The sequence below is a fragment of the Streptomyces sp. NPDC093085 genome, from assembly GCF_040683935.1.
Classification (GTDB): Bacteria; Actinomycetota; Actinomycetes; order Streptomycetales; family Streptomycetaceae; genus Streptomyces.
The window spans coordinates 1-457,305 of the sequence record NZ_JBFBFB010000003.1; the positions used below are offsets into that span (position 1 = coordinate 1).

A 457,305-nucleotide genomic window follows, 5' to 3' on the forward strand; every position below is an offset into this window, starting at 1 on the left:
AACCCCTAACAAAGGGGGGGTGAGGGTTTTTCAGAGGTGTGCACGACCTTTGGGGGGGTCGGGCCCCGGGGCGCCCCGGGACCGTACCCCCACCCCCCGAAGCGGCTACGCCCTGTCCGGACCTAGTGCCCCTCCCGGCAAGCTTTGCCCCGTCGCGGCACTAGCGGAACGTGTCGCACCGGTCGACGTCGCCCGTCGCGTACCCGGTACGGAACCACTGCTGGCGCTGGTCCGCCGAGCCGTGTGTCCAGGACTCCGGGGCCACCTTGCCCTGGAACTTCTCCTGGATCCGGTCGTCGCCCACGGCCGCCGCCGCGTCCAGGCCGTCCGTGATGTCCTCGTCGGTCAGCTTGGTGAGCAGCGGGCGCCCCGAGGACCCGGCGGGCGTGGTCGTCGCGTGGTGCGCCCATACGCCCGCGTAGCAGTCCGCCTGGAGCTCCACCTTCACCGCGTTGCTGTCCGGGCCCTGCTTGCCGTCGTGCGCCTTGGCCAGGGTGCCCTTCAGGTTCTGCACATGGTGGCCGTACTCGTGCGCCACCACGTACGCCTGCGCGAACGGGCCGCCGCTCGCCCCGAACTTGGTCTTCAGCTCCTCGAAGAAGCCGAGGTCCAGATAGGCCTTCTGGTCGGCCGGGCAGTAGAACGGGCCGACCGCCGAGGTCGCGGAGCCGCACGCCGTGTTCGTACGGGCGGTGAAGAGCTGGGTCCGCGCCTTGGCGTAGCTCTCACCCCGCCGTTTGTACTCCGCCTCCCAGAAGTCCTGCACGCTGTTGACCACCGCGACGATCCGGCAGTCCTCCCGGGTGTTGGCGTCCTGGCCCGTACGGCACTTCTCGGTCACCCCGTCCACCGACGAGGAGTCCGCCGCCGTACCGCCCGAGGATCCCGAGCCGCTCGACGAGAGCCCCAGCTTCCCCGGGTCGACCCCCAGCAGCACGCCGACCACCAGCACGATCACCCCGACCACGCCGCCGCCCACCGCGAGACCGCCCCCCGGGATCCCGCCGCCACGGGCGTCCTGGACCTCCGACGTGTCCAGCTCCGCGTCGTCGTCGAACCGCATGCCCCACCACTCTCCGTCCCGCGCCGGCGAGGTCCGGCGCGGGACGGAGAATACCGACCCGGCCCCCTCCCGAACCGCACCCTCGGGGCAGCGCCCCCGCCCCGTCGGAGCAGTCGCGCCCTCCCGGTAGACTGGGCGCCATGGCATTTCTCCTTGTGCATTAGCCGGCGTCGAAGAACCCCTCCGCCTGCCCTCTTCCGCCGCCCATACCGCCCTGGAGTCTTTCCGTGATCACCGCAACCGGCGTCGAGCTGCGCGCCGGCGCCCGCATCCTCATCGAGTCCGCCTCCTTCCGTATCGCCAAGGGTGACCGCATCGGCCTCGTCGGCCGCAACGGCGCGGGCAAGACCACCCTCACCAAGTGCCTCGCGGGCGAGGGCATCCCCGCCTCCGGCACCATCACCCGCTCCGGCGAGGTCGGTTATCTGCCGCAGGACCCGCGCACCGGCGACCTCGACGTGCTCGCCCGCGACCGGATCCTCTCCGCCCGCGAACTCGACTCCGTGCTGAAGAAGATGCGCGAGAACGAGGACCGGATGGCGAACGGCAAGGGCGCCACCCGCGAGAAGGCGATGAAGCGGTACGAGCGGCTGGAGACCGAGTTCCTCACCAAGGGCGGATACGCCGCCGAGGCCGAGGCCGCCACCATCGCCGCCGCGCTCGGCCTGCCCGACCGGGTGCTCGGCCAGCCGCTGCACACCCTCTCCGGCGGCCAGCGGCGCCGGGTCGAGCTGGCCCGGATCCTCTTCTCCGACGCCGACACCCTCCTCCTCGACGAGCCCACCAACCACCTCGACGCGGACTCCATCGGCTGGCTCCGCGACTACCTCAAGACGTACCGGGGCGGCTTCATCGTCATCTCCCACGATGTCGACCTGGTCGAGACGGTCGTGAACAAGGTCTTCTACCTGGACGCCAACCGCGCCCAGATCGACGTCTACAACATGGGCTGGAAGCTCTACCAGCAGCAGCGCGAGTCGGACGAGAAGCGCCGCAAGCGCGAGCGCGCCAACGCCGAGAAGAAGGCGGCCACCCTCAACGCGCAGGCCGACAAGATGCGCGCCAAGGCCACCAAGACGGTCGCCGCGCAGAACATGGCGCGCCGCGCCGAGCGGCTGCTCTCCGGCCTGGAGCAGGTGCGCCAGTCCGACAAGGTCGCCAAGCTGCGCTTCCCGGAGCCGGCGCCCTGCGGGAAGACCCCGCTCGCCGCCGAGGGCCTCTCGAAGTCGTACGGCTCGCTGGAGATCTTCACCGACGTGGATCTCGCGGTCGACAAGGGCTCCCGGGTCGTCATCCTCGGCCTCAACGGCGCGGGCAAGACCACCCTGCTGCGGCTGCTGGCCGGCGTCGAGCAGCCGGACACCGGCAAGGTCACCCCCGGTCACGGCCTCAAGCTCGGCTACTACGCGCAGGAGCACGAGACCCTGGACCCGGAGCGCACCGTCCTGGAGAACATGCGCTCCTCCGCCCCCGACCTCGACCTGGTCGACGTCCGCAAGACCCTCGGCTCCTTCCTCTTCTCCGGCGACGACGTCGACAAGCCCGCCGGGGTGCTCTCCGGCGGCGAGAAGACCCGGCTGGCGCTGGCCACCCTGGTCGTCTCCTCCGCCAATGTGCTGCTGCTCGACGAGCCGACCAACAACCTCGACCCGGCCAGCCGTGAGGAGATCCTGGGCGCGCTCCGTACGTACCGGGGCGCGGTCATCCTCGTCACCCACGACGAGGGCGCCGTCCACGCGCTGGAACCCGAGAGGATCATCCTGCTGCCGGACGGGGTCGAGGACCTGTGGGGCGCGGACTACGCCGACCTGGTGGCCCTCGCCTGATCCACTGCCTGATCCACTTCGACTGGATCATTCGGCTCAGCGGTGATCCACCATCTGAGTGACCGTGTCTCGTACCCACGGCGTGGTACGGGACGGATCGGCACCCCGCGTACATCATCCGCACCCTCACCCGGCCCCACCGCCCTGACCTGGCACTTCTCCTGGCGTTCCGGGCAAACCCCGCTCCGGGCGGCTCTGGAATGTGACATTCCGTTCGTGCTCGAAGGTTGAAGTCCGAAGAAGCTTGTCGTACGGACCTTGCCGAATGGGTGGCCAGGAGGGCCGTGAGGGGTGATCATGAGAAGTCCAGAGCGCACTTCCCATGAGGAGGCACGGGTGGCCGAGACTCTGAAGAAGGGCAGCCGGGTGACCGGCGCCGCGCGCGACAAGCTCGCGGCAGACCTGAAGAAGAAGTACGACAGTGGTGCGAGTATCCGGGCGCTGGCCGAGGAAACCGGCCGCTCCTATGGATTCGTCCACCGGATGCTCAGCGAGTCCGGAGTCACGCTGCGGGGACGTGGCGGGGCTACGCGAGGCAAGAAGGCCGCATCGGCCTGACGGCCGGGCGGGGCACTCCCCGGGCCGCCGGTTCGGCGGGTGGCCACCCGGGTCGATCGAGCGATCGCCCAGGTGGTTACTGTGCAGTCACTTAGCTCAGTTCGTGAGTCCGACTGCCCGAACCGGAGGCGCCCCATGGTTTCGCTCGCACCAGTGCTCGACACGGACGGCGTACGGCTCACCGTGGAAGACGCGGTGGCCACGGTGACACTGACCCTCCCGGCCAAGCGCAACGCCCAGTCTCCCGCTCTGTGGCGGGCGTTGGCCGAGGCCGGGAGGAGGCTGCCGGGGACCGTACGGGTCGTGGTGGTGCGCGGCGAGGGCACGTCCTTCTCCGCGGGGCTCGACCGGCGCGCGTTCACCCCCGAGGGCTTCGACGGCGAGCCCTCCTTCACCGACCTGGCCCGCTCCACCGATGCCGACCTCGACGCGGCCATCGCCGGGTACCAGGACGGCTTCGTCTGGCTGCGCAGGCCCGACCTGGTGACCATCGCCGCGGTCCAGGGCCATGCGATCGGGGCCGGCTTCCAGCTCGCCCTCGCCTGCGATCTCCGTGTGGTCGCCTCGGACGTCCAGTTCGCCATGCGCGAGACGAGCCTCGGCCTCGTCCCCGACCTCACCGGCACCCACCCCCTGGTCGGCCTGGTCGGCTACGCCCGCGCCCTGGAGATCTGCGCCACCGGCCGCACCGTCCACGCGGACGAGGCCGACCGCACCGGCCTCGCCAACCTGGTCGTCGCCCCCGAAGACCTCGCCGCCGCGGCGAACGACCTCGCGGCGGCGCTCCTGGCCGCCCCCAGGGACGCCCTGATCGAGACCAAGGCCCTCCTCCAGGGCGCCACCGACCGCACCTTCGAAGCCCAACGCACCGCCGAACGCGCGGCCCAGGCGCGGCGCTTGCGGGATCTGGCGGGGGTGGGGGACTGACGGGGCCGGGTGTGGGGCTTCGCACACTGTCCTGGTGCAGGTCAAGGACGAGTTGACGGGTGTTGCGGGGCATGGTGGACTTCCTGGGCCATTGCCGACGGCAGCAGAGGAAGCCGGTGCGAATCCGGCGCGGTCCCGCCACTGTCACTGCGAGCCCCGTCCCGCAGGAGCCAGGAACTCTCGCCGTCGGATACGACGTCGAGCCGGGGCGCGGACCCTGAGTGAGGACACTTCGCCATGCCTGGCCGCGGTCATGCCATCGCGCCCGGGGTACGGGGCCGCTCGGCCGTTCCGGACACCGGGCGCGTCTTCGCGTACGGGGCCGCCCTCGGGCTCCTCGCCGACCGGGTCTTCGGGGATCCCCGCCGGGGGCATCCGGTGGCCGTGTTCGGGCGGGGCGCCTCGGCCGTGGAGCGGGTTCTGTGGCGCGACCACCGGGGGTGGGGCGCGCTGCATACCGTGGTCTGCGCCGGAGCCGCCGCCGGGGGTGCCGTGCTCGCCGCCCGTACGGTACGGAGCAGCGCCGCCGGGGCCGTGGCGCTGACCGCCGCCGCCACCTGGGCCGTGGTCGGCGGGACCTCCCTGGAGCGGGAGGCGCGGGCGATCGGCGCGGCGCTCGCCGCCGGGGATCTGGACGGGGCCCGCGCCCGGCTGCCGCACCTCTGCGGGCGCGACCCGTATGCCCTCGACGAGGCCGGGATAGCGCGGGCCGTCGTGGAGTCCGTCGCCGAGAACACCTCCGACGCGGTCGTGGGCGCCCTGGTGTGGGGGGCGCTCGCGGGGGCCCCGGGGCTGGCCGGGTTCCGGGCGGTGAACACGCTGGACGCGATGGTCGGGCACAAGAGCCCCCGGTACCACAGGTTCGGCTGGGCCTCGGCCCGGCTGGACGACGCCGCCGGGTGGCCGGGGGCCCGGCTCACCGCCGCGCTCGCCGTCCTCGCGGGCCCGGACCGGCGGGGCGCGCTGCGGGCCGTACGCCGCGACGCGCGCCGTCATCCGAGCCCCAACGCGGGCCCCGTGGAAGCCTCGTTCGCCGGGGCGCTGGGGGTGCGGCTGGGCGGGACGCTCGCGTACGGCGGGCGGGTCGAGCACCGGCCCGTGCTCAACGCCCCGGGGCGCCCGGTCGCCGTACCGGACATCGAGCGCGCCGTCCGGCTGGCCCGCCGGGTCGACGCGCTCGCCCTGGCGGTCTGTGTCGCGGGCCGGCTCGGGTACGGAGCGGTGCGGGGCAGGGTGTGGGACGGAGTTCGGGGCAGGGTTCGGGGAAGGAAGGGCTGGGGATGGCCGGGGTGAAGGGGGCTCGCCCGCTCGGCGGGGGGCTGCTGGTCGCGGGGACCACCTCCGACGCGGGGAAGAGCGTGGTCACGGCCGGGATCTGCCGCTGGCTGGCGCGCCAGGGGGTGAAGGTCGCGCCGTTCAAGGGGCAGAACATGTCGCTGAACTCGTTCGTGACGCGCGAGGGCGCGGAGATCGGGCGGGCGCAGGCGATGCAGGCGCAGGCGGCACGGGTGGAGCCGACCGCCCTGATGAACCCCGTCCTGCTCAAGCCGGGCGGCGAGCACAGCAGCCAGGTGGTGCTGATGGGGAAGCCCGTGGGCGAGATGAGCGCCCGGGGGTTCTTCGGCGGGAGCGGAGGGAGCGAGGGGGCTTCTCGCGAGGAGGCGCTGCGCGGCGGGCGCCGGGAGGCGCTGCTCGGGCCCGTCCTGGAGTGTCTGGCGGAGCTGCGCGCCACGTACGACGCGGTGATCTGCGAGGGCGCGGGGAGCCCGGCGGAGATCAATCTGCGCCGTACCGACATCGTCAACATGGGCATCGCACGGGCCGCGCGGCTGCCGGTGATGGTGGTCGGGGACATCGACCGGGGCGGGGTCTTCGCGTCCTTCTTCGGTACGACGGCGCTGCTGAGCCCGGCGGACCAGGCGCTGGTGGCCGGGTATCTGGTCAACAAGTTCCGGGGCGATGTGGCGCTGCTGGAGCCGGGGCTCGCCATGCTGCGCGGGCTGACCGGCCGGGCGACGCTCGGTGTGCTGCCGTTCCGGCACGGTCTCGGCATCGACGAGGAGGACGGGCTGCGGATCTCGCTCCACGGCACCGTGCGCGAGTCGGCGGTGGAGCGGCCGTACGGCGCGGAGGTGCTGCGGGTCGCGGTCTGCGCCGTCCCCCTGATGTCGAACTTCACCGATGTGGACGCGCTGGCCGCCGAACCCGGCGTCGTGGTGCGGTTCGTGGACCGCCCCGAGGAGCTGGCCGACGCCGATCTGGTGATCGTGCCGGGCACCCGGGGGACGGTACGGGCGCTGGCCTGGCTGCGGGAGCGAGGGCTCGCCGAGGCGCTGGCGGCGCGGGCCGCCGAGGGCCGCCCGGTGCTCGGCATCTGCGGCGGCTACCAGCTCCTCGGCGAGCGAATCGAGGACGAGGTGGAGTCCCGGGCGGGCGTGGTGGACGGGCTGGGGCTGCTGCCCGTACGGGTCAGGTTCGCGCCGGAGAAGACCCTGGCGCGGCCCGTCGGGGTGGCGCTCGGCGAGCGGGTCGAGGGGTACGAGATCCACCACGGCGTCGCGGACGTACGCGGCGGGGACGCCTTCGTCGCCGGTCCGGACGGGGCCGCGCTGGACGGCTGCCGGGTGGGCGCCGTCCAGGGCACGCACTGGCACGGGGCGCTGGAGGGCGACGCGTTCCGGCGGCGGTTCCTGGCGGAGGTGGCGCGGGCGGCGGGCCGGCGGTTCGTCCCCGCGCCGGACACCTCCTTCGGCGTGCTGCGCGAGGAACAGCTCGATCTGCTCGGCGACCTGATCGAGGAGTACGCGGACACGGCCGCGCTGCTCCGGCTGATCGAGGAGGGCCCGCCGCCGGAGCTGCCGTTCATTCCGCCGGGGGCGCCGTGAGTCCGCGTCCCCGCCCCGCCGTCCCGCCGTCCCACCCGGCCTCACGACCCCGCCGGTCCCGTCCGTACCGCAGGTCCCGCCGTCCCGAAGGAGCGATCAGCCTATGAGCACCCCCTTTCCGTTCACCGCCGTCGTGGGGATGGACGATCTGCGGCTCGGACTGCTGCTGAACGCGGTCAGTCCGGCGGTCGGCGGTGTCCTCGTACGGGGGGAGAAGGGCACCGCCAAGTCGACCGCCGTGCGGGCGCTCTCCGCCCTGCTGCCGGAGGTGCCGGTGGTGACGGGGTGCCGGTTCAGCTGTGATCCGGGCGCGCCCGACCCGCACTGCCCGGACGGGCCGCACGCGGAGGCGCCGGCCGGGGCCCGGGCGGCGCGGATGGTGGAGCTGCCCGTGGGGGCCTCCGAGGACCGCCTCGTCGGGGCGCTGGACATCGAACGGGCGCTGTCGGAGGGGGTGAAGGCGTTCGAGCCGGGGCTGCTCGCCGACGCGCACCGGGGCGTCCTCTACGTGGACGAGGTCAACCTGCTCCACGACCACCTCGTGGACCTCCTGCTGGACGCGGCGGCCATGGGCGCCTCGTATGTCGAGCGGGAGGGCGTCTCCGTACGGCACGCCGCGCGCTTCCTGCTGGTCGGGACGATGAACCCGGAGGAGGGCGAACTCCGCCCCCAGCTCCTCGACCGCTTCGGGCTGACGGTGGAGGTGGCGGCCTCCCGCGAGCCGGACGTACGGGTGGAGGTGGTGCGGCGGCGGCTCGCGTACGACGCCGACCCGGCCGGGTTCGCGGCGCGCTGGGCCGGGGAGGAGAGCGCGCTGCGGGGACGGATCGCGGGCGCGCGGGCGCTCCTCCCCGAGGTGCGCCTCGGGGACACGGCGCTCCGGCAGATCGCGGCGACCTGTGCCGCGTTCGAGGTGGACGGGATGCGCGCGGACATCGTGATGGCGCGGACCGCGACGGCGCTGGCCGCGTGGGCCGGGCGTACGGAGGTGCTCGCCGAGGATGTCCGGCAGGCGGCGCTGCTGGCGCTGCCGCACCGCAGGCGGCGCAACCCGTTCGACGCGCCGGGGCTCGACGAGGAGAAGCTCGACGAGACGCTGGAGGAGTTCCGGGGGGACGAGGACGGAGAAGCCGAGGGTCCAGGGGACGGGGAGCCCGATCCCGATCCGGACCCGGACCCGGACCCGGATGGGCCTGACGGGCCCGGTGGCGGGGGCGGGCAGCCGCCTCAAGGCGGGCCGGACGCCCCCGAGGCCCCGGAGGCGCCCGCGTCGCAGGACGCCCCGGGTGCACCGGGAAGCCCCGACGTGCCCGAGCCGCGTCCCGAAGGCGGGCAGCCGAAGGCGCCCGCGCCCGGTGAGCACTCCCCCGTCGGGGCCGCCGAGCCGTTCCGTACCAAGGTGCTCAGCGTGCCGGGGCTCGGCGAGGGCGCGGCCGGGCGGCGCTCCCGGGCCCGTACCGAACACGGCAGGACGACCGGCTCCCGGCGGCCCCGGGGCGCGCTGACCAAGCTCCATCTCGCGGCGACCGTGCAGGCGGCCGCCCCGCACCAGCGGGCGCGCGGGCGGGCCGGACGGGGTCTGGTGGTGCGCAGGGACGACTTGCGGCAGGCGACCCGGGAGGGGCGCGAGGGCAATCTCGTGCTCTTCGTGGTCGACGCCTCCGGTTCGATGGCGGCCCGGCGGCGGATGGGCGCGGTGAAGGGCGCGGTGCTCTCGCTGCTGCTCGACGCGTACCAGCGGCGCGACAAGGTCGGTCTGATCACCTTCCGGGGCCGGGAAGCGGAGCTGGCGCTGCCGCCCACCTCGTCGGTGGACGCGGCGGCGGCCCGTCTGGAGTCGCTGCCCACGGGCGGCCGGACGCCGCTCGCCGCCGGGCTGCTCAGGGCCCATGACGTCCTGCGGGTGGAGCGGCTGCGGGACCCCGCGCGCCGGCCGCTGCTGGTGGTGGTGACGGACGGCCGGGCGACCGGCGGCCGGGATCCGGTGGCGCTGGCGGCGCGCGCGGCGCGGCTGCACGCGGCGGAGGGTACGGCGTCGGTCGTCGTGGACTGCGAGACGGGTCCGGTACGGCTCGGGCTCGCCGGGGCGCTCGCCGGCGACCTTGCCGGGACCGCGATCACCCTGGACGAGCTGCGCGCCGACAGCATCGCGGGGCTGGTCAGGGACGTACGGGAGAGGGGCGACGTACGGCGGACTGGCGACGTACGGCGGACGGGCGACGCGCGCCGGGCACCGGGCACCGACGACGGGCAGCAGCAGAGGCACAGGAGGGCCGCGTAATGCCGCAGGGACAGCCGGAGAACGTACCGGACGACGGACTCACCACCCGCCAGCGCCGCAACCGGCCGCTGGTGCTGGTCCACACGGGCACCGGCAAGGGCAAGTCGACGGCGGCGTTCGGGCTCGCGCTGCGCGCCTGGACGCAGGGGTGGCCGGTCGGGGTCTTCCAGTTCGTGAAGTCCGCGAAGTGGAAGGTCGGCGAGGAGCGTGCCCTGAAGGTCCTCGGCGAGAGCGGCGAGGGCGGCACGGTCGCCTGGCACAAGATGGGCGAGGGGTGGTCCTGGGTCCAGCGCGACGCGCAGTTCTCCAACGAGGAGGCGGCGCGCGAGGGGTGGGAGCAGGTCAAGCGCGATCTGGCGGCCGAGACGCACCGGCTGTACGTGCTGGACGAGTTCGCGTACCCGCTGCACTGGGGGTGGGTGGCGACCGACGAGGTGATCGAGGTGCTGCGGAACCGGCCCGGCACCCAGCATGTGGTGATCACCGGCCGTAACGCGCCCCAGGAGCTGATGGACTTCGCGGACCTGGTCACCGAGATGACCAAGGTCAAGCACCCGATGGACGCGGGGCAGAAGGGCCAGAGGGGCATCGAGTGGTGAACATCCCGCGTCTGGTCGTCGCCGCGCCGTCCTCCGGAAGCGGGAAGACGACGGTGGCGACGGGCCTGATGGCGGCGTTCTCCGGGCGCGGTCTCGCCGTCTCCCCGCACAAGGTCGGCCCGGACTACATCGACCCCGGCTACCACGCGCTGGCCGTGGCGTCGGGGCCGGCGGGCCCCGGCAGCGGGTCGTCGCCCGGCTCCGCCTCCGGCCCGGGGCGGGGGCGTCCGGGGCGGAACCTGGACGCGTACATGTGCGGCCCCGGGCTGATCGCGCCGCTCTTCGCGCACGGCGCGCGCGGTGCCGACCTGGCGGTCGTCGAAGGCGTGATGGGGCTCTACGACGGCGCCTCCGACCAGGGCGAACTGGCCTCCACGGCGCAGGTGTCGAAGCTGCTGAAGGCCCCGGTGGTGCTGGTCGTCGACGCCTCCTCGCAGTCGCGTTCGGTGGCGGCGCTGGTGCACGGCTTCGCCTCCTGGGACCGGGAGGTGCGGATCGGCGGGGTGATCCTCAACAAGGTCGCCACCGACCGTCACGAACGGCTGCTGCGGGACGCGCTGGACGGCTCCGGGGTGCCGGTCATGGGCGTGGTGCGCCGTACGGACCGGGTCGGCGCGCCCTCCCGCCACCTCGGCCTGGTGCCGGTCGCCGAGCGGCGCGCCGAGGCGGTGGAGGCGACCCGGGAGCTGGCGGCGCGGGTCGGGGCGGGGTGCGACCTGGAGGCGCTGCTGGCGCTGGCCCGGAGCGCGCCGGAGCTGACGGCGGAGGCGTGGGAGCCCGGGGTGGAGCCGGTCGTCGCGCCGGGGAGCGGACGGCCGGTGATCGCGGTGGCGGGCGGGCCCGCGTTCACGTTCTCGTACGCCGAGCACACCGAGCTGCTGACGGCGGCCGGCGCCGAGGTCGTCCCCTTCGACCCGCTGCGCGACGAGGCGCTGCCCCCGGGCACCGCCGGCCTGGTGATCGGCGGCGGCTTCCCGGAAGTGTACGCGCCGGAGCTCTCCGCCAACGAGCCGCTGCGCGCTGCGGTGGCGGAACTGGCGTACGCGGGCGCGCCGGTGGCCGCCGAGTGCGCCGGGCTGCTCTATCTGGCGCGCTCCCTGGACGGGAAGCCGATGTGCGGGGTGCTCCCCGCCGAGGCCCGGATGTCGGGGCGGCTGACGCTCGGTTACCGGGAGGCGGTGGCGGTCGGCGACAGCGCGCTGGCGCGGGCCGGGACCCGGGTACGGGGCCACGAGTTCCACCGTACGGTGGTGGAACCGGGCGCCGGGGTGGTTCCGGCGTGGGGCATGGTGCACCCGGAGCGCCGGGTCGAGGGGTATGTCAGCGGCGGCGTGCACGCCAGTTACCTGCATACGCACTGGGCGGCGACGCCGGAGCTGGCGACCCGCTTCGTGGCCCGCGCGGCGGCCGGGCCGCACGGGGCGGCCGGGCCGCACGGGGCGGCCGGGGCGGCCGGTACGGCGGAGGCGAGCGGGGCCGGGGTACGGCGGTGACCGTACCGCCACCGGAGGCGTCACCCCGCGACGCCGACCACCAGCCAGATGAAGCCGACGCCCAGCACGGTGCAGAGCAGCGTGGAGCGGGCCGGGTGGTCGTGGTGGGCCTCGGGCAGGATCTCGGCGGCGGCGAGATAGAGCAGCACGCCGCCGAAGAACCCCAGATAGCCGCCGAGGAGTTCCTCCGGGAGCGTGAAGAGCAGCGTGGAGGCGGCGCCGAGGACCGGGGCGAGCGCGTCGGCGACCAGCATGGCGAGGGCGCGGCGCCGGTCGTTCCCGTACAGGCTGGTGATCGTGTACGTGTTGAAGCCGTCCGCGAAGTCGTGGGCGATGACGGCGAGCGCGACGGCGGTGCCCATACCGCCCCCGACCTGGAACGCGGCGCCGAGCGCGACCCCGTCCATGAGGCTGTGCCCCACCATGGCCGCCGCGGCGGTCAGCCCGACCTGGGGGACGCGGCCGTCCTGGTGGGCGGCCTGGCGGACCGCGAGCAGCCGTTCGACCAGATGGGCGGCGAGGAATCCGCCGACGAAGAGCAGCAGCGCCCTCGGCACCCCGAGGAAGTCCTCGCCCGCGGCGTGTATCGCCTCGGGCAGCAGGTCCAGGCCGACCACGCCGAGCATCAGCCCACCGGCGAGCCCCAGTACGAGATGGCGCCGGTCGGTGACGCGCCGGGCGGTCCAGCCGCCGAAGAGCGTCATCAGGAACGCGCCGAGCGCGACGAACACCGCCATGCGCCCCTGCATAGCCGATCGGACCGGGTCCCCGCACATCAGACCGCCGGCCGGGATCTGGTGGTGGGCGTGGGGGCGCGCCCCGGGGCGCCGGTGGCGGAGGTGCTGGGCCTGATCGAGGAGACGCTGCGGGAGGCCGGGCTCGCGCCGTCCCGGGTCTCCGCGCTGGCGACGGTCGAGGCGCGGGCGGACGCGCCCGGCGTCACGGGGGCGGCGGCGGCGCTGGGCGTGCCCGTACGGGGGTATCCGGCGGCCCTGCTGGCCGGGATCCCCGTGCCGCGCCCCTCGGCGGTGGCGCTCGCGGCCGTGGGTACGGCGTCGGTCGCGGAGGCCGCGGCGCTGGCGGGCGGCGGCGCGGGCGCGGACTCGGGCTCGGGCTCGGGCGCGGACTCGGGCGAGGGCGAGGGCGCGGGTTCAGGCTCGGGTTCGGACGCGGGCGGGGGCGGGGGCGGGGGCGGGGGCGGGGGCGGGGACATGGGCGGGCCGCCCGTACCGGAGCTGCTCGTACGGAAACGGAGGTCGCGCCCGCCCGCCGGACCCGCGCAGGTCACCTGTGCGGTGGCGGCCGTGGGGCGGCGGTGGCGTATAGGTGCCAGCCCCGGTCGGAGTGGAACCGGCCCGGAAGGAAATGATGTCGGTGATGTCGGTGCCCTTGAGGACCGTCCTTCCAGCCATCCGTGTCTTCCCCCTCAGACACTCCACCGAGAGCAGAGTGAACCGTGAGCATGGCACTCCCCCCACCCCACAGAGCGTGCCTCCGCCCCCCGGCGGCCGTGCGGGCCATGGCCGCCGGGGCCGCCGGATCCGCCACGGCCGCCGGATCTGCCGGATCCGCCGGATCCGATGTGCGCCCGATATCCGACGATCTCCGGGGCGGCAGCAGCCATGTCTACGCGCGCTGACCGCCACGACCTGCGCCATCACGGCGACGCGGAGGTACGGGACGGGGCCGCCGGCCTGGTCGACCTCGCCGTCAACGTCCGCGCGGAGACGCCCCCGCCCTGGCTGCGGGCCCGGATCGCGGAGTCGCTGACCGGGCTCGCCGCCTACCCCGACGGGCGCGCGGCACGGGCGGCGGTCGCCGCCCGGCACGGGGTGCCGGTGGAGCGGGTGCTGCTGACGGCCGGGGCCGCCGAGGCGTTCGTGCTGCTCGCGCGGGCGGTGCGGGCGCGGACCCCGGTGGTCGTGCACCCGCAGTTCACCGAGCCGGAGGCGGCGCTGCGGGACGCGGGGCACGAGGTGCGCCGGCTGCTGCTCCGTTCCGGCGAGGGGTTCAGGATCGACCCGGCGGAGGTGCCGGACGAGGCGGACCTGGTGGTGATCGGCAACCCGACCAACCCCACCTCCGTGCTCCACCCCGCCGAGGCGATCGTGAAGCTGGCCAGGCCGGGGCGGACCCTGGTGGTGGACGAGGCGTTCATGGACGCGGTGCCGGGCGAGCCGGAGGCGCTGGCGGGGCGTACGGACGTACCGGGCCTGGTGGTGCTGCGCAGCCTGACCAAGACCTGGGGGCTCGCGGGGCTCCGTATCGGCTACGTACTGGCGGAGCCCGGGACGATCGCCGCGCTGGAGCGGGCCCAGCCGCTCTGGCCGGTCTCGACGCCCGCGCTGGCGGCGGCGGAGGCGTGCATGGAGCCGGCCGCGCTGGCGGAGGCCGAGGCGGCCGCGTGCGCGATGGCCCGGGAGCGGGCGCATCTGCTGGCGGGGCTGGCGGAGTTCGAGGAGATCCGGGCGGTGGAACCGGCGGCGGGGCCGTTCGTCCTGATCAGAACGGACCGCGCGGACGCGGTACGGGCCCGCCTCCGCACCCTGGGCTTCGCGGCCCGCCGGGGCGACACCTTCCCGGGGCTCGACGCGCGGTGGCTCCGCCTGGCGGTCCGGGACCGGAGCACGACGAACCGTTTCCTCCAGGCCCTGGACCAGGCGCTGACGGCGGTCGGCGGCTGACCCGGCATCCCCGCAGGGGCGTCCGGGCCGCTGGGCCCGTCCCCTGACCGGGTCGTCCCGTGACCGGGCGGTCCCGGAACCGAGTCGTCCCGTGACCGCGGCCGTACCGTCCGAGCGGCGCCGCGGTCACGGGACGGGAGCGTCAGCGCCGGGCGTCAGCGCCGGGCGCGGAGACGGGTCACGGCGAGGGCGCCGCCGCCGAGTGCGAGGAGCGCCGCAGCGCCGCCCGCCAGATACGGTGTCGCGGAGCTGCCCCCGGTCTCCGCCAGGGCCTGCCGGGGCTCTCCCCCGCTCTGGGTCTTGACGTCGGCCTTCTCCGCCGCCTCAGGGGCCTCCTCGGCAGCCGTACCGGCCTCCGTGGACGGCGCCGCCGCGCTCCCCTCCGGCTTCCCTTCCGGCTTCTCCGGCTCCGGCTGCCCCGGGGCCTCCTGCTCGGGCTCCGCGGGCTCCGTGGCCGCACCGGGCGCCTTCGGCGTGGTGCAGGAGGCCTCGGCGAGGGTGACGGTGCCGGTCACCTCCGCGACGTTCAGCTTGAGCGGGTTCACCGAGACCCTGAGGGCGAGCGCGGTCGCGGCGGCCGTACGGGAGGTGGTGTGCGTCCGCGACAGGTCGAGGGAGACCTCGCCCACCCCCGGCACCTGGACCCGGGTCGGGCCGCCCGCCGTGAGGGTGACCTTCTTGCCGAGGACGGTGACCTGGCCGAGCAGGTTCGAGGTGGCGGCGGGCCGCTCGCCCGCCGCGCAGACCGCGCGGGAGGTGACCTCTTCGACCTCGATGAGCGAGAGCAGCGGCAGCCCGGGGACATGGACCTTGGCATGGGCGAGCCGGCTGTACCCCTCGGCCCCGTGCCGGTCGGCCGTCGCCTTCGCCGTGGCGACCTCGGCCCGCAGCACGTCGACCGGGCGCCCCTGGTCGACCCCGGCGACATCGACGGTCAGCGCGGTCCGCTCCGCGCTCGCCGGGGCCTGCACCGCGTTGAGCGAGGCACGCAGCGGTACGTCGACGGTCTTGTTGACCAGCGAGACATCGAGCCCGGCCCGCAGCACGGCCGCACTCGCCCGCCCCTCGCCCCGGCCCGCGCCCTCACCCGGACCCTCGGTGGCCCCCGCCGGCGCGGCGAGGAGGACCGGGCCCGCCGTCAGCGCGGCGGCGGCCACCAGGGCGGCGCCGCGACGGCGTGCGGGCATGCGGAAGGTGTTGCTGTTCAAGATGGTGGAACCCCCACAAGAGATCTGATGTCGCCGTCCCCGCCGCCTCGGGGACACGAGGCGGCGGTGGCGACCGGGACACCGGAATACTCATACGTACGGAGAGTGAACCGGTAAGCACCAGAAGCGACTTCACCCTAAAGTGGGGTTTTCGGGTCCAAATTCGATTTCTCTGGCACGGACGTTCCCGCCGTTCACCCGAATGGCCGGGGGCACAAGGGCGAAGCGCCGGGGGTGCGGGGGCAGCGACCGGCGCGGGCGCTCAGCCGACCACCCGTCCGTTGAGCACGATGCGCCGGGGCGCCGCCAGGACCCGTACGTCGGCGCGGGGGTCCTCGTCGTAGACCACGAGGTCGGCGGGGGCGCCCTCGTCCAGGGCCGGGCGGCCGAGCCAGGCCCTGGCAGCCCAGGTGGTGGCGGAGAGGGCAGCCAGGGGCGGGATGCCCGCTGCGACCAGTTCCGCCACCTCGCCGGCGACCAGGCCGTGGGCGAGGCCGCCGCCCGCGTCGGTGCCGGTGAAGACCGGGATGCCCGCGTCGTACGCGGCGCGGACGGTGTCGTAGCGGCGTTCGTACAGCCGGTTCATATGCGCGGACCAGCGCGGGAACTTCGCCTCGCCGCCCGCGGCGAGGGCCGGGAACGTCGCGATGTTGACGAGGGTCGGGACGATGGCGACGCCGCGCTCGGCGAAGAGCGGGATGGTCTCCTCGGTGAGCCCGGTCGCGTGCTCGACGCAGTCGATGCCCGCCTCGACCAGGTCGCGCAGCGAACTCTCCGCGAAGCAGTGGGCCGTGACCCGCGCCCCCAGCCGGTGCGCCTCCGCGATGGCCGCCTCGACTTCGGCGCGCGGCCAGCAGGGGGTCAGATCGCCCGCCTCCCGGTCGATCCAGTCGCCGACGAGCTTGACCCAGCCGTCGCCGCGCCGGGCCTCCCTGGCGACATACGCGACCAGGTCGCCGGGTTCGATCTCATGGGCGTAGTTCCGGATGTACCGGCGGGTGCGGGCGATGTGCCGGCCCGCCCTGATGATCTTCGGCAGGTCCTCGCGCCCGTCGATCCAGCGGGTGTCGGCGGCCGATCCGGCGTCCCGGAGCAGCAGGGCGCCCGCGTCGCGGTCGCCGCGCGCCTGGGTCTCGCTGGTGGCCTGGTCCACGGCGCCGTGCCGGTCGAGCCCGACATGGCAGTGCGCGTCGACCAGGCCGGGCAGCGCCCAGCCCCGTACCGTACGGATGTCACGGGCGCCGGCGGGCCGTTCGTAGGTGATCCGGCCGTCCACCACCCACAGGTCGTCCCTGACCTCCTCGGGGCCGACCAGGACCCGCCCCGTGACCCGCAGCACCTCGTGATCGCCGTGATCGCCGTGCTCACCGTGCTCGCCGTGACCCCTGTGATCGCTCATGGCGAGCACTGTACGAGGCCGTGAGTACGCTCGATCCGCGAGGGATTCCCCTCTCCGTATCGACCTCCGTATCCGCCTCCATATCCGCATCCGAAGAGAGCGTCTCCGTGACACACCACCCACTGCTGGACCTGCCCCCGCTGACCGCCGCGCACTTCGCCGCCGTCGAGCGCCGCGTCGCCGCCCTGCTGGCCACCGAGAACGATGTCGTGATCACCCAGGGCGAGGCCCTGCTCCCCCTGGAGGGGTGCATCCGGGGTGCCGCGGGGCCCGGTACGACCGCGCTGAACGTGGTGACCGGGCCGTACGGGCAGACCTTCGGGGACTGGCTGCGGGACTGCGGCGCGACCGTGGTGGACCTGGCGGTGCCGTTCCACACGGCGGTCACCGCCGAGCAGATCGCCCAGGCCCTGGCGGAGCGCCCGGAGATCGGCTTCGTCTCGCTGGTGCACGCGGAGGCGGCGACCGGGAACACCAACCCGGTGGCGGCGATCGGGGAGGTGGTACGGGCCCACGGCGCGCTCTTCATGGTCGACGCGGTCGCCTCGGTGGCCGCCGAGCCGCTGCTGACCGACGCCTGGGGCATCGACCTGTGCGTGATCGGCGCGCAGAAGGCGATGGGCGGCCCGGCGGGGGTCTCGGCGGTCGCGGTGAGCCCGCGCGCCTGGGAGCGGTTCGCGGCCAATCCGGGGGCGCCCCGGCGCTCGTACCTCTCACTGCTCGACTGGAAGGAGCGCTGGATCGACGCGGGCCGCCGGGCGCTGCCGCACGCCCCCGCCCAGTTGGAGACGCTGGCGCTGGAGGCGTGCGTGGAGCGCATCGAGGCGGCGGGGCTCGCGGCGGTCATGGGCCGGCACGCCGCCGCCGCTGCCGCCACCCGGGCGGGCGCGCTGGCGCTCCGGGGCGGTCTGGCGCCGTATGTCACCCGGGCCGAGGAGGCCGCCCCGGTCGCCACGACGCTCCGTACCCCCGCCGGGGTGGACGCCACCGCGCTGGTCGCGAAGGCGCTGGCAGGCGACGGGTCGCTGCCGTTGGTGGCAGGTGGGGGCGCACTGGCCGGGGAGATGGTCCGGGTGAACCATTACGGGGCGGACGCGACGGCCGAGGTGGTGCGCGCCTCGCTCGTGGCGCTGGGGGCCGTGCTGGCGGGCGGCGGGGCCGAGGTGGACCCGGCGGGCGCGGTGCGCGCGGCGGACGCCGCCTGGGCCGCTGCCGAAGCCGCTGCCGAAGCCGGTGCCGGCACGGACGCGGACCGATCCGGGAATTAAGGCGGCGGGACGGCCGCCGCCCCAGGGCACACCAAAAAGCAGATGAATTAATGAAAACGGGAAGCTGCTTTATCCGGCGCAGCTTCCCGTTTTCTTCTGCCCGCTTTCTCCGGGCCTAAACACCCTGATTTTCCGCACGATCCCGGGGGTGATTCCGGAGCGTCGCGCGAGCGTTACGGACATGTGACCGACCCCACAAGTCCCACCGTTTTGCCCGTATTATTCACCTCATACCACCCCATCCCGCTGCCGCTTCCCCGCCGTGTCCGCGCCCGCGCGATAACACAGGACCGCTTATCTCCCAACCCCTGCCGCAGATGCATCTTGCTGATTTGCTCGGTAAATTCAATTCACATGACCGCCGCACAAGCAGACCTTGCAGGCGCCCGAAGCGAATTCGACCGGCCCTTGACGATCGACACCCCGCGAGTGGAGGACGGAGCCGCGATCTGGCGCATCGCCCGCGACTCCGAGGTCCTGGACCTCAACTCCTCGTACAGCTACCTGCTCTGGTGTCGTGACTTCGCCGCGACGTCCGTCGTCGCCCGCGCGGAGGGAGGCGAGCCGATCGCCTTCGCCACCGGGTACGTACGGCCCGAGCGCCCCGAGGCGCTGGTCGTCTGGCAGGTGGCCGTGGACGCGGACCACCGCGGCCGGGGGCTCGCGGGGACGCTGCTCGACGAGCTGACCGTCCGGACCGCCAAGGAGCGGGGCATCACGGCCGTGGAGACGACCGTGACCCCGGACAACACCGCATCGGACCGGCTGTTCACGGCGTACGCCGCCCGCCATGACGCGGAGCTGGAGCGCGAGGTCCTCTTCGACGGCGGGCTCTTCCCCGACGGGGTCCACCAGCCCGAGGTGCTGTACCGCATCGGCCCGCTCGCCCTCTGAGCCCTGGGGCCGCTCCCGGAAGCCCGCGCCGGGCCCGGGACCGGCCGCCGCCTCCCGCGCCGTATCGCGGTACGCACCGCCGTACCGCCGTACGTATCGCTGTACCGCCGTACGTATCGCTGTACCGAACGTGCCGACCGTACCGCCGCCGCATCGCCGCCGAACCGCCGCGCCGTCCGTCACGCCGTCCGACCGCGCCGGCGCCACCCCCGCACCTCCCACCGGCTGGAGAGACCCATGACCATCACCCCGCCCGCCCTCAGCGTCTTCGAGACCCTCGAATCCGAGGTGCGCAGCTACTGCCGCGGCTGGCCCGCCGTCTTCGACCGCGCGCAGGGCGCCCGCCTCACGGACGAGGACGGCCACAGCTACCTGGACTTCTTCGCCGGTGCCGGCTCGCTCAACTACGGCCACAACAACCCGGTGCTGAAACGGGCGCTCATCGACTACATCGAGCGCGACGGCATCACCCACGGTCTCGACATGGCGACCACCGCGAAACGGGCCTTCCTGGAGTCGTTCCAGAACGTCGTCCTCCGGCCGCGCGACCTCCCGTACAAGGTGATGTTCCCGGGACCGACCGGCACCAACGCGGTCGAGGCGGCCCTCAAGCTGGCCCGTAAGGTCAAGGGCCGCGAGTCGATCGTCTCCTTCACCAACGCCTTCCACGGCATGTCGCTGGGGTCGCTCGCCGTCACCGGCAACGCCTTCAAGCGCGCCGGGGCCGGGATCCCGCTGGTGCACGGCACCCCGATGCCGTTCGACAACTACCTGGACGGGCAGACGCCCGACTTCCTCTGGTTCGAGCGGCTGCTGGAGGACCAGGGCTCCGGGCTGAACAAGCCCGCCGCCGTGATCGTCGAGACGATCCAGGGCGAGGGCGGCATCAACGTCGCGCGCCCCGAGTGGCTGCGCGCGCTGGCCGGGCTCTGCGAGCGGCAGGACATGCTGCTGATCGTGGACGACATCCAGATGGGGTGCGGCCGTACCGGTGCCTTCTTCTCCTTCGAGGAGGCGGGCATCACCCCGGACATCGTCACCCTGTCGAAGTCCATCAGCGGGTACGGGCTGCCCATGTCGCTCTGTCTCTTCACCCCCGAGCTGGACGTGTGGGAGCCGGGCGAGCACAACGGCACCTTCCGGGGGAACAACCCGGCCTTCGTCACCGCCGCCGCCGCGCTCACCACGTACTGGGCCGACGGGCAGATGGAGAAGCAGACCCTCGCGCGCGGCGAGCAGATCGAGCGCGCGCTCACCGCGCTCCGCGCCGAGTGCGCCGGTGACGTGCCCGAGATCCGCGGGCGCGGCCTGGTCTGGGGCGTCGAGTTCGCCGACAAGGGGCGCGCCACCGCGGTCTGCGCCCGCGCCTTCGAGCTGGGGCTGCTGCTGGAGACGTCGGGACCGCAGAGCGAGGTCGTGAAGCTGCTGCCGCCGCTCACCGTCACGGCGGACGAGCTGGACGAGGGGCTGCGCACGCTCGCCCGCGCGGTCCGCGAGACCGCCTGACCGCGAGACCGCCTGACCGCCTGGCCGCCTGGCCGCCTGGCCGCCTGACCGGCCGGGTGCCCGACCGCGAGACCGGCCGGCTGCCCGACCGCCTGACCGCAAGAAGAAGACCGAAAGGTTCGGAAGGAACCGGTCAACTCCCGAGAGGGATCCGAGAGAAAGGCGTCAACGCACCGTGATCGTCCGATCGTTCAAGGACATCGAGAACACCGACCGCCATGTCAGGTCAGCCTCGGGCACCTGGGAGAGCAAGCGCATCGTGCTCGCCAAGGAGAAGGTCGGCTTCTCGCTCCACGAGACCGTTCTGTACGCGGGTACGGAGACGTCGATGTGGTACGCCAACCACATCGAGGCCGTCCTGTGCGTGGAGGGCGAGGCCGAGCTCACCGACGAGGAGACCGGGCAGACCCACTGGATCTCCCCGGGCACGATGTATCTGCTCGACGGGCACGAGCGCCACACGCTCCGCCCGAAGACCGACTTCCGCTGTGTCTGCGTCTTCAATCCCCCCGTGACCGGGCGGGAGGACCACGACGAGAACGGCGTCTACCCGCTGCTGACCGAGGAGGGCTGACCATGACCGCCACCCCCGTGCACACCGACCTGTACCCGACGCGCGGTCTCGGCGAGGTGACCACCCCGCGCCAGGACCCGGTGGTGTGGTCCGCGCCCGGCGCCGAGGGCCCGATCGCCCGGGACGCGCTCGGGTCGTACGAACGGGACGGTTTCCTCACCGTCGATCAGCTCATCGGACCGGACGAGGTCGCCCTCTACCGGGCCGAGCTGGACCGGCTGATCGCCGACCCGGAGGTGCGCGCGGACGAGCGCTCGGTCATCGAGCCGAAGTCCCAGGACGTGCGGTCCGTCTTCGAGATCCACCGCATCAGCGAGGTGTTCGCCGGGCTGGTGCGCGACGAGCGGCTGGTGGGGCGGGCCCGCCAGATCCTCGGTTCCGATGTCTATGTCCACCAGTCCCGGATCAACGTCAAGCCGGGCTTCGGCGCCTCCGGCTTCTACTGGCACTCGGACTTCGAGACCTGGCACGCGGAGGACGGGCTCGCGAACATGCGGACCGTCTCGGTGTCGATCGCGCTGACCGAGAATTTCGACACCAATGGCGGTCTGATGATCATGCCGGGGTCGCACCGGACCTTCCTCGGCTGTGCCGGGGAGACACCGAAGGACAACTACCGGCAGTCGCTGCGGATGCAGGACGCGGGCACGCCCTCCCACGAGGCGCTGACCTCGCTGGCCGACCGGCACGGCATCCGGCTCTTCACGGGGAAGGCCGGCTCGGCGACCTGGTTCGACTGCAACTGCATGCACGGCTCCGGCGACAACATCACGCCGTATCCGCGCAGCAATGTCTTCATCGTGTTCAACAGCGTGGAGAACACGGCGGTCGAGCCGTTCGCGGCGCCGGTACGGCGGCCGGAGTTCATCGGGGCGCGGGACTTCACCCCGGTGCGCTGACCTCGTACCGCCGGTACATCCGTACGTACGCGAGGGGCGTGGCCCGGCCGGACAGCACATCCGGCCGGGCCACGCCCTTTCCGCGTACGTACCGGATCAGCCCGGCCCGGGTCAGCCCGCCAGCGCCGGGTAGTCGGTGTACCCCTTGTCGCCGCCGCCGAAGAAGGTCGCGCGGTCCGGGGTGTTGTACGGGCCGCCCGCCTTCAGCCGGGCGGGCAGGTCCGGGTTGGCGAGGAAGAGCCGCCCGAAGGTGACGAGGTCGGCGGTGCCGTCCTCGATCGTCTTCAGCGCCTCGGCGTCGACGCCGTTCTCCGCGCTGACGGTCAGGACGAAGGTGCCGGAGAAGAGCTTGCGCAGGGTCTGGGTGAGCTCCCGGGTGTACTCGATCTGGCTGAGGTAGGCGAGGCCCAGCGGCTCCAGCTCCCGTACGAGCGCGGTGTACGTCGGCTCCGGGTCGGGCTCCTCGGTGCCGAGCTGCCCGTTGGCGGGCGAGATCCGGATCGCGGTGCGCGCGGCGCCGATCTCCGCGACGACCGCGCGGGTCAGCTCGACGGCGAAGCGGATCCGGCCCTCGACGGAACCGCCCCACTCGTCGGTGCGCAGGTTGGTGTTGGGGGCGAGGGACTGGTGGACGAGGTAGCCGTTGGCGCCGTGGATTTCGACGCCGTCGAAGCCCGCGTCGATCGCGTTGCGGGCGGCGGAGACGAAGTCGTCGACGGTGGCGCGTATCTCGTCGGAGGTCAGCTCGCGCGGGACCACGAGGTCCTTGGGGCCGCTGTGCAGATAGACCTGCCCCGGCGCGGCCACCGGGGAGAAGCCGACCGGCTCCCGGCCGTCCGGGTAGAGGTCCGGGTGGCCGATCCGCCCGCCGTGCATGAGCTGGGCGAAGATCCTGCCGCCTGCGGCGTGCACGGCGTCGGTGACCCGGCGCCAGGCCGCGACCTGCTCCGCGCTGTGCAGCCCCGGGGTGTCCGGGTAGCCCTGGCCGACCACGGAGGGCTGGATGGCCTCGGTGATCAGCAGCCCGGCGGAGGCGCGCTGGGTGTAGTACTCCACGGTCGAGTCGGTGGGGGAGTTCCCCGGGCCGAAGGCACGGCTGCGCGTCATCGGGGCGAGTGCGATGCGGTTGGCGAGCTGGACGCCCGCGAGGTCGATCGGGTCGAAGGCGGTGGTCATGGAGGTCTCCAGGCAGAGGGAAAGGGCGGCCAGGGCAGCGCCGCCCGTACGGCCGGGGCAATATGTGGCCGACCAAGTAAGTAACGAGGGACCACCGTAACTCATTCCTTGGCCGGCCAATGATAAATGGATTTAAACTCTCGGCATGACCTTGGAGAGCGCGGGCGATCCCGCGTGTACGTATGAACCGCCCACCGTCGCGAGCGGCGGCCCGCTCAGCCACGCCCTGTACCGGGTCGCGCGGCTGCACCGCACCGTGGCGGCGAAGCTGCTGCGGCGCACCGGCCTCTATCCCGGCCAGGAGCTCCTGATGATGCGGCTCTGGGACGCCCCGGCGGCGCGCCAGGCCGAGCTGATCAAGGCGATGGGGCTCGATCCCTCGACCGTGACCAAGATGCTCCAGCGGCTGGAGAGCGCGGGCCATGTGAAGCGCTTCCCGGATCCGGCCGACCGCCGCGCTTCGCTGGTCGAGGCGACACCGGCGAGCTGCGCGCTCCGTACGGAGGTGGCGGAGACCTGGACGGAGCTGGAGCGGCACACCCTGAAGGGGCTCGACGCGACGGAGCGCGCGGAGCTGGCGCGGCTGCTCGCCAAGGTGGAGCGGAACCTCTGCACGGAGGCGGCCCCGGCCCCCGATGCCGCCCCCGGCGCCCCCTCCCCCGGCTCCGGCTCCGGCCCGGCTCTCGGATCCGGAGCCGGGCCGGCCTGCTGACCCGGGGTCCCGGGCCCGGGGCCCGGGGTCCTGGGGCCCCGCCCTCAGACCCCGTGGTGCGGTACCTGGTGGATGTACGAGGCGCCGCACGCGTGGCAGAGGGGCATCCCGGCCGGGGTGCCCCAGGCGTCGGCCGACTGGGTGGCGGCGCCCGGGTCGAGGGCGCGTCCGCAGAGGGCGGTGACGTCGTCGGCGCGGGTCATGTGCCAGACGTAGAAGCGGGGTTCGGGATCCTCGGGGGGACCGCCCGGCTCGTACTCCGCGCGCATTTCGTAATCCATGGTCTATCTCCCGACCTCCCCGGAAGCCGACACGTCAGGAGAAGACGACGGAGCGCAGCTTCAGCCGCTCGGACCCCAAACCGCCGATGCGGAGCGTGTAGTGGTCGCCCTCGCAGTCGACGTCGGTGAAGACCGTCGCGCTGGAGTTGGTCATGTTGCGCGGGGTGTGGGCCGGGGGCACGAACTCCCAGGCCGCCTCGCGGAGGGTGATGCACTCGCGACTCTCGGGGTCCACGAGCCGGCCGACCCGCTGGTCCCCTTCGAGGTCGTGGTACACGTACGAGAACGTGCCCTCGGCGGCCGAGGCCTGGCCCGGCAGGGCGACGAGCAGGGTGAGGGCGCCGACGGCGGCGGCCAGGGTGGGACGCAGACGCATGGTGGGAGGACTCCTCTGTGGTGCTGGCGGCGGGGGCTGGTGGCGCTGGTGGATCTTGAGCCCCACGAGCCTGCCCCGGCCGGAGCCGCGCCGGGGCACGGAGCCACCCGAAAGGGTGTACAGAAACGTTCCGCCCTCACCTGTCCGGAGCAGCGCCGCCCCACCGCGCACAGGGCACGGCGGGGCGGCGGAAGGGTACGGGAACGGCCGGGGTGTCAGCTCTCCGGGCGGCCGTCCACGCGGCGCGGGAGGTCGAGGGGGTTCTCGTCGCGCAGCTCGGGCGGGAGGAGGGCGGCCGGGGTCGACTGGTACGTGACCGGGCGCAGCCAGCGTTCGATCGCGGTGGCGCCGACCGAGGTGGAGGTGGAGGTCGTCGCCGGGTACGGGCCGCCGTGGTGCTGGGCGGGGGCGACGGCGACCCCGGTGGGCCAGCCGTTGACCAGCACACGGCCGGCGAGCGGGGTCACCTCGGCGAGGAGTCCGGCGGCGCCGGGCGTGGTGCCGTCGGCCTCCTCGGCGGCGAGCTGGAGGGTGGCGGTGAGGTTGCCGGGGAGGCGGGAGAGGACCGTGGTGATCTCGTCCGTCGAGGAGTAGCGGGCGACGACCGTGACCGGGCCGAAGCACTCCTCCAGGAGCAGGTCGTGCGGGCCCTCCTCGGCGAGGAGTCCGGCGGGCAGGGTGAGGAAGCCCGCGCTGACGGTGTGCTCGCCGCCCGCGCCGGGGGTGATGGGGGCCTCGACACCGGGCAGCGCGGCGCGTTCCGCCACACCGGCGACGAAGGCGTCGCGCATCCGGTGGTCGAGCATCACACCGGGCTCGGTCTCGCTGACCGCCGTGGTCAGGGACTTGAGCAGACGGTCGCCGGGCTCGCCGGCCGGGGCGAGCACGAAGCCGGGCTTCACACAGAACTGGCCGACGCCGAGCGTCATCGAGCCCGCGAGACCGGTGCCGATCTCCTCGGCGCGCCCGGCCGCCGCCGCCTCGGTGATCACCACGGGGTTGAGGGAGCCCAGCTCGCCGTGGAAGGGGATGGGCGCCGGCCGGGCCGCCGCCGCGTCGAAGAGGGCGCGTCCGCCCCGTACCGAACCGGTGAAGCCGGCCGCCGCGACCAGCGGGTGCTTGATCAGCTCGACCCCGGCCTCGAAGCCGTGGACGACGGTGACGACCTCCTCGGGCAGCCCGACCTCGGCGGCGGCCCTGCGCAGCACGGAGGCGCAGAGCTCGGAGGTGGCGGGGTGGTCCGGGTGCGCCTTGACGACGACGGGGCAGCCGGCCGCCAGCGCGCTGGCGGTGTCGCCGCCGGGCACGGAGAAGGCGAACGGGAAGTTGCTCGCCGAGTAGACGGCGACGACGCCCAGCGGCACCTTGTAGCGGCGCAGGTCGGGCCAGGGCGGGGTGCGGTCGCCGTCGGCGTGGTCGATGCGTACGTCGAGGAACGCGCCCTCGTCGACGACCTCGGCGAAGGCCCGCAACTGGGCGGTGGCCCTGGCGAGTTCGCCGGTGAGCCGGACCGGCCCGAGCGCGGTCTCGGCGTCGGCCGCCTCGATGACATGCTCCCCGGCCGCGTCGAGCAGGTCGGCGGCGGTACGGAGCAGGGCGGCGCGGGTCGTACGGTCCGCGAGCGCCCCCCGGACGGCGTGCGCGCCGCGTACCGCGCTGTCCACCTCCTCCGGCGTGGCCTCTTGCGCGACCTGCTCGCGCGGCTTCCCCGTTCGGGGGTCGACACTCCAGACTGGTGCTGCTGCCACCGCGGCTTCCTTCCCGACTTACTGGTTACTGGCCTACGGATTACTGCCTACTGGCCTACGGACCGCTCGGCGTTCACCATGCTCTCTGTGTCAGGCACCGTCTCCGTCGCAGGTCCCCTGCCCCGGATTGTTCGGTATTCTGAACAAGATTCCTGATGGTGAATGCTCCCAGGACTCTATTTCCGCGCGTTCCGCGTGGTCAAGGGCGGTCGGGGGCGCCGAGACGAGCGGCCGGAAGAGGCGAGGGTCATGGCGGCGGCGGAAACCGGTGGCACGCAGGTCAAGTCCGCGGTACGGACGGTCGAGCTGCTCGAATACTTCGCCGGCCGGCCCGGCATGCATGCGCTGGCCAGCGTCCAGGAGGCGGTCGGGTACCCCAAGTCGAGCCTCTACATGCTGCTGCGCACGCTGGTGGAGCTGGGGTGGGTGGAGACGGACGCGACGGGGACGCGGTACGGCATCGGCGTACGGGCGCTGCTGGTCGGCACGTCGTACATCGACGGCGACGAGGTGGTGGCCGCCGCCCGTCCGACGCTGGACCGGCTCTCGGACGACACCAGCGAGACCATCCACCTGGCGCGGCTGGACGGCGTGAACGTGGTGTATCTCGCCACCCGCCAGTCCCAGCACTATCTGCGCCCCTTCACCCGCGTCGGCCGCCGGCTGCCCGCGCACTCGACCTCGCTGGGCAAGGCGCTGCTGGCGACGCACAGCGACGAGCAGGTGCGCCAGTTGCTGCCGGAGAAGCTGCCCGCTCTGACCGAGCACACGATCACGGACCGCGAGCGGCTGATCGAGGAGTTGCACGCGGTACGGGAGCAGGGGTACGCGGTGGACCGCGAGGAGAACACCCTGGGGCTGCGCTGCTTCGGTATCGCCATCCCGTACCGGACGCCCGCGCGGGACGCGATCAGTTGCTCGGTGCCGGTGGCGCGGCTGACGCCGGCGCACGAGCAGATGATCCAGGACGCGCTCTTCGACGCGCGCGACCGGCTGACGCTGGCGACGAGAAGGCTGTGACGCCGTGCGGCCATGAGGCCGTGACGACGGCGATCCGCTCGGTCCGTCCGGCGTCCGTCCGGCCCGTCCGTTCCGCCCGCTCGGTTCGTCCCCTTCCGGTGCGCTCAGGATGAAGGCTTCCTGAAACAGGATGAAGACTTCCTGAAAAGGGCCGGTCGGCGGAACACGGCCCCCTCCCCCGCTCGTCTCTCCAGCGGGATGAACAAGACGATCAGGCACACAGCGGTCATCTGCCTCGCCCTGGTGTTCGCGCTGCTGGTGCGGGCGACCTGGGTGCAGGCGTTCGAGGCGAAGGCGCTCGCGGACGACACGTACAACCGTCGTACCGCGATCGCCCGGTACGCGCACCCCTTGGGCGACATCATCGTGGCGGGCTCGCCGGTCACGGGGTCGCGGCGGACCGAGGGCGGCGATCTGGCGTACGAGCGCACCTACAAGGACGGTGCCCTCTACGCGCCCGTCACCGGATACAGCTCGCAGGCCTTCGGCGCGACGCAGTTGGAGGGCATCTACGCGGATGTCCTCGACGGGACGGACAGCCGCCTCCAGAACCCGCTCGACGCGCTCATGGGGAAGGAGGCGGCCCCCGGTGATGTGCTGACCACCATCGACCCGGACGTACAGCGCGCCGGATACGCGGCGCTGGGCTCCGCCAAGGGCGCCGCCGTGGCGATCGACCCGAAGACCGGCCGGGTCCTCGCCGTGGTGAGCACCCCCTCGTACGACCCGGCCCGGATCAGCGGGGCGGGCGACGGCGCCGCCTGGAAGGAGCTCACCGGGGACGCGGAGAAGCCGATGGTGAACCGCGCCCTGCGCCAGCCGCTGCCGCCCGGCTCGACGTTCAAGCTGGTCGTCGCGGCGGCGGCGCTGGAGGACGGGCTCTACGGTTCGGTGGACGAGGCGACGGAGAGCCCCGACCCGTACACCCTGCCGACGACCTCCACGGTGCTCCGCAACGAGTCCGCCTCGGCGCCCTGCGCGAACGCCTCCATCCGTACCGCCCTGCGCTACTCCTGCAACACCGTCTTCGCGAAGATGGCCGACGACCTGGGGCAGCGGAAGGTGCGCGCGATGGCGGAGCGCTTCGGCTTCGACGACTCCGCCCAGGACATGCCGGTACGGGCCTCCGCGAGCGTCTATCCGTCGGGCATGGACCGGGCGCAGACGGCCCTGTCGGGCATCGGCCAGTACGACGTGACGGCGACCCCGCTCCAGATGGCGATGGTCTCGGCGGCGCTGGCGAACGACGGTCTGTCGGCCGCGCCGCACATGGTGTCGAAGGTGGTCGACGCGAACGGCGACACCGTGCAGTCGTACCCGGACGGCGACACCACCCGTATCGTCTCCGCCGACACGGCGCGCCAGTTGCGCAGTGCGATGGTGACGGTGGTCGAGGACGGCACGGGCACGAACGCGAAGATCGACGGCGCGGAGGTGGGCGGCAAGACGGGCACCGCCCAGCACGGCGTCGCCAACAGCCGCACCCCGTACGCCTGGTTCACCTCCTACGCGAAGGATGCTTCCAGCGGTAAGGAGGTCGCGGTGGCGGTCGTCGTGGAGGACTCGGGCGCGGCCCGCTCGGAGGTCAGCGGCAATGGACTGGCCGCGCCGATCGCCCAGAAGATGATGAAGGCCGCGTTGAAGTGACCGCTTCCGCCATGGCAGTGCGCGTGCTCCCCAAGGCATCTGTGAGCCATCCGTCACGGCAGCCACCAAGGCACCCACTAAGGCGTCCACCAAGCCACCCGCTAAGGCGTCCACGCGACAGTAAGTAGGTCCTTCTCCCGATGTGGTGGGCGGCTCCTCAGCGGCCACACTGACGCCCGGTGCCGGTGGAGCGGAGGGACGGGGCGGATGGGTGTGCTGCGGGACCGGAACGCGGCTCTCTGTCTCACCGGGGTCGTCGTCTCCGGGTTCGGTACCTCGGCGATGTGGCTGGTGGCGGGGGTCTGGGTCAAGTCGCTGACGGGGTCGGACAGTCTGGCCGCGCTGACGGTCTTCGCCCTGTGGGCGCCCGTGCTGGCCGGGCCCCTGCTGGGGATGGTGGCGGACCGGGTGCGGCGGCGCCCGCTGCTGATCGGCTCGCACCTGGCGATGGGGGCGCTGCTCAGCACGCTGCCCGTGGTGGACTCGGCGGGGCGGCTGTGGATCCTGTTCTCCGTGCTGTTCCTGTACGGCGTGAGCGGGGTCGTCCAGGACGCGGCGGAGGCGGCGCTGGTCACCGCCGCCGTGGACCGGCGGCTGCTGGGCGACTTCAACGGGCTGCGGATGACCGCCAACGAGGGGATGAAGCTGCTGGCGCCGCCGGCCGGCGCGGCGCTCTACGCGCGGTACGGCGGCGGCCCGGTGGCGCTCCTCGACGCGGGGACGTTCGTGGTGGCCGCCGGGGTCTTCGCGCTGCTGCGGGTCCGGGAGGAGCGGCCGGCTCCGGCGGCGCCGGGCGCCTGGCGGGCCGGGTTCGCGGACGGGGTCGCGCGGCTGCGGGGTTCCCCGGCCGTCCGGCCGCTGGTGGTCGCCGGGGCCGTGACGATGCTGCTCGCCGGGGTCAATGGGGCGTTGATCTACGCGGTGATCGACCGGGGTCTCGGCCACGCCCCCGCGTACGCCGGGGTGCTCTACGCCGCGCAGGGCGCCGGGTCGGTACTGACCGGCGTGGCGGCAGGGCCGCTGCTGCGGCGGCTGCCGGAGCGGGCGTACGCCGCCGCCGGGATCGCCCTGTTCGCGGTCTCCGTGGCGGCGCGGGCGGTGCCGTACGACGCGGCGGCGCTGGCGGGCTCCGTGGGGGTGGGCCTGGGGCTGCCGTGCGTGCTGATCGCCGCGCTGACGGCGGTCCAGCGGGAGACGCCGCCGGAGGCGCTCGGCCGGACGGCGGCGAGCGCCAACACCGTGCTGTACGTGCCGAACGCGGTGGCCCTGGCGCTGGGCGCGGGGCTGGTCGCCGTGGTCGGCCACACCGTACTGCTGCCGCTGGCCGGGGCGGCCGGGGTGCTGACGGCGTGGTGGCTGCTGCGCACCGCGCCGCCCGGCGCGGCCTCCGGGGCGCCGACCGGTGCCCCGCCCGCCGCGCCCGGCTCAGCCGTCGAGCTGTGAGAGTGCCGCCCTGACCGCCGCGAGGTCGGGGCCGGAGGCGAGGCCCGCGTGGTAGAGGCGCAGTTCCGTCGCGCCGAGCCGGGCGGCCCGGGCGGCGTCGGCGGCGAGGGTGGCCGGGGCGCCGCCCATGCCGGTGACGATGGGGAAGTTGGCGGCCAGGACGGAGGCGGGGGTGCGGTGTCCGGCGAAGGGGGTGAGCATCGCCTCGGCCGCGCCGCCGCCGCAGGGGAGCACGACACCGTCCGCGACGCCGAGGATGTGCGCCGGGTCGACACCGGCGTTGGCGCCGACCCGGTACGGGGCCGGGTCGGCGTGGAGCAGCACCTGGAAGCCGGGGGGCGCCTCGGCCCGTACCGCGGCGACGGCCGCCTCCTGGAGGCGCCGGGCGACGCCGTGCCGCCACTCGGCGGTACGGGCGGCCAGGTCGGCGCCGAGCAGTTTCCCGACGGCCGGCCAGCCGCTCTCCTGGGACCCGGTGGCCCATACGGGCTCCAGCGCGCGCCGTACGGTGGCGGCGAGGGCGTCCGGGTCGGCGCCCACGGCCCCGTACCCCTCCCGGCAGACCGCGCAGAAGCAGAGCGACATCAGGTACTGCGCGGCGTCCCCGAGCGCGATGCCCGAGGTCTTGTCGTGGGCGTGCAGATGGGCCAGTCCGTACCAGCCGCAGGACTCCAGTTCGGTGCCGCTCGTCCCCGTGCCGGGGCGTACGGCGGCCTCGGCGGCGAGGCCGGTCAGATACGCGGCGACCTCGGGGCGGGCGATACAGGGCGCCCAGGGGTAGCGGTCGCCGTAGGCGTTGACCACGGAGGTGCCGGGGTGTTCGGCGCCGAGGCGGGAGTTGTGGGCGAGGACGACCCAGCTGTGCACGTCGAGCCCGGCCCCGGCCAGCGCCGCGGCGGCCTCGCCGTAGGCGTCCCCGGGGGCCCAGGGCCCGGCGGGGTGCGGGCGCGGCGTCCGGCCGGCCCAGCGGGCGGGGTCCGGCGGGTAGAGGACGGCGGCGTACTCGGCGGTGACGACCCGGTGGCGCGGGTGGCGCGGGGTGAGGGCGCGGGTGGAGTGGTACGCGGCGGCGAGGGTGACCTGTTCGACGCCGAGGTCCGCGATCCTGGCGGGCGCTTCGGGGTCGCCCAGCACATCCCAGGGGTAGACGAAGACGGATGTCCTCATGGACGTCTTCATGGACTTCATGCGTCCTCCTCGGCCGTCCGGACCCATCCGTGCACCAATGTGTTCGCCGTCCATGTCCCTGAACGGCGTCACGCTAATGCGGCGCTGACACACCGGTCAAGACGCTCCGCCGCAACCAGGGGACGGATCGGCCGCCTTCGGGCGACACTTGACGGTGTACCGCGGCACTCCCTATTTTGTCCGCGCATGTGAATTCCATCCACGTATCTGACTCCGAACCGTCGAGGAGATTCCGCCCATGCGCACACCCCGCACCGTCCTGCTCACCGGCGCCGCCGGCGGCCTCGGCACCCTGATGCGGGGCCTCCTTCCGGCGTACGGATACGAGTTGCGGCTCTTCGACGCCACGCCGATCGAGGGCGAGCCGGGCGCCATCACGGCGGACCTGGCGGACAAGGTGGCGCTGCGCGAGGCGGTGTCGGGTGTGGACGCGGTCATCCACCTGGCGGGCATCTCGCTGGAGGCGTCGTTCGACAAGATCGTGCGCGCCAATATCGAGGGGACGTACAACCTGTACGAGGCGGCGCACGAGGCGGGCGTACAGCGCACGGTGTTCGCCTCCAGCAACCACGCGGTCGGCTTCACCCCCCGCCCCGGGCAGGGCGATCCGCTGATCCCGATCGACACCCCGCGCCGCCCCGACACCTTCTACGGGCTCTCCAAGTGCTTCGGTGAGGACCTGGCGCAGCTCTACTGGGATCTGCACGGCCAGGAGACCGTCTCCGTACGGATCGGATCCTGCTTCCTGGAGCCCACCACCGTACGGATGCTCTCCATCTGGCTGAGCCCCGGGGACTGCGCCCGGCTCTTCCACGCGGCGCTCACCGCCGAGGAGGTGGGCCACACCGTCGTCTACGGCTCGTCGGCCAACACCCGCCTGTGGTGGGACCTGTCGACGGCGCGGGCGCTCGGGTACGAACCGCAGGACGACTCGGAGCAGTACGCGGAGAAGCTCATCGCGGAACAGGGCGAGGCGGATCCGGCCAACCCGGAACACACCCGGCTGGGCGGCGCGTTCACGACGAACCCGCCGCAGTGGCCGTACTGAGCGCGGCGGTTCAGCGGCGGTTCACACGGCCGGGTAAGGGGTGGCCGGGTAAGGGTTGGCCCGTACGCCGTGACCGCGTACGACGGTGACCGGGTGCTGAGTAAGGGAACGGCAAAGCGGGACCGTTCGTTACCCCGGCATGACAGCTATGACCCCAGGCTCGAACATCCCCCTCCCCACCGCCCGTGTCGCGGTGGACGTCGCCGCCCCGGTGCGGCTCGACGTATCGGGCCTGCTGCTCACCGCCGACGGCAAGGTGCGCTCGGACGACGACTTCATCTTCTACAACCAGCCGGCCGGCCCCGGCGTCACGTACCGCTCCGGCGGGGGCGCGGCACCGGACGCGATCGTCGTCGACACCGCGGCCGTCCCCGCCGGTGTCGAGAAGATCGTCGTCACGGCGAGCCCGGACGCCGCCGGCCAGAGCTTCCAGGGCATCGAGCCCACGGCCACGGTCCGCGACGCGGCCACCGGCGCCGAGCTGGCCACGTTCACCCCGCCCCGGCTGGGTACGGAGACGGCGCTGGTGGTCGTGGAGATCTATCTGCGCAACGGGGCGTGGAAGGTCCGCGCGGTGGGTCAGGGGTACGCGAACGGTCTGGCCGGGATCGCCACCGACTTCGGCGTCTCCGTGGAGGAGCCGGCCCCGGCGCCCGCCGCCCCGGCGCCCGCCCCGGTGGCCGCGGTGGCCGACCCCCGGGTCGCCGCTCCCCCGATGCCGGGCACGCCGCCGCCGATGCCCGCCGCGCCCGCTCCCGCGCCCGGCGGCGGGAAGATCAACCTGGACAAGGGCCGGGTCAGCCTCCGGAAGAACGAGACGGTCTCGCTGGTCAAGGGCGGCGCCCCGCTGCTCAGCCGGGTGAAGATGGGCCTGGGCTGGGAGCCCGCGTTCCGGGGCAAGGACATCGACCTGGACGCCTCGGTCATCGCGTACGGCCCGACCCGTAACCACCTGGACAGCTGCTACTTCGGCAAGCTCACCATCCTGAACGGGGCGGTCAAGCACTCGGGTGACAACCTCACCGGTGAGGGCGGGGGCGACGACGAGGTGATCGTCGTGGACCTGGGCAGCGTCCCCGCCGAGGTGAGCGGCCTGGTCTTCACCGTCAACTCCTTCTCCGGGCAGAAGTTCACGGAGGTCGCCAAGGCGTACTGCCGGCTGGTCGACGCGTCGACCGACGAGGAGCTGGTCCGCTTCGACCTGACCGGCGCCGAGCCGCAGACGGGCGTGATGATGGCGAAGCTGATCCGGCAGTTCTCCGGCGAGTGGGAGATGACCGCGCTCGGCGCGTTCGAGAAGTCCCGGACGGTACGGGGGATGGTGAAGCCCGCGGCGAAGATCCTCTGAGGCCGCCGGGACCGCCCGGGACCGCCCGAGGTCAGCCGCGCGGCGGGGACGGCACAAGGCCCCGGGCCCCGCGCCCGGGGCCGGTGGCTCACGGGCAGGGACCCGGGGCCTGGGGCCTGGGCCGGTGCGGGGCCTCAGAGTTTGGTGAGCTTGGCGAAGGGGCTGAGAATCCGCCCCTGCCGGCCCGCGAAATCGATGAGCACGGCGTGTTCGCCCTCGACTCCGATGACTCTTCCCAGCCCGAACTGGTCGTGGGAGACCCGGTCCCCCACATCGAACTGCTCGGGCGGAGGCGAGGCCGGAGCCTGGCGGTTGAAGGGACTGGAGGGCAGGTGGCGCCGGGATCCGGCTGACTTTGTCATCACGTGGAGTATGGGCCCAAGGGGCCCCGCCGCGCCATGCCCGTACCCCCGGGAACCTTCCCCGCCCCCGGGATTCCCCGGCCCGTCGGCGCGGCCTCGCATGCCCGTCGGCGCGCGTTCAGCGGCGCGGCGTGCGCCGCCAGGGCCCGGTGACGGCCACCATGATGCCCGGTTCCTGGATGTTGGCGAAGAGCGTGCGGCCGTCCGGCGAGAAGACGACCCCGGTGAACTCGCTGTCGTTGAGATCGTTACGGGCGATGGGGTACGTACGCCCGCCCTCCGTCGCGCCGAAGAGGTGCTGGAGCCCCGCGCCGTCCTCCGCGATGACCAGTCCGCCGTACGGGGAGACGGTGATGTTGTCGGGCCCGTCGAAGGCGCCGTCCTTCGTGGGATCGGGGTTGACGCCGAGCAGCACCTTGAGGGTGAGGGTGCGCCGCCGGGGGTGGTAGAACCAGACCTGGCCGTCGTGCGGGGTGCCGGGGCTCTCCGCGCGGGCGTACGAGGAGACGAGGTACGCGCCCCCGTCGCCCCACCACATGCCCTCCAGCTTCCTGCCCCGGGTGACGTCGCCCTCGCCGAACTGCTTCCGTACGTCGACGCTCCGCGCGTCCCGTTCGGGCACGTCCACCCAGTCCACGCCGTAGACCGTGCCGATCCGGGTGGCGCGCGAGAGGTCGTCGACGAACGCGCCGCGTACGTCGAAGCAGCGCGCCGCCTGGAGCGCGCCCGCGTCGTCCGCGAGCCGGGCGAGCCGACCATGGCCGTGCCGGAAACCATGCGGCGGAACCCACCGGTACAGCAGACCGTTGGGGCCGGAGGCGTCCTCGGTCAGATACGCGTATCCGGTGCGCGGGTCGATGACGACGGCCTCGTGGTCGTACCGGCCCAGCGCCTTGACGGGGCGCGGGTCGCGGTTGGCGCGCCGGTCGTAGGGGTCGACCTCGAAGACATAGCCGTGGTCCTTGGTCATCCCGTTCTCGCCGGCGCGGTCGGTGTTCTCCTCGCAGGTCAGCCAGGTGCCCCACGGGGTGCGTCCGCCCGCGCAGTTGGTCGATGTGCCGGCGATCCCGACCCATTCGGCGGTCCGGCCGTCGGCGCGGGTCTCCACGACGGTGCAGCCGCCGGCCGCCGCGGGGTCGTAGACCAGGCCCTCGGTGAGCGGAACGGGGTGCTCCCAGTCGGCCCTGGGCCCTTCCAGTTCATGGTTGTTGACGAGGAGGGTGACGCCCCGGGGGCCCTCGAAGCTCGCGGTGCCGTCGTGGTTGGAGGGCGTGAACTCGCCGCTCTCCAGCCGGGTGACGCCGCTGTGGGTGAGGATCCGGTACGTGAACCCGGCGGGGAGGGCGAGCACGCCGCGCGGGTCGGCGACCAGCGGCCCGTACCCCGGCTCGGGCGCGGGTCCCGAGGCGACCTCGGGGGCGTCGTCGGCGGCGAGCGCGCCGGGCGCGGTGGCCAGCGCTCCCACGGAGCCGGTGAGGAGGAGCCCCGCGCCGGTGAGCGCGGAACTGCCGGTGAATTCCCTGCGGGTCAGCGACATGGGGATCCCTGGTGTCGGAGAGGGCGGTGGCGGTGGTACGGATGGAACGACAGAGGCGACGGCGGTACGGACGGGGGCGACGGCGGTACGGACGGGGTCCGGACCGGGGAAGGACGGGGGCCGACCGGGGACGGAGGCCGGCCCGACGGGAAGCCCCCTCCCCAGGAGGCGCGCCCCCAGGTCCTGGCGGCCCAGCCTCCTCCCGAACCTCCCCAGCCTCCCGCCCGCTCCTGAACACGACCTGAACACCGCCCGACATCGAGAGGCCCCACCCCATGAACCTCCCCGCCACCGGACGCTCCGTCCTGGTCAGCGGCGCGTCGCGCGGCCTGGGCCGCGCGGTCTGCCGGGCCTTCGCCGCCCAGGGCGACCGGGTCGCCGTCCACTACGGCAGCCGTGCCGCCGAAGCCGAACGCACCCTGGAGTCGCTGCACGGGAGCGGCCATGTGCTGGTCGGCGGCGACCTCTCCGACCCGGCGGAGGCGGCACGCGTCGCGGACGAGGCGGTGCGGGCGCTGGGCGGGATCGACGTGCTCGTCAACAACGCGGCGGTGAATTCACCCCATCCGCTGCCCACCACGGGGTACGAGGAGTGGACGGCGGCGTGGCAGAGCCACCTCTCCGTCAACCTCCTGGCGACGGCGCTGCTCAGCCACCGCGCCGCGCACGACATGATCGCCCGAGGCGCCCCCGGCCGTATCGTCAACATCGGCTCCCGGGGCGCCTACCGGGGCGAACCGGACCACCCCGCGTACGGCGCGACCAAGGCCGCCGTCCACGCCCTGGGCCAGTCCCTGGCGGTCTCCCTGGCCCCGCACGGCATCGGCGTGGCGTCCGTGGCACCCGGCTTCTTCGACACGGAACGCGTGGCCCACCGCCTCACCGGCAAGGAGGGCGAAGCCATCCGCGCCCAGAGCCCCTTCGCCCGCGTGGCCACCCCGGAGGAGATCGCGGAGGCGGTCCGCTGGCTGGCATCCCCGCGGGCCGAGTGGTCCTCGGGCACGGTCCTGGACCTGAACGGAGCCTCGTACGTGCACTGACATCGGGAACGGGCCGGGCATGCGAGGCGCCGCCGGGCCACGCCGCGCCCGGAACACACCACGCCGGGCGGTGCCGGAACAGCACGGGCCCGGAGCGGACCGCACCACACCCGGCCGCGCCGGGCGGTGCCGGGCCGGAACGGGCCGCGCCGCGCCGGCGTTCTGCCGTACCGGAGCGGCGCTGGTTCGTGTCGGTGTGGTGCCCGGCGGCGGGGTCAGTTGCCCTGGCGGGAGCGTGCCTTGAATGCCGCCTTGCGGGCGTCCTTCGCCACCGTGCGGTCCCGGTGGAGGCGGCCCATCGCCTCCAGGACGTCCGCCGTCGCCGGGTGGTCCACGCGCCACGCCGCCTCGAAGAAGCCGCTGTGCTGTCCCACCAGCCCCTCCACCAGCTCCCGCAGCTCGTCGGGCTCGCCCTCCGCGTCCAGTTGCGCGGCGATCGTGTCGACGGCGAGCCAGAAGATCATGGACTCGGGCGGCGCGGGTACGTTCCCCGCGCCCAGTTCGGCCAGCCAGACCCGGGCCAGGCCGCCCAGTTCCGCGTCGTCCAGGACCTCCCGTACCGCTGGCTCGGCCTCCGCGCCGGCCAGCGAGAGCGCCTGCTGGCACTGGAGGCGGCGCAACGGCGCCCCGGCGTCCGTGCCGCGCGCGGCGGCGAGCAGGTCGCGTACGGCCTCCAGCGGCTCGCGCCGGCCGAGCCACCGCTCCGTCTCGGCGCGGGCGGCCGACTCGGGGAAGCGCGCGATGCCGTCGAGGAGCGCGTGGGCGTCCTTGTCGGCGAGTTCGCCCACCACGGGCGCGGTGATGCCCGCCTCCAGCATCCGGGCCCGGATCCCGTAGAGGCCGAGCGGCGTCAGCCGGACCATGCCGTACCGGGTGACGTCGTCCGCGCCGACCGGCGACGCCTCCGCCCCGGGCCCGCCCCCGGACCCGGCGGCGGGCCCGTCCAGGGGCTCCGCGTCCTCCGCGTCCTCCTCCATCAGGGTCTCGTCCACCGGTACGTAGCTGACCAGCCCGATCGGCTCCAGCACCCGGAACTGCTCGTCCAGCCGCATCATCGCCTCGGAGACCTGCTCCAGGACATCGTCGGTGGGCTCGCCCATGTCGTCGGGGACGATCATGGACGCGGCGAGTACGGGCAGCGGGACGGGCCCGTCCGCGCGCCCGCCGTCCGCGACGGTGAGCAGATAGAGGTTGCCGAGGACGCCTTCGAGGAACTCCGACTCCGCCTCCGGGTCCCAGTCGAGCGCGTCGAAGTCGATCTCGCCGTCGCCGTCGATGGCCGCGGCGAGATCGTCGAAGACCGGCACGCTGGCATCGGCCAGGGCGACATCCAGGGCGTCCAGCCAGAGGGAGAGGATGTCCTGCGGGGAGCCGGAGGTGATCACGGCGAGCTGCTCACCGGGGGTGACCCGCCCGGTGGGCTCGTCCGCCTCACCGGCCACGGAGGACTCCGGGGAACCCCCGGCCCCCGGGGACGACTTCGGGGCTCCCGAGCCCCCCAAGGCTCCCGGGGAACCTTCGACCCCACCGGGCCCGGCGGCCTCGCCCGGCCCGTCGGAACCGTCAGGCCCTCCAGCCCCCTCGGCCCCGGCGGAAGCGGCAGGCTCGTCCGGCCCCTCGGCCTCCACCACCTCCACCAGCCCCGTGTCGACCGCCACGCGCCACGCCTCGCTCGCGTACACCTCGGCGTCGCCCTCCGACAGCCCCTCCCCCAGGTCGAGCCGGCTGGCCGCGGCGGGCAGCAGCTCGTCGACCAGCTCGCCCCCGGCGCCCACCCGTGTCTCCGGGCCCGCCCAGCGGGCGAGGCGCACGGCTCGGGCGAAGAGCGGCGCGGCGAGCGCGTCCCGGGCCAGTTCGGCGTCCGAGAGGAGCCGCACCGGCGGCAGGCTGGGGTGGTCCGCGGGCATCTGGTGGGTCTCCTTAGGGAGGGGGACAAGGCGGTACGGTGGCCGACCGGTTCCCCAGCGTAAACGCTCCGGGCCCTTCCCCACCGGTTCATGTACCCGACAACCACCCACCCCCGCGCGCCCGTTCGCCCCGGCGCGCCCCGGCCCCGCGGCGCCGGGTCACGCCGCGGCGTCGCCCTCCGGGGAGAGGGTGATCGCGGGCGTCCAGCGGGTCACGACGCTGCCTTTCAGCCCCGGGTAGTCGCGGACCGCCTGCCACTGCGCGGTGTCCGAGCCGATGCCCTGTCCGGGCCGCGCGAGGGCGTCGGCATGGGCCCGCGCGCTCTCCCACGCGGCCAGGTTGAGCACCCGCGTCCCGTCCAGAGAGACATGGAAGTACGCGTTGAGCCCGCCCGGCGGCAACGCGGGGTCCGTCGCCAGCGCTTCGAGAACCGTGTCGACCCAGCCACGCGGGCGCGCCGGCGCCGCGGCGTCCGCCGGGCCCGCGCCCTCGGGGCCGGGCGCCTCGAACTCCACGTCGACGGTGACGAAGCACCCCGGCACCGGAGCCTCCGCCGGCGCCGCGCCGGCCGCTTCCGCCGTCGGACCCGTCGCGCGGTAGAGGATGTACTGACTCAGCCCCACCCGCTCGATACCGGGCACGGCGGCGTCGATCTCCGCGACGCGCTCGTCCCGGCCCTGGGCGACGAACGCCCGGTACGCGGCCTGGTCGCGCCACTGCGAGTAGTGGAACAGCGCGTCACCGTCGTCCCCGGTGAGGACGGAGTACGCGAGCGGCCCGTTCTCCGGCCACGGCCTGCTCCGCCAGGCACGGGTGATCGCCTCGACCGCCGCCCGCTGGCGCTCGGGCATGGAGACCCGCCAGGTGCTGGCCATGACGACGCCCACACCGGGACGCATGACATCCGGAAGAGTGCTCAGCCGTACGGACATGGTGGTCCTCCTCCTGTGCGCGCCCCTGTGGCACGCCCCTGACCACCATGGTCGAAGCTGAAGCGCGGTTGAGGTCAACTCACGCGGTCCCGCCGAGGCGGCCTCTTCACCCCGTTCACCCCGTCATCCCCGTTCACCCCGTTCTCCCTGCTCGCCCTCGCTACGCACGCTCTACGCGCGGTGCCACACAACGTCAGACGACGACGTCGAACCACGGGCGGCGCGCGGCGGCCCACTGCGTCACCCACCCGGCGAAGCCCGACCCGGTGACCGGGTGGCCGAAAGCCACCCCATAAGGCGCGGCTCCGACGTCGCTGATGTTCCAGATCCGGCCACGCTCCGCGCCGGTGACGACCAGGTGCCAGTACATGCCGCAGCCGTCCGTGCCCAGCACCACGCTGCCGTGGTTGCTGACCTCGTCGATCAGCGGCTCTATCTCCTCGTACGGCCGGAGGTCGTCCTCCCAGACCCATGCCTCCGTGAGGGGGAACGGCTTCGACAGCACCCGCTGCGTCTGGTCGCACCCCCAGTCCTCGGGGACCGAGGCCACCGGTATCAGCCCGTCGACGTCCGCGGGGCCTTCGGTGAATCCGTCGCATATCTCCGCGACCAGCGTCCGGTACGGCTCGGGCAGGACGATGCCCTGAGCGCGCTCGAAGGCCCGTACCCCGTCCCAGCCCAGCGGCGGCAGCCGCCGCTCCGGCGGGAAGGCCGCGCGCAGCGCGTCGAGTTCGCCCCGGTCGGCTCCGCCCCGGCCGGCGCTCTCGGTGTTTTCGGTATTCATGCTCCCCTTGCCCTCCATGTCCCTCATTGCACCAGCACCCACTGACACTCCGCCCGCTGCTACCCCGAAGCACCCTCCGGCACGCCGGTGGCCGGGGCGGCGTCGTGGTCGGTGAGCCGTACGATAGGACGCCGTTCCGCCCGCGCGTACTCATGCGCATACCTCGGGGCGCGATACCAGGCCACCGCGTCCTGTTCACACCACGGGCGCCCTGTGGCGCCGCGCGCCGGGGCGTCCGGGCAGGTCGGAGGGGTGCCGGGGGCGACGGCCTCGGGCCGCCCGCGCCGGGCCCGCCGGGGATCACCGCCGCGCGGAGCGTCTCCGGTACACACGGCCCGCGATCCTTGGCCAGAACTTCCACGTTCGGCTAACCATTGACGCGATAGGGCCCGTGCTCTGTGATGCGCGCGCACCACGCCATCCCCCTTCCCCCGTTCGACCCCTCGCACGAACCGGCACGCGGGTTTAGGGGCCTTCGCCGATCATGCCAGATCGGCACACCAGGCAACCTTCAGCATTACTTCACTCTCACCCACAGAAGAACTAAGTGGACCTTCATAGTCCGCCGGGCGGAGACTCCCGGCATGACGAGTTCACACCCCTTCGGACGCGCTCTTTGCGCCATGGTCACGCCCTTCACCTCCACCGGGGAGCTGGATCACGCCGGCGCCCGGCGCCTCGCCCGCTCCCTGGTGGCCGGAGGCTGCGACGGCCTGGTCCTGAACGGCACCACCGGGGAGTCCCCCACGACCAGCGACGCCGAGAAGTCCGCCCTGGTCGAGACCGTGTGCGCGGAGGTCGGCGACCGGGCGCACATCCTCGCGGGCATCGGCACCGCGGACACCCGCCACACCCGCGCGCTGGCGCGCGACGCCGAACGCGCCGGAGCGCACGGCCTGCTGGTGGTCGCCCCGTACTACAGCCGCCCCCCGCAGGCGGATGTCGAGGCACACTTCCTGCGCATCGCCGACGCGGCGCGCGTACCGCTGATGCTGTACGACATCCCGGCCCGCACCGGCACCCGGATCGAGCCCGCGACCCTCGTCCGGCTCGCCGCGCACCCGCGCGTCGCGGCCGTCAAGGACTGCGCGTACGACCTGCTGGGCAGCGCGAAGGTGATCGCCCGCACATCGCTCGCGTACTACTCGGGGTGCGAGGAGCTGAACCTGCCGCTCTACGCGGTCGGCGGCGCGGGCTTCGTCAGTACGGTGGCCAATGTCGCGCCGGGTCCGGTGCGCGCCGTACTGGACGCGTACGACCGGAACGACCGGAACGGCCGGGACGCGCGTGCCGCCTCCGTACGGGCGCATCAGCGCGTACTGCCGCTCGCCGAGGCGATGATGGCGGCCGGGCTGCCCGGTGCCGTCACCGCGAAGGCGCTGCTCGCGCGGCTCGGACAGCCGGGCGGACCGGTCCGTGAACCGCTGCGGCCCGCCGGCCGGGGGACGGCCGACGGGCTGCTGAGGCTGTACGACGCCCTCACCGCTCCCCGCGTGAACCCGCAGGGGTGACCCGGCAAGGGTGGTGGGTCAGTTGTGGCTGTGGAGCACGTCGTTGAGGCCGTCCCAGACCGCGTTGTTCGGGCGGGCCTCCACCGCGCCGGTCACCGAGTTGCGGCGGAAGAGGATGTTGCTCGCGCCCGACAGGTCGCGCGCCTTGACGATCTGGCCGTCCGGCAGCGTGATCCGGGTCCCGGCCGTGACGTACAGTCCGGCCTCCACGACGCACTCGTCGCCGAGCGCGATCCCGACCCCCGCCTCCGCGCCGATCAGGCAGCGCTCGCCGATGACGATGCGCTCCTTGCCGCCGCCGGAGAGGGTGCCCATGGTGGACGCGCCGCCCCCGATGTCGGAGCCGTCGCCGACGACGACCCCCGCGGAGATCCGGCCCTCGACCATGGAGGTGCCGAGCGTGCCCGCGTTGAAGTTGACGAAGCCCTCGTGCATGACGGTCGTGCCCTCGGCGAGGTGCGCGCCGAGGCGGACGCGGTCGGCGTCGCCGATCCTGACCCCCTTGGGCGCCACGTAATCCGTCATCCTCGGGAACTTGTCGACCGCGGTGACCTGCAAGTGCATCCCCTCGGCGCGGGCGTTGAGCCGTACGGTCTCCAGCGCGTCCACGGCGACCGGGCCGAGCGAGGTCCAGGCGACGTTGGCGAGCAGCCCGAAGACGCCGTCCAGGTTCTGGCCGTGCGGCTGGACGAGACGGTGGCTCAGCAGGTGCAGCCGCAGGTAGACGTCGTGGGTGTCGAGCGGCTTGTCGTCCAGGGAGGCGATGACCGTACGGACCGCGACGACCTCCACCCCGCGCCGGGCGTCGGCCCCGACGGCCTTCGCGGCGCCCGCGCCGAGCAGTTCGGCGGCGCGCTCGGCGGAGAGCCGCTCGGTGCCGGCGGGCCCGGGCTCGGCGGTCAGCTCGGGGGCGGGGAACCAGGTGTCGAGGACGGTGCCGTCCTCGGTGATCGTCGCCAGGCCGGCGGCGACGGCGCCGGTGGTGCGGGAAGAGCTGGGCGAGGAGCTGGCGGAAGAGCTGGGGGAACCTTGGGAAGTTGCATCGGTCATGCTCAAAACCTAACTAACGTTTCTCGTGTCGGCGTACCACCGGTGCGTCACTCAGCGATGGTAGGTGGCCGTCGCGATCCGCACGAACGAGCGAATCAGCGGATCCGCGTCCCGCTCGCTCCGCCACGCCACCACCACCCGGCTGGCCGCCATGCCGTCCAACGGCACCACGGCCAGCCCCTCCCCCTGCTCATGCCCCAGCGGGGTCAGACCGACCGTCCCGTTCCAGAGCACGGCCTGCCGGCACTCCGGTACGGCGCGCACCACGGGCCCCTCGCGGGGTTCCCCGCCGTTCCAGTACGACCGCCAGAGCGGATCCGTGCCCTCCGGGAACTGGAACCAGCGGCGCCCGGCCAGCTCGGCCAGGCGCAGCCGCTCGCTGCGGGCCAGCGGATCGTCGGCCCGCAGCACCGCCCCGACCGGGTCGGCGCGCAGCTCCCGTACGGTCAGACCGGCCCGGTCGAACGGCGCGCGGGTCAGCGCAACATCGACCAGCCCGGCGCGCACCCCGCAGGCGGGGTCGGTCAGGTCGGTCTCCCGGACGCGGACCTCGACCCGCGGATGCGCGCGCGGTGGGCGGAGGCCAGCCGGACGGCGTCCGGATCGGTACCGTCCCCCAGGATCCCGACGGTGAGAACCGCGCCGCCGACGGCCGCCGCCACCCGGTCCCGTACCCGCTCCGCCCGGTCGAGCAGCGCACGCGCCTCGCCGAGCAGGACGGCCCCGACCGGAGTCAGCACGACGCCGGCGGACGACCGCTCGAAGAGCGCGGCACCGACCTCGTTCTCCAGCCGCCGGATCGCCCGGCTCAGCGGCGGCTGGCTCATGTGCAGCCTGCGGGCTGCCCGCCCGAAGTGGAGTTCTTCGGCGACCGCCACGAAATAGCGCAGGGTACGCAGCTCCATGGTGCGACGATACCCGTACGGTATCGAGGTGCCGGAACGGGTCTTGGACAGTCGCGGCGCCCGGCGGTGGAATCGGGGCATGACAGACGAACACCCCGCCCCACGGGGCCCCGCCGTCTCCGTGGTCGGCCCCGACGACGGCGAGACGATCACGCTGGGCACCACCCGCCTGCGCATCCTCGAAGACGGCGGCAACACCGGCCACCGCCTGGGCATCGCCGAGTCCGTCCTCGCCCCGCACACTCCTGGACCGCCGCAGCACCGCCACGCCCAGCACGACGAGGGCTTCTACGTCATCTCCGGCACGATCCGGTTCACGGTGGGCGAACAGGAGTACGACGCGACCGCCGGCACCCTGGTCATGGTCCCGCCCGGCGCCCCGCACACCTTCGCCAACCTGACCGGCCAACCGGCCGTCATGCTCAGCACGTTCACCCCGGACCTGTACGTCCAGTACTTCCGTGACCTCCAGGACATGATCGCCGCGGGCCAGTCACCGACCCCCGAGGCGACCCTCCGGACCATGGCCCGCTACGCCACCGAACCCGCCACCGGTCTCCCGCCGAAACCGGAACGGGAGCGGTAACGGTGGCGGTGACAGGGACGGCGGCGGCGCCGTACGGGCCGACCGGGCCCGCTCAGCCGCCGTTCACGCGCCGCTCAGCCGGTTGCCCCCGGCGCCGCGCGCCTTGTTGTGGTCGGCATCGTCCTCCGCGCGGGGCAGCGGCCGGTGGCCCTCGGAGTGGTGGTTGACCCAGCCGCAGACCCCGCAGCTGTAGCGGCCGTCCAGCCCCGCGATGAGGGTGCCGCACTGCCGGCACTCGCCGTAGGTGATCTCGGGACCCGGCGGGCGGCCGGCCGGGGAGGGGGAAGGCGCGGACGGGAGGGGAGGCGGCGAGGAGGAAAGTGGCTTGGAGGAGGGCTCCGTGGTCATCCGGTCAATCTACGGGCGCCGGAATCAGCCGCGCCAGCACCTGGCGGGCGTACTCCTCGTCGTACGTCCCGTCCGTCAGCAGCACCTGGAGGCAGATCCCGTCCAGCAGGGCGACGAGCGCCCGCGCGGTGACCGGGTCGGTGTGCCGGACCAGGGTCTCCGTGACGCCATCGGTCCACTCCGCCGCGATCGGACGCAGCACGGGCTTGTGCAGGGCCGCCAGATAGAGCTCGTACTCCAGTTCCACACCCGCACGGTCGCGCGCCAGCCACTCCCCCGTGATCCGGGCGAGTTCGGCCGCGACATCGCACCCCGGGCGCGCGAAGGCGGCGCTCTCCCGCACCGCCCGCGCGAACCCCTCGTTGGTCTGCCGGAGCGCGGCGACCAGCAGTTCGTCCAGCGAGGCGAAGTGGTACGTGGTCGAGCCGAGCGGCACATCGGCCTCGGCGGCGACGGCGCGGTGGCTCAGCCCGGCGATGCCCGCGCGCCCGACGACCCGCAGCGCGGCGTCGATGAGGCGCTGGCGGCGCTCGGGGTCGTAACGGCGGGTCATCGGCGGGCACCTCCGGGGGTGGGCATGCGTACGATCGTACGCATCGCCGCCTGCCGGCAGGGCACCGCGCCGCGCGCCATCCCCGCGGGCCGCGCGGCAACCCCGCAGGTCAGGGGGACCGCGCATACGACGCCATCAGCCCCGCGGCGAGCACCGCGTCCACCACCGGCACCGCCAGCCGCGCCTCCAGCAGCGGGCGGATCCCGATCGTGGTGAGCCCGGTGCAGGCCAGCAGGAGGGTGTCCGCACCGGCCGCGACCAGTTCGGTGGCGGCGGCCAGGACGGCCTCCGGGCCGTGCGGTGCGAGCAGGTCGGTCGTCCGGCGCACGTCGCGCGGGCGCAGGTTGCCGAGGAAGTGCGGGCCCAGTACCGCGCGGATACCGGGCGGTGCCTCGTCGGTGATGCCGAGCACCCCGACCCGGGTCCCCAGGCCGAGCGCGACCGCGGCGGCGGCGGAGCCCGCGCCGATCACGGGGACCGGCAGGGCCGTACGGGTCCGGGCGAGCGCCGGGTCGGCGGCGCAACTGATGATCACGGTACGGGCGCCCTCGTCGGCCAGTTCCCGGGCGAGGGCGACGATCTTGGGCTCGGCGAGGCGTTCGGTCGCGGCGTCGTGGATGCCGTGCGGCTGGTCCGGGATGCAGCGGGAGAGGGTCGGGTAGCCGAACCGCCGCTCCAGGATCCGGCCATGGGCCCCGACCGCCTCGGGGTCGTCGCTGGTGAGGACCCGGACCACACCGATGGGCGCGGAGGGTACGGACGGGGCGGGTCCGGACGGGGCGGGTCGGGACATGCCCCGTCCCGACGAGGCGGGTTCGGACGGAGCGGGGCGTGTCATGACGGTTCGGTCCTCTCCTCGGTCCTCTCCTCTGGCTTCCCTACCGGTCCCGCCCTGAGACCCGCCTCCGGCAGGCTCTCCGGGCGGCCGAACGCGGCGACGACCTCACCGGCCATCCGCACCGCGAGGGCACGGGCCAGCAGCACCGGGCGGTCCGCCGCGCGCGCCGCGGCCCGCCGCATCTCCTCCGTATAGCCGATGCAGTCCAGGAGGAGCCATGCGCTGCCCCGGTCCGCGAGGGTCGCGGCGGCCTCCGCGACCTCGTGCAGGGCGCGTTCGCGCGGTGCGTACGGGTTGGCTCCGGCGGCCTGGATCCGGCCCGGCAGCACCTCGGAGAAGCGCCGGACGACGTCCTCCGCCTGGTCGGGATGGGGGCAGAGGATCCCGACCGGGTCGGTGCCGACGATCGCCGCGACCGCCCGCTGCACCAGCGGCTCGGCGAAGAGCAGCGGCCGGGTCGACCGCAGGGCGGGGAAGTGTCCGGTGCAGAGCACCAGGGTCGCGGCGGCGCCGTCGCGCTCCGCGCGGGCCACCGCCTCCTCCATCCGGGGGACCAGCGCCGCGTGCCCGAGCACCACGGAACCGCCGTCCCGCAGCCGGGAGACCAGCGGCGCCTCACCCGGCTCCGGGGCGAGCAGGCGGCGGGTAGCCTCCGCCGACGCGCCGTCGAACCGGTCGTCGTCGAGCGCGCCGTGCTCGACCAGGCGTACGCCGGGCAGCAGCGGTTCGGCGTCGGGGCGCAGATCGGTCCGCGGGGCCTGGCCGATGGTGACCAGGCCGAGCGCGGACGGGCCTGCGGGCGGGTCCGCGAGCGGACCCGGTGGACGCGGGGCGCTGTCCGGGAACATGCGTCACTCCTTCGGGGAGATCGGAGATCGGAGATCGGGAGGGATTACCGGAAACGGCGGGGTTACGGGGAACGGAGGGGTTAAGGGGAACGGAGGGGTTACGGAGCGCGGAGGGGTTACGGAGAGCCGCAGCGGAGCCGATCTCCGAGCCACGCCCCGCCCTCCTCACAGCGCCTTGGTCAACTGACCCACGTCATTGACCGAGCTGCCCGCGATCAGCCCGGCGCCGACCAGCGACAGGTCGTTCTCGGCCTGCTCGTCGGAGGCCGCCCGCGCCGCGCGGTCCGTCACGCCCCTGCGGCGCCACAGCGTGTACCCGCGCCGGACGACCAGTGCCCCGAGCACCATCCATCCGGCGTTGGGCGTGGCCACCAGCAACCCGGTGGCCAGCAGCACGCCCATCTGCCGGGACGAGCCGCCGACGAACTGGATCAGCGCGCCCGGGACGGCCCAGAGCAGCATCGTGCGCAGCGTGTCGGGGTCGAGGCCGGTCTTGATGGTGGTGACGTACACCTCGGAGACCGGCGGAATGCGCCCGTCCGAGAAGAACGACTTCCAGGCGACGGCGACCACGACGAGCGCGACGCCGAAGCCGACGAGCTGGGCCAGGTACTGCTGGCGCCGGCCGTCCATCTCGAAGGGGAGCCACGGGGTGGCGTCCTTCCGGAGCAGCCAGCCGGCCTTGAAGTCGTACCCGAGGTCGGCGAAGGCCGGCCCCGTGGAGGCGGTGTACCCCACCAGCAGGGCGAGCGGCACGGTGGGAATGTGCAGGACCAGGCCGACGATCAGCACGATCAAGGTGACCGCGAAGGCGGGGAACCAGCCCGAGTGCATCGCCGCCAGCCCCACGATGAGCTGATGGACGAGGGCGGCGGCACCGGCCAGCGCCACCCAGCCGATCAGGGCGGGCAGGGACATCCCGGCCACCACGCCGCCCGCGACCGCGACCACCACCGCGCCGCCGAGGAAGAGCACCATGCCCTCCAGCAGCCCGCGCCGCAGCCGCGCGGTCCCGACGGTGGGCGCGTGCTCACCACCGACACCGCCCTCGCCGCCGCTGCGGTCGCCACCCCTGCGCCCGCGCATCAGCAGCAGCGCCTGCACCAGCGCCACCAGTCCGGCGCCGATCATCAGGCCGTGCGGAACCCGGTCGGCGGTCAGGTTCACGTCGAGGATGCCGGGCGCGTACTGCGCGATGGTCAGCCCGAGGCCGAACATCAGCAGCGCCCAGATGTTGCCGAGGAAGCCGACACCGGCGGCGCTCGTCGGCAGCTTGAACAGGGCGCCGACGAATCCGACCACCGCGCTCACCCCGAGCACGAGCGCCTTCCGCCCGCCGCTGTCACCGGCCTTGATGGTCTCCGCGGCGGCGATCCCCGCGGGCCAGGAGTTGGTGGCCGGGAGCAGCTTGGAGTCGAAGACCCGGTAGAGCACCCAACTGTCGACGGCCAGCCCGATCGCGGCGCCGCCCAGCATCGGCCACACCAGGTCGGTACGGCCCAGCGCGAAGGGCACGGCGATGGGGGTGAGCAGCGAGTTGGCGGCGGCGAACGTGGAGCCGGAGATCGCCGACTGCACCAGGTTCTGGCGGTGCTGCGAGCGCATCCGCATCAGCGCGCCGAGCGGGATACGGCCGATCATCATCGCGATCAGGGCACCGATGACCGCCGTATTGGGGGAGATGCCGAGCGAGGTGATCAGCACGATGCCGATCAGAGCGCCGAGAACCGACATCACGATGGTGATGACGAGGGTGACCGGTTCGAAGGCCCGGGGGTGCCGTTCCGTTGGTGGCGCCGTGGCCGGCGGGGCGGTCGAAGCTCTCGTGTTCAAGGGGACTCCTGGGTGGTGGCGGCGCTACGGGGGACGGACGGTGACGGGGAGCGGAGCGGCGACGCGGGCGCGGGAGCGGTGTCGGACGCGGGAGCGGTATCGGGACCGGGAGCCGTATCGGGACCGGGAGCGGTGTTACGACGGCCGGGCGGCGGAGGGCCCGCCCGGCCGGCTTCCGGAACTCACCCGGCCGAGGCAGGTGCCTGGAGCCGGGTCATGGGGCCGTACAGCTCCACCAGCCGCGCGAACTCCTCCGCGTCGTGGAACCGGGCGACCCCCCGCCCGAACTCCTTCGCGGCCTCGATCGCGAACCGGGCGGCGGCCGCGATGTCGGTCTCGTGGCTGGCGCCGGTCGCGCACCCCGCCACCGGCGTGGCCGCGGTGATCGCCAGGCCGACGACCGGCGCGTCGGTGGCGACGGCGGGCTGGAGGATGGAGTTGATGTGGTGCACCCCGTTGCCGTACGGGGTGATGTCCTGCGTGGTCACCGGCAGGACCCGGGCGGGCTCCCCGGTCACGCTCTCCAGGACCGAGAGCAGGTCCTCGCTGACCCGCAGGATCCAGCCCTGGAGGATGGTCGGCGACAGGGCGATCCCCCGGTGGCTGAGCAGCCGGTTGCCCTTGGTGGTGTCGATGGAGACGACGGCGTCCATCTCGGGGGAGATCTCCTCCCGGTTGCACACCAGGGTGTCCACCGGGGAGTCCATGAACGGTACCGGGTCGTGCGGGCGGGTGGGGGCCCAGCCGCACACATGGGTGGAGAGCATCACGTCGCCGTCCAGCACATCGCCGCGCGCGTGCATGTCCAGCAGCTTCGCCGCCGCCGACAGCGCGGCGACCGCGCCGTCCGCGTCGGAGACCAGCCCGACCCGCTCCGGCCTGGCGCCCACCCCGCCGAGCCGGCCGAGGATCCCGAGGGTCGGCGCGGAGCCTCCGGCGAGCCGACCGTTACGGCCGGGGACGGTCACGGAGACGAAGTCCGTACTGCCCTGGTCGCCCTCGACCGTACGTACCTCGACGCGCGGCGCCGTGGCCGGATCGGCGCCCGCCGCGGCCTGGACCGCCCGCAGATGCGCGGCGAGCAGTTCGCCGCTGGTCCGGGGGCGGTCGAGGAGTTCGATGACCTCAAGGACGTGCTTCAGCAAGGGAGGACCTCTCACGGTGTTCAGGCAGGTGCGGCTCAGAGTCCGCCTCCTGGTTCACAGCGCGCAATGGTTTCTCGATATCCGAGAATGTTTACTATTCAGCCATGACTGAAAGAAAGCCGGTAACAACGCAGGGGGCAACGGCGGCCACAACGCCGGCAGCAGCACCGGCGGCGGAGAAGACGGCGACGGCGACGGACACCCCGGACACCCCGCCGCTCCAGACCGCGGACCGGGTCCTGAGCCTTCTCCTCTCCTTCGACCGGGAGCACGCCGAGTGGGGCGTCACCGAGGTCGCCGCGGAGTTCGGCCTCGACAAGTCGGTGGCCCAGCGGCTGCTGGCCGCGCTGGCGTACCGCGGGTTCCTCGTCTCCGACAAGCGCTCGCGCCGCTACCGGCTCGGCCCCGCCGTGTGGCATCTCGCCCGGGTGTGGGAGCGGGACGGCGGGCTGGCCAGCCTGGTACGGCCGCCGCTCCGCGCGGTGGCCGAGTCGGTCGGGGTCGGCGCGCTGTTCGCGGTGCCGGACGGGGTGCACATGCGCTGTGTCACGGCCGTGGACGGGGCGACGGGTCCGCTGCGCGTCTACGGTCTGGCGGGCGAGCTGTACCCGGCGCACGCCGGGGCCACCTCCCGCGCCTACTTCGGTATGCTCCCGCCGGGCGACCGGGCGGCGCTGCTGTACGGTCGCCCCATGGCGCGGTTCAGCGACCGGACGCTGACCGATCCCGTACGTCTGGAGGAGCTCTTCGCCGAGGTACGGCGGAAGGGTTACGCGTACTCCGAGGGCGAGTACGATCCGGAGACCGCGGCGCTCGCGGCCCCGGTGACGGTGGGCCGGCGCGCGGTGGGCACCCTGTCCCTGGCCGCTCCCCTCGACGTGTTCCGCGCCCGCAAACCGGAACTGGTCGCCCCGCTGCTCCAGTGCGCGGCGGATCTGGGCCGGCTGCTGACGCCGGTACGCCCCCGGCGCACCGGGGCGGCGGGGGCCGCCGGAGCGGCCGGAGCGACCGGCACCCGCTGATCGCTCCTTTCTGTTTTCCGGCCCCCTCAGATCCCCCTCAGACGAATCCCCCTCAGATCCCCACTCCGATCCCCCACCGATCCCCCACCGACGATCCCCCTCCGACCCCTCCGATTCCCAGGAAAGGCCACCATGCGCTTGCTGCTGCTCTCGAACTCCACGGCCCCCGGCCGCGGTTACCTCGACCACGCGCGGGAGGAGATCGGCGCCCTGCTCGACGGCGCCCGGCGGCTGGTCTTCGTGCCGTACGCCCTCGCCGACCACGACGGTTACACCGCCCAGGTCGCCGAGGCCCTCGCCCCGCTGGGGGTGGAGGTGACCGGGGCGCACACGGCGCCGGATCCGGCGGAGCTGGTGCGCGGCGCCGAGGCGGTCTTCATCGGCGGCGGCAACAGCTTCCGGCTCCTCAAGGCGCTGCACGAGCGCGACCTGCTCCGGGCGGTACGCGACCGGGTCGCCGCCGGCGTGCCGTACATGGGGTCGAGCGCGGGCACCAACATGGCCTGCCCGACCCTGCGCACCACCAATGACATGCCCATCGTCCAGCCGCCGTCCTTCGAGGCGCTGGGCCTGCTGCCGTTCCAGATCAACCCGCACTATCTGGACGGCAGCCCGGCCACCGCGCACATGGGCGAGACCCGCGCCGAGCGGCTGGCGCAGTTCCTGGAGGAGAACGACGTGCCCGTGGTCGGGCTCCGCGAGGGCACCTGGCTGCGCCGCGAGGGCGACCGGCTGGCCCTCGGCGGTATCGAGGCCGGGGCCGTGGTCTTCCGGCGGGGCGAGCGGCCGGCCGGGATCCGTCCCGGGCACGACCTGAGCGCGCTGCTCACGGAGCGGCCCCGGTTCGACACGGCGGCGTAGCGGCGGCGCGGTACGTCAGGTACGGCGGTACGTCAGGTACGGCGGTACGTCAGTGGGCGCCCCCGAGGTTGAGCACGATGACGCCCACGATCACCAGGGCGACCCCGGCCAGTTTGAGCACGCTCGCCGACTCGCCCAGGAAGACCATCCCGATCGCGGCGACGATCGCCGTACCGGCCCCGGCCCAGATCGCGTACGCCGTCCCGACGGCGATCGTCCTGAGCGCCTGCGAGAGGAAGGCGAAGGCGAGGACGTACCCCACCCCGGTCATCAGCGAGGGCCAGAGCCGGGTGAATCCCTCGCTGTACTTCATGGCGGTCGTCGCCGCCACCTCGGCGGCGATGGCCGCCGCCAGCAGTCCATATCCCATGCGTACGAGTGTACATATCGTTGCGTACGACCGTACACAAAGGGGTGGGGAGGGGCACGTATACGGTGTGTTGATCAGATAAAGAGAGACACTCGGGGGGTGTACCGGTGACGTACGACGGCACAGGACACGGTGGTACGGGCCAGGGCGGCGGCCAGAACAGCGGCCAGGACGGTCCGGACGGCGGGGGTCTGCACGCCCCCTACGGCGGGCACGACCCGTACGGCGCGTACGGCTGGGGCGGCGGCTGGCACGGCTGGCCGCCGCCACCGCCCAGACCAGGCGTGATCCCGCTCGGCCCGCTCGACCTGGGCTCCATATTCAGCGGTGCCTTCGCCACCGTGGGCCGCTACTGGAAACAGTTGCTCCCCGTCGCCCTCGTCGCGTACGTCCCCGCCGCGCTGCTGGTGGCGGTGACGGCGCTGATCCTGTTCACCGGGGTCGGCACCCACCTGGCCGTCACCTTCACGGAACCGTCGGAACTGGCGGAGTTCTGGGCCTCTCTCCGCCCCCTGCTCCTCGCCTTCCTCGCCCTCTGGGCCCTGAGCATCGTGGCGTCGTCGGCGGCCACCGCGCTGATCCAGGCCGCGTGCCCGGCGATCGTCCAGGAAGCCGTCCTGGGGCGGCCGGTCTCGTTCGGCACGGTCCTCCGCCGGGCCTGGTCCCGGCTCCTCCCGGTGCTGGGCGCCCTCGTCCTGGCCTCCGTCATCGCCCTCGCGCCGCTCGTTCTGACCATGGCGGCCTGCACGGGCGCGGTCTTCGCCTACCTCACCGGCGACGGCACGATCGAACAACTGGTGTGGATGCTCCCCCTCGCGCTCCTCGCCGTCTTCGCCGTCATCCCCCTGACCGTCTGGCTCTGGGTCCGCTTCAGCCTGGCCCCCGCCGCGATCGTCATCGAGTCCCTGGGGCCGGTCGCCGGGCTGCGCCGCTCGGTCGCGCTGGTGCGCGGCGGCTGGTGGCGGATCTTCGGCATCTCCGTGCTGGCCGCGCTCATGGCCGGTGCCGCGGGCATGGTCCTCCAGCAGCTCGGCGGCCGGTCCGGCGTCTTCGGCGGCCTGGGCCTCTACCCCGGCAACGGCGGCGTCCAGGACCCGGCCCAGGTCTTCTCGCACCTCGGCCTCGTGCTGCTGCTCTCCCTGATCACCAGCGTCATCGGCCAGATCGTGACGGCGGTCTTCCCGCAACTCGTGCTGAACCTGCTCTACGTGGACCAGCGCATCCGTGGCGAGAACCTGGCCCCGAGCCTGATCCACGCCGCCGGCCTGTCGTAACGCCACGCACGATCCCACGCACGAGCCCGCGCACGCGGAAGGCCCCACGACCGGTCGCCGGTCGTGGGGCCTTCGGGGACGCCCGTGGAGGCGGGAGCCTCAGACGTTGAAGCCCAGCGCGCGCAACTGCTCGCGGCCATCGTCGGTGATCTTGTCCGGGCCCCACGGGGGCATCCAGACCCAGTTGATCTTCAGCTCGTTGACGATGCCGTCGGTCGCCGCCTTCGCCTGGTCCTCGATCACATCGGTCAGCGGACACGCCGCCGACGTCAGGGTCATGTCCAGGGTGGCGATGTTCGCGTCGTCGATGTGGATGCCGTAGATCAGCCCGAGGTTGACGACGTCGATGCCCAGCTCGGGGTCGACCACGTCGTACAGGGCCTCGCGGACCTCCTCCTCGGAGGCCGGCTTCGCCGTCAGGGTCTCGTTCTCGCTCATGCCGTCTCCTTCGTCGTGCTGTCGCCCAGGGCCTGGGCCGTCGCGTCCTTCCATGCCATCCAGCTCAGCAGGGCGCACTTCACGCGGGCGGGGTACTTCGAGACGCCCGAGAACGCGATCGCGTCCTCCAGCACCTCCTCCATCGCGTCGTCCGGCTCCAGCTGGCCCTTGGACTGCATCAGCTCCAGAAAGGTCTCCTGGATCTTCCGCGCCTCGGCCAGCTCCTTGCCCACGAGCAGGTCGTTGAGCACGGACGCGCTGGCCTGGCTGATGGAGCAGCCCTGGCCCTCGTACGAGACGTCCGCGATCAGCGATCCCTCGTACCGCACCCGCAGTGTGATCTCGTCGCCGCAGGTCGGATTGACATGGTGTACTTCGGCGTCGCCGTCCCGCAGACCACGCCCGTGAGGGTGCTTGTAGTGGTCCAGGATGACGTCCTGGTACATCGAATCCAGCTTCACGGACAGCCAGCCTCTCTCGTCCTCATCCGAAGAAGTTACGGACGTGCTCCAAGCCCGCGACCAGGGCGTCGACCTCGGCCGGGGTGGAGTACAGATAGAAAGACGCTCGCGTCGTCGCGGGAATTCCGTACCGCAGGCAGACCGGCCGCGCGCAGTGGTGCCCGACCCGGACGGCGATGCCCTGCTCGTCCAGGACCTGGCCCACGTCGTGGGGGTGGATGTCACCGAGGGTGAAGGAGATCGTGGCGCCCCGGTCCTCGGCCGTCGTCGGGCCGATGATCCGCAGACCGGGCACGTCCAGCAGCCGTCCGACCGCGTACTCCGTGATCGCGTGCTCATGCGCGGCGATCTTCTCCATGCCGATCGCGGAGAGGTAGTCCACGGCCGCGCCGAGCCCCACGGCCTGCGCGATCGGGGGCGTACCGGCCTCGAACTTGTGCGGCGCGGGGGCGTAGGTCGACGAGTGCATCGAGACGGTCTCGATCATCTCGCCGCCGCCGAGGAACGGGGGCAGGTCCTCCAGCAGCTCCTGGCGGCCCCAGAGCACGCCGATCCCGGTCGGGCCGACCATCTTGTGGCCGGTGAAGGCCACGAAGTCGGCCTGGAGCGCCTGGACGTCCAGCACCTGGTGCGGGGCGGCCTGCGAGGCGTCGATGCAGACCAGCGCGCCGACCTCCTGGGCGCGGCGGACGATCGCCTCGACCGGGTTCTGGGTGCCCAGGATGTTGGAGACCAGCACGAAGGAGACGATCTTCGTCTTCTCCGTGATGAGCTGGTCGATGTTGGAGAGGTCGAGGCGGCCGTCGTCGGTGATGCCGAACCACTTCAGCTTGGCACCGGTGCGCTGGGCGAGGAGCTGCCACGGCACGATGTTGGAGTGGTGCTCCATCTCCGTGATGACGATCTCGGTCTCGTGGTCGACCCGGTAGGGCTCGTCGGCCCAGCCGAGCATGTTGGCCACGAGGTTCAGCGACTCGGAGGCGTTCTTGGTGAAGATCACCTCGTCGCGGCTGGGTGCGTTGATGAAGGCGGCGATCTTGTCGCGGGCGCCTTCGTACAGCGCCGTGGCCTCCTCGGCGACGACGTACACGCCGCGGTGGACATTCGCGTTGTGCCGCTCGTAGTACTGGCTCAGCGCGTCGAGGACCTGCCGCGGTTTCTGGGAACTCGCGGCGGAGTCCAGGTAGACGAGCTTCTTGTCGTCATGGACGACCCGGTCGAGGATCGGGAAGTCTTTACGGATCGCCTCGGTGTCGAGAAGGCCCGGCAACTGTGTCACGCCACATCCTCCTCTGAGTTCACTCCGCTCACGGGGCCACCCTTCACGTACGCCTCGTAGCCCTCGTTCTCCAGCTTGTCGGCGAGCTCGGCGCCGCCGGACTCGGCGATCCGGCCCTGCGCGAAGACATGCACGAAGTCGGGCTTGATGTAGCGGAGAATCCGCGTGTAGTGCGTGATCAGCAGCGTGCCGACCTCGCCGGTCTCCCGGACGCGGTTGACGCCCTCGGAGACGACCCGCAGCGCGTCCACGTCGAGGCCGGAGTCGGTCTCGTCCAGGACGGCGATCTTGGGCTTGAGCAGTTCGAGCTGGAGGATCTCGTGGCGCTTCTTCTCACCGCCGGAGAAGCCCTCGTTCACGTTGCGCTCGGCGAAGGCGGGGTCCATCTGGAGGCGCTCCATGGTCTCCCGGACCTCCTTCACCCAGGTACGGAGCTTGGGCGCCTCGCCGCGCACGGCGGTGGCGGAGGTGCGCAGGAAGTTGGAGACCGAGACGCCGGGGACCTCGACGGGGTACTGCATCGCGAGGAAGAGACCGGCGCGGGCGCGCTCGTCGGCCGTCATCTCCAGCAGGTCCTCGCCGTCCAGCGTGGCGGTGCCCCCGGTGATCGTGTACTTGGGGTGGCCGGCGAGGGAGTAGGCGAGGGTCGACTTGCCGGAGCCGTTGGGGCCCATGATGGCGTGCGTCTCGCCCTGCTTGACGGTCAGGTCGACGCCCTTGAGGATCTCGCGGGAGCCGTTCTCCGCCTCGACGGAGACGTGCAGGTCGTGGATTTCAAGCGTTGCCATGGGTGACTCAGGACTCCTGGGTGACGGAGACGAGCACATCGTCCCCTTGGATCTGTACGGGGTATACGGGGACGGGGCGCGTCGCGGGAAGGCCGGACGGCTTGCCGGTACGGAGGTCGAAGCGGGATCCGTGCAGCCAGCACTCGATCGCGCAGTCGTCCACCTCGCCCTCGGAGAGCGAGACGTTGGCGTGCGAGCAGATGTCGTTGATGGCGAACACCTCGCCCTCGGTGCGCACGAGAGCGACCGGGGTGCCGTCGAGTTCCACCCGCTTGGGGGTGTCCTCCTCCAGCTCACCGAGGGCGCAGACGCGGACGAAGTTCATCAGACGGACGCCTCCAGCTCCGTCTCGATGGTGGCCAGCAGCCGCTCCTCGACGTCGGGCAGCCCGATCTGCTGGACCAGCTCGGCGAAGAAGCCGCGGACGACGAGGCGGCGGGCCTCGGTCTCCGGGATGCCGCGGGCCATCAGGTAGAAGAGCTGCTCGTCGTCGAAGCGGCCGGTGGCGGAGGCGTGACCGGCGCCGGCGATCTCGCCGGTCTCGATCTCCAGGTTCGGTACGGAGTCGACGCGCGCGCCGTCCGTGAGGACCAGGTTGCGGTTGAGCTCGTAGGTGTCGGTGCCCTCGGCCTGGACCCGGATGACGACGTCGCCGATCCAGACGGCGTGCGCGTCGGTGCCCTGGAGCGCGCCCTTGTAGGCGACGTTGGACTTGCAGTGCGGGGCGTTGTGGTCGACCAGGAGGCGGTGCTCCTGGTGCTGGCCCTGGTCGGTGAAGTAGAGGCCGAACAGCTCGGCCTCGCCGCCGGGGCCCCCGTACTGGACGCGCGGGTGGAGCCGTACGAGGTCGCCGCCGAAGGTGACCACGACCGACTTGAAGGAGGCGTCCCGGCCGACCAGCGCGTTCTGCTGGGCGACGTGGACGGCCCGGTCGTCCCAGTCCTGGACGGAGACGACGGTCAGCTTGGCGCCGTCGCCGATCAGGAAGTCGGTGTTGGCGGCGAGCACCGCGTCACCGGTGTGGTCGATGACGACGACGGCCTCCGCGAAGGCGCCCACCTCGACGACCTGGTGGGCGTAGGCGGTGCCGCCGGTGCCGTGGACGGAGATCCGGACCGGCTCGGTGAGGACGGTCTCCTTGGGCACGGAGACGACGGACGCCTTCTCGAACGAGGCGTACGCCTGGGCCGCGACCCGGTCCACCGGGACGCCGGCCGCGCCGATCCGCGCGTCGTCCCGGCCGACGGTCTCGACCGTGACGCCCTCGGGGGCGGTCACCTCGACCGTGACACCGCCGTCAGCGGCGACGGCCGTGCCGTCGTGGAGCCCGCGCAGCCGCTCCAGCGGCGTGAACCGCCACTCCTCCTCGCGGCCGTGCGGAACGGGGAAGTCCGCCACGTCGTAGGACGGGGGCGCGCTCATGCGCGTGGCGACGGTCGACTCGGCGGCCACCGCGATCGAACCGGCGGTCGTGGAGCCCGCCGGAATGTTCTGAGCCTCAGCCATGGCTGTCGTCGTGCTCTCTCTCTGCCTCTGCGTAAGGAAAAACGGTCGCCGCTCCGGTCGTACGAGCCGCGTGGTCCCGGGTCCGCCCGGCCGCGCGGCCCTGCTCGGGCAGGGGAGCGCGTAGGGACGGGCCCGGTTCTGAGGGGCCGGGGTCAGCCGACGGAGCCCTCCATCTGGAGCTCGATCAGCCGGTTCAGCTCCAGCGCGTACTCCATGGGCAGCTCCTTCGCGATCGGCTCGACGAAGCCGCGCACGATCATCGCCATCGCCTCGAACTCGGTGAGGCCCCGGCTCATCAGGTAGAAGAGCTGGTCCTCGGAGACCTTGGAGACGGTCGCCTCGTGGCCCATCGACACGTCGTCCTCGCGGACGTCGACGTACGGGTAGGTGTCGGAGCGCGAGATGGTGTCGGTCAGCAGCGCGTCGCAGAGCACATTGGACTTGGAGCCCGCGGCGCCCTCGCCGATCTCGATCAGACCGCGGTACGAGGTACGGCCGCCGCCCCGGGCCACCGACTTGGAGACGATGTTGGACGAGGTGTTGGGGGCCATGTGGACCATCTTGGCGCCCGCGTCCTGGTGCTGGCCCTCGCCCGCGAAGGCGATGGAGAGCGTCTCGCCCTTGGCGTGCTCGCCCATCAGGTAGACGGCCGGGTACTTCATGGTGACCTTGGAGCCGATGTTGCCGTCGACCCATTCCATGGTCGCGCCCTCGTACGCCACGGCGCGCTTGGTGACCAGGTTGTAGACGTTGTTCGACCAGTTCTGGATCGTCGTGTAGCGGCAGCGGCCGCCCTTCTTGACGATGATCTCGACGACGGCGCTGTGCAGCGAGTCCGAGGAGTAGATCGGGGCGGTACAGCCCTCGACGTAGTGGACGTAGGCGTCCTCGTCCACGATGATCAGCGTCCGCTCGAACTGGCCCATGTTCTCCGTGTTGATGCGGAAGTAGGCCTGGAGCGGGATGTCGACGTGCACGCCCTTCGGCACGTAGATGAACGAGCCGCCGGACCACACCGCCGAGTTGAGCGAGGCGAACTTGTTGTCGCCGACCGGGATGACCGTGCCGAAGTACTCCTGGAAGAGCTCCGGGTGCTCCTTGAGCGCGGTGTCGGTGTCGAGGAAGATGACGCCCTGCTCCTCCAGGTCCTCGCGGATCTGGTGGTAGACGACCTCCGACTCGTACTGGGCGGCGACACCGGCGACGAGGCGCTGCTTCTCCGCCTCCGGGATGCCGAGCTTGTCGTACGTGTTCTTGATGTCCTCCGGCAGTTCCTCCCAGGAAGCGGCCTGCTTCTCGGTGGAGCGCACGAAGTACTTGATGTTGTCGAAGTCGATGCCCGACAGGTCGGAGCCCCAGTTCGGCATGGGCTTCTTGTCGAACAGCCGCAGCCCCTTGAGCCGCAGCTTCAGCATCCACTCCGGCTCGTTCTTCTTCGCCGAGATGTCGCGCACGACCTCCTCGGAGAGGCCGCGCTTGGCGGCGGCACCGGCGGCGTCGGAGTCGGCCCAGCCGAATTCGTACGTACCCAGACCTTCGAGTTCAGGATGGGCAGTCTCTGTGGGGAGCGTCATGCGGGGTTCCTCCCGGCCGTGCTTTCGGATGCGTGATGGGTGGTCTGTGGGGTGGCGTTCGGTGCGGTGGTGGCCTGTACGGCGTCGGCCTGCGGGGCGCCGCCCGGAATGAAGGTCGTGCAGACGCCGTCGCCGTGGGCGATCGTCGCGAGCCGCTGCACATGGGTCCCGAGAAGCTGGGAGAAGAACTCCGTCTCCGCCTCGCAGAGCTGCGGGAACTTCTCGGCGACATGGGCCACCGGGCAGTGGTGCTGGCAGAGCTGCTCGCCCTGCTGGTGGGGGGCGCCACGGGCGGTAGCAGCGTACCCGTCGGCGCTCAGCGCCTTGGCGAGCGCCTCCGTGCGCCGGCCGGGGCCGGCGGCCTCGACCGCCGCGCGGTAGCCGGCGGCCTGGGCGGCGATCCGGGCGCGGGCGAACGCGGCGACGGCCGCCTCGCCCAGCTCCCCGCCGCCGGCCGTGGCGGCGATCCACCGCAGCGCGTCGGCCGCGAGCTGGTCGTACGACTGGTCGAAGGCGTCCCGGCCGCAGTCGGTCAGGGCGAACGCCTTGGCGGGCCTGCCCCGGCCGCGCGATCCGTAGACCCGCTGGTCACGCGGCTCGACCATGGCATCGGCGACCAGTGCGTCGAGGTGCCTGCGGACGGCCGCCTGGGTGAGTCCGAGGCGCCCGGCGAGTTCGGAGACGGTGGACGGGCCGTGGTCCAGGATGGAGCGCGCGACCCGGTTGCGCGTGGAGTGCTCACCGGTCGCGAGTTCCTCCTGCGGAGCCTCGCCCTCGTATTTCACAACGCCATTGTTGCGTAATTCCTTCTGCCCTGACAACCAAGGTGGTGAGCGGCCTGCGGTGCCCTTCGTCACTTAGGGTCACCTAAGAAGGTTCGCGGACGGCCCTCCGGGAAGCGTGCCCGGCCCCGCGGGACGGCCGCCCCGGCGCGCTGCCTAGACTTCCCGGCATGCGCAGCGTCTTCCCGGGTGGTCCGCTGCCCGACCACGGCCCGGCCGCGGGACCGCCCTCAGGAACGCCCCTCGTGGAGGTCCACGGGCTGGTCAAACGGTACGGCACCACCACGGCGGTGGACGGCCTCGACCTGGTGGTCGGCGCCGGCACGGTCACCGCGGTCCTCGGCCCCAACGGCGCCGGCAAGACCACCACCGTCGAGACCTGCGAGGGGTACCGGACACCGGACGCCGGTACGGTACGGGTCCTCGGCCTCGACCCCGTCAAGGACGCCGCCCGGCTCCGCCCGCGCATCGGCGTGATGCTCCAGTCCGGGGGCGTGTACTCCGGCGCGCGCGCCGAGGAGATGCTCCGCCACATGGCGCGCCTGCACGCCCACCCGCTCGATGTGGACGCCCTGATCGAACGGCTCGGCCTCGGCTCCTGCGGCCGTACCACCTACCGGCGGCTCTCCGGCGGCCAGCAGCAGCGCCTCGCGCTGGCCCTCGCGGTCGTCGGCCGCCCCGAGCTGGTCTTCCTGGACGAGCCGACCGCGGGACTCGACCCGCAGGCCCGCCGCGCCACCTGGGAGCTCGTCCGCGAGCTGCGTGCCGACGGCGTCGGGACGGTGCTGACCACGCACTTCATGGACGAGGCCGAGGAGCTGGCCGACGATGTCGTGATCATCGACGCGGGCCGGGTCGTGGTCCAGGGCAGCCCCGACGAGCTCTGCCGGGGCGGCGCCGAGAACACCCTGCGCTTCACCGGACGCCCCGGGCTCGACCTCGGCTCGCTGCTGAAGGCGCTGCCGGACGGCACCGGGGCCACCGAGCTCTCCCCCGGCGCGTACCGGATCACCGGCTCGGTCGACCCGCAACTGCTGGCCACGGTGGCGTCCTGGTGTGCGCAGCACGGCGTCATGGCGGACGGGATCGCCGTCGAGCGGCACACGCTGGAGGACGTCTTCCTCGAACTGACCGGCAAGGAGCTGCGTTCATGAGCACCAGCGCGACGAGCGACACGGGTACGGGGCCGGCTGCGGGTCCGGGCCCGGGCCCGGGTACGTACGCCCCCGCGCCCGGCGCTGCGCCGCTGCTCCGCATGATCGCGGCGCAGACCGCGTTCGAGACGAAGCTGCTGCTCCGCAACGGCGAGCAGCTCCTGCTGACGGTGATCATCCCGTCGCTGCTGCTGGTCCTCTTCTCCACGGTCGACGTGGTGGACACGGGCGACGGCAAGGCCGTCGACTTCCTCGCGCCGGGTGTGCTGGCGCTGGCGGTGATGTCCACGGCGTTCACCGGGCAGGCCATCGCGACCGGGTTCGAGCGGCGGTACGGGGTGCTCAAGCGGCTCGCGGTCTCGCCGCTGCCGCGCTGGGCGCTGATGACCGCGAAGACGCTCTCCGTGCTGGTCACGGAGGTGCTCCAGGTCGTCCTGCTGACGGTGATCGCGCTCGGTCTCGGCTGGTCGCCGCGGGGGAACCCGCTCGCCGTCCTCCTGCTGCTGGTGCTCGGCACCGCGGCGTTCTCCGGGCTCGGGCTGCTGATGGCGGGAACCCTGAAGGCGGAGGCCACGCTGGCCGCCGCCAACCTGGTCTTTCTGCTGCTGCTGGTCGGCGGCGGGGTGGTCGTCCCGCTCGACAAGTTCCCCGAGGCGGCGCGCGCGGTGCTGGAGCTGCTGCCGATCTCGGCGCTCTCCGGCGGGCTGCGCGACATCCTCCAGCACGGCGCCGGGGTGGAGTGGGGCGGCGTCGCCGTGCTGGCGGTCTGGGCGGTGCTCGGGCTCGGCGCGGCGGGCCGGTTCTTCCGCTGGGAGTGAGCGCGGGGGCTTCGGGAGCGGCTGTGACCTGGGCGTACGCGTCCCGGTGCCCTTGCGGCCACCCCTCGTGAATTCCTGCACAAGCTCGGTCCTACGATGGTGGCCGTGTTGAACCCTCTCGCGTATATCGCCCAGCGCTGGACACCCTCCCCCCGTATCCTCCGCCGCGCCGCGCTCAGCGCCGTCGTGATGAGCGTGCTGATCATCGTGACCGGCGGCGCGGTCCGGCTGACCGGCTCCGGGCTGGGCTGCGACACCTGGCCGAAGTGCACGGACGACAGCCTCATCGCCACGCCGGAGCAGGGGCTGCACGGGGCGATCGAGTTCGGCAACCGGATGCTGACGTACGTGCTGAGCGCGGCCGTCGGCTGGGCGATCATCGCGGCCCGCTCCGTCAAGCCCCGCAGGACCGGCCTCTCCCGGCTCGCCTGGTCGCAGTTCTGGCTGGTCATGTCCAACGGTGTCATCGGCGGCATCACCGTCCTCACCGCGCTGAACCCGTGGACGGTGGCGGGCCACTTCCTCGCCGCCAACGCGCTGCTGACGGTCGCCACGCTCACCTGGCTCCGTACCCACGAGGGCGATGGCCCGCCCCGGGTCCGTGTCCCGCGCCCGGTGCGGCGGCTCTGCTGGGCGCTGGTCGGCGCCGCGGTGGTGCTGATCGCCGCGGGGACGGCGGTGACCGGGTCCGGGCGCCACGCGGGCGACAGCAGCGAGGTGCCCCGGATGCCGTTCGACTATGTCACCGCGGCCCATGTGCACGCCGTCTTCGCCTGGCTCGTCTGCGCGCTCGCGGTGGCGATGTGGCTGGTGCTGCGGGTGGTGGACGCCCCTGCCGACACCCGGGCGCGCGCCCGTGACCTGCTGCTGGTCCTGCTCGCGCAGGGCGCCATCGGCTATGTGCAGTTCTTCACGGACACCCCGGAGATCCTGGTGGGCGCCCACATGCTGGGCTCCTCGCTGATGTGGATCGCGGTGCTGCGGCTCGCGGTGAGCATGCGCGAGCGGCCCGGTCCGTCCTCGCCGGAGATCCCGGCCCAGGCGGACGCGGCAGCCGCACGCGTCTGAGCGGGGGGCCGACGGGTCGGCGGGGCGCGGCGGCTCCGTACGACCGAATCAGCCGACCGGGCTGTACGTACGGCCCGGTCTCCCGTACGGTTCAGCCCTCCCCGAGGCCGTGGACGCGGCGCGCGTTGCCCCCGGCGAGCAGTCCCGCCGCCCGCCGGGCCTCCCCCGCCGACCAGGCGCCCTCCCCGACCCAGCCGCCGAGGACCCGCCCGACCGCCGTCCGGAAGACCCGGGCCCCGACGAGATGCAGCTCCGGCAGGGCGCGTGCGCCGGTGGAGAAGAGCAGCTTCCCGAACGGCGCGCTCTCCAGCATCTCGGCGAGCACCCCGGCCGCCCCCGCCCCCGTACGGGTGAGGACCGACCCCAGATCGGCGTGGACCTGCGGAAAGACGGCGGTCAGACAGGCCGCGTCCCGGTGGTACGGGTAGGTGTCGCGCAGGATCAGCGGGGCGCCGGCCCCGGCCGTGGCCGCCGCGAAACCGTAGATGTCGGTGCCGCCGCCCGTCGCGAGGTGCAGCGGCGCCCCGGTGGAGACGGCGGTCCAGTGCAGATGACGGAGGAGTACGGGGTCGAGCCCGCCCCCGTACGGGTCCTCCCCGAGCAGGCCGGGCCCCGTGGCCTCCGGTCTCCAGCGGCTCCGGGCGGCGAGCCAGCGGCCGGCCGCGCCGCGTACCTCGCCGGGGCCCGGCGGTTCCGGGTCGAGGGCCTGGCCCGGCCGGGTGGTGGCGGCGGCGCTCAGCGCGACGGCCGAGGCGGCTGCGGAGTGGACGGCCTCGGCGAGCCCGGCGAGAAAGCCGCCGACGCCGTCGGCGGCGAGGGCGGCCCGGTGGGCAAGTGGTTCGAGCCGGACGATCTCCCGCCCCCGGGCGCCGCCCAGCGCGGCGGTCTCCCCGGCCCCGGTCAGCGCGTCGGACGGGGCCGTGCCGCCGGGCGGGGCCGTGCCCCCGGTCACCGCCGCGCCGCCGGTATCGACCAGATAGGTGGAGATCCCCGTGGCCCGTAAGAGCCGCCGGGAGACCTCCAGCGCGCCGAGTTCCCGGCGGCGGGCCAGATAGCGGGCGGGCGAGCAGTGCGGTTCGAGCCCGAGGAGCGGCGGGCACCAGCGCCGTACCGCGACCCCGGCCTGGGAGTCGAAGAAGGTGGTGCCGGGCGCGGGCAGCGCGGCGGTCCCGCCGAGCCGGGCCTCGAAGGTGCCGAGCCCCAGCTCCGCGGTGTCCACACCGTGGCAGTACTGGTCGACGAGGGACGCTGTTTCGATCATCGGGATTCCCGTCGTGGACCGTGGATCATGGACCGCATGACCGTGAACCGACCGACGCGGTCCTCTCCTACAGTCCTAACGGGTGAACGCGGACGCGGGTGGCGCCTCGGAGATCTCTCCGGGAGCGCTCAGGGAGCATTTCAGGGGCGCACGCCGCACGGGGCGAGCGCGGTCGGCCGGATCCGGGCGGCGCCGGGCGGATCCCGGCGGATCCGGGTCCGCGCCGGCCGGCCGTCAGCCGTCGCGCCGGCCGCCGAGCTGGAGTCCGGCCATCCGGCGCCACTCGTACGGGCCGGTCCGCACCTTGGCCGCCAGGTCGCCGTCGAAGGAGTCGTGCAGGGTGAGCCCGGCCCGCTCGGCGGCGGCGGAGGCGACCGCGTGGGTGGGGGCGACCAGATCGCCCCAGGCGCCGTCCTCGCCGACCAGGACGATCCGGGTGCCCGCCTGCCCGAGGTAGGCGAGCTGGCCCTCGGCGCCGCCGTGTTTCCCGGCGAAGGAGCCGATCCGCTTCGCGAGCCTGGCGGCCGTCCGCGCGGCGCGCGCCTCGCTCCGGCTCCGTACGCCGTCCCCCACGCCGTCCCCGTCACCGCTCTGCCGCACCTGCTCGGTCTCTGCCATGAACGGGATGCTACCGATGGGTAGATCAGATGGGTAGATCAACTGGTGACGGGCGGGTACGTGGCCTTGGCCACGTACCCGCCCGTCACCAGCGGTCCAGCGGCGGTCTAGCGCAGGAAGGGGTCGACCGCGACGGCCACGAAGAGCAGCGACACATAGGTGATGGACCAGTGGAACAGCCGCATCTCCTTGAGCTTGGGGCCCGCCTCGCCGGCCTTGGCGCGCGCCTGGAGCCCGTGCGCCTCCCAGAGCCAGAAGCCGCCGGCCAGCAGGGCCACCACCGTGTAGAACCACCCCGTGTACCCCAGCGGCGTCAGCAGCAGGGAGACGGCGACCATGACCCAGCTGTAGAGGACGATCTGCCGGGCCACCACGCGGTTGGTCGCGACGACCGGCAGCATGGGCACACCCACCCGCTCGTAGTCGGCCTTGACCCGCATGGAGAGCGGCCAGTAGTGCGGCGGCGTCCAGAAGAACATCACCAGGAAGAGGATGACGGCGGCCCAGGACATCGAGTTCGTCACGGCCGACCAGCCGATCAGTACCGGCATGCACCCCGCGATACCGCCCCAGACGATGTTCTGGGAAGTACGGCGCTTCAGGATCATCGTGTAGACGACGACATAAAGAAGGAGCGCGCCCAACGACAGTGCCGAGGAAAGCCAGTTGACGAAGAACCCGAACCAGAGGGTGGACACCACCGTCAACGTGAGGCCGAAGATCAGCCCCTCGCGCGGGGAGACCATTCCCGTCACCAACGGACGCTGCGACGTACGGTCCATCAGGGCGTCGATGTCGCGGTCGATGTACATGTTGAGCGCGTTCGCGCCACCGGCGGAGAGATAGCCGCCGATACACGTAGTGAGCACCAGCAGCAGATCCGGGACCCCCTGCTGGGCCAGGAACATCACCGGCACGGTGGTGATCAGCAGCAGTTCGATGATCCGCGGCTTGGTCAGCATCACGAACGCTTTGACACGGGCACCGAACGGCCGGTGGCCCCCCGAGCTCGGAGTCAAGGCAACCCCTGCGGGTCGGGACTCGACGGCCGTCACGCACACCCCTGACAGAGAAAATCCCAGCAAGCATCCGGGCGTGAAGGCCCCGTAAAGGCTTGCGCTTACCACGCCACTCTAGACGTTGCCGATATCCCGTTTGCCGTGGGGGGTGGGGGTACGGGGTCGTGTTGAACACCGTGTTGAACGCCGTCCCGACGCGCCCCGTACACCATGCCGACAGCCTGCCGAGAGGCGAAGTCACCGCACCCGCCGCACCCTGGAAACACGCTCGGAGGGATGTCGGAGGCTGCGGGTAGGCTCGACAGAGAACCGGTGCGCCCTCAGACACCGGGACATGAACATGTGGAGAGGAGCCCTGACTCAGGGTGAGCACCAAGCCGACCACGACAGACCTTGACTGGACCGCATTGGACCGTCGGGCCGTGGACACCGCCCGCGTCCTGGCCATGGACTCCGTACAGAAGGTCGGCAACGGCCATCCGGGTACGGCCATGAGCCTGGCCCCCGCCGCCTACGTACTCTTCCAGAAGCTGATGCGGCACGACCCCTCCGACGCACAGTGGACCGGCCGCGACCGGTTCGTCCTCTCGGTGGGCCACTCGTCCCTCACGCTCTACATCCAGCTCTACCTGGCCGGGTACGGCCTGGAGCTGAGCGACCTGGAGTCCTTCAGGACCTGGGGTTCCAAGACCCCCGGCCACCCGGAGTACGGACACACGACCGGCGTGGAGACCACCACGGGCCCGCTCGGCCAGGGTGTCGCGAACGCGGTGGGCATGGCGATGGCCGCGCGCTACGAGCGCGGGCTGTACGACCCGGAGGCGGCGGCGGGCACCTCGCCGTTCGACCACACGATCTACGCGCTCTGCGGCGACGGCTGCCTCCAGGAGGGCATCTCCGCCGAGGCCGCCTCGCTCGCCGGACACCAGAAGCTCGGCAACCTGGTGCTGCTGTGGGACGACAACCACATCTCCATCGAGGGCGACACGGAGACCGCGGTCTCCGAGGACACCCTGAAGCGGTTCGAGGCGTACGGCTGGCACGTCCAGCGCGTCGAGCAGTCCCCCGACGGCGACCTCGACCCGCAGGCGCTCTACGCGGCGCTCCAGGCCGCCAAGGCCGAGACGGAGCGCCCCTCGTTCATCGCGGCCCGCTCGATCATCGCCTGGCCCGCGCCGAACGCGCAGAACACCGAGGCGGCCCACGGCTCGGCGCTCGGCGCCGAGGAGGTCGCCGCGACGAAGAAGGTCCTCGGCTTCGACCCCGAGCAGTCCTTCGCCGTCTCGGACGAGGTCATCGCCCACACCCGTGAGGCGCTGGACCGGGGCCGCGAGGCCCGTACGGCGTGGGAGAAGACCTTCGCCGCCTGGCGCACCGCCAACCCGGAGCGCGCCGCGACGTTCGACCGGGTGCGGGCGGGCGAACTCCCCGAGGGGTGGCAGGACAAGCTGCCCTCCTTCGAAACCGGCAAGGCCCTCGCGACGCGCGCCGCGTCCGGCAAGGTCCTCCAGTCGCTCGGCGAGGTCATCCCCGAGCTGTGGGGCGGCTCCGCCGACCTCGCGGGCTCGAACCTGACGACCATCGACAAGACGTCGTCGTTCCTCCCGGTGGGCAACCCGCTGCCGGGCGCCTCGCCGTACGGCCGCACGGTGCACTACGGCATCCGTGAGCACGCCATGGGCGCGACGATGAACGGCATCGCGCTGCACGGCAACACCCGTATCTACGGCGGCACCTTCCTGGTGTTCTCCGACTACATGCGCCCCGCCGTCCGGCTCGCCGCCCTGATGCAGGTCCCCGTCACCTATGTGTGGACCCACGACTCCATCGGTGTGGGCGAGGACGGTCCGACGCACCAGCCGGTCGAGCACCTGGCCGCGCTGCGCGCCATCCCGGGGCTGAACATCGTCCGCCCGGCCGACGCCAACGAGACGGTGACCGTCTGGGCCGAGATCCTCAAGCGCCATGACAAGGGCGCCCCGCACGGCCTGGCGCTCACCCGCCAGGGCGTGCCGACGTACGACGCCGACCCGGACGCGGCCAAGGGCGGTTACGTCCTGTTCGACGCCGAGGACGCCGAGGGCAACGCCACCGAGCCGCAGGTGCTGCTGATCGGAACGGGCTCCGAGGTGCAGCTCGCCGTGGCGGCGCGGGAGCAGCTCCAGGCGGCCGGGGTGCCGGCGCGGGTCGTGTCGATGCCGTCGGTCGAGTGGTTCGACGAGCAGGACCAGGCGTACCAGGACAGCGTCCTGCCGCCGTCCGTGAAGGCGCGCGTGGCGGTCGAGGCCGGGATCGCGCTCACCTGGCACCGTTTCGTCGGCGACGCGGGCCACATCGTGTCGCTGGAGCACTTCGGCGCCTCGGCGGACGCGAAGGTCCTCTTCCGCGAGTTCGGTTTCACCGCCGACGCGGTGACCGCCGCCGCGCGGGCCTCGCTGGAAACGGTGTCGGGGACCGGGTCCTCGGCGCGCTGACGCCCCTCTACACGAACTGTAGGAGATGCAAACCTCATGACAGACGCACTCAAGCGCCTCTCCGACGAAGGCGTCGCGATCTGGCTCGACGACCTGTCCCGGAAGCGCATCACGTCCGGGAACCTGTCCGAACTCCTCGACCAGTCCCACGTGGTGGGCGTCACCACCAACCCGTCGATCTTCCAGAAGGCCATCTCGGGCGGCGACGGCTACGAGGCCCAGCTCACCGACCTGGCGGCCCGCAAGGTCACCGTCGAGGAAGCCATCCGCATGATCACGACGGCGGATGTCCGGGACGCCGCCGACATCCTGCGTCCCGTCTTCGACGCGACGCAGGGCCAGGACGGCCGGGTCTCCATCGAGGTCGACCCGCGGCTGGCGCACAACACCGCGGCGACCATCGCCGAGGCCAAGCAGCTCGCCTGGCTGGTGGACCGGCCGAACACCCTCATCAAGATCCCGGCGACCAAGGCGGGCCTGCCCGCGATCACCGAGACCATCGCGCGGGGCATCAGCGTCAACGTCACGCTGATCTTCTCGCTGGAGCGGTACCGGGAGGTCATGGAGGCGTACGTGGCGGGTCTGGAGAAGGCCCAGGCCGCCGGGCTCGACCTCGCGCAGATCCACTCGGTGGCCTCCTTCTTCGTCTCCCGGGTGGACACCGAGATCGACAAGCGGCTCGACGCGCTGGGCACGCCGGAGGCGAAGGAGGCCCGCGGCAAGGCGGCGCTGGCCAACGCGCGGCTCGCGTACGAGGCGTACGAGGAGGTCTTCGGCTCCGAGCGCTGGGCCGCCCTGGACCGGGCGCAGGCCAACAAGCAGCGTCCGCTGTGGGCCTCGACGGGCGTCAAGGACCCCGCGTACAAGGACACCCTGTACGTGGACGAACTGGTGGCGCCCAACACGGTCAACACCATGCCGGAGGCCACCCTGGAGGCCACCGCGGACCACGGCCGGATCACCGGCGACACGGTGCGCGGCACGTACGAGCAGGCGCGTGCCGAGCTGGCGGCCGTGGCGAAGCTGGGCATCTCGTACGACGAGGTCGTCCAGTTGCTGGAGGACGAGGGCGTCGAGAAGTTCGAGGCGTCCTGGAACGACCTGCTGGCATCGACCGAGGCGGAGCTGAAGCGCCTCGCCCCTTCGGAGGGCTGAAACCTTGACCGCAACCCACGGAGCGAACCCGCTCCGTGACGCCGCGGACCGACGGCTCCCGCGTATCGCGGGGCCGTCGGGCCTGGTCATCTTTGGCGTCACGGGCGATTTGTCCCGCAAAAAGCTGATGCCTGCCGTCTATGACCTCGCCAACCGTGGTCTACTGCCGCCGGGGTTCTCCCTCGTCGGTTTCGCCCGGCGCGAGTGGCAGCACGAGGACTTCGCCAAGGAGGTGCACGACGCGGTCAAGGAGCACGCGCGGACGCCCTTCCGCGAGGAGGTCTGGCAGCAGCTCGTCCAGGGCATGCGTTTCGTCCAGGGCGTCTTCGACGACGACGAGGCGTTCGAGAACCTGAAGGCGACCATCGCCGAGCTGGACAAGGTCCAGGGCACCGGCGGGAACTTCGCGTTCTACCTCTCGGTGCCGCCGAAGTTCTTCCCGCAGGTCGTCCAGCAGCTCAAGAAGCACGGGCTCGCCGACCAGAAGGACGGCTCCTGGCGCCGCGCGGTCATCGAGAAGCCCTTCGGGCACGACCTGGCCTCCGCGAAGGAGCTGAACAAGGTCGTCCACGAGGTGTTCCCCTCGCACGAGGTCTTCCGGATCGACCACTACCTCGGCAAGGAGACCGTCCAGAACATCCTGGCGCTCCGGTTCGCCAACACCCTCTTCGAGCCGATCTGGAACCGGTCGTACGTCGACCATGTGCAGATCACCATGGCCGAGGACATCGGTATCGGCGGCCGGGCCGGCTACTACGACGGCATCGGCGCCGCCCGTGACGTCATCCAGAACCATCTGCTCCAACTGCTCGCGCTGACCGCGATGGAGGAGCCCGCCTCCTTCGACGCGGACGCGCTGGCGGCCGAGAAGACCAAGGTGCTGGGGGCGGTGAGGCTCCCCAAGGACCTCGGCGCCGACACGGTGCGCGGGCAGTACGCGGCGGGGTGGCAGGGCGGCGAGAAGGCCGTCGGCTACCTCCAGGAGGACGGCATCGACCCCCGGTCGAAGACCGACACGTATGCCGCGGTGCGGCTGGGGATCGACAACCGCCGCTGGGCGGGCGTGCCCTTCTACCTCCGTACCGGAAAGCGGCTCGGCCGCCGGGTCACGGAGATCGCGGTGGTCTTCCAGCGCGCGCCGCACTCGCCCTTCGACCACACGGCCACCGAGGAGCTGGGGCAGAACGCCCTGGTCATCCGGGTCCAGCCGGACGAGGGCGTGACGATGCGGTTCGGTTCGAAGGTCCCCGGCACCTCCATGGAGGTCCGGGACGTCTCGATGGACTTCGCGTACGGCGAGTCCTTCACGGAGTCCAGCCCGGAGGCGTACGAGCGGCTCATCCTCGATGTGCTGCTCGGCGACTCGAACCTCTTCCCGCGGGTGGAGGAGGTCGAGCTGTCCTGGAAGATCCTCGACCCGATCGAGGAGCACTGGGAGAAGCACGGCAAGCCCGCGCAGTACGAGTCCGGGACCTGGGGTCCGGTCGAGGCGGACGAGATGCTCGCACGAGACGGACGGAGCTGGCGCCGGCCATGAAGATCGACCTTACGGACACCACGTCCAGCAAGATCAACAAGGCCCTCGTGCAGGGGCGCCGGGCGATCGGCACCCCCGCCGTCGGCATGGTGCTCACCCTGGTCATCGTCACCGACGAGGAGAACGCGTACGACGCGCTCAAGGCCGCCGACGAGGCGTCCCGCGAGCACCCGTCGCGCAAGCTCGTCGTGGTGAAGCGGATCTCGCGCTCGGCGCGCGACCGGGCGCAGGCCCGGCTCGACGCCGAGGTGCGGGTCGGCGCGGACGCGGGCACCGGTGAGACGGTCGTCCTGCGGCTGTACGGCGAGGTGATGGACCACGCCCAGTCGGTGGTGCTGCCGCTGCTGCTGCCGGACGCGCCCGTCGTGGTGTGGTGGCCGGTGGACGCGCCGGTCAACCCGGCCAAGGACGCGCTGGGCAAGCTGGCGCAGCGGCGGGTGACGGACACGTACGCCGCCGTGCACCCGGTGGCGGAGCTGACGGCCCGCGCCGACGCCTACACCCCGGGCGACACCGACCTGTCCTGGACCAGGATCACGCCGTGGCGCTCGATGGTCGCGGCCGCCCTGGACCAGGTGGAGTGCTCGGTCACCTCGGTCGAGGTGGAGGGCGAGGAGCACAACCCGAGCGGTGAGCTGCTCGCGATGTGGCTGGCGAACCGGCTGCGGGTGCCGGTGCGCCGCTCGGTCTCCGGCGGGCCGGGTCTGACGGCCGTACGGATGGAGACGACCTGCGGGCCGATCACGCTGGACCGGGCCGACGGCTCGCTCGCGACGCTCTCCATCCAGGGGCAGCCGAACCGCGCGGTCGCGCTGAAGCGCCGGGAGACCTCGGAGCTGATCGCGGAGGAGCTGCGCCGGCTCGACCCGGACGACACCTATGCGGCGGCCCTGAAGTTCGGGGTGCACCGCCTGGGGGATCCGAAGTCGGACCTGCCGCCGCTGCCGACCCGGGAGGCGGGCTCCTCGGAGCACGCTCCGGCGCAGCCGATCACACCGGCGAGCATGCCGGTGCGGAAGGCGGCGTCGAAGTGAGCACCCCTCAGCTCGTCGTCCACCGGGACAAGGAGCTGATGGCGCAGGCCGCGGCGGCCCGGCTGATCACGAGGATCGTGGACGCCCAGGCCGCTCGCGGCTCCGCCTCGGTGGTGCTGACGGGCGGGCGGAACGGGAACGGGCTGCTCGCCGCGGTGGCGGCGGCGCCCGCCCGGGACGCGATCGACTGGTCCCGCCTCGACCTGTGGTGGGGCGACGAGCGGTTCCTGCCGGAGGGCGACCCGGAGCGCAATGTCACCCAGGCCAGGGAGGCACTGCTCGACAAGGTCGAGGTGGATCCCGCGCGGGTGCACGCGATGGCGGCGTCGGACGGTCCGTACGGCAGCGATGTGGAGGCGGCGGCCGCCGCGTACGCCGCGGAGCTGGCGGCGGCGGCCCGGCCGGAGGATCACGCCCAGGTCCCGTCCTTCGACGTGCTGATGCTGGGTGTCGGCCCGGACACCCATGTCGCCTCGCTCTTCCCTGAGCTGCCGGGCGTGCGGGAGACGGAGCGTACGGTGGTCGCGGTGCACGGCGCGCCCAAGCCGCCGCCGCTGCGGATCTCGCTGACGCTGCCCGCGATCCGCGCGGCGCAGGAGGTCTGGCTGCTCGCCGCGGGCGAGGACAAGGCGAAGGCGGCGGAGATCGCGCTCTCCGGGGCGGGCGAGGTGCAGGCCCCGGCGGCGGGCGCCCAGGGCCGGGCCCGCACCCTCTGGCTCCTGGACGCGGCAGCGGCCTCGGCCCTCCCCCGCGCCCTGTACCCTCCGGCGACCTCCTGAGCTCCCACCCCGGTATCCGCCCACGCGGCCCGGCTCGCCTTCCCGGCGGACCGGGCCGCGCGCGTGTGCGGGACCGGGTGCGGGCGGACGGCCAGGGGCGTACGGCGTGGACGCACGGGAACGGGCGTACGGGCGGCTGTACGGGGCTCGGGGATCAGCCCCGCCCGAGCTCCGGCTCCGGCTTGGGCTCCGGCCCGGTTTTCGGCACCGCGCCCGGCTCCGGCTCCAGGAATGGGGTCAGCAGGCCCGGTACGGCGGCCTCCGCGAAGGACAGGGCCTCGGCCTGGTCCGCGTCGCGGATGGGGTACGCGCCCTCCCCGGCCGCCGTCGTCGCCGTCAGGGTGACGAGCCCGGCCCGGCGCTGGAAGAGGGACTGTTTGACCGTCCAGCCGATCACCCCGGTCCGCTGGAGCGCCACCGTCGAGCGGCGTACGGTGCCCGCGCGGGCCACCAGATAGCCGCCGCTCAGACCATGGCCCAGATTGCGGTACGCGTCGAGCGCCAGCGCCACGGCGACCGGGGCGAGCAGGAGCGCGGACGCGGCGGCGGCCGGGAGGAGCGCGTCGGCCAGCAGGGCGCCGGCCGTCGCGAGCAGCGCCACCGGCGGGACGGTGCCGGCCAGCGCCCAGCGCACCCGGCGGGCGCGGGCGGCGGGCGGGTGCGCGGTGAGCCGGGCCCGCTCGGTCGGGGCGGCGTCCTCGCGGAGCACCCGCGCCGCCACCGCGTGGGCGACCGCGCGCGGGGCGGCGGGGAGCAGCGCCTTGGTGTCAGCGTGCTCGTCCTCCTCGTTCTGGGCGAGGCCGGTGGCGACGGCGTCCAGCCGCGCCGCCCCGGCGAGCCGGATGCCCAGTGGTTCGACCAGCTCGACACCGCGGAGCCGGCGCTCCTCGATGGAGACGGAGCGGGCGGTGAGCAGCCCCCGGCGGACCCGCAGGGTGCCGCCGGGCTCGCGCTCCAGCCGGTAGTTCCACCACATCTCGACCCAGAGGCCGAGCGCGCCGACGACGCCCGCCAGCCCGGCGGCGGAGATCACTAGAAGAATCAGCCAGCCGAGCGGGGTGTCCAGGAAGAGTTCGCGGGCCCAGTCGATCAGCCGGGTCTGCGCCCCGAACCACTCGCTGACCTGGAAGAGTCCGCCGGCCGCCGCGCCGCCGAGCACCGGGGCGACGAAGGAGAGCGGCGCGTACCGGATCCAGCCGGGCGCCAGGGCGGCGAGCGTGCCCTCGGGGTGGGTGACCGGTCCCCGGGGCGCCCGGTCGAGGAGTTCGGTACGGAGCCGTTCGCCCTCGGCGCGGGTGACCGGGTCGAGTTCGAGGGTGGATTCGCCGCCGCTCTGCTCGCCGGTGCCGATCCGGACCTTGACCAGGCCGAGGAGGCGGAGCAGCGGGTGGGCGGTGAGGTCGACGGTACGGATCCGGTCGCGGGCCAGCGAGCGGCGCTTGACCAGGAAGAGCCCGGTGTGGAGTTCGACCCGCTCGGGGCCGGTGCGGTAGCGGGTGCGCCGCCACCGTATGTACTCGCCGCCGGTGCCGAGGGCGACCAGGACCACGGCCCCGGCCACCACCAGGGCGACCGCCCGCCAGAGCGCCATCCGGCCGGTCATCCCGAGCGCGGCGGGCAGCCCGGCGCCGAGCACGACCCCGGCCAGTACGAGGGCGGTGACCAGCAGCGTCCGCCGGTCGAGCCGCTGCCAGGGCGCCTCGGCGGCCACGGACTCCCCCGTACCGGCGGGCTCCGGGCCCGGCGGCTCCGGCGGTACGGTCATGTCGCGTCCCCCGGCGTGGCCCCGGTGAGCTGGGTCAGCCGCTCGGCGAGTTCGGCGGCCACCTCGTGGTCCAGGCCCCGGATATGGACCGCGCCCTTGGACGAGGCGGTCGTGACGATGACCGTGGAGAGCCGGAAGAGCTGCTCCAGCGGGCCGCGTACGGTGTCCACGGTCTGGATCCGGGACATCGGCGCGATCCGCCACTCCTGCCAGAAGAAGCCGGTGCGGACATAGACGGCCTTGTCCGTGACCTCCCAGCGGTGGAGCCGGAACCACCATCCGGGTATCAGCGCCGTGCAGCCGAGGCCGAGCAGCGCGAGGACGGCCGCCGCGCCCAGCAGCCATCCCCGCGCGGGGGCGAGGAGGTCCAGGAGCAGCGCGGGCGTGGCGAGCACGGCGGCCGGCCCCGCGGTCAGCACCAGCCACTGCGCCCGCCACCAGCCGACGGCCCGGCCGTCCAGCGTGTTCCTCGGCGGCCTGAGCCGCCGCGCCCCCTCCTCCCCCATCGGCTCAGCGGCCCCGCAGCGAGCGGTACTTCGCGGCCAGCGTCGCGGTCGAGGCGTCGAGGTGGTCGCCCGCCTCGTCCCCGGTGAGCACGGGCTCGATCTTCTTGGCGAGGACCTTGCCCAGCTCGACGCCCCACTGGTCGAAGGAGTCGATGTTCCAGACGGCGCCCTGGACGAACACCTTGTGCTCGTAGAGCGCGATCAACTGGCCCAGGACGGACGGGGTCAGGTGTTCGGCGAGGATGGTGGTGGTCGGGTGGTTCCCGCGGAACGTCTTGTGCGGCACCAGCTCCTCGGGCACCCCCTCGGCCCGTACCTCCTCGGGCGTCTTGCCGAAGGCCAGCGCCTGCGTCTGGGCGAAGAAGTTCGCCATCAGCAGGTCGTGCTGGGCGACCAGCCCGGGGAGCAGGTCGTCCACGGGCCGGGCGAAGCCGATGAAGTCGGCCGGGATAACCTTGGTGCCCTGGTGGATGAGCTGGTAGTAGGCGTGCTGCCCGTTGGTGCCGGGGGTGCCCCAGACGACAGGCCCGGTCTGCCAGTCGACCGGATTGCCGTCCCGGTCCACGGACTTGCCGTTGGACTCCATGTCGAGCTGCTGGAGGTAGGCGGTGAACCGGGACAGGTAGTGGCTGTACGGCAGGACCGCGTGCGACTGGGCGTCGAAGAACCCTCCGTACCAGACGCCCAGCAGCCCGAGCAGCAGCGGCGCGTTCTCCTCCGGGGGCGCGGTGCGGAAGTGCTCGTCGACGAGGTGGAAGCCGTCGAGCATCTCGCGGAAGCGGCGCGGGCCGATCGCGATCATCAGGGAGAGCCCGATGGCCGAGTCGTACGAGTAGCGCCCGCCGACCCAGTCCCAGAACTCGAACATGTTCGCCGTGTCGATACCGAAGTCGGCGACCTTCTCGGCGTTGGTGGAGAGCGCCACGAAGTGCTTGGCGACCGCCTCGGGGCCGAACCGCCCCTCGGTGAGCAGCCAGTCGCGGGCCGAGGTGGCGTTGGTGATGGTCTCGATGGTGGTGAAGGTCTTGGACGCGACGATGAAGAGGGTCTGCGCCGGGTCCAGGTCCCGTACCGCCTCGTGGAGGTCGGCGCCGTCCACGTTGGAGACGAAGCGGACGGTGAGGTCGCGGTCGGTGAAGGAGCGCAGCACCTCGTAGGCCATCGCGGGGCCGAGGTCGGAGCCGCCGATGCCGATGTTGACGATGTTGGTGATGGGCAGGCCGGTGTGGCCGGTCCACTCGCCGTGCCGGACCTGGTCGGCGAAGGCGGCCATCCGGTCGAGCACCGCGTGGACGGCGGGGACGACGTTCTCCCCGTCGACCTCGATCACCGCGTCGCGGGGGGCGCGCAGCGCGGTGTGCAGGACGGCGCGGTCCTCGGTGGTGTTGATCTTCTCGCCCCGGAACATCGCGTCCCGCAGCCCGGCGACCCCGGTGGCGGCGGCCAGCTCGCGCAGGAGCGCCAGTGTCTCGTCGGTCACCAGGTGCTTGGAGTAGTCCAGGTACAGGTCGCCCACCTGGAGGGTGTAGTTCGTGCCGCGCGCCGGGTCGGCGGCGAACAGCTCCCGCAGTGAGGTCCCGGCCAGTTGCTCCCGGTGCTTGCCCAGGGCGCTCCACTCCGGCGTCCGGTTGAGCCTGGTACGGCTTTCCGCGTTCATCTCGGACATCAGCCCACTTCTTCTCGTGCCTGCGTGCCTGCGTGCCTTGTGCGCCCGCGTGTTTCAGTCCCCACTGTCGCTCCCAACTTAATTGATCAGAGGGCCGAGCGAGGCGAGAGCCAGGACGAAGAGTCCGGCGCCGAGCAGCGCGGGCGCGTTCAGCCCCCACGCGGTGGCGACGGCCCCGGCCAGCAGCGCGCCGAACGGCGCCCCGGCGGTCGAGAGAGTCCGGAAGACCGAGCTGATCCGGCCGAGCATCTCCTGGGGTGCGGACTCCTGCATCAGGGTGGTCTGGCTGACGTTCCACACCATGTTCATGGTGCCGAAGACGGCGAGGAACAGGGCGGGCGCCCAGATCTCCCGTACGGTGCCGAGCGCGACCAGGCAGCCGACCTGGACGGCCCCGGCGAGGAACACGGCCCGCACCCGCCCGATCCGTTCGCCGAGCCGCCCGGCGACCAGCCCTCCGGCGACGCTCCCGGCCCCGAAGGCGGTGAGCGTCAGCGCGTACGCCCGGTCGCCGCCGTCCAGCCAGCCTGTGACATGGAGCACCAGGGTGGCGATCAGCCCGCCCATCGCGATGTTGCAGAGCGTCGTGGCCAGGCAGAGCCCGCGCAGGGTGCGCTCCCGGGCCAGGAACCGGATCCCCTGGGCCATCTCCCCGCGCAGGGTGGAGCCCGCCTTGCGGGGCGGTCGCTCCGGTGCGGCCGTCCGCAGGGAGGCGATCAGCAGGGCGGCCACCCCGTAGGTCACCGCGTTGGCGGCGTGCGGCACGGCCACGCCGACGACGAGCAGCACCGGGACGAGCGGGGCGGCGAGGAAGCCGCCCGCTATCTGCTGTCCGGTCATCACCCGGGCGTTGGCGGCGGCGAGCGCGGGCCGCGCCACGAGGGAGGGCAGCAGGGCCGTGGCCGCGTTGTCGAAGAGCGTCTGGAGGGTGGTGAGGAGGAAGGCGAGCGCGAGGAGCAGCGCGATCGAGGCGTGGCCGAGGGCGACGGCCCCGGCGAAGGCGGCCATGAGCGCGGCGCGCACCAGGTCGACGCCCCACATCGCGCGCCGCTGGTCGACCCGGTCGGCGACGGCCCCGCCGAGGAGCCCGAAGAGCAGCCAGGGCAGATAGCCGCAGGCGGTCACCGAGGCGATCAGCAGCGGGTCGTCGGTGAGCGAGGCGGCGAGCAGCGGCAGGGCCGCCGTCCGCAGCGCGTCACCGAACCGGGAGACCACCGCGGCCGACCAGAGCCGCCCGAACCCGCCGCGCCACGCGGGCGCGCGTACCTCCACCGCCTCGACAGCCGTCATCGCGGCCCCCCTTCACCCGTTCCTCGGTCCGTCCCGATCTCTCCGGATCGGTCTCTCCGGTTCGATCTCTTCAGACGGTAAGGGGTGGCACTGACAATGCCGCCGGCGCGCGAGTGCACGGGAGATGCGGCAGGGGTGAGCGGCAGGGGTGAAGTACCGCGGAAAAACGGTTCGGCCGGACACGTGACACGTGTCCGGCCTGAGAAGGATTCAGAGTTCGCCGCGGAGTTTGGCGAGGGCCTCGGCGAGAATCGCTTCGCCGTCCGCGTCGCTGCGCCGCTCCCGTACATAGGCGAGGTGCGTCTTGTACGGTTCGGTGCGCGGCGGGTCCGGCGGATTGTCCCGGTCCTGTCCGGCCGGGAATCCGCAGCGCGGGCAGTCCCATGTCTCCGGAACCTGCGCGTCGCTGGCGAAGCTCGGCACCGTCTCGTGCCCGTTCGAGCACCAGAAGGAGATGCGCAGGCGGGGCGCGGACTCGCCGCGCTCGGCCTCACCCATCGGGCCAGCTCCGACCCGGCTTCCCCGGATCGCGTTGCCACTTGCCACGGTCGTAACTCCCTGCGTGATGGTGCCGCGAAACTTCGATGGGCAGCTCCGCTGCCGGGCGCCCCAGTCTACGTAAGGCCCAACGCGCGTCCAGTGAAGGGAGTTACCCTCCTGCCGCCGGTCGTGCCACCCATGATAGGCCGCGTTTCCGGCGCCGTACCGCAGTCGTGGCGGCGCCGGCTAGCTGTCCAGCTTGAGGACGAGGCCGAGCACCACGATGCACGCGAACCAGAGCAGACCGACGACCACGGTGATGCGGTCGAGGTTGCGCTCGGCGACCGAGGAGCCACCGACGGAGGACTGCATTCCGCCACCGAACATGTCGGAGAGGCCGCCGCCCTTCCCCTTGTGCATCAGCACCAGCAGCATCAGCAGCAGGCTGAAGACGATGAGGGCGATCGAGAACCCCATAACCACGGCTGGACCAACTTCCTCGGACGGATCAGGATCAACAGGATCAGAAAGACTGATATTCGGCAGTACAGATAAAACGTAATGACCGACGGGGGCCGCAGGGTATCTCCCGCATTACCGCACCGGAAATGCCCACGCGACCCCCGCCAGGGTACGACGGATCCGCGTCACCGCATACTTACTGGTCGCGGAACCTGACGATCTTGACGAACTCGTCGGCGTCCAGCGCGGCGCCGCCCACCAGCGCCCCGTCCACATCGGGCTGCGCCATGATCGCGGCGACATTCCCGGACTTCACCGAGCCGCCGTACTGGATCCGGACCCGGTCGGCGAGCTCCTGGCCGTAGAGCTCGGCCAGCCGGCCGCGGATCGCCCCGCAGACCTCCTGGGCGTCCTCGGGGGTGGCGACCTCGCCGGTGCCGATGGCCCACACCGGCTCGTACGCGATGACCACGGACTCGGCCTGCTCGGCCGGGACGTCCTTCAGCCCGCCGTCGAGCTGGGCGAGGGTGTGCGGGACCTGGCCGCCGGCCTTGCGGACGTCCAGGCCCTCGCCGACACAGAGGATCGGGGTGAGGCCGTGCCGGTACGCGGCCTTCACCTTGGCGTTGCAGACCTCGTCCGTCTCGCCGTGGTACTGGCGGCGCTCGGAGTGGCCGACGGCCACGTACGCACACTTGAGCTTGGCCAGCATGGGCCCGGAGATCTCGCCGGTGTACGCCCCTGAGTCGTGTGCCGAGATGTCCTGGGCGCCGTACTTGATCTTGAGCTTGTCGCCGTCGACCAGCGTCTGCACGGAGCGCAGGTCGGTGAAGGGCGCCAGGACGGCGACCTCGACGGCGTCGTAGTCCTTGTCGGCCAGCGCGAAGGCGAGCTTCTGGACGTGCGCGATGGCCTCAAGGTGGTTGAGGTTCATCTTCCAGTTGCCCGCCATCAGCGGGGTGCGGCCGGTCTGCTCGGTCGTTGCGGTCATGAAGTGTTCAGTCCTCCAGTGCGGCGAGGCCGGGAAGGGTCTTGCCCTCAAGGTATTCGAGGCTGGCTCCGCCACCGGTCGAGATATGACCGAAGGCGGCCTCGTCGAAGCCGAGGATCCGGACGGCGGCGGCGGAGTCGCCGCCGCCGACCACGGTGAAGCCCGGCGCGTCGACGAGCGCCCGGGCGACGGCCCGGGTGCCGTCGGCGAAGTCGGGGTGTTCGAAGACGCCCATGGGACCGTTCCAGAAGACGGTCTCCGCGTCGGCGAGCTTCTCCGCGTAGAGCCGGCCCGTCTCCGGGCCGATGTCCAGGCCCATCTTCCCGGCCGGGATGGCGTCGGCGGGGACCGTCTCGTGGGCGGCGGGCGCCTTGGTCTTCAGGTCGGGGAAGGCGTCGGCGACCACGATGTCGACGGGGAGCACGAACTCCACGCCCCGCTCCTTCGCCCGCTCCAGATACGCCTGTACGGCGGGGATCTGGTCCTCCTGGACCAGCGAGGCGCCGATCTCGTGGCCCTGGGCCTTGAGGAAGGTGAAGACCATGCCGCCGCCGACCAGGATCCGGTCGGCCTTCTCCAGCAGGTGGCCGATGACGGCGAGCTTGTCGGAGACCTTGGAGCCGCCGAGCACGACCGCGTACGGCCGCTCGACGTCGTCGGTGAGCTTCTTGAGGACGCCGACCTCGGTGGCGATCAGATCCCCGGCGGCGTGCGGCAGCCGGGCCGGCAGATCGTAGACGGAGGCGTGCTTGCGGTGCACGGCGCCGAAGCCGTCGCCCACGTACAGGTCGGCCAGTCCGGCGAGCTGGTCCGCGAAGGCGCCGCGCTCGGCGTCGTCCTTGGCGGTCTCCCCGGGGTTGAAGCGGAGGTTCTCGATGACCGCGACCTGGCCGTCGCCGAGGCCGGCGACGGTCTCCCGCGCGGAGTCGCCGACCGTGTCGGTGGCGAAGGCCACCTCGGTGCCGAGGAGTTCACCGAGGCGGCGGGCGGCGGGGGCGAGCGAGAAGGCCGGGTCGGGGGCGCCCTTGGGGCGGCCGAGGTGCGAGGCGACGATCACCTTGGCGTCGGCCGCCGCGAGCTTGGCGATCGTGGGCGCCACGGCACGGATCCGGCCGTCGTCGGTGATGGTCGTACCGTCGAGCGGCACATTGAGGTCGGCGCGGACGAATACGCGCCGCCCCGCGACCCCTTCTGCGAGGAGTTCGTCGATCGTCTTCACGGGTGCTGGGCTCCTTGGGTTCTCTGGACAGACAGAGCAAGAGGGCTCGAACGGCGCCATCACGCGCGCCGACCGAGCCCTGTCGCTCATATCGCGGTGCCTACGCCTTCCGGCGCCGTACGCAGCGGCCCTGGGATCAGAGCCGGCTGCCGACGAAGACCGTCAGGTCGACGAGGCGGTTCGAGTAGCCCCACTCGTTGTCGTACCAGCCGATGATCTTCACGCTCTTGCCCTGGACCATGGTCAGGGAGGAGTCGAAGGTGCAGGACGCCGGCCAGTTGACGATGTCCGAGGAGACGATCGGGTCCTCGGTGTAGTCCAGGTACCCCTTCAGCTCGCCCTCGGCGGCCTTCTGGAACGCGGCGTTGACCTCTTCCTTGGTCACCGCGCGCTCCGTCTCGACCACCAGGTCGGTGACCGACCCGGTCGGGACCGGCACACGCATGGCCATGCCGTTGAGCTTGCCGGACAGCTCCGGGATGACCACGCCGAGCGCCTTGGCGGCACCGGTGGACGCCGGGATGATGTTCTCGGCGGCGGCGCGGGCACGGCGCAGGTCCCGGTGCGGGAAGTCCTGGAGGCGCTGGTCGCTGGTGTAGGCGTGGACCGTGGTCATCAGACCCGAGACGACGCCGAAGTTCTCCAGGAGCACCTTGGCCATCGGCGCCACACAGTTGGTGGTGCAGGAGGCGTTGGAGATGATGTTGTGCTGCGCCGGGTCGTACTTGTCCTCGTTGACGCCGAGCACGATGGTGATGTCCTCGTCGGTGGCCGGGGCCGAGATGAGGACCTTCTTGGCGCCACCCGCGATGTGCTTCTCGGCGTCGGCCTTCTTGGTGAAGATGCCGGTCGACTCGATGACGATGTCGACGCCCAGCTCGCCCCAGGGGAGGTTGGCCGGGTCGCGCTCCGAGAGCACCTTGATGGTGTGACCGTCGACGGTGATGGTGTCGTCGGTGTGGGTGACCTCGGCCTTGAGGCGGCCCAGGATGGTGTCGTACTTCAGCAGATGCGCGGTGGTCGCGGTGTCACCCAGGTCGTTGACAGCCACGATCTCGATGTCAGCACCCTGCTCCAGCAGCGCGCGGAAGTAGTTACGACCGATGCGGCCAAAGCCGTTGATGCCTACGCGGATCGTCACGAACCGATCTCCTCGTTGGTACGCCGGGTTTCGACGCCGGCGAGCTGTATGGGATGTCCCCGACCGCTTACGACCCTACCCCTCCGAGGCCCGGCGGGTGACATCGCCCGGTGCCGGAAAACGCGGCGGCGGGACCCGGTGCCGCGTACGGGCGGCGGCCGGGTCCCGCCGGGGGCCGCCGGTCACATATGAGGCGGCTGGGGCGCATATGAGGAGGGGGCTCCGGGAGGCGTACGGAGCCCGCCCGAGGGGTGCGCCGAGGGGGCGGAAAGGGGTGCTTCGCGCCTTCACTCAGGGGGCGGACAGGGGCGCTGCCAGGGGTGTGCTCATCCGACGAGACCGTCGGCGAGTTCCTCGCTCAGATTGGACTCCGTGCCGGGGATCCCGAGGTCCTGGGCCCGCTTGTCGGCCATCGCCAGCAGCCGCCGGATCCGGCCCGCGACCGCGTCCTTGGTGAGCGGCGGGTCGGCGAGGGCGCCCAGCTCCTCCAGGGACGCCTGCTTGTGTTCCATCCGGAGCCGCCCCGCCGCCGCGAGGTGTTCGGGCACCTCCTCGCCGAGGATCTCCAGCGCGCGCTGGACCCGGGCGCCCGCCGCGACCGCCGCGCGGGCGGAGCGGCGCAGGTTGGCGTCGTCGAAGTTGGCGAGCCGGTTGGCGGTGGCCCGGACCTCGCGCCGCATCCGGCGCTCCTCCCAGGCGAGCACGGACTCATGAGCGCCGAGCCGGGTGAGCAGGGCGCCGATCGCGTCGCCGTCCCGGACGACCACCCGGTCCACCCCGCGCACCTCGCGCGCCTTGGCGGCGATCTGGAGCCTGCGGGCGGCGCCGACCAGGGCGAGGGCGGCCTCCGGGCCCGGGCAGGTGACCTCCAGCGAGGAGGAGCGGCCGGGTTCGGTGAGCGAGCCGTGCGAGAGGAACGCGCCGCGCCAGGCGGCCTCCGCGTCACAGGTGGCCCCCGAGACCACCTGGGGCGGCAGCCCCCGGATCGGGCGTCCCCGGCCGTCGACCAGGCCGGTCTGGCGGGCGAGCTGGTCACCGCCGGTAATCACCCGGACGACGTAACGACTGCCCCGGCGGAGACCGCCGGGCGCCATCACGACGAGCTCGGAGTTGTGGCCGAAGATCTCCAGGATGTCCTTGCGGAGCCGGCGCGCGGCGATGCTGGTGTCCAGCTCCGCCTCGATCACGATGCGTCCGCTCACCAGGTGGAGCCCGCCCGCGAACCGAAGGATCGCCGAGACCTCCGCCTTCCTACAGCACGTCCGGGTGACGGGGAGGCGGGCGATCTCGTCCTTCACCGCTGGCGTCATCGCCATGGGCCGATCCTTCCATGCATCCGAAAAATACGGTCGTACGCGGCTGCCAGCAGCTCCGGGTCGTGCCGGGGGGAGCTGCCGGCCGCGGCCACCGGCGCCAGCTCGACGGCGGCGCCGAACCGCTGGGCGGCATCGGAGAGAGATTCGCTGTCGGGCACGGCGGCCTGGTCGGCCAGGACCACGTCCAAGGCGAGTTTAGGGGCGTGTCGCCCCAAAACCTCCAAATGACGCTGCGGGGAGAAGCCTTCGGTTTCGCCGGGTTGCGGAGCGAGGTTGAGCGAGAGGACGCGGCGGGCCTTGGTCTCGACGAGCGCGTCGAGCAGTTCGGGCACGAGCAGGTGCGGGATGACCGAGGAGAACCAGGAGCCGGGGCCGAGCACCACCCAGTCGGCGTCGAGTACGGCGGCGACGGCCTCGGGGACGGCGGGCGGGTCGTTCGGCACCAGGTGGACGGATTGCACCTCGCCGGGGGTGAGCGCCACGGTCGCCTGGCCGCGTACGGTCTCCACCTCGTCCGGGCGGGCCGGGTCGTGGCCCCGTACCAGGGCCTGGAGCTCCAGCGGTACGGCGGACATGGGCAGCACCCGGCCGTGCGCGCCCAGCAACTTGCCGACCAGGTCGAGCGCCTGGACATGGTCGCCGAGCTGCTCCCAGAGCGCGACGATCAGCAGATTGCCGACCGCGTGTTCGTGCAGCTCGCCCTGGGACTGGAAGCGGTGCTGGATCACCCGGGCCCAGGTCTGGCCCCAGTCGTCGTCGCCGCAGAGCGCGGCGAGGGCCTTGCGCAGGTCGCCCGGGGGCAGCACGCCGAGCTCCTTGCGGAGCCGGCCGCTGGAGCCGCCGTCGTCGGCGACCGTGACGACCGCGGTGAGGTCGCCGGTGATCCGGCGCAGCGCGGCGAGCGAGGCGGAGAGCCCCATGCCGCCGCCGAGCGCGACGACCTTGGGCTGGGCCGCCGGGCCGCGGCCCCCGAGGGCGGGGATGCCCCGGCGGAGCCGGCGCAGACGGAAGGTGCGACCGGTCACTCGCGCCCCATGTCCCGGTGGACGACGACGGTTTCCATGCCTTCGGAGCCGAGCCGGGCGCCGAGCTTCTCGGACATGGCGACGGAGCGGTGCTTGCCGCCCGTGCACCCCACGGCGATGGTCACGTACCGCTTGCCCTCGCGGCGGTATCCGGCGGCGATGAGCTGGAGCAGCTCGGTGTAGCGGTCCAGGAACTCCTTGGCGCCGGGCTGGTTGAAGACGTACGCGGAGACCTCGTCGTTGAGCCCGGTGAAGGGGCGCAGCTCGGGGACCCAGTGCGGGTTGGGGAGGAAGCGGCAGTCCACGACGAGGTCGGCGTCGACCGGCAGGCCGTACTTGTAGCCGAAGGACATGACGGTGGCCCGCAGCTCCGGCTTCTCGTCGCCGGCGAACTGGGCGTCCATCTTGGCGCGGAGTTCGTGGACGTTGAGGCTGGAGGTGTCGATGACGAGGTCGGCGTCGCCGCGCAACTCCCTGAGCAGGTCGCGCTCGGCCTCGATGCCGTCGACGATCCGGCCGTCGCCCTGGAGCGGGTGGGGGCGGCGTACCGACTCGAAGCGGCGGACCAGGGCCTCGTCGGAGGACTCCAGGAAGACGATTCTCCGGGTGACCTGTTTGGCGTCGAGGTCCGCCAGGGATTCGCGGAGGTTGTCGAAGAAGCGCCGGCCGCGCACGTCGACGACGACGGCGATCCGGGCCACGTTCCCCTGCGAGCGGGCGCCCAGCTCCACCATGGTGGGGATGAGCGCGGGCGGCAGGTTGTCCACGACGAACCAGCCGAGGTCCTCCAGGCACTTCGCCGCGGTGGAGCGGCCCGCGCCCGACATGCCGGAGATGATCACCAGCTCGGGGATGGCGGCCTCGCCGGCCTCCCCGTTCTCCTTGGTGGTGCCCGTACTCACGTGCCCTGCTCCGTCCCGGTCGTGCTCAGTCATGCGTGGTGCCCCCGTCGTCTTCCATGATCTCGCCTGTCGCCGTGTTCACGGCGGGTGCGGGCGGGGCCGCCGCGGCCAGTGCCACGGCGACGGATTCGGCCGTCTTGCGGCCGACCCCCGGCACCTCACAGATCTGGTCGATTGTCGCCTGCCGGAGCCGCTTCACCGAGCCGAAATGCTTGATGAGTGCCTGTTTACGGGAGTCTCCGAGGCCCGCGACATCGTCCAGCGGGCTCGTCCTGACCCGTTTGGCCCGCTTCGCGCGCTGATAGGTGATGGCGAAGCGGTGGGCCTCGTCGCGGACCCGCTGGAGGAGGTAGAGGCCCTCGCTGGAGCGGGGGAGCACGACGGGGTCGCTCTCGCCGGGCAGCCAGACCTCTTCGAGGCGCTTGGCGAGGCCGCAGACGGCGATGTCGTCGATGCCCAGCTCGTCCAGGGCCCGCTGGGCGGCGGCGACCTGGGGCTGTCCGCCGTCGACCACGAGGAGCTGCGGCGGGTAGGCGAAGCGCCTGGGCCTGCCGTCGTCGGCGCGCTCGGCTCCTTCCCCGGCGCGCGCCCCGTCCGGTTCGGCCCCTGTCTGCTGCCCGTCCGGTTCGGCCGCCGCCTGCTGTCCGTCCTGTTCCGACCACTCCCCCGTCTTCTCCTTCTCCAGGAGGTAGCGGCGGAAGCGGCGGCTGATCACCTCGTGCATGGAGCGGACGTCGTCCTGGCCCTCGCCGTGCCAGACCTGGGTGTCGCCGACCCGGCCCTTGATCTGGAAGCGGCGGTACTCGCTCTTGCGGGCGAGGCCGTCCTCGAAGACGACCATGGAGGCCACCACGTCGTCGCCCTGGAAGTGGGAGATGTCGTAGCACTCGATACGGAGCGGCGCGCTGTCCAGGCCCAGCGCCTCGGAGATCTCCTCCAGCGCCCGGGAGCGGGTGGTGAGGTCGCCGGCCCGCTTGGTCTTGTGGAGGGCCAGCGACTGCTGGGCGTTCCGCCCGACGGTCGCCATCAGGTCCTTCTTGTCGCCGCGCTGCGGGATCCGCAGCGAGACCTGGGCGCCCCTGCGCTCGCTCAGCCACGCGGTGAGGGCGTCGGTCTCCTCGGGGTCCGACGGCAGCGCGGGGACCAGCACCTCCTTGGGCACGGCGTCGCCGCGCTCCTCCCCGTAGAGCTGCTGGAGGGCGTGCTCGACCAGGCCGGCGGTGTCGACGGCCTCGACCTTGTCGGTGACCCAGCCGCGCTGGCCGCGCACCCGGCCGCCGCGCACGTGGAAGATCTGGACGGCGGCCTCCAGTTCGTCCTCGGCGACCGCGATCAGGTCGGCGTCGGTGGCGTCGGCGAGCACGACGGCGTTCTTCTCCATCGCGCGGCGCAGGGCGGCTATGTCGTCGCGGAGCCGGGCGGCCTTCTCGTACTCCATCTCCTCGGCGGCCTCGGTCATCCGCCGCTCCAGACGGCGGATGTACGTACCGGTCCGTCCGGCCATGAAGTCGCAGAACTCGACGGCCAGTTCGCGGTGGTCCTCGGGGGAGATCCGGCCGACGCAGGGCGCGGAGCATTTGCCGATGTAGCCGAGGAGACAGGGGCGGCCGGTGCGCTCCGCGTTCTTGAACACCCCGGCGGAGCAGGTCCGTACGGGGAAGACCCGCAGCATCAGGTCGACGGTCTCGCGGATGGCCCAGGCGTGTCCGTACGGGCCGAAGTAGCGCACGCCCTTCTTCTTGGCGCCGCGCATCACCTGGACGCGCGGGAATTCCTCGCCGAGGGTGACGGCGAGCGACGGATAGCTCTTGTCGTCGCGGTACTTGACGTTGAACCGGGGGTCGAACTCCTTGATCCAGGAGTATTCGAGCTGGAGCGCCTCGACCTCGGTGGAGACCACGGTCCACTCGACGGAGGTGGCGGTGGTGACCATCGTGCGCGTGCGCGGATGCAGGCTCGCCAGGTCCTGGAAGTAGTTGGCGAGCCGCTGCCGGAGGCTCTTCGCCTTCCCGACGTAGATCACCCGGCGGTGGTCGTCGCGGAATTTGTAGACCCCCGGCGAGTCGGGGATCTGTCCCGGCTTGGGGCGGTAGCTGGAGGGGTCGGCCATGTATCCACCCTACTGTCGGGCACTGACAGCAGAGCCTTCGCGCGCACGGGAATCAGCGGCTCGCGGGGGCCGGCGACCGGCTCGTTCCGGGTCTGGGGCGGCTCGTTCCGGGGGCGGGGGCGGCGCTCACTTCTCGGGGCCCGCGACGAGCTTTCCGCCCTCTTCGCGGACGGGCACGGCGAGGAGCGGGACGGTGGCCGGGCCGTGCAGCACCTCGCCGGTGGTGACGTCGAACTTGGAGCCGTGGCACGGGCAGTCGCCGACCGTGCCCTCCAGCTCGCCGAGGAGGCATCCGGCGTGGGTGCACTGCGCGCTGAACGCCTTGTACTGCCCCTTGGCCGGGCAGCTCACCACGACGCGCTGCTCCTTGTAGAGCCTGGCGCCGCCCACCGGTACGGCGGAGGCCTCGCCCAGGTCGACCGGGGCGGTGGGGGTGGGTGTCTCGGCGTGGCCGAGCTTGGACTCGGTGGAGCAGGCGGCCACCCCCAGCCCGGCCGCGCCGGCGAGCGCGGCGCCCTTCAGCACGGTACGGCGAGGGGCGGACGGGCCGGGCATGGTGTCTCCACTGGTCTGGGGGGTGACTGGTTCGGGGGTGAGCTGGTCGGGGTGATCGAGGCGATCAAAGGGGGCGGTGACATTCGTGACGATACCGGGGCCGTTCCGGCGGCGGGCCGGGGGGCACCTCAGGGGTGGATCAGGGGGCGGGGCAGGGGTGGATCAGGGGCGCCTCAGGGGCTTTCGCCCGCCTCGCCCGCCTCGCCCGTCGCGCCCGCCTCGCCGGCCGGGGTCCCGCGCCGGCCGGCGATCCGGCCCAGCACCTCGACCGTGTGCCGGATCCGCTCCGGGGCGACCCCTTCGAGGCTCCGTGCGAGCAGCGTCTGGGCCGCCCGGTCGAGCCGGGCGAGGGTGTCGAGTCCCTTGCCGGTGGGGGCGACCCGCTGGGCCCTGCGGTCGGCCGCCTCCGCCACTCGTACCACCAGGCCCTGCCGCTCCAACTCCCTGACCTGCCGGGTGACATGCGGGGCGCGGACGCCGAGCTTCTCCGCGATCCGGCCGATGCGCAGGGGTTCGCCCTCGTGCGCCAGGACCCGGAGCAGCGCCACGCCCGCGCGGTCGACCGGGGCGCCGGCCATGCTCACCAGGAGTTCATGGGAGCGGGGGCGGGTGATGTCGTACGCGAGGGCGCTGAGCAGCGCCTGGAGTTCGGCGATACCGGCGGCGGCCGCGCGCTCGCGGGCAGGGGAACCGTCCATCCGCCCCATGATGCCGGTTCCGGATGGCCGAAGAAGCACTTGCCCCATACACGCATCCAGGGGTAAGAATACTTTAGGTAACTAATGGCGAAGGGGTGCCCGCCCCGTCCCGGCGTCCGAGCCGCCCCGGACGCGGTGCGCTCCGTACCTCCGCCGCCCCGCGCGACCAGCACCCACCCCCCTCCGGAGGACGTGTCATGACCGAGACGGCCACCCCCGAGACCCCCACCGCCCCCGGCGTCCCCGCCTTTCCGCTCAGCCGTGCGGCCGGCTGCCCCTTCGACCCGCCGCCGCGCTACGCGGAGCTGCGCGAGGAGGCGCCGGTCTCCCCCGTCCGGCTCTGGAACGGCTCCGTGGCCTGGCTGCTCACCCGGTACGAGGACCAGCGCGCCGTCCTCGCCGACCCCCGGTTCAGCTCGGACACCACCCGTCCGGGGTACCCGGCGCAGAGCGCGGGCGTCCAGGCCCGGCGGGACCCCGCGCATCTGCCCTTCATCGTCCAGGACGGCGCCGACCACCAGCGGCAGCGGCGGATGTTCACCGCCCACTTCACCGTCCGGCGCATCGCGGCGATGCGCCCCCGCATCCAGGAGGTCATCGACCGGCTCCTGGACGCGATGGAGGCGGCGGGGCCGCCGGCCGACCTGGTGAGCGCGTTCGCGCTGCCGATGCCCTCGCTGGTCATCAGCGAACTCCTCGGGGTCCCGCACCGGGACCACGCCCTCTTCCAGCGCGCCGCGCGCACCCTGGTCACGCTCGGCTCCACACCGGAGGAGTCCCGGGCCGCCAGCCGGGAACTCGCCGGGTATCTCGACGATCTGATCACCGTCAAGGACCGTAATCCGGCCGACGACCTGCTCAGCACCCTGATCGTGGAGCGGGTCCGCACCGGGGAGCTGGAGCGGCGGCTGCTGGTCGAGAACGCGATGCTGCTGCTGAGCGCCGGGCACGAGACCACCGCGAACATGACCGCCCTGGGCACGCTGGCCCTGCTCCACCACCCTGGGCAGCTCGCCGCCGTGCGGGACGGCGACGACCCGGCCCGGGTCGCGCACGCCGTGGAGGAGCTGCTGCGCTACCTCACCATCACCCACAGCGGGCGCCGCCGGGTGGCCGTCGAGGATGTCGAGATCGCGGGCACGCTGATCCGCGCGGGCGAGGGCGTCGTCCTGGCCAACGACGCCGCCAACCGCGACGGGGCGGTCTTCCCCGACCCCGACCGGCTCGACATCGACCGCCCGGAGGTACGCCGCCACATGGCCTTCGGCCACGGCGCCCACCAGTGCCTCGGCCAGAACCTGGCCCGCGCCGAGCTGCAACTCGCCTACCCGGCCCTGCTCCGGCGCTTCCCCCGGCTCCGTACCACCGTCCCCGACAGCGAACTCCGCTTCAAGGAGGACATGCTGGTGTACGGCGTCCACGAACTCCCCGTCACCTGGTGACCCCTGGGGGCCGGTGAGCCTCGCGCTCGCGGAGGTACGCGTCCAGTTCAGCGGCCCCGGCCAGCAGCGCCCGCCCCCGGTCGGCGAGCCGGCCGTGCCAGTCGCCCAGGGCGGCCTCCAGCGGCGCCACCCCGCCGGCCGACCGCACCTGGGCGAGGAGCGGGGCGATCCGCTCCAGCGGGTAGCCGCCCCGCCGGAGCTGGTGGGCGAGGCGGGCGTCCCGTACATCCGCCGCGCCGTAGACCCGGTACCCGGTCAGCGGGTCACGGCGCGGGCACACCAGCCCGGCGCGCTCCCAGGCGCGCAGCGTCGCGGGGCGGATACCGAGCCGCTCCGCCAGCGGTCCGATGAACGTACCGCCGGACAGGGAGGCAGAACGGGAGCTGGAGCCGGGTCCGGGGCCAGGGCCGGGGGCGGGGACAGGTCCGGGGTAGGTGTCAGTGCCGGGGTCCGGCTCGGGGGCCAGGTCGCGCAGGGCGTCCCGGACGGCCTCCAGGGTCCGCCGGTCGTCGAGGAGTTGGGCGTGGCTCTCGTCGATGAGCCGGAACGCCTCGTCCGCCGCGCCCTGGTGCACCGCCCGCATGACCGCCGCCGCCGTCCGGTGGCCGTGGCCGGGCAGCAGGGCGAGAAAGGCCCGCAGGGCGCTCGCGTGGAGGGGGGTGTAGGTGCGGTAGCCGTGCGGGGTGCGCGCGGCGGCCGGGAGGATGCCGTCCTCCTCGTAATTCCTCACCGCCTGGGTGGAGAGACCGTGCCCGCGCGCCAGATCGACCGGCCTGAGCCGTTCCCCGCTTTGAAGGTTCTGACTCACGAGGGCCACCGCACCAAGGGGTTGATTCCGAAAAGTCTCCACCGAATGTTCAACGATAGCGTTGATGGGCATGAACACTGACTCCGCCGGCGCATCTGGCACATCCGACACCACTGTTCCTCAGGACCTCGCCCGTCCCGTCGACGCCGCCGCCCTGCTGGGGCTGCTCCCGGCCCGTCCTGAGCTGCTCGCCCTGGGCGAGCCCACACACCGCGAGGAGACCCTGCTCGCCCTGCGGAACGAACTCTTCCGGCAGCTCGTCGGGGAGGGGTACCGGACGATCGCGGTCGAGACCGACTGTCTGGCGGGGCTGCTCGTGGACGACTACGTCGTCTCGGGCAGCGGCTCCCTCGACCAGGTCATGGCGGACGGGTTCAGCCACGATTGGGGCGCCTGCCCGGCCAACCGCGAGCTGGTGCGGTGGATGCGGGCCCACAACGAGGGGCGGCCCCCGTCGGAGCAGGTCCGTTTCGCCGGTTTCGACGGCCCGCTGGAGATCACCCACGCCGCGAGTCCCCGCCGGGCCCTTACCGCGCTCCACGGCTATCTCGCCGCCCGGGTCGGCGCGGAGCCGCTGCCCTGCACCGGGGAGACCCTCGACCGGCTGCTCGGCCCCGACGACCGGTGGAGCGAGCCGGCCGCGATGTGGGAGCCGGCCCGCTCCGTGGGGCGGTCGGCGGAGGCCGGCCGGCTGCGGCTGCTCGCCGACGAACTGGTGGCGCTCCTCGACATACAGGCACCGGCGCTGATCCCTGCGGCGCCTCGGGACGTACAGGAAGCAAGAGAAGAACGAGGAGAGGCCCGGGAGGCCCGGGAGGCGTGGGAGGCGTGGGACCGGGCGTGCCTGTACGGGCGCACCGCCGTCGGGCTGCTCCGCTACCACCACGCGATGGCCGATCCGTCGGCCGCCCGGCTGACCCGGCTGGTGGCGCTGCGGGATCTGATGATGGCCCAGAACCTCCTCGCCCTGGCGGCCCGGGGCCCGGCCCTGGTCCACGCGCACAACGGGCACCTCCAGCGGGAGCGGTCCACGATGCGGATGGGCGGCGCGGAGGTGGCGTGGTGGAGCGCCGGGGCGCTGGTGAGCGCCCGGCTCGGGAGGGGGTACGCCTTCGTGGCGACCGCGCTCGGCACGCTCCGGCACCAGGGGGTGGGCACCCCGCCGCCGGACACCGTCGAGGGGATGCTGTACGCGCTTCCCGGGGAGCGCTCGGTCCTCGACGCCCGGCGGCTGGCCGGCGCGCTCGGCGGGACGCCGCCCGCGCCCCGGGTCTCCCCCTGGTTCGGCTACGCCCCGTTCGACCCGGCCCATCTGCCGGGCGTCGACGGGCTGGTGTTCGTCAGAGATGTCGCGTGAGGGATGTCGCGTAAGGGGTGTCGCGTAAGAGATGTCGCGTGAGGGATGTCGTACGGGACACCGCCCCCTGAACCGCCCCTGCCCCGGAGCCCACCGCTGCCCCGGAGCCGTCATGGCTCCGGGGCAGCGGGCAGCGGCCAGGCGGGGGGCGCTGTCAGGAGCGGCGGGTCCGGGTGGCGGCCTTCTTGGCGGGGGTCTTCGCCGCCGCCTTCTTCGGGGCCGTCTTCCGGGCCGGGGCCTTCTTCGCCGGGGTCGCCGCGTCGCTGATGCGCTCGGCGTCCAGGATGTCGCGGAGGAACTTGCCCGTGTGGCTGGCCGGGACGCCCGCGATCTGCTCCGGGGTGCCCTCGGCGATGACCAGGCCGCCGCCGTTGCCGCCCTCGGGGCCCATGTCGACCACCCAGTCCGCCGTCTTGATGACGTCCAGGTTGTGTTCGATGACGATCACCGTGTTGCCCTTTTCGACCAGCCCGGACAGTACGGTGATCAGCTTGCTGATGTCCTCGAAGTGCAGCCCCGTGGTGGGCTCGTCCAGGACATAGACCGTACGGCCCGTCGAGCGCCGCTGGAGTTCGCTGGCCAGCTTGACGCGCTGGGCCTCGCCGCCGGAGAGGGTGGGCGCGGACTGGCCGAGCCGGACATAGCCGAGGCCGACCTCGTGGAGCGTCTTGAGGTGGCGCGAGATCGTCGGCACGGCCTCGAAGAACTCGAGCGCCTCCTCGATCGGCATGTTGAGCACTTCGGCGATGGACTTGCCCTTGTAGTGGACCTCCAGCGTCTCCCGGTTGTAGCGGTCGCCGTGGCAGACCTCGCAGGGGACGTAGACATCCGGCAGGAAGTTCATCTCGATCTTGATGGTGCCGTCGCCCGAGCAGTTCTCGCACCGCCCGCCCTTGACGTTGAAGGAGAACCGGCCCGGCAGATAGCCGCGCACCTTCGCCTCCATCGTCTCCGCGAAGAGCTTGCGCACATGGTCGAAGACACCGGTGTACGTGGCCGGGTTGGAGCGGGGCGTACGGCCGATGGGCGACTGGTCGACATGGACCACCTTGTCGACCAGGTCGTCCCCGTCGACCCGGGTGTGCCGCCCCGGCACCGACTTGGCGCCGTTCAGCTCGCGGGCGAGGTGCGTGTACAGGATGTCGTTGACCAGCGTCGACTTGCCGGACCCGGAGACCCCGGTGACCGCCGTGAAGACCCCGAGCGGGAAGGAGACGTCGATGTCCTTGAGGTTGTTCTCCTTCGCGCCGTGCACCGTGAGCCGGCGCCCCGGGTCGGCCGGGCGGCGTACATCCGGGGTCGGGATGGCGCGCTTGCCCGCCAGATACTGCCCGGTGACCGAGTCCTTGCTGGCCAGCAGCCCCTTCAGCGGCCCCGAGTGGACGACCTTGCCGCCGTGCTCGCCCGCGCCGGGGCCGATGTCGACCACCCAGTCGGCCACCTTGATGGTGTCCTCGTCGTGCTCGACCACGATCAGGGTGTTGCCCATGTCGCGGAGCCGGACCAGGGTCTCGATCAGCCGGTGGTTGTCCCGCTGGTGGAGCCCGATGGAGGGCTCGTCCAGCACGTACAACACCCCGACCAGGCCGGAGCCGATCTGGGTGGCGAGCCGGATGCGCTGGGCCTCGCCGCCGGAGAGGGTGCCCGCCGCCCGGGAGAGCGAGAGGTAGTCGAGGCCGACGTCGACCAGGAACCGCAGCCGTTCGTTGACCTCCTTGAGGACCCGCTCGGCGATCTGGCGGTCCCGCGCGTTCAGCGTGAGCCTGCCGAGGAAGTCCGCGCAGTCGCTGATCGACATGGCGGCGACCTCGGCGATCGACCGGTCCATGACGGTCACGGCGAGGACGATCGGCTTGAGCCGGGTGCCCTCACAGGTCGGGCAGGGCACCTCGCGCATGTACCCCTCGAAGCGCTCCCTGCTGGCGTCGCTCTCGGCCTCCGAGTGGCGCCGCTTGACGAAGGAGACGGCCCCCTCGAAGGCGGGGGTGGTGTAGGCGCGCTCGCGCCCGTACCGGTTCCGGTAGCGCACCTCGACCTGGGTCTTGTGGCCGTGGAGCAGGGCCTTCCTGGCGCGCAGCGGCAGCCCGGCCCAGGGGATGTCCGTACGGAACCCGAGGGCCTGGGAGAGGCCCCCGATCAGCCGCCCGAAGTACTCCTTGGTGTGGCCGTGGGACCAGGGGTGGATCGCCCCCTCGTCCAGGGACTTCTCCTCGTCGGGGACGACCAGCTCCGGGTCGACCTCCATCCGCGTGCCGATGCCCGTGCAGTCGGGGCAGGCGCCGAAGGGCGAGTTGAAGGAGAAGGAGCGCGGTTCGAGCTCCTCGAAGGAGAGGTCGTCGTACGGGCAGTACAGGTGCTCCGAGTACATCCGCTCGCGCTCGGGGTCGTCCTCGGGGAGGTCGACGAAGTCGAGCACGACCATGCCGCCGGAGAGGCCGAGCGCGGTCTCGACGGAGTCGGTGAGCCGGCGCTTGGCGCTGTCCTTGACCGTGAGGCGGTCGACGACCACCTCGATGGTGTGCTTCTCCTGCTTCTTGAGGGTGGGCGGCTCGGTGAGCTGGACGGTCTGCCCGTCGACCCGGGCCCGGCTGTACCCCTTGGTCTGGAGGTCCGCGAAGAGGTCCACGAACTCGCCCTTGCGCTCGCGCACGAGCGGCGAGAGGACCTGGAAGCGGGAGCCCTCGGGGAGTTCGAGCACCCGGTCCACGATGGCCTGCGGCGACTGGCGGGAGATCGGCCGGCGGCACTCGGGGCAGTGCGGCTTGCCGATCCTCGCGAAGAGCAGCCGGAGGTAGTCGTAGACCTCGGTGATGGTGCCGACCGTCGAGCGCGGGTTGCGCGAGGTCGACTTCTGGTCGATGGAGACGGCCGGGGAGAGACCTTCGATGAAGTCGACATCCGGCTTGTCCATCTGGCCGAGGAACTGCCGGGCGTACGAGGAGAGCGACTCGACGTACCGGCGCTGCCCCTCGGCGAAGATCGTGTCGAACGCGAGGGACGACTTGCCCGACCCCGAGAGCCCGGTGAAGACGATGAGTGAGTCACGGGGCAGGTCGAGCGAGACGTTCTTGAGATTGTGCTCGCGCGCGCCACGGACGATGAGACGGTCGGCCACGCCGGTCCGCACCTTTCTGAGAGAGGCAGGGGCAGAGCCCCCGTCCAGAGTACGGGGGGTCGCCGGAACGGATGAATCTGCGGCAAAAGAGGCGCCGGGCGCGGGCGCGCGCCGGTGGTGCCCCCCTTGGTCAGGATGCCTGAACCGAGCTTATAGCACGCACATTCGATTTACGGCGGGCTGTCGTCGTCTTCACCCGATCGAGTGGCGGCACTATCGTCGGCGGCATGATCGATCACACGCTCGACCTGGCCGCGGTGGAAGAAGCGACCGAACGGCTCCTCGGCGCCGTCGCCGCACTGGACAACGCGGCGGTCGCCGCCCCGTCACGGCTTCCGGGGTGGAGCCGGGGACATGTCCTGGCACATCTCGCCAGAAACGCGGACGCACTGGTCAATGTTCTCGAAGGCCGCCCCATGTACGCGGACGAGGCGACCCGGGACGCGGACATCGAACGGGACGCCGCACGCCCGCTCCCCGTCCACCTCGCCGACGTACGGGACTCCGCGGCGCGCTTCCGGGAGACCGCCGCCACCCCCGCCGACTGGAGCCGGGTGATCACGATGCGGAACGGGGTCACGGACACCGCGGCCCGGCTGCCGTTCCGGCGGCTGGCCGAGGTGGAGCTGCACCATGTCGACCTGGGCATCGGGCGGAGCCTCGAAGACCTCCCCGAGGAGTTCACCGGACGGGAGATCGACTTCCTGGTGGAGCGCTTCGCCGGGCACCCGGCGGTCCCGCCGCTGGAGCTGGCCGCGCCCGACGGGCGGCGGTGGCGGACCGGACGTGCGGCGGGCGCCGGGGAGGGCGCTTCGGAGGGCGGCGGTACGGAGGAGAGCGCGCCGCTGGCCGTCAGCGGGCCCGCGCCGGAGCTGATGGGGTGGCTCGCGGGGCGCCGGGACGGGGCGGGGCTGATCCATCAGGGCGCGGATCTGCCCGTACTGCCGCCGCTCTAGCCGCCTCCTGGACAGAGGCCCGGACAGGGGTCAGCGCAGTACTGTGATCCATATGACTTACAGCGGAACGGTGACGGTCGGCGGGCCCGCGGACGTGCATGAACTGCCCGCCCTGATGATCTCCAAGGTGGCCGTGGGGCCGATGGAGAACAACGCCTATCTGCTGCGCTGCCGGACCACCGGCGAGCAGCTTCTGATCGACGCGGCCGCCGACGCCGCGACCCTGCTGACGCTGATCGGCGACGGGGGCATCGCCTCCGTCGTCACCACCCACCGGCACGGCGACCACTGGCAGGCGCTCGGCGAGGTCGTGGCCGCCACCGGGGCGCGGACCTACGCGGGCCGGTACGACGCGGAGGGCATCCCCGTACCGACCGATGTGCTCGTGGACGACGGGGACACGGTACGGGTCGGGGCGTGCGCCCTCACCGCCGTCCATCTGGTGGGGCACACGCCGGGGTCGATCGCCCTCGTCTACGACGACCCGCACGGCCACGCCCATGTCTTCACCGGCGACTGCCTCTTCCCCGGCGGCCCGGGGAAGACCGCCGGCCCGGTGGCCTTCGCCTCGCTGATGGACGGTCTCGAAACGAAGGTCTTCGGGAAGCTGGCCGACGAGACCTGGATCTACCCGGGCCACGGCGACGACTCCACGCTGGGCGCGGAGCGCCCGCACCTCGCGGAGTGGCGGGCGCGGGGCTGGTAACCGCCCCGGCCCGCCCCGCCCCGGCCCGGGGGCCGGGGCTCCGCCGCTCCCGGCGCGGTCAGCCGCCCACGCTGTCCTTCGCCTTGCCGTCGCCGCCGGGCGCGGCCGTCCCCGCCGCCTCGGCCGCCGCCTCACGGAGCGCCTGCTTCCGGGAGGCGATGAGGCTGGTGACGGTGGTGACGATCAGGACACCGCAGATGACGCCCAGCGAGACCGGGATGGAGATCACGGGGACATGCACCCCGGTCTCGTGGAGCGCGTGCAGCACCAGCTTGACGCCGATGAAGCCCAGGATGACCGAGAGCCCGTAGCTGAGGTGGACCAGCTTCTTCAGCAGTCCGCCGATGAGGAAGTAGAGCTGGCGGAGCCCCATCAGGGCGAAGGCGTTGGCCGTGAAGACGATGTACGGGTCCTGGGTCAGGCCGAAGATCGCGGGGATCGAGTCCAGCGCGAAGAGCACGTCGGTGGTGCCGATGGCGAGCATGACCACCATCAGCGGGGTCAGGACGCGCTTGCCGTTCTGCTGGATGAAGAGCTTCGTGCCGTGGTACCGGTCGGCGACGCCGAAGCGGCGCTCGACGGACTTGAGCAGCCGGTTCTCCTCGAACTCCTCCTCTTCCTCGCCCGAGCGCGCCTCCTGGACGAGCTTCCAGGCGGTGTAGATCAGGAACGCGCCGAAGAGGAAGAAGACCCACGAGAAGCTGGAGATGATCGCGGCGCCCGCGGCGATGAAGACCGCGCGCAGCACCAGTGCTATCAGCACACCGATCAGCAGGACGCGCTGCTGGAGGTGGGAGGGCACCGAGAACTTCGCCATGATCAGGACGAAGACGAAGAGGTTGTCGACGCTGAGCGACTTCTCGGTGATGAACCCGGCGAAGAACTCGCCGGAGGCCTGGGCCGTGCCGAAGAGCAGCAGGCCGACACCGAAGAGCGCGGCGAGGACGATCCAGACGACCGTCCAGATGCCGGCTTCCTTGATCGACACGTCGTGGGGCTTGCGGCCGATGAGGAAATCGACGGCGATGAGGGCGCTGAGACCGAGGATGGTCAGCACCCAGAGATTCAGGGAGACGTCCACAGTTTCTCTGTTCCTCCTGTTGCGTACGAGGCGGGAGTACTCCCCTTCGCTTCCGGGAACAGTACAGGAAACACCAAAGAATGGTAAAGAAATGGGTAAAGGATCTTCAAGTGCTGGGCTCGGGGCGTCTCCGGGGGAGTAAAGGGCGGTGACGGAAGGAGGAGGCGGCGGCAGGGGGTGGGCAGCGGGCGGCGGTGTTCAGCGACCGCCTCGGCGGCGCGCCTCCCCGGCCTGCTCCAGCACCTGGTGGAGCACCCGGCTGCCGGACGGGACCGCCGGGGGCTCGTACGTCCAGGCATGCCCCACCCAGGGGTCGGCCAGATGCTGGTCGGGTACGGGGGTGAGGCGCAGCAGCGAGCGCCAGAGCGGGTCGAGGACCGGCCCGTACCCGGCGGCGTCCTCCCGGTTCGCGACCATCAGCAGATGGACACCGACGGCCGGGCCCTCGTCGGCGAGGTAGCGGAGCTGGGTGACGGCGCGGTCGTCGAAGCCGTGCGGGAAGTCGTGGACGATCAGGAGCTGCTCGGCGGTGTCCAGGTCGGGCGGGAGCGACTGGGCGGCGCCCGCCCCGGCCCGTACGGCCATCTGCACCAGGTCCACCCGGCGGGTGAGCCGGGCGAGGACGGCGGCGACACCCCCGGCGCCCGCGGCGGGCGGCTGGTCGAGGACGCCGGAGCCGGCCAGCGGGGCGAGCCGCGCGGTGGCCGAGCCCGCCGGGTCGATCACCTGGACCGTGAACTCGCCGGGCGGATAGACGGCGAGGAGGCGGGCGGCGAGGGCGACCGCCGTGTCCATGGCCGCCGCGCGGAGCCCGGCGTCGTCCATGGTGAGGGCGGCCTCGGAGGCGGAGCGGCCGTTGTCGATCCACAGCCCGCGCTCCAGCGGCAGCCGTACGAGCATCGGGATCCGCAGGTCCGGGGCCTCGGGGAGGTGGACGTCGCCGAGGCGCAGCGCCATCGGGATCTCCATGGGGACCCGGTGGGCGTGCCAGACGGGGCTGTCCCAGCGGGCGTACGCGGGCGGCAGCGCGGGCTCGACCACCTCGGACTCGGCGCGGAGCTGGGCGAGGTCGCGGTCGAGGGCCTCGCGGGCCTGTGCGGCGAGCGTGTCGTGCTGGGCGCGGGCCGCGGCGCGGGCGGCGTCACCCGCGCCGCCGAGGCGCCGCGCGGGGTCGCCGAGGACCCGGTCCAGCTCCCGTTCGCGCCGGGACTCGGCGAAGTCGAGGGCGCTGCGGTACGCGGCGACGGTGCGGGCCAGGTCCTCGAACATGCCCCAGACCTGGTTGTAGAGGCGTTCGTCCAGGGACCAGCCGGTGGCGTCCCCGGCGACCGGGCGGGGCGGCTCCCCCGGCCCGGCGGACGGCGCGGTGGGCTCGGGGGCGGGGGCCGGGGGCGCGGGCGGCGCCGCGGCGGGGCGGCGGCCGGGGTGCGTGTAGTCGATGGAGCCGCCGGTACGGGCCGTAGCGGCCGACCCTGACGGGGCGGCCGACGGGGCGGGTACGGCGTCGGCGAGGTGCCGGGCGACGGCCTTTTGGACGGTGGCGGCGAACGCGGGGGCGTCCGGCAGGCCCTGGTCGGCGAGGAGCGCGGGGAGGCCGCCCGCGTACCCCTGGCCGACGGCGCGCACCTTCCAGGCGCCCTGGCGGCGGTAGAGCTCCAGGGCGACCACGGCGGACTCGGTGTCCAGGCCGGTCAGGGTGAAGCCGGCGATCCCGGTGCCGTCGGTGGCGGTGACGGCGGCGCGGGGCGCGGTGGTGGCGCCGAACCGGTCGGGGCCTCCGACGCCCTCGGGGAGCGCGAGCAGGACATGGACCAGGTGGATGCCGTCGGGGAGCGCCGCCAGGTCGATGTGGAAGCGGGGCGCCGCGGCGGCCTGGCGGGACACCTCGACGCCGGGGAGGGCGGGGGCGCCGGGGTGGGCGACGCGCTCGGGGTCGCGTACGGCGCCCTGGGCGTCGGCCAGGGTGACGCAGCCCAGTACGGGGGCGCCGGCCGTCACCCGGATCTCCAGTCGGGTATGCGGGAGGGCATGGTTCTGCCCCCGGACCAGCTCGGCCGTCATCGCCTTCGTCCCCTCGTCGTTCAGGCGTCGTTCTTCAGGTGTGGAGGATGCTTCAGTTGCGGAGGATGCGGGCCGGGTGCCGGGCAGCCGTGCGCGGCCCCCGGCGGCCGGGGTTCCGGGGCCGGGGAGCCGCGTGCACAGGTGCCGGTTACAGGTGCGGCAGGATCGACGGCATCAGGTCCTGGAAGGTGCGGCCGTTGGCCGGGGTCCCGAGGGCCGTCATCTGCCAGCCGCCGCCCACCCGGTGGACCTTGGCCATGATCTGGGCGGTGTACTGGCCGCCGCCGTCGAGCGTGTACCGCGCCAGTTCCTGGCCGTTGGTCTCGTCCACGATGCGGCAGAACGCGTTCTGCACTTCCTGGAAGGTCTGGCCGGTGAAGGAGTTCACCGTGAAGACGATCTGGTCGATGTGGACCGGGACCCGGGCGAGGTCGACGAGGATCGACTCGTCGTCACCGCCCTGGCCCGCGCCGCCGACCAGGTTGTCCCCGGTGTGCCGGACCGAGCCGTCGTCGCTGACGAGGTGGCGGAAGAAGACCACGTCGACCGGCTGCTTGTCGGCGAAGAGCACCGCCGAGGCGTCGAGGTCGATCTCCCGGGTGCGGGAGCCGAAGAGGCCCCGGCGCGGCGCGGCCTGCCAGCCGAGGCCCATGCGCACCGCGGTCAGCGAGCCGCCGCCGGTCTTCTCCAGGCTGATGCCCTGGCCCTTGCTCAGATTGACGCCAGGACCGCCGGTCGCGCCGCCCTTGGATACGTCCACCACGCGTTGTCCCCTCTCGAACTGGTTTCCCCCGCAACCGTCCGTATGCGGTTACGCGTACGCGGCACCCTACGCAGTGGCCGGGAAGGCGCAGGAGGCGTGGGCCGCTTTTGTGTCGGTCTTGCAACACGGCGGATGTCCGGATGTGTCAGGCGGTCCCGTCAGGCGAGCCCCGCCTCCTTCATCTGCCGCAGCTCCTTCTTGAGTTCGCCGACCTCGTCGCGGAGCCGGGCGGCGACCTCGAACTGGAGCTCGGCCGCTGCCGCCCGCATCCGCTCGGTCATCTCCTCGATGATCCCGGCGAGTTCCGTGGCGGGCCGGTCGGTGACCAGCGCGCCGGAGGCGCCGGCCCGGCCGCCCTTCGCGGCCTTGGCTGCGAGCGCGGGCACCGGGGTCCTGGTCTTGCCGTCCTTGGACTGCCGGTAGCCGGTGCCGAGCAGGGCCTCGGTGTCGACCTCCTCGCGGGCGATGGTCGCGACGATGTCGTTGATCTTCTTGCGGAGCGGCTGCGGGTCGATGCCCCGCTCGGTGTTGTACGCGGTCTGCTTCTCGCGGCGCCGGTTCGTCTCCTCGATGGCCTGCGCCATCGCCGGGGTGATCTTGTCCGCGTACATATGGACCTGTCCCGAGACGTTGCGCGCGGCGCGGCCGATGGTCTGGATCAGTGAGGTGCCGGAGCGCAGGAAGCCCTGTTTGTCGGCGTCTAGGATCGCCACGAGGGAGACCTCGGGCAGGTCGAGCCCCTCCCTGAGCAGGTTGATGCCGACCAGGACGTCGAACTCCCCGGCGCGCAGCTCGCGCAGGAGCTCGACGCGGCGCAGGGTGTCCACGTCGCTGTGGAGGTAGCGCACCTGGATGCCCAGCTCCAGGAAGTAGTCGGTGAGGTCCTCCGCCATCTTCTTGGTGAGGGTGGTCACCAGGACCCGTTCGTCCTTCTCGGTGCGCTCGCGGATCTCGTGCACCAGGTCGTCGATCTGGCCCTCGGTGGGCTTGACGACGACCTCGGGGTCGACCAGTCCGGTGGGGCGGATGATCTGCTCCACGAACCCGTCGGAGCGGGACATCTCGTAGCTGCCGGGGGTGGCCGAGAGATAGACGGTCTGGCCGATGCGCTCCTGGAACTCCTCCCACTTCAGCGGCCGGTTGTCGAGCGCGGACGGCAGCCGGAAGCCGTGGTCGACCAGGGTCCGCTTCCGGGACGCGTCGCCCTCGTACATCGCGCCGATCTGCGGCACGGTGACATGCGACTCGTCGATGACCAGGAGGAAGTCCTCGGGGAAGTAGTCGAGGAGGGTGTTGGGGGCGGATCCTGGCGCCCGGTCGTCGAAGTGCATCGAGTAGTTCTCGATACCGGAGCAGGAGCCGATCTGGCGCATCATCTCGATGTCGTAGGTCGTGCGCATCCGCAGCCGCTGGGACTCCAGGAGCTTGCCCTGCTTCTCCAGCTCGGCCAGGCGCTCCGCCAGCTCGCGCTCGATCCCGTCGACCGCCTTCTCCATGCGCTCGGGGCCCGCCACGTAGTGGCTGGCGGGGAAGACGTACAGCTCCTGGTCGTCGCTGATGACCTCGCCGGTGAGCGGGTGCAGGGTGGAGAGCGCCTCGATCTCGTCGCCGAACATCTCGATGCGGACGGCCAGCTCCTCGTAGACCGGGAAGATCTCGATGGTGTCGCCGCGGACCCGGAAGGTGCCCCGGGTGAACGCCAGGTCGTTGCGGGTGTACTGGATGTCGACGAAGCGGCGCAGCAGCTCGTCCCGGTCGTACTCGGCGCCGACCTTGAGGGGCACCATGCGGTCCACGTACTCCTGCGGCGTACCGAGGCCGTAGATGCAGGAGACGGAGGCGACCACGACCACGTCCCGGCGGGTGAGCAGGGAGTTGGTGGCGGAGTGGCGGAGCCGCTCGACCTCCTCGTTGATCGAGGAGTCCTTCTCGATGTAGGTGTCCGACTGGGGGACGTACGCCTCGGGCTGGTAGTAGTCGTAGTACGAGACGAAGTACTCGACGGCGTTGTTGGGCAGCAGCTCGCGGAACTCGTTGGCGAGCTGGGCGGCGAGCGTCTTGTTCGGCGCCATGACCAGGGTGGGGCGCTGGAGCCGCTCGATCATCCAGGCGGTCGTCGCCGACTTGCCGGTGCCGGTCGCGCCGAGCAGGACGACGTCCTTCTCGCCCGCGCGCACACGCCGCTCCAGGTCGGCGATGGCCGTGGGCTGGTCGCCGCTGGGCTGGTAGGAGCTGACGACCTCGAAAGGCGCCACCGTACGTTCGATCTTGGAAACGGGCCGCATGAATCCACCGTACGACCCCGCACTGACAGTGGGCCCCCGGCGGGGCTCCGTCACACGTCGTGGAGGTCCGCGGAGCGGCGGAGGGCGGAGCGGGCGGCGGCGGTGTCGACCTGGTCACGCCGGTCGCGGCGGGCCGGGTTCGCGCGCATACGCTGCGTGGGCACCCCGGGGCGGAGCCGCCGCACTCCCCCGGAGCCGGCGTTCCGCGCGCCGCCGCCGGTCACCAGCAGCGGGTCGACCACCACGGCCACACCGGCCAGCAGCAGGAAGACGGCGGGCCCGAGGAGCATGGGGACGAGGAGTTCGGTGGCCGGCTCTCCGCCGGGGCCGCCGGTGGCCTCCAGGTGGACGTGGACGCCGGCCATGGCCGTGTAGTGCATCCCGGTCGACGCCGCGCCCATGACCACACTGGCGGCGAGGCTGGCCAGGAAGCCCCGGCGGGATACGACGACCCACAGGGCCCCGGTCGCGGCGGCGACGGCGATCACCACGGAGAGGGCGACGCTCAGGAGGTCGTAGTCGATACGCCCGCCGTCCAGCCGCATCCCGGCCATGCCGAGGTAGTGCATGGTGGCGATGCCGAGCCCTGTGATGGTGCCGCCGGTGAGCAGGGCCAGCCGGGTGGCGGCGCGGTAGCCGACGATGAAGATCCCGATCCCGACCATGACGATGCCCACCACCAGGCTGGCGAAGGTCGTCGGCCGGTCGTAGCCGACCGGGGCCTCGGCGACGACGAACCCGGTCATCGCGATGAAGTGCATGGTCCATATGCCGGAGCCGATGGAGGCGGCGCCGAGCGCGAGACCGCCCGGCTTCCAGGCGTGCTGGGTGCGCAGGCATCTCATGGTGCAGCGCAGGCCCAGGGCGGCGCCGAGGCAGGCCATGAGAAAGCCCGCCACGGGGGTGACCAGACCGTAGCTGAATCCGTCGATGGTGCCGTGCATAGCGGTGTGCCCTTCGCCCCTTGTGCTGACTGTACGGATGCGCCGGTCCCGGGAGGGTAGGACGATCGGCCTCGGATTCAAACAGGTACTGAACGTTTTATCGACATGAGTCGCCCTGAAACGGCGTATCCACCAACTCCCGACGTTCTTTCACCACTCTTCCCCGGCGTGTCTTCACGGACCGGTCCACGCCATGGCTTCCCATGACTTCACCTTGTGGCCGGGCTTCGCCTGTTCTCCGTTCGCCAAAGGCTGTCACCCTCGGGCGGGCTACCCCCGCGCACCCCCCGAACGGCCACCTCACCGACACGACAGCACCACTTGCTCACCACGCACCGCACGCACGAGCACGACGCACGACGCACGACGCACTCGACGAATGCCCCACCTCACGACGCGAGGAGTCCCCGTGTACGCACGTACCTCAGTCACCACGGCCGCCGCCGCCCTGCTCACCGCCTCGGCGCTGGTCCTCCCGGGCACGGCGGCCGCCGCCACCGCGGACACGGACGCGGCGGGACGGTGCGGCGGCCCGCTGGTGATCGCGCACCGCGGCGCCTCCGCGTACGCGCCGGAGAACACCCTCCCGGCCGTCGACGCGGCCGGCGCGCTGGGCATCGGCTGGGTGGAGAACGACGTCCAGCGGACCAAGGACGGCCGGCTCGTCGTGATCCACGACGACAACCTGCGGCGCACCACCGACGTGGCGGAGGTCTTCCCGGACCGGGCGCCCTGGAAGGTCGCGGACTTCACCGCCGCGGAGATCGCCCGGCTGGACGCGGGGAGCTGGTTCGGCGCGAAGTGGGCGGGCACCCGGGTGCCGACGCTGGAGCAGTATCTGCGCACGGTCGACGCCAACCGGCAGAAGCTGCTGCTGGAGATCAAGTCCCCGGAGCTGTACCCGGGCATCGAGAAGGACATCCTGCGGGTGCTGCGCCAGGAGCGGTGGCTGGACCCGGCGCATGTCAGGAACCGGCTGGTGATCCAGAGCTTCAGCGCGGAGAGCGTCCGCGCGGTGCACCGGCAGCGGCCCGACATCACGACCGGCTTCCTCGGTACGCCGCCGGTGGCCGAACTGCCGTCGTACGCGGCCTTCACGGACCAGATCAACCCGTCGTACACCACGCTGAGCACGGAGTACGTGGCGGCGGTGCACCGGCTGAAGGGCGCGCACGGCAAGCCGCTGACGGTCTCCACCTGGACGGTCAACAGCGCGGCGGACGCGGCGCGGGTCAGGGACATGGGCGTGGACGGGATCATCACCAACTACCCGGACGTGGTCCGCGACACGGTCGGCTGAGCCGAGCCGGGCCACAGCCGGGCGGACCGGCATCGCCGCAGGTCGGGCCGGTTGTCAGTGGCGGGCCTTACGGTGGTTGCCATGAACGGGAACGGGCGGGCACCGGAGTCGTCGGTGGAGTGGACCGTCATGGAGAGCGGCATCGGGCCGCTGCTGCTGGCCGCGACGGGCCAGGGGCTGGTGAGCGTCGTCTTCCACGCGGGTCCTGGCGTGCGGGGGCGGGCGCTCGCCCGGCTCCGGGAGCGGCTGGGCGCCGAGCCGGTGGAGTGCGCCTCGGGTCTGCTCGCCGGGGCGGTAGGCGAGTTGTCGGCGTACTTCGCGGGGGAGCTGCGGGAGTTCGGTCTGCCGCTGGACTGGACGCTCTCCTCGGGGTTCAACCGGCAGGTGCTGCGGGAGCTGGCGACGGGGGTGCCGTACGGCACGGTGGTCGGGTACGGCGATCTGGCGGCGCGGGTGGGGCAGCCGACGGCGGCGCAGGCCGTCGGTGTGGCGATGGGCTCCAATCCGCTGCCGGTGGTCGTGCCCTGCCACCGGGTGGTGGAGAGCCAGGGCGGGCTGGGCGGGTTCGGGGGAGGTCTCGAGACGAAGCGCGCGCTGCTGGCGCTGGAGGGGGTGCTGCCGGAGCCGCTGTTCTGAGACCGTTGCGCCCGCGCTTCCGTGGCCGGTGCCCACGCTCCGGCCGCCGCTGTTCCGGCCCGCCGCCGTCCGGAGGCATCCGGCTGCCGGGGGGGTGTTCCGGGCCACGTCGGGGGGCCGGGGGTTTGCGTACGGCCCGGGTGTGCCAGGGATGGGGACATGCCGGACACCGAAGCCACCGCAGCCCAGCTCTCCCCCGAGGTACGGGAGGCACTGGCCACGGGCCGCCCCGTGGTCGCCCTGGAATCGACGATCATCGCGCATGGCCTGCCACGCCCCCGTAACCTCGCGGTCGCGGAGGAGCTGGAGGGGCTCGTACGGTCCGGGGGCGCCGTCCCCGCGACGGTGGCCGTGCTGGACGGCCGCCCCCATGTGGGCCTGGATCGGGGCCAGTTGGAGCGGGTGGCGCGGGACAACGCGGTACGGAAGCTGGGGCAGCGCGATCTCGCGCCCGCGCTGGCGGCCGGGGCGAGCGGGGCGACGACCGTCTCGGCCACCGCGTTCCTCGCCGCGCGGGCCGGGATCCGGGTCTTCGCGACCGGTGGCCTGGGCGGGGTGCACCGGGGGTGGACCGTGTCGCAGGACGAGTCGGCCGATCTGCGGCTGCTGGCCGGAACGCGGATCACGGTGGTGTGCGCGGGCGTCAAGTCGATCCTGGACGTCCCGGCGACGCTCCAGCGGCTGGAGACGCTGGGCGTCTCGGTGGTCGGTTACCGGACGGAGCGCTTCCCCGGCTTCTACCTCGCCTCGTCGGGCGAACCGGTCGACTGGACGGTGGGGACACCCGAGGAGGTCGCCTCGGTGATGGCGGCGCAGGACGCGCTGGGCGGCCCGGAGGCCGCGCTGATCGTGGCCAACCCGGTGCCGGAGGCGGAGCAGCTCGACCCGGAGCTCCACGACCGGTTGCTCGCCGAGGCGCTGGAGGAGTGCGCGGAGCGGGGGATCACCGGCCAGGCGGTCACCCCGTTCCTGCTCGATCTGCTGATGCGGCGCACCGAGGGCGCCTCGCTGGAGGCGAATCTCGCGGCGGTACGCGGCAATGTCCGCCTCGCTGCCCGGATCGCGGGGGCGCGGGCGGCGGCGCGGGCGGGGGCCGGCGGCTCCCGGGGAGAGGAGCGGGCGTGACGGTCCGGCAGGGGCACGGCCGCCCGGGGGCGGGGCTGCTGGTGATCGGCGATGTGGTGACCGATGTGGTGGCGCGGTACCGTACCCCGCTCGCCCGGGGCACCGACACCGCCGCCGAGATCCGGACGCTGCCGGGCGGCGCCGGGGCGAACGCCGCCTGCTGGGCGGCGCGGAGCGGCTGCGCGGATGTCCGGCTGCTCGCCGGGGTGGGCGCGGACGCCCGCGACTGGCACGCGGAGCGGCTGCGGCGTGCGGGGGTACGGGCCCGGCTCGTCCTCGCCCCGGGGGCGGCGACCGCCACGGTCGTCTCCCTGGTCGACGCCACCGCCGAGCGCACCCTGCTCACCGACAGCGGCGCCGCGCTCCGCCTGCCGCGCTCCGCCTGGTCGCCCGAGCTGCTCGACGGGGTCGGCCGACTGCACCTCTCCGGGTATCTCTTCTACGCCGCCACCAGCCGGGCGGTGGCGCTCGCGGCGCTGGAGCGGGGCGTTCCGGTGAGTGTGGACCCGGCGTCGGCGGGGTTCCTCAGGACCTTCGGGCCGGAGCGTTTCCTCGCGGCCGTCGAGGGCGTCGAGACGGTGCTGCCCAACGCGGACGAGGCCCGTGCGCTCACCGGTCTCGCGGACCCGGCGCGGGCCGCGGCGGCGCTTTCCACCCGGACCCGGGTGGCGGTGGTGACCCGGGGCGGCGACGGCGCCCTGGTGGCCGAGCGGGGCGCGGTGACCGCCCGGATCGCGGCGCTCCCGGCGCGGGCGCTGGACTCGACCGGCGCGGGGGACGCCTTCACCGGGGCGTATCTGGCGGCCCGGCTCCGTGGCGCGAGCCCGGTGCGGGCGGCCGAGGCGGGGTGCCGCGCGGGCGCCCAGGCGGTACGGATCCCCGGCGGCCGTCCCCAGCCGGAGTGACCCCCAGGGGCCCGGGCCAGGCGGGGTCGGGCCAGGTCAGGCGGGGTCGGGCCAGGTCAGGCGGGGTGCAGGCCGCCCCAGGCGGGGTGGCGGGGGTCGTCGGCCCGTACCACCACATCGGCGGTGGCGGCCGGGTCGACCTCCGCCTCGTACCGTGCGAAGGCGGGGAGCGTCCACCGCTCGGCCGGGTCGGTACGGCGCCGGAGCGCGGCCGGCGAGAGCCGCAGGTGGACCGTGAGGTCGAACGGGAACCAGTGCCCCAGCAGCAGCGGACCGTGGAGCAGGAGGACGCCGCCCGGGGCGAGTTCGCGGCGCGGTGAGCGGGTGGCCCGGTCGGTGGCCGGGTCCCAGAGGTCGGGCAGGACCCGGCCGGTGCCGCCGGGGTCCAGCGGGGTCAGCACCTCGCGCCAGAGCGCGCCGGTGTCGAACCAGCCGCTGTAGTACGTGTCCGGGTCCTCGCGCCCGTACTCGTACCGCAGCGAGGCCGGCCGGAGAAAGCCGCCGGCGCCGACCACCAGCACCGAACGCCCGCGCAGCCGCAGCGCCTCGGCGAGCGCGGCGGCGGCCCGCTCCGGCCGCGCGGCCGGAGCCCCGTCGACCCCGACCCGCAGCCAACGGCCGCCGCCCGCCTCCGGCGCGGGGGCCTCGCCCTCCGCCAGCCGGTCGGCAAGGGCCTCGGTCAACCGCTCCCAGGTGATCGCTTCGAGTCGCACGACACCATCATCACCCGCGCCCCCGCGGCCCCGGCCACCCCCTGGACCCCGTCCCCCGGCCCGGCGCGGCACCGTACCTGAGGGACCGGACCGGGACCGTACACCCGGCAAGGGCCCGGCGCCGTACCGCCCGAGGCGAGCCCGGCACCGTACCGCCCCAGGCGAGCCCGGCACCGTACCGCCCCAGGCAAGCCCGGCACCGTACGGCCCCAGGCGGGCCCGGCGCCGTACCCGGGTCACTCGCCGCGCAGGGCCTTCGCGAGTGTGGTCTCGCCGGTGACCTCGATACGTCCGGCCCGTACCCCGTCCGGCACCGTCAGGGTGCCCGTGCTCAGGGCGCGGCAGGTGTCGGAGTCGAGGGTGAGGCGGGCGTCCGGGGAGGCGGCGGGGCCGTCGCCGTACGCGGGGCGGGCGCCGTCCGGGGCCGTCCCGCCGTCGTCGCCGAGCCGCAGGTGGAACACGCCCTCGTCGAGGCGGACCTCCACCGTGCCCGCCGTGCCCCCCGTCGCCTCGTACGGTCCGGAGACCGCCCTGAGCAGCGGCACAGCGAACCAGTGCGCCCGTACCGCGTCGGTCGGCAGCCGTTCCGCCAGCGCCGGAGCTCCCCATTCCGCCAGGGCGGTGAGGACGGGCAGCAACCCCCGGCCCCGTTCCGTCAGTTCGTAGACGTACGCGGCGGACGGCGGCGGCAGCCTGCGCCGGGTGGTGAGTTCGTCGCGCTCCATGTCCTTGAGCCGGGACGCGAGGACGTCCGTGCTCACCCCGGGCAGATCCGCGTGCAGATCGGTGTACCGGCGGGGGCCCGCCAGGAGTTCACGGACGATCAGCAGGGTCCACCGGTCGCCCACGGCGTCCAGGGCGCGGGCGGCGGCACAGTATTGGTCATAGCTTCGGCGGCGTGGCATGCGACGCAGTCTAGACATGTCGTTGGACTTTCCAAGCTCACACTTGGTAAAACCAAGTATCGCACTCAAGGTCGGGGAGGCCACCGCATGGAATTCCGGCAGTCGAGCAAGCTCAGCGAGGTCTGTTACGAGATCCGCGGTCCGGTGATCGAGCACGCCAACGCGCTGGAGGAGGCGGGCCACAGCGTGCTGCGCCTCAACACCGGCAACCCCGCGCTCTTCGGGTTCGAGGCGCCCGACGAGATCCTCCAGGACATGATCCGGATGCTCCCCCAGGCGCACGGCTACACCGACTCGCGCGGCATCCTCTCCGCCCGCCGCGCCGTCGCCCAGCGGTACCAGACGCTCGGGCTGACCGATGTCACGGTCGACGACGTCTTTCTCGGCAACGGCGTCTCCGAGCTGATCTCCATGGCCGTCCAGGGGCTGCTGGAGGACGGCGACGAGGTGCTGATCCCGGCCCCCGACTACCCGCTCTGGACCGCCGTCGTCACGATGGCGGGCGGCCGTCCCGTGCACTACCTGTGCGACGAGTCCGCCGAGTGGTACCCCGATCTGGCCGACATGGCGTCGAAGATCACCGACCGCACCAAGGCCGTGGTGATCATCAACCCCAACAACCCCACGGGCTCGGTCTATCCCCGGGAGATCGTGGAGGGCATGCTCGACCTCGCCCGCCGCCACCACCTCATGGTCTTCGCTGACGAGATCTACGACCAGATCGTCTATGACGACGCGGTCCACCACAGCGCCGCCGCCCTCGCCCCCGACCTGGTGGTGCTCACCTTCTGCGGGCTCTCCAAGACGTACCGCGTGGCGGGTTTCCGCTCGGGGTGGCTCCTGGTGACCGGCCCGAAGCAGCACGCGCGCAGCTATCTGGAGGGGCTCACGATGCTCGCGTCGATGCGCCTGTGCCCCAACGCGCCCGCCCAGTACGCCATTCAGGCCGCGCTCGGCGGCCGGCAGTCCATCGCGGAGCTGACGGCTCCGGGCGGCAGGCTGCACGAGCAGCGCGACCGCGCGTGGGAGAAGCTCAACGAGATCCCGGGGGTGTCGTGCGTGAAGCCGAAGGGCGCGCTGTACGCGTTCCCCCGTCTCGACCCGAAGGTGCACAAGATCCACGACGACGAACAGTTCGTTCTGGACCTGCTGTTGCGCGAGAAGATCCAGGTCGTCCAGGGCACGGGCTTCAACTGGCCGCGCCCCGACCACTTCCGCATCCTGACCCTCCCGCACGCCGACGACCTCGACGCCGCGATCAGCCGGATCGGCCGCTTCCTGAGCGGATACCGCCAGTAGGGGCCGGGAAGCGGGGCGGGGAAACGAGGCGGGAAAGCGCGGCAGGGAGAACAGGACGGGGAAAAGGAGCGGGCCCGGGGGCGTAGCCTGCCTCCCGGGCCCTGGGTGGCCACTCATGGAGCACGCCGGGGCGTTTAAGAACCCAGGTCATTCATGAAGTCGTCGCGTCCTGCCTTTGGACCACCGCGCATCGAGCTGCGCGGGCCGGAGTTGAACCGGCAATTCGACGTCCGGGTCCTGGGCCCGTTCGATCCGACGATCAGTGGCGGATGCTGAGTCTGGAGCAAGAGTCTGAGATTGATCGCGGCGGTCGCCGCTCCATCACGACAAACTTCAGTTTCAGCTTGCGCTCCTCGCGCACCCCGGCACACACCGGACAGGGCTCAAGCCCTGCGCCGACGGCCGGGGATTCTCGATGTCGATACGTGAACGACCTTAGACGAGATCAGCCGAACAGGTAACCGAATATCGCGTCCCCCACGCGCTGGTCGGTCACCTCCGAGCTGTTGGCCTCCTCGCGGGCGAACTTCACCGCCTGCTGGAGCTTCTCGACCCGGTCGAGCAGTTCGTTGACCCGGCGGGCCGGCAGCGCCCCGCTGAATTTCACCGTGGTCCAGGAGCCGACCGGGATGTCCTCGTAGTAGACCTCGACCTGCGCCGGGTGCTTCTCCGTGGCCTCGGCCTTCACATGGTTGCGCGGCACCTTCTTCGTACGGAGCGTACGGACCGGCTCCGTCTTCCAGGCGTCCGTGGAGGGGTCCTGGGTCCAGGACTCCGCCGCGTCCAGCACCGGCAGCCTGCGCATCAGGGCGTTCAACTCGGTGAGCTGCTTCTCCAGGAAGAGGAGGTACGCCACCGGCGCCTCGCTCACCAGCACCCGGCCGTCGACGGTGACATCGGCGCGCGCCGCGCAGTTCGCCCAGTCCTTGGTGGCGGTCACGTCGAACAGCCGCGTCAGCGTCTTCGCGGTCTCCCGCAGCACGTCCTCGGCCTGGACCTGGACCCGGGTGGACTCGGGCGGAAGCTGCTCGCCCTCCTCGTCCTTCGGCTGGTACGTACGGGAGATTCCGGCCAGCAACGCCGGCTTCTGGAGGCCGTGATGGGCCGCCGCCAGGTCCTGGTGCGTCTTCGACTTGACGCCCTTCTCCACCGCGATGATCTGATTCAGTTTCGCCACGTCACCGACGATAAACCGGCAACTGCCCCTGGATCTAACGATTAACCGGTCGCAAAGCGGCGGGCGGGGGGCGAAACCGGGACCGGACGGTGCGCGGGCGGGATCGGAACGACGGTAACCGGCCACGGCGCGGAGCCGTTCGGCCGACCGGAACCGTTGGTATGGACCTGTCATGCATCCTCGGCTACGCTCCCGGCTGGCAACGCCTGAAAGCGCTCTCAGGCTCTGCTGTTCCACCCCCACCTCGCCTGGAACACAGAAGGGCAATCCCCGTGAGACGTAGCACGCTTGTCCGCACCAGCCTCTCCGCTCTCCTCCTGATCGGCACCTGGGCCACCGCCGGTATCGCACCCGCCACCGCCGCCCCCTCCGCCGGCGCCGAGGCCAAGGCTCCCGCCTCCGCCGGCATGCTGACCGCGATGCAGAAGGACTTCGGTCTGACGGAGAGCCAGGCCGTGGCCCGGCTGGCCGCCGAGAAGACCGCGACCGCCGTCGAGGTCAAGGCGAAGCGCGCCGCGGGCGCCGCCTACGCCGGCTCCTGGTTCAACCCGGAGAGCTCCACCCTGACCGTCGCCACCACCAGCGCCGCCAAGGCCGAGGCGATCCGGGCGACCGGCGCGACCGTGAAGCTGGTCGCCCACAGCGAGAAGCAGCTCGACGCCGCGAAGGACCGTATCGACGCGATCGCCGACGACGCGCCGGCGGGGGTCAGCGGCTGGCGCGTGGACGCCAAGGCCAACCAGGTCGTGGTGGATGTCGTCGCCGACCGGAAGAACGACAGCGATGTCCGCGCCTTCGTGGCGCAGGCCCGCGAGGCCGGTCCCGTCACGGTCGAGGAGACCGCCGAGGCCCCGACCACCTTCGCGGCCGGCACGGTCGGCGGCGACCCGTACTACACGGGCAACGTCCGCTGCTCCATCGGCTTCTCGGTGTACGGCGGCTTCGTGACCGCCGGGCACTGCGGCGGCACCGGCTCCGCGGTCTACGGCTGGGACGGCTCGTACATCGGCAACTTCCAGGGCTCGACCTTCCCGGGCAACGACTACGCGTGGGTGAACGTGGGCAGCGGCTGGTGGACCGTGCCCGTCGTCCTCGGCTGGGGCACCGTCTCCGACCAGCTCGTCCGCGGCTCCAACGAGGCCCCGATCGGCGCCTCGATCTGCCGCTCCGGCTCGACGACGCACTGGCACTGCGGCAACATCCAGGCCAAGAACGTCACGGTGAACTACTCGCAGGGCGCGGTCTACTCCATGACGCAGACCAGCGTCTGCGCCGAGGGCGGCGACTCGGGCGGCTCGTACATCAGCGGTGACCAGGCCCAGGGCGTCACCTCGGGCGGCTCGGGCAACTGCACCAGCGGTGGTACGACCTTCTACCAGCCGCTGAACCCGATCCTCAGCCGCTACGGCCTCACGCTCCACACGGCCTGATCACGCTCCACACAGTCTGATACGGCATGGAGCCACCGGTCCGGATCTCTCCGCTCCCCCGGACCCCGCTCGCGGAAGCCTGTCGCCCCGGCGGCGGGCTTTCCGCATGTCATGCGCGGGTCAGCCACCTCGCGGTCAGGCGAGTGCCCCCACCGGGTCGGTGTCCGGGGTGCCCCGTGGCCACCAGTCGTCGCGGCCGGGGTCCGACTCGTACCCGTACCAGATCCCGTCCCGGCCGAACCGCAGTTGCCGGGAGCGGTTGGAGAGCCGGTTGCGCCAGGGGCGGAAGTCCGCGTAGCCCGCGGCGATCAGGGCGGGGCGGGCCCGGTCGAAGGGGCCGGCGGGCGGGTCCCAGAGCTCTTCCAGTATGGCGAGTCCGGCGAAGCCGCCCTGGCGCCAGGCGGCGACGGCCCTGGCCAGCTCGGTGGGGGTACGGCGGAGCGCGCCCGCCAGGTCCCGGTAGAGGGCCCGGCTGGAGGCGGTGAGCCCGGATCCCGGGTGGGCGGCGGCCAGCCGTACCGCGTCCTGCCAGGGGGTGAGCGCGCCGACCGGGTCGAGCCCCGTGGTCAGCAGCGTGTGGGCGCGGGCGGCGGCCTCGGTGGCGAGGAGGTCGAGGGCGAGCGGGTCGGGCCCGCCGGGCGCCTGCGGGTAGGCGGGCGGCCGGCCGGGGCGGGCGGGGACGGGGAACGGCGGCGGGAGCGGCGGGAGTACCCGCGCCGCGAGGGCGGTCCGCGCGTCGGTGGCGGGCATCGGCGGGGCGGCCGTGGTGCGTTCGGCGGCGGTACGGGTGGCGTTGCGCCGGGTCAGGTCGGCGAGGATCTCCTGCTCGCCGCGGCCCCGGAGCAGGAAGAGCACGAAGGGGTCCTCGTCCAGGAGGCGCGCGGTCTGGTAGCAGAGGGCCGCCGCGTGCTTGCACGGGTAGCCGTCGTCCGGGCAGGAGCAGTCCGGGGTGAGGTCGCCCGCCGTGGGGAGCAGGTCGGCGGAGGCGGCGAGGGTGTGCGGCATGGCCTTGTCGAGCAGGGCGGCGATGTGGTCGGGGCGGGCGGCGGCGGCGTCGAGCAGCTCCTCCCAGCCGGTGTCGTCGAGGGTGCGCAGCCGCAGCTCCGTACGGTACGGACGGGGGCGCGACCCGTGGACGTACGCCATGACCCGGCCGGGGGTGACGGTGATCGCGGCGACCTGGCCGCTGCCCGCGTAGGTACGGCCGCGCCGGAGCCGGGCCGGGTCGAGGGCGGCGTCCTCCATCGCCTCCACCCAGGCATTGCCCCACCAGGTCTCGGCGAAGTCGCCCTCCGTGCCGGGGCGGGGCGGCAGGGCGGGGAAGGTGCGGCGCCGGTCGTCGTGGCGGGGCGCGCGGGCGGCGGTCATGACACCCTCCGCAGGGAGACGAGGTCGCTCAGCTCACGGTCGGTCAGCTCGGTGAGCGCGGCCTCGCCGGAGCCGAGGACGGCGTCGGCGAGGGCCTGTTTGGCGGCGAGCATCTCGGCGATCCGGTCCTCGACCGTGCCCTCGGCGACGATCCGGTGGACCTGGACGGGCTGGGTCTGGCCGATGCGGTAGGCGCGGTCGGTGGCCTGTTCCTCGACCGCCGGGTTCCACCAGCGGTCGAAGTGGACGACATGGCCGGCCCGGGTGAGGTTGAGGCCGGTGCCCGCCGCCTTCAGGGAGAGGACGAAGACGGGCACCTCCCCGGACTGGAACCGGTCGACCATCCGCTCGCGCTCGGCGACCGGGGTGGCGCCGTGCAGGAGCTGGGAGGGGATGGCGCGGGCCGCGAGATGGGCGGAGAGCAGCCGGGCCATCGACACGTACTGGGTGAAGACGAGGACCGAGCCGTCCTCCGTGAGGATGGTGTCGAGGAGTTCGTCGAGCAGGGCGAGCTTGCCGGAGCGGCCGGTGAGCCGGGCCGCGTCCTCCTTCAGATACTGCGCGGGGTGGTTGCAGATCTGTTTGAGGGAGGTGAGCAGCTTCATCACGAGCCCCCGGCGGGCGATGCCCTCGGACTCCTCGATGGCGGCCATGGTCTCGCGGACCACCGCCTCGTAGAGGGATGCCTGTTCCCGGGTGAGGGCGACGGGGTGGTCGCTCTCGGTCTTGGGCGGCAGCTCGGGCACGATCCCGGGGTCGGACTTCTTGCGGCGCAGCAGGAACGGCCGTACCAGCCGGGCCAGTCGCTCCACCGCCTGCTCGTTGTCGGCGCCCTTCACCCCGGCGCTCCGGGCGTGCTCGGCGTTCTCGACGCCGCGCGCGTGGCGGGCGCGGAACGCCTTGAGCGGGCCGAGCAGCCCGGGGGTGGTCCAGTCGAGGAGGGCCCACAGCTCGGAGAGGTTGTTCTCCACGGGGGTGCCGGTCAGCGCGACCCTGGCGGGGGCGGGGATGGTGCGGAGCGCCTTCGCCGTGGACGAGAAGGGGTTCTTCACATGCTGGGCCTCGTCGGCGACGACCATGCCCCAGGGGTGCGCGGCCAGTGTCTCGGCGCTGCCGCGCATCGTGCCGTAGGTGGTGAGGACGAAGCCGTCGGTCACCTCGTCCAGGGTGCGTCCGGTGCCGTGGAAGCGGTGCACGGGGACGCCGGGCGCGAAACGGTTGATCTCGCGCTGCCAGTTGCCGAGGAGGGAGGCCGGGCAGACGACGAGCGTCGGGACGGGGCGGGCGCGGCGCAGATGGAGGGCGATGAGGGTGACGGTCTTGCCGAGGCCCATGTCGTCGGCGAGGCAACCGCCGAGCCCGAGGGAGGTCATCAGGTCGAGCCAGGCCAGGCCGCGCAGTTGGTAGTCGCGCAGGGTGGCGGCGAGCCCCGGGGGGTGCGGAACGGTGCCCGGGCCGGTGACCAGCCGGTCGCGGAGGGCCGCGAGCGCCCCGGTGGGGACGGCCTCCACCGTCTCGCCGTCCACGTCGGCGGTGCCGGTCAGGGCGACGGCCAGCGCGTCGGCGGGCTCCAGCAGGCCGAGTTCGCGTTTGCGCGCCTTGCGGACGAGGGCGGGGTCGACGACCACCCACTGGTCGCGCAGCCGGACGATCGGCCGGTGCGCCTCGGCGAGGGCGTCCATCTCCTGCTCGGAGAGCGGGTCGCCGTCGAGCGCCAACTGCCAGTTGAAGGTGAGGAGTTCCGTGCTGTCGAAGAACGGGGTGCCGTCGGTGGCGGAGCCGGGCGCGGGGCGGACGACCGCGGCGGCGGTGAGCGTACGGGCCAGCTCGCGCGGCCAGTGCACGGCGACCCCGGCGTCCGCGAGACGGGCCGCCCCGGGGCCGAGGAGTTCGTACAGTTCGTCCTCGGAGAGCGGCAGCGCGTCGGGGACGTCCCGCTCCAGGAGGCGGCCGAGCGGGTTCCAGACCCGGGCCGCGCGGCGCAGGGCGAGCATGGCGTCGATCCGGGCGCGCGGGCCGAAGCTCTCCCCGTCGCCCGCCCAGAGCCGGGCAGCGTCGATGACCAGGGTCGGATCGGCCAGGCTGTGGATCTGGACGAGCGCGGCCCCGGCGCGGCGGACCGCCCGCCCTTCCGGGGCGCCCTCGCGCGGCCCTGCGGGCTGACGCACCGGCCCTCGTGCCGTCTCCGCCGGGGCCGCCTCGGCCCCGAGGACGCCCGCACGCGGGCCGACGGCCAGGCGCGCCGGGCCGGGGGCGGCGGACGCCGGAACCGCGGTCGCACGCACCGAGCCCGGAGCAGCCCCCGCCGGAGCGGCGAGCGTCGGGGCGCCCTCCGCCGGCGCGCCCTCGCCCGGGGCGGTCTTCCCCGGGGCCGCGAGCGTCGGGGAAGCCTCCGCCGGATCGGCCTCCGCCGCGTCGGCCTCCGTGTGGTCGAAGGCGTCGTAGGCCGAGAGGTCGAGGCGGAGCGAGACCCGCACCCCCGCGTCCATCCCGGCCGCCGCCTCGGCCGCCCAGGGCCGGGCGCGCGGCAGATGCTGCGGGGCGCGGGCGGCGAACGGCGCGCCTGCCGCGTACGCCGCCGCCGGGGTACGCGGCAGGGAGTCGGCCACCGCGTCGAGAAATGCCCTGATGAGCGCTTCCGCCTCGGGGACCTGGAGGGGATCGCTCCCCGGGACGGGTACGGGGTGTGCCTCCGGCGGCATGGCGGCGGCGATGGCGCGCAACTGGGCGATGTCGTCGGCGTCGAGCGGGCCCGCGCGCCAGGCGTCGTGGTCGGAGGCGGTGAGCCCGGGGAGCAGTCGCCCGCGCGCGGCCAACTGGAGCGCGTGCAGCGCGGCGGCGCCCCAGCACGCCGACGCCGGGTGCGCTGCCCGGTCGCTCCGGGCCCGGACCAGCAGCGGGACGGCGTCGGCGACCGGCACGACCACCGCGGGCACGGTGGCCACCCGCAGACCGCCGTCCGTCCCGGCGCCGCCGCCCGCGCCGGCCCCGTCGTCACCGGCGCCGCCATCCCCCCGTACCACCGTCAGCTCGGCCCGCTCGGCCCCCTCCGCGTCCGGCACCTCCGGCGGCTCGCCCGCCGGGGCCGCCGGATCCCAGAAGGCGACCCGGCCCTCGCGCGGCAGCCCCGCGGGCAGGAAAACCGCGGCGTGGCGCACCAGCCCCGCGTTCCCGTACGGCCCGTACGACCCGCTCCCGTACGACGACATGCCTCTCCCCTTCCCGCCTCGAACTGCCAAGGATCCGACGACTCTGCGAGTCTAGGCGGGGGGTCTGACAATCCCTCGGGGCCGGTCGTTTCCGCAGCTCAGCGCCGACGTCCAGGGGGACGAGCGGCGCTGAGGGGGCGTGGCCCAGCGGGTCAGGTGTGCGGCTGGACATGCGGCCTGGCCGGGGGCGGTGCGCCGGGCGTGACCAGCCGCCCGTCCGGCTCGGGAGCGGTGGGGGTCCGGTGCTCCACGGGCTCCGGAACGCCCGGCTCCGGTTCCTCCGCCGGGGCCGGTGCCGGCGCCGGTGCCGGTGCCGGTGCGGTGGCCGACGTGGCCGGTTCCGGCGCTGCGGACACCGACGGCGGTGGTGCGGCGGAACCGGCCACGTCGGCCACCGCCTGGACCGCCTGGGCGGCCTCGGCGGGCGTGGCGCGCTCCAGGAAGCGCAGCAGCTCGACGGGGAAGGGCAGGACGAGGGTGGAGTTCTTCTCCGCGGCGACCGCCACCACCGTCTGCAAGAGCCTGAGCTGGAGCGCGGCGGGCTGCTCGGACATCTGCTTGGCTGCCTCGGCGAGCTTCTTGGACGCCTGGAGCTCCGCGTCCGCGTTGATGACCCGTGCCCGGCGCTCCCGGTCCGCCTCGGCCTGGCGGGCCATCGACCGCTTCATCGTCTCCGGCAGCGAGACGTCCTTGATCTCGACCCGGTCGATCTGGACGCCCCAGCCGATCGCCGGGCTGTCGATCATCAGCTCCAGGCCCTGGTTGAGCTTCTCCCGGTTCGACAGCAGGTCGTCCAGGTCGCTCTTGCCGATGATCGAACGCAGCGAGGTCTGCGCCATCTGCGAGACCGCGAACCGGTAGTCCTCGACGCGGACCAACGCGTCGGCCGCGTCGACGACCTTGAAATAGATCACGGCGTCCACACGCACCGTGACGTTGTCGCGGGTGATGCCGTCCTGTGCGGGCACCGGCATCGTCACGATCTGCATGTTGACCTTGTGCATCCGGTCCACGAACGGGATGACCGTGGTGAATCCGGGACCCCGGACGCCGTCGCGCACCCGGCCGAGGCGGAAGATCACGCCCCGCTCGTACTGCTTGACGACCCGGGCCGCCGCCATGGCGTACACCGCGCACGCGCAGAGGGCGGCTACCACCGCGATGACGAGTTCTTCCATGATCGGCCCCCTGACGACTGACGCCATACCGAGGTGCGCTCACTTCCGCGGGCTCCCTTCCACGGTATGCCCTGGACGACCGGCGGTCGAGAGACGCGGAAGAGGAAGCCCCGCACGGTGTTACCGGCCGTATACCCCGGCCGGCCGCGCTCGCGGTGCCCCGGCGGCCCGGATCCGGCAGGGTGACCAGCACACGCGCTCGCCGTCCGCCGCCCTCCGCTGTCGAGACGAGGACCCGCACATGTCCGTCCCCCCGTACCGGCGCCTGGCCGTCACCGCCGGGACCGCCCTGCTGGCCACCGCCGTCACCTGCGCCGTCACGGGCTGTTCCGGTCTCGGCCGGGCCGCGGTGGGCACGCTCGTGTACAAGACCGAGCAGCAGCACGAGATCCAGGTGACCACGCCGTCGGTCACGGGCTGCCACAAACTCCCGAACGGCGCGGTGGAGATCACCAACCACACCGTGCTCGACCTCGTCGCCTATCCGACGGCCGACTGCACCGGCGGGAACACCACATATATCGCCACCACACTCTCCGACGTGATCGCTCCCGGCGCCGGGCCGTGGCGGAGCTACTCGATCGTGCACTGACCCGATCGTGCACCGACCCGATCACGCACCGAGCCGGGTGGGCACGCGCCGAGCCGGGTGCGGGCGTGCGGCGAGCGGCGCGCGGGCGTGTACTGGGTCGTGTACGGGGGCGGTACGGAGCCGCCCGCCGGGTACGCGTTCCGGGACTCGCGTACCCGGGTACACCAGTGGTGAGCGCCGGAAACGGGAGGTGCGGAAGCCATGCGCACCGGCAATGAACCTGTCACCGCGCGCAGTGCGCTGCGTATGCGGTTCTGGCTGACCCTGTGGGGTCTGATCTGGACGGCGGCCGGCACGGTCGCGTTCGCCGCGGCCGGACTGACCTGGTGGTCGCTCGGCTGCGCCGTCCTGCTGCTCGTGGTCGCGGTCGACATGGCCGTGATCGTGCAGCGGACGCGGCAGGGAGAGAGCTTCCAGCCGGGCCGGGACGTCGGGCCGTACCCGCCGGGCCATGGCCCCAACCCGGTCCTTCGGCAGGACCGGGAGCGCGTCCGCGACCTGGAGCGCCACCGCAGGCGGCGCAGGCCCCACCATCACCGCATGGGGCACCACACCGCCTGAGCGCTGCTCCAAGGGGAGGTGCTTCTCCGGGAGCTGTTACGCCTCCGGAGCGCCGGCGCCCTCGTCGAAGCGCGCCGCCCGCAGATACTCGGGCTTGGGGTCCAGCGCGGCGGCGAGCCTGAAGTGCCGTTGCGCCAGCTCGGGGCGGCCCGAGCGCTCGAACGTACGGGCCAGCGCGAAGTGCGCGAACGCGTTGTCCGGCTCCCGCTCCAGGACGAGTTCGAACTCCAGCTCGGCGGGGCGGAGCTGGGCGGCGGCGAAGAACGCGCGGGCGCGGAGCAGCCGTGCCGCGGTGTTCTCGGGGTGCGAAGCGATCACCGAGTCCAGCAGTTTGACGGCTCCGCGCGGGTCACGCGCCGCGAGAAGCTGCTCCGCCGCGCGGTAGTCGATGACATGGGTCTCGGGGTTCTCTGGCACCTTCGGATCCTTCCCTCACTTCGCCCTGTCAACGCCGGACACAACGGCGCTCTTCCCCAGCCTTTCCGGGGCCTTTCCGGGGCCTTTCCGGGCCTTCCCGGGCCTTTCGGGTCTTCCTCTCGGGGGCGTACGCGCGTACTCCCCGGCTCGGTGGCGTACGCCCCCGGCGCGTACCAGGTCAGCGGTGCGCCGAGGCGCGTTCGGTCGCGGTCCGCCACACCTCGCGGACCTGGGGGGCCAGCCGCTCCAGCGGGCCGTCATTGTCGATGACGACATCGGCGACGGCCCGCCGCGCCTCCCGGGTGGCCTGCGCCGCCATCCGGCTCCGCGCCTCGGACTCGGTCATCCCGCGCAGCCGTACCAGCCGGTCGAGCTGGGTCTCCGGGGCGGCGTCCACGACCACGACCAGGTCGTAGAGGCCCGTCATGGCGTTCTCCACGAGCAGCGGTACGTCATGGACGACGATCGCGTCCGGGCCGGCCGCCGCCTCCAGCTCCGCCGAGCGGGCCCGTACCAGCGGATGGACGATCGCGTTCAGCGCCCGCAGCCGCTCCGGGTCCCCGAAGACGATCCGGCCCAGACCCGGCCGGTCGAGGGCCCCCTCGGCGGTGAGGACGTCCGGGCCGAACTCGGCGACCACGGCCGCGAGCCCCGGGGTGCCCGGTGCCACCACCTCCCGCGCGATCCGGTCGGAGTCGATCAGCACCGCTCCGTACTCGGTCAGCAGCCGGGAGACCTCGCTCTTCCCCGAACCGATTCCGCCGGTGAGTCCCAACCTCAGCATGCGGCCAGCGTAGGCCCTGCCCCCCACCGGACCACGGCAGGGGGCAGGGTCACAGGCGTCGGCGCCAGGGCCGCCGGCCCGGCCGTCACGCGCCGCCCTCGCCCTCCCGCTCAGCGAGGAACTTCTCGAACTCGCGCCCGATCTCGTCGGCCGACGGCAGCTCCGCCGGCTCCGCGACCAGGCTGCCGCGCGTCTCGGCGCCCGCGATCGCGTCGTACTGGTGCTCAAGCCCCCGCACCATCGTGACCAGTTCCTCGTCCCCCTCGCCGAGCTGCCGCTCGATCTCGGTCTGGGTGCGCCGCGCCTCCGTACGCAGGGAGTGCGCGACGCCCGGCAGCACCAGCCCCGTCGCCGCCGTGATCGCCTCCAGCGCGGTCAGCGCCGCGTCCGGGTAGGAGGACCTGGCGACGTAGTGCGGGACATGCGCGGCGACACCGAGTACATCGTGGTCCGACTCCATCAGCCGGTACTCGACCAGCGATTCGGCGCTGCCGGGCACCTGTGCCTCGTCGAAGGGTCCGCGGTGGCCCGGGGTGAGGTCGGTGCGGTTGCCGTGCGGGGTCAGGCCGACGGGGCGCGTGTGCGGGACGCCCATCGGGATGCCGTGGAAGTTGACGGAGAGCCGGACGCCGAGGCGCTCGACGATCTGCCGCACCGCCACCGCGAAGCGCTCCCACTCCACATCGGGTTCGGGACCCGACAGCAGCAGGAAGGGGGCGCCCGTGGCGTCCTGGACCAGCCGTACGTCGAGCGTGGGCGTCTCGTACGCCGTCCAGCGGTCGCGCCGGAAGGTCAGGAGGGGGCGCCGCGCGCGGTAGTCGACCAGCCGGTCGTGGTCGAATCGGGCCACCACCTGGTGGGGCAGCGACTCCAGCAGGTTGTCGACGATCTGGTCGCCGGTCTCCCCCGCGTCGATGTAGCCGTCGAAGTGGTACAGCATGACCAGGCCCGCCGACTCCTGCGCCAGCGCCATGTCGACGACGGCGAGGCCCTTGGGCTCCCACTCGTACAAACCCTGCGGATCAAGCACGGTTACCGCTCCTCCTCGTATTCCATAACGAAGAACGCGTCATGGGGCGCAGGCATTCCCCATGCCCGGCCCGTCTAACCACGGCCAAGTGGACGCGTCCGGTACACCTGTTGACGTCGGCGGACACGCGTAAGGCCCGCTCCCTCAGGGGAACGGGCCTTACGTTCAAGCGGTCCTGCTGCCTACGACGTGTGTCTCACCACCCGCGTACTGCCGGAGCGTCAGCTCTGGCCGCCGGCGAGCTTCTCGCGCAGCGCGGCCAGCGCCTCGTCCGACGCCAGGGCGCCGGAGTTGTCCGCCGACTCCGAGGAGTACGAGCCGCCGCCACCGGAGGCGGCCGGAGCGCTGCCCCCGCCGGCGGGCGCGGCAGCACCCTCGGCAGCGGCGGCCTCGTCGGCCTCGCGGGACTTGATGACCTGGGCCTGGTGCTGCTCGAAGCGCGCCTGCGCCTCGGCGTACTGGCCCTCCCACGCCTCGCGCTGGGACTCGAAGCCCTCCAGCCAGTCGTTGGTCTCCGGGTCGAAGCCCTCGGGGTAGATGTAGTTGCCCTGGTCGTCGTAGGACGCGGCCATGCCGTAGAGCGTCGGGTCGAACTCGACCGAGGCCGGGTCGCTGCCGAAGGACTCGTTGGCCTGCTTCAGCGAGAGGCTGATGCGGCGGCGCTCCAGGTCGATGTCGATGACCTTGACGAAGATCTCGTCGTTGACCTGGACGACCTGCTCCGGGATCTCCACGTGGCGCTCGGCCAGCTCGGAGATGTGGACCAGACCCTCGATGCCCTCGTCGACCCGGACGAACGCGCCGAACGGAACGAGCTTGGTGACCTTGCCGGGGACGACCTGGCCGATCTGGTGCGTCCGGGCGAACTGCTGCCACGGGTCTTCCTGCGTCGCCTTGAGCGACAGGGAGACACGCTCGCGGTCCATGTCCACGTCGAGGACCTCGACGGTGACTTCCTGGCCGACCTCGACAACCTCGGAGGGGTGGTCGATGTGCTTCCAGGACAGCTCGGAGACGTGCACGAGACCGTCGACGCCGCCGAGGTCCACGAACGCACCGAAGTTGACGATCGAGGAGACGACGCCGGAGCGGACCTGGCCCTTCTGGAGGGTCGTGAGGAAGGTCTGGCGGACCTCGCTCTGGGTCTGCTCCAGCCAGGCACGGCGGGACAGGACCACGTTGTTGCGGTTCTTGTCCAGCTCGATGATCTTGGCTTCGAGCTCCTTGCCCACGTAGGGCTGGAGGTCACGGACGCGACGCATCTCGACGAGAGAGGCCGGCAGGAAGCCACGGAGGCCGATGTCGAGGATGAGACCACCCTTGACGACCTCGATGACGGTGCCGGTGACGATCCCGTCCTCTTCCTTGATCTTCTCGATCGTGCCCCAGGCGCGCTCGTACTGCGCACGCTTCTTGGAGAGGATGAGACGGCCTTCCTTGTCCTCCTTCTGGAGAACCAGGGCCTCGATCTCATCGCCCACGGCGACGACCTCGTTGGGGTCGACGTCGTGCTTGATCGAAAGCTCGCGGGAGGGGATGACGCCTTCGGTCTTGTAACCGATGTCGAGCAGGACCTCGTCCCGGTCGACCTTCACGATGACGCCGTCGACGATGTCGCCGTCGTTGAAGTACTTGATCGTCTCGTCGATCGCGGCGAGGAAGGCTTCCTCGTTACCGATGTCGTTGACCGCAACCTGCGGGGTGGTGGCGGTGGTCTCGGTGCTGCTCGTCATGTGGGAAAGGGCTCCGGTGCGGACAGTGAGTCGTAGGTACTGCTACGCCGGGAGCCCGTATCGCCACCTGCAAGAGCCCGGACAGCCAAGGGAGCGCCGCCCCCGATGACCCGGGGAAAGCGCCTCGCCGACCGAGGAACGCGTACGGGAATACGCGCTTACAGAGTGCGAGCGCGGCTGCTACGTCTGAGGCGCGCAAGCCCGCAGCGCAACCTTTAGCATACGGGGGCAGCCGGGCACGGTCAATGCGCGAAGGCGCACACCCGGGGCGGAACCTCCCATACCCGGCACAAACTGCGTTTGATGAGGCCACAAGGCCCTCTGCCCGCACCCTACGACGACGGACACGATGATCCAAGAGCAGCAGGAACAGACCGGCGACACCCTCCGGACCGGCGGCGACGCGCTCCCCGGCACCGGACCCGACGCCGAGCCCGAGGCCACCCGCCGTGACTCCGGCGAGACCGAGAGCAGCCGCGCCAACCGGGGGTGGTGGGACCGGAACGCCGACGAGTACCAGATCGAGCACGGCACCTTCCTCGGCGACGACCGCTTCGTCTGGTGCCCCGAGGGGCTCGACGAGGTGGAGGCCGAGCTGCTGGGCCCCGCGGAGAAGCTGGCGGGCCGGGAGGTGCTGGAGATCGGCGCGGGCGCGGCGCAGTGCTCGCGCTGGCTGGCGGCGCAGGGCGCGCGCCCGGTGGCGCTCGACCTCTCGCACCGCCAGCTCCAGCACGCGCTGCGCATCGCCGATGGGCGCGCCGGCGCCTTCCCGCTGGTGCAGGCGGACGCGGGGGCGCTGCCCTTCCGGGACGGCTCCTTCGACCTGGCCTGCTCGGCGTACGGCGCGATCCCGTTCGTGGCCGATCCGGTGAAGGTGTTCCGCGAGGTACGGCGGGTGCTGCGGCCCGGCGGGCGCTGGGTCTTCTCGGTGACGCACCCGGTGCGCTGGGCGTTCCCCGACGAGCCGGGCCCCGAGGGGCTGACGGCGGCGGCCTCGTACTTCGACCGCACGCCGTACGTGGAGCAGGACGAGGCGGGGCGCGCGGTCTACGTGGAGCACCACAGGACGGTCGGCGACCGGGTGCGGGACGTGGTCGCGGGCGGCTTCCGGCTGGTCGACCTGGTGGAGCCGGAGTGGCCCGCCTGGAACACCCAGGAGTGGGGCGGCTGGTCGCCGCTGCGCGGCGCGCTGATCCCGGGCACGGCGATCTTCGTCTGCGAGCGCGACTGAGGTGGCGCCGCGGTGGCGGTGACGTAGGGGCCGTACGGGTACAGGCGTACGGGTACGGGACGGGTGCAGGCGTACGAGTACGGGTCCGGCCGGGCGAGACTGGGCGGGTGATCCGCGACGACATCCTGGCCGCCCTGCCCGTACGTACCGCCCTCCCCGCCCTGGAGCGCGCCCTCGGCACGCACGGCACGGCGGTCCTGTGCGCACCTCCGGGCACCGGCAAGACGACCCTCGTCCCCCTCGTCCTGGCCGGTCTGGCGGGTCCGGCGGGTCCGCCCGGCGCGGCCGGGGCCGGCGCGGGGCCAGGCCCGGTACGGCGGCGGGTGATCGTCGCCGAGCCCCGCCGGATCGCGGCGCGGGCGGCGGCCCGCCGGATGGCCTGGCTGCTGGGCGAACGCGCCGGGGAGCGGGTCGGGTTCACCGTGCGCGGGGAGCGCGCGGTGGGGCGCGAAACGGTGGTGGAGGTGGTGACCACCGGGGTGCTCCTCCAGCGGCTCCAGCGCGACCAGGAGCTGGCCGGGGTCGACACGGTGATCCTGGACGAGTGCCATGAACGCCATCTGGACGCGGACACGGCGGCGGCGTTCCTGCTGGATGTACGGGCGGCGCTCCGCCCCGGGCTGCGGCTGGTCGCGGCGTCGGCGACCACCGACGCGGCCGGGTGGGCACGGCTGCTCGGCGACGCGCCGGTGGTGACGGCGGACGGCGTGTCGCACCCGGTGGAGGTGGTGTGGGCGCCGCCCCCGTCGCCGGTGCGGCCGCCGCACGGGATGCGGGTCGATCCGGCGCTGCTGACGCATGTCGCCGCGGTGGTGCGGCGGGCGCTGGCGGAGCGCGCGGGCGATGTGCTCTGTTTCCTGCCCGGGGTGGGCGAGATCGGCCGGGTGGCCGGGGCGCTCGCGGGGTGCGGGGCCGAGGTGCTCCAGGTGCACGGCAGGGCGCCCGCCGCCGTGCAGGACGCGGTGCTCGCGGGTGCGGGGGCGGGGCGCCGGGTGGTGCTGGCGACGGCGGTGGCCGAGTCGAGCCTGACGGTGCCGGGGGTACGGGTCGTGGTCGACGCGGGCCTGGCGCGGGAGCCCCGTACGGACCACGCGCGGGGGCTGGGCGCGCTGACGACGGTACGGGTCTCCCGGGCCGCCGCCGCCCAGCGCGCGGGGCGTGCCGGACGCGAGGCGCCCGGCACGGTGTACCGCTGCTGGTCGGAGGGGGAGCACGGCCGGCTGGCCCCTTTCCCCTCCCCCGAGATCAAGGTCGCGGACCTGGCGGCGTTCGCGCTCCAGGCGGCGTGCTGGGGCGACCCGTCGGCGGCGGGCCTCGCGCTGCTGGACGCGCCGCCCGCCGGTGCGCTGGCGGCGGCCCGCTCCGTACTGACCGCGATCGGCGCGGTGGACGGAGCGGGCCGCGCGACCCGGCGGGGCGTGCGCATGGCCGGCCTGGGCGTGCATCCCCGGCTGGCGAGGGCGCTGCTGGACGGCGCCCGTGAGGTGGGTGTCCGCCGGGCGGCGGAGGTGGTGGCCCTGCTCGCCGAGGAGCCGCCGAGGGCGTATGGGGACGATGTGGCGGCGGCGTGGCGCACGGCCCGTGACGGGGCGGCGGGCGGCGGGGGCGGCGACCCGTACGCGGCGCGCTGGCGCCAGGAGGTACGACGCCTCTCCTCGGCGGCGTCGGGTGCGGGCGGGACGGGGGCCGGGCCAGAGGCCGGGGCCGGGCGTCCGCGCTCCGATGACGCCGTCGCCGGGCTCGTCACCGCGCTGGCGTTTCCCGAGCGGGTGGCCAGGGCCCGGGGGGAGGGGGCGTTTCTGATGGTGTCGGGGACGGGGACCGAGGTGGGTCCGGGGTCCGGGGTGCGCGGGGCGCGGTGGCTGGCGGTGGCGGTGGCGGACCGGCCGGCCTCGGCGGCCTCGGCGCGGGTGCGGCTGGCCGCGGTGATCGACGAGGAGACCGCGCGGGAGGCGGCGGGCCACGCCTACGCCGAGCGCGAGGAGGTCTCCTGGGACGGTGGCGATGTGGTGGCCCGGCGGGTGGCCCGGCTGGGGGCGGTGGAACTCTCCGTACGCCCGCTGAAGGGGGCGGACCCGGCTCTCGTACGAGGGGCCCTGCTGGCGGGACTGGGGCGGGAGGGGCTGGAGTTGCTGCACTGGACCCGGGAGGCGCGGGGGCTCCGGGAGCGGCTGGCGTTTCTCCACCGGGAGGTGGGCGGCGGCTGGCCCGATGTCTCGGACGGGGCGCTGCTGGCGCGGCCGGACGAGTGGCTGGAGCCGGAGCTGTCCCGGGCGGCGCGGCGGGCGGATCTGGCGCGGCTCGACGCGGGGCAGGCGCTGCGGCGGCTGCTGCCGTGGGCGACCGGGGAGGCGGCGCGCCTGGACGAGCTGGCGCCGGAGCGGATCGAGGTGCCGAGCGGTTCGCGGGTACGGGTGGAGTACGGCGGGCCCCAGCCGGTGCTGGCGGTGAAGCTCCAGGAACTGTTCGGGCTGCGGGAGACGCCCCGGGTGGCGGGCGAGGCGGCCGTCCCCGTACTGGTGCATCTGCTCTCGCCGGCGGGGCGGCCCGCGGCGGTGACGGCGGACCTGGCGTCGTTCTGGCGGGACGGGTACCGGGCCGTACGGGCGGAGCTGCGCGGCCGGTATCCGCGCCACCCGTGGCCGGAGGACCCGTCGGAGGCGGTCGCGACGCGGCGGACGAATCAGCGGCGCTGACCGGGGAGTCGGGGGCAGTCGGGAGAGGGTCGGGAGGGGCGTCGAGCGGCGGCGGGCCGGGGGCGGTGTCCTCCGCTCCCGGCCCGGCGTCGTCCGCTTACCTCCGTACGCGCCGGGGCGTCTTCCGTACCGGCGGCTCCGTGCCGGCGTTTCCCTACCGGCGTCAGGCTTCGGTGACCGTCACCTCGACGGTCAGGGTCGCGCCGCCCTCCGTCTCGATCCGGAGGAGGAACGTGCCCGCCGTGCCGCCCGCGTGGAGCTTCGGGAGCTGGAGGACTCCGTCGGCGTCGGTGGTGAGGCCGGTGAGGGTGCGCACCGGGTTGCCGTCGGCGTCCTTGAAGTAGGGGCTGTCGGCGGGGACGGTGGCGTCCGTCGCCGAGGTGACGAACGCGGCCGTCGCCGCGACCTTCGGGGCTGCGGCGCCCTGATAAGTGGCCTTGGCCTCGACCTGGGTGGCGAACTCCGCGCCGGCCGCGGCGGTCACCGCGGTGTCGGTGGTCCTGACGAGCGCGTCGGCCTGCCGGGCTGTCACCGTGGCCGTGTACTCGGCGGGGGTGACGCCGTCGACGTCGACGGAGGCGCGGATGGTGAACGTGCCGGTCCGCTCGCCCGCCTGGACGACCGGCGCGGCGGCGAGGCCGTCCGCGCCGGTGACGATGGTGAGCCGGGACTTGCCGGGGGCGAAGCGGGCGTCGGTGTCGCCGACGATCTCGAACCGTACGGAGACCCCGGCGACGGGCTTGCCCGCCGTGTCGGTGGCGCGTACGGCGGCGCGTTCGGCGAACCGGCTGCCCGCGACGGCCTCGGCCGTGGGGCTGCCGGTCTGCACGAGCGTCGCGACGACGGGGGCGGGCGCGGGGGGCTCGCTCTCGCCGGGGTCGGGGGTGGTGCCGTCGCCGGGGGTGGAGGGCGAGGGGCTGGGGGTGCCGGTCGCGGGCGGCTTGGTGGGCGTCCCGCCGGGCGTGGACGGCGTGGCGGGCTTGGTCGGTTCGGCCGCGACCGGGGTGGCGGGGGCGGGCTTCGGCGACGCGGCGGGCGTGGGCCTGACCGTGGGGCCCGGCACGCCGGTGGAGGGGGCGCCGGGTCCGGTGCCGACGGGGAGCACGCCCTGGCCGTCGGGGACCTCGTGGGTGCCCTTCTCGTAGTAACGGAACCAGGTCAGAACGGTGTTCAGGTACTCCTGCGAGTGGTTGTACCCGAGGATCGCCTGGTGGAGGTCGCTCTCGACGGAGAGGTCGCGGTCGCCCGCGCAGAGGTAGAACGCGGCGGCGAGGGCCGCGTCGAAGATGTTGTTGGGGTCCTTCTCGCCGTCGCCGCTGCCGTCCTGGCCCCACTTCTCCCAGGTGGACGGGATGAACTGCATGGGCCCTACGGCGCGGTCGTGCGTGGTGTCCCCGTCGTAACGGCCGTTGTCGGTGTCGGAGATGTTGGCGAAGCCGACACCGTTGAGGACCGGGCCGAGGATGGGCGCGAGGGTGGTGCCGTCGGCGTCGACCTGGCCGCCGCGCGCATGGCCGGACTCGACCTTGCCGATGGCGGCGAGGAGTTGCCAGGGCAGGTTGCAGCCGGGCTTCTCCTCCTTGAGCGTCGCCTCCGCGCGCTGGTACGCGGCGAGGACGGTGGTCGGTATGCCCGCTTCCGCCGGCGCCGTGGCCGGCAGGTCTATCGAGGTGACCGGCTTGTCGGGGGTGGTGAGCGGCGGAAGCTCGGTGTAGTACGGGGAGTTGCCGGTGACCGCCGGGTCGTCGGGGGACGGGGTGACATCGGCGGCCTGGGTGCCGCCGCCCAGGCCGGTGGGGACGGCGCCGGGTGCCTGCGAGGCGGAGAGCGCCGCGATGGCGGCGGCGGCCACGGCGGTGGAGGTCGCTCCTCTGCGCAGGCGGCTGCCGAATAGCGCTGACATAGGTCGGGCCCCTCCCCGTGGACGGCTGTTCGCGCTCCCCGCGCGAGGACACAGGCGACCCTATGTCAACTCCTGGCCCCGGCACACCGGTCGGTCGGCCGTTTTCACCACTCCGCCACCCCGATGTCGCCCGGTTGCCCGTACGACCCGGCCGGCCGGCCGGTGTGCCGGGGCCGTTCTGCCCTTTCCGCCGCCACCGGCCCGCTCCCCCGGGCCCCCGGCGGACCGCCTGAGGACGGCCTTCCGGTGTCCCGGCGTCAGTGCGCCGCCGACTCCCAGTCGGTGCCGACGCCGATCGACACATCGAGCGGGGCCCGGAGTTCGACCGCGCCGGTCATCTCGCGGCGCAGCAGCTCCTCGACCGCCTTCCGTTCGCCGGGGGCGATCTCCAGCACGATTTCGTCGTGGACCTGGAGGAGCATCCGGGAGGTGAGGGCGGCCTCCTCCATCGCCCGGTCGACCTTGAGCATGGCGACCTTCACGATGTCGGCGGCGGTGCCCTGGATGGGCGCGTTGAGCGCCATCCGCTCGGCCATCTCCCGGCGCTGGCGGTTGTCGCTGTTCAGGTCGGGGAGATACCGGCGGCGGCCCAGCATGGTCTCCGTGTAGCCGGTCTCCCTGGCCTCGACGACCGCGCGGTGCAGATAGTCCCGTACGCCGCCGAACCGTTCGAAGAACGTGTCCATCAGACCGCGGGCCTCGGCGGCCTCGATGCTGAGCTGCTGGGAGAGCCCGAACGCGGAGAGCCCGTAGGCGAGTCCGTACGACATCGCCTTGATCTTGCGGCGCATCTCGGGGTCGACGGCGGACTTGGCGACGCCGAAGACCTGGGAGGCGACGGTGGTGTGCAGGTCCTCGCCGGAGGTGAACGCCTCGATCAGCCCCGCGTCCTCGGAGAGGTGGGCCATCACCCGCAGCTCGATCTGGCTGTAGTCGGCCGTCATCAGGGACTCGTACCCCTCGCCGACGACGAAGCCGCGGCGGATGGCCCGGCCCTCGTCGGTGCGGACCGGGATGTTCTGGAGGTTGGGGTCGGTGGAGGAGAGCCGTCCGGTGGCCGCCACGGTCTGGTTGAAGGTGGTGTGGATCCGGCCGTCCGCCGCGATGGTCTTGATCAGCCCCTCGACCGTGACCCGCAGCTTCGCCTGCTCGCGGTGGCGGAGCATGATCACCGGAAGCTCGTGCTCGGTCTGGCCGGCGAGCCAGGCCAGCGCGTCGGCGTCGGTGGTGTAACCGGTCTTGGTCTTCTTCGTCTTCGGCAGGCCCAGCTCGCCGAAGAGGACTTCCTGGAGCTGCTTGGGCGAGCCGAGGTTGAACTCGTGGCCGACCGTGGCGTGGGCCTCCTTGACGGCCTGCTGTACGGCGCCGGCGAACTGCTGCTCCATGGACTCCAGATGGGCCCGGTCCGCCGCGATGCCATGCCGCTCCAGCTTGGCCAGGAGGACGGAGGTGGGCAGTTCGACCTCGTCGAGGAGGGCGGTGGCGCCGACCTCGCCGAGCCGCTCGCTGAAAGCCTCGCCCAGGTCGAGAACGGCGCGGGCCTGCGCCATCAGCGCCTGGGCCTCGGCCTGTTCGTCGGTGCCGAAGGCGAGCTGTCCGTCGGCCGCCGCCGCCGGGCCCAGCTCCCGCCCCAGATACTCGATGGCGAGCGCGTCCAGTGCGAAGGAGCGGCGGCCCGGCTTGACCAGGTAGGCGGCGAGCGCGGTGTCCATGGTGACGCCGCCGACGCGCCAGCCGTGCTCGGGCGCGACCCGCATCACGCCCTTGGCGTTGTGCATCACCTTGGGCCGGTCCGCCGCTTCGAGCCAGGCCGCGAAGGCCCGCTCGTCCGCCTCGTCGAGCCGGGTGGGGTCGAACCAGGCCGCGGGCCCTTCCGCCGCGGCGAGGGCGACCTCGCTCACGCTGCCCGTGCCCAGCGTCCAGGTGTCGACCGTGGCCACCCCGAGCGGCTGCTCGCCGTGGGCCGCCAGCCAGGGGGCCAGCTCGCCGGAGGCCAGCACGGCGCCGTCCACCTCGACCCCGGCGGCGGGCGGCGGTGCCTCGCCCTCGGCCGCCCCCGGGTCGACGGCGAGGAGCCGCTCCCGCAGGCTCGGGTTGCGGATCTCCAGCACGTCGAGGACGCCGATGAGCGCCGTACGGTCGTACGCGGCCCGCGCCAGCTCGGCCGGGCCCTTGGGCAGCTCCACGTCGCGGACCATCTCGGTGAGCCGCCGGTTGAGCTTCACGGACTCCAGGTGGTCCCGGAAGTTCTGCCCGGCCTTGCCCTTGACCTCCTCGGCCCGCTCGACCAGCGCGTCGAACGAACCGAACTGGTTGATCCACTTGGTGGCCGTCTTCTCACCGACCCCGGGGATGCCGGGCAGATTGTCGGACGGGTCGCCGCGCAGGGCCGCGAAGTCCGGGTACTGCGCGGGCGTCAGTCCGTACTTCTCGGCGACCTTCTCCGGGGTGAAGCGGGTCAGCTCCGAGACGCCCTTCGTCGGGTAGAGCACCGTCGTGTGCTCGGTGATGAGCTGGAACGAGTCCCGGTCGCCGGTGACGATCAGCACCTCGAATCCGGCCGCCTCCGCCTGGGTGGCGAGCGTCGCGATCACGTCGTCGGCCTCGAAGCCGTCGATCGCGAACCGGTCGGCGCGCATCGCGTCGAGCAGCTCGCCGATCAGCTCGACCTGTCCCTTGAACTCGTCGGGGGTCTTCGACCGGTTCGCCTTGTACTCCGGGAACTCCTCGGAGCGCCAGGTCTTGCGGGAGACGTCGAACGCCACCGCGAAATGCGTGGGCGACTCGTCACGCAAGGTGTTCGCCAGCATCGACGCGAAGCCGTAGATGGCATTGGTCGGCTGCCCCGCCGAGGTCGTGAAATTCTCCACGGGCAGCGCGAAGAACGCCCGGTACGCCAGGGAGTGCCCGTCCATGAGGAGCAGGCGGGGACGGTTGTCTGCGGTCTTCTTCGATGCTGTCTCGGCCACGGCTCCGATCCTGCCACGCCCCACTGACAATCCCGACCGGCCCGGCCCCGGGCCCGGCCCTCCGGCCCCCGTCCCGCACGGCCCCGGCCCCTTTCCCCGCGTCCCTCACCCGCCTTCCCCGCGCCCCTCACCCGCCGTTTGCCGTTACCCCGTGGAATGATCGGAGGCGTACGCGAAGAACCTGCGCACGAGCGAGAGACCCACGCACGAGGGAGTACGCGATGGCGAGCAAGCCGCCCACCGGCGACCCGGTCCAGGACGCCCCCCAGGTCACCCCGCCCAAACACGCGGCGGCCGGCCTCCCCGCCATCGGCCACACCCTGCGCATCGCCCAGCAGCAGATGGGGGTGCGGCGCACCGCGCAGACGCTGCTCAAGGTCAACCAGAAGAACGGCTTCGACTGCCCCGGCTGCGCCTGGCCCGAGGGCGACCACCGGCACACCGCGGAGTTCTGCGAGAACGGCGCCAAGGCGGTCGCGGAGGAGGCCACCCTGCGCCGGGTGACCCCCGAGTTCTTCGCCGCGCACCCCGTCGCCGACCTCGCCACCCGCAGTGGCTACTGGCTCGGCCAGCAGGGCCGGATCACCGAGCCCATGCTGCTCGACCGGGACCCGGAGGGCCGCGCCGCCGACCACTACACCCCGGTGAGCTGGGAGCGCGCCTTCGCGATCATCGCGGAGGAGCTGACGGCGCTCTCCTCCCCGGACGAGGCGCTCTTCTACACCTCGGGACGGACCAGCAACGAGGCCGCGTTCCTGCTCCAGCTCTTCGCGCGCGAGTTCGGTACGAACAACCTGCCCGACTGCTCCAACATGTGCCACGAGTCCTCCGGCTCCGCGCTCTCGGAGACCATCGGCATCGGCAAGGGCAGTGTCTCCCTCGAAGACATGCACCAGGCCGATCTGATCATCGTGGCGGGGCAGAACCCGGGCACCAACCACCCGCGCATGCTCTCCGCCCTGGAGAAGGCGAAGGCCGCCGGCGCGAAGATCATCGCGGTGAACCCGCTGCCCGAGGCCGGCACCGAGCGCTTCAAGAACCCGCAGACGCCGCAGGGCATGCTCAGGGGCGCGGCGCTCGCGGACCTCTTCCTCCAGATCCGGATCGGCGGCGACCAGGCCCTCTTCCGCCTCCTCAACAAGCTGATCCTCGACACTCCCGGCGCCACCGACGAGGCCTTCATCCGGGAACACACCCACGGGTACGAGGAGTTCGCCGAGGCCGCGGGGAAGGCCGAGTGGGAGCAGACGCTCACCGCGACCGGCCTCCGGCGCGACGAGATCGAGGAGGCGCTGGCGCTCGTCCTCGCCTCGGAGCGCACCATCGTCTGCTGGGCCATGGGGCTCACCCAGCACAAGCACTCCGTGCCGACCATCCGCGAGGTCGTCAACTTCCTTCTGCTGCGCGGAAACATCGGCCGGCCCGGCGCCGGGGTCTGCCCGGTGCGCGGTCACTCCAACGTCCAGGGCGACCGCACCATGGGCATCTTCGAGCGGCCCGCGCCCGCCTTCCTCGACGCCCTCGACCGCGAGTTCGGCATCACCTCGCCGCGCCACCACGGGTACGACGTGGTCCGCTCCATCGAGGCGCTCCGCGACGGCAAGGCGAAGGTCTTCTTCGCGATGGGCGGCAACTTCGTCGGCGCCACGCCCGACACGGAGGTCACCGAGGCCGCCATGCGCCGCGCCACGCTGACCGTCCATGTGTCGACGAAGCTCAACCGCTCCCATGTGGTCACCGGGGCGCGCGCCCTGATCCTGCCCACCCTGGGCCGTACCGACAAGGACATCCAGGCGGGCGGGCGGCAGGTCGTCACCGTCGAGGACTCCATGGGGATGGTGCACGCCTCGCGCGGCAACCTGCCGCCCGCCAGTCCCCATCTCCTCTCGGAACCGGCCATCGTCGCGCGCATGGCCCGCGCCACGCTCGGCCCCCGCTCCCTCACCCCGTGGGAGGAGTTCGAGAAGGACTACGCGGCCATCCGGGACCGGATCGCCCGGGTGATCCCCGGCTTCGAGGACTTCAACGCCCGGGTCGCCCACCCCGGCGGCTTCGCGCTCCCCCACGCGCCCCGCGACGAGCGCCGCTTCCCCACCGCCACCGGCAAGGCGAACTTCACCGCCGCGGCCGTCGAGTACCCGAAGCTCCCCGAGGGCCGGCTGCTGCTCCAGACGCTGCGCTCGCACGACCAGTACAACACCACCATCTACGGTCTCGACGACCGTTACCGCGGTATCAAGGGCGGGCGCCGGGTCGTCCTCGTCCACCCGGACGACGCCGCCGAACTCGGGCTGGCCGACGGCTCGTACACGGATCTGGTCAGCGAGTGGACCGACGGTGTGGAGCGGCGGGCCCCCGGCTTCCGGGTCGTCCACTACCCGACAGCGCGGGGGTGCGCCGCCGCGTACTACCCGGAGACCAATGTGCTGGTCCCGCTCGGCGCGACCGCGGACACCAGCAACACCCCGACCAGCAAGTCCGTGATCGTCCGCTTCGAGTAGGCCCGCGGGCCGCCGCCCCGTCCCCGACCAGGGGCGGGGCGGGCCCTAAGCGTTCGCTCAGCCATCTGGTACACAGGCAGGAGCGTGCACACCGCACGCACCGGCGAACGCCGCAGCCGAACGGAGCCTGGCCCATGGGTGAGCAGACCACCGTGAAGTTCTCGCAGGAGACCCTCGACGAGTACGCGGCGCTCGGCGTCGACCTCGACTCCCTCTTCTCCGCCGGACACCTCGGCGCCCGGATGGGCGTCCGGGTCACCGCGGCCACGCCCGAGCGCGTCGTGGGCACCCTGCCCGTCGAGGGCAACACCCAGCCGTACGGGCTCCTCCACGGCGGCGCCTCCGCCGTGCTCGCCGAGACCCTCGGTTCCGTCGGCGCCATGCTGCACGGCGGGCCCACCAAGCTCGCCGTCGGTGTCGACCTCAACTGCACCCACCACCGCGGCGTCCGCTCGGGCCTGGTCACCGGGGTCGCCACCCCCGTCCACCGGGGCCGCTCCACCGCCACGTACGAGATCGTCCTCACCGACGAGCAGGAGCGCCGGGTCTGCACCGCCCGCCTCACCTGCCTCCTGCGCGACGCCCCCGCCCCGGCCCCCGGGGCCGCGGGACCCGCCGGCACCGACGCGCCGCGCTAGGCCCCATCAGCCCCATCAGGTCCCGGCCCGGACCCGACGGCCCCGGCGTGGTCCTGACGGACCTCTTGCCGGGGCCGTACGTACCGCCTAGCGTGCCCCCATGACCTCGGACGGAGGGCGCGGAGCGGGTACGGCGGACGGAGCGGCGGCCGTACGGATCCCGCCCGCCCCGGTGTCGCCGCCGTCCGCGAGGCTCCCCGCCGGTGCGCCGGCCACCCGTACCGTACGCGCCACCTGCCGCGCCGTACCGGCCACGCACCGCGCCGTACGAGCCACCTGCCGCGCCCGGAACGCCCGTCTCGCCCCGGACCGTGCCCGTTCGCGCGCCCGTTCCCGGTACATACGGCAGCCGTCCGCGCCGTCGGCGGCAACGGCGCCGCAACACCCGCGCCCCTCGCCCGTAACCCCGTCCGCACGCCCGGCACCTCCCGGGCACGGTCCGGTGCCGCCTCGCGGCCGTGCCCCGCACCCGAGTTGGACCTCCCGGCACACACCCCGGCCGCCTTCACGCTGCGTAACATCGGCGTGAACGCGGATCCGCCCGTTGCCCGCTCGGAACACCGCGCTGCCCGTTTCCCTCTCCCCCTCCTGCCCGATCGGCTGTCAGCACCAAAAACGTCCCAAGTCCCTTAGCGGAACTGGGAGTTCTCACGATGCGGTCGATTTTTGTTATGCCTGGAACACCCCGATAAGTCCGGAGTGCACCCACCCACTGTTCGCCTCGGCATAACAAGACAGTCACATCCTCATCCCACCGCTCCCCACCTCCTCTACCTGCGTTTAGAGTCACGCCCAGTTACCGCGCCGCCGATATGAGAATCAGCTCAGATGTACGCATGCGTACGCACCGGCGGCTGCTACGGCACCTCAGCAGAGGAGGCCGCGCCAGGGAGAGGACTCAAAGTGCGACAGCGTTCCTTGCTCATGCTCACCACCGTGATCACCACGGGTGCGCTCACCCTCACCGCATGTGGCTCGCGTGACGCGGGCAAGAGCAACAGCGGCAGCGACAAGACCACCGTGGTCATCGGGGTCGACGCGCCGCTCACCGGATCGCTCTCCGCGCTCGGCCAGGGCATCAAGAACTCCGTCGACCTCGCGATCAAGACCGCGAACAAGAACAACGAGGTCCCCGGCATCGAGTTCAAGATCGAGCCCCTCGACGACCAGGCGGTGCCCGCCTCCGGTCAGGCCAACGCCACCAAGCTCGTCGGCGACAAGAACGTCCTCGGCGTCGTCGGCCCGCTGAACTCCGGTGTCGCCCAGTCCATGCAGGGTGTCTTCAACAGCGCCAAGCTGGTCCAGGTCTCCCCCGCCAACACCAACCCCGCCCTCTCCCAGGGCGACAACTGGGGCAAGGGCGACCTGAAGCGCCCGTTCGCCTCGTACTTCCGCACCGCCGCCACCGACGTCGTCCAGGGCAAGTTCGCCGCCCAGTACTACTACAACGACGCCAAGAAGCGGAAGGTCTTCGTCGTCGACGACAAGCAGACCTACGGCGCGGGCCTCTCCGCGATCTTCACCGAGGAGTTCAAGCGCCTCGGCGGCACGGTCGCCGGCACCGACCACGTCACGGTCAAGGAGACCGACTTCTCCGCCACCGCCGACAAGGTCAAGGCGAGCGGCGCCGACTCCGTCTACTTCGGCGGCCAGTACCCCGAGGGCGGCCTCCTCTCCGACCAGATCAAGAAGGCCGGTGCCGCCATCCCCACCATGGGCGGCGACGGCATCTACGACCCGAACTTCATCTCCGCCTCGGGCGAGTCCAACGACGGTGACCTCGCCACCTCCATCGGCTACCCCGTGGAGAAGCTGGACACCGCCAAGCAGTTCATCACGGACTACAAGGCGGGCGGCTACAAGGACCCGTACGGCGCCTACGGCGGCTACTCCTACGACGCCGCCTGGACCATCATCCAGGCCGTCAAGGCCGTCGTCGCCGACAACGACGGCAAGCTCCCCGACGATGCCCGCGCCAAGATCGTCGACGCCACCGGCAAGGTCTCCTTCGACGGTGTGACCGGCAAGGTCGCCTTCGACGAGTACGGGGACACCACGAACAAGCAGCTCACCGTCTACAAGGTCGTCAACGGCGCCTGGACCGACGTCAAGAGCGCCACGTTCGAGGACTGACCCACCGCCACCGCCCCCATACCGACCTATGACCGCGCGAGGGCGCAACAGCGCCCTCGCGCGGCGTCATATCCGACCACGCTCATCGGAGGCCCTGCGGTGAACGAACTGCCGCAACAGCTCGCCAACGGCCTTGCCCTCGGTGCCCTCTACGGCTTGATCGCCATCGGGTACACCATGGTTTACGGCATCGTGCAGCTCATCAACTTCGCCCACGGCGAGATCTTCATGATCGGGGGGTTCGGCGCCCTCACCACGTACACCGTGCTCCCCGACGGGACCTCTCTGGTGGTGGCGATACCCCTCATGATCATCGGTGGTGCCATCGTCGCGGTGGCCGTCGCCACCGCCGCCGAACGCTTCGCCTACCGTCCGCTGCGCGGCGCGCCCCGGCTGGCACCGCTCATCACCGCGATCGGCCTCTCCATCGCCCTTCAGCAGGTCGTCTGGGCCTTCTACCCGGACGCCAAGAAGGCCATCAGCTTCCCCGAGTTCCCCGGCCCGTCCTTCAAGATCACGGAACATCTCTACATCCAGCGCGCCGACGCCTTCCTCTTCGTCCTCGCCCCGCTCTGCATGATCGCCCTCGGCCTCTTCGTCTCCAAGAGCCGCAGCGGTCGCGCCATGCAGGCCACCTCGCAGGACCGGGACACCGCGAAGCTCATGGGCATCAACACCGACCGCATCATCGTGATGGCCTTCGCCATCGGCGCGGCGTTCGCGGCCGTCGCGGCCGTCGCCTACGGATTCGACAAGGGCCAGATCAACTTCGAGATGGGCTTCATCCTCGGGCTCAAGGCCTTCACCGCCGCCGTCCTCGGCGGCATCGGCAACATCTACGGGGCCATGGTCGGCGGAGTCGTCCTCGGTCTCGCCGAGGCCATGTCCATCGCGTACATCGAAAACATCCCCGGGATGCAACAGCTCGGCGGCGGCGCATGGGCCAACGTCTGGGCGTTCGTCCTCCTCATCGTCGTCCTCCTCGTCAGGCCCCAGGGCCTGCTCGGTGAGCGCGTCGCGGATCGGGCGTGAGAGCCATGACCAACACCACCACGGACACCACGGCCCCCGGCGCCACCGCCCCGGGCGACGCCGCCCGGCGCACCACACAGCTCCGCGTCCTCACCCTCGCCGGTGGCGTCGCCACCGTCGCCAGCACCTTCCTCTCCTGGACCTGGACCCCCGAATTCCCCGGCGACCTCACGGTCTACGCCTACCCCGGCGGCCTCCAGCTCCTCACCCTCGCCGCCGGCCTGCTCACCGCGCTCTTCGCGCTCTCCGCGCTCGGCGTCAAGGGCCTCATCTGGCTGACCCCCGCCGGCTCCACCGCGGCGCTCCGGCTCCTCGCCCTCGGCGGGCTGGCCACCACCTGGTTCACCGGGCTGGCGATCGCCGTCGAACTCGGCGGGCTCGTCAACCTCGACCCCGGCGGCTTCGTCGCCCTGGCCGCCACCGTCGTCCCCGTCGTCGGGGCGTTCCTCCTCCCCGACGACACCCGGAAGGCCAGGCGGCCCAAGGAGCTCCCCTCCTGGGCCGAGATCCTGATCATCGTCGCCGTCTTCGCCCTCGGCCTCTCCGTCTTCACCTACGGGATCGACACCGAGTACGCCGAACTCTTCACCGGCTACCTGCTCACGGTCGGCTTCGCCGCCACCGCGCTCTTCAAGTCCGGTCTGATCGCCCGGATCAACGGCCTCACCGCCAAGTACCGGCTGATCGCCGTCACCGCCGCCTTCGTCGCCGCCGCGGCGTTCCCCTTCACCCAGTCCACCGACCAGTTCACCCTGATCGCGGTCAACATCCTGATCTTCGCGACCGTCGCCCTCGGGCTGAACATCGTCGTCGGCCTCGCCGGGCTCCTCGACCTCGGATACGTGGCCTTCCTCGGCGTCGGCGCCTACACGGCCGCCCTCGTCTCCGGAACCACGGCCTCCGTCTTCGACATCCACTTCCCGTTCTGGGCCGCCGTCCTCACCGGCGCCGTGGTCTCCCTGATCTTCGGCGTCGTCATCGGCGCGCCCACCCTGCGGCTGCGCGGCGACTACCTCGCCATCGTCACCCTCGGCTTCGGGGAGATCTTCCGTATCGCGGTCGGCAACCTCGACGGCGTCTCGGGGCCGCGCATCACCAACGGCCCCAACGGTGTGCCGAACATCCCCGACCTGGAATTCTTCGGGTACAACTTCGGCGAGTCCCACACCGTCCTCGGCTTCGAGCTCGGCGCCTACGCCAACTACTACCTGCTGATGCTGCTCGCCATGATCCTCGTGGTGGTCGTCTTCAGCCGGGCCGGGGACTCCCGTATCGGACGCGCCTGGGTCGCCATCCGCGAGGACGAGACCGCCGCCACCGCCATGGGCATCAACGGCTTCCGCGTCAAGCTCATCGCCTTCGCCCTCGGCGCCACCCTGGCCGGTCTCGCCGGCACCGTACAGGCGCATGTCCAGCACACCGTCGTCCCCGAGATGTACGTGTTCGCCGGGCCCGTGCCGCCCAACTCGGCCTTCCTCCTCGCCGCCGTCATCCTCGGCGGCATGGGCACCATCACCGGGCCCCTCATCGGCGCCTCGCTGCTCTACCTGATCCCCGCCAAGCTCCAGTTCCTCCAGGACTACCAGCTCCTCGGCTTCGGGATCGCGCTCATCCTCCTCATGCGCTTCCGCCCCGAGGGCCTCATCGCCAACCGGCGCGCGCAGCTCGAATTCCACGAGGCCGACGAGGCGGGCGCACCCAACGACACCACTGGCACGCCCACCGGCGTCACCAAGGCGGGGGCGTGAACACCATGACCACCTCGACAGCCACCCGTGTCCTCGACGCCAGCGGCGTCACCATGCGCTTCGGCGGCCTCACCGCCGTACGGAACGTGGACCTCCACGTCGACGCCGGGGAGATCGTCGGGCTCATCGGCCCCAACGGCGCCGGGAAGACCACCTTCTTCAACTGCCTCACCGGGCTGTACGTGCCGACCGAGGGCACCGTCAGCTACAAGGGCACGGTCCTCCCGCCCAAGCCGCACCTCGTCACCAACGCGGGCATCGCCCGTACCTTCCAGAACATCCGGCTCTTCGCCAACATGACCGTCCTGGAGAACGTCCTCGTCGGGCGCCACACCCGCACCAAGGAAGGGCTCTGGTCCGCGCTGCTGCGCGGCCCGGGCTTCAAGCGGGCCGAGGCCGCGTCCCACGAGCGGGCCATGGAACTCCTCGGGTTCATCGGCCTCACCCACAAGGCCGACCACCTCGCCCGTAACCTCCCCTACGGCGAGCAGCGGAAGCTCGAAATCGCCCGCGCCCTCGCCGCCGAGCCCGGGCTCCTCCTGCTGGACGAGCCCACCGCCGGCATGAACCCCCAGGAGACCCGGGTCACCGAAGAACTCATCTTCGCCATCCGGGCCCAGGGCATCGCCGTCCTCGTCATCGAGCACGACATGCGGTTCATCTTCAACCTCTGCGACCGCGTCGCCTGTCTCGTCCAGGGCGAGAAGCTCGTCGAGGGCACCGCCGCCGCCGTCCAGGGCGACGAGCGGGTCGTCGCCGCCTACCTCGGCACGCCCTTCGAGGGCGCCCCCGGGGCGGAGGAGGTCGCGGCCGTCGAGGCGGCGGAGGCCGCCGCCGACGCGGCACACACCCCCGGCGACGCCGGCGGTACGGGCACCACGGGCACCACCGGCACGGAAGGGGACGCGAAGTGACGGCACTTCTGGAGGTCGAAGACCTCACCGTCGCCTACGGCAAGATCGAGGCCGTCAAGGGCATCTCCTTCACCGTCGAAGCCGGTCAGATCGTCACCCTCATCGGCACCAACGGGGCCGGCAAGACCACCACGCTGCGCACCCTCTCCGGGCTCCTCAAGCCCGCCGGCGGGCGCGTCGTCTTCGACGGCAAGCCGCTCAACAGCGTCCCCGCGCACAAGATCGTCGCCCTCGGACTCGCCCACTCCCCCGAGGGCCGGCATATCTTCCCCCGCCTCACCATCACGGAGAACCTCCAGCTCGGAGCCTTCCTCCGGACCGACAAGGCGGGCATCGAGAAGGACATCCAGCGCGCCTACGACCTCTTCCCCATCCTGGGCGAACGGCGGAAGCAGGCGGCGGGCACCCTCTCCGGCGGGGAGCAGCAGATGCTCGCCATGGGCCGCGCCCTGATGTCCCAGCCCAAGCTGCTGATGCTGGACGAGCCGTCGATGGGCCTCTCCCCGATCATGATGCAGAAGATCATGGAGACCATCGTGGAGCTGAAGTCCCAGGGCACCACGATCCTGCTCGTCGAACAGAACGCCCAGGCCGCGCTCTCCCTCGCCGACCAGGGGCATGTCATGGAGATCGGCAAGATCGTCCTCTCCGGGACGGGCGACTCCCTGCTCCACGACGAGTCCGTCCGCAAGGCCTACCTCGGCGAGGACTGACGTCCGGCCGGCCGCACGGCGGTACGTGCGGGAGGGCCCGCCCCCTGGATCTCACCGATCCGGGGGCGGGCCCTCCCGCAGGTCCAGGGTGTCGTACAGGGGTACGGGCTACTGCCCCTTCCCCGACTTCTTCTCCGCCGCGTCCTCGATGACCGCCTCCGCCACCTGCTGCATGGACATCCGGCGGTCCATCGACGTCTTCTGGATCCACCGGAACGCCGCCGGCTCCGTCAGCCCGTACTGCGTCTGGAGCACCGACTTCGCCCGGTCCACCAGCTTCCGGGTCTCCAGCCGTACGGTCAGATCGGCGACCTCGCGCTCCAGCGTCCGCAGCTCCGTGAAGCGCGACACCGCCATCTCGATGGCCGGCACCACATCGCTCTTGCTGAACGGCTTCACCAGATACGCCATCGCCCCGGCGTCCCGCGCCCGCTCCACCAGGTCCCGCTGGGAGAACGCGGTCAGCATCAGCACCGGCGCGATCGACTCCTCCGCGATCCTCTCGGCCGCCGAGATCCCGTCGAGCACCGGCATCTTCACGTCCAGGATCACCAGATCCGGCCGGTGTTCCCGGGCCAGCGCCACCGCCTGCTCCCCGTCCCCGGCCTCACCGACGACGGAGTACCCCTCCTCCTCCAGCATCTCTTTGAGATCGAGCCGGATCAGGGCCTCGTCCTCGGCGATGACGACACGCGTCGTCAACGGCGGAACATGCGACTTGTCGTCATCGTCGACGGGCTGTGGCGTCTCGGGGGCGGTCACGGGGGCTCCTCGTTCCAGACAGGATGCTGCTCCCCATGAGCCTACCGAGCTGGGGTATTGTGGTCATGCAGCGGGTCTGGCAAGACCTTCGATTCTGCGAGCCCCGGTAGCCCAATCGGCAGCAGGCAGTGCTCTCAAACAGCATACAGTGTGGGTTCGAATCCCACCCGGGGCACTTTTCCTTGTATTCCAAGGCCACGGCAGATCTCGCGTCCACCGCTTGATCCCGTGGCCTTCGGCGTTCCCCCGGCGGCCGGCCCGGTCATGTCGGAGGGCTCCCTCCGCGTTCAGGCGGTGAGGTCGGGCGGGGTCATGGTGAAGCGGGCGTTCACCTGTGCGTACACGGTCTGGCGCTGTGGTTCGAGGTCGAGCGCCGGGGCGGCCTCCGCGCCACCGGCGCCGCCGAACGGGACGCTGCGCATGGCTCCCCCGGGCGCGGCGGGCATGCCGTACCCCCCGCTGCCCTCGGCTCCGATGTCGGCCAGCTCGACCAGGGCGTCGAGACGGGCCCCCAGGGCCTCGGCGTACTCACGGGCCCGCTGGACGGCTTCGCGTACGGCCTGCCGGCGTGCGGTGCCCCGGGCCGGGGAGTCGGGGCGCAGGGACCACCAGGGTCCGGAGACGGAGGCGAGGTCGAGGTCGGCGATACGGGTGGTGAGCTCGCCCAGGGCGGTGAAGTCGGCGAGCTCGACGGTGAGATGGACCCGGCCGTAGTACGCCCGGACGCGCTCGCCCCGGCCGTACTTGGTGAGTTCGGGGGTGATGGAGAAGGCCCCGGTCTCCAGCTTCTCGACGGCGTCCCCGTAACTCTTGACCAGGTCGAGGACGTACGCGTTGCGCCGGGTGAGGTCGTCCAGGGCGGTGCGGCGGTCGGTGCCCCGGGCGCCGACGGTGACGGAGATACGGGCGATCTCCGGATCGACTTCGAGCCGGGCTTCGCCCCGGACGGCGACCCGGGGTGTCTCGGGCGTGCCGTAGGGCGGCGTGGGGGCGGAGGTGCCGGGGGTGTCGGCGTCGAAGGTCATGAGGGGCGGCTCCTCGGTCGGTCGGCTGGAGACCACTCTCGCATCCCGGTCCGACAACGGGCCCCAGAAGGGGGCTCGGGAAGGGGCTTCGGGAGAGATCTCCGGCGGGGGACCTCGGCAGGGGGCGCCGGGATGAGGCCCGACTGCCGGTGGTCATCTGATCGCAACCCTCCGGGGGTGTTGCGGTGAGGTGGTTCTGGGCCAGAATCTACGCGCGTTGTGCAATGGATCGAGGGAGTAGAGATGCCGCTGAACCGTAGGACGCTTCTGGGCAGCGCGGCTGTCGCCGGGGCGGGTGCGGCGCTGGCCGCCGCGGGCACGACCCCGGCGGTGGCCGCGGGTCAGGGTGGTCCGGGCCGGGGTGCCACTCATGGACGGCCGCAGAGGCGGTACGCGTTCACGGTGATGGGGACGACGGACCTGCACGGGAACGTCTTCAACTGGGACTACTTCACGGACAAGGAGTTCGACGACGCGGCCCACAACGACGTGGGGCTGGCGAAGATCTCGACGCTGGTCGAGCAGGTCCGCAAGGAGAAGGGCCGCCACAACACGCTGCTGATCGACGCGGGCGACACGATCCAGGGCACGCAGCTTTCGTACTACTACGCGAAGGTCGACCCGATCACGGCGAAGCGCGGCCCGGTCCACCCGATGGCCCAGGCGATGAACGCGATCGGCTATGACGCGGCGGCGCTGGGCAACCACGAGTTCAACTACGGCATCCCGGTGCTCCGGAAGTTCGAGGAGCAGGCGCGCTTCCCCCTCCTCGGCGCCAACGCGCTGGACGCCAAGACGCTCCGGCCGGCCTTCCCCCCGTACGTCATCAAGAAGCTCCGCACCCCGGGCGGCCCCGATGTCCGCGTGGCGGTCCTGGGGCTGACGAACCCGGGCATCGCGATCTGGGACAAGGCCAATGTGCAGGGGAAGATGACCTTCCCGGGCCTGGAGGAGCAGGCGGCGAAGTGGGTGCCCAAGCTCCGTTCGATGGGTGCGGACGTGGTGATCGTCTCGGCCCACTCGGGGTCGGACGGTTCGTCGTCGTACGGGGACCAGCTCCCCTATGTGGAGAACGCGGCCGGTCTGGTGGCGGAGCAGGTGCCGGGGATCGACGCGATCCTGGTCGGCCACGCGCATGTGGAGATCCCGGAGCGCCGGGTCGTCAACAAGAAGACCGGCAAGGACGTGGTGCTCTCCGAGCCGCTGAAGTGGGGGCAGCGGCTGACGCTCTTCGACTTCGAGCTGGTGTGGGAGCGCGGCTCCTGGTCGGTCGAGCGGGTCTCGTCGAAGGTGCTGAACTCCAACACCGTCGAGGAGGACAAGAAGATCACGCGCCTGTTGACGGATGAGCACCGCAAGGTCGTCGCGTACGTCAACGAGGTGATCGGTACGTCGACGGTGGCGATGACCACGGCGGACGCGCCGTGGAAGGACGAGCCGATCATCGACCTGATCAACCATGTGCAGGCGGAGACGGTGAAGGCGGCGCTGGCGGGCGGCGCGTACGCGGCGCTGCCGGTGCTCTCGCAGGCGTCCTGTTTCTCGCGTACGGCGGGGATCCCGGCGGGCAAGGTGACCATCAAGGACGCGGCGGGCCTCTACCCGTTCGAGAACACGCTGGAGGCGCGGCTGGTGACGGGCGCGCAGATCCGGGAGTACCTGGAGTACTCGGCGCGGTACTACGTACAGACGGCCGCGGGCGGCCCGGTGGACACGTCGAAGCTGACGAACGCGGGGAACACCCCGGACTACAACTACGACGTCGTGTCGGGGTTGACGTACGAGATCGACATCGCGAAGCCCGCGGGGTCGCGTATCGCCAACCTCCTCTTCCAGGGCAAGGCGCTGGACCCGGCGGCGCAGTTCGTGCTCGCGGTGAACAACTACCGGGCGAGCGGGGGCGGCAACTTCCCGCATGTGCCCGGGGCGCAGCAGATCTGGTCGAACTCGGAGGAGATCCGGAACACGATCATCACCTGGGTGAAGAGCGCGGGGACGGTGGACCCGGCGGACTTCGCGTCGGTCGACTGGAAGCTGACGCGGGACGGCACCCCGGTGTTCTGATCCGCCGCACCGTGAGGGGGCGGGGCGCCGGGCCGCACGATGCGGTACGGCGCCCCGCCCCCTCTCCGGCTCTTCGCTCTCGGCGGGCCTGGTCTCGGCGGACGTGGCTCAGCGGACGTGGCTCAGCGGACGTCAGCGGACCTCGATGAGCGGGACCATCCCCCTCGGCGCGGGCACCGTGGGCGTCCGGTGGCGGTCGTCGAGGCCGAAGGTGGTGAAGGCGGTGCGCCGGGGCAGCGGATAGGGCTCGGTGCCGGTGTGCTGCCGCATGAGGTGATTGAGGATGGTGGCGCTGCGCCAGGCGGCGAGCCCGAGATCGGGGGCGCCGACGCCGTGCGTGTGGCGTTCCGCGTTCTGCACGTACGCGGAGCCGGTGACGGACGGGTCGAGGACGAGCCGGTGGTGGGCGTCGATCCGGGGCCGCCCGGAGGCGTCGCGGCGCATGTACGGGTCGAGCCCGGCCAGGATGCGGTCGAGCGGCCGTTCGCGGTAGCCGGTGGCGAGGACGATGGCGTCGGTGGTGAGCCGGGAGCGGCTGGCCTGGCGGCTGTGTTCGAGGTGGAGTTCGAGCCGGTTGGTGGAGACGCGCCCGGCGGTGCGGACATGGACGCCGGGGGTGAGGACGGCGTCCGGCCAGCCGCCGTGCAGGGTGCGGCGGTACAACTCGTCGTGGATGGCGGCGATGGTCTCCTGGCCGATGCCCTTGTGGAGCTGCCATTGGGTGGGGAGGAGTTCGTCCCGGGTGCGCTCGGGGAGCGCGTGGAAGTAGCGGGTGTAGTCGGGGGTGAACTGTTCGAGCCCCAGCTTCGAGTACTCCATCGGGGTGAACGCCTCGGTACGGGCGAGCCAGTGGATCTTCTCCGCGCCGGCGGGGCGGTGGCGGAGCAGGTCGAGGAAGACCTCGGCCCCGGACTGCCCCGAGCCGATGACGGTGATGTGCCCGGCGGTGAGGAGGCGTTCCCGCTGGTCGAGGTAGTGGGCCGAGTGCACGACGGGGATGGTGGGGTCCTCGGCGAGCGGCCTCAGGGGGGCGGGGACGTACGGCTCCGTACCGATGCCGAGGGCGATGTTACGGGTGTGGGCACGCCCCAGCGCTTCGGCTTCGCCGTCGGCCCCGAGCTGGGTGAAGTCGACTTCGAAGAGGTCGCGTTCGCTGTTCCAGCGGACGGCGTCGACCTGGTGGCCGAAGTGGAGGGTGGGGAGCTGTTCGCTGACCCAGCGGCAGTAGGCGTCGTATTCGGCGCGCTGGATGTGGAAGCGCTCGGCGAAGTAGAAGGGGAAGAGCCGGTCCCGGTTCCTGAGGTAGCTGAGGAAGGACCACGGGTTGGCGGGGTCGGCGAGGGTGACCAGGTCCGCGAGGAAGGGGACTTGGAGGGTGGTGCCGTCAATGAGGATGCCGGGGTGCCACCGGAAGGAGTGGTTCTGGTCGAAGAAGGCGACGGCGAGAGCCCCCATGCCGCCACTCCCCCCGCTCCCCGCGCTTCCCCCGCTCCCCGCACCTCCCGCACTCCCTTCCCCTTGCTTGTCCCCCCGTGGGGGAAGGCGGTCCGCGAGGGCGGCGAGGGAGAGATTGAAGGGGCCGATGCCGATGCCCACCAGGTCGTGGGGGTGGGCGAGGTCGATGGGGTGGGCGGTCATCGGCGTGTGCTGCCTTCCACGAGTGCTGCCACGAGCGGTGGTTTCCGGCAGGCACAACGAGGCGCGGCGGCCCGGGGTAGCGGCACGCGAGGGCCCGGTCGCCGAAAAGGCTGAAAAACACTCTGGAGTCCGGATCGGGGTACGGGCCCGGCCGCCCGGTTCGGGCCCCGGCCCCGGGCGGCCGGGGCCCGAACCGGGCCCCGGCTCCAGCACTCCCCCTACGACGTACGAACGCGCAGCGCGCGCTCCAGATCGTCCAGTTGATCGACGAGTTTGCGGCGCAGGGCAGGCGTGATCTCCGTACCGGCGAGGAAGTCCCTGCCGAGGCGGAGCGCTTCCTCGTCGACGGCGTGGCGCGGGAAGGCGTGCCGTCCGGCCGCCGTGGCGATGGCGGGGCCGCGGCGGGCGGCGAGGGCGGTGGCCGCCGGGTAGTAGCGGGGCACGTACTCCCCTACGAGGTCGGCCTGTTCGGGGTGGAAGAAGCCGTCGGCGGTGGCGATGAAGAGGGAGTTGGAGAGTTCGTCGCCGTCGAAGAGCCGGGCCCAGGCCTCGGCCTTGGCCGCGGGGTCGGGGAGCGCGGCGCGGCAGCGGGCGGCGCCCTCCTCGCCGGTGGCGCTGCGGTCGCGGTCGCGTTCGGCGTCGATGGCGGCGGTGTCGACGGCGCCGAGGACGGCGAGCCGGGTGAGGATGCGCCAGCGCAGCTCGGGGTCGAGTTCGGGCCCGCCGGGGACGGCGTCGGCGGCGAGCCAGTCCTGGATGGCGTCGGGCTGGGTGGCGGTGTCGATGAAGCGGCGTACGGCGGTGAGGCGGATCCCGGAGGCCTCGCCGCCCTCGGTGCGGCGGAGGAGGTCCCGGCAGAGGTCGGTGAGGGTGGCGAGGGCGGCCGGGCGCTGCTCCGGGGTGAGGAACTGGCGGGTGATCTGGTCGGTGGCGAAGAGGAGGACGCCTTCGGTGAGGGCGATGTCGGTCTCGTACGGGAGGTGGGTGCGGGCGGCGTCGAGGAACGCGGTGGGGGCGAGTTCGCCGTCGCGGACCAGGTCCCGGGCGGCGTTCCAGACGACACTGCGGCTGAGGGGGTCGGGGAGGCCGGCGAGGGTGGTGAGGGCGGTGTGCCAGGAGGCGGGGTCGAGGCGGATCTTGGCGTAGGTGTGGTCGCCGTCGTTGAGGAGGACGAGCGCGGGCCTGCGGCCGGGAAGGGTGAGCGGCTCGCTGAGCGGCACGTCGGCATCGAAGCGGTCACGCGGGACGAGCCGGCCGGGTCCGGCCGAGTCGGCGGAGTCGGCGGAGTCGGCGGGACCGATGTCGTACGTACCGACGGTGAGCCGGTGCGGCCGGCTGCCCTGCCGGTCGACGGCGAGGGTCCATTCGGTGGCGCGGGCGGTGACGCGGGCGGTGAGGGTGTCGACGCCGGTGGTACGGAGCCACTGCTCGGCCCAGGTGTGGACGTCGCGGTCGGTGGTGTGGGCGAGGGAGTCGATGAAGTCGGCGAGGGTGGCGTTGGCGAACTTGTGGCGGGCGAAGTGGGTGTTGATCCCGGCCAGGAAGTCCTTCTCGCCGAGCCAGGCGACAAGTTGGCGGAGTGCGGAGGCGCCCTTGGCGTAGGAGATGCCGTCGAAGTTGAGGAGCGCGGCGGCGGTGTCGGGCACGGCGTCGGGGGCGGGCGCGACGGGGTGGGTCGAGGGCCGCTGGTCGGCGTCGTATCCCCACCCTTTCCGCCAGATACCGAAGTCGACCCAGGTGTCCGTGAAGGAGGTCGCCTCGGTGAGCGTCTGGTACCCCATGTACTCGGCGAAGGACTCGTTGAGCCAGATGTCGTCCCACCAGGTGAGCGTGACGAGATCGCCGAACCACATGTGGGCCATCTCGTGGGCGACGACCATGGCGCGGGTCTGGCGCTCGTTGTCGGTGACGGCGGAGCGGTAGACGTACTCGTCGCGGAAGGTGACGAGCCCGGGGTTCTCCATGGCGCCCGCGTTGAACTCGGGGACGAAGAGCTGGTCGTACGAGTCGAAGGGGTACGGCTCCTCGAACTTCTCGTGGTACCGGTCGAAGCAGGCGCGGGTGACCTCGAAGAGTTCGCCCGTGTCGGCGTCGAGGTACGGCGCGAGCGATCGCCGGCAGTGCAGCCCGAAGGGGAGCCCGGCATGCTCGGTACGGACGGAGTGCCAGGGCCCGGCGGCGACGGCGACCAGGTAGGTGGGAAGCAGCGGAGTCGTAGCAAGGCTCCACCGAACACCACCGCCCTCTCCCTCGTCTCCCTCCCGCACCGAGACACCATTGCCCAGCACACTCCACCCGTCGGGCGCGGTGACGGTCACCTCGAAGACGGCCTTCAGGTCGGGCTGGTCGAAGGCGGCGAAGACGCGCTGGACGTCCTCCATGAAGAGCTGGGTGTAGACATACGTCTCACCGTCCTCCGGGTCGGTGAACCGGTGCATGCCCTCCCCGGTACGGGAGTACCGCATGGCGGCATCGACCCGCAGCTCATGCGCGCCCGCGTCGAGCCCGCGCAGCGCCAGCCGGTTCCCGTCGAGCGCCCCCGGATCGAGGCCGACGCCGTCGAGGGTGACGGAGCGCAGCACGGCGGGCTTCAACTCGACAAAGGTGTCCCCCGCCGCGCGGGCCGTGAACCGGATGACGGTGGTGGAGTCGAAGGTCTCCTCGCCGGTGGTCAGGTCGAGGGCGACGGTGTACCGCTGGACATCGAGGAGCCGGGCTCGGGTCTGCGCTTCATCGCGCGTCAGTACGGACATGCGCCCATGCTGCCCGATACGCCCTCCCCCGCACACCAGCACACATTGCGCTGAGAGCGCACGCGTCAGGGGCCGTCAAGGGAGCTGGGGTGCGTCGCCGCGGGATTCGTCGGTGCGGGATTCGTCGGCGATGGTTTCGTGGTGGCGGATGACCTCGGCGATGATGAAGTTCAGCAGCTTCTCGGCGAAGGCGGGGTCGAGGCGGGCGCTTTCGGCCAGTTGGCGGAGGCGGGTGATCTGGCGGGATTCCCGGGCCGGGTCGGCCGGGGGGAGGTGGTGGGCGGCTTTGAGGTGGCCTACTTGCTGGGTGCATTTGAAGCGTTCGGCGAGCATGTGCACGACGGCGGCGTCGATGTTGTCGATGGACTCGCGCAGACGGGTCAGTTCGGCCTGCACGGAGGCGTCGACGGGGCGTGCGGGGGTGGAGCCGGGGCCGGGGGTGCTCGTGGTCATGGTCCGGGAGCTTAGGGCCTGTCGGGGTTCGTACCGTCCGGTTGGTCAGGATGCGGGACGGTTGTGGGGGCCGGGTGGCCCGGGCGGCTCTGCTGTTGCCGGAAGCGTACGGGCGCGACGCCGACGCGGCGGGTGAAGAGCCGGGAGAAGTAGGCGGGGTCGTCGTAGCCGACGCGGCGGGCGACGGCCGCGACCGGGAGTTCCGTGGCGACCAGGAGTTCCTTGGCGTGGGCGAGGCGGATGCCCAGCAGGTAGTCCTTGGGGCTCCGCCCGGAGGCGCGGCGTACGGCGGCGCGCAGGGCGGCCGGGGTCATGGCGTGGCGCGCGGCGTGCTCGGCGACGGTGAGGGGGCGGCAGGCGTCGCGGGCCAGGGCCTGGAGTACGGGGTCCCCCTCGGCGTCGGTGTCGGCGCGGGCGCGGCGGAGCGCGACGAGGAGTTCGTGGACGGCGGCCCCGGTCTCCACTTCGAGGAGCGGGTTGCCGTGGCGGGCGGCGCGGGCGATCCGGGCGACGGCGGCGCGGGCGTCGGTGGCGTCGGCGAGGGGGACGACGGGGCGGTCGGGTTCGATGTAGCCGAGTTCGGTGTACGTGGCCGTGGCGGGCCCGGTGAAGTCGACGAAGCTCTCGTCCCAGCCGCCCCGCGGGTCGGGCCCGTAGTGGTGGGGGACGCCGGGGGTGAGCCAGAGCAGGGCGGGCGCGGTGACGGTGGTGCGCCGGCCGTCGGGCGAGCGGTACCAGCCGCTGCCGGCGCTGATGACGACGGCGACATGGTGGTCGAGGGTGCGGGGCCCGACGACGGGGATGTCGCCCTGCTGGAGTCCCACGCCGAGGCAGACGAGCCCGAGGCCGTGGTGGACGGGTCCGGGGCTGAAGAACCGCATCCAGGTGTGGTAGCCGCCGGCCGTCCCCCCGCTCCCCGGCCTCGGCGGCCCCGCTTCATCGGCCTCTCGCCGCATCGGCTCCCTCGTTCCGTCCAATGAGTGGTGATCTTTGTCCATGGACCCTCCGGCCGCCAGTGGGAAGGGTGGGTGGGAGACCTCGGCGGATGGGTGCGCGAGGACGACGACCGGAGAGGACGGGGTTCAGGGTATGGAAACGGGCTTGGGTGACGCGGCGGGGTTTCGGGTGGGGAGCGAGCACTTCGAGGTGGACGGGCGTCCGGTGCGGGTGCTCGCCGGGGCGCTGCACTACTTCCGGGTGCACGAGGAGCAGTGGGCGCACCGGCTGGGGATGCTGCGGGCGATGGGCCTCAACACGGTGGAGACGTACGTTCCGTGGAACCTGCACGAGCCGGAGCCGGGCCGGTTCCATGACGTGGCCGCGCTCGGCCGGTTCCTGGACGCGGCGCACGCGGCCGGGCTGTGGGCGATCGTACGCCCGGGTCCGTACATCTGCGGGGAGTGGGAGAACGGCGGGCTGCCGCACTGGCTGACGGGGCCGCTGGGGGCGCGGGTGCGGACCCGGGACGCGGAGTTCCTGGCGGCGGTGGAGCGCTGGTACCGGGAGCTGCTGCCGCAGGTCGCCGCGCGGGAGTTCGGCCGGGGCGGCCCGGTGATCCTGGTGCAGGTGGAGAACGAGTACGGGAGTTACGGCACCGACCGGGTCTATCTGGAGCGGCTCACCGAGCTGACGCGGGCGTGCGGCATCACGGCGGAGCTCTGCACCTCGGACGGCCCGGAGGAGTACATGCTGACCGGCGGCCTGATCCCGGGGGTGCTGGCCACGGTGAACTTCGGCTCGGGGGCGCGCACCGCCTTCGAGACCCTCCGCCGGTACCGTCCGCACGGGCCGCTGATGTGCATGGAGTTCTGGTGCGGCTGGTTCGAGTACTGGGGCGGGAAGCCGGCCGTACGGGACGCGGCGGACGCGGCCGGGGCGCTCCGGGAGATCCTGGCGGCGGGGGCCTCCGTCAGCCTGTACATGGCGCACGGCGGGACGAACTTCGCGGGGTGGGCCGGGGCCAACCGGGCCGGTGAGATGAAGGACGGCGCGCTGGAGGCGGATGTCACGTCGTACGACTACGACGCGCCGATCGACGAGATGGGCCGGCCGACGGAGAAGTTCTGGGCCTTCCGGGAGGTGCTGGCCGGGTTCCAGGAGGGGTCCGGGCCGCTGCCCGAGGTGCCCGCGGAGTGGCCGGTTCTCGGCGCTCCGGTGACGGCGGAGCTCAGCGGGTGGGCGCCGCTGGACGCGGTGGTGGAGGCGGTGGGCGGCCCGGAGACGGAGAGCGCGCTGCCGCCGACCTTCGAGGAGCTGGGGGTGGACCGGGGTCTGGTCCGCTACCAGGTCGGCATCCCGGGCGAACGCCCGCCGTACCCCCTGACGCTGGCCGGACTCCGGGACCTCGCGGTCGTGTACGTGAACGGGGTACGGGCCCAGGCGGGCGCCCTGGGCGACGGGGCGCCGGAGCTGGTGGAGCCGGTGGCGGGGCCCGCGTCGGTGGAGATCTGGGTGGAGTCGCTGGGCCGGGTCAACTACGGGCCGCTGACGGGCGAGCCGAAGGGCATCACGGGCGGGATCCTGCACCACCGCCAGTATCTGCACGGGGTACGGGCGCGAGGCGTACGGCTGGACGCCTTCGACGACGCGGCGGCGGTGGCCCGGATCCCGTTCCGGCCCGCCGGGGAGGGGCTGGCGGCCCAGGAGCGTCCCGAGGAGGGCGGGAAGGGGCGGCGCGGGCTCTACCGGGCGTCGTTCACGGTGGCGGGCGCGGGGGACGCGCGGCTGACGCTGCCGTCGTGGACCCGGGGGTTCGTGTGGGTGAACGGCTTCTGCCTGGGCCGGTACTGGTCGGTGGGGCCGCAGGAGTCGCTGTACGTACCGGGTCCGGTGCTGCGGGAAGGGGCCAACGAGGTGTGGGTCCTGGAGCTGGACGGGGCGGGCGCTCCGGCCGTACGGCTCGCGTAGCCGGACCGGCGCTCGCAGCCGGATCGGCTTGTGCGGGCGGACCGGCGCGCGCAGCCCGCGTACGTACGAGGAGGGGGCGTGCCCCGGGCCGGATGTCGGCCCGGGGCACGCCCCTCGCGTTCTGCGCGCTGCTTCGGCGCTCCCGCGCCGCCGCGCGCCCGCTACAGCGTCGCCGCCGCCGAGGCGATCTGCGAGGCGAAGGTCGAGACCTTGGTGTAGACACCGGGGTACCCGGGCCGGGCGCAGCCGTTGCCCCAGCTCACGATGCCGACCTGGATGTACGCGCCGCTGCTGTCGGTACGGAACATCGGGCCGCCCGAGTCGCCCTGGCAGGTGTCGGTGCCGCCGCTCGCGTAACCGGCGCAGATCTCCTCGCTGGTGATGACCTCGCCACCGTACGAGGCGTTGCAGCTCGCGTCGGAGACGTGCGGGACGGTCGCCTTGAGGAGGTAGCGCTGCTGGGCGCCGCCCTCGGTGGCCGCGCCCCAGCCCGCGACGGTGAAGTTGCCGGTGTTGTACTGGGTGGTGGTGGCGATCTTCAGGGTGGCCAGGTTGTTGATCGGCGAGGCCAGCTTGATGAGCGCCCAGTCCTTGCCCGCGCCGTTGTAGCCGGGGGCCTGGAGCACCTTGGTCGACTTGACCGAGATGGCGCTGCTGCTCTGGAGGTCCACGACGCCCGCCGTGGCGGTGATGCTCGTGTTGTTGCCGGACCCGCTCACACAGTGGGCGGCGGTCAGCACGATGGTGGGCGAGTAGAGCGCGCCGCCACAGCCCATGGAGAGCCGGACCATGAAGGGGAATTCCCCCTGGGCGGCGCGGGTGCCGCCGACGACCGGCGGGGCGGCGAGGGGGCCCGCGGACTCGGCCGAGAGCTGCGCCGGCAGCGGGGCGGCCGAGGCGGAGGCGGGCTGGAGGCTGATGGCGGCGAGCGCGACGGCTCCGACGGCGGCGAATCTCTTCAGGGCACCGAGAATGCTCAACGGTCTGCCTTTCGTGGGGGAGGCATACGGGGTGGTACGTGGGGGTGGTGCGTCGTGCGTGGCACGTGGTGCGGAGGTGGTGCGTGGTGGTGGTGCGTGGAGGTGGTGCGCGCCCTGGGCCCGGGTCGACGCGCGTCACATGGTCCACAGCGCGCTGACATGAGCCCAACAAAAAAGCGTGAGCCCGATTATTCGGAGATCATCGCCCGGCCCACAAGAACCCTGTTCCGGCCACCCGAAGCGACCAGATTCCAGCCAACATCCGATGATCGGACAATCACTCGGTCACCGGTACGCGCAGGACGGCCCCCGCGCCCGCCCCGTGGCCGCCGTACAGTTGACGGAGTGTGGACAGGGGGAAGGGCCGGAAGGCGCGGAAGGGGCCGGAGGACGTGAGCAACGGCGGCGGCGAGGTCGTCCACGGCTATCCGCATCTCGACACGGCGCGGGCCGCGATCACCGCGCTCTACCACCGGCTCTCGGCCGACGGGGTACGGGCGTACGACACCAGCGTGGCACCGGCCGACGTCGCCTTCTCCGATCTGGACGACCTCCATCTGGGCACCCAGCGGGTGGCCCACGCGCTGGTGCGGCAGCTCCGGCTGCCGGACGCGCGGATGATCGTGAGTTTCCGGGAGATGACGCACGCGGCCCATGTGGAACTGACGGCGGGCCCCGAGTACTTCATCGAGCTGAACAACCGGTTCCGTACCCACCGCAGGGACATCGGCGCCGCGCTCGCCCACGAGATCACCCATGTCCTGCTCCACCGGCTCGGCCTGACCTTCCCCGGCACCCGGGACAACGAGATCCTGACCGACACGGCCACCACCTATCTGGGCGCGGGGTGGCTGCTGCTCGACGCGTACCGCGAGGACCGCGACTCCAGCCAGAAGCTCGGCTATCTGACCCCGGAGGAGTTCGGCTACGTCCTGGCCAAGCGCGCTGCGGTGTTCGACGAGGACCCGCGGATCTGGTTCACCAGCCCGCAGGCGTACACCGCGTATACGAAGGGCAGCGTGCGGGCCGAGCGCGACGAGCGCCGGCCGCCGCTGACGACGGCCGGCTGGACGGGGCGGCACCGGTACGCCAAGGACCGCCGCCGCGCCCTCGAAGAACCGGGCGCCGCCCCCGACCCGGCGGTGCCGTACTCCTTCGAGACGCTGCCGGACGGACCGCGCGTCTCGTTCCCCTGCCCGACGTGTCTCCAGCGGATCCGGGTACCCGTACGGGGCCGGGTCAGGGCCCGGTGCGGGTTGTGCGGGAGCGTGCTGCACTGCGACACCTGACCGGCGTCCCGGCCGTACCCGACCGGCACCGGGACACCTGAGCGAAAACCGGGCAACACGGCTCCCCGGGGAAACGTAGGGTCGCACCATGACGAACGAGCCGCCGACGGAGTCCCCCGGCCCGGCCCCCGGTTCCGGCCCGGACGCCGCCCCCGGCCTCCCGGCGGGCGCCCGGCTCTTCGAGGCGGTGGCGAGCGGCGCGGACGACGCCGTCGTCCAGCTCCTCAGGGCCGGCGCGTCCGCCGAGGCGACCGACCCGGACGGCGAGACGGTCCTGTACCAGGCGGCGGTACGCGACGAGCCCGGGATGGTGCGGCTGCTCCTCGCGGCCGGCGCCGACCCGCGCCGACCGAGCGGCCCCGAGGGGTGGGACCTGCCGCTCTGCGCGGCGGCCTGCGGGGGCCATACGGAGGTGGTACGGGCGCTGCTCGCGGCGGGCGCGGCGCCGGACGGCCGGGAGGCGTTCGGCTACACGGCGATCTCCTGGGCGGTGGTCCAGGGGTTCGCGGACACGGCGGAGACCCTGCTGGAGTACGGCGCCGACCCCGACCTGCCGGGCCCCGGCGGCGAGGCACCGCTGGTCCTGGCGGCCCGGCGCGGCTCCACGGCGGCGGTACGGGTCCTGCTGCGGTACGGCGCCGGATCCGGCCCCGGATCCGGCCCCGGCGGTACGCGCGGGGCGGCGCTGGCGGAGGCGCGGCGGTGGATGGGGCTCGATGTCGAGCAGGAGCTGCGGAGGGAGCTGACGGCGGCGTACGGCCCACCGGACCTCTCCGGGGAGACGACCGAGGCGGCGACGGAGGCCGAGGCGGCGGCCGAGGCGTACGAGACGGTGGTGCGCCGGATCCGGCGGGACGGCGCGGAGACGGTCGTGGTGGAGCTGGTACGGGACGGCGGCGTCGCGGCCGGGCGCGAGCAGGAGACCGGGCACGCGGCCGTGGCGACGCTGCTGGAGACGGAACTGGGGATCGCGCCCCCGTACGCGGAGCTGGCGGAACGGGCGCTGAGGTGCGGGGATCCGGAGCGGGACGACTGGACCGAGGCGGTGGGCGCGCTCTGGCTCCGGGGCGACGAGGAAACCTTTCTGGCCTGCGCGGAGGGGTGCGCGAGCGAGGAGCCGCTGCGGCAGGCGTTCGCGGCGGACGTCCTGGCGCGCCTGGGCGCGGGCGCGGAACCGGAGGCGGAGGCGGAGACGGGACCGGAGGCGGAAGCGGGACCGGAGGCGGAAGCGGGACCGGAGGCGGGACCGGAATCGCATGCGGAACCGGCCGCTGAGCCCGCGCCGGAACCGGTCCCGAAGCGCGAGCCGAGGCCGGAACCGGAATCGGCGCCCGAACCTGGTTCTGAGCCGGAATCGGAGCCCGAGCGTGCGTCGGAGCGTGAGTCGGAGCCGAATCCGGAAGCGGAGGCCGCCCCGGGGACGCCCCAAGGCCCCTTCGCGGCCCGCGCGCTGCCGCTGCTCCGGGAGCTCTCCCGGGAGGCGGTGGAGCCGGAGGTGGCCGGCGCCGTGGTGACGGCCCTGGGCCAGTACCACGACCGGACCGCGCTCCCTGGGATCCTGCGCCACACGGCACACCCGGACGCGGGGGTACGGCGCCGGGTCGCCATCGCGCTCACCGGCCACCCGGAGGGGGCGCGGGCCGCGCTGCTGCTGAGCCGGGACGCGGACGCGGCGGTCAGGGACCGGGCGGTGGCGGCCCTGGCGGTGGCTGCGGCGGACACGGACGAGATCCGCGAGGCGCTGGCCGCCCGGCTGAACGAACCGGATCCGGCCACCTCGGCCCGCGCCGCCTGGGGTCTCGCGGTACGCCGGGACCCGCGGGCGGTGGCGGCGCTGGAGCGGATCCTGCTGCACGTCGAGCTCGCCCCGGCGGGGCGGGCGCGCCGTACGGCGGCGGAGGCCGTGGCGTACGTACCGAAGGGCCCGGACCGCTCCCGCCTGGAACGCACCCTCCCGCGCCGCGTCTGACGCCCCCGGCCACCGGCCGCGCGGGCTTGTCCGCCGGTCACCGGGGCATGTCCGCCGGCCGCCGTGGTCTGCCGGCCGGCCGGCCGTCGTGGCCGGTCCGTCCGCCGGGGTGCCGGGCAGGCTCCGCCGTCAGAGCAGCCGGAGCCTTCCCGGCACCGACTCCTCGATGACCTCGACCAGTTCGTCGAAGACGGTGGGGCCCCGCCCGGCGCGGGCGTCTTCGATCCTGGCCCGCAGGGCGGGCCGGTTGTCCGGATGCGTACGCTCCAGCCGCCGCTGGAGCGTACGCACGGTCTCCTCGTGGCCGAGGGCCCGGCGCGAGCCTTCGTGCCGGTGCCACTCGATGACGAAGTCGCCGTCGTCCGGTGTGCCGTAGCCGCCGGAGAGGCAGTCGGCGAGGGCGTCGAGATTGCTCCCGAAGTACCCGCCGGGGCCGTTCACGGCGGCGCCGATCACCGGCCAGAAACTGTCGAGGCCGGTGACCTCCGCCCCGTCGATCACGTATGTCACCGTCATGGGACGGAGGTTACCTTCCGTTCGGCACTCGGCGCGCGGCGCTCAGCAGGAGTACTTGACCAGGGCGAACGACACGTAGTGGTCGGCCGTGTAGTAGTCCTCGTTGGTCTTGTTGCCGGTGACGATGCGCCGCGCGCCACGGGTCGAGGAGCCCGGCGTGATGACGGTGTACTCGTGGTAGTAGCCGGTGGACTGGCTCGGCAGGATGCCTTCGCGGTTCTGGAAGACGGCACCGTCCTGGGAGTACGGGAACGGCCCGCCCGCGTCGATCAGCTTGAGCGTGGTGTGGGCCTGGGAGGGCAGGCTGGAGTAGCAGATGCTGCCGACCGCGGTGGCGGCGGCATTGGCGGTAGCGGCGACTCCGCCGACGAGCAGAGTCGAGACCAGAGCGGCGACGCCACCGAGGGTGGCCATACGTGGGGGAATTCGCATGGCTTCATGATGACGCGCGTAGACGTGGACACGTCAAGAACAAGTGGCGGGAATTTCCGCGAAGTTAACCGGCGCGTCCCGGCCGGGCGCCCCCGCGCGCCCGGCCGGACACCTCTCGTACACCCCCCCACGAGCCCGGAACAGCCGACGTCCGGTCAGCCGACGTCCGGTCAGCCGACGCCTGGCCAGGGACGTCCGGCCACGGACATCCGGTCAAGAACGTCCGGTCAAGAACGTCCGGCCACGGACGTCCGCTCAGCCGAGTTCGGCGGCGAGCCGTTCCGCGACCTCGGACGGCGCGGGCATCGCGGCGATCTGCTCGGCGGCGCGGCGCGCGTTCTCCCGGTACTCGGCACGGCCCAGCACCTCGGTCACCGCCTCCGCCACCGCCTCGGGACCGGCCGGCGGCAGCACCGCGACCCCGGCTCGCGCGCCCGCGACGGCGCCGGCGTTGAGGAACTGGTCGGCCCCTTGCGGTACGACGACCATGGGCAGCCCGCGCGAGAGGGTGCCGAGCATGGTGCCGGACCCGCCGTGGGTGACCACCAGGTCGATGCCGTCGAGCAGTTCGGCGAGCGGGGTGAACTCGGCGAACTCGACCCGGCCCGCGAGCCCGTCGCCGTAGTCGGCGGGGGTGGCGGTCAGGCCGAGGGTGACGACGAGGTCGGCCGTCGGCGCGAGGGCGTCGACCACCGGCCGCAGGACCGCCGGTTCGGCGTAATGGGTGCCGAAGGAGAGCAGCACCCTGGGGCGCGCTCCGTCGGCCGGCGGCGCCGCGGGCGCGGGCGCGGCGCCGGAAGCGCCGGGCCCCCGGTGCGCCTCGGGACGCAGCGCGAGGCGGCCGTGTGGCGGCTCCCAACCGGGCCCCAGGAGCAGTTCGGGGCAGGGGTCGAGATACCAGGTGGCCGGGGGCACCGTCAGGCCGCGCTCCTTGTGGCGGCTCTCGACGGCCGCGTCGAAGGCGTCGGCGAACTCGCCGGGCAGTAAAAGGCCGAACGCCAGGTCGGCGTAGGGCACCTTCAGCGCGGCGGCGACCATCGGCGCCACGTAGTCCATGGACTCGGCGACGATCAGGTCGGGCCGGAACTCGCGCGCCGCGGCGATCGCCGCGTCCGCGGTGAGGTCGACGCGCGCGCCGGCGAAGTACTCGGCGACGACCTCCGGGGTGGCGTCCTGGGCCACACTCGCGCCGGAGCGGCGGGTCGCCTCCGCGAGCAGTTCGGGCCCCTCGGGGCCGACGGCGTGCAGCGTGAGGTGCTCGGCGGCGAGCAGCGGCCCGAAGGACGCGGAGGTGAGTACGGCGACCTCGTCACCTCGGTCGCGGAACGCGCGGGCGAGGGGCAATTGCGGCAGAAGGTGGCCAAACGCCGGGGTACTGGAGAAAAGGATACGCATGGCGCGAGTGTAGGGCATTGAATGAAGTGCAACTTCAATCAATGTGGTGGCACTTGAACGGTGTCCGGCGAGGCGCACCTGGGCACCCAGGCGTGCCTAGGGCCTGTCTGACAATTCCCGTCGTCGCCCGGAGGGCGGCCTCGCGGCGTCAGGTGCGTGCTCTCGGCGTGCCGGGCCCTGACCCACGTACTGGACGTACTTGGGTCAGGGCCCGGTGCGGCGAGAGTGCGTGCATGGCGTCGCGAGGCAGGCGGGAATTGTCAGACAGGCCCTAGGGCAGCAGCGCGGCTTCGGCCGCTTCCGCGAGGAACACCTCGGCCTCCTCCCACTCCCAGCCGAGCTGCCGCGTCCGGAGCCAGGACTGCGGCGTCACGAAGTACTCCAGGACCCGGAGGGCATCGCTCGCGGTGACACCGGGGCGCAGGGCGCCGAGCCGCTCCAGACGGCGCGCCACCCGGCTGTAGCGCTCCCGCCGGAGCTCCTCCGTGTCGCGCAGGAGGACGGCGAGGTTCTGGTCCACCGCCGCCGCGTCGACCAGCAGGGTCATGCTCCGGCCGTGCCGCCGTACCAGATCGCGGGTCTGGCGCACCATCAGGCGCACCACCTCCTCGCCGGTCGCGGCCCGTTCGATCGCGGCGAGGGCCTCACCGATGCCGGCGTCCCCGGCCGCGCGTCCGGCCAGCGCGGCGACCAGGGCGGGCTTGTTGCCGAACGCCGCGTAGACGGTGCCCTGGGCGACCTCCGCCGCCTCGGCCACGCGCTTGACGGTGACCTGGGCATAGCCGTGATCCGCGAACAGCGTCTCCGCCGCGTCCAGAATCGCCGTCCGCGTCGCCGCGGCCGACTGTTCACGCACGGTCGAGCGGTAGGTACGGGGAGACATGGGCCCAGTATAGGAAGGGCCCGGCAGCGCGTTCCTCCGCGCCGCCGGGCCCCGCCGTCAGCTGTCCGCCGTCAGTGGTCCGCCTCAGGCGGCCGTACGCCGGCCGCCCTGCGCGCCACGCCCCGAGCCGCCCCCGGGGCCGCCCCGGCCCGTACCACTCGTACCGCCGGCACCACCGCGCCCCGTACCGCCGGAGCCGCCGCGCCGTCCCCGGCCGCCGCGCGACGAACCGCCGCCCGCCGAGCCGGCCGAGCCACCCGTGGCTCCGCCCGCGGCGCCCCTGGCGCTCCTGGCCGTACGGGTCCGCTGCGCCCTCGGCTTCTGCTGCTGGGCGGGGGGCTGCGGCACCTCGATGGTGACGGCGACCCCGGAGGGCTCCCGCGCCCCGGTGAGCGTCGCGAGTTCCTCGTCCGTCGACTTGATGCGCGCGGACTTCGGCGCGATGCCCGCGTCGGACATCAGCCGGGTCATCTCACGCCGCTGCTCGGGCAGGACGAGCGTGACGACGCTGCCGGACTCCCCCGCCCTGGCGGTGCGCCCGCCCCGGTGCAGGTAGTCCTTGTGGTCGACGGGCGGGTCGACGTTGACGACCAGGTCGAGGTCGTCGACATGGATGCCGCGTGCCGCGACATTGGTCGCGACGAGGCAGGTGACCAGGCCGTTCTTGAACTGTTCGAGCGTCCGGTTGCGCTGCGGCTGGGACCGGCCGCCGTGCAGCCCCGAGGCGCGTACGCCGCTCGCCAGCAGCCGCTTGACCAGCCGGTCCACCGAGCGCTTGGTGTCCAGGAAGAGCAGCACCCGGCCGTCCCGCGCGGCGATCCGCCGGGTGACTTCCTTCTTGTCCGTCTCGTCGAGGACGTACAGCACGTGGTGTTCCATCGTGGTGACCGCGCCCTGGGACGGGTCGACGGAGTGCACGACGGGGTCGGTGAGGTACTGCCGTACGAGCCGGTCGATGTTCTTGTCCAGCGTCGCCGAGAACAGCATCCGCTGCCCGTCCGGCTCGACCTGCTGGAGCAGCGCGGTGACCTGCGGCATGAACCCCATGTCGGCCATCTGGTCGGCCTCGTCCAGCACCGTGATGGCGACCCGGTCGAGCCGGCAGTCGCCGCGCTCGATGAGGTCCTTCAGCCGCCCCGGCGTGGCCACCAGGACCTCGGCGCCGCGTCGCAGCGCGCCCGCCTGTTTGCCGATGGAGAGCCCGCCGACGACCGTCGTCAGTTTCAGGTTGAGGGCGGTGGCGTACGGGGTGAGCGCGTCGGTGACCTGCTGGGCCAGCTCGCGGGTGGGGACCAGCACGAGGGCGAGCGGCGCGTGCGGCTCGGCGCGGCGTCCCGCCGTACGGGCGAGCAGCGCGAGACCGAAGGCGAGCGTCTTCCCGGAACCGGTCCGTCCGCGGCCGAGGATGTCGCGGCCCGCGAGGGAGTTCGGCAGGGTGGCGCCCTGGATGGGGAACGGCCGGGTGACGCCCTGGGCGGTGAGCGTTTTCAGCAGCCCTGCGGGCATGTCCAGCTCGTCGAACGCCTCGACGGCCGGCAGTGCGGGGGTGAGGGTCTCCGGCAGCGTGAATTCCTGCGGCCGGGCGGGGGCGCGGCGGGCGGACGCCTTGCCGGCGCCTCCCTTCGCGGCTCCCCCTCTCGCGGCGCCGCCCCGGGCGCGGGGGTTCACCGGGCGCTGGCCGGCAGGTCTGGGCGCACGTGCCGGGCGTTCGGATCGAGTCATTCGGTACTAGCCTTCCTGGGCCTGCTGAGGACCGGCCTGGGCCTGAGGACAGCGCGAGCCGGGGCCCGCACCGTGCAGGTGCGAACCCCGGCTGCGTGGTACGACTCCGGAGGTCAGGCCGGGGTGATGTTCTCCGCCTGCGGGCCCTTCTGGCCCTGGGTGACGTCGAACGTGACCTTCTGGCCCTCCTGCAGCTCACGGAAGCCGCTGGAGTTGATGTTGGAGTAGTGGGCGAAGACGTCGGCGCCGCCGCCGTCCTGCTCGATGAAGCCGAAGCCCTTTTCCGAGTTGAACCACTTCACAGTGCCGCTGGCCATGTCAATCTCCTCAAACAGGTGCAGAGCGCGAAACCCGCACTTCACGGATTCCTCGTCGCCGCATGGAGCCCCATCCGGAGAAAGCCGGCGAAAAACAATAATGCGCCTGAGGAGTTTCCCGTCAGGCGCACATAAAGTTCATGGGTACCAAAACTGCAACGACGGCAGCTTAGCACGACCCACGGGGCCGCCGAAGTGGCCCACCCCACACTTTCCGCCCGCCTCCCCCGGTCGCCTCCCCTGGCCGCCTGCCGCCGGTCCCCCTGTCGGCCCTTCCTCAGGGATCCTCCCGTACGGGCCCCTCCCCCGACCCGCGCCGGAGCACCCGTACGGGTCGCGCGCGAGGCCCCGCGCGAGGCCCCGCGCCTTTCGCGACCGGGGCAGCATTCCGAGCCACAACTCCCCCCGGCGGAAGGTGACTTCAAGTCCGGTCAGCCGAGGGGAGCCGTCTTTTCCAGGGTGTCGAGCACGTGGCGGGGACGCCTCTCGAATCGCCGCCGGACACGCGCGGCGAAGCCCGGCTCCGCCGCGCCGAAATCGGCCCAGGTGAATGTCATGACACTCACTCGGACCCGAATACCCGACACCGCCTGTCGCCTTTCACGGGCGGCGCCGCTTTTCACGGACCGCCCGTCGCTCCTTTCCTGGACCGCCCGTCGCTCAGACGCCGGCATCCGGCGGCAGCACAACGCCCGCCGGGCCCCGGACGGCGGTCGCGGTCAGTTCGCGGATCCGGGCCGCCGGAGCCGGCCGGCCGGGGTCCGCCCAGAGCCGGGTGAAGTACTCCTCGGCGCCGAGCCCGGCGGGATCCACGCCGGTGTACGGGTAGGCATAGACGGGCGTGCCCGGCTCGCTCCGCCAGCTCTCGGCGAGCGTACCGATGTCGACCGTGTCGTACCCCAGCAGGTCCAGCACCTCCGCGGCCTCCCGCTTGGCCCCCTCGTCGTCCCCGGCGACGGGCAGGGCGCTGCGGTCGGCCGCTCCGGTGGGCCGGGCGAGCGCGAACAGGTGGTGCGCGGCGATGTTGTTGAACGCCTTGACCACGGAGGCACCGGCGAGATGACGCTGCACGAGTCCGCTGGAGGTGAGCTGACCGGAGTCCAGCTCGGCGATCCGGCCGTCGCGCTGCGGATAGTAGTTCATGGTGTCCAGCACCGTCTTGCCGCGCAGGGCCGCGACGGGCAGCCGGTCATGGGCCCTCAGCGGGATGGTGGCCACCACGAGGTCGCCGGCCTCGGCGGCCTCTTCCGGCGTGCCGGCGCGGCTCTGTCCGCCCACCGTTTTCACCAGGTCGGCGAGGGTTTCGGGCCCCCGGGAATTGCTGAGGACGACCTCCATGCCGGCCGCGACGGCCAGCCGGGCCAGCGCGGTACCGATCATTCCGCTGCCGATGAGTCCGAGCGTTCGGGACATGGCGTTCTCCTTCCGTCACGGGGACGTTCCGTTACGGGCACGACGGCCCACCCGGAGACGGCCCCACGGCCTCCGCATGCCACGGAGGCCCCATCCGTTTCCCGTCGCAACAAACGGATGGAGCCTCCGATTCCCGCTCTACCGCTCTTTCTCGGCCTCGAACGCCCGGGCCACGGCAAGGCTGTCCTCGTAGACGTGGTGCCGGGTGACCAGGCCGTCCGCCACGGTCAGATGGAGCGCGAACCGCGCCCGGTACGCACGCCCGGTGGACCGGGCGGTCTGCCGGATCTCCCCGAGCACGACCGCGTCGTCCCCGTCCACGAGAATCCGCTCGACCTCGGTCCTGGCCTCCTCCGGCACATGCCCCTCGGCGACCTCCCGGAAGTGCGCGGCCACGTCGTCCCGGGTGGCCCGGTGCCGGATCCACGGCGTGGCGGCGCGCCCGTGCTCCTCTTCCGGCCAGTCCAGCCTCCAGTCGACCCGCTCGGCGTAGAGAGCGGCGATACGCCCCGGATCCCCCTCGCCGATCCTGCGCAGCAACTCCCCCACCACGGCGCGCGTTTCCGCCGTACCAACAGACGCGTCCATCGGCATGCCCGCCCCTCCCTCTCCCGGTCCGTCGCTCACCTGCGACAGCCAAGATCCGCCGGGGGATGGCCCCCGGTCAACTCCCGCCGCTCCGCGGGCCGGAATCCCGGCCGACCCCCGGCTTGAGTTGCTCCACCGTCAGCGGCGTGCCCGGGAGGGGCGAGCGGGACGGGGCGCGGAGGCAGTCGAGGAGGAGGGCGGTGGCGCGCTCGGAGACCTGCCGGGCCGTGGTGTCGGGGACGGCGTGCATGGGGCGGAGCAGGAGCGAGAGCAGGGCGGCCACATCGCCCGTGCCGACATCCGGGCGCAGGGTGCCCTCGGTCTGGGCGGCGCGGACGACCTCGTCCAGGATCGCGAGCAGATCGCGCTGGAAGCGGGTGGTCTCCGGGTCCTGTTCGATGGCGCGGGCGGCCAGCGGGGAGAGGATCGTGAGCTGGATGCCGAGGCGGAGTTCGCCCGAGGTGTGGAGGAGGCGCACCAGGGTGTTCCAGGCGCTCGCCTCCTCCGCGACCGCCGCCCGCGCGCCCGCCAGGACCTGGGTGAAGCTCTCCTGGGCGACGGCGAGGATCAGGGAGGTCCGGTCGGGGAAGCGCCGGTAGAGCGTGCCGACGCCGACCCCGGCCTGGCGGGCGATCTCCTCCATGGGGACGTCGGGCCCCAGGGCTCCGAACACCCGTCGGGCCGCCGCGAGGATCTGGTCGCGGTTGCGCCGGGCGTCGGCCCGTAGGGGTCTCGCGGAGTCCGCTGTCATCTCGCCGCGCCGCCTTCCCGGGGGCCGAACCGATCAATCCGAGGATGGCTGATTCTGCCAGGCAGCATCTGGACGAAAAACCTCCACTTAACTATTTTCGGCGGGGTGCGCAGGAAATCTCCACCGACGGAAAATGGAGTGATCCCGATGAGCGACCGTCCCGAAGTCACCGACCGTCCCGAAGCCACCGAACGTCCCGAAGCCACCGAACCCCCTGCCCCTGACCCCACCGGAGCCCCTCCCGTCACCGACCGCTCCGACCTGACACTGCCCCACCCCCGCACCTGTCCCTACGCCCCGCCCGCCACGTACAAACAACTCCGCGAGGAGTCCCCGGTGGCCCGGGTCACGCTGCCGACCGGCGCCACCGCCTGGGCGGTGAGCCGGCACGAGGATGTCCGTACGGTGCTCTCCGACCCCCGGTTCAGCTCGGACCGGAACGCGCCCGGCTTCCCCGTGCTGATGGCGGAGGGCAACAAGCTCGCCACCGAGGCACGGCCCACGATGCTCCAGATGGACCCGCCGGAGCACGGGCCCGTACGCCGTGCCGTGCTCGGGGAGTTCACCGTGCGCCGGATGCGGGCGCTCCAGCCCCGTATCCAGGAGATCGTGGACGAGCACCTGGACGCGCTGCTCGCCGGGCCACGGCCGGCGGATCTGGTGCGGGCGCTCTCGCTGCCGGTGCCCTCGCTCGTCATCTGCGAGCAGCTGGGGGTCCCGTACGCGGACCACGACTTCTTCCAGACCCACTCCTCCACGCTGATCAGCCGGGCGCAGTCGGCCGACGAGCGGGCGGCGGCGCTGTACGCGCTCAACGGATATCTGGCGGAGCTGATCGCGGACAAGGAGCGGGAGCCCACCGACGACCTGCTGGGCCGGCAGATCGTAAAGCACCGCGAGGAGGGCACATACGACCGCGAGGACCTGGTCAGTATGGCGTTCCTGCTGCTCATCGCGGGCCACGAGACCACCGCCAACATGATCTCGCTCGGCACGCTCGCGCTCCTCGAACACCCCGAGGAGCTGGCGGCGCTCCGCGCGGACCCGGCGCGGACACCCGCCGCCGTCGAGGAGCTGCTGCGGTACTTCACCATCGCCGACACCGTGGCCTCCCGGGTGGCCAAGGAGGACGTGGAGCTGAGCGGGGTCAAGGTCCCGGCCGGTGAGGGCGTCCTCGTCCTCTCCCATACGAGCAACCACGACCCCGAGGTCTACGAGCGCCCGGAAGAGCTGGACATCGACCGGGGCGCCCGCAACCATGTCGCGTTCGGCTTCGGACCGCACCAGTGCCTGGGGCAGAACCTGGCCAGGATGGAGCTCCAGATCGTCCTCGACACACTGCTGCGCCGGGTCCCGGGGCTGCGGCTCGCGGTGGAGAGAGAGAAGCTGTCGTTCAAGGACGACGCCCTCGTCTACGGGCTGAACGAGCTGCCGGTCACCTGGTGAGGAGGAAGCCGGTGAAGCCGGTGAGGAGGGAGAGAGTATGACCACCACGACAGGGCCGCGCATCGTCGCGGACCGGACCCGCTGTGTCGGCGCCGGTCAGTGTGTGCTGGCGGTGGAGCGGCTCTTCGACCAGAGCGACGAGGACGGCACCGTGATCGTCCTCTCCGACCGGCCGGAGCCGGGCGAAGTGGACGCGGTGCGGGAGGCCGTACGCATCTGTCCGAGCGGGGCGCTCTCGCTGGCCGCCGAGGACGGGTGAGCCCGCATGCCACGGCGCCTGCCGTCGGTCCGGTCGGGGACTGGGGGCAGGCGCCGCGCCTTGCGGGCCGGTCCGGGAGACGCTCCCCGGTCCGGCTCCGCCCGTACACCGTTGTACGGGAGTCTCTTCGGGCGATGGTACGGGTGGAACCGTGCGGGCCGGGCCGTCAGGGCCGCGGCCCGTCAGGACCTCAGGCCATCAGGGCCCGGTCCGTCGGGCGGATCGGGGCCGGCAGATCGCTGGCGCCGGTGAGGTGGCGGTCGACGCCCGCCGCCGCCGAGCGGCCCTCCGCGATCGCCCAGACGATCAGCGACTGGCCCCGCCCCGCGTCGCCCGCGACATACACGCCGGGCACGTTGGTCGCGAAGTCCGCGTCCCGGGCGATGTTGCCGCGCTGGTCCAGCTCCAGGCCGAACTGCTCGACCAGGCCGTTGGACTGGTCGGTGCCGGTGAAGCCCATCGCGAGGGTGACGAGCTGCGCCGGGATCACCCGCTCCGTCCCCGGCTTCTGCTCCAGCTTGCCGTCCTTGAACTCCACCTCGATCAGGTGCAGGGACTGGACGTTGCCGTCCTCGTCGCCCTCGAAGTGGGTGGTGGAGACGGAGTAGAGCCGCTCGCCGCCCTCCTCGTGCGCGGAGGTGACCTTGTAGAGCATGGGGAAGGTCGGCCACGGCTGGTGCGCGGCGCGCTCGTCGCCGGGCCTCGGCATGATTTCGAGCTGGGTGACGGAGGCGGCGCCCTGGCGGTGGGCCGTACCGACGCAGTCGGCGCCGGTGTCGCCGCCGCCGATGACGACGACGTGCTTGCCCTCGGCGCTGATCGGGGAGACGGTGAGGTCGCCCTCGCGCACCTTGTTGGCGAGCGGCAGGTACTCCATGGCGAAGTGGACGCCGTTGAGATCCCGGCCGGGCACCGGCAGGTCGCGGGAGACGGTGGCGCCCGCCGCGATGACCACCGCGTCGTACCGCTTGCGGAGCGTCGCCGCGGTGATGTCCCGGCCGATCTCGGTCTCCGTACGGAACTTGGTGCCCTCCGCGCGCATCTGCTCGATACGGCGGTTGATGTGCGCCTTCTCCATCTTGAACTCGGGGATGCCGTACCGCAGCAGCCCGCCGATCCGGTCGGCCCGCTCGTACACCACGACGGTGTGGCCGGCCCGGGTGAGCTGCTGGGCCGCCGCGAGTCCGGCCGGGCCCGAGCCGATGACGGCGACGGTCTTGCCGGAGAGCCGCTCGGGGGGCTGCGGGGTGACGTCGCCGCTGTTCCACGCCTTGTCGATGATGGAGACTTCGACGTTCTTGATGGTGACGGCGGGCTGGTTGATGCCGAGCACACAGGCCGCCTCGCAGGGCGCGGGGCAGAGCCGTCCGGTGAACTCCGGGAAGTTGTTGGTGGCGTGCAGGCGCTCGCTCGCCGCCGTCCAGTCCTCCCGGTAGGCGTAGTCGTTCCACTCGGGGATCAGGTTCCCGAGCGGACAGCCGTTGTGGCAGAACGGGATGCCGCAGTCCATGCACCGCCCGGCCTGCTTGCTGATGATCGGGAGCAGCGAGCCGGGAACGTAGACCTCGTTCCAGTCCTTGACGCGCTCCTCGACGGGGCGGGACGTGGCGACTTCGCGCCCGGTGGTGAGAAAGCCCTTCGGGTCAGCCATGGGTCGCCGCCTTCATCATCTTCTCGGTGGTCTCGGTCTCGGAGAGACCTGCCAGCTCGGCGGCGTCCTTGGCGGCGAGCACTGCCTTGTACGTGGTCGGGATGATCTTGCTGAAGCGGTCGGCGGCGGTGTCCCACTCGGCGAGCAGCTTCCCGGCGACGGTGGAGCCCGTCTCCTCCTGGTGGCGGCGCACCACGTCGTGCAGCCACTGCTTGTCGGTGTCGTCGAGGGGTTCGACGGCCGACAGGTTCCCGGCGTTGACGTTGTCCGGGTCGAGGTCGACGACGTACGCGACGCCGCCGGACATGCCGGCCGCGAAGTTCCGCCCGGTCTCGCCGAGGACGACGGCGTGGCCGCCGGTCATGTACTCGCAGCCGTGGTCGCCGACGCCCTCGGAGACGACCGTGGCACCGGAGTTGCGGACGCAGAAGCGCTCGCCGGTGCGGCCGCGCAGGAAGAGTTCGCCGCCGGTGGCGCCGTACGCGATGGTGTTGCCGGCGATGGTCGAGTACTCGGCGAGGTGGTCGGCGCCCCGGTCGGGGCGGACCACGACCCGGCCGCCGGAGAGGCCCTTGCCGACGTAGTCGTTGGCGTCGCCCTCCAGGCGCAGGGTCACACCGTGCGGCAGGAAGGCGCCGAAGGACTGGCCGGCCGAGCCGGTGAAGGTGATGTCGATGGTGTCGTCGGGCAGGCCCGCGCCGCCGAACCTCTTCGTCACCTGGTGGCCGAGCATGGTGCCGACCGTCCGGTTGATGTTGCGGATGGCGACCTGGGCCCGTACGGGCTGGGCGGCCTCGGCGCTCTCGGCGTTGAGGGCGTCGGCGGCGAGCCGGATCAGCTCGTTGTCGAGGGCCTTCGCCAGACCGTGGTCCTGCTCGACCGTCTGATGGCGTACGGCGCCCTCGGGCAGCTCCGGTACGTGGAAGAGCGGCGCGAGGTCGAGGCCCTGGGCCTTCCAGTGGTCGACGGCGCGCTCCGTGTCGAGGAGTTCGGCGTGGCCGACGGCCTCCTGGAGGGTGCGGAAGCCGAGTTCGGCGAGGAGTTCGCGGACCTCCTCGGCGATGTACTGGAAGAAGTTGACGATGTACTCGGCCTTGCCGGAGAAGCGCTCGCGCAGCACCGGGTTCTGGGTGGCGATGCCGACCGGGCAGGTGTCGAGGTGGCAGACGCGCATCATGACGCAGCCGGAGACGACGAGCGGCGCGGTCGCGAAGCCGTACTCCTCGGCGCCGAGGAGCGCGGCGATGACCACGTCGCGGCCGGTCTTGAGCTGGCCGTCGGTCTGCACGACGATCCGGTCGCGCAAGCCGTTGAGCAGCAGCGTCTGCTGGGTCTCGGCGAGGCCCAGCTCCCAGGGGCCGCCCGCGTGCTTGAGCGAGGTGAGCGGCGAGGCGCCCGTACCGCCGTCGTGTCCGGAGATCAGCACGACATCGGCGTGTGCCTTGGAGACCCCGGCGGCGACGGTGCCGACGCCGACCTCGGAGACCAGCTTGACGTGGATACGCGCCTGGGGGCTGGCGTTCTTCAGGTCGTGGATGAGCTGGGCGAGGTCCTCGATCGAGTAGATGTCGTGGTGCGGCGGCGGGGAGATCAGCCCGACGCCCGGGGTGGAGTGCCGGGTCCTGGCGACCCACGGGTAGACCTTGTGGCCGGGGAGCTGGCCGCCCTCGCCTGGCTTGGCGCCCTGGGCCATCTTGATCTGGATGTCGTCGGCGTTGACCAGGTACTCGCTGGTGACGCCGAAGCGGCCGGAGGCGACCTGCTTGATGGCGGAGCGGCGCGCCGGGTCGTAGAGCCGGTCCGGGTCCTCGCCGCCCTCGCCGGTGTTGGACTTGGCGCCGAGCTGGTTCATGGCGATGGCCAGCGTCTCGTGCGCCTCCCGGGAGATGGAGCCGTACGACATGGCGCCGGTGGAGAAGCGCTTGACGATCTCGGAGGCCGGCTCGACCTCGTCCAGCGGTACGGGGGTACGGTCCGCGGCGAACCGGAACAGGCCGCGCAGCGTCATCAGCCGCTCGGACTGCTCGTTGACCCGGCCGGTGTACTGCTTGAAGACGTCGTAGCGCCGGGTGCGCGTGGCGTGCTGGAGGCGGAAGACCGTCTCCGGGTCGAAGAGGTGCGGCTCGCCCTCGCGGCGCCACTGGTACTCGCCGCCGATCTCCAGCTTGCGGTGGCTGGCGGAGATCCCGGAGGCCGGGTACCCCTTGGCGTGCCGGGCGGCGACCTCGCGGGCGATGACATCGAGCCCGGCGCCGCCGATCTTGGTGGCGGTGCCGTTGAAGTACGTGTCCACGAAGGCCTGGTCGAGACCGACGGCCTCGAAGACCTGGGCGCCCCGGTAGGAGGCGACGGTGGAGATGCCCATCTTGGACATCACCTTGAGGACGCCCTTGCCGAGCGCGTAGATCAGGTTCCGGATCGCCGTCTCGGGCGCCAGGTCCTGGATGAACGTACCGGCGCGCACCAGGTCCTCGACGGACTCCATGGCGAGGTACGGGTTGACGGCGGCGGCCCCGAAGCCGATGAGCAGCGCGACATGGTGGACCTCGCGGACATCGCCGGCCTCGACCAGCAGCCCCACCTGGGTGCGCTGCTTGGTGCGGATGAGGTGGTGGTGGACGGCGGCGGTGAGCAGCAGCGAGGGGATCGGCGCGTGCTCGGCGTCGGAGTGCCGGTCGGAGAGGACGATGATGCGGGCGCCGCTCTCGATGGCGGCGTCGGTCTCGGCGCGGATCTCGTCGATCCGGGCGGCGAGGGCGTCACCGCCGCCGCTCACCCGGTAGAGCCCGGAGAGCGTCGCGGCCTTCATCCCCGGCATGTCGCCGTCCGCGTTGATGTGGACGAGCTTGGCCAGCTCGTCGTTGTCGATCACCGGGAAGGGCAGGGTGACGCCCCGGCAGGACGCGGCGGTCGGCTCCAGCAGGTTGGACCCCGGGCCGAGCGAGGAGCGCAGCGAGGTGACCAGTTCCTCGCGGATGGCGTCCAGCGGCGGGTTGGTGACCTGCGCGAAGAGCTGGGTGAAGTAGTCGAAGAGCAGCCGGGGCCGGGCGGAGAGCGCGGCGATCGGCGAGTCCGTGCCCATGGAGCCGATGGGCTCGGCGCCGGTACGGGCCATGGGCGCGAGCAGGACGCGCAGCTCCTCCTCGGTGTAGCCGAAGGTCTGCTGGCGGCGGGTGACCGAGGCGTGGGTGTGCACGATGTGCTCGCGCTCGGGGAGGTCGGAGAGCTCTATGACGCCGGCCTCCAGCCACTCCTTGTAGGGGTGCTCGGCGGCGAGGGACGCCTTGATCTCGTCGTCCTCGATGATGCGGTGCTCGGCGGTGTCGACGAGGAACATCCGGCCGGGCTGGAGGCGGCCCTTGCGGACGACCTTCGCCGGGTCGATGTCGAGGACGCCGACCTCGGAGGAGAGGACGACGAGCCCGTCGTCGGTGACCCAGTAGCGGCCCGGACGGAGCCCGTTGCGGTCGAGGACGGCGCCGACCTGGGTGCCGTCGGTGAAGGTGACACAGGCGGGGCCGTCCCACGGCTCCATCATCGCGGCGTGGAACTGGTAGAACGCGCGCCGGTCGGCGTCCATCGAGTCGTGGTTCTCCCACGCCTCGGGGACCATCATCAGCACGGAGTGCGGCAGCGACCGGCCGCCGAGGTGGATCAGCTCCAGGACCTCGTCGAAGGAGGCGGAGTCGGAGGCGTCGGGCGTACAGACCGGGAAGATCCGCTCCAGCCTGCTCCTGCGCTCGGAGGTGTCCGTGCCGAAGAGCTCGGAGGCGAGCTGGGACTCGCGGGCGCGCATCCAGTTGCGGTTGCCCTTGACCGTGTTGATCTCGCCGTTGTGCGCGACGAAGCGGTACGGGTGGGCGAGCGGCCAGCTCGGGAAGGTGTTGGTGGAGAACCGCGAGTGGACCAGCGCCACGGCGGTCGCGCACCGGCGGTCCGAGAGGTCCGGGAAGAACGGTTCGAGCTGCCCGGTGGTGAGCATGCCCTTGTAGACGATGGTCCGCGCGGAGAGCGAGGGGAAGTACACCCCGGTCTCCCGCTCGGCGCGCTTGCGCAGCAGGAACGCCTTGCGGTCGAGCGCGATCCCGCTGCTGGCGCCGTCGGCGACGAAGAGCTGGCGGAAGGCGGGCATGGTGGCGCGGGCGCTGGCGCCGAGCAGTTCGGGCGTGACGGGCACCTCGCGCCAGCCGAGGATGTCGAGGCCCTCCTCGGCGGCGATCGTCTCGATACGCGAGACGGCACCGTCCGGGTCGTCGGCGGGCAGGAAGCCGATGCCGACGGCGTACGAACCGGCCGCGGGGAGCGGGAACCCGGCGACCTCGCGGAGGAAGGCGTCCGGCACCTGGAGCAGGATCCCGGCGCCGTCACCGGAGTCGGGCTCGGAGCCGGTGGCGCCGCGATGTTCGAGATTGCGCAGTACGGTCAACGCCTGCTCGACCAGCTCATGGCTGGCTACACCGGTGAGGGTGGCCACGAAGCCGACGCCACAGGCGTCGTGTTCGTTACGGGGGTCGTACATCCCCTGCGGGGCGGGGCGACCGTCCATGGGCGACCAGGCGTCGGAACGCATCGGCTCTCCCGTCGTCGTGTGTTCGGCTTTGGCATATGCGATTACCGAGGGACGACGCTGGCCCTCCAGAGAAATTTCGTGCAGGTTACATGATGGAAAGCTTCTCGGGAAGCGGGATTACGCGTTCCAGCATGTGGACACCGCTCGTGGCGGCGGACGTGGGGAGCGCGGACGGACAGATCGTCGTCCGTCCGGCTGGGGCGGAGCGGGCTTCGTTGCCTGCGGCGCGTTCGGCTCATGCCCGGTGGGGAAGGACTCGAAACCGCCCGGTAACGGCTGTATGAGTGGCGCCAGGCATAGTGTCGCATCCGGGGCACCGGAACGCCCGGGGACGTAGGTCACATATGTGCCGGGCGTGTGTACGGCGCGTACCGGCCCGGTGTCACCCGGTACCGGTACGGGGGGTGCGGCGGTGTACCGTACCGCCGGCCGGGTCAGAGCGCGGCGCCGAAGAACACCCCGAGCCCGTAGGTGACCGCCGCCGCCGCGCCACCGAGCAGGAGCTGCCGTACGCCGCTGTACCACCAGCTCCGCGCCGTCACCCGGGCCACCAGCGCGCCGCAGCCGAAGAGCCCGACGAGCGCCAGCAGCACGGCGGGCCAGAGCACGGTGGCGCCGAGCAGATACGGCAGGACGGGGAGGAGCGCGCCCAGCGCGAAGGAGCCGAACGAGGAGACGGCGGCGACCAGCGGCGACGGCAGGTCGTCGGGGTCGATGCCCAGCTCCTCGCGGGCGTGGATCTCCAGCGCCTGCTCGGGGTCGCGGGAGAGCTGCTCGGCCACCTCGCGGGCCAGCTCGGGGCGTACCCCCCGGGAGACATAGAGCGCGGCCAGTTCCGCCTGCTCGTCCGCGGGGTGTTTGCGCAGCTCCCGGCGCTCTACCTCCAGTTCGGCCTGGACCAGCTCGCGCTGGGAGGCCACGGAGGTGTACTCGCCGGCGGCCATCGAGAAGGCCCCGGCGGCGAGACCGGCGAGACCGGTGATCACGATGGTCTGCTGCGAGACGGCACCGCCCGCGACCCCGGTCATCAGCGCCAGGTTGGAGACGAGCCCGTCCATCGCGCCGAACACCGCGGGGCGCAGCCAGCCGCCGGTCACATCGCGGTGCGTGTGATTGTCACGGTGGGCCTCGTGGAGCGTGGCCTCGGTGTCGATGACGGACATGCTTCTCCCCTCATGGGGGCAGACTCCGGCTCCGTGCGCGGATCGGTTCACACCCCCCAACGCCATCGAAAATACGCACGAAAAAACGCTCCCGCCAGCAAGGAAGGCCGTACTTACCGGGCTGGGGAGGGTCTGGCACACCGGGAAACCCACTGCGGAAACACACCGGGCGGGACGGTGGGAACGGCCTCGCGGACGGAGGCCCGGTACGGGCGGAACGCCGCCGTACCGGGCCTCTGTGGTGCGTGTGGTGCGTGTGTGGTGCCGAGCGCCGGCTCAGCTCTTGGCGGTCTCCCCCGCGACGGGGGACCCCTTGCCGGGCTCGCCCGGCTTGGCCGGATCGGCCTTGGCCCCCGCCTTGGCCCCCTTGGCGTCGCGGTCCTCGCCGCCCTCGGCGCTGTCCTCGCCGCCCTGGTCCCCGCCGGTCTCCCCGGCCAGGTCCGGCTCCACGATCTCCTCGCGCCCCGGCCGCAGCCGCGCCGAGACGACCATGTAGGTGACCGCGAGCAGGAAGACCAGCATGGCCGTCCAGACGTTCAGCCGCAGGCCCAGGATGTGGTGGGCCTCGTCGACCCGCATGTACTCGATCCAGGCGCGGCCCGTGCAGTACGCGGCGACGTAGAGGGCGAAGACCCGGCCGTGGCCGAGCTTGAAGCGGCGGTCGGCCCAGACCACGAAGGCCGCGACCCCGACGCACCACAGCGACTCGTAGAGGAAGGTCGGGTGGTAGAGCCCGGCCGTACGGTTCGGGGCCGCGCTGATCTCCAGCGCCCACGGCAGATCGGTCGGCTTTCCGTACAGTTCCTGGTTGAACCAGTTGCCCCAGCGGCCGAAGGCCTGCGCCAGCGCGATCCCGGGCGCGATGGCGTCCGCGTACGCGGGGAGCGGGATCCCCCGGCGGCGGCAGCCGATCCAGGCGCCGACCGCGCCCAGCGCGATCGCGCCCCAGATGCCCAGACCGCCCTGCCAGATCTTGAAGGCGTCGACCCAGTTCTCGCCCTCGCTGAAGTAGAGCTGGTAGTCGGTGATCACATGGTAGAGACGGCCGCCGACCAGGCCGAAGGGGACGGCCCAGACGGCGATGTCGGCGACCGTGCCGACCTTTCCGCCCCGGGCGACCCACCGCTTGCCGCCGTACCAGACGCCGACGAAGACACCGATGATGATGCAGAACGCGTAGCCGCGCAGCGGGAGCGGTCCGAGATGGAGCACTCCGGTCGAGGGGCTGGGAATGTAGGCAAAGTCCATGGCAGAACCGACGGTACAGTGCCGGGCGGGAAGTACCGCAACCCCGCCCGGCATCATCTGTATAAAAACCCGGGATCGGCCCGGACCTGGCCCTGATACACCCCCGGCAGAGCCCTGGTACGCCCCGGAATCGCCCCGTGTAGGGGTCGTGTAGGGCCCCCGTACGGGGCGGGGATGTGCCCCGGAGTACCCGGGTCAGGCGGCGGGCAGCGTGCCCGGCTGGACCTGGGGCTCCACCGGCGGCACCGAGGCGGGCCCGGTCAGCGGCTCCGAGGCGGGCCCCGAGGCCTCCCCGGACGCGGGCGCCTCGTCCGGCCCGCGCTCCCCGTGTCCCGCGTCGTGTCCTGCCCCGTGCCCCGCTCCCGCTCCCCCGTCCGCCGGGAGCGACGAGGGTGCCGTGGGGGTGGCCGTGCCCGGCTTCTTGCCCTTGTTGGCCTCCTCGACCCACTTCTTCAGGTTGGCGGGCGTGATGTCCTCGTTCCCCTTCTTGGGGAAGACCGCCTCGCCGTTGAGGAGCACGGTCGGTGTCCCGGAGAAGCCGCCCGTACGGAACGCCTCGGCGGCCTTCTCCACCCACCGGTCGTGCTCGCCCTTCTCCACGCACTGCCGGAAGCCGGGCGCGGACTCCAGCCCGTCGACCTTGCCCGCCAGCTCCAGCAGCTTGGCGTTCTTGGCGTAGGCGTCGTCCGTCTCCAGCGGCTGGTTCGCGTAGAGCACGTCGTGGTACGGGGCGAACTTCCCGGCGTCCTGGGCGCAGGCCGCCGCGTTGGCGGCGCGCAGCGAGCCCGTACCGCCCATGTTGCCGTCGATGATGGTCGCCAGGTGGTACTCGACCTTCAGCGCGCCCGCCCGCTCCAGCTCGTGGATCACGCTCCGGAAGCCGTTCTCGAACTGGGCGCAGGCCGGGCAGCGGAAGTCCTCGTACACCGTGAGGGTGGACGGCGCGTCCGTCGCCCCCACGGGGATCGCCAGCTCGTCCTTGCCGCGCACTCCGGCGGGCGCGCTCGCCGCGCCCGCCGCCTCCGTGTCCCCGCTCTTCTTCAGGTTCGCGGCGACCACGCCGACGACACCGACCAGGCCGAGCACCCCGGCGACGGTCGCCGCCATGATCAGGGTGCGCCTGCGCTTCTCGCGCGCCGCGTGTTCGGCGCGCTCCTGCTGGAGCCGCTCACGGGCGCTCCTCTTCGCTTCACGGTTCTTCTCGCTCACGCCTCAGCAACGAACCGGGGAGGTGCCTGCGCACCTCCCCGGTCCCACTTCCACCCGTACGGGTGACGCCCTGGCCGTCAGCGCTTCCGTACGCCCTCGGCCAGTTCGGCAGCGAGCGCGCGCACCGCGGCGACCCCGGCGGCCTGGTCCGGCGCGTCCAGCATCCGCTTGACGAACGCGGACCCGACGATCACCCCGTCGGCGAACCCGGCGACCTCGGCGGCCTGCTCGGCGTCGGAGACCCCGAGCCCGACACAGACCGGCAGGTCGGTGGTGGCCCGGACCCGGGTGACCAGGGCCTGGGCCTCCAGCCCCACCGAGGTCCTGGTCCCGGTGACGCCCATCAGGGACGCCGCGTAGACGAAGCCGCTGCCGGCCGCGGTGATGGTGGCCAGCCGGGCGTCCCTGGTGCTGGGCGCCACCACGAAGACGGTCGCCAGACCGTGCTTCTCGGCGTGCCGCCGCCACTCCGCGGACTCCTGGACGGGCAGGTCGGGCAGGATGCACCCGGCGCCGCCCGCCTCGGCCAGCTCGGCGGTGAACCGCTCGACGCCGTACCGGTCGATCGGGTTCCAGTACGTCATCACCAGCACCGGCTTGCCGGTCGCCTCGTGCGCCTCGCGGACCGTGCGGAGCACGTCGGCGATCTTCACGCCGCCGCGCAGCGCGATGTCGTCGGCGGTCTGGATGACGGGGCCGTCGAGGACGGGGTCGCTGTGCGGCAGCCCGACCTCGACGATGTCGGCGCCGCCGTCGAAGACGGCCTTGACCGCCTCGATGCCGCCGTCCACGGTGGGGAAGCCCGCCGGGAGGTAGGCGATCAGCGCGGCGCGGTCCTCGGCCTTGGCGGCGGCGAGGGTGTCGCTCAACAGCCCGATGTTCCCGCTCACTTGCCGTCCTCCCCGTTCCCCTTGTCCTGACCGCCGGCGCTCTTGCCGGCATCGCTGCCGTCGCCGGCGTCGCCGTCGTCGTACAGCCCGAAGTACTTGGCGGCGGTGTCCATGTCCTTGTCGCCGCGCCCGGAGAGGTTGACGACGAGGAGCCCGTCCTTGCCCAGCTCGCGCCCCACCTCCAGCGCCCCGGCCAGCGCGTGCGCGCTCTCGATCGCCGGGATGATGCCCTCGGTGCGGGAGAGCAGCCGCAGGGCGCGCATCGCGTCGTCGTCGGTGACGGCCCGGTACTCGCCGCGCCCGCTCTCCTTGAGGTACGCGTGCTCCGGGCCGATGCCCGGGTAGTCGAGCCCGGCGGAGATCGAGTAGGGCTCGGTGATCTGGCCCTCCTCGTCCTGGAGGACATACGAGCGGGACCCGTGCAGGATGCCGGGCTCGCCGGCGGTGAGGGTGGCGGCGTGCTCGCCGGTCTCCACGCCGTGCCCGGCGGGCTCGCACCCGATGAGGCGAACGCCCTGGTCGGGGAGGAAGGCGTGGAAGAGCCCGATCGCGTTCGAGCCGCCGCCCACGCACGCCACGGCGGCGTCCGGCAGCCGTCCGGCGCGCTCCAGGAGCTGGCGGCGGGCCTCGACGCCGATGACCCGGTGGAAGTCGCGGACCATGGCGGGGAAGGGGTGCGGTCCCGCGACGGTCCCGAAGAGGTAGTGCGTACGGTCGACGTTGGCGACCCAGTCGCGGAACGCCTCGTTGATGGCGTCCTTCAGGGTCCGGCTGCCGGAGGTCACCGGGATGACCTCGGCGCCGAGCATCCGCATCCGGGCCACGTTGAGCGCCTGGCGCCGGGTGTCGATCTCGCCCATGTAGATGGTGCATTCGAGCCCGAAGAGCGCGCAGGCGGTGGCGGTGGCGACGCCGTGCTGCCCGGCCCCGGTCTCGGCGATGACCCGGGTCTTGCCCATCCGCCGGGTGAGCAGGGCCTGCCCCAGCACGTTGTTGATCTTGTGCGACCCGGTGTGGTTCAGATCCTCCCGCTTGAGGAAGACCCGGGCCCCGCCCGCGTGCTCGGCGAACCGGGGCACCTCGGTGAGCGCGCTGGGGCGGCCGGTGTAGTGGGCGAGCAGCTCGTCCAGCTCGGCGGCGAAGGCGGGATCGGCCTTGGCCTTGTCGTACTCGACGGCGACCTCGTCGACGGCGGCGACCAGCGCCTCCGGAATGAACGCCCCGCCGAAGGCACCGAAGTACCCCTCTGCACTGGGGACCTGCCCCTCGGGGTCGGGAATGAAGAACTCGGACACGCGGAAACTCCTCAGGGAAGAAGAGGGAAGAACGGGGAGACAGACCGTAGTGCGCCGGACACGCTCCTCCCGCCGGGCCCGCGCGGACCACCCGGAGGTGCCCCGCGGGGAACCCCCTGGGCGACCCTCCGCGGGCCCCCGTACGGGTGACGCTCGTGGGCGCCTCACCCACGAGCGGGCGTCACCCGTGGGCGGGACACCCGAGGGGGCACTCCACCCGTACGGGATCCCCCGAAGGCGGCCCCGGGGCAAGAGCCCTGAGGGGACACCCCGGGGATACGCCGTTGGGCGGGACCACCCCTAGGGGGACGCCCCCAGGAGAGGCCCGGGGTGCCCTCCCGTGGGCGGGGCCCCTGGGAGGGGTCACCCGTGGGGAGACCTCTCCAGGGGGTGGCCCTCGGGAGGGCCCGGGTGGCGGGGAGCGTTTCGGTGCGCGGCGCGCCGGGACCCGGTGCGGACCGGCGCCTCAGATGTGCGGGGTCCGTGGAGTCGCGGGCGCGGCGGCCGGGCGCCATCGCATGCCGTTGACCTGGCCGGGCTCGTCACCGATGACGTACCGCACGCGCCGGCCGCGCACCCGCCGGGCCGGGGCGCGGCAACCACGCGGACGGCAGCCGCGCGCGAGGGGCGCGTGGGCCTCCGGGGTCGCCGAGCGGTCGGCGGTGGCGGGCGTCGGGACGGGCGGCACGGCGGGTCAGTCCCTCCCGTGACGGAGCGCGGGGTGCGCGCCGGCGGCGACGAGATCCGCGACGGCGGACTTCGGGTCGCGGCCGGTGACCAGCGACTCGCCGACGAGCACGGCGTCGGCCCCGGCGTTGGCGTACGCGATCAGGTCGTGCGGCCCGCGTACCCCCGACTCGGCGACCTTGATGATCCCGGCCGGGATCTCCGGCGCGACCCGTTCGAACGTGGAGCGGTCGACCTTGAGGGTCTTCAGGTCGCGCGCGTTGACTCCGATGATCTTCGCCCCGGCGGCCACGGCCCGCTCCGTCTCCTCCTCGTCGTGGACCTCCACGAGCGCGGTGAGCCCGATCGACTCGGCCCGCTCGATCAGCGAGACCAGCGCCTCCTGGCCGAGGGCCGCGACGATCAGCAGCACCACGTCGGCGCCGTGCGCGCGCGCCTCCCAGAGCTGGTACGAGGTGACGATGAAGTCCTTGCGCAGCACCGGGATGTCGACCCGGGCCCGGACGGCCTCCAGATCGGCGAGCGAGCCGCCGAAGCGGCGCTGTTCGGTCAGTACGGAGATGACGGCGGCGCCGCCCGCCTCGTAGTCGGCGGCGAGCGCGGCCGGGTCGGCGATCGCGGCGAGCGCGCCCTTGGACGGGCTGGAGCGCTTGACCTCGCAGATCACCTGGACGCCCTCGCCGCTGAGCGCGGCGGCACCGTCCTTGGCCTGCGGCGCCTTGGCCGCGCGCTCCTTGAGCTCGTCGAGGCCGACGCGCGCCTGCCGCTCTGCGAGGTCGGCGCGGACGCCGTCGATGATCTCGTCGAGCACACTCACGCGAGCGGCCCCCTTCCGGGACGGAATGCGGTTCAGTTACGGATCGTACCGACGTTGGCCCGAGCTGCCATCGGGCGCTCTTCGGCCACGCCGTCGTTGTCCGGTTCTTCCGATGCTAGATGATGTGGCCCCGTGGGCCCGCATCCGGGCGGCGGGGCGGCCCGCGCCGGAGCCGGCCGGGCGCCGGACCGGGGCCGGCCAGGAACCGGCCAGGAACCGGTCAGGGCGCGAGCCAGGAACCGTAGGGCAGGTTCCGCAGCACGCTGAACGCCAGGAGTACGGCGCCGAAACTCCACCACCACAGGGGGCGCTGGGTGATCCTCAGGGGCCGCCCCTTTCCGGCACCTACCACCCAGATCACCCACACGACGGCGAAGACCGCGTACCCCACGACGGCGAGCGCGTTGTCGCCGAGCGAGCCGGCCAGATCGCCGTGGGCGAGGGCGTGGGCGCCCCGCAGGCCGCCGCAGCCGGGGCAGTAGAGGCCGGTGAGGGCGTAGAGCGGGCAGGGCGGATAGTGGCCGGATTCGTTCGGGTCGACCAGGCCGACATAGGTGAACGCGGCGGCGACCCCGGCGAGGGTGGCGAACGGCAGCAGCAGCCGCCGGCCCCGGGACGCGGGCTGCGGGATCTCGTACAGGGCGGGGTTCACCCGGTGATTCTCACCGTTCCGGCGGAAAGACGCAGCCCGGCCCCGCCGGACCGCGTCACGCGTATCGCTGCCGGGCGGGGCGGCCGGGGCGGCCGGGGCGCCCGAGCGGACAGGTCGGACGGGGCCGGACGGGTCAGACGGTCTGGGCCTGCGGCTCGGCGGCGAGCGGCGCGGGGGCGTGCGCCGCCTCGTGGGCCTCGGTCTGCGCGAGGATCCGCGCCCGGATGTCCTCGGAGCGCAGGTTGACCTGCTTGCTCGCGGCGGCGTTACGGGCGGCGGCCAGCTCCGCCGACTCCTTCGGCATGCCGAGGCCCGCCGCGCTCATCGCCATGCCGACACCGCCGCCGATCAGGACGACGACGAGGCCGCCCCAGAACGCGAGGATGTTGACCGCCACCATGGCGACCCCCGAGACGCAGAAGCCGATGAAGGCGATGGTGACACCGGTCCAGGCCGCCGGGGTGTGTCCGTGGCTGCTGCCCGCCATGAGTTGCTCCTCGTTGTTCTCGGTTGTCCTCGCGCCGTAGGCGCTGGGTGGGTCGGACGCTCACCGGACATTGTCCCGCATGCGCCACCGGGACGGTTCCCGGGGGTGGCCCGGTGTGACCCGCCTCTCGCGGGCCGGCCGTCGCGGCCCACACGTCCGGGGCAGCCCCTCCGGGGCAGCCCTCCCGGGTCAGCTCTCCCGGGTCGGGTCCTCGCCCCGGTCCAGGGCCTTCCACAGGTCCTCGGGCCGGTCGGGGTCGACCACGGGGGCCTTACGGGGGCCACGGGCACCGCCCCGCGCGCCGCCCGCCGCCGCGCCGGGGCGCTCGTACCGCCCGGACATCGCGGGCCAGCGGCGCCCGTACCCGAGGGCGAGCACCCCCGCGAGAAGGATCAGGGCGCCGCCCGCGGAGGTGACGTACGGCCATGCCGTGTGGCTCAGCCCGGAGACGGTGGCGGCGGTGTCCCCGGTGGTCCGCGCGGCCTCGGCGTCGAGCGCCGCGTGGTCCCCGGCGCCGAGGAGGGCGGCGAGGGCGGCGCCCGCGCCGCTGAGGGCGAGCAGCGCCGAGACCACCCGGCGCCCGGCGCCCCGTACCGCGAAGACGGCGACCAGCGCGGCGAGGCCGACGACGGCGAGGGCGGCGGGGACCCCGGTGATGTCCCGTCCCTCGGCGGCCAGCGGCAGCGTGCCGCCCCCGACGGCCGCCGAGCCCTCCGCCCAGGTCTGGCCCGAGGAGATCAGCACCACGGCGGCACCGAGGGCGCCGAGGAGCAGGGCGGCGGCGAGGGGGCGGCGTCCACCGCGCGCGTCGGCGGCCGCCGGGCCCGCGGCGGTACGGGGCTGGGGTACGGGTACGGCACTCACGCACCCCACTATCCCCTACCGCCCGAAACGCCCCGGGGGCCGGGGGCCCTGGGGCGCCCGCCTCAGCCGCCCATCCGGTTCGCGGTGTGGACGGCCCGGAGCACCGCCGCCGCCTTGTTGCGGCACTCGGTGTCCTCCGAGACCGGGTCGGAGTCGGCGACGACCCCCGCGCCCGCCTGGACGTACGCCGTACCGTCGCGGAGCAGCGCGGTCCTGATGGCGATGGCCGTGTCGGAGTCCCCGGCGAAGTCGAGATAGCCGACACAGCCGCCGTAGAGCCCCCGCCGGGTGGGCTCCAGCTCGTCGATGATCTGGAGCGCGCGCGGCTTGGGCGCGCCGGAGAGGGTGCCCGCCGGGAAGCAGGCGGTGAGCACGTCGAAGGCGGTACGGGTGCCGGTGACCCGGCCGGTGACGGTGGAGACGATGTGCATGACGTGCGAGTACTTCTCGACGGACATGAAGTCGACCACCTCGACGCTGCCCGGCTCACAGACCCGCCCCAGGTCGTTGCGGCCGAGGTCGACCAGCATCAGGTGCTCGGCGCGCTCCTTGGGGTCGGCGAGGAGTTCGTCGGCGAGCGCCTGGTCCTCCTGCGGGGTGGCGCCGCGCGGCCGGGTGCCGGCGATGGGGTGGACCATGGCGCGGCCGTCCTCCACCTTGACCAGCGCCTCGGGGCTGGAGCCGACGACGTCGAAGGCGGCGCCGTCCTCGGTGGCGGGGAAGCGGAAGAGGTACATGTACGGGCTGGGGTTGGTGGCCCGCAGCACCCGGTAGACGTCGAGGGCGCTCGCGGTGACGGGCGTCTCGAACCGCTGGGAGGGCACGACCTGGAAGGCCTCCCCGGCCCGGATCCGCTCCTTGATGTCCTCGACGGCGTCCTGGTAGGCGGGGCCGCCCCAGAGCGCGGTGTACTCGGGGAGTTCGGAGGCGGGCAGCCGGGTGGGCGGCGAGTGGACCGGGCGGTCGAGGTCGGCGGCCATCGCGTCGAGCCGGGCGACGGCGTCCGCGTAGGCGTCGTCCACGCCGGTGTCGAGGTCGTTGTGGTTGATCGCGTTGGCGATCAGCAGGACGGAGCCGTCCCAGTGGTCGAGGACGGCGAGGTCCGAGGTGAGCAGCATGGTCAGCTCGGGGATGCGCAGGTCGTCGCGGGCGTGGTCGCCGACCTTCTCCAGCCGGCGCACGATGTCGTACCCGAGGTAGCCGACCATGCCGCCGGTGAAGGGCGGCATGCCGGAGGCCAGGTCTCGGGGGGTGTGCAGGGCCTGGAGGGTGGCGCGCAGGGTGGCCAGCGGGTCGCCGTCGACGGGGACGCCGACGGGCGGGGTGCCCAGCCAGTGGGTCCGGCCGCCGCGCTCGGTGAGGGTGGCGGAGGACCGTACGCCGATGAACGAGTAGCGGGACCAGGAGCGGCCGTTCTCCGCGGACTCCAGGAGAAAGGTGCCGGGGCGTTCGGCGGCGAGCTTGCGGTATAGGCCGACCGGGGTGTCCCCGTCCGCGAGGAGGCGCCGGCTGACGGGGATGACGCGGCGGTCCACCGCCAGCTTGCGGAAGGTCTCAAGGTCCATGGCGGCTGACCCTACTCGGTGGGCGGGCGGGGGCGGGGAGGGTGCATGGGGGGCGCGCAGGGGGCGCGTTCAGCGGTCGTACGAGGGGGTGCGGGCGTGCGCCCCGGCGGGGGTCCCCCTGGGTTGCCCGTAGGGGTACCCGGGGCGGCCCCCATGGTCCCGGCGTCCCTCCCCGTAGGGGTGCCCTCCCCGTAGGGGCGGCCCCCGACCTGGCTACCCCGTAGGGGCGAGCGGCAGGACATCGGCGTCGAAGCACGTACGGTCGCCGGTGTGGCAGGCGGCGCCGACCTGGTCGACCTGGACGAGGACGGTGTCCGCGTCGCAGTCCAGGGCGACCGACTTCACGTACTGGACATGGCCGGAGGTGTCGCCCTTCACCCAGTACTCGCGGCGGCTGCGGGACCAGTAGGTGCACCGTCCCGTGGTGAGCGTGCGGTGCAGCGCCTCGTCGTCCATCCAGCCCAGCATCAGCACCTCGCCGGTGTCGTACTGCTGGGCGATCGCCGGGATCAGCCCGTCCGCGCTGCGCTTGAGCCGGTCGGCGATGGCGGGGTCGAGTCCGCCGCTGGGGGACGGTGCCCCGGTGGTGCTGGTCATGCGCCCATTGTGCCGCGCGCGGCGGGCCGCCCGGGGTGACGTCCACTGGGCGGACGGGTTCCGGCCGCCGTACGCTGGTGTCATGTCGACCCATGCCAAGCGTGAACGACTTCTGCTCGCCGATCTGTTGGAGGCCACGGGCCCCGACGCGCCGACGCTCTGCGACGGCTGGCTCACCCGGGACCTGGCGGCCCATGTGGTGGTCCGCGAGCGCCGCCCGGACGCCGCCGCCGGAATGATGCTGACGGCGCTCGGCAACCGGCTGGAGCGGGTCCAGGCGGAGTATGTCGCGAAGCCGTACGAGGAGCTGATCCAGCTCATCAGGACGGGTCCGCCGAAGATGTCGCCGTACGGGATCAAGCAGCTCGACGAGGTGGCGAACACGGTCGAGTTCTACATCCACACCGAGGACGTCCGCCGGGCGCAGCCCGAGTGGACCCCGCGCGAGGTGGACCGGGTCTTCGCGGATGTCCTCTGGTCGCGGCTGGAGAAGGGCGGCCGGCTGATGGGCCGCAAGTCCCCGGTCGGCCTGGTCCTGCGCCGCCCGGACGGCCAGACGGCGGTGGCCCACCGGGGCACCCCGGTGGTGACGGCCACGGGCGAGCCGAACGAACTGCTCCTCTTCCTGTCGGGCCGCCAGGACGCGGCGAAACTGGACCTGGAGGGCGACCCGGACGCGATCGGCAAGGTGAGGGGCGCGAAGCTGGGGATCGCCTGAGGGTGCTCGGGGCCGGGCCGCCGGCCGCTCGGCCACTGGGGAGGGGCTGAGGGCGCCCGTACGGCTGTACGAGGCGCCCTGACCCCGTGGGGCAACGGTCCCTCCGGGGTTACGGGGCCGATCCCGCCCCGGGGAGTTCGGCGGTGCGGAGCGGCGTCGACCAGAGGCCGATGACCCCGCCCGCCAGGCAGACCACCGAGCAGCCGAGGAAGACCGGGCCAGCGCCCCAGAGACCGACGGCCGCGCCGACGACCGGGTAGCAGAGCGGTGTGAGGCCGACGGAGATCAGGGTGGAGACGGAGGTGACCCGGCCGAGGTAGACCGGGTCGCAGGCGGTCTGGAGCACGGCCCAGCAGAGCGCCCCGCTCAACCCGGCGAGCAGCCCGATCAGGGCGCCGGCGGCCATGGCGTACGGAACGGTCGGCAGATACCCGATCGCGGCGACGCACCCCGCGGCGGCGCAGAGCACCAGGGACATGACGAGCCCGGCGCGCGGTATGCGCCCCCGTACGGTCAGCAGCAGCGCGCTGAGCCCCGCCCCGGCGCCGAAGGCCGCGACGATCGCCCCCATCCCGTCGGCGCCCCAGCCGCGCTCTTGGACGAGGAGGGTGAGCCCGATGTTGAGCGGCCCGGCGAAGCCGAGTTCGCCGACGGCGACGGTGACCATCAGCGGGGCGAGCACCCGGTGGCCCCGGAGATACCGCAGCCCGGCCCGGAGCTCCCCCCAGGCTCCGGCGTCGCCCCGGCTCCGCTCCTCCGCCCCCTGGTCCGCGTGGTCCGCGCCGGGCGCGGGGCCCGGTCCGATCCGTACGGCCAGCAGCAGCGGCAGGGATACGGCGAAGAGCGCCCCGGCGACGGCGAACGCGGCCCCGGGCCCGCCCACCGCCACCGCGAACCCGCCGAGCGGCGCCCCGGCCACCCCCGCGAGCCGCTGCGCGAAACCCCGCATGCCCTGGACCCGGGCGAGCTGTCCGGGTCCGGTGATCCGGGGCGGCAGGGCGCCGACGGCGGGGAGGAAGAGCGCGTCGACGGCGCCGAAGACCAGGGCAAGGGGGAGGAGCAGCCAGAGCGTGGGGGTGGTGAGGGCCAGCGCGAGGGCGACGCCCAGGATGACGGCGCACCGCACGGCGTCGCCGCCGATGACGACGCGCCGGGGCCCGAAGCGGTCGGCGACCACTCCCCCGCCGAGCATCAGCACGGCACGCGGCACCGCCCCGACGGCGAGCACGAACCCGGCCTGCGCGGGGGTGCCGCTGCGCACGGCGGCCCAGGAGAGGGCCAGGAAGTAGACGCTGTCGCCCACCATGGACGCGGTGTAGGCGCCGAGCCAGCGCAGCACGTTCCCGTCCCGGTACGCGGGCCGCTCGGAGCCCGGCGCGACGGGTTCCGGGGCGGGTTTCCCGGCGGATTCCTCGGGGTCGGCGGAGCCGGTGGCGACGGCTGGGTCAGGGGCGGATCCGGGGCGCGCGCTCACGACGACGCCATCCTCTCTCGGGGCCCGTAAGGGGCTGGGTCCTGTCGGGGGGCGGAGACCCGGGTTGCCCCTAAGGGGCCGGGGGTCTCAGGGCTCAGGGGCGGAAGGGGAAGCCGTACAGGTGCAGGGAGACGGTCTCGCGCCCCGCGGTGTCGCCCGCTTCCTCGGCGGCGCGCCCGGCGTTCTGGTACTTCATGGCCAGCTCATGCAGCTCACGGCCGAACGCGGTCAGCTCGGCCGGGGTGAGCGGGGCGAGATACTCGCTGCTCAGCGAGGCGGTGCGCCACTCGGGCGACCAGGCGCTCTCGGTCTCCCGGTAAGCGAGGTACTGCTCGTGGCGCTGCTCGGCGATCAGCCGCCCGACGGTGCGGTACACGGCGGCCTCCTCGGGCCCGCCCCCGAAGTCCTCGGCCGCCCACGCCACCCCGTCGGAAGCCACCTGCCACCACCGCTCCCGCCCGTCGCTCCCCGGGCTCTCGGCCTCCTCGATCAGCCCGTGCTCGGCGAGCTTGCGCAGGTGATAACTGACCAGCGAGACGGCCTCGTCGACCTGGTCCGCGAGGTGCGAGGCGGTGGCCCTACGGGCGATGAAGAGCCCCCGGTAGAGCCGCATCCGCAGCGGGTGGCCGAAGGCTTTGAGGGTGGCGGCGTCGGTGATCCGGCGCTGCTGCTGATCTGCCATGACGCCGACCGTAAAGCAGAAAAGGAAAGTTGCGCAACATTAATTGCGCAACTTTCCTTGTGGGCATGAACGGAGGAGCAGCTTCGAGCCCGGGCAGGCCGAGGGCTACAGCCAGAAGTCAGATGGCCGGATGGTCAGATGACCCAGTCACGGAAGAGCCGGGCGGCCTCATGGAGGTCCGCCTCGTCGCTGCGGATGTCCGAGACGAGCTTCGCGATATCTCCGTACGACGGCGCGATCGACATGTCGCACTGCTCCATGTACTCCCAGGCGCACGCCATGCCGATCGAAGCGTTGTAGTCGGTGAACGGCCGCAGACGGACAGCGGTGTGCAGGAAGGTGGCGGCCCTCGCCGCTACCTCCTCGTAGTACGGCTCACCGGCGAGGCGCTCGTACCGATGCCGCTCGACCATGCAGTGCAGCGCACCCCAGTCACGGATCGGGGTGTTCTCCGGGGATACGTCAATCTGCACATTGAGCACCCACCCGGCGTCGACGTAAAGGGTCACCGCAGCCCCTTCGGGAACGTCTGCTCGAACTCCGCCATCAGCACCCGGGCCTTCTTCGAGGCCCCCTCGACGAACCGCTGCTTCTGCCGTCGGCGCACCACATCCTCGGTCAGTATGTCGTGCGCCAGCCGCTTGATCGCGAGGCCCCGCTCCTTGGCCTCCGCGCGCAGCTCGGTCAGTTCCTCTTCGGTGAATTCAATCGTGATTCCAGGCATACGGACACCGTAAGCCAGCCACCCCCACAGTCGCTACCAGATTCACTACCAAGAGTGAAACCTCGAACCGTCATGCGACCCGATGATCTTCGATCAGCCGTCACCCAGCGGCCATACATCGGATGGGTCACCATGCAGACCCAGGTCGCCACACGCGGTGCGACAGTCCAGATTCCACCCACCCACCCTCATAACTGGCCTGATTCCGTCGAGTGGCGGCCATTGACAGGTGCACGCAACAAACCTAGGTTCACCGGCGCACCCGATGCATCCGATGTATTCGAAGATCCATCAGGTTGGGAGGACGACAGTGACCTCATCCCCGGACACTCCTTCGCCCGTGGACCGCAGGGCCCTGCTCGGCACCGCGCTGGGCGGTGCGGCCGTGGCGGCGTTACCCGGAGCGGCCCATGCGGCGCCCGCCGGGGCAGGCTCGCGGGCGCCGCGCCCCGCGTCCCCCGCGCGGCGGCCCTGGGCGCTGCGCGACACCATGACCGGTGACACCGCCTGGTCCCGGTTCCTGCGGGGGCAGGATCTGGTGTGGAAGCGGATGCCCGCCGTCTGGTACGAGGGGCCGTTCCTCGGGGACGGGCTGCTCGGCACCATGGTGTACCGGGAGCCGGAGAGCGACCGGATCCGCTTCACGGTCCAGCACGGCCGGGTCCAGGACCACCGGCCCGAGTTCGGGAGCGGCTGGGGCACCTGCCGGCTCCCCGTCGGGCACCTCACCCTGGACCCGCTCGGCACCGTCACCGGGGTCGACTGGCGGCTGAGCCTCTGGAACGCCGAGCTCACCGGCACCGTCACCACCACCCGCGGCACCCTCACCCTCGCCGCCCTCATCCACGACGAGGTTCTCGCGGTCCGCGCCACGGCCACCGGCGGCGAGCGCGCCGTCTGGACCTTCCACCCGGAAGAGGCCATCAGCCCCCGCAAGATCAGCGAGGAGCCGCCCGCCGGGTACGCCGCCCATCCGCCCTGGACCACCCGGACCGCGGCCGACGGCACCGAGCTGGTGCTCCAGCCGCTCACCGCCGGAGGGCAGGGCGGAGGACCCGCCATCGGGCAGACCGCCACCGCGTACCGCCGTACCGGCGACACCCTGCTGCTCAGCGTCGGCCACAGCGCGCCCTCCGCCACCGCCGCCGAGACCGACGCGCTCCGCAACCTGCGGCGCGCCGCCTCCTGGCACACCCTCAGAGAGCGTCATCGCACCTGGTGGCACGCGTTCTACCAGAAGAGTTTCGTCTCCTTCCCGGACCAGCGGCTCCAGTCCTTCCACTGGATCCAGCTCTACAAGGTGGCCTCCGCCAGCCGCGCCGGCGGCCCCGTCATGGCCACCTGCGGCCCCTGGCTGGAGCCCACCCCCTGGCCCGCCGTCTGGTGGAACCTCAACGTCCAGTTGGAGTACTGGCTCATCCACGGCTCCAACCACCCGGAGCTGGACTCCCTCGCCAGCACGCTCCGGCAGAACCAGGAGCAGCTCATCGCCAACGTCCCCGCCGCCTACCGCGCGGACAGCTCCGGAGTCGGCCGCAGCTCCGACATGTTCACCCGCCGCGACGTCGGCAGACCGGGCACCGGCGCCGAGACCGGCGACCTCACCTGGGCGCTGCACAACGTATGGCTCTCGTACCGCCACTCCATGGACGAGCGGCTGCTGCGCGACACCGTCTACCCCGTGCTCCGCCGGGCCATCGCCTACTACCTGCACTTCCTCACCCCGGGCCCGGACGGCCGGCTCCATCTGCCGAGCACGCTCTCGCCCGAGTACCCGGTCGTGCCGCCCCAGGACACCAACTACGACCTGGCGCTCATCCGGTGGGGCTGCCGGACGCTGCTGGACTCCGCCGAACTCCTCGGGATCGAGGACGCGTCGGCCCCCCGCTGGCGCGAGGTGCTGGCCCGGCTCACGCCGTACCCGGTCGACGAGAACGGCTTCATGATCGGCGCCGACACCCCGTACGCCCAGTCCCACCGGCACTACTCGCATCTGCTGATGGTCTATCCGCTCCATCTCGTCGACGCCGACCAGCCGGAGAGCCGCGAGCTGATCACGAAGTCGCTGGCCCACTGGCACGCGCTGACCGGGGCCCACCGGGGGTACAGCTACACGGGGGCCGCCTCGATGTACGCAATGCTGCGCGACGGGGACACCGCGCTCACGTATCTGCGGAAGTTCTTCGACCCGGAGACCCGCTACCCGTGCCAGGCCAACACCCACTACACCGAGGCCGGTCCGGTCATCGAGACGCCGCTCTCCGCCTCGCAGTCGCTGCACGACATGTTCTGCCAGAGCTGGGGCGGGGTGATCCGGGTCTTCCCCGCCGTCCCGGCCGAGTGGGCGGATGTCACGCTGCACGACTTCCGTACCCAGGGCGCCTTCCTGGTGAGCGCGGTACGGAAGGACGGGGCCACCCGGTTCATCCGGGTCAGGAGCCTGGCGGGCGAGCCCCTCAGGCTCCGGCACGGGCTGACCGGGGCGCTCACCGTACTGCTGGACGACGGGACCCCGGCCGGCACGGAGGAGCTGGGCGACGGCACCCTCGCCGTCGACCTGCCCCGGGGCCGGGAGGTCCTGGTCCACTCGGGCCGCCGGCCCGACCTGGTCATCGCGCCCGTCCCGGCCGGCGCGCCGGGCGCGGCCTGGGGACTCCCCTAGGGGCCGTATCGGGGGTACGCCCAGGCCCGTGACGCCCTGACCGGTACGACCCGACCCGTACGGGTTCCCGTACGGCCTCGCCCGTACGGGCCCCTGTACGCCCCCACCCGTACGGGTCCCCCTGCCGCACTGCCCCGGCTCCATCACCCCACCCCATCCCGGGAGGCTTCCTATGGCGGTTCCGCTCAGGACCGCGCTCGCCCCGCTCCGTACCCTGCTCGGCGCCGCGCTCGCGGCCACACTCCTCGCCGCCGGCCCCCTCACCGCCGGCCCCGCACACGCTCAGGCCCAGGCCCAGGGACCGTCACAGGACCAGGACCAGGTCCGGGCCCGGGACACCGCCTGGAACATCTCCGCGCCCCGGTCCGCGCCCCGGTCCACACCCGCGTCCACGCCCGCGTCCACGCCCGCGTCCGCGCCCCGGGCCCGGGTCTCCCTCGACCCCGCCACCGGGGCCCTGAGCCTCGCCGTCTCGCGGGGCGGACGGGGCGTCCTCGCGCCCTCGCCCGTCGGCCTCGTCACCGAACGGGCCGATCTCTCCCAGGGGTTGCGCTTCCTGCGCCGCGCCGACCGGACCGTCCGCGAGGCGTATCGGGCCACCTCCGGCAAGCGGCTGGAGCGCCGGGTCCTGATGACCGAGAGCCGGCTCGCGTTCGCCACCGCCGGGGGCGCCAGGATCGACCTCGTCGTGCGCGCCGCCGCCGACGGGGTCGCCTACCGGTACGCACTGCCCGCCGGGTCGGGGGATGTGGTGCGCGAGGCCTCCGCGTTCCGGATGGCGCCGGAGGACCGGGCCTGGCTCGGCGCCTACCGGGCCGACAACGAGGGCCCGTTCGTCCCGTACACCGCCGCGACCGCGCCCACCGGCACCTACTCCTACCAGGCGCTCTTCGAGACCAACGGCGGCTACGCCCTGCTCGCCGAGTCCCATCTGACCGGTGCGTACTCCGGCGCCCGGCTCACCCACGAACAGGGCAGCGCCACCTACGGGATCACCCTGGCCGACGACCGGGTGGAGAGCGGGACCGAGGTCCCTGGCGCCCCCGACGCACCCCTCATCACCCCCTGGCGCGCCCTGGTCACCGGCGATCTCGCCACCGTCACCCGGTCCACCTTCACCGACGATCTCGCCCCCGCCTCCCGCGTCGCCGACCGCTCCTGGATCCGGCCGGGCACCGTGCTGTGGACCTGGCTGGCCGGGGGCCGCACCGCGGGCCAGAGCCTCGCGGCGCAGCGGGCGTACGTCGATTACGCGGCCGAGCGCGGCTGGCCGTACGAGGCCGTCGACGCGGGCTGGTACTACCGGAAGGACGCGTGGGGCACCGCCGATCCCGACTGGGCGACGACGAGCTGGATGCCGGAACTCGTCCGCTACGCCCGTGCCAAGGGTGTCGAGATCATCGTCTGGGTCCACCAGAGCGAGCTGGACACCCCGGAGAAGCGCGCGCTCTGGCTGCCCACGCTGGAGCGGTGGGGCATCAAGGGCGTGAAGATCGACTTCATGGACTCCGAGGCGCAGTCCATGCTCCGCTGGTACGACGCGATCCTCCCGGAGACCGCCGCCCACCACCTCATGGTCGACTTCCACGGCTCCACCCTCCCCAAGGGCATCCAGCGCACCTGGCCGCATGTCATGACCCTGGAAGGGGTCGGCGGCGAGGAGAAGCGCACCAACACCGCGGCCCACCTCACCACCCTGCCGTTCACCCGGAACGTCATCGGCTCCATGGACTTCACCCCCGGCGGCTTCCACCGCGTCGGGCTCCGCCCCAACTCGGACGCGGCGGAGACCGGGCTCGCGGTGCTGTACGAGTCGGGGCTCCAGATGCTGGCGGGCACCCCCGAGTCGTACGACGAACGGCCGCTCGCCCGCGCGTTCTTCGAGCAGACGCCCGTCGCCTGGGACGACACCCGGCTGCTCGCCGGGGACCCCGGCCGGGAGGCCGTGCTCGCCCGCAGGGACGGCGACCGCTGGTTCCTGGGCGGGGTGTACGCGGGCGAGGCCCGTACGGCGGCGGTGCCGCTGGGGGCGCTCGGGTCGTCCCCTACGGGACGGTGGCTCCTGGAGACGATCACCGATGGCGCCGCCGGCCCCGACACCCCTGATGGCGACCCCGGTGCGCTGGTACGGAAGACCCGGGTAATACCCGGCGGCGCCACCCTCACCGTCGGCCTCGCAGAGAACGGCGGCTTCGCCGCCATCGCCTGCCCCTGGCGCCCCGGCATCACCACCTGCCACCGCTGACCCGGGGGAGCCGAACCGGGAGAACGCGAAGGCCCCCGCCCGTGCCTGACGGCGCGGACGGGGGCCGGGGCTCCGGCCCGGGGAGCGCGGGACTCGCGGCTCAGGGCGGGGCCCCGTTCAGCGCACCGGGTGTCCCGCCTCCCGCAGCGCGTTCTTCACGTCCCCGATCCGCAGGTCGCCGAAGTGGAAGACGGAGGCGGCCAGCACCGCGTCAGCGCCCGCCTCGACCGCCGGGGCGAAGTGGGCCAGGGCGCCCGCGCCGCCCGAGGCGATGACGGGCACGGTGACATGCTTCCGGACGGCGGCGATCATCTCCGTGTCGTAGCCGTCCTTCGTGCCGTCCGCGTCCATCGAGTTGAGCAGGATCTCGCCCGCGCCCAGCTCGGCCGCCTCGTGCGCCCACTCCACCGCGTCCCGCCCGGTGCCCCGCCGGCCGCCGTGCGTGGTGACCTCGAAGGAGCCCGCGGGGGTACGGCGCGCGTCGACCGAGAGGACCAGGACCTGGCGGCCGAAGCGCTCCGCGATCTCCCGGATCAGCTCGGGGCGGGCGATCGCCGCCGTGTTGACGCCGACCTTGTCCGCGCCCGCGCGGAGCAGCTTGTCGACGTCATCGGCGGTCCGTACGCCGCCGCCGACCGTGAGCGGGATGAAGACCTGCTCGGCCGTGCGGCGCACCACGTCGTACGTGGTCTCGCGGTCGCCGGAGGAGGCGGTGATGTCGAGGAAGGTCAGCTCGTCGGCGCCCTCCGCGTCGTAGAGCCGGGCCATCTCGACCGGGTCGCCCGCGTCGCGCAGGTTCTGGAAGTTGACGCCCTTGACGACCCGTCCGTTGTCGACGTCCAGACAGGGGATGACCCGTACGGCGAGCGTCATGCGCCACCTCCGCGCCGGTCGCCGGGGGTCCCGCCGGGGGTGCGGTACGCCTCGACCTCGACCTCGACGAAGAGGCTCGGGTCGATCAGCCCGGCCACCACGACCATGGTGGCGGCGGGGCGTACCGCGCCGAAGAGCTCCCGGTGGGCGCGGCCGACCTCGTCGGCGTCCCGGACATGGGTGAGGTACATCCGCGTCCGTACGACGTGCTCGGCGCCGAGTCCCAGCTCCTCCAGCGCCTTGACCGCCACCCCGAAGGCGGTGACGGCCTGCTCGTACGGGCCGCCCTCGGCGATCCGGCCGTCGACCACCGACGTACAGCCGGAGACGAGGACGAGCCCGTTGGGGAGTTCGACGGCGCGGGAGTAGCCGAAGCGCTCCTCCCAGGGTCCCCCGGAGGGGAACTTCCGTACGGGGCCCGCCGTGTCGTCCCGTACGGGATCCGCCGTGTCGTCCCGTACGGGTTCCGGCGCGCCGCTCATCCGGACACCGCCGCGAGGGCCTCTTCCAGCGTGAACGCCTTCGCGTAGAGCGCCTTGCCGACGATCGCGCCCTCGACGCCCTCGGGCACCAGGGTGGCGATGGCCCGCAGGTCGTCGAGGGAGGAGACGCCGCCGGAGGCGACGACGGGCTTGTCGGTGGCGGCGCAGACGTTCTTCAGCAGCTCCAGGTTGGGGCCCTGGAGGGTGCCGTCCTTGGCGATGTCGGTGACGACGTACCGCGCGCACCCCTCGGAGTCGAGCCGGGCGAGCGTCTCGTAGAGGTCGCCGCCGTCGCGGGTCCACCCCCGGCCGCGCAGGGTGGTGCCGCGCACGTCGAGGCCGACGGCGATCTTGTCGCCGTGCTCGGCGATGATCCTGGCGACCCACTCCGGGGTCTCCAGGGCGGCCGTGCCGAGGTTGACACGGGTGCAGCCGGTGGCGAGAGCGGCGGCGAGCGAGGCGTCGTCGCGGATGCCGCCGGAGAGCTCGACCTTGATGTCCATGGCGTCGGCGACCTCGGCGATCAGCTTCCGGTTGTCACCGGTGCCGAAGGCCGCGTCGAGGTCGACCAGGTGGAGCCATTCGGCGCCCGCGCGCTGCCAGGCGAGCGCCGCTTCGAGCGGGGAGCCGTACGAGGTCTCCGAGCCGGACTCGCCGTGGACGAGCCGGACGGCCTGGCCGTCGCGGACGTCGACGGCGGGGAGCAGCTCCAGCTTCGGGAGACCCGACGCGGCGGACTGGGGCACATCGGACGGGGGCACAGAAGACATTCAGAGGGTTCCGATCCAGTTGGAGAGCAACTCGGCACCGGCGTCGCCGGACTTCTCGGGGTGGAACTGGGTGGCCCACAGCGCGCCGTTCTCCACGGCGGCGACGAACCGCTCACCGTGGGTGGCCCAGGTGACGCGGGGGGCGCGGATCTTGGCGTTGGTGGTCTCCAGGCTCCACTCCCGGGCGGCGTAGGAGTGCACGAAGTAGAACCGGGCGTCGCGGTCGACCCCGGCGAAGAGCCGGCTGTCGTCGGGCGCCTCGACGGTGTTCCACCCCATGTGCGGGACGACGGGGGCCTGGAGCGGTCCGACCGTGCCGGGCCACTCGTCGAGCCCTTCGCTCTCCTCGCCGTGCTCGATACCGCGCTCGAAGAGGATCTGCATCCCGACACAGATCCCCATGACGGGACGGCCCCCGGCCAGCCTGCGGCCGATGATCCAGTCGCCGCGCGCGGCCCTGAGCCCCTTCATACAGGCGGAGAAGGCGCCGACGCCGGGGACGAGGAGCCCGTCCGCGTTCATCGCCTTGTCGTAGTCGCGGGTGATCTCCACCTCCGCCCCCGCGCGGGCGAGGGCGCGCTCGGCGGAGCGTACGTTGCCGAATCCGTAGTCGAAGACGACCACGCTCTTCGCTGTTCCGGTCATTCCCAGAGCCCTTCGATCCGCAGAACGCCCGCCACCAGGCAGAGCAGGGAGCAGAGTGCGAGCAGCACGATCACGCCGGTGGGCAGCTTCTGCTTGTGGAAGGAGTAGACACCACCGGCCAGGAAGAGGCCCACGACGATCAGGATGGTCGACAGACCGGTCACAGGGCGCCCTTGGTCGACGGGAGGATTCCGGTGGCGCGCGGGTCGCGCTCGGAGGCGTAGCGCAGCGCCCGGGCGAGCGCCTTGAACTGGCACTCCACGATGTGGTGCGCGTTGCGCCCGTACGGGACGTGGACGTGGAGCGCGATCTGGGCCTGCGCGACGAAGGACTCCAGGATGTGCCGGGTCATCGTGGTGTCGTACGAGCCGATCATCGGCGCCATGGTCTCGGGCTCGGTGTGCACGAGGTACGGGCGGCCGGAGAGGTCGACCGTCACCTGGGCCAGCGACTCGTCCAGCGGGACGGTGCAGTTGCCGAAGCGGTAGATGCCGACCTTGTCGCCGAGCGCCTGCTTGAAGGCGGCGCCGAGCGCGAGCGCGGTGTCCTCGATGGTGTGGTGCGAGTCGATGTGAAGGTCGCCCTCGGTCTTCACGGTGAGGTCGAAGAGGCCGTGCCGGCCGAGCTGGTCGAGCATGTGGTCGTAGAAGCCGACCCCGGTCGACACATCGACCTTTCCGGTGCCGTCGAGGTCGATCTCGACGACGACGGAGGTCTCCTTCGTCGTGCGTTCCACGCGGCCGATGCGGCTCATGCGCTCTGCTCCTTCTTGAGATCACGTACCGCGTCGAGGAACGCGTCGTTCTCGGACGGGGTCCCCGCGGTCACCCGCAGCCACCCCGGTACGCCGTTGTCACGGATGAGGACACCCCGGTCGAGGATCCGCCGCCAGGCCGCGTGGGTGTCGGGGAAGCGGCCGAACTGGACGAAGTTGGCGTCGGACGCGGTGACCTCGTACCCGAGGGCGAGCAACTCGGCGACCAGCCGGTCCCGTTCGGCCTTGAGGTTCTCGACATACCCGAGGAGCGTATCGGTGTGCTCCAGCGCGGCGAGCGCGGTGGCCTGGGTGACGGCGGAGAGGTGGTACGGCAGCCGTACGAGCTGGACGGCGTCGACCACCGCGGGGTGCGCGGCGAGATAGCCGAGGCGGAGCCCGGCCGCGCCGAACGCCTTGGACATGGTGCGCGAGACGACCAGCAGCGGGCGCCCCTCGGTCAGCGGCAGCAGCGAGGGCCGGTGGCTGAACTCGACATACGCCTCGTCCACGACGACCAGCGTCGGGCGGACGGCCTGCGCGGCCTCGTAGAGCGCGCGGACGGCGTCGGCGGGGACGGCGGTACCGGTGGGGTTGTTGGGGGAGGTGATGAAGACGACGTCGGGGCGGTGCTCCGCGATCGCCTCGCGCGCGGCGGCCACGTCGATGGTGAAGTCGTCGTTGCGCGGCCCGGAGAGCCAGCCGGTGCCGGTGCCCCGCGCGATCAGCCCGTGCATCGAGTACGAGGGCTCGAAGCCGATGGCGGTACGGCCGGGGCCGCCGAAGGTCTGGAGGAGCTGCTGGATGACCTCGTTGGAGCCGTTGGCGGCCCAGACGTTGGCGGCGGTCAGCGGGGCCGCGTCGCCGGGAAGTCCCGTACGGGTGAGGTACTCGGCGAGCCGGGTACGGAGCTCGACGGCGTCCCGGTCGGGGTAGCGGTTGAGCCCGCGGGCGGCCTCGGCGACCCGCTCGGCGACCCGCTCGACCAGGGGTTCGGGGAGCGGGTAGGGGTTCTCGTTGGTGTTGAGCCGTACGGGGACGTCGAGCTGGGGCGCCCCGTAGGGGGACTGCCCGCGCAGCTCGTCCCGTACGGGCAGGTCGTCGATGCCGAGCGGGGCGTCGGTACCGAGCGGGCGGGACGGCCCGGGGGCCGGGGTGGCGCTCACTTGCCGGGAACCTTCCATCCGAACCTTGCCTTCAGAGCCGCCCCGTGCGCGGGCAGGTCCTCCGCCTCCGCGAGGGTCACCACATGGTGGGCGACCTCGGCGAGGGCGTCCTCCGTGTAGTCGACGATGTGGATGCCGCGCAGGAAGGACTGGACGGAGAGGCCCGAGGAGTGGCAGGCGCAGCCGCCGGTGGGCAGGACGTGGTTGGAGCCCGCGCAGTAGTCGCCGAGCGAGACGGGGGCGTACGGGCCGACGAAGACCGCGCCCGCGTTACGGACCCGGGCGGCGACGGCGGCGGCGTCGGCGGTCTGGATCTCCAGGTGCTCGGCGCCGTACGCGTCCACGACCCGGAGGCCGTCCTCGACCGAGTCGACCAGCACGATGGCCGACTGCCGGCCGGTGAGGGCGGGGCGCACCCGGTCCTCGATGTGCTTGGTGGCCGCGACCTGCGGCTCCAGCTCCTTCACCACGGCGTCGGCCAGCTCGGTCGAGTCGGTGACGAGGACGGCGGCGGCGAGCGGGTCGTGCTCGGCCTGGCTGATCAGGTCGGCGGCGACGTGCACCGGGTCGGCGGTCGCGTCGGCGAGGACGGCGATCTCGGTGGGGCCCGCCTCGGCGTCGATGCCGATCCGGCCGGTGAAGTACCGCTTGGCGGCGGCGACCCAGATGTTGCCGGGGCCCGTGACCATGTTGGCGGGCGGGCAGCCGTCGGGGCCCGTGGTGCCGTACGCGAACATCGCGACGGCGGAGGCGCCGCCGGCCGCGTAGACCTCGTCGACGCCGAGCAGCGCGCAGGCGGCGAGGATCGTCGGGTGCGGCAGCCCGCCGAATTCTTTCTGCGGCGGGGAGGCGAGCGCGATGGAGGGGACGCCCGCCTCCTGGGCCGGCACCACGTTCATGATCACGGAGGACGGGTAGACCGAGCGTCCGCCGGGCGCGTAGAGCCCGACCCGGTCGACCGGCACCCACTTCTCGGTGACGGTGCCGCCGGGCACCACCTGGGTGGTGTGCGGGGTGCGCCGCTGCGCGCGGTGGACCAGGCGGGCGCGCCGGATCGACTCCTCCAGGGCGGCCCGTACGGCGGGATCGAGCGCCGCCAGGGCGTCGGCGAGGGCGGCGGCGGGGACCCGCACCCGCTCCAGCCTCACTCCGTCGAACTTCTCGGCCGCCTCGATCAGCGCCGCCGTGCCCCGATGATGGACGTCCTCGCAGAGCGGCCCGACCTTCTCCAGGGCGGCGGTCACGTCGAAGTCGGCTCGGGGCAACAGGTCACGCAGAGCTACACCCTCGGGGAGGGCGTCGCCGCGCAGATCGATTCGTGAGATCACGGGGTCAATTCTCGCAGACCGCCCGAGGCCGCCGGACGCCCGTATCACTGGCTGATACATGCCCCGGAGGTCACACCTCACTACTAGTGTTCAGGTCGTCACCGAACGGGCACAACGAAGGTAAGGAGCGTTACGCCCTTCGGGTCTGTACACCCCTCTGTACATCGCTCCGCGCATCACCGCACATCGCCCGACCCATCCATGATCAGCAGTCACACCCTGTAGGCACACGGGGAAGCGGAGGAGCGGCCGTGACCGAGCCGCAGTACGACGAATATCCCGACTGGCTCAGCGCCGCCGAGGTCGGCATGTGGCAGTCGTTCCGCAACGGCAGCACCTACGACCTGAGTACGTCGGACCCCCTGAGGAACGATCCCTTCTCCCCCCGTCCCTGGCCCATGGACCGCAGTGTCCGCGCCCGGGTGATCGCGCTGCTGCTGCTCAGCGGGCCGCCCGCGCTGCCGGGCCGGGTCGCCGCGCTCAAGCTGCGCGGGGCGCAGATCACCGGGACGCTCAACCTCGCGGGCGGCACGGTCGCCCCGTACGTGGAGCTGACCCGCTGCCGGTTCGAGAACGAGGTGGTGCTGCCCGAGTCGCACTTCACCACCCTGCGGATGGTGGGGTGCGCCCTGCCGCGCCTGGAGGCGGCCCGGCTCCGCACCCAGGGGGATCTCCATCTGCCGCGCTGCCGGGTGGAGCGGGGCATCCGGCTGACCGACGCGCAGATCGGTACGGACCTGCTGATCAGCCAGATCGACGTGGGTCCCGACCGGACGGGGCGGGCGATCGCCGCCGACGGGATGTCCGTGGCGCAGGACTTCACGGCGGACCAGATCGAGACGTACGGCGAGGTCAGTCTCCGGGGTGCGAAGGTCGGCGTCTCGCTGAGCCTGCGGGGCAGCCGGCTGCGCGCGGCGGAGGAGCGGCGCGCGCTCAACGCCCCGCAGCTCACGGTGGAGCGCTCGCTCTATCTGGCGGGCGCGTGGATCAACGACGCGGCGGACCCCCTCGCCACCCTGGGCGCCCCCGACATCCCGGCGGTGACGCCCCCGTACGGGATCCCCCTGGGGGCCGCCCTGGGGTCGCTCCCCGGCTCTTCGTCCGGCCCCGCCGCGGCCCCCGCCCTGAGCTCCACCCGTCTCCAGCGCTTCGAGTGCCGGGGCGGGGTGCGGCTGGACGACGGCAGGTTCGGCGACGCGCTCGACGTGGACGGGGCGCGGTTCTTCCTGGCGCCGACGGAGGAGCTCTCGCTGCGCCGGATCACCACGCCGGAGCTGCGCTTCAAGTGCGAGCGCGTGGAGGAGGGCCGTGTCGTGCTGAGCGGTGCGCGGATCGTGACGCTCATCGACATGTCGACGAGCTGGCCGGGCCCGGGCGGGATCGCCATGGGCGGCTTCGTCTACGAGAACCTCGTCCCGTTCGGGCACTTCCCGCTGCTGCGGAGGCTGGAGTGGCTGGCGGCGGCGACCCCGGAGTACTCCCCGGAGCCGTACGAGCGGCTGGCGCAGGTGCTGCGGAACAGCGGCGAGGACGCGGACGCCCGCGAGGTGCTGCTCGCGAAACAGCGGCGGCGCCGCGAGACGCTGCCGCTGGCGGCGAAGGTGTGGGGGTACCTCCAGGACTGGACGGTGGCCTACGGCTACCGGCCAGGGCGGGCGGCGCTGTGGATGGCGCTGCTCTGGGGCGCGGGCACGATCGCCTTCGCCCGCAACCCGCCGGCCCCGCTCCGCCCCGACGAACACCCGGCGTGGAACCCGGCGCTCTACGCCCTGGACCTGCTGGTCCCGGTGATCGACCTGGGCCAGGACGGCTACTGGCTCCCGGAGGGCACCTGGCAGTGGACGGCGGCCGGCCTGGTGGTGTTGGGCTGGATCCTGGCCACGACGGTCGCCACGGGCGCGACCCGGGTCCTGCGCCGGGGGTGAGACGGGCGGTACTCGGCCTCGTTCCCCTGGGCGGGTTTCACGGACGATCCGCTCGCCGGGTTCCTGGAAACGCGGGACGCGGGACGGACCCGGGTGGCCTCGGGGATCCCTTTGCTCGACCGGGCCGACCACGGAGGGCCCCACGGCCATTACGCTTGACCGTTGTGACCACCGCACGCCTCCCTCTCTTCCCGCTGAACGCGGTGCTGTTCCCGGGCCTCGTCCTGCCCCTGAACGTCTTCGAGGAGCGGTATCGCGCGATCATGCGTGAGCTGCTGAAGACGGACGAGTCCGAGCCGCGCCTCTTCGCCGTGGTCGCCATCCGCGACGGGCACGAAGTGGCGGTGACCGCGCCGGGGATGCCCGAGGGCGCGCCGGCGCCCGAGCGCGGCCCCGCCGACGGGTTCGGCCCCGACCCCGCCGCCGCGTTCCACCCGGTCGGGTGTGTCGCGGACGCCGCGACGATCCGGGAACGCCCCGACGGCACCTTCGAGGTGGTCGCCACCGGCACCACCCGGGTCCGGCTGCTCTCCGTCGAGTCGAGCGGCCCCTATCTGACGGCCGAGCTCGAAGAGCTGCCCGAGGAGCCCGGCGACGGCGCGACCCCGCTCGCCGAGGGGGTGCTGCGCGCGTTCCAGAGCTACCAGAAGCGGCTGGCGGGGGCGCGCGAGCGCTCGCTCTCCCGGATCGAGGACCTGCCCGACGAGCCCTCCGTGGTCTCCTACCTGGTGGCCGCCGCCGCGGTGCTGGACGTCCCGGCGAAGCAGCGGCTGCTGGAGGCGCCGGACATCGCGGCGCGGCTCCGCGAGGAGCTGACGCTGCTGCGGGCGGAGACCGCGGTGATCCGGCATCTGCCGTCGCTGCCCGGCGTCACCCTGACCCAGACACCCACCAGCCTCAACTGACACCGCTCACACCACTGACACCGGGGGTTCGACCGTGGCGAAGAAGTCCGGCAAGCGGCAGCAGCCCGGCGGGACCCCGGCGACCGTCGCCCTGACGGCGGCGGGCACCCCGTACACCGTGCACGCGTACGAGCACGACCCCGCCTCCGCGTCCTACGGGGAGGAAGCGGCACAGGCGCTGGGCGTCTCCCCCGACCGGGTCTTCAAGACGCTCGTCGCGGACGTGGACGGGGAACTCACGGTCGCCGTGGTGCCGGTGGCCGGCTCCCTGGATCTCAAGGCCCTGGCGGCGGCGGTCGGCGGCAAGCGCGCCACCATGGCCGACCCGGCGGCGGCCGAGCGCACCACCGGGTATGTACGGGGCGGCATCTCCCCGCTGGGCCAGCGGAAACGCCTCCGCACCGTCCTGGACGCCTCGGCGGAGGCCCACCCCACCATCTGCGTCTCGGCGGGCCGCCGCGGCCTGGAGGTGGAAGTGGCCCCGGCGGACCTGGCGTCCCTCACCGCCGCGATCCTGGCCCCGATCGGCCGCGCCTGAGCCGCGCCGGGGCACGCGGTACGGGAGACCCCGTACCGGGGAACGTCACGTCGTCACCGCGTCACGTCGTCACCGCGTCACCGCGTCACTTCTCCGAAGCGCCCCAGGACGGGTTCTCGTCCCCCGGGCGCTGGTCCGGGCGCGGCTCGGGCCGCTCCCCCAGGTCGTACGCCACCGCCTGCTGCCACTCCCACTCCGGCTCCGGGTCGCGCGGGCCGAAGAGGGCGGTCAGGGCGAGGTGGACGACCATCGCGGCGATCGGCCAGGCCAGCAGCGCGCCCTTCGCGCGGAGTTCGAGCGGGGCGTCGAAGGCGACGCCCTTGCCGACCTGCTTGGCGTGGGCCACGACATCCGTGGTCGGGCCGAGCGACACGCCGAACTTCCAGGCCACCACCGACCCGAGCAGCCCGCCCAGCGCCAGCCCGAGCACCAGGGCGATCCCGCCGCGCCGGTGGAAGAGGAAGACCAGGCCCGCGCCGATCACCCCGAAGGCGAGCGCCAGCAGCAGGAACGTGCCGTCCGCGCCGACCGCCTCCTCGCCCTCCGTGTCCTTCAGGAAGACCGCGGTGGCGTCCGAGACCAGCGGCACGCGGGGCGCCAGCCACATCCACGCCGCCCCGAGCAGCAGCCCCGCCGCCAGCGAGGCCACCAGCACCACCGCCGCCTGCCGCACCTCGGTCTTCATCCCGGGCCCTTTCTCCGCCTCCGCTTCGACCGCCGGATAAGGCGGCACCCCGGCCGGCGGAGTCTGCCGGGGTTCGTCGTGCTGCGGCTGGTGGGGAGGCGTCAGAGGTGCGGTCACGGTGCCATCGTGCCAGGCCCCGGCCCTGACCGCCGCACCGGACCGTTCAGGGGGCCGCTGACCGGACACCGTCCCGTCCGCCCGGAACCCCGGCGCGTCCGGCCGTGACCCCGTCCGGCCGGTCCGGAACCCGGTCGCGCCCGCCGCCCGGCGCCGTCCCGCGCCGTTCAGCGGACCGCGGCCCGCCGGTACGCCCAGGTCGCCACCGCCAGCGAGACCACCCCGACGGCCGCGCAGACCCCCAGGTCGAAGGCGACGGCGGCCCAGTCCGGGCGGGCGTCGAAGGTACGGGCCAGCGCCTCCACCCCGTACGTGGACGGCAGCAGATCCCGCGCGTACCCGATCGGCCCCGGCAGCCGCTCCGCGGGGAGCACCCCGAGCAGCAGCGCCGCGGACATGCCGAGCTGGCCCAGCAGGGTGGCCAGTTCCTGACGGGGCGCGAGCAGCCCCAGCGCGGCGCCGAGGCCGGCGAGGGCCGCGCCGGAGAGCGGGATGACCGCGGCGAGCACCCAGAGGTGGGTGAGCGGCAGTTGGAAGAGGACGCTGCCGGTGACGGCCGTGACCGCCGTACCGGGCACCGTGAACGAGGCGTACGCGCCCGCCGCGCCCAGCACCACAGCGGCGGGCGGCACCGGCAGCGTCGCGTAGTGGTCCAGGCCGCCGCTCGCGCGCAACTGGCCGAAGTACTGGGCGAGCAGATTGAGCGCCACGAAGGCGACGACCAGCACGCTCGACCCGGCGACCACCGCCCGCGCCTCCGCGCCGCCGTCCACCACGCCCCGCATGAGGATCATGATCCCGACGGACTGGAACGTCGCCACGAAAAGCAGCGGGATCCGCGCCACCCGGGCCCGGGAGAGCTGGGCGCGGTAGACCGCGGCGAGCGAGGGCCCGAGCCGCGCCCGGGGCGCGAGCGGCGCGGGCACGGCAGCGCCGCCGGCCGCGCCGGTGGTCTCCGTCCCGGCACCAGTCGCGCCGGTGGCGGCCGCCCCGGTTGCGGTCTGCCCGGCGCCGGTCGTCCCGGTTGCGGTCTTCCCGGCGCCGGTCGTCCCGGCGGCGTCCGGGATATCCTTCGCCGTCCGCGCCCTCGCGGACCCGGCCTCCGTCGCGGACGCGGCCTCTGCGGGCACGGTGCTCACCTGGCGCTGCTCCTGTTCGGTACGTTCGGGCCCGCTGCTCGCGGACGTACGGCCGGAGGTACGGCCGGTGGTACGGCGGGCGGTACGGCTGTACGTACGGCCGCCGGCCCCCGGGCGCCGCCCGGCCCCGTCACCGGGCCCCACCCTGCCATGGGCCCCCACCCTGCCATCCGGCGGCCGATCCCGGGCCCCGACCGGGAAATCCCCCTGTCGCCCGTCCCCCGGCTCATGCCCCCGCTCATGCCTTCACCAGGCCGCGCTCCCGCCCGCCGAGCGCCAGATAGACGTCCTCCAGGCTCGGGGTGGCCAGGGTGAAGTCGTCCAGCGCCGCGAAGGCCGCCCCGCCGGTCACCGCGGCCACGGCGGCCCGCGCCTCGTCGGGGGCGAGCCGGAGCGTCCAGCGGCGCCCCGACTCCTGGGCGGAGCCGCGCAGCGCCGCCACCTCCGGCACCTCCAGCGGTGCCCGCTCCCGCCAGACCAGTTCGACGCGGACCTCTCCGGCGACGCGTTCCTTCAGCCCCGACGGGGTGTCGCAGGCGATGACCTTGCCGCGCTCCAGCACGGCGACCCGGTCGAGGACCGTCTCGGCCTCGATGACGTTGTGGGTGACCAGGACCACGGTCACCCCGTGCTCGGCGCGCCGCCGGTCCACCGCCGCCCACACCGCGCGCCGCGCGACGGGGTCCATCCCGGTGGTCGGCTCGTCCAGCACCAGTACGGGGCGCTCCCCCACCAGCGTCGCGGCGAAGCAGGCGAGGCGCCGCTGACCGCCGGAGAGCTTCTTCAGCGGGCGCCCGGCGATCTCCGTCAGCCCCAGCTCGTCCAGTACGGCGTCCCGCTCGGCCCGTGCCGCCCGCACCGCGAGCCCGCGCAGCCGCCCGGTGGTCTCGGCGGCCAGCGCCACCGTCAACTCGTCCAGCGCGCTCGACTCCTGGCCCAGATAGCCGATCAGCCGCGCGGCCCGCTCGGGATGGCGGACCAGGTCGTGCCCGAGCACGGTGACGTCCCCGGAGTCGGGTCGCATCAGCCCGGTGAGCTGCCGTACGAGCGTGGATTTCCCGGCCCCGTTCGGCCCGAGCAGCCCGAAGATCTCCCCGCGCCGCACCTCCAGCGAGATCCCGTCGGTGGCCCGCACCTCAGGCGCCCCGGGCGCCCCCCGACGGCCCCGCGCGGCGGGGTACGTCTTCACCAGCCCGCGCACCACGCACACCGTACTCACGAGCAACGACCCTACCCGCGCCCGCGGTGCTCTCTTTTCCGGGGCCCGGTCCGCCTCCGGTCCGGGGCCCGGTCCGCCTCCGGGGCTCCTTGAGCCGGAGGCGGACCAAGCCTCGGGAAATCACGCGTTCTCGGCGGCCCGTACGTCGATCTCCCGCCAGAAGCCCGCCCGGATCGCGTACCGGTCGTGTTCGTCGATCTGGTCGTCCTTGTGGGCCAGCAGGCCGAAGCGGGCCGCGTAGCGGAGGAGTTCGCCGTCGATGCGGTGCGGGACGCGGGGGTACATCACGGAGAGTTTCTGTACATGGCCGGATTCGGGGAGGCGTTCCATCCAGCGGCGGGCGAAGACCTGGCCCACCTCGAAGGGGTCGCCGCCGACCGTGGTGATGTCCTCCTCCCGGTCGGCCCAGCGCTGCTCGGCGCTGGTGAGCTGGGCCAGTGTGGGCAGGGAGGCGGTCTCGGGGGGTTCGCCCGCGGGGCCGCTGCCGGGGCGTTCGACCCAGCCCCGGTCGGAGGACCAGCGGAGCGTGGCGCCGGCGGGCTGCTGGGGCTGGGGCGAGGCGGGCTGGCGGTCGGGGCCCGGGGCGCGCAGGCCCGCCAGGTCCTTGGGGGTGGGGACGCTCCGGCCGGGCGCGGGGGGCGTGGCCGGTGCGGGGGTCTCCTCGGCGGGCGCGGGCGCCGAGCCGTTACGGGCCGCCCGCGCGGGGGGCGCCGGCGTGGACGGTTCGGTCCGCTCCGCGGCGGCCGCGGCGAGCGCCGATTCGGGGAGCGGGGCGGAGAGGATCGCGGCGATCTCCGGGCGGGGGGCCGGGGCGGGTGCGCAGACCCCGCCGAGATCCTTGGCGCGGACGGCCTTGGTGATCCAGACGCGGTCCAGGACCCGGCGCTCGTCCGCCTCGGCGACCAGGTCCTCGGACTGGTTGTAGTCGCCGTCGGCGGCCTGGACCGCCCAGAGGTGGACGGCGACGCCGTGCTCCTTCGCGGACATCAGGCCGGGGAGCAGATCACCGTCCCCGGTGACCAACACGACATCCGAGCAGGCGCGATTTCTGGCCAGCTCGGTGAGCTCCGCATGCATCGCCGCGTCGACGCCCTTCTGGGCCCAGCGGCCGTCGCTCCTGGTCAGCGCGCCGAGACGGACGGTGACGCGGGGCATGACGCGGAGCCGCCGGTGTTCGGGCTGCGGAACCCGGTCGGGCGCGCCGTCGAACCAGTAGATGCGGAGCAGCGGCTGTTCCGTATCGGCCTCGGCCCGTTCCCTGAGGCCCCGGATCAGGGCCGTGTGGTCGACGGTGATCCGGGACCTGGCCGGCTCCCCGGCCAGCAGGCTCGCGGCGGCGCCCAGCAGATATCCGGCGTCCACCAGGACGACGCAGCGGTCCACGCGTTCCACCCTCTTTCGGGAACCTCGGGGTCTCGGGATCGGGAGATCGGGAGATCGGGAGTTACTGCGGGTTTGCTTCGAGTCTGCCCGACGGCAAGAGGCTTAACGTCCGGAACTCGATCATCGGCGTGGCGGATCTTCGGTGGATCCGGGGTGGATCGGCGGCATGACGGCGCCGATGTGCCGTTACGGAGGGCGATGATCCAACATGCGGCGTTTCGCGCCTTATGTGAGGCTGAACGCGGCCCTTGGTCCTCACATGAACCCGCAGGAGGCAGTGCCATGGCCAAGAACAAGAACCGGGATCGCGGCAACAAGCAGCACCATCCGCGCTCGGAGTCGGAGCGCGGTACGCAGGATTCCAGGTCCTCCGCGATGGAGGACAGTTCCGACCGGGTGGAGCAGAGGATCACGCCGTCGGACGTGGCCCACAAGCGGCAGAAGCGCTTCGGCCACAACTGAGCGCGGGACACGAACGCGGAGAAGCGTCAGGGGCGCGCCCGGGAGATCCGGGCGCGCCCCCGTGCGTAACGGCGTAACGGCGTACGGGCTTACAGGCGTACGGGCTTGCAGGCGTACGGGATCGCGGGCGTACGGGTCGCGGGCGTACCGGCGCCGGTCAGCCGGCCAGGCAGGCCGGGCCGAGGAGGACCTTCAGGTCGCCGAAGAGCGCCGGGTCGGGCTGGACCCGGTGCCGGTCGAGCCGGAGCACGGTGGTCTTGCGGGCGCCCTGGAGCTTGATGCGGACCTCGGAGTTGCCCCGGTGGTGGCTGAGGATCTCCCCGAGCCTGCTGACCATGGGCGGGGTGAGCTTCACCGTGGGGATGGTGATGGTGACGGGCGCGTCGGTGCCGGCCGAGGAGACGTCGGGGACCTGGAGTTCCATGGCGACGAGCCGGGGGATGTCCTCGCGCTTGTCGAGCCGGCCCTTGACGAAGACGACGGTGTCCTCGACGAGCTGGGTGGAGACGAGCTGGTAGGTCGCGGGGAAGAACATGCACTCGATCGACCCGGCCAGGTCCTCGACGGTGGCGATCGCCCAGGCGTTGCCCTGCTTGGTCATCTTGCGCTGGAGGCCGGAGATGATGCCGCCGATGGTGACCACCGCGCCGTCCGCGTGCTCACCGCCGGTGAGCTGGGAGATCGCGGCGTCGGACTTGTCGGAGAGGACATGTTCGATACCGAAGAGCGGGTGGTCGGAGACGTACAGGCCGAGCATCTCGCGCTCCTGCGCGAGGAGGTAGGACTTGTCCCACTCGACGTCGGAGAACTCGACATCGAGTCCGAAGCCGGGCTCGCTGCTCTCCTCGTCACCGCCGCCGAAGAGGTCGAACTGCCCCTCGGCCTCCTTCCGTTTGACCTGGACGACGTTGTCGATCATCGGTTCGTGGTGGGCGACCAGGCCCTTGCGGGTGTGGCCCATCTCGTCGAAGGCGCCGGCCTTGATGAGCGATTCGACGGTGCGCTTGTTGCAGACGACCGCCTCGACCTTGTCGAGGAAGTCGGGGAAGGTGGCGTACTTCCCCTTCGCCTTGCGGGAGCGGATGATCGAGTCCACGACGTTGGCGCCGACGTTCCTGACCGCCGTCAGGCCGAAGAGGATCACGTCGTCACCCTGGGCGGCGAAGTTGGCCTGCGACTCGTTGACGTTGGGCGGGAGCACCTTGATGCCCATACGGCGGCACTCGTTGAGGTAGACGGCCGACTTGTCCTTGTCGTCCTTGACGGAGGTCAGCAGCGCGGCCATGTACTCGGCCGGGTAGTTCGCCTTGAGGTAGGCGGTCCAGTAGGTGACCAGTCCGTACGCGGAGGAGTGCGCCTTGTTGAAGGCGTACCCGGCGAACGGGACCAGCACGTCCCACAGGGCCTGGATCGCCTCGTCCGAGTAGTCGTTCTTCTGGGCGCCGGCCTGGAAGAGGACGAAGTTCTTCGCCAGCTCCTCGGCCTTCTTCTTGCCCATCACGCGACGGAGGATGTCGGCCTCGCCGAGGGAGTACCCGGCGATGATCTGGGCGGCCTTCTGGACCTGCTCCTGGTAGACGATGAGGCCGTAGGTGAGACCCAGGACCTCCTTGAGGGGGGCCTCCAGCTCCGGGTGGATCGGGGTGATCTCCTGCTGGCCGTTCTTGCGCAGCGCGTAGTTGGTGTGCGAGTTCATGCCCATCGGGCCCGGCCGGTAGAGGGCCGAGACGGCGGAGATGTCCTCGAAGTTGTCGGGCTTCATCAGGCGCAGCAGGGAGCGCATGGGTCCGCCGTCGAACTGGAAGACGCCGAGTGTGTCGCCCCGGCAGAGGAGTTCGTACGTCGTGGGGTCGTCCAGGGGCAGCCCGAGCAGGTCGAGGTCGATGCCCTTGTTGGCCTTCACCATCTTGACGGCGTCGTCCATGATGGTCAGGTTGCGCAGGCCGAGGAAGTCCATCTTCAGCAGGCCGAGCGATTCGCAGCTCGGGTAGTCCCACTGGGTGATGGTGACGCCGTCGGTGTGCCGGACCCAGACGGGGACATGGTCGGTGATGGTCTCGCTGGACATGATCACGCCGGCCGCGTGCACACCCATCTGCCGGACCAGGCCCTCCACGCCCTTCGCCGTGTCGATGACCTTCTGGACGTCCGGTTCGTTCTCGTACATGCCCCGGATCTCGCCCGCCTCGCTGTAGCGCGGGTGCTTGGGGTCGGTGATCCCGTTGAGGTCGATGCCCTTGCCGAGGACGTCGGCGGGCATGGCCTTGGTGAGCCGGTCGCCCATCGCGTACGGGTATCCCAGGACGCGGGCGGAGTCCTTGATGGCGTTCTTGGCCTTGATCTTGCCGTAGGTGCCGATCATGGCGACCTTGTCGGCGCCGTATTTCTCGGTCACGTACCGGATGACCTCACCGCGCCGGCGCTCGTCGAAGTCGATGTCGACATCGGGCATGGAGATGCGCTCGGGGTTGAGGAAGCGCTCGAAGATCAGTCCGTGCTCGATCGGGTCGAGGTCGGTGATGCCCATGGCGTACGAGACGATCGAACCGGCGGCGGAGCCGCGCCCCGGGCCGACCGCGATGCCGTTGTTCTTGGCCCACATGATGAAGTCGGCGACCACGAGGAAGTACCCCGGGAAGCCCATGTCGATGATGATGCCCATCTCGTACTCGACCTGGCGCATCCGGTCCTCGGGGATCCCGCCAGGGAAGCGGCGGGCCATGCCGCGCATGGTCTCCTCGCGGAACCAGGAGACTTCGGTGAACCCCTCGGGCACATCGAACTTGGGCATCAGGTTCCGCTCTTCGAACCAGCCCTCGGTGTTGATCTGCTCGGCGACCAGGCGGGTGTTGGCGCACCCCTCCTGCCAGGCGTCGGAGAGGTCCACGGCGTACATCTCGTCGGTGGACTTGAGGTAGTAGCCGGTGCCGTCGAAGCGGAAGCGGTCCGGGTCGGAGAGGTTCTTGCCGGTCTGGATGCAGAGCAGCGCGTCGTGGGCGGTGGCCTCGTCCGCGTACGTGTAGTGCGAGTCGTTGGTGACCAGCGGCGGGATGCCGAGCTTCTTGCCGACCTCCAGCAGCCCGTCCCTGACCCGGCGTTCGATCTCGATGCCGTGGTCCATCAGCTCCAGGAAGTACCGGTCCTTGCCGAAGATGTCCTGGTACTCGGAGGCGGCCTTCAGCGCCTCGTCGAACTGGCCGAGCCGCAGCCGGGTCTGGAGCTCACCGGAGGGGCAGCCGGTGGAGGCGATGAGGCCCTCGGACCACTTCGCGATGGTCTCCTTGTCCATCCGGGGCCACTTCTGGAGCCAGCCTTCCTTGTACGCGTCCGAGGAGAGCCGGAAGAGGTTGTGCAGCCCCGTCCGGTCGGCCGCCCAGATGGTCTTGTGGGTGTAACCACCCGAACCGGAGACGTCGTCACGCTTCTGGTGCGGCTGGCCCCACTGCACCTTGCGCTTGAGCCGCCGCGACTCGGGCGCCACATATGCCTCGATGCCGATGATCGGGGTGACGTCGGCCTTCTTCGCCTGATGGAAGAAGTCGTAGGCGCCGTGGAGGTTCCCGTGGTCGGTCATGGCGATATGGGACATGCCCATGTCCTTGCACGCCTTGAACATGTCCCCCAGCCGCGCGGCACCGTCCAGCAGCGAGTACTGGGTGTGGACATGCAGGTGCGTGAAGGGCGGCTTGGTCACGGCGGGGCCTCCGGTGAGCGGGCGACACGGGGTGGTCCCCGGGGCGCGGACACTCCGGGGAGACAGCGTCGAAGTCTACGACGCACGACTGACAGCGGACGGGGACCCGACGGGTCCCCGCGGGCACTCGGGGGTGGCTCCGCGCGTTGACCGGGCGGGGGCACCGTCGCCCCCGTGACACACCCGTACGGGTGTGTCACCTCCGTACGGTCCGTCGTTCCACCCGCCACCAGGAGGCACCCCGCGATGTCGGTCCCGCGACCCGCCGAAGAAGCCGAGGAGCAGCGCGGAGAGGAGATCCTCGCCGTTTTCGACACCGCGTTCGGTGCGTTGCTGGCGGCCGATCCAGCGGCCTTCCGGGTGAAGTACCGGAAGATGGCGGCCTCCGCCTTCGCCTTCTACCGGGGCACGGCCTGCCTGTTCTACAGCGACCTGGCGGGCGGACGGAACGGTGCCGCCGAGCCGTTCGTGGACGAGCGGACGGGCCGGGTGTGGATCCACGGTGATCTGCACGCGGAGAACTTCGGCACGTACATGGACGCCAACGGCCGGCTGGTCTTCAACGTCAACGACTTCGACGAGGCGTACATCGGCCCGTTCACCTGGGACCTGAAGCGCTTCGCCGCCTCGCTCGCGCTGATCGGCTACACGAAGGCGCTCGGCGACGAGCAGATCACCGAACTGGTGGAGATCTACGCGGGCGCCTACCGCGAGCGGATCCACGCGCTGGCGACCGGCGCGAAGGACGACGAGGTGCCGCCGTTCACCCTGGACACGGCGGAGGGCCCGCTGCTCGCGGCGTTGCGCTCGGCCCGCTCGCGGACCCGTTTCGCGCTGCTGGACTCGATGACGGAGATCCGGGAGTACGAGCGGCGCTTCACCCCGGGCGGCGGCGCCATCGAGCTGGACGCGGCCACCCGGTACAAGATCCTGGCGGCCTTCGACGGCTATCTGGAGACGCTTCCGGAGTCCAGCCTGGCCCGTCCCGACTCGTACCGGGTCAAGGACGTCGTGGGGCGGCGCGGGGTCGGTATCGGCTCGGCCGGGCTGCCCTCGTACAACATCCTGCTGGAGGGCAACAGCGACGCCCTGGAGAACGATGTCGTGATCTACCTCAAGCAGGCGGGCACCCCGGCGGTCTCCCGGCATCTCGGCCACGGCGCCGTCGGCGACTACTTCCAGCACGAGGGCCACCGCACGGTGATCTCGCAGCGGGCGCTCCAGGCGCACGCGGACCCGTGGCTCGGCTGGACGGAGCTGGACGGCGCCGGGCAGCTCGTCGCGGAGGTCTCGCCGTACGCGGTGGACCTGGACTGGTCGGATCTGGACGACCCGGAGGAGATAGTGGCCGTGGTCGCGGATCTGGGCCGGGCGACGGCGACCATGCACGCGGCGGCGGACGACGAGAGCGGGCACTCCCTGGTGCCGTTCTCCACGGAGCGGGCCATCGACGCGGCGATCGCCGCCGACGAGGAGGGCTTCGGGGCGCTGCTGGTGGAGTTCGCGCACACCTACGGGGCGCGGGCCAGGGCGGACCACCAGATCTTCGTGGACCTGTTCCGCAACGGCCGGCTCTCGTAGCGACGCCCCGGGGAAGCCGATGGGCGGGCCTTCCGTGACGCTTTAGGCATCGCTTATCGGCTCCCATGGCAGACTCGTCGGCAATGGACATATCCGGGGCGCGGCTGCGAGCGGCGCGGGCAGCACTCTTCACGGCACTGGTCGTGACGCTGTCCGCGGGCTCGCATGTGCTGCTCTCCCGCGCCCCGCTGCCGCTCTCCCTGGTCACCGGGCTCGCCGCGGTGGTCTTCGGCCTCAGTTACGCGGCGGCCGGCCGTGAGCGGGGCTTCTGGCGGATCGCCGCCCTGCTGGTCCCGCTGGAGCTGGCCGCCGACACGGTGTTCACCAGCGGCCAGCGGGTCTGTTACGGCCCCTCGGGCGGCCCGGTGACCGGGCCGCTGCGCTCGGTCGGCTTCGACGTGCTCTGCGGCGGCGGCCTGGGCGCGCCGCTGCCCGGGGTGGCCCCGGCCCGGTCGGCCGCCGCCGCGCTGCTGGACTCCCCCGACCCGGCCCTGCCCTGGATGCTGCTCGCCGTCCATGTGACGGTCGGGCTGCTCGGCGCGGGGTGGCTGCGGCACAGTGAGGCGGCGCTCGCCCGGCTGGTCCGTACGGCGGCGGTGAGCGCCTTCCGGCCGCTGCTGACCGCCGTCGCCGCGGTCGCGGCGCCCGTGACCCGGGCCGCCCGGCGCGCCGTACGCCCCACGGGCCGCCCGCGTCCCTCCCGTACCCGGGTCCTGGCGGACTCCGTGGCCCGGCGCGGCCCGCCCGCCGCCCTGCTCGGCGCCGTCTGAGGCCCTTCCCGGCCCCGCCCGCTCCCGTACGCACGCACGGACGTGAGCAGGCACGCGCGCGCCCGGCCCCCTCCCCCTCACCGATCTCCCGCAGCGGTGTGCCCGCGGCGGACCACGTCATCATCACCACGGAGCGAATCACCATGAGCGCACGCAACAGCCAGGCCAGCAAGGCAGCCGCCCGCGACCGGCTGCGCGCCGAGCGCGAGCGGCAGGCGAAGCGGGACAGGACGCGCCGCCAACTCGTCGTCCTCGGCTCGGCCGTCGCCGTCCTCGCGATAGCCGGCGGCGTCGGCTATGCCGTCGTCCAGGCGAACAAGCCCTCCCACTGGGAGGCGATGAAGGAGGAGAAGACCGTCGTCGCGCCCAAGAACACCGAGGGCACCGACGGCACGACGGTCGTCATCGGCAAGAAGGACGCCCCGAAGACGCTCGAACTCTACGAGGACTCCCGCTGCCCCGTCTGCGCCAGCTTCGAGCAGGCCGTCGGCGAGACGATCCACAAGGACGTCGACGCCGGCAAGTTCAAGATCAAGTACATCGGCGCGACCTTCATCGACAACAGCGACAACGGCGAGGGCTCCAAGAACGCCCTGTCGGCGCTGGGCGCGGCGCTCAATGTGAGCCCCGAGGCCTTCCTGGAGTACAAGACCGCGCTCTACTCGACGAAGTACCACCCCGAGGAGACGGACGACAAGTTCGCCAAGGACAGCTACCTCCTTGAGGTGGCCGACTCGGTGAGTGCCCTGAAGGGCAACGCGGCCTTCAAGAAGGATGTCGAGAACGGTACGTACGACGCCTGGGCGATGAAGATGTCCGCCGTCTTCGGCAAGAGCGGCGTCCAGGGCACGCCCACCCTGAAGATGGACGGCAAGAAGCTCCTGGCCGAGGGCAGCGACAACCCGCCCATGACGGTCGAGCAGTTCAACACGGCGCTCGACACGGCACTCAAGGGCTGACGACGCCCCTGGTCCCGGGCCCGCGCTCACTCCGAGCGGCGGGCCCGGTCCCGTTTCCGGCCCCCGCTCCCGCCCCCTTCCCACCGATGCCCGCGCGCCCCCTCGCCGCCCATATGTGACGCGGACCACTACCCCTCAGTGCAATTGCAATGGTACGGTCCCGCGTCATACCCCCACCGAGGAGCGCACCCGTGACGCTGATCCAGTCCGCCCCGCTGCGGACGACCGACTACCACACGGCCGGGGAGCCGTTCCGGATCGTCGAGGAGTTGCCGATGACGATCCCGGGCCGCACCGTGGCGGAGCGCCGGATGGCCGCCGTCGCCGACCCGGAGGTGCAGCGGCTGCGCCGGACCCTCTGCTACGAGCCGCGCGGCCACGCGGACATGTACGGCGGGTTCCTCGTACCGCCCGAGGAGGGCGCCGATCTCGGGGTGCTCTTCTGGCACAAGGACGGCTTCTCGACCGCCTGCGGGCACGGCACCATCGCGCTGGGCGTCTGGGCCGTCGAGACGGGACGGGTCGCCGCCCCGGCCGACGGCACCGTCGACGTGGTGATCGACGTCCCGTCAGGACGGGTCACCGCCCGGGTCGCCCTGACCGCCTCCCGGGTGGTCTCCGTGGGCTTCCGCAACGTCCCGAGCTATGTGCTCGCCCGGGACCTCACCGTCCCGACCTCGCGCGGCGAGGTGCGGGCCACCCTCTCCTACGGCGGCGCGATCTACGCGAACGTCGACGCGTCGCACCTCGGTCTCACCGTCGCCCCCGAGCACCTCGCCGACCTCATCGCGGTCGGCCGCGAGGTGAAGTGGGCGCTCGACGGCCACGAGGCCGCCCGGCACCCCGACGACCCCCGGCTCAGCGGCGTCTACGGCACGATCCTCTTCGAGGAGGCCGGCCCCGCCGAAGGACCGGACATCCACCAGCGCAACGTCACCGTCTTCGCCGACGGCGAGGTCGACCGCTCGCCCTGCGGCTCGGGGACCTGCGCCCGGCTCGCCGTCCTCGCCGCCGACGGCCGGCTCGCCCCGGGCGCCCGGCTGCTCCACGAGTCGGTGGTCGGCTCGACATTCGTCGGCCGGCTGCTCGGCACGGCCGAAGCGGGCGGGCGGCCGGCCGTCCTGCCCGAGGTCAGCGGCATGGCGTACCGCACCGGCGAACACACCTTCCATGTGGATCCGCACGATCCGCTCGTCCCCGGGTTCGTGCTCCGATGAGCGCCGCGACCGAGCCCGCCACCGGCCTGACCGCCGACCCCGCCACCACGGGCCTGCCCACCGAGCCCGCCACCGCCGGCCTCCCGACCGGACTCTCCGGCGGCCTCCGGCTCATCGACGCGGACACGCTCCGGGCCCGCTGCTCCCCCGCCGCCGCCGTGGACGCCGTGGAGCGGGCACTGCGGGCCGGCCTCGACGCCACCGCCGGGCCCGTACGGAGCACCGTGGACCTCGGCGCCGGGCACCTTCTGCTGATGCCCGCCGAACTGGGCGGCGGCTCGGCGGGGGTGAAGGTGGCCACCGTCGCCCCCGCCAACCCGGGCCGCGGGCTCCCCCGTATCCAGGGGCTCTACCTGCTCTTCGACGCGGCCACCCTGCGCCCGACGGCGGTGCTCGACGGAGAGGCGCTCACCACGCTCCGTACCCCCGCCGTCTCCGTCGCCGCCGTACGCGGACGGCTGGCCCGGGCCGCCGCCCCGCTCCGCGTCGTCGTCTTCGGCGCCGGGCCGCAGGCGGTGGGGCATACGGACACCCTCGCCGCGACGCTCGGCCCCGGCGCGCTCCGCTCGGTCCACCATGTCGTACGCGAACCACGGCACGCCGCGCTGCCGGCCGGGAGCGGGGCGGAGGTACTGGCCGCGGGGACGGCCGCCGTGGACGCCGCGCTGGCCGCCGCGGATGTCGTCGTCTGCGCGACGACGGCGCGGACCCCGCTCTTCGACCCGGCCGTGCTCCGCCCGGACGTGACCGTGCTGGCCGTCGGCTCCCATGAGCCCGACGCCCGCGAACTCGACGCCGCACTGCTCGGCCGGGCGACGGTCGTCGTCGAGACCCCGGCCACCGCGCTGCGCGAGGCGGGCGACGTGGTGCTGGCCGTGGCCGAGGGCGTACTCGACCCGGCCGCCCTGGTCCCGATGGCCGAGGCCGTCACGGGGCGGTCCGAACTTCCGCGGGACCGCCCCGTGGTGTTCAAGAGCGTCGGCATGGCGTGGCAGGACCTCGTGGTCGCCGACGCCGTCATGAACGGATACCCGAGGAACGGAGAGACCTCGTGAGCCCCGGAGTCGCCACCGTCCGCGAGCGGGTCACCGCCGAGCTGCGCGCCGCGCTGATCAGCGGTGACCTCAGGCCCGGCGAGGTCTACTCGGCGCCGTCCCTCGCCACCCGGCTCGGCGTCTCGGCCACCCCGGTGCGCGAGGCCATGCAGGACCTCGCCCGCGAGGGCATGGTCGAGGTGGTCAGGAACACCGGGTTCCGGGTGACCGAGCTCTCCGACCGTGAGCTGGACGAGCTCGCCGAGATCCGTACGTTCATCGAGGTCCCGGCCATGGGGCTGGTCGCCGAGAAGTGCTCCGGCGCCGTCGCGGCCCGGGTCGAGGAGCTGCGGGAGACCGCCCGGGAGCTGGTCCGCGCGGCGAACACCCTCTCGATGACCGAGTTCATGCGCCTCGACACCGAGTTCCACATCGCCTTCCTCTCCCTGCACGGCAACCGCCGGCTGGTCGAGGAGGTCGCACGGCTCCGCTACCGCAGCAGGCTCTACGGCCTGGAGGCGCTGGCCAGGGCGGGCCGGCTGGAGCTGACCTCCCGGGAGCACGAGCGGATGGTGGACCTCGCCCTCGCCAGGGACCGGGCCGGGATGGAGCGGCTGATGCGGCTCCACATCGGCCATACGAGGAGGGAGTGGGCACAGCGCTGAGCAGTACCGCTCGGCGTACGGAAGACCCGACAGCACCAGTGCCATTGCAATCACACCTCCTGCCCTTGCCATCAAACCTCCACGGAGAGGCAGCACCGTGTCCACGAGCCCAGCCACCCCCGGCCCCACGAGCCCAGCCGCCCCCGAACCCACGAGCCCAGCCGCCCCCGGCCCCACCGCCCCCGGAAGAGACCTGAAACCCCTCGTCAGCGGCGCCTTCGGCAACTTCGTCGAGTGGTACGACTGGGGCATCTTCGCCGTCTTCGCGACGGTCTTCGCCGACCAGATCTTCCCCTCCGAGTCCCCCACCGCCTCGCTGCTCTCCACCCTCGTGACCTTCGCGGTCGGTTTCGCGGCCCGGCCGCTCGGCGCCGTCCTGCTCTCCCCGCTCGGCGACAAGATAGGCCGCAAACGTCTCCTCTCGTTGACCGTCCTCATGATCGGCGGTGGCAGCCTGGTCATCGGGCTGACGCCGACATACGACACGATCGGCGTGCTCGCCCCCGCGCTCTTCGTGGCCGCCCGGATCACCCAGGGCCTCTCGGCGGGCGCGGAGTTCCAGAGCGGCGCCAACTACGTGGTCGAGCACGCGCCGCCGCACCGGCGCGGCCTGTACGGCTCCTCCAACCTGGTCAGCAGCATCCTCGGAACGCTGCTCGCCACCGCCACCGGAGCGCTGCTCACCGCCGTGCTGCCGGAGTCCCAGCTCCACTCCTGGGGGTGGCGGATCCCCTTCCTGCTGGGCGCGGTGCTCGGCGCGTTCGGCCTGTTCCTCCGCTCCCGCGCGCCGGAGACCCCCGCCTTCGAGTCGCTCGCGCGGAGCGCGGCCATCGACCGGAGCCCGCTGCGCACCGTCTTCACCCACCACAGGACCGCCATGCTCCGGCTCTTCGCCATCGCGGTCTACACCTCGCCGTACTACCTGTGGACGGTGTACCTGCCGACGTACGCCCATCTGTCGAGCGGACTGCCGCTCTCCCAGACCTTCCTGGGCGGGATCATCTCGCTCGTCGTCATGATGCTGGCGATGCCCCTCACCGGCGCCCTGTCGGACCGTTACGGGCGCAAGCCCATGCTGCTGGTGACGCCGATCGGCATGGCGGTGCTGGTCTATCCGTTCCTGCGGCTGCTGGAGAACGCCGACTTCACCACGTTCCTGCTGGTGGACATCGCCGGCTGTCTGCTGATCTCGTTCACCTCGGGCACCATGGCGGCCACCTTCGTCGAACTGTTCCCCGCCGAGATCCGTACGACCGGCATCGGCGTCCCGTACAACATCGCCTCGGCACTCCTGGGCGGTACGACGCCGCTGCTCGCCACCGCGCTGACCGCCTCGGGACACGGCACCGCGCTCGCGCTGCTCATCGTCCCGCTCTCGCTCTTCTCGGTCCTCGTCCTCGTACGGCTGCCCGCCTCGCTCGGCCGCCCGCCGGCCGACCGCGCCCCCGCCGAGCCCGTGACCCCCTTGTCCCCCACGGAGGAACCCATGGCCCCCGCTCCCCGCAGGCTCGTCATCCGTGACGCGACCGTGCTCGACCCCGCCGACGGCTCCCGCACCCCCGACCAGGTGGTCGTGGTGGAGGACGGCGTCATCCGCGAGATCGGGACCACGCCGCCCCGCCTCGACGACGCCGTGGTCCTCGCGGCCCGCGGCCGCACCGTGATGCCCGGCCTGATCGACTGTCACGTCCATGTACTCGGCCTGGAGACCGACCTGGGGCGCGCCACCCAGGGCTCCCCGCTCTATCTGGCCGCCCGGTCCTCCCGGCTCCTCGGCGAGATGCTGGCGCGCGGCTTCACCACCGTACGGGACGTGGGCGGCGCCGATCACGGCCTGGCCCGCGCGGTCGCCGAGGGGTACTTCGCCGGGCCGAGGATCGTGTACGGCGGGAAGGCGCTCTCCCAGACCGGCGGCCACGGCGACTTCCGGGCGCCCGACGAGATCTGCTGCCACGCGCTGCCCGGCTCCCCCGCGATCGGCACGGTCTGCGACGGCGTCGACGCGGTGCGGCGGGCCTGCCGCGAGGAGATCCGGCACGGCGCCGAGCATCTGAAGCTCATGGTGGGCGGCGGGATCGCCTCGCCCACCGACCGGATCGACTCGGCACAGTTCTCCCGGGCCGAGATCGAGGCGGCGGTGGAGGAGGCGGAGAACGCCAACATCTATGTCACCGCCCACGCCTACACGCCGCCCACCATCGACCGGGCGCTCCGGTACGGCGTGCGCTGCATCGAGCACGGCACCCTGCTGGACGCCGGCTCCGTGGCGCTGTTCCGGGAGTACGACGCCTATCTGGTGCCCACCCTGGCGGTCGGCCGGCTGCTCGCCTCCGAGGAGGGCGCGGCGTACGGGGTGAGCGCGGAGAACCGGGCCAAGGCGGCGCGGGTGGTCGAACGCGGCCTCGCGGGGCTCGAACTCGCCCACCGGGGCGGCGTCTCCATCGCGTTCGGCACCGACTTCATCGGCCCCATGCACCCCCACCAGCTCGACGAGTTCCGGGTCAGGGCGGAGGTCCTCTCGCCGCTGGACATCCTGCGCTCCGCGTCCGTCACCGCCGCCGCGCTGCTCCGCAGGGACGGCGAGATCGGCACCCTCGCCCCGGGCGCCCGCGCCGACCTGCTCGTCGTGGACGGCGACCCGCTGGAGGACATCGGGGTGCTCGCGGACCCGGAGCGGCGGCTGGCCGCGATCGTCGCCGCCGGACGGGTCGTCAAGGACACCACGGCGGAGCTCTCCCGGTGACCGGCCCCAGGTCGTTCCTGCTGCTCCGCCCCGCCGCGGGGCGGGTGGCCGAGGTCGTCGCGTACTACCGGGAGCACGGGGTGATCGAGGCGGCCGTACCGTACGGGGTGGTCGAGGGCGAGCTGCTGCACCCCCGCGAGGACCCCGGGGACCTGCTCGTCACCTCCCTGTGGGCAGGACCCGAGGGGTACGCCGCCTGGCGCGCCGCCCCCGGCCGGGCCGCCCTGCTCGCGGGCCTCTCCCCGCTGCTCGACACGGCCGGGCCGGACGCCGTACGGGCCTGGACCGCCCCCGCCGCCACGGCGCCCGGCGACGTCTACCACCCGGGTACGCCCCTGGTCGTGGCCCACTCGGTAGGGACCGGGGAGAGCCGCCTCGGACTCAGAGCGAGTCGATGAAGGCGAGTCCGGTGCGCCAGGCTGCCTCGGCGGCCTCCTCGTCGTGGTCGGGGAGGTCCGGGTCGGTGAAGAGGTGGCCGGCGCCCGGGTAGCGGTAGATCTCCACCTCCGCGCCCGCCTGCCGCATCCGCAGATACCAGGCGGTCAGCCAGTCGTGCGGCTCGAACGGGTCGGGGTCGGCGACATGGAGCTGGACGGGCAGCTCGTCCACCGCGGCGTTCTCGGCGATGTCCGACGTGCCGTGCAGGAGCAGCAGCCCGCGCGCCTTCGTGTCGCCCAGCGCCAGGTTCTGCGCGATGGACCCGCCGAGCGAGAACCCCGCGTACACCAGTCCGCGCTCCGAGTACGGGGCCGCGGCGAGCACCGCGCGGCGCAGCAGTTCCTCCTTGCCGATCCGGTCCTTCAGCGCCACGCCCTCCTCCACCGTGGCGGCGGTTTCCCCCGCGAAGAGGTCGGGCACGCGCACCTCGTGCCCGGCGGCCCGGAGCCGGTCGGCTGCGGCGTGCACCGCCGGGCGGAGACCGTACATGGAGTGGAAGAGCATGATGTCCATCCGGACATCCTGCCAGCCACGGGCCGTACCCCTCGGCCCCACCCGCCCCACGAGAGGGACACCGACCAACCATGGAGAACGCGCTGCGCCCCCTGATCGTGCTCGGCGGCACGGTCGTCCTCACGCTGGCCCTGGGCTGGGCCTTCGACCTGCTGCTGCGCCGCGCCGGCCACCGCCATCCGGAGACCCCCCTGTGGGGGCTGCTGCGGCGGTGCGGGATACCGCTCCAGGTGCTGGTGCTGACCTCGCTGCTGCGCGGCACGTACCGGGAGACCGGCTGGCAGGTCATCGAGGACTACCACACGGACATCGGCCGGGCGCTCTCCCTGGTGATCATCGGGGCCGGTGCCTGGCTGGTGGTCCGGGTGGTCTCGGTGGTGGTCGAGTCGTCGTACGCGCGGTACGCGGCCACGGCCGCCGACCCGGCCCGGGTCCGCCGGGTCCGTACCCAGGTCACCCTGCTGATGCGGATCGTGATCGCGGCCGTCGTGGTGGTCGCGGCGGCGGCGATGCTGCTGACCTTCCCGGATCTGCGGAGCATCGGTACGTCGATGCTGGCCTCGGCCGGGATCATCGGCATCGTCGCCGGTGTGGCCGCGCAGTCCACGCTGAGCAATCTCTTCTCCGGGCTCCAGATCGCCTTCGGCGACATGGTGCGGATCGGGGACACCGTGGTGGTGGACGGCGAGTACGGGGTGGTCGAGGAGATCACGCTCACCTTCCTCGCCGTACGGACCTGGGACGAGCGGCGGATCACCATGCCGGTCTCGTACTTCACGGCCAACCCGTTCGAGAACTGGTCGCGCGGCGGCTCCCAGGTGACCGGCACGGTCTTCCTCCAGCTCGACCACACCGCGCCGGTGCCGCTGATGCGCGAGCGGCTCGCGGAGATCCTGGCGGAGTGCCCGGAGTGGGACGGCCGGGACGCGAGCCTGGCCGTCACGGACACCACCCCGACCACCATCGAGGTACGGGCGGCGGTCACCGCGAAGGACGCGTCCGACCTCTGGACGGTGCGGTGCGCGGTACGGGAGGGGATGGTGGCCTGGCTGGCGGCCGAACACCCGTACGCCCTGCCCAGGATCGGCGGCGAGGGCGCCGACCGCCGCTGAGCCGGACGCGGAGGCGGGCACGTGGGCGGGCGCCGGGCGCGGGGCGCGGGCTCCGTCGGCGCCCGGCAGCCCGGCGCCCCGTACCCGGCGCGACCCGACGCCCCCGGCAGGGTGCCGGGGGGGCCGCCCGGCCTCAGTGCATGCTGCGGACGTCGAGCTGGCGCAGCACGCGGTCGACGATCTCCGGGTCGGAGCCGGGCTCGTTCCGCGCGGAGAGCACCTCGTGGCGGGCGGCCGACATCATCTCGCGCTGGATGCGCAGCACCGTCTTGCCGCGCGCGACCCGGTGCGCGGCCCACTCACGGCGCTCGTCGTCCGCCAGGTCGGGGCTGATCCGCAGCCCGATGTCGAACGACACCCGCGCCAGCCGCTCGCTGATGTCCTCCGGGATCTCCTCGGCCGCCTCGATCTCCTTGAGCCGCCCCCGCGCGGCCTTCGCGGCGCGCACCGCGAGGGAGTGCTCCAGCTCGTGCTCGGCGTTGGTGTCGGCCCGTACCCCCAGCCGCTTCACCAGCCAGGGCAGCGTGAGCCCCTGGACGACGAGGGTCGCCATGATCACGGCGAACGCGATGAAGATGATCTCCTCGCGGCCCGGGAACGGCTCCCCGCTCTCCGTCTCCAGCGGGATGGCGAGCGCCAGCGCGACCGAGGCCACCCCGCGCATCCCGGCCCACCACATCACCACGGTCTCGCGCCAGTTGGTGGGGAGTTCCTCGTCGACGTCGCGGAGCTTGTGCATCCGGGTGGCCAGCCAGCTCGCGGGCAGCAGCCACAGCAGCCGGACGAAGACGACGACCCCGACCACCGCGCCGCCCCAGCCGAGCATCTCGGTGACATGGCCCTCGGCGGCGCCGAACGCGTTGTGCAGCTCCAGGCCGATGAGGCCGAAGGCGACCCCGGTCACCAGCGTGTCCACGACCTGCCAGAAGGAGTTGCCGGCCAGCCGCCCCATCACGTCGTCGGCGTCCGCCGTGTGCGTGGCGAGGAAGAGCGCGGTGGTGAGGACGGCGAGCACCCCGGAGCCGTGCAGCTCCTCCGCCAGGACGTAGCTGACGAAGGGCACCAGCAGCGAGAGGCCGATCTGGAGGGTCGCGTCGCCGAGCAGCGACATCAGCTTGTTGGTGACCCAGCCGAGGGCGAGCCCGACCACCACGGCCACCGCCGCGGAGAGGAAGAGCGAGCCGACCGCGCCGGGCCAGGAGAAGGTGCCGCTGACAGCCGCCGCGATGGCCACGTGGTAGAGCACGATCGCGGTGACGTCGTTGAACAGGCCCTCGCCCTCCAGGATGGAGACGAGCCGGCGCGGCAGTCCGAGCGTGCCGGCGACGGCGGTCGCCGCCACCGGGTCGGGCGGCGCCACCAGCGCGCCGAGCGCGACGGCGGCGGCGATCGGTAGGCCCGGCACGATCGAGTTGGCGACGGCGGCGACGGCGGCCGTGGTCACGAAGACCAGCGCGACCGCCAGCAGGAAGATGGGTCTGATGTTCGCCGTGAACTGGCGCCAGGAGGTGCGCTGCACGGCGGCGTAGAGCAGCGGTGGCAGCAGCAGCGGCAGGATGAAGTCCGGCGGCACCTGCACATTCGGTACGAAGGGCAGCAGGGCCAGGACGACACCGACGATCGTCATCAGCACCGGCGAGGGGAGCCCGAGACGGTCCCCGAGCGGGACGGTGAGCACCGCCCCCAGCAAGAGGACGATCAGCAGTGCCAACTGGTCCACGGTGGGCCCTCCGGGGGTCGAACGACAGGAGAAGACAAGGGTAAGGAAGGCCACAAGCCTCCCACGGGCCCCATCCGCCCCAGAGCCGGGCCCCGGCCACCGCACGCGGACCCCACCGGGAACGTCAGGCGCCGCCGGGCGGTGCCCGTTCCGCCCGTACGGCCGGGAGCGCGGTCCCCGTGTCGGGGAGAGCGCCGCTCAGCCCGTACGGAGCTCCCGGCGCATCGCCCGGTGTGCCATGCCCGCGTCGTCGAACTCGGGGCCGTAAGCCGCGTATCCGAGCCGCTCGTAGAAGCCGAGCGCGTGCGTCTGCGCGTGCAGGTCGACGGCGTTCAGTCCGCGCTCGCGGGCCGCCCCCTCGACGGCCCGCACCAGCGCCCCGCCGATGCCGAGCCCCCGGGCCGCCGACGCCACCGCGAGCCGCCCCAGGGAGCCGGTCCCCGGATCGCCGCCGGTACGGTCGGCCGCGCCGGGCCCGTACAGCAGCCGCGCTGTGCCCAGCGGCGCCCCGTCGTCGGCGCGGACGGCCAGGACGTGGAGGGCGTCGCCGTCCCGCCCGTCGTACTCCAGTTCCTGGGCCACGCCCTGCTCCTCGACGAAGACCGCGCGCCGGACCGCGAAACACGCCGCGAGGTCCGCCGGGCCCTCGGCCACCCGTACGGTGTGCAGGGGTGCGCTCACGCGTTGCTCTCCGCCCTGACCCGGTCCAGCGCGCCCTGGAGGTCGTCGGGGTACTCCGAGGCGAACTCGACCCACCGCCCGTCCGAGGGGTGCTCGAAGCCGAGGCGTACGGCGTGCAGCCACTGCCGGGAGACGCCGAGCCGCTTGGCCAGGGTGGGGTCGGCGCCGTAGGTCAGATCGCCGACGCAGGGGTGGCGGTGGGCGGCCATGTGGACCCGGATCTGGTGGGTGCGGCCCGTCTCCAGCTTGATGTCGAGCAACGAGGCGGAGCGGAACGCCTCGATCAGGTCGTAGTGGGTGACCGACGGCTTGCCCTCGGCGGTGACGGCCCACTTGTAGTCGTGGTTCGGGTGGCGGCCGATGGGCGCGTCGATCGTGCCGCTCATCGGGTCCGGGTGCCCCTGCACCAGCGCGTGGTAGCGCTTGTCGACCACACGCTCCTTGAACTGCGCCTTGAGCAGGGTGTAAGCGCGCTCCGACTTGGCCACGACCATCAGCCCGGAGGTCCCGACGTCCAGCCGGTGCACGATGCCCTGGCGCTCGGCGGCGCCGGAGGTCGAGATGCGGTAGCCCGCGGCGGCCAGCCCGCCGATGACGGTGGTGCCGGTCCAGCCGGGGCTGGGGTGCGCGGCGACGCCGACCGGCTTGACGATCACGACGATGTCGTCGTCGTCGTGGACGATCTCCATGCCCTCGACGGGCTCGGCGACGATCTGGACGGGCGCCGGCGCGGCCGGCATCTCGACCTCCAGCCAGGCCCCGCCGTTCACGCGCTCGGACTTCCCGACCGTGGCGCCGTCGACCTGGACCTTCCCGGCGGCGGCCAGCTCGGCCGCCTTCGTACGGGAGAAGCCGAACATACGGGCTATGGCGGCGTCGACGCGCTCGCCCTCCAGGCCGTCGGGCACGGGCAGGGTTCTGATCTCGGGAAAGCTCACCTGTCGAGTATGCCTTGTGGCTACGACACCCCCGACCGCGTGCCGGTCGGGGGCCTGGCGGCGAGGGGCCCGGCGGCGGCCCCGGCGCCTCAGTCCTTGTGGACGGTCCCGTCCGGGTCGAGCCCCCGGAAGGAGAGCAGGACGATCAGGATGCCGCCGCAGACGATGGCGGAGTCGGCGAGGTTGAAGACCGCGAAGTTCTTGGGCGAGATGAAGTCCACCACGGCGCCCTGGAAGACCCCCGGCGAGCGGAAGATCCGGTCGGTGAGGTTGCCGAGCGCGCCGCCGAGGAGGAGTCCGAGGGCGATCGCCCAGGGCAGGCTGTAGAGCTTGCGGGCGAGCCGGGCGATCACCACGATGACCGTCGCCGCGATGATCGTGAAGATGACGGTGAACGCCTCGCCGATGCCGAAGGCGGCACCCGCGTTCCTGATCGCCTCGAACTTCAGCAGATCGCCGATGACCTCGATCGGCTCGTGGTGCTCCAGCTTCGCCACCACCAGCATCTTGCTGCCGAGGTCCAGCAGATACGCGAGGGCGGCGACGATGAAGAGGGCGGCGATCTGGCGCTTGCCCTTCGGCTGCCCGGCCGGGGCCGTGGCGCCGTCGTCGCGGGTGTTCTCGTTGTCAACGGACGGCGTACCGATGCTGCGCTCCGCCTCTGTCACGTGAGTCCCTCAAGGTGCTGGAGTACGGGTACCTGACTGAGGACGAGGGTACGTCACACCGGTACCCCCGTCCTCCAGGTCAGGGCTTCCTTCCGGGCCGCGCGGCCGTACGTCCGTACGGCCGCCGCCCGGCTACCCCCGCCGCTCCTGCTTCTGCTTGTCCTCCACGCAGAGGGTGGCCCGGGGGAACGCCTGCATCCTGGCCTTCCCGATCGGTTTGCCGCAGACCTCGCAGAGGCCGTACGTGCCCGCGTCGAGCCGGAGCAGCGCCCGCTCGGTCTGCTCCAGCATCTCGCGGGCGTTGGCGGCGAGCGCCATCTCGTGCTCCCGGGTGATGTTCTTCGTCCCGGTGTCCGCGTCGTCGTCCCCCGCCCCGTCCCCGGAGTCCCGCATCAGCCCGGTCAGGGCGGCCTCGGACGAGGCGATCTCGGCGGTGAGTCGGGCGGTCTCGCGTTCGAGACCGGTCCGCGCCTCCGCGACCTCGTCCGGGGTCCAGGGGTCCTCACCGGGCCGTACCGCGAGTTCCTCGGGCGGTGTCGCTGCGGCCTGCGCCGTGGTCACCCCGGCGCGCGCGGTCTTCTTGGCTTCCACCGTGTTGGCTCCCGTCTCTTCCGCGGCCTGGGCCGCCCCCTCGGCCGCGGACGCGGCCTGCTTCGCAGGTGCCTTGCTCACCGGCGTCCTCCTGGCGGGTGTCTTCCGCGCGGCCGCCTTCTTCGTGGCCGCCTTCCCGCCCGGAGTCCTCGTGCCCGGCGCCTTCGTACCCGGTGCGCTCTCAGCCGCCGCACCCCTGGCAACCCCCGCCCTGGCGGTCGCCTTCTTGGCGGCGACCTTCTTGGCCGCCGTCTTCTTGACGGCTGCTTTCTTGGTCACTGCCTTCTTGATGGCCGCTTTCCTGGTGGCGGACTCCTTTGCAGCCGCCTCCTCGGTGGCCGCTTCCTTGGTAGCCGCCTCCTTGGCAGCCGCCTCCTCGGTGGCCGCTTCCTTGGTAGCCGCCTCCTTGGCAGCCGCCACCTCGGTGGCCGCCTCCTTGGCAGCCGCCTCCTTGGCAGCCGCCACCTCGGTGGCCGCTTCCTCGATGGCGGACCCCTGAGTCGTCGTCCTCCTGGCGACCGCCTTCCGCCCGGTCCTCTTCACCGTCTTCTTCGCGGTCTTCTTCGCGCTCTTCTCAGCGGGCGCCCGCGGGGCGACCGCCCCCGCGACCGCCGCCGGCGTGCCGGCCTTCGCCGTCGCCTTCTTGGCTGTCGCCTTCTTCGCCGCCGCCTTCTTCGCGACGGCCTTCTTCGCCGCCCCAGTGGTCGTCTTCTTCGCCACCATGGCAGCGGCCCCTTCACCTAGCGCGCGAGCCCCTTCACACAGCGCGACAGTGGCGCGATATCCCGCTCGCGAATCGTGCTGGGACGATAAATCGACATCAGCCCCGCGGCAACGGGGCACGCCGCCTCTCCGACCCCTCCCCGTGCCACGGGAAGACGGGTCTCCATCCGTTGTGCCCAGCTCCCCGCCGGGTAATCCGGCACCGCCCGCGCCACCCGGCGCGCGGCCCCCGGTACAACCATCCGGGTCATCCGCTCGCCCGTACGGCGCCGCCGCCCGCACCCCGCATCCCCGGGCGCGCCCTCCCCGTTCCCCCGCCCGAAAACCGGTCGGCCGGGGAGCCCTCCGCCCCGTACACTGGCTTCCAGCGAGAGGCGTGGATGGGGACGAGTAGCGTCGTACGCGGCCATGAGCGACCCGGGGGCGGTGCGAGCCCGGGGGCAGAGCGCGACGCGAAGGATCACCCCGGAGCCGCCGGAAGAAAGCCCAGGTCACCCCCGGGCGAGTAGAACCGGCAGCGCTACCCCAATGAGGGGGTCACGGGCGGCGACGTCCGGGGCCAAGGAGGGTGGTACCGCGGGAGCCCAGCTCTCGTCCCTTCGACGGAGATGCCGCAGTTCCGCCGGAGGAAGCGCCCCATGACACCAGAACCCTCGACACCCGCCGCCGCGCCGACCCCCGGGACGGCCGGGCCCCGGTACCGCCAGGTGCCCGCCCAGGTCGACCTGCCCGCGCTGGAGCACGCCGTGCTCGACCTGTGGCGCGAGAACAAGGTGTTCGAAAAGTCCGTCGAACAGTCCGAGGGCCGCCCCGAGTGGGTCTTCTACGAGGGCCCGCCCACCGCCAACGGCATGCCGGGCGCCCACCACATCGAGGCCCGCGTCTTCAAGGACGTCTTCCCGCGCTTCCGCACCATGCGCGGCTACCACGTCGCCCGCAAGGCCGGCTGGGACTGCCACGGCCTCCCGGTCGAACTGGCCGTCGAGAAGGAGCTGGGCTTCACCGGCAAGAAGGACATCGAGGCGTACGGCATCGCCGAGTTCAACGCCAAGTGCCGCGAGTCCGTCACCCGCCACACCGACGCGTTCGCCGAGCTGACGACGCGCATGGGGTACTGGACCGACCTCGACAACGCGTACCGGACCATGGACCCGGAGTACGTGGACTCCGTCTGGTGGTCGCTGAAGGAGATCTTCGGCAAGGGCCTGCTCGTCCAGGACTACCGCGTCGCCCCCTGGTGCCCGCGCGACCAGACCGGCCTCTCCGACCACGAACTGGCCCAGGGGTACGAGACGGTCGTCGACCCCTCCGTCTTCGTCCGCTTCCCCCTCACCTCGGGCCCGCTGGCCGGTGAGGCGTCCCTGCTGGTCTGGACGACGACCCCGTGGACCCTGGTCTCCAACACCGCCGTCGCCGCCCACCCCGACGTCCGGTACGTGGTCGCGACGGACGGCACGGAGCGCCTCGTCGTCGCCGAGCCGCTGGTGGCGAAGGCCCTCGGCGAGGGCTGGGAGGTCACCGGGGCGTCCTTCACGGGGAGCGAGATGGAGCGCTGGACATACCAGCGCCCCTTCACCCTCGTGGACTTCCCCGCCGAGGCCCACTACATCGTCAACGCGGCGTATGTGACCACGGAGGACGGTACGGGCCTGGTCCACCAGTCCCCCGCCTTCGGCGAGGACGACCTCCTGGTCTGCCGCTCGTACGGCCTCCCGGTCGTCAACCCGGTCCGCCCCGACGGCACCTTCGAGGAGGACATCCCGCTGGTCGGCGGCGTCTTCTTCAAGAAGGCCGACGAGACCCTGACGGCGGACCTCAAGGAGCGCGGACTGCTCTTCCGCCATGTTCCGTACGAGCACAGCTACCCGCACTGCTGGCGCTGCCACACCGCGCTCCTCTACTACGCGCAGCCGTCCTGGTACATCCGTACGACCGCCGTCAAGGACCGGCTGCTGGAGGAGAACGAGCGGACCAACTGGTTCCCCGACTCGGTCAAGCACGGCCGGTACGGCGACTGGCTCGACAACAACGTCGACTGGGCGCTCTCCCGCAACCGCTACTGGGGCACCCCGCTGCCCATCTGGCGCTGCGAGGAGGGCCACCTCACCTGCGTCGGCTCCCGCGCCGAGCTGACCGCGCTGACCGGCACCGACCAGAGCGCCCTCGACCCGCACCGCCCGTACATCGACGCGGTGACCTTCCCCTGCACCCAGGACGGCTGCGCGCTGACCGCCGTCCGGGTCCCCGAGGTCATCGACGCCTGGTACGACTCGGGGTCCATGCCGTTCGCGCAGTGGGGCTACCCGTACCGGAACAAGGAGCTCTTCGAGAAGCGCTACCCGGCGCAGTTCATCTCGGAGGCCATCGACCAGACGCGCGGCTGGTTCTACACCCTGATGGCCGTCGGCACCCTCGTCTTCGACAGGTCGAGTTACGAGAACGTCGTCTGCCTCGGCCATATCCTCGCCGAGGACGGCCGGAAGATGTCCAAGCACCTGGGCAACATCCTCCAGCCGATCCCGCTGATGGACCAGCACGGCGCCGACGCGGTCCGCTGGTTCATGGCGGCCGGCGGCTCGCCCTGGTCGGCCCGGCGGGTGGGGCACGGCACGATCCAGGAGGTCGTCCGCAAGACCCTCCTCACGTACTGGAACACGGTCGCCTTCCAGGCGCTGTACGCCCGTACCTCCGACTGGGCGCCGAGCGCCGCCGACCCGGCCCCGGCCGACCGGCCGCTCCTCGACCGCTGGCTGCTGAGCGAGCTGCACGCGCTGGTCGACCAGTGCACGCAGGCGCTGGAGGCGTACGACACCCAGCGCGCCGGCAAGCTCCTCTCCGCCTTCGTCGACGACCTCTCCAACTGGTACGTGCGCCGCTCGCGCCGCCGCTTCTGGCAGGGCGACAAGGCGGCGCTGCGCACCCTGCACGACGTGGTCGAGACGGTGACACGGCTGATGGCCCCGCTGACCCCGTTCATCACCGAGCGGGTCTGGCAGGACATGATCGTCCCGGTCACCCCGGACGCCCCCGAGTCGGTGCACCTGGCGACCTGGCCGGTGCCCGAGCTGCCGGCGATCGACCCGACGCTCTCCCGCCAGATGGTCCTGGTACGGCGCCTGGTGGAGCTGGGCCGGGCGACCCGGGCCGAATCGGGGGTGAAGACCCGTCAGCCGCTCTCCCGCGCCCTGATCGCGGCGACCGGCTTCGAGGCGCTCTCGCCCGAACTGCGCGCGCAGATCACCGAGGAGCTGAACGTCTCCGCTCTGGCGACCCTCTCCGAGGTGGGCGGCTCGCTGGTCGACACTACGGCGAAGACCAACTTCCGCGCGCTGGGCAAGCGCTTCGGCAAGGGCGTCCAGGCGGTGGCGAAGGCGATCGCCGAGACGGACGCGGCGGCCCTCTCGACGGCGCTGCGCGAGGGCACGGCGGCGGTGACCGTGGACGGCGAGAGCGTCCCGCTCGCCCCGGACGAGGTGATCATCACGGAGACGCCCCGCGAGGGCTGGTCGGTGGCCTCCGACTCCGGTGCGACGGTCGCCCTCGACCTGGAGATCACCCCGGAGCTCCGCAGGGCGGGCCTGGCCCGTGACGCGATCCGGCTGATCCAGGAGGCCCGTAAGAACAGCGGGCTGGACGTGGCGGACCGGATCGAGGTCCGCTGGGCCTCCCCGGACGAGTCGACGGTGGAGGCGCTGGTGGCGCACGCGCCGCTGATCGCGGACGAGGTCCTGGCGACGGAGTTCGGCCGGGGCGACGCGGACGGCTCGTACGGCTCCCCGTTCGAGGACGAGGGGCTGAACCTCACCTTCCGCCTCCGCAAGGTGTGACCACGGGGGCATGAGAGTGCGGGCCCGGGGCTGCTGCCCCGGGCCCGCACTCTCATGTCACTCCGTACCGGCGTCGACGGTGTGGTCGAAGACGAACATGTGCCCGGGGTGGTGCGTGATGGTGTACGCGGCCTTCACCGCGGGCAACGCGAGCTGCGGGGTGACCCCGCAGGCCCAGAAGACGGGCACATCACCCGGTTCGACGACCGGCGAGGGCCCGAAGTCCGGCCGCCCGAGGTCGGCGATGCCGAGCGCCGCCGGATCGCCGATGTGCACCGGCGCCCCGTGTCCCGCCGGGTAGCGGGCGGTGACCTCCACGGCGCGCGCCACCAGCGGTGCGGGGATCGCCCGCATGCTCACCACGAGGGGCCCGGAGAGCCGCCCGGCGGGCCGGGTCTCCACGTCGGTCACATAGACGGGCGGCGCGGCCGACTCCGCCGCGTACCGTACGGGGACGCCAGCCGCCCGCAGCGGCCCCTCGAAGGTGTGGCTGCACCCGAGCAGGAAGCCGACCGCGTCGTCCCGCCAGTACGCCGTGATGTCGGTGGGCTCGGCGACCGGTTCCCCGTCCTGCCAGACCCGGTAGCGGGGCAGGCCGGTCCTCAGGTCGGCGACAGTGCTGCCGAGCCGTACCACCGGGTCGCCGGGCTCGGTGACCGCGAGCACCGGGCAGGGCTTGGGGTTACGGGTGCAGTAGAGCAGGAAGTCGTAGGCGAGGTCCTGCGGGACGATCACCAGGTTGGCCTGCTGGTAGCCGTCGAGCAGCCCGGCCGTGGGCCCGGTCCACTCGCCGGCCGCCACCAGGGCGCGCAGCTCCGCCGGGGTGGCGGGGACGCGACCGGCCACCGGGACCGGCCCGGATCCTGCCGCCGTCATGCCAGCTCCGTCCGGCTGGACTCCCGTACGGTGCGCAGCGTCAGCAGCGCCATGGCCGAGGCCGCCATCAGCAGATAGCCGGGGGCGAGCAGGTCCCCGGTGGTGGCGATCAGCCAGGTGGCGAGGTACGGGCTGAGCCCCCCGCCGACGATGGTGCCGATGTTGAAGCTGAAGGAGAGGCCCGTGTACCGCACCCGGGTCGGGAACATCTCCGCGTACGTCGGATAGGTCACCGACTGGACGATCGGCATGGGCAGCGCGAGCACCACCATGGCGAGGACGGCGAGCGGGAAGCTGCCGAGCCCCATGACGAGCATGGCGGGCACCACCAGGACCGCGTATCCGGCGAAGCCGACCGTGATCAGCCGCTTCCGTCCCCACCGGTCGGAGAGCCCGCCGAAGACGGGCATGAGACAGGCCACGAAGAGGCTGATCCCGCCCATGATCCAGAAGGTGGAGGACTTGGCGTAGCCGAGGTCGGTGGTGAGGTAGATGTTCATGAAGATGAGCCCGACCCAGTAGCCGCAGTTGGAGCCGATGGCGAGCAGGGTCACCTTGAGCACGGCGGCGCGGTGTTGGGTGAGGACCTCGGTCAGCGGCGCCTTGGCCGTGGTCTTCTCCGACTTCTGCGCGAGGAAGGACTCGGAGTCCTCCAGCCGCTTGCGGGCGATCAGCGCGACCGCGATCAGCGGCAGCGAGAGCAGGAAGGGGATGCGCCAGCCGTAGGCGTCGAGCTGACGGTCGTCCAGCACGGTCGTGGTGACCCCGGCGACCAGCGCCGCGGTCCCGCCGCCGAGGGCGACGCCGACCGGGGTGAACGAGCCGAAGAAGCCGCGCTTGCCGCTCGGCGCCGACTCGGCCAGATAGGTGGCGGACCCGGTCACCTCGCCGCCCGCGAAGAACCCCTGGGCGAGCCGGACCAGGAGCAGCGCCAGCGGCGCGGCCACCCCGATGGTCTCGGCGGTGGGCAGCAGCCCGACGGCGGCCGTGGCGCTGCCCATGCCGACGACGGTGAAGATGAGCACCGGTTTTCGGCCGACCCGGTCGCCCAGCCTGCCGAGCACGATGCCGCCCAGCGGCCGCATCAGGAAGGCGCTGCCGAAGACCGCCAGGGTGGCGAGGAGTGCGGCGGTGGGGTCGTCGCCGGGGAAGAAGTGCGGGCCGATGATGACCGCGAGATAGCTGTAGACGCCGAACTCGTAGTACTCGATGGCCGTGCCGGCGGAGGCCGCCAGGGCCGCCCGGCGCGAACGGCTCCGCGCCGCCTCGCCGTCCGTCGGGTGGGTGTTCGACGAGGCCGGACCGCGCCCCGTCCCTCCGGGGTCTTCGACCGTCGTTGGTAGGCTTTTCATGGGTGTTCTCCGGAATCCGACATGTCCTGTGGCGGGATGTGCTGTCAGTCGTGCGGGCTTCTGTTCTGCGGTCCGTACGGCGCGGGGTCCCCGCGCGACGGCCATCAGCGGGACCAGTCCTCCTGCTGATGGCCCTCGTCACTCCGGGCGGTCCGTCGGCCTCAGACGGCGAAGAGCTGGCTGATGTCGGCGAACGCCTTGAACTCCATGGCGTTGCCGGCCGGGTCGAGGAAGAACATGGTCCACTGCTCACCCGGCTCGCCCTGGAACCGTACGTACGGCTCGATCACGAACTGGGTGTCGACGGCCTTCAGCCGCTCGGCCAGCTCCTGGAACTCCGGTACGGAGAGCACCAGGCCGAAGTGGGGCACGGGCACCTGGTGGCCGTCGACCGGGTTGGTGCCGGCGATGCCGTCCCGGGGCGTCTCGGACGGGCCGTCCCCGACCTGGTGGGTGACGACCTGGTGGCCGCCGAAGTTCCAGTCGATCCACTTCGTGTCCGAGCGGCCCTCGCTGAAGCCGAGCACCGAGCCGTAGAACTTCCGGGCGGCCTCGATGTCGTCGACCGGGATGGCGAGGTGGAACGGGGCGAGGGATGCGGGCTGGTCGGTCATGGTTCTCTCCTTGTGATGCTGCTGTCCAGTAACGCGGTGTTCTGTTGCCGCGGTGTTGCGGCAGGTGTGTCTCGTCAGTAATTCGGTGGCGCGGGCGCCGGTCCTTCTCCTCCTCCCGCCACGCCGGGCGCCCTCAGTGCACGGGCGCCAGCCGCAGTTCGTCCCCCGGCACGGCCTGGCCGAGGAGGTCGATATCGGCGTCGGTGACCACCCCGATGACGGGGTAGCCGCCGGTGACCGGATGGTCGGCGAGGAACACGATCGGTTCGCCCGAGGGCGGCACCTGGATGGCGCCGCGCATCGTGCCCTCGCTGGGCAGGTCCACCGAGCCGATGTCCAGGGCGGCGCCGGTGAGCCGCGCGCCCACCCGGTCGCACTGGGCGGAGACCCGCCAGGGGGTACGGGTCAGCCGCCGCCGGTCGGCGTCGGTGAAGAGTTCGTGGCGCGGCCCCCACCGGAAGCGGAGCGCGACGGGCTCGCCGCACGGGACGACGCTGAACGCCAGCTCCACCGGGATGCCGGGCACCGGGCGGGCGGGCCCGAGCCCGTACCGCGATCCGGCCTCGACCGCGTCGGGGCCGAGCCCGGTGAGCGAGTCGCGGGACGCCGACCCGAGCACCCGCTCCGGCTCAAGACCTCCGGAGACCGCCACATACGTACGGCATCCCGCCCAGGGCCGGCCGATCGCCAGCACCGCCCCGGCGGGCAGCCGCAACTGCCGCGCGCCGTGCACCGGTACGCCGTCGACCGTGACCGGGGCCGGCGCCCCGGTGAGCGCCACATACCGGGGCTCCGACAGCGACACGGAGAACCCGCCGAGGGTCACCTCGAACGCCGGGGTGTTCTCCGGGTTGCCGGCCAGCCGGTTGGCGAGCCGGAAGCTCCGCCGGTCGGCCGGGCCCGAGGCCGGCACCCCGAGATGGGCGAGACCGGGCCGGCCCAGGTCCTGGACGCTGGTCGCGATGCCCGCCCCGACGACGGTCAGCACCGCCCCGGCGGCCCGTACCGCAGCGCCTTCTTCCGGCGTGGGGCGTACGGCCGCCACCGCCTCCCTCGGTCCGAGTACGGTCGTCATCGCGCGACCTCCTCGAAGACGATCCGGTCGCCGACCGAGAGCCGGTTGGGCGGCTGGGCGTGGATGTCCCAGAGCCGTTCCTCGGTGACGCCGATCTGGTGCCACCCCCCGGGGGTGCCGCCGGGGTAGACGACCGTCTGGTTCCCGGCGATCGCCACCACACCGGCCGCCACCCGGGGGCGCGGGCTGGCGAGCCGGGGCAGCCGCAGGGGCTCGGGGACGCCGTCCAGATAGGCGAATCCGGGGGCGAAGCCGAAGAACCCCACCGCGTGCTCGGCCCCGCTGTGCAGCAGCGCGACCTCCCGCGCGGTGAGCCCGGTCCGCTCGGCGACCGCCGCCAGATCCGCCCCCTCGTAGCGGACCGGGATGACGACGGTACGTCCCGGGGCGGGCCCGGAGCTCCGGGTGCCCACCTCGTGGAGGAGCGTGCGGAGTTCGGCCGCGAGCGGGTCCATCCCGCCGGACGCTTCGGCCACCACCAGGACGGTGGTCGCCGCGGGTACGACGTCCCGCAGCCCGGCGGCCCAGGGGCGCCGCCGGATCGCGGTGGCCACATCGGCGGGGCGCGTCCCCGCGCACTCGATCAGCCACCCCCGGTCGCCCGCCCGCCGCAGCAGCGGCCCGGCCCCGGTCACGGCCGCACCCCGGAATCCGCACCGGAATCCGCGCCGGCCGGCTCCCCGGGCGTGGTCACCGCGACCCCGGCCCCGGCCAGCTCCTTCCGTACGGCGGCGGTGATGGCGACCGCGCCGGGGGTGTCGCTGTGCACACAGAGCGCCGCGATCTCCCCGCCGTCCGGGGCGACCCGTACGGTCCGGCCGTTCACCGAGGTGACCGTCCCGGTCAGCGCCATCCCCACCGCGCGCCGTGCCGCCTCGGCCGGGTCGGTGACCAGCGCGCCCGGCGCCGACCTCGGCACCAGCAGCCCCTCGTCGGTGTAGCCCCGGTCGATGAACGCCTCGGCCTGGGGCCGGAGACCGGCCGCGACCGCCCGCTCCCAGAGCACCGTGCGCGGCTGGCAGAGCAGCGGCAGCGTCCGGTCGTAGAGCGTGACCGCCTCGACCAGGGCCGCCGCCTGGCCCGCGTGGTGGGCCGCCGCGTTGTACAGCGCGCCGTGCGCCTTCAGATAGCTGATCCGGCCTCCGGCGAGCCGCGCGAAGATCTCCAGCGCGCCCATCTGGTACAGGACTTCGTTGACCAGGGTCGCTGTCGGTACGTCGATAAATCGGCGGCCGAAGCCGGCCAGGTCGCGGTAGGAGACCTGCGCGCCGATCGCCACGCCCCGGGCGGTGCTCGCCGCGCAGGTGCGGCGGAGGATGTCCGGGTCGCCGGCGTGGAAGCCGCAGGCGACATTGGCGGCGGTGACCTGGTCGAGCAGCTCGCCCTCGTCGGCGGGCCCCCACACCCCGAACCCCTCGCCGACATCCGTGTTGATCGCGAGCGCGGTCACCGGGCCGACTCCGCCCAGTAGGCGTGGATGGCGTTGCTGCTCTTCTCCCACGCGGTGTGCAGCCCGTGCTGGCCGCCGTCGATGTGCGCGACGATCTGCCGGGCCAGTTCCCCGGCGTCGCCGTCGGCCAGCGCCTGGACCATCGCGGCGTGTTCGCACTGCACCCGCTCGTACGCGGCGGTGCCGTGGACGTAGAACCGCGAGTACGGCTCCAGGCGGTGGTACATCCCCGAGATGACCTCGTAGCGCAGCGGCAGCCGGGAGAGCCGGTACATGTCGAGGTGGAAGGCGAGGTTCGTGCGCGACCAGGAGTCCGCGCCGGTCTCGGCGACGCGCTCCATCTCCTTGGCCATCGCGTCGAACCGGCTGATGTCGCGCCGTGAGACCCGCTCGGTGACATGTTCGGCGAAGCTCGGCTCGACCAGTCGGCGCAGGTTGTAGATCTCGTCGATCTCGTCCAGGTCCAGCACCGTGACGAAGGTGCCCCGGCCAGGGGTGGTACGGAGCAGCCCCTCGCTCGCGAGGGTGCGCAGGGCCTCCCGCAGCGGGATCCGGCTCACCCCGAAGCGGTCGGCCAGCTCGTCCTGGACAAGCCGGCTCCCGGGCGGATAGACCCCCTCGACGATCAGCCGACGCAGCTCGCCGGTGACATCGTCGGCGCCGTTGGCCTCACCACGGGTACCTCTGATCTCTCGACTCATATCCCGTGTATACAGTGGATGCACGGAAGGCGGAAGACCTTCGACCAACAGTGATCCGGGATTTACCTGAAGGAAACCGGCCGCCCATGCCAAAGGGCTGGGCCCGGGAGATCACTCCCGGGCCCAGCCCTTTGGCAGCCTGCCTACGGCTCCGCGTGCGTCAGCCGCACACCGCTCAGTTGTCGTCCTCGTCGATCAGGAAGCCCCGCATCGGCGACGGTGCCTGCTGCATCGGCTGCGGCGCCTGCGGCCGTACCGGTGCCATCGGCTGGGTCATCGCGGGGGACATCTGCTGCTGCCCGCCGTACGAGGGCCCCGGCGACGGCGCGCCCATCGAGGGTCCGCCCATCGAAGGACCCCCCATGGAGGGGGCGCCGCCCATGGAGTGCCCCATCGCGCCCGCGCCGGCCGGAGCCATCGAGGGCGACGGCGGCAGCGAGGCGGTGGCCGGAGTCCGCGGCGGGGCGAGCGAGTCGTCCGCCTGGGTCTCCAACTGCCGGAGCTGGCTCTCCAGGTAGGACTTCAGCCGCGTACGGTACTCGCGCTCGAAGCCCCGCAGGTCCTCGACCTTGCGCTCCAGCGTCGCGCGCGCCGACTCCAGGGAGCCCATCGCCACGCGGTGCTTTTCCTGCGCGTCCCGCTCCAGCGCGTCCGCCTTGGCGCGCGCGTCGCGCTCCAGGCCCTCGGCGCGGCTGCGGGCCTCGCCCACGATCTTGTTGGCCTCGGAGCGCGCCTCGGCGATCGCCTGATCCGCCGTCTGCTGCGCGAGCGAGAGCACCCGGGCCGCGCTGTCGCCGCCGGGGCCCCCGGGCTGTCCCATCTGCGGGCCGCCGGGACCGCCCATGGGGCCGCCCATCGGACCACCCATGGGGCCGCCCTGCTGCATCGGGCCACCCTGACCCATCGGACCACCCTGGCCCATGGGGCCGCCGGGGCCCATCGGGCCGCCCTGACCCATGGGGCCGCCCTGCTGCATCGGGCCGCCCTGGCCCATCGGACCACCCTGGCCCATGGGGCCACCCGGACCCATCGGACCACCCTGGCCCATCGGTCCGCCCTGCTGCTGACCACGCGGGTCGTGACCCTGCGGACCGCCCTGGCCGTGGGCGCTCGGCCCGGCGGGAAGCTGGGGTGCGCCGCCCGGCAGTTGGGGCGGGCCCATCTGCGGCGGCTGCTGCTGTTGCGGCGGTCCGGATATGGCGGCGGGCACCGGCCCCCCGGGTCGATCCTGCTGCTCGGGCTGCTTGCGCATGCCTTGCTGCTGCTGGTTCTGCGCCGCCGCCCGGGTCGCCGCGGCCAGCTTGGCGCGCAGGTCCTCGTTCTCACGGAGCAGGCGGGTCAGTTCGGCCTCGACCTCGTCGAGAAAGGCATCGACCTCGTCCTCGTCGTAGCCTTCTCGGAGGCGGACGGTTGTGAACTGCTTGTTCCGCACGTCCTCGGGGGTCAACGGCATCTCTTCTTCACCTCTACGTAGTCGTCGGCAGTCGGCAAGACCGTTTCGTTCACATTCCCCTCGCAAGGTTGCTGACAACCGAGATGAGGATGTAAACGATGATCATCAGAACGAAGAAGGACAGGTCGAGTGCCACGCCCCCGAGACGCAGCGGCGGGATGAACCGCCGCAGAAGCTTGAGCGGTGGATCGGTGACAGTGTAGGTGGCCTCCAGAATGACCACCATCACCTTGCCGGGCTGCCATGAGCGCGCGAACTGGAAGACGTAGTCCATGACCAACCGGAAAATCAGCACAATGAGGAAGCACATCAGCGCGATGTAGACCACCTGTAGTGCGATGCCCATCCCGCTGCTTCCCTCTCCCCTGGCTCACTCTGATACCGGTCGTCCGCCGGGCCGTTCCCGCCGCACGACCGGGTTGTACCCGGTGCTGTGTTCTAGCTCTGGTTGAAGAATCCGCCCTCTGCGATGCGGGCCTTGTCCTCCGCCGTGACATCGACGTTAGCAGGAGAGAGCAGGAACACCTTCTGCGTCACGCGCTCAATGCTGCCATGGAGACCGAAGACGAGTCCCGCGGCAAAGTCGACAAGTCGCTTCGCGTCCGTATCGTCCATCTCCGTGAGATTCATGATCACCGGAGTGCCCTCGCGGAAGTGTTCCCCGATGGTACGGGCCTCGTTGTAGGTCCTCGGATGCAATGTGGTGATGCGGTAGGGCTCCCGCTCGGACACGACCTTGGGCATGATCACCGGTGCGTTCTTCTCCAGGCTGGGACGTTCAGGTGTGATGGACGCCACGGGGGCGATTCGTGCCGGACGTCCACTTTCCGCCGCTAGCGGAACCGGCTCCCGGTCACGCTGCGCGGGGGGTTGGACCACACGCACGGGCTCTTCCCGCTCGGGCTGGTGTACGGGCTGATGGCGCCGGTGTTCGCGCTCCGGCTCCGGCTCGGGTTCGAAATCATCGTCGGGGTCGAAGCCCCGGCCGTCGTACCCATCGTCCTCCACGAGGCCGAGGTAGACCGCCATCTTGCGCATCGCGCCGGCCATGCTCTGGGTCCTCCGCTCTGTGGTGGATCGGCCTCGTCACCAAGTGCCCCCGATCCACGGGGCCTGACCGCCTTTCGGCGGAAATGACCATATTTTCTGCTGTGGTCCGACTCGCTTCGCGACGTTACCCGAGCCGGGGTCGGACTCCGAGTACCGCCGTACCGACGCGTACATGTGTCGCTCCCGCCGCCACCGCGTCCTCAAGGTCCGCGCTCATCCCCGCCGAGACCATGTTCGCAGCCGGATGGTCCGCCCGCAGGCGGGATGCCAATTCCATCAGCCGGTCGAACGCGGCCCGTTGCCGGCCCGCGTAAGGACCGGCGAGCGGCGCCACGGTCATCAGACCGCCGAGCCGCACTCCCGGTGCGCCGGCCACCGCGGTGGCCAACTCCTCGATTCCGTCGGGTGCCACGCCGCCCCTCGTCCCGCGCTCACCGGACTCGGCGTCAAGGGCGACCTGAATCAGACAGCCGACCTCGCGCTCCGTGCGGACCGCCGCGGCGGAGAGCGCGGACACCAGCTTGACGCGGTCGACAGACTGCACCACATCGGCGTAACTCGCTACGGAACGGACCTTGTTCGTCTGCAATTGACCCACAAAATTCCAGGTCAGCGACAAATCTTCACAAGCCGCGGCCTTGGGGGCGGCGTCCTGGTCGCGGTTCTCCGCGACCTGCCGTACGCCGAGTTCATGGAGGATGCGGACATCGCTCGCGGGGTAGGTCTTGGTGACCACGATCAGGGTCACCTCCTCCCGCGCCCGCCCCGCCCCGGCGCAGGCACCGGCGATCCGGCGCTCCACCGTGGCCAGATTCGCGGCGATTTCGGCCTTACGGTCCGCCGCTTCCTTCATGTCCCGCATATCCCGCTCATCACGCTCGACCTGATTATCCCACTCGCCCCGATTGCCGGACCCGTCCATCATGCCAGCCAGACATAGCCGGCGAGCCGGCCGGTCGTACGGTCGCGGCGGTACGAGTAGTGGTCCTCCGACTCGCGGGTGCAGACCTCGGAACGGTGCCGGTCCACCACCCCGAGGGCGGCGAGCTGTGCGTGGACGCCGCCGACGACATCGACGGACGGGGTGCCCCAACTGGTCTCGGCCGCTGCCTCCGGTACGACGGCGGCGACATCGTCGCGCATCGCCGCCGGGACCTCGTAGCACCGCCCGCAGACGGCGGGTCCGGTACGGGCGGTGATCCTGGCCGGATCCGCGCCCAGTCCGACCATCGCCTCGACCGCCGCCGGAACGACCCCCGCGACCAGACCGGGCCGCCCGGCGTGCGCGGCGGCGGCCACCCCGGCGACCGGGTCGGCCAGCAGGACCGGGACGCAGTCCGCGGTGAGGACGGCGAGGGCGAGACCCGCGCGGGTGGTGACGACCGCGTCGGCGGCCGGGATCTCCGGGGAGTTCCAGGGCTCTTCGGCGACGACGACCTCCCGGCCGTGCACCTGGTTCATCCACACGACCCGCGCGGGGTCGAGCTCCAGCGACCGGGCGGCGAGTTCGCGGTTGGCGCGTACGGCGGCGGGGTCGTCGCCGACCGCGCCGCCGAGGTTGAGCTGACCGAACGGAGCGGCGCTCACCCCGCCCCACCGGTCGGTGAAGGCGAAGTGCGCGCCGCTCAGTTCTTCGTGCTTTCGTATCACTTCGGTTCGCTTCAGGTCACTTCAGGAAGTCGGGGACGTCCAGCTCCTCGGCGGCGCTGTCCGGGTACGGACGGGCCGGCGGGACCTGCGGCGGGTTCGCCGGGGTGAGCGGCTTCTCGCTCACCGGGGCGGGCTCCACCCGGATCGGGCTGTCGTCGCGGGTCGGGACGGTGCCGAGTCCGCTGCCGGAGCGGCCGGTGTCGGCCGGGCGGGACGCGCCGGTCTGCTCGTCGCGCTTGCCGGAGCCCGCGCCGAGCACCGTCTCGCGCCGGGTCGGCGGCTGTCCGCCGTCGAAGCCGGCCGCGATCACGGTGACCCGTACCTCGTCGCCCAGGGCGTCGTCGATGACCGCGCCGAAGATGATGTTGGCCTCGGGGTGGGCGGCCTCGCTGACGAGCTGCGCGGCCTCGTTGATCTCGAAGAGGCCGAGGTCGGAGCCGCCGGAGATGGAGAGCAGCACCCCGCGGGCGCCGTCGATGGAGGCTTCGAGGAGCGGCGAGGAGATCGCCATCTCCGCGGCGGCCACCGCGCGGTCGTCGCCGCGCGCGGAGCCGATGCCCATGAGCGCCGAGCCGGCCTCGGACATCACGGACTTGACGTCGGCGAAGTCCAGGTTGATCAGACCGGGGGTGGTGATGAGGTCGGTGATGCCCTGGACACCCGAGAGCAGCACCTGGTCCGCGGACTTGAACGCGTCGAGCACGCTGACCTGGCGGTCCGAGATGGAGAGCAGCCGGTCGTTGGGGATGACGATGAGGGTGTCGACCTCTTCGCGGAGCTCGGCGATGCCGTCCTCCGCCTGGTTGGCGCGGCGCCGCCCCTCGAAGGTGAACGGGCGGGTGACCACGCCGATGGTGAGGGCGCCGAGCGAGCGGGCGATGTTGGCCACGACGGGCGCGCCGCCGGTGCCGGTGCCGCCGCCCTCGCCCGCGGTGACGAAGACCATGTCGGCCCCCTTGAGGACCTCCTCGATCTCCTCGCGGTGGTCCTCGGCCGCCTTGCGGCCGACCGCCGGGTTGGCGCCGGCGCCGAGGCCTCGGGTGAGTTCCCGGCCGACGTCGAGCTTGACGTCGGCGTCGCTCATCAACAGCGCTTGCGCGTCGGTGTTGATCGCGATGAACTCGACGCCTTTGAGACCGACCTCGATCATTCGGTTGATGGCATTGACACCACCGCCGCCGACACCGATGACCTTGATGACTGCGAGGTAGTTCTGCGGTGCTGCCACGTCGAAGGCCTCTCGCCTCGATTTACGTGTCGCCGCCTCGCTGATGTGGCGCTGCGACGACTGATGCCGATGGGACGGTCCGAAACGCCGACCCAAACCCTCACCTTGAAGTTCAGGGTTACCAGTGTGTCCGCTTCCTGGACTCTTCCGAACAGGACACTAAGTCGACAAGTGGCGCGCGTTCAACGAACACGCCGAACCTCCCGTTTTTCTTTTCACCCTATGTGATCACCCATAGCGCTGACCAACCAGGGTGCTGGCCAGCGCATATGTCCGTCAACTATCGGACACGGCGGGCGCCGTGGGTGCGCTCACATCGAAGTGCCCCGCCTTGGGGGCGGCTTTCATGAGAGCGGTGAGCGCACGCGCCTTGGCCGCGCCGTCCTCTCCGCTTCCCCACATCACCGTACGTCCCCCGGACAGCTCCAGGGAGATGGAATCGTACGAACGGACCCGGACGGCCCGGGTCTCCTTGGCCACCCCGGCGGGGAGTTCACCGCGTACGGCCACCGCTTCCCGCAGCAGCCGGCCGGTACCGAACCGGTCGGATCCGGCCGGTCGGCCGTCCGGCATACGCAGCAGCGGAACTCCGGAGGGCGCTCGGGCGACGGTGGCGAAACGTACCCCCTCGTCGTCGATTTCGACGAACTTCCCGCCGTCCTCGATCAGGAGCACGGGTTGGCGTTCGATCACTTTCAGCCGGATTCCATGCGGCCAGGAGCGGCTGACGTCGACCGAGTCGATCCGGGGCAGCGCGGTGCGCAGCCGCTCCGCGACCGCGTCGGTGTCGACGGAGGCCATCGGCTCCCCGAGCGGCACCCGCGCCGCCGACTCGACCTGTTCGCGGGTGAGCACCTCGGTCCCGGAGGTGGTGACCCGTTCGACGCGGAGCCACTGGGAGCCGTACAAGGCCCACAGCGCCCCCCCGGTGAGGAGCGCCGCGGCGGTCACCGCGAGGAGCAGCCGGGGGCGCGGCAGCCGGAACCGGCCGCCCCCGCCCCCCTCGTCGGGGTGGCCGGAGGACGGCTCGGCTCTGCCGCCGCGCTCGGCGGTCGTCGGTCCGGCTCCGGCCACGCTGCTGCCTCCTGCCTCCCGCCTACGCCCCGCGGCGTGCGGCGATCGCCTCGTACACCATGCCGACCAGCAGCTCGTCGGCGTCCCTGCGGCCGAACTCGGCCGCCGCGCGGGACATCTCGAAGAGCCGGTGCGGGTCGGCGAGCACCGGGAGGACCTGGCCCTGGACCCACTCGGGTGTCAGTTCCGCGTCGTCGACGAGGAGTCCGCCGCCCGCCTTCACCACCGGCTGGGCGTTGAGCCGCTGTTCGCCGTTGCCGATGGGCAGCGGGACGTAGGCGGCGGGGAGTCCGACGGCGGAGAGTTCGGCGACGGTCATCGCGCCCGCGCGGCAGAGCATCATGTCGGCCGCGGCGTACGCGAGGTCCATCCGGTCGACATACGGTACCGGGATGTAGGGCGGCATTCCGGGCATGTTGTCCACGCGCGGCATTTCGTTCTTCGGGCCGACCGCGTGGAGGATCTGGATGCCGGAGCGCTGGAGCACGGGGGCGATCTGCTGGATCACCTCGTTGAGCCGGCGGGCGCCCTGCGAGCCGCCGGAGACCAGCAGGGTCGGCAGGTTGGGGTCGAGCCCGAAGGCGGCGCGCGCCTCGGGGCGGACCCGGGCGCGGTCCAGGGTGGCGATGGTGCGGCGGAGCGGGATGCCGATGTAGCGGGCGTCGCGCAGCTTGCTGTCGGGGGTGGAGACGGCCACCGCCGCGGCGTACCGGGAGCCGATCTTGTTGGCGAGTCCGGGCCTGGCATTGGCCTCGTGGACGATGATCGGCACGCCGAGCCGTTTGGCCGCGAGGTAGCCGGGCAGCGCGACATAGCCGCCGAAGCCGACGACGCAGTCCGCCTTGGTGCGCTCCAGGATCTGCTCGGCGGCCTTGATGGTGCCGCGCAGCCGCCCCGGTACGGTGATCAGTTCGGGGGTGGGCTTGCGCGGCAGCGGTACGGCGGGGATGAGCCCGAGTTCGTATCCGCGCTCGGGGACGAGCCTGGTCTCCAGGCCGCGTTCCGTGCCGAGGGCCGTGATCCCCACGGTGGGGTCCTGCCTGCGCAGGGCATCCGCGAGGGCGAGCGCGGGCTCGATGTGGCCGGCGGTCCCCCCACCGGCGAGTACGACATGCACCGAAATTCACCGCTCTCCGGACGGACGCTTCTTGACGCGCCGTCTCATCGTCTTCCAACTCACCCCGGGCAGCTTCCTGCCGAAGACAGGCTGCCGCATGGCCAGGGCCGCCTTCGCGGCGGGATCCTCCCGGGTGAACGCGATCAGCAGCCCGACCGCGAACATCGCCGGGAGCAGGGCGGACCCCCCGTAGGAGAACAGCGGGAGCGGGACCCCGGCGATCGGCAGCAGACCGAGCACCGCCCCGATGTTGATCACGGCCTGCACCGTGATCCAGGTGGTCACGCCTCCCGCGGCATACCTCACGAAGGGGTCCTCCGTGCGTCCGGCCACGCGAATACCCGCATAGCCTAGAGCCGCGAAGAGCGCGAGTACCGACAGCGTCCCCGCCAGTCCCAGTTCCTCCCCGGTGATGGCGAAAATGAAGTCGGTGTGCGGTTCGGGCAGTTGGCCCCACTTTTCCACACTGGCACCGAGGCCGGAACCGAACCATCCGCCGGAGGCGAGGGCGTAGATTCCGTGCACCGCCTGCCAGCACTCCCCTTCGGGGCCGAGGTCCTTGGCGGCGATGCAGCCGAACCGGTCGAGCCGGTTCTGGCTGGTCCGGATGAACATGAAGCCGATCAGGACGGCGATGCCGAGGACCCCGGCGAAGAGCCGGGTGGGGGCGCCGGCCAGCCAGAGCAGTCCGAAGAGGACCGCGGTGAGGATGATCGCGGTGCCCATGTCGCCGCCGAGCATGATCAGGCCGAGCAGCAGGAAACCGCCGGGGACCAGCGGCACCAGCAGGTGCTTCCAGTGGGTGAGCAGGCGCTTCTCGTACTTGCGGGCGAGCAGGTCGGCGCCCCACAGGACGAGGGCGAGCTTGGCGAACTCGCTGGGCTGGAGCTGGAACGGGCCGCCGAGGTAGATCCAGTTCTGGTTGCCGTTGACGGACCGCCCTATCCCGGGGACCTGGACGAGCGCCATCAGGACGACGGTGGTGACCAGCATGGGGTACGCGAGGGCGCGGTGGAGTTTGACCGGCATCCGGGCGGCGGCCAGCATCAGCCCGCCGCCGAGGACCACCGCGAGGAACTGTTTGCGGAAGAAGTACGTCGCGGGCAGGGAGTTCTGGAGCGCGTAGATCATCGAAGCGGAGTAGACCATCACGAGGCCCAGCACGGTGATCAGCAGCCCGCTGCCGAGGATCACGTAATAGGCCGTCAGGGGGCGGTCCCAGGCCCTTCTGAGCCGTTCGTAGAGGCGCCGGGGGCGGGGCGCTCGGGGCGGGCGCGGCGTCCGGCCGCCGCGGCTTCCGGTGGAGCGGCCACGGGCCGCGGGGGCCCTGCGTACGGCGGGCCCCGGCGCCCCGCCGCGCAGTGCGGTGGCACCGGCGGGCGCGGGTGTCGCCGGGAAGCCCCAGCGGAGCGCCGCGCGCCCGGGTGCCCGGTCGGCGGTGTCGTCGGCCGGCATCGTCGCTGTCCCCTCCAGTCGTGCCTGGCGCTGCCGTCACGGCTGTCGCGGGCGTCGCGGCGTTCGGCGGTCCTGCGCTCTTCCCGGGGCCGCCGCTGTCGCGGCCCCGGGGACAAGTTCAGCACGGCGCGGGGGCCGGACCCGGTCAGGCGTGGTCGGCGGCGAGCGCGTGTACCGCTGCGGCGAACGCCTCGCCTCGCTTGTTGTAGTTGACGAACATGTCCATGGAGGCGCAGGCGGGCGCCATCAGGACGGTGTCCCCCGGCCGGGCCATCCGGGCGGCCTCGCCGACCGCCGCGGACATCGCCCCAGTGTCCGTCCGGTCGAGGTCCACGACCGGGACCTCGGGGGCGTGTCGGGCGAGTGCTTCGCGGATGAGCGCCCGGTCGGCGCCGAGCAGCACGGCGCCGCGCAGGCGCTTCGCCGAGGCGGCGACGAGTTCGTCGAAGACGGCGCCCTTGGCGAGGCCGCCCGCGATCCAGACGATCGGGTCGTACGCGGCGAGGGAGGCCTGCGCGGCGTGCGTGTTGGTCGCCTTGGAGTCGTCGATGTACGTGACACCGCCGACCTCCGCGACGTACTCGATCCGGTGCGGGTCGGGCCGGAAGGCGCGCAGCCCGTCCCGTACGGCGGCGGGTTCGACCCCGTAGGCGCGGGCGAGGGCCGCGGCGGCGAGCGCGTTGGCGATGTTGTGCGGGACCGGCGGGCGTACGTCGGAGACCTCGGCCAGTTCCTGGGCCTGCGCCTGGCGGTTCTCGACGAAGGCCCGGTCGACCAGGAGGCCGTCCACGACGCCGAGTTGGGAGGGGCCGGGGGTGCCGAGGGTGAAGCCGATCGCCCGGCACCCCTCCTCGACGTCGGCGGCGCGCACCAGTTCCTCGGTGGCCGGCTCCGCGGTGTTGTACACGCAGGCGACGGTGTTGCCCTCATAGATCCGGCCCTTGTCGGCGGCGTACGCGGCCATGGAGCCGTGCCAGTCGAGGTGGTCGGGGGCGAGGTTGAGCACGGCCGCGGAGTGGGCGCGCAGGCTGGGCGCCCAGTGGAGCTGGTAGCTGGAGAGTTCCACGGCGAGGACGTCGTACGGCTCCTCGGCGGTGACCGCGTCGAGCAGCGAGACGCCGATGTTGCCGACGGCGGCGGTACGGAGCCCGGCGGCGGCCAGGATCGAGGCGAGCATCCTGACCGTCGTGGTCTTGCCGTTGGTCCCGGTGACGGCGAGCCACGGGGCCGCCCCCGCCGGCCGCAGCCGCCAGGCGAGTTCGACGTCGCCCCAGATCTCCACGCCGGCCGCCTCGGCGGCCGCGAAGAGGGGTTTGCCGGGGTGCCAGCCGGGCGCGGTGACCACCAGCTCAGTGGCCTCGGGCAGGGTGTCCCCGTCCCCGAGCCGCACCGTGACGCCCAGCTTCTCCACCTCGGCGGCCTGGGCGCGGGCCCGCTCGTCGGCCCCGTCGTTGACGACGGTGACGACGGCGCCCAGGCCGTGGAGTACCCGGGCCGCCGGGATCCCGGAGATCCCGAGACCCGCGACGGTGACCCGCTTGCCCTGCCAGTTCACTTCTGTGCCGCCCAGCCCGCGTAGAAGATGCCGAGACCGACGATGACGCACATGCCCTGGATGATCCAGAACCGGACCACCACCAGGACCTCCGACCACCCCTTGAGCTCGAAGTGGTGCTGGAGGGGGGCCATGCGGAAGACGCGCTTGCCGGTCATCTTGAAGGAGCCGACCTGGATGACCACGGACATGGTGATCATCACGAAGAGGCCGCCGAGGATGGCGATCAGGAACTCCGTACGGGAGCAGATGGCCAGCCCCGCGAGGGCCCCGCCCAGCGCGAGGGAGCCGGTGTCGCCCATGAAGATCTTGGCCGGTGAGGTGTTCCACCACAGGAAGCCGAAGCAGGAGCCCATGAGGGCGGAGGCGACCACCGCGAGGTCGAGGGGGTCCCGTACCTCGAAACAGGCGTTGGGGTTCATCAGCGTCACCGCGTTGGCGCAGGACTCCTGGAACTGCCAGAGGCCGATGAACGTGTACGCGCCGAAGACCATCACCGAGGCGCCGGTGGCCAGGCCGTCCAGACCGTCCGTCAGGTTCACGCCGTTGGACATGGCGAGAATCATGAAGAGCGCCCAGACCACGAAGAGCACCGGGCCGATCGACCAGCCGAAGTCCGTGACGAACGACAGCTTGGTGGAGGCCGGGGTGTTGCCCCGGTGGTCGGCGAACTGGAGCGCGAGCACCGCGAAGGCGATGCCGACGATGAGCTGGCCGGCCATCTTGGCCTTGGCGCGCAGCCCCAGCGACCGCTGCTTCACGATCTTGATGTAGTCGTCCAGGAAGCCGACCAGGCCCATCCCCGCCATCAGGAAGAGGACGAGCAGGCCGGAGAAGGACGGCGGCTCGCCGGTGAGCACCTTCGCCAGGGCGTACGCGATGAGCGTGGCCAGGATGAAGGCGATCCCGCCCATCGTGGGCGTGCCCTTCTTGCTGCCGTGGGTACGGGGGCCGTCGTCCCGGATGAACTGCCCGTACCCCTTCCGCGCCAGCAGCTTGATCAGCAGCGGGGTGCCGATCAGGGTGAGGAAGAGCCCGATGGCTCCCGAGAAGAGGATCTGCCTCATCGGCCGGTGACCTCGCCCTCGGTGGCGTTCTCCAGCAGTGCCTGGGCGACCTGTTCGAGACCGACCGACCTCGAAGCCTTCACCAGCACGGTGTCTCCCGGACGCAGTTCCCTGCGCAACAGGTCGACCGCCGCCTGCGCGTCGGACACGTGCACCGACTCCTCACCCCACGAACCCTCGTTGTAAGCGCCCATGCGCAGCCAGGACGCTTCTCTGCCCCCGACTGCCACGAGCTTGCTGACGTTGAGCCGGACGGCGAGCCGTCCGACCGCGTCGTGCTCGGCGAGCGATTCGTCCCCCAGCTCGGCCATCTGCCCGAGCACCGCCCACGTGCGGCCCCCCTCGGCCCGTGAGGCACCACCCATGGCGACCAGCGCGCGGAGCGCCGCTCTCATGGATTCGGGGTTCGCGTTGTAGGCGTCGTTGACGATCGTCACGCCGTCCGAGCGCTCGGTGACCTCCATACGCCAGCGGGAGAGGGTTCCCGCCTCGGAGAGCGCTACGGCGATCTCGTCGACGGACATGCCCAACTCATGGGCGACGGCGGCCGCGGCGAGCGCGTTCGACACGTGATGCTCACCGTACAGCCGCAGCGTCACATCGCTGCACCCGGAGGGTGTTCGAAGGCTGAACGCGGGCTGTCCCGTCGCTGTGAGGCGGACGTTCTCTGCCCGTACGTCTGCTTCGCCCGACTCCCCGAAGAGCACGACGCGTGCCGTTGTGCGCGAGGTCATGGCGCGAACCAGTGGGTCGTCGGCGTTGAGCACGGCCACACCGCCGTCGGCGGCCGCCGGGAGCGATTCCACCATTTCGCCCTTGGCCTGGGCGATCTGCTCACGGCCGCCGAACTCGCCGATGTGCGCGGTGCCGACGTTCAGGACGAGGCCGACGGTGGGCGGGACGAGTCCGGTGAGGTAGCGGATGTCCCCGATGTACCGGGCCCCCATTTCGAGGACGAGGAAGCGGGTGTCCTGCTCGGCGCGGAGCGCGGTGACGGGCAGCCCGATCTCGTTGTTCAGGTTGCCTTCCGGCCAGACCGTGGGGCCCGCGCGCCGCAGGAGCTGCGCGATCAGGTCCTTGGTGGAGGTCTTTCCGGCCGATCCGGTCAGCGCGACGGTGGTGGCGCCGAGGCGCTCCACGACGGTACGGGCGAGGGCGCCGAGGGCCTGGACGACGTCGTCCACGACGATGGCGGGCACACCGACGGGGCGGGTGGCCAGGACGGCCACCGCGCCGGATTCGACGGCGCGCCGCGCGTAGTCGTGGCCGTCGACACGGTCCCCGGCGAAGGCGGCGAAGAGGCCGCCGGGCTCGACGGCACGGGAGTCGTACACGACGGGTCCGGTGACCTGGACGGCCGGATCCGGTATGTCGTGCGGCTGCCCGCCGACGATGGCGGCGATCTCGGCGAGGGAGAGGGCGATCACTGGGTCATCCCTGACTGTTGTTCTCGTTGCGGGGAGCGGAACGGGGGTCGTCGGGACCGGCGGCGTCGGGGCCGCCGCCGGGGCCGCTGTCGCGGCGCAGGGAGCGTTCGATGGCCTCGCGCAGGACCTGGCGGTCGTCGAAGGCGCGGACCACTCCGGCCACGTCCTGGCCCTGTTCGTGGCCCTTGCCCGCGACGAGCACGGTGTCGTCGGCGCCGGCCCGGGCGACGGCGGTGGCGATGGCGGAGGCCCGGTCGGCGTCGATCAGGACGTCGCCGCGCTCGTGTACGGGGACTTCGGCGGCGCCCGCGAGCATGGTGGCGAGGATGGCGAGCGGGTCCTCGCCGCGCGGGTTGTCGGAGGTGAGGACGGCGGTGTCGGCGAGGCGGGCGGCGGCGGCGCCCATGGGCCCGCGTTTGGTCCGGTCGCGGTCGCCGCCGCAGCCGAGGACGATGTGCACCTTGCCCTTGGTGACCCGGCGCAGGGAGCGCAGCACCGACTCGACGGCGTCCGTCTTGTGGGCGTAGTCGACGACGGCGAGGTACGGCTGTCCGGCGTCCACCCGCTCCAGCCGGCCGGGGACGCCGGGGACGGCGGCGATGCCGTCGGCGGCGGTCTGCGGGTCGACCCCGGCGAGGGCGAGGGTGACGATGGCGGCGAGGGTGTTGGCGACGTTGAACGCGCCGGGGAGCGGCGCCTCGGCGGCGATCCGCTCGCCGCCGGGTCCGACCGCGGTGAAGGTGGAGCCGCGCGCGCCGACCTGGACGTGCTCGGCGCGCCAGTCGGCGTCGGGGTGGCCCTCGGCGGAGAAGGTGGTGACGGGGACACCGGACTGGCCGACGAGTCTGCGGCCGTAGCTGTCGTCGAGGTTGACCACGCCGGTCCTGCTGCGCTCGGGGGTGAAGAGCCGCGCCTTGGCCTGGAAGTAGTCCTCCATGTCGGAGTGGAACTCCATGTGCTCCGGGCTGAGGTTGTTGAAGACGGCGACGTCGAAGACGCAGCCGTCGACCCGGCCGAGCACCAGGGCGTGGCTGGAGACCTCCATGGCGACGGAGCGGACGCCGCGTTCGCGCATGACGGCGAAGAGCGCCTGGAGGTCGGTGGCCTCGGGGGTGGTGCGCTCCGACTTGATGCGCTCGTCCTCGATGCGCGTCTCGACGGTGCCGATGAGCCCCGTACGGTGTCCCGCCGCGCGGAGTCCGCCCTCGACCAGATAGGCGGTGGTGGTCTTGCCGGAGGTGCCGGTGATGCCGATCTGGAGGAGGTCGGCGCCGGGGTCGCCGTAGATCGCGGCGGCGAGTCCGCCCATGGCGCCGCGCGGGTCGGGCACGGTGAGCACGGGGACGCCGGTGGCGGCGGCGCGTTCGGTGCCCGCGGGGTCGGTGAGGATCGCGACGGCGCCGAGGTCGGCGGCCTGGGCGGCGAAGTCGGCGCCGTGGAGGCGGGCGCCGGAGAGGGCGACGTACACGTCTCCGGGGCGTACGGCGCGCGAGTCGTGGGTGATACCGGTCGCCTCGCCCGCGCCCGCCGCCCCGGGGCCGGGTGCCGCGACGCCCAGCCGGACGGCGAGTGCGGCGAGGGAGGTCGGGCGGACCCGGTCCGGTCGGGGCGTCCCCGGGGTCTTCACAGGGGCGTCCTTGGAGGGGGTTCGGTACTGATCAGCTTGTGGCACGGCGGTGAGCGTACCGGGACGGGCGGGCGCCGGGCCAAGTGAGCGGGGCCGGGGCGCGGGCGGTTCCGGGTGGTTCCCGGAATCGGGCGTGATCGTTGTCACTGGGACTTTCCCTGGGGTCACTCGCCGGGTTTGAAGCTCACCGGCAGCCGGGCGGGTTTGCTGCCGGTCGGTTCGACCCGCAGTGTCTTGAGAGCGAACTCCATGACCTTCTTGTAGATGGGTCCGCAGATCTGGCCGCCGAAGTAACTGCCGCTGGTGGGGTTCTGGATGGCGCAGTAGACGGTGATCTGGGGGTTGTCGGCGGGTGCGAACCCGGCGAAGGAGGCGGTGTACCCCTTGTAGACGCCGAGCTTGGGGTCGACCCGGTTGGCGGTACCGGTCTTGCCGGCCACCCGGTAGCCGGGGACCTGGGCCTTGGTGCCGGTGCCCTCCACGTCGGCGACGACGGACTCCAGCATGGTGGCGAGGGTGGCGGCGGTCTTCTCGCTGACGACCCGGTTCTTCCGGGGGGCGGGCGCCGGGGTGAAGCGGTGGTCGGGGCCCGTGGTGCCGCGGATGAGGGTGGGCTCTATCCGTACCCCGCCGTTGGCGATGGTCGAGTAGACCGAGGCGGCCTGCATGGCGTTGAGGGAGAGGCCCTGCCCGAAGGGGATCGTGTACTGCTGGGAGGTGGACCAGTCCTTCGGTTTAGCGAGGAGGCCGCGGCTCTCGCCCGGGTAGCCGAGGCCGGTGGGCCGTCCGATGCCGAACTTGTCGAGATACGAGTGGAGCACCCGGTTGGCCTCCGGCTGGGTCTTGCCGAGCTGTCCGGTGGCGAGGATGGTGCCGATGTTGCTGGACTTGGCGAGGACGCCGTTGAGCGTCAGATACCAGGTGGGGTGGTCGACGTCGTCCTTGAAGAGCCGGTCGCCGCGGTGCAGCCGGTTGGGGACGACGACATGGGTGTCCGGGGTGGCGGCGCCCTCCTCCAGGACGGCGGCCATGGAGATGAGCTTGGCGGTGGAGCCGGGCTCGTAGACGTCCTGGACGGCCGCGTTGCCGAGGGTGGCGGCGTTGGCCTGGGAGATGTCGTTGGGGTCGAAGCCGGGGGCGTTGGCCATGGCGAGGACCTCGCCGGTGCGGGTGTTCTGGACGATCACATAGCCTCGGTCGGCCTTGGACTTCTTCACCTGGTCGGCGATGGCCTGCTGGGCGGCCCACTGGATGTCCCGGTCGATGGTCAGCTCGATGTCGGAACCGGGCACCGCGGGCGTCTCGCGGGAGTCCGCGGTGGGGATCCGGCGGCCACCGGACTGGACGTACGCGGCCTTGCCGTCCTGGCCGGCGAGTTCCTGGTCGAGCATGGACTCGATGCCGCCCCCGCCGTGCCCGGCGGCGTTGACGTATCCCAGTATCCCGGCGGCGAGGTCGCCGTTGGGGTAGACGCGTTTGCTGCTGGCCTCCTGGAAGACGCCCGCCAGCACGCTGACGCCGCCGCCCGCCGACGAGGCCGTCGAAGGGGACGCGGAGGGCGAAGGGGCCGGCGCGGGCTTGGTCTTGCTCGCCTTCTCCGCGAGCACCCGCTTGAGGTCCTTGATCTGGTTCCAGACCTGCGGGGTCTGCCGGCGGGCCAGCACCGCGTACCGGGACTTGGGGGCCTTGAGCTTCTTGACGAGGCTGTCGGTGTCGGTGCCGAGGATCGGCGCGAGCAGCGCGGCGGCCTGTTCCGGGGCGTCGGGGACCTTGCTGAACTCGGGGGTGAACATCGACGGGTCGGCGGTGATGTCGTACGCGTCGTCGCTGGTGGCGAGCGCGACCCCGGAGCGGTCGGTGATCTGGCCGCGCTCGGCGGCGATGGTGTGGCTGAGATAGCGGCTGCGCTCCGCCTTGGCGGCGTACGCGCTGGCGTCGACGGCCTGCACCTGGAGCAGCCGCACCACGAACACCAGCATCACCAGGGTCAGGCCGAGGCTGACCAGACGGAGCCGGGGGCGGGGCGAGGCGAGGGTGATCCGGCCCGGGGCGGGGCGTTTGCGGGGGGCCGTACGGGGCCGGCGCGGCGCGGGGCTGCCGGTGGAGCGTGAGGTGGTGGCCGTACGGGGGCGGGGTCGGTTCCCCGGCCGGGCGGGGCCCGGCACCCGGCGGCGCGGTGGTTCCTTGGGGGGCACGGGGTCACCTGCCGGAGGGCGTCGGGACCGGCTCGGCGGCGGCCGGTGCGGGGGACGGCGAGGTCTCCTCCATGACGGAGGCGCCCGGGGCGGGCCCCGGCGAGATCGAGGGCGCCCCGTTCGGGGCGGCCTGCGCGGAGGGCGTCGGCGGGGCGGACGCGGTGCCGGGGACGCCGCGTACCGTGCCGTCCGGGCCGAGGAAGGCGGGCGAGCCGCCGGGCACCATGCCCAGCTCACGGGCGCGGCGCTCCAGCGCGTACGGGGCGGAGAAGTCGTCGACGTCCCGCTGGAGCGCCTGCTGTTCGTCGGTGAGGTCGGTGGTGCGCTTCTTCAGGTCGCTGAGCCGGAACGATCCCTCGCTGAGCGCCGAGTTCAGCAGCAGAAGGGCGATCAGGCCGCCGCCGAGGAGCACCACGACCAGCAGGACGAAGGGGGTGCGGGCCGCCGGTCCCGGCGGGCGGTTCCCGGCGGGCAGCACCTGGGCCAGCCGCGCGGCGCGCCCCTTCAGTTGCTTGGCCGGCCCGCGCGTCACCGCACGTCCTCCCGGATCCGCTGCGCTCCCCGCAGCCGGGCGGGGGCGGCGCGGCGGTTCTCCGCGACCTCTTCCTCGGTGGGGAGTTCGGCGCCCCGGGTGAGGAGGGCGAGGCGGGGCTGGTAGCGCTCGGGGACGACCGGGAGCCCGGGTGGTGCCGTGGTGGCGGCGCCGGCCGCGAAGACCTGCTTGACCAGGCGGTCTTCGAGCGAGTGGTAGGAGAGGACGGCGATCCGGCCGCCGACGGCGAGGCGTCCCACGGCGGCGGGGACGGCCCTCTCCAGGACCGCGAGTTCGCCGTTGACCTCGATGCGCAGGGCCTGGAAGGTGCGTTTGGCGGGGTTGCCGCCGGTGCGCTTGGCGGCCTGCGGCAGCGCTTCGCGGATCAGCTCGACCAGCCGGGCGCTGTGGCTGAAGGGCTCCTTCTCGCGCTCCCTGACCACGGCGGAAACGATGCGCCTGGCCTGCTTCTCCTCGCCGTACGCGCGCAGGATGCGGACGAGTTCGCCGGGCGGGTAGGTGTTGAGGACCTCGGCGGCGCTGACGCCGGCCGTCTGGTCCATGCGCATGTCGAGCGGCGAGTCCTGGGCGTAGGCGAAGCCCCGGTCGGCCTCGTCGAGCTGCATCGAGGAGACGCCGAGGTCGAAGAGGACGCCCTGGACGGTGGGGAGGGCGAGCCGGTCGAGGACGTCGGGCAGTTCGTCGTAGACGGCGTGCACGAGGGTGGCCCGGTCCCCGTAGGGGGCGAGCCGTTCGGCGGAGAGCCGCAGCGCCTCCTGGTCGCGGTCGAGGGCGACGAGACGTACCTCGGGGAAGGCGGTGAGCAGCGCCTCGCTGTGTCCGCCGAGGCCGAGGGTGCAGTCGACGACGACGGCGCCGGGCGCGGCGAGGGCGGGGGCCAGCAGGTCGAGGCAGCGCTGGAGCATCACCGGTACATGCCGGACCTGGTTCATGCGCCCTCTCAAGTACGGACGGTCGTACGTACCACCGAGCGGGGAGGGCCGAGCCGCACGTACGCCGCGTGATGCGGGAAAATTCGGGATGCGTTCTGGCACGTGTTCAGGGTGTGCAGGGTGTGTCCGTGAACTTCGCGCCACTTTAGTCCACGGCTCCCGGTGGTCCCGGGCCACCCGCCCGGTCAGCGCGTCGCGGGAGGTCCGGGCCGTCGGGCGGCGAGCCGGTTTTCACCCGTTCGGCCGTAACGTGCGCGGCCTTGTGGGTTAGCTCACACCAAGCCGCGATGGCGTTCTTTGTCCCTTCCCACAGGGCGCCTCCCGGCGTCGCGGCGACTAACGTCGCAGGTATGCCGACTTCCGCACATCTCCCCGCAGAGCCCTCCGGGCGGGCCGCCGAGACGGTCCGCGCCGACGGAACGGTCACCGACCGGCTCGTCGACGCCAATCAGCGGTACGCCGCAGGGTTCGAGGATCCGGGCATGGACGCCCGCCCCGTGCTCAAGGTCGCCGTGGTGGCCTGCATGGACGCCCGGCTCGACCTCCACGGCGCCCTGGGGCTCTCCCTGGGCGACTGTCACACCATCCGGAACGCGGGGGGTGTCGTCACGGACGACGTCATCCGCTCGCTCACCATCAGCCAGCGGGCCCTGGGCACCCGCAGCGTGGTGCTGATCCACCACACGAACTGCGGTCTGGAGAGCCTCACCGAGGAGTTCCGGCACGAGCTGGAGATGGAGGTGGGCCAGCGGCCCGCCTGGGCGGTCGAGGCGTTCCGCGATGTCGACCAGGACGTGCGCCAGTCGATGCGGCGTATACACACCTCCCCGTTCGTGCCGCACACCGACGATGTCCGCGGCTTCGTCTTCGACGTGAAGACGGGGCTGCTGCGGGAGATCGACCCGGCCGCCTGAGCCGGGCAGCCCGGGTCCGGCGCGCCGGGTGCTGAGCAGGACGCCCCCGTCCGTACGTATGGAACGGGGGCGTCCAGCACCCCGAAGAGCGGCGAAGCAGACATATCCCACCCACTTATCCACAGGCGGATGACACGAAGCGGTAACGGCAACAAGAATGCGTAGACGACACCGCTCCGGAACCATCCGGTCGACGGTGTCCGTGTTTCGGGGAGGGCCGGGCCGTCTGATGACCATCGGCCCGTGAAGAAAGGGCCGAGGAGGGCCGGGTGACGACCTATGACGATCGAGCGAGCCTCACAGACCTGACCACCACAGCGGAGCGGGTGCGCGCATCGGTGGAGGGTGTGATCGAAGGCAAGCCTGAGGTCGTACGGCTTTCGCTGACCGTGCTCCTCGCCGAGGGGCATCTCCTGCTGGAGGATGTCCCCGGCGTGGGCAAGACCATGCTGGCCAAGGCGCTGGCGCGCTCCATCGACTGTTCGGTGAGACGCATCCAGTTCACCCCCGACCTGCTGCCGTCGGACATCACCGGGGTGTCCATCTACGACCAGCAGCAGCGGGACTTCGAGTTCAAACCGGGTGCGATCTTCGCGCAGATCGTGATCGGCGACGAGATCAACCGCGCCTCGCCCAAGACCCAGTCGGCGCTGCTGGAGTCCATGGAGGAGCGCCAGGTCACCATCGACGGGCAGAGCTACGAGCTGCCCACCCCGTTCATGGTGGTGGCCACCCAGAATCCGGTGGAGATGGAGGGCACGTACCCGCTGCCCGAGGCGCAGCGCGACCGCTTCATGGCCCGGGTGTCGATCGGCTACCCGAACGCGGAGGCCGAGCTGCGGATGCTGGACGTGCACGGCGGGCTCTCCCCGCTGGACGACCTCCAGCCGGTGGCGCACGCGCACGACATCGTCAAGCTGATCGACGCGGTCCGTGAGGTCCATGTCGCCGAGTCGGTACGGCGGTACGCGGTGGAGCTGGTCGCGGCCACCCGGAACCACCCGGACCTGCGGCTCGGCGCCTCGCCGCGCGCCACGCTCCATCTGCTGCGGGCGGCGAAGGCCACGGCGGCGCTCGCCGGGCGGGAGTACGCGCTCCCCGACGATGTGCAGCTCCTGGCCGCACCGGTGCTGGCGCACCGGCTGCTGCCCACGGCCCAGGCCCAGTTGAACCGGCGTACGGCGGAACAGGTGGTCCAGGAGATCCTCCAGCGGACCCCGGTGCCCACGGCGGACGGCGGCCGGACCACGGTGGGCCGTCCGACGGGTGGCGGGGCGCCGGTCGGCGCGCCCGCCGGGCCCGGTGGCCCGCTTCTCGGCCGGCAGTCCGGCGTCCGGCGGCTGTGATGGCGCCCGGGGGGCCGGCCGCCGGGAGCGGCTGGGCCAACGACGAGGAGAGGCGCGGCGCGCGGGCCGCGCTGTCCGGGCTGACCACCCGGGGCCGGTCGTTCCTCGCCGCCGGTGTCGCCGCCGCGCTCTGCGCGTATGTGCTGGGCCAGGCGGATCTGCTGCGGGTGGGGCTGCTGCTCGCGGTCCTGCCGCTGATCTGCGTGGTCGTCCTGTACCGCACGCGCTACCGGGTGGCGGGCAGCAGACGGCTCTCGCCGTCCCGGGTGCCCGCGGGGTCCGAGGCCCGGGTGCATCTGCGGATGGACAACGTGACGCGGCTGCCCACCGGGCTGCTGATGCTCCAGGACCATGTGCCGTACGTACTGGGGCCGCGCCCCCGGTTCGTGCTGGACCGGGTGGAGCCGGGGGGCCGCCGCGAGGTGTCCTACCGGGTCCGCTCCGACCTGCGCGGACGGTATCCGCTGGGGCCGCTCCAGCTCCGGCTGAGCGACCCGTTCGGGATGTGCGAACTGACCCGCTCGTTCAGCGCGTTCGACCTCCTGACGGTCATCCCGCGCACCGAGCCGCTGCCGCCGGTGCGGCTCGCGGGCGAGGCGGCGGGCCACGGCGACGGGCGGCAGAGCGCGCTGGCGCTCGCCGGCGACGACGATGTCATCCCGCGCGGCTACCGGCACGGCGACGACCTGCGCCGGGTGCACTGGCGCTCCACCGCCCGGCACGGCGAACTGATGGTGCGCCGCGAGGAACAGCCGCGGCGGGCCCGGTGCACCGTACTGCTGGACACGCGGCGGACCGCCTACCAGGGATCGGGACCCGACTCCGCCTTCGAATGGGCGGTGTCCGGGGCGGCCTCCGCACTGGTGCACATGGTGGAACGGGGCTTCACCGTACGGCTGTTGACGGACACCGGCGCCTCGGTGCCCGGTGCGGGCGCGGACGGTTCCGGGGCCGGCCAGGACTCCGCCGAATCGGCGGGGCTGATGATGGACACGCTCGCGGTCGTGGACCACTCCGACGGCGCGGGCCTCTCCCGCGCCTTCGATGTGCTGCGCGGCACGGGCGAAGGGCTGCTGGTGGCGTTCTTCGGCGATCTCGACGAGGAACAGACCGCGGTGGCGGCCCGGATGCGGCAGCGCACCGGCGCGGCCGTCGCCTTCGTCCTCGACAGCTCGGGGTGGAGCCAGGGCGGCCGGGACGGCGACGAGGCGGCGACCCGGCTGCGGCAGCTCCGGGAGAGCGGCTGGACGGTGGTGGCCGTGGAGTCCGGCGCCTCGCTGCCCGAACTGTGGCGGCAGGCCGGCCATCAGCACGCGGAATCGACCGTCGCGAGCGGTTCGACAGGCTTCTCCGGAGGGTGGTCATGAGCGGTCACGGACGGCTGGCGCTCTGCGCCTTCGCCGCCACGGTGCTGGCGGCGGGCGCGCTGACGCCGCTGGTCGACTCGTCCACCTGGCTGGTGCAGTGCGCGTTCATGGTGGGCGTCGTGACCGGGGTGGGCGCGCTGGCCCGGCGGGTGCCGCTGGCGCGCGGGCTGACCGTCGGCTTCCAGGCGCTCACGATGGTGCTGCTGCTCACCCTGGTCTTCACCAAGGAGCAGGCCCTCTTCGGCTTCCTGCCGACCCCGGAGGCGGTCAGGGAGTTCGGCCGGCTGCTCGCCGAGGGCGGCGACGACGTGGGGCGGTACGCGATACCGGCCCCGGCCAGCGAGGGCATCCGGCTGATGCTGATCGGCGGCGTGCTGCTGATCGGGCTGACGGTCGACGCGATCGCGGTGACCTTCCGCAGCGCCGCCCCGGCCGGGCTGCCGCTGCTCGCGCTCTACTCGGTCGCCGCCGGGCTCTCCGGCGGCAGCGGCGGGTGGCTCTGGTTCCTGCTCGCCGCCGCCGGCTATCTGCTGCTGCTCCTCGCCGAGGGCCGGGACCGGCTCTCCCAGTGGGGCCGGGTCTTCGGCGGGCCGCCGCGCCCGCCGGGCCGTCTGGGCGCGGTCTTCGACCCGGCAGCGCGGGCCCCGGTCCGTACCGGACGGCGGATCGGCGTGGTGGCGCTGGGCGTCGCGCTCGCGGTCCCGGCCGCCCTGCCCGCCCTGGACGGCGGGCTGCTCGCCGGCGCGGGCGCCGGGAACGGCTCGGGGGTGGGCGGCGGGGGCACGATCTCGGCGGTCAACCCGCTGGTGTCGCTCCAGGACAACCTGAACCAGCCCGAGGACCGCGAGGCGCTGCGCTACCGGACCAACGCCAAGGACACCCAGGACATGTATCTGCGGATCATGGCGCTGGACCGGTTCGACGGCACGTCCTGGCGGTTCTCGCAGCGCGGGGTGGAGGATGTGCCGTCCACCCTGCCCACCCCGCCTGGCCTGGGCGGCGGCGTCGACGCCAAGGAGATCACCACCACCGTCTCGGCCGCCGGGTGGTACCGGCAGAACTATCTGCCGATGCCCTATCCGGCCTCCAAGGTGAAGATCGACGGACGGTGGCGGTTCGAGCCCACGGGCCGGACGCTCGTCGGCGACCGGGGCCAGTCGACGCAAGGCGTGCGGTACGAGGTGACCAGCCTCCAGGTGAACCCCACCCGGCAGCAGCTCGCCGCCGCGCCCCGGCCACCGGCGGCACTGCTCCGCGAGTACACCCAGGTGCCCTCGGTGCTGCCGCAGGATGTCAGGAAGACCGCGCTGGAGGTGACCGAGGGCGCGTCGAACGCGTACGAGAAGGCCGTGAAGCTCCAGGACTGGTTCGCGCTGGACGGCGGCTTCACGTACAACACCGCCGTGGACTCGGGGACCGGGGTGACGGCGATCACCCGCTTCCTGGAGAACAAGGAGGGCTTCTGCGTCCACTTCTCGTTCGCCATGGCGGCCATGGCCCGCACGCTGGGCATCCCGGCGCGGGTCGCGGTGGGCTTCACCCCGGGCACCCCGCAGGGGAACGGCGCCATGTCGGTCGGGCTGCGGGACGCGCACGCCTGGCCCGAGCTGTACTTCGAGGGGGTCGGCTGGACCCGTTTCGAGCCGACGCCGAGCCGGGGCAGCGCCCCCGACTACACCCTCCCCGAGACGCCCACCGACACGCCGAGCGACACGGCGACGGAGGGCCCGGACGCCTCGGCGGCGCCGTCGGCGGAGCCGTCGGCCTCGGAGAGCTGCCCGGCCCAGGCCCAGCGGCTGGGCGAGTGCGACCCGGCGGCGGACGCGGCGGCCCTGCCGCCGACCGACGGGGGCACCCCGGCGGGGAGCGTGCTCGCCGTGGTGGCGGGCGTGCTGGCAGCGCTGCTGCTCCCGCTGCTGCCGTTCCTGTGGCGCACCCGGGTCAGGGCCGGGCGGCTGGGCCTCGGCGGGCGGGAGTCCGGCGAGGTGACGGCGGGGACGCTTGCGGTCTGGCGTGAAATCGTCGATACGGCGTGGGACCACGCCATCCCGCCGGACGGGTCGCGGACACCCCGGCGGACGGCCGAGCGGATCGTCCGGCTCGGCGGGCTGGAGGGGGAGCCCGCCGAGGCGGTGCACCGGGTGGCCGGGGCGGTGGAACAGGTGCTGTACGCGCCGGTGCCCCGGCCGGTCACCGGGCTCGCCGAGGACGCGCTGCTGGTCCGGCGGGGGCTGGGCGCCTCGGCCGGCCGGTGGACGCGGCTGCGCGCGCTCCTCGCGCCGCGCTCCTCCGTCCGGGTGGTCTGGGCGGTGACGGAGTGGTGGCGCACGGTGACCGGGCGCTGGACGGAGCGTCGTCTGGAGCTCTCCCGGCGGCTGGCCGCCGCCACGGCCAGACTGCGCCCGGCACGCGAGCGGGGCTGACCGCCTGGTGGGGGTGGCGGCGGCCCGAGGGCCGCCGCCACCCCCACCAGAGAACAGGGATCAGGACCGGACCTGGCACATGACCGAGGGGCGGACGCTGGTGGCGTCCGCCCCTCGGTACTGCTGTGGCTCGATGAACCCGGGCCGCTTACTGGCCCTGTTCGTCGCGGCGGCGCTGCCACCGCTGTTCGATACGGTTCATCATGGAGCGGCGCTGTCCGGGGCGGCCCCGGTCGGCGGACGCGGCGCCCGCCGTCGGCTGCTCACCTGGTTTGGGCGCTTTGCGCCAGCCGGTGACCGCCAGGACCGCACAGCCCAGCATGACGAGGAACCCCACCACGCTGATCCAGATCTGCTGGGCGACCATTCCGGCCATGAGGAGCGCGATACCCACCAGGAAGCCTGCGACCGCCTGGTAGACCCGTCGCCGGGTGTACGTACGCAGCCCGCTTCCCTCAAGCGCTGTCGCGAACTTGGGATCTTCGGCGTACAGCGCTCGCTCCATTTGCTCGAGCATTCGCTGCTCGTGCTCCGAGAGCGGCACGGAGTCCTCCTAGTCGTCGGTCGCGGGGGGCGACCGGTATGCGGCTCCTTCAAGGATAGGCAGGGATTCGCCCCCGTGAAACCCGCCCTCAACGCCAAGTAGCCATTCCGGGCCGCCATGTCGGCTCGGTCGCTGAGGCGTTGATTCCCCAGCCATCGACCCGTCATGCCGGATGCTGTACCCCGATCATACGGCGCCCGGGGCGCCGCCGGGGGGCCTGTGGCGCACTCCATGCGGAGCTGCGTCGCTGATCAGCCACACCAGGGGCGCTCCCGGCGGCCTCGGGCGGTGCCGTGCGGGCGCCCGGGGTCAGCTCCGCTTCTCCCCCAGGACATGGAGCTGGCCGGCCACGGAGTGGAATGCGGGCAGCTCAGCGGCGGCCGCCTCCAGCTTCAGCAGGGCGTCCAGGGCGCCCGGCTGGGTGTCCACGAGGCCGCCGGGCACCAGGTCGGCGAAGACCCGTACCCCGTGCACGGCGCCGATCCGCAGACCGGCCCCGGTGGCCAGCTCCGTGAGCTGCTCCGCGGTGAACCGCCGGGGCACCGGGTCGCCCGCGCCCCAGCGGCCCGCCGGGTCGGTGAGCGCCTGCCGGGCCTCGGTGAAGTGCCCGGCCAGCGCCCTGGCCAGGACGGCGCCGCCGGATCCCGCCGCGAGCAGGCTCAGCTCGCCCTCGGGGCGGAGCGCCTCCACCGCGTTCCGTACCCCCTCGGCGGGGTCGTCCACGTACTCCAGGACGCCATGGCAGAGCACCGCGTCGAAGCCGCCGCGGCCGACCACCTCGAAGAGGCCGTGGATGTCGCCCTGCACCCCGTGGACCCGGTCCGCGACCCCGGCCTCGGCGGCCCTGCGCTCCAGGGCGAAGAGCGCGTTGGGGCTGGGGTCGACGACGGTCACCCGGTGTCCGAGCCGGGCGACGGGCACGGCGAAGTTCCCCGTGCCCCCTCCGGTGTCGAGGACGTCCAGGGCGTCCCTGCCGGACGCCTCGGCGCGGCGGGCCAGGGCGTCCTTGAGGACATTCCAGACCACGGCGGTACGGAGGGAACCCCGGGGGCGCGATGGCGTCTCCCCGCCGGTGACAGGGGAAGGGTCCGACACGGCAGTTGACTCCTCGGCGCGGTGCCGCCCCGGGCGGCGGGGCGTGGAACAGGACAGACCGCCCCCCACCCTATTGCCTGTGCTCCCCCGGCACCGTGCCGGTCACCCGGCAGCGTCACCGGGGTGCGGCGTCACCTCCCGCGGTCCCTCCTCCCTGGCGCGGGGCAGCACCGGTTGGCGTATGAGCAGCCGCTCGACCAGGCGGAGGAAGAGCGCGGCGTCGCGCAGCAGGTCGTCCGCGTGGCGCGCGCTCGCGGCGCCGGGTATGCCGGCCTCGGCACGCGCCCTGCGGGTGGCGCCGGAGGCGAAGAGGCCGCTCCACTCGGCCAGTTCGGGCGCGATCTCGGGAAGCACCTCCCAGACGCTCCTGATCCGTTTCCGCCGCCGCGGGGTGGTCTCGGGGCGGCCCCGGACCGCGAGGACCGCGGCGGCGGTGCGGAGCGCGGCGAGATGGGCCGTGGCGTACCGCTCGTTGGGGATCTCCAGGACGGCGGCCTCGTCGAGTCCGGCGCGCGCCTGGGCGAGCAGGTCGAGGGCGGCGGGCGGTGCGGTGGTCCGGCGGGAGACGGGGTGGACATCGCTCGGTGGCCCGGTCAGTGAGGGGGCAGGGCTGTCGGTACGGCGCCGGTGCGCGGCACGGGCGTAGGACTCGGCCATGACGAACCTCCTGTCGTCGCGTGACGGCTCTGTGGCCGTCTGTGCCCATCCTGAGGGGCACCACTGACAATCGGCTCTGACCTGCGGTTTCACCTCGGTTGGCGGAAACGCGACGACGCACCGTGGGACGGGTGGGGAACCTGTGACAATCGTCGCCATGGACAGCAGCAGCACCCGCCGGGGCGCCACCCGGCAGAAGCTCTACGACGCCGCGGTGACGCTCATCGCGGAGCAGGGCTTCTCGGCGACGACGGTGGACGAGATCGCCGAACGGGCCGGGGTGGCCAAGGGGACCGTCTACTACAACTTCCGGAGCAAGACGGAGCTGTTCGAGGAGTTGCTGCGGCACGGGGTGGGGCTGCTCACCGCGTCCCTGGTGGAAGCGGGCCGGCGTACGGCGGCGGGCGGCGGCGGTCCGGTGGCGGAGCTGGACGCGATGGTCCGGGCCGGTCTGGTCTTCATCGACCGCTATCCGGCCTTCACCCAGCTCTATGTGGCGGAGCTGTGGCGGACCAACCGGGCGTGGCAGCCGACGCTGCTGGTGGTGCGTCAGCAGGCGGTCGCCGTGGTCGAGGACGTGCTCGTACGGGCGGTGGCCGCGGGTGAGCTGAGCGACGGGATCGACGTACCGCTCACGGCGGCGGCGCTGGTGGGGATGGTGCTGGTGGCGGCGCTGGACTGGCAGTCGTTCCAGCCGGAGCGGTCGCTGGACGAGGTCCACGCGGCGCTCTCCCGGCTGCTGCACGGCCGGATATCCGGGGCCTGAACCCCGCCGCCGGGGCCGGGCGGAAGGACGGCGGTGCGGTGCGGCTCATCCCCTGTGAGCCGCACCGCACCGCCGCGTTCCCCCGTGCTTTCCCCCGTTGTCCCCCCTGGGGTGTCCCCCCTCCGGATTCCCCCGTGTCCCCCGTGGTCCCCTCCCCGCTCCTCCCCCGTATCCCCCCTGTGTCCCCGCCCCTTCCCCCGTGGTGCCGGAGAGCCCGCCTCCACCGATCCTCCGTGGATCCCCCGTGGTCGCCGGGCCCTCCCGTACCGCACCCCCGTCGCGTCCGGGGAGCCGCACCGTTCCGCCGCCCCGTGCCGGCGGTACCGGTGCCGCGCCCCTTCCGCGAGCCCTACTCTTCCGTCCGCGGGGGGTGCGGCCCATCCGCGTCTCTACTCATCTCGCACACTAGGTACACGTACTCAGACCCCCCGTACGCGGCCTCAGGCGGCTACGCACGGCTACCATCTCGTCCGTGTCCGTACTTCCTCTTATTTTCACCAGCGGCTGGGCCAGTGGGATCAACGCCTATGCCGTCGTCCTGCTGCTCGGCATATTCGGCGCCACCGGGCTGACCGACGAGGTGCCCGCCTCCCTCCAGCGCACCGATGTCCTGGTCGTGGTGGGCGTGCTCTTCCTCTGTGAGGCGGTGGCCGACAAGATCCCGTTCGTCGACTCCGTATGGGACGCGGCGCACACGGTCGTCCGGCCGGTCGCCGGCGCGGTGGTGGGTGCGCTGCTGGCCGGGCAGAGCGGTTCGCTGCCGGAGCTGGCGGCGGGCGCCGTGGGCGGTTCGACTGCCCTGGTGAGCCATCTCGTCAAGGCCGGTACCCGGATGGCGGTCAACACCTCGCCGGAGCCCGCGAGCAATGTGGTGCTCAGTCTCGCCGAGGACTTCGGGGTCGCCGGGATCGTCGTCTTCGCGCTCTTCCATCCGGTCGCCGCGATGGTGATCGCGGGGTCCCTGCTGGTGGCGGGGGTCGCGGTGGTGCTCTTCCTCGCCGGGCGGATCCGCCGGTTCCTGCGGCGCAGGAAGGAACGGCGGGAGCGGCGTGCCGGGGGCGGGACCGGGGTCGCCGGGGCCGCCGGGGACGGCGTTGTCAGTGGGGGTGGTTAGGCTTTTCCGTCATGGGACGGATGGTGGTGATCGGCGCCGGGATGGGCGCGATGGCGACGGCTGCCCGGCTGGCCGTGGCGGGCCACCGGGTGACGGTGTACGAGCGCGCGGAGAGTTACGGCGGCGCGGTGGAGCGGTTCGAGCGGGACGGGTTCGTCTTCGACACCGGGCCCGCACTGCTGCATCTGCCGGCGGTCTACCGGGATCTGTTCGTGAAGACCGGCAAGGAGTCCCTGGAGCGGAGCGTGGAGCTGGTCCAGGTGGACCCGGCGAGCCGTCATCTCTTCGCCGACGGTACGGAGGTCACGCTGCCCAACGCCTCCCGGGCGGGCTCCGTCGCCGCGCTCGACGCGGCGCTGGGCGCGGGCGCCGGTGAGCGGTGGGCGGAATTCCTGGTCCGGGCCAGGGAGGCGTGGGACCGCACCCGCAGGCCGCTGCTGGAGGAGCCGCTGCGCGCGGAGCCGGCCCCGCTCGGCCGCGATCCCTACCCGGCGGTGCGGCGCCGCAGGCTGCTGCGCGGCGCACGGGTGGCCGGCACGCTCGCCGAGGTGGGCGCCTGGGAGCTGGGCGATCCGCGGCTGGCGGAGCTGCTCGCGGGGTACGCGCTCTCGTACGGGGTGGACCCCCGGCACGCCCCGGGGGGAGCCGCGGTGCTGCCGTATCTGGAGCAGACCTTCGGGAGCTGGTATGTGCGCGGCGGCATGCGGGAGTTGGCGCGTGCGGTGTACGAACGGTGCCGGGCGCGCCGGGTGGAGTTCGTCTTCGGTGCCGAGGTGACCCGGGTCGTCGAGAAGGACGGCGCGGCGAGCGGGGTGGAGCTGGCCGACGGCTCGCTGGTGGAGGCGGACGCGGTGGTGGCGGGGGTGGCGCCGGACGTGCTGCTGCCCGCCGGTCTCCCCGGCACGACGGCGGCGCCGGAGCCGGGTGGTCCATCGGTGCCGGGCCGGTTCACGGTGCTGCTGGCGCTGCGCGGCGGCCGGGACACGGGCGCGGCGCACCGTACGGTGGTGCACGCGCCGGACGCCGGGGCGGAGGCCGGCGCCGTCTTCGGCGGGCGCCTCGCGGAGCCGCCGACGGTCACGGTGATACGCCCGGACGATCCGGCGACGCGCCCCGACGAGGACCATGAGGCGGTGACCCTCACGGCGACGGTCGCCCCGCAGGGCCCGGTCGACTGGTCGGATCCCGGTGTGCGCGCGCGGTACGCGGAGGTGGTGACGGCGGCGGCCGGGGCCGCCGTGCCCGGCCTCCGGGAGCGGCTGCTCTGGCGGGAGATACGCACCCCCGCCGACACGGCGGCGCGGACCGGCGCACCGGGCGGCGCCGTCCCGCCGCCCGCCCTGGCCGGCGCCGGGGGCCGCCTCCTGCACCCCGCGAACACCACGGGCCTGCCCGGTCTCTACCGCGCGGGCGGCTGGTCCCACCCCGGCGGCGGGCTGGCCCATGCGGGCATGTCGGGCGCCCTGGTCGCCGGTCTTGTCGTGGAGGGCGCGGGGTTCCGGGGGTCGCGGTGAACGCGGTGGCGCCCCGGGCGGGTTGAGCGGCCCCGGCCGGGTCAGTAGCGGTACTGGTCGCCGGGGTAGCCGGAGCCGGAGCCCGCGTCGTACCCCTGGTGGGGGCGGTCGGTGGGGTTCTGGGCGAACGGGTCGTCCTGGCGTTCGCGCTGCTGGGGGACCCAGACACCGCCGGGGGGTGTGTCGTTGGCGTAACTCTGCTGGTCCTGGCCGCCGTTGTACGGGGCCGCGTACTGCTGCTGGCCGCCGAAGCTGTCGTACGAGGCGTCGTACTGCCGGCCGCCCGACGAGCCGCCGGTCAGATAGGTCGGCTCGGCGTACCCGGCGTACCCCTGGTCGCCGCTGCCGTAGCCGTACTGGTGGTCGCCCTGATGCGTCTGGTACTGCTGGGGCGTCTGCTGGGCGTAGGCGTCCTGGGTGTCCCAGCCGCCCTGGTGGGCGTAGGCGTCCTGGGTGCCGTACCCGTCCTGCGCGGCAGTGGCGTAGGCGTCCTGGCCGGGGGTGTGCGTGCCGTAGCCGCTGTAGGTCTCGTAACCGCCGCCGTACGCGGCCGGGTCGGCCAGGTCGTTCCGGTCCGCCGAGGCGTTGGCGTGGGCGTTGGCGTACGAGGCGGTCCGGGCGTCCTGGACGGCGTCGTCGTATATGCCGTACTGCCCGGTCTCGTCGGGCATGGGCATCGGCGCGTACACCGAAGGCGCCTCGGCGTGTGCCTCGGAAGACATCCCCGGAGCCGCGTCCAGGCCGACTCCCTCAGCTCCCGCCGACGGTTCCGGCACCGGCTCGTACGCCAGGTCCGAGACCTCCAGGGCGGGTTCGCGGTCGACGGCCTCCCCGCCGCCCTTGCGGCGCTTGCTGGCGCCGGGCCGCCCCGCGAGGGACCACCCGGTCGAGAAGCCGCTGCGGAAGGAGAGCGTCACATAGGTCTGGCCGACCGCGAACGCGATCGTGCCGAGCACGATGACGAAGACGTTGGGAATGAGCACCCCGAGGACCACACCCATGAACCCGGTGAAGGCCAGCACCCGCCAGCGCAGCCGGGCCTTGTACTGGAGCAGAACCTCGCCCAGCAGCCAGAGGGCCACGATGCCGAATGCGATGTAGAGGACTGTCCAGCCCATACCCGCCCTCTCGTCACGACTGCTCGTGCAGTCCGAGGTTCTCGTAGATTTCGAGCGTCGCCGTGGAGTTGTTGAGGGTGATGAAGTGGAGGCCGGGGACGCCCTCGGAGAGCAGCCCGGCGCAGAACTCCGTCGCGAACTCGATGCCAATGGAGCGTACAGCGGCCGGATCGTCCCTGACGGAGAGGATCCGCTCTTTCAGCTCCGCCGGGAAGACCGCGGTGGAGAGTTGGGGCAATCGCTCCAGCATCTTCACACTGGTGACCGGCATGATCTCGGGAATGATCGGGGTGGCGCAACCCGCGGCGGCGACCCGGTCGCGGAGCCGCAGGTAGGCCGTCGGGTCGAAGAACATCTGGGTGATCGCGTAGTCCGCCCCCGCACGGCACTTGGCGACGAAGTGCCGGATGTCGCTCTCCCAGTCCGTCGAGCGCGGATGCATCTCGGGGAAGGCGGCCACACCGACACAGAAGTCGCCGGACTCCTTGATCAGGCCGACCAGGTCCGCGGCGTACTTCACGCCCTGCGGGTGCTCGGTCCACTCGCCCATGGGGTCGCCGGGCGGGTCGCCCCGTACGGCGAGGATGTTGCGGATCCCGGCGTCGGCGTACTGCCCGATCATGTTGCGCAGCTCGGCGACGGACTGGCCGACGGCCGTGAGGTGGGCGACGGGGGTGAGGGTGGTGTCGGCGGCGATCTGCTGGGTGGCCCGGACGGTGCCGTCCCGGGTGGAGCCGCCGGCCCCGTAGGTCACGGAGACGAAGCTGGGCGCGACCGCCTCGACTCTGCGCAGCGCGTTCCAGAGGTTCCGCTCGCCCTTCGGGGTCTTGGGCGCCCAGAACTCGAAGGAGTACGAGGTCTTGCCGGAGGCGAGCAGATCGCGGACCGCGGGGGCGTGGTCCGATCTGGTCGATGCTGTACCAAGGGCCATATGTGCAGGTTATCGGGGCCTTGGCGGCCACCCAAGCCGGTCCGGGGCTTTCGGCGCTATTGCCCGGCTCCTGTCCACCCCTCGGACACGATCCGGACATCCCGGGTGGCCGGAACCGGTCCGTACACCGCTCAGGCCGTACGGTGCCGTATCCGCCCGGCCAGCGCCGCCGTCGCCGAGCCGGGGTCGTCCGCCTCCGTGATCGCCCGTACGACGACGATCCTGCGGGCCCCGGCGTCCAGCACCTGGTCCAGGTTGTCCGCGTCGATCCCGCCGATCGCGAACCACGGGCGGTCCGTGCCGCTCGCCGCCGCGTACCGCACCAGGCCGAGGCCGGGGGCGGGCCGTCCCGGCTTGGTGGGGGTGGGCCAGCAGGGGCCGGTGCAGAAGTACTCCACACCGGGCTGGACGAGTGCCGCGTCCACCTCGGCGGGGGCGTGGGTGGAGCGGCCGATCAGCGGGGCGGGGCCGAGGATCGCCCGCGCGGCCGGTACCGGCAGGTCGCCCTGGCCGAGGTGGAGGGCGTCGGCGCCGATGGCGTGCGCCACATCCGCGCGGTCGTTCACCGCGAGCAGCTTTCCGTGGCGGCGGCAGGCGTCGGCGAAGACCTGGAGGTGGTCCAGTTCCTCGGCCGCCTCCAGGCTCTTGTCGCGGAGCTGGACGATGTCCACCCCGGCCGCGAGCACCGCGTCGAGGAACGCGGGGAGGTCGCCCTGCCGCTTGCGGGCGTCCACGCAGAGGTAGAGCCGGGCGTCGGCGAGCGCCGCCCGGAGCGCCGGGCCCGGTGCGGGCCCGGGTGCGGGCGTGGGCGTCGGCATGGCCGTGGACATGGCAGGTCCCCCCGTGGGACCGGGTCCGGGCCGCCCGGATCCGGTCATGGTCGTCGGATCGCCGGGGCCGGGCGGGAGCGGCGGCGCGAGCGCCACGGGCCCCGCCCGGCCACGGCGGATGAGGTCGTCAGACGGCGAGCGCCTGCGCGCGGCGCTTCACCTCCGTACCGCGATTCTCGCTGAGGGCCTGCGCGGGGGTGCCGGGCAGGGTGGGGTCGGGGGTGAAGAGCCATTCGAGCATCTCTTCGTCGGTGAAGTGGTCGTCCCGCAGGAGCGTCAGGGTGCCGGCGAGCCCCTTGACGACCTTGGTGCCGTCGATGAAGGCGGCGGGTACCTGGAGCGTCCTGTTCTCGCCCCGGCGCACGGCGATGAGCTGGCCTTCCTTCACCAACTGCCGCACGCGCGTCACCTCGACATCGAGCTTTTCGGCGATATCGGGCAGGTGAAGCCAGGCGGGGACGAGAGCATCGATCTTTGCGTCAATCTCGGTCACAGGACAAGCGTGCCATCCCGGACTGACACTGGGCACCCCGAAGCGGCCCGGACGGGGGTGCATGACCGTACGCACCGTGACATACCGGACGGTACGTGCGGGCCGGGAGCGGCTAGCGCACCGCCTTGCGGAGCGGTACGGACGGATCGGCCGCCCGTTCCGGGTCGATCCTGGCGCCCGCCTCGATCAGCTTTCTGCCCTGGGCCAGGTCGCGGGGGCGCCCGACCGCCAGCAGGGCCCTCAGGACGCCGTCGCGCAGCCAGAGCACCGACCAGGCCGCCCCCTCGGGGTCGCCGCGCCGTACCAGCGTGTCGGCCGCCGCGTGGTGGCCCGCGTACTGGACGAAGCGGCCGAACTGCTCCGACCAGAAGTACGGCACCGGGTCGTAGACCGGGTCGCTCTCGCCGAGGATGTGCGCGGCGACGGTGAGCGGGCCCTGGAGCGCGTTGTCCCAGTGGTGGACGAGCAGCCGCTCCCCGTAGCGGGCGGACGGGAAGGAGGCGCAGTCGCCGACCGCGTGGACCTCGGGGAGCGAGGTGCGCAGCCGCTCGTCGGCGGTGACCGAGCCGTCGGCGCCGAGCGCGATACCGGAGCCCGCGAGCCACCCCGTGGCGGGCCGGGCGCCGATGCCCACGACCACCGCGTCGGCGGTGAGCCTGCGGCCGTCGGCGAGGACCACCGCCCCCGGCTCCACGGCGGCCACCCGGGCGCCGGTGAGGAGTTCGGCACCGCTCTCCGCGTACCAGCCGGCCATCGGGCCCGCGACCTCGGCGGGGAGGGCGGCGGCGAGCGGCAGGTCCGCCGCCTCCACCACCGTCACGGCGCACCCGGCCTCGCGGGCCGCCGTGGCGAACTCGGCGCCGATCCATCCGGCGCCCACGACCACCACCCGGCGCCGCTCCCGGAGCACGGGGCGCAGCAGCGCGGCGTCGTCGAGCGTGCGCAGCGCGTGGACGCCGGGCACCCCGTCGGTACCGGGCAGCGCGACCGGTTCGGCGCCGGTGGCCAGGACGAGCGTGGTGTACGGGAGCGGTCCCGCGTCGGTGTCGAGTTCATGGTCGGCGGGGCGGAGGCCGGTGGCGGCCACCCCGAGCCGGAGATCGACGGAGAGGGCGCCGAAGTCGATGTCGAAGGCGGAGCCCTCGGCGGTGCCGAGCAGGACGGCCTTGGAGAGCGGGGGCCGGTCGTACGGCGGATGGGGTTCGGCGCCGATCAGGGTGACGGGGCCCGCGTACCCCTTCTCGCGGAGTGCCACGGCGGTCCGGACCCCCGCCATGCCCGCGCCGACGACGACCACTCCGGGCCCTTCGGGCCCCTGCTGTCCCTGCCGCTGTCCCTGCCGCTGCTCGCTCACCCGATCACCTTAGACAGCCGGTGCGGGCGGGCCGCCGGGCGGGAAGCTCCCTTACCGCGCTCCGCACCGCGCGTTAGGCTGGCGGTCGACACTACCTCGCGGGAGCCCGGACGCACCGGGCTGAGAGGGAGGCTGGAGCGGCCTCCGACCGTCCGAACCTGATCCGGGTCATGCCGGCGAAGGGAGGGGCTGGACGCCCATGCGGTCACCCACGCGGTCACCCGCGCACTCACCCACACACTCGTTCACGCACTCGTCCGTGCGGACCTCCGCGTACGACGTCGTGGTCGTCGGGGGCGGGATCATCGGCCTGGTCACGGCGTGGCGCGCGGCGCTGCGCGGGCTGCGTACGGCGGTGGCGGACCCGGATCCCGGCGGCGGCGCCGCGCGGGTCGCTGCGGGCATGCTCGCGCCCGTCACCGAACTCCACTACGGCGAGGAGACCCTGCTCGGGCTCAACCTCCGCTCGGCGGAGCGGTATCCCGCGTTCGTCGCGGAGCTGGCGGAGGCGAGCGGCCGGGAGACCGGCTACCGCGCCTGCGGCACGCTCGCGGTGGCGCTCGACGCCGACGACCGCTCCCAGCTCCGTGAGCTGCACGCGCTCCAGCTCCGCTCGGGGCTGGCGTCGGAGTGGCTCTCGGGGCGCGACTGCCGGCGCCTGGAGCCGATGCTCGCGCCGGGCGTACGCGGGGGGCTGCGGGTCGACGGCGACCACCAGATCGACCCGCGCCGGCTCGCCGCCGCGCTGCTGACGGCGTGCGAGCGGGCCGGGGTGGCCTTCCACCGGGCCCGGGCGGCGCGGCTCTCCGTGGTACGGGACCGGGCCGCCGGGGTGGTGCTGGCGGACGGGGCGGCGCTCGGCGCGGACCAGGTGGTGCTGGCGGGCGGCAGTCTCAGCGGCCGTCTCGCGGGGGTGCCGCCGGCGGCGGTGCCGCCCGTACGGCCGGTCAAGGGGCAGGTGGTGCGGCTGACGGTGCCGGGCCGGTACGCGCCGTTCCTCTCCCGGACGGTACGGGCCGTGGTGCGGGGCGGCCCGCTCTATCTGGTGCCGCGCGAGAACGGCGAGCTGGTCGTCGGCGCCACCACCGAGGAGCTGGGGTGGGACACCACGGTCACCGCGGGCGGGGTGTACGAGCTGCTGCGCGACGCGCATGAACTGGTGCCCGGCATCACCGAGTTGCCGCTCACCGAGACCTGCGCGGGGCTGCGCCCCGGGTCGCCGGACAACGCGCCGCTGCTCGGCCCCACGGTGCTGCCGGGGCTCTCGCTCGCCTCCGGGCACCACCGCAACGGGGTGCTGCTGACCCCGGTGACCGGCGATGTGCTGGCGGCCGTCCTGACCACCGGCGAACTCCCGCCCGAGGCGGCGCCCTTCACGCCGCTGCGCTTCTCCCCCGACGGCTCCGCCGCCCCCCTCACGCACTCCCCCGTATCCGTACCCGCCTCCAGGGAGCGCTCCGTATGAACACCGCATGGGTGCACGTCTCCGTCAACGGCGAGCGACGTGCGTTCGCCGCCTCTACGACGCTCGACGCCGTCATCGCGACCTTGACGGTGGCGCCCTCCGGGGTGGCCGCCGCCGTCAACGAGACGGTCGTTCCCCGTACCCGCTGGTCCGGTACCGCCCTCTGCGACGGCGACCGGGTGGAAATCCTCACCGCCGTACAAGGAGGCTGACAGCACGATGACCGACAGCACGACGGCCGGCGGCTCCGCGGCCGACAGCACGAGGGCCGGCAGCACCCCGGCCGACGATCCGCTCACCCTTGGTTCCGCGCTCTTCGGCTCCCGCCTCATCATGGGCACGGGAGGGGCGCCCAGCCTGGAGATCCTCGAACGGGCCCTGATCGCCTCCGGCACCGAACTCACCACGGTCGCCATGCGCCGCCTCGACCCGACCGTGCAGGGCTCGGTGCTCTCCGTACTGAAGCGGCTCGGTATCCGCGCGCTGCCCAACACGGCGGGGTGTTTCACCGCCGGGGAGGCCGTCCTCACCGCCCGGCTCGCCCGCGAGGCGCTGGGCACCGACTGGGTGAAGCTGGAGGTCGTCGCGGACGAGCGCACCCTGCTGCCCGATCCGGTCGAACTGCTGGACGCGGCGGAGACCCTGGTGGACGACGGGTTCACGGTGCTCCCGTACACCAACGACGACCCGGTCCTCGCCGCGAAGCTGGAGGACGTGGGATGTGCGGCGATCATGCCGCTGGGCTCCCCGATCGGCTCCGGCCTGGGCATCCGCAATCCGCACAACTTCCAGTTGATCGTGGAGCGCGCCACGGTCCCGGTGATCCTTGACGCGGGCGCGGGCACCGCGTCCGACGCGGCGCTCGCGATGGAGCTGGGGTGCGCCGCGGTGATGCTGGCGTCGGCGGTGACCCGGGCGCAAGAGCCGGTGGTGATGGCCGAGGCGATGCGGCACGCGGTGGCGGCCGGCCGGCTGGCCCGGCTGGCCGGCCGGATCCCCCGCCGCCACTTCGCCGAGGCCTCCTCGCCGGTGGCCGGGGTGGCGGCCCTGGACCCGGAGCGGCCCGCCTTCTGACCCCGTACCGTCCCCGCACGCCCGCCGGGCTGTCACAGGTCGGCCTCAGTCCGGTGCCCGCTCCGCCCCGGGGGATCTGGAGTGTCGGCGGCGGCTCGTAGACTCGGCGGCGTGGATACGACCCTTCAGGACCCCATCGTCGGGCAGGTGCTCGACGGCCGCTACCGCGTCGAGGAACGGATCGCGGTCGGCGGCATGGCCACGGTCTACCGGGCGCTGGACACCCGGCTCGACCGGGTCCTGGCCCTCAAGGTGATGCATCCGGCGCTCGCGACGGACGCCACGTTCGTGGAACGGTTCATCCGCGAGGCCAAGTCCGTGGCCCGGCTCGACCACCCCAACGTGGTCGGCGTCTTCGACCAGGGCGCGGAAGGCGCGTACGTCTACCTGGCCATGGAGTACGTGGCGGGGTGCACCCTGCGCGATGTCGTACGGGAGCGCGGCGCGCTGCGCCCCCGGGCCGCGCTGGACATCCTGGAGCCGGTGCTCGCCGCGCTGGGGGCCGCGCACCGGGCGGGCTTCGTCCACCGGGACATGAAGCCGGAGAACGTGCTGATAGGGGACGACGGCCGGGTCAAGGTCGCCGACTTCGGGCTGGTCCGGGGCGTCGGGGAGGTCACGAACACCACGGGGACGGTGCTCGGCACGGTCTCGTATCTCGCGCCCGAGCAGATCGAGTACGGCACATCGGACACCCGGGTCGACGTCTACGCGTGCGGGGTGGTCCTCTACGAGATGCTGACCGGCGCCAAGCCGCACATCGGGGACACCCCGGCGCAGGTTCTCTATCTCCATCTGAACGAGGACGTGCCGGCCCCGTCCGCCGCCGTCCCCGGGCTCGCCCCTGGACTGGACCGGCTGGTCGCGACGGCCACCGCGCGCGACCCGGAGGACCGGCCGCTGGACGCGGTGGGACTGCTGGCGCTGACCAGGGCGGCCCGCGCGACCCTCACCGACGCGCAGCTCGACGCCGTACCGCCGCGGGCGAAGCCCGAGCCCGAGGAGGGTCCGGGCTCCGACGGCCGGACGACGGTCATCCCCCGGATCCGGCCCGTCGAGGACCCCGAGGCCGGCGGGGACGCCGGGGGGTTCGCGGAGGAGCCGGACACCGCGCGGGTGGCGCGCGTGCAGCACACCAGCAGGCTGGAGCCGGTACTCCCCGAGAGCGCGGCGCCGCCCCGGGGGCCCCGGTACGGGGCGCGGGGGCCCGGCGGCGGGCGGCCGCGCCGGGTGGTGCTCGCGGTGATCGCCGCGGTGCTGCTGGTGCTCGGGGCGGGTGCGGGCGTCTGGTACATCAACGCGGGTCAGTTCACCACCGTGCCCTCGGTGCTCGGCCGGAGCGAGGCCGACGCGCGCGCCCGGCTCGCCAAGGAGGGGCTGGACACGGAGGTCACCCGGGACTTCAGCGACACCTACGACCGGGGCACGGTCATGCGGACCGACCCGGAGCCGCGCGCCCGGGTGCGCGGCAGCGGACCGGTGACCGTGGTCGTCTCGCGCGGCCCGAAGATCGTCCAGGTGCCCGATGTGGTGCGCAGGAGCCTCGACGAGGCGCGCTCCGACCTGAAGAAGGCCGGTCTCGCCGCCGGGCTCGTCACCCGGGAGTTCAGCGAGGATGTCCCCCGGGGCTCCGTGATCAGCTCCAAGCCGGGGGCCGGGACGGAGATCCGGCCGGACTCCGGGGTCGCGCTGGTGGTCAGCAAGGGCGCCGCCATCGAGATGCCGGAGGTGACCGGTGCGACGGTGGCCGACGCCACAGCCCGGCTGGAGGACGCGGGGCTGAAGGTGAGGATCGCCCCCGGCCAGGTGAACTCCTCCTTCGACGAGGGCACGGTCGCCCAGCAGTCGGCGGCCCGGGGCACCCGCCTCGCGGAGGGCGACACGGTCACGCTGACGGTCTCGAAGGGGCCGCGGATGGTCTCCGTACCGGATGTGACCGGGAAGGGCTCCGAGGAGGCGCGGAAGGAGCTGGAGGCGGCGGGCTTCACGGTCAAGGTCGAGAAGAGCTTCCCGTTCCTCGGCGACACCGTGGGCGAGCAGTCCGTCCCCGGCGGTCAGCAGGCCCCCGAAGGCTCCACCATCACCATCAAGACCAAGGGACTCTAGAACCACATGCGCCACCCTGTCGGCCCGCGCGACCGCGCCGGCCAGCGCAACCCTGTCGGCTCCCATGTGCCCGTGGCCGGCGGGCTCGCCACGACCGGTCTGGCGTTCGCGCGGGAGCTGGGCGCGGAGACCGTGCAGGTCTTCGCGGCCAACCCGCGCGGCTGGGCGACGCCCGCCGGGAACCCGGCGGAGGACGAGCGGTTCCGTACCGCGTGCGAGACGGCGGGGATGCCCGCGTACGTCCACGCCCCCTACCTGATCAACTTCGGCTCGCACACGGCGGCGACCGCGGAGAAGTCCGTGGAGTCGCTCCGCCACAGCCTGCGGCGGGGCCGGGAGATCGGCGCGCTGGGGGTGGTGGTGCACACGGGGTCCGCGACCGGCGGCCGGCCGCGCGAGGTGGCGCTGGCGCAGGTACGGGAGCTGATGCTGCCGCTGCTGGACGAGCTGACCCATGACGACGACCCGCGCCTGCTGCTGGAGTCGACGGCCGGCCAGGGCTTCTCGCTCTGCTCGCGGACCTGGGACTTCGGCCCGTACTTCGCGGCGCTGGACGCCCACCCCAAGCTGGGGATCTGCCTGGACACCTGCCATGTCTTCGCGGCGGGCCACGACCTGGCGGGCCCGCACGGGATGCGGCAGACGCTGGACCTGCTGGTGGAGACGGTCGGCGAGGGACGGCTCGGGCTGATCCACGCCAACGACTCCAAGGACGTGGTGGGCGCGCACAAGGACCGGCACGAGAACATCGGCGCGGGCCGGATCGGCGCGGAGCCGTTCCGCGAGCTGTTCACGCATCCGGCGACCGAGGGCGTGCCGCTGGTGATCGAGACACCGGGCGGCAAGGAGGCGTACGCGGCGGACCTGGCGCTCCTCAAGAGGCTGCGCGACGGCTGACGGGCGGGGACGGGCGACTGACGGGCGAGGGCGGGCGGCCGAAGGGCGGGATCGGGCGGCGGAAGGGCGGGCGGCGGACGACCGGACCGCCTGCGCGTCTCTCCGGGCCGGGTCAGAGCTCCGGGCCCTCGCCCGGGAGCTCCTGGTACGAGTAGCGCTGCTCGGCCCAGGGGTCGCCGACATTGTGATAGCCGCGCTCCTCCCAGAATCCGCGCCGGTCGGCGGTCATGTATTCCACGCCGCGCACCCATTTGGGGCCCTTCCAGGCGTAGAGGTGGGGCACGACGAGCCGCAGCGGAAATCCGTGTTCGGCGGTGAGCAATTCACCGTCGCGGTGGGTGGCGAAGATCGTACGGCCGGAGAGGAAGTCCGCGAGGCGGAGATTCGAGCAGAATCCGTACTCGGCCCAGACCATCACATGGGTGACATCGGCGGCGGGCGGTGCGAGTTCCGCGACCGTACGGGCGGCCACCCCGCCCCATTCGGCCCCCAGCATGCTGAATTTCGTGACGCAGTGCAGATCGCCCACGACGGTACGGAAGGGCAGCGCCGAGAACTCCTCGTGGTTCCAGCAGTGTTTGTCGCCGTCGGCGGTGGCGCCGAAGACCCGGAACTCCCAGCGTTCGGGCCGGAACTTCGGTACGGGGCCGTAATGGGTGACCGGCCAGCCGCGCTGGAGCCGCTGGCCCGGCGGTAGCTCGGACTCCTCCGGCTCCCGACGCTCCCGGCTCTCCGGCTGACCCATGCCTTCCATGGTGACAGACCGGGAGGGGTGGTGATGACCAGGTACGGCGCGATTCGGGCAACTCCTACTAAGCGTGCACTTACTGGACGGGTTCCTGATCGCGGTGCGAGGATGCGCGCATTCCGCTCCGCCACCGGCTTGGAAGGAGTCCGCGCGATGCAGGGCGACCCCGAGGTCATTGAATTCCTCAATGAGCAGTTGACCGCCGAACTCACGGCGATCAACCAGTACTTTCTCCACTCGAAAATGCAGGAGAACTTCGGCTGGACGAAACTCGCCAAGTACACCCGGGCGGAGTCGTTCGACGAGATGAAGCACGCCGAACTCCTCACCGACCGGCTGCTGTTCCTGGAGGCGCTGCCGAACTATCAGCGGCTCTTCCATGTCCGGGTCGGCCAGACGGTCACCGAGATGTTCCAGGCGGACCGGCAGGTCGAGGTGGAGGCGATCGACCGGCTCAAGCGCGGAATCGACGTCATGCGCGCCAAGGGCGACCACACGTCCAAGGGAATCTTCGAATCGATTCTGGAGGACGAGGAGCACCACATCGACTATCTCGACACCCAGCTCGAACTGATCGAGAAACTCGGGGAGCCGCTCTACATCGCTCAGCTCATCGAGCAGCCGGACAGCTAGGCGGAAAGAGGCCGGCGTCCCTTACGCGGCTACGCGGCCTCGTCCAGGGCCGGCGCGGCGGGCGCGGCCCGCTCCAGCAGCTCGCGGCGCGGGCAGGCGGTGGCGCGGCCCAGGAGCGACTGGATGCGCCGTACGCACGAGCCGCAGTCGGTGCCGGCCTTGCTGGCCGAGGCGATCTGGCGGGGCGTGCAGGCCCCGGCCGCCGCGTGTTCCCGTACCTGGTTCTCGGTGATCCCGAAACAGGAGCAGACGTACACGCGGTTCACCTCCCGACGGGATCGCTTCCGGGTCACTTCCGGATCGCTTCTGACACGGCCACCCCGCAGATCGGTGAGGCTAACCTAACCTTACCCGTCATACCGGATACGGGGAACCTCCGGAAAGGCCGGTGGGGCGCGGATCACATGCGTCAACCTGTGATCCGCGCCCCACCGCTCTCACTCTCCGGTCACTGGTCCCGGTACATCTCCGCGACCAGGAAGGCGAGGTCCAGCGACTGGCTGCGGTTGAGCCGGGGGTCGCAGGCCGTCTCGTACCGCTGGTGCAGGTCGTCCACGAAGATCTCGTCGCCGCCGCCCACGCACTCGGTGACATCGTCGCCGGTCAGCTCGACGTGGATGCCGCCCGGGTGGGTGCCGAGCGCCTTGTGGACCTCGAAGAAGCCCTTGACCTCGTCGAGCACGTCGTCGAAGCGGCGGGTCTTGTGGCCGGAGGCGGCCTCGAAGGTGTTGCCGTGCATCGGGTCGGTCACCCAGGCCACCGTGGCGCCGGACGCGGTCACCTTCTCGACCAGCTCGGGGAGCTTCTCCCGGACCTTGTCGGCGCCCATCCGGACGATGAAGGTGAGCCGGCCCGGCTCGCGCTCCGGGTCGAGCCGGTCGATGTACGTGAGCGCCTCGTCGACCGTGGTCGTGGGGCCGAGCTTGATCCCGATGGGGTTCTTGATCTTCGAAGCGAACTCGATGTGCGCGCCGTCGAGCTGCCGGGTGCGCTCACCGATCCACACCATGTGGCCGGAGACGTCGTAGAGGCCGCCGGTGCGGGAGTCGATCCGGGTCAGCGCCGACTCGTAGTCGAGCAGCAGCGCCTCGTGGGAGGCGTAGAACTCGACGGTGCGGAACTCTGCCGGGTCGGTGCCCGCCGCCTTCATGAAGTTCAGCGCGTTGTCGATCTCGCGGGCGAGCTGCTCGTAACGCTGGCCCGACGGGGACGACTTGACGAAGTCCTGGTTCCAGGCGTGCACCTGGCGCAGGTCCGCGTAGCCACCGGTGGTGAAGGCGCGCACCAGGTTCAGGGTGGCGGCGGAGGCGTGGTACATCCGCTTCAGCCGCTCGGGGTCGGGGACCCGGGACTTCTCGTCGAAGGCGAAGCCGTTGACCGAGTCGCCCCGGTACGTGGGGAGCGTCACCCCGTCGCGGGTCTCCGTGCTCTTGGAGCGCGGCTTGGAGTACTGCCCGGCGATCCGGCCGACCTTCACGACCGGCACGGAGGCCGCGTAGGTGAGGACGGCGCCCATCTGGAGCAGGGTCTTGAGCTTGTTCCTGATCTGGTCGGCGGAGACGGCGTCGAACGCCTCCGCGCAGTCCCCGCCCTGGAGCAGGAACGCCTCGCCCTGGGCGACGGCCGCCAGCCGGGCGCGCAACTGGTCGCACTCGCCCGCGAAGACCAGCGGCGGATAGCCGGCCAGCTCCGACACGACCTCACGCAGGGCTTCCCGGTCCGGATACTCCGGCTGCTGGGCAGCGGGAAGATCTTGCCAGGACGGCACGGAGCCGGCGGAGTTCTCAGCGTTCACAGTCACGCGCTCCAGATTACGTGAGCGGCGGCGCGGCCCGGCACTACCGCTCACAGTGTGGAACGGGGCGGGTCCCCGGTGTGCGGGCCCGCCCCCGGCCGGTATGGGCTACAGTGCCGCTCATGTTCGCGCACGCACTCCAGAACTGGTGGTGGCCCGCTCCCTCGGCGGCCCACTGACGTACGCGCGCATCCACTGCACCGCGAAGGCCGCCCGAGGGGCGGCCTTCCGTGTTTCTCCCGGTACGGACCCCAGGTTCCCGGCCGGTGCGGCGGGCCGCTCCTCCCTCTCCGGAAGGAACCCGCCATGTCACCCCTGCCGCCCCTGCCCCCCTTGCCCCCCGTGTCCTCCCCCGCCGCCCTGATCGACCGGCTCCAGGAGCCGGGGTGCCCGCCGTTCGCCCTGCTGCGCCGCCGCGCCCCCGGCCGTGACCACGACACCGTCGAGCTGCTGATCGGCCCGGTCCACGAGGCGGAGCGGCTCGCCGATCTCCCGGTGGGCGACCGCCCCGCGCTGGCGCTGGTGCCGTTCCGGCAGATCCGGGAGCGCGGCTTCGACGTACGCGACGACGGGACCCCGCTGGCGGTGCTGGTCGCGGAGGAGTCGTACGAGCTGCCCCTGGCCGCCGTGGTCGACCGGCTGCCCGCGCACCCGGTCCGGGTGGTGGAGGGTGCCTTCGACGTCGACGACGCGCGGTACGGCGAGATCGTGCGCCGGGTCGTGGCCGAGGAGATCGGCCGGGGCGAGGGGGCGAACTTCGTGATCCGGCGGACCTTCGAGGGCCGGATCCCGGGCTTCGGCCGGGCCGACGCCCTCGCGCTCTTCCGGCGGCTGCTCGTCGGGGAGCAGGGCGCGTACTGGACGTTCCTGGTCCACACCGGCGGGCCGGGCGGCGGCGACGGACGCACCCTCGTCGGGGCGAGCCCCGAGGCGCATGTCCGGATGAGCGGCGGGACGGTCGTGATGAACCCGATCAGCGGGACCTTCCGCTATCCGGCGGGGGCCCCGGACCCCGCCGCGCTGCTGGAGTTCCTGGGCGACCGCAAGGAGACCGACGAGCTCTCGATGGTCGTGGACGAGGAGCTGAAGATGATGTGCGCGGTCGGTGACCGGGGCGGGGTGGTGGTCGGCCCCCGGCTCAAGGAGATGGCCCATCTCGCGCACACCGAGTACGAGTTGCGCGGGCGTTCCTCGCTCGATGTGCGCGAGGTGCTGCGCGCGACGATGTTCGCGGCGACGGTCACCGGATCGCCGGTGCAGAACGCCTGCCGGGTCGTCGAGCGCCACGAGAGCGGCGGGCGCGGCTACTACGCGGGCGCGCTGGCGCTGCTCGGGCGGGACTCCGGCGGGGCGGCCACCCTGGACTCGCCGATCCTGATCAGGACCGCCGACATCGCCGCCGACGGTGCGCTGCGGGTGCCGGTGGGCGCGACGCTCGTACGGGACTCACGGCCCGAGGGCGAGGTGGCCGAGACGCACGCCAAGGCGGCCGGGGTGCTGGCGGCGCTGGGGGTACGGCCCGGACGCCCGGCCGCGGAGGCGGCGCGGCGCCGGCTCGCGGACGACCCCCGGGTGCGGGCGGCGCTGGACGCGCGGCGGGCGGGGCTGGCGCCGTTCTGGCTGCGGCTGCGCGAGGAGAGCGGCGCGGCGCCCTCGGGGCACGCGCTGATCGTGGACGGCGAGGACACGTTCACCGCGATGCTGGCGCATGTGCTCCGTGCCTCGGGGCTGGCGGTGACCGTACGGCGGTACGACGAGCCGGGGCTGCGGGCGGCGGCGCTCGGCCACGCGGAGCGGGTCGGTCCGGTGGTCCTGGGGCCGGGCCCCGGGGACCCGTCCGACCCCCGGGACCCGAAGATGCGGCTGCTGCGCGCCCTGGCGGCGGAGCTGCTGGAGGTACGGGGGGTACCGGGCCGGGGTGTACCGGGCGCGGGGCCGTCCGGTGCGGGCCACGGGGTGCTGGGGGTCTGTCTGGGGCACGAGGTGCTGGCGGGTGAGCTGGGGCTGGAGACCGTCCGCAAGCGGGTGCCGTACCAGGGCCTCCAGACCCGGATCGACCTCTTCGGCCGGACGGAGACGGTGGGCTTCTACAGCAGCTTCACCGCCCGCTGCGACACCCCGGCGGCGGCCCGGCTGGCGGCGCGGGGCGTGGAGGTGAGCCGGGACCCCGCGACCGGGGAGGTGCACGCGCTGCGGGGCCCGGGGTTCGCCTCGGTGCAGTTCCACCCGGAGTCGGTACTGACCCTGAACGGACCGGCCATCGTGGCGGAGCTGCTGGCGGGGGCCGGGGCGCGGGCGGGCGCGGCGGCGGACGCGGGGCGGCGCGGGTAGGGCAGGGGGCAGAGGGACATCGGGCGGGGAACGCGGGCGGGCCGAGCGGGGACGCGGCCGACGGGTGGGCGCGGCGGCGGGCCGGGAGACGAGGACGCCGCCGACGGGTGGGCGCGGCGCGTCCGCCCCCGGCGGCGCCGGGGCGGACGGCGGCGGACGGCTCGCGACGGCGTACGACCCGCCCGCCGTGACGGCCCCGCGCGGCGCCACCGCCGCCCGGTGGCCGGGCGGCGGGCCGGCCCTGTCGGCCTAGGGCCTGTCTGACAATTCCCGCCTGCCTCGCGACGCCATGCACGCACTCTCGCCGCACCGGGCCCTGACCCAAGTACGTCCAGTACGTGGGTCAGGGCCCGGCACGCCGAGAGCACGCACCTGACGCCGCGAGGCCGCCCTCCGGGCGACGACGGGAATTGTCAGACAGGCCCTAGCCGAAGAAGACGCCCGCCTCCTCGTAGAGTTCCGGGCGGACCGTCTTGAGCCGGGCGGTGGCCTCGGCGATGGGGACGCGGACGATGTCCGTGCCGCGCAGGGCGACCATCTTCCCGTAATCCCGGTCCCGCACCGCGTCGATCGCGTGCAGCCCGAAGCGGGTGGCCAGCCAGCGGTCGAAGGCGCTCGGGGTGCCGCCGCGCTGCACATGGCCGAGCACGGTGGTGCGGGCCTCCTTGCCGGTGCGGCGTTCGATCTCCTTGGCCAGCCACTCGCCGACCCCGGAGAGCCGGACATGGCCGTACGAGTCGAGCGAGCCGTCCTTGAGTACCAGGTCGCCGTCCTTGGGCATGGCGCCCTCGGCGATGACCACGATCGGCGCGTACGACGCCTTGAACCGCGAGGTCACCCAGGCGCAGACCTGGTCGATGTCGAAGCGGTGCTCCGGGATGAGGACGACGTTGGCGCCGCCCGCCAGCCCGGAGTGCAGGGCGATCCACCCCGCGTGGCGCCCCATCACCTCGCAGACCAGGACCCGCATATGGGACTCCGCGGTGGTGTGGAGCCGGTCGATGGCCTCGGTGGCGATACCGACCGCCGTGTCGAAGCCGAAGGTGTAGTCGGTGGCCGAGAGGTCGTTGTCGATGGTCTTGGGGACGCCGACACAGGCGACCCCGAACTCGTCGGAGAGGCGCGAAGCCGCCCCGAGCGTGTCCTCGCCGCCGATCACGACGAGCGCGTCGACCCCCGTCGCGGCGAGGGTGTCCCGGATCCGGCGGACACCGTCCTCCTCCTTGAACGGATTGGTGCGCGAGGAGCCGAGGACGGTGCCGCCCCGGGGCAGGATGCCGCGTACGGCGGGGATGTCGAGCCGTACGGTGTCGCCGTCCAGGGCGCCGCGCCAGCCGTCCCGGAAGCCGGTGAAGTCGTAGCCGTACTCCTGCACGCCCTTGCGTACGAGGGCGCGGATGACCGCGTTGAGTCCGGGGCAGTCGCCGCCGCCGGTGAGAACTCCGACCCGCATGAAGCACGTCCCTTCGCCAGGAGGGGTGATTCAGGTCACTCCGGCATGGTGCACGGGCCGTTCCCGTTCCACCAGAGGGGGGAGGGAACTCTTTCCCGGGCCGGGGTACGGGGCGGACGGCGGTCAGATGTCGTCGAGCCCCCGCGCTATCGCGTACCGCACCAGCTCGACACGGTTGTGGAGTTGCAGCTTGCCCAGGGTGTTCTGGACGTGGTTCTGCACGGTGCGGTGCGAGATGACCAGCCGCTCCGCGATCTGCTTGTACGACAGGCCCTTGGCGACCAGGCGGAGCACCTCCGTCTCCCGGTCGGTGAGTTCGGGGGCGCGTGGCTCGTCGGCGGCGGGTGCCGGTTCCGAGGCGAGGCGGCGGTACTCGCCGAGCACCAGACCGGCCAGCCCCGGGGTGAAGACCGGGTCCCCGGCGGCGGTCCTGCGGACCGCGTCGATCAGCTCCTCCGTACTGGCCGACTTGAGCAGATAGCCGGTGGCGCCCGACTTCACCGCCTCCAGCACATCGGCGTGCTCCCCGCTGGCGGAGAGCACCAGGACGCGCAGCCCGGGGAGCGAGCCGACCAGTTCCTTGCAGACCTGGACGCCCGGCATGCCCGGCAGGTTGAGGTCGAGGACGAGCACCTGGGGCGTGGTGGCCCGGGCCCGGCGCACCGCCTGGGGCCCGTCCCCGGCGGTGGCGACGATCTCGCACCCCGCCGCCTCCAGGTCACGGGCGACGGCGTCGCGCCACATGGGGTGGTCGTCGACCACCATCACCCGGACCGGGCCCGCCATGGCGGCGTCGGCGGCGGGGGTGTCCGTCTCGGCGGCACGGGGGTCCGTGCCCGTGGCGGCGTCCGCACCGGTGGCGGCGTCCGTACCGCTGCTGTGCTGCTCGTTCATCGCTCCGTCTTTCCCCGTCCCCGTGGAACCTTCAACTCGACTTCCGTGCCCTGCCCGGGCACCGACACCAGCTCGGCCGTGCCGCCCAGATCCCGCAGCCGGCCCCGGATCGAGAGGGCGACACCGAGCCGCCCCTCCCCCTCGGCCTGCGCGAGCCGCCCCTCGGGGATGCCGGGCCCGTCGTCCCGTACGGTCACGATCACCTCCCGCTGCCAGTCCTCGACCAGGATCCAGGCGCGGGCGTCCGGACCCGCGTGCCGGACCACATTGTCCAGGGCGGCACCGACAGCCGCCGCCACCTCCCGGGCGGCGGCGGGCTCCAGCGGAACGGGGGCGCCCGGCTCGGAGAAGGTGACGCGGGAACCGGCGTACGGTGCCAGCAGGGCCCGCAGGTCACAGGGGCCCGCGCCGGCGCTCTCCGCGCCGCCGGCGTCCCCCGCGCCCGTCGGGCCCCCGGTGCCGCTCCCGGCCTCCCCGTCCTGCCCCGCCGTGTCGACGGTACGGACGACCGCGCCCAGCGCCGCGTCCTCCGAGACCCGCGAGGTGGGGACGAGGCCACTGGAGACCAGGGTGCGCAGGGCGATCTCCTGCTCCCCCGCCATCCGGCCCAGCTCGGCCGCCTCGCCGCCCAGCGCCGTGCCGCGCCGCTGCACCATGGCGAGCACCTGGAGCACGCTGTCGTGGATGTCCCGGGCCAGCCGCTCCCGTTCGCGGGTCGCGGCCTCGATCTCCAGGGCGCGGGCGAGGGTGAGTTCGGAGGCGCGGGCGACCTCCACGACGTACCCGATGGCGATGGAGGCGACCCAGACGAGGATCACGTTGTGCACCGTGTCGAGCGTGGGGTGGACCCGCATCACCAGGTTGGCCCCGGCGACCAGGGACGAGGCGCACGCGGCCCACCGCCAGCCGCCCTTGAGCGCGAAGGCGAGCACGGACCCCGCGGTCCATATCGACGGCAGGGTGGGCCCGTCGACGCTCTGCGCCTGGAAGTCGGCGAGGGGGGTGAGCAGGATGCCGGTGAGGCCGATGGTGAGGTCGGCACCGAGGAAGGGCTTGGTGCAGCTCGCCGCGTTCGCCACCCTGGGGAGCGTGACGAGCGTCCAGAGCGCCAGGACGCCGAGGAAGACGACGGCCACCCAGGGGCGCTCGAAACGGCTCCGGTCGAAGACGAAGAGGCCGACCGCGTAGCACATCGTCAGGACCCGGTAGCCGGTCAGCGCGCGCCACAGCGGCTGTTCTACCGACATCCGCACCACGCGCTCACGCTTGGCCATGTCCCCTCCCCCTCCCCCCTGGTACCGGCGGTACCGGCTCTCTCTACCCCTCGGCCGACGACGTGGACGACGCCGACGACGCGGCCTTGGCGGCCTCGGCGATCTGCCGCTTGGCGGCGGTGGCGTAGATGTCCACGTACTCCTGGCCGGAGAGCTTCATGATCTCGTACATCACCTCGTCGGTGATGGACCGCAGGATGAACCGGTCGCCCTCCATGCCCTGGTAGCGCGAGAAGTCCAGCGGCTTGCCGATCCGGATCCCCGGGCGCATCAGCTTGGGGACGACCTTGCCGGGCGGCTGGATCTTCTCGGTGTCGATCATCGCCACCGGGATGACGGGCGCCCCGGAGCCGAGCGCGACGCGCGCGAGGCCGCCCGGCTTGCCCCGGTAGAGGCGGCCGTCGGGCGAGCGGGTGCCCTCGGGGTAGATACCGAAGAGTTCACCGGCCTCCAGGACCTTTATCCCGCTCTGGATCGCCGCCTCGCCCGCGCCGCGTACCCCGGAACGGTCCACCGGCAACTGGCCGACGCCCTTGAAGAAGGCCGCTGTCAGCTTGCCCTTGACGCCGGGCGTCGTGAAGTACTCGGACTTCGCGATGAAGGTGACCTTGCGGTCGAGTACCGCGGGGAGGAAGAAGGAGTCGGAGAAGGACAGATGGTTGCTCGCGAGGATCGCCGGCCCCTCGGCGGGGATGTGCTCCAGACCCTCCACCCAGGGGCGGAAGGCAAGCTTCAGCGACCCTCCGATGGAGAACTTCATAGCGCCGTAGATCAACTCGGATTCCTCCTGTGTGCTGTGGACAGACCTTAACCCGAGGGACCCCCGTGGCCGGTCTCCGAAGGCTCGGACGGACCTGGTCGGTGTCAGTCCGGTCGCGTACGGTGAAGTACACCGTGAAGTACACCTTCTGAACCTCACGCTGAACCTCACGCGTTCCGAGCCCCACGCACACGTCACGAACACCTCACGAACAGGAGACCCTTGGTGCCGGTCCTTCCTGGAGCCGAGCCGTACCGCCACGAGGGCGGCGAGGTCGGCGTCCTCCTCTGTCACGGATTCACCGGTTCCCCCCAGTCGCTGCGGCCCTGGGCCGAGTTCCTGGCCGGGCACGGGCTGACCGTGTCCCTGCCGCTGCTGCCCGGGCACGGCACGCGCTGGGAGGACATGCGGGCCACCGGATGGCAGGACTGGTACGCGGAGGTGGACCGGGCCCTGCGCGAGCTGCTGGAGCGGTGCGAGCGGGTCTTCGTCCTCGGCCTCTCGATGGGCGGCGCGCTGGCGCTGCGGCTCGCGGCGAAGCACGGGCGGGCGGTGAGCGGGGTCGTGGTGGTCAACCCGGGGATCAAGGTGCACGGGGCCGCGGCGTACGCGCTGCCGGTGCTGCGCCATCTCGTGGCGACGACGAAGGGGCTGACGAGCGACATCGCCAAGGAGGGCGGCGCCGAGGTGGGTTACGACCGGGTGCCGCTGCACTGCGCGCACTCGCTGCGGAACTTCTTCCGGCTGGTGGACGGGGAGCTGCCCCGGGTCAACCAGCCGCTGTTGCTGCTGCACAGCACGGTGGACCATGTGGTGCCGCCGGCCGACTCGGCGAGGATCCTGAGCCGGGTCTCCTCCACGGATGTCCGTGAGGTGGTGCTGGAACAGAGCTACCACGTCGCGACGTTGGACCATGACGCGGAGCGGATCTTCGAGGAGAGTCTCGCGTTCATCGGCCGGCTCGCTCCGGCAGTCGGGAAGAAGGGGAGCACGACCGGTGGCTGAGCATGACGCGAACCGCGAGCCGCAGCCGATCGACGAGGAGGCGGCCTGGGCGGCGATCGTGGCCGGGTACGGGGAGGAGCCCGCGGACCCGCCGGGCACCAAGCCGTTCAGGTCCGTCGAGGACATGGCGGGACTGGAGAGCGACCGCAAGGGGGGCGGCAGCGGCGGCGGCAGCGGTACGGAGCCGACGGACCCCCCGGGACCGGCGGACCGCCCGAGCCTGCTGAAGCCCGCCGGGCCCGGGGCCACCGGTGACGCCGGAGCCGCCGGGACCACCGGGGACGGCGGGAGCGACGGCGACGGCGCGGACGACGCCGGGCAGAGGGCCGAGGAGAAGCCCGAGGCCAAGCGCGAGGACAAGCCCGAGGACAGGATCGAGGGCAGGAGTGGCGGCCCGGCCGGGGGCCGGAGCGAGGGCCCGGCGGGAAGCCGGACCGGGTCGGCGGCCTCCGGGGCCGCTGACGCCTCCGGGGCCGCTGAGGGTGCCGAGAAGGACGCGGGGCCCGGGGAGTCCGCGCTGGGCGGCTCGATCACCTTCGCGCCGGGCGTCGGCGGCGTGGGCATCGCCCTGCCCGCCGGAGGCGGCGGCGGCCCGCGCGACTACCGGCTCGCCGAGCCCGGCGACGGCGACACGGCGGACGAGGAGGGCCACTTCATCCCCCCGGAGCCGCCCCCGCTCCCCGAGTCCGACGTGACCTCCCGGTTCGCCTGGCTCGCGGTGATCGGCGGCCCGGTGCTGATGCTGCTCGCGGTCATCCTGGGCTGGGACATGACCTGGTGGCTGACCACCGTCTGCGTCGGCGGCTTCCTGGGCGGCTTCGCGACCCTGGTGGCCCGGATGGACCCGGACGACGACGAGAGCGACGACCCGGGGCGCGGGGCGGTCGTATAGGCGTAGGACGCGGGGCGGCCGCAGGGGCGTACAGAGCCTCTGGGCGTACAGAGCGGCCGGACGTACAGGGCGGCCGGACGTACCGGCGTACAGCGGCCCTACCCCGCCGGTACGCGCAGCGCCGCCAGGACCGGCAGGTGGTCCGTGGCCGCGCGCAGGTCCGCCTCGGTGACCCCGGGCAGCCCCCGGGGTACGCCGCACCCCAGTACCTCGACGCCGCGCCCGGTGAAGACCGCGTCGATGCGCCGCTCGGGGCGCTCCGCCGGGAAGGTGTGTTCGCCGCCCCAGGGCCGGACCTCCCGGCAGTCCCGCAACTCCTGGGCCAGCAGCCGGAATCCGCGCCCGGTGGGCGGTTCGTTGAGGTCCCCGGCCACCACCGCGTGCGGTACGTCCAGCGCCGCCAGCCGGTCGAGCACCATCCCCGCCTGCGCGTGCCGCTCGGCGGCCTGGAGGCTCAGATGGCAGCTCAGCACCGCGAGCCGGGTGCGCGCGATCCGTACCACCGCCGTCGCGAACCCGCGCCGGTGCAGCCCCGGGGTGGGCGGCAGCAGGACGTCCTCGGTCCGCTCCACCGCGACGCGCGGCGCGCACAGCAGCAGCGGCCCGGTCGCCGGGGCGCCGCCGCCGAGGACCAGCAGGCCGCTGTGGGCGGCGAGCCAGGCGGCCCGCTTGCGCCAGCGGAAGAAGCGCGGCGCCTCCTGGATCAGGACGAGATCGGGCGCGCACGCGGTGATCACCCGGGCGAGCGCGGCCCGGTCGTCGCGCATCGAGCGGACGTTGTAGCTCAGCACCCGGATCACGGCCGAACCGTCCGGCTCCGTACCGGAGTCGGGCAGGGGAGGCGGGCCCGCGAGCGGAGCGGCGGACGGCGGGGGTGCGGACGACGGGGGTGCGGACGGTACGGATACGGGTGCGGGCGGGTCTGTCGCCATGGCGGGAACGATACGGAGCCCACCGCGACCCGTGCGGACCGACACCCGTGCGGGGCACCCCGGCGGTGCCGGCCCTCGGAGGGACCGCCCTTCGGGGGGACGCCGCCCTCCACCGGCCCAGCATGCTGACACCGGCCCCGCACCCGGGCACCGGCCCCGCCCGCCCCGGGCCACGCCCGCCCCGGACCACACCCGCCCCCGGACACGTTCGCGCCCGCCGTACCCCTTCCGGTACGGCGGGCGCGAACGTCGGACGCTTCCCGCGGTGCGGTCGGCCGGACGCGATCAGCCGGACGCGGCCGGCCGGATGCGATCAGCCGTCGGCTCAGCCCTGCCGGGCCAGGTCCGCCGCGCCCACCAGCCCCGCCTCGCCGCCGAGCCGCGCCGCCAGCACCTGCGCGTGCTGGCGCCACTCGCCGCCGATCAGCCACCGCCGGAACGACTTGCGGATCGGGTCGAGAACGAGTTCGCCCTCGTCCGAGACGCCGCCGCCGACGATGAAGGCGGACGGGTCGAAGAGCGAGGCCAGGTCGGCCAGGCCCGCCCCCGCCCACCGGGCGAGTTCGCGGAAGGAGTCGATGGCGACCGGGTCGCCGGCCCGGGCGGCGGCGCTGATGTGCCGCCCCTCGATGCCGTCGACGGTGCCGTCGCCGAGGCCGAGCAGGATCCCGGCGTTCTCGGGCGTCGCGTTGGCGCGCTGGCGCGCGTACCGGACGAGGGCCCGCCCGGACGCGTACTGCTCCCAGCACCCCTGGCTGCCGCAGCCGCAGAGCAGCCCGTCCGGCACCACCCGGATGTGCCCGAACTCGGCGGCCACGCCGAACCGTCCACGGCGCAGCTTGTTGCCGATGATGATGCCGCCGCCCAGGCCGGTGCCGAGCGTGATGCAGATGACGTCGTCATGGCCCTGGCCGGCGCCGAAGCGGTACTCGCCCCAGGCCGCCGCGTTGGCGTCGTTCTCCACGACGACCGGGAGCCCGATCCGCTGCTCGACCTTGTCCTTGAGCGGTTCGTGGCGCCAGTCGATGTTGGGCGCGAAGAGCACGGTGGCGCGCTTGTCGTCCACGTAACCGGCGGCACCGATCCCCACGGCCTCGATCTGCCGTCCCTCGCCGGCGCCGGAGACGGCCGTGCAGATCGCGTCCACGATCGAGTCGGGCGTCCGGGGAGTGGGCACCTTGTGCGTCTCCAGGATCGTGCCCTCTTCGTCGACCACGCCGGCCGCGATCTTCGTGCCGCCGATGTCGACGCCGATGGTGAGTCCCATGTGTCCCTCAGTTTTCGGTCGAGCCCCGCTAAGGCCAACCGTACCCGAGGGCAGGTGCCCGAACGGTCAGTCCAGATCGATACGGCCGTCGTGACCGGGCTTCTCGTCGGGCTTCTCTTCGGGCTTCCCGCCCGGCTTCTCGTCGGGCGTCCCGCCGGACTCCTCACCCAACTTCTCACCGGACTTCTCACCGGACTTCTCGTCGCGGGGGTCGGAGGGGTCGTCGGCCGAGGTGGTGTCGGGCCGTACGGCCTCCGCGCCCCGGGTCCAGCGGGCCTCCTGGCCCTCGACGGCCGAGCGGTAAGCGGCGAGGAGTTCGCCGCCCGCCGCCGCGAGGTGGTCGAAGACATCGGGGTTGCGCTCGATGACCGGCTCCACGGCCTGCCTGGCCTGCCGGACGAACTGCTGGACTGCGCCCTGCGCGGCCATGCCGAGCAGCGGGCTCTGGAGCGAGGAGACCTTGTCGGCCACAGCGTCGACGAGCTTGCGCAGCTCTTCGGCGGCGGAGCCGGGCGGCGGCCCGTAGAGGGCCCGGCGGCGTGCCTTCTCCGCCTCCAGGTCCTCCGCGCAGGCCGTGGCCCAGGCGTCCGCGTCGGGGGCGGGGCCCTGCTCGGTCGCGGGGCGCTCGGTGGCGTCGCTCATGGCGTACTCCTGCGTCGGGGACGGGGCCCTCCGCCCTGGCGGCGGAAGGGTTCTCGTACCTTCGACGGTACCCGAACCGCCGTACGTTCCCCCGGGCCCGCCGCCCGTGGACAAGCCCGCGTACCGCCCCGGCGTCCGGCGCCGCTCAGTGCCCGCGCGGCCACAGAGCGGGGTCGGGGGTGAACCGTACCCGCAGCGTCCCGTCCCTGAGGGCGGCGCCGGTGACATCGCAGCGGCGGAGCACGGAGGGCAGCGGAACGATTCTCCGGAACGGGCCCACGGTGAGCAGGAGTTCGTCGCCCTTGCGGACCAGGTCCAGTTCGCTCTTGACGGCGCCGGGCAGCGGGATCGACCAGACCAGCAGATTCTCCTCGGCGATCCGGTCCTCGACCGGCCAGACCACGGGGCCGGCCCCCGGGTCGGCGGGGCGCACGGCGAGCGCGGCGGACTCGCCGGCCAGCAGCGCCAGGTCGTCGGGGCCGTGCGGGTCGCGGCCGAGGTGGCCGACCGGGAGGCACCCGGCGGGCCACTCGGCGAGGTACTTGCGCTGCTGGGCGACGAGCGTGGCGAGCCAGGGGTCCGCCGTCTCCTGCGGCAGCAGCCGGTTGGGGACCGGGGGCTCGGCGCGCAGCCCGTAGAGGGCGAGCGCGGTACGGGCGGTGGCGAGCGCCCGGGCGGCGGCGGGTCCGGGCTCAGCGACCAGCCGTACGGTCGTCGCGGGGTCCTCGATCAGCGCCTGGACGGCGGCGAGTTCGGTCTCCCAGCGGGCGGCGGTCTCGTACAGCCACTGCGCGGGCATGGGTATCCCGGCGAGCTGGGCCATCATCGGGCGGAGCGCGCGGGCGGCCTGGCGCTCCTGGGGCAGGAGGCGGCGGAGGTAGCGGCGGAGCTGCTCGGGGAGGGCGAGCAGGGCGAGGGCCTCGGTGAGCGGCGGCAGGTCCACGACGAGGGTGTCCCAGCCGCCGGCGGCGGCCCGGCGCACGGCGTGCAGCAGGGCGGAGTGTCCGCTGCCGGGGAGCGGGGTGAGCTCCTCGCCGTCGAGCCTGCGGGCGCCGAGGAGTTCGAGTCCGGCGGCGATGCGCTCCTGGAAGCCGGTCATCTCCGTACGGAAGTGCTCGGCGGGGTCGATCCGGGCGGCCCAGAGTCCGGCGGGCCCCACCGGGGCGGGGTCCGTGGAGAGGGCGCCGGGGGCGGTGCCGAGCAGGTCGTCGAGGGGGTCGGCGGAGAGCAGCAGCACCCGTCCGCCCGTACGGGAGGCATCGGCGGCGATGGCTTCCGCCGTCGCGAGGGCGGTGGCGGCGGCGATGGTGGTGCGGCCCGCGCCGCCGGGACCGGTGACGAGGACCGTACGCATCCGGGGTCAGCCCGCCGTGCCGGCTTCGACGCGCTTCTTCAGGCCGTCGAGGGCGCGGTCGATGATGACCTTCTCGGCCTTGCGCTTGATCATCCCGAGCATGGGGATCTTGACGTCGACGGTCAGCCGGTAGGTGACCTGGGTGCCGCCGGTGACCGGGGTGAGCAGGTACGAGCCGTCGAGGGCGCGCAGCATCTGGGACTTCACGAGGGTCCAGCTCACCTCGTTGTCGCCGGTCCAGGTGTAGGCGAGGGTGTGGTCGTCCTTGATGGCGCCGGCGTCGAGCACCAGCCGGACCTGCTCGGCGCGGCCCCGGTCGTCGGTGGCGAGGACGTCCGCCTCCTTCACCTCGCCGGTCCACTCCGGGTAGCGGGCGAAGTCGGCGATCACGCCCATGACGTCGGCCGGTGCCGCCTCGATCGTGATGCTCGAACTGGTGTGTTCCGCCATCGCCGTGTTCCTCCGCTACCGGTGCCGTTCCGGCTTCTGGGTCTGTGGTGTGCAGGCTATCGCGAGTGCGCGGCTCACCATTCCAGGGTCCACGGCCGCCCGGCCGAGGCGAAGTGCCCCACGTTCACGCACTCCGTGGCCCCCACCCGCATCCGGCGGGCGAGCGGCTGGTGGACATGGCCGAAGAGCGCGTAGCGGGGCCTGGTGCGGCGGATGGCGTCGAGGAGGGCGCGGCTGCCCCGTTCGAAGCGGCGGGCGACGGTGTCGTACGTCAGCTCGGGCAGCTCCGGCGGGATGTGCGAGCAGAGGACGTCGACCTCGCCGAGCGCCTCGACCTTGGCGGCGTACTCCTCGTCGGAGATCTCGTACGGGGTGCGCATGGGGGTGCGCAGCCCGCCGCCGACGAAGCCGAAGACCCGGCCGCCGAGTTCGACCCGGTCGCCGTCGAGCACGGTGGTGCCGGGCCGTACGTACTCGGGCCAGAGGGACGGGATGTCGACATTCCCGTACGTGGCGTAGGTCGGGGTGGGCAGGGCGGCGAAGAGCTCGGCGTACTGGCGGCGTACGGCCCGCTCGATCGCGGTCGCCTGGTCGATGTCGAGAGTGGCCCACAGGGAGCGGCCGAACTCCCGCGCCTCGTCGAAGCGGCGGGCGGTGCGCAGGGCGACGATGCGGTCGGCGTTCTCGGTGCCGAAGAGGTCGGGGAAGATACCGCGCGAGTGGTCGGCGTAGTCGAGGAAGAGGACGAGGTCGCCGAGGACGACGAGGGCGTCGGCCCCGTCCCCGGCCCGGGCGAGGTCCCGCGCGTTGCCGTGTACGTCGCTCACCACATTGACCCGCATACCCGTCACCCGTCCCCGCCCCGTAGTCGGCCGGGGCCGCCCCGGCCTGATCACCATAGAGGAGCGCGGGAAAGGCCCGTCGCCCGTCCCGGACCTGCGGTTACTTTCGCGGTGCGCGAGGGGTGGACTACTGTGCGCCAGTACCGTCAACGACGGTGTGACGCAGGGAACATCTGGCCGGGACCCTCTATCGGTGCGAAGTACCGATGGGTAACGTCCGGGCGGTCCGGTCGCGCCCGTTCCGTCGAGCACCTGCCCGTACCGTCGGGCACCCGCCCGATCCTGGACCGCGCCGGACCCGCACCATACATGGACCACTCATGGGTCAGTCATGGACCATATGAGAACCATATATCTGGACCACACCTGGCACCGGCGCCCGATGAGGAGCAGCAGTCTTGCGCGAGTTCGGCCTTCCGGCCCTGTACGAGGTCCCCTCGGACGGCAATCTGACGGATCTCATCCGCCGCAATGCCGCTCAGTATCCCGATGTCGCGGTGATGGCCCGCAAGTCCGGCGCCGGCTGGACCGATGTGACCGCCACGGAGTTCCTCGCGGAGGTCAGAACGGTCGCCAAGGGACTGATCGCGGCCGGGATCGAGCCGGGTGACCGGGTCGCGCTGATGTCGCGCACCCGCTACGAGTGGGTCCTCCTCGACTTCGCGATCTGGAGCGCCGGCGCGGTCACCGTCCCGGTGTACGAGACCAGTTCGGCCGAGCAGGTGCAGTGGATCCTCAGTGACTCCGGGGCGGTCGCCGCGATCGTGGAGACCGAGGAGCACGGCGCGACGGTCGAGTCCGTACGGGGCGGTCTGCCCGCGCTGCGCGAGATCTGGGAGCTGGACCGGGGCGCGGTGAAGCGGCTGACGGCGGCGGGTTCGGGGGTGCCGGACGCGACGGTCGACGAGCGTGCGGCGACGGCGAAGGCCGACGACCCGGCGACGATCGTGTACACGTCGGGCACCACGGGGCGGCCCAAGGGGTGTGTGCTGACGCACCGCGCCTTCTTCGCGGAGTGCGGGAACGCGGTGGAACGGCTCAAACCCCTCTTCCGCACCGGCGAGTGCTCCATCCTCCTCTTCCTCCCGGCCGCCCATGTCTTCGGCAGACTGGTGGAGCTGGCGGCGGTGATGGCCCCCATCAAACTCGGCTGCGTCCCGGACGTGAAGAACCTCACCGAGGAGCTGGCGTCCTTCCGCCCGACCCTGATCCTGGGGGTGCCGCGGGTCTTCGAGAAGGTCTACAACGGGGCCCGCGCGAAGGCGGTGGCGGACGGCAAGGGCCGGATCTTCGACCGGGCGGCGCACACGGCGATCGCGTACAGCCGCGCCCTCTCCACCCCCCAGGGCCCCTCTCTGGCGCTCAGACTGCGCCACGCGCTCTTCGACCGCCTCGTCTACGGCAAGCTGCGCGCGGTGCTCGGCGGACGCGGCGAGTACGCGATCTCCGGCGGCGCCCCGCTGGGCGAGCGGCTGGGCCACTTCTACCGGGGCATCGGCTTCACGGTGCTGGAGGGGTACGGCCTGACGGAGTCCTGCGCGGCGACCGCGTTCAACCCGTGGGACCGGCAGAAGATCGGCACGGTGGGCCAGCCGCTGCCCGGCTCGGTCATCCGGATCGCCGACGACGGCGAGGTGCTGCTCCACGGCGAGCACCTCTTCTCGGGGTACTGGAACAACGAGTCCGCGACGGCGGAGGCGCTGGCCGACGGCTGGTTCCACACCGGCGACATCGGCACCCTGGACGAGGACGGATATCTCTCGATCACCGGCCGCAAGAAGGAGATCCTGGTCACGGCGGGCGGCAAGAACGTCGCCCCGGCGGTCATCGAGGACCGCATCAGGGCCCACGCCCTGGTGGCCGAATGCATGGTGGTGGGCGACGGCCGCCCCTTCGTCGGCGCCCTGATCACCCTCGACGAGGAATTCCTCGCCCGCTGGGCCACGGACCACGGCAAACCCCCCGCCTCCACCGCGGCGGCCCTCCGCCTCGACCCCGAACTGCTGGCCGAGATCCAGCGCGCGGTGGACGAGGGCAACGCGGCGGTCTCGAAGGCGGAATCGGTCCGCAGATTCCGCATCCTGACCACCCAGTTCACCGAGGCCGCGGGCCACCTCACCCCCTCGATGAAGCTGAAGCGCAACGTCGTGGCGAAGGACTTCGCCGAGGAGATCGAGGCGATCTACCAGACCTGAGCCGAGGCCGGCCGGGCGGCTCCCGCTCCCCGGGGCGGGGGCCGCCCGGCGTCAGAGCAGCAGCCGGAGCCGTTCCGCCAGAAGGTCCCAGCGCCAGCGCTCCTCGACCCAGGCCCGGCCCCGGGCGCCCATGCGATGGCGTAGTTCGGGGTCCTGGAGGAGGGTGATGATGCGGTCGGCGGAGTGCTGGGCGGCGAGGGCCGGGGGGCCGCCGGGGACCACCCAGCCGGTTTCGCCGTCCAGGACGGCGTCGGGGGCGCCCCCCGAGTCGCCCGCCACCACGGGGAGGCCGGTCGCGGAGGCTTCCAGGTAGACGATGCCCAGGCCCTCGACGTCGAGGCCGCCCCGGCGGGTGCGGCAGGGCATGGCGAAGACGTCGCCGGCGCCGAAGTGGGCGGGGAGCGCGGACCAGGGGACGGCGCCGGTGAAGCGTACGGAGGCGGCCACTCCGGTCGTCTCGGCCAGCTTGCGCAGCTCCGGCTCGTACGGGCCGCCGCCGACGATCAGCAGCACCGCGTCCGGCACCCGGGCCAGGATCCTGGGCATCGCCAGGATCAGGGTGTCCTGGCCCTTGCGGGGGACCAGGCGGGAGACGCAGACGACGACCGGGCGGTCGGTGAGGCCCAGCGCGGCCCGGACCGCCGCGCCGCCGGAGTCCGGGTGGAAGGTCTTCTCGTCGACGCCCGGCGGCAGTTGGCGCATCCGTGCCACGGCCTCCGGGGTGAGCGCGGGCGCGATCTTCGACCGGGTGTAGTCGCCCAGATAGGTGATCGTGTCCGTGGACTCGCCGATACGGCGGAGGAGTTGACGCGAGGCGGGCAGTTGGGCCCACCCCGCCTCGTGGCCGTGTGTGGTGGCCACCAGGCGCCGCGCGCCCGCCCTGCGGAGCGCGGGGGCCATCAGTCCGAGCGGGGCCGCGGCGCCGAACCACACGGCCGTACAGCCGTGCTCGCGGAGCAGCCCGACGGCCCTGCGGGTGACGCGGGGCGTCGGCAGGAGCATGGTCGTCCGGTCGCGTACGACGGTGAACGGCTGCTCCGCGTCGAACGCTTCCGTCGCCTCGGCACCCTCCCGCCCCCGCTTCCAGGTGGACGCGTACACGACCATCCGTTCGGGGTCCAGGCGCAGCGCCATGTTGTGCAGGAACGCCTGGATGCCGCCCGGCCTGGGCGGAAAGTCATTGGTCACGATCAATGTCTTGTGCATCGCGGCAGACAGTACCGGGCCCCGCCCCGGCCCCGCCTCACGGGCTCGGCCGGCTCCCCCTATCAGGATGAGTCACGATGACCGGGGCAAGTGGGGCGAACGGGGTCGGTGGGATGAGTGGGACGAGTCGGGTGAACGGCACGGGGGGAGAGCGCGGGCGCGGCGCGGCAGCCGCCGTGCTCGCCGTGTGGGCGGTGACCAGAGGCGCACTGCTGCTCTGCGTCTTCAAGGTCCTCACCGTGCCGGGGCCCGATGTCACCAGCGATGTGTCGGTGATCTACCGGGGCTGGTACGAGGTGCTGCGCACCGGCACGTATCCGCTCTCCGATGTCACCTGGCAGTACCCGCCCGCCGCCGCCCTCGCGATCGTCTCCCCCGCGCTGCTGCCCTTCCTCGGGTACGCGACCGCCTTCTTCGTCCTGGCGCTGCTCTCCGACGCGGTCGTCCTCGGGCTGCTGCTGTACGCGGCCGGGTGGCCCCGGAGCGCGAGAGCCCGGCGGCCCCGGCGGTCGGCGCGGGGGGCGTGGGTGTGGGTGGTGGGGGTGCCGCTGCTGGGGCCCACGGCGTACGCCCGGTACGACGTGATGGTGACGGCGGTGGCGGTGGCCGCGCTGCTCGCCGGGGTGGGCCGGCCCCGGCTGATGGGCGCGCTGGCCGCGTTCGGGGCGCTGCTGAAGGTGTGGCCCGCGCTGCTGCTGGTGGGGACGGCGCCGGGGCGGGCGACCCGGCGGGCCTGGGCGAGCGCGGTGGTGACGGCGCTCGCCCTGGTGGTGTGCGCGAGCGCCGCGCTCCCCGGCGCGCTCGCCTTCCTCACCTTCCAGCGCGACCGGGGCACGGAGGTCGAGTCGCTGGGCGCGCTGGTCTTCCAGGTGTGGCGGCACTTCGGCTGGACGGGCGGGGTGCAGCTCCACTACGGCTCCGTGGAGTTCGTCGGTCCGTACGTTCCCGTGGTCAGCGCGGCGGCCCTGGCGCTCTCGGCGCTGGCGCTCGGCTGGCTGGTGGTGTGGCGGCTGCGGGCCCGTACGTACGGTGCCGCGACGGCGCCGGACGCGGCGTTCGCGGCGGTGCTGCTCTTCACCACGACGAGCCGGGTGCTCAGTCCGCAGTATCTGCTCTGGCTGGTCGGTCTCGCGGCGGTCGCGCTGACGGCACGGGCGAGCCGGATGGCGGTGCCCGCGCTGCTGGTGCTGGTGGCGACGGGGGTGACGGCGCTCGAATTCCCGCTGGGGTTCGACCATGTGGTGGCCGGGGATCCGCTCGGCCTGACGCTGCTCTTCGTCCGTAACGGCCTGCTCGTCGCCGCGACCGTCATCGCCTGCCGCCGGCTGTGGCGCGCGACGGTCCCCGGCGGCGGCCGGGCGGGCACGGGACGCGGGAAAGGACAGGGGAAGGGGCGCGGGAGGGGGCGCGCGGCCGGGCCCTGCGCGGGGCGCGGGGCGGAGGTCAGCCCAGGCGCCGCAGGACCAGATCGCGCCACAGCTCCGTGAGCCGCACCGGCGTGGTGGCCAGGGTGTCGCGGGCGGCCCGCTCGACGGCGCCGGCACGGTCGCGGTGGGCGCCCACCGCGCGGTAGAAGGCGGTCAGTTCCGGCTCGCCCCAGTGCTCCGCGATCGTCTCGCAGGCGAGCCAGCCGCCCTCGTACGCGCGGGCGAGACGCTCCGGTTCCGCGCCGAAAGCGAAGTCCGCGTCGGCCGGGAGCGCGCGGGGCGCCTCCCCGCGCCGTACGGCCCGCTGGAGCTCGGGGGCGATCTGCCCGGCGGTACGGTCCGAGCCCCGGTAGGCGACCCAGTCGGCGAAGCCCTCGGAGAGCCAGGCCGGGGTGGCGGCGGAGGTGGCCTTCCGGGTCGCCACATGGGTGGTCTCATGGGTCAGGACGACCTGCCGGCCGAAGTCGCCGAGTTCGCCGTACGCCTCCGGGTTGACGACGATCCGGTCGGCGGGCGCGGCGCCCGCGCCGCCGGTCTCGCCGGTGGTGACGGCGGCGATGGAGCGGTAAGCGCCGGGAGGCGCCCCCAGGAGCCCGCCCATGGCCGTGAGGTCCGCGGGGACCAGGATCACCACCCGGCGCGCCCACGCGCCCGGCCAGCGGGCTGCCACGGCCGGCACGGCGCGCTCGGCGACGGCGGCGAGGGCGCGCAGCTCCGCGGGATCCCGGCCCGTGCCGTCCGGGTCCACCCCCAGCACCAGGGCGCGCTCCCCGCGTACGGCCCGGACCGCGCCCTGCTCCCAGAGCTGCGGGGCGCCGTCCGCACCGGGCCGGTCGGTCCGTACGTACCACTGCCCCGCGCGCTCGGTCAGCTCCAGTACGCGGGGCGTGCGCACCGGCGCGGTGTCGTGGCCGGTGAGCCGGTAGCGCAACTCGGCGCGTACGGTCGCTCGGGCGCCGGAGCGCCGTATGCCGGTGAGGTGGTACTCCCAGGTGGCCAGCGGCACTTCGGCGAGGTTCCCGAACAGGTCGGGGCCCTCCGCACCGTCCGGGGCCGAGGTGGCTCGGTAGGCGCCCGCGTCCCGGGCCAGCACGGCGGCGGCCCGGCGCGCCAGGGTCCGGCGGATCGCCGCATCGCCCGGGGCGGCGCCGCCGTCGGCGGGGGCGCGCGCCGGAGCGGAACACCCGGGCGCGAGCAGCGCCCCGCCGAGCAGCGTCAGCGCGCCCCGCCGCCCGATCCCCCGGCCGAGGGGCGCGCCGTCCGGACGCCGTTGACCTGCCATCCCGCGATCGTACGGTCCGGAGGTCCCGCCCCCGGACCCGCGCACCGCCCGGAACCGCCCCCGGGGGCCGGGCCCCGGCTCAGATCCGGGTCACCGACGAGACCGGGAGCATGCCGACCGGGTCGTAGCGGACCGAGGCGCCGGGGTACGGGGCGTGGATGACCTGGCCGTTGCCCACGTACATGCCGATGTGGCTGGCGTCGTCGCGGTAGGCGACCAGATCGCCGGGGCGGGCCTGCGAGAGCGGGACACGCGTGCCCGCCTGGCGCTGGGCCTGGGAGGTGCGCGGGAGGCCGACGCCGGCCTGGGCGTAGGCCCACTGGGTGAGGCCGGAGCAGTCGAAGCCGGAGGGGCCGTTGGCGCCCCAGATGTACGGGCGGCCCACGGCGCCCTGCGCGGCCCGTACGGCGGCTCCGGCGCGCGTGGTGGCGGGCGTGCCGGGGTCGGAGAGCGCCCCCGGCAGCTCCGAGCGGTCCGATCGGGAGGCGCGGTCGTACGTGGCCCGGTCGGCCCGGGTGAGCGCGGTGAGCAGTCTGCGCGCCTCGGCGAGGCGGCCCTCGACGGTGCGCTTGTGGCGGGCCACCGCGGCCCGGCTGCGCTCCAGTTCGGCGAGGTCGCGGGTGGCCTCCTGGCGCACCTGGCCGAGACTCCGCTGGGCCAGGGCGAGTTCGCGCAGGGTGCCGGACTGGCGGGCGCCGACCCGGTCGAGGACCGCGGCCTTCTCCAGATAGCCGTCCGGGTCGGAGGAGAGCAGCAGCGCCAGCGTGGGGTCGACACCGCCGGTGCGGTACTGCGCGCCCGCGAGCGAACCGAGCGCGCCCCGCATCGCGTTGACGCGCTGCTGGCCGCGTGCGGCGGTGTCCTGGGCCGCGTCGAGCCGGGCCCGCAGCTCGGTGACGCGCTCGCCCGCCTCGTTGTACCGCTCGGTGGCCCGTTCCGCCTGCTCGAAGAGGCGGTCGACCTTGGCCCTGGTCGCCTCGGGGGTCGCCTGTGGGTCGGCGCCCGCCGGGGCGGCGCCGAGCGCGACCGCCGTGGTGGCCGCCGCGAGGGACACGGCGGCGACGGCGCTGCCGCGGGTGCCGGAACGGGGCGCGTGCCGGCCGGAACCGGAACGTGACTGTGAGGGACGGCGATGGGACACCACGGGAAGCCGAACTCCCTTCCGCTGTACGCGCTGTACGCCTGTACGCGCGGCCGCAGCCCTGCCGCCCGGTGGGCGGACCGCTGGCCGGTGCTGCGTGCGGCAGACAGTAGCCGGACGATCACGGAGCGGCCAACGACCGCCCCGCGCGCACAGAGTGACGCCCCGCCGTAGACCTCAAGGTCATCGGCGGGGCGCGGGTGTCACCGTATGGGGCGGGAATTCGCCCGAATGGGCGGGTGTCGGACCGGAGCTGACGGCCCGACAGAGCATCGGGGGGCGGCCGTCAGCCTATGCGGACGCCGAACTGGAACGGCATGTTCCCGATCGACTCGTAGCGGACGCTCGCACCGGGCTTCGGCGCGTGCAGCACCTGCCCGTTGCCGGCGTAGAAGCCGACGTGGTGCAGGTCGCCGTAGAAGATGACCAGGTCGCCCTTTTGGAGCTGGCTCTGCGAGAGCCGCGTACCGGCGTTGGCCTGGGACTCCGAGGTGCGCGGGATGGAGACACCGGCCTGCGCGTACGCCCAGGAGGTGAGCCCGGAGCAGTCGAAGGAGCTGGGGCCGGAGGCGCCGTAGACGTACGGGGTGCCGATCTTGCCCTGCGCGGCGGCGAAGGCGGCGGCGGCCCGCGAGGAGGAGGCCGGGGTGTTGCCGAGGTCGGTGCGGGTGGTGGAGCCGCTGCCGCCGCTGCCGCGGCTGGCGCGCTCCTCCTCCGCCTTGGCGAGGTCGGCACGCTCCTTCTCGGTGAGCGTGTTGAGCAGCTTCTGCGCGGCGGCCAGCTTGGACTGGGCCTCCTGCTTCTTCTTCGTGAGCTGCTTGCGGGTGTCCGCGAGGTCCTTGACCTTGCCCTGGGCCTCCTTGCGCTGCTGCGCGAGGGTCCGCTGCTTGTCCTGGATCTTCTGGAGCGACGCCGCCTGCTTGGCGCTGACCTGGTCGAGCGTGGACGCCTTCTCCAGGTAGCTGTCCGGGTCGGAGGAGAGGAAGAGCTGGAGCGCGGGGTCGATGCCGCCGGTGCGGTACTGGTTGCTCGCCATCAGGCCGAGCCCGTCCCGCATCTCGTTCAGTTCGTCCTGGCCCCGGGCGACCTTGTCCTGGAGCGCGGTGACCTGCTTCTCCAGCTTCTCCTGCGCCTCCTTGGCGCCGTTGGCCTTCTCGGTGGCCTTCTCCGCGTCCTCGTAGAGCTTGTCGACCTTCTCCTTGACGTCGGCCTTGCTCGGCGTCGGGGCGGCGTTGGCCGCCTGGGACGTCAGCGCGACGGCGGCGGCAGCGGTCGCGGTGAGGACGGTCACCCGGGTACGGCTCGGGGGCTTGGGACGACGGTGGGACGCCACGGAGGCGAGCTCCTTCTTCCTCAGCCGCCTGCCGGTCCTCAGGGACGCGTCAGTCCCGGCTCCGCGCCGACGGCTCCCCCGCGAAACTGGGCCGAACTGCGCGAAAACGGCGGTTCCTTCGCTGCCACCCCGGATGGGTGATCAACCGCGCGAAGGTTCGAGGCCTGACCCTAGTGACCTTCCCGTGATCAGTTCAAATCCTTGCAAGGAAAATCTCTGTCACGAAGCGCATTATTTACAGACGCCGACAGACGCAGACTGACCGTCGACGGGCAATGCACATGCAGTAGCGGACATTTGAGGCCGCGACCGGATAACACCCCACCAACTCGGGCATCGGGTACGGCGATCTCCATACGACCGCTATACGCGCGAAAGCCGCTTCAGCAGCAGCGCGGAGGCGACCGGACGCGCCCCCGCCCGCGCCACCCCGTCCGCGACCTCCCGGTCGGTGGAGGCCACCACCACGGGCCGGCCCGGCGGCTCCGCCCGTACGAGCTGCCGGATCAGCTCGTCCGCCGTCACCCCCGGCTTCGAGAAGAGCACCCGCACCCCGCGCGGCGGCGCCAGCAGCACCGGAGCGGCCAGCTCCGCCCCGTCGAAGACACAGGTCATCTCCGCGCCCGTCTGCGCCGCGAGCATCGCGAGCCCGCCCAGCAGCCGCAGCCGCTGCTTCTCCAGCGGCATCGTGGGATACCCGGTCTTGGTCACGTTGTAGCCGTCCACGATCAGATGCGCCTGAGGCAGCGCCAGCAACTGATCGAGCAGTGCCGGATCCATTTCGGAGAGCGCACGCGCCGCCACATCCTTGGGCGACATCCGCCCCGGCCGCTCCGCGTCGACCAGATCGGCGGGCCGGCTCGCCGCGGGCGGCAGCGCCAGCTCCCGCCGGAGCCCCTGGGCCGACTCCAGCACCGTGTCGAGCAGCAGCCGCAGCCGCATGTCCTCGACCGAGCGCCCCTCCCGGGCCGCCCGGCGGCTCGCCTCCACCGCCGACTCCGCCTCCGCGAGCCGCGCCCTGATGCGCCGGGTCTCGCTCTCCGCCGCCGAGAGCTGCGCCGCGCTCTCGGCCCGGAACGCCTCGGCCTCCGCCCGCACCCGGCGCAGCGCCGCCTCGCCGCGCTTCACATCGCTCTGGGCGCTGCGCAGCTTGCGGTGGAGCGCCTCGCCCTCCTTGCGGGCGGCCTCCAGCTCGGCACGGAGCCGCTCCGTCTCGCTCTTCGTCTGGGACCTGGCGGCGGCCAGCTCGGCGCCGAGCCGCTCCAGCTCGCGCCGGGCCTCCTCGTCGGCGCGCTCGGCGTCGGCACGCTGTGCCTCCTCCCCGGCGGCGGCGACGAGCTTCACCCATCCGGCGGGCCTGAGCACATACGCGGCGGCGGCCACGTCGACCGGGTCGGCGGCGGCCGGCGGCGACCCCGACTCCAGGGCCGACGCCAGCTCCGGCTGGGAGTGGACGATCCGCTCGCCGATCCGCTGCCGGAAGAGCGGGTCGCTCTCCAGCGCGGCGGCCATGGCATTGCCCGCGAATTTCGTACGCCTGTTCGGGGTGAAGCGCGCGTACTGCCGGAGCTGGGCCGGCAGCTCGGCGACGGTCAGTCCGCCGAACGCCTCCGACACCAGCGCGACGACCCGGCGCCGTACCCCTTCGGGGAGCGGTCGGTCGAGCGTCTCCGCGGCGTCACCGCCGGCCGTACCGGCCGGCTCAGCACCGCTCGCGGCCTGCTCCACGATCCGTCACCCCATTCACCCGTCAGGGGCGGCTCCGTCAGGAGCCGGCACCCGGCCTGTCCACCAGTTCGATCTGATCCACGGCGTTGCACCAGCGGCAGCGCACCGACTCGATGGTCTCACTGACCACCTCACGCTCCTCGATCCTGGACTCCCCGGCCAGGTCGAGATGGACGTACTCGACCACCTTCGACGAGCGCGTCACGTCGAACCGCGTCAGGTTGCCGCACAAGGTGCACCGCCACCGGGTGGCGGCCGTCGGCTGCGGAACCGTGGGAAGTACTGCCATCGTGGCGCCCTCTTTTCTTCGTTCCTATGCGGTGCCCCGCGATCCGGCGTCGAATCCGGGGCCGGGTCCGGCGTCGGATCCGGGCCGGGTCCGGCGCCCGACCGCGTACGGCATCCGGCAACCCTAAGGCCTCGGGGCTCTCCCCCGGCGCGGCGAGGCGGTCCACCCGGTCCTGTTGCGGTACGTACGCCATGCTCGGACCGTGATCAAAAGGCGTACGGCGTATGGAGCGCCCCTGGTGACCTACGGGCTGATCGCCCTGTGCTGTCTGGCCTTCCTGCTGAGCCCGGTCTCCGGATTCACGCACGCGTACGGCGGCGACGACGCGCTGCGGGCCACGCAGAGCGCCTATTTCGTCCGGTGGGGCGTCATCCCGGACGAGCTGACCCGTGCCGAGCCGAGGGGCCCTGCTCACCCCGTTCACCGCGCTCTTCGTGCACGGGAGCTGGCTCCACCTGCTGGGGAACATGCTCTTCCTGCATGTCTTCGGCGCCCTGACCGAGGAGCGGATGGGCCACGCCGCCTTCCTGCTCTTCTACCTTGCCACCGGGGCCTTCGCCCTGCTCGCGTACGCGCTCGCGAACGCCGGCTCGGGCCAGACGCTGGTGGGCGCTTCGGGCGCGATCTCCGGGGTGCTCGGCGCGTTCCTGTACCTCTTCCCCCGGGCCCGGGTCACCAGCCTCTTCCCGTTCCTCTTCTTCCTGCCGCTGCGCTTCCCCGCCTGGGCCGTGCTGCTCTTCTGGTTCGCGCTCCAGGGGGTGGCGGCGCGCGGCGCCGGAGCGGGGCCCGGTGTCGCCTATCTGGCGCACCTGGCCGGCTTCGCGACCGGGTTCCTCTACGCCTGGGGGCGGTACTGGCGTACCGATAGAGTGAAGGCCCAGTCAGGGGCCACCGAGGGAGAACGCCAACCGTGATCACCGCGATCGTGCTCATCAAGACCAGCGTGGACCGGATCCCCGAGATCGCCGAGTCGATCGCGGCGCTGGACAACGTCAGCGAGGTCTTCTCGGTGACGGGCCAGTACGACCTGATCGCCATGGTCCGGGTCGCCCGCCACGACGACCTGGCCGAGGTCATCCCCGGCCGGATCAGCAAGATCCCCGGCGTCGAGGCCACGGACACGCATGTCGCGTTCCGCACCTACTCCCAGCACGACCTGGAAGCGGCCTTCTCGATCGGCCTCGACTCCTAGGGACCTAGGGCCTGTCTGACAATTCCCGCCTGCCTCGCGACGCCATGCACGCACTCTCGCCGCACCGGGCCCTGACCCAAGTACGTCCAGTACGTGGGTCAGGGCCCGGCACACCGAGAGCACGCACCTGACGCCGCGAGGCCGCCCTCCGGGCGACGACGGGAATTGTCAGACAGGCCCTAGCCTCTCCACCGCCCTTACGGGCTTTACGGCTCTACGCGGCCGCTGCGTCCCGGTCCGGGACGCAGCGGCCGTCCTCCGTACGGTAGTTCCACCGCGCGCCGTCGCTCACCAGCTCGCGCACGGCCCGTACGAACCGCTCCACATGCTCGTCCGGGGTCCCCGCGCCGAAGCTGACCCGGATCGCGTTGAGCGAGCGCTCGCCCGGCTCGGCCTCCGGGGCTCCGCACTCCCCCGGCTCCTGCGGGTCGCCGTCGAGCAACGTCCTGACCAGCGGATGGGCACAGAACAGACCGTCCCGTACGCCGATGCCGTACTCCGCGGAGAGCGCGGCGGCGAAGTGCGAGCTGTTCCACCCCTCGACCACGAACGAGAGGACGCCCACCCGGGGCGCCTCGTCGCCGAAGAGCGAGAGCACCGTGACCTCGGGGATCGCGGCGAGCCCGGTACGCACCTCCGCGACCAGCCGCCGCTCCCGCGCGGCCAGCGCGTCGAAGCCCGCCTCGGTGAGCGCCTTGCAGGCCGAGGCGATCGCGTACACGCCGATGACATTGGGCGAGCCCGCCTCGTGCCGGGCGGCCGTGGTGTGCCAGTCGACGTCCACCCCGCCGTCGGTGCGCCGCGCCACCTTCCGGCTGGCGCCGCCGCCCGCGAGATACGGCTCGGCGTCCCGGAGCCAGTCGGCGCGGCCCGCGAGCACCCCGGAGCCGAACGGCGCGTAGAGCTTGTGCCCGGAGAAGGCGATCCAGTCGACGTCGAGGTCGGTGAGGTCCACGGCGTGGTGCGGGACGAGCTGGGCGGCGTCCAGCACGATCCGGGCACCGTGCGCGTGCGCGGCGGCGGCCAGCTCCCGTACCGGCCAGAGCTCACCGGTCACATTGGACGCGCCCGTCACACAGACCAGGGCGGGGTCCCCCTGGTCGCGGGCGGCGAGCGCGCGCTCCAGGGTGGCGACGGCCGCCTCCGGGGTGCGCGGCGCGTCGAGGTACGTCACCCGGGCGTCCCGCCAGGGCAGCAGGGAGGCGTGGTGCTCGGTCTCGAAGACGAAGACCTGGCAGCCGGCGGGGAGCGCGGAGGCGAGCAGGTTGAGCGAGTCGGTGGTCGACCGGGTGAAGACGACCTGGTCGTCGGCGCGGCAGCCGAGGAAGTCGGCGACGGTGCGGCGGCTGTTCTCGAAGAGGTCGGTGGAGAGCTGCGAGAGATAGCCGGCCCCGCGGTGCACGCTGCCGTAGTACGGGGCGTACGTGGCGACGTCGTCCCAGACCCGCTGGAGGGCGGGGGCGCTGGCGGCGTAGTCGAGGGCGGCGTAGGTGACCTCGCCGCCGGTGACGAGCGGGACGGTCACATCGCGCCCGAGCACCGGGAGCGGCGCTCCACAGGCGGGGTCGTCGGTGGCGGAGGAGGCAGCGGAGAAGGAAGCGGCGGAGGAGGCGGAGGCAGGAGCGGAGGCGGCGTTCGGGCGTACGGACATGGGGTGTCTCCCGGCGTGAATGTCGTAACGGCTTCAAGGACCCGCACGGCTCCGTAGCAGCATGACGGCATGGCCGCGTGACGGAAAGGGCGCGTGGTGCGGGGGTGGCCCCGGCACACGGAAGAGGCCCGTGCGGGGGCGTGTTGAAGGAGGGGCGTGAAGACGCCCTAGCGCATTCGCTTGCTCACGAGAGGCTCCCTTGAGGACCAGGACCCCAAAGGTGGAAGGGGTCCGCGCTTGCCGCGGACCTCGCTGCCCACGGCCTGGTCTTCACCCGGGGCACCCCGCCACGGACGGAGGGTTGCCGGACAGCGGGCCGGGGCCTTTGTCGCTGTCACTCATGACCTTGGCCGAGAGTATGGCACAGGGGCCCTGACCTCCCAAGCCGCTGTCCGCGATACGGGACGCGCCCGCTCCGGGACACCCGCGGTACGGCCCGGACCCGCGCCCCGTGCCCCACGGCAGAAGGGGCCGGGCGGGGGGGGGCCGCTCCCGGCCCCCGCCCGGCCCCTCCCGCACCCGGTCAGGCGTTGCTCGCCGCCACCCAGCGGGCCAGCGCCTCGCGCGCCGCGCCCGAGTCGATGGACTCCGCCGCCCGCGCGATCCCCGCCGTGAGCTGGGTCTCCAGCGGGTCGTCCGTCGGGTCGAGCGCCACCAGCGCCGCCGCCGAGTTGAGCAGCACCGCCTCCCGTACGGGCCCGGTCTCGCCCGCGAGGAGGCGGCGCGCGACATCCGCGTTGTACGAGGCGTCCGCGCCCCGCAGCGCCTCGACCGGCACCAGCGGCAGCCCGACGTCGCGCGGGTCGAAGGGCCGCTCGGTGACCTGCCCGTCCCGTACCGTCCACACCCGCGAGGTGGCCGTGGTGGTCAGCTCGTCGAGCCCGTCGTCGCCCCGGAAGACCAGCGCGGAGCTGCCCCGCTCGGCGAGCACCCCCGCCACGATCGGCGCCATCCGGGCGTCCGCCACCCCCACCGCCTGGGAGGCGACCCGGGCCGGGTTGGTGAGCGGGCCGAGGATGTTGAAGGTGGTCTGCGCGCCCAGTTCCTTGCGGGCCTTGGCCGCGTACCGCAGCGAGGGGTGGAACTTGACCGCGAAGCAGAAGGTGATGCCCGCCTCCTCGGCGACCTCGGCGACCCGCTCCGGCGTCAGCTCCAGATTGACGCCGAGCTTCTCCAGCACGTCGGAGGCGCCGCTCGCCGAGGACGAGGCCCGGTTGCCGTGCTTGACGACCTTGGCGCCCGTCCCCGCCACGACGATCGCGGACATCGTGGAGATGTTGACGGTCTTGGCGAGGTCGCCGCCGGTGCCGACGATGTCGACGGTGCGTCCGGGTACCTCGATGGTGCGGGCGTGCCCGTACATCGCGCGGACCAGCCCCGAGACCTCCTCGACGGTCTCGCCCTTCGCCCGCAGCGCCACCGCGAACCCGGCGATCTGCGCGTCGGTGGCCTCGCCGGTCATGATGCGGTCCATGGCCCAGGCGGTGTCGTCCGGGCCCAGGTCCTCGCCGCGCAGCAGGGAGTTGAGTACGCCCGGCCAGGTGCGGGCCGCCACGGTGTCGTCTCCGACGGGGGGAACAGCGTTCATGCTGGCTCCTGGGTGGTGTCTGGGACGGCTACGGGGTACGGGGGCCTCGTACGGCCGTGGTGATGGCGTACGGCCCGGCGGCAAGCCTATCGGCGGAGACGGCGCCCGTCGGCAGGGTGCCCGCACTGCGGACGCCGGTGCGCCCGGGGAGAGAGACACGGGTGTGACGGGGGTACGGAGCGGGAACAGGACCGGGTTCGGCCCCCGGCACGGGGACCCCGGGGAACGCCGAGGGCCCCGGCCGGCCTCCTCGCGGAGACCGGGCCGGGGCCCTCGGTGGTGGCGACCTGGTGAGGCCGGGGATCAGTGGTGGCCGTGGCCGCTGGTGATCTCCTTGTACTCCTCCGCGGTGGGCTTGGGCAGTTGGTTGTTCTCGCCGTAGTAGCCCTGGCTGAGCTTGACCCGCAGCCGCTCGACCGGCGACACCTTGCGGCGTACCCCGTTCTCGTCGGTCTCGGGGCCCAGCTCGGCGGGCCGGTACTGCTCGTGGGCGGTGAGCTTGTGCAGGTCGCCCTGGTCGAGCGGGGTGTGGACCTCGACGAACTCGCCGTGCGGCAGCCGCTTGATGACGCCGGACTCGCGTCCGTGCAGCACCTTCTCGGCGTCGCGCCGCTGGAGGCCGATGCAGATCCGCTTGGTGGCGATGAAGGTGAGCACCGGCACCGCGAAGAAGGCGATCCGGACGAACCAGGTGATCGCGTTGATCGACAGGTGGAAGTGGGTCGCCCACAGGTCGTTGCCGCCGCCGACGAGCAGGACGAAGTACCAGCTCAGCCAGGCCACACCGAAGGCCGTACGGGTCGGGGCGTTGCGCGGGCGGTCCAGCAGGTGGTGCTCGCGCTTGTCACCGGTGACCCAGGACTCGATGAACGGGTAGACCGCGATCGCGACCAGCACCAGCGGGAAGATGATCAGCGGGATGAAGACGCCCAGGACGAGGGTGTGTCCCCATACGTTGATCTCCCAGCCGGGCATCACCCGGATGAGGCCTTCGGAGAAGCCCATGTACCAGTCGGGCTGGGCGCCGGTGGAGACCTGGTCGGGCCGGTACGGTCCGAGCGCCCAGATCGGGTTGATCGTGGCGATCGCGGAGACGATCGCGATGACCCCGAAGACCAGGAAGAAGAAGCCCCCGGCCTTCGCCATGTAGACCGGCAGCAGCGGCATGCCGACGACATTGGTGTTGGTCTTGCCGGGACCCGCGAACTGGGTGTGCTTGTGGTAGAAGACCAGGATCAGGTGGGCCACCACCAGGCCCAGCATGATGCCGGGCAGCAGCAGGATGTGGACCGAGTAGAACCGGGCCACGAAGTCGCCGCCGGGGAACTCTCCGCCGAAGAGGAACATCGACAGGTACGTGCCCACGATCGGCACCGACAGGACCGCGCCCTGCATGAACCGCACCCCGGTGCCGGAGAGCAGGTCGTCCGGGAGCGAGTAGCCGGTGAACCCGGTGAACATGCCCAGGACGAAGAGGAGGAAGCCGAAGAGCCAGTTGACCTCGCGCGGCTTGCGGAAGGCGCCCGTGAAGAAGACGCGCATCATGTGGACCAGCATGGCCGCGAGGAAGATCAGCGCCGCCCAGTGGTGGATCTGCCGGATAAGCAGACCGCCGCGGATGTCGAAGCTGATGTTCAGGGTGGAGGCGAACGCCTCCGACATCATGACGCCCTGGAGCGGGACGTAACTGCCGTGGTACTCCACCTCGTTCATCGACGGGTGGAAGAACAGCGTCAGATACACACCCGTGAGGATGATGATGATGAAGCTGTAGAGGCAGATCTCCCCGAGCATGAAGGACCAGTGGTCCGGGAAGATCTTCCGCATGTTGGCCTTGGCGAGGCTGTAGATCCCCAGCCGGCCGTCGGCCCAGTCGGCCACGCGCTCGCCCGCGGGGGCCTTGCGCGCCGTCGTGTCCGTCGTGGCAGTGGTCGTCGTGGTACTCATCCGCGCTCCCAGAAGGCAGGGCCGACGGGCTCGGCGAAGTCGCCGAGTGCCTCAAGGTTGCCCTCCGCGTTCACGCCGATCCGCAACTGCGGCAGGGCGTGACCGGCCGGGCCGAAGATGACGCGCGCGCCGTCGGAGAGGTCGAAGGTGGACTGGTGGCACGGGCAGAGCACGTGGTGCGTCTGCTGCTCGTACAGGCTGATCGGGCACCCGACGTGGGTGCAGATCTTCGAGAACGCCACGATCCCCTGGTGGGACCAGTCCAGCTCGCGCTTGTCCTTGATCTCGTCCGGCTGGATCCGGACGATCATCAGGGCCGCCTTGGCGATCTCCTTCTGGAAGTCCTCGCTGTGCTCGTCGAGCCCCTCAGGCATCGCGAACGTCAGCGAGCCGGTGACGACGTCCTCGGGGCGGAGCGGCTCCATCGTGTTCATGTTGATGAGCTGCTTGCCCTTGGCCCACAGGGTGGAGCGGAGCTTGTTCTCGGGCAGCGGGCCCAGGTCGCGCAGGAGCACCACACCGGAGAGGGGTACGAGCGCCAGGGCGCCGAACATCGTGTTCCGGATCAGCTTCCGCCGGCCGATGCCGGACTCGGCGGCGCCCTGCGCGAAGTCCGCGAGGACCTTCGCCTTGACCTCGGGCGGCGCCTCGATCGGGTGCCGGTCGTCGGCGGTCTCGACGTCCGACATCAGCGTGCGGGCCCAGTGGACCGCGCCGGCGCCGATGCAGAACAGGGCGACACCGAGCGTCAGACCCAGCGCGAAGTGCAGGATGCTGACATGCCCGAACGGGAAGATGTAGACGATCTTGTCGACCGGGAAGGCGACGAAGGAGGCGATGAACGCCACCGTCGCCAGCATCGAGATCACGAACAGGAGGGCGACGTTGCGCTCGGAGCGCCGGGCGGCCCGCTCGTCGATGTCCTGGATCCGCGGTTTGTGGGCCGGCAGCCCCGGGTCCGCGAACGGATCGTCGGCGCGCTCCACCTCGCCGTGCGCGGTGTCGTGTCCGCCCGGCAGGTTCTCTTCGTGTGAATTCAGTTGGCTACTCATGACTTCTTGGCCTTAGCGGTGTGGGCAGCGACCCAGACGGCGACGGCGATCAGGGCGCCCAGTCCGAAGATCCAGGCGAACAGGCCCTCGCTGACGGGACCGAGGCCGCCGAGGGAGAGGCCGCCGGGGCTCGCGCTCTCGTCCCCGTTGACCGCCTTGACGTACGCGATGATGTCCCTCTTCTGCTGCTCCGGCATGGTGGAGTCGGGGAAGGACGGCATGTTCTGCGGGCCGGTCTGCATGGCCTCGTAGAGGTGCTTCGGGTCCACGCCCTCCAGGCTGGGGGCGGACTTGCCGTGCGTCAGCGCGCCGCCCTCACCGGTGAAGTTGTGGCACTGGGTGCAGTTGGTACGGAACAGTTCGCCGCCCTTGGCGATATCGGCGCCCGAGGGGTCGTACTGCTCCTTGGTCGGCTTGATCGGCCCGGCGCCGAGCGACGCGACGTACGCGGCGAGCTGGTCGATCTCCTTCTGGGAGTAGATGACCTTCTTCTTCGGTACCTGGGCGCCGGGCTGCTGGGCCGGCATCCGGCCGGTGCCGACCTGGAAGTCCACGGCGGCGGAGCCGACGCCGACCAGGCTCGGGCCGTCGGAGGATCCCTGACCGCCGACGCCGTGGCAGCTTGCGCAGCCCACGGTGTAGAGCTTCTTGCCCTCCTCGATGGCGAGGGACTGGGAGGTCTCGTCGGCCTGCGCCGTGCTCGCGGGCGCGAACGCGGCGTACAGCCCCCCGGTGGCCGCCAGCGCGAGGAGTAGGACGACGACCGCCGCCAGCGGATGGCGTCGTCGTGCGGAGAGCTTTTTCACGGATTACCCCGGTGTCAGGATCTTCTGCGTCGGTGCTTCTGGACTGTGTGCGGCGGGCGGCGCGCCTCAGGCGCGGCGTCCCCCTACTTGATCAGGTAGATCGTGGCGAAGAGGCCGATCCAGACGACATCGACGAAGTGCCAGTAGTAGGACACGACGATGGCGGCGGTGGCCTGTTCGTGGGTGAACCTCTTGGCCGCGTAGGTCCTGCCGAGGACGAACAGGAACGCGATCAGCCCCCCCGTCACATGCAGCCCGTGGAAGCCGGTGGTCAGGTAGAACACCGAGCCGTACGGGTCGGAGGAGAGCGAGATGCCGTCCACCTTGACCAGCTCGGTGTACTCCAGGACCTGGCCGCCGATGAAGATCGCGCCCATCACGAAGGTGACCACGAACCAGGCCCGCAGCTTCTTCACGTCACCGCGCTCGGCGGCGAAGACGCCGAGCTGGCAGGTGAGGGAGGAGAGCACGAGGATGGTCGTGTTCGCCGTCGAGAACGGGACGTTCAGGGCATGAGCCATTTCCTTCCAGTACTCGGCCCCCATCACCGATCGCAGGGTGAAGTACATCGCGAAGAGGGCCGCGAAGAACATCAGCTCGGAACTCAGCCAAATGATGGTTCCGACACTGGTGAGGTTCGGCCGATTGACCGACGGGTGCGCGTGCCCGGTTTCTACTGTCGTTGCTGTCGCCACGACCGACATTATGTCGGTCGCTTATCTCGCGCTGACTCCCGGGGTGCCGTTCGGTGTGTCCATGGGCCGTGTCCAGCTCGAACAGCCCGTCGAAGGGCTGTCCTTACCCGTGCTGACCGGCCGTCCGACGGAGTACGATCCGCGCATCGGTTCAGGGCCGTGGAGCCCTGGAGCCCCCGCAGACACCGATGTCACGGAGGAACTATGCAGCCGACCGCCACCGTGCTGGTCTACAGCGACGACGCGAACATCCGCGAGCAGGTCAGGCTGGCGGCGGGCCGGCGGCCGGCCGCCGATGTGCCGCCCGTCGAGTTCGTGGAGTGCGCCACCCTGCCCGCGGTGCTCGAACGGCTGGACCGGGGCGGGATCGACGTCTGTGTCCTGGACGGCGAGACGGCGCCCGCCGGCGGGATGGGCGTCTCCCGGCAGATCAAGGACGAGGTCTTCCACTGCCCGCCCGTGCTGCTGCTGATCGGCCGCCCGCAGGACGCCTGGCTGGCCACCTGGAGCCGCGCGGACGCCGCGGTGACGCTGCCGGTCGAGCCGGTCGGCTTCGCGGACGCCCTGGCCTCCCTGCTCCGCGCCAGGCTCGCCGTGGACGCCTGACCGGAGCCGCACGGACACCGCACGGCCGTACGAGCGCCGTACGGCGCCGGAGGCGGGCCCGAGGGCCGCGTCCGGCGCCGTACGGCGTCACCGGTACGTACGGGACGCCTCACCCGTACGGGGACCACGCGCGCCGCACCCGGCACCTCAGACGGCCGGGCGGAGCCGGGCCGCGTCGGCGGGGGTGGCGCCTTCCCTGATGCCGGCCTGGAGGACGCTGCCCTTGCGCCAGTCCTTCCAGTCGACGTTCCAGTCGCCGTAGCCGTTGCCGAAGTCCTCCATGTAGTCCCCGGCGCTGTTGATGACCTGGACGATGTCGCCTTCCTTGATGGTCTCGAAGAACCAGGCGGCGTTGCCCGTGGACATGCCGGTGCAGCCGTGGCTGACGTTGGCGGCCCCCTGGGAGCCGACGGACCAGGGGGCGGCGTGGACGTACTCGCCGCTCCAGGTGACACGGGTGGCCCAGTAGACCGGCAGGTCGTACCCCTCGTTGCCGCCGATGCCGACGCTGGAGCCGCGCATCCGGACGAAGTACTCCTTGCCGAGGACGACCTTGATGCCGTTACGGGTGGAGAATCCGGGCTTCCCGGTGGTCACCGGGATGCTGTTGATCTCCTCACCGTTGCGGTAGATCGTCATGTAGTGCGCTGAGGCGTCGGTGATGGCCTCGACCTTGTCGCCGATGGTGAGCTTCAGCGGCTTGGTGGCGCTGCCGTACAGCTTGTCGTCGATCTTCACCCCGTCGAGGTGGCTGGTGACGACGATCTTGCTGTTGGCGGGCCAGTACTCCTTGGGGCGGAAGTGCAGCGTCTCGTCGTCCACCCAGTGCCAGTTGCCGCCCTCGGCGGCGGGGGTGGAGCGCACCGACAGGGAGCGCTCCACGATGGCGCGGGCCTTCGCGCCCTTGACCGGCTCGCTGAGCGTGGCGGTGATCGGCTGGCCCACGCCGTAGGTGCCCGGGTCGGGGCCGAACTCGACCTCCATGGTCTTCTTCGCCTTGGCGGTGTCGAAGGTGAGGGAGCGTGAGCCGGGCTTGCCGTCCTTGTTCTCCGTGGCGACCCGGACCGTGTAGCGGGCCCCGGCGGCGAGCGGGGCGGTGGAGCGCCAGCGCATCCCGTCGGCGGTGAGCTCGCCCGCCAGGTAGTGGCCCCCGGCGTCGACCGCGGTGACGTCGGTGATCCGGCCCTCGCGGCTCTTGGAGGCGACTTCGAGGGGCTTGTCGGGGTTCACCTTCTTGCCGCCGGGGGCGACACTGAAGAGGACCTGGCCGTCGGCGTCGTACGGCTTGTTGGAGAGCGGGTGAGGGTCCGACCCCCCGCACGCGGTCGCGCTCGCCCCGAGGGACACGACCAGTACGGTGCAGCTCAGGATGGTGCGCAAGCGTGGCGTGTGGTTCATGAGCACACGGTAAGAAGAATCTCCCTCCGCAGCGCGACGGGTGATGCAAACGGGGGCCCGGGCACCCCTGGGAGGGTGTCCGGGCCCCCGAAGCGGGCCGTGCGGTCCGCTACTGGTTCTGGTTCTCGCCCCGGTAGAACTCGAAGACCCAGCCCCACAGGCCGACGAGGATCAGCGGCAGCGAGAAGTACATCAGCCACCAGCCGATGGCGATGGACAGGAACGCGAGCGCGCCGCCGATGCCGAGCGAGAGCGGCTGCCAGCTATGGGGGGCGAAGAACCCCACCTCACCGGATTCGTCCGCGACGTCGGCTTCCTTGTTGTCCTGCGCGAGCGCGTCCATCCGCCGGGCCGTGAAGGCCAGGTAGAAGCCGATCATCACGCTCAGGCCGAAGGCCAGGAAGAGCGCCGTGGTGCCGACCGGCTCCTTCGACCAGACGCCGTACACGATGGCGACGGCCAGGATGAAGACGCTCAGCCAGATGAACATCCTGCCTTGGATCTTCACTTGCCGGCCTCCTTGCCACCGGCGAGAGCACCGGCCGGGGCCCCGTGGCCCGCGTTCTCCAACTGGTCGAGCGCGGCGATCTCGGGGTGGTGCAGATCGAACGCGGGGGATTCGGAGCGGATCCGCGGCAGGGTGAGGAAGTTATGCCGCGGCGGCGGGCAGGAAGTCGCCCATTCGAGTGAACGGCCGTAGCCCCACGGGTCGTCCACCTCGACCTTCTCGCCGTACTTGGCGGTCTTCCAGACGTTGTAGAAGAACGGCAGGATCGACAGGCCGAGCACGAACGAGCTGATCGTGGAGATGGTGTTCAGCGCGGTGAACCCGTCCGAGGCGAGGTAGTCAGCGTACCGGCGCGGCATGCCCTCGGCGCCCAGCCAGTGCTGGACGAGGAAGGTGCCGTGGAAGCCGATGAAGAGCGTCCAGAAGGTGATCTTCCCGAGCCGCTCGTCGAGCATCTTGCCGGTGAACTTGGGCCACCAGAAGTGGAAGCCCGCGAACATCGCGAAGACGACGGTCCCGAAGACCACGTAGTGGAAGTGGGCCACCACGAAGTACGAGTCGGAGACGTGGAAGTCCATCGGGGGCGAGGCCAGGATGACCCCGGTGAGCCCGCCGAAGAGGAAGGTCACCAGGAACCCGACGGTCCAGAGCATCGGCGTCTCGAAGGAGAGCGAGCCCTTCCACATGGTGCCGATCCAGTTGAAGAACTTCACCCCGGTCGGCACCGCGATCAGGAAGGTCATGAACGAGAAGAACGGCAGGAGCACGCCGCCCGTCACATACATGTGGTGCGCCCACACCGTCACCGAGAGGCCGGCGATGGAGATCGTCGCGGCGACCAGGCCGATGTAGCCGAACATCGGCTTGCGGGAGAAGACCGGAATGACTTCCGAGACGATCCCGAAGAACGGCAGGGCGATGATGTAGACCTCGGGATGGCCGAAGAACCAGAACAGGTGCTGCCAGAGCAGCGCCCCGCCGTTGGCCGCGTCGAAGACATGCGCACCGAACTTGCGGTCCGCCTCCAGCGCGAAGAGCGCCGCGGCGAGCACCGGGAAGGCGAGCAGCACCAGCACACCGGTGAGCAGCACGTTCCAGGTGAAGATCGGCATGCGGAACATGGTCATGCCGGGCGCGCGCATGCAGATGATCGTGGTGATGAAGTTGACCGACCCGAGGATCGTCCCGAACCCGGAGAACGCCAGACCCATGATCCACAGGTCGGCGCCGATGCCCGGCGAGCGGACCGCGTCGGAGAGCGGGGAGTACGCGAACCACCCGAAGTCCGCCGCGCCCTGCGGGGTGATGAAGCCGCTCACCGCGATCAGCGAGCCGAAGAGGTAGAGCCAGTACGCGAACATGTTCAGCCGCGGGAACGCCACGTCGGGCGCGCCGATCTGGAGCGGCATGATCCAGTTCGCGAAGCCCGCGAAGAGCGGGGTGGCGAACATCAGCAGCATGACCGTGCCATGCATGGTGAACGCCTGGTTGAACTGCTCGTTCGACATGATCTGCGTGCCCGGTCGGGCCAGTTCGGCGCGCATGAAGAGCGCCATGATCCCGCCGATGCAGAAGAACGCGAACGATGTGACCAGATACATCGTGCCGATCGTCTTGTGGTCGGTGGTCGTCATCCACCGCACGACGACATTGCCCGGCTGCTTGCGCCGTACGGGCAGCTCGTTCTCATACGAGTCGTCCGCTGCCGCGGCGGCACCCTGGGGTTCGTTGAGGATGCTCACAGTTTGTTCGTCTCCGCATTCCTGGCCGGATCCGTCTGCGCGATGCCCGACGGGATGTAGCCGTTCTGGCCCTTCTTGGCCAGCTCTTCCAGGTGCTGCTGGTAGCGCTCCGGGGAGACCACCTTGACGTTGAAGAGCATCCGCGAGTGGTCGACACCGCACAGCTCGGCGCACTTGCCGAGGAAGGTGCCCTCCTGGTTCGGGGTGACCTCGAAGGAGTTGGTGTGCCCCGGGATGACGTCCTGCTTCATCAGGAAGGGCACCACCCAGAAGGAGTGGATGACATCACGCGAGGTCAGGATGAACCGGACCTTCTCCCCCTTGGGCAGCCACAGGGTCGGCCCCGGGTTGCCCGTCTGCGGGTTGCGCGTGCCCGGGACGCCGTAGTCGTAGACGCCCTCGGCCCCCTCCGGGAATTCCTTCGTGAACCGGTCGGGGATGGCATCGAGTTCCTTGGGAATCTTCTTCCCCGTGTTCGGGTTACCGTCCACGTTCTCGATGTAGTTGAAGCCCCAGCTCCACTGGTAGCCGACCACGTTGATGGTGTGGGCCGGCTTCTTGGAGAGTTCGAGGAGCTTCGTCTCATCCCGTGCGGTGAAGTAGAAGAGCACCGAGACGATGATGAGCGGGACCACGGTGTACAGCGCCTCGATGGGCATGTTGTACCGGGTCTGCGGAGGGACCTCCACCTTGGTGCGGCTGCGCCGGTGGAAGATGACGCTCCACAGGATCAGGCCCCATACCAGGATGCCCGTGATGAGCGCTGCCGCCCACGAGCCCTGCCACAGGGAGAGGATCAGGGGAGCCTCCTCCGTCACCGGGGTGGGCATTCCGAGGCGGGGGAAGTCCTTGTAGGTGCAACCCGTGGAGGTCGCGAGGATCAGGCCCGCAAGCAGCACCTGCGGCAGCTTCCGCCGCATCGGGCGCCGCGACGAGCGGTCGGAGCCGTTGGGACTCACGTAGCGCCTTCCCGAGAGTCTCGCCCGCGCGGCCGGCCGCGGCCGTCTGACTGGTCGGTCGCCGGCCCTGACGCGGGCGTGGGTGTGGATGTTTATGCGGACCAAACCCTACTGGACGCGTTTTCAGGGTGTGCGGGGAGGGTGCCCAACGCGCCGCCCGACTCCCCGAAGGAGTGGGCCGCGCCCTTCGGGGCCGTCCGCGCGCCCCGGTCCGCCGCCGCCGGTCCGCTTCTGACGCCCCCTCCGGCGGCCGGTTACGGTGGCGGGCGTGCCCTACTTCGACGCCGCTTCCGCCCTTCCTCCGCACCCCGTGGCCCGGCAGGCCCTGCTGGCCTCCCTGGACGAGGGGTGGGCGGACCCGACCCGGCTGCACCGCGAGGGGCGGCGGGCCGGGCTGCTGCTGGACGCGGCCCGGGAGGCCGCGGCGGAGGCGGTCGGCTGTCGTCCCGACGAACTCGTCTTCACTCCTTCGGGGACACACGCGCTGCACGCCGGGGTGTCGGGGGTGCTGGCGGGCCGCCGCCGGGTCGGGCTCGGGTTGACGCTCTCCGCCGTGGAGCACTCCGCGCTCCTTCACGCCGCCGCGGCGCACGAGGCGGCGACCGGCGGCACGGTGACCGAGGTGCCCGTGGACCGGTACGGGGCGGTCGCGCCGGAGACGTACGCCGGGGCCCTGGCCGACGGTACGGCGCTGGCCTGCCTCCAGTCGGCCAACCACGAGGTGGGTACGGAGCAGCCGGTGGCCGAGGTCGCCGAGGCGTGCCGGGACCGGGGGGTCCCGCTGCTGGTGGACGCGGCGCAGTCGCTGCCCTGGGGACCGGTGGAGGGCGCCTGGTCGCTGCTGGCGGCGAGCGCGCACAAGTGGGGCGGCCCGCCCGGGGTGGGGATGCTGGCCGTACGCAAGGGGGTCAGGTTCGCGCCGCGCCCGCCGGTGGACGAGCGGGAGTCGGGGCGGGCGCCCGGCTTCCCGAACATCCCGGCGGTGGTGGCGGCGGCGGCCTCGCTCCGCGCGGTACGGGCGGAGGCGGCGGCCGAGGGGGCGCGGCTGCGCGGGCTGGTGGCGCGGATCAGGGCGCGGCTGCCGGAACTGGTGCCCGATGTGGAGGTGGTGGGCCACCCGGAGCTGCGGCTGCCCCATGTGGTGACGTTCTCCTGCCTCTACGTCGACGGGGAGGCGCTCCTGCACGAGCTGGCCCGGGAGGACTTCTCGGTCTCGTCCGGCTCCTCCTGTACGAGCTCCACGCTGACCCCGTCGCATGTGCTGCGCGCGATGGGCGTGCTCTCGGAGGGCAATATCCGGGTCTCGCTGCCGCCGGGGACGGCGGAGGCGGATGTGGACCGGTTCCTGGCGGTGGTGCCGGGGGCGGTGTCCCGCGTACGGGAGCGGCTGGGGGCGCCGGGCGGGGCGTCCGGCGCGGCGGCCTCCGGTCCCGCGGCGGCCGGGGAGCCCGGGGCGGGGCTGGTGGTGGACGCGCTCGGGCGGCGGTGTCCGATCCCGGTGATCGAACTGGCCAAGGTCTTCGGCGAGGTGCCCGTGGGCGCCACGGTGACGGTGCTCTCGGACGACGAGGCGGCGCGGCTCGACATCCCCGCGTGGTGCGAGATGCGCGGGCAGGAGTACGTCGGGGAGCGCCCGGCGGACCAGGGTGTCGCCTATGTGGTCCGCCGGGTGTCGTAGCTCCGGGGCCGCCGCCGGTCCCGCTCAGTTCAGGTGGGCCTGGACCTCGGCCGCCGCGTCGTGGCCGTACGCCTTGGTGAAGCGCTCCATGAAGCCGGTCCTGGCGAGGGTGTACTCCTGGGTGCCGACCGTCTCGATGACCAGGGTGGCCAGCATGCAGCCGACCTGGGCGGCGCGCTCCAGGCCGACGCCCCAGGAGAGGCCGGAGAGGAACCCGGCGCGGAACGCGTCGCCGACACCGGTCGGGTCGGCCTTCACGGTCTCCTCGGGGCAGCCGACGAGGATCGGTTCCTCGCCGACGCGGTCGATCCGTACCCCGCGCTTGCCGAGGGTGGTGACGCGATGGCCGACCCGGGAGAGGATCTCCGCGTCGGTCCAGCCGGTCTTGGCCTCGATGAGGCCCTTCTCGTACTCGTTGGAGAAGAGGTAGGTGGCGCCGTCGAGGAGGGTGCGGATCTCCTCGCCCTCCATGCGGGCGATCTGCTGCGAGAAGTCCGCGCCGAACGGGATGGAGCGGGTCCGGCACTCCTCGGTGTGGCGGAGCATGCCCTCGGGGTCGTCGGCGCCGATGACGACGAGGTCGAGGCCGCCGACCCGGTCCGCGACCTTCTGGAGCTCGATCTGGCGGGCCTCGCTCATCGCGCCCGCGTAGAAGGAGCCGATCTGGTTGTGGTCGGCGTCGGTGGTGCAGACGAAGCGCGCGGTGTGCAGCACCTCGGAGATCCGTACGGAGTGGGTGTCGACGCCGTGCCGGTCGAGCCAGGCCCGGTACTCGTCGAAGTCCTGGCCCGCCGCGCCGACCAGGATCGGGCGGGCGCCGAGCTGGCCCATGCCGAAGGCGATGTTCGCGCCGACACCGCCCCTGCGCACCTCCAGGTTGTCGACCAGGAAGGAGAGGGAGACCGTGTGGAGCTGATCGGCGACGAGCTGGTCGGCGAACCGGCCGGCGAAGGTCATCAGATGGTCGGTTGCGATGGAGCCGGTGACTGCGATGCGCACGGCGTGAACGCTCCTGATGAGGGAGAACAGTGGACGGTTCACGCTACCGGTTCGCGGCGCGCTCCTCCCGGCGCGTCGGGCGCGGTCCGCAGAATGTCCGAATACGGCGATTGACGGGTGACGGGCACTCGATCGAGTTAACTCCCGCCTCGTATGGCCCAACCGGGGAACCGTGCGGGGCGCTCTTCCGTCACACCGGTGCCAGGGAACGAACACGCAGTCGAAGGAGCGCAGCGGTGACCAGCACGGAGCGGCCCGACAAGAACTCGGCCGACGGCGCCGACCGCCCGCGCGGCCGGCGTTCACGCCTCGCCGTCGCCGCGGTCGCGGCGGCGGTCCTGATCGCCGGGGGCGGGGGTGCGTATTTCGCCACGAGCGCCTTCGGTACCTCCGGTGCGGACGGCGACGCCAAGGGCGGCGGTACGGGGGCATCGGTCCCGCCGCCGCTCGCGCTCGACCTGACCTCGGCGGAGGGGGCCGCGGGGGCGCCGGCGGCCGGTGGCTCCGGGGACACCCCGCCGCCCGCCATCGCGCCGGGCGAGCCCGACCCGAGCGGTGTCGTCTACCACGCCCGGGAGAAGCTGCCCTCGGGCCCGGAGACGGCGCCGGTGTACCGGACGAGCGGGACGGTCACGGCGGCCGAGGTGGCCCGGCTGGCGAAGGCGTTCGGGCTGACGGGGGCTCCCCGTCCGGACGGGGAGTCCTGGAAGGTCGGTACGGAGAAGGACGGTTCGGGACCGCTGCTGCGGGTGGCCCGGCAGGCGCCGGGCAACTGGACGTTCGCGGCGTTCGCCGCGGCGGGCGGCGACGCGTGCGCCAAGGGCAAGAGCTGCGGCGCGGGCGGTGCGGGCAGTGCCTCCGGGAAGGCGTCCGGGGCGCCCGCCGGTGGCTCGTTCGCGCCGGTCGACGAGGGTGACGCGGTGAGCGAGGCGGCGGCGAAGAAGGCCGCGGCGCCGGTGCTGAAGGCGCTCGGCCAGGAGGACGCGGCGGTCGACGCGAGCCGTCTGATGGGCGCGGTCCGGGTGGTCGACGCGGACCCGGTGGTCGGCGGGCTGCCCACCTACGGCTGGTCGACGGCGGTCCAGGTGGACGCGGACGGCCGGGTGACCGGTGGGTACGGGCAGCTCTCGACGCCGGTGAAGGGCGACACATATCCGGTGATCGGCGCGGCGGAGACGCTGAAGGAGCTGAACAAGGCGGCGTCCGGGACCCGTTCGGGGAGCGGCGCGGACCGGATCGGCGGCTGCGCGGGCCCGGTGCCGCTGACCGGGGGCGTGGAGTCCGCGCGGGGCGCGATGGGCGACGTACCGCCGGCGCTGCCGTGTGCCCCGAAGAGCGGCACGCCGTACTCCCCGGCGTCACCGGCCTCGGCCGGCTCCCCGGACTCGCTGGAGATCGACAAGGCGGTGTTCGGGCTCGCGGTGCGGACGGTGGAGGGGCGCGGGGTGCTCGTACCGTCGTGGCTCTTCCAGGTGGCCCCGCGGGACGGGTCCGTGGCGTACACGGTGACGCACCCGGCGGTGGCCCCGAAGTTCCTGACGGCGCCCGCGCCGGCCCCCGTCCCCTCGCATGAGGAGGAGCCGGGCGGCCCGGGCGCGGTGGGTCCGGGGGCCGGGACGGAGCCCGGCTCGGGCGCCGGTGCGGGTGACGGGGGCGGTGGCGGGCTGGACGCCAAGCAGCGCGCGACGTCGTACGAGGTGGACGGCGCGACCCTGACCCTGCACTTCATGGGCGGTGTGTGCGACACGTACAAGGCGACGGCGGACGAGAGCGGCACGGCGGTGAAGGTGAAGCTGGTGGTGACCAACCCCGACCCGGACCGGTTCTGTGTCGCCATGGCCAAGGAGCAGTCGGTCGAGGTGAAGCTGGAGAAGCCGCTGGGCGACCGGGAGGTCGTGGACGCGACGACGGGCGAGAAGCTGACGGCGCGCGCCTGAGCGGTACGGCGAGAGGCGGCGCCCCCCGGATGGGGGGGGCGCCGCCTCTCGCCGTACGTATACAGGCCTGTGCGCCTTCGGCTTAGCCGGCCTTAGCTGAAGGAGTCGCCGCAGGCGCAGGAGCCCGTCGCGTTCGGGTTGTCGATCGTGAAGCCCTGCTTCTCGATGGTGTCGACGAAGTCGATGGAGGCACCGCCCAGGTACGGGGCGCTCATCCGGTCGGTGACGACCTTGACGCCGCCGAAGTCCTTGACGACGTCACCGTCGAGCGAGCGCTCGTCGAAGAACAACTGGTAGCGCAGGCCGGAGCAGCCGCCGGGCTGAACGGCGACGCGCAGCGCGAGGTCGTCGCGGCCTTCCTGGTCCAGCAGGGCCTTGACCTTGGCCGCTGCGGCGTCGGACAGGAGGATGCCGTCGCTCACGGTGGTGGTCTCGTCCGATACGGACATCTGCTTCTCTCCCGGGTTGTACGGACTGCTTGCCGACTGTGCAACCTGCGCGGCCACGGATTCATTCCGGGCGCCGGCACGTGTCTTCCCTCGTTCATGCTCGCACACCGGGCCCCGCACCGGAATGCGTCACATCGACGCTATGGGCATCGTCAATATGACACTAAGCGGCTATCATAGATAATGTCAATCAGACGAAAAGGGGCGGCTGCCGAGCAGAATCCGCCGAGAAGAGAAGGTGCGTGACGTGACCACGGCCCAGCCCGTACAGGATCCCGCCGTCCAGGATCTCGGCGTCCAGCCGACGCCCCTCGCCCTGCTGCTGCTCGGCCGGGAGGCCGATCCGCGCAGCGAGCGCGGGGTGGAGTGCCCCGGCGATCTGCCCGCCCCGTCCGATCCGGATCTGGTGGCGCGCGCCCGTGCGGCGAAGGAGAAACTCGGGGAGAGAGTCTTCGTCCTCGGCCACCACTACCAGCGCGACGAGGTGATCCAGTTCGCCGATGTCACCGGGGACTCCTTCAAGCTCGCGCGGGACGCGGCGGCGCGGCCGGCCGCGGAGTACATCGTCTTCTGCGGTGTGCACTTCATGGCCGAGTCGGCGGACATTCTGACCACCGATGACCAGAAGGTGATCCTGCCGGACCTCGCGGCGGGGTGTTCCATGGCGGACATGGCCACGGCCGAGCAGGTCGCGGAGTGCTGGGACGTGCTGACGGAGGCGGGCATAGCCGAGCGGGTCGTGCCCGTCTCGTACATGAACTCCTCGGCGGACATCAAGGCGTTCACCGGCCGGCACGGCGGCACGATCTGCACCTCGTCGAACGCCGAGCGGGCGCTGCGGTGGGCGTTCGACCAGGGTGAGCAGGTGCTCTTCCTGCCCGACCAGCACCTGGGCCGGAACACCGCCGTCCGCGACCTGGGGATGTCGCTGGACGACTGCGTCGTCTACAACCCGCACAAGCCGAACGGCGGCCTCACGGCGGAGGAGCTGCGGGCCGCGAAGATGATCCTTTGGCGCGGCCACTGCTCGGTCCACGGCCGCTTCTCGCTCGACTCCGTACGGGACGTGCGGGAGCGCATCCCAGGGGTGAACGTGCTGGTGCACCCCGAGTGCAAGCACGAAGTCGTGGCGGCGGCGGACCAGGTCGGTTCGACCGAGTACATCATCAAGGCCCTGGAGGCGGCCCCGGCGGGCTCGAAGTGGGCGATCGGTACGGAGCTCAACCTCGTCCAGCGCCTGGCGAACCGTTTCGCCCCGGAGGGCAAGGAGGTCGTCTTCCTCGACCGGACGGTCTGCTTCTGCTCCACCATGAACCGCATCGACCTGCCCCACCTGGTCTGGACCCTGGAGTCCCTCGCCGAGGGCAACGAGGTCAACCGCATCCGGGTCGACGAGGAGACCGCGGAGTACGCGCAGCGCGCGCTGGAGCGGATGCTGGCGCTGCCGTAGCCGGGGCGGGGGCGTACGGGGCAGAGGTGGCGGTACGGGGGCGGGCGCGTGGCCTCCGTACCACCGCCCCCTGCCCCGTCCCCTCCCCCGGAGGTAGAGTGACGCTCCCACCGGCCAGGCGTTCCGAGCCCGGGGCTCCGTCCTCGCGCTCCGCCGTGGCAGCCGGTCCACCGGAGCCGGGCGTACCCGACCCCTGATGCCGCCCCCTGACGCCGCCCCCGTCACCGATGTGGCGGCGCCGCTCCCCACCATCCCCTCTGCTGGTCCCTGCCCGCTCCCTGGACTCCAGAGGTCATCGCGTCATGCCCCGTCACCGGCTCACCGCCGCGCTCGTCCTGCTCTGTTTCGTCGGTCCGCTCTCCACCGACATGTATCTGCCGGCCTTTCCCCGGATGGCCGCCGAGCTCCGTACGGACGCCTCGGGGGCGCAGCTCACGCTCACCGCGTTCCTGGCCGGTATGGCGCTCGGCCATCTCGTGCTCGGCCCGCTCTCCGGCCGGTACGGGCGGCGGGTCCCGCTGCTCGCGGGGGCGGCCGGCTGCGCGGCGGCGACGGCGCTCTGCGCCCTCTCCCCCGGGCTCGGGGCGCTGGTCGCGCTGCGGCTGGTGGCCGGTTTCTGCGGGGCCGCGGGGGTGGTGGTCGGGCGGGCGGTGGTCGCGGACGTGGCCACGGGCCCGGCGGCGGCGCGGCTGCTGGGGGTGCTGATGACACTGGCGGGGCTCGCGCCGGTGGTGGCGCCGGTGGCGGGCGGCGCGGTGGTCATGGCGCTCGCCGGGGCGACGGCGGCCCGGCTGGTGGGCCGGATCCGCGTGGAACGGCTCCTGGCGGCGGGGGTGTACGGGGCGGGGGCCGCGGCGGTGGCGCTGCTGGGGGTGGCGGGCGCCGGGGCCCTGACGCTCGCCTCGTATCTGCCGCTGATCACGGTGTTCTGCGCGGGACTCGGCCTGGCCCTGGGCAACGCGGCGGCCCTGGCGGTGGCCCGCGTCCCGGAGGCGGCCGGGACGGGCTCCGCCCTGCTGGGGACGGCGCAGAGCGCGGTGGGCGCTGTGGTGGCCCCGCTGGCGGGGCTGGGCGGGGCGGAGGCGGCGGTGCCGGTGTTCGCGGGGATGGCGGTGTGCGGGGGACTCGCGGTGCTGGCGGCGCGGAGGGCAGGCGGGGGACGGAGACGGGGGTGACGGATGGCCGCCGTACCGGAGGAGTGGGCGCCGTACGGGCGGAGCGGGCGCTCCTACGGGGTGCCCTCGGGGCCCGAGCCGGGTTCGGGGGGCGGGGCCGGGACCCTCGCCGGGACCGAAACCCTCGCCGGTCCCGCTGCCGCTGCCTGTGCTGGTGACGGGGCCTGTGCCGGTGTCCGTGCCGGTGTCCCCCGTGGGCATGCCGCTCGCCCGGGCGATGGCTTCCACCGTCTTCTCGTCCGCGTGGCGGCGGCCCTGTTCCGCGTCGAGCTTGTCCCGCATCGCGCGGAGCTTCGCGGGGTCGGCGGCGACCTCCGGGGGGACCAGTGACATGGCTCCCCTGGTGTGCTCACCATCACCCAGATGGGCGACAACGTGGTGGGCCCGGTCCTCGTGACCGGGGCGCATCGCGCCGATCAGGCCCATCAGGCTGAGGAACTCCTGCTGGACCTCCTGGGTGAACAGCTCCCGCTCCGGCTCGTCCAGCCGGACCCGTACGGTGCCGCCGCCGTGCGCCGCCCACTGCCGGATGATCTCCATGAGGAGTTCGAACCGCGCGCTGTCCATCCGCACCCGCAGCGACTCCACGTAGAGCGCGTACCGGGCGCGCGCGATCTCGGCCGGAGTCGCCTCTTCCCCGGGGTTCTCGTCGGGGTCCTCGTCGGGGTTCCCGAACGCGTCGGACATGGCCCGCCCCTCCTCGCCGAGGCTCCGTCGGTTCCGGCGGGACCGGCCGGTTCCGCCCGAATCCGCTTGCCGTGGGCGGGGGTTGGCGCGCCCCCGGCCCCCTTCGGCTTCCGACGGTACCGCACACCGTACGGCGGCTGTACGGGGCGATCGGCCGTCCCCCCACCCCCCGCGCCGGATACGGCGCCGGTGCCGTCACCGGCCCGTCACTGGCCCACCCTCCCGTCGACGCATTCGCGCAGCAGGTCCGCGTGGCCGCAGTGCCGGGCGTACTCCTCGATCCGGTGCACCTCCAGCTCCCGTACCGCGATCCGCCGCTCCCCCACCCGCTCGCCCGGGTCCGGGTGGGCCGCCAGCGCGGCGTCGGTGGCGGCCTGTTCGCGCTCCAGGTCGGCGTAGGCGGCGTCGACCACGGCCTGGTCGGCGACCGCCCCGTCGAAGTCGCCGTCCCCGCCGCCGTACAGCTTCGGCAGGGGCTCGCCGTCGCCTGTCCAGTTCCGCCAGTCCCGCTCGGCCCGCGCGAGGTGGCGGATCAGGCCGAGCAGCGACATGGTCGACGGCGGCACGGAGCGGCGGGCCAACTGCTCCGGGTCCAGGCCCTCGCACTTCATCCGGAGGGTCAGCCGGTAGTGCCTCAGATAGTCGTGGAGGGTGGGGAGTTCACCGTCGGGGCTCACGGTGCCCTCGCGCGGGTCGTCGTCCGGGTCGGCCCACATGTCGGGGTAGACGGTGGCCTGGGTCCACCGTGCGGGTTGGTCGCTCATGTGCCCCATGGTCGGGTGCCGGGCCCCGGCCGCGCCAATGGTTTGGCCGCGCTCCGGGAGCCCCGGCGGCGCCCCTGTTCATGTCCTGTTACATATCCCGGCGCACCATACTTCGGTACGCGATATATCCTCGGCGCATGGCCCGACAGAATCCGTCCCTGACGGAACCGCAGTACTTCATCCTCGCCGCCCTCATGGACGGTCCGCTCCACGGTTACGGCATCATCAAGGCCGCCGAACGGGCCACCGAAGGGCGGCTCCGGATCGCCGTCGGCACGCTCTACGGCGCCCTGGAGCGGATGGAGCGGGCCGGGTGGGTGGTGGCCGACCGCGAGGAGATCGTGGACGGGCGGGCCCGGCGGTACTACCGGCTGACCGAGGACGGCACCGAGGCGCTCGGCCGTGAGGCGCTGCGGATGCAGCGCGCGGCGGCCGTCGTCATCGGGCGGGCCGGGGAGGCCGGGGTGAGCCCGGCGTGAACCGTCTGCTGCTCGCGGCGTACCCCGCGTCGTACCGTGCCCGGCAGGGCGACGAAGTGCTGGCCTGCCTGGCGGAGGCGTACCCGGGGCGCTCCTGGCCGCCGCCCCGGGAGATCGCCGCGCTGGTCCGTTCCGGGGTGCAGGCGCGCGCCCGGGGCGTCGCCGGCGACCCGGCCCGGCCGTGGTGGCTGGACGGCATCCATCTGACCGGCCTGGTCCTCGCCGCGCTGGCGCTGATGCCGTACCTCCAGGACGTCTGGCACTGGGCGCTCCGCGTCGACCCGGGCCCGCATGCCATCGCCTTCCGCCACTCCGGCTGGTATCCGTGGGCCGAGGGGCCCGGCACCCGGACGCGGCTCCTGCCGTACGGGCTGCTGCCACTGATATGCCTGGCCGCCCTGGTGCGGGGCCGGGTGTGGCTCGCGCTGCCGGCCTCGGCGGCGATGGTGTACGCCGGGATCGCCTCCGGCGGTGACACGGTGCTCTTCGGGGACGAGGGCAAGGCGGGCATGGGGTACTACGGCCTCGGCACCCCGATCACCTCCCACGACCCGGTGCTGTCGGGGGCGCTCTTCCTCGCCTGCGCCACGCTGGCCGCCTGCCGTCCCGGGCGGCTCCGGCGGCGCTCGTACGGTCTGCTGGTCCCCGTCGTCCTCGCCCTGGCCCTGGCCGGCTCCCTCCATGTCACCGCCGTCAGTCCGGTCTTCCAGCGCGGCCTGTTCGTCCTGGAGGTCGCCGGGCTGCTGGCCGCGTGGGCGGCGACGGCGGCGACCGGGGACCGCCGGTGGCTGATCCCCGTGGCGGCCTTCGCTTTCGTCCGTACGCAGGCGATCGTCGCCCGGCCGGAGTGGTTCCTCCAGTCCCTGCCGAACCTGATCGTGCTCCTCCTGCTGGTCGCGCCGCTGCCGGTGCTGGCGATCACCGCGCAGCGGCGGCGCGAGCGGGCGCTCCTCGCGTAGGCCCCCCCAGGTCCCCGGCCTTCCGAATCCCCGGACGCCCCCAGATCCCCGGCCCCTTCCTCCTCCCCCTCCCCCACGCAGAAAACGAGAAGGCGATGACTTCGCGCGTTCCCTCGTCCCTGGCCACGCGCCCGGAGACCCGCCCGGAGACCCCCCGCGCCTCCTGGCCGGTACGGCCGGCGGCGCTCGCGGCCCTGCCGTACGGTCTGGCGTTCCTCGCGGTCTATCTGCTCGCCGTCCTCACCCCGTTCGGGCAGCGGGCGGAGAACTTCCTCTTCGGCCCCGGCGAGGTCGGCGCCCGGCCGGCCTGGGTCTACGGCCTGTCGGGGTCGGCCTACGGCTCCTCGGCCATGCCGCCGCTGGAGATGACGGCGATGCCCACGCTGCTGGTGGGGATCGCGGTCATCGCGGCCGTCGCGGTGGTGCGCCGGTGCTGGTGGCAGGGGGTCGCGGCGGTCGGCGTCGTCGTGCTCACCCTGGGGAGCAAGGAGTTCGCCAGGATGGTGCTGCCCCGCCCCGACTGGGTGGGCGCTCGGGAGTCGCTGCTGGAGGCGAGCTTCCCCAGTGGGCATGCGGCCATTCCGGCCGCGCTGGTGCTCGGCGCCGTGCTCGTCGCCGCGCCGCGCTTCCGGCCGTACGTCGCCCTGGTGGGCACCGGGTGGTTCGCCGTCACCGCCGGGGCCGTGCTCGCCACGTACCACCACCGGCTCAGCGATGTCCTGGGCGCCACGCTGCTGGCCTGCGCCGCGTACACCCTCGTGGTCCGGCTGCTGCCGCCGTCCGGCGACGGCGCCCCGGCGGAGCCTGCGGCGGGTCCTCGGATACGGCCGGCCCTCGCCCTGGTGGTGTCGGCGGCCGCCGCCTTCCCCGCTGGGGCGCGGAGCGACTCGCTGACGCAGTCGCTGGCCTTCGGGGGGACGGCCTTCGTGTGCGCCTGCCTGTTCTGGTGGACGGCGTGCCGGGGTCCCGCCCGTACCGCACGCCCCGGTCCCGCCCGTACCAGCGCCTCCGTGTAGCGCCCCGTACCCCATGGCGCCCGGTACCCCCTGGCGCCCCGTGACGACGCAGTGCCCCGAACCCCCCGCCGTACGCGGGGGATTCGGGGCACTTCAGCGACCGGGGTACGTCAGACGTTCGCCGGTTCCGGGGCCGCCGCCGAGCCGGAGTCCTGACCAGGGTCCTGGCCGGTGTCCTGGCCCCGCGGGTTCTCGGTGCCCTGCTTCTTCGCCCGCTTCGCCGCCTTCTTCTTCGCGCGGCGCTCCTTGCGGAGCTCCACCATGGCGTACAGCGTCGGCACCAGCAGCAGCGTGAGCAGCGTCGAGGAGAGCAGACCGCCGATCACGACCACCGCGAGCGGCTGGCCGATGAAGCCGCCCTCGCCGGTGACGCCCAGGGCCATCGGGACCAGGGCGCAGATGGTGGCGAGCGCCGTCATCAGGATCGGGCGGAGCCGGTGGCGGCCGCCCTCGACGACCGCCTCGACGACGCCGAGGCCCTGCGAGCGGTACTGGTTGATCAGGTCGATCAGGACGATCGCGTTGGTCACCACGATGCCGATCAGCATCAGCATGCCGATCATCGCGGGGATGCCCAGCGGCGTCCCCGTGACCAGCAGCAGTCCGATCGCGCCGGTCGCCGCGAACGGGACGGAGACCAGCAGGATCAGCGGCTGGACCAGCGAGCGGAACGTGGCCACCAGGAGCATGAACACGATCGCGATGGCCGCGAGCATCGCCAGGCCGAGCTGGACGAACGCGTCGCTCTGGTCGGCCGAGACGCCGCCGATGGTGGCGGTGGCGCCGTCGGGGAGCTTCAGGCCGTCGATCTTCGACTGGAGGTCGGCGCTGACCGCGCCGGTGTTGTCACCGACCGGCTTCGCCGTGATCGTCGCGGCGCGCGCGCCGTCGATCCGGGTCATCGAGACCGGTCCCGGGACCACCTCGACATCGGCGATCTGACTCAGCTTCACCGCGCCGACCTGGAGGTTCTTCAGCTCGGCGACGGTCTTGGCGGGCTTGTCGGAGGTGACGACGATGTCGCGCTCGGTGTTGTCCAGCATCGCCGTGCCGGACGGGGTGCCGCGGACCGCCTGGCCGACGAGCATGCCCAGCGTCGCGTCGTTGAACCCGGCGTCGGCGGCCTTGGCGTTGGCCTTGACCGAGATGCGGGGGATGCTCTGGGAGAGGTCGCTCTGGACGTCGCTGACGTCGTCCAGGCTCGCGACCGCGTCCCGTACCTGCTCGGCCGCCTTGTTCAGGGTGTCCGGCTCGGACGCCTTCACGACGACGCTCAGGTTCTGGTCGCCGAAGCCGCCGCCGGCGCCGATCGTGGTGTCGCCGATGCCGTCGAGCTTGGCGAGTTCCTTCTTCAGCTCCTCCGTGGTCTGCTCGGACTTCGAGGAGTCCTTCAGAGTCACCTGGTACGAGGCCTGGTTGGCGCCCGTACCGCCGCCGAAGGCCGCCATGAAGCCGGAGGAGCCGACGGTGACCTGGTAGTCCTTGACCTCGCCGATGCGGGCGAGGACATCCTCGACCTTCTTCGCCGCCTCGTCGGCGACCTCCAGGCTGGTGCCCGGCGGCAGCTCCTGCTTGACGTTGAGGACTTCCTGCTCGCCCTGGTCGAAGAAGTTCGTCTTGAGCAGCGGGGCCATGCCGAACGTCGCCAGCAGGACGACGATCGCGATGGCGAGGCTGGCGATCCGGCGCCGGGTCGCGAAGCGCAGGACCGGGACGTAGAGCCGCTGGAGCCGGCTGCCGGCCTCCTTCTCCTCGGCCACCCTGCGGGCCTCCTCGGCGCTGACGCCGACGGCCTCCTTCGGGGGCTTGAGGAACCAGTACGAGAGCACCGGGACCACGGTGAGGGAGACGAGCAGCGAGGCGAGCAGCGCCGCCGTGACGGTGAGCGAGAAGGAGCTGAACAGCTCGCCGACCATGCCGCCGACCAGGCCGATGGGGAGGAAGACGGCGACGGTGGTGAGGGTGGAGGCGGTGACCGCGCCCGCGACCTCGCGGACGGCGGTGAGGATCGCGTGCTGGCGCTCCTCGCCGTAGCCGAGGTGGCGCTTGATGTTCTCCAGGACGACGATCGAGTCGTCCACGACACGGCCGATCGCGATGGTCAGCGCGCCGAGGGTGAGCATGTTGAGGGAGAGGTCACGGGTCCAGAGCACGATCAGCGCGAGCACGATCGAGAGCGGGATGGAGACCGCGGTGACGACGGTGGAGCGGAGCGAGGCCAGGAAGACCAGGATCACCAGGACGGCGAAGAGCAGGCCGAGCGCGCCCTCGGTGGTCAGGCCCGAGATGGACTTGGAGACCTCGGGGCCCTGGTCGCTGATGACGGTGAGCGCGGCACCGGAGCCCAGGTCCTTGCGCAGGTCGGGGAGCTTCTCCTGGACCGCGTCGGAGATGGCGACGGCGCTGCCGTCCTTGTCCATGGTGACCGTGACGGCGAGGCTGGGCTTGCCGTTGGTGCGGGTCAGCGAGGTGGCGGCGGCCTGGGTCTGCTCGACCTTGGCGATGTCGCCGAGGCGTACGGCGCCGGGCGCGTTGCCCGCGTCACCGCCACCGCCGGGCCCCGTGGCTCCTCCGCCGCCACCGGCGCCGGCCGCGGCGGCGATGCGCAGGTCCTCGATCTGCTTCAGCGAGGTGTAGCCGCCGCCGACCTGGACCGTACGGCTCTTGCCGTCCTCGGTGAAGGAGCCGGCCGGGAGCGCGGCGCCGCCCGCCTTGAGCGCCTCGGAGAGCGCCGCGGCGTTGAGTCCGGCCGCCGCGAGCTTCTTCGGGTCGGGCGTGACGGAGACCTGGAGGTCGCGGACGCCGTCCACGGAGACCTGGCCGACGCCGCTGATGTCCTGGAGGGCCGGGACGACGGAGCGGTCGAGCTGGTCGGCGAGGGCCTGCTGGTCCTTGTCGGAGGTGACGGCGAGGACGACGGTCGGGATGTCGTCCGTCGAGCCGGCGATGACCTGCGGGTCGACCGAGGAGGGCAGTTGCGCCCTGGCCCGGTTCACGGCCTGCTGCACGTCGGCGACGAGCTGCTTCGTACCGCTGTCGCCGAAGTCGAAGCTCGCCATGATGACGGCGTTGCCCTCGCTGGCGGTGGAGTTGACGGTCTTGATCCCGTCAACGGTCTTGATGGAGTTCTCCAGCGGCTCGACGACCTGCTTCTCGACCACGTCCGGGGAGGCGCCCTGGTAGGGGGCGAGCACCGAGACCATCGGCAGTTCGATGGAGGGCAGCAGTTGCTGCTTGAGCTGCGGGATCGCGATCGCTCCGAAGAGGAGCGCGATGATAGACATCAGCCCTATCAGGGCCCTTTGCGCGAGGCTGAATTTCGCCAGCCAGGACATGGGGTCTCTCTTCCGTGGTGTACGCGGCAGACGGGCAGCGCGGTGCGGGCCCGGCCGTGGGTGGCACGGCTCGGACGGCCCTGGGTGCCTCCTTCGGAGGCGCCACCGGTCCCACCTATACGATCAGCCATTCGAGAGCCGGATCCGTCGCCCCCAGGTCCCCATTTCCTTACGCGCCGCATACCGCGCCTGGAGTACTCCGGGGCGGTTCCCTACTCCACCCTTGGACGGACCAGGCCCGATTCGTACGCGATTACCACGAGTTGTGCCCTGTCTCTGGCCCCAAGTTTTGCCATCGCGCGGTTCACATGGGTCTTGACGGTCAGCGGACTGACCTGAAGGCGCTCCGCGATGTCGTCGTTGGAGTGGCCCCCGGCGACGAGGACCAGCACCTCGCGCTCACGGACCGTCAGCGCCGCCAGCCGCTCGCCGTGGCGGGTCTGCTCCGGCCGGTCCGCGGGGTCCGCGCTCTGGGCGAGGAAGGTGGCGATGAGCCCCTTCGTCGCGGTGGGCGAGAGCAGCGCGTCGCCGGCGGCGGCGATCCGGATCGCGTTGAGGAGTTCCTCGGGCTCGGCGCCCTTGCCGAGGAAGCCGGAGGCCCCGGCGCGCAGCGACCGCACCACGTACTCGTCCACCTCGAAGGTGGTCAGCATGACGACATGGGTCCCGGAGAGCTCCGGGTCGGCGCAGATCGTACGGGTGGCGGCGAGGCCGTCCGTACCGGGCATCCGGATGTCCATCAGGACGACATCGGGGCGGGTGGCGCGGGCGAGGGTGACGGCCTCGGCGCCGTCGGCGGCCTCCCCGACGACCTCCATGTCCGGCTCCGACTCGACCAGCACCCGGAACGCGCTGCGCAGCAGCGCCTGGTCGTCGGCGAGCAGCACCCTGATCGTCACGCGTTCTCCCCGGTCCGGTTCCTGAGGGGAAGTATCGCCTGGGTACGGAAACCGCCCCCGTACCGGGGGCCCGCGGTGAGCCGCCCGCCCAGCGCGGTGACCCGCTCCCGCATCCCGATCAGCCCGTGCCCGCCGCCCTCGCCCTCGCCCCCGCCGCTTCCGGCCCCGGGGCCCGCCGGGTGCGCCTCCCCCGTACCGTCACCCGGGCCGCCGCCCGTACCTGCGCCGTCGTCGAGAACCGTGATCTCCACGGTCGTCCCCACCCGTACGACGCTGACCTCGGCCTTCGCTCCCCCGCCGGCGTGCTTGCGCACATTCGTCAGGGCCTCCTGGATGATCCGGTACGCGGCGAGGTCCACGGCGGCGGGGAGTTCGCCCCCGGGGGACGCCGCGCCGTTCGCGACATACGTCACGGGCAGTCCGGCGTTACGGAAGGTGTCGAGCAGGGCGTCCACCTGGGCCAGCCCCGGCGCCGGTTCGGTGGGCGCCGCCGGGTCGCCGGTCTGCCGGAGCAGGCCGACCGTGGCGCGCAGTTCGTTGAGCGCGGAGCGGCTCGCCTCCCGTACATGCCCCAGCGCCTCCTTGGCCTGGTCGGGCCGGCGGTCCATGACATGCGAGGCGACGCCCGCCTGCACATTGACCAGGGCGATGTGGTGCGCGACGACATCGTGCAGGTCGCGCGCTATCCGCAGACGCTCCTCGGCGACCCGGCGGCGCGCCTCCTCCTCCCGGGTCCGCTCGGCCCGGTCGGCGCGCTCCCTGATGGCGTCGACAAAGGCGCGCCGGCTCCGTACGGCGTCCCCGGCGGCGCCCGCCATCCCGCTCCACGCGAGGATCCCCAGGTTCTCCTGCGAGTACCAGGGCCCGGGGCCGAGCCCCATCGCCACGGCGGTGAGCACCGTCACCGTGGCGAGCCCGACCCGCCAGGTGGTGGGCCGGTCGGTACGGGCGGCGACGGTGTAGAGCGCCAGGACGACACACATGAAGACCGGGGCGGGCGGGCGCGTCGTGATCAGCTCGGTCATGGTCAGCAGCCCGCCCCAGACCAGCACCCCCATGGGCGCCCGCCGCCGGAACACCAGCGCGGCGGCCCCCAGCACGACCAGCGTCAGGGAGAGCGCGCTGGGGTCCCGGCTGTCGAACGAGGGCCCCTCGATCCCCCGGTGCGGCTCCACGAACGAGCCGGACACCATGCAGACCAACGCCAGGGCGGCAAGGATCCCGTCGGCGGCGAGGGGATGGGCCCGGGCCCACTGCCGGCTACGCCCGAACACCAGAAAACCACCTATCCGCCTGCGGAACGCCCCGTTCCTCGGTTACGGGGCGCCCCTGCCGGGCCCTCCGGGGTACCCCCGCCGAGCCGGCGAGTGAGCCGAAGGGCGCGCCCGGAGGCGAACCGAGCCTTTAAAAAGAAGACGGGATGAGGCCGTCGTCGTCGAGGAGGGCCCGGACCTCCTCCAGGGTGGCGTCCGGGGCCGGGAGGATCAGCTCGGACGGCTCCAGCGCGTCGGCCGGGAGGGGTTCGCCCAGCTCGCGCACCTTGGCCAGGAGCGCGGCGAAGGTGCGGCGGAAGCCCTCCTCGTCGCTGTCGCCGACCTCGGCGAGCAGCTCGTCGTCGAGCTTGTCCAACTCGGCGAAGTGGGAGTCCGCCAGTCGCACCTGGCCCTCACCCATGATCCGTACGATCATGACGTACCCCTACTGCTTGTCGAACTTGTGCTGGCCGGGCGTGGCGCCCTGCGCGTCGGCCGCGCCGCCCTCGATCGCCTGCTTCTGGTCCGTGCCGCCGGCCAGCTCGGCCTTCATCCGCTGGAGCTCCAGCTCCACGTCGGAGCCGCCGGAGATCCGGTCCAGCTCGGCGGAGATGTCGTCCTTGGCGAGTCCGGAGTGGTCGTCGAGCGCGCCGGAGGCCAGCAGCTCGTCGATGGCGCCGGCGCGGGCCTGGAGCTGGGCCGTCTTGTCCTCGGCGCGCTGGATCGCCAGACCGACGTCGCCCATCTCCTCGGAGATGCCGGAGACGGACTCGGCGATCCGGGTCTGGGCCTGGGCGGCGGTGTAGGTGGCCTTGATCGTCTCCTTCTTCGTACGGAAGGCGTCGACCTTGGCCTGGAGGCGCTGGGCGGCGAGCGTCAGCTTCTCCTCCTCGCCCTGGAGGGTCTGGTGCTGCGTCTCCAGGTCGGTGACCTGCTGCTGGAGCGAGGCGCGCCGGGACAGGGCCTCGCGGGCCAGGTCCTCGCGGCCGAGCGCCAGTGCCTTGCGGCCCTGGTCCTCCAGCTTGCTCGACTGGCCCTGCAACTGGTTGAGCTGCAACTCCAGCCGCTTGCGGGACGTCGCCACATCCGCGACGCCGCGGCGCACCTTCTGAAGCAGTTCGAGCTGCTTCTGGTACGAGTAGTCAAGGGTCTCGCGCGGATCCTCGGCCCGGTCCAGGGCCTTGTTGGCTTTCGCGCGGAAGATCATCCCCATACGCTTCATGACACCGCTCATGGGCTTCGCGCGCCCCCTTCTGACGGACTACAGCTCCGGCACTCGACAAGACCCACAGTACGGGCCCCACCTCTATTAGCGCACTGTTCCAGCACGGATGCGCTCATCCGCAAGGACGACTGCTCTCCACCGCCCTCCGGCCCAGGGAGTAGATGACCTCGGGGAAAACGGCGCAAAGTCAGGGTCTGTCCCCATAGAGACGCACGACGTTGCCGGATCGTTCCCCATCGGGGTGGGGTCGCGCCGCGCCACCCCTTACCCTTGGGTTTTGTGTTCCGAAGCCGTTCCAAGGAAGAGAAGGCCACCGCCACCAAGGTGACGGCGGACCCCTCCATGCCCCGCGACCCGCAGGCCCCGAAGGGCCGCCCGACCCCCAAGCGCAGTGAGGCACAGTCGCAGCGGCGGCGCGCCGTCACGGCGCCGGCCGACCGCAAGACGGCCATGAAGCAGCAGCGCGAGGCGCGCCGGGTGGATCTGGCCCGGCAGCGCGAGGCGCTGGCCAATGGCGACGAGCGCTATCTGCCGGCGCGCGACAAGGGGCCGGTGCGCCGCTTCGTCCGCGACTACATCGACTCGCGCTTCTGCATCGCCGAGTTCTTCCTGCCGCTCGCGGTCGTCATTCTCGTCCTGAGCATGATAAAGGTCGCGTCGTTGCAGAACATCGCGCTGCTGCTCTGGCTCGGTGTGATCGTGATGATCGTCGTCGACTCGATCGGCATCTGGCTGCGGCTGCGCAAGCAGCTCGACGAGCGCTTCCCCGACACCCCCAAGCGCGGTGCGGTCGCGTACGGCCTGATGCGTACGCTCCAGATGCGCCGGCTGCGGCTGCCCAAGCCGCAGGTCAAGCGCGGAGAGCGGCCCTGAGCGCTGAGGTCTCCGGCTTCGCGGGGGGTTCGGCGGGGTGGCTGGCCGGGCTCGGCGGGGTACGGAACGTGGTCCGCCAGGAGCTGGTCGCGCGCCAGCTCGACGAGCAGATATCCGGGCGCTTCCCGGTCGGCCGGCGGCTCCGGGTCCTGGACGTCGGCATGGGCCAGGGCACCCAGGCGCTCCGGCTGGCCCGCGCCGGGCATACGGTGACCGGCCTGGAGTCCGACCCCGGCATGCTCGCGACGGCGCACGAGGCGCTGGCCACGGAGCCCCCGGGGATACGCGAACGGGTCCGGCTGATCGAGGGCGACGGCCTGGAGACCGGGGTGCACTTCCTGCCCGGCAGCTTCGATGTCGTCCTCTGCCATGGCGTCCTCATGTATGTGAACGAGCCGGACGCGCTGCTCGCGGGGCTGGCCAGGATGCTCGCCCCGGGCGGCCTGCTCTCGCTGCTGGTACGGAACGGGGACGGGCTCGCCCTGCGTCCCGGGCTCGCCGGGGACTGGGCCGGGGCCCTCGACGCCTTCGACGCGGGCACGTACACCAACCGGCTGGGCCTGCGCGTACGGGCGGACCGGCTGGCGGCCCTGACGGCCACGCTCGCCGGGATCGCCGCGCCACTGCACACTTGGTACGGCGTACGGGTCCTCACCGACCAGGCCCCCGACGACGCGGTGCCGCCCACCGGCGAGGCGCTGGAGCGGCTGCTCGCCGCGGAGGACCGGGCCGGCCGTACGGACCCGTACCGCGGTGTGGCGGCGCTCCTGCACCTCTGCGGCGTACGCGGCTGAGGCGCGCCCCGTGACGACGGCCCCCGAGACGCCCGCGCTCTCCGCCCGGGAGACCTGGCGCGCCCTCTACCGGCACTTCCGGCCGCACCGGGCCACCGTCGCCCTCGGTGCGCTGCTCGCGCTGATCGGCGCGGCCACCGGGCTCGCCCAGCCGCTCGCCGCCCGGGAGCTGGTGGACCGGCTCGGCGGTGACGCCCCGATCACCGGGATCCTGCTGCTCCTGACGGGTCTGGTGGTCTTCGGCACGGCGATCGAGGCGGTCGGCTCCTTCCTGCTGGAGCGCACCGCCGAGTCCGTCGTCCTGGCCGCCCGCCGCACCCTGATCGGGCGGCTGCTGCGGCTGCGCCTGCCCGAGGTGGAGCGGACCCAGCCGGGCGATCTGATGTCCCGGATCACCTCCGACACCACTCTGCTGCGCGCGGTGACCACGCAGTCCATCGTGTCGGCGGCCACCGGCGGGCTCGCCTTCGTCGCGACGATCGCGCTGATGGGGTGGCTGGACCCGGTGCTGCTCGGCGTCACCCTCGGCGTGATCGTGGTGATCGGCTCCGCCGTGGCCCTGGTGATGCCGCATATCTCCCGGGCGGCGAAGCGCTCGCAGGAGGCGGTCGGCCATATCTCGACGGTGCTGGAGCGGGCCTTCGGCGCGTTCCGTACGGTCAAGGCGTCCGGCGCGGAGGAGCGTGAGACCGAGGTGGTGAACGCCGCCGCGCGGGAGGCCTGGCGCCACGGGGTGCGCGCCGCCAAGTGGCAGTCGGTGGCGGGCTCCTCGGTCGGGCTCGCGGTGCAGGTGTCGTTCCTGGCGGTGCTGGGCATCGGCGGGGCGCGGGTGGCCTCGGGGGCCATCACCGTGTCGACGCTGGTGGCGTTCCTGCTCTTTCTCTTCTATCTGATCGACCCGGTCTCCAAGATGCTGGGCGCGGTGACGCAGTACCAGGTCGGCTCGGCGGCGGTGGCCCGGATCGTGGAGGCGGAGCGCCTGGAGACGGAGGAGCCGGCCGCCGCTCCCCGGATCCCGTCCCCCGGCCCCGCGTCGCCCCCCGGCCCCGCCTCGGTGGTCTTCGAGGACGTCACCTTCCGCTACCGGGAGGGGCTGCCCTACGTCCACCAGGGGGTCTCCTTCGAGGTGCCGGGCCCCGGGATGACCGCGTTCGTCGGCCCGTCGGGCGCGGGCAAGACGACCGTCTTCGGGCTGGTGGAACGGTTCTACGAGGCGACCGGCGGCCGGGTCCTGGTGGACGGCAGGGACGTACGCGACTGGCCGCTGGCCGGACTCCGCGCCGCCATCGGCTATGTGGAGCAGGACGCGCCGGTGCTGGCCGGGACGCTCCGCGAGAACCTGGTCTTCGCCGCGCCCGACGCCTCCGACGAGCGGATCCGGGAGGTGCTCGTACGGGCCAGGCTGGACGCGCTGGTCGACCGGCTGCCCGAGGGGCTCGACACGCTGGTGGGCCACCGGGGTTCGAAACTCTCCGGCGGCGAACGGCAGCGGGTGGCGGTCGCCCGCGCCCTGCTCCGCCGCCCCCGGCTGCTGCTCCTGGACGAGGCGACGTCGCAGCTCGACGCGGTGAACGAGCTGGCGCTGCGCGATGTGGTGGCGGAGGTGGCCCGGGAGGTGACGGTGCTGGTGGTGGCGCACCGTCTCTCGACGGTGACCCTGGCGGACCGGATCGTGGTGATGGACGCGGGCCGGGTGCGCGCGGTGGGCACGCACGAGGAGCTGGTCGCGGGCGATCCCCTCTACGGCGAGCTGGCGGCCACGCAGTTCCTGGCGACGGGCCGCTGAGCCGGGCGTCCCGTACGGCCCGTCCCGTACGGCACGTCCCGTAACGGCCTGTCCACGCCCCCGTAGTGCCTTCCCCGTATGGCATCCCCGCCCCGTACGGCCGTCGCGCCCCGAGCCGAATCACGGCCCGGACGGGATAATCCCGGCATGGCCGCATCTCTCCGTGCTTCCCACGCTCTGCCCCCTTCACCCCCTTCATCCCCTTCGCCCCACTTTTCCCACGCGCCCCGCTCGCCCCGTGGCGCCCGCCGCCGCGCGCGCCGGACGGGACCCGTCGGTGCCGTGGCGCTCTGCGTCGCCGCCGTGGCCGCCCTGGCCGGTGGCTGCTCGGCGGGCGAAGCCGCCGGGCCCGACACCGCCCGGCCGCCCGGGGCCGTACGGCCGGCGCAGCCCGCGCCGACCGCACCGCGCTCCGGGAAGGATCTCCAGAGCGACTACGAGACGGTGATCAAGAACGTCCTGCCCTCCGTCGTCCAGATCGAGTCGGGGAACAGCCTGGGCTCGGGCATCGTCTACGACGGGCAGGGCCATATCGTCACCAACGCCCATGTGGTCGGCGCCCAGCGCTCCTTCGCCGTCACCGTCGCCAACAGCGAGCAGCCGCTCCGCGCCCGGCTGGTCTCCAGCTTCCCCGAGCAGGATCTCGCGGTGATCAAGCTGGACGAGCTCCCGAAGGGGCTGCGGGGCGCGACGTTCGGCGACACGGCGAAGGTGGCGGTCGGTCAGATCGTGCTCGCGATGGGTTCGCCGCTGGGCCTGTCGAGCAGCGTCACCGAGGGCATCGTCTCGGCGGTCGGACGGACCGTCAGCGAGGGCGCGGCGGGCGGCGGTACGGGGGCCACGATCGCCAACATGGTGCAGACCTCGGCGGCGATCAACCCGGGCAACAGCGGGGGCGCGCTGGTCAATCTGGACGGCGAGGTGATCGGCATCCCGACCCTGGCGGCGACCGATCCGGAGCTGGGCAACGGGGCCGCGCCGGGGATCGGGTTCGCGATCCCGGTGTCGATGGTGAAGACGGTCGCGGACCAGATCATCAAGAACGGCCGGGTCTCCGACTCGGGCCGGGCGGCGCTGGACATCACCGGCCGTACGGTCGTCGGCCCCGACTTCCAGCCGGCCGGCGTCGCGGTCGTCACCACGCGCCGGGGCGGCGCGGCGGCGGAGGCGGGGATCCGGCCGGGGGACATCGTCGTGGGCGTCGGCTCGAAGCGGGTGACGACGATCACCTCCCTCGCGGAGGTGCTGGCGTCGGAGAAGCCGGGCCAGAAGGTGAAGGTGACCTTCACGCGGGGCGGCGAGACGCGGACGGCGGAGGTCACCCTGGGCGACATGTAGGAGTACGGCGGACAGGGGTACGGCGGAGGTCGCCCAGGGCCGGCGGGCGGCGCGGCGCGGCGCGTACCGTACGTACGGTCCATGACGCGCCGCCCGCCCTGGGCACCTGCCCCGTGCCAGGCCGGCCCCTATGGGCCCGTGGCCCCGTGGGCCGGTCAGTCCGCCTCGGCCTGGAGGCTCATGGGACCGTAGACCTTGGTGCCGTCCTCGAAGAGCGTCACCTGCTCCGCACCCCCGTCCAGCAGCTCTCTCCAGACCTCGCCGACCCAGGACTCGGCGTCGCCCTGCGTCGTGAACTCCTCCGGCTCCACCGCCGGCGGGACCTCCGTCCCGTCGGCCTTCTCGAACCGCCACATCCACGCCATGTGCGCCTCCCGGCTCCCGCGGAACTGATCGAATTACCTGCCCGCAGCGTAGCCGGGCGCGCACCGTACGCGGTGACGCGGGAGGATCATCCCTGTGGAACTGACTCTGCTCGGCACCGGCGCCCCCACCGGTCTCCCCCGTCCCCACTGCCCCTGTGCCGCGTGTGCGACGGCGCGCGGCCCGTGGGCCCGTGCCGCCACCGCGCTGCTGGTGGACGGCGTCCTGCTGCTGGACCTCACCCCGGGGGCCGCGCTCGCCGCCGCCCGCGCGGGGCACTCCCTGGCCGGGGTGCGGCAGGTGCTGCTCACCCACCCGCACGACGGCCCCGCCGTGGAGCTGCCCGCCGGGCTGCCGTCGGCGGGGCGGGTGGCGGACGGGCGCGTGCTGACGCTGCTCAGCGGGCACCGGGTGCGGGCGGTGCCGATGGACGCGCCGGGCACGGGGTACGAGGTGACGGGCCCCGGCGGCGAGCGGCTGCTCCACCTTCCCCCGGGCGGCGCCCCGGCCGGGGTGGCCCCGGAGAACGGCCGTGCCGCCGGCCCGTCGGCCCCGTACGACATGGTGGCGGCGGATGTCACCGGCCGCCCGGACGCGGTGGCCCGGCTGCGGGCGGCGGGCGCGATCGGGCCGGCGACGGATGTCGTCGCCGTCCACCTCGACCATGACGTGCCGCCGGGGCCCGAGCTGGTGCGGCGGCTGGCGGCGGCGGGCGCGCGGGCGGTGCCGGACGGGACGACGCTGACGGTGGGCGCGTACCACCCCGTACCGGAGGTGCCGCGCCGCACGCTGGTGACGGGCGGGGCGCGCTCGGGCAAGTCGTGGGAGGCGGAGCGGCGGCTGACGGCCTTCCCCGGGGTGGTGTACGTGGCGACGGGCGGGGCCCGCGCGGGCGACCCGGAGTGGGAGGAGCGGGTCCGCGTCCACCGCGAGCGCCGCCCCGGCTCCTGGCGTACGGCGGAGACCTGCGACCTGGTCCCGCTGCTGGCGGCGGAGGGCCCGCCGCTGCTGATCGACTGCCTGTCGCTCTGGCTGACGGACGCGATGGACCGGGTGGACGCGTGGGACGACGCGGCCTGGTCGTCGGGGGGCGAGAAGGCGCTGCGCGAGCGGACGGCGGAGCTGGTCGCCGCGGTGCGCGCGACGCCCCGCACGGTGGTGGCGGTGACCAACGAGGTGGGCGCCGGCGTGGTCCCCGCGACCCCGGCGGGCCGCCGCTTCCGCGACGAACTGGGCCGCCTGAACGCGTCCTTCGCCGACGAGTGCGAACAGGTCCTCCTGGTCGTCGCGGGCCAGGCTCTGACCCTGCGGTGAGCCGGCGGGCCCTTCGGGGTGCTCCCGCCGGGGCCGGCGAGTGAGCCCATAATCAGCACATGCCTTCTTCGCTGAATCTCGATGACTTCTCCGATCTGATCGAACGCCCCGACAGCGGCACCCGCCGCGACGCCGAGGAGCGGCGTGAGCGGCTGGTCGTGGCGCCGGGGGCGCTGGGGCGGCTCGACGAGTTGGGGGAGTGGCTGTCGGCCGCGCAGGGGTCCGTCCCGGTGCGGGCCGTCGACCGGCCGAAGGTGGTGCTGTTCGCCGGGGACCACGGGGTCGCCGCCCTCGATGTGTCGGGCCGGCCCGCGGGGAGCGCGCACGCGCTGGTGCGGGCGGTGCTGGACGGGGTGAGCCCGGTCGCGGTGCTGGCGCGGCGGGCCGGGGTCTCCGTGCGGGTGGTGGACGCCGGTCTCGACTGCGACCCGGCTCTCCTGCCGGAGGAGGTCGTACGCCACCGGGTGCGGCGCGGCAGCGGGCGGATCGACGTGGCGGACGCGCTGACCCTGGAGGAGGCGGAGGCGGCCGTACGCCTGGGGATGGCGATCGCGGACGAGGAGGCGGATTCGGGGACGGATCTGGTGGTCCTCGGGGATCTGAGCGTCGGGGGTACGACGGTCGCGGCGACCCTGATCGCGGCGCTCTGCGGTACGGACGCCTCCGTGGTGACCGGGCGGGGCGGCGCCGGGATCGACGACCTGGCGTGGATGCGCAAGTGCGCGGCGGTACGGGACGCCCTGCGCCGGGCGCGGCCGGTCCTCGGCGACCAGGTGGAGCTGCTGGCGACGGTGGGCGGCGCGGACCTGGCGGCGATGACGGGGTTCCTGTTGCAGAGCGCGGTGCGCCGGATGCCGGTGATCCTGGACGGCGTGGTGTCGGCGGCGTGTGCCCTGGTGGCGCAGCGGGCGGCGTTCCGGGCGCCGGACTGGTGGCTGGCGGGGCAGTTGAGCGGGGAGCCGGCGCAGGCGAAGGCGCTGGACCGGATGGCGCTCAACCCGCTGCTCGACCAGGGCGTCACCGTGGGCGAGGGCTCCGGCGCGCTGCTGGCGCTGCCGCTGGTCCAGGCCGCCGCCGCGCTCGCGGCCGAACTGCCGGAGCGGGAGCCGGAGAAGGACGCGGCCCCCGGCGGAACGCCAGACGAGGAGATGGACACGGAGCGGGACGCCGAGAAGGACGCGCAGAAGAACGCGGAGAAGGACGCGGACCGCGACGCGGTGACCGCCACCGAGTAGCGGGGGCGCCGGATGCGGCGGCCGGGAGCGACGGCGGCTCCCGGCCGCCGCATCGCCCGAAATGGAGAGTGATGCCCCATAAGATCACTTTCCATGGGAGACGTGGACGTGCTTGCCGACCGGTCGCCTCGCGGCGGCACCCCGAGGGCCAACCCGAGGCGGAGCACCGCCCGTTCGCGGCGCGCCGCCGCCTGTGCCGTCTGGTATCTGCGGGTCGTCGCCTTCCTCAACTTCCTCAGCGCCGTGTGGGTCTCCTTCGGCCAGGACCTGCGCCGCCACAACATCGACGACTTCTACACGCCGTATCTGCTGACGGCCGGGTTCGCCTCCGGCGTCTTCACGCTCTTCCTGGCGATCACGATGCGCCGCCGCAAGCGCGCCGCGTGGATCCTCAACATGGTCATCTCGGGGCTCTTCCTGCTGCTGCTCGCGTTCGCGATGTCGTTCCCGGAGATCCGGCGGTACGCGCAGAACTGGGTCTCCCTGGTCCTGACGGCCTCGTTCGTGGGGGCGCTGCTGCTGGGGCGCCGGGAGTTCTATGCGAAGGGCGACCGCGCCAACCCGTGGCTGGCGGCGGTGGTCGCGGTGGGCGGGCTGCTGGTGACCTCGCTGCTCGCGGCGGCGCTGGTGACCGTCACGAACACGGCCCACGGCGGCTCCACGTTCACCGAGCGGTGGCGGTACGGCACGGCGCGGCTGGTGTCGCTGGCGGAGGACACCCGGTTCCCGGGGATCGCCACCCCGGGGTGGGTGAACGTCGTCATCAACGTGCTGTCGACGCTGCTGCTGCTCGCGGTGGCGTACGCGGCGTTCCGCGCCCGGCGGGCGGTGGACCCGCTGACGGTGGAGGACGAGGAGCGGCTGCGGGTGCTGCTCGACCGGTACGGGGAGCGGGACTCGCTGGGGTACTTCGCGCTGCGCCGCGAGAAGAGCGTCATGTGGTCCCCGACGGGGAAGTCGGCGGTGGCGTACCGGGTGGTGGGCGGGGTGTCGCTGGCGTCCGGGGACCCGATCGGGGACCCGGAGGCGTGGCCGGGGGCGATCGTGCCGTGGCTGGAGCAGGCGCGGGAGCACGGGTGGATCCCGGCGGTGATGGGGGCGAGCGAGGAGGCCGGGACGGTCTACGCCCGCCATGGCATGGACGCGCTGGAGCTGGGCGACGAGGCGCTGGTGGAGACGTCCGACTGGGCGCCGCGAGGGAAGGCCGCCCCCGAAGCCGCCCTGCCCAGTGCCCTCCAGGGGCGGGCGATGCGGACCGTGCGGCAGGCGTACAACCGGATCGCGCGGGCCGGTTACGAGGTGCGGATCCGGCGCCATGAGGAGATCCCCGCCGAGGAGATGGCGGAGTTGCTGCGGCGCGCGGACGACTGGCGGGACGGCACCACCGAGCGGGGGTTCTCGATGGCCCTGGGGCGGCTCGGCGACCCGGCCGACGGGCGGTGCGTGATGCTCGAATGCCGGGACGGGGAGGGCGCGTTGCGGGCGCTGCTGAGCTTTGTGCCGTGGGGGCCGCACGGGCTCTCGCTCGATCTGATGCGCCGGGACCGCGAGAGCGAGAACGGCCTGGTCGAGTTCATGGTCATCGAACTCCTCCGGCGCTCCGGCGAGATCGGGATCACACAGGTCTCCCTCAACTTCGCCATGTTCCGTTCCGTCTTCGAACGGGGGGCGAAGCTCGGGGCGGGGCCCGTGCTGAGGCTGTGGCGTTCGCTGCTGAGTTTCTTCTCCCGCTGGTGGCAGATCGAGTCGCTGTACCGCGCCAACGCGAAGTACCGGCCGGTCTGGGAGCCGCGTTTCATGCTCTTCGAGAAGAGCGCCGACCTGCTGCGGATCGGGCTCGCGGCGGGCCGGGCCGAGGGGTTTCTGGAGGCACCGGGGCGGCCGGGGTGGCTGCACCGCAGACGGCTGGAGAGCGGCAGGTGACAGACGGGGGGACCGGGGTGCGGGTGCGGCTGGGGGCGCGGCTGCGCCGGACGGCGCGGCGGGAGTGGGGTCCGCTGCTCTCCACCGTGGGGACCGCGCTCGCCGAACGGGGGGTACGGGCGGTCCCGTTGACCCTGGTGGCGGTGGCGCTGACCGGGCTGCTCCAGGCCGTGCAGAACCAGCCGTGGGGGTACCAGCCGGTGATGGACCTCGGCGCGGTACGGGCCGGGGACCCGCTCTGGGCGGCGCTGCTCCGTACCCCGCTCTCGCTCTTCGTGCCCGCCCTCGACCTGCCGGTGTGGGGCGCGCTGGCGCAGACCCTGGTGGTCTTCGGGATCGCGGAGATCTCTCTGGGCCGGTGGCGGACGCTCTGCGTCGCGTACGCGGCCACGCTCGCCGGGACGCTGTACGCGCGGGTCGCGGTGGCGGTGGGGCCCGGTGTCTTCCTGGGGTCGCCCGCCTCGGACGCGCTGATCGTGGACACGGGTCCTTCGGCGGCGGTGGTGGGGCTCGCGCTCTTCGTCTGCTGGCGGTACCGGGCGCGGTGGACGGCCGGGGTGGTGGTGGCGGCCCTGGTCGTGGAGTGCGTGGTGAAGGACAACCTGGCGGGGCGGGAGCATCTGGTGGCGGTGGCGGCGGTGGGCGCGCTGATCGGCGCCCGGGAGTGGTGGCGGCGCGGCGGGCGCGTACGGCACCGGTGAGGCGCACCGGCCGGAGGCGACCGGCCGAAGGCGGCAACGGGCCGGCGCCGTGCTCACCCCGGCAGGCGCGGACTCCGGCGTTCCGGGGCGTCGTCCGGGGTGCCGCCGATCCAGTCCTGGAGTCTGCGGCGCGGGCCCGACCAGCGGCGGTCGCGGCGGTACGCGCGCAGGGCGGCCCGGGCGCGGGCCCGGGGGCGGCGGGCGTAGAGGCGGCGGGCGTAGAGCGAGCCGGGTTTGGCGAGCCGGAGGGCGCCGATCAGCGCGACGAACGGCACGAGTGTGCCGACGAGGGCCATCCTGAGCTTGCCCTTGAGGAGCGTGACCAGCACGAAGACGAAGTTGACCAGGATGGTGAGGATCGCCGAGCCCCGGCTCTGCTGCTGCCCCGGGGTGAGTTCGGCGACGCCGAGCGGGGAGAAGCCGCTGAGGACGAGCAGGGCGAGCGCGGTGGCGAGGACGACGGCCTCCACGCTCTGCCGGCCCTGCTCGGTCCAGTAGACGTCGTGGAGATGGAGGATCAGCGCGAACTCGTCGAGGACGAGCCCCGCGCCGACCCCGAAGATCACCGCGCAGACGGCGGCGCCGACCCCGTGGCGCCCGCTGCCGACGGCGCCGAAGCCGCCGATCACGGTGAGGATCACGCCGGGGACCGCGTGGTGGATGTGGAGCCCGCCGGGTGTGATGTTCCGGAACGGTCCCTTCCCGGCCCGGATGAGCCGGGTGACGGTCCTGGTGAACAGAAAGGTCAGGACGAAGGAGGCGAGGGCGAGCAGGGTGGGGAGCTTGCCGGGCTCGCTGATGTCGTGCTGGAACCAGTGCCCCATGCCGCCCGCTTCCGTTCGCCTGTCGCGCGCCCTGCCCCTGCGCGCCTTGCGTACCGCCTCGTGTGATCTTTCCACCGCCCGCCGTGACGTCACCGAGGACGCGCGGGCCGCACCGTACGACCGGCTCCGTCCGCTTCCCCCGCTCCCCCGCTCCCTGGCCCCCGCCCCGGCCCTTCCGGCCCCGGGACCCCGCTCCCCGGCCCCGCCCCCGGAACCTCGCTCCCCGCTCCCCCGCTCCCGGCCCTCCCGGCCCCCCGCCCTCGCCCGGGAGCCCCGCGCCCGGCCCCCCGCCCCCGCCCGGCTACCCTTCCCGCGATGACCTCGACCCCCGCCCCGGACGGCCGCGCCTCGCTCGGCGATGGCCTGCGCTTCGCGTTCGGCACCCTCACCGTCCTCCCCGTCCGCGTGGCGCGCTGGGACCGTACGGCCGCCCGGGCCGGGATGGCAGCGGCGCCGCTCGCCGGGCTCGTCGTGGGCGGGGGCGCGGCGGCGGCCGGGGCGCTGCTGGTGCTGGCCGGGGCGTCGGCGCCGCTGGCGGCGGTGGCGGCGGTGGCCGTGCCCGCCGTGCTCACCCGGGGGCTCCACCTCGACGGGCTCGCGGACACGGCGGACGGCCTGGGCAGTGCCAGGCCGGCGGGCGAAGCCCTCGCCATCATGAAGCGCTCCGACATCGGGCCGTTCGGGGTGATCACGCTGCTGCTGACGCTGCTCGCGCAGGTCGCCGCGGTGTCCTCGCTGTACGGCGCGGGGGCGGCCAGGGGCGCCGCCGGGGTCGTGGTGGCCGGGGTCACCGCCCGGCTCGCGCTCACGCTCGCCTGCCGTACGGGCGTGCCGGCGGCCCGGCCCGAGGGTCTGGGCGCGATGGTGGCGGGCACGGTCCCGGCGCCGGTGGCCTGGGGCGTCGCGGTGGTGGTCGTCGGGGCCGGCGCGGCGGCCGGCGGGGTGTCCGGGGCGGCGGGCGCGGTGCACCACGCGCTGGCGGTGGCGGCCGGGGCGGTGGCGGCACGGCTGCTGCTGGCGCACTGTGTACGGCGCTTCGGCGGGGTGACCGGAGATGTGTTCGGGGCGGTCGCCGAGACGGCGGGGACGGCGACGCTGGTCGCGCTGGCGCTCGGCCGGTAATCGACGGTAGGGCGGGCGCGGCACGGCGGAGGGCGGCCCGGCGAGGGGCGCGGCGGGGGCGGCACGGAGTGCCGTGCGGACCGTACGAAGTGCCCCAGAGCGCCCCAGGAACGCCTGAACCGGCCGCCGCTGTGAGGGCGCTCCATCACCGAGCGTAGGCTCGTGCCCGCCGCGCGCGGCCGTACGGTCGGCGCGACGGGCCCGGCCGGCCCACCCACCGGCCACCGAGAACTCAATTGGAAGCGAGATTTCACCACCGTGACTGCTCTCACTCTCTCCACCGCCGGCGCGGCGACCCTGCGCGCCGACGCGATCGTCGTCGGCGTCGCGAAGGGCCCCAAGGGGCCGGTGGCGGCCCCTGGCGCCGAGGCCGTGGACCAGGCGTTCGACGGAAAGCTCGGCGCCGTTCTGGAGACCCTCGGTGCCTCCGGCGGCGAGAGCGAGGTGACGAAGCTGCCCTCCCAGGGTGGCCTGAAGGCGCCGGTCGTCATCGCGGTCGGCCTCGGCCCGGTCCCGGACGAGGAGGAGACGTACGGCGCGGAGACGCTGCGCCGGGCCGCCGGGGCGGCGGCGCGCGCTCTCTCCGGCGTCAAGAAGGCCGCGTTCGCGCTGCCCGTCGAGGCGGTCGAGGACATCGAGGCGATCGCCGAGGGCGCGCTGCTGGGCGCGTACGCCTTCACCGCCTACCAGGGCGGCGACAAGAACGTGAAGAAGGGCGAGGGGCCCAAGCGTCCGCTCGGCGAGGTGGCGCTGCTCGGCGCGAAGCCCCGGGACAAGGCGCACAAGGCCGCCGCCGAGCGCTCGGTCGCGCTCGCCGAGGAGGTCAACCGCGCCCGCGACCTGGTGAACACCCCGCCCAACGACCTGACCCCCGAGGCGTTCGCCGCGCTGGTCGCCGCCGCCGGTGAGGAGCACGGGCTCACCGTCGAGGTGCTGGACGAGAAGGCGCTCGCCGAGGGCGGCTACGGCGGCATCCTCGGCGTCGGCCAGGGCTCGGCCAACCCGCCCCGGCTGGTCCGGATCGGGTACACGCACCCGGACGCCGAGCAGACGCTCGCGCTGGTCGGCAAGGGCATCACGTACGACTCGGGCGGCATCTCGCTCAAGCCGGCCGGGCACAACGAGACGATGAAGTGCGACATGAGCGGCGCCGCCGCGGTCTTCGCGACGGTCGTCACCGGGGCGCGGCTCGGCCTGGAGGTCAATCTGACCGGATGGCTGGCGCTGGCCGAGAACATGCCGTCGGGGTCGGCGGTCCGGCCGGGCGATGTGCTCCGTATGTACAGCGGCAAGACCGTCGAGGTGCTGAACACCGACGCCGAGGGCCGGCTGGTGCTGGCGGACGCGCTCACCCGGGCCTCGGAGGAGTCCCCGGACGCGATCGTGGACGTGGCGACGCTGACCGGCGCGATGATGCTGGCGCTGGGGAACCGGACCTTCGGGATCATGGCGAACGACGACACGTTCCGTACCTGGCTCCACGAGACCGCGGAGGAGGCGGGCGAGGCGTCCTGGCCGATGCCGCTCCCGGCCGATCTCCGCAAGGGCATGGACTCCCCCACCGCCGACATCGCGAACATGGGCGAGCGGATGGGCGGCGGGCTGGTCGCCGGACTCTTCCTGAAGGAGTTCGTCGGCGAGGGCATCACCTGGGCGCACCTGGACATCGCGGGCCCGGCCTTCCACGAGGGCGCCCCGTACGGCTACACCCCCAAGGGCGGCACGGGCTCCTCGGTCCGCACGCTGGTGCGGCTGGCGGAGCGTACGGCGGCGGGCGAGCTGGGCTGAGGTGCGGGGGTCGTGGTGCGGGCGGGGTGGCCGTTCGCACCGTGACCCCCGGCCCCGTCACCCCGCGCACCGTGCAAAGATGGGTAATCGGCAGGACAGGGCCCCCACCACAGGGCCGACGACATAGCGGCCGAAGACCAGCCGCCGCCCGGTCGACGTGAGACCGCGCCCGGCGCACATGCATGGAGGACGTGACGTGGCGAACGACGCCAGCACCGTTTTCGACCTAGTGATCCTCGGCGGCGGTAGCGGCGGTTACGCCGCGGCGCTGCGCGGAGCGCAGCTTGGTCTGGACGTCGCACTGATCGAGAAGAACAAGCTGGGCGGCACCTGCCTGCACAACGGCTGCATCCCCACCAAGGCCCTGCTGCACGCCGGCGAGATCGCCGACCAGGCCCGTGAGGCCGCGCAGTTCGGTGTCAAGACCTCGTTCGAGGGCATCGACATCGCCGGGGTCCACAAGTACAAGGACGATGTGATCGCGGGCCTGTACAAGGGGCTCCAGGGGCTGGTCGCCTCCCGCAAGGTCACCTACATCGAGGGCGAGGGCCGGCTGTCCTCGCCGACCTCCGTCGACGTGAACGGGCAGCGCGTCCAGGGCCGCCATGTCCTGCTGGCGACCGGTTCCGTACCGAAGTCCCTGCCGGGTCTGACCATCGACGGCGACCGGATCATCTCCTCGGACCACGCGCTGACGCTGAACCGCGTCCCGGAGTCCGCGATCATCCTGGGCGGCGGGGTGATCGGCGTCGAGTTCGCCTCCGCGTGGAAGTCCTTCGGTACGGATGTCACGGTCATCGAGGGTCTGAAGCACCTGGTGCCGGTCGAGGACGAGAACAGCTCCAAGCTGCTGGAGCGCGCGTTCCGCAAGCGCGGCATCAAGTTCAACCTCGGCACGTTCTTCGACAAGGCCGAGTACACGGAGACGGGCGTCCGGGTCACGCTCGCCGACGGCAAGACCTTCGAGGCGGAGGTGCTGCTGGTCGCGATCGGCCGGGGCCCGGTCTCGCAGGGGCTCGGTTACGAGGAGCAGGGCGTCGCGATGGACCGCGGCTATGTCCTCGTCGACGAGTACATGCGCACGAACGTCGAGACGATCTCGGCGGTCGGCGACCTCGCCCCGACCCTCCAGCTCGCCCACGTGGGCTTCGCCGAGGGCATCCTGGTCGCGGAGCGGCTGGCCGGTCTGAAGACCGTGCCGATCGACTACGACGGGGTGCCGCGCGTGACGTACTGCCACCCCGAGGTCGCCTCCGTGGGGATCACCGAGGCCAAGGCCAAGGAGATCTACGGCGCGGACAAGGTCGTCGCCCTCAAGTACAACCTGGCGGGCAACGGGAAGAGCAAGATCCTCAAGACCGCCGGTGAGATCAAGCTCGTCCAGGTCAAGGACGGTGCCGTGGTCGGCGTCCACATGGTCGGCGACCGCATGGGCGAGCAGGTCGGCGAGGCTCAGCTCATCTACAACTGGGAGGCTCTGCCGGCCGAGGTCGCGCAGCTCATCCACGCGCACCCGACCCAGAGCGAGGCGCTCGGCGAGGCCCATCTGGCGCTCGCCGGCAAGCCGCTCCACTCCCACGACTGATGCCTTCCGGGCGCGACGACCACTTCCGTAAATTCGTTAGGAGCAACTGAAACCATGTCGGTTTCCGTAACCCTGCCGGCGCTCGGCGAGAGCGTCACCGAGGGCACTGTCACCCGCTGGCTGAAGGCAGAGGGCGAGCGCGTCGAGGCCGACGAGCCGCTGCTGGAGGTGTCGACCGACAAGGTCGACACCGAGATCCCGGCGCCCGCCGCCGGTGTGCTGGCCTCCATCAAGGTCGCCGAGGACGAGACGGTGGAGGTCGGCGCCGAGCTGGCCATCATCGACGACGGCACGGGCGCCCCGGCCGCCGCCCCGGCGCCCGCCGCTGCCGCCGAGCCCGCCCCGGCGGCTCCGGCCGCTCCGGCGCCGGCCGCCGAGGCGGCCCCCGCGCCGGCTCCGGCCGCCGCGCCCGCCGCCGCCCCGGCGGCCGGTGGCGCCTCCGGTACCGATGTCACGCTGCCCGCGCTGGGCGAGTCGGTCACCGAGGGCACCGTCACCCGCTGGCTGAAGGAAGTCGGCGAGGAGGTCGCGGAGGACGAGCCGCTGCTGGAGGTCTCCACCGACAAGGTCGACACGGAGATCCCCGCCCCGGTCGCCGGTGTGCTGCTGGAGATCGTGGTCGGCGAGGACGAGACCGCGCAGGTCGGCGCGAAGCTCGCCGTCATCGGCGCGGCGGGCGCTGCCCCGGCCGCGCCCGCCGCCCCGGCCGCCCCGGCCCCGGTCGCCGCTCCGGCACCGGCCGCCCCGGCTCCGGCCCCGGCCGCGCCCGCCCCCGTACAGGAGGCTCCGGCGCCCGCGCCGGCCGCCCCCGCCGCCCCCGCCCCGGCACCCGTGGCGCCCGCGCCCGTCACCCCGGCGCCCGCCGCTCCGGCCCCGGCCGCTCCGGCGGGCGACGACGGCGCGTACGTCACGCCGCTGGTCCGCAAGCTGGCCTCGGAGAACGCGGTCGACCTGGCGTCCGTCAAGGGCACCGGCGTCGGCGGCCGGATCCGTAAGCAGGACGTGCTCGCCGCCGCCGAGGCCGCCAAGGCTGCCGCCGCCGCTGCTGCCGCCGCTCCGGCCCCGGCCGCCGCCCCCGTGGCGGCGAAGGCGCCGAAGCTTGAGGCGTCCCCGCTGCGCGGCCAGACCGTCAAGATGACCCGCATGCGCAAGGTCATCGGCGACAACATGGTGAAGGCCCTGCACACGCAGGCCCAGCTCACCACGGTCGTCGAGGTCGACATCACCAAGCTGATGCGGCTCCGCGCGCAGGCGAAGAACTCCTTCGCCGCCCGCGAGGGCGTCAAGCTCTCCCCGATGCCGTTCTTCGTCAAGGCGGCGGCCCAGGCGCTCAAGGCCCACCCGGTCATCAACGCCCGGATCAACGAGGACGAGGGCACCATCACGTACTTCGACTCGGAGAACATCGGCATCGCCGTGGACTCCGAGAAGGGTCTGATGACCCCGGTCATCAAGGGCGCGGGCGACCTGAACATCGCCGGTATCGCCAAGAAGACCGCGGAGCTGGCCACGGCCGTACGGGCGAGCAAGATCACCCCGGACGACCTGGCGGGCGCGACCTTCACCATCAGCAACACCGGCTCGCGCGGCGCGCTCTTCGACACGGTCATCGTGCCGCCGAACCAGGTCGCCATCCTGGGCATCGGCGCCACCGTCAAGCGTCCGGTGGTCGTCGACCACCCGGACCTCGGCGAGACGATCGCGGTGCGCGACATGACGTATGTCGCGCTCTCCTACGACCACCGCCTGGTGGACGGCGCCGACGCCGCCCGCTACCTGACGGCGGTCAAGGCGATCCTCGAAGCGGGCGAGTTCGAGGTCGAGCTGGGTCTGTAAACGGCGGCAGCGCGCAGGCGCCCGCGAGAGCACCATCGGCGAAGGCGCCCCTCCTGGGAAGGAAATTCCGGGGAGGGGCGCCTTTGCCGGTCGTGGGGAGCCGTATTGTCTAGACATCTTCCGGCCCGAGGAGCCGTCATCACCGAGGAGCCCGTCATGAGTCCGCCCGTCGTCCACTCGCTGCGCGAACAGATCCGCGAGCACATCGTGGAGGGGATCGTCAGCGGCCGGTGGAAGCCGGGCGAGCGGATCGTGGAGCGGCGGATCGCCACCGAGCTGGCGGTGAGCCAGACGCCCGTACGCGAGGCGCTGCGCGAGCTGGAGTCGCTGCGGCTGATCGAATCGGCGCCGAACAAGGGCGTACGGGTACGGAACCTGACCGCGGCCGATCTGGAGGAGTCCTATCCCGTACGGGCCGGACTGGAGCAGATCGCCGCCGAGCTGGCGGCCGAGCGGCTGGCGGCGGACTGCTCGGCGCTGGAGCCGCATGTGACGGCGCTGTACGCGGCGGACCGCACCGCCGACGGGACCGCGCAGGTCCGTCACACGGTGGCCTTCCACCGGGAGCTGGTGCGCGCGGCCGGTAACGCTGTGCTGTTGCACACCTGGGAAGGGCTCGGCATCGAGGTCTTCACCGCGCTCTCCATCCGGTGGCTCGGCACGGTGCAGAAGTCGTACGCCGAGGAGCACCAGGAGCTGGTGGAAGCTTTCCGCAGACGGGACCCGGCCATCGGTTCACTGGTGAAGGACCATGTGCTCGGATGTGCGCCCCGCGCCTGATTCGAGCCGTTCTGTCATGAATTACCGTCCGTCACTCCGTGCCTTTACACGCGGCACGGGATGCCAATTCGTCGAGATCGAGAAGTTTTGCCGTTCAACCCTTTGATCGATCATCGATCAGCGTCTTACAGTCGACGACGGGCTGCACCCAGCCCAGCGTCCTGTCCTGCCAGACACGACCACTTCTCCACCCCCCTCCTGTCCGGAAGGCGGCGATGATGCCCGACCTCGTAGGCAAGCTTCCGAGCGAGCTGGACCAGCTCCCGGACCGTGACACCGAGGAGACCGCCGAATGGGCGGCCTCCCTCGACGCCGTCACCGAACACGCGGGCCCGCACCGCGCCGCGTATCTGATGCGCCGCACCCTCCAGCACGCCGAGTCCGCCGGGATCCCGGTGCCGCACCTGCTGGAGAGCGACTATGTGAACACCATCCCGACCGCCGCCGAGCCCGCGTTCGACGGTGACCTGGAGATGGAGTCCCGGATCACCGCCTGGAACCGCTGGAACGCGGCGGCCATGGTCACCCGGGGAGCGCGGTTCGGCGTCGGCGGGCACATCGCCACGTTCGCCTCCGCCGCGTGGCTGTACGAGACCGGCTTCAACCACTTCTTCAAGGGCAAGGAGGGCGACGGCTCCGGCGACCAGATCTACGTCCAGGGCCACGCCTCCCCCGGCATCTACGCCCGGGCCTTCCTCGACGGCCGGCTCACCGAGACCGACCTCGACCACTTCCGCCAGGAGGCGGGCGGCCAGGGTCTGCCCTCGTACCCGCACCCCCGCCGGCTCCCCTGGCTGTGGGAGTTCCCCACCGTCTCCATGGGCCTGGGCCCGCTCTCCTCGATCTACCAGGCGCGCTTCAACCGCTATCTCACCAACCGGGGCATCAAGGACACCTCCGCCTCGCACGTCTGGGCCTTCCTCGGCGACGGCGAGATGGACGAGCCCGAGTCGACGGCGGCCCTCGCCCTCGCGGCCCGCGAGAAGCTCGACAACCTGACCTTCGTCATCAACTGCAACCTCCAGCGCCTCGACGGCCCGGTCCGGGCCAACTTCCGGGTCGTCCAGGAACTGGAGGCACAGTTCCGGGGCGCGGGGTGGAACGTCGTCAAGACGCTCTGGGGCTCCGCCTGGGACGAGCTGTTCGCGCTCGACACCACGGGTGCGCTGGTACGCCGGCTGCGCCAGGTGCCGGACGCCCAGTTCCAGACGTACGCGGCACGGGACGTCGCGTACATCCGCGAGCACTTCTTCGGCTCCGAGCCCGCCCTGGCCGAGCTGGCGAAACTCCTGACCGATGCGAAGATCTCGGAGTGTTTCCACACCTCGCGCGGCGGCCACGAGGCCCGCAAGGTGTACGCGGCGTACCGGGCCGCGCTCGCCCACAAGGGCGCGCCGACCGTGGTCCTGGCGCAGACCGTGAAGGGCTACACGCTCGGCTCGGGCTTCGAGTCGCGCAACGCCAACCACCAGATGAAGAAGCTCTCGGGCGAGCAGTTCCGCACCATGCGCGACCTGCTCGACCTGCCCATCCCGGACGCGAAGCTCGACGACAGCCTGGTGCCGTACGGCCACCCCGGCGCCGACTCCCCCGAGGTGCGCTACCTCCAGGAGCGGCGTGCGGCGCTCGGCGGCCCCGCCCCGGCCCGCCGGGTCCACGCGGTCGCGCTGCCGCAGCCGTCGGAGAAGCCGTTCCAGGCCGTCGCCAAGGGCTCGGGCAAGCAGTCCGTGGCGACGACGATGGCCTTCGTCCGGCTGATGAAGGACCTGATGCGGGACAAGGAGACCGGCAAGCGCTGGGTCCCGATCGTCCCCGACGAGGCGCGCACCTTCGGCATGGAGGCGCTCTTCCCGTCGGCCGGCATCTACTCGCCGCTGGGTCAGACATACGACCCGGTCGACCGCGACCAGATCATGTACTACAAGGAAGCCAAGGACGGCCAGATCCTCAACGAGGGGATCACCGAGGCCGGTTCGATGGCGGACTTCATCGCAGCGGCGACGTCGTACGCGACGCACGGCGAGACGATGATCCCCTTCTACATCTTCTACTCGATGTTCGGCTGGCAGCGCACCGGCGACCAGATGTGGCAGCTCGCCGACCAGCTCGGCAAGGGCTTCATCGTCGGCGCGACGGCGGGCCGCACCACCCTCACGGGCGAGGGGCTCCAGCACGCCGACGGCCACTCGCACCTGATCGCGTCCACCAACCCGGCCTCGCTCAACTACGACCCGGCGTTCGCGTACGAGGTCGCGGTGATCGTCAAGGAGGGTCTGCGGCGGATGTACGGCGAGCCCGTACCCGGCGAGGACCAGAACGTCTTCTACTACCTGACGGTCTACAACGAGCCGATGCCGCAGCCCGCGATGCCCGAGGGCGTCGAGGAGGGCATCGTCAAGGGTCTGTACCGCTTCAAGGAGGGCACCCCGGCGGCGGCCGACGCCCCGGCGATCCAGCTCCTGGCCTCCGGTACGGCGATCCACTGGGCCCTGGAGGCGCAGGAACTCCTCGCCGCCGACTGGGGCGTGACGGCCGACGTCTGGTCCGCCACCTCCTGGAGCGAGCTGCGCCGGGACGCGATGGAGGCGGACGCGGCGCTGCTGCGCGGCGAGGAGAAGGTCCCGTACGTGACGCGCGCGCTGGCGGGCGCGCCGGGTCCGGTGCTCGCGGTCAGCGACTGGATGCGGCAGGTGCCGGACCAGATCAGCCAGTGGGTGGAGCAGGAGTACAGCTCGCTGGGGACGGACGGCTTCGGCCTCTCGGACACGCGTGACGCGGCCCGCCGCCACTTCGGGGTGGACGCGCGGTCGATCGTGGTCGCGGCGCTGGCGCACCTCGCCCGGCGCGGTGAGGTCAAGCCGGAGCGGATCGCGGAGGCACGCGAGCGCTACGGTCTCTGACCGGGCTCCCGGGTCCGGGCGAGCGCGGGTCCCGGCGGGCCCGTACGCGCTCGGCCGGGCCCGTACCTGCTCGCCCGGCGGGGTTCGGGATCGTACGGATGTACGACTCCGGGGCCCCGCCGCTCCCTCCCGCCCCTCCGACCCCCTATACCAGGTCGGGGAGCCCCTGTCACTCGGTGTCAGGGGCTCCCTGCATGATGGACATATGCGTGCTGCCCGCCTGATCAAAATGGTTCTCCTCCTCCAGTCCAGACCGTCCATGACGGCGGGTGAACTCGCGCGCGAACTGGAGGTCTCCGAGCGCACGATCACCCGGGACGCCCAGGCGCTCTCCGAGGCCGGTGTCCCGGTGTACGCGAACCGGGGCAGGTCAGGGGGGTACCGGCTGGTCGGCGGCTACCGCACCCGGCTCACCGGCCTGGCGCGCGGCGAGGCGGAGGCGCTCTTCCTCTCCGGGGTGCCGGGCGCGCTGCGCGAGATGGGGCTGGACGACATCTCTTCGGCGGCCCGGCTGAAGGTCTCGGCTGCGCTGCTGCCCTCGCTGCGGGACGCGCCGGAGTCGGCGGCGCAGCGCTTCCACCTGGACGCGCCCGGCTGGTACCAGGAGCCGCAGACGCCCGAGTTGCTGCCGGTGATCGCGGAGGCGGTCTGGGACGACCGGCTGGTCGCGGCGTGCTACCTGCGCAGGGACGCGGAGGTGACGCGGGAGCTGGCGCCGTACGGCCTGGTCCTGAAGGCGGGCGTCTGGTACCTGTGCGCGCGGGCGAGGGAGCTAGGGGGTGCGGGGGACGTCGGCGGTGCGGGGAGCCTCGGGGGCGCGGAGGACGGCGCGGGTACGGAGGGGACGTACCGGGCCGGTACGGACGGGACGTACCGGGTCTACCGGGTCGACCGGTTCCAGGCCGTCAACCTCCTGGAGGAACGTTTCTCCCGCGAACAGTGCTTCGACCTGCCGGCCTTCTGGGAGGAGCGCGCGGCCGAGTTCGCCCGTTCCCTCCTGCACACCGAGATCGAGGTACGGCTCTCCCCCGAGGGCGCCCGCAGGCTCCCGTACGTCGCGGACAGCGCGGCGGCGCGGCAGGCGATCGAGGCGGCGGGCCCGGCCGATCCGGCGGACGAGCAGGGCCGGATCACGGTCCGGCTCCCGGTGGAGTCGGAGGAGGTCGCGTACGCCCAACTGCTGACGCTGGGCCCGGAGGCCGAGGTGCTGGCGCCCGACTCCCTGCGGCGCCGGTTCGCGCGGGCGGCGGCCCGGATGACCGACCTGTACGGCTGACTCCGGGGGCGGGCCCGCTCCGTGTCCCGGCCCGGATCGCTCCCGGGGCGCGGCCGGAGCGCTCCCGGAGCGCGCCCCGGTCTCCGTCAGGTCTCCTTCCGGCGTACCGCGGATGTCCCGCAGGTCACGGTAGACCCACGGTTCACGACTCCGCGTGCGCCGCCCCCGTTCAGGCAGGATGCTTGTTCCCGTGATGGACGAGACGGAGTTCTGGGAGATCATCGACACCACCCGCGAGGCCGCCGACGGCGACCCCGAGGACCATGCCGATCTGCTGGTCGAGCGGTTGCTGCGGCTCGATCCCGACTCCGTACTGGACTTCGCGCGGCACTTCGAGTCGCGCTACAACCGCGCGTACCGCTGGGACCTGTGGGGCGCGGCGGCCGTGCTGCTCGACGGTGCGAGCGACGACGCCTTCGACTACTTCCGCTGCTGGCTGATCGGGCAGGGCCGGGAGGTCTTCGAGGGCGGGGTGCACGACCCGGACAGCCTGGCCGATCTGCTGGACGACTTCGACGAGACGGTCGACGGGGACGGCGAGGAGCTGGGGTACGCGGCGGACGAGGCGTACGAGCAGCTCACCGGGGTGGTGGCACCGGCCCTGGGGATCGCGGCGCAGCAGGCCGAGCCGGAGGGCACCCCGCTGGACTTCGAGGACGAGGCGGCGCTGGCGGAGCGCTTCCCCAGACTGACGGAGCGCTTCGGCCCCGAGTGAGGCACGCTGAATGCGGCCATCGGGCCGTCGCCGGCCGCCTTCAGTCCGCCTTCAACTCAGCGACATCCCCATCAGCACGTCGTCGGCATACGCCCCGTCCAGCAGGAACTCCCCCGGCAGGACCCCCTCCACCTGGAACCCCTCGGCCTCGTAGAGCGCCCGTGCCGGCGCGTTGTGGCCCAGGACGCGCAGGGTCAGCCGGCGGGCGCCCTGGTTCCGCGCGTGCAGGACACCGGCGCGGAGCAGGGCGCGCGCCACGCCCCGGCCGCGTGCCCAGGGCTGGACGGCGAGGCCCTGGATCTGCCGTACATGGGCGTTGCTGGCGAGGGCGGTGGGCCGGGCGACCCGGATGTACCCCACGATGTCGTCCTCCCGCCCCTCGGCGCCGGGGATGCCACCGGGACCGCCCGGCCCGCCGGGATCGCCGGGATCGCCGAACGCGTCGAGCTCGGCGACGAGAAAGTCCTCGGGCCGGTGGAGCGCGTCGAAGAAGGGCCCGTACGGCGGGAGCGGGCGCGGGGTGACGGCGTGCAGCGTCGACCAGGTCACCCGGTCGAGCGCGCCGAGGGCGTCGTCGTCGGAGCGGACGGCGGGGCGCACGACGGGGCGTATCCGAGGTTCCACCATGGCGTAACTGTGCCATGTGAGGCTTCAGGGGCAGGATGGGCGCATGAAAATCGCGGTCACCGGCTCGACCGGGCTCATCGGTACGGCACTTGTCGCTTCCCTGCGCGCGGACGGGCACGAGGTGGTGCGCCTGGTGCGGCGCGCGGCGCGGTCCGCCGACGAGATCGCATGGGACCCCGTACGGCAGACCATCGACGCGGGGAAGCTCAACGGCTGCGGCGCGGTGGTCCATCTCGCGGGGGCGGGGATCGGGGACCGGCGCTGGAGCGAGGCGTACCAGCGGGAGCTGCGCGACTCCCGCGTGCTCGGCACGGCCACCCTCGCCGAGGCCCTGACCACGCTCGACGCGCCGCCCGCTGTGCTGGTCTCCGGTTCGGCGATCGGGTTCTACGGCTATACGGACGGCCGGCGGGTGGACGAGAGCGCCCCGCCCGGGGACGGCTTCCTGTCCGGGCTCTGCGTGGCGTGGGAGGAGGCCGCGTCCCCCGCCGAGGAGGCGGGCATCCGTACGGTCTTCACCCGCACGGGCCTGGTGGTCGCGCGCGGCGGCGGCGCGTGGGGCAAGCTCTTCCCGCTCTTCCGGGCCGGCCTGGGCGGCCGGCTGGGCTCGGGCGACCAGTACTGGAGCTTCATCGCCCTGCACGACGAGGTGGCGGCGCTGCGCCATGTCATCGACACGGAGGAGCTGACGGGCCCGGTCAACCTGACGGCCCCGGAGCCGGTCACCAACCGCGAGGTGACGGCGGCCATGGGCCGGGTCCTCCACCGCCCCACCCCGTTCCCGGTCCCGGCGGCGGCCCTGCGGCTGGCGGTGGGCGGGCTGGCCGAGGACATCGTGGGCAGCCAGCGGGTGATCCCAACGAGGCTGCTGGAGTCCGGCTTCACCTTCGCGTTCCCGACGGTCGACGAGGCGGTACGGGCCGCGCTGTAGCGCCCGGGGCTCGTCCGGACGCGCTCGGGCTCCGGGCGGCCGGGGAGAGCCGGGGCGGACCGGGAGCGCAGGGGGAGCGGGCCGGGGCGGTACGGGAGGGCGCGGTGCCGCCGTACGTACGGTACGGGGACGGGCCCGGGCCCGTACCGTACGCACCGCGCGTACCGTCACCGCCGGTACGGCGGGCGCCGGGTGGCCCCGCCCCGGGGCCCGGTGGCCCGCCACCCCGGAGGCGAGTGGTCCCGCCCCGGGGCGGGTGGTCCGGCCCCCCTCCCGGGGCGGCGCGCACCCCCCATGCTTCGGTGCCCCCGCCCGCGCGCGTCGGCGCGGGGGGTTCCCGTCCCTACGCTCAGGCGGGAACCCGGGCGTTCCGGGGCCGGTGCGGATGCCGGTCCCGCCCCGCCGCCCGGCCGCGTCGACCCGGGGAGGGCACGTGCTCAGTACCGCACTCGGCACCGCGCACCACGCAGACGTCGTCATCATCGGGGCCGGTCTGGCCGGTCTCTCCGCCGCGCACCACCTCACCGGCGCGGGCGTCACGGTCACCGTCCTGGAGGCCGCTCCCCGCGTCGGCGGCCGGATGACCACGGACGACGTCGACGGCTTCCGGCTGGACCGGGGCGGGCGGCTGCTCACCGCCGCGTACCCGGATCTGCTCCGTACCCCGGGCCTCGAAGGCGTCGCGGTCCGGATGTTCTCGCCGGGGGTGCTCGTGCACAGCGACGGCAGGAACTACCGTACCGGCGCCGTCGGGAGCGCACGGAGCGCACTCACTGTCGCGCGCGCCCTGGCGAGCGCCCCCCGTCCGCCGCTGGGCGGCGCGGTCGACCAGGCGCGGCTCGGCGCGGCCCTGGGGCGCCTCGCCGCGACCCCGACGGCCCGGCTGCTGGCCCGGCCCGAACGGACCGCCGGGGAGGCCCTGGCGGTGCGCGGGCTGCCCGCCCGTACCGTCAACGGCTTCATCCGGCCCCTCCTCACCGCGCTGCTCTGCGACCCCGGGCTGCGCACGTCGAGCCGGAGCGCCGACCTCGCGCTGCGGGCCTTCGCCCGGGGTCGGCTCTTCGTCCCGGCGGGCGGCGCGGGCACCCTCACCGATCTGCTGGCGCGGACGCTGCCGGAGGGCACCGTCGTGACGGACGTCTGTGTCACGGACACGTCGATAGACCGTGTGACCACCAAGGAGCACGGCGAGATCGCCTGCCGTTCGCTGGTCCTGGCGACCGGCGCGCGCGCCGCCGCCGAACTCCTGCCGGGGCTGCGGGTACCGAAGTTCCACCCGGTGACCGTGGTGCACCACACCGCGCCCGCCGCCCCGCTCGCCGAACCCGCGCTGCTGCTCGACGCCGACCGCTCGGGCCCCGTCACCCACACCGCCGTGATGAGCGCGGTGGACCCCTCGCGCGCCCCGCGGGGCCGCGTGCTGATCTCCTCCACGGTGCTCGGTACGCCGCCCCCGGCCGCCGAACTGGACCGTACGGTCCGGGAGCACCTGGGGCGGCTGTACGGGGTGGGGACGCACGACTGGGAGCTGCTGGCGGCCCATCACGACCCGGAGTCCGTCCCCGCGATGGACCCGCCGCACGACCCGCGCCGGCCGGTGCGGGTGCTGTCGGGGCTGTACGTGTGCGGCGACCACCGGGACACCAACACCGTGCAGGGGGCGCTCTTCTCGGGCCGCCGCGCGGCGCACGCGATCCTCCGCGATCTGGGCGTACGCCCGGCGTACGAGACGGCGCCGATGCCCGCCGTCGCGTAGGCCGCCGTCGCGCGTCGCGCGCGCCGCCATCGCGCAGGCGTCGTCGCGCAGGACGCCGTCGCGTGCGCCGGGCGCCGGTGACGGACCGGGGGCGCGTCCGACGGCGCCCGGCCCGGCCGTACGCCCCTTCCCGCTCCGGTCCCGTCCGGGTGTCGACCTCCCCCGGACGGGACCGGCTCACCACCCCGTGGCGCGGCCGGCTCAGCCGATGGCGGCCACCCGGTCGCGGTAGTTCCGTACGGCCGCCGCGTCCCGGAACGGCTCCAGCCGCCGCTCGAAGTCCCGTACGTACTCGGCGGCGCGCGCCGACCGCATCTCCGCGGCCTGCTGGGCCGCCTCGGCGCCGAGCACGCACGCCTGGTCCAGCTCGCCGAGGCCGAGGCGTCCGCAGGCGAGCACGACGCGGCAGAAGAGGCGGCTGCGGGCGTACTCGGGGGCGCGGAGCTGGAGCGAGCGCTCCGCGTGCTGCACGGAGCTCCGGTGCTGCTGGAGGTCGCGGTGGCAGTGGGCCACCTCGTCCGCGAGCTGCGCCTCGTCGAAGAAGCGCGCCCAGCGCGGTGTCTCGTCGCCGGAGCGCACGGCCTCCAGGGCGCGTTCGGCCCGTACGAGTGAGGACGCGCACGCCCGCGCGTCCACGAGCACACCGTGGCCGCGCGCCTCCGCCGCGTGCAGCAGCGCCTGGACGACCGGGGGCGCGGCGGCGCCGATGCCCTGCTGGGCGACGCGGGCGAGCTGGACCGCCTCGCGGCCGTGGCCGAGGTAGACGGCCTGCCGGCTCATGGTGACCAGGACGTACGAGCCGTACGCGCGGTCCCCGGCGGCCTGGGAGAGCCGGAGCGCCTGCACGAAGTACCGCTGGGCGAGGCCGTGCGCGGCGATGTCGTACGAGGTCCACCCGGCGAGCCGGGTGAGGTCCGCTGCGGCGGCGAAGAGCTTGCGGCCGGTGGACTCGCCGTACCGGCCGCGCAGCATCGGTTCCGCCTCGTGCTCCAGGTAGCGCACGAGGGCCTGGCGGGCGTGGCCGCCGCCGTAGGCGTGGTCGAGGGTGCGGAAGAGGTCGCCGACGGAGCGCAGCGCCTCGATGTCGCCGGTGGTGACGCGCTGGCCGACGGCGCGTTCGGTGCGCTGGCGCGGCACGGCGAGCGGTGGGGCGGACGGGACGGCGGCGGTCTGGGGAGCGGACGCGGGGTGGGCCGGGGGTCTGCCCTGGCCGCCGGGTCTGGCGGCGGCGTGGGCGGCGGCGTGGGCCTGCGCCTGGGCGGGCACGCGGGCGGAGGTGCCGGTGGTGCCGGTGGTACGGGCGGGGCGGTGCGGGACGAGGCCGGGGGCACCGGGGTTTCCGGGGCCTCCGGGGGTACGGCCGGGACCGGACCCGGATGGTCCCGTTCCGGCCCCGGGGAGGGCGCCGGGGGCGGCTCCGTGGGCGCCCGGTCCGGCTCCTGCGCCCGGTCCGGCTCCGGCCGGCAGGGCGGCGGGGCCGGGGTGGGCGACCCGCTCGTCGGCGCGGCCGATCAGCCAGTCGCGGCTGGGGACGACCAGCCCGGCCGGGGTGAACGCGATCTTGCGGAGTTCGCTGTGGCTGCCGGAGTCCTTGCGCCACAGCCCGCCGACGATGTCGACGGCTTCTTCGGGGGTGGAGGCGAATTCGAGGCCCGCGTAGACCGGGGCACAGGCGTCCAGGCCCAGGTCCTGCGCGGAGAGCCGGCGTCCGAGCCGGCGGGTGAAGACCTCGGCGATGAGTGCGGGCGTGGTGCCGCGCGGCTGCTGACCGCGCAGCCACCGGGTCACCGACGTCTTGTCGTACCGCAGATCGAGGCCGTGCTCAAGGCCGAGCTGGTCCACCCGGCGGGCGAGGCCCGCGTGGGAGAATCCCGCTTCCGCGATGAGCGCGGCGAGCTGGCGGTTGGGGGTGCGCTGCGGAGGTCGTTCCGACATGTGCTGTACGGTCTCCTGCCTTCCGGGCCCGGGGAGCAGCCCTATGGAACGGCGCGAATGTAGTAGGCGTAACGGGTCTCACTGGGGCGTTCGCCCCACATTCATCCGATCGTGTGAGGAGCCCCCGCCTCACTGACGTGGCCCGCGTACGCCCCGGTGGTACGCCGCCTACGCGCCCGCGCCCCGGGGGCGGCGGCCCCGTACCCCTGCCGTATCCGGCCCTCGTCACCCGGCCTTCGTCCTCGTCGGCGGCCCGGCCCGTACACCTGCCCGGCCGGTTGTCGGTGGCCCGCCGTACAGTTGGCGGAGGCTGGGAGTTCCCGGCCGCTGTGGGGCTGTGAGGCCGTAGGGCCGCAAGACTGTCACGCTGTGAGGAGGCTCGGCCGTGAGTGAGCTGCGGTACGTCCATCTGGGGTTCGGCGCGGAGGCGGTGGAGTACCAGGAGGCGTGGCAGAGACAGCGCGAGGTGCACGCCGCCCGGTTCGCGGACGAGATCCCCGACACCTGTCTGCTGCTGGAGCACCCGCCCGTCTACACGGCGGGACGGCGCACGGTGGAGAGCGAGCGCCCCCTCGACGGCACCCCCGTGGTGGACGTGGACCGGGGCGGGAAGATCACCTGGCACGGCCCGGGGCAGCTCGTGGGGTACCCGATCGTGAAGCTGCCCCGCCCGGTGGACGTCGTCGCGCACGTACGCCGCCTGGAGGACGCGCTGATCCGTACCGCCGCCGAGTTCGGCCTGGAGACCAGCCGGGTCGAGGGGCGCAGCGGTGTCTGGGTCCTCGGCGACGCGGTGCCGGAGCGCCCGGCGCCGGGCGGCCAGGGACGGGGCGGCGGCGTACCGGGCGGTGACGTACCGGGCGGCCTCGCGCTGGACCTGGCGCCCGCCCTGGACCCCCGGCTCACGGACGAGGAGTTCGACCCGCGGCTGAACGGTCCGGAGTACGCGCCGTCCAACGCCGGCCAGCGCGGCGAGGACCGCAAGCTCGCGGCGATCGGGATCCGGGTCGCCAAGGGCGTGACCATGCACGGCTTCGCGTTCAATGTGAACCCGGACAACACCTGGTACGACCGGATCGTGCCGTGCGGGATCCGGGACGCGGGGGTCACCTCGCTCGCGAACGAGCTGGGCCGGGACATCACGGTCGCCGAGGTGGTGCCGGTCGTGGAGCGGCATCTGCGGGAGGTCCTGGAGGGGGCCGACCCGAAGCCGCGTGTGATCGAACGCGAGCCCCTGGGGGCGACGGCGTAGCCGGGCCCCCGAGGGCGACGGCCCGGCCGGGAGACCGCTTCCCCCGTACGGGGGAATGCGCCCCTCGGCCCAGGGGTTGCCCAGACGTAAGACCGCGCAATCAACGGGCGTAACCTGGTGTTCGCCGAAGAATCGAATGCCGCGCCAGCAGAGAGAGGTGCCGGACGTGTCCGCTGTCGCACCCGACGGACGCAAGATGCTGCGTCTGGAGGTCCGGAACAGCCAGACCCCCATCGAGCGCAAGCCCGAGTGGATCAAGACCCGGGCGAAAATGGGTCCCGAGTACCAACGGCTTCAGAAGCTCGTGAAGGGCGAGGGGCTGCACACGGTCTGCCAGGAGGCCGGCTGTCCGAACATCTTCGAGTGCTGGGAGGACCGCGAGGCGACCTTCCTCATCGGCGGCGAACAGTGCACGCGGCGGTGTGACTTCTGCCTGATCGACACGGGCAAGCCGGAGCCGCTGGACCGCGACGAACCGCGCCGCGTGGGCGAGTCGGTCGTCACGATGGACCTGAACTACGCCACGATCACCGGCGTCGCCCGCGACGACCTGCCGGACGGCGGCGCCTGGCTCTACGCGGAGACCGTGCGCCAGATCCACGCGCAGACCGCCGGGCGGGAGAGCGGCCACACCAAGGTCGAGCTGCTGATCCCCGACTTCAACGCGGTGCCCGAGCAGCTCGCCGAGGTCTTCTCGTCCCGGCCCGAGGTGCTCGCCCACAATGTGGAGACGGTGCCCCGGATCTTCAAGCGGATCCGCCCCGGCTTCCGGTACGAGCGCTCCCTCGACGTGATCACGCGGGCCCGTGAGGCCGGTCTGATCACCAAGTCCAACCTGATCCTGGGCATGGGCGAGACCCGCGAGGAGATCAGCGAGGCGCTGCGCCAGCTCCACGAGGCGGGGTGCGAGCTGATCACGATCACCCAGTACCTCCGTCCTTCCCCGCGCCACCACCCCGTCGAGCGCTGGGTGAAGCCGCAGGAGTTCGTGGAGCTGAAGGACGAGGCCGACGCGATCGGCTACTCCGGTGTGATGTCGGGGCCGCTGGTGCGCTCGTCGTACCGCGCGGGCCGGCTCTACCAGCAGGCGATGGAGCGCCGGGGCGCCCTGGCGGCCCCCGCCCCCGCGCTGTGAAGCGCCGCACGGCGTGAAGCGTGCACCGAGTGAACCGCCGCACCGCGTGACCCGCCGCACGGCGTGAGGCGTGCACTGGGTGGAGCACGCACTGTGTGAATCGCCGCACAAGCGACTACTCCCGAGTAGCGCGGGGTGCACCGCGGTCCGTAACCTTTTCCGCAGGCCGGGGACGGGGTACGGGCCGCGCGGGCGTTTCCGGGGGCGGGTTGTTCCGCTCGTCGGGGTTTCATCCGCGTTTGACCGGTCGGTCACGCCCTGGTAACACCGGTGCGTGACACTGAACGCACACTCCGCGAACAGACGTCCGATGCCCCACCCCCACTCCTCGCCCGTTCTCCGCACGTCTGCCGTCACCACTCCCGAGGGGACCCCCGTCATCATGCAGGCCGCACCGGTACGACCCACCAGCGTCACCGAGGCGGTGGCGACAGCCGCGACAGCCATATCCGGCCGCCCCGCCCTCACCCGTCCCGCCCTCGCTCGCCCGGCCCTCACCCGTCCGGCCCTCACCGCGCTCCGCGCCGTGGAGACCCTGTTCCTCAGCGGCGGCCAGCGCACGGCACGCCGTAACGCCTGGACGGCGGTCCTGGAGGACCGGCGCAGGGCAAAGGACCGGGTCGAGACGGAGCACGTACTGGAGGCCGTGTCGGACGCCACTTCCCACGCCCCGTAAACTTCTGGGTATGGCGAGGAAGGACAACGCAGAAACTGCTGCGAACCAAGGGCGACTGAAGCAGATCGCCCTCACCTACAAGATGACCCGGCGGGCCGACTCGAAGGTCGGGCTTGTCGTCGGTGGTGTGGGAATCGTCACCTTCGGTGTCTTCCTCGCGATCGGCTTTCTGATCGATCACCCCGTCTATCTGGGGATTCTCGGCTTCATCCTGGCGTTCCTCGCGATGGCGATCGTCTTCGGCCGCCGCGCGGAGCGGGCCGCCTTCGGCCAGATGGAGGGCCAGCCGGGCGCCGCCGCGGCGGTCCTGGAGAACGTGGGCCGGGGCTGGACCACCACCCCGGCCGTGGCCATGAACCGCAGCCAGGACGTCGTCCACCGGGCGGTCGGCAAGGCCGGCATCGTCCTGGTCGGCGAGGGCAACCCGAACCGGGTGAAGGGCCTGCTGGCGGCCGAGAAGAAGAAGATGGCGCGCATCGTGGTGGACGTACCGGTGCACGACATCATCGTCGGCGACGGCGAGGGCCAGGTGCCCCTGAAGAAGGTCCGTACGACGATGCTCAAGTACCCCCGGGTGCTGGCCGGCCCGCAGGTGACGGCGGCGAACGACCGGCTGCGGGCGATGGGCGACCTGATGAGCAACATGCCGCTCCCCAAGGGCCCGATGCCCAAGGGGATGCGCATGCCACGCGGCGGAAAAGCGCGCTAGCGGCCGGGCCGGACGGCCCCACGGCACAGAGCACCCACCCCCGTATCACCCACCCTGTACCACCCACACCCACCCCACACGGAACAAGTACGCGAGAGGGCGGCCGGGAACTCCCCCGGCCGCCCTCTCTGCGTACTCGCCCCCCGATAGGTTCCGGCGTACTCGGCCCCCCGATAGGTTCCGGCGTACTCGCCCCCCCGGTACGTTCCGGCGCACTCGCCCCCGTACGGTTCGAGAGCTTCAGCCCCGTACCTGGTTCGAGAGCTTCAGCCCCGTACCTGAACGGCCCGCCCCAGCCGGTCATGGAGCCCCCGCCCGTCGCGGTCCCAGATCAGCGCGGGGATGGCGAGGCAGAGCAGCACCGTACGGACGAGAACGCGGCCGAGGCCGAGCCGCCCGCCCTCCACGGCGATGACACGAAGGCCGAAAAGGCGCTTGCCCGGGGTGGCTCCCACCGTGCCGACCGTAAGAAGGCTGAGCACGAGAAGCACACCGAGCGCCCAGTTACCCGACGCCTGCCAGTCACGGCCGGCGAGGATTCCGTATGCGATCAGCATGCAGAGCCCCCAGTCGACGAAGAGGGCGCCGAAGCGCCGGCCGAGCGGGGCGACGGAGCCGGGTCCGTGCTCCGGCAGCCCGAGCCGTTCGCCCCGGTAACCGAAGTCGACGCCCATGTTCTCGGCCGCCGCGCGGGGCCCCGAGAGCCACGATCCGATTGCTTCCCTGTTGTCCACCCGACCACGGTACTGCGGCGGGGTGGACGCGCCGGGAACGGGGTTGGTACGGGAGCGACTGGTTAACTTCAACGAAACAAATGGGTCATGCTGGAGAAATCCCGGATACCTAAGGTCGGGTCCAGCGTGTGCCACCGCACTGGCCGCACGACCGATAACCCCCGCCCCTCCCCGGGACGGGAGGAGGAGGAGCTGGATGTTCCAGAACGCCGACGAGGCCAAGAAATTCATCGCCGACGAGGACGTGAAGTTCGTCGACGTCCGCTTCTGCGACCTGCCTGGCGTGATGCAGCACTTCACGATCCCGGCGCGGGCCTTCGACCCGGCGGAGGAGCTGGCCTTCGACGGCTCCTCGATCCGCGGTTTCCAGGCCATCCACGAGTCCGACATGGCGCTGCGCGCGGACCTGTCGACGGCTCGGGTGGACCCGTTCCGCCGGGACAAGACGCTGAACATCAACTTCTTCATCCACGACCCGATCACGGGTGAGCAGTACAGCCGCGACCCGCGCAACATCGCCAAGAAGGCGGAGGCGTACCTCGCCTCCACCGGCATCGCGGACACCGCGTACTTCGGCCCCGAGGCCGAGTTCTACGTCTTCGACAGCGTGCGGTTCAACACGACCGCGAACGAGGGCTTCTACCACATCGACTCCGAGGCCGGCGCCTGGAACACCGGCGCGGTCGAGGACAACCGGGGCTACAAGGTCCGGTACAAGGGCGGCTACTTCCCGGCCCCGCCGGTCGACCACTTCGCCGACCTGCGTGCCGAGATCTCCCTGGAGCTGGAGGCGTCCGGCCTCCAGGTCGAGCGCCAGCACCACGAGGTGGGCACGGCGGGCCAGGCCGAGATCAACTACAAGTTCAACACGCTGCTGGCCGCCGCCGACGACCTGATGCTCTTCAAGTACATCGTGAAGAACGTCGCCTGGCGCAACGGCAAGACCGCGACCTTCATGCCCAAGCCGATCTTCGGCGACAACGGCTCCGGGATGCACGTCCACCAGTCCCTGTGGCAGGGCGGCACGCCGCTCTTCTACGACGAGCAGGGTTACGCGGGCCTCTCGGACACCGCCCGCTACTACATCGGCGGCATCCTCAAGCACGCCCCGTCGCTGCTCGCCTTCACCAACCCGACGGTGAACTCGTACCACCGCCTGGTCCCCGGCTTCGAGGCCCCGGTCAACCTGGTCTACTCCCAGCGCAACCGCTCCGCCGCGATGCGCATCCCGATCACGGGCTCGAACCCGAAGGCCAAGCGCGTCGAATTCCGCGCCCCGGACCCGTCCTCCAACCCGTACCTGGCCTTCTCCGCCCTCCTCCTGGCAGGCCTGGACGGCGTCAAGAACAAGATCGAGCCCGCCGAGCCGATCGACAAGGACCTCTACGAACTGGCCCCCGAAGAACACGCGGGCGTCCCCCAGGTCCCGACGTCCCTCCCGGCCGTCCTCGACGCCCTGGAAGCCGACAACGAATACCTCCAGGCCGGCGGCGTCTTCACCTCGGACCTGATCGAGACCTGGATCGACTACAAGCGCACCAAGGAAATCGCCCCGATCCAGCTCCGCCCGCACCCGCACGAGTTCGAGCTGTACTTCGACATCTAGAACCCGCCGCGACCAGCACGGCGAACGACGACCGGCGAAGGCCGCCTCCCCTGGAAACGGGGTGGCGGCCTTCGCCGTGCGCGCGGGAGAGGGAGGTCGGCCGGGGGTCCGAGGGGAAAATCCGGTTGCCTCGGGTGGGGTGTGGGGGTCGGATGGGGGGTCATGGGTACAGAGCAGACTCAGATGCACGCGGACATGTTCGTCATGGACGAGGAGCGCGTACGGCGGCTCGTTGCCGGGCAGTTTCCGCGGTGGGCGGGGCTGGCGGTGGTGCGGGTCGCTTCCGGGGGGACGGTCAATGCGATGTACCGGCTCGGCGACGACATGGTCGTACGGTTGCCGCTGGTGCGGGGTGGCGTCGATGACGTGGCGGTCGAGCGGGGGTGGCTGCCCCGGCTCGCGCCCCGGCTGACGGTGTCCGTGCCCGAGGTGCTCGGGGCCGGGGAGGCGGGGGAAGGGTATCCGTGGCCCTGGTCCGTTTATCGGTGGCTGCCCGGTGAGAACCCGGTGGCGGGGGCGTTGCGTGAGCCCGTGGGGCTGGCCTCGGATCTGGCCGGGTTCGTGGGGGCGATGCGGAGTGTCGCGCTGCCGGGCGCGCCCGCGGCTTATCGGGGTGGGCCGCTCGCCTCGGCGGACGCGGGGACCCGGGCGGCGATCGAGGAGCTGCGGGGCATTCCGGAGGAGGGTGTCGACTGTGACGGGGTCCTTGCCGTGTGGGAGGAGGCGGTGCGGGCTCCGGAGTGGGAGGGGGCACCGGTCTGGCTCCATGCCGACCTCATGCCGGGCAATCTGCTGGTCGACGGCGGCGGCCGGCTCGCCTCGGTGATCGACTTCGGCTGTACGGGGGTGGGTGATCCGGCGTGTGATCTGTTCCCGGCCTGGAATCTGCTCCCTGAAGCGGGGAGGGATGTCTTCCGGGAACTCCTGGATGTGGATGACGCCACCTGGGTTCGCGGGCGGGGGCGGGCGCTCTCGCAGGCCGTGCACGCGCTGCCGTACTACCGGAGGACGAACCCCGCTATGGCGGAGAACGCGCGGTATGTGATTCGGGCTGTGTCGGGGTCCCTGTGATGCGTTGTGCGTGATGCGTTGTGCGTGATGCGTTGTGCGTCATGTGTGATGGCGTGCGGCGCTGCTCGGGATGCGGGGGCTCTCCGCTGAAGGACGGCACTCGCCTCGGTGACCTGATGCGGGCCGGGACGAGGCGTCGCGCTCGATTTCACCGCCGGCCAGTGACTGCGGGACGCGGCGGCCGGGTGGGAGAACCGGATCCGGTACGCGGCGGATCCGGCGCGAAACGACCTCGGGGTGGACGCCGTTCTCGTCCGGCCCGACTGTCCCCCTCCCTATGGCCAGAGTGCCCCTGCCAGCGTTACGCCCGCGTAGACCGCTGCCAGGCCCGCCGCCACACTCCCCAGGACATTGGCGGCGGCGTAGAGGTGGGCACCCGCTTCGGTGAGGCGGAGGGTCTCGTAGCTGAAAGTGGAGTACGTGGTCAGCGCGCCGCAGAGGCCGGTGCCCAGGAGGAGTTGGACGGAGTCGGAGGCCGCGCCCGCGGTCACCGCGCCGGTGACCAGGCCGAGGATGAGGCAGCCCGTCACGTTGACGGTGAAGGTGCCCCAGGGGAAGAGCGAGTCGTGGCGCTGCTGGACGGTGCGGTCGGTCAGATAGCGCAGGGGGGCTCCCACGGCGGCGCCCAGGATGACCAGGAGCCAGTTCAACGGGGCGTCGCCTCCCCTTCGGCGCCCTGGCTTCCGTCGGCGGGATGGCTTCCGCCGGCGTCCTGGCTTCCGCCCGCGTGGTGGATGACCTCGCAGGCGTCCAGGGTGGCCAGGCCGTCGCCGAGGAGTTCCTCGATCTCGGGCAGGAAGGCCCTGACGCGCTCCTCGGTGTCGATGATCACCACCGCCACCGGCAGGTCCTCGCTGAGCGAGAGCAGCCGCTGGGTGTGGATCATCGAGGAGGCGCCGAAGCCCTCGATACCGCGGAACACGCTGGCACCCGCGAGCCCCGCGCCATGGGCGCGGTGGACGATCTCCGTATGAACGGGCCTGTGGTGCCACAGGTCGCTCTCACCGAGGAAGATCGTCAGCCGGAGCGCCGAGCCGGTCAGTCTGGTCATGTCTGCCTCCACACCCGTACGCGGCGGGTCGCCCACACCGCACTCCACACCGCCGCGAACGCGGCGAGCAAGGTCAGCCCCAGATACGCCGCCCCGGTGCCCGCCCGGCCGTGCGCCACCAGGCGCTGGAAGTCCACCGCGTACGTCGAGAACGTGGTGAAGCCGCCCAGGACCCCCGTGCCGAAGAAGGGCCTGACCAGGTGGTGCGCCGTCCACACCTCCGTGATCACCACCATGAAGACGCCGATCACCGCGCACCCCACCGCGTTCACCAGGAGGGTCGTCCAGGGGAAGGCCCCCGGGGCCGTGGGCCAGAGGAGGGCCGCTCCGTAGCGGGCGGAGGCGCCTGTCGCGCCGCCCAGGGAGACGACGGCGATCGTCGGGAGCTGAGCCGGTAGTCGGCCGGGGAGCCGAGGTGTCACAGGGTTCTCCTACTCGCCGGGCACCCGCAGCCGGGCGCGCTTCATCGCAAGTAGGGACCGTTGGCGGTGGTCACGGTCGTCGCCGTGGTCGCACCGCGGTTCGGGTACGGCGGGCCCCACCGCCGTTGTCCTGCTCCGACCAGGCTATCGGGGGACGGGGGCGTTCTGCCAGCCAGGGCGGGGGTTCCGGCGGGCGGGAGGGGGCGTTGTCAGTGGGCGCTGGCACCATGAACGGCATGAAGACCTACAACTGGCTTCCCTTCCTCGAACGGTGGAGCGCGGACTGGGCCGGCTCCCCCGGTGCGCGGGGCGAGGAGGGCGTCGCGGAGGCAGAGGTGCCGTCCTCGGGGTGGCTCGGGTTCGCGGGGGCCGAGGACGAGCGGATCCGGGCGCTGGAGGCGCGGCTCGGGGCCGGTGTGGTGCTGCCGCCGACCTACCGGTCGTTCCTCGCGGTCACGGACGGATGGCGCGCCGCCGGGACGGGGGTACGGGGCGTGGTGGGGGCCGTGGAGGGGGTTCGGTGGGGCGACGAGAAAGGGGATGGGGGTGGGGGTGGGGGTGGGGGTGGAGAAGTGGATGGGGAAGGGGGTGGGGGCGCGGATTCGGGGCGGTTGCTGCTCTCCGCCGCTTCCGGTCCGGTGCGGGTGCTGCTCGATCCGGGGGAGGTGAACGCCGACGGGGAGTGGGCCGCGTACCTCCGCGAGGGGGAGCAGGAGTCGCGTCACGAGTCCTTCATGGAGCTGATGCAGAGCATGTTCCGTGCCTTCCAGCGCGAGGGCGGGAAGACCCCGGGGTTCGCGAACGACACGACGCGGGAGCTGGACACGGCCGTCGAGGAGGCGCGGCTGGCCTGTCTGCGCGGGGAGGCGGTCGACGGGCCCCTGAAGGTGTTCACCGAGGCGGAGGAGTGCGGCCGGCCAGGCGCCCAGGAGCTGCGCCGCCAGCTCGACGCGCTGGTGGGTGGGGGGCTGCCGGGGGTTGCGGTTGTCGTGGCGCGTACGTACCGGGATGAAGGGCCTGGGGGTTCCGGCGGCTCCGGGGGCTTCGGCTCTGCGGTGGACGCGGCTCGGGAGCGGGCGCGCTGGGGGGACACCGAGGGCGCCTGGCGCACCCTCGCGGCCGCTATCGGCGAGTGGGAGCCGTACGGTGGCGAGCTCCTCGGTCCTGTCGGGCTGCTGGCGGACCCCCTGCTCGGGCCGGTGATCACTCCGGAGCGCGGGCAGTATCTGCTGGAGACACCCCGGAGTGCGGAGGGACGGGCGGCGGCGGAGGGACCGGAAGCAGTGGAGGGGGCAGCGGGCGGGGGCGCCTTGTGGGGCTTGGAGGGCTCGGGGGGCTTGGGGGGCTTGGAGGGCTTGGGGGGCTTGGAGGGCTCGGGGGGTTCAGGTAGTTCCGTTGGTTCGGGGGGCGATGGGCTTGCGTGGCTCGCGGACGAGCCGGTTCCGGGGGGCGAGCGCGACGGTGTCTACCGTTTCGTCTTCATACGCGGCGTCTCCCCTGAGGAGCTGGCCGTCCGGATCGGGCGGGGGCCGCTCCAGGCGCTTGCCCGGGCGGATGAGCTCGGGGGCAGGGTTGAAGGTGAGGGTGAGCAGTGGTCGGGGCAGGGGCGGGATGTCGCCCGGGTCGGGCGGTCCGGGGGTGAGTGGAGCTTCGCGTACGAGAGCGGCGCCCGTCTCGCGGACACGTTCGCGCCGGAGCGGCTGACCGACCTGGGCGAGGCGGCCTCGCGGGGCGGCGAGTCGGTCACGGTCTGGTGCGAGCGGGGTGGCCCGGCGGACTCGGGGACCCGGGGCGCCTTTCACTTCTCGTACGCGGAGGACGGGGAGTCGGTCTTCGGGTTCACCGTGCGCGGCGACGAGATCACCGAGGAGTGGGGGGAGTTGCCGGACTCCCTCGATCCTGAGGAGCTTTTCCTCGAACGGGATGAGGAGGAGGGGGAGGCCGGCTCGGGAGGGCGACGGGGGGAGTTTCCGGGGATCGATCCCGACGACGAGTACGAGGCGCTGGCCGCGCTCTCCGAGGAGTTCGGGATCTCCCTGCCGGAGTTCGCCCTGCGCCACGGCCGGCTCCACACCCTCCCGCTGCGCCCCTGGGTCAGGTCGGTCGGGTCGGTCTCGCAGGTCGGGTCGGTCGCGCCGGCCGGGTCCGTACGGCAGGGGCAGGAGCCCGCGTGAGTGGGGTACGGACGGCCGTGATCGAGACGGAGCGGCTGACCCTGCTGCCGCTCAGCGTCGAACACGCGGAGGAGATGGCGGGCGTGCTCTCCGACCCCGCGCTGCATGCGTATATCGGCGGCCGGCCCGCCACGGTGGAGCAACTGCGCATCCGGTACCGGCGCTTGGCCGCAGGCTCGCCCGATCCGGCCTTCTCCTGGTGCAACTGGGTGCTGAGGGAGCGGGCGGGAAGGGGGACGGCGGGGTCGGGCGAGTTGTCCGGTACGGTCCAGGCGACCGTCACCCCGCACCGCACCCGTCCGGAGGAGACGGTCGCCGAGGTCGCGTGGGTGGTGGGGACCCCCTGGCAGGGGCGCGGGTTCGCCACGGAGGCCGCACGCGGGCTGGTGGGGTGGCTGGCCGAGCAGGGCATCGGCACGGTGATCGCCCATATCCATCCGCACCATGAGGCATCGGGCGCGGTCGCCCGCGCCGCCGGGCTCCGTCCCACCGACGAGTGGCACGACGGTGAGGTGCGGTGGCGCCGGTCCCTGGGTGAGTGAGCTGGGCTGGGCTGGGCTGGAGCCGCCCCTTCTCTCCCAAGGGGTCAGGGAGTTGAAGGGGGCGGCCCCCTGGCTGACTTGCCGTCAAGAATCCTGACTCTCCGTCAGGAATCGGGCGTCAGCGGATCAGGTCCCGCACCATGCGGCAGGTGGTGTTGGACGGCCGGTGGACGCCGATCCGGGCCGCCGTGCTCCGTATCCGGCGGTTCGGCGCGCTCGCCGGGCGGTACACGCCCGAGTCGAGCAGCGCGATGGCGAGCCGCATGGCCTTCAGGCGGCGGTTGTGGTTCTCGTACCACTCCCGGGGCCGTCCGGCGGGGAGCCGCTTGCGCTGGACGGACTGGACAGCGGGGGCAGCGGAGACAGAGGGGGCAGCGGGGGCGGCGGAAGTCGAAGAAGTGGGCGCGGACGTGGAAGTGGTCGAGGATTTCCCGGTGTTCTCCGTGGTCGTGGCAGCAGCCATCGTCAGCCTCCCGGCATGGTGGTGGGACCCTCACGAACTGCCTCCATTTTACTGCCCACCACTGACAATCGCCCCTGGCCAGAGGCGGTTTGAGGGGGGGCGGAAGGGATCCTTGAGGGGGGCGGGAGAGGCGGCGAGGAAGGGCGGTACGGAAGAGGGGACGGGAGGGGCGGGAGATAGCCTCGGGGCCATGGAGATCTGGATCAACCCCGCCTGTTCCAAGTGCCGTGGCGCGCTCTCCCTCCTCGACGCCGAGGGAGCCTCGTACACCGTCCGCCGGTATCTGGAGGACGTTCCCTCCGAGGACGAGATCCGGGCGGTGCTGGTGCGGCTCGGGCTGGAGCCGTGGGACATCACCCGGACCCAGGAGGCCGTGGCGAAGGAGCTGGGCGTGGCCGGGTGGGCGCGGGACGCGGGTGCGCGGGAGCGCTGGATCGCGGCGCTCGCCGCGCACCCCCGGCTGATCCAGCGGCCCATCGTCACGGCGGACGACGGTACGGCGGTGGTCGCGCGCACGGACGAGGCGGTACGCGACGCCCTCGGCCGGCGAGGAAGCCACTAGTCGGCGAGAAGGTCGCTACGGCCTGTCTGGCAAAAGATCACCGAGCGGGAATCCACATACTCGGGTCTGATTGCCTTGCCGTCCCGGGAGCGGCCCGTGATTCTGGGCTGGTGCCAGGACAAGGGAAGAGAAGGCGGCGGCAAGAAGCCGAGAGGCGGCGGCTGGCCGCACGCACCGCGCCGGACGCGGGACAGTGGGAAGTGGTCGTGGAGACTCGGGACGAAGCGGAGATGCGTACGCGATTGCGCCTCCTTCGGGAGGCAGGAGTCGACGGGGCGATGATCCGGATCGACACGCTGTGCGGGCGCCAGGCGTTCCCGACCACCTACCGGCTGAGCCGGTTCGTGACGGCCCCCGGGTGGGAGCCCGCGCACGAGCGCTCTGATCGTTGATACGGAACCTGGGCCCGTCTGCTTGAACAGGTCCGGGTCCAGGTCTGGGTCCAGGTCTGGGTCCAGGTCCGGGACGACTCCGTCGGAGTCGTGGATCCGGCACGCGCGGCGGCCGGCCAGGCGCTCGGCCGGTCCCGCGGCGGGCTGACCACCAAGGTTCATCTCGCCTGCGACGGCCGGGGCCTGCTCCTGGCCCGCTCATCCGCTGGCTGCGCGCACCCGTCCAAGAGCCTTTGTCAGACCGGCCCTAGTCGGCGAGGAAGCCGCTGATCAGCTCGTTCGTACCGGGCGGTGCCGCGAGGGGCAGCGCGTGGTGGGTGGCGGTCGGCAGGATCTCCGTCGTCGCCCCGGGAAGCAGCTCCCCGGCCCGCCGCGCGACGCGGGCGGCGTCCTGCGCCTTTCCGGCCCCCGCGAGGAGCAGCAGGGCCGGGGTCGTCAGGGTCCGCAGCGCCGCCGGGTCCGGGCGCGGGCCGGTGACGGGGCGTACGGCGGGGAAGTCGGCGGTACGTTCCTGGAGCCGCAGCCACGCCGGGTCGAGCGGGGCGGCCGAGGCCGCCGTCTCCCACTCCAGGAAGGCCCGGATACGCCGTGCCGTGGGGCGCAGCAGCATGGGCAGCGCCCGCGCGACATACGCCGGGCGCAGGCCGGTGAAGCACTGGGTCGGGTCGAGGAGCACCAGCCGGCGGAGGCGGCCCTGCGGGGCGTGCAGCGCGTAATGGAGGGCGATCCAGGCGCCGTAGGAGTGGCCGCAGAGGGTGATCGGGGTGGGGACGGGGGCCCCTTCAGCCCCGGGGGCCTCTCCGGCTCCGGGTGCCCCTCCGGCGGGGAGCGCTGCCAGGGTCTCGTCCAGCCAGGTCATCAGCGCCTCGACCGTACGGATCCGGGGGCCGCTCGCCACGCTGCGGCCCGGGTCTCCGATCAGGTCGAGCACGTGGACCCGGTGCGTACGGGCGAGTTCGGTGGCCGTCCCGGCCCAGCCGGTCGCGGTGGCGCCGCCGCCGGGGAGCAGGACGACGGGTGGCGCGTCCGGGGGGCCGCAGCTCGTGAGGTGCGTCGTGCCGTACCGGGTGGGGAGCGTGGAGGTGACGGTGGCTTCGGGCCACTGGGCGAGGACCGCGTCGTACGCCTCCTCGAAGGCCCGCAGGTCGCTCTCTCTGCCGTTCCCTATGCCGTTCCCACCGCCGTTTCCCCTGCCGGTCTCTCCGCCGGTCCCTCCGCCGTTCTCTCCGTTGTCCTCTGCGTTGTTCTCTGCGTTGTCCTCTGCGTGAGCTGTGTGACGCATGTTGCTCCTGTTGCGATGAGTGAGGCGGCCCCCGGGGCCGTACCTAGCGGCGACCGAACCCCGTCGGACCCGTTGATCCGGGGCCGGGACAGGAGTCCGTACGCATGTCTGGTTCCACGTCTGGGCGTCCCTCCGGCCGTTTGTCCGGGCGGCTGTCCGGGTACCGGTGGCTCGCCCTCTTCGTCGGCGCCGCTGCGCTGGCCGGGCTCGTGGACGGTGCGGCGGCGCTGGTGCCCGACGCGCGGCCCCGGCACGGGACCTCGGCGGTGTGCGTCGGCTGGTCCACCGCCCCGGACACCCTTGGCACCCCTGGCACCGGTGACTGCTCCGTCGTCAACGACACGTACGGCTCGAACGGTACGCGGAACACCCCGCCCTCCATCGAGTGGGCCGACCCGTCCAACCGCGTCGAGCACGTACCGGAGGACGAACGGGTCGACCGGAGCGCCCGGATCCGCAGCGTCGACTAGGGTTCCGGGCGCTCCCGGGGCAGACCGGCCCCGCCTGCCCGCTCCTCCGCCTCCGCCGCCACCCCCACTTGGGTCTCCGCCTCCGCCAGGATCTCCGTCAGGCGGAGCCCGAACCGTACGTCGCACGGGTCGGGGCGGCCCGTGCGCGCCGAATCCAGCAGCGCGTCGACCGCCCGCCGGAACGCGTCCACCGGGTCGCCCCGCGTCTCCGTACCGAGCACCGCGACACCGTGCTCGCCGCGCAGCTCCAGGCCCGCCCCCGCGCCCTCCTTCGGCGCGCTCAGGCTCAGCGCCGCCGTACTGGCCGCCCCGGACTCATGGCGCAGGACGAGGTGAGTGAGGTCCGGTTCCGCCCGTACGGCCGTCACCGACGTCACGTCGCCCAGCACCGGGATCAGCGCGGAGAGGGCATGCGGGCCGACGTCCCACAGGCCGCCCTTCGCACGGCGCCACGGCGAAGCGGCGTACGGGCTGTCCTCCTCCCCCGGTGCGTAGAGCGCCCCGAGCCACCATGCGTGGGCCGTGAACCAGCCGCCCCGCGCGGCCTGTTCGTCCAGCCACGCGGCGGTGGCCTCCGCGTACCGCAGCGTGCAGAAGACGACCGACGCCACCCCGGCCGCCTCCGCCGCCTCCGCGACCTCGCGGGCGCCGCGTACCGTCGTCGCGACCGGCTTGTCCATCAGCAGGTGGCAGCCGGCCGCCGCAGCGCGGGCCGCCAGGGGCGCCTGGACGTCCGGGGGCAGGGCGAAGGCGATCGCGTCGCTCGCGGCGAAGAGCGCGTCCAGGCCGGCCTCGCCGGAGTGGGCCGTGGTGCCATGGGCCCCGGCGAGCGCGGCGGCGGCCTCGGGGCGCCGCCCCCAGACGCCGCTGAACTCGACCCCGTCGTGGGCGGTGAGCGCGGGGGCGTGCGTACGTTCCGCCCACGGGCCGGTGCCCAGAAGTCCGATGCGCGGCCGGTCCGGCAGCCTCTTCATGCTGGTACGTGACGTTTCCGCAGGCGTGCTCGTCGAGGTGTCCGAAGGCTTGTCCATGCGGGCCAGTCTGCCGTCCGGGGCCGGCGTGGGGGAGAGGGCCGCGGGTCGGCCCGCCTGCGGGGCCGCTTGGACGTACGACCACTCCTGCGCCAAACCTGAGTAACACGTGGTTCACAAGAGGGCAACGGTAGGGAAATCCCTCATTGCGAGGCTTCGCCATAGCGCATATCTGCGTACGCGTACGGAACGTAGGTGCGCACCGGCCACCACCCGCCACCACCTGCCGCACCCGCAAAGGATCGAGGCCCCGTGACCTACAAGGCTGAGTACATCTGGATCGACGGCACCGAGCCGACCGCGAAGCTCCGCTCGAAGACGAAGATCCTCGCCGACGGCGCCGAACTGCCCATCTGGGGCTTCGACGGTTCGAGCACCAACCAGGCCGAGGGCCACGCCTCCGACCGCGTACTGAAGCCGGTCTTCTCCTGTCCCGACCCGATCCGCGGCGGCTCCGACGTCCTCGTCCTCTGCGAGGTCCTGAACATCGACATGACCCCGCACGAGTCGAACACCCGCGCGGCGCTCACCGAGGTGGCGGAGAAGTTCGCCGCGCAGGAGCCGGTCTTCGGGATCGAGCAGGAGTACACGTTCTTCCAGGGCAGCCGCCCGCTCGGCTTCCCCGAGGGCGGCTTCCCGGCCGCGCAGGGCGGCTACTACTGCGGCGTCGGCTCGGACGAGATCTTCGGCCGCGAGATCGTCGAGGCCCACCTCGACAACTGCCTCAAGGCCGGTCTCGGCCTCTCCGGTATCAACGCCGAGGTCATGCCGGGCCAGTGGGAGTTCCAGGTGGGCCCGCTCTCCCCGCTGGAGGTCTCCGACCAGCTCTGGCTGGCGCGCTGGCTCCTCTACCGCACGGCGGAGGACTTCGGCGTCTCCGCGACGCTCGACCCCAAGCCGGTGAAGGGCGACTGGAACGGCGCCGGCGCGCACACCAACTTCTCGACGAAGGCGATGCGCGAGGGGTACGACGCGATCATCACCGCCTGCGAGTCGCTGGGCGAGGGCTCGAAGCCGCTCGACCACGTCAAGAACTACGGCGCGGGCATCGACGACCGGCTGACCGGCCTGCACGAGACCGCCCCGTGGAACGAGTACAGCTACGGCGTCTCGAACCGGGGCGCGTCCGTCCGTATCCCCTGGCAGGTCGAGAAGGACGGCAAGGGGTACATCGAGGACCGCCGCCCGAACGCCAACGTCGACCCGTACGTGGTCACCCGGCTGATCGTGGACACCTGCTGCACGGCGCTGGAGAAGGCCGGACAGGTCTGAGCCGAGCCGAGACCGGTCCGGCCGAGTCCGGGCCGGCCGAGTCCGGGCCGGCCGAGTCCGGGCCGGCCGAGTCCGGGCCGGCCGAGTCCGGGCCGGCCGAGTCCGGGCCGGCCGAGTCCGGGCCGTCGTGGTGGTGGGGGCGGGTGCCGTACGGGGCACCCGCCCCCGTCTCGTGTGTCCCGGCATCTCGTGTGTCCCGGCATCTCGTGTGTCCCGGCCTTGTCCACCCCGGGATTCGGATTGTTCCCCGGAGGCTGCTGCGCCCCGCCCCGATCTGCTTCAATGGGTCCATGGCCAGCTACCAGCACACCGCGACGGGTCGCTCCGACCTGGAGCCGTTCTGGCCGTCCCGGCAGCATCATGACTTCGACCGGGTGTGTTGCCGCGTGAGGAACGCGCCGGCCCTCTAAAGCCTTCCTGGCCTTCGGCCGCCGCGCAGACGTACGTACGTCCCGTCCGTCCTCGTCGACACGACGACTCGACGAGTCCTCCGCGCGAAAGAGCTGCCCTCATGGCGAACTCCCTCTCCTCCGTTCCCGGTCCCTTCCCTTCCGCCTCCCCCGCCCCGTCCCCGTCACCGTCCCCCGGCCGGCACCGGCTCCGGGCCGTCGTCGACAGCGACGAGACGCCGCTCCCGCCGCCCGGCGCCCAGGTGGTGGACTTCCTGCCGCCCGGCGCGACCTGGCTGCCCGCGCCCCCGCACACGCTCCCCACGCTGCCGGGTCAGCCGCCGATGATCGGCTACCTCGTCCTCGTACCGGCCGATCAGCACCCGGTGCACCCCGCGCATCCCGCGCATCCCGCGCACCCGTCTCAGCACGTGGCCCCCGCCGGGGCACCGGTGAACGGAACGCCGGTGACCGGGGCACCGGCGAGCGCACCGGTTCCCGCCGGCGGCGGGCCCGTGTCGATCGACTCGGTGCGGCGGACCGCCGCCGTGGACGGCCGGCAGCTCGATCTCACGTACCTCGAATTCGAGCTGCTCGCGCACCTGGTCGCCCACCCGCACCGGGTGCACAGCCGCGATCAGCTCGTGACCACGGTGTGGGGGTACGGGCACGTGGGCGACGGCCGGACCGTCGACGTCCATGTCGCGCGGCTGCGCCGGAAGCTGGGCGCGGAGCGGCGCCGTACGATCCAGACCGTGCGGCGCGTCGGGTACAAGTACATTCCCTGAGTCCCCGAGCCCCCGAGCCCCCGAGTCGCGGAGGCCCGCCCGGACCGGCGTCACGCACCGGTCCGGGCGGGCCTCTTCACGTACCGCTCAGGCCGCAGGGGTACGGGACGACGCGCGCGCCCCGGATACGAGCCCCAGCACCCCGTCCACCACCAGGAACGCCGCCAGGCTGATCCCGAACACCGGCAGCAGCCAGCCGATCAGCCCCGTCACCACAGCGAGCGGCACCAGCACCGCCATCGGCACCCTCCGCCAGGCGCCGCGCGGTATCGCGCGGCCCATGCTCAGCCGGCGCTCCTTGGTGGGGCGGCGCAGCCACCACATCCGGTAGCCCCAGACGATGAGCAGGATCAGCGCCAGTGCGAGGGCGGCCAGCAGGAGCTGGTTGACCAGCCCGAGGAAGACGCCCATGTGGATGTCGATCCCGTACCGGGTGAGCTGGGCGAGGACCGGGTAGTCGGAGAACCGCAGCGTGTCGATGACCATGCCGTTGGCGGGGTCGACGGCGACCGAGTCCAGCCGTACCGGAAACTGGTTGTCCGTCTGGGCGATCACATAGCCCTTGCCCTCGGTGGGCAGGGTCACCGCGACCGGCCCGTCGAGGCCGGCCTGGCGGGCGGCGACAAGGGCGAGGTCGATCCCGATGTCCGTGCCGCCCTTCCCGTCCATACCGGGCATGTCGGGCATATCGGCCGTCGAGTCGTGCCCCTCGTGGCCCTCGTGGCCGGTACCGCCGGCGCCCGTACCGCCTCCTGACGCCCCGTCGAGCGTGGCGGAGACCGTCGGGGTGGACGAGCCGAGCTGGTCCTTGATCGCGGTGATGTTCTCGCCCGCGTACGTGGACCACGTCAGCCCCGTGGCGGAGAGCAGCACCAGGCCGACGGCGGCCACCATCCCGAGCGAACCGTGCAGCGAGAGCGTTCTGCGCCGGCCCCGCGCGCCCCGCTCGGGCACCACCAGGGCGCGTTTCGAGGAGCGCTTGCGGCTGATCCAGAGGACCAGCCCGCCCAGGGCCACCACCCAGAGCCAGCTCGCGGCCAGCTCGCTGTAGATGCGGCCCGGTTCACCGAGCTGGAGGTGGCGGTGCACCTCGGAGAGCCAGGTGCGCACCGGGAGGGCGCCGGAGCTGCCGTAACTGATCAGCGTGCCGCGCACCTCCGCCGTGTACGGGTCGACGAAGACGGCCAGCGACTTGAACTCCTCCATGTCCGGGGTGGACATGAGGACCCGGGTGGTCGCGCCCTCCTCCGAGGGGAGGCGTACGGAGGTGACGGTGCCCTCCGGGTGCGCGGCGCGGGCGGCGGCGAGCTGGTCGGTGAGCGGGAGGGTGCGGTCGCCCACCGGGGCGCGGAGTTCGTGGCGGTAGATCACCTTCTCGGCCTGGTGGGAGAGGGAGTAGAGGAAGCCGCTGGCGGCGGCGATGAGGAGGAACGGGGCGATGAGAACGCCCGCGTAGAAGTGGAGCCGGAGGACGAGGGGGCGCAGCACGCTCCAGGAGGAGGGCGGCGCGGACTCGGGGGCTCCCTTGAGCGTCGGCTCGGGTGTCCCCTTGAGGGTGGGCTCGGGTGCTCCCTTGGGGGCGGGCTCGGGTGTGGATGTGGGCCGGGGCGTCGGCTCCGCGTCCTCGGCGGTGGGCGATTCTCTGCCCTGTACGGGGTCGTCGATGGGCATGGCTGTCCTAGGCGTCGGGTTCGGCAAGGGAACAGGCCGTGAAGCGGCCTGGAAGGACCCCGGCCGTCCCCTCCCTCCTCGCCGTGCCCGGACGGACCGGACGGTTCAGGCGGTGCGGGCGACGGCTCCTGGGGCCGTGGCGCGTGCGGTACGGCACGCGGGCGGCCCGCGCCGGGACAGCGTGTGGGCGAGCACGACCCCCCGGAAACGGCGTACCCGGGCGGCACGGGGACCGGGCCGGATCAGCCGGGGCGCGGCGGGCAGCCGGCCCGCCGTGAGCAGGAGCCGCAGCGGGGTGAACGCGAGCGCCCCGAAGGCCTCGACGAGCCGGAAGAGCGCCGCCTCGCCCCGGGCGAGCCAGAGGGCGCAGACGGCCGCGCCGAGGAGGTGGGCGGCGACCATGACCGGGGCCACGTCGAGGAGTCGGGCGAGGGCGGAGAGCGGTACGGCCACCATCCCCAGGGGCCCGGAGGACCCCCCGGGCGCCATCTCCGGGTCCGTACCCGGACCCGTCCCCAGGCCCATACCCATGCCGCCCGCGCCCATCCCCGTACCGGCTCCGGACCCGGAGGACCCGGACCCCGCGTGCGACACGTGCCCCGCGTCACCGAGTCCCGGGACCAGCGCCCCGGCGAAGAGGAGGTGCAGCAGCGCCTGGACGGTGAGCAGCCCGGCCCCGATCGAGAGCACGCCCCGGCGCCGCCCGCCCGCGAGCCAGGCGGCGCACGCGGTCACCACGAAGGCGGTCAGCAGCACCGGCACCGAGACCCCGTGCGCCGCCACCCCGGAGGCACCCACAGCCCCAGCCGAACCACCGGCAACGGCCCCGGACCCGGCCAGCAGCTCCGCCGCCAGCGCGTGCCCCAGCGCCGCCAGCGTCACGCACACCACCGCGAAGGCCACGGCACGTACGACGCGCAGCGGAGACCCCGGCGCGGTCATCCCGCCGACAGGCACCGCAGACCCCGCAGGCACCGCGCGCCGCACAGGCCGCGCAGGCACCGTGAGCCGCGCAAGCGCAGCGCGCCCCGCAGGCACCGTGCGCCGCACAGGCGCCGCGATCGCCGCAGGCCGCGCAAGCGGCGCATGCCTCACAGGCACCGCAGAGCGCGCAGGTGCTGCGACCGCCGCAGGCATCGCAGGCGTCGCGGCCGCCGCGACCGTCGCAGGCGTCACGGCCGTCGCGGCCGCCTCAGCCGTCACGGCGGCCGCAGGCGTCATCGTCCTCGTGGGCGTCATGGTCCGCACATCGTGCCATCCCGTCCCGGCGGGCGGCAGATCACAAAAGCCGCGTCCCGGGGCGCCGCCCCTCCGCCGTCCCGTCCTCCCCATCCGCCCCCGAGGCCCGAATGAACGGCATCCGCCCGTTTTGTTGATGGAGGTTTCTATGAATTCCACGAGCCTCTGAACACCCCACGTTTGAGGCCCGTATGGAACGGAGCGCTTCGCTTCTCCCCCTGCCGCGATTTTCCTGTAACCGGCAACGAAGCTTGAGGAGTTCCATGTCACGCACATCGAGAAAACGCTCCACAGTGGCAAACCGGGCGATCGTCGCCGGGGCTGCCCTGCTCCTGGGCGGGGGTGGTCTGGCAGCGGTCAACGTCTACGCATCGGCGGGCGAGGGCAAGTCCGGCGGACAAACCCAGAACGTGGCCCAGTCGTGGTCGACCATCAGTTGCCCCGACCCGTCCAACCGGCTGACTCAGGTGCCTGAGTCGGCCCGGGCCGAGGTCGACAACGAACTCGCCAAGATGGACACCCAGATCACCGAGGCCTACGCCAAGTTCGCCAGCGAGAAGCGGGCGATCGAGCAGGACGCCGGGTATGCCGACAACGCCATTCTCGGCCCGCTGAAGGCCAAGCGGACCGCGGCGCTCGACCGGATCGCCATCGCGATCGGCCGGTCGGGCGAGCGTCCGCAGGGTCTTGAGTCGCTCTCCGGCTGCACTCTGCGCGCCGACGAGACCAAGGCCGGCAAGGGGCGCGGCGGCCGGGGCGGCGGCGGCAACGGCGGGGGCCGGAACGGCGGCCAGGGCGACAACGGCCAGAACGGTGGCCAGGACAACGGCCAGAACGGTGGTCAGGGGAACGGTCAGGACGGCGGCCAGAACGGCGGCGGCCAGGACCAGAACCAGAACGGCGGTCAGAATGGCGGTCAGGACCAGGGTCAGGACGGCGGCCAGAATGGCGGTCAGGGCGGCGGCCAGGCTGGTAACGGCCCCGAAGCCTCCGACTTCGTCGACATCACGACCGTCCAGCCCAACGTCCAGCAGGCCCGCAACGGCCGGGGCGCCTCGAAGGGCACCTTCACCACGGAGTGCGGCCGTAACGAGAACCGCCTGTTCAACCCCGACAACGTCATCGTCGCCCCGGGTGTGAGCAACGGCGCCCACCACATGCACGACTACGTGGGCAACCAGTCCAACGACGCGTTCGCGACCGACGAGTCCCTCGCCGCCGCGCAGACCACCTGCGCGAACCAGGGCGACAAGTCCTCGTACTTCTGGCCGGTGCTGCGCCTCCAGAACGGTCAGCAGGAGGCCGACCAGAACGCCGACGGTGGCGGCAAGGAAGGCAACGCCGGCATCATCCAGACGCCGTCGCAGGTCACCAACACCTTCGTGGGCAACCCGAAGTCCAAGGTCACGGCGATGCCGCGGCTCATGCGCATCATCACCGGTGACGCCAAGGCGTTCGTGAACGGCGACGCCAACGCCAACGCCTCGTGGAGCTGCACCGGCTTCGAGGACCGCCAGCTCAAGGACAAGTACCCGATCTGCCCCGAGGGTTCCCAGGTCGTGCGTACGTTCAAGTTCCAGAGCTGCTGGGACGGCGTGAACACGGACAGCGCCAACCACCGCACCCACGTCGCGTTCGCCGACGCCAACGGCAACTGCGGCAACGGCTTCAAGGCGATCCCGCAGCTCCAGCAGCGCATCGTCTACAACGTTCCGCCGGGCCCGGGCTTCGCGGTCGACTCCTTCCCGGAGCAGCTCCACAAGCCCATCACCGACCACGGTGACTTCATCAACGTCTTCGACGAGAACCTGATGAACACCCTGGTCAACTGCATCAACACCGGCAAGAAGTGCAAGTGATCCACCGGTAGCCGCTCAGCCGCACGCTGTCGCCGGTGGTCCGTTCAGCGGGCCGGCCGGTGGTACGGAGCAGGGCCACCCGCTCCGTACCACCGGCCCTCGTTCTTTGCTTTCCCGCCGGGCCCGGCGGTGGATCCCTCCGTGGGCCTCTCAGCGGGTCCCTCCGTGGGCCCCTCCCTCTTCCCCGATACGCGGATTCCCCCCAGACCCGCGCTGCGCGGTCAGCTCCCTTCGTGGCCCTCGTGGCCTTCGTGGTCCGTGCTCCCCCCACCGTCGTCATCGCTTCCCCCAGAGTGGTGCGACGAGCCGGTCTCCACGGTCCCGCCGAGCCGGCCGCGCAGCGCTTCCGTCACCTTCTCGTCGCCCACCGCGACCCACTTGCGCCCCACGAGATACGAACCGCCGTACGGCTTCGCCTCGTGGAGCCACTCGCGCACGCCCCGGTCGGTGGCGAAGGTGATCAGAATGTACTTTCCGTCGTCCGTCGTGCAGTTGGCCTGCCGCAGCTCCTCCGAGGCGTGCTTCTGCACGTCGGGGTCGCACTTCGCCTGCTCGGCCAGTTCTTCCAGGCTTCCGGTGGCCGTCTTCGGCTCGTCGGAGGCGTTTTCGTCGTTCGCGCCGCAGCCCGCCGTCAGCGCCAGGGAGAGGGCGACAGCGGGGGTGGCGAGGAGTACGGATATTCGGTCCTTACGCATACGGCCATCGTCCCCCGTGACCGGAGTGCCGTGTGGGGGAACGGTGAACTCCGCGGTGAGCGGGGCGGGGTGGCCGGCGACGGGACGGCGGGGGGCGACGGCGGGGCGACGGGGTGACGGGGTGACCATCGGACGTGCGGCTCGTTCTGCTGAACGTGCCTCCGGACAACTCCTCTTCCGCCGACTCCCCTGCCGGGCCCTCGGCTGACGCGCCCGCCAACTCCCGTGCGGAGTCCTCGCCTTCCTCGTCTTCCTCGCCTTCTTCCTCTCGAACCGGGTCCTCCGGGTCCTCCGGGTCCTCCGGCCCCGCCGCCCTCCCCGCCGTCGTGACGCTGGAGCAGGCCGAGGCGGCGCTGGTGGAGCGGTACACCCGTCTCGTACGCCTCGCCTATCTCGTGCTGCCGCCCGCCCTCGGCCGCAACCGGCGCGTGCTCACCGCGCACGCCCTGGTGCAGCGCGCCCTGCCCCGCGGCCGTACGGCACAGACCGTCCCCGGCATCCCGGGGCAGCGCGGTACGGCGGACGCGGGGCGCGGTGCGGGGCGCGCGGCGGCGCGGGAGGCGGGGTACGCGTACGTACGGGCCCGGGTGGTGCGGCAGGCGCTGGACGCGGGGCGCCCGTTGCTCCGGCTCGCGCTGCCCCGCCGGGCCCAGTTCCCGCCGCTGCTCCCGCGCGTCTGGGGGCTGCGGCTCTTCCCGCGCTCGGGCGGCGCCGACGAACTCGCCCTGGACCAGCGGCTCTCCGCGCTCCCGGGCCCCGCGCGGGCCGCCTATGTGCTGCGCCGTCTGGAGGGGCTGACGGACCCGGAGGTACGGGCGCTGCTGGCGGCGGCCGGGACCGGGGACCCGGCGGACGCGCTGGCCAGGGCCGACGCGACGGGCGCCCCCGGGCCGGACGCCGGGCCGGACACCGGGCGGACGCCCCCGTCCCCGGACCCCGCCGGTCTGCTGCGCTCGGCGGAGTTCGACCCCTGTTCGCTCCAGGCCCGCCCCACCGACCTGCTGCGCCGCCGCCGGATCCGGGGCGCCGCCCTCGGCACCGCCGCCGTCCTCCTCACCTGGGGCACACTCTTCGGGCTGCCCGGCTGGGGTACCGGCCCGGACGGACCCGAGGCCCCCGCCTACGCCGGGAACCCGGCCGCGCTGGCCGCCCTCGACCCGGTCAAGGTCGGCCGGATCGCGCCCGCCGCCTGGCGGACGGCGCCCCGTACCGACTTCTCCGTCTGGCCCGCGCGGGGCCGGCTGACCGGCGACACCGGGCTGCTCCGCCGCGCGCTGGCGGTCTGGGCGCGGCCGGGCGACGCCGTCCACGTATCGGCCACCCCGGAGACCCCGACCGGGCCCCCGATGGGCTCCCCGCATCTGCTGTACGCGGGGGACGTGGACGGGGTGCGGGTGGTGCTCTTCCACGACGGGCTGCGCGCGGTGCGGTACGCGGAGACCGGTGGCGGCGCCCTCGCGGCGCTGGACTTCGCGCGGACGGACCGCGCCGACGAGGCGGGTTCGGGGGCGCTGGTCGTCGGCCGCTCGGACGACAACGTCCGCTATCTGACCGCCCCTTGGGTGACCGGTACGGCCGTACGCGACCTCCTCACCCCGAACGGCGCGCCCCGTCCGCTGCACCGCGACGGGGACGGGGTGACGGACCCGCTCCAGAGCGCGGCGGTGGCGGCGGGGACGGGGGCGAGTACGGGTACGGGTACGGGTACGGGGAAGGAAACGGCACCCGGGGCCTGCGGCTCCTGGGACGCCATGGAGCTGACCTCCGACACCGCCCACGCCGCGCACCCGACCCGTACGACTCCCCCCGCCACCCCCACCACTCCCGTCACCCCCGTCACCCGGCTCGTCACCGACCTCGGCGAGCTGGTCCCGGCCCGGCTGACCTCGGGCCCGCCCGGCTCCGTACGGGAGGTGTCGGACCCCGCGGACCGGGCCGCCTGGGCCCGTACGGCCTGCCTGCTCCCCGCGGTACGGGCGCACGGCGTACGCGCGGTGAACTCCTGGGAGTACGCGCAGCAGCCGCTCCCCGAGAAGGACGGTACGGCCGCGTGGCTCTGCACCCGGGCCGAGACCTGGCGCGGCCCCGGCAGCCGCGTACTGGCCCAGTTCCACTCCCCCGCCCCGGCCCCCGCTTCCGCCCCGGCCGCCCTCGCCGCGAGGGCGGCGGACTCCCCGGCCTGCGGCGCCCGCGACCCGCGTGTCCTGGCGGGCGTCCTGTGGAAGTCCCGGGCGGGCCACTGGTACCTGCTGGCGGCGGGCACCCCGGATCTGCGCGCCCTGACCACCACGGGCGAGGTGGCGGGCGCTTCGAAGTCCAACACCCTGGCGCTCCCGGCCCGGGCGGGCGCGAAGGCCGAACTCCGGGGCGAGACGGCCGACGGCACCACGGTGACCGCCCTGCACTGAGCCGCTGCCGCCCGGAGGTCGGTGGCCTCAGGGCAGCAGCAGCCAGTCCGCCAGCCCCGCCGACACCAGACACCCGGCCAGCAGCCAGGTGCCCATCCGGGTACGGCCGTGGCGGCTGAGCTCGATGACCACGCCGCAGAGCACCATCGCCACCCCGTACACCCCGACCACGAGCACGGAGGTGCGCTCCGCCAGCCGGATCGCGAGGAACGACGCGAGAGTGACCAGCAGCGCGGAGGCCGCCGCGATCCGTACCAACCGGGCCTGGCGGGGCGTCAGTTCCGTACGCTCTTCGGCATCGCCGTCGGACCCGCCCTCGCCCTCCGGCTCAAGTCCGCCGCCACCGCCACGGCCACGGCCACCGGCGTCGACGTCGGAGTCGATGCCGGAGCCGGAGCCGGAGTCGGCGTCGGCGTCGGCGTGGGCGTCGCCACCGGCGTCGGCTCTCGGCGGGTCCATGTCAGGCTCTGCGGCGCTCTGGGGGCGCGAGGCGGGGGCCGCCTCGTCGGAGGTGCTCATGGAGCGGGAGCGTAACGGACATCTCACAGAACCGGCCGGTCGGCCGCCGGTTAGGCTGTCCGCATGACGACCGGGGTGCGCCGCAGAATGGGTGTCGAGGAGCGCAAGCGGCAACTGATCGGGGTGGCGCTGGAACTGTTCGGCGAGCGCTCCCCCGAGGACGTGTCGATCGACGAGATCGCCTCGGCCGCCGGCATCTCCCGCCCCCTCGTCTACCACTACTTCCCCGGCAAACAGAGCCTGTACGAGGCGGCGCTGCGCCGCGCCGCCGAGGAGCTGACCGCGCGGTTCACCGAGCCCCACGAGGGGCCGCTCGGGGCCCGGCTGCACCGGGTCATGGTGCGGTTCTTCGACTTCGTGGACGAGCACGGGCCCGGCTTCACCGCCCTCATGCGGGGCGGTCCCGCCGCCGGTTCCGGGACGGCCGTCCCCGCGCTGATCGACGGGGTGCGGCAGGCCGCGTACGAGCAGATCCTCGCCCACCTCGGGGTACGGCAGCCGCCCGCGCGGCTGGAGTTGGTCGTACGGTCGTGGGTGTCGCTCGCCGAGTCGACGGCGCTGCTCTGGCTGGAGGGACGCCGGGTCCCCCGCGCCGAACTGGAGTGGCAGCTCGTCCATGACTTCGCGGCGCTGGTGGCGGTGAGCGCCGCGTACGACGCCGGGATGGCCCGGATCCTGCTGGACATCGCCGCGAACGAGCCGCCCGACGGGGCGTTCGCCGATCTGGTCGGCAGGCTGGGAGGGCTGGGCGGCGAGCGGACACCGCCACCCCCCGTCCCCGCCCAGCAGCCCCGTCGGGCCCCGGCCACCCGTCAGGTGTAGACCACCTTCACCTCCGTGAACCCCAGCGAGTGCAGCAGCCCCTGGAGCATGGCGGTGGTGTTCTTCTCGGCGCGGCCGGTGAGTTCGCTCTCCTTCGCCGCCTCCCCGATGTGCTGTGCGGCCAGCTTCAGCACGGCGCGTTCGTCGGCCGGGTTGTCGGAGAAGAGGTCCCCGAGCCGGTCGAGCAGGCCGCGCTGCTTCGAGACCGCGTACGAGCGGTCCGGGTCCATCGCGGGGGTGCCGAGCCGGGCGTGCGGCAGGGTGATGGTGGCGGCGGTGCGGTCCTCGTCGACCGTGACATTGCCGTCGCCGATGGAACCGAAGTCGACGTACGAGCCGACCGTGCCCGCCCCCACGTAGAGGGTCCGGGAGCCGCGGATCGCGTCCGGCAGGTACTTGGTGTCCTTCTCCAGGTCCACGACGACCTGGAAGTTCCCCGAGGCGGCTTCGTAGCGGTCGAGGTCCTGGATGGATTGGAGCAGGGTCGGGCCCGTACGGTCGTGGCTCTCCTCGCCGAGGAGACCGCCGAATCCGGGCAGCAGGTCGAGCCGGCTGCCCAGGAAGAGCAGTCCGGCCACGACGACGAGCGCGAGGGGGGCCTTGACCCAGCCGGAGAGTCCCTTCGAGCGAGCCGTGTCCCGGCCCTCTCGCTGGCTCTCTCCCCGGCTCTCTCCCGGTTTCGCGTCGGTGGACGTCATACCTACCGGATGTCCCGCAGGGCCGCGTTCACACGATCACAGAACATTCTTTTGCCAACGGCGCCCGCCGGAGAGCCCGTTCGGGTTCCCGGCCGACCGCCCGGCCAGCTTCCGGCCGACTGCCCGTTCGGCTTCCCGGCCGGCTTCGGCCGGCTTGAGGGGACGACTTCCCGCCCCCGGCCCCTCACCTCTCACCTCTCACCCCTCGCCGCTCGCCGCTCGCCGCTCACGACCCTCCCTCCAACTCCCCCTAATCCTCCGGGAGATGTCCGCGCAGCGCCCGGTCGAGCCCGCTCCGGCCGTCGTCCACCAGGCCCCGGTGGAAGGCGTCCTCGTACGCCGGGTTCCCGGCCGCCGCGCGGGCCTGGCGCTCGCATTCGGCCCGTACCTCCGCCAACTCCGGTGTGCCGCGCTGGGGATGGCCGACCATGCGCCAGAACGCCTGCCCGGTGCCGTACGCGTGCGCGGCCCGTTCGCCGTCGCCCTGGGCGGCGATCGCGGCGGCGAGCAGGTCGAGCCCGAGGGCGATGCCGAAGCTGTCGCCCAGCTCCTCCTTGCCCGCGACCATCGAGCGGGCGTACGCCTCCGCCTCGTACGGCGCGCCCTGGAGCAGGTAGATCAGGGCGAGTTGGTAGTCCGCGTACGCCCTGGTCCAGCACTCGCCGTGGTCCCGGCAGACCCGGCGCAGCTCGGCGGCGGCGTCGCGGGCCTCGTCGAGCCGGCCGAGCGCGGTGAGCGCGAAGACCCGGACCAGCCGGCAGCGGAGCTGGGAGGGCGAGTCGAAGAAGCCGGCGGGGCGGGCGCGCAGGGCGCGGTCGGCGACGGTGTACGAGGCCTGGGCGCGCCCCATCATCAGGCAGGTGAGGCTGAGCAGGTAGGCGGCGGAGAGCAGGGACTCGGGCTCCTGGTCGTGCCAGGCGGCGGTGGTGCACCGTTCCCCGATCCGGTACGCGCCCTCGTGGTCGCCCTGGAGCATGACGGTGACGCCGAGGGCCCAGAGGGCGCGGGTGTGGTCGGGGCCCGGGGTGGAGTCGGCGGCGAGGGCGCGCTCCAGGAAGAGCCTGGCCTCGTGGAGGTGGCCGCAGCAGGTCCAGAAGAAGGCGACGCGGCCGGACATCTCCAGGGCGGCGGCGGGGTCGGTGTCGAGCAGGTGGTTGAGGGCGGCGCAGAGGTCGGCGTGGGTGGCGGTGATACGGCGGTACCAGGCGACCTGTTGCCCGCTGGGCCACCCCGCGTGGGCGCGGCGGGCGACAGCGGCGAAGTGGGCGGCGTGCCGGTCGGCGAGCAGCCGCTCCTCGCCCAGCTCCGCGAGCCACATCTCGCCGTACTCCCGGATGGTGTCGAGCATGCGGTAACGATCACTCCCCACCCCGGCCTCGCCCCCGCCGACGGACCCGTCCCCGAGCCCTCCCCCGGCCCCCCCGGTCACCCCGGTCACCCCGGTCACCCCGGTCACCCCGGTCACCCCGAGTGTCCCGAGTGCCCCGAGTGCCCCGAACCCCCCGGTCCTCCTGAGCACGGACTGCCGGGCGAGCCCGGCGAGGGCCTTGGTGACCCCGTCGGGGGTCAGTGGCCCCCCGGCGCAGACGGCGCGGGCGTCGTCGGCGTCGATGTCGCCCCGGAAGACCGAGAGCCGGGCCCAGAGCAGCCGTTCCAGGGGGGCGCAGAGTTCATGGCTCCAGCCGATGGCGGTACGGAGGGCCCGGTGGCGCTGGGGCCAGATGTCCTGGTGGGCGAGGGTGTCGAGGCGGGAGTCGAGGAGGAGGGCGACCTGTTCGACGGAGTTGCGGTCGAGGCGGGCGCAGGCGAGTTCGACGGCGAGCGGGATGCCTTCGAGGCGGTGGCAGATCTGGGCGGCGGAGGCGACGGTGCGCGGGTCGTCCAGGGAGAGCAGGGGCGCGGCCCGGGCGGCGCGGTCACGGAAGAGCTGGAGGACGTCGCCGATGCCGTCCCGTTCGCCGGGTAACGCGCCGCCGGCGTCGTCCAGCGGCAGGGGGAGGATGTCGAAAAGACGCTCGGCGGGGATCCCTAGGGGCCGTCTGCTGGTGGTGAGGACGGTGAGGCCGGTGACGGCTGCGAGGAGTTCGCCGACGAGGTGGCCGCAGGCGTCCGTCATGCGCTCGCAGGAATCGAGGACGAGGAGGAGTTCGCGGTGGGCGAGCCATTCGCAGAGCGCGTCGATGGGCATGCGCAGGGAGTGGTCGGAGAGGCCGACCGCGTCGGAGACGGTGATCAGCAGCATGCGCTCGTCGTGGAGCGGGGCGAGATCGGCCCACCAGACCCCGTCGGGATACCGTCCGGCGTCCCGGGCGTGCTCGGCGGCCCGGAGCGCGATCCTGCTCTTGCCGACGCCACCGCTCCCGGTCAGCGTGATCAGCCGGTGCTCTCCGAGGGCGCGTTCGACCAGGTCCAGCTCGGCCCTGCGCCCCACGAAGCTGGTCTTCTCTTCGGGCATGTTCCCCACCACGGGGACAGTCTGGACCAGTTCGCCCCCAGGACCGACCCCCGCGCACGGAAAGGCTAGAAACGGTCAGAAACGACTAACGGCCGCCATTTTCCGATCACTTAGAGCCGACTCACCGGTCGACAGGAAGCGTCGTGAAAGAAACCGACCGGCTCCACCGCCGGCCGCCGAACGCGGCCAGGCCCTCGACGAGTTCGGCCCGCCGCCGCTCCGTCAGGGGGCCGAGAAGCTGGTCCCGCTCTGCCACGCCTCCCCCGTCTCCGGTGCTGCCGCAGGTCAGAAGCCGAACCCATGATGGTTTGCAGCCAAGTCCCGGAGAAGGCCCAAATAAACCGCCCACACGAGCCGCACAACCCGCACGGACCACACAACCCCACGAGCCGCCGCCGGAACCGCTACCGGCGCACGGGGGCCGGCCGGGGCCGCCGCGAGTCGTAGCGTGACCGGGTTCGAAGGAGGGCAGGGAACAAGGATGGACGCGGAGATCACCCTGCTGGCCGGCACCGCCGGGACGACGATCGCGACGCTGCTGGCGACCGACGCGTGGAACGGTGTACGGAACGGAGTGCTCGCCCTCTGGCGGCGGGTCCGCCCGGAGCACGAGGAGCGCGTGGCCGCCCAGCTCGACATGTCGCGCCGGGACCTCCTGGACGCCCGGGCCGACGGTGACGAGGAGGCCGAACGGGAGATCGCGGCGGAGTGGCGGGGCCGCGTACGCCGCCTCCTGCTCGCCCACCCGGAGGTGGCGACGGAGCTGCGCTCCCTGCTGGCCGAACTGGCCCCCGGCACACCCGCCGTCACGACCGTCACCCAGCACGCGACGGCCTCCGGCGAAGCGCGCGTCTACCAGGCGGGCCGCGACCTGCACATCGACCACCCGTGACCGGCCCCCACGACGCCGAGGGGGACCAGGGCCGCCGTGACGACAACGCCGCCGACAACCGCGGGCCCGACACCCCCCGTACCCCCGACACCACACACACCGCCGACACCCCCCGTACCCCTGACAGCGCCCATACCAACGACGCCCACGCCGCCGACCGGGCCCGCGTCTACCAGTCCTCCGGCGACCAGCACATCACCGAACACCACCACCACCATCACGCCCCCAAGACCACCCCCGCCTCCTCCCCCGACACCCCCTGGCCCGGCCCGGATTCGGTGCGCCGTCCGCCCGTGGGCCGGGCCCCCGCGATCCTCCGGGACCGGGACGAGCTGATCGGCCGCCTGAAGGAGGCGGTGGCCGAGGGCGCCGGCGGCACCGTGTTCGTCCTGCACGGCCTGGGAGGCTGCGGCAAGACGGCGGTGGCGTGCGCGCTCTTCGACCACGCCACCGGGGAACGCGGGCGCCTGGGCCTCTGGGTCAACGCCTCCGACCAGGCGTCCCTGCGGGCCGGGATGCTCGCGGTGGCCGCCGACCGGGGGGCCGGGGACGGGGAGCTGATGGCCGCGCACAACGGCCTGCGTGCGGCGGCCGACCTGGTCTGGGACCACCTCGACCGCTCCGACCGGCCCTGGCTGCTCGTCCTGGACAACGCCGACGACCCGGCGGTGCTGCGGGACGGCGGGTGGCTGCGCACCAGCCCGCGGGGCACCGTACTCGTCACGACACGGCAGGCCGCCGGCCACTGGTGGCCCGCCGCCGAGCTGCTGTACGTAGGGGTTCTGCCGCGTGCGGAGGCGGCTCAGGTCCTCTGCGATCTGGCGCCCGGAACGGGTTCCGCCGAGGACGCCGCCGCCATCGCCGACCGCCTGGGCCGACTGCCGCTCGCCCTCACCCTGGCCGGCGGTTTCCTGGCCCACCAGGTGATCGCCCCCTGGACCATGGCGGAGTACGGACGGCGTCTGGCGGAGCGCCCCGACCCCATCGAACTGATCGACCAGGGCGCCACGGGCCCGGACCACGACGCGCGCCACCTGGTCAGCGGCACGTGGCAGCTCTCGCTCACCTCCCTGGCCGAGCGGGGCCTGCCCGAGGCCGTCACCCTGCTCCGCCTGCTGGCCTGCTGGTCGGACGCCCCGCTCCCCTTGTCGCTCCTCGCGGACGCCCGCCTGAGCCCCACCACCCCCGCCCTCTCCCTCCCCGCCGACCGGGTGGAACGGGCGCTCCGGGGCCTCCTGGACCGTTCACTGACCGAACTCCTCCCGGGCGGCCTCCGCTCCGTACGTACGCACGGAGTGCTGCTCGACAGCGTGGCGCGCACCACGCCACCCGGGGAACGTGACGCCCTGGCCGCCACGGCGGCCCGCGTCCTCCTCCAGGCGCTGCCCGCCGCGCCCGAACGCGGCCTGCGCGACCCGCGCCTCACCGCCCTCGCGCCCCATGTCATGGCCCTGCTCCGGCGCGTGACCACCTGGCCCGAGATCACGGAGGCCACCGCCGAGTCGGCGGCGGTCTGCGCCCTGCGCCTGGTGACCGCGGAGCACCGGTCCGGTGACTACGCCTCCGCGCTGGCCGGGGCGGAGCAGGCGACAGCTCTCGTACGCCGCCGCCTGGGCCCCGACCACATCCTGGTCCTCCGCCTGCGCCAGCGCACCGGAAAAGCGGCGGACCGCCTGGGCCACCTGGAGAAGGCGGCCCGCCTCCACCGCGAACTGCTCGCCGACCTGGAACGGATCTCCGGCCCCAACTCCCCCGACACCCTCGACACCCTGACCACCTGCCTCCACCTCTCCCGCCCCCTGACCTGGCTGGGCCGGCCGGCGGAAGCGGTGGACCTGATGCACCGGGCGGCAGCCGGCCGGGCCGCGCTCCTGGGCCCGTGGCACCCCCTCACTCTGGAGGCCAGAGCCTGTCTCCTGGAACTGCCTCCGGGCCCGGAAGTGGAACGCGAAGCGCCGGCAGGCCCGTCCCTGGTCGCCGACTGCCGCCGCGAGCTGGGCGAGGACCACCCGGTCACCCTCGCGGCCGGCCTCAACTGCGCGGTGGCCCTCTTCAACACGGCCCGCCACCGCGAAGCCCTGACTGCGGCCCGCCGCGCCCTGGCCGCCCACGAACGCCGCTTCGGCCCCGACTACCCCATCACCCAGGCGGCCCGCAGCCTCCTCAGCAATGTCCTCCACGCGACAGGCGCCTACCCCGAGGCGATCGAGGAGGCGGAGACCGTCAGGGAATGGCGCGAGCGGGTACTGGGCCCGGACCACCCCTGGACGGTGGCGATCCACGAAAAACTGACCCGCTACCACCGCTCCCCGCGGAAGGCGGCACCGCCCCCGCCCCGAACCGAAAGCTGACGGCCCACGACCGGCTCAGCCCCGGGAGTCCTCCACCTGCACCGGCACCGTACGACCGTCCACCGCACCGACCGGCCCGGGCCCGGGCCCAGGGCGGAGTGTCGCCCCGGGCTCGGGCTCGGGTTTCGGGTTTCTGTGGCTCGGCTAGCAGCTACGTGCCCCTGTGTGGAGGGCCAGCGCGGTGTTGGTGCCCAGGGTGGCGGTGAACTGGCCGGAGGTGTTGACCGTTACCGGGGTGCGGGACTGTACGTCGCAGTAGGTGCCGGCGGGCAGGGAGGTCTGGTAGGTGCGGGTCAGGGCGGAGGACTCGTGGTTGATGGCCACGTAGCCCGCGGAGCCCCGGCCGAAGGCGATCTGGTTTCCGCCGTTGTCCCACCAGTTGGTGACCGCCTGGCCGCGCGTCGTGTTGCGGAAGGCGACCATCGACGCGATCTCGGGCCAGGCGTGCTGGCACTTCCAGCCGTCGCTGTAACAGGCGTTGACCGTACCGCCGTTGGGCGGGCCCGCGTCGTGGTCGGTGAACTCGTAGCCGGAGTGCACATCCGGCGCGCCGTACGGCCACGCCAGCATGAACACGTTGGCGAGCGTGTAGTTCGCGCCGTCCTTGTAGCTGAGGGTGTCGCCGCCGCGCTCCGTGTCGTGGTTGTCCACGAAGACCGCCGACCTGCCCGACTCCATGTACCCCCAGCCCTCGCCGTAGTTGGTCAGGTAGGCGAGCTTCTCGTTGGTGAAGACGCGCTTCAGGTCGCGCGCGTACCGGAACTCCTGGACGTCCCCGGTTCCCAGGTACTCGCTGGGCGAGACCGCCTCGCCCGCTCCGTATATCGCCTCCTGCTTCCAGTAGGCGTTCGGATCGGTCAGCCTGCTCTTGATGTTGGCGAGGTCGGCGGCGGGCATGTGCTTGGCCGCGTCGATCCGGAAGCCGTCCACGCCGAGGGAGAGCAGGTCGTTCAGGTACGCGGCGATCCGGCCCCGTACGTACTCCTCGCCGGTGTCCAGGTCGGCCAGGCCGACCAGTTCGCAGTTCTGGACGTTGGCGCGGTCGTTGTAGTTGCTGATCGTGTCGCGGCAGTCGTCCATGTCCGCGCCCGAATAGGTGCCCGGGTAGTCGTACTTGGTGTAGGACGAGCCGCCGGTCCCGGTGCCCGACCCCGCGGTCATGTGGTTGATGACGCTGTCGGCGACGACCTTGACGCCCGCCGCGTGGCAGGTGGCGATCATCGAGGAGAAGGCGTTGCGGTCCCCCAGCCTCCCCGCGATCTTGTAGCTGACCGGCTGGTACGAGGTCCACCACTGGCTGCCCTGGATGTGCTCCTGGGGCGGCGAGACCTGTACGTAGCCGTACCCGGCCGGGCCGAGGGTGTCCGTGCACGCCTTGGCCACGGAGTCGAACTTCCACTCGAAGAGAACGGCGGTGACGTCCTTCGAGCCGGGCGGGGCCGCCTGCGCGGTCCCGGCGGGGACCGTGAGGACGGCCGCCGCGCCGGCCACGAGGGCGAGCGCGGCCGCCAAGGATCTGCGAGCCATGTTTCCTCCAACAGCACTGGTGGGGGGATGGGGATGAAGGATGGGGATGGGGATGGGGGATGGATAGGTGGGGGTGCCTCTGGTGTGCTGTGGTGCGGGTGTGTGCTGTGGTGCGGGTGTGCTGTGGTGCGGGTGTGCTGTGGTGCGGGTGGAACCGGTTGTGCGTCCTGGGGGGTTACGCAGGGGTGGGAACGGCCGCTACAGCGACCACCACACCGTCGTGTCCGCCGGCAGTTCGAACTCCTCGCCGGGCGCCGGCTCCGTCCCCGCCGGGCGGCTCGCCAGCAGGAAGCGGCCGGGGGCGGGGAGGCGTACCGGCGTTCCCGTCGTGTTGACGGTGCAGGCGAAGCCGGGACGGGTGAAGGACAGGACGCCGGCGGGGGCGTCGCGCCACTCCACCGCCGTGCCCGCGCCGAGCCCCGGGTGTGCCTTGCGGATGGCGAGCGCGGACCGGTAGAGCTCCAGGGTGGAGTCCGGGTCGCCGGTCTGGGCCTCCACCGAGAGGCCGCCCCACGTCGGCGGCTGGGGGAGCCAGCTTCCGCCCGTACCGAAGCCGTACGAGCCGCCTTCCCGGGTCCAGGGGATCGGCACCCTGCACCCGTCGCGGAAGCCGTCCTGGCCGTCGGCGCGGAAGTACGAGGGGTCCTGGCGGGCCTCGTCGGGGAGGTCGGTGACATCCGGGAGGCCGAGTTCCTCGCCCTGGTAGACGTAGGCCGAGCCGGGGAGCGCCAGCATCAGCAGCGTCGCGGCCCGGGCGCGGCGGAGGCCGACGGTGCGGTCGCCGGGGTCGCGGGTCTGGGTGGGGGTGGGGGCGCCGGACGGGCCGGCGAAGCGGGTGGCGTGGCGGGTGACATCGTGGTTGGAGAGCACCCAGGTCGCGGGGGCGCCGACCGGGCGCATCGCGGCGAGCGAGAGGTCGATGACCTCGCGGAGCGCCGCGCCCTCCCAGGAGGTGGAGAGGTACTGGAAGTTGAACGCCTGGTGGAGTTCGTCGGGGCGTACGTAATGGGCCGTACGCTCGACGGTCGGCGTCCACGCCTCGGCGACGGCGATCCGCTCTCCGGGGTACTCGTCCAGGATGCGCCGCCACTGCCGGTAGATCTCGTGGACGCCGTCCTGGTCGAAGAAGGGCGTGCCGCCGTCGGCCGTGCCGAGCAGCCGGAGCCGGTCGGCGGCGCCGACATCGGGCAGGCCCGGCGCCTTGACCAGCCCGTGGGCGACATCGACCCGGAAGCCGTCGACGCCCATGTCGAGCCAGAAGCGGAGGATGGAGCGGAACTCGTCGGCGACGGCCGGGTGGTCCCAGTTGAAGTCGGGCTGCTCGGGCGCGAACAGGTGCAGGTACCAGTCGCCGGGGGTGCCGTCGGGGTCGGTGGTACGGGTCCAGGCGGGGCCGCCGAAGACGGACTCCCAGTCGTTGGGTGGGAGTTCGCCGTCCGCACCCTTCCCCGGGCGGAAGTGGTAGCGGTCGCGGAGCGGGGAGTCGGGGCCCTCGCGCAGCGCCCTGCGGAACCAGTCGTGCTCCGAGGAGGAGTGGTTGGGTACGAGGTCCACGATGACCCGGAGGCCGAGCGCGTGGGCGTCGTGGATCAGCGCGTCGGCGTCGAGGAGGGTGCCGAACATGGGGTCGATGGCGCGGTAGTCGGCCACGTCGTATCCGGCGTCGGCCTGCGGGGAGGCGTAGAAGGGGCTGAGCCAGACGGCGTCGACGCCCAGGTCCCTGAGGTAGGGGAGGCGGCGGCGTACCCCGTCGAGATCGCCCATCCCGTCACCGTTGCCGTCGGCGAAACTCCGCGGATAGACCTGGTAGATCACCGCGTCCCGCCACCAGCCGGGGCGGTGGTCCGGGGCGTCGTCGTCGGACGTGCCGGAGAGGGGGGCAGCGAGGTGCTGGGTCATGTCGTCCCTGAGTGTCTGGGGGCGGGTGGGCCCGGAGTTGCCGACGGTGGCGGAGGTGGTGACAGTGGCGGTGGCGGAGGTGGTGACGATGGCGGTGGCGGAGGTGGTGACGTACGTGCGCTCAGCTCTTGACGGCTCCCGCCGAGAGCCCCGTCACCAGATGGCGCTGGACGAAGAGGAAGACGAGCGCCGCCGGGATCGCGATCAGGACGGACGCGGCGGTCATCGGGCCCCACTGGGCGCCGTACTGGTTGACGAACTTCTGGAGGCCGCCCGCGAGCGTCAGGTTCTCGTCGCCGACCATGAACGCGGAGGCGTACGCCACCTCGCCCCACGCCGTGATGAAGGAGTAGAACGCGGTGACGGCGAGCCCCGGCCGGGCCAGCGGCAGGATCAGCCGGAAGAAGGTGCCGAAGGGGGTGAGCCCGTCGACCATCCCGGACTCGTCGATCTCCCGGGGGATGGTGTCGAAGAAGCCCCGCATCATCCAGGCGCAGAACGGCACGGCGATGGTGAGGTACGTGATGACGAGCCCGGCCGGGTCGTTGAGCAGCCCGATCCCCGACATGATGTTGTAGATCGGGACGATGAGGACGGCGACCGGAAACATCTGGGTGACCAGGAGCGTCCACATGAGCCCGCGCTTGCCGGGGAAGCGGAAGCGGCTGACCGCGTACCCGGTGGTGGCGGAGACGAAGACGCCGAGCACGGTGGTGAGGGCGGCGACGAGCAGCGAGTTGCCGAACCAGGTGAGGAACGGGGTGTCCCGCAGCAGGTTGGTGTAGTTGACGAGGGTGGGGTCCTTGAAGAAGTCCGTGGTGGTGGCGTAACTCGCCGGCTTGAGCGAGGTGAGCAGGACCCAGAGCACGGGGAAGACCGCGATCACCGAGGCGGCGGTGAGCGTGAGGTGCAGCCCGACCGAGGCGGCGGGCGAACGCCGGCCACGGCGCGCGGCATTGGCGGGTACGGGGCCGGATGCGGGTACGGGGCCGGAGGCGGTTACGGGGGCCGAGGTCACCAGGTATCTCCCTGCTTGCGGAGGACTCGCCGGTAGACCGCGGCGAAGAGCATCAGGAGGACGAGGATCAGCACACCCCAGGTGGAGGACTGCGCGTAGTCGCGCGGGCTGATCTCGAAGGAGAACTTGTACGCCTGCGTCACCAGGATCTGCGTCGCGTCGCCGGGGCCGCCCCGGGTCAGCAGGAAGATCACCGGGAACATGTTGAACGTCCAGATGGTGGAGAGCAGCACGACGGTCGTACTGACCGCGCGCAGCCCCGGCAGGGTGATGTGGCGGAACCGCTGCCAGGGGCCCGCGCCGTCCATCTCGGCCGCCTCGTACATCTCGCCCGGGATGGACTGGAGTCCGCCGAGGAGCGCGACCATCATGAAGGGCACCCCGAGCCAGATGTTGACGGCGATGACGGAGAACTTCGCCCAGGTCGGGTCGTTGAGCCACGGCACGGCGTCGATACCGCCGCCCGCCAGCAGCTTGTTGAGGAAGCCCCGGTCCTCGTTGTAGAGGAAGCGCCAGGCGAAGACGGAGACGAAGCCGGGGACCGCCCAGGGCAGGATGAGGAGCATCCGGTAGAGGGAGCGGCCCGCCATCCGCCGGTTGAGCATGGTGGCGAGGGTGAGGCCGAGGGTGAAGGTGAGGGAGACACAGGAGACCGTCCACACCAGCGTCCAGCCGAGCGTGGAGAGGAACTGGCCGCCGGTGAGCGCGCTCGCGTAGTTGTCGAGCCCGACGAACTCGTAGGTGGCGGGCAGGTGGTTGACGCCGATGGAGCGTTCGACGTTCCGTTCGTTGGCGTCGGTCAGCGAGAGATAGACGCCGCGCACCAGCGGGTATCCGATGATCACGCCGATCACGACGACGACCGGGGCGACCATGGTCCACGCGTACCAGTGCGTGGCCAGGGCCCGCCGGAGCGCGCCGGTCGGCCCCCCTGGTGTGGGGGGTGCGCCGGCGCCGCCCCGGTCACGGGCGGTCTCCCCGCCCGTGACCCGCGCCGCCGACTGGCTGGTGTGGACCGCCATCAGCCGGCCTTCCTTTCCTGTCTCCGCCTACCTGCTCGACTGCCCGTCCAACTCCCCGTCCGGGCCCGCTACTTCCAGCCCTTCAGCAGCTTCCGGTACGCGTCCCCCGTCGCCTTCGCGCCCTGGTCCGGCGAGGTCTGGCCGGTGAGGACCTTCGTGTACTCGGTGACCAGCGGCGCGAAGAGGCTGCCGCCCTCCGGGATCCAGGGGCGCTCGATCGCCTTGTCCACGACGGGCTTGAAGAAGCCGACCATCTCGTTGCCGGCGACCTCGGGCCGGGTGTAGACGGAGGTACGGGTCGGCAGCAGGCTCAGCTCCTTCGCCGCGGTCGCCTGGCTCTGCGCGTTGGTCATGTACTGGACGAAGGCGTACGAGGCGTCGAGGTTCTGGGAGCCCGCGTACACCGCGAGGTTGTGGCCGCCCTGGGGCGCGCCCTGTCCGGCGGAGCCCGCGGGGACGGGGGCGATGCCGAGGTTGGCCTTGTTCTTGAACTGCGCGCCGCCGTACGTGTCGGCCACCGCCCAGGGGCCGTTGATCATCATCGCGACGTCGCCGTCCTTGAAGGCGGCCTGCATGTTCTCCCAGCCGTCGGTGGCGTCGGTCTTGGCAGCGCCGGAGTCGACCAGGTCCTTGACGACGGTCATCGCCTTGACGCCCGCGGCGTCGTCCACCGTCACGGTCTTGGAGCCGGCGTCGACCAGGTTGCCGCCCTCGCCGTACAGGAACGACAGGAACCAGTACGCGTCGTCGCCGCGCAGATAGAGCCCGGTCTTCCCGGTCTTCTCCTTGATGGTCTTCGAGACGGTCTTCAACTCGTCGACGGTCTTGGGAACTTCGACCCCCGCGTCCTTGAAGATCTTCTTGTTGTAGAAGACGCCCATGGAGTCGATGACCTGCGGTACCGCGTAGGTCTTGCCGTTGTACCTGGTGGACGCGACGGCCTGCGGCAGGAAGTCCTTCTCGCCCTCCTCGCCCTTCGCGCCCCCGACCGCCGCCGTGCCGTCGAGCGGAGCGAGGTAGCCGAGATCGGCGAACTCGGGGGTCCAGGCGACCTCGGAGCGGATGACGTCGGGGGCGCCGGAGCCGGACTGGGCGGCGTTCTTGAACTTGTTCTGGGCTTCCCCGAACGGCACGTTGACGTACTTGACCTCGACCTTGGGGTGTTCCTTCGTGAAGCCCTCGGCGAGCTTCTTGAAGACCTTGTCCTCGCTGCCGACGGTCGAGGTGTCCCACCAGGTGACCGTTCCGGAGAGTTCCCCGCCCGAACTCTTCGCGCCGCCCGTCTCCCCGTCGCCGCCACAGGCGGTCGCCACGAGGGCCAGAACCCCGGCCAGGGCGGCGGCCGTTATGCCACGTCGCATCCGAACTCCTTCAACTGCCGTACCGCTCCGTCGCGGCGCCCGGTCGGACGTGAACGTAACAGCGATGCAAGAAGGCCGAAAGACCTTGCGGAAGATTTCCGCAAGGTCCCCCGATCGTTACCGCCATGTGTCCTGCCCGTCGCGTCGCCCGCCCATGCCGCCCTGCCGGGTTGACCATGTCCCCGCCGCGGGGCCGGTTCGCAAGAACTTGCAAGAATTTGCCGACCGGGGTCACCGCGCTGTGGGCAATCCGCAAGCCGACCGGTACAGTCCACTCCCATGACCGCACGGCTTGCCGATATCGCAACTCAGGCGGGGGTCAGCGAAGCGACGGTCAGCCGCGTTCTGAACGGCAAGCCCGGTGTTGCCGCGACCACCCGTGAGTCCGTACTCGCCGCGCTCGACGTTCTCGGCTACGAACGCCCCGTACGGCTGCGGCGGCGCAGCGCCGGGCTCGTCGGCCTGATCACCCCGGAGCTGGAGAACCCGATCTTCCCGGCGCTGGCGCAGGTCATCGGGCAGGCGCTGACCCGCCAGGGGTACACGCCCGTGCTGGCGACGCAGACGCCCGGCGGCTCGACCGAGGACGAGCTGACGGAGATGCTCGTCGAACGGGACGTCTCCGGGATCATCTTCGTCTCGGGGCTGCACGCCGACACCTCGGCCGATATGCGCAGATACGAGAAGCTGGGCGCCCAGGGCGTGCCGTTCGTCCTGGTGGACGGCTTCTCGCCGAAGGTGCGGGCGCCGTTCATCTCCCCGGACGACCGGGCGGCGGTACGGCTGGCGGTGACGCATCTGGTCGCGCTGGGCCACCAGCGGATCGGGCTGGCGGTCGGGCCGAAGCGGTTCGTGCCCGTACTCCGGAAGATCGAGGGGTTCCGGGCCACGCTCCAGGAGTTGCTGGGGGTGGGCGACGCGGAGTGCGAGGAGCTGATCCAGCAGTCGCTGTTCACGCTGGAGGGCGGTCAGGCGGCGGCGTCCGCGCTGATCGAACGGGGGTGTACGGCGGTGGTGTGCGCGAGCGACATGATGGCGCTCGGCGCGATCAGGGCCGCGCGCCGGGCCGGTCTTGAGGTGCCGCGCGACCTGTCGGTGGTCGGCTTCGACGACTCGCCGCTCATAGCCTTCACGGACCCGCCGCTGACGACGATCCGCAAGCCGGTGCCGGCGATGGGGCAGGCGGCGGTCCGTACGCTGCTGGAGGAGATCGGCGGGACGCCCGCCCCGCACAGCGAGTTCGTCTTCATGCCGGAGCTGGTGGTACGCGGCTCGACGGCCTCGGCCCCGCACCGCTCCTGATCACACCGTACGACGCCCCGATTCCCCCGATCACACAGCACCATCGCACACACCGCACCGGCGCGTGCGCCGTGCGTGCCGCGTGTGCGCCGGGGACCCACCCGAAGGATGATCGGCCGGAGAGCATATATCTGGCAGACTCTCGCACTATGGGTGAATCCAGGGTGAAATCGCACAATTGTCGCACGGCTCCCCGCCGGCCGCGCCTCTGGGTCGAGATCCTGCTGATCGCGGTGAGTTACTGGACGTACTCGCTCATCCGCAACGCCGTCCCGGAGCAGCGCGCCCAGGCGCTGCGCAACGCCGACTGGATCTGGCGCACGGAACACACCCTGCACATCGCCGTGGAGCAGAGCGTCAACCACGCGATGGACTCGGTGACGTGGCTGATCGTCGCCATGAACTACTACTACGCGACGCTCCACTTCATCGTCACGGTCTCGGTGCTGGTATGGCTCTTCCGCCGCCACCCCGGCCGGTACGCCGCCGCCCGGCTCGCGCTCTTCGCGACCACCGCCGTGGCCCTCCTCGGCTACTACCTCTTCCCGCTGGCGCCGCCCCGGCTGATGACCGGCGGGCACTTCGTGGACACGGTCGTCCAGCACCACACCTGGGGGTCGATGGCGTCGGGGAATCTGAAGAACATGTCGAACCAGTACGCGGCCATGCCGTCGATACATATCGGCTGGTCGCTCTGGTGCGGTCTGATCATCTTCGCGCTGGCGTCGGCTCCTTGGGTACGGATCCTCGGCCTGCTCTATCCGGCGCTCACCCTTCTGGTCATCGTGGCGACCGCGAACCACTTCTGGCTGGACGCGGTGGGCGGCATGGTCTGCCTGGCGTTCGGCTTCGGGCTCTCGTACGGGTGGTACGGCGCCCTCCCGGCCCGGCTGCCGGCCCGGCCGACGCACCCTCCGGTCAGGGCGTCGTCCCGTAGAACAGCTCCTCCACCACCGCGCGAGCCCGTCGTGTCGTACGCCGGTAGTCGTCCAGCATCCCGCCGCTCACCCCGCCGTTGAGCGCGGCGGGGGCTCCGGCGGCCCCCTGCGGATCGCCGGAGCGCTCGGCCCCGGCGCGCTCGGGTCCGGTGGGGCCACCCCCGGCAGGCCCGCCGAACGCGGCCCCGGCGGGCGCGGCGGCGTACCCGAGATAACGCCCCATGGCGCCCATCTCCCGCCCGTCCGAGGGGAAGGTGTCCCCGGGGCGGCCTCGTACCAGCATCACGCCGTTACGGACCCGGGTGGCCAGCACCCAGGCGTCGTCCAGGATCGCCGCTTCCTCCGCGCCGATCAGCCCGGCGTCCCGGGCGGCGGCGAGCGCGGCGCGGGTCCGGGTGGTGCGCAGCCCGGGGATCTCGGCCGCGTGCCGCATCTGGAGGAGCTGCACCGTCCACTCGACGTCGGAGAGCCCGCCCCGGCCGAGCTTGGTGTGGAGGGTGGGGTCGGCACCGCGCGGCAGCCGCTCGGTCTCCATCCGCGCCTTGAGCCGCCGGATCTCCCGGACGGCCTCCTCCCCGAGCCCGCCGGCCGGGTAGCGCAGCGGGTCGACGAGTTCGATGAAGCGGCGGCCCAGCTCGGCGTCGCCCGCCATCGGTTCGGCGCGCAGCAGGGCCTGGCTCTCCCACACCAGGGACCAGCGGCGGTAGTACGCGGCGTACGAGGCCAGCGTGCGCACCATCGGCCCGCTCTTGCCCTCGGGCCGCAGATCCGCGTCGATCAGCAACGGCGGGTCGGAGGTGGGAACTTGAAGCAACCGCCGCATCTCTCCGACGACGGCGTTGGCGGCCCGCGCGGCCTCCTCCTCCCCCACCCCCTCCCTCGGCTCGTGGACGAAGAGCACATCGGCGTCGGAGCCGTACCCGAGTTCGTGACCGCCGAAGCGGCCCATGCCGATGACGGCGAACCGGGTGGGCAGGGTGTCGCCCCACTGGTCGCGGACGACGGCGCGGAGCGCCCCGGCGAGGGTGGCCGCGTTGAGGTCGGTGACGGCACCGCCGACCCGGTCGACCAGGGCGCCCGGGTCCTCCTCGGCCGGGGAGTCCTCCGTACCGTACGAACCGATGAGGTCGGCGGCGGCGGTACGGAACAGCTCGCGGCGGCGGACCCCGCGCGCGAAGGCGACGGCGCCCTCGGCGCTCTCGGCGCGCTGGACGGCGGCGAGCACCTCCTGTTCGAGGTGGTCCCGGGTGCGCGGGGTGAGCCCGCCCGGGTCGCCGAGGAGGGCGACGGCCTCGGGGGCGCGGAGCAGCAGGTCGGGGGCGAGCCGCCCGGCGGAGAGGACCCGCGCCAGGTTCTCGGCGGCGGCCCCCTCGTCCCGGAGCAGCCGCAGGTACCAGGGGGTCTTGCCGAGCGCGTCGGAGACCTTGCGGAAGCCGAGCAGCCCGGCGTCGGGGTCGGCGGAGTCCGCGAACCAGCCGAGCAGGACGGGCAGCAGGGTCCGCTGAATAGCCGCCTTACGACTGACGCCCGACGACAACGCCTCCAGGTGCCGCAGCGCCGCCACCGGGTCCGCGTACCCGAGCGCTTCGAGGCGCTGCCCGGCGGCCTTGGTGGAGAGCCGGATCTCGCCGGGGGCGAGCTGGGCGACCGCGTCGAGGAGCGGCCGGTAGAAGAGCTTCTCGTGGAGGCGGCGTACGGCGGAGGCGTGCAGCCGCCACGCCTTGTCGAGTTCGGCGACGGGGTCGCCGCGCAGCCCGAGGGAGCGGCCGAGGCGGCGCAGGTCGGCCTCGTCCTCGGGGACGAGATGGGTGCGGCGCAGCCGGTAGAGCTGGATGCGGTGCTCCATGGCGCGCAGGAAGCGGTACGCCTCGTCGAGCTGGGCGGCGTCGGCCCGCCCCACATACCCGCCGGCGGCGAGCGCGCCCAGCGCTTCCAGCGTGGACCCGACCCGCAACGAGGCATCGCTGCGCCCGTGCACCAACTGGAGCATCTGCACGGCGAATTCGACATCGCGCAACCCGCCGGGCCCGAGCTTGAGCTCACGCTCGGCCTGTCCCGCCGGAATATTGTCGATGACACGGCGCCGCATCTTCTGCACATCGGAGACGAAGTGCTCCCGCTCGGCGGCCTGCCAGACCAGCGGGGCGAGGGCTTCGCCGTACTCGGCCCCGAGCACCGGATCCCCCGCCACGGGCCGCGCCTTGAGCAGCGCCTGGAACTCCCACGTCTTGGCCCACCGCTGGTAGTAAGCCAGATGACTGCTGAGAGTCCGCACCAGCGGCCCGTTACGGCCTTCGGGACGAAGGTTGGCGTCAACAGGCCAAATACTCCCCTCGACCGTGGACTCCGAGCAGATACGCATCAAATGCGAGGCAAGCCGAGTGGCGGCCTGGAGCGCCCCCTTCGACCCGTCGCCGGGCTCGGCACCGAGCGGAGGCTCGGCCACAAAGATGACATCGACATCAGAGACATAATTGAGCTCGTGCCCGCCGCACTTCCCCATGGCGATGACGGCGAGCCGGCACGCGGCGGCGTCCTCGGGCGCGGCCGCCTTGGCGATGGCGAGCGCGGCCCGCAGCGTGGCGGTGGCCAGGTCCGCCAGCTCGGCCGCGATCTGGGCGACATCGGCCGTACCGCACACATCCCGCGCCGCTATGGCCAGCAGCGCCCGCCGATAGGCGACCCGCAACGACACCGGGTCGGTGGCCTCCGCGAGCCGGTGCTCGAACTCCTCGACCCCAGGATGCAGATCGGCCTGCTCATAGGTGACCAGGACATGCCAGTCCTCCGGATGCCGCGCCAGATGATCCCCCAGCGCCTCGGAGGCCCCGAGCACCCCGAGCAGCCGGTCCCGCAACGGCTTGGCGGCGATGACGGTATCGAGCAACCGCCGCCGCTCCTCCTCCCCGGCCGCCTCCACCAGCCGCACCAGCCCCCGCAGCGCGAGATCCGGATCAGCGGTCTGCCCGAGCGCGTCGAGCAGCAGCGGATCGGCCCGTACGGACGCCATCCCGGCCACATCGAGCAGCCGCTCGGCGGCGGACGGATCGATGAACCCGTGCCGGAGCAGCCGCGTGAACGTACTGCTCCTCCGTCCCGGCATCGCCATATCGCCGTCTCCCGTCACCTCGGCACAACGCCCCGCTCGGCACTCACCCGATCTTGCGTCCTCGGACCGAGCGTAGAGGAGTCCTGCCCGTCGCGACGGGCCCCACGCACCCGGGGGCGTACCGCCCACGCGGCGGTACGCCCCCTCCCGTGTCCCGTGGTACGCGCCCTCAGGCGCCGGTGCGTGCCGCCGCGACGTCCTTGCGGAGGGTCGGGAGGGTGTCGTACAGCGTGGTGCCGGGGCATTCCGTGGCGAGCCAGTCGCGGTGGCCGCCGATGGTCCGGACGTCCTTGGTGACGCCGTTGACGGGGTTGACGAAGGTGACGGCGGCCTCGGGGTCGAGGTCGTGGTAGTCGGCCAGGGCCGCGAGCAGGCGGGTCAGGGTGGCGCGGGCGGGGGCGGTCGGGTCCTGTTCGTCGAAGGAGCCGAGGACCGCGATGCCGATGTTGCCGGAGTTGAAGCCGGAGGTGTGGAAGGCGGTGACCGCCTGGCCCTCGGCGTTGTGGGCGGGGATGCCGTCGTCGCCGGTGAACCGGCCCTCGTACACCTGGCCCTCCTCGTCGATGAGGAAGTGGTAGCCGATGTCGCCCCAGTCGTTCTCGACCGCGTGCTGCTGGTAGTACGCGCGGACGGCGGCGGCCGGGTCGGTCTTGCCGTTGGCGTCGGCCGTGTGGTGCACGGTCAGCGTCTGGACCGGGTAGTAGGTCTGTGGCGAGTTCTCGGTGCCGTCCTCCTTGAAGCGGAGGGACTCGTCGGCGCCCCAGCCGGCCCGGGTGATGAACTCGATGCCCCGGAACGTCGCCGTCCCGGCGGGCACGGAGAGTTCGAAGGACGGGCCGTGGACGGTGTCGATGGCGGCGGACCGTACGGAGGTCGCCCCGTCCGGCATCCGCAGCTCGTACCCGGCGGCCCCGCCGGTCGCCACCAGCGCGCTCACCCGCCGTGCCGGGTCCCCGGCGTCCCCGTCGGCGCCCGCCGCGCAGACCGGCTTCAGCGGCTGCCACGCGCCGGCCGTGCCGTTCTCGTCGAGCAGCCGGATGGCGGCGCCGCGCGGCGCCCCGGTCCAGGCGACCGCGACGAACTCGACGGGGAACTCCGCCGACTCCACGGCCGCCGCCTCGGCCCCCGAGAACGACGCCGAACGGGTACGGGGCACCCGCGCCGTCCGGGTCCGCGGGGGCGCAGCCGCGGGGGCCCCGGCGCCGCTCTGCGCGGCCGAGGCGAGGAACGGGACGGCGACGGCGGTACCGGCGGCGAGACCCGTCGCGGCGAGAACGGTACGACGGGTCATGGGGCGCTTCTTGTGACGCACGGCGGATCCCTTCGGGTGGCGCACGTGTCGCGGGGCGGCTCGGGCAGGTCCCGGCCAGGCCTTCCGCGACACCAACACACCTATGTGCATGGGGGGTTGAGGGGGAACGGACGTCCGCAGGATACGCCAGGGACGGCCTCGGGCCCGCACCCTGGGGATGCGGGCCCGTGAGCCTCGTGCACGCGCCTCGCCGTTACGGCACCGGCGCCTCGCCGCTACAGCACCGGCAGGTTCTTCTTCAGCTCGAAGGCGGTGACCTCGGAGCGGTACTCCTCCCACTCCTGCTTCTTGTTGCGGAGGAAGAAGTCGAAGACGTGCTCGCCCAGCGTCTCCGCGACCAGTTCGCTCCGCTCCATCAGGGAGATCGCCTCGCCGAGGTTCTGCGGCAGCGGCTCGATGCCCATGGCGCGGCGCTCGGCGTCGGAGAGGGCCCAGACGTCGTCGTCGGCGCCGGCCGGGAGCTCGTACCCCTCCTCGATGCCCTTGAGGCCCGCGGCGAGGAGGACCGCGTACGTCAGGTACGGGTTGGCGCCGGAGTCGATGGAGCGGACCTCGACCCGGGCGGAGCCGGTCTTGCCCGGCTTGTACATGGGGACGCGGATGAGCGCGGAGCGGTTGTTGTGGCCCCAGCAGATGTACGAGGGTGCCTCGCCGCCCGAGCCCGCGGTGCGGGTGGAGCCGCCCCAGATGCGCTTGTAGGAGTTGACCCACTGGTTGGTGACGGCCGAGATCTCCGCCGCGTGCTTGAGGAGCCCGGCGATGAAGGAACGGCCGACCTTGGAGAGCTGGTACTCGGCGCCCGACTCGTAGAACGCGTTCCGGTCTCCCTCGAAGAGGGAGAGGTGGGTGTGCATCCCGGAGCCCGGGTACTCGGAGAACGGCTTCGGCATGAAGGTGGCGTGGACCCCCTGCTCCAGCGCGACCTGCTTCATGACCAGGCGGAACGTCATGATGTTGTCCGCCGTGGAGAGCGCGTCGGCGTACCGCAGGTCGATCTCCTGCTGGCCGGGGGCGCCCTCGTGGTGGCTGAACTCGACGGAGATCCCCATGGACTCCAGCATGGTGATCGCCTGGCGGCGGAAGTCCATGCCGACGTTCTGCGGGGTGTGGTCGAAGTAGCCGGAGCTGTCGGCCGGGGTGGGGCGGGAGCCGTCGGTCGGCTTGTCCTTCAGGAGGAAGAACTCGATCTCGGGGTGGGTGTAGAAGGTGAAGCCCAGGTCCGAGGTCTTGGCGAGGATGCGCTTGAGGACGAAGCGCGGGTCCGCGAAGGAGGGCGAGCCGTCGGGCATCAGGATGTCGCAGAACATCCGGGCCGTGCCGGGCGCCTCGGCGCGCCAGGGGAGGATCTGGAAGGTGCCCGGATCGGGCTTGGCGATCATGTCGGACTCGTAGACCCGGGCGAAGCCCTCGATCGCGGAGCCGTCGAAGCCCATGCCTTCGTCGAAGGCCTGCTCCAGCTCGGCGGGGGCGACGGCGACCGACTTCAGGAAACCGAGGACATCGGTGAACCAGAGCCGCACGAAACGGATGTCGCGCTCCTCCAGCGTACGGAGCACGAATTCCTGCTGCTTATCCATATCCTACCCATCCTTGCTGGTCAGGCCACCTGCTCCCATGTCGCGGGGCACGTCGGGCACACGAGCATCCCACCACACGATTTCCGGCGCGTTGCGAACCCCTGTCCAACGCTCCGCGTCGGGCGCGTGTACGGGTGCCGCGCGAGTACGCGCGTACTGGCGGGTACGGGTACCGCGCGGGTACGGGGGTCGGGTCACGCTCCGAGGCCCATAGTGCCTGTCGAGGTGGTGCCCATGAAACAGGTGACCGCAATCCCCGTGGAGGAAGATCACTCGGATCGGGGGTGGGGATCGGCCCAGCCGAGGGGGTAGGCCTCCGCCTCGTACCCCGTGACGGCCGGTTCCCCGCCCGCCTCCGTGAACGCCGTCACCGCCTCCACCAGCGAGGCGCGCTGTTCCGGGGTGAGCCGTTCGACGATCGCCGAGATCTCCCGGTGGCGCGCTGCGGTGACCCGCTCGACCAGGGTGCGCCCTTCGGCGGTGAGCCGCAGCACCGTCTCGCGGCGGTTGCCGGGGTTGGCACGCCGGGTCGCCAGACCGGCCGCGATCAGCCGGTCGAGCATGCGCATGGCGGTGGACGGGTTCACGCCGAGCCGGTCGGCGACCGAGACGAGCTTGGCGTCGCCGTGCGCGGCGAGCACCACCAGCAGCCGGAACTGGGGCAGTGTGACCCGCTCCCTCCGCTCCCCCCGCTCCCCCATCGTGGCGAGGGAGCGCGCGGAGACGGCGACCAGCAGCCGGGACGCGGTGAGCACCGCGCGCGTCACCGCGTCGACATCGGGACCGAGATCGGCATCGGGACCGAGATCGGCATCGGAATCCGCATCGGCATCGGCGGGCGGGGGCTCCGCCCTGGCTCGCCCGCCTCGTTCTTCGGCCATGCCTCTTTGTACCGCGCCGGTGGCGCTTTCCCCCGGAGCGTGTCATCCCGTATCCGCGGCGGTACAGGCCCAGGACACATGGACCGGCACAGGGGCGGATGCGGGACGCGGAGGACGGGTGCGGACGCGGGCGGGCACCCCTCTGCTGCGGCGGGGCGGCACGCACTACGATCTGGCCCCATGGGGGGAGAGCCGCGCGGGCACATAGGCGCCAGGGCGCAGAGCAGCGCCACGGGTCCCGTGGCGCTGCTCTGCGCCCTGGCCACCCTGCTGGCGGCGCTCGCCGTCTGCCTGGCCGTCGGCACGGGCCCGGGCCACGGCCACCACGGGGCCGGCGGTACGGCACGGACCGCCTCGGCCGGGGGTTCCGCTTCCGGATTCGGCTCCGGCTCGTTCGAAGGCTCAGGCTCCGGCTCGGTCTCCGTCCCCGGATCAGCCTCCGCCGACGACCCGGTATCCGTCTCCGCCCGGGGTGGGAACGCCGACGACGCCCAGTACGTCTGCCCGTTCCGGGACGGCGGCTGCGGGCTCTCGACACGGCTGAACGCGGCCGTGCTCACGGTGCCGCCGCCCCCCGCCGCGCCCGCCGTCGCCGTACAGCCGCCGTATCTCGCGCCCCCGCGCCCCGCCGGGCGGACACCCCGCCCCGGGGTGCTCGGCCGGGCGCCGGATCTGCATGTCCTTCAGGTGCTGCGGACGTAAGCCGCCGTACCCGCAACATGTTCGCGCCCGCGACACGTTCGCGGTCATTCCAGCAGCCATTACGCAGCACAAGCGGCCACAAGCAGCAGTCAGCAGCCATAAGCGGCAGACACCAGAAGGACGACATCACCATGGGTTCCAAGTCCCAGACAGCCGACCGCAAGGCCCGGATAGAGGCCATGCGCCGCGCCGAGCGCGCCCGGGAGCGGCGCAATCGCATCATCACGATCACGGTGAGCGCCGTCGTGGTGGCCGGGCTCGTCGGTTTCGGCGCGTACGCGCTCAACAAGGAGTCCGACCGGAAGGCGGCCGACGAGGCCGCCGCCAAGGCGCCCGTCAAGGCGGAGCAGACCTGGGAGGCCAAGGATCTCGGCCGCAACCATGTCACCGAGGCGGTCAGCTATCCGATGACGCCGCCGGTGGGCGGTGACCACAACCCGGTCTGGATGAACTGCAACGGAGACGTCTACAAGGAGGCGATCCCCGACGTCAACGCCGTGCACTCGCTGGAGCACGGCGCGGTCTGGGTCACGTACAACGACAAGGCGTCGGACGCCGATGTGAAGGCGCTCTCCGAGAAGGTCGCCAAGACTCCGTACACCCTCATGAGCCCGGTCAAGGACCAGAAGGGCGCGCTCATGCTGAGCGCCTGGGGCAAGCAGGTCACGGTGGACAGCGCGGACGACTCCCGGGTCCAGCAGTTCTTCACCAAGTACGTGCAGGGCGAGCAGACCCCTGAGCCGGGCGCCGCCTGCACGGGCGGATTGGACGGGAAGTGACCGGCGCGGCCCCGGCCGGCGACACCCCGGAGCCGTCCGCCGCCGCGTCCGGGCGGCGCTCCGTGACCCGTACGCAGTGGGTGGCGCTCACCGCCGTCCTGCTGGCCCTGGTCTTCGCCGGTACGGCCGCGCTCGCCTCCGGGGGCGGTACCGGGGCCAGCGGCGGCGCCGGGGCCGGGGGCTCCGGCCGTACGCCCTCCTCGGACTCCGCGGACGCGGGCTTCGCCCGGGACATGGCCGTCCACCACCAGCAGGCGGTGGAGATGTCGTTCCTGGTCCGGGACAGCACGGACGACGAGGACGTGCGCCGCCTGGCGTACGACATCGCCAACACCCAGGCCAACCAGCGCGGCATGCTGCTGGGCTGGCTGGAGCTGTGGGGGCTGCCCAAGACGGACGCGGGCAAGGAGCCCATGGAGTGGATGGCCGGTGAGGACGGCATGGGGGACATGGCCGGCATGGACCACGGGGCGGACGGCGCCGACGGGGCCCATGGCGGCCACCAGGCCCATGACGGCTCCCTGATGCCCGGTATGGCCACCAACACGGAGCTGAAGCAGCTCCGCGAGGCCCGGGGCAAGGCGGCCGAGGTCCTCTTCCTGCAACTCATGACCGACCACCACAAGGGCGGTGTCTCCATGGCCCAGGGCTGCGTCACGCTCTGTACGAACGCCACGGAGAAGAAGCTGGCGGAGGGGATGGTCGCGGCGCAGCGCTCCGAGATGACGCTGATGGCCGACATGCTGAAGCAACGCGGCGCCAAGGCGCGTAGCTGACGTCAACCACGTCCCCCGGACGGATGACCACAGCCCCGGGTCGTTGCCCCCGGTCACGGCCCGGGTCACAGTCCCCGGTCTTCTCCGCCCCGCCCTGGGGCGGCGGAGGCCGGGGACTCCCCCGTTCGGGCGTATGCGGTCGCGTCACTCGAACGGGGGCACGATGATGGTTCTGGCTCGGGGCGACCACAGCACCGTACTCAGGAGGCCGGCACCATGACCACGGCCAAGGACATCATGCACTCCGGCGCCCGGTGGATCCCGGCGCACGAGACCCTGGACCGCGCCGCCCAGCTCATGCGCGAGCTGGACGTGGGCGCGCTGCCCATCGCCGACACGGACGAGCGGCTGATGGGCATCCTCACCGACCGCGACATCGTCGTCGGCTGCGTGGCGCGCGGCCACGACCCGGCGAAGGTCACGGCGGGCGAGATGGCGCACGGCACGCCGCGCTGGATCGACTCGGAAGCGACGGTGGAGGAGGTCCTGACCGAGATGGAGGACCACCGCATCCGCAGGCTCCCGGTGATCGAGGACAAGCGGCTCGTCGGGATGATCAGCGAGGCCGATCTCGCCCGGCACCTCACGGAGATCCAGATCGCCGCCTGGGCGGGCCGGATCTACGCGGACCGGTGACCGGACCGGTGAGCGGATCACTGAGACGGCGCGGCAGACGCCTGCCCCGTCGCCCCCTGGCCGTAATCGAGTGGTCCGGCCCACATCCCACGCCCCCCCCATCGCGTCAGAGAGACGATTAGACTGGCGGTGTGCCTCAACTACGCCTCGCCCTGAATCAGATCGACTCGACCGTCGGCGATCTCGCCGCGAACGCCGAGGCGATCGTGCACTGGACCCGGCACGCCGCCGAGCAGGGGGCGCATCTCGTCGCGTTCCCCGAGATGGCGCTGACCGGCTACCCCGTCGAGGACCTCGCCCTGCGCTCGTCCTTCGTCGAGGCGTCCCGGTCCGCCGTGCGGGCGCTCGCCGCCCGCCTCGCCGCGGAGGGCTTCGGGGAGCTGCCCGTCGTCGTCGGCTATCTGGACCGCTCCGAGTCGGCCCAGCCGACGTTCGGGCAGCCCGCCGGCGCCCCGCGCAACGCCGCCGCCGTGCTGCACCGCGGCGAGGTGGTGCTCAACTACGCCAAGCACCACCTTCCCAACTACGGCGTCTTCGACGAGTTCCGGTACTTCGTACGCGGCAACACCATGCCCGTCCTCCGCGTCCACGGCGTGGATGTCGCGCTCGCCATCTGCGAGGACCTGTGGCAGGAAGGCGGCCGGGTGCCCGCCGCCCGCACCGCCGGGGCCGGGCTGCTGCTCTCGATCAACGCCTCGCCGTACGAGCGCGAGAAGGACGACACCCGCCTGGAGCTGGTGCGCAAGCGCGCCCAGGAAGCCGGCTGCACCACCGCGTATCTCGCGATGATCGGCGGCCAGGACGAGCTGGTCTTCGACGGCGACTCGATCGTCGTCGACAAGGACGGCGAGGTCGTGGCGCGCGCCCCGCAGTTCGCCGAGGGCTCGGTGATCCTCGACCTCGACCTGCCCGCCGCCTCCCCGGACCCCGTGGAGGGCACGGTGGACGACGGGCTGCGGATCGACCGCGTCGTCCTCTCCGAGGAACCGCTCCCGGCGTACGAGCCGGAGCTGACCGGCGGTTACGCGGAGCGCCTCGGCGATGACGAGGAGGTCTACTCGGCGCTCGTCGTGGGGCTCCGCGCGTACGCCGCGAAGAACGGCTTCCGCTCGGTCCTGATCGGCCTCTCCGGCGGGATCGACTCGGCGCTGGTGGCCGCGATCGCCTGCGACGCGCTCGGCGCGCAGCACGTGTACGGGGTGTCCATGCCGTCCAAGTACTCCTCGGACCACTCCAAGGGCGACGCGGCCGAGCTGGCGCGCCGTACCGGCCTCAACTTCCGCACCCACCCGATCGAGCCGATGTTCGACGTGTACATGGGGTCGCTCGGGCTCAGCGGGCTCGCGGAGGAGAACCTCCAGGCCCGGCTGCGCGGCACGATGCTGATGGCCCTCTCCAACCAGGAGGGCCAGATCGTCCTGGCGCCGGGCAACAAGTCCGAGCTGGCGGTGGGGTATTCGACGCTGTACGGCGACGCGGTCGGCGCGTACGGCCCGATCAAGGACGTCTACAAGACGCAGGTCTTCCGGCTCGCCCGCTGGCGCAACCGCGCCGCCGAGGAGCGCGGCCAGCTCCCGCCGATCCCGGAGGCGTCCATCACCAAGCCGCCCAGCGCGGAGCTGCGCCCCGGCCAGGTCGACACGGACTCGCTGCCGGACTACGACGTGCTGGACCGGATCCTGGAGCTGTACGTCGACCGCGACCAGGGCATGGACGCGATCGTGGCGGCGGGCTTCGACGCGGAGCTGGTGGCGAAGACGCTGCGGATGGTGGACACGGCGGAGTACAAGCGGCGCCAGTACCCGCCGGGCACGAAGATCTCGGCGAAGGGCTTCGGCAAGGACCGGCGGCTGCCGATCACGAACCACTGGCGCGAGCGGGTCTGAGGCCCGTGCCCGGCCCCCCTGGGGGCCGGTGACGCCGGGGAGCCCCTGGGGACGGCGGTACGCGTCCCCAGGGGCTCCCCTGTCTTCCGCTGCGGTCCGTTCCGGCGTGTTCCGGCGTGTTCCGGTACGTTCCGGCGTGTTCCGGTACGTTCCGGCGGCGCCTGCGCGCCTACTCCGCCGACTTTGCGGCCGGTACGTGCCCGGACGGTACGGGTCCGGACGGTACCGATCCGGCCGGGGCCCGGTCCCCCGCCGTACCACCGACCGCCGCGCCGCCCTTCGCCGTACCGCCGCCCGACGCGACGACGTGGGAGGGCTCGCCCGCCCCGTCCCCGCCGTCCCGGTCGAGCAGCCCCGCCACGACGGCGACCGCCAGCCCGAGCACCGCGAGGACCGCGCCGACCAGCGCCGGGGACATCCATCCCCAGCCCGCCGCGATCGCCAGGCCGCCGAGCCAGGCGCCGCCCGCGTTCGCGAGGTTGAACGCCGAGTGGTTCGAGGCCGAGGCCAGCCCGGGGGCGTGCGTCGCCTTCCGCATGACCAGCATCTGGATCGGGGTGGTCGTCAGGAAGCCGACCGCGCCCAGGATCACCACGGTCACCAGCGCGGCCCACGGCACCTGCGCGGTGAAGCGGAACGCGACCAGCGTCACGGCCAGGGCGGCGAGCGAACCGTAGAGCGTGGGACGGAGCGCCCGGTCGGTGAGCGGCCCCGCCGCCAGCGTGCCGAGCGTCATGCCGATACCGAAGAGGGCGAGGACGAGGGTGACGGAGGACTCCCCGAACCCCATGACCTCGGTCGTCATGGAGGCGAGGTACGCGTAGACGGCGAAGACGCCGGCGAAGCCGAAGACGGCGGTGGCCAGGCCGAGCAGCACCTGCCGGTTGCCGAGGGCACGCACCTCGCTGCGCAGGCTCTGCTGGGCGTCCACGGGTACGTACGGGACGAGCCGGGCCAGCGCCGCCAGTGCGACCAGCCCGATCACGGTGACCACCAGGAAGGTGGCGCGCCAGCCGAGGTGCTGGCCGAGCAGGGTGGCGGCGGGGACGCCGACGATGTTGGCGACGGTCAGCCCGAGGAACATGGTGGCGACGGCGCGCGCCTGCTTCGCCGGGTCGACCAGCCGGGCGGCGACGACCGCGCCGACGCCGAAGAACGCGCCGTGCGGCAGCCCCGCGAGGACCCGGCCCGCCAGCAGCCAGCCGAAGCCGGGGGCGAGCGCGGAGGCGAGGTTGCCGACGATGAACAGGCCCATCATCAGCAGGAGCATCCGCTTGCGCGGGATGCGGGAGCCGAGGGCGGAGAGCAGCGGGGCGCCGATGACGACGCCGATCGCGTACGCGGCCACGAGATGGCCGGCGGTGGGGACGGACGTTCCCAGGTCGTCCGCGACATTGGGCAGCAGGCCCATCATGACGAACTCGGTGGTTCCGATGCCGAAGGCGCTCACGGACAGCGCGAGCAGAGCCAGGGGCATGACAGCGGCAGCCTTTCCACAGGAGGTCACCGGCGCGGGAGCGGCCGGCGGGGCACAGGAGTCGGCCGGCTCGCACGAGCCGGCCTCTAGTTAGTACCCCTGCGGAACAAAGTCTCTCAGGCGATGTATTCCGGCAGGTGAACACCGCATTGCGTGCGATGCGTCACGGCCCCGGGGAGCCGTGTTCCGCGTCACTTCCCGAGGGCGACCCGTGCCGCTATCGGCAGATGGTCGCTGCCCGTCCTGGGCAGGGTCCACGACGAGGTCGGCTCGACGCCCTTGACCATGATCTGGTCGATCCGCGCCAGCGGGAACGCGGCCGGCCAGGAGAACCCGTACCCGTCGCCCGCCGCGCCCTGCGTCGAACGCATCTGGGAGGTGACGGCGTTGAGGGAGCGGTCGTTCATCGTGCCGTTGAGATCGCCGAGGAGGATGACCCGCTCCAGCGGCTCGTCCGCGATGGCCTCGCCCAGCGCGTCAGCGCTCTTGTCCCGCTGGCTGGCGGTGAACCCGGCGTGCAGCTTGACCCGTACCGACGGCAGATGCGCGACGTAGACGGCGACCCGGCCCTCCGGGGTGGTGACCGTCGAGCGCATCGCGCGGACCCAGCCGAGCTGGATGTCCACCGGCTTGGTGCCGCTCAGCGGGTACTTGCTCCAGAGTCCGACGGTGCCCTGTACGGAGTGGTACTTGTACGTGCGGGCCATCGCCTTCTCGTACGTCGGGAGGGCCCCGGCCTTCAGCTCCTCCAGGGCGATGACATCCGCGCCGGAGTCGGCCATGTCGGCGGCCGTGGCCTCCGGGTCGGGGTTGTCGGCGTTGACGTTGTGGGTGGCGACGGTGAGGTCGCCGCCCTCGCCAGACTTGTCGGTGAGCAGCCCGCCGAAGAGGTTGAGCCAGACAACGGCGGGCAGGAGCACGGCGATCAGCGCGGTCGCCGAGCGGCGCAGGAGGCCGAGGAGCAGGACCAGCGGGACGACCAGACCCAGCCAGGGCAGAAAGGTCTCGGTGAGGCTGCCCAGGTTGCCGATGGTGTTGGGGAGCCGCGAGTGAATGATCATCAGGAGGGCGGCGAGCAGGGCGAGAAGGGCGAGGACGATCCCGCGCCGCCAGATGCCCGGGTCCCGGCGCCAGCGGTCCAGCAGGTCACGGGCCCGGGACCGGGAGCCGCGCTCATCGCCCTCCGCCGTCACCGAATGCGCCGTGTACTCCTGCGTCATGTCCGCCCTCACTGCCTTGCCGGTGCACGCCCGCCCCTGACCCTAGGCGATGGACGGGCCTTTTCTCCGCCGTCCCCCGACGGCCGTACGAGGTGGGGGACGAAGGCGGCGGCCCGGCGGGTTCCGGCCGGGGACGAAGGGCGGGTATCTGTGACAGAACGCGCACGGTACAGGGTGCCGGAAGGGGCGCCGGACGGCGTTCTCCCCGGCCGGGGAGGGGCGGTACCGGGCCGCCGGGATGTGACAGGCTTCACGGCCGGATGTCCGGCGGGCGGAGGTTTCGCTGACGGTCGTTTCGCGGACGGTCGGCGGCCGGTTCGGCGCGGTCCCTCCCGTACGGGCGTGACGGTGCCGTCCCGTACGGGAAGTTCGGCGCGGTCCCGTACGGGCCGTACGGTCCCGTCCCGTACGGGCGTGACGGTGCCGAGGTGCCGCCTCACCCGGCGGGGTGCGGCGTGGCCTCCGGCCTCGGGTCCGGCTGCGGGCGGGGCCCGACCCCCTGGAGCGCGGCGGCCAGGATCCGCTCGGCCAGGTCGTCGGGGAGCGGTGCGCCGGGGCGGTGCACGGTGTGCATCAGCATCGGCCCGACCAGCAGGTCGTTGATGAGCTCCGGCTCCAGATCGGCGCGGAACTCCCCGTCGGCGATGCCCCGCCGGACCACGGCGAGGGTGGCCTCGCGGCGGGGGGCCACGACCGTACGGTGGTACTCCTCCCAGAGCGTGGGGTGGCTCTTCATCTCCACGATGACGTTGTGCAGGATCACCGAGGAGCGCTGCGCGAGCCCGCGCCTGCGCACCGACTCCAGCAGCGTCCACAGGTCGTCCCGCGCCGAGGTGCCGGGGAGTTCGGGGTCCGGCGGCTCGAACTCCCGCAGGAGGTCGAGGAAGAGCGCCTCCTTGCCCGGCCAGCGGCGGTAGATCGTGGCCTTGCCGACGCCCGCCGTGCGCGCGATGCGCTCGATGGAGAGGGCACTCAGCGGAATGCCCTCCTCCAGCAGGGCCACGGCCGCCTCCAGGATCGCGCGCTCGATCGCCTCGCTGCGGGGTCTCCCGCGCCGCGCCGCCTTCGCCTCGCCGCGCCCGCCCCGCTCGCCGCCGCGCCCCGCGCACTCCCCGTGCTCCCCGTGGCCCTGCTCCCGCACCTGTCCCGCCTCTCCGTCGGCCCCCGTGCCGGCCCCGTACGCCGTGTTCGTACGCCGTGTCCGTACGCGACGCCCGTACGCCGTGTCCGTACCCCGGATTCCGCCGGGATCCGCACGTCACGTTCACCGCCGGGTCGATTGTCTTATACGGGTGTCCGGTACGGAGCCACGGCGTCCGGTACGGCGCTACGGCTGTCCGTACGGAGCGGCCGACCGGGGCCCGCACACTCCGCGGCCGCCCACGCGGTCGCTCCCGCGGTCACCCCCGGGCGGCCCCCGCCGGCTCCGCAGGACCGCGTGCCTCGCCGCCCGTACCGCCGCCCGCACCGTTGTCCGCGCCGTCGCCGTCCGGGCGCTCCGCCGGGGCCTTGCCCGGCAGGAAGAGCCCGACGACCACCGCGCCGACCAGCGCGACGCCCGCCGAGCAGAGCGCCGTGACATGCATCGCGTCCAGGAAGGCGAGACGGGCCTGGGCGGCCACCGGGTCGCCCAGCGGGCCCAGCTTCTCCGCGACGGCGAGCGTGGCCTCGATGGACTCGCCGGAGGGGCCCCGCAGCGCGGCCGGCAGGGAGGTGAGGTGCGGGGTGATCTCGTTCCGGTACGTCGCCGAGAGCACCGAGCCGAGAACGGCGATCCCCAGCGCGCCGCCGACCTGGCGGAAGGTGTTGTTGATCGCGGAGCCGGAACCGGCCTTCTCGCGGGGCAGCGACTGCATGACGGCGACGGTGACCGGCGTCATGATGTGCGCCATCCCGGTGCCCTGGACGAAGAAGACCACGCAGAGCAGCCAGACCGGGGTCTCGGCGTCGAAGAGCGCGAACGCCGCGAGCCCGCCCGCGACCAGCACCATCCCGGCCGCGCAGACCGCGCGCACCCCGAACCGCGCCACGACCAGCCGGGCGCGCGGCGCGAAGACCATCTGCGCGGCGGCCAGCGGCAGGATCAGCAGCCCGGACTGGAGCGCGCTGTAGCCCCGTACGCTCTGGAGGTAGAAGGCCGAGAAGAACGTCACGCCCATGAGGGCGAAGAAGACCAGGGCGATGGCGGCGACGGCGGCCGAGAACGAGGGCTTCCTGAAGTACGTGATGTCGATGGCCGGGTGGCTGCTGCGCTTCTCGTGCCGGACGAACCCGGCGAGCACCAGGAGCCCGGCCACCACCGGGGCGAGGACCGTGAGGTCGGTGAAGTCGGCGAGTTCGCCGCCCCGGATGATGCCGAACACCAGCAGCACCAGCCCGACGATGGAGAGCACCACCCCGCCCGGGTCGAGCCGGCCGGGCGCCGGGTCCTTGGAGTCCGGTACGAGCAGGACCATGGCGAGCAGGGCGATGGCCGCGACCGGGACGTTGACCAGGAAGATCGAACCCCACCAGAAGTGTTCGAGGAGGAGGCCGCCGGTGATCGGCCCTATCGCGATGCCGAGGCCGACGCCGCCCGCCCAGATGCCTATCGCCTTGGGCTGCTCCTCGCGCTCGAAGACGTTCATCAGGACGGCGAGGGTGGCGGGCATCACGAACGCGGCACCGAGGCCCATCACGGCGCGGTAGCCGATGAGTTCGCCGGGCGACCCGGAGAAGGCGGCGAGCGCGGACCCGGCGCCGAAGACGCTGATGCCGAAGAGCAGCACCTTCTTGCGGCCCATACGGTCGCCGAGCAGCCCGGCGGTGAACAGGAGCCCGGCGAAGACGAGCGTGTAGGAGTTGATCGCCCACTCCAGCTCGCTCTGGGTGGCGCCGATGCCGGTCGGGGCGGGCGAGGCGATCGTCTTGACGGCCACGTTCAGGATCGAGTTGTCGAGAACGACGATCAGCAGACTGAACATCAGGACGCCGAGGACGGCCCAGCGGCGGCGGTGGATGTGCTCGGGCACGCGGGGCGCGGCGGGGGCCTGGAGCGCCGGGGACGCCGGGGATTCTGGAGACTCTGAAGGTTCCGAGGATGCGGACATGCGGGATTCGGCGCCTGGGGCGCCGGAGGGTGTGGACATGGCGTCCACCCTAACCGCGTTTCGATACGAGACCGTCTCGTATTGGAAAGTCTTTACCGACCCGCCGGCCGCCCGTCGCCCCACCTTCTCCAGGACCCCCGCGCCTCCCGTACGCGCTCCGGGGCCCCACTTCCCGTGCGGGGCCCGGGATGCCACCATGGAGGCGGTCTGGGGACGCCGTCAGGGCGCCTCAAGATGACGAAGGGGCTTCGGCCATGACTGCTCAAACCGCGCTGTACGGCGGCACGCTCTCCCGCCGTATCACGGTCCACGACATCACCGCGGCGAAGGAACGCGGCGAGAAGTGGCCCATGCTCACCGCCTACGACGCCACCACCGCCTCCGTCTTCGACGAGGCGGGCATCCCGGTGCTGCTCGTGGGCGACTCGATGGGCAACTGCCACCTGGGGTACGAGACCACCGTGCCCGTCACCCTCGACGAGATGACCATGCTCTCCGCCGCCGTCGTACGGGGCACCAGGCGCGCCCTGGTCGTCGGCGACCTCCCGTTCGGCTCGTACCAGGAGGGCCCCGTACAGGCGCTGCGCAGCGCGACCCGGCTGGTGAAGGACGCCGGGGTCGGGGCGGTCAAGCTGGAGGGCGGCGAGCGCTCGCACGGCCAGATCGAGCTGATGGTGCGCTCCGGCATCCCCGTGATGGGCCACATCGGGCTCACCCCGCAGTCCGTCAACACCCTCGGCTACCGGGTCCAGGGGCGTGGCGAGGAGGCGGCCCAGCAGGTGCTGCGGGACGCGAAGGCGGTGCAGGACGCGGGCGCCTTCGCGGTCGTGCTGGAGCTGGTGCCCGCGGAGATCGCCGCCGAGGTCACCCGGATCCTGCACATCCCGACGATCGGGATCGGCGCCGGGGCCGAGACCGACGCCCAGGTGCTCGTCTGGACCGACATGGCCGGGCTGACCGGCGGAAAGGTGCCGCGCTTCGCCAAGCGCTACGCCGACCTGCGGCAGACGCTGGGGGACGCGGCGAAGGAGTTCGCGGACGAGGTGACGGGAGGAACGTTCCCTCAGGAGGCACATACCTTCCACTGACCCCACGGGTCGCGTGGCTGCCACGGCGATACGGGTGCCACGGGTGACGTGGGTGCCACGGCGACGTGAGTGCCACGGGTGACGTGGATGCCATAGGCACCACGGGTGCCGCTGGCGCCACGGGTGCCGCAGGCACCCCGGATACCGCAGGCGCCATGTGCGCCCCGGGCACCCCGGGCACCACTGACGCCTTGAGGCCGGGGGCGCCATGGCCGCCGACCGCCCGCGCCGGCCCCGACCGGCGAGCGGTCGACCGACGTCCGGTCGGACCGACGTCCGGCCGCTGACCGGCTGTACCGCCTGGTCCGGCTGTACCGCCTGGTCCGGCTGTACCGCCTGATCCGGCTGTACCGCCTGATCCGGCCGGCCCGCCTGATCCGGCCGGCCCGACCGGCCGGACCGCACCGAGAGACCACTGCCGCAGGACGACAGCCCGCCGATCTTCCCCCGTCGGCGGGCTGTCGCACGTCCGGGCCCGCCCCGCGCCACGGCCCGCCCCGCGCCACGCCACGGCCCGCCCGGCGACCTATCGGAAACCGGTCGCCGACCGCTCACCGACCGCTCGCCGACCGCTCGCCGACATTTCGTCGCCGGGTTTTCCACAGGCTGTCGGCGGCTTGTCGGTGCGTTGTCGGTGGCGGCTGGTCTCATGGGGGCCATGACGACAAACGACACAAACCCCGGCGGCGGCCGACGGGGCAACGCCGTGGAAGTCCGGGGGCTGGTCAAGCAGTACGGCGGACCGCAGGGCACCCGGGCCCTCGACGGCGTCGACCTCGATGTGCGCGAGGGCACCGTCCTCGGTGTGCTCGGCCCCAACGGGGCGGGCAAGACCACCCTGGTCCGTATTCTCTCCACCCTCGTCCAGCCGGACGCCGGTACGGCGATGGTGGCGGGGTACGACGTGCTGCGCCAGCCGCGTCAGCTCCGCCGCCGGATCGGCCTCACGGGCCAGTACGCCTCGGTCGACGAGAAGCTCTCCGGCCGGGAGAACCTGTACATGATCGGGCGGCTCCTCGACCTCTCCCGGTCCGACGCCCGGCGCCGCGCCGACGAGCTGCTGGAGCGCTTCTCGCTCACCGAGGCGGCGAAGAAGGCCGCCATGCACTACTCGGGCGGCATGCGGCGCCGGCTCGACCTGGCGGCGTCGATGATCGGCCGTCCCTCGGTGCTCTATCTGGACGAGCCGACGACGGGGCTCGACCCCCGTACCCGTAACGAGGTCTGGGACGAGGTGCGCCAGATGGTGGCCGAGGGGGCCACCGTCCTGCTCACCACCCAGTACATGGAGGAGGCCGAGCAGCTCGCCCAGGAGCTGGCGGTCATCGACCGGGGCCGGGTCATCGCCCGGGGCGGGGTCGACGAGCTGAAGGCGAAGGTCGGCGGCCGTACGCTCCAGGTCAGGCCGGCCGACCCGGCGGACCTCCCGGCGATGGCGCGGGCGGTCGCGGAGAGCGGGCTCGACGGCCCGGCCGGCGCGCGGACGGTGCCCGACGAGGGGCTGCTGTACGTGCCGATCCTCAGCGACGGGCAACTGACCTCGGTCATCGGCCTGCTGGCCGAGCGCGGCCTCCCGGTCGCCCACATAGCCACCCATCTGCCCAGCCTGGACGAGGTGTTCCTGGCCATCACCGGCCAGAAGACCAGCTCCACGGACCTGTCCGACACCACGCCCGAGGAGCTCGCGGCATGAGCACCGCCGACACGACGACCAACACCACCGACACAACCAACACCAACAGCGGCAGCGGCAGCGGCAGCGGCAGCACGACCGACACCGCCGTCACCCCGTCCGCGCCCGGCACCGGGGGCCCGGGGCCGGCCGGCGGCGCCCCCGGCGCGCGCTCCGTCGTGGCCGTGGGTACGGACGAGGGCCGGATCGGGCTGCGCGCCAATCTCCGCCACATCGGTGCCCTGGCGCGCCGCAACGCGCTCCAGATCAAGCAGGACCCGGAGTCGATGTTCGACGTCCTGCTGATGCCCATCATCTTCACGCTGCTGTTCGTGTACGTCTTCGGCGGCTCCGTGGGCGCGAGCCTCGGCGGCAGCCGGGACGACTACGTGAACTATGTGATCCCCGGGCTGATGGCGATGATGGGGATGAACATCTCCATGGCCGTCGGCACAGGCGTGAACGACGACTTCCGCAAGGGGGTCATGGACCGGTTCCGCACGATGCCCATCGCCCGCTCCTCGGTGCTGATCGCCAAGATAGTCGTGGAGATCGGCCGCATGCTGGTCGCGATAGCGATCCTGCTCGGCATGGGCTTCCTGCTCGGCATGGACATCAAGACGTCGGCGCTCGACGTGGGCGCGGCCGTCGGGCTCTCCCTCATATTCGGCGCCTCGCTGATGTGGATCTTCATCCTGCTGGGGCTCACCATGAAGACGGCGCAGGCCGTCCAGGGGGTGGCCATGCTCGTGCTGATGCCGATGCAGTTCGGTTCGTCGATCTTCGCCCCGACCTCCACGATGCCCGGCTGGCTCCAGACGTTCACCGACTACAACCCGCTCTCCAACCTCGCGGACGCCGCCCGCGGCCTCTTCAACGGCGGCCCGGTCGCGCACTCCGTGTGGATGACGCTCGCCTGGGCGCTGGCGATCACCGTGATCACGGCACCGCTTGCGGTGGCCAAGTTCCGCAAGAAGTCGTGACCCCGGGCCCCACGGGGGCAGGCGCGGGGACGCCGCGCGGGTCAGACGAGGGCGGTGGCCTCCTTCATGGTGAGGCCGGTGCCCTCGGCCCGCGCGGCGTCGAACTCGGCGTCGCCGAGGGCGGCCCGGACGGTCGCCTCGGCGGCGGCGAGCTGCTCCCGCTCCAGGGAGGCGCGGTGGTGGCGTTCCGGGAGGAGCGCCTCGTACGCGCCGAGCAGCCGGGCGGCGTCCCGGGCCCGGCCGCCCTCGGCGGCGGGCAGCCCGCCCAGCGCCCAGGCGCTGGTGATCAGATGCACGGCGGGCATCTCCGGCGCGACCATCTTCGAGAGCGGGGAGAGCGCCATCTCCAGGGCGGAGCGGATGAGTTCCAGCGCCTCGGCGTACCGTCCGTCCACACAGTCCAGCCAGGCGAGGATGGACTGGACCAGGCCCTGGAACATGGCGAGGGTCTCGGAGCGGAACGTCTCCAGCAGCGTGCGCATCTCCGCCCTGGCCTCGTCGCGGCGCCCGGTGCGGCCCAGCCGCATGGCGAGGAAGAGCCGGGCGACGGCCGTCGCGTCATGCCCGGAGCCCTCCTGAAGGGCGACCACCTCGCGGAGGATGCGCTCGCCCTCCTCCCCGTGCCCCGTCTCGAACAGGGTCCCGGCGAGGCGGGAGTTGAGCACCCCGACCTGGCCGCGCGCGCCGAGCCACTCCGCGTGCCGGATGGCCGCCCGGTAGTCCTCGGCCGCCGCCGCGTACTCGCCGCGCCGGTCCAGCGCCTCGCCCCGGGCGGAGAGCGCCTCGGCGGCGCCCCACCGGTCGCCGAGCCGGGTGTAGATCTCCAGGCTCCGCTCGGCGTCGTCCCGGGCGTCGCCCGCCCAGGCGGCCCGGTTGGCGAGCACATTGGCCCGCATCTGGAGCGCGCTGGCCAGCTCCCACTCGTACCCGTACTCCTCACAGGCGCGCACCGTCGCGTCCAGCATCACCCGGAGGTCGGCGGGTTCCCCGGTGAACATGACCGCGAAGAACCAGAGGGTGGCGGGGAAGCGGCAGGTCTGCGGGAGCCCCGGCCGGTAGACGGCGGCCACCGCGCGGAGCAGTTCCTGCCGCTCCGGGGACATCCAGACATCCACGTTGTGGTCCATGGTGGCCATCTCGACCAGGCGCACCTGCCGCCGCGCCTCCTGGAGCACGTCGGGGGCGAGCGGCGGCGGGGCGTCCGTACAGCGCACCAGGACGGGCGGCGCGGGCTCCCCGGGCGGGGCGAACGGGTCGGGCCCGAGCGCCGCGGCCGCCCTGGCCCACTGGCAGGCTTCGGAGCGCTGGTCGAGCATCTGCCAGTGCCAGGCCAGGGAGAGCACCAGACAGAGCGCCTCGTGCTCGTCCCCGGCGGCCACGGACCGCCGCAGCGCCAGCCGCAGGTTCTCGTACTCCTGCTCGAAGCGGTGTATCGCGGCCTGCTGCCCCGGCCCGCGCAGCGCGGTGTCGGTGGCCCGGGCCAGCTCCCTGAAGTGGGTCAGATGCCGCCGCTCGACGACCGCCCGCTCCCCGGCGGCGCCCGCGCGGACGCGCTCGTCGAGGCGTTCGGCGGCGTACTCGGCGACGGTCTCCAGCAGCCGGTACCGCATGGTGCCGTCCGGCGACGGGGTGGCGACGACAAGGGACTTGTCGATGAGCGACCCGAGCAGCCCGGCGACATCGCGGGCATCGACTCGCGCCGCCCCCTCCCCGGCGTCCGAACCCCCGCGGCCCGGCTCCCCGGCGCCCGCGTCCCCGGCGCCCGCGTCCCGGGCACGCACGTCACGGGCGCCTGCGTCCCCGGCGCCCGGCTCGTCGGCGCAGACGGACTCGGCGGCGGTGAGGTCGCAGCCGCCCGCGAAGACGGAGAGCCGCCGCAGCACGGCGCGCTCCGCGTCGTCCAGCAGCTCCCAGGACCAGTCCACGACGGCGCGCAGGGTCTGCTGGCGCGGCAGTACGGTCCGGTTCCCGCTGGTCAGCAGGCGGAAGCGGTCGTCGAGCCGGTCGGCGATCTGGCGGGGCGTCAGCATCCGCAGCCGCGCCGCCGCCAGCTCGATGGCGAGCGGCAGCCCGTCGAGCCGCCGGCAGATCTCGGCGACGGCCCCCGGCTCCCGCGCGGCGTCGAATCCGGCCCGTACGGCGCGTCCGCGCTCCGCGAAGAGCCGGTGCGCCGGGTCGGGCGGCAGCGGCTCGACGGGCCGTACCACCTCGCCGGGCACCCCCAGCGCCTCCCGGCTGGTGGCGAGGATGGTGAGCCCGGGGCAGCGGGCGAGGAGTTCGTCGGCGAGCGCGGCTGCGGCGTCGATCACGTGCTCGCAGTTGTCGAGCAGGATCAGCATCCGGCGCCGGGCGCACCGCTCGGCCAGCCGGACGAGGGGCGCGTCGTGGTGCCGGTCGGCGGCCCGCAGCTCCTCCGACCGCGCCCCGCGCAGCACGGTCTCGCGCCCGCCGAGCGCGCCGAGCACGGCCTCGGGGACGGTGGCGGGGTCGTTCACGGGCGCCAGTTCGGCGAGCCAGATCCCGTCGGGCCACTTCTCCGCGATCCGCTCGGCGGCCTCCTGGGACAGCCGGGTCTTCCCGGCCCCGCCGGGCCCGAGCAGGGTGACGAGCCGGGCGCCGCCGAGGTCCCCCCGTATCGCCTCGATATCCGCCTCGCGCCCGACGAAGCTGGTCAGCCGGGCCCGGAGATTCCCGGGGCGGGCCGCGACCACGTAGCCCGCTCCCCCGCCGGTCCCGCCGACGCCCCGGTCCGTACCGCCGACGCCCCCGCCCGTACCGCCACCTTCTCGGCCCGCACCGGCACCGGCGAGACCGTGACCACCCGCGCCACCGTGACCACTTGCACCACCGTGACCACCCGCGCCACCGTGACCACTTGCACCACCGTGACCACCTGCACCACCGTGACCACCCGCGCCGCCGGCGCCCTCACCCGTCCCGCTCCCCCCGTAGCCGTCGTGCCCCCGGAGCAACTCCCCATGGAGGGCGCGCAGTTCAGCGCCCGGGTCGGTGCCGAGCCGGTCGGCGATGGCGCGGCGCACCTGGTCGTACGCGGCGAGCGCAGCCGCCGGGCGGGAGGCGTCCCGGAGGGCGCGGATCCGGAGCGCCTGGAGGGGTTCGTCGAGCGGGTGTTCGTCACAGAGCGCGGCGAGTTCGGGCAGCGCCTCCTCGGCCCTGCCCAGCGCGAGGGAGGCGGTCAGCCGCGCCCTGCGGGCCTCCATCCGCCGGGTCTCCCAGCGGGCCGCCTCGGCGGTACGGTCCGGCAGATCGGCCAGCGCGGGCCCGCGCCAGAGCGCCAGCGCGTCGTCGAGCAGCCCGGCCGCCTTGGCCGGGTCCCCCGCCGCCAGCGCCGCCCCGCCCTCCCGGGCCAGGGCGGAGAACCGGTGCAGGTCCACCGCGTCCTCGTCGGCACAGAGCCGGTATCCGCCGTCCCCGGACGCCACGGCCGCCGCCCCCAGCGCCCGCCGCAACCGCCCGACCAGAGCCTGGAGCGCCCCCAGCGCGTCGGCGGGCGGCTCCCCGTCCCATACTTCGGCGACCAGCAGCCCCACCGGGACCGTACGCCCCGGCCGCAGCGCCAGTACGGTCAGCAGCGCCCGCAGCCGGGCACCCCCCAGCGCGACGGGCGTGCCGTCGGTGTGCAGGGCGAGAGTCGGTCCGAGTATCCGGTAGCGCAGGCGCATGGCCCCATTGTCGGTGACGCCCCTCATAGCGACCGCCCACGGTCGTGACGGTCGTGACGGTCACGGCGGTCACGGAGAGGGGTGTCGTACGTCGTCCACTGGGTCCACGGGGCCATCCCCCCACCCTCCCTGGAACGGCGCCGCCGAGCGAGATGTTTTCGGCGTGTCGGGTACGCGGGCGGGCGGGATGTGCACGGTCATCACCAGGTGGCAGCTCCGGGTGCCCGCGCCCCGGTAGGCGTGCGGGACGTCACCGTCGAACGTGGCGGTCTCTCCGGCCCCGACCTCGTGCTCGGCGCCGTCGACGACGAGCACCATCCGCCCCTCGGTGACACTGACGGTCTCCACGACACCGGCCTGGTGCGGATGGCTCGGGCACTCCTCGCCCGGTTCCAGCCGCCACCGCCAGACCTCGACCGGGGCCGGCCCCGAGGTGGTCAGCATGAGCCGCGCCTCGCCGCCCCGCTCTCCGGCCCACAGGGGCCGTACGGCGTCGGCCGGGACGACCCGGACACGCCCCTCGGCCGCCCCCTCCAGCAGCGCGGACACCGAGATGCCGAGGGTGTCGGCGAGCCGGACCAGGGTGGCGAAGTTCGGGTTGCCCTGGGCCTTCTCCAGCGCCACCAGGGCGCCCTTGCTGACCTTGGCGCGGCGGCCGAGTTCGTCCAGCGAGAGCCCGGCGCGGATCCGGGCCGCACGGGCGTTGTGCGCGAGCGTCCGGAGCGCCGCCTCGGTCTCGGTCTCGGCCATCGCTTCACCCTCCCGGGCAGGTCGGTGCACTGCACCGCGCGGTCGTTCAGTTGACGAGAGGCGGTCGGTGCGTTGTACGGTTCGGTCGTTCCGTCGAATGGTAAGGGATGCGCCCGCGCCCGCTCCGCCGTCGGCCGCCCCGGTCCCGCCCCGTCCCCCGGTCCCACCCCGCCCCGTCCCCTTCCCTCTCGCCTTCCTTCTCCCTCCCGCTCCCTCCCCCTTCTGGCTTCCCTTCCGGAAAGACCCCCTGATGACCCTGATGAGCGCCTTCCGTATCAGCCTCAGCCCCGCCGTCGCCGCCGGCTTTCCCGACACCCTCATCGCCGTGCTCATCGCCACCGGCCTCCGGGGAGGCGAGCCCTGGCCCGCCACCGACGCCGCCCTGGCCGACCTGGAGCGGCGGCTCGCCGACGGCGCCTGGGCGCCGGCCGACGAGAACGACCCGCGTATCGCGGCATGGCACACCGCCTACCGCTCCTTCGGCACCAACCCCCGCCGTATCCGCCCCAGCGTCGACGCCCTGGGCCGCCGGATGGCCAAGAAGGGCACCCTGCCCCGGATCAGCCCGGCCGTCGACGCGTACAACGCCGTCTCCGTCCGCCACGGCCTGCCCGCCGGCGCCTTCGACCTCGACCAGGTCACCGGCGAGGTCGCGATCCGCCACGCCGACGGCGGCGAGACCTTCACCCCGCTCGGCGAGGCCGGCACCGTGGAGCACCCCAGGCCCGGCGAGGTCGTCTACACCGACGCAACCGGTGTCCTCACCCGGCACTGGAACCACCGCGACGCCCACCGCACCCGCGTGACCGAGGACTCCACCCGGGTCGCCTTCATCCTGGAGACCGTCGCCGCCACCCGCGACGGACATCTCGTCAAGACCGCCGCCGAGGAGCTGCGGACCCTGCTCCACCCGCACTGCGACGACAGCACCCTCCACTACCTGAGCCCGGCCCACCCCCACGCCCCATCCCCCTCCCCATCCCCCTCTTCCTCTCCCTCCCCCTCTCCCTCGGCCTGAGCACAGCCGGGGCCGGTACGGTCGGGAACCGTACGGCCGGGGTGGTCTCCGGCCGTTCACCGACCGGTCGGGCCCCGCCGGGCGGTTCCAGCGGCTCGGGGAGTCACTTCATGGCCTCTGTCACCTCCCGTCACAGCGACCGGCGGATCTCGCCGGTCTTCCTCGGGATCGTCGCCGTCACCGCCGCGTCCGGGTGGGCGGTGTGGACGGGGTTCGGGGCGGGGGCGCGGATCGGGGTGTTCCTCTTCACCACCGGGGCCTGGATCACCTCGCTCTGTCTCCACGAGTACGCCCACGCGCGCACCGCGCTGCACAGCGGGGACATCTCGATCGGGGCGAAGGGCTATCTGACGCTCAACCCGCTGAAGTACACGCACGCCCTGCTCAGCATCGTGCTCCCGGTGATCTTCGTGATCATGGGCGGGATCGGGCTGCCCGGCGGGGCCGTCTTCATCGAGCGCGGCCGGATCCGGGGGCGGTGGCGGCACAGCCTGATCTCGGCGGCGGGCCCGCTGACGAACGTCCTCTTCGCGATCGCCTGCACCGCCCCGTTCTGGCTGGACGCGCTCGACGGCGTCCCCACGGCCTTCCGGTACGCGCTCGGTTTCCTCGCCCTGCTCCAGGTCACGGCGGCGCTGCTGAACTTCCTGCCGGTGCCGGGGCTCGACGGGTACGGGGTGATCGAGCCCTGGCTCTCCGCGCGGATCAGGCGCCAGGTGGAGCCCTTCGCGCCGTTCGGGCTGCTGGCCGTCTTCGGCATCCTGTTCATCCCCGAGGTGAACATCGCGTTCTTCGACGGCATCCACGCCCTGCTCGGCACGCTCGGGGTCACGGACCTCGACGCCTACTGCGGGCGGAACCTCTTCAGCTTCTGGACCGCGCGGCAGGATTACGTGTGCGGGCCCGTCGGGTAGCGGCCCCGTCGGGAAGCGGGGCAGCCGAGTGGCGGGGCAGCCAGGTGGCGAGGCAGCCAAGTACCGCCGCCTACTCCTGAGCCGACTCCTGAGCGGACCCCTGAACCGCCTGTTCCGCCTTCGCCTTCCGGATGTAGTACCAGGCCATGTTCGACGAGAGCCCCGCGATCAGCACCCAGACGACGCCGAGCCACATGCCCTGGACGAAGGAGACCACGGCGGCGGCCACCGCCAGCAGACAGACGGCGAGGGAGTAGAGAGCGAGGCGGGGCATGCGGGTCGGCTCCTGTCGGGGATCTTCGGGTACGGGCGGGGTGAGCGCCGGCGGGTTCCACGGGCCAGTCTCCCCTATCGGGGGATACGGACCGCTCCGTACCCCCGCCGGAATCGCTCCGTACCCCGCCGGAACCGCTCCGTACCGCCGCCGGAACCGGCTCCGTACCCCGCCCGTATCCGTACGCCTCAGATGTCCGTTCAGATGTCCGTTCAGATGTCCGTTCAGATGTCCGTGACGCGCAGGCCCGCGTGGGCCTTGTAACGGCGGTTCACCGAGATCAGGTTGGCCACCAGCGACTCCACCTGGTGGGCGTTGCGCAGCCGCCCCGCGAAGACCCCGCGCATCCCCTCGATGCGCCCGGCCAGCGCCTGCACCACATCCGTGTCGGCGCGCGCCTCGCCGAGCACCATCACATCCGTCTCGATGCGCTCGATCGCCGGGTCCTGGAGGAGCACCGCGGAGAGGTGGTGGAAGGCGGCGGTCACCCGCGACTCGGGAAGCAGGGCGGCGGCCTGCTCGGCGGCGCTGCCCTCCTCGGGCTTGAGCGCGTACGCGCCCTTCTTGTCGAAGCCGAGCGGGTTGACGCAGTCGACGACCAGCTTCCCCGTGAGCGCGGAGCGCAGCGCCTCCAGCGTCTTGGCGTGCCCCTCCCACGGCACCGCGACGATCACGACATCGGCGCGCCGCGCGCACTCCGCGTTCTCCGCGCCCTCGACGCCGTTGCCGAGTTCGGCCGCCGCCGCCTCGGCCCGGTCCGCCGCGCGCGACCCGATGATCACCTTCTGGCCGGCCCGCGCCAGCCGGTACGCGAGCCCCTTGCCCTGCGGACCCGTTCCGCCCAGCACGCCGACCACCAGGCCCGATACGTCGGGGAGGTCCCAGGGGTCCTTGGCCGCGGGCTTCGCCGCCGACTGGCCCGGGGTGCTGTTGCCACTATCCGTTGAGGTCATGGAGGAACTCTACGGGGCGGTAACAAGCCCTCCGGAAGCCCCGTTCGGGTGAGAACCGCCCGTACCGGTCACACCCCGCGCCCTCCTGCGGCAGGATGCGGGCGCATGGATGCCGTACGCGTCGCACTGCTGCGTGAAGTCCTCGCCGGTACGGAATGGCCCGCCGCCACCCGGCGGTTCGCGGACGCGCTGCGCTCCTCCGTCGTGCCCCAGGGCGGCGGTCTGCTGCTGGTCGGGACGGCGGCGTACGAGCCGTGGCATCTCGCCGCCCACCTCGTGGACGAGGCCGCCTGGTCCGGCCAGCCCGAGCTGAACCCCACCCTCGTACGCCACCGGACCCACCCCGGCGACCCGGCCCACCTCGCCGTGGGGCTGGCCCGCCTCGAAGCGGCGGGCCGGGGCGAGACGCTGCTGCTGGTGGCGCCGGGGCGCCCGGACGGCGGGCTGCTGGAACGGGTACGCGACGCTCGGCGCGCCGGGGCGACAGTGCTCTCCCTGGACGACGGCGACACGGACGTACGGAGCCTCGCCCACGACGCGCTGACGGTGGCCCCGGGGGAGGCGGGGAACACCGGGGAGGCGGGGGACGGGGCGGACGACAGGTACGGGGCGGAAGGGACAGTTCCGCCCCACGGAGCGCCCCACGGAGCGCCCCACGGCCCGTCCCAGGGCCCGTCCCAGGGCCCGTCCCAGGGAGCACCCCACGAAGCGCCCCACGGCGCGGGCCCGGCTCCGGCTCCGGCTCGGGCTCAAGGTGCCGCCCTCGGGCCGGACCTGGACCTGGCCCCGCGCCTCGCCGCCGGCCTCGCCCCGCGCCTCGTTCCGGACCTCGGCCTCGCTCTCGACCTCGACAGCGTCCAGCACCTGGTGGCCGCCGCGACCGGCGAGAACGCCCTGCCCCCGGCGCGCGGCCGGCGCCGCTTCCGCGACCGCCTCTCCCGCCTCGCCGACCAGCTCACGGCACCCCCGCCGGCCCGCTGGTGACCTGCCCCGTAACGACAGCAGACCCCCGGATACCGGCTTGCCGTAACCCGCACCCGCCACGCACCATGGCCTCTCGTGACCATCGCACCGCTCCGCTCCCTCCTGCCGGACCTCTCCCCGTTCCGCTCCTCCCGCGACTTCCGGCTGCTGTGGATCCAGGGCCTGGTGACGACGTTCGGCAGCTTCATGGCGATGATCGCCCTGCCGCTCCAGATCAAGGACCTCACCGGATCCCCCCTGGCCGTCGGCGCGATGGGCGCCGTGGAGCTGGTGCCCCTGATCGTCTTCGGGCTGTACGGCGGCGCGCTCGCCGACGCCGTGGACCGGCGCCGCGTCATCCTGCTCACCGAGGCGGGGCTCGGCCTGCTCGCCGGGGTCCTGCTCCTCAACGCCCTGCTGCCGCAGCCGATGCTGTGGCCGCTGTACGTCGTGGCCGCCGGGGTCTCCGCGCTCGCCGGACTCCAACGCCCCGCGCTGGACTCGCTGATGGCCCGGATCGTCCCGCACGACCAGCTCACCGCCGCCGCCGCGCTCAACGCCGCGCGCTGGCAACTCGGCACGATCGCGGGCCCGTCGGTGGCGGGCATCGTCGTGGCGTACGCCGGTCACGCCACCGCGTACGCCGGTACGATCCTGGGCTTCGCCGCCTCCGTACTCCTCTGCCTGCGCCTCTCCCCCGCCCCCGCCGCCCACGACGCGCGGCGCCCCTCGCTCCGCGGGATCGCGGAGGGCGCGCGGTACGCGTGGAGCAGGCCGGTATTGCTGGGGACGTACGCGATCGACCTGGCCGCCATGTTCTTCGCCTTCCCCAACACGATCTTCCCGTTCCTCGCCGACGACCTGGACGCGCCCTGGGCGCTCGGCCTGATGTACGCGGCGGGCGCGGTCGGCTCCGTGGTCCTCAGCGCGACCAGCGGCTGGACCTCCCGGGTGCGGCGGCACGGCCTCTTCGTCGTCTTCGGCGCGACCGGGTGGGGGCTGGCGATCATGGCGGCGGGGTGGTTCTCGAATATCTGGCTGGTGCTGGCCTGCCTGGCGCTCGCCGGCATGGGCGACACGCTGAGCGGCCTGGGCCGCTCCACCATCTGGAACCAGACGATCCCGGACGAGCTGCGCGGCAGGCTCGCGGGCATCGAGGTGCTCTCGTACAGCATCGGCCCGCAGTTGGGCCAGGTCCGCGCGGGCGCGATGGCCGGCTGGACCGGGACCAGGCCGGCGATCTGGAGCGGCGGGCTGGCCTGCGTCGCGACGGTGGGGCTGCTGGCGGCGGTCCTGCCGAAGCTGGTGACGTACGACGCCGACACGGACCCGGACGCGCTCCGCCGCCGCGCCCAGAAGGAGGCGGCGACGGCACCGGGCGCCTCGGGCCCGGGTACGGGGCGGGACGCGGACCCGGACCCGGATCCGGACCCGACACCGGAGGCCACCATCGCCTGAACCCGGCACCGGGCCCGCACCACCCGCACCCGCGCCCCGGGCTCAGCCGCCCTGCCCCTCCCGCGTCCCCTGTTCCCCCGGCCCCCGCTTCGAGGCGTCGTGCCAGCGCGGGTCCGTCTCCCACTCCAGGTTCCGTTCCCGCGCCGTCGCCATCGCCTCCCCCGCCTCCTGCGGGGTGGCGTAAGGCCCGAAGCGGTCCTTGGCGGGGCACTCGGGGCCCTCCTCGACCTTCTGGTGCCGCAGGCAGTAGTACCACTCACCGGGCTTGCCGACGGTGCGCTTCTTGAACAGGGCCATCTCCGGCTCCTTCCTCTGCCGTCATGCTGCCCCACTTACCCGCCCCCCGCCCCTCCTCACCCCCCACGCCCCCGCGCCCGCCGCATAGACTCGCCGACATGTCAGGCCAGTCGATTCTCGTACCAGGGGAGATCTCTCCCACCCGTTCCGTCCCCGGCAGGATCCGGCGTCCCGAGTACGTGGGGAAGCCCGCCCCCACCCCGTACACCGGCCCCGAGGTGCAGACCGCCGAGACGGTCGAACTGATGCGGATCGCCGGGCGGATCGCCGCGCAGGCGATGGAGGAGGCCGCGAAGCACATCGCGCCGGGCGTGACGACGGACGAGCTGGACCAGGTCGCGCACACGTTCATGTGCGACCACGGCGCGTACCCCTCGACGCTCGGTTACCGCGGCTTCCCCAAGTCCCTCTGCACCTCGGTCAACGAGGTCATCTGCCACGGCATCCCGGACTCGACCGTGCTCCAGGACGGCGACATCGTCAACCTGGATGTGACGGCGTACATCAACGGGGTGCACGGCGACACCAACGCCACCTACCTCTGCGGCAATGTCGACGAGGAGTCGAAGCTGCTCGTCGACCGGACGCGCGAGGCGCTGGCCCGCGCCATCAAGGCGGTACGGCCGGGGCGCCGGATCAATGTGATCGGGCGGGTCATCGAGTCGTACGCCAAGCGCTTCGGGTACGGCGTGGTCCGGGACTTCACCGGGCACGGCATCAACTCGTCGTTCCACTCGGGCCTGATCATCCCGCATTACGACAGCCCGCACGCCACCACCGTCATCGAGTCCGGCATGACCTTCACCATCGAGCCGATGCTCACCCTCGGCACGTACGAGCACGACATGTGGGCGGACGGCTGGACCGTGGTGACGAAGGACCGGAAGCGGACCGCCCAGTTCGAGCACACGCTCGTGGTGACGGACGCGGGCGCGGAGATCCTCACCCTCCCCTGAGATACCTGAGGCACCTGAGGCACCTGAGGCACCGGAGACATCTGAGGCACCGGAGACGCCGGAGACGCCTGCCCGATTTCGCGCGAGGTTGCCGGGCGGCGGTGATCGGGTAGCGTTTTTACCGACAGGGCGTCGGGAACCCATTGACTTAGGTAAGCCTAAGTAAGAGTATCTGAGCGTAGTACGCGCCCTGTCCGTCCCCTCGGCCCCGGAGGCCCACCTTGGACGCAAACGCCACCGCCGCCCCCGGCACCACCCCCTTCTCCACGCTGATCCGGGTCGCCTCGCACCAGCAGCACACGGAAGCGGAGACCTCGTCGTTCATGAGCGACCTGCTCGGCGGCCGGCTCGGGGTGGACGCGTTCACCCGCTACACCGAGCAGCTCTGGTTCGTGTACCGCGCGCTCGAAGGCGCCTCGGAGACCCTGCGGGACGACCCGGTCGCCGGCCCCTTCATCCAGAGCGAGCTGGCCCGCACACCGGAGCTCGAACGCGACCTGGCGTTCCTGCGCGGCGCCGAGTGGCGTACGGGGCTGACCCCGCTCCCCGCGACCGCCGCGTACGCCGCCCGGGTCGAGGAGTGCGCGCGCGAGTGGCCCGGCGGTTTCGTGGCCCACCACTACACGCGCTACCTGGGCGACCTGTCGGGCGGCCAGATCATCCGCGACAAGGCGGAAAAGACGTGGGGCTTCGCCCACAAGAGCGACGGCGTACGGTTCTACGTCTTCGAGTCGATCTCCAACCCGGCCGCCTTCAAGCGCGGATACCGGGAGCTGCTGGACGCGGTCGCGGCGGACGACCTGGAGAAGCAGCGGATCGTGGACGAGTGCAAGCGCGCGTTCGAGTTCAACGGGGCGGTCTTCCGCGAGCTGGGCGCGGAGTTCCCGCTGAGCGCGTAGGCGCGCAGGCGCGCAGGCGCACAGGCGCGCAGACACGTAAGCGCGCACCCGCGCGGCAGGCACGGAGGTACGCACGCAGGCACGCACATGCACACGTACGTAAGCGGCCACCCTCACTCGTTCGTTATAGTGAACGTGAAGTTCGCTCATCCGACCCAGTGAGGGTGTCATGCAGGTACTCGCCTATTACGCGGATACGTACGAGGAAGCGGCCCGTACCCAGGTCGTCGCCACCGGCGAGCGCGACGGCGCGCCCTGGGTCGCGGTGGAGCACTGCCTGTTCCATCCGCAGGGCGGGGGCCAGCCCGCCGACCGGGGGTGGGTGGCGGGACACGAGATCACCCCGGTACGGGACCACGGCTCCGGCCTGGTCGTGGCCGTCGCCTCCGGTGACGAGGCGCCGCCGGCCCGCCCGGCCCTCCCGGCTTTCCCCGCCCTCTCGGCTCTCTCGGCTCTCTCGGTCGGGCAGCCGGTCGATGTCCGTATCGACCTGCCGCTGCGCACCGCGCACGCCGCCCTGCACACGGCCGGCCACCTGATCGAGGCGGCCGGGCGGGCGCAGGGCTGGTCGCTCGCCGCGAACATCCACTTCCCCGGCCAGGCCAGGATCGAGTTCACCGCGCCGTGCCCCGACCCCCGCCTGGACACCCCGGAGGGCCGGGAGGAGGCCACCGGGGCGCTCCGCACGGAGATCGCCCGGGCCGTCGCCGAGAACCTGCCGGTGACCTGGGAGTACGACGCCGAGAAGCGCCGCGTCGTACGGCTGGGGGAACTGCACGCGGCCCCGTGCGGCGGCACGCATGTACGGAGCCTGGGCGACCTCGCGGAGGTGGTGCTGCCGACGCTGAAGGTCAAGAAGGGCCGCATCCGCGTCTCCTACAGCGCCACGCACACCCCGCGCACCCCGCGTACCACGCATGCCCCGCATGCCCCGCACACCACACATGCCCCGCACACCGTGTACGCCACGCGCACCGGGCAGGCCTCCCCCCAGGCGCGCCCGTGACGCCGCCGCCCGGGGAGCGCCGCTCCGCCAGCAGTACCGCGATCGCGGTCGGGGCGCAGATCCGGCAACGCCGGGAGCAGCGCGGGATGAGCGGAGCCGAACTGGCCCGCAGGGCGGGCCTGGGGAAGGCGACGCTCTCCCAGCTCGAAGCCGGGCGGGGGAACCCGACCATCGAGACCCTCGACGCGCTCGCGATCGCCCTGCGCATCCCGCTGACCGACCTGCTCGCCCGCGACACCGACCCGGGCCCGGTCGTCGTGCCCGGCACCGAACTGGCCGACGGCGAGGTGGGGCGCGAGCTGCTGCGCCGTATCAGCAGCGGCAACAGCCTGGAGATCTGGCGCCTGCGGATGCCGCCCGGCACCCATCTGGAGGGGGTACCGCACGCCACCGGCACCATCGAGCACCTGCTCGTCTCCTCCGGCCGCCTCACCGCAGGCCCCGCCGACGCCCCGGCCGACCTGCACGCGGGCGACCTGCTCGCCTTCGCCGGGGACAGCCCGCACCTCTACCGCACGGGCCCCGAGGCGGCGGACGTCACGGTCGTCATCGCCTCCCCCATCATCAGCTGAACGCCCCCCTCGCCGCCCTCACCGCCCCCTCACCGCCCCCCCTCGCCGCCACTGAAGGACACCCCGGAACATGCCCACGGCCCCCGTCACCACCCCCTCCCCCACCCCTCCGATATTCACCAGCGACAACACCGCGGGGGTCTCCCCCGAGATCGTCCGGGCCGTCGCCGCGGCGGCCGGCGGCCAGGACCTGCCGTACGGCGCCGACCGTCACACCGCGTCCGCCCGCGCCCGCTTCGCCGAGATCTTCGAGCGCGATGTCGACATCCTGCCCGTCTCCACCGGCTCCGCCGCCAACGCCCTGAGCCTGGCCGCCCTCACCCCGCCCTGGGGGAGCGTGCTCTGCCACCGCGACAGCCACGTCAACACCGACGAGTGCGGCGCCCCGGAGTTCTTCACGGGCGGCGCCAAACTCGTTCCGCTGCCCGGCGACGACGCCCGTATCGACCCCGAGGCGCTGCGGGCCGCCGCGACCCGGAAGGCCGGTGACGTGCACAGCGTGCAGCCTTCCGCGCTCAGCCTCTCCCAGGCCACCGAGACCGGCGCCCTCTACACCCCCGGCCAGGTCCGCGCCCTGGCCCGTACCGCCAAGGACGCCGGGCTACGGGTCCACATGGACGGGGCCCGCTTCGCCAACGCCGTGGCCGCGCTGGGGTGCACCCCGGCCGAACTGACCTGGCGGGCCGGGGTGGACGTCCTCTCCTTCGGGGCGACGAAGAACGGGGGCATGACGGCCGACGCCGTCGTCGTCTTCGACCGCTCGCTCACCCGGGAGCTCTCCTTCCGGGCCAAGCGGGCGGGCCAGCTCACCGCGAAGACCCGCTTCCACTCCGCGCAGCTGGACGCCTACCTCACCGACGGACTCTGGCTGCGGAACGCCGCCCACGCCAACGCGATGGCCGAACGCCTGGGCACCGGCCTCAAGGCCCTGCCCGGCGCCGAACTGGTGCACACGGCCGAGGCCAACATCCTCTTCTGCCGCCTCCCCCGGCCGGTCGTGGACCAGCTCCTGGCCGAGGGGTTCGCCTTCTACCACGACCGCTGGGAGCCGGGCGTCTGCCGCTTCGTCACGTCCTTCTCCACCACCGAGCGCGACGTCGACACCTTCCTCGCGGCGGTACGCCGCCTGACCGCGTGACCTCCTGACGCCGTGACCTCCCACCGATAAGGGGTACGGCCCCGAAGGGCGGCCTGTCCGTCGCCGTACCCCTCAACGGCGGGAGAGCAGCCGGACCCGCCCCCCGATCTCGACCGTCCCGTCGGGACCGGGCGCCGTGATGAGCTGCGAGCCCCGCCCCTGGACGATGTTGAGCGCACGCCCCAGCCTGGCGGTGAGCAGCAGGGCGGCGGCACCGGTGGCCTCGTCCTCCGATGAGGCGTCCGCCGCTTCACCATCTCCCCGCCGCCAGAAGGCCCGCGCCCTGACCCGCCCCGCGGCCTCGTCCTCCCAGGCCCAGGCATACAGCCACCCGTCCTCCGCCCCGTCACCGCCCCCGTCCCCTTCTCCCGGCGCTTCCAGCGCATCGACCTCACCAGCGGACCCGTACTGGACCAGCGTGGTCGCCGGCGCCCACTCCGGACGGGCGGTGATCCAGGTGAACTCGCCGTCCTGGCGCACCCAGACCTCCCCGGCCGGCGGGTTCACGGTCTCCAGATCGAGCAGCCACGCGGCGCCGACCAGCGGATGCCCCGCGAAGGGGAGCCGGAGCCCTTCGCGGTATATGTCGAGGACGCCGGTGTCCGGGTCGTCGACGAACACGGTCTCGCTGTACGCGAGCCGGGCGGCCAGCGCCGCCCTGTCCGCCCGGTCCGGATGGTGGCCGCCCTCACGGATGACGCCGAGGGTATTGCCGTACCGGCCGTCGGCCCCGCAGAAGACGCTGAGGACGTCGATGTCTTTCACAGTCACGCGAGCATTGAAGCACCAGCACCCGAACAGGGGGGCGGGGTCTTGCCGACCCCGCCCCCCCCTGCGGTGCTTTCGCCCCAGCTCCTGCCGTCCTAGCCGACGAAGTAGGTCGGGTTCGGGATCTTGAACGTCTTGTTCGCGTAGCCGCCGTCGAGGTCGGACTGCTGGTCGCCGAAGTTGGCGATGATGTCGTAGCCCAGGGACTCGATGTGCTTGCGGGTGCCGGACTTGTACTGCACGGTGGTGCACTTCCAGGCGCCCGCGGTGGCGCAGTCCTTCAGGTAGGCGGGCGGGTTGGCCGCGTCCTTGAGGAACATGTGGCCGGCGTCGAGGTTGATGTCCGCGCCGACCTTCTTCAGGTTCGTGACGGCGGCGGAGCGCTGCGCCTCGGTCAGGCCCGAGTTGTAGAAGACCTCGACGCCCTTGCTCTTGGCGTACTTGACCAGGTCGGGGGTGCCGAAGACGGCCGGGCGGTCGGCCTTCGCGACGTACTCGGCCCAGGTGGCCGAGTTGTACGTGTAGTTGGTCTTGCGCTCGTAGTCGAAGCTGAGCAGCAGCGTGTCGTCGATGTCGAAGACGACGGCGGGCTTCACCTGCTTGCCGTGCTGCCCGCCCTGCCCGCCCTTGCCGTTCTTCGCCTGCTGGGCGGCGCGGTCGATGTACTTCTTGGCGTCGGCCTCGATGCGGGCGAGGTCCTTGGCGTACGGGCTGGTGGGCGACGCCTGGTACACGCCGTCGGCGTCCGGCGTGGCGCCGTAGTACGCGTCGATCTGCTGGACCAGGAGGCCGATGTTCTGCGGCTCCTTGACGTCCTTGCCGGCGGACGCCTGGGCGGCGGCGGAGTTCTGGCCGGCGGTGGGCTGACCGGCGGTGGCCACCCCGGTGCCGTACAGGGCGAGACCGGCAACGGCGACGGCGGCGACACCGGTCGCGGCGACGCCCGCGATGCGCTTCTGCTTGTGCTTGGGCTTGTGCGTGGAAATGTGCATGAACAGCTTTCTACGCGCGTCACCACGACACCGACAGACCTTTTACCCGATCGGTACGCAAACACCCCATGAACTTCGCTGAACATATCGCCCCTGACCTGGCGGGCCCGACGAGGCGGCGGGCCGACGAGGCAGCCGGGGCAGGGAGGCCCCGGCATACCGCGACAGCTCGGAGATCGAACGGCGGGGATCGAACGGCGGGGATCGAACGATGGCCCATGGTCAGGCTGTGATCATCAATCCCATGCGTTGAAGAGCACTCCGCCTAATGTGGTGATGCCGTAGAGGCGAACCTGACGCCACTCGCTCCGAGTGAGAACGGAAGTGTCCACGCCGGAGAGGGGCGTGGCGAGTTGCTCGCGGCTCAGAACCACGAAGCCCGTCTCCGTGAAGGTATGCGCCCATGGTGGAGCGGAGCGGAACTCCTCCCGGTACCAGTCCCGGCGTTCGCGAGCGAAGGCGATCCAGGGGTGGTGGGCGTGACAGAGGATCACGCTCTCGTCCGTGCGATGGACGACCGAGGCGATGTGGAAGGTCCGGGGGTACGCCTGCTCCTCCACCTCGCCCACCTCGCCTTCGGCGACGCGCGCGGCGGCGTACAGCGCGGTCCGGAACGCTCGCAGGTCAGTTCCCGGAAGCGCACCGCGCTGCGGCACGAAGAAGCCTGTCGCCCCCCGGGGCAGGATGAAGTCCACGCTCCCGTCATCAACCATGCCGCTCTCCCTGCCCTCCGGGACAGCCACGACCCTCCTGCCGCAGGCGCCCCCTCGGACGGCGGCAGCCCCGGCGGCGGCACGGCGGTGCGCCGATGGCGGCCTCAGTCGTCGGCGGCGACGATGAGCGTGATCCGCCAGGCCGAGCGGTCGATGAGAACGAACTCGTGGAAGGAGCCGTGCACGCGCCCCCAGTCATGAATCGCCTCCTCACCGAGCTCGCTGAGGTAGTAGAGGCCATCGGCCCCGGCCAGGCAAGCGAACACCTCACGCCGCAGGTCTGCCTCCAGTTCGGTGGGTACTTCCCAGCACGGATCCACCCACTCCCGTAGGGTGTGTGCGGCCTTCCCCCGGGCGATGGGCTCGAACAGGTCGGGAGTGATCAACCGCAGCCAATACGGACCGTGCCTGCGCCCGTCCGGCAGCACTCCACCACCCGCATAGTCGTCCCGGAACTGCTCATGCCCGATCAGTGCGGCGAGCAGCCCTCTGTCGTCAACGGACTCCACGGAGGAGCGGAACCGCTTGATGTCGACCCACCGAAACCCGTGCTCCTTCGGATCCGTGACATAGCGTCGAAAGTTGATGAAGATGCTTTCCTCGTGAGCAAGCCCGTCACTCATGGCGCCAGCCTAGTACTCCAGCCACAGATGACGATCTTCCCGCGTTCTGGGCTGCTGGGCCGGGGGTTACGGCACCATTGCCCCGGCCTCCAGAAGCGGTCTCGCGGGGCGCCCGGTAGAGAAGGTGCGGGGGCGTTGGCGAGATCGACCCTGCCACGGGTGGCCTGGCCGTTGCCCGGCGCGGCGCCGAGGAGGAGGCGCCGGGCCGCCAGCCCGGCCGCCTCTCGCCGAACACGCAAGCCGAAGGGCGGGACCCCACACCGGATCCCGCTCTTCGACGTACCCGCCGCCGCTGGCTGACGTCGCCCGCCTCCGCCATCGGACACGCGGTGGCATTGGCGGTCAGAGATGCCGACAGGGCTTCCCCGCACGCCTTCAGGTTCTATGACGTGATCATCCGTTCCACTTCCGGAAGTGTGGTGGGGGGCAGATCGCCGTACCAGGCGTATTCGAGGGCGGCCAGCCTTCCTGATTCAACCCACAGGATGATTTCGCCAAAAAGCTCGCCTCCTTCATCAAGGACCGTGCACGTCACCGGCACAACTCCGTTCGGAACAGGGGCGCGAGGAGCGTCACCCGTGACTTGCAGGTCAACGCTCACAGAATGAGTCCCCCATAGCGCCACCACTCGAACCTGATCAAGTTGGCGGCGGAGTTCTTCCGCTCCCGGAAAATCCACCTGTAGAACCCGGTCAACCGTCGCCCGCTCTTCAGCGGTCAGTTGCCGCGGCTCAACGGCAATCCGCATCTATTCGCCTCCAGTGAACTTGTCCGGGATGAATGCGGTGCCGATCCTCGGGATTCCATTGACGACAGCCCCTCGAATGGTCACGCTCTCACCATCGATGACGCGCGTCACTTCAAATTTCCCCGCTGCCGGAAGGTCATCCACATCTGCCAGGCTATCCACGATCCGCCGCATTGCCTGCTCACGGCCGCCAGAACGGGCAACCAGATCGGCGAAGCCATGCTTCTCCGGGTCGATCACATGCTCCAGCTTTTCCGGCTTAATCGCCAACCTATAGGCCTCGTCCAGCACTTCCGGACAGAGTCCACCTGAATTATGAACGAGAACCGGGGTCGCGCTCGCCAGCACATAGTAGGTGTGGATGCCGTTGACGGTCAGATCGTGGGTGGTCCGCTGCTTGGTGTAGCGGTCGACCGCCGCCACCCGCAGGGGTGCCCCGGCGGGGGTCCGCAGGTTGTCGCCGGGGTGGATCTCGCCCGCGTTCACCCAGCGGCTCCGGCCGCCCTCGTTCAGCCAGAACGGGTGGGTGTCGGTCGCCGTGATGACGGCCGGGCCCGTGCGGGTCGCGATCGTCAGGCGGGTGAACTCCTCATCGTCGTACGTGGTGATGACCCGCTCGACCGCCCGCGCCTCCGTCCGCCCCGTCACCGGGTCCGTCGCCAGCACCCGGGTGCCGACCGGTATCCGCTCGATGGCCAGCCGTGAGCCGTCGGCGAGGAGTACCGGCGTTCCCGGCAGGAAGCTGTGCGTGGCGCAGCTCGGCACGTCGGCGTCGGAATCCGAATCGGCGTCGGAATCCGGTTTGCGTTCGCTGTCGGGGACCTCGTTGGGAGCCTCGTCGGGGGTCCGCCGGTCCGCGCCGCCGATATCCGAGAACCTGTCGAACAGGCGGAACACGTTATAGCCGGGGATGAGTTCGGAGCCGATGTTCCAGCCGACCCTCCCCAGGGCATCGCCATAGTCGCCGTTGCTCCACGCTTCGCGGAATTCGTCGCCGACGAACATGTCGTCCAGCACAATGACCTGTCCGCCCCACAAGAGCTGCGCGCCGCCGCCCCAGATGTCACCGTCGAAGACTCTGGACCAGCCGTTCACGTAGTTGTCGAACAGGCGGCCACCGAGATCCACGGTGCCGCGAACGGTGTCCTCCGCTTTTCCTATGGGGTCCGGGAACCACTCCAGGCCGCCCTGGATGTCCTCCATCGCCCCGTTGAACACCCCGCCCGCGTAGTCGCCCACGAACCCGGCACCGCTGGCGATCGCGTCACCCCCGCAGGAGAGTGCCGCCATGAAGCCGGAGAGACAGCCCCCGTCACCGTCGCCCTCGCCCTCGGTCTCCTCGGATTCCTCGCTGTCCGCGCCGTGGTAGTCCCCGTGGGTGTCCTGAAGTTCGGGAGGGTATGCGCCGTCGTCGTCGTGGGTGTCGCTCCGGTCGTAGCGGACGTCCGGCTCGTATCCGGGGTCGTACGCGCCGTCGGCACTGTGGTCGATTCCTGACCCACCGGTCCCGCCGGTCCCGCCGGTGCCGCCGGTGCCGTTCGCGCCCTCGGTTCCGCCGCTCGTTCCGTTTGTCTCTTCGGTTCCGCCGGTGCCGCCGGTGCCGCCCGTGTCGGCCTGGTCGCCCCTGGCGGCCTCGGGCGCGTCCGCCGCGTCCGGGTCGGGGCGGGCGCTCGGGCTCGTGTCGGCGTTGGCGGCTACGGGGCCCTCCTCCGCGCATGCGGTGCCGGAGAGTTCGCAGACCGCGGCTCGCAGGCCGCCGCCGATCCGGCCGCCTATGCCGCTGCCGACCAGGCCCGCGATGATCGCGGTGACCACGAGGACCAGGCCCAGGTATTCGGTGGCGGTCTGGCCCCCGTCCCTGCGCCACTTGATCATGTGCGGGAGACGGAAGGGGCGGCGCTGCGCCCGCTCCGGCTCCGGCAGCCGGAACCACTCGCGCGACGGCCGCCTGCACAGCAGCACGATCACCGCGACGGGCAGCACCAACTGCGTCAGGCCCCGCCCCGACCCCTGCCCCAGGGTTCCCAACGCGCCTACTACGAGCCACGCCTGGACCCCCAGCAGCGACCGTCGCACCCACACCCCGCCGGTCCACGCCTTCCGGGCGAGCACCAGCCCGGCCACGCCGGGCGCCGACGCGTACGTGAGCAGGCCCAGCAGCGCGCCGTCGACCGTGTCCGCCGACGCCGCCATGGCCAGCGCCCCGGCCGTGCCCAGCACTGTCGCGCCGAACAGTAAAGCGATCAGAACCGATGCCGTCCGCAGTGTCCTCGGCATCCCCAGCCGGCCCCCGCCGGCCCCCACCGTTACGTCAGACTCCCCAACTCCGGGGACCCCCATACCCGTTGCTGACATGTCCAGAAGGCTATGTCGATAAATCCCGCCCGGCATGGGCCCTGGGGCCCGGTATGCCGCATTCCGGTCCCAGATCCTTGGGTCCTGCTTGAGTGCTTCTTGGGTCCTCCTTGGATCCGGATTGGCATTTCCTTGACCTTCTCGGGGCTGCCGCTAGGAGGGTGGTCCACCGTCTCGTACGTCGTGACCGTCGCCCTCCGGTGACGCGGCGAGGCCGTCCAGGAGGCGCTGGAGGCCGAACTCGAAGAGGGCGTCCAGGTCGAAGTCGTACCCCGTCGCGGCGAGCCGGGAGAGCGCGGGGAACCGGCCGGTGCCCAGGATCTCCAGGAGCGCGGGTTCCTGGTGGTCCATCCACTCCTCGCTGTCGAGGCCGCTCTCCGCCTCGGCCTCCCGCTCCGTCTCCAGGTTGAAGGCGATGCCCCGGGCGTAGTTGAGCAGCGCGAGGTGCGCGGTGAAGGCGGAGTGCAGGTCGAGCCCGCGCGCGTGCAGGACGGTGAGCATCCACTCGCTGTACGGGAGCGCCGAGGCGATCATCTGAGGCCGGGTCATCGAGAGGGCGGGCGCGAGCCAGGGGTGGCGGCGGAACACCTCCCAGAGCTGCCGCGTCGCCAGCTCGGCCGCCTCCCGCCACCCCTCCGGCGGGTCGGGCGGCAGCGGGTGCCGGGCCATGACGCTGTCCAGCATCCGCGTCAACAGGTCGTCCTTGTCGGCCACATGCCGGTACAGCGACATGGTCGCCACCCCGAGATCGGCGGCCACCCGGCGCATCGAGACGGCCGCCAGCCCCTCCGCGTCGGCGACCTCCACGGCGGCTTCCACGATCCGGCCGAGCGTCAGCGCCGAGGGGGTGCCCGCTGTCGGGGGCGGGGAGGCGGGGGGCCGCCCGGGGGCGCCCGGGCGGGCGGTGCGCGGCCGGCGGGCCGGGGCGGGGGCAGGGGCTGGGGCGAGGGCTGGGGCAGGGGGTGACGGTGGAGTTGGGGGTGGGGGTGGGGGTGGGGGTGAGGGTGGAGGCGGAGGCGCTACTACTGTGCCGACGCCCGGGACCGCTCGGACCAGGTCCTCGCGGCGCAGCTCGGCGAGCACCTTGCTCGCGGTCGCCATCGCGACGCCCCACCGCCGGGTGATCTCACGGGTGGAGGGCACGCGGTCCCCCGGGGCCAGTTCGCCCGTCTCGATCCGCTGCCGCAGCTCCGCGACGATCTGGCTGTAGCGCGGCACCGCCCGTCCGCTCACCGGCGTCCCTCCATCCCCGACACCATCCGTACTAGTGCACCTGAGGGGGCCTCATCCTAGCCCCGACACCGGGTGATCCCGTTCTTGCGCGCCCTCCCCAGTCGCACTGTACTAGTGCAGTGGCGTCGCCGGAGTCGTTGAAACGTAGGGAAGAGGGAGGAAATCGCGCTTGCTCGGGGTATGCGTACGGCGTACGCTCACGCCATGATGAACACCAAGGCGAACAACGAGGCGAGCAACGCGATACTCATCAGCGGCGCCGGAATCGCGGGGCCCGCCCTGGCGTACTGGCTACGCAGGTACGGCTTCGCGGTCACCGTCGTCGAACGCGCACCCGCGCCCCGCCCCGGCGGGCAGACCGTCGATCTGCGCGGCGCCGGGCGTACCGTCGTCGAACGCATGGGCCTGCTGGACCGGGCCAGGGCCGAGAGCGTCGACCAGCGCGGCCTCGCGCTGGTCGACTCCGCCGGCCGGACCACCGCGCGGATGCCCGCCGACAGCTTCGGCGGCGAGGGCATCGTCTCCGAGATCGAGATCCTCCGGGGCGACCTCGCCCGTCTCCTGTACGAGGCCACCCTGCCGGACACCGAGTACCTCTTCGACGACACCATCACCCGCATCGAGCAGGACATCGAACAGGACACAGCCAGCGGCAGCACCGGCGCGGTCACCGTCACCTTCGAGAAGGCCGCGCCGCGCCGGTTCGCGCTCGTCGTCGGCGCGGACGGGCCGCACTCCGTCGTCCGTACGCTGGCCTTCGGGCCGGAACGGGAGTTCGTCCACCCCATCGGCCTCTACACGGCCTGGTTCACCGCCCACGGCGAGCTGGACCTCGACGGCTGGTACCTGATGCACAACGCGCCCGGCGGTCTGGTCGCCTCCGCCCGGCCCGGCCGGGCCCCCGGCGAGATCAAGGCCGGCTTCAGCTTCCGCTCGCCGCCGATCGCCTACGACCGCCGCGACATCGCCGCCCAGCAGGACATCGTGGCCCGGCGCTTCGCCCGCGTCGGCTGGGAGGCGCCGGCCCTGCTGCGGGCGATGCGCGCCGCCCCGGACTTCCTGTTCGACTCCATGGGCCAGGTCCGTCTGGACAGTTGGTCGCGCGGCCGGGTCGCGCTGCTCGGCGACGCCGGTTACTGCGCCACGCCGCTGACCGGCCTCGGCACCAGCCTCGCCCTGGTCGGCGCCTATGTCCTCGCCGGTGAACTCGCCGGTGAACTCGGCGCCGGGGGCGACCACGCCGCCGCCTTCCGGCGCTACGACGCCGTGATGCGCCCGTACGTGGACCAGGCCCAGCGGATGCCGCCCGGCGGCGCCGCCGGATACGCGCCCTCGGGGCGGCTCGGCATCCGGGTGCGCGACCTCTCGATGCGGTCGATGACCCGCTGGCCGATGCGGAACCTGATGGCCGCGCAGTTCGCCAAGGCGGGGGACATCGCGCTCCCGGAGTACGGGGCTCACACCAGCCGGCGGATCTCCTCGGCCACCAACTCCGGCTCGGTGACCGGGATGTAATGGCCCGACTGCTCGGCGATCACATGGCGCCCCGGGGAGGCGGCCGCCGCCGACGCGGCGTGGGCACGGTTGATGGCCCGGCGGGTGGCCCGGGAGATGCCGGAGCCGGGGAGGGCGCCCGAGATGACGGTGACCGGGATGCCGGTCACATCGGGCGGTGCGGTACGGAACGCCGCCACGTCATCCAGGTATGTACGGGACTGGGCGCGCTGGGTACGGATGACACCGGGGGCGAGGCCGTCGGCCAGCAGGTCGCGGCGCGCGTCCTCCGGCAGGGCCTTGGCCAGCCACCCGAAGAGGAAGCGGAGCAGGCCGACGCGGGCCAGCAGGAGAGTTACGGCGATGGTGGCGCGCTCCGCTCGGCGGAACAGGGGGCGGAAGAGGAGGCCGGTGCCC

Annotated in this window: 389 protein-coding genes, 1 tRNA gene, 10 pseudogenes and 3 riboswitches (1 of these 403 only partly in view); of the genes and pseudogenes, 165 read left to right on the forward strand and 235 right to left on the reverse strand. The window is 72.6% G+C overall.

Annotated elements, in window-relative coordinates:
- Positions 1-160 precede the first annotated feature (160 nt).
- Positions 161-1,063 (reverse strand): neutral zinc metallopeptidase, encoded by a 903-nt coding sequence (locus AB0O07_RS10790; RefSeq protein WP_365630413.1) that lies wholly within the window; start codon positions 1,061-1,063, stop codon positions 161-163.
- A gap of 227 nt (positions 1,064-1,290) precedes the next feature.
- Here AB0O07_RS10790 and AB0O07_RS10795 point away from each other — a divergent pair, with 227 nt between their 5' ends.
- From AB0O07_RS10795 to AB0O07_RS10830, 8 genes are all read left to right on the forward strand, one after another.
- Positions 1,291-2,889, forward strand: coding sequence for an ABC-F family ATP-binding cassette domain-containing protein (locus AB0O07_RS10795; protein ID WP_365630416.1), 1,599 nt, complete (start codon positions 1,291-1,293; stop codon positions 2,887-2,889).
- Positions 2,890-3,225: 336 nt separating this feature from the next.
- Positions 3,226-3,447 carry a helix-turn-helix domain-containing protein gene (locus AB0O07_RS10800; RefSeq protein ID WP_006123601.1) on the forward strand — a complete coding sequence of 74 codons (222 nt, stop codon included), beginning with the start codon at positions 3,226-3,228 and terminating at the stop codon, positions 3,445-3,447.
- 135 nt (positions 3,448-3,582) lie between these two features.
- Positions 3,583-4,374 (forward strand): enoyl-CoA hydratase/isomerase family protein, encoded by a 792-nt coding sequence (locus tag AB0O07_RS10805; protein ID WP_365630419.1) that lies wholly within the window; start codon positions 3,583-3,585, stop codon positions 4,372-4,374.
- A gap of 81 nt (positions 4,375-4,455) precedes the next feature.
- A riboswitch (cobalamin riboswitch) is annotated at positions 4,456-4,577 on the forward strand.
- Positions 4,578-4,611: 34 nt separating this feature from the next.
- Positions 4,612-5,667 (forward strand): cobalamin biosynthesis protein, encoded by a 1,056-nt coding sequence (locus tag AB0O07_RS10810; protein WP_365630422.1) that lies wholly within the window; start codon positions 4,612-4,614, stop codon positions 5,665-5,667.
- The gene (locus AB0O07_RS10815; RefSeq protein ID WP_365630425.1) at positions 5,655-7,259 is read left to right on the forward strand and encodes a cobyric acid synthase; all 1,605 of its coding nucleotides are present in this window, start codon (positions 5,655-5,657) and stop codon (positions 7,257-7,259) included. Before AB0O07_RS10810 ends, AB0O07_RS10815 begins: the two co-directional genes overlap by 13 nt.
- 103 nt (positions 7,260-7,362) lie before the next feature.
- Positions 7,363-9,540 (forward strand): putative cobaltochelatase, encoded by a 2,178-nt coding sequence (locus AB0O07_RS10820; protein ID WP_365630428.1) that lies wholly within the window; start codon positions 7,363-7,365, stop codon positions 9,538-9,540.
- Complete coding sequence (gene cobO / locus AB0O07_RS10825) at positions 9,540-10,139, forward strand: cob(I)yrinic acid a,c-diamide adenosyltransferase (protein WP_365630431.1); 600 nt, start codon at positions 9,540-9,542, stop codon at positions 10,137-10,139. Before AB0O07_RS10820 ends, cobO begins: the two co-directional genes overlap by 1 nt.
- A complete protein-coding gene (locus AB0O07_RS10830; RefSeq protein WP_365630434.1) occupies positions 10,133-11,632 on the forward strand; it encodes a cobyrinate a,c-diamide synthase in 1,500 nt (499 codons plus the stop codon). The genes cobO and AB0O07_RS10830 overlap by 7 nt, the downstream gene beginning before the upstream one ends.
- A 20-nt stretch (positions 11,633-11,652) precedes the next feature.
- Here the strand turns inward: AB0O07_RS10830 and AB0O07_RS10835 are convergent, their stop codons facing one another.
- The gene (locus AB0O07_RS10835) at positions 11,653-12,369 is read right to left on the reverse strand and encodes a ZIP family metal transporter (protein WP_365630437.1); all 717 of its coding nucleotides are present in this window, start codon (positions 12,367-12,369) and stop codon (positions 11,653-11,655) included.
- On the opposite strand from AB0O07_RS10835, the pseudogene AB0O07_RS10840 reads away from it, so the two are divergent.
- Positions 12,368-12,723 (forward strand): annotated as a pseudogene (locus tag AB0O07_RS10840) (cobalamin biosynthesis protein); the annotation flags it as partial. The gene AB0O07_RS10835 and the pseudogene AB0O07_RS10840 sit on opposite strands and share 2 nt — an antisense overlap.
- 489 nt (positions 12,724-13,212) lie before the next feature.
- Positions 13,213-14,316, forward strand: a complete 1,104-nt coding sequence (cobC, locus tag AB0O07_RS10845) for an Rv2231c family pyridoxal phosphate-dependent protein CobC (protein WP_365630440.1) — start codon at positions 13,213-13,215, stop codon at positions 14,314-14,316.
- A gap of 155 nt (positions 14,317-14,471) precedes the next feature.
- Here cobC and AB0O07_RS10850 read toward each other — a convergent pair whose 3' ends face one another.
- Positions 14,472-15,503, reverse strand: a complete 1,032-nt coding sequence (locus tag AB0O07_RS10850; RefSeq protein WP_365630443.1) for an SCO1860 family LAETG-anchored protein — start codon at positions 15,501-15,503, stop codon at positions 14,472-14,474.
- 283 nt (positions 15,504-15,786) lie between these two features.
- On the reverse strand, positions 15,787-16,923 hold the full coding sequence (locus tag AB0O07_RS10855; RefSeq protein ID WP_365630446.1) for an amidohydrolase family protein: 1,137 nt from the start codon (positions 16,921-16,923) through the stop codon (positions 15,787-15,789).
- A gap of 107 nt (positions 16,924-17,030) precedes the next feature.
- Here AB0O07_RS10855 and AB0O07_RS10860 point away from each other — a divergent pair, with 107 nt between their 5' ends.
- From AB0O07_RS10860 to thpD, 5 genes are all read left to right on the forward strand, one after another.
- Positions 17,031-18,191 (forward strand): aminotransferase class V-fold PLP-dependent enzyme, encoded by a 1,161-nt coding sequence (locus AB0O07_RS10860; protein ID WP_365630449.1) that lies wholly within the window; start codon positions 17,031-17,033, stop codon positions 18,189-18,191.
- A gap of 354 nt (positions 18,192-18,545) precedes the next feature.
- Complete coding sequence (gene ectA / locus AB0O07_RS10865; protein ID WP_365630452.1) at positions 18,546-19,085, forward strand: diaminobutyrate acetyltransferase; 540 nt, start codon at positions 18,546-18,548, stop codon at positions 19,083-19,085.
- A 237-nt stretch (positions 19,086-19,322) separates the two neighbouring features.
- Entirely contained in the window at positions 19,323-20,591 is a 1,269-nt protein-coding gene (gene ectB / locus AB0O07_RS10870; protein WP_365630455.1) for a diaminobutyrate--2-oxoglutarate transaminase, read from the forward strand.
- A 175-nt stretch (positions 20,592-20,766) separates the two neighbouring features.
- Complete coding sequence (locus AB0O07_RS10875) at positions 20,767-21,165, forward strand: ectoine synthase (protein ID WP_365630458.1); 399 nt, start codon at positions 20,767-20,769, stop codon at positions 21,163-21,165.
- Between the two features lie 2 nt (positions 21,166-21,167).
- Positions 21,168-22,064, forward strand: coding sequence for an ectoine hydroxylase (gene thpD, locus AB0O07_RS10880; protein ID WP_365630461.1), 897 nt, complete (start codon positions 21,168-21,170; stop codon positions 22,062-22,064).
- A gap of 111 nt (positions 22,065-22,175) precedes the next feature.
- On the opposite strand, the gene AB0O07_RS10885 is transcribed toward thpD, so the two are convergent.
- Positions 22,176-23,240 (reverse strand): alkene reductase, encoded by a 1,065-nt coding sequence (locus AB0O07_RS10885; RefSeq protein ID WP_365630464.1) that lies wholly within the window; start codon positions 23,238-23,240, stop codon positions 22,176-22,178.
- Positions 23,241-23,385: 145 nt separating this feature from the next.
- Here AB0O07_RS10885 and AB0O07_RS10890 point away from each other — a divergent pair, with 145 nt between their 5' ends.
- Positions 23,386-23,952 (forward strand): MarR family winged helix-turn-helix transcriptional regulator, encoded by a 567-nt coding sequence (locus tag AB0O07_RS10890; protein WP_365630467.1) that lies wholly within the window; start codon positions 23,386-23,388, stop codon positions 23,950-23,952.
- 44 nt (positions 23,953-23,996) lie between these two features.
- Here the strand turns inward: AB0O07_RS10890 and AB0O07_RS10895 are convergent, their stop codons facing one another.
- The 3 genes from AB0O07_RS10895 to AB0O07_RS10905 form a co-directional block, all read right to left on the reverse strand.
- Positions 23,997-24,233 carry a hypothetical protein gene (locus tag AB0O07_RS10895; RefSeq protein WP_365630470.1) on the reverse strand — a complete coding sequence of 79 codons (237 nt, stop codon included), beginning with the start codon at positions 24,231-24,233 and terminating at the stop codon, positions 23,997-23,999.
- A gap of 34 nt (positions 24,234-24,267) precedes the next feature.
- Complete coding sequence (locus AB0O07_RS10900; protein WP_365630473.1) at positions 24,268-24,609, reverse strand: hypothetical protein; 342 nt, start codon at positions 24,607-24,609, stop codon at positions 24,268-24,270.
- A gap of 215 nt (positions 24,610-24,824) precedes the next feature.
- Positions 24,825-26,357, reverse strand: a complete 1,533-nt coding sequence (locus AB0O07_RS10905) for an aldehyde dehydrogenase (NADP(+)) (protein WP_365630476.1) — start codon at positions 26,355-26,357, stop codon at positions 24,825-24,827.
- Positions 26,358-26,606: 249 nt separating this feature from the next.
- On the opposite strand from AB0O07_RS10905, the gene AB0O07_RS10910 reads away from it, so the two are divergent.
- From AB0O07_RS10910 to AB0O07_RS10920, 3 genes are all read left to right on the forward strand, one after another.
- Positions 26,607-27,377 carry an IclR family transcriptional regulator gene (locus AB0O07_RS10910; protein WP_365630479.1) on the forward strand — a complete coding sequence of 257 codons (771 nt, stop codon included), beginning with the start codon at positions 26,607-26,609 and terminating at the stop codon, positions 27,375-27,377.
- 198 nt (positions 27,378-27,575) lie between these two features.
- Positions 27,576-29,024, forward strand: a complete 1,449-nt coding sequence (locus AB0O07_RS10915; protein WP_365630482.1) for a penicillin-binding transpeptidase domain-containing protein — start codon at positions 27,576-27,578, stop codon at positions 29,022-29,024.
- 207 nt (positions 29,025-29,231) lie between these two features.
- The gene (locus AB0O07_RS10920) at positions 29,232-30,467 is read left to right on the forward strand and encodes an MFS transporter (RefSeq protein WP_365630485.1); all 1,236 of its coding nucleotides are present in this window, start codon (positions 29,232-29,234) and stop codon (positions 30,465-30,467) included.
- Here the strand turns inward: AB0O07_RS10920 and AB0O07_RS10925 are convergent.
- A complete protein-coding gene (locus AB0O07_RS10925) occupies positions 30,450-31,634 on the reverse strand; it encodes a hypothetical protein (RefSeq protein ID WP_365631517.1) in 1,185 nt (394 codons plus the stop codon). The genes AB0O07_RS10920 and AB0O07_RS10925 overlap by 18 nt on opposite strands.
- A gap of 259 nt (positions 31,635-31,893) precedes the next feature.
- On the opposite strand from AB0O07_RS10925, the gene AB0O07_RS10930 reads away from it, so the two are divergent.
- On the forward strand, positions 31,894-32,703 hold the full coding sequence (locus tag AB0O07_RS10930) for an NAD(P)-dependent oxidoreductase (RefSeq protein WP_365630488.1): 810 nt from the start codon (positions 31,894-31,896) through the stop codon (positions 32,701-32,703).
- 139 nt (positions 32,704-32,842) lie between these two features.
- Positions 32,843-34,051 (forward strand): TerD family protein, encoded by a 1,209-nt coding sequence (locus tag AB0O07_RS10935; RefSeq protein ID WP_365630491.1) that lies wholly within the window; start codon positions 32,843-32,845, stop codon positions 34,049-34,051.
- 134 nt (positions 34,052-34,185) lie between these two features.
- Here AB0O07_RS10935 and AB0O07_RS10940 read toward each other — a convergent pair whose 3' ends face one another.
- Complete coding sequence (locus tag AB0O07_RS10940; RefSeq protein WP_365630494.1) at positions 34,186-34,413, reverse strand: hypothetical protein; 228 nt, start codon at positions 34,411-34,413, stop codon at positions 34,186-34,188.
- A 118-nt stretch (positions 34,414-34,531) separates the two neighbouring features.
- Complete coding sequence (locus tag AB0O07_RS10945; RefSeq protein ID WP_365630497.1) at positions 34,532-35,950, reverse strand: alkaline phosphatase PhoX; 1,419 nt, start codon at positions 35,948-35,950, stop codon at positions 34,532-34,534.
- A gap of 275 nt (positions 35,951-36,225) precedes the next feature.
- Between AB0O07_RS10945 and AB0O07_RS10950 the strand changes: the two genes are divergently transcribed.
- Positions 36,226-36,990 carry an SDR family oxidoreductase gene (locus AB0O07_RS10950; protein WP_365630500.1) on the forward strand — a complete coding sequence of 255 codons (765 nt, stop codon included), beginning with the start codon at positions 36,226-36,228 and terminating at the stop codon, positions 36,988-36,990.
- 215 nt (positions 36,991-37,205) lie between these two features.
- On the opposite strand, the gene AB0O07_RS10955 is transcribed toward AB0O07_RS10950, so the two are convergent.
- The 3 genes from AB0O07_RS10955 to AB0O07_RS10965 form a co-directional block, all read right to left on the reverse strand.
- Positions 37,206-38,897, reverse strand: coding sequence for a hypothetical protein (locus tag AB0O07_RS10955; protein ID WP_365630502.1), 1,692 nt, complete (start codon positions 38,895-38,897; stop codon positions 37,206-37,208).
- A 159-nt stretch (positions 38,898-39,056) separates the two neighbouring features.
- Positions 39,057-39,830, reverse strand: a complete 774-nt coding sequence (locus AB0O07_RS10960; RefSeq protein ID WP_365630505.1) for an antibiotic biosynthesis monooxygenase — start codon at positions 39,828-39,830, stop codon at positions 39,057-39,059.
- A gap of 193 nt (positions 39,831-40,023) precedes the next feature.
- The gene (locus tag AB0O07_RS10965) at positions 40,024-40,614 is read right to left on the reverse strand and encodes an SMI1/KNR4 family protein (protein ID WP_365630508.1); all 591 of its coding nucleotides are present in this window, start codon (positions 40,612-40,614) and stop codon (positions 40,024-40,026) included.
- A 584-nt stretch (positions 40,615-41,198) separates the two neighbouring features.
- On the opposite strand from AB0O07_RS10965, the gene AB0O07_RS10970 reads away from it, so the two are divergent.
- Positions 41,199-42,125, forward strand: a complete 927-nt coding sequence (locus AB0O07_RS10970; RefSeq protein WP_365630511.1) for a 4-hydroxy-tetrahydrodipicolinate synthase — start codon at positions 41,199-41,201, stop codon at positions 42,123-42,125.
- An 18-nt stretch (positions 42,126-42,143) separates the two neighbouring features.
- Here the strand turns inward: AB0O07_RS10970 and dapD are convergent, their stop codons facing one another.
- The gene (gene dapD / locus AB0O07_RS10975; protein ID WP_365630514.1) at positions 42,144-43,175 is read right to left on the reverse strand and encodes a 2,3,4,5-tetrahydropyridine-2,6-dicarboxylate N-succinyltransferase; all 1,032 of its coding nucleotides are present in this window, start codon (positions 43,173-43,175) and stop codon (positions 42,144-42,146) included.
- 51 nt (positions 43,176-43,226) lie between these two features.
- Positions 43,227-44,080: pseudogene (locus tag AB0O07_RS10980) on the reverse strand (LysR substrate-binding domain-containing protein).
- A gap of 79 nt (positions 44,081-44,159) precedes the next feature.
- Here AB0O07_RS10980 and AB0O07_RS10985 point away from each other — a divergent pair.
- Positions 44,160-44,666 (forward strand): cupin domain-containing protein, encoded by a 507-nt coding sequence (locus AB0O07_RS10985; RefSeq protein ID WP_365630517.1) that lies wholly within the window; start codon positions 44,160-44,162, stop codon positions 44,664-44,666.
- Positions 44,667-44,729: 63 nt separating this feature from the next.
- Here AB0O07_RS10985 and AB0O07_RS10990 read toward each other — a convergent pair whose 3' ends face one another.
- The 6 genes from AB0O07_RS10990 to AB0O07_RS11015 all read right to left on the reverse strand — a co-directional run bounded on the left by AB0O07_RS10990 (position 44,730) and on the right by AB0O07_RS11015 (position 50,231).
- Positions 44,730-45,014 carry a hypothetical protein gene (locus AB0O07_RS10990; RefSeq protein ID WP_365630520.1) on the reverse strand — a complete coding sequence of 95 codons (285 nt, stop codon included), beginning with the start codon at positions 45,012-45,014 and terminating at the stop codon, positions 44,730-44,732.
- Between the two features lie 4 nt (positions 45,015-45,018).
- Positions 45,019-45,567 (reverse strand): TetR family transcriptional regulator, encoded by a 549-nt coding sequence (locus tag AB0O07_RS10995; protein ID WP_365630523.1) that lies wholly within the window; start codon positions 45,565-45,567, stop codon positions 45,019-45,021.
- Positions 45,568-45,676: 109 nt separating this feature from the next.
- A complete protein-coding gene (locus tag AB0O07_RS11000) occupies positions 45,677-46,360 on the reverse strand; it encodes an aspartate/glutamate racemase family protein (RefSeq protein ID WP_365630527.1) in 684 nt (227 codons plus the stop codon).
- Positions 46,361-46,401: 41 nt separating this feature from the next.
- Positions 46,402-47,253 carry an AroM family protein gene (locus AB0O07_RS11005; RefSeq protein WP_365630530.1) on the reverse strand — a complete coding sequence of 284 codons (852 nt, stop codon included), beginning with the start codon at positions 47,251-47,253 and terminating at the stop codon, positions 46,402-46,404.
- A 165-nt stretch (positions 47,254-47,418) separates the two neighbouring features.
- Positions 47,419-48,987: an OPT family oligopeptide transporter gene (locus AB0O07_RS11010; RefSeq protein ID WP_365631519.1), complete on the reverse strand. Its 1,569-nt coding sequence runs from the start codon at positions 48,985-48,987 to the stop codon at positions 47,419-47,421.
- A 281-nt stretch (positions 48,988-49,268) separates the two neighbouring features.
- Positions 49,269-50,231 (reverse strand): DUF1177 domain-containing protein, encoded by a 963-nt coding sequence (locus tag AB0O07_RS11015; RefSeq protein WP_365630533.1) that lies wholly within the window; start codon positions 50,229-50,231, stop codon positions 49,269-49,271.
- Between the two features lie 104 nt (positions 50,232-50,335).
- Here AB0O07_RS11015 and AB0O07_RS11020 point away from each other — a divergent pair, with 104 nt between their 5' ends.
- Both AB0O07_RS11020 and pepE read left to right on the forward strand, forming a co-directional pair.
- Positions 50,336-51,253: an IclR family transcriptional regulator gene (locus AB0O07_RS11020; RefSeq protein ID WP_365630536.1), complete on the forward strand. Its 918-nt coding sequence runs from the start codon at positions 50,336-50,338 to the stop codon at positions 51,251-51,253.
- Between the two features lie 132 nt (positions 51,254-51,385).
- A complete protein-coding gene (pepE, locus tag AB0O07_RS11025) occupies positions 51,386-52,114 on the forward strand; it encodes a dipeptidase PepE (RefSeq protein WP_365630539.1) in 729 nt (242 codons plus the stop codon).
- A gap of 49 nt (positions 52,115-52,163) precedes the next feature.
- On the opposite strand, the gene AB0O07_RS11030 is transcribed toward pepE, so the two are convergent.
- Positions 52,164-52,484 (reverse strand): multidrug efflux SMR transporter, encoded by a 321-nt coding sequence (locus AB0O07_RS11030; protein WP_365630542.1) that lies wholly within the window; start codon positions 52,482-52,484, stop codon positions 52,164-52,166.
- 107 nt (positions 52,485-52,591) lie between these two features.
- Between AB0O07_RS11030 and AB0O07_RS11035 the strand changes: the two genes are divergently transcribed.
- The gene (locus AB0O07_RS11035; protein ID WP_365630545.1) at positions 52,592-53,758 is read left to right on the forward strand and encodes a hypothetical protein; all 1,167 of its coding nucleotides are present in this window, start codon (positions 52,592-52,594) and stop codon (positions 53,756-53,758) included.
- 99 nt (positions 53,759-53,857) lie between these two features.
- Here AB0O07_RS11035 and AB0O07_RS11040 read toward each other — a convergent pair whose 3' ends face one another.
- The 8 genes from AB0O07_RS11040 to AB0O07_RS11075 all read right to left on the reverse strand — a co-directional run bounded on the left by AB0O07_RS11040 (position 53,858) and on the right by AB0O07_RS11075 (position 60,589).
- Positions 53,858-54,196, reverse strand: coding sequence for a metal-sulfur cluster assembly factor (locus AB0O07_RS11040; protein ID WP_365630548.1), 339 nt, complete (start codon positions 54,194-54,196; stop codon positions 53,858-53,860).
- Positions 54,193-54,657, reverse strand: a complete 465-nt coding sequence (gene sufU / locus AB0O07_RS11045; protein ID WP_365630551.1) for a Fe-S cluster assembly sulfur transfer protein SufU — start codon at positions 54,655-54,657, stop codon at positions 54,193-54,195. Before sufU ends, AB0O07_RS11040 begins: the two co-directional genes overlap by 4 nt.
- Positions 54,658-54,679: 22 nt before the next feature.
- A complete protein-coding gene (locus AB0O07_RS11050; protein WP_365630554.1) occupies positions 54,680-55,936 on the reverse strand; it encodes a cysteine desulfurase in 1,257 nt (418 codons plus the stop codon).
- Complete coding sequence (sufC, locus tag AB0O07_RS11055) at positions 55,933-56,724, reverse strand: Fe-S cluster assembly ATPase SufC (RefSeq protein WP_365630557.1); 792 nt, start codon at positions 56,722-56,724, stop codon at positions 55,933-55,935. Before sufC ends, AB0O07_RS11050 begins: the two co-directional genes overlap by 4 nt.
- A gap of 7 nt (positions 56,725-56,731) precedes the next feature.
- Positions 56,732-57,049: a non-heme iron oxygenase ferredoxin subunit gene (locus AB0O07_RS11060; protein WP_365630560.1), complete on the reverse strand. Its 318-nt coding sequence runs from the start codon at positions 57,047-57,049 to the stop codon at positions 56,732-56,734.
- Positions 57,049-58,230: a Fe-S cluster assembly protein SufD gene (sufD, locus tag AB0O07_RS11065; RefSeq protein ID WP_365630563.1), complete on the reverse strand. Its 1,182-nt coding sequence runs from the start codon at positions 58,228-58,230 to the stop codon at positions 57,049-57,051. The genes AB0O07_RS11060 and sufD overlap by 1 nt, the downstream gene beginning before the upstream one ends.
- 152 nt (positions 58,231-58,382) lie before the next feature.
- Entirely contained in the window at positions 58,383-59,804 is a 1,422-nt protein-coding gene (sufB, locus tag AB0O07_RS11070; protein WP_365630566.1) for a Fe-S cluster assembly protein SufB, read from the reverse strand.
- A complete protein-coding gene (locus tag AB0O07_RS11075; RefSeq protein ID WP_365630569.1) occupies positions 59,801-60,589 on the reverse strand; it encodes an ArsR family transcriptional regulator in 789 nt (262 codons plus the stop codon). The genes sufB and AB0O07_RS11075 overlap by 4 nt, the downstream gene beginning before the upstream one ends.
- Positions 60,590-60,756: 167 nt before the next feature.
- On the opposite strand from AB0O07_RS11075, the gene AB0O07_RS11080 reads away from it, so the two are divergent.
- The 3 genes from AB0O07_RS11080 (at position 60,757) to AB0O07_RS11090 (ending at position 63,626) form a co-directional block, all read left to right on the forward strand.
- A complete protein-coding gene (locus tag AB0O07_RS11080) occupies positions 60,757-61,740 on the forward strand; it encodes an ABC transporter ATP-binding protein (RefSeq protein WP_365630572.1) in 984 nt (327 codons plus the stop codon).
- Between the two features lie 101 nt (positions 61,741-61,841).
- Entirely contained in the window at positions 61,842-62,558 is a 717-nt protein-coding gene (locus tag AB0O07_RS11085; protein ID WP_365631520.1) for an ABC transporter permease, read from the forward strand.
- 96 nt (positions 62,559-62,654) lie between these two features.
- On the forward strand, positions 62,655-63,626 hold the full coding sequence (locus tag AB0O07_RS11090) for a COX15/CtaA family protein (RefSeq protein ID WP_365630575.1): 972 nt from the start codon (positions 62,655-62,657) through the stop codon (positions 63,624-63,626).
- 91 nt (positions 63,627-63,717) lie between these two features.
- Here AB0O07_RS11090 and AB0O07_RS11095 read toward each other — a convergent pair whose 3' ends face one another.
- The 3 genes from AB0O07_RS11095 to AB0O07_RS11105 all read right to left on the reverse strand — a co-directional run bounded on the left by AB0O07_RS11095 (position 63,718) and on the right by AB0O07_RS11105 (position 66,566).
- Entirely contained in the window at positions 63,718-64,887 is a 1,170-nt protein-coding gene (locus AB0O07_RS11095) for an amidohydrolase (RefSeq protein ID WP_365630578.1), read from the reverse strand.
- 234 nt (positions 64,888-65,121) lie between these two features.
- Positions 65,122-65,505: a hypothetical protein gene (locus tag AB0O07_RS11100; RefSeq protein WP_365630581.1), complete on the reverse strand. Its 384-nt coding sequence runs from the start codon at positions 65,503-65,505 to the stop codon at positions 65,122-65,124.
- Positions 65,506-65,612: 107 nt separating this feature from the next.
- On the reverse strand, positions 65,613-66,566 hold the full coding sequence (locus AB0O07_RS11105; RefSeq protein ID WP_365630584.1) for a heme o synthase: 954 nt from the start codon (positions 66,564-66,566) through the stop codon (positions 65,613-65,615).
- A gap of 323 nt (positions 66,567-66,889) precedes the next feature.
- On the opposite strand from AB0O07_RS11105, the gene tkt reads away from it, so the two are divergent.
- The 5 genes from tkt to pgl are packed head-to-tail and all read left to right on the forward strand — an operon-like array spanning position 66,890 to position 73,503.
- Complete coding sequence (gene tkt / locus AB0O07_RS11110; protein WP_365630587.1) at positions 66,890-68,998, forward strand: transketolase; 2,109 nt, start codon at positions 66,890-66,892, stop codon at positions 68,996-68,998.
- A 36-nt stretch (positions 68,999-69,034) separates the two neighbouring features.
- Complete coding sequence (gene tal / locus AB0O07_RS11115) at positions 69,035-70,153, forward strand: transaldolase (protein ID WP_365630590.1); 1,119 nt, start codon at positions 69,035-69,037, stop codon at positions 70,151-70,153.
- 4 nt (positions 70,154-70,157) lie between these two features.
- Positions 70,158-71,690, forward strand: coding sequence for a glucose-6-phosphate dehydrogenase (gene zwf, locus AB0O07_RS11120; RefSeq protein WP_365630593.1), 1,533 nt, complete (start codon positions 70,158-70,160; stop codon positions 71,688-71,690).
- On the forward strand, positions 71,687-72,724 hold the full coding sequence (gene opcA, locus AB0O07_RS11125; protein ID WP_365630596.1) for a glucose-6-phosphate dehydrogenase assembly protein OpcA: 1,038 nt from the start codon (positions 71,687-71,689) through the stop codon (positions 72,722-72,724). The genes zwf and opcA overlap by 4 nt, the downstream gene beginning before the upstream one ends.
- A complete protein-coding gene (gene pgl, locus AB0O07_RS11130) occupies positions 72,721-73,503 on the forward strand; it encodes a 6-phosphogluconolactonase (protein WP_365630600.1) in 783 nt (260 codons plus the stop codon). Before opcA ends, pgl begins: the two co-directional genes overlap by 4 nt.
- A gap of 154 nt (positions 73,504-73,657) precedes the next feature.
- On the opposite strand, the gene AB0O07_RS11135 is transcribed toward pgl, so the two are convergent.
- The 15 genes from AB0O07_RS11135 to AB0O07_RS11205 form a co-directional block, all read right to left on the reverse strand.
- Positions 73,658-75,268 carry a PH domain-containing protein gene (locus AB0O07_RS11135; protein ID WP_365630603.1) on the reverse strand — a complete coding sequence of 537 codons (1,611 nt, stop codon included), beginning with the start codon at positions 75,266-75,268 and terminating at the stop codon, positions 73,658-73,660.
- Positions 75,265-75,774, reverse strand: coding sequence for a PH domain-containing protein (locus AB0O07_RS11140; RefSeq protein WP_365630606.1), 510 nt, complete (start codon positions 75,772-75,774; stop codon positions 75,265-75,267). The genes AB0O07_RS11135 and AB0O07_RS11140 overlap by 4 nt, the downstream gene beginning before the upstream one ends.
- A gap of 4 nt (positions 75,775-75,778) precedes the next feature.
- Positions 75,779-77,431: a glucose-6-phosphate isomerase gene (pgi, locus tag AB0O07_RS11145; RefSeq protein ID WP_365631522.1), complete on the reverse strand. Its 1,653-nt coding sequence runs from the start codon at positions 77,429-77,431 to the stop codon at positions 75,779-75,781.
- A gap of 87 nt (positions 77,432-77,518) precedes the next feature.
- Entirely contained in the window at positions 77,519-78,730 is a 1,212-nt protein-coding gene (locus tag AB0O07_RS11150; protein WP_365630609.1) for an MFS transporter, read from the reverse strand.
- A 210-nt stretch (positions 78,731-78,940) separates the two neighbouring features.
- Positions 78,941-79,276 (reverse strand): RNA polymerase-binding protein RbpA, encoded by a 336-nt coding sequence (locus AB0O07_RS11155; RefSeq protein WP_078854845.1) that lies wholly within the window; start codon positions 79,274-79,276, stop codon positions 78,941-78,943.
- A 180-nt stretch (positions 79,277-79,456) separates the two neighbouring features.
- A complete protein-coding gene (gene secG, locus AB0O07_RS11160) occupies positions 79,457-79,687 on the reverse strand; it encodes a preprotein translocase subunit SecG (protein WP_030353663.1) in 231 nt (76 codons plus the stop codon).
- Between the two features lie 181 nt (positions 79,688-79,868).
- Positions 79,869-80,663, reverse strand: coding sequence for a triose-phosphate isomerase (gene tpiA / locus AB0O07_RS11165; RefSeq protein ID WP_365630612.1), 795 nt, complete (start codon positions 80,661-80,663; stop codon positions 79,869-79,871).
- A gap of 7 nt (positions 80,664-80,670) precedes the next feature.
- Positions 80,671-81,882, reverse strand: a complete 1,212-nt coding sequence (locus tag AB0O07_RS11170) for a phosphoglycerate kinase (RefSeq protein ID WP_365630615.1) — start codon at positions 81,880-81,882, stop codon at positions 80,671-80,673.
- Between the two features lie 136 nt (positions 81,883-82,018).
- Positions 82,019-83,023: a type I glyceraldehyde-3-phosphate dehydrogenase gene (gap, locus tag AB0O07_RS11175; RefSeq protein ID WP_365630618.1), complete on the reverse strand. Its 1,005-nt coding sequence runs from the start codon at positions 83,021-83,023 to the stop codon at positions 82,019-82,021.
- A 326-nt stretch (positions 83,024-83,349) separates the two neighbouring features.
- Positions 83,350-84,339: a DNA-binding protein WhiA gene (gene whiA, locus AB0O07_RS11180; protein ID WP_365630621.1), complete on the reverse strand. Its 990-nt coding sequence runs from the start codon at positions 84,337-84,339 to the stop codon at positions 83,350-83,352.
- Entirely contained in the window at positions 84,330-85,364 is a 1,035-nt protein-coding gene (gene yvcK, locus AB0O07_RS11185; protein ID WP_365630624.1) for a uridine diphosphate-N-acetylglucosamine-binding protein YvcK, read from the reverse strand. Before yvcK ends, whiA begins: the two co-directional genes overlap by 10 nt.
- Positions 85,361-86,299 carry an RNase adapter RapZ gene (rapZ, locus tag AB0O07_RS11190; protein ID WP_365630627.1) on the reverse strand — a complete coding sequence of 313 codons (939 nt, stop codon included), beginning with the start codon at positions 86,297-86,299 and terminating at the stop codon, positions 85,361-85,363. The genes yvcK and rapZ overlap by 4 nt, the downstream gene beginning before the upstream one ends.
- Complete coding sequence (uvrC, locus tag AB0O07_RS11195; RefSeq protein ID WP_365630630.1) at positions 86,292-88,376, reverse strand: excinuclease ABC subunit UvrC; 2,085 nt, start codon at positions 88,374-88,376, stop codon at positions 86,292-86,294. Before uvrC ends, rapZ begins: the two co-directional genes overlap by 8 nt.
- Positions 88,377-88,502: 126 nt before the next feature.
- Positions 88,503-88,931, reverse strand: a complete 429-nt coding sequence (locus tag AB0O07_RS11200; protein WP_365630633.1) for a Rieske (2Fe-2S) protein — start codon at positions 88,929-88,931, stop codon at positions 88,503-88,505.
- 173 nt (positions 88,932-89,104) lie between these two features.
- Positions 89,105-89,629, reverse strand: coding sequence for a MarR family transcriptional regulator (locus AB0O07_RS11205; RefSeq protein WP_365630636.1), 525 nt, complete (start codon positions 89,627-89,629; stop codon positions 89,105-89,107).
- A gap of 197 nt (positions 89,630-89,826) precedes the next feature.
- Here AB0O07_RS11205 and AB0O07_RS11210 point away from each other — a divergent pair, with 197 nt between their 5' ends.
- Positions 89,827-91,071, forward strand: a complete 1,245-nt coding sequence (locus tag AB0O07_RS11210) for a cytochrome P450 (RefSeq protein WP_365630639.1) — start codon at positions 89,827-89,829, stop codon at positions 91,069-91,071.
- On the opposite strand, the gene AB0O07_RS11215 is transcribed toward AB0O07_RS11210, so the two are convergent.
- On the reverse strand, positions 91,061-91,879 hold the full coding sequence (locus tag AB0O07_RS11215; RefSeq protein WP_365630642.1) for a TioE family transcriptional regulator: 819 nt from the start codon (positions 91,877-91,879) through the stop codon (positions 91,061-91,063). The two genes, AB0O07_RS11210 and AB0O07_RS11215, sit on opposite strands and share 11 nt — an antisense overlap.
- Before the next feature lie 70 nt (positions 91,880-91,949).
- Here AB0O07_RS11215 and AB0O07_RS11220 point away from each other — a divergent pair, with 70 nt between their 5' ends.
- Positions 91,950-93,236 carry an erythromycin esterase family protein gene (locus AB0O07_RS11220; protein WP_365630645.1) on the forward strand — a complete coding sequence of 429 codons (1,287 nt, stop codon included), beginning with the start codon at positions 91,950-91,952 and terminating at the stop codon, positions 93,234-93,236.
- Positions 93,237-93,390: 154 nt separating this feature from the next.
- Here the strand turns inward: AB0O07_RS11220 and uvrA are convergent, their stop codons facing one another.
- The gene (uvrA, locus tag AB0O07_RS11225; RefSeq protein WP_365630648.1) at positions 93,391-96,351 is read right to left on the reverse strand and encodes an excinuclease ABC subunit UvrA; all 2,961 of its coding nucleotides are present in this window, start codon (positions 96,349-96,351) and stop codon (positions 93,391-93,393) included.
- Between the two features lie 227 nt (positions 96,352-96,578).
- Between uvrA and AB0O07_RS11230 the strand changes: the two genes are divergently transcribed.
- Together AB0O07_RS11230 and AB0O07_RS11235 are read left to right on the forward strand one after the other, a co-directional pair.
- Positions 96,579-97,307 (forward strand): maleylpyruvate isomerase family mycothiol-dependent enzyme, encoded by a 729-nt coding sequence (locus tag AB0O07_RS11230; protein WP_365630651.1) that lies wholly within the window; start codon positions 96,579-96,581, stop codon positions 97,305-97,307.
- A 52-nt stretch (positions 97,308-97,359) separates the two neighbouring features.
- Positions 97,360-98,013 (forward strand): MBL fold metallo-hydrolase, encoded by a 654-nt coding sequence (locus tag AB0O07_RS11235; protein WP_365630654.1) that lies wholly within the window; start codon positions 97,360-97,362, stop codon positions 98,011-98,013.
- 58 nt (positions 98,014-98,071) lie between these two features.
- On the opposite strand, the gene AB0O07_RS11240 is transcribed toward AB0O07_RS11235, so the two are convergent.
- The 5 genes from AB0O07_RS11240 to AB0O07_RS11260 form a co-directional block, all read right to left on the reverse strand.
- On the reverse strand, positions 98,072-99,094 hold the full coding sequence (locus AB0O07_RS11240; RefSeq protein ID WP_365630656.1) for a TerC family protein: 1,023 nt from the start codon (positions 99,092-99,094) through the stop codon (positions 98,072-98,074).
- A 198-nt stretch (positions 99,095-99,292) separates the two neighbouring features.
- Complete coding sequence (locus AB0O07_RS11245; protein WP_365630658.1) at positions 99,293-101,155, reverse strand: TerD family protein; 1,863 nt, start codon at positions 101,153-101,155, stop codon at positions 99,293-99,295.
- 148 nt (positions 101,156-101,303) lie between these two features.
- Positions 101,304-101,870 (reverse strand): TerD family protein, encoded by a 567-nt coding sequence (locus AB0O07_RS11250; protein ID WP_365631524.1) that lies wholly within the window; start codon positions 101,868-101,870, stop codon positions 101,304-101,306.
- A gap of 206 nt (positions 101,871-102,076) precedes the next feature.
- Positions 102,077-104,203 carry an excinuclease ABC subunit UvrB gene (uvrB, locus tag AB0O07_RS11255; protein ID WP_365630660.1) on the reverse strand — a complete coding sequence of 709 codons (2,127 nt, stop codon included), beginning with the start codon at positions 104,201-104,203 and terminating at the stop codon, positions 102,077-102,079.
- Positions 104,204-104,253: 50 nt separating this feature from the next.
- Complete coding sequence (locus AB0O07_RS11260; protein WP_365630662.1) at positions 104,254-105,147, reverse strand: MHYT domain-containing protein; 894 nt, start codon at positions 105,145-105,147, stop codon at positions 104,254-104,256.
- A gap of 409 nt (positions 105,148-105,556) precedes the next feature.
- Here AB0O07_RS11260 and AB0O07_RS11265 point away from each other — a divergent pair, with 409 nt between their 5' ends.
- The 4 genes from AB0O07_RS11265 (at position 105,557) to AB0O07_RS11280 (ending at position 109,113) form a co-directional block, all read left to right on the forward strand.
- Positions 105,557-106,447, forward strand: coding sequence for a glycerophosphodiester phosphodiesterase family protein (locus AB0O07_RS11265; protein ID WP_365630664.1), 891 nt, complete (start codon positions 105,557-105,559; stop codon positions 106,445-106,447).
- A gap of 81 nt (positions 106,448-106,528) precedes the next feature.
- A complete protein-coding gene (locus tag AB0O07_RS11270; protein ID WP_365630666.1) occupies positions 106,529-107,083 on the forward strand; it encodes a methylated-DNA--[protein]-cysteine S-methyltransferase in 555 nt (184 codons plus the stop codon).
- A gap of 159 nt (positions 107,084-107,242) precedes the next feature.
- Complete coding sequence (locus tag AB0O07_RS11275) at positions 107,243-108,208, forward strand: pseudouridine-5'-phosphate glycosidase (RefSeq protein ID WP_365630667.1); 966 nt, start codon at positions 107,243-107,245, stop codon at positions 108,206-108,208.
- Positions 108,205-109,113: a PfkB family carbohydrate kinase gene (locus tag AB0O07_RS11280; protein ID WP_365630669.1), complete on the forward strand. Its 909-nt coding sequence runs from the start codon at positions 108,205-108,207 to the stop codon at positions 109,111-109,113. The genes AB0O07_RS11275 and AB0O07_RS11280 overlap by 4 nt, the downstream gene beginning before the upstream one ends.
- Before the next feature lie 56 nt (positions 109,114-109,169).
- Here the strand turns inward: AB0O07_RS11280 and AB0O07_RS11285 are convergent, their stop codons facing one another.
- Both AB0O07_RS11285 and AB0O07_RS11290 read right to left on the reverse strand, forming a co-directional pair.
- On the reverse strand, positions 109,170-109,826 hold the full coding sequence (locus AB0O07_RS11285; protein WP_365630671.1) for a uridine kinase: 657 nt from the start codon (positions 109,824-109,826) through the stop codon (positions 109,170-109,172).
- A 236-nt stretch (positions 109,827-110,062) separates the two neighbouring features.
- Complete coding sequence (locus tag AB0O07_RS11290; RefSeq protein WP_365630673.1) at positions 110,063-110,731, reverse strand: helix-turn-helix domain-containing protein; 669 nt, start codon at positions 110,729-110,731, stop codon at positions 110,063-110,065.
- Positions 110,732-110,818: 87 nt separating this feature from the next.
- On the opposite strand from AB0O07_RS11290, the gene AB0O07_RS11295 reads away from it, so the two are divergent.
- A complete protein-coding gene (locus AB0O07_RS11295; protein ID WP_365630675.1) occupies positions 110,819-112,030 on the forward strand; it encodes a pyridoxal phosphate-dependent aminotransferase in 1,212 nt (403 codons plus the stop codon).
- 445 nt (positions 112,031-112,475) lie between these two features.
- Here AB0O07_RS11295 and AB0O07_RS11300 read toward each other — a convergent pair whose 3' ends face one another.
- Positions 112,476-113,207 carry a hypothetical protein gene (locus AB0O07_RS11300; RefSeq protein ID WP_365630677.1) on the reverse strand — a complete coding sequence of 244 codons (732 nt, stop codon included), beginning with the start codon at positions 113,205-113,207 and terminating at the stop codon, positions 112,476-112,478.
- 272 nt (positions 113,208-113,479) lie between these two features.
- Between AB0O07_RS11300 and AB0O07_RS11305 the strand changes: the two genes are divergently transcribed.
- The gene (locus tag AB0O07_RS11305; protein WP_365630679.1) at positions 113,480-114,637 is read left to right on the forward strand and encodes a S1 family peptidase; all 1,158 of its coding nucleotides are present in this window, start codon (positions 113,480-113,482) and stop codon (positions 114,635-114,637) included.
- A 135-nt stretch (positions 114,638-114,772) separates the two neighbouring features.
- On the opposite strand, the gene AB0O07_RS11310 is transcribed toward AB0O07_RS11305, so the two are convergent.
- The 3 genes from AB0O07_RS11310 to AB0O07_RS11320 all read right to left on the reverse strand — a co-directional run bounded on the left by AB0O07_RS11310 (position 114,773) and on the right by AB0O07_RS11320 (position 120,395).
- A complete protein-coding gene (locus AB0O07_RS11310; protein ID WP_365630681.1) occupies positions 114,773-116,005 on the reverse strand; it encodes an SWIM zinc finger family protein in 1,233 nt (410 codons plus the stop codon).
- Positions 116,002-119,214 (reverse strand): SNF2-related protein, encoded by a 3,213-nt coding sequence (locus AB0O07_RS11315; RefSeq protein ID WP_365630683.1) that lies wholly within the window; start codon positions 119,212-119,214, stop codon positions 116,002-116,004. Before AB0O07_RS11315 ends, AB0O07_RS11310 begins: the two co-directional genes overlap by 4 nt.
- 152 nt (positions 119,215-119,366) lie before the next feature.
- Positions 119,367-120,395, reverse strand: coding sequence for a slipin family protein (locus AB0O07_RS11320; RefSeq protein ID WP_365631526.1), 1,029 nt, complete (start codon positions 120,393-120,395; stop codon positions 119,367-119,369).
- Positions 120,396-120,633: 238 nt separating this feature from the next.
- Here AB0O07_RS11320 and AB0O07_RS11325 point away from each other — a divergent pair, with 238 nt between their 5' ends.
- Positions 120,634-120,984, forward strand: coding sequence for a hypothetical protein (locus tag AB0O07_RS11325; RefSeq protein ID WP_365630685.1), 351 nt, complete (start codon positions 120,634-120,636; stop codon positions 120,982-120,984).
- A 201-nt stretch (positions 120,985-121,185) separates the two neighbouring features.
- Positions 121,186-121,545, forward strand: a complete 360-nt coding sequence (locus AB0O07_RS11330) for a DUF6343 family protein (protein ID WP_365630687.1) — start codon at positions 121,186-121,188, stop codon at positions 121,543-121,545.
- A gap of 36 nt (positions 121,546-121,581) precedes the next feature.
- Here AB0O07_RS11330 and AB0O07_RS11335 read toward each other — a convergent pair whose 3' ends face one another.
- The 4 genes from AB0O07_RS11335 to rpsA form a co-directional block, all read right to left on the reverse strand.
- Positions 121,582-121,962: a tetratricopeptide repeat protein gene (locus AB0O07_RS11335; RefSeq protein WP_365630689.1), complete on the reverse strand. Its 381-nt coding sequence runs from the start codon at positions 121,960-121,962 to the stop codon at positions 121,582-121,584.
- Positions 121,963-122,140: 178 nt separating this feature from the next.
- Positions 122,141-122,746, reverse strand: coding sequence for a dephospho-CoA kinase (gene coaE / locus AB0O07_RS11340; RefSeq protein ID WP_365630691.1), 606 nt, complete (start codon positions 122,744-122,746; stop codon positions 122,141-122,143).
- 85 nt (positions 122,747-122,831) lie between these two features.
- On the reverse strand, positions 122,832-123,776 hold the full coding sequence (locus AB0O07_RS11345) for a PAC2 family protein (RefSeq protein WP_365630693.1): 945 nt from the start codon (positions 123,774-123,776) through the stop codon (positions 122,832-122,834).
- A gap of 221 nt (positions 123,777-123,997) precedes the next feature.
- Positions 123,998-125,509: a 30S ribosomal protein S1 gene (gene rpsA / locus AB0O07_RS11350; RefSeq protein ID WP_365630695.1), complete on the reverse strand. Its 1,512-nt coding sequence runs from the start codon at positions 125,507-125,509 to the stop codon at positions 123,998-124,000.
- A 349-nt stretch (positions 125,510-125,858) separates the two neighbouring features.
- On the opposite strand from rpsA, the gene AB0O07_RS11355 reads away from it, so the two are divergent.
- Both AB0O07_RS11355 and hrpB read left to right on the forward strand, forming a co-directional pair.
- Positions 125,859-126,740, forward strand: coding sequence for a class I SAM-dependent methyltransferase (locus tag AB0O07_RS11355; RefSeq protein ID WP_365630697.1), 882 nt, complete (start codon positions 125,859-125,861; stop codon positions 126,738-126,740).
- A 107-nt stretch (positions 126,741-126,847) separates the two neighbouring features.
- Complete coding sequence (hrpB, locus tag AB0O07_RS11360; protein WP_365630699.1) at positions 126,848-129,436, forward strand: ATP-dependent helicase HrpB; 2,589 nt, start codon at positions 126,848-126,850, stop codon at positions 129,434-129,436.
- A gap of 163 nt (positions 129,437-129,599) precedes the next feature.
- On the opposite strand, the gene AB0O07_RS11365 is transcribed toward hrpB, so the two are convergent.
- Together AB0O07_RS11365 and polA are read right to left on the reverse strand one after the other, a co-directional pair.
- Positions 129,600-131,339 (reverse strand): lytic murein transglycosylase, encoded by a 1,740-nt coding sequence (locus tag AB0O07_RS11365; RefSeq protein WP_365630701.1) that lies wholly within the window; start codon positions 131,337-131,339, stop codon positions 129,600-129,602.
- Positions 131,340-131,596: 257 nt separating this feature from the next.
- Positions 131,597-134,308, reverse strand: a complete 2,712-nt coding sequence (polA, locus tag AB0O07_RS11370; RefSeq protein ID WP_365630703.1) for a DNA polymerase I — start codon at positions 134,306-134,308, stop codon at positions 131,597-131,599.
- 221 nt (positions 134,309-134,529) lie between these two features.
- On the opposite strand from polA, the gene AB0O07_RS11375 reads away from it, so the two are divergent.
- Both AB0O07_RS11375 and AB0O07_RS11380 read left to right on the forward strand, forming a co-directional pair.
- The gene (locus tag AB0O07_RS11375; RefSeq protein WP_365630705.1) at positions 134,530-136,809 is read left to right on the forward strand and encodes an FdhF/YdeP family oxidoreductase; all 2,280 of its coding nucleotides are present in this window, start codon (positions 134,530-134,532) and stop codon (positions 136,807-136,809) included.
- 134 nt (positions 136,810-136,943) lie between these two features.
- Positions 136,944-137,447 carry a hotdog fold thioesterase gene (locus tag AB0O07_RS11380; RefSeq protein WP_365630706.1) on the forward strand — a complete coding sequence of 168 codons (504 nt, stop codon included), beginning with the start codon at positions 136,944-136,946 and terminating at the stop codon, positions 137,445-137,447.
- A gap of 87 nt (positions 137,448-137,534) precedes the next feature.
- Here AB0O07_RS11380 and AB0O07_RS11385 read toward each other — a convergent pair whose 3' ends face one another.
- Positions 137,535-137,702 (reverse strand): hypothetical protein, encoded by a 168-nt coding sequence (locus tag AB0O07_RS11385; RefSeq protein WP_365630708.1) that lies wholly within the window; start codon positions 137,700-137,702, stop codon positions 137,535-137,537.
- A gap of 648 nt (positions 137,703-138,350) precedes the next feature.
- On the opposite strand from AB0O07_RS11385, the gene AB0O07_RS11390 reads away from it, so the two are divergent.
- The 5 genes from AB0O07_RS11390 to AB0O07_RS11410 all read left to right on the forward strand — a co-directional run bounded on the left by AB0O07_RS11390 (position 138,351) and on the right by AB0O07_RS11410 (position 143,987).
- Positions 138,351-139,580, forward strand: coding sequence for a branched-chain amino acid ABC transporter substrate-binding protein (locus AB0O07_RS11390; RefSeq protein WP_365630710.1), 1,230 nt, complete (start codon positions 138,351-138,353; stop codon positions 139,578-139,580).
- Between the two features lie 99 nt (positions 139,581-139,679).
- Positions 139,680-140,612 carry a branched-chain amino acid ABC transporter permease gene (locus tag AB0O07_RS11395; protein ID WP_365630712.1) on the forward strand — a complete coding sequence of 311 codons (933 nt, stop codon included), beginning with the start codon at positions 139,680-139,682 and terminating at the stop codon, positions 140,610-140,612.
- A gap of 5 nt (positions 140,613-140,617) precedes the next feature.
- A complete protein-coding gene (locus AB0O07_RS11400; protein WP_365630714.1) occupies positions 140,618-142,360 on the forward strand; it encodes a branched-chain amino acid ABC transporter permease in 1,743 nt (580 codons plus the stop codon).
- A gap of 5 nt (positions 142,361-142,365) precedes the next feature.
- Complete coding sequence (locus AB0O07_RS11405) at positions 142,366-143,274, forward strand: ABC transporter ATP-binding protein (RefSeq protein WP_365631528.1); 909 nt, start codon at positions 142,366-142,368, stop codon at positions 143,272-143,274.
- Complete coding sequence (locus AB0O07_RS11410) at positions 143,271-143,987, forward strand: ABC transporter ATP-binding protein (protein ID WP_365630716.1); 717 nt, start codon at positions 143,271-143,273, stop codon at positions 143,985-143,987. Before AB0O07_RS11405 ends, AB0O07_RS11410 begins: the two co-directional genes overlap by 4 nt.
- 108 nt (positions 143,988-144,095) lie before the next feature.
- Here AB0O07_RS11410 and AB0O07_RS11415 read toward each other — a convergent pair whose 3' ends face one another.
- A complete protein-coding gene (locus AB0O07_RS11415) occupies positions 144,096-144,749 on the reverse strand; it encodes a response regulator (RefSeq protein WP_365630718.1) in 654 nt (217 codons plus the stop codon).
- Between the two features lie 100 nt (positions 144,750-144,849).
- Here AB0O07_RS11415 and AB0O07_RS11420 point away from each other — a divergent pair.
- Positions 144,850-144,924, forward strand: a tRNA-Leu gene (locus AB0O07_RS11420).
- Between the two features lie 112 nt (positions 144,925-145,036).
- Here the strand turns inward: AB0O07_RS11420 and AB0O07_RS11425 are convergent.
- A complete protein-coding gene (locus tag AB0O07_RS11425; RefSeq protein WP_365630720.1) occupies positions 145,037-145,774 on the reverse strand; it encodes an SIMPL domain-containing protein in 738 nt (245 codons plus the stop codon).
- Positions 145,775-146,017: 243 nt separating this feature from the next.
- Between AB0O07_RS11425 and AB0O07_RS11430 the strand changes: the two genes are divergently transcribed.
- Complete coding sequence (locus AB0O07_RS11430; RefSeq protein WP_365630721.1) at positions 146,018-147,838, forward strand: 5'-nucleotidase C-terminal domain-containing protein; 1,821 nt, start codon at positions 146,018-146,020, stop codon at positions 147,836-147,838.
- Positions 147,839-147,970: 132 nt separating this feature from the next.
- Here the strand turns inward: AB0O07_RS11430 and AB0O07_RS11435 are convergent, their stop codons facing one another.
- The 4 genes from AB0O07_RS11435 to AB0O07_RS11450 form a co-directional block, all read right to left on the reverse strand.
- Positions 147,971-149,476 carry a SidA/IucD/PvdA family monooxygenase gene (locus AB0O07_RS11435; protein WP_365630723.1) on the reverse strand — a complete coding sequence of 502 codons (1,506 nt, stop codon included), beginning with the start codon at positions 149,474-149,476 and terminating at the stop codon, positions 147,971-147,973.
- Positions 149,477-149,694: 218 nt separating this feature from the next.
- Positions 149,695-152,229 carry an aminopeptidase N gene (gene pepN, locus AB0O07_RS11440; RefSeq protein WP_365630725.1) on the reverse strand — a complete coding sequence of 845 codons (2,535 nt, stop codon included), beginning with the start codon at positions 152,227-152,229 and terminating at the stop codon, positions 149,695-149,697.
- A 75-nt stretch (positions 152,230-152,304) separates the two neighbouring features.
- Complete coding sequence (locus AB0O07_RS11445; RefSeq protein ID WP_365630727.1) at positions 152,305-152,682, reverse strand: chorismate mutase; 378 nt, start codon at positions 152,680-152,682, stop codon at positions 152,305-152,307.
- An 11-nt stretch (positions 152,683-152,693) separates the two neighbouring features.
- A complete protein-coding gene (locus AB0O07_RS11450) occupies positions 152,694-153,563 on the reverse strand; it encodes an AraC family transcriptional regulator (protein ID WP_365630729.1) in 870 nt (289 codons plus the stop codon).
- A 208-nt stretch (positions 153,564-153,771) separates the two neighbouring features.
- On the opposite strand from AB0O07_RS11450, the gene AB0O07_RS11455 reads away from it, so the two are divergent.
- Positions 153,772-155,589 (forward strand): beta-galactosidase family protein, encoded by a 1,818-nt coding sequence (locus AB0O07_RS11455; protein WP_365630731.1) that lies wholly within the window; start codon positions 153,772-153,774, stop codon positions 155,587-155,589.
- Positions 155,590-155,750: 161 nt separating this feature from the next.
- On the opposite strand, the gene AB0O07_RS11460 is transcribed toward AB0O07_RS11455, so the two are convergent.
- Positions 155,751-156,569, reverse strand: coding sequence for a serine protease (locus AB0O07_RS11460; protein ID WP_365630733.1), 819 nt, complete (start codon positions 156,567-156,569; stop codon positions 155,751-155,753).
- Positions 156,570-156,961: 392 nt separating this feature from the next.
- On the opposite strand from AB0O07_RS11460, the gene AB0O07_RS11465 reads away from it, so the two are divergent.
- Positions 156,962-157,858 carry a hypothetical protein gene (locus AB0O07_RS11465; protein ID WP_365630735.1) on the forward strand — a complete coding sequence of 299 codons (897 nt, stop codon included), beginning with the start codon at positions 156,962-156,964 and terminating at the stop codon, positions 157,856-157,858.
- 88 nt (positions 157,859-157,946) lie between these two features.
- Entirely contained in the window at positions 157,947-159,827 is a 1,881-nt protein-coding gene (locus AB0O07_RS11470; RefSeq protein ID WP_365630737.1) for an ankyrin repeat domain-containing protein, read from the forward strand.
- 129 nt (positions 159,828-159,956) lie between these two features.
- On the opposite strand, the gene AB0O07_RS11475 is transcribed toward AB0O07_RS11470, so the two are convergent.
- The 10 genes and pseudogenes from AB0O07_RS11475 to AB0O07_RS11520 all read right to left on the reverse strand — a co-directional run bounded on the left by AB0O07_RS11475 (position 159,957) and on the right by AB0O07_RS11520 (position 167,844).
- A complete protein-coding gene (locus AB0O07_RS11475) occupies positions 159,957-160,343 on the reverse strand; it encodes a barstar family protein (RefSeq protein WP_365630739.1) in 387 nt (128 codons plus the stop codon).
- Positions 160,344-160,385: 42 nt separating this feature from the next.
- Positions 160,386-160,775 carry a ribonuclease domain-containing protein gene (locus AB0O07_RS11480; protein WP_365630741.1) on the reverse strand — a complete coding sequence of 130 codons (390 nt, stop codon included), beginning with the start codon at positions 160,773-160,775 and terminating at the stop codon, positions 160,386-160,388.
- Between the two features lie 255 nt (positions 160,776-161,030).
- Entirely contained in the window at positions 161,031-162,170 is a 1,140-nt protein-coding gene (locus tag AB0O07_RS11485; protein ID WP_365630743.1) for a glycosyltransferase, read from the reverse strand.
- A 271-nt stretch (positions 162,171-162,441) separates the two neighbouring features.
- A complete protein-coding gene (locus tag AB0O07_RS11490; RefSeq protein WP_365630745.1) occupies positions 162,442-163,053 on the reverse strand; it encodes a helix-turn-helix domain-containing protein in 612 nt (203 codons plus the stop codon).
- A gap of 84 nt (positions 163,054-163,137) precedes the next feature.
- Complete coding sequence (locus tag AB0O07_RS11495; protein WP_365630747.1) at positions 163,138-164,775, reverse strand: DEAD/DEAH box helicase; 1,638 nt, start codon at positions 164,773-164,775, stop codon at positions 163,138-163,140.
- A 113-nt stretch (positions 164,776-164,888) separates the two neighbouring features.
- A complete protein-coding gene (locus AB0O07_RS11500) occupies positions 164,889-165,092 on the reverse strand; it encodes a cold-shock protein (protein ID WP_365630749.1) in 204 nt (67 codons plus the stop codon).
- Positions 165,093-165,455: 363 nt separating this feature from the next.
- A pseudogene (locus AB0O07_RS11505) lies at positions 165,456-165,649 on the reverse strand (pyridoxamine 5'-phosphate oxidase family protein); the annotation flags it as partial.
- 103 nt (positions 165,650-165,752) lie between these two features.
- Entirely contained in the window at positions 165,753-166,505 is a 753-nt protein-coding gene (locus tag AB0O07_RS11510) for an NAD(P)-binding domain-containing protein (RefSeq protein WP_365630751.1), read from the reverse strand.
- Positions 166,506-166,643: 138 nt separating this feature from the next.
- A complete protein-coding gene (locus tag AB0O07_RS11515; RefSeq protein ID WP_365630753.1) occupies positions 166,644-167,093 on the reverse strand; it encodes a nuclear transport factor 2 family protein in 450 nt (149 codons plus the stop codon).
- 76 nt (positions 167,094-167,169) lie between these two features.
- Positions 167,170-167,844 carry a TetR/AcrR family transcriptional regulator gene (locus AB0O07_RS11520; RefSeq protein WP_365630755.1) on the reverse strand — a complete coding sequence of 225 codons (675 nt, stop codon included), beginning with the start codon at positions 167,842-167,844 and terminating at the stop codon, positions 167,170-167,172.
- A gap of 147 nt (positions 167,845-167,991) precedes the next feature.
- Here AB0O07_RS11520 and AB0O07_RS11525 point away from each other — a divergent pair, with 147 nt between their 5' ends.
- A complete protein-coding gene (locus tag AB0O07_RS11525) occupies positions 167,992-169,290 on the forward strand; it encodes a cytochrome P450 (RefSeq protein ID WP_365630757.1) in 1,299 nt (432 codons plus the stop codon).
- A gap of 37 nt (positions 169,291-169,327) precedes the next feature.
- Positions 169,328-169,549: a (4Fe-4S)-binding protein gene (locus AB0O07_RS11530; protein ID WP_365630759.1), complete on the forward strand. Its 222-nt coding sequence runs from the start codon at positions 169,328-169,330 to the stop codon at positions 169,547-169,549.
- 190 nt (positions 169,550-169,739) lie between these two features.
- On the opposite strand, the gene AB0O07_RS11535 is transcribed toward AB0O07_RS11530, so the two are convergent.
- The 14 genes and pseudogenes from AB0O07_RS11535 to hisI form a co-directional block, all read right to left on the reverse strand.
- Complete coding sequence (locus AB0O07_RS11535; RefSeq protein WP_365630761.1) at positions 169,740-171,200, reverse strand: glutamate synthase subunit beta; 1,461 nt, start codon at positions 171,198-171,200, stop codon at positions 169,740-169,742.
- Positions 171,193-175,770, reverse strand: a complete 4,578-nt coding sequence (gltB, locus tag AB0O07_RS11540) for a glutamate synthase large subunit (RefSeq protein ID WP_365630763.1) — start codon at positions 175,768-175,770, stop codon at positions 171,193-171,195. Before gltB ends, AB0O07_RS11535 begins: the two co-directional genes overlap by 8 nt.
- Before the next feature lie 434 nt (positions 175,771-176,204).
- Positions 176,205-176,933 carry a VIT1/CCC1 transporter family protein gene (locus AB0O07_RS11545; RefSeq protein ID WP_365630765.1) on the reverse strand — a complete coding sequence of 243 codons (729 nt, stop codon included), beginning with the start codon at positions 176,931-176,933 and terminating at the stop codon, positions 176,205-176,207.
- A gap of 276 nt (positions 176,934-177,209) precedes the next feature.
- Positions 177,210-178,181 (reverse strand): prolipoprotein diacylglyceryl transferase, encoded by a 972-nt coding sequence (gene lgt / locus AB0O07_RS11550; RefSeq protein WP_365630767.1) that lies wholly within the window; start codon positions 178,179-178,181, stop codon positions 177,210-177,212.
- A 393-nt stretch (positions 178,182-178,574) separates the two neighbouring features.
- Positions 178,575-179,390 (reverse strand): annotated as a pseudogene (locus AB0O07_RS11555) (thioredoxin domain-containing protein); the annotation flags it as partial.
- 77 nt (positions 179,391-179,467) lie between these two features.
- The gene (gene trpA, locus AB0O07_RS11560) at positions 179,468-180,280 is read right to left on the reverse strand and encodes a tryptophan synthase subunit alpha (protein ID WP_365630769.1); all 813 of its coding nucleotides are present in this window, start codon (positions 180,278-180,280) and stop codon (positions 179,468-179,470) included.
- Positions 180,277-181,575 (reverse strand): tryptophan synthase subunit beta, encoded by a 1,299-nt coding sequence (trpB, locus tag AB0O07_RS11565; RefSeq protein ID WP_365630771.1) that lies wholly within the window; start codon positions 181,573-181,575, stop codon positions 180,277-180,279. Before trpB ends, trpA begins: the two co-directional genes overlap by 4 nt.
- A gap of 466 nt (positions 181,576-182,041) precedes the next feature.
- Complete coding sequence (locus tag AB0O07_RS11570; RefSeq protein WP_365630773.1) at positions 182,042-182,263, reverse strand: tryptophan synthase subunit(beta); 222 nt, start codon at positions 182,261-182,263, stop codon at positions 182,042-182,044.
- Positions 182,264-182,269: 6 nt separating this feature from the next.
- Positions 182,270-183,079, reverse strand: a complete 810-nt coding sequence (gene trpC, locus AB0O07_RS11575; protein WP_365630775.1) for an indole-3-glycerol phosphate synthase TrpC — start codon at positions 183,077-183,079, stop codon at positions 182,270-182,272.
- 220 nt (positions 183,080-183,299) lie between these two features.
- Positions 183,300-183,731, reverse strand: coding sequence for a DUF2752 domain-containing protein (locus AB0O07_RS11580; RefSeq protein ID WP_365630777.1), 432 nt, complete (start codon positions 183,729-183,731; stop codon positions 183,300-183,302).
- A 268-nt stretch (positions 183,732-183,999) separates the two neighbouring features.
- Positions 184,000-184,218 (reverse strand): annotated as a pseudogene (locus AB0O07_RS11585) (HGxxPAAW family protein); the annotation flags it as partial.
- Between the two features lie 189 nt (positions 184,219-184,407).
- Positions 184,408-185,091 carry a TIGR02234 family membrane protein gene (locus AB0O07_RS11590; RefSeq protein WP_365630779.1) on the reverse strand — a complete coding sequence of 228 codons (684 nt, stop codon included), beginning with the start codon at positions 185,089-185,091 and terminating at the stop codon, positions 184,408-184,410.
- Between the two features lie 53 nt (positions 185,092-185,144).
- Positions 185,145-186,647 carry an anthranilate synthase component I gene (locus AB0O07_RS11595; protein ID WP_365630781.1) on the reverse strand — a complete coding sequence of 501 codons (1,503 nt, stop codon included), beginning with the start codon at positions 186,645-186,647 and terminating at the stop codon, positions 185,145-185,147.
- Between the two features lie 213 nt (positions 186,648-186,860).
- Positions 186,861-187,244: a phosphoribosyl-AMP cyclohydrolase gene (gene hisI / locus AB0O07_RS11600; protein ID WP_365630783.1), complete on the reverse strand. Its 384-nt coding sequence runs from the start codon at positions 187,242-187,244 to the stop codon at positions 186,861-186,863.
- Between the two features lie 82 nt (positions 187,245-187,326).
- Between hisI and AB0O07_RS11605 the strand changes: the two genes are divergently transcribed.
- Positions 187,327-187,962 carry a TIGR03085 family metal-binding protein gene (locus tag AB0O07_RS11605; protein ID WP_365630785.1) on the forward strand — a complete coding sequence of 212 codons (636 nt, stop codon included), beginning with the start codon at positions 187,327-187,329 and terminating at the stop codon, positions 187,960-187,962.
- A gap of 109 nt (positions 187,963-188,071) precedes the next feature.
- Here AB0O07_RS11605 and AB0O07_RS11610 read toward each other — a convergent pair whose 3' ends face one another.
- From AB0O07_RS11610 to AB0O07_RS11625, 4 genes are all read right to left on the reverse strand, one after another.
- Positions 188,072-189,301, reverse strand: coding sequence for an MFS transporter (locus AB0O07_RS11610; protein WP_365631530.1), 1,230 nt, complete (start codon positions 189,299-189,301; stop codon positions 188,072-188,074).
- A gap of 229 nt (positions 189,302-189,530) precedes the next feature.
- Positions 189,531-190,118 (reverse strand): helix-turn-helix domain-containing protein, encoded by a 588-nt coding sequence (locus AB0O07_RS11615; RefSeq protein WP_365630787.1) that lies wholly within the window; start codon positions 190,116-190,118, stop codon positions 189,531-189,533.
- Between the two features lie 134 nt (positions 190,119-190,252).
- Positions 190,253-190,627 carry a hypothetical protein gene (locus AB0O07_RS11620; protein WP_365630789.1) on the reverse strand — a complete coding sequence of 125 codons (375 nt, stop codon included), beginning with the start codon at positions 190,625-190,627 and terminating at the stop codon, positions 190,253-190,255.
- A complete protein-coding gene (locus AB0O07_RS11625; RefSeq protein WP_365630791.1) occupies positions 190,624-190,842 on the reverse strand; it encodes a hypothetical protein in 219 nt (72 codons plus the stop codon). Before AB0O07_RS11625 ends, AB0O07_RS11620 begins: the two co-directional genes overlap by 4 nt.
- 490 nt (positions 190,843-191,332) lie before the next feature.
- On the opposite strand from AB0O07_RS11625, the gene AB0O07_RS11630 reads away from it, so the two are divergent.
- Together AB0O07_RS11630 and AB0O07_RS11635 are read left to right on the forward strand one after the other, a co-directional pair.
- A complete protein-coding gene (locus AB0O07_RS11630; RefSeq protein WP_365631532.1) occupies positions 191,333-193,504 on the forward strand; it encodes a Tat pathway signal sequence domain protein in 2,172 nt (723 codons plus the stop codon).
- Between the two features lie 172 nt (positions 193,505-193,676).
- Positions 193,677-195,749, forward strand: coding sequence for a glycoside hydrolase family 97 catalytic domain-containing protein (locus AB0O07_RS11635; RefSeq protein WP_365630793.1), 2,073 nt, complete (start codon positions 193,677-193,679; stop codon positions 195,747-195,749).
- Positions 195,750-195,866: 117 nt separating this feature from the next.
- Here the strand turns inward: AB0O07_RS11635 and hisF are convergent, their stop codons facing one another.
- From hisF to hisD, 8 genes are read right to left on the reverse strand one after another with little or no spacing between them, the layout of a single operon-like run.
- A complete protein-coding gene (gene hisF / locus AB0O07_RS11640) occupies positions 195,867-196,622 on the reverse strand; it encodes an imidazole glycerol phosphate synthase subunit HisF (protein WP_365630795.1) in 756 nt (251 codons plus the stop codon).
- Positions 196,619-197,104 carry a RidA family protein gene (locus tag AB0O07_RS11645; protein WP_365630797.1) on the reverse strand — a complete coding sequence of 162 codons (486 nt, stop codon included), beginning with the start codon at positions 197,102-197,104 and terminating at the stop codon, positions 196,619-196,621. The genes hisF and AB0O07_RS11645 overlap by 4 nt, the downstream gene beginning before the upstream one ends.
- On the reverse strand, positions 197,101-197,874 hold the full coding sequence (gene priA, locus AB0O07_RS11650; protein ID WP_365630799.1) for a bifunctional 1-(5-phosphoribosyl)-5-((5-phosphoribosylamino)methylideneamino)imidazole-4-carboxamide isomerase/phosphoribosylanthranilate isomerase PriA: 774 nt from the start codon (positions 197,872-197,874) through the stop codon (positions 197,101-197,103). The genes AB0O07_RS11645 and priA overlap by 4 nt, the downstream gene beginning before the upstream one ends.
- Positions 197,875-198,519, reverse strand: a complete 645-nt coding sequence (hisH, locus tag AB0O07_RS11655) for an imidazole glycerol phosphate synthase subunit HisH (protein WP_365630801.1) — start codon at positions 198,517-198,519, stop codon at positions 197,875-197,877.
- Positions 198,516-198,683 (reverse strand): hypothetical protein, encoded by a 168-nt coding sequence (locus AB0O07_RS11660; RefSeq protein WP_365630803.1) that lies wholly within the window; start codon positions 198,681-198,683, stop codon positions 198,516-198,518. Before AB0O07_RS11660 ends, hisH begins: the two co-directional genes overlap by 4 nt.
- Positions 198,680-199,273, reverse strand: a complete 594-nt coding sequence (gene hisB / locus AB0O07_RS11665; protein ID WP_365630805.1) for an imidazoleglycerol-phosphate dehydratase HisB — start codon at positions 199,271-199,273, stop codon at positions 198,680-198,682. Before hisB ends, AB0O07_RS11660 begins: the two co-directional genes overlap by 4 nt.
- Complete coding sequence (locus AB0O07_RS11670) at positions 199,270-200,379, reverse strand: histidinol-phosphate transaminase (RefSeq protein WP_365631534.1); 1,110 nt, start codon at positions 200,377-200,379, stop codon at positions 199,270-199,272. Before AB0O07_RS11670 ends, hisB begins: the two co-directional genes overlap by 4 nt.
- 56 nt (positions 200,380-200,435) lie before the next feature.
- The gene (hisD, locus tag AB0O07_RS11675; RefSeq protein WP_365630807.1) at positions 200,436-201,767 is read right to left on the reverse strand and encodes a histidinol dehydrogenase; all 1,332 of its coding nucleotides are present in this window, start codon (positions 201,765-201,767) and stop codon (positions 200,436-200,438) included.
- Between the two features lie 251 nt (positions 201,768-202,018).
- Here hisD and AB0O07_RS11680 point away from each other — a divergent pair, with 251 nt between their 5' ends.
- The 3 genes from AB0O07_RS11680 to ybaK all read left to right on the forward strand — a co-directional run bounded on the left by AB0O07_RS11680 (position 202,019) and on the right by ybaK (position 205,135).
- Positions 202,019-203,692, forward strand: a complete 1,674-nt coding sequence (locus AB0O07_RS11680; protein WP_365630809.1) for an oxidoreductase — start codon at positions 202,019-202,021, stop codon at positions 203,690-203,692.
- A gap of 155 nt (positions 203,693-203,847) precedes the next feature.
- Positions 203,848-204,597: an LON peptidase substrate-binding domain-containing protein gene (locus tag AB0O07_RS11685; protein ID WP_365630811.1), complete on the forward strand. Its 750-nt coding sequence runs from the start codon at positions 203,848-203,850 to the stop codon at positions 204,595-204,597.
- 34 nt (positions 204,598-204,631) lie between these two features.
- Complete coding sequence (ybaK, locus tag AB0O07_RS11690) at positions 204,632-205,135, forward strand: Cys-tRNA(Pro) deacylase (RefSeq protein ID WP_365630813.1); 504 nt, start codon at positions 204,632-204,634, stop codon at positions 205,133-205,135.
- An 85-nt stretch (positions 205,136-205,220) separates the two neighbouring features.
- Here the strand turns inward: ybaK and AB0O07_RS11695 are convergent, their stop codons facing one another.
- The 4 genes from AB0O07_RS11695 to AB0O07_RS11710 all read right to left on the reverse strand — a co-directional run bounded on the left by AB0O07_RS11695 (position 205,221) and on the right by AB0O07_RS11710 (position 209,687).
- Positions 205,221-205,937, reverse strand: a complete 717-nt coding sequence (locus AB0O07_RS11695) for a DUF2567 domain-containing protein (protein WP_365630815.1) — start codon at positions 205,935-205,937, stop codon at positions 205,221-205,223.
- Between the two features lie 167 nt (positions 205,938-206,104).
- Positions 206,105-206,863 (reverse strand): ABC transporter permease, encoded by a 759-nt coding sequence (locus AB0O07_RS11700; protein WP_365631536.1) that lies wholly within the window; start codon positions 206,861-206,863, stop codon positions 206,105-206,107.
- A gap of 451 nt (positions 206,864-207,314) precedes the next feature.
- Positions 207,315-208,286 carry an ABC transporter ATP-binding protein gene (locus AB0O07_RS11705; RefSeq protein WP_365631538.1) on the reverse strand — a complete coding sequence of 324 codons (972 nt, stop codon included), beginning with the start codon at positions 208,284-208,286 and terminating at the stop codon, positions 207,315-207,317.
- Positions 208,287-208,415: 129 nt separating this feature from the next.
- Positions 208,416-209,687 carry an NYN domain-containing protein gene (locus AB0O07_RS11710; RefSeq protein ID WP_365630817.1) on the reverse strand — a complete coding sequence of 424 codons (1,272 nt, stop codon included), beginning with the start codon at positions 209,685-209,687 and terminating at the stop codon, positions 208,416-208,418.
- A 273-nt stretch (positions 209,688-209,960) separates the two neighbouring features.
- On the opposite strand from AB0O07_RS11710, the gene AB0O07_RS11715 reads away from it, so the two are divergent.
- Positions 209,961-210,140, forward strand: coding sequence for a hypothetical protein (locus AB0O07_RS11715; RefSeq protein WP_365630819.1), 180 nt, complete (start codon positions 209,961-209,963; stop codon positions 210,138-210,140).
- Between the two features lie 157 nt (positions 210,141-210,297).
- Here the strand turns inward: AB0O07_RS11715 and dnaE are convergent, their stop codons facing one another.
- Positions 210,298-213,834 carry a DNA polymerase III subunit alpha gene (gene dnaE, locus AB0O07_RS11720; RefSeq protein WP_365630821.1) on the reverse strand — a complete coding sequence of 1,179 codons (3,537 nt, stop codon included), beginning with the start codon at positions 213,832-213,834 and terminating at the stop codon, positions 210,298-210,300.
- Positions 213,835-214,080: 246 nt separating this feature from the next.
- Here dnaE and AB0O07_RS11725 point away from each other — a divergent pair, with 246 nt between their 5' ends.
- The 8 genes from AB0O07_RS11725 (at position 214,081) to AB0O07_RS11760 (ending at position 223,201) form a co-directional block, all read left to right on the forward strand.
- A complete protein-coding gene (locus tag AB0O07_RS11725; protein WP_365630823.1) occupies positions 214,081-215,415 on the forward strand; it encodes a DUF2252 domain-containing protein in 1,335 nt (444 codons plus the stop codon).
- An 83-nt stretch (positions 215,416-215,498) separates the two neighbouring features.
- Positions 215,499-216,185: a hypothetical protein gene (locus AB0O07_RS11730; protein ID WP_365630825.1), complete on the forward strand. Its 687-nt coding sequence runs from the start codon at positions 215,499-215,501 to the stop codon at positions 216,183-216,185.
- Positions 216,186-216,328: 143 nt separating this feature from the next.
- On the forward strand, positions 216,329-217,144 hold the full coding sequence (locus AB0O07_RS11735; RefSeq protein ID WP_365630827.1) for a DsbA family protein: 816 nt from the start codon (positions 216,329-216,331) through the stop codon (positions 217,142-217,144).
- A 191-nt stretch (positions 217,145-217,335) separates the two neighbouring features.
- Positions 217,336-218,361, forward strand: a complete 1,026-nt coding sequence (locus AB0O07_RS11740) for a proline racemase family protein (RefSeq protein ID WP_365630829.1) — start codon at positions 217,336-217,338, stop codon at positions 218,359-218,361.
- Positions 218,358-219,416 carry an ornithine cyclodeaminase family protein gene (locus AB0O07_RS11745; RefSeq protein ID WP_365630831.1) on the forward strand — a complete coding sequence of 353 codons (1,059 nt, stop codon included), beginning with the start codon at positions 218,358-218,360 and terminating at the stop codon, positions 219,414-219,416. The genes AB0O07_RS11740 and AB0O07_RS11745 overlap by 4 nt, the downstream gene beginning before the upstream one ends.
- Positions 219,413-220,060 carry a GntR family transcriptional regulator gene (locus AB0O07_RS11750; protein WP_365630833.1) on the forward strand — a complete coding sequence of 216 codons (648 nt, stop codon included), beginning with the start codon at positions 219,413-219,415 and terminating at the stop codon, positions 220,058-220,060. The genes AB0O07_RS11745 and AB0O07_RS11750 overlap by 4 nt, the downstream gene beginning before the upstream one ends.
- A 97-nt stretch (positions 220,061-220,157) precedes the next feature.
- Entirely contained in the window at positions 220,158-222,803 is a 2,646-nt protein-coding gene (locus AB0O07_RS11755; protein ID WP_365630835.1) for an MFS transporter, read from the forward strand.
- Positions 222,800-223,201, forward strand: a complete 402-nt coding sequence (locus tag AB0O07_RS11760; RefSeq protein WP_365630837.1) for a hypothetical protein — start codon at positions 222,800-222,802, stop codon at positions 223,199-223,201. The genes AB0O07_RS11755 and AB0O07_RS11760 overlap by 4 nt, the downstream gene beginning before the upstream one ends.
- Here AB0O07_RS11760 and AB0O07_RS11765 read toward each other — a convergent pair.
- A complete protein-coding gene (locus AB0O07_RS11765) occupies positions 223,185-223,754 on the reverse strand; it encodes a dienelactone hydrolase family protein (protein ID WP_365630839.1) in 570 nt (189 codons plus the stop codon). The two genes, AB0O07_RS11760 and AB0O07_RS11765, sit on opposite strands and share 17 nt — an antisense overlap.
- 71 nt (positions 223,755-223,825) lie before the next feature.
- Between AB0O07_RS11765 and AB0O07_RS11770 the strand changes: the two genes are divergently transcribed.
- On the forward strand, positions 223,826-224,866 hold the full coding sequence (locus AB0O07_RS11770) for a mechanosensitive ion channel domain-containing protein (RefSeq protein ID WP_365630841.1): 1,041 nt from the start codon (positions 223,826-223,828) through the stop codon (positions 224,864-224,866).
- A 133-nt stretch (positions 224,867-224,999) separates the two neighbouring features.
- On the opposite strand, the gene AB0O07_RS11775 is transcribed toward AB0O07_RS11770, so the two are convergent.
- The 5 genes from AB0O07_RS11775 to AB0O07_RS11795 all read right to left on the reverse strand — a co-directional run bounded on the left by AB0O07_RS11775 (position 225,000) and on the right by AB0O07_RS11795 (position 230,187).
- Positions 225,000-226,586: a Na+/H+ antiporter gene (locus AB0O07_RS11775; RefSeq protein WP_365630843.1), complete on the reverse strand. Its 1,587-nt coding sequence runs from the start codon at positions 226,584-226,586 to the stop codon at positions 225,000-225,002.
- A gap of 198 nt (positions 226,587-226,784) precedes the next feature.
- The gene (locus tag AB0O07_RS11780; protein ID WP_365630845.1) at positions 226,785-227,267 is read right to left on the reverse strand and encodes a GNAT family N-acetyltransferase; all 483 of its coding nucleotides are present in this window, start codon (positions 227,265-227,267) and stop codon (positions 226,785-226,787) included.
- Entirely contained in the window at positions 227,264-228,205 is a 942-nt protein-coding gene (locus AB0O07_RS11785) for an RluA family pseudouridine synthase (RefSeq protein WP_365630847.1), read from the reverse strand. The genes AB0O07_RS11780 and AB0O07_RS11785 overlap by 4 nt, the downstream gene beginning before the upstream one ends.
- A gap of 89 nt (positions 228,206-228,294) precedes the next feature.
- Entirely contained in the window at positions 228,295-228,873 is a 579-nt protein-coding gene (lspA, locus tag AB0O07_RS11790) for a signal peptidase II (RefSeq protein ID WP_365630849.1), read from the reverse strand.
- Positions 228,874-229,005: 132 nt separating this feature from the next.
- Positions 229,006-230,187 carry a TraR/DksA C4-type zinc finger protein gene (locus tag AB0O07_RS11795; RefSeq protein ID WP_365630851.1) on the reverse strand — a complete coding sequence of 394 codons (1,182 nt, stop codon included), beginning with the start codon at positions 230,185-230,187 and terminating at the stop codon, positions 229,006-229,008.
- A 638-nt stretch (positions 230,188-230,825) separates the two neighbouring features.
- Between AB0O07_RS11795 and ileS the strand changes: the two genes are divergently transcribed.
- A complete protein-coding gene (ileS, locus tag AB0O07_RS11800) occupies positions 230,826-234,014 on the forward strand; it encodes an isoleucine--tRNA ligase (protein WP_365630853.1) in 3,189 nt (1,062 codons plus the stop codon).
- Positions 234,015-234,071: 57 nt separating this feature from the next.
- Here ileS and AB0O07_RS11805 read toward each other — a convergent pair whose 3' ends face one another.
- The 23 genes from AB0O07_RS11805 to rsmH form a co-directional block, all read right to left on the reverse strand.
- Positions 234,072-234,890 carry a putative hydro-lyase gene (locus tag AB0O07_RS11805; RefSeq protein ID WP_365630855.1) on the reverse strand — a complete coding sequence of 273 codons (819 nt, stop codon included), beginning with the start codon at positions 234,888-234,890 and terminating at the stop codon, positions 234,072-234,074.
- Positions 234,887-236,242: an MFS transporter gene (locus tag AB0O07_RS11810; protein ID WP_365630857.1), complete on the reverse strand. Its 1,356-nt coding sequence runs from the start codon at positions 236,240-236,242 to the stop codon at positions 234,887-234,889. The genes AB0O07_RS11805 and AB0O07_RS11810 overlap by 4 nt, the downstream gene beginning before the upstream one ends.
- Positions 236,243-236,403: 161 nt before the next feature.
- Entirely contained in the window at positions 236,404-236,856 is a 453-nt protein-coding gene (locus AB0O07_RS11815; RefSeq protein WP_365630859.1) for a VOC family protein, read from the reverse strand.
- Positions 236,857-236,989: 133 nt separating this feature from the next.
- A complete protein-coding gene (locus AB0O07_RS11820; RefSeq protein ID WP_365630861.1) occupies positions 236,990-237,931 on the reverse strand; it encodes a biotin-dependent carboxyltransferase family protein in 942 nt (313 codons plus the stop codon).
- Complete coding sequence (locus tag AB0O07_RS11825) at positions 237,928-238,566, reverse strand: allophanate hydrolase subunit 1 (protein WP_365630863.1); 639 nt, start codon at positions 238,564-238,566, stop codon at positions 237,928-237,930. The genes AB0O07_RS11820 and AB0O07_RS11825 overlap by 4 nt, the downstream gene beginning before the upstream one ends.
- Positions 238,563-239,381, reverse strand: coding sequence for a 5-oxoprolinase subunit PxpA (locus tag AB0O07_RS11830; protein WP_365630865.1), 819 nt, complete (start codon positions 239,379-239,381; stop codon positions 238,563-238,565). Before AB0O07_RS11830 ends, AB0O07_RS11825 begins: the two co-directional genes overlap by 4 nt.
- Positions 239,378-240,082, reverse strand: coding sequence for a GntR family transcriptional regulator (locus AB0O07_RS11835; protein ID WP_365630867.1), 705 nt, complete (start codon positions 240,080-240,082; stop codon positions 239,378-239,380). Before AB0O07_RS11835 ends, AB0O07_RS11830 begins: the two co-directional genes overlap by 4 nt.
- 175 nt (positions 240,083-240,257) lie before the next feature.
- Positions 240,258-241,535 carry a DivIVA domain-containing protein gene (locus AB0O07_RS11840; protein WP_365630869.1) on the reverse strand — a complete coding sequence of 426 codons (1,278 nt, stop codon included), beginning with the start codon at positions 241,533-241,535 and terminating at the stop codon, positions 240,258-240,260.
- A gap of 49 nt (positions 241,536-241,584) precedes the next feature.
- Entirely contained in the window at positions 241,585-241,881 is a 297-nt protein-coding gene (locus AB0O07_RS11845; RefSeq protein ID WP_365630871.1) for a YggT family protein, read from the reverse strand.
- Between the two features lie 92 nt (positions 241,882-241,973).
- Complete coding sequence (locus AB0O07_RS11850; RefSeq protein ID WP_365630873.1) at positions 241,974-242,585, reverse strand: cell division protein SepF; 612 nt, start codon at positions 242,583-242,585, stop codon at positions 241,974-241,976.
- A gap of 124 nt (positions 242,586-242,709) precedes the next feature.
- Entirely contained in the window at positions 242,710-243,447 is a 738-nt protein-coding gene (locus AB0O07_RS11855; RefSeq protein WP_365630875.1) for a YggS family pyridoxal phosphate-dependent enzyme, read from the reverse strand.
- A gap of 59 nt (positions 243,448-243,506) precedes the next feature.
- The gene (gene pgeF, locus AB0O07_RS11860) at positions 243,507-244,214 is read right to left on the reverse strand and encodes a peptidoglycan editing factor PgeF (RefSeq protein ID WP_365631540.1); all 708 of its coding nucleotides are present in this window, start codon (positions 244,212-244,214) and stop codon (positions 243,507-243,509) included.
- A gap of 37 nt (positions 244,215-244,251) precedes the next feature.
- Positions 244,252-245,463 carry a cell division protein FtsZ gene (ftsZ, locus tag AB0O07_RS11865; RefSeq protein WP_365630877.1) on the reverse strand — a complete coding sequence of 404 codons (1,212 nt, stop codon included), beginning with the start codon at positions 245,461-245,463 and terminating at the stop codon, positions 244,252-244,254.
- Positions 245,464-245,739: 276 nt separating this feature from the next.
- Positions 245,740-246,537 carry an FtsQ-type POTRA domain-containing protein gene (locus AB0O07_RS11870; RefSeq protein ID WP_365630879.1) on the reverse strand — a complete coding sequence of 266 codons (798 nt, stop codon included), beginning with the start codon at positions 246,535-246,537 and terminating at the stop codon, positions 245,740-245,742.
- Between the two features lie 22 nt (positions 246,538-246,559).
- Positions 246,560-247,654, reverse strand: coding sequence for an undecaprenyldiphospho-muramoylpentapeptide beta-N-acetylglucosaminyltransferase (gene murG / locus AB0O07_RS11875; RefSeq protein ID WP_365630881.1), 1,095 nt, complete (start codon positions 247,652-247,654; stop codon positions 246,560-246,562).
- 6 nt (positions 247,655-247,660) lie between these two features.
- Entirely contained in the window at positions 247,661-249,109 is a 1,449-nt protein-coding gene (gene ftsW, locus AB0O07_RS11880; protein WP_365630883.1) for a putative lipid II flippase FtsW, read from the reverse strand.
- Between the two features lie 145 nt (positions 249,110-249,254).
- Positions 249,255-250,664: a UDP-N-acetylmuramoyl-L-alanine--D-glutamate ligase gene (gene murD, locus AB0O07_RS11885; protein ID WP_365630885.1), complete on the reverse strand. Its 1,410-nt coding sequence runs from the start codon at positions 250,662-250,664 to the stop codon at positions 249,255-249,257.
- Complete coding sequence (gene mraY, locus AB0O07_RS11890) at positions 250,661-251,731, reverse strand: phospho-N-acetylmuramoyl-pentapeptide-transferase (RefSeq protein WP_365630887.1); 1,071 nt, start codon at positions 251,729-251,731, stop codon at positions 250,661-250,663. Before mraY ends, murD begins: the two co-directional genes overlap by 4 nt.
- Positions 251,728-253,158 (reverse strand): UDP-N-acetylmuramoyl-tripeptide--D-alanyl-D-alanine ligase, encoded by a 1,431-nt coding sequence (gene murF, locus AB0O07_RS11895; protein ID WP_365630889.1) that lies wholly within the window; start codon positions 253,156-253,158, stop codon positions 251,728-251,730. The genes mraY and murF overlap by 4 nt, the downstream gene beginning before the upstream one ends.
- A 4-nt stretch (positions 253,159-253,162) precedes the next feature.
- Positions 253,163-254,785 carry a UDP-N-acetylmuramoyl-L-alanyl-D-glutamate--2,6-diaminopimelate ligase gene (locus AB0O07_RS11900; RefSeq protein ID WP_365631542.1) on the reverse strand — a complete coding sequence of 541 codons (1,623 nt, stop codon included), beginning with the start codon at positions 254,783-254,785 and terminating at the stop codon, positions 253,163-253,165.
- 164 nt (positions 254,786-254,949) lie between these two features.
- A complete protein-coding gene (locus AB0O07_RS11905; protein WP_365630891.1) occupies positions 254,950-256,980 on the reverse strand; it encodes a penicillin-binding protein 2 in 2,031 nt (676 codons plus the stop codon).
- 4 nt (positions 256,981-256,984) lie between these two features.
- Entirely contained in the window at positions 256,985-257,512 is a 528-nt protein-coding gene (locus tag AB0O07_RS11910) for a cell division protein FtsL (protein WP_365630893.1), read from the reverse strand.
- Entirely contained in the window at positions 257,509-258,465 is a 957-nt protein-coding gene (gene rsmH / locus AB0O07_RS11915; protein ID WP_365630895.1) for a 16S rRNA (cytosine(1402)-N(4))-methyltransferase RsmH, read from the reverse strand. Before rsmH ends, AB0O07_RS11910 begins: the two co-directional genes overlap by 4 nt.
- Positions 258,466-258,815: 350 nt before the next feature.
- On the opposite strand from rsmH, the gene AB0O07_RS11920 reads away from it, so the two are divergent.
- From AB0O07_RS11920 to AB0O07_RS11935, 4 genes are all read left to right on the forward strand, one after another.
- On the forward strand, positions 258,816-259,379 hold the full coding sequence (locus tag AB0O07_RS11920; RefSeq protein ID WP_365630897.1) for a carbonic anhydrase: 564 nt from the start codon (positions 258,816-258,818) through the stop codon (positions 259,377-259,379).
- 269 nt (positions 259,380-259,648) lie between these two features.
- A complete protein-coding gene (locus tag AB0O07_RS11925) occupies positions 259,649-260,725 on the forward strand; it encodes a MoxR family ATPase (RefSeq protein ID WP_365630899.1) in 1,077 nt (358 codons plus the stop codon).
- Positions 260,725-262,092 carry a DUF58 domain-containing protein gene (locus tag AB0O07_RS11930; protein WP_365630901.1) on the forward strand — a complete coding sequence of 456 codons (1,368 nt, stop codon included), beginning with the start codon at positions 260,725-260,727 and terminating at the stop codon, positions 262,090-262,092. The genes AB0O07_RS11925 and AB0O07_RS11930 overlap by 1 nt, the downstream gene beginning before the upstream one ends.
- Positions 262,089-264,515 (forward strand): DUF3488 and transglutaminase-like domain-containing protein, encoded by a 2,427-nt coding sequence (locus tag AB0O07_RS11935; RefSeq protein ID WP_365630903.1) that lies wholly within the window; start codon positions 262,089-262,091, stop codon positions 264,513-264,515. The genes AB0O07_RS11930 and AB0O07_RS11935 overlap by 4 nt, the downstream gene beginning before the upstream one ends.
- Positions 264,516-264,663: 148 nt before the next feature.
- Here AB0O07_RS11935 and AB0O07_RS11940 read toward each other — a convergent pair whose 3' ends face one another.
- The 3 genes from AB0O07_RS11940 to AB0O07_RS11950 all read right to left on the reverse strand — a co-directional run bounded on the left by AB0O07_RS11940 (position 264,664) and on the right by AB0O07_RS11950 (position 266,811).
- The gene (locus AB0O07_RS11940) at positions 264,664-265,059 is read right to left on the reverse strand and encodes a DUF3040 domain-containing protein (RefSeq protein WP_365630905.1); all 396 of its coding nucleotides are present in this window, start codon (positions 265,057-265,059) and stop codon (positions 264,664-264,666) included.
- Positions 265,060-265,368: 309 nt separating this feature from the next.
- Entirely contained in the window at positions 265,369-266,154 is a 786-nt protein-coding gene (locus tag AB0O07_RS11945; RefSeq protein ID WP_365630907.1) for a methyltransferase, read from the reverse strand.
- Positions 266,155-266,256: 102 nt separating this feature from the next.
- Positions 266,257-266,811 carry an SAV_6107 family HEPN domain-containing protein gene (locus AB0O07_RS11950; RefSeq protein WP_365630909.1) on the reverse strand — a complete coding sequence of 185 codons (555 nt, stop codon included), beginning with the start codon at positions 266,809-266,811 and terminating at the stop codon, positions 266,257-266,259.
- A gap of 157 nt (positions 266,812-266,968) precedes the next feature.
- Here AB0O07_RS11950 and AB0O07_RS11955 point away from each other — a divergent pair, with 157 nt between their 5' ends.
- The 3 genes from AB0O07_RS11955 to AB0O07_RS11965 all read left to right on the forward strand — a co-directional run bounded on the left by AB0O07_RS11955 (position 266,969) and on the right by AB0O07_RS11965 (position 270,205).
- Positions 266,969-267,577, forward strand: a complete 609-nt coding sequence (locus AB0O07_RS11955) for a helix-turn-helix domain-containing protein (protein WP_365630911.1) — start codon at positions 266,969-266,971, stop codon at positions 267,575-267,577.
- A 472-nt stretch (positions 267,578-268,049) separates the two neighbouring features.
- Positions 268,050-268,691 carry a DUF4126 domain-containing protein gene (locus tag AB0O07_RS11960; protein WP_365630913.1) on the forward strand — a complete coding sequence of 214 codons (642 nt, stop codon included), beginning with the start codon at positions 268,050-268,052 and terminating at the stop codon, positions 268,689-268,691.
- Positions 268,692-268,702: 11 nt separating this feature from the next.
- Positions 268,703-270,205, forward strand: coding sequence for an NAD(P)/FAD-dependent oxidoreductase (locus AB0O07_RS11965; protein ID WP_365630915.1), 1,503 nt, complete (start codon positions 268,703-268,705; stop codon positions 270,203-270,205).
- Positions 270,206-270,246: 41 nt separating this feature from the next.
- On the opposite strand, the gene AB0O07_RS11970 is transcribed toward AB0O07_RS11965, so the two are convergent.
- From AB0O07_RS11970 to AB0O07_RS11990, 5 genes are all read right to left on the reverse strand, one after another.
- Entirely contained in the window at positions 270,247-271,323 is a 1,077-nt protein-coding gene (locus AB0O07_RS11970) for a hypothetical protein (RefSeq protein WP_365630917.1), read from the reverse strand.
- A gap of 13 nt (positions 271,324-271,336) precedes the next feature.
- Complete coding sequence (gene metF / locus AB0O07_RS11975) at positions 271,337-272,254, reverse strand: methylenetetrahydrofolate reductase [NAD(P)H] (RefSeq protein WP_365630919.1); 918 nt, start codon at positions 272,252-272,254, stop codon at positions 271,337-271,339.
- 131 nt (positions 272,255-272,385) lie between these two features.
- Positions 272,386-273,072 (reverse strand): thiamine phosphate synthase, encoded by a 687-nt coding sequence (thiE, locus tag AB0O07_RS11980; protein ID WP_365631544.1) that lies wholly within the window; start codon positions 273,070-273,072, stop codon positions 272,386-272,388.
- Between the two features lie 139 nt (positions 273,073-273,211).
- Entirely contained in the window at positions 273,212-273,577 is a 366-nt protein-coding gene (locus AB0O07_RS11985; protein WP_365630921.1) for an Rv2175c family DNA-binding protein, read from the reverse strand.
- 112 nt (positions 273,578-273,689) lie between these two features.
- Positions 273,690-274,853, reverse strand: coding sequence for an FAD-dependent oxidoreductase (locus tag AB0O07_RS11990; protein WP_365631546.1), 1,164 nt, complete (start codon positions 274,851-274,853; stop codon positions 273,690-273,692).
- 166 nt (positions 274,854-275,019) lie between these two features.
- A riboswitch (TPP riboswitch) is annotated at positions 275,020-275,133 on the forward strand.
- Between AB0O07_RS11990 and thiO the strand changes: the two genes are divergently transcribed.
- The 5 genes from thiO to AB0O07_RS12015 all read left to right on the forward strand — a co-directional run bounded on the left by thiO (position 275,131) and on the right by AB0O07_RS12015 (position 280,473).
- Positions 275,131-276,396 carry a glycine oxidase ThiO gene (gene thiO / locus AB0O07_RS11995; protein ID WP_365630923.1) on the forward strand — a complete coding sequence of 422 codons (1,266 nt, stop codon included), beginning with the start codon at positions 275,131-275,133 and terminating at the stop codon, positions 276,394-276,396. Its footprint overlaps the riboswitch before it by 3 nt.
- Complete coding sequence (thiS, locus tag AB0O07_RS12000; RefSeq protein ID WP_365630925.1) at positions 276,393-276,608, forward strand: sulfur carrier protein ThiS; 216 nt, start codon at positions 276,393-276,395, stop codon at positions 276,606-276,608. The genes thiO and thiS overlap by 4 nt, the downstream gene beginning before the upstream one ends.
- A 7-nt stretch (positions 276,609-276,615) precedes the next feature.
- Positions 276,616-277,470: a thiazole synthase gene (locus AB0O07_RS12005; RefSeq protein ID WP_365630927.1), complete on the forward strand. Its 855-nt coding sequence runs from the start codon at positions 276,616-276,618 to the stop codon at positions 277,468-277,470.
- Between the two features lie 111 nt (positions 277,471-277,581).
- Entirely contained in the window at positions 277,582-279,576 is a 1,995-nt protein-coding gene (gene pknB, locus AB0O07_RS12010; protein WP_365630929.1) for a Stk1 family PASTA domain-containing Ser/Thr kinase, read from the forward strand.
- 6 nt (positions 279,577-279,582) lie between these two features.
- A complete protein-coding gene (locus tag AB0O07_RS12015; RefSeq protein ID WP_365630931.1) occupies positions 279,583-280,473 on the forward strand; it encodes a deoxyribonuclease IV in 891 nt (296 codons plus the stop codon).
- A gap of 112 nt (positions 280,474-280,585) precedes the next feature.
- Here AB0O07_RS12015 and AB0O07_RS12020 read toward each other — a convergent pair whose 3' ends face one another.
- Positions 280,586-281,218 carry a sulfite oxidase-like oxidoreductase gene (locus tag AB0O07_RS12020; protein ID WP_365630933.1) on the reverse strand — a complete coding sequence of 211 codons (633 nt, stop codon included), beginning with the start codon at positions 281,216-281,218 and terminating at the stop codon, positions 280,586-280,588.
- Positions 281,219-281,374: 156 nt separating this feature from the next.
- Between AB0O07_RS12020 and bfr the strand changes: the two genes are divergently transcribed.
- Complete coding sequence (gene bfr, locus AB0O07_RS12025) at positions 281,375-281,854, forward strand: bacterioferritin (protein WP_365630935.1); 480 nt, start codon at positions 281,375-281,377, stop codon at positions 281,852-281,854.
- Between the two features lie 29 nt (positions 281,855-281,883).
- Here bfr and AB0O07_RS12030 read toward each other — a convergent pair whose 3' ends face one another.
- Both AB0O07_RS12030 and AB0O07_RS12035 read right to left on the reverse strand, forming a co-directional pair.
- Entirely contained in the window at positions 281,884-282,120 is a 237-nt protein-coding gene (locus AB0O07_RS12030) for a (2Fe-2S)-binding protein (protein ID WP_365630937.1), read from the reverse strand.
- A gap of 182 nt (positions 282,121-282,302) precedes the next feature.
- Positions 282,303-283,655 (reverse strand): class II 3-deoxy-7-phosphoheptulonate synthase, encoded by a 1,353-nt coding sequence (locus AB0O07_RS12035; RefSeq protein ID WP_365630939.1) that lies wholly within the window; start codon positions 283,653-283,655, stop codon positions 282,303-282,305.
- Between the two features lie 300 nt (positions 283,656-283,955).
- Here AB0O07_RS12035 and AB0O07_RS12040 point away from each other — a divergent pair, with 300 nt between their 5' ends.
- Positions 283,956-285,980, forward strand: coding sequence for an anthranilate synthase family protein (locus AB0O07_RS12040; protein ID WP_365630941.1), 2,025 nt, complete (start codon positions 283,956-283,958; stop codon positions 285,978-285,980).
- Positions 285,981-286,404: 424 nt separating this feature from the next.
- Here AB0O07_RS12040 and AB0O07_RS12045 read toward each other — a convergent pair whose 3' ends face one another.
- From AB0O07_RS12045 to AB0O07_RS12060, 4 genes are all read right to left on the reverse strand, one after another.
- Positions 286,405-287,433 carry a 6-phosphofructokinase gene (locus AB0O07_RS12045; protein ID WP_365630943.1) on the reverse strand — a complete coding sequence of 343 codons (1,029 nt, stop codon included), beginning with the start codon at positions 287,431-287,433 and terminating at the stop codon, positions 286,405-286,407.
- Between the two features lie 123 nt (positions 287,434-287,556).
- Positions 287,557-288,219: a response regulator transcription factor gene (locus tag AB0O07_RS12050; RefSeq protein ID WP_365631548.1), complete on the reverse strand. Its 663-nt coding sequence runs from the start codon at positions 288,217-288,219 to the stop codon at positions 287,557-287,559.
- A 104-nt stretch (positions 288,220-288,323) separates the two neighbouring features.
- On the reverse strand, positions 288,324-289,601 hold the full coding sequence (locus AB0O07_RS12055; protein WP_365630945.1) for a DUF5931 domain-containing protein: 1,278 nt from the start codon (positions 289,599-289,601) through the stop codon (positions 288,324-288,326).
- 43 nt (positions 289,602-289,644) lie between these two features.
- Positions 289,645-290,361, reverse strand: a complete 717-nt coding sequence (locus AB0O07_RS12060) for a lysophospholipid acyltransferase family protein (RefSeq protein WP_365631550.1) — start codon at positions 290,359-290,361, stop codon at positions 289,645-289,647.
- A gap of 225 nt (positions 290,362-290,586) precedes the next feature.
- On the opposite strand from AB0O07_RS12060, the gene AB0O07_RS12065 reads away from it, so the two are divergent.
- Together AB0O07_RS12065 and AB0O07_RS12070 are read left to right on the forward strand one after the other, a co-directional pair.
- On the forward strand, positions 290,587-291,366 hold the full coding sequence (locus tag AB0O07_RS12065; protein WP_365630947.1) for an alpha/beta fold hydrolase: 780 nt from the start codon (positions 290,587-290,589) through the stop codon (positions 291,364-291,366).
- Entirely contained in the window at positions 291,359-292,258 is a 900-nt protein-coding gene (locus AB0O07_RS12070; protein WP_365630949.1) for a hypothetical protein, read from the forward strand. Before AB0O07_RS12065 ends, AB0O07_RS12070 begins: the two co-directional genes overlap by 8 nt.
- A 98-nt stretch (positions 292,259-292,356) precedes the next feature.
- Here AB0O07_RS12070 and AB0O07_RS12075 read toward each other — a convergent pair whose 3' ends face one another.
- The 6 genes from AB0O07_RS12075 to AB0O07_RS12100 all read right to left on the reverse strand — a co-directional run bounded on the left by AB0O07_RS12075 (position 292,357) and on the right by AB0O07_RS12100 (position 297,745).
- Positions 292,357-293,190, reverse strand: coding sequence for an endonuclease/exonuclease/phosphatase family protein (locus AB0O07_RS12075; RefSeq protein ID WP_365630951.1), 834 nt, complete (start codon positions 293,188-293,190; stop codon positions 292,357-292,359).
- 325 nt (positions 293,191-293,515) lie between these two features.
- The gene (locus AB0O07_RS12080; protein WP_365630953.1) at positions 293,516-294,457 is read right to left on the reverse strand and encodes an ROK family glucokinase; all 942 of its coding nucleotides are present in this window, start codon (positions 294,455-294,457) and stop codon (positions 293,516-293,518) included.
- A gap of 66 nt (positions 294,458-294,523) precedes the next feature.
- Positions 294,524-295,099 (reverse strand): DUF5304 domain-containing protein, encoded by a 576-nt coding sequence (locus AB0O07_RS12085; protein ID WP_365630955.1) that lies wholly within the window; start codon positions 295,097-295,099, stop codon positions 294,524-294,526.
- A 145-nt stretch (positions 295,100-295,244) separates the two neighbouring features.
- Complete coding sequence (locus AB0O07_RS12090; protein ID WP_365630957.1) at positions 295,245-296,453, reverse strand: ArsA-related P-loop ATPase; 1,209 nt, start codon at positions 296,451-296,453, stop codon at positions 295,245-295,247.
- 6 nt (positions 296,454-296,459) lie between these two features.
- On the reverse strand, positions 296,460-296,903 hold the full coding sequence (locus tag AB0O07_RS12095) for an SRPBCC family protein (protein ID WP_365630959.1): 444 nt from the start codon (positions 296,901-296,903) through the stop codon (positions 296,460-296,462).
- A gap of 74 nt (positions 296,904-296,977) precedes the next feature.
- Positions 296,978-297,745 (reverse strand): metallophosphoesterase, encoded by a 768-nt coding sequence (locus AB0O07_RS12100; protein ID WP_365631552.1) that lies wholly within the window; start codon positions 297,743-297,745, stop codon positions 296,978-296,980.
- Between the two features lie 398 nt (positions 297,746-298,143).
- Between AB0O07_RS12100 and AB0O07_RS12105 the strand changes: the two genes are divergently transcribed.
- The gene (locus tag AB0O07_RS12105) at positions 298,144-299,940 is read left to right on the forward strand and encodes an AMP-binding protein (RefSeq protein WP_365630961.1); all 1,797 of its coding nucleotides are present in this window, start codon (positions 298,144-298,146) and stop codon (positions 299,938-299,940) included.
- A gap of 51 nt (positions 299,941-299,991) precedes the next feature.
- On the opposite strand, the gene AB0O07_RS12110 is transcribed toward AB0O07_RS12105, so the two are convergent.
- Positions 299,992-301,146, reverse strand: a complete 1,155-nt coding sequence (locus tag AB0O07_RS12110) for a glycosyltransferase family 4 protein (protein WP_365630963.1) — start codon at positions 301,144-301,146, stop codon at positions 299,992-299,994.
- 113 nt (positions 301,147-301,259) lie between these two features.
- Between AB0O07_RS12110 and AB0O07_RS12115 the strand changes: the two genes are divergently transcribed.
- Positions 301,260-302,633: a glycosyltransferase family 87 protein gene (locus AB0O07_RS12115; protein WP_365630965.1), complete on the forward strand. Its 1,374-nt coding sequence runs from the start codon at positions 301,260-301,262 to the stop codon at positions 302,631-302,633.
- Here the strand turns inward: AB0O07_RS12115 and AB0O07_RS12120 are convergent.
- From AB0O07_RS12120 to AB0O07_RS12140, 5 genes are all read right to left on the reverse strand, one after another.
- On the reverse strand, positions 302,590-303,855 hold the full coding sequence (locus tag AB0O07_RS12120; protein ID WP_365630967.1) for a hypothetical protein: 1,266 nt from the start codon (positions 303,853-303,855) through the stop codon (positions 302,590-302,592). The genes AB0O07_RS12115 and AB0O07_RS12120 overlap by 44 nt on opposite strands.
- 79 nt (positions 303,856-303,934) lie before the next feature.
- Positions 303,935-304,909, reverse strand: a complete 975-nt coding sequence (locus AB0O07_RS12125) for a C40 family peptidase (protein ID WP_365630969.1) — start codon at positions 304,907-304,909, stop codon at positions 303,935-303,937.
- A gap of 373 nt (positions 304,910-305,282) precedes the next feature.
- Positions 305,283-306,329, reverse strand: coding sequence for an NlpC/P60 family protein (locus AB0O07_RS12130; protein WP_365630971.1), 1,047 nt, complete (start codon positions 306,327-306,329; stop codon positions 305,283-305,285).
- A gap of 363 nt (positions 306,330-306,692) precedes the next feature.
- On the reverse strand, positions 306,693-308,057 hold the full coding sequence (locus AB0O07_RS12135; RefSeq protein WP_365630973.1) for an NYN domain-containing protein: 1,365 nt from the start codon (positions 308,055-308,057) through the stop codon (positions 306,693-306,695).
- Between the two features lie 37 nt (positions 308,058-308,094).
- Positions 308,095-308,346, reverse strand: a complete 252-nt coding sequence (locus AB0O07_RS12140; RefSeq protein ID WP_365630975.1) for a hypothetical protein — start codon at positions 308,344-308,346, stop codon at positions 308,095-308,097.
- Between the two features lie 202 nt (positions 308,347-308,548).
- Between AB0O07_RS12140 and AB0O07_RS12145 the strand changes: the two are divergent.
- Positions 308,549-309,260: pseudogene (locus AB0O07_RS12145) on the forward strand (rhomboid family intramembrane serine protease).
- Complete coding sequence (locus AB0O07_RS12150) at positions 309,257-309,538, forward strand: Lrp/AsnC ligand binding domain-containing protein (protein ID WP_365630977.1); 282 nt, start codon at positions 309,257-309,259, stop codon at positions 309,536-309,538. Before AB0O07_RS12145 ends, AB0O07_RS12150 begins: the two are co-directional and overlap by 4 nt.
- 214 nt (positions 309,539-309,752) lie before the next feature.
- Here AB0O07_RS12150 and AB0O07_RS12155 read toward each other — a convergent pair whose 3' ends face one another.
- From AB0O07_RS12155 to AB0O07_RS12180, 6 genes are all read right to left on the reverse strand, one after another.
- Positions 309,753-311,189 carry an aminotransferase class V-fold PLP-dependent enzyme gene (locus AB0O07_RS12155; protein WP_365630979.1) on the reverse strand — a complete coding sequence of 479 codons (1,437 nt, stop codon included), beginning with the start codon at positions 311,187-311,189 and terminating at the stop codon, positions 309,753-309,755.
- A gap of 228 nt (positions 311,190-311,417) precedes the next feature.
- Positions 311,418-311,535, reverse strand: a riboswitch (SAM riboswitch).
- A 177-nt stretch (positions 311,536-311,712) separates the two neighbouring features.
- On the reverse strand, positions 311,713-312,777 hold the full coding sequence (gene trpD, locus AB0O07_RS12160; protein ID WP_365630981.1) for an anthranilate phosphoribosyltransferase: 1,065 nt from the start codon (positions 312,775-312,777) through the stop codon (positions 311,713-311,715).
- 303 nt (positions 312,778-313,080) lie between these two features.
- A complete protein-coding gene (locus AB0O07_RS12165) occupies positions 313,081-314,724 on the reverse strand; it encodes a ubiquinol-cytochrome c reductase cytochrome b subunit (protein WP_365630983.1) in 1,644 nt (547 codons plus the stop codon).
- Positions 314,721-315,776 carry a Rieske 2Fe-2S domain-containing protein gene (locus AB0O07_RS12170; RefSeq protein ID WP_365630985.1) on the reverse strand — a complete coding sequence of 352 codons (1,056 nt, stop codon included), beginning with the start codon at positions 315,774-315,776 and terminating at the stop codon, positions 314,721-314,723. Before AB0O07_RS12170 ends, AB0O07_RS12165 begins: the two co-directional genes overlap by 4 nt.
- The gene (locus tag AB0O07_RS12175; RefSeq protein ID WP_365630987.1) at positions 315,773-316,582 is read right to left on the reverse strand and encodes a c-type cytochrome; all 810 of its coding nucleotides are present in this window, start codon (positions 316,580-316,582) and stop codon (positions 315,773-315,775) included. The genes AB0O07_RS12170 and AB0O07_RS12175 overlap by 4 nt, the downstream gene beginning before the upstream one ends.
- Positions 316,583-316,665: 83 nt before the next feature.
- The gene (locus AB0O07_RS12180; protein WP_365630989.1) at positions 316,666-317,286 is read right to left on the reverse strand and encodes a heme-copper oxidase subunit III; all 621 of its coding nucleotides are present in this window, start codon (positions 317,284-317,286) and stop codon (positions 316,666-316,668) included.
- A gap of 195 nt (positions 317,287-317,481) precedes the next feature.
- On the opposite strand from AB0O07_RS12180, the gene AB0O07_RS12185 reads away from it, so the two are divergent.
- Positions 317,482-317,883 (forward strand): hypothetical protein, encoded by a 402-nt coding sequence (locus tag AB0O07_RS12185; protein ID WP_365630991.1) that lies wholly within the window; start codon positions 317,482-317,484, stop codon positions 317,881-317,883.
- Between the two features lie 147 nt (positions 317,884-318,030).
- Here AB0O07_RS12185 and AB0O07_RS12190 read toward each other — a convergent pair whose 3' ends face one another.
- From AB0O07_RS12190 to coxB, 4 genes are all read right to left on the reverse strand, one after another.
- On the reverse strand, positions 318,031-319,281 hold the full coding sequence (locus AB0O07_RS12190; RefSeq protein ID WP_365630993.1) for an Ig-like domain-containing protein: 1,251 nt from the start codon (positions 319,279-319,281) through the stop codon (positions 318,031-318,033).
- A gap of 109 nt (positions 319,282-319,390) precedes the next feature.
- Positions 319,391-319,789 carry a cytochrome c oxidase subunit 4 gene (locus AB0O07_RS12195; protein ID WP_365630995.1) on the reverse strand — a complete coding sequence of 133 codons (399 nt, stop codon included), beginning with the start codon at positions 319,787-319,789 and terminating at the stop codon, positions 319,391-319,393.
- Positions 319,786-321,531, reverse strand: a complete 1,746-nt coding sequence (gene ctaD, locus AB0O07_RS12200) for a cytochrome c oxidase subunit I (RefSeq protein WP_365630997.1) — start codon at positions 321,529-321,531, stop codon at positions 319,786-319,788. Before ctaD ends, AB0O07_RS12195 begins: the two co-directional genes overlap by 4 nt.
- The gene (gene coxB / locus AB0O07_RS12205; RefSeq protein ID WP_365630999.1) at positions 321,528-322,490 is read right to left on the reverse strand and encodes a cytochrome c oxidase subunit II; all 963 of its coding nucleotides are present in this window, start codon (positions 322,488-322,490) and stop codon (positions 321,528-321,530) included. The genes ctaD and coxB overlap by 4 nt, the downstream gene beginning before the upstream one ends.
- 268 nt (positions 322,491-322,758) lie before the next feature.
- Here coxB and AB0O07_RS12210 point away from each other — a divergent pair, with 268 nt between their 5' ends.
- Positions 322,759-324,168, forward strand: a complete 1,410-nt coding sequence (locus tag AB0O07_RS12210) for an aminotransferase class V-fold PLP-dependent enzyme (protein ID WP_365631001.1) — start codon at positions 322,759-322,761, stop codon at positions 324,166-324,168.
- A gap of 24 nt (positions 324,169-324,192) precedes the next feature.
- Here the strand turns inward: AB0O07_RS12210 and AB0O07_RS12215 are convergent, their stop codons facing one another.
- Positions 324,193-325,167: a carbohydrate kinase family protein gene (locus tag AB0O07_RS12215; protein ID WP_365631003.1), complete on the reverse strand. Its 975-nt coding sequence runs from the start codon at positions 325,165-325,167 to the stop codon at positions 324,193-324,195.
- 236 nt (positions 325,168-325,403) lie between these two features.
- Here AB0O07_RS12215 and AB0O07_RS12220 point away from each other — a divergent pair, with 236 nt between their 5' ends.
- Positions 325,404-327,104 (forward strand): hypothetical protein, encoded by a 1,701-nt coding sequence (locus tag AB0O07_RS12220; RefSeq protein WP_365631004.1) that lies wholly within the window; start codon positions 325,404-325,406, stop codon positions 327,102-327,104.
- 92 nt (positions 327,105-327,196) lie between these two features.
- On the opposite strand, the gene AB0O07_RS12225 is transcribed toward AB0O07_RS12220, so the two are convergent.
- Positions 327,197-327,553: an iron-sulfur cluster assembly accessory protein gene (locus tag AB0O07_RS12225; protein WP_030745999.1), complete on the reverse strand. Its 357-nt coding sequence runs from the start codon at positions 327,551-327,553 to the stop codon at positions 327,197-327,199.
- 238 nt (positions 327,554-327,791) lie between these two features.
- Between AB0O07_RS12225 and nadA the strand changes: the two genes are divergently transcribed.
- Together nadA and AB0O07_RS12235 are read left to right on the forward strand one after the other, a co-directional pair.
- Positions 327,792-329,003, forward strand: a complete 1,212-nt coding sequence (gene nadA / locus AB0O07_RS12230; protein WP_365631007.1) for a quinolinate synthase NadA — start codon at positions 327,792-327,794, stop codon at positions 329,001-329,003.
- 302 nt (positions 329,004-329,305) lie between these two features.
- Positions 329,306-330,178: an MFS transporter gene (locus AB0O07_RS12235; protein WP_365631009.1), complete on the forward strand. Its 873-nt coding sequence runs from the start codon at positions 329,306-329,308 to the stop codon at positions 330,176-330,178.
- Positions 330,179-331,071: 893 nt separating this feature from the next.
- Here AB0O07_RS12235 and AB0O07_RS12240 read toward each other — a convergent pair.
- On the reverse strand, positions 331,072-331,638 hold the full coding sequence (locus tag AB0O07_RS12240; RefSeq protein ID WP_365631011.1) for a DUF664 domain-containing protein: 567 nt from the start codon (positions 331,636-331,638) through the stop codon (positions 331,072-331,074).
- Between the two features lie 128 nt (positions 331,639-331,766).
- Here AB0O07_RS12240 and AB0O07_RS12245 point away from each other — a divergent pair, with 128 nt between their 5' ends.
- The 3 genes from AB0O07_RS12245 (at position 331,767) to AB0O07_RS12255 (ending at position 334,083) form a co-directional block, all read left to right on the forward strand.
- Positions 331,767-332,108 carry a helix-turn-helix transcriptional regulator gene (locus tag AB0O07_RS12245; protein WP_365631013.1) on the forward strand — a complete coding sequence of 114 codons (342 nt, stop codon included), beginning with the start codon at positions 331,767-331,769 and terminating at the stop codon, positions 332,106-332,108.
- Positions 332,105-333,067 (forward strand): hypothetical protein, encoded by a 963-nt coding sequence (locus AB0O07_RS12250; RefSeq protein WP_365631015.1) that lies wholly within the window; start codon positions 332,105-332,107, stop codon positions 333,065-333,067. Before AB0O07_RS12245 ends, AB0O07_RS12250 begins: the two co-directional genes overlap by 4 nt.
- 95 nt (positions 333,068-333,162) lie before the next feature.
- Positions 333,163-334,083, forward strand: a complete 921-nt coding sequence (locus AB0O07_RS12255) for a phosphatase PAP2 family protein (RefSeq protein ID WP_365631017.1) — start codon at positions 333,163-333,165, stop codon at positions 334,081-334,083.
- A 110-nt stretch (positions 334,084-334,193) separates the two neighbouring features.
- On the opposite strand, the gene AB0O07_RS12260 is transcribed toward AB0O07_RS12255, so the two are convergent.
- The 5 genes from AB0O07_RS12260 to AB0O07_RS12280 form a co-directional block, all read right to left on the reverse strand.
- Positions 334,194-337,418, reverse strand: a complete 3,225-nt coding sequence (locus AB0O07_RS12260) for an efflux RND transporter permease subunit (RefSeq protein WP_365631019.1) — start codon at positions 337,416-337,418, stop codon at positions 334,194-334,196.
- 212 nt (positions 337,419-337,630) lie between these two features.
- Complete coding sequence (locus tag AB0O07_RS12265) at positions 337,631-338,317, reverse strand: response regulator transcription factor (RefSeq protein ID WP_365631021.1); 687 nt, start codon at positions 338,315-338,317, stop codon at positions 337,631-337,633.
- Positions 338,314-339,594: a histidine kinase gene (locus AB0O07_RS12270; protein WP_365631554.1), complete on the reverse strand. Its 1,281-nt coding sequence runs from the start codon at positions 339,592-339,594 to the stop codon at positions 338,314-338,316. The genes AB0O07_RS12265 and AB0O07_RS12270 overlap by 4 nt, the downstream gene beginning before the upstream one ends.
- Before the next feature lie 127 nt (positions 339,595-339,721).
- The gene (locus AB0O07_RS12275; protein ID WP_365631023.1) at positions 339,722-340,006 is read right to left on the reverse strand and encodes a hypothetical protein; all 285 of its coding nucleotides are present in this window, start codon (positions 340,004-340,006) and stop codon (positions 339,722-339,724) included.
- Positions 340,007-340,015: 9 nt separating this feature from the next.
- Entirely contained in the window at positions 340,016-340,792 is a 777-nt protein-coding gene (locus tag AB0O07_RS12280; protein WP_365631025.1) for a PspA/IM30 family protein, read from the reverse strand.
- Between the two features lie 282 nt (positions 340,793-341,074).
- Here AB0O07_RS12280 and AB0O07_RS12285 point away from each other — a divergent pair, with 282 nt between their 5' ends.
- From AB0O07_RS12285 to AB0O07_RS12300, 4 genes are all read left to right on the forward strand, one after another.
- Positions 341,075-341,668, forward strand: coding sequence for a DUF3043 domain-containing protein (locus AB0O07_RS12285; protein ID WP_365631027.1), 594 nt, complete (start codon positions 341,075-341,077; stop codon positions 341,666-341,668).
- A 68-nt stretch (positions 341,669-341,736) separates the two neighbouring features.
- A complete protein-coding gene (locus AB0O07_RS12290) occupies positions 341,737-342,462 on the forward strand; it encodes a class I SAM-dependent methyltransferase (protein WP_365631029.1) in 726 nt (241 codons plus the stop codon).
- 10 nt (positions 342,463-342,472) lie between these two features.
- Positions 342,473-344,248, forward strand: coding sequence for an ABC transporter ATP-binding protein (locus AB0O07_RS12295; protein ID WP_365631031.1), 1,776 nt, complete (start codon positions 342,473-342,475; stop codon positions 344,246-344,248).
- A gap of 282 nt (positions 344,249-344,530) precedes the next feature.
- Positions 344,531-345,586, forward strand: coding sequence for a trypsin-like peptidase domain-containing protein (locus AB0O07_RS12300; protein WP_365631032.1), 1,056 nt, complete (start codon positions 344,531-344,533; stop codon positions 345,584-345,586).
- Positions 345,587-345,741: 155 nt separating this feature from the next.
- Here the strand turns inward: AB0O07_RS12300 and AB0O07_RS12305 are convergent, their stop codons facing one another.
- On the reverse strand, positions 345,742-345,951 hold the full coding sequence (locus AB0O07_RS12305) for a hypothetical protein (protein WP_365631033.1): 210 nt from the start codon (positions 345,949-345,951) through the stop codon (positions 345,742-345,744).
- Between the two features lie 94 nt (positions 345,952-346,045).
- Between AB0O07_RS12305 and AB0O07_RS12310 the strand changes: the two genes are divergently transcribed.
- The 4 genes from AB0O07_RS12310 (at position 346,046) to AB0O07_RS12325 (ending at position 351,122) form a co-directional block, all read left to right on the forward strand.
- Positions 346,046-347,263 carry a bifunctional adenosylcobinamide kinase/adenosylcobinamide-phosphate guanylyltransferase gene (locus AB0O07_RS12310; RefSeq protein ID WP_365631035.1) on the forward strand — a complete coding sequence of 406 codons (1,218 nt, stop codon included), beginning with the start codon at positions 346,046-346,048 and terminating at the stop codon, positions 347,261-347,263.
- 71 nt (positions 347,264-347,334) lie between these two features.
- The gene (gene cobT, locus AB0O07_RS12315; protein ID WP_365631556.1) at positions 347,335-348,498 is read left to right on the forward strand and encodes a nicotinate-nucleotide--dimethylbenzimidazole phosphoribosyltransferase; all 1,164 of its coding nucleotides are present in this window, start codon (positions 347,335-347,337) and stop codon (positions 348,496-348,498) included.
- Between the two features lie 93 nt (positions 348,499-348,591).
- Positions 348,592-350,421, forward strand: a complete 1,830-nt coding sequence (locus AB0O07_RS12320) for a phosphatidylglycerol lysyltransferase domain-containing protein (protein ID WP_365631036.1) — start codon at positions 348,592-348,594, stop codon at positions 350,419-350,421.
- A complete protein-coding gene (locus AB0O07_RS12325) occupies positions 350,418-351,122 on the forward strand; it encodes a hypothetical protein (protein WP_365631038.1) in 705 nt (234 codons plus the stop codon). Before AB0O07_RS12320 ends, AB0O07_RS12325 begins: the two co-directional genes overlap by 4 nt.
- A gap of 53 nt (positions 351,123-351,175) precedes the next feature.
- Here the strand turns inward: AB0O07_RS12325 and AB0O07_RS12330 are convergent, their stop codons facing one another.
- Positions 351,176-351,946: a hypothetical protein gene (locus AB0O07_RS12330; protein ID WP_365631040.1), complete on the reverse strand. Its 771-nt coding sequence runs from the start codon at positions 351,944-351,946 to the stop codon at positions 351,176-351,178.
- 315 nt (positions 351,947-352,261) lie between these two features.
- On the opposite strand from AB0O07_RS12330, the gene AB0O07_RS12335 reads away from it, so the two are divergent.
- The 8 genes from AB0O07_RS12335 (at position 352,262) to AB0O07_RS12370 (ending at position 363,948) form a co-directional block, all read left to right on the forward strand.
- On the forward strand, positions 352,262-353,068 hold the full coding sequence (locus AB0O07_RS12335; protein WP_365631042.1) for an adenosylcobinamide-GDP ribazoletransferase: 807 nt from the start codon (positions 352,262-352,264) through the stop codon (positions 353,066-353,068).
- Between the two features lie 258 nt (positions 353,069-353,326).
- Positions 353,327-354,856, forward strand: a complete 1,530-nt coding sequence (locus AB0O07_RS12340) for a leucyl aminopeptidase (RefSeq protein WP_365631044.1) — start codon at positions 353,327-353,329, stop codon at positions 354,854-354,856.
- Between the two features lie 196 nt (positions 354,857-355,052).
- Entirely contained in the window at positions 355,053-356,441 is a 1,389-nt protein-coding gene (lpdA, locus tag AB0O07_RS12345) for a dihydrolipoyl dehydrogenase (RefSeq protein ID WP_365631046.1), read from the forward strand.
- 54 nt (positions 356,442-356,495) lie between these two features.
- Entirely contained in the window at positions 356,496-358,277 is a 1,782-nt protein-coding gene (gene sucB, locus AB0O07_RS12350; protein ID WP_365631048.1) for a 2-oxoglutarate dehydrogenase, E2 component, dihydrolipoamide succinyltransferase, read from the forward strand.
- Between the two features lie 156 nt (positions 358,278-358,433).
- On the forward strand, positions 358,434-359,057 hold the full coding sequence (locus AB0O07_RS12355; RefSeq protein WP_365631050.1) for a GntR family transcriptional regulator: 624 nt from the start codon (positions 358,434-358,436) through the stop codon (positions 359,055-359,057).
- 218 nt (positions 359,058-359,275) lie between these two features.
- Entirely contained in the window at positions 359,276-361,957 is a 2,682-nt protein-coding gene (gene aceE, locus AB0O07_RS12360) for a pyruvate dehydrogenase (acetyl-transferring), homodimeric type (protein WP_365631052.1), read from the forward strand.
- A gap of 205 nt (positions 361,958-362,162) precedes the next feature.
- Positions 362,163-363,233, forward strand: a complete 1,071-nt coding sequence (locus AB0O07_RS12365) for a WYL domain-containing protein (RefSeq protein ID WP_365631054.1) — start codon at positions 362,163-362,165, stop codon at positions 363,231-363,233.
- Positions 363,234-363,426: 193 nt separating this feature from the next.
- Complete coding sequence (locus AB0O07_RS12370) at positions 363,427-363,948, forward strand: DUF4240 domain-containing protein (protein WP_365631558.1); 522 nt, start codon at positions 363,427-363,429, stop codon at positions 363,946-363,948.
- Positions 363,949-363,999: 51 nt separating this feature from the next.
- On the opposite strand, the gene AB0O07_RS12375 is transcribed toward AB0O07_RS12370, so the two are convergent.
- Complete coding sequence (locus tag AB0O07_RS12375; protein ID WP_365631056.1) at positions 364,000-364,575, reverse strand: GNAT family N-acetyltransferase; 576 nt, start codon at positions 364,573-364,575, stop codon at positions 364,000-364,002.
- A 43-nt stretch (positions 364,576-364,618) separates the two neighbouring features.
- On the opposite strand from AB0O07_RS12375, the gene AB0O07_RS12380 reads away from it, so the two are divergent.
- Together AB0O07_RS12380 and AB0O07_RS12385 are read left to right on the forward strand one after the other, a co-directional pair.
- A complete protein-coding gene (locus AB0O07_RS12380) occupies positions 364,619-365,506 on the forward strand; it encodes a TIGR01777 family oxidoreductase (RefSeq protein ID WP_365631058.1) in 888 nt (295 codons plus the stop codon).
- 433 nt (positions 365,507-365,939) lie between these two features.
- Positions 365,940-367,262, forward strand: coding sequence for an NAD(P)/FAD-dependent oxidoreductase (locus AB0O07_RS12385; protein ID WP_365631059.1), 1,323 nt, complete (start codon positions 365,940-365,942; stop codon positions 367,260-367,262).
- 201 nt (positions 367,263-367,463) lie between these two features.
- Here AB0O07_RS12385 and AB0O07_RS12390 read toward each other — a convergent pair whose 3' ends face one another.
- Entirely contained in the window at positions 367,464-369,197 is a 1,734-nt protein-coding gene (locus AB0O07_RS12390) for a regulator (RefSeq protein ID WP_365631061.1), read from the reverse strand.
- Positions 369,198-369,582: 385 nt separating this feature from the next.
- Between AB0O07_RS12390 and lipB the strand changes: the two genes are divergently transcribed.
- The 4 genes from lipB (at position 369,583) to AB0O07_RS12410 (ending at position 372,969) form a co-directional block, all read left to right on the forward strand.
- Entirely contained in the window at positions 369,583-370,449 is an 867-nt protein-coding gene (lipB, locus tag AB0O07_RS12395; protein ID WP_365631063.1) for a lipoyl(octanoyl) transferase LipB, read from the forward strand.
- 166 nt (positions 370,450-370,615) lie between these two features.
- Entirely contained in the window at positions 370,616-371,584 is a 969-nt protein-coding gene (locus AB0O07_RS12400; RefSeq protein ID WP_365631065.1) for a lipoyl synthase, read from the forward strand.
- Between the two features lie 382 nt (positions 371,585-371,966).
- The gene (locus AB0O07_RS12405) at positions 371,967-372,260 is read left to right on the forward strand and encodes a hypothetical protein (protein ID WP_365631623.1); all 294 of its coding nucleotides are present in this window, start codon (positions 371,967-371,969) and stop codon (positions 372,258-372,260) included.
- Between the two features lie 10 nt (positions 372,261-372,270).
- Positions 372,271-372,969: a DUF4191 domain-containing protein gene (locus AB0O07_RS12410; RefSeq protein ID WP_365631067.1), complete on the forward strand. Its 699-nt coding sequence runs from the start codon at positions 372,271-372,273 to the stop codon at positions 372,967-372,969.
- A 266-nt stretch (positions 372,970-373,235) separates the two neighbouring features.
- On the opposite strand, the gene AB0O07_RS12415 is transcribed toward AB0O07_RS12410, so the two are convergent.
- Positions 373,236-373,703, reverse strand: a complete 468-nt coding sequence (locus tag AB0O07_RS12415; RefSeq protein ID WP_365631069.1) for an RDD family protein — start codon at positions 373,701-373,703, stop codon at positions 373,236-373,238.
- Between the two features lie 196 nt (positions 373,704-373,899).
- Between AB0O07_RS12415 and glnA the strand changes: the two genes are divergently transcribed.
- From glnA to AB0O07_RS12430, 3 genes and pseudogenes are all read left to right on the forward strand, one after another.
- Positions 373,900-375,309 carry a type I glutamate--ammonia ligase gene (gene glnA / locus AB0O07_RS12420; RefSeq protein WP_365631071.1) on the forward strand — a complete coding sequence of 470 codons (1,410 nt, stop codon included), beginning with the start codon at positions 373,900-373,902 and terminating at the stop codon, positions 375,307-375,309.
- A 162-nt stretch (positions 375,310-375,471) separates the two neighbouring features.
- On the forward strand, positions 375,472-376,380 hold the full coding sequence (locus AB0O07_RS12425) for an aminoglycoside phosphotransferase family protein (protein WP_365631073.1): 909 nt from the start codon (positions 375,472-375,474) through the stop codon (positions 376,378-376,380).
- 86 nt (positions 376,381-376,466) lie between these two features.
- Positions 376,467-376,644: pseudogene (locus AB0O07_RS12430) on the forward strand (FAD-dependent oxidoreductase); the annotation flags it as partial.
- 11 nt (positions 376,645-376,655) lie between these two features.
- On the opposite strand, the gene crcB reads toward AB0O07_RS12430, so the two are convergent.
- From crcB to AB0O07_RS12445, 3 genes are read right to left on the reverse strand one after another with little or no spacing between them, the layout of a single operon-like run.
- Positions 376,656-377,030, reverse strand: coding sequence for a fluoride efflux transporter CrcB (gene crcB / locus AB0O07_RS12435; protein WP_365631075.1), 375 nt, complete (start codon positions 377,028-377,030; stop codon positions 376,656-376,658).
- Positions 377,027-377,431 carry a DUF190 domain-containing protein gene (locus AB0O07_RS12440; protein ID WP_365631077.1) on the reverse strand — a complete coding sequence of 135 codons (405 nt, stop codon included), beginning with the start codon at positions 377,429-377,431 and terminating at the stop codon, positions 377,027-377,029. The genes crcB and AB0O07_RS12440 overlap by 4 nt, the downstream gene beginning before the upstream one ends.
- Complete coding sequence (locus tag AB0O07_RS12445; protein ID WP_365631079.1) at positions 377,428-377,853, reverse strand: CrcB family protein; 426 nt, start codon at positions 377,851-377,853, stop codon at positions 377,428-377,430. The genes AB0O07_RS12440 and AB0O07_RS12445 overlap by 4 nt, the downstream gene beginning before the upstream one ends.
- Positions 377,854-378,089: 236 nt before the next feature.
- Between AB0O07_RS12445 and AB0O07_RS12450 the strand changes: the two genes are divergently transcribed.
- Positions 378,090-380,027, forward strand: coding sequence for an SMI1/KNR4 family protein (locus tag AB0O07_RS12450; RefSeq protein WP_365631081.1), 1,938 nt, complete (start codon positions 378,090-378,092; stop codon positions 380,025-380,027).
- Positions 380,024-380,569, forward strand: coding sequence for a GNAT family N-acetyltransferase (locus tag AB0O07_RS12455; protein WP_365631083.1), 546 nt, complete (start codon positions 380,024-380,026; stop codon positions 380,567-380,569). Before AB0O07_RS12450 ends, AB0O07_RS12455 begins: the two co-directional genes overlap by 4 nt.
- A gap of 118 nt (positions 380,570-380,687) precedes the next feature.
- Here the strand turns inward: AB0O07_RS12455 and AB0O07_RS12460 are convergent, their stop codons facing one another.
- On the reverse strand, positions 380,688-381,032 hold the full coding sequence (locus tag AB0O07_RS12460) for a hypothetical protein (RefSeq protein WP_365631085.1): 345 nt from the start codon (positions 381,030-381,032) through the stop codon (positions 380,688-380,690).
- Between the two features lie 190 nt (positions 381,033-381,222).
- On the opposite strand from AB0O07_RS12460, the gene AB0O07_RS12465 reads away from it, so the two are divergent.
- Both AB0O07_RS12465 and AB0O07_RS12470 read left to right on the forward strand, forming a co-directional pair.
- Positions 381,223-381,594: an arsenate reductase family protein gene (locus tag AB0O07_RS12465; protein ID WP_365631087.1), complete on the forward strand. Its 372-nt coding sequence runs from the start codon at positions 381,223-381,225 to the stop codon at positions 381,592-381,594.
- 506 nt (positions 381,595-382,100) lie between these two features.
- Positions 382,101-382,181: pseudogene (locus tag AB0O07_RS12470) on the forward strand (IS5/IS1182 family transposase); the annotation flags it as partial.
- A 52-nt stretch (positions 382,182-382,233) separates the two neighbouring features.
- On the opposite strand, the gene AB0O07_RS12475 reads toward AB0O07_RS12470, so the two are convergent.
- Entirely contained in the window at positions 382,234-383,268 is a 1,035-nt protein-coding gene (locus tag AB0O07_RS12475) for an alpha/beta hydrolase (protein ID WP_365631089.1), read from the reverse strand.
- Between the two features lie 104 nt (positions 383,269-383,372).
- Between AB0O07_RS12475 and AB0O07_RS12480 the strand changes: the two genes are divergently transcribed.
- Positions 383,373-383,738 (forward strand): hypothetical protein, encoded by a 366-nt coding sequence (locus tag AB0O07_RS12480; protein WP_365631091.1) that lies wholly within the window; start codon positions 383,373-383,375, stop codon positions 383,736-383,738.
- Here the strand turns inward: AB0O07_RS12480 and AB0O07_RS12485 are convergent.
- Positions 383,735-384,712 (reverse strand): Gfo/Idh/MocA family oxidoreductase, encoded by a 978-nt coding sequence (locus AB0O07_RS12485; RefSeq protein WP_365631093.1) that lies wholly within the window; start codon positions 384,710-384,712, stop codon positions 383,735-383,737. The genes AB0O07_RS12480 and AB0O07_RS12485 overlap by 4 nt on opposite strands.
- A 309-nt stretch (positions 384,713-385,021) precedes the next feature.
- On the opposite strand from AB0O07_RS12485, the gene glnII reads away from it, so the two are divergent.
- Together glnII and AB0O07_RS12495 are read left to right on the forward strand one after the other, a co-directional pair.
- Positions 385,022-386,041 (forward strand): glutamine synthetase, encoded by a 1,020-nt coding sequence (gene glnII, locus AB0O07_RS12490; protein ID WP_365631095.1) that lies wholly within the window; start codon positions 385,022-385,024, stop codon positions 386,039-386,041.
- A 511-nt stretch (positions 386,042-386,552) separates the two neighbouring features.
- A complete protein-coding gene (locus AB0O07_RS12495; RefSeq protein WP_365631097.1) occupies positions 386,553-387,218 on the forward strand; it encodes a winged helix-turn-helix domain-containing protein in 666 nt (221 codons plus the stop codon).
- An 87-nt stretch (positions 387,219-387,305) separates the two neighbouring features.
- On the opposite strand, the gene AB0O07_RS12500 is transcribed toward AB0O07_RS12495, so the two are convergent.
- Positions 387,306-388,889: a PepSY domain-containing protein gene (locus tag AB0O07_RS12500; RefSeq protein WP_365631099.1), complete on the reverse strand. Its 1,584-nt coding sequence runs from the start codon at positions 388,887-388,889 to the stop codon at positions 387,306-387,308.
- A gap of 105 nt (positions 388,890-388,994) precedes the next feature.
- Complete coding sequence (locus AB0O07_RS12505) at positions 388,995-389,831, reverse strand: hypothetical protein (RefSeq protein ID WP_365631101.1); 837 nt, start codon at positions 389,829-389,831, stop codon at positions 388,995-388,997.
- 560 nt (positions 389,832-390,391) lie between these two features.
- On the opposite strand from AB0O07_RS12505, the gene AB0O07_RS12510 reads away from it, so the two are divergent.
- A complete protein-coding gene (locus AB0O07_RS12510) occupies positions 390,392-391,987 on the forward strand; it encodes a DUF1996 domain-containing protein (protein ID WP_365631103.1) in 1,596 nt (531 codons plus the stop codon).
- Between the two features lie 221 nt (positions 391,988-392,208).
- Here AB0O07_RS12510 and AB0O07_RS12515 read toward each other — a convergent pair whose 3' ends face one another.
- Entirely contained in the window at positions 392,209-392,682 is a 474-nt protein-coding gene (locus AB0O07_RS12515; protein ID WP_365631105.1) for a hypothetical protein, read from the reverse strand.
- A 332-nt stretch (positions 392,683-393,014) separates the two neighbouring features.
- On the opposite strand from AB0O07_RS12515, the gene AB0O07_RS12520 reads away from it, so the two are divergent.
- Positions 393,015-395,090 (forward strand): hypothetical protein, encoded by a 2,076-nt coding sequence (locus AB0O07_RS12520; protein ID WP_365631560.1) that lies wholly within the window; start codon positions 393,015-393,017, stop codon positions 395,088-395,090.
- 27 nt (positions 395,091-395,117) lie between these two features.
- Here AB0O07_RS12520 and AB0O07_RS12525 read toward each other — a convergent pair whose 3' ends face one another.
- Positions 395,118-395,609 carry a hypothetical protein gene (locus AB0O07_RS12525; protein ID WP_365631107.1) on the reverse strand — a complete coding sequence of 164 codons (492 nt, stop codon included), beginning with the start codon at positions 395,607-395,609 and terminating at the stop codon, positions 395,118-395,120.
- Between the two features lie 63 nt (positions 395,610-395,672).
- On the opposite strand from AB0O07_RS12525, the gene AB0O07_RS12530 reads away from it, so the two are divergent.
- Positions 395,673-396,431, forward strand: coding sequence for a TetR/AcrR family transcriptional regulator (locus tag AB0O07_RS12530; protein ID WP_365631109.1), 759 nt, complete (start codon positions 395,673-395,675; stop codon positions 396,429-396,431).
- Here the strand turns inward: AB0O07_RS12530 and AB0O07_RS12535 are convergent.
- The 3 genes from AB0O07_RS12535 to AB0O07_RS12545 form a co-directional block, all read right to left on the reverse strand.
- Positions 396,422-397,129 (reverse strand): DUF4230 domain-containing protein, encoded by a 708-nt coding sequence (locus AB0O07_RS12535; RefSeq protein WP_365631111.1) that lies wholly within the window; start codon positions 397,127-397,129, stop codon positions 396,422-396,424. The genes AB0O07_RS12530 and AB0O07_RS12535 overlap by 10 nt on opposite strands.
- A gap of 250 nt (positions 397,130-397,379) precedes the next feature.
- Positions 397,380-399,584, reverse strand: a complete 2,205-nt coding sequence (locus AB0O07_RS12540; RefSeq protein ID WP_365631113.1) for a regulator — start codon at positions 399,582-399,584, stop codon at positions 397,380-397,382.
- A 121-nt stretch (positions 399,585-399,705) separates the two neighbouring features.
- Positions 399,706-399,840 (reverse strand): hypothetical protein, encoded by a 135-nt coding sequence (locus tag AB0O07_RS12545; RefSeq protein WP_365631115.1) that lies wholly within the window; start codon positions 399,838-399,840, stop codon positions 399,706-399,708.
- A gap of 225 nt (positions 399,841-400,065) precedes the next feature.
- On the opposite strand from AB0O07_RS12545, the gene AB0O07_RS12550 reads away from it, so the two are divergent.
- Both AB0O07_RS12550 and AB0O07_RS12555 read left to right on the forward strand, forming a co-directional pair.
- Entirely contained in the window at positions 400,066-400,476 is a 411-nt protein-coding gene (locus AB0O07_RS12550; RefSeq protein WP_365631117.1) for a hypothetical protein, read from the forward strand.
- Positions 400,477-400,670: 194 nt separating this feature from the next.
- On the forward strand, positions 400,671-402,827 hold the full coding sequence (locus AB0O07_RS12555; protein WP_365631562.1) for a tetratricopeptide repeat protein: 2,157 nt from the start codon (positions 400,671-400,673) through the stop codon (positions 402,825-402,827).
- A gap of 147 nt (positions 402,828-402,974) precedes the next feature.
- Here the strand turns inward: AB0O07_RS12555 and AB0O07_RS12560 are convergent.
- The 5 genes and pseudogenes from AB0O07_RS12560 to AB0O07_RS12580 all read right to left on the reverse strand — a co-directional run.
- Positions 402,975-404,354: pseudogene (locus AB0O07_RS12560) on the reverse strand (alpha-amylase family protein); the annotation flags it as partial.
- Between the two features lie 198 nt (positions 404,355-404,552).
- Positions 404,553-406,253, reverse strand: coding sequence for an alpha-amylase family glycosyl hydrolase (locus tag AB0O07_RS12565; protein ID WP_365631119.1), 1,701 nt, complete (start codon positions 406,251-406,253; stop codon positions 404,553-404,555).
- Between the two features lie 121 nt (positions 406,254-406,374).
- On the reverse strand, positions 406,375-407,166 hold the full coding sequence (locus tag AB0O07_RS12570) for a carbohydrate ABC transporter permease (RefSeq protein WP_365631564.1): 792 nt from the start codon (positions 407,164-407,166) through the stop codon (positions 406,375-406,377).
- A 101-nt stretch (positions 407,167-407,267) separates the two neighbouring features.
- Positions 407,268-408,293, reverse strand: a complete 1,026-nt coding sequence (locus AB0O07_RS12575) for a sugar ABC transporter permease (protein WP_365631121.1) — start codon at positions 408,291-408,293, stop codon at positions 407,268-407,270.
- 68 nt (positions 408,294-408,361) lie between these two features.
- On the reverse strand, positions 408,362-409,654 hold the full coding sequence (locus AB0O07_RS12580; RefSeq protein ID WP_365631123.1) for an extracellular solute-binding protein: 1,293 nt from the start codon (positions 409,652-409,654) through the stop codon (positions 408,362-408,364).
- Between the two features lie 279 nt (positions 409,655-409,933).
- On the opposite strand from AB0O07_RS12580, the gene AB0O07_RS12585 reads away from it, so the two are divergent.
- Both AB0O07_RS12585 and AB0O07_RS12590 read left to right on the forward strand, forming a co-directional pair.
- Complete coding sequence (locus AB0O07_RS12585) at positions 409,934-410,956, forward strand: LacI family DNA-binding transcriptional regulator (RefSeq protein ID WP_365631125.1); 1,023 nt, start codon at positions 409,934-409,936, stop codon at positions 410,954-410,956.
- A 149-nt stretch (positions 410,957-411,105) separates the two neighbouring features.
- The gene (locus AB0O07_RS12590; protein ID WP_365631127.1) at positions 411,106-411,975 is read left to right on the forward strand and encodes a phosphatase PAP2 family protein; all 870 of its coding nucleotides are present in this window, start codon (positions 411,106-411,108) and stop codon (positions 411,973-411,975) included.
- Here AB0O07_RS12590 and AB0O07_RS12595 read toward each other — a convergent pair.
- The 4 genes from AB0O07_RS12595 to AB0O07_RS12610 all read right to left on the reverse strand — a co-directional run bounded on the left by AB0O07_RS12595 (position 411,875) and on the right by AB0O07_RS12610 (position 418,773).
- Positions 411,875-415,003: a bifunctional [glutamine synthetase] adenylyltransferase/[glutamine synthetase]-adenylyl-L-tyrosine phosphorylase gene (locus AB0O07_RS12595; RefSeq protein WP_365631129.1), complete on the reverse strand. Its 3,129-nt coding sequence runs from the start codon at positions 415,001-415,003 to the stop codon at positions 411,875-411,877. The genes AB0O07_RS12590 and AB0O07_RS12595 overlap by 101 nt on opposite strands.
- Positions 415,004-415,172: 169 nt before the next feature.
- Positions 415,173-416,294: a peptidoglycan recognition family protein gene (locus tag AB0O07_RS12600; protein WP_365631131.1), complete on the reverse strand. Its 1,122-nt coding sequence runs from the start codon at positions 416,292-416,294 to the stop codon at positions 415,173-415,175.
- A gap of 236 nt (positions 416,295-416,530) precedes the next feature.
- On the reverse strand, positions 416,531-417,892 hold the full coding sequence (locus AB0O07_RS12605) for a glutamine synthetase family protein (RefSeq protein WP_365631133.1): 1,362 nt from the start codon (positions 417,890-417,892) through the stop codon (positions 416,531-416,533).
- A gap of 269 nt (positions 417,893-418,161) precedes the next feature.
- Positions 418,162-418,773, reverse strand: a complete 612-nt coding sequence (locus AB0O07_RS12610) for a MarR family transcriptional regulator (protein WP_365631135.1) — start codon at positions 418,771-418,773, stop codon at positions 418,162-418,164.
- Between the two features lie 180 nt (positions 418,774-418,953).
- On the opposite strand from AB0O07_RS12610, the gene AB0O07_RS12615 reads away from it, so the two are divergent.
- From AB0O07_RS12615 to AB0O07_RS12635, 5 genes are all read left to right on the forward strand, one after another.
- Positions 418,954-419,475, forward strand: coding sequence for a hypothetical protein (locus AB0O07_RS12615; RefSeq protein ID WP_365631137.1), 522 nt, complete (start codon positions 418,954-418,956; stop codon positions 419,473-419,475).
- A gap of 131 nt (positions 419,476-419,606) precedes the next feature.
- Positions 419,607-420,254: a DUF3105 domain-containing protein gene (locus AB0O07_RS12620; protein WP_365631139.1), complete on the forward strand. Its 648-nt coding sequence runs from the start codon at positions 419,607-419,609 to the stop codon at positions 420,252-420,254.
- A 62-nt stretch (positions 420,255-420,316) separates the two neighbouring features.
- Positions 420,317-421,030, forward strand: a complete 714-nt coding sequence (locus AB0O07_RS12625; RefSeq protein ID WP_365631566.1) for a DUF305 domain-containing protein — start codon at positions 420,317-420,319, stop codon at positions 421,028-421,030.
- A gap of 216 nt (positions 421,031-421,246) precedes the next feature.
- A complete protein-coding gene (locus tag AB0O07_RS12630) occupies positions 421,247-421,666 on the forward strand; it encodes a CBS domain-containing protein (RefSeq protein WP_365631141.1) in 420 nt (139 codons plus the stop codon).
- A gap of 131 nt (positions 421,667-421,797) precedes the next feature.
- Positions 421,798-423,552 carry an NAD+ synthase gene (locus AB0O07_RS12635; protein WP_365631143.1) on the forward strand — a complete coding sequence of 585 codons (1,755 nt, stop codon included), beginning with the start codon at positions 421,798-421,800 and terminating at the stop codon, positions 423,550-423,552.
- A gap of 169 nt (positions 423,553-423,721) precedes the next feature.
- On the opposite strand, the gene AB0O07_RS12640 is transcribed toward AB0O07_RS12635, so the two are convergent.
- The 4 genes from AB0O07_RS12640 to AB0O07_RS12655 form a co-directional block, all read right to left on the reverse strand.
- Positions 423,722-425,029, reverse strand: a complete 1,308-nt coding sequence (locus AB0O07_RS12640) for an MFS transporter (protein WP_365631145.1) — start codon at positions 425,027-425,029, stop codon at positions 423,722-423,724.
- Between the two features lie 191 nt (positions 425,030-425,220).
- The gene (locus AB0O07_RS12645; protein WP_365631147.1) at positions 425,221-426,249 is read right to left on the reverse strand and encodes an endonuclease/exonuclease/phosphatase family protein; all 1,029 of its coding nucleotides are present in this window, start codon (positions 426,247-426,249) and stop codon (positions 425,221-425,223) included.
- A gap of 436 nt (positions 426,250-426,685) precedes the next feature.
- The gene (locus AB0O07_RS12650; RefSeq protein WP_365631568.1) at positions 426,686-427,279 is read right to left on the reverse strand and encodes a TetR/AcrR family transcriptional regulator; all 594 of its coding nucleotides are present in this window, start codon (positions 427,277-427,279) and stop codon (positions 426,686-426,688) included.
- Between the two features lie 370 nt (positions 427,280-427,649).
- Complete coding sequence (locus AB0O07_RS12655) at positions 427,650-429,212, reverse strand: MFS transporter (RefSeq protein ID WP_365631570.1); 1,563 nt, start codon at positions 429,210-429,212, stop codon at positions 427,650-427,652.
- Positions 429,213-429,592: 380 nt separating this feature from the next.
- Here AB0O07_RS12655 and panB point away from each other — a divergent pair, with 380 nt between their 5' ends.
- From panB to AB0O07_RS12670, 3 genes are all read left to right on the forward strand, one after another.
- A complete protein-coding gene (gene panB / locus AB0O07_RS12660; protein ID WP_365631148.1) occupies positions 429,593-430,426 on the forward strand; it encodes a 3-methyl-2-oxobutanoate hydroxymethyltransferase in 834 nt (277 codons plus the stop codon).
- Positions 430,427-431,075: 649 nt separating this feature from the next.
- Positions 431,076-432,119: an ATP-binding cassette domain-containing protein gene (locus AB0O07_RS12665; RefSeq protein WP_365631572.1), complete on the forward strand. Its 1,044-nt coding sequence runs from the start codon at positions 431,076-431,078 to the stop codon at positions 432,117-432,119.
- A complete protein-coding gene (locus AB0O07_RS12670) occupies positions 432,116-433,081 on the forward strand; it encodes an ABC transporter permease (RefSeq protein ID WP_365631150.1) in 966 nt (321 codons plus the stop codon). The genes AB0O07_RS12665 and AB0O07_RS12670 overlap by 4 nt, the downstream gene beginning before the upstream one ends.
- 41 nt (positions 433,082-433,122) lie before the next feature.
- On the opposite strand, the gene AB0O07_RS12675 is transcribed toward AB0O07_RS12670, so the two are convergent.
- On the reverse strand, positions 433,123-436,764 hold the full coding sequence (locus AB0O07_RS12675) for a BTAD domain-containing putative transcriptional regulator (protein ID WP_365631152.1): 3,642 nt from the start codon (positions 436,762-436,764) through the stop codon (positions 433,123-433,125).
- A gap of 69 nt (positions 436,765-436,833) precedes the next feature.
- Entirely contained in the window at positions 436,834-437,514 is a 681-nt protein-coding gene (locus AB0O07_RS12680; protein ID WP_365631154.1) for an XRE family transcriptional regulator, read from the reverse strand.
- Between the two features lie 259 nt (positions 437,515-437,773).
- Between AB0O07_RS12680 and AB0O07_RS12685 the strand changes: the two genes are divergently transcribed.
- Positions 437,774-438,532: a phenylalanine--tRNA ligase beta subunit-related protein gene (locus AB0O07_RS12685; RefSeq protein ID WP_365631574.1), complete on the forward strand. Its 759-nt coding sequence runs from the start codon at positions 437,774-437,776 to the stop codon at positions 438,530-438,532.
- Between the two features lie 110 nt (positions 438,533-438,642).
- Positions 438,643-439,446, forward strand: a complete 804-nt coding sequence (locus AB0O07_RS12690; protein WP_365631156.1) for a site-2 protease family protein — start codon at positions 438,643-438,645, stop codon at positions 439,444-439,446.
- Positions 439,447-439,516: 70 nt separating this feature from the next.
- Here AB0O07_RS12690 and AB0O07_RS12695 read toward each other — a convergent pair whose 3' ends face one another.
- On the reverse strand, positions 439,517-439,720 hold the full coding sequence (locus AB0O07_RS12695) for a hypothetical protein (RefSeq protein WP_365631158.1): 204 nt from the start codon (positions 439,718-439,720) through the stop codon (positions 439,517-439,519).
- A 224-nt stretch (positions 439,721-439,944) separates the two neighbouring features.
- The gene (gene npdG, locus AB0O07_RS12700; protein ID WP_365631160.1) at positions 439,945-440,673 is read right to left on the reverse strand and encodes an NADPH-dependent F420 reductase; all 729 of its coding nucleotides are present in this window, start codon (positions 440,671-440,673) and stop codon (positions 439,945-439,947) included.
- Positions 440,674-440,778: 105 nt separating this feature from the next.
- Between npdG and AB0O07_RS12705 the strand changes: the two are divergent.
- Positions 440,779-441,222 (forward strand): annotated as a pseudogene (locus AB0O07_RS12705) (hypothetical protein); the annotation flags it as partial.
- 516 nt (positions 441,223-441,738) lie between these two features.
- Positions 441,739-443,094 (forward strand): MFS transporter, encoded by a 1,356-nt coding sequence (locus AB0O07_RS12710; protein ID WP_365631576.1) that lies wholly within the window; start codon positions 441,739-441,741, stop codon positions 443,092-443,094.
- 42 nt (positions 443,095-443,136) lie between these two features.
- Here the strand turns inward: AB0O07_RS12710 and AB0O07_RS12715 are convergent, their stop codons facing one another.
- The gene (locus AB0O07_RS12715; protein ID WP_365631162.1) at positions 443,137-443,391 is read right to left on the reverse strand and encodes a hypothetical protein; all 255 of its coding nucleotides are present in this window, start codon (positions 443,389-443,391) and stop codon (positions 443,137-443,139) included.
- A 98-nt stretch (positions 443,392-443,489) separates the two neighbouring features.
- Here AB0O07_RS12715 and map point away from each other — a divergent pair, with 98 nt between their 5' ends.
- The 5 genes from map (at position 443,490) to AB0O07_RS12740 (ending at position 447,962) form a co-directional block, all read left to right on the forward strand.
- A complete protein-coding gene (map, locus tag AB0O07_RS12720; protein WP_365631164.1) occupies positions 443,490-444,347 on the forward strand; it encodes a type I methionyl aminopeptidase in 858 nt (285 codons plus the stop codon).
- 221 nt (positions 444,348-444,568) lie between these two features.
- A complete protein-coding gene (locus AB0O07_RS12725; protein ID WP_365631166.1) occupies positions 444,569-445,246 on the forward strand; it encodes a biliverdin-producing heme oxygenase in 678 nt (225 codons plus the stop codon).
- 169 nt (positions 445,247-445,415) lie between these two features.
- The gene (locus tag AB0O07_RS12730) at positions 445,416-446,252 is read left to right on the forward strand and encodes a metal-dependent hydrolase (RefSeq protein ID WP_365631167.1); all 837 of its coding nucleotides are present in this window, start codon (positions 445,416-445,418) and stop codon (positions 446,250-446,252) included.
- A complete protein-coding gene (locus tag AB0O07_RS12735) occupies positions 446,249-446,824 on the forward strand; it encodes an XRE family transcriptional regulator (protein ID WP_365631169.1) in 576 nt (191 codons plus the stop codon). Before AB0O07_RS12730 ends, AB0O07_RS12735 begins: the two co-directional genes overlap by 4 nt.
- A 70-nt stretch (positions 446,825-446,894) precedes the next feature.
- Positions 446,895-447,962, forward strand: coding sequence for a low specificity L-threonine aldolase (locus tag AB0O07_RS12740; protein WP_365631171.1), 1,068 nt, complete (start codon positions 446,895-446,897; stop codon positions 447,960-447,962).
- A gap of 72 nt (positions 447,963-448,034) precedes the next feature.
- Here AB0O07_RS12740 and AB0O07_RS12745 read toward each other — a convergent pair whose 3' ends face one another.
- The 7 genes from AB0O07_RS12745 to AB0O07_RS12775 form a co-directional block, all read right to left on the reverse strand.
- Positions 448,035-448,727, reverse strand: coding sequence for a PhzF family phenazine biosynthesis protein (locus tag AB0O07_RS12745; protein ID WP_365631578.1), 693 nt, complete (start codon positions 448,725-448,727; stop codon positions 448,035-448,037).
- A gap of 98 nt (positions 448,728-448,825) precedes the next feature.
- Positions 448,826-449,722, reverse strand: a complete 897-nt coding sequence (locus AB0O07_RS12750) for an HAD family acid phosphatase (protein WP_365631173.1) — start codon at positions 449,720-449,722, stop codon at positions 448,826-448,828.
- A gap of 236 nt (positions 449,723-449,958) precedes the next feature.
- A complete protein-coding gene (locus AB0O07_RS12755) occupies positions 449,959-450,435 on the reverse strand; it encodes a hypothetical protein (protein ID WP_365631175.1) in 477 nt (158 codons plus the stop codon).
- A 104-nt stretch (positions 450,436-450,539) separates the two neighbouring features.
- Positions 450,540-451,058: a hypothetical protein gene (locus tag AB0O07_RS12760; protein ID WP_365631177.1), complete on the reverse strand. Its 519-nt coding sequence runs from the start codon at positions 451,056-451,058 to the stop codon at positions 450,540-450,542.
- A 382-nt stretch (positions 451,059-451,440) separates the two neighbouring features.
- Positions 451,441-451,806 (reverse strand): hypothetical protein, encoded by a 366-nt coding sequence (locus tag AB0O07_RS12765; protein WP_365631179.1) that lies wholly within the window; start codon positions 451,804-451,806, stop codon positions 451,441-451,443.
- Entirely contained in the window at positions 451,807-454,083 is a 2,277-nt protein-coding gene (locus AB0O07_RS12770) for a Hint domain-containing protein (RefSeq protein WP_365631180.1), read from the reverse strand.
- A gap of 231 nt (positions 454,084-454,314) precedes the next feature.
- Positions 454,315-455,394 (reverse strand): TetR/AcrR family transcriptional regulator C-terminal domain-containing protein, encoded by a 1,080-nt coding sequence (locus tag AB0O07_RS12775; RefSeq protein ID WP_365631182.1) that lies wholly within the window; start codon positions 455,392-455,394, stop codon positions 454,315-454,317.
- 204 nt (positions 455,395-455,598) lie between these two features.
- Between AB0O07_RS12775 and AB0O07_RS12780 the strand changes: the two genes are divergently transcribed.
- Positions 455,599-456,909, forward strand: a complete 1,311-nt coding sequence (locus AB0O07_RS12780; RefSeq protein WP_365631184.1) for an FAD-dependent monooxygenase — start codon at positions 455,599-455,601, stop codon at positions 456,907-456,909.
- On the opposite strand, the gene AB0O07_RS12785 is transcribed toward AB0O07_RS12780, so the two are convergent.
- On the reverse strand, positions 456,852-457,305 hold the 3' end of the coding sequence (locus AB0O07_RS12785) for an alpha/beta hydrolase (protein ID WP_365631186.1). It continues 509 nt past the right edge of the window; 454 of the gene's 963 nt are visible here — the last part of the coding sequence; its start codon lies beyond the right edge, outside the window; it ends in the stop codon at positions 456,852-456,854. The genes AB0O07_RS12780 and AB0O07_RS12785 overlap by 58 nt on opposite strands.

What these genes read in the sequence shown, in the direction of transcription:
- AB0O07_RS11480 (WP_365630741.1), bottom strand. Translation starts at nt 160,775, where the DNA reads ATGCGAATTCCCCCACGTATGGCCACCCTCGGTGGCGTCGCCGCTCTG.
- AB0O07_RS11010 (WP_365631519.1), bottom strand. Translation starts at nt 48,987, where the DNA reads ATGTCGGTTCTCGGCGCTCTGATCGGCATCGTGCTGATCACCTCGCTC.
- AB0O07_RS10890 (WP_365630467.1), top strand. Translation starts at nt 23,386, where the DNA reads ATGACCTTGGAGAGCGCGGGCGATCCCGCGTGTACGTATGAACCGCCC.
- AB0O07_RS11525 (WP_365630757.1), top strand. Translation starts at nt 167,992, where the DNA reads ATGAGCGACCGTCCCGAAGTCACCGACCGTCCCGAAGCCACCGAACGT.
- AB0O07_RS11930 (WP_365630901.1), top strand. Translation starts at nt 260,725, where the DNA reads ATGGCGCCCGGGGGGCCGGCCGCCGGGAGCGGCTGGGCCAACGACGAG.
- AB0O07_RS11445 (WP_365630727.1), bottom strand. Translation starts at nt 152,682, where the DNA reads ATGACCACGAGCACCCCCGGCCCCGGCTCCACCCCCGCACGCCCCGTC.
- AB0O07_RS12750 (WP_365631173.1), bottom strand. Translation starts at nt 449,722, where the DNA reads ATGCACATTTCCACGCACAAGCCCAAGCACAAGCAGAAGCGCATCGCG.
- AB0O07_RS11260 (WP_365630662.1), bottom strand. Translation starts at nt 105,147, where the DNA reads ATGCACGGCACCATCGACGGATTCAGCTACGGTCTGGTCACCCCCGTG.
- AB0O07_RS11850 (WP_365630873.1), bottom strand. Translation starts at nt 242,585, where the DNA reads ATGGCCGGCGCGATGCGCAAGATGGCGGTCTACCTCGGCCTCGTGGAG.
- AB0O07_RS11200 (WP_365630633.1), bottom strand. Translation starts at nt 88,931, where the DNA reads ATGCCCGGCCCGTCCGCCCCTCGCCGTACCGTGCTGAAGGGCGCCGCG.
- AB0O07_RS10945 (WP_365630497.1), bottom strand. Translation starts at nt 35,950, where the DNA reads ATGTCGCTGACCCGCAGGGAATTCACCGGCAGTTCCGCGCTCACCGGC.
- AB0O07_RS11100 (WP_365630581.1), bottom strand. Translation starts at nt 65,505, where the DNA reads ATGGCAGAGACCGAGCAGGTGCGGCAGAGCGGTGACGGGGACGGCGTG.
- AB0O07_RS11140 (WP_365630606.1), bottom strand. Translation starts at nt 75,774, where the DNA reads ATGGGGGAGGAGGGGGCGCGGCGGCTCAGGCCGCCGAGGAACACGCTG.
- AB0O07_RS12610 (WP_365631135.1), bottom strand. Translation starts at nt 418,773, where the DNA reads ATGGCCGAAGAACGAGGCGGGCGAGCCAGGGCGGAGCCCCCGCCCGCC.
- AB0O07_RS11970 (WP_365630917.1), bottom strand. Translation starts at nt 271,323, where the DNA reads ATGGGCTGGACAGTCCTCTACATCGCATTCGGCATCGTGGCCCTCTGG.
- AB0O07_RS10810 (WP_365630422.1), top strand. Translation starts at nt 4,612, where the DNA reads ATGCCTGGCCGCGGTCATGCCATCGCGCCCGGGGTACGGGGCCGCTCG.
- AB0O07_RS12600 (WP_365631131.1), bottom strand. Translation starts at nt 416,294, where the DNA reads ATGACCCGTCGTACCGTTCTCGCCGCGACGGGTCTCGCCGCCGGTACC.
- AB0O07_RS12450 (WP_365631081.1), top strand. Translation starts at nt 378,090, where the DNA reads ATGAAGACCTACAACTGGCTTCCCTTCCTCGAACGGTGGAGCGCGGAC.
- AB0O07_RS10835 (WP_365630437.1), bottom strand. Translation starts at nt 12,369, where the DNA reads ATGGCGGTGTTCGTCGCGCTCGGCGCGTTCCTGATGACGCTCTTCGGC.
- AB0O07_RS11955 (WP_365630911.1), top strand. Translation starts at nt 266,969, where the DNA reads ATGGACAGCAGCAGCACCCGCCGGGGCGCCACCCGGCAGAAGCTCTAC.
- AB0O07_RS10850 (WP_365630443.1), bottom strand. Translation starts at nt 15,503, where the DNA reads ATGCCCGCACGCCGTCGCGGCGCCGCCCTGGTGGCCGCCGCCGCGCTG.
- dapD (WP_365630514.1), bottom strand. Translation starts at nt 43,175, where the DNA reads ATGACCGATGCAACTTCCCAAGGTTCCCCCAGCTCTTCCGCCAGCTCC.
- AB0O07_RS12140 (WP_365630975.1), bottom strand. Translation starts at nt 308,346, where the DNA reads ATGGCAGTACTTCCCACGGTTCCGCAGCCGACGGCCGCCACCCGGTGG.
- AB0O07_RS11085 (WP_365631520.1), top strand. Translation starts at nt 61,842, where the DNA reads ATGATCGCGGCGCAGACCGCGTTCGAGACGAAGCTGCTGCTCCGCAAC.
- AB0O07_RS12020 (WP_365630933.1), bottom strand. Translation starts at nt 281,218, where the DNA reads ATGGGTCAGCCGGAGAGCCGGGAGCGTCGGGAGCCGGAGGAGTCCGAG.
- AB0O07_RS11495 (WP_365630747.1), bottom strand. Translation starts at nt 164,775, where the DNA reads ATGACTCGATCCGAACGCCCGGCACGTGCGCCCAGACCTGCCGGCCAG.
- mraY (WP_365630887.1), bottom strand. Translation starts at nt 251,731, where the DNA reads ATGAGGCAGATCCTCTTCTCGGGAGCCATCGGGCTCTTCCTCACCCTG.
- AB0O07_RS11270 (WP_365630666.1), top strand. Translation starts at nt 106,529, where the DNA reads ATGAACGGGAACGGGCGGGCACCGGAGTCGTCGGTGGAGTGGACCGTC.
- AB0O07_RS11810 (WP_365630857.1), bottom strand. Translation starts at nt 236,242, where the DNA reads ATGAAAAGCCTACCAACGACGGTCGAAGACCCCGGAGGGACGGGGCGC.
- AB0O07_RS12380 (WP_365631058.1), top strand. Translation starts at nt 364,619, where the DNA reads ATGAAAATCGCGGTCACCGGCTCGACCGGGCTCATCGGTACGGCACTT.
- thiS (WP_365630925.1), top strand. Translation starts at nt 276,393, where the DNA reads ATGAACACCGCATGGGTGCACGTCTCCGTCAACGGCGAGCGACGTGCG.
- secG (WP_030353663.1), bottom strand. Translation starts at nt 79,687, where the DNA reads ATGGGGTTCTCGATCGCCCTCATCGTCTTCAGCCTGCTGCTGATGCTG.
- AB0O07_RS12405 (WP_365631623.1), top strand. Translation starts at nt 371,967, where the DNA reads ATGCAGGCCGCACCGGTACGACCCACCAGCGTCACCGAGGCGGTGGCG.
- AB0O07_RS11365 (WP_365630701.1), bottom strand. Translation starts at nt 131,339, where the DNA reads ATGTCAGCGCTATTCGGCAGCCGCCTGCGCAGAGGAGCGACCTCCACC.
- AB0O07_RS10915 (WP_365630482.1), top strand. Translation starts at nt 27,576, where the DNA reads ATGAACAAGACGATCAGGCACACAGCGGTCATCTGCCTCGCCCTGGTG.
- AB0O07_RS11510 (WP_365630751.1), bottom strand. Translation starts at nt 166,505, where the DNA reads ATGTCCCGAACGCTCGGACTCATCGGCAGCGGAATGATCGGTACCGCG.
- AB0O07_RS10805 (WP_365630419.1), top strand. Translation starts at nt 3,583, where the DNA reads ATGGTTTCGCTCGCACCAGTGCTCGACACGGACGGCGTACGGCTCACC.
- AB0O07_RS10920 (WP_365630485.1), top strand. Translation starts at nt 29,232, where the DNA reads ATGGGTGTGCTGCGGGACCGGAACGCGGCTCTCTGTCTCACCGGGGTC.
- AB0O07_RS11745 (WP_365630831.1), top strand. Translation starts at nt 218,358, where the DNA reads ATGAGCGCCGCGACCGAGCCCGCCACCGGCCTGACCGCCGACCCCGCC.
- AB0O07_RS11615 (WP_365630787.1), bottom strand. Translation starts at nt 190,118, where the DNA reads ATGGCAGATCAGCAGCAGCGCCGGATCACCGACGCCGCCACCCTCAAA.
- AB0O07_RS11645 (WP_365630797.1), bottom strand. Translation starts at nt 197,104, where the DNA reads ATGAGCGGCGCGCCGGAACCCGTACGGGACGACACGGCGGATCCCGTA.
- AB0O07_RS12580 (WP_365631123.1), bottom strand. Translation starts at nt 409,654, where the DNA reads ATGCGACGTGGCATAACGGCCGCCGCCCTGGCCGGGGTTCTGGCCCTC.
- AB0O07_RS11920 (WP_365630897.1), top strand. Translation starts at nt 258,816, where the DNA reads ATGCCGACTTCCGCACATCTCCCCGCAGAGCCCTCCGGGCGGGCCGCC.
- AB0O07_RS12085 (WP_365630955.1), bottom strand. Translation starts at nt 295,099, where the DNA reads ATGAGCGACGCCACCGAGCGCCCCGCGACCGAGCAGGGCCCCGCCCCC.
- AB0O07_RS11535 (WP_365630761.1), bottom strand. Translation starts at nt 171,200, where the DNA reads ATGGCTGACCCGAAGGGCTTTCTCACCACCGGGCGCGAAGTCGCCACG.
- AB0O07_RS10940 (WP_365630494.1), bottom strand. Translation starts at nt 34,413, where the DNA reads ATGACAAAGTCAGCCGGATCCCGGCGCCACCTGCCCTCCAGTCCCTTC.
- AB0O07_RS11450 (WP_365630729.1), bottom strand. Translation starts at nt 153,563, where the DNA reads ATGCGGTTCTTCAGCCCCGGACCCGTCCACCACGGCCTCGGGCTCGTC.
- AB0O07_RS12670 (WP_365631150.1), top strand. Translation starts at nt 432,116, where the DNA reads ATGAGCACCGCCGACACGACGACCAACACCACCGACACAACCAACACC.
- AB0O07_RS12715 (WP_365631162.1), bottom strand. Translation starts at nt 443,391, where the DNA reads ATGGCCCTGTTCAAGAAGCGCACCGTCGGCAAGCCCGGTGAGTGGTAC.
- AB0O07_RS11435 (WP_365630723.1), bottom strand. Translation starts at nt 149,476, where the DNA reads ATGACCGCCCACCCCATCGACCTCGCCCACCCCCACGACCTGGTGGGC.
- pgi (WP_365631522.1), bottom strand. Translation starts at nt 77,431, where the DNA reads ATGAACGCGGAAAGCCGTACCAGGCTCAACCGGACGCCGGAGTGGAGC.
- ectA (WP_365630452.1), top strand. Translation starts at nt 18,546, where the DNA reads ATGACCGCCGCACAAGCAGACCTTGCAGGCGCCCGAAGCGAATTCGAC.
- AB0O07_RS12645 (WP_365631147.1), bottom strand. Translation starts at nt 426,249, where the DNA reads ATGACGCAGGAGTACACGGCGCATTCGGTGACGGCGGAGGGCGATGAG.
- AB0O07_RS12500 (WP_365631099.1), bottom strand. Translation starts at nt 388,889, where the DNA reads ATGCCCATCGACGACCCCGTACAGGGCAGAGAATCGCCCACCGCCGAG.
- AB0O07_RS11040 (WP_365630548.1), bottom strand. Translation starts at nt 54,196, where the DNA reads ATGAGCGAGAACGAGACCCTGACGGCGAAGCCGGCCTCCGAGGAGGAG.
- gltB (WP_365630763.1), bottom strand. Translation starts at nt 175,770, where the DNA reads ATGCGTTCCGACGCCTGGTCGCCCATGGACGGTCGCCCCGCCCCGCAG.
- tpiA (WP_365630612.1), bottom strand. Translation starts at nt 80,663, where the DNA reads ATGACCGCAACGACCGAGCAGACCGGCCGCACCCCGCTGATGGCGGGC.
- AB0O07_RS11060 (WP_365630560.1), bottom strand. Translation starts at nt 57,049, where the DNA reads ATGAACTTCGTCCGCGTCTGCGCCCTCGGTGAGCTGGAGGAGGACACC.
- AB0O07_RS11530 (WP_365630759.1), top strand. Translation starts at nt 169,328, where the DNA reads ATGACCACCACGACAGGGCCGCGCATCGTCGCGGACCGGACCCGCTGT.
- AB0O07_RS12245 (WP_365631013.1), top strand. Translation starts at nt 331,767, where the DNA reads ATGGCCCGACAGAATCCGTCCCTGACGGAACCGCAGTACTTCATCCTC.
- AB0O07_RS11835 (WP_365630867.1), bottom strand. Translation starts at nt 240,082, where the DNA reads ATGAGTCGAGAGATCAGAGGTACCCGTGGTGAGGCCAACGGCGCCGAC.
- AB0O07_RS12185 (WP_365630991.1), top strand. Translation starts at nt 317,482, where the DNA reads ATGCAGCCGACCGCCACCGTGCTGGTCTACAGCGACGACGCGAACATC.
- AB0O07_RS11150 (WP_365630609.1), bottom strand. Translation starts at nt 78,730, where the DNA reads ATGACGGCTGTCGAGGCGGTGGAGGTACGCGCGCCCGCGTGGCGCGGC.
- thpD (WP_365630461.1), top strand. Translation starts at nt 21,168, where the DNA reads ATGACCGCCACCCCCGTGCACACCGACCTGTACCCGACGCGCGGTCTC.
- AB0O07_RS12095 (WP_365630959.1), bottom strand. Translation starts at nt 296,903, where the DNA reads ATGGCGGAACACACCAGTTCGAGCATCACGATCGAGGCGGCACCGGCC.
- uvrB (WP_365630660.1), bottom strand. Translation starts at nt 104,203, where the DNA reads ATGCGGCCCGTTTCCAAGATCGAACGTACGGTGGCGCCTTTCGAGGTC.
- AB0O07_RS10965 (WP_365630508.1), bottom strand. Translation starts at nt 40,614, where the DNA reads ATGAATACCGAAAACACCGAGAGCGCCGGCCGGGGCGGAGCCGACCGG.
- AB0O07_RS11605 (WP_365630785.1), top strand. Translation starts at nt 187,327, where the DNA reads ATGTCGACCCATGCCAAGCGTGAACGACTTCTGCTCGCCGATCTGTTG.
- AB0O07_RS12190 (WP_365630993.1), bottom strand. Translation starts at nt 319,281, where the DNA reads ATGAACCACACGCCACGCTTGCGCACCATCCTGAGCTGCACCGTACTG.
- AB0O07_RS12780 (WP_365631184.1), top strand. Translation starts at nt 455,599, where the DNA reads ATGATGAACACCAAGGCGAACAACGAGGCGAGCAACGCGATACTCATC.
- AB0O07_RS12235 (WP_365631009.1), top strand. Translation starts at nt 329,306, where the DNA reads ATGCCCCGTCACCGGCTCACCGCCGCGCTCGTCCTGCTCTGTTTCGTC.
- AB0O07_RS11355 (WP_365630697.1), top strand. Translation starts at nt 125,859, where the DNA reads ATGATCCAAGAGCAGCAGGAACAGACCGGCGACACCCTCCGGACCGGC.
- AB0O07_RS11490 (WP_365630745.1), bottom strand. Translation starts at nt 163,053, where the DNA reads ATGTCTCCCCGTACCTACCGCTCGACCGTGCGTGAACAGTCGGCCGCG.
- AB0O07_RS12525 (WP_365631107.1), bottom strand. Translation starts at nt 395,609, where the DNA reads ATGAGCACCTCCGACGAGGCGGCCCCCGCCTCGCGCCCCCAGAGCGCC.
- AB0O07_RS12605 (WP_365631133.1), bottom strand. Translation starts at nt 417,892, where the DNA reads ATGGATAAGCAGCAGGAATTCGTGCTCCGTACGCTGGAGGAGCGCGAC.
- AB0O07_RS10930 (WP_365630488.1), top strand. Translation starts at nt 31,894, where the DNA reads ATGCGCACACCCCGCACCGTCCTGCTCACCGGCGCCGCCGGCGGCCTC.
- sufD (WP_365630563.1), bottom strand. Translation starts at nt 58,230, where the DNA reads ATGGCTGAGGCTCAGAACATTCCGGCGGGCTCCACGACCGCCGGTTCG.
- AB0O07_RS12120 (WP_365630967.1), bottom strand. Translation starts at nt 303,855, where the DNA reads ATGGCAGGTCAACGGCGTCCGGACGGCGCGCCCCTCGGCCGGGGGATC.
- AB0O07_RS11310 (WP_365630681.1), bottom strand. Translation starts at nt 116,005, where the DNA reads ATGACCGCCGCCCGCGCGCCCCGCCACGACGACCGGCGCCGCACCTTC.
- AB0O07_RS12410 (WP_365631067.1), top strand. Translation starts at nt 372,271, where the DNA reads ATGGCGAGGAAGGACAACGCAGAAACTGCTGCGAACCAAGGGCGACTG.
- AB0O07_RS12530 (WP_365631109.1), top strand. Translation starts at nt 395,673, where the DNA reads ATGACGACCGGGGTGCGCCGCAGAATGGGTGTCGAGGAGCGCAAGCGG.
- AB0O07_RS12165 (WP_365630983.1), bottom strand. Translation starts at nt 314,724, where the DNA reads ATGAGTACCACGACGACCACTGCCACGACGGACACGACGGCGCGCAAG.
- AB0O07_RS11020 (WP_365630536.1), top strand. Translation starts at nt 50,336, where the DNA reads ATGACTGAAAGAAAGCCGGTAACAACGCAGGGGGCAACGGCGGCCACA.
- AB0O07_RS12110 (WP_365630963.1), bottom strand. Translation starts at nt 301,146, where the DNA reads ATGCACAAGACATTGATCGTGACCAATGACTTTCCGCCCAGGCCGGGC.
- AB0O07_RS12335 (WP_365631042.1), top strand. Translation starts at nt 352,262, where the DNA reads ATGACCTCGACCCCCGCCCCGGACGGCCGCGCCTCGCTCGGCGATGGC.
- AB0O07_RS12655 (WP_365631570.1), bottom strand. Translation starts at nt 429,212, where the DNA reads ATGTTCAGTCTGCTGATCGTCGTTCTCGACAACTCGATCCTGAACGTG.
- AB0O07_RS12280 (WP_365631025.1), bottom strand. Translation starts at nt 340,792, where the DNA reads ATGAAGCGTATGGGGATGATCTTCCGCGCGAAAGCCAACAAGGCCCTG.
- cobO (WP_365630431.1), top strand. Translation starts at nt 9,540, where the DNA reads ATGCCGCAGGGACAGCCGGAGAACGTACCGGACGACGGACTCACCACC.
- AB0O07_RS12475 (WP_365631089.1), bottom strand. Translation starts at nt 383,268, where the DNA reads ATGCGTCACACAGCTCACGCAGAGGACAACGCAGAGAACAACGCAGAG.
- AB0O07_RS12765 (WP_365631179.1), bottom strand. Translation starts at nt 451,806, where the DNA reads ATGCGGATTGCCGTTGAGCCGCGGCAACTGACCGCTGAAGAGCGGGCG.
- hisB (WP_365630805.1), bottom strand. Translation starts at nt 199,273, where the DNA reads ATGAGCCGCATCGGCCGCGTGGAACGCACGACGAAGGAGACCTCCGTC.
- AB0O07_RS11520 (WP_365630755.1), bottom strand. Translation starts at nt 167,844, where the DNA reads ATGACAGCGGACTCCGCGAGACCCCTACGGGCCGACGCCCGGCGCAAC.
- sufC (WP_365630557.1), bottom strand. Translation starts at nt 56,724, where the DNA reads ATGGCAACGCTTGAAATCCACGACCTGCACGTCTCCGTCGAGGCGGAG.
- AB0O07_RS12495 (WP_365631097.1), top strand. Translation starts at nt 386,553, where the DNA reads ATGGCGAACTCCCTCTCCTCCGTTCCCGGTCCCTTCCCTTCCGCCTCC.
- sufB (WP_365630566.1), bottom strand. Translation starts at nt 59,804, where the DNA reads ATGACGCTCCCCACAGAGACTGCCCATCCTGAACTCGAAGGTCTGGGT.
- AB0O07_RS10970 (WP_365630511.1), top strand. Translation starts at nt 41,199, where the DNA reads ATGACGAGTTCACACCCCTTCGGACGCGCTCTTTGCGCCATGGTCACG.
- AB0O07_RS10820 (WP_365630428.1), top strand. Translation starts at nt 7,363, where the DNA reads ATGAGCACCCCCTTTCCGTTCACCGCCGTCGTGGGGATGGACGATCTG.
- AB0O07_RS11095 (WP_365630578.1), bottom strand. Translation starts at nt 64,887, where the DNA reads ATGATCGAAACAGCGTCCCTCGTCGACCAGTACTGCCACGGTGTGGAC.
- AB0O07_RS12675 (WP_365631152.1), bottom strand. Translation starts at nt 436,764, where the DNA reads ATGCGCCTGCGCTACCGGATACTCGGACCGACTCTCGCCCTGCACACC.
- AB0O07_RS11295 (WP_365630675.1), top strand. Translation starts at nt 110,819, where the DNA reads ATGGAATTCCGGCAGTCGAGCAAGCTCAGCGAGGTCTGTTACGAGATC.
- AB0O07_RS12685 (WP_365631574.1), top strand. Translation starts at nt 437,774, where the DNA reads ATGAGCGCCTTCCGTATCAGCCTCAGCCCCGCCGTCGCCGCCGGCTTT.
- AB0O07_RS11000 (WP_365630527.1), bottom strand. Translation starts at nt 46,360, where the DNA reads ATGTCCCGACCCGCCCCGTCCGGACCCGCCCCGTCCGTACCCTCCGCG.
- AB0O07_RS11030 (WP_365630542.1), bottom strand. Translation starts at nt 52,484, where the DNA reads ATGGGATATGGACTGCTGGCGGCGGCCATCGCCGCCGAGGTGGCGGCG.
- glnA (WP_365631071.1), top strand. Translation starts at nt 373,900, where the DNA reads ATGTTCCAGAACGCCGACGAGGCCAAGAAATTCATCGCCGACGAGGAC.
- AB0O07_RS12755 (WP_365631175.1), bottom strand. Translation starts at nt 450,435, where the DNA reads ATGGTTGATGACGGGAGCGTGGACTTCATCCTGCCCCGGGGGGCGACA.
- AB0O07_RS12690 (WP_365631156.1), top strand. Translation starts at nt 438,643, where the DNA reads ATGGCCTCTGTCACCTCCCGTCACAGCGACCGGCGGATCTCGCCGGTC.
- AB0O07_RS11205 (WP_365630636.1), bottom strand. Translation starts at nt 89,629, where the DNA reads ATGGACGGTTCCCCTGCCCGCGAGCGCGCGGCCGCCGCCGGTATCGCC.
- AB0O07_RS12760 (WP_365631177.1), bottom strand. Translation starts at nt 451,058, where the DNA reads ATGAGTGACGGGCTTGCTCACGAGGAAAGCATCTTCATCAACTTTCGA.
- AB0O07_RS11005 (WP_365630530.1), bottom strand. Translation starts at nt 47,253, where the DNA reads ATGTTCCCGGACAGCGCCCCGCGTCCACCGGGTCCGCTCGCGGACCCG.
- AB0O07_RS12375 (WP_365631056.1), bottom strand. Translation starts at nt 364,575, where the DNA reads ATGGTGGAACCTCGGATACGCCCCGTCGTGCGCCCCGCCGTCCGCTCC.
- AB0O07_RS12305 (WP_365631033.1), bottom strand. Translation starts at nt 345,951, where the DNA reads ATGGCGTGGATGTGGCGGTTCGAGAAGGCCGACGGGACGGAGGTCCCG.
- AB0O07_RS12255 (WP_365631017.1), top strand. Translation starts at nt 333,163, where the DNA reads ATGACTTCGCGCGTTCCCTCGTCCCTGGCCACGCGCCCGGAGACCCGC.
- AB0O07_RS11090 (WP_365630575.1), top strand. Translation starts at nt 62,655, where the DNA reads ATGGTGGCCGTGTTGAACCCTCTCGCGTATATCGCCCAGCGCTGGACA.
- tal (WP_365630590.1), top strand. Translation starts at nt 69,035, where the DNA reads ATGACAGACGCACTCAAGCGCCTCTCCGACGAAGGCGTCGCGATCTGG.
- AB0O07_RS12225 (WP_030745999.1), bottom strand. Translation starts at nt 327,553, where the DNA reads ATGTCCGTATCGGACGAGACCACCACCGTGAGCGACGGCATCCTCCTG.
- AB0O07_RS12115 (WP_365630965.1), top strand. Translation starts at nt 301,260, where the DNA reads ATGAGTGGGACGAGTCGGGTGAACGGCACGGGGGGAGAGCGCGGGCGC.
- pepN (WP_365630725.1), bottom strand. Translation starts at nt 152,229, where the DNA reads ATGTCCGTACTGACGCGCGATGAAGCGCAGACCCGAGCCCGGCTCCTC.
- priA (WP_365630799.1), bottom strand. Translation starts at nt 197,874, where the DNA reads ATGTCTTCTGTGCCCCCGTCCGATGTGCCCCAGTCCGCCGCGTCGGGT.
- lgt (WP_365630767.1), bottom strand. Translation starts at nt 178,181, where the DNA reads ATGGACTTTGCCTACATTCCCAGCCCCTCGACCGGAGTGCTCCATCTC.
- AB0O07_RS12390 (WP_365631061.1), bottom strand. Translation starts at nt 369,197, where the DNA reads ATGTCGGAACGACCTCCGCAGCGCACCCCCAACCGCCAGCTCGCCGCG.
- AB0O07_RS11475 (WP_365630739.1), bottom strand. Translation starts at nt 160,343, where the DNA reads ATGACGGTGACATACGTGATCGACGGGGCGGAGGTCACCGGCCTCGAC.
- coaE (WP_365630691.1), bottom strand. Translation starts at nt 122,746, where the DNA reads ATGCTGAGGTTGGGACTCACCGGCGGAATCGGTTCGGGGAAGAGCGAG.
- AB0O07_RS12770 (WP_365631180.1), bottom strand. Translation starts at nt 454,083, where the DNA reads ATGCCGAGGACACTGCGGACGGCATCGGTTCTGATCGCTTTACTGTTC.
- AB0O07_RS11725 (WP_365630823.1), top strand. Translation starts at nt 214,081, where the DNA reads ATGTCGGTCCCGCGACCCGCCGAAGAAGCCGAGGAGCAGCGCGGAGAG.
- AB0O07_RS11500 (WP_365630749.1), bottom strand. Translation starts at nt 165,092, where the DNA reads ATGGCCAGCGGCACTGTGAAGTGGTTCAACTCGGAAAAGGGCTTCGGC.
- AB0O07_RS11430 (WP_365630721.1), top strand. Translation starts at nt 146,018, where the DNA reads ATGCCGCTGAACCGTAGGACGCTTCTGGGCAGCGCGGCTGTCGCCGGG.
- hisH (WP_365630801.1), bottom strand. Translation starts at nt 198,519, where the DNA reads ATGACCGGAACAGCGAAGAGCGTGGTCGTCTTCGACTACGGATTCGGC.
- ftsW (WP_365630883.1), bottom strand. Translation starts at nt 249,109, where the DNA reads ATGCCGGCCGACGACACCGCCGACCGGGCACCCGGGCGCGCGGCGCTC.
- AB0O07_RS11400 (WP_365630714.1), top strand. Translation starts at nt 140,618, where the DNA reads ATGACCAACACCACCACGGACACCACGGCCCCCGGCGCCACCGCCCCG.
- AB0O07_RS12040 (WP_365630941.1), top strand. Translation starts at nt 283,956, where the DNA reads ATGTCACCCCTGCCGCCCCTGCCCCCCTTGCCCCCCGTGTCCTCCCCC.
- AB0O07_RS12740 (WP_365631171.1), top strand. Translation starts at nt 446,895, where the DNA reads ATGCCCACGGCCCCCGTCACCACCCCCTCCCCCACCCCTCCGATATTC.
- AB0O07_RS11375 (WP_365630705.1), top strand. Translation starts at nt 134,530, where the DNA reads ATGGCGAGCAAGCCGCCCACCGGCGACCCGGTCCAGGACGCCCCCCAG.
- sucB (WP_365631048.1), top strand. Translation starts at nt 356,496, where the DNA reads ATGTCGGTTTCCGTAACCCTGCCGGCGCTCGGCGAGAGCGTCACCGAG.
- pepE (WP_365630539.1), top strand. Translation starts at nt 51,386, where the DNA reads ATGCGCTTGCTGCTGCTCTCGAACTCCACGGCCCCCGGCCGCGGTTAC.
- AB0O07_RS11625 (WP_365630791.1), bottom strand. Translation starts at nt 190,842, where the DNA reads ATGCCTGGAATCACGATTGAATTCACCGAAGAGGAACTGACCGAGCTG.
- aceE (WP_365631052.1), top strand. Translation starts at nt 359,276, where the DNA reads ATGCCCGACCTCGTAGGCAAGCTTCCGAGCGAGCTGGACCAGCTCCCG.
- AB0O07_RS12590 (WP_365631127.1), top strand. Translation starts at nt 411,106, where the DNA reads ATGGGTGAATCCAGGGTGAAATCGCACAATTGTCGCACGGCTCCCCGC.
- AB0O07_RS12665 (WP_365631572.1), top strand. Translation starts at nt 431,076, where the DNA reads ATGGGGGCCATGACGACAAACGACACAAACCCCGGCGGCGGCCGACGG.
- panB (WP_365631148.1), top strand. Translation starts at nt 429,593, where the DNA reads ATGACTGCTCAAACCGCGCTGTACGGCGGCACGCTCTCCCGCCGTATC.
- AB0O07_RS12275 (WP_365631023.1), bottom strand. Translation starts at nt 340,006, where the DNA reads ATGATCGTACGGATCATGGGTGAGGGCCAGGTGCGACTGGCGGACTCC.
- AB0O07_RS11325 (WP_365630685.1), top strand. Translation starts at nt 120,634, where the DNA reads ATGTCCGTCCCCCCGTACCGGCGCCTGGCCGTCACCGCCGGGACCGCC.
- AB0O07_RS10935 (WP_365630491.1), top strand. Translation starts at nt 32,843, where the DNA reads ATGACAGCTATGACCCCAGGCTCGAACATCCCCCTCCCCACCGCCCGT.
- AB0O07_RS12170 (WP_365630985.1), bottom strand. Translation starts at nt 315,776, where the DNA reads ATGAGTAGCCAACTGAATTCACACGAAGAGAACCTGCCGGGCGGACAC.
- AB0O07_RS11765 (WP_365630839.1), bottom strand. Translation starts at nt 223,754, where the DNA reads ATGGACATCATGCTCTTCCACTCCATGTACGGTCTCCGCCCGGCGGTG.
- AB0O07_RS12330 (WP_365631040.1), bottom strand. Translation starts at nt 351,946, where the DNA reads ATGGGGCACTGGTTCCAGCACGACATCAGCGAGCCCGGCAAGCTCCCC.
- AB0O07_RS11230 (WP_365630651.1), top strand. Translation starts at nt 96,579, where the DNA reads ATGATCGATCACACGCTCGACCTGGCCGCGGTGGAAGAAGCGACCGAA.
- AB0O07_RS11315 (WP_365630683.1), bottom strand. Translation starts at nt 119,214, where the DNA reads ATGTCGTCGTACGGGAGCGGGTCGTACGGGCCGTACGGGAACGCGGGG.
- AB0O07_RS12615 (WP_365631137.1), top strand. Translation starts at nt 418,954, where the DNA reads ATGGGGGGAGAGCCGCGCGGGCACATAGGCGCCAGGGCGCAGAGCAGC.
- AB0O07_RS10985 (WP_365630517.1), top strand. Translation starts at nt 44,160, where the DNA reads ATGACAGACGAACACCCCGCCCCACGGGGCCCCGCCGTCTCCGTGGTC.
- rsmH (WP_365630895.1), bottom strand. Translation starts at nt 258,465, where the DNA reads ATGAACCAGGTCCGGCATGTACCGGTGATGCTCCAGCGCTGCCTCGAC.
- AB0O07_RS11635 (WP_365630793.1), top strand. Translation starts at nt 193,677, where the DNA reads ATGGCGGTTCCGCTCAGGACCGCGCTCGCCCCGCTCCGTACCCTGCTC.
- AB0O07_RS10925 (WP_365631517.1), bottom strand. Translation starts at nt 31,634, where the DNA reads ATGAGGACATCCGTCTTCGTCTACCCCTGGGATGTGCTGGGCGACCCC.
- AB0O07_RS10790 (WP_365630413.1), bottom strand. Translation starts at nt 1,063, where the DNA reads ATGCGGTTCGACGACGACGCGGAGCTGGACACGTCGGAGGTCCAGGAC.
- AB0O07_RS12585 (WP_365631125.1), top strand. Translation starts at nt 409,934, where the DNA reads ATGACCGCACGGCTTGCCGATATCGCAACTCAGGCGGGGGTCAGCGAA.
- thiE (WP_365631544.1), bottom strand. Translation starts at nt 273,072, where the DNA reads ATGCCGACGCCCACGCCCGCACCCGGGCCCGCACCGGGCCCGGCGCTC.
- AB0O07_RS11595 (WP_365630781.1), bottom strand. Translation starts at nt 186,647, where the DNA reads ATGGACCTTGAGACCTTCCGCAAGCTGGCGGTGGACCGCCGCGTCATC.
- AB0O07_RS12510 (WP_365631103.1), top strand. Translation starts at nt 390,392, where the DNA reads ATGTCACGCACATCGAGAAAACGCTCCACAGTGGCAAACCGGGCGATC.
- AB0O07_RS12640 (WP_365631145.1), bottom strand. Translation starts at nt 425,029, where the DNA reads ATGCCCCTGGCTCTGCTCGCGCTGTCCGTGAGCGCCTTCGGCATCGGA.
- AB0O07_RS11275 (WP_365630667.1), top strand. Translation starts at nt 107,243, where the DNA reads ATGCCGGACACCGAAGCCACCGCAGCCCAGCTCTCCCCCGAGGTACGG.
- AB0O07_RS11330 (WP_365630687.1), top strand. Translation starts at nt 121,186, where the DNA reads ATGCGCACCGGCAATGAACCTGTCACCGCGCGCAGTGCGCTGCGTATG.
- opcA (WP_365630596.1), top strand. Translation starts at nt 71,687, where the DNA reads ATGAAGATCGACCTTACGGACACCACGTCCAGCAAGATCAACAAGGCC.
- AB0O07_RS11220 (WP_365630645.1), top strand. Translation starts at nt 91,950, where the DNA reads ATGAACACTGACTCCGCCGGCGCATCTGGCACATCCGACACCACTGTT.
- AB0O07_RS11135 (WP_365630603.1), bottom strand. Translation starts at nt 75,268, where the DNA reads ATGACCGTACCGCCGGAGCCGCCGGGCCCGGAGCCCGCCGGTACGGGG.
- rapZ (WP_365630627.1), bottom strand. Translation starts at nt 86,299, where the DNA reads ATGACTGAGCACGACCGGGACGGAGCAGGGCACGTGAGTACGGGCACC.
- AB0O07_RS12595 (WP_365631129.1), bottom strand. Translation starts at nt 415,003, where the DNA reads ATGGCGATGCCGGGACGGAGGAGCAGTACGTTCACGCGGCTGCTCCGG.
- AB0O07_RS12550 (WP_365631117.1), top strand. Translation starts at nt 400,066, where the DNA reads ATGGACGCGGAGATCACCCTGCTGGCCGGCACCGCCGGGACGACGATC.
- AB0O07_RS11805 (WP_365630855.1), bottom strand. Translation starts at nt 234,890, where the DNA reads ATGACGGCGGCAGGATCCGGGCCGGTCCCGGTGGCCGGTCGCGTCCCC.
- AB0O07_RS10995 (WP_365630523.1), bottom strand. Translation starts at nt 45,567, where the DNA reads ATGACCCGCCGTTACGACCCCGAGCGCCGCCAGCGCCTCATCGACGCC.
- AB0O07_RS12045 (WP_365630943.1), bottom strand. Translation starts at nt 287,433, where the DNA reads ATGCGGGTCGGAGTTCTCACCGGCGGCGGCGACTGCCCCGGACTCAAC.
- AB0O07_RS12620 (WP_365631139.1), top strand. Translation starts at nt 419,607, where the DNA reads ATGGGTTCCAAGTCCCAGACAGCCGACCGCAAGGCCCGGATAGAGGCC.
- AB0O07_RS12260 (WP_365631019.1), bottom strand. Translation starts at nt 337,418, where the DNA reads ATGTCCTGGCTGGCGAAATTCAGCCTCGCGCAAAGGGCCCTGATAGGG.
- AB0O07_RS11470 (WP_365630737.1), top strand. Translation starts at nt 157,947, where the DNA reads ATGACGAACGAGCCGCCGACGGAGTCCCCCGGCCCGGCCCCCGGTTCC.
- AB0O07_RS11840 (WP_365630869.1), bottom strand. Translation starts at nt 241,535, where the DNA reads ATGCCGTTGACCCCCGAGGACGTGCGGAACAAGCAGTTCACAACCGTC.
- AB0O07_RS12100 (WP_365631552.1), bottom strand. Translation starts at nt 297,745, where the DNA reads ATGCGGGTCAATGTGGTGAGCGACGTACACGGCAACGCGCGGGACCTC.
- AB0O07_RS12365 (WP_365631054.1), top strand. Translation starts at nt 362,163, where the DNA reads ATGCGTGCTGCCCGCCTGATCAAAATGGTTCTCCTCCTCCAGTCCAGA.
- AB0O07_RS11950 (WP_365630909.1), bottom strand. Translation starts at nt 266,811, where the DNA reads ATGGCCGAGTCCTACGCCCGTGCCGCGCACCGGCGCCGTACCGACAGC.
- AB0O07_RS11245 (WP_365630658.1), bottom strand. Translation starts at nt 101,155, where the DNA reads ATGACGGCCGAGCTGGTCCGGGGGCAGAACCATGCCCTCCCGCATACC.
- AB0O07_RS10910 (WP_365630479.1), top strand. Translation starts at nt 26,607, where the DNA reads ATGGCGGCGGCGGAAACCGGTGGCACGCAGGTCAAGTCCGCGGTACGG.
- bfr (WP_365630935.1), top strand. Translation starts at nt 281,375, where the DNA reads ATGCAGGGCGACCCCGAGGTCATTGAATTCCTCAATGAGCAGTTGACC.
- AB0O07_RS11380 (WP_365630706.1), top strand. Translation starts at nt 136,944, where the DNA reads ATGGGTGAGCAGACCACCGTGAAGTTCTCGCAGGAGACCCTCGACGAG.
- AB0O07_RS11235 (WP_365630654.1), top strand. Translation starts at nt 97,360, where the DNA reads ATGACTTACAGCGGAACGGTGACGGTCGGCGGGCCCGCGGACGTGCAT.
- AB0O07_RS12080 (WP_365630953.1), bottom strand. Translation starts at nt 294,457, where the DNA reads ATGGGACTCACCATCGGCGTCGACATCGGCGGCACGAAGATCGCGGCC.
- AB0O07_RS11080 (WP_365630572.1), top strand. Translation starts at nt 60,757, where the DNA reads ATGCGCAGCGTCTTCCCGGGTGGTCCGCTGCCCGACCACGGCCCGGCC.
- uvrC (WP_365630630.1), bottom strand. Translation starts at nt 88,376, where the DNA reads ATGGCCGACCCCTCCAGCTACCGCCCCAAGCCGGGACAGATCCCCGAC.
- AB0O07_RS12180 (WP_365630989.1), bottom strand. Translation starts at nt 317,286, where the DNA reads ATGTCGGTCGTGGCGACAGCAACGACAGTAGAAACCGGGCACGCGCAC.
- hisI (WP_365630783.1), bottom strand. Translation starts at nt 187,244, where the DNA reads ATGACCAGCACCACCGGGGCACCGTCCCCCAGCGGCGGACTCGACCCC.
- AB0O07_RS12515 (WP_365631105.1), bottom strand. Translation starts at nt 392,682, where the DNA reads ATGCGTAAGGACCGAATATCCGTACTCCTCGCCACCCCCGCTGTCGCC.
- AB0O07_RS12540 (WP_365631113.1), bottom strand. Translation starts at nt 399,584, where the DNA reads ATGCCCGAAGAGAAGACCAGCTTCGTGGGGCGCAGGGCCGAGCTGGAC.
- AB0O07_RS12440 (WP_365631077.1), bottom strand. Translation starts at nt 377,431, where the DNA reads ATGACCAGACTGACCGGCTCGGCGCTCCGGCTGACGATCTTCCTCGGT.
- AB0O07_RS11210 (WP_365630639.1), top strand. Translation starts at nt 89,827, where the DNA reads ATGACCGAGACGGCCACCCCCGAGACCCCCACCGCCCCCGGCGTCCCC.
- AB0O07_RS12485 (WP_365631093.1), bottom strand. Translation starts at nt 384,712, where the DNA reads ATGAAGAGGCTGCCGGACCGGCCGCGCATCGGACTTCTGGGCACCGGC.
- AB0O07_RS12460 (WP_365631085.1), bottom strand. Translation starts at nt 381,032, where the DNA reads ATGGCTGCTGCCACGACCACGGAGAACACCGGGAAATCCTCGACCACT.
- npdG (WP_365631160.1), bottom strand. Translation starts at nt 440,673, where the DNA reads ATGACCTCAACGGATAGTGGCAACAGCACCCCGGGCCAGTCGGCGGCG.
- AB0O07_RS12090 (WP_365630957.1), bottom strand. Translation starts at nt 296,453, where the DNA reads ATGCGTACGGTCCTCGTCACCGGTCCCGGCGGCGCGGGCCGCACCACC.
- AB0O07_RS11855 (WP_365630875.1), bottom strand. Translation starts at nt 243,447, where the DNA reads ATGCGGGACATGAAGGAAGCGGCGGACCGTAAGGCCGAAATCGCCGCG.
- AB0O07_RS11770 (WP_365630841.1), top strand. Translation starts at nt 223,826, where the DNA reads ATGGAGAACGCGCTGCGCCCCCTGATCGTGCTCGGCGGCACGGTCGTC.
- AB0O07_RS12535 (WP_365631111.1), bottom strand. Translation starts at nt 397,129, where the DNA reads ATGACGTCCACCGACGCGAAACCGGGAGAGAGCCGGGGAGAGAGCCAG.
- map (WP_365631164.1), top strand. Translation starts at nt 443,490, where the DNA reads ATGTCAGGCCAGTCGATTCTCGTACCAGGGGAGATCTCTCCCACCCGT.
- AB0O07_RS12055 (WP_365630945.1), bottom strand. Translation starts at nt 289,601, where the DNA reads ATGGCCAAGCGTGAGCGCGTGGTGCGGATGTCGGTAGAACAGCCGCTG.
- AB0O07_RS12320 (WP_365631036.1), top strand. Translation starts at nt 348,592, where the DNA reads ATGGGAGACGTGGACGTGCTTGCCGACCGGTCGCCTCGCGGCGGCACC.
- AB0O07_RS10855 (WP_365630446.1), bottom strand. Translation starts at nt 16,923, where the DNA reads ATGAGCGATCACAGGGGTCACGGCGAGCACGGTGAGCACGGCGATCAC.
- AB0O07_RS11990 (WP_365631546.1), bottom strand. Translation starts at nt 274,853, where the DNA reads ATGGCGGGGGTCCGGACCGCCGTGGCACTCCGCGAGAAGGGGTACGCG.
- AB0O07_RS12075 (WP_365630951.1), bottom strand. Translation starts at nt 293,190, where the DNA reads ATGGCGACAGACCCGCCCGCACCCGTATCCGTACCGTCCGCACCCCCG.
- AB0O07_RS11965 (WP_365630915.1), top strand. Translation starts at nt 268,703, where the DNA reads ATGGGACGGATGGTGGTGATCGGCGCCGGGATGGGCGCGATGGCGACG.
- AB0O07_RS10900 (WP_365630473.1), bottom strand. Translation starts at nt 24,609, where the DNA reads ATGCGTCTGCGTCCCACCCTGGCCGCCGCCGTCGGCGCCCTCACCCTG.
- AB0O07_RS10955 (WP_365630502.1), bottom strand. Translation starts at nt 38,897, where the DNA reads ATGCCCGCGGACCACCCCAGCCTGCCGCCGGTGCGGCTCCTCTCGGAC.
- AB0O07_RS10990 (WP_365630520.1), bottom strand. Translation starts at nt 45,014, where the DNA reads ATGACCACGGAGCCCTCCTCCAAGCCACTTTCCTCCTCGCCGCCTCCC.
- AB0O07_RS11290 (WP_365630673.1), bottom strand. Translation starts at nt 110,731, where the DNA reads ATGCCACGCCGCCGAAGCTATGACCAATACTGTGCCGCCGCCCGCGCC.
- AB0O07_RS11845 (WP_365630871.1), bottom strand. Translation starts at nt 241,881, where the DNA reads ATGGGCATCGCACTACAGGTGGTCTACATCGCGCTGATGTGCTTCCTC.
- AB0O07_RS12050 (WP_365631548.1), bottom strand. Translation starts at nt 288,219, where the DNA reads ATGGCGGGCCCGGTCCGGGTGATGGTGGTCGACGACCACCCCATGTGG.
- AB0O07_RS10960 (WP_365630505.1), bottom strand. Translation starts at nt 39,830, where the DNA reads ATGTCCGTACGGCTGAGCACTCTTCCGGATGTCATGCGTCCCGGTGTG.
- AB0O07_RS12355 (WP_365631050.1), top strand. Translation starts at nt 358,434, where the DNA reads ATGAGTCCGCCCGTCGTCCACTCGCTGCGCGAACAGATCCGCGAGCAC.
- AB0O07_RS10950 (WP_365630500.1), top strand. Translation starts at nt 36,226, where the DNA reads ATGAACCTCCCCGCCACCGGACGCTCCGTCCTGGTCAGCGGCGCGTCG.
- AB0O07_RS11730 (WP_365630825.1), top strand. Translation starts at nt 215,499, where the DNA reads ATGGACATATCCGGGGCGCGGCTGCGAGCGGCGCGGGCAGCACTCTTC.
- AB0O07_RS11935 (WP_365630903.1), top strand. Translation starts at nt 262,089, where the DNA reads ATGAGCGGTCACGGACGGCTGGCGCTCTGCGCCTTCGCCGCCACGGTG.
- AB0O07_RS12425 (WP_365631073.1), top strand. Translation starts at nt 375,472, where the DNA reads ATGGGTACAGAGCAGACTCAGATGCACGCGGACATGTTCGTCATGGAC.
- AB0O07_RS12370 (WP_365631558.1), top strand. Translation starts at nt 363,427, where the DNA reads ATGGACGAGACGGAGTTCTGGGAGATCATCGACACCACCCGCGAGGCC.
- AB0O07_RS12240 (WP_365631011.1), bottom strand. Translation starts at nt 331,638, where the DNA reads ATGGGGCACATGAGCGACCAACCCGCACGGTGGACCCAGGCCACCGTC.
- AB0O07_RS11405 (WP_365631528.1), top strand. Translation starts at nt 142,366, where the DNA reads ATGACCACCTCGACAGCCACCCGTGTCCTCGACGCCAGCGGCGTCACC.
- ileS (WP_365630853.1), top strand. Translation starts at nt 230,826, where the DNA reads ATGACACCAGAACCCTCGACACCCGCCGCCGCGCCGACCCCCGGGACG.
- AB0O07_RS12480 (WP_365631091.1), top strand. Translation starts at nt 383,373, where the DNA reads ATGTCTGGTTCCACGTCTGGGCGTCCCTCCGGCCGTTTGTCCGGGCGG.
- AB0O07_RS12155 (WP_365630979.1), bottom strand. Translation starts at nt 311,189, where the DNA reads ATGTCCGTACGCCCGAACGCCGCCTCCGCTCCTGCCTCCGCCTCCTCC.
- AB0O07_RS12465 (WP_365631087.1), top strand. Translation starts at nt 381,223, where the DNA reads ATGGAGATCTGGATCAACCCCGCCTGTTCCAAGTGCCGTGGCGCGCTC.
- AB0O07_RS11795 (WP_365630851.1), bottom strand. Translation starts at nt 230,187, where the DNA reads ATGGTGGCGAAGAAGACGACCACTGGGGCGGCGAAGAAGGCCGTCGCG.
- whiA (WP_365630621.1), bottom strand. Translation starts at nt 84,339, where the DNA reads ATGGCGATGACGCCAGCGGTGAAGGACGAGATCGCCCGCCTCCCCGTC.
- trpD (WP_365630981.1), bottom strand. Translation starts at nt 312,777, where the DNA reads ATGAACGCTGTTCCCCCCGTCGGAGACGACACCGTGGCGGCCCGCACC.
- AB0O07_RS10895 (WP_365630470.1), bottom strand. Translation starts at nt 24,233, where the DNA reads ATGGATTACGAAATGCGCGCGGAGTACGAGCCGGGCGGTCCCCCCGAG.
- AB0O07_RS12505 (WP_365631101.1), bottom strand. Translation starts at nt 389,831, where the DNA reads ATGACCGCGCCGGGGTCTCCGCTGCGCGTCGTACGTGCCGTGGCCTTC.
- rpsA (WP_365630695.1), bottom strand. Translation starts at nt 125,509, where the DNA reads ATGACGAGCAGCACCGAGACCACCGCCACCACCCCGCAGGTTGCGGTC.
- AB0O07_RS12565 (WP_365631119.1), bottom strand. Translation starts at nt 406,253, where the DNA reads ATGACCCAGCACCTCGCTGCCCCCCTCTCCGGCACGTCCGACGACGAC.
- AB0O07_RS10885 (WP_365630464.1), bottom strand. Translation starts at nt 23,240, where the DNA reads ATGACCACCGCCTTCGACCCGATCGACCTCGCGGGCGTCCAGCTCGCC.
- AB0O07_RS10815 (WP_365630425.1), top strand. Translation starts at nt 5,655, where the DNA reads ATGGCCGGGGTGAAGGGGGCTCGCCCGCTCGGCGGGGGGCTGCTGGTC.
- AB0O07_RS12680 (WP_365631154.1), bottom strand. Translation starts at nt 437,514, where the DNA reads ATGGCCGAGACCGAGACCGAGGCGGCGCTCCGGACGCTCGCGCACAAC.
- AB0O07_RS12695 (WP_365631158.1), bottom strand. Translation starts at nt 439,720, where the DNA reads ATGCCCCGCCTCGCTCTCTACTCCCTCGCCGTCTGTCTGCTGGCGGTG.
- AB0O07_RS11630 (WP_365631532.1), top strand. Translation starts at nt 191,333, where the DNA reads ATGACCGGTGACACCGCCTGGTCCCGGTTCCTGCGGGGGCAGGATCTG.
- AB0O07_RS11425 (WP_365630720.1), bottom strand. Translation starts at nt 145,774, where the DNA reads ATGACCTTCGACGCCGACACCCCCGGCACCTCCGCCCCCACGCCGCCC.
- AB0O07_RS12060 (WP_365631550.1), bottom strand. Translation starts at nt 290,361, where the DNA reads ATGAAGTTCTCCATCGGAGGGTCGCTGAAGCTTGCCTTCCGCCCCTGG.
- AB0O07_RS11515 (WP_365630753.1), bottom strand. Translation starts at nt 167,093, where the DNA reads ATGGACGCGTCTGTTGGTACGGCGGAAACGCGCGCCGTGGTGGGGGAG.
- AB0O07_RS12630 (WP_365631141.1), top strand. Translation starts at nt 421,247, where the DNA reads ATGACCACGGCCAAGGACATCATGCACTCCGGCGCCCGGTGGATCCCG.
- AB0O07_RS12005 (WP_365630927.1), top strand. Translation starts at nt 276,616, where the DNA reads ATGACCGACAGCACGACGGCCGGCGGCTCCGCGGCCGACAGCACGAGG.
- AB0O07_RS12730 (WP_365631167.1), top strand. Translation starts at nt 445,416, where the DNA reads ATGCAGGTACTCGCCTATTACGCGGATACGTACGAGGAAGCGGCCCGT.
- thiO (WP_365630923.1), top strand. Translation starts at nt 275,131, where the DNA reads ATGCGGTCACCCACGCGGTCACCCGCGCACTCACCCACACACTCGTTC.
- AB0O07_RS12015 (WP_365630931.1), top strand. Translation starts at nt 279,583, where the DNA reads ATGCGCCACCCTGTCGGCCCGCGCGACCGCGCCGGCCAGCGCAACCCT.
- metF (WP_365630919.1), bottom strand. Translation starts at nt 272,254, where the DNA reads ATGGCCCTTGGTACAGCATCGACCAGATCGGACCACGCCCCCGCGGTC.
- AB0O07_RS11485 (WP_365630743.1), bottom strand. Translation starts at nt 162,170, where the DNA reads ATGCGTATCCTTTTCTCCAGTACCCCGGCGTTTGGCCACCTTCTGCCG.
- hisF (WP_365630795.1), bottom strand. Translation starts at nt 196,622, where the DNA reads ATGACGCTCGCCGTACGGGTCATCCCCTGTCTGGACGTCGACAACGGA.
- cobC (WP_365630440.1), top strand. Translation starts at nt 13,213, where the DNA reads ATGTGCGCCCGATATCCGACGATCTCCGGGGCGGCAGCAGCCATGTCT.
- AB0O07_RS11815 (WP_365630859.1), bottom strand. Translation starts at nt 236,856, where the DNA reads ATGACCGACCAGCCCGCATCCCTCGCCCCGTTCCACCTCGCCATCCCG.
- ectB (WP_365630455.1), top strand. Translation starts at nt 19,323, where the DNA reads ATGACCATCACCCCGCCCGCCCTCAGCGTCTTCGAGACCCTCGAATCC.
- AB0O07_RS11545 (WP_365630765.1), bottom strand. Translation starts at nt 176,933, where the DNA reads ATGTCCGTCATCGACACCGAGGCCACGCTCCACGAGGCCCACCGTGAC.
- AB0O07_RS11820 (WP_365630861.1), bottom strand. Translation starts at nt 237,931, where the DNA reads ATGACGACCGTACTCGGACCGAGGGAGGCGGTGGCGGCCGTACGCCCC.
- AB0O07_RS11715 (WP_365630819.1), top strand. Translation starts at nt 209,961, where the DNA reads ATGGCCAAGAACAAGAACCGGGATCGCGGCAACAAGCAGCACCATCCG.
- AB0O07_RS11455 (WP_365630731.1), top strand. Translation starts at nt 153,772, where the DNA reads ATGGAAACGGGCTTGGGTGACGCGGCGGGGTTTCGGGTGGGGAGCGAG.
- AB0O07_RS11735 (WP_365630827.1), top strand. Translation starts at nt 216,329, where the DNA reads ATGAGCGCACGCAACAGCCAGGCCAGCAAGGCAGCCGCCCGCGACCGG.
- AB0O07_RS12575 (WP_365631121.1), bottom strand. Translation starts at nt 408,293, where the DNA reads ATGGCGGTCCACACCAGCCAGTCGGCGGCGCGGGTCACGGGCGGGGAG.